Origin of the sequence: Streptomyces xiamenensis (genome assembly GCF_000993785.3) — a bacterium.
Classification (GTDB): domain Bacteria; phylum Actinomycetota; class Actinomycetes; order Streptomycetales; family Streptomycetaceae; genus Streptomyces; species Streptomyces xiamenensis.
This window is the reverse complement of sequence record NZ_CP009922.3, coordinates 5554349-5961402: the sequence shown is the minus strand read 5'-3', so window position 1 is coordinate 5961402 and position 407054 is coordinate 5554349. Positions and strand designations below refer to the sequence as shown.

Genomic DNA, 407054 nt, shown 5'->3' with positions numbered 1-407054 from the left:
TTGCCGGCTTCCGCTGTGCTCCACCCGAATTCTTCCTGTTGTTTCGGATCTGTGTTGGCTACTCGTCGATGCTGTGCCCGGCGCATGGCGCGGCGGGCAGGCTTGTGGGGATGAGGGTCAGCGGATGGCGGTGTCGGTGGAGGGTCTGCCGTGTGGGGTGTGCATCATGGTTTCTTGCTGTGTAGAGTTTGGGGTATGGCGCCACTTCCCTTGATCACGATTCGTCGCGCTGGCTTTTCTCTCTCACTGCGCGCCGTATTCTGAAGAAGGAGTTTTTCATCGTGGTCATGAAGAAAAGTGATCTGCGGGCTCACCAAGTTGAGGCCGTCGCGGCTATTGTGCGCGGCTTGGATGTTCCGCCGGGTGGGATTCCGGTCAGCGGACTGCGAGGTCAGGTGATTTCTGCGTGTGGAACCGGGAAGACCATCACGGCTGCTTTCGCTGCCCGCGAGATGCTGCCGAAGGGGCGGATTCTCGTGCTGGTGCCGACTCTGGATCTCCTGGCGCAGACGGTCCGGGAGTGGCATCGGGTCGGGCACGGGGGGCCGGCGGTCGCGGTGTGCTCGCTCCAGGACGACCCGGACCTGTGGACTCTGAAGGTCCGCTCCACCACGAATCCGGTGCAGCTGGCGCTGTGGCACGGCGAGGGGCCGGTGACCATCTACGCCACCTACGCCTCACTGGGCGTACTCGAGGAAGCATTCGAAGGCGCCTACGGGCAGCAGCTGGAGCCGCTGGACCTGGCGGTGGTCGATGAGGCGCACCGCACCAGTGGGTCGATGGGCAAGGCGTGGGCCGCCATCCACGACCAGGCGAAGGTGCCGGCGGCGCGCCGGCTGTACCTGACGGCGACGCCGCGGATCTGGCAGGAACGGGAGCAGCGCTGGGAGGTCGCGGAGGGGCTTCGGGATCCGCTGCCCAAGGAGATGGCGGCGTCCATGGACGACGAGGCCGTATTCGGGCCCGTCCTGTACAAGCTCAGCCTGGCGTCGAGTGTCACGCGGGGTCTGCTGGCGCGGTATCAGGTCATCGTGCTCGAACTCCAGGACCCGGTCGTCACCCCCGAGCGGCTGATGGGCGAGGAGCGGAACGGTGAGGAGGTCCGCGGACAGCGCCTGGGAGCTTTGCAGGCCGCCGTTCTGCACACCATGGCGCAGCATGACTTGCAGACCTGTATCACCTTCCATCACCGGACCATGGAGGCCCAGGCGTTCGCGGAGGGCCTGCCGGCGGTGGCAGCGAAGCTGCACGCGGATCAGCCGGAGACGTATCCGAGGCGGATGTGGACCGACTGGCTGTGCGGGGAACACGTTCCCGAGCGCCGGCGGGAGGTCCTGGGCTCGTTCGGGACCACGGGCCGGCGGGCCGTGCTCTCCAACTGCCGCGTCCTGGGCGAGGGCGTCGACATCAGGGCGGTCGACAGTGTCGCGTTCATCGACTCCAAAGCCGCCCCCCACGACATCGTGCAAGCCATCGGACGCGCCCTGCGACAGAAGCCGGGTGAGGGGAAAATCGCATCACTGATCGTCCCAGTCTTCCTGAATCCTGGCGATAATCGTGAGGACATGTTCACCTCCGGCTCTTATCGACCTTTGGTCAAGGTCCTTGAAGGGCTGCGGGCCCACGACGAAGAAGCAATTGAATTGCTCGCCATTCCTCAGGAGCCACAGAAAGACGTTGTGCAGCCCTCCCAATATATCGGCCCGGAACCCGGTGAAGGAGAGGAAGAAGCCCGCCTGCTGCTCCGTTTCTCTTCTCCCCGTGATCCCGCGATGGTCGCCGACTGGGTCAGGTTCAACGTCATCGACACCGAACGGCAGGACTGGGCACGCGGCTGGGCAGCCCTCAAAAAGTTCACAGAGCGTGAGCACCATGCCCGGGTTCCGTACGAACACCGGGAGGGCGCACACCCGCTCGGGACGTGGGTGGCGGAGCAGCGGCGGGCGTTCGGGGCCGGGCAGATGTCCAGCAGGCGCGCGGCGCGCCTGGAGGAGCTCGGGATGGTCTGGTCGGTCTCTGATGAGCGGTTCCAGGAGAACCTCGCGGCAGCCCGCGTCTACTACGCGGAGCACTGGACCCTCTGCGCGCCCCGCACCGCCACCGCCACCGCGCTCGACAAACCCATCGGGCAGTGGCTGGCCAACTTGCGGCGCCCGGGGGCTCTCGCGGGCAAGCCGGAATGGGAGGCCGCGCTGCGGGAGATCGATGAGGACTGGAACCCGTCCTGGCCGGCCGAATGGCAACGCCACTACGCCGCGCTCCGCGAACTCGTACGCGAAGAACAAGGGCCGGTAGAAGTCCCGCCAGGAGTCACCGTGCACGGCATGGACATCGGGAAGTGGCTGGCCAAGCAGCGCAAATCCAGCACCTGGGCAGCCCTCTCGGAGAAGCAGCGCGAACGCCTGGAGCAGCTCGGCGTCACCCCGCCCGCACCCGAGCCGGAAGCCCCCGCCAAGCCCGCTGTGGCGCCCCTGGGCGCCTTCGAGCCGGGGGCGTTGCGGCCCTTGCCCAGTACAAGGCCCGTGAGGGCTCGGTGACCGTCCCAAGGGGCCATGTAGAACGGCTGAAAGACGGCACTGAAATCCGGCTTGGGGTGTGGACCACCAACCAGAAGACCCGCCGCGCGAAGCTGTCCGCGGACAGGCTCCAGGCGCTGGCCGACCTCGGACTGGAATGGGCGGCGCAGGAAGAAGGAGGGGCGTGATGAACGGGGGCGGAGAGGAACAGCGGGTGCGCGAAGCCGTACGACGCCACGAGCGCAGCAGTACCTTCACGGAGGCAGAGAAGGTCATCTCAGCCGTACTGTCCGATCCGCAGGTTCAGCAGGTGCGGGCGCGGAGCAAGGCGGCGGAGAGCGAGCTGGGCGTCGAGTTGAGTGCCCGTCTCCAGCCGTTCCAGGACCGCTACGGGCAGGCCCTGCGCGAGAGCGACACGGCCGTGCTCACCGGGATCTGCCCGGGCACACACGGCCGCTGGGACGGACCTGCGTCCTGGACAACGGGCACGAGGCGTCGATGTGAGGAACCGCGCTGGGGCCACACCAGCGAGGGCCGGCCGATCGCCTGGGTGGACAGCGCACCCGACGACCGGTAAGTACACGAGCCGACGGCGGCGGGCCTCTGGAGCCCGCCGCCGTCGGCTTCAACACCCCGACCCGAGAGGGAAACAGGCCATGAGCAGCAACTACACCACCGGGCCGGATCCGGCGCTGAGCCGTGACCCGGTGCACCGGGTGGCGTAATACCAGACCGCAGGCGTCAACGCCCGGCTGGAGGTACTCGCACTCCTCCAGGCGCGCGGAACGACGGGTGATCGCCGTCGCCTCATCTTCAACGGCACCGTCGTCGAAACCGGCACCGGCTCCTACCGTCTCGCCAGCGCCAGAGCCTGGGTTGAGGAGCCCACCAAGGCTGGCTAACGAGGAATGGACGCAGCTTCCACCGCTGGCTGCTTGCCGAGCCTTGCCGCCACCCGGTCACGGAGAAGCTCATACTCCTCGCGCGGCCGTACGAACGTCGGCGGCCGGGGAATGATCACCCCTCAGTGACGATTACGTCCGCCCCGAACTGCTCTCGGGTGAGATCGATGTCCACCCCCATGCCCAGGCGGTTCCACCAGTGATAATCGGTGCGCTCGCCGTTCACCCGCACCTCGCCACGGACCAGTTCGCCTCCCAACAGGTCGTTGAGCACCAGAGTGGTGACAAGACACTGCCATCGGGCCGGATTCTCCGGGCTCCACTGAGCGCGAGTCTCCGACGGACAGGTATCGGCACCCCAACTGCTGCGGACAGCACGTTCGATATCAATCAAGAGCAGCGGTGTCATGTCCACCATCCTCACAGCGGCCACTGACACCGCTGAGGGGCTGGTGCTGCGGGGCCGGTCGGCGCGGGTTGGCGAGCCGGCCATGCACCTCGCCGACGTACGACAGCGCGAACGGGCCCACCTAACGAGCTCGTGCATGGTTGGCGGTAGGGCGTCGAGGAGTGCGGATTAGCCGTTGTGTTCACGTTCGCGCACCAGCGGCCATCGTGGCGGTCTGCTGGTGGGAGAGCAGTCCGGCGACAGCTTGGATGATGTCGCTCATCTGCTCCCGGCGGCCGTGGTGCCGCGCGAGAGATCGCCAGTCCTTCATATGGGCCAATGCCGTGCTCGACCCGGATGCGGCGTGAGAAGTGCGGTACGCTGCCGTTCGTACAACTCCTCGCACCACTCGGGCCGGTGCTTCTTGAACTTGCGGTGCGGTGGCGTCACCACCCGGCCGCCGGTCTGGGCCCCCAGCCCCTGGTAGCCGGCATCGGCCAGGAGCTCCACGACGGGCCCGTCGGCCAGCAGCTCGACCAGGCCCAGTTTCCGGGCGTGTGTGATGTCCGCGCAGCTGGCCGGCACAGACGGACTGCAGAACAGCAGGCGCCCCGCAGCGTCCGTGACGACCATCGACTTCACAGCGTTCTGCTTGTTCTTACCGGAGATGAACTTCTCCCGGTCCCTACGTCCGGCAGCCGGGCGGCGAACCCGGATCTCGGTTCCGTCGATGATCCCGCTCTTCCCACTTGTGCCGAGATGGTCGATGACTTCGGCGAGCGTACGCAGTCGGACGTCGGGGGCGACGGTGCAGCCGCGCGTCGCCAGCAGCGGCCGTACTTCACCGACTGCGCACGTGATGGTGGAGCGGTCGACACCGAACCAGCAGGCCAGCACGTCATGGGTGGCGCCATGACGGAGGTGGACGAGGGTGGCCAAGAGCCGGTCGACGAAGACCAGCTTGTGTTTCGCCCCGGCGCCCATGGCCCGGCGACGGGGACGTGACGCGAGACCGGCTTGGTGCCGCTCGTGCCACAACGGGCCGATCTCAGCGACTAGTTCGGCGAACACTTCGGGCGCCAGCCCCGTGATCCGCTGGCTTCGGATGATCGCTGCACGTGCCCGGTTCCCCACCACACCGACCATGATCAACGATCACAGGCCCCAACGCGTCACCGCCAACCATGCACGAGCTCGTAAGAGCTGTCCCGCAATGGCATGCCCGCTGCCTGGCATGATCGACGCGTGACCAGCGAACCTGGGCGGCAGGGCCGCATGAAGTACGTGCTGTTCGATGTCGACGGCACGCTGATCGACGCGGTGAGCAACCAGCGTCGGGTCTGGGGAACCTGGGCCGAGCGGTACGGGGTATTCCGGCTCAACGGCTCGGGTCGAGCAGCAGCTTGCCGGAGGTGCGGCGCGATTCGATGTCGGCGTGGGCCTGCTCGGCGGCGCCCAGGGGGTAGCACTCGCTGATGTCGATCTGCAGCTTGCCCTCGCGGATCTTGTCGAAGAGGTCTCCGGTGTGCTGGAGCAGCAGCTCCCGGTTGTGGATGTGGTCGGCGAACACCGCGTAGGTGAGTTTGATGCTCTTGGGCAGGTCGAACAGCCGCACCGTGGGGATGTCGCCGATCAGCGGGCCGTAGTAGACCAGGGTCCCGACCCGTCGCAGTACCTCGGCCGAGGACCAGAACGTGGCGGCACCGCCGCCGTCGAAGACCGCGTGGACTCCCTCGCCGTCGGTCAGGTCCTTGACCCGATCCACGAAGTCACCGCCCGAGGAAACGAGGACCTCGTCCGCGCCCGCCGCCTTCGCGGCCTGGACCTTCTCCTCGCGGGAGACCAGGCCGATCACGCGCGCGCCGCGCAGCTTGAGAAGTTGGGTCACGATGCGCCCGACCCCGCCGGCGGCGGAGTGCACGAGCGCGGTCTCGCCCTCGGCCAGGGGCGCGGACTCGGTGACGAAGTGGTGCGCGGTGAGTCCCTGCATCATCGTCGCGGCGGCGGTGTCGCTGGGGATGTCGTCCGGGACGGGGACGACCTGGGCGGCGGGGACCGCGATCCTCTCGGCGTAGCTGCCGTGGACGTAGGCCCAGGCCACCCGGTCGCCGATTGCGAAGCCGCTGACGCCCTCGCCGATGGCGGTGACCCGTCCGGCGCCCTCGACCCCGGGGACGAAAGGTGGGTTGCCGGGCACCGAAAATCCGGAGCGGGTGCCGGTGTCCATGAAGTTGATACCGGAGAAGTCGATGTCCACCACCAGTTCGCCCGGCCCTGGTGCGGGGTCGGGGCATTCCTTCAGCTGGAGCACTTCCGGTCCGCCCAGCTCTTCCACTACTACGGCGCGCATGGCGCATACCCTCTTTCTCTCGGTTCTGTCGGTACGCCTGCCGGACGGTCGGCACGCGTCAAAGGAATGGCGGAGCGGCCCGCTCAAGCCTGCAACAACGTGGACGCGTAGGCGGGGTTGGTGTAGTCACGCCAAGCCGCGATCCTGCCGTCGCGGAGCTCGTAGATCGCCATGTTCATCACCGGGGCGAGCTTCCCGCCGGGCAGGGCGAGCCCGTGGATCTGTTCGGCGATGACGACGTCACCGTTCACCGCCTGGTGCACGGTCTCGAACTTGATCTGTGCGAAGTTCGCGAAGACGCCCTTCCACAGGGCGACCACCGCGACGCGCCCCTCGACCGGGGAGTCGCCGTAGGCGGTGAAGACGACGTCATCGGCAAGGAAGGGGGCAAGGGCGTCCGCGTCGTGTGTGTTGAAGGCGTTCACGAAGTCGCGGACGAGTGTGTCGTTGTGGGTGGCAGGCATGTCGAGGGTCTCTCTTTGGGTCGGTGCATGTGTGTGTTCGGTTGTCGCCGAGCGCAGGACGAATCTTCTGGACTAGCAAGTCCGGAAAATCGCTCCACATGGTGTGCCCGCGTCCATGCCGGAACCGGCGTCGGTGGCGACAGGGGCGGGCCCGGCTGGGCTGTTGCGCCGCGGAAAACGGTCATGTCCCGGGGGACACGGTCGGACAGCACCCGGTGAGGCAGCGGCACGGTGTCTGGCCTGCAGTTTCCGGGACTGGAGCAGGAGGCCCGTCGCCCGCGGGGTCAGCCACCGGTCCTGCGGAAGGTCTCGACGAGGTCGGAGGTGAACGCCTCGGGGTTCTCGTAGTGGACGAAGTGGCCGCCCTTCATATGGGCATTGACGTTGACCACGTTGAAAGAACTGCGCGTGGGCCCGTTCTCGAAGAGGACGATGCGCTCTTCGACGGTGTTGACGGCGGGCGGATAGGCGTCACCGAGCAGGAAGGTGAAGCCGGCCGGCGGCTCGACGACGGGCCGACGATCGTGGGAGGGCACCCACGGGTGACGCACCGCGTTGCGGTACATCCGGATCGAGGTGCCGATGGACTGCGTCACCCAGAAGACGGTGGCCTGGGTGAGGATGAAGTCGCGGGGAAAGGCCTCCTCGAAGTTGCCCCGCTTGTCGCTCCACTTCTTCCACCGCCGCAGCAGCCAGGCGAGCATCCCGATGGGGGAGTCGTTCAGACCGTGGATGAGGGTCGAGCCATCCAGCATGTGCACAGCGACGTGGGAGACATACGTGTTGACGAAGTTCTCCAAGCCCTCCCGCAGCTCCGGCGCGGCGTCCTTGGGGATCTTGCTGCCGTCGGTCAGGTCCCAGAAGCGCTCGTTGGCGAACTGGCCCGGAGGCATGTCGTGGCCGTAGTGCAGGCCGATGATGCTGTCGGCGTACTTGTGGCCGAGCGCACTCGTCACCAGAGCACCGTAGTCGGAACCCGCCGCCCCGTACTTCTCGTAGCCCAGCACCTCGGTCATGAGCTTGTGCAGGATGTCGGCGATCTTCCAGTAGTTCAGATCGCCTCTGACGACAGGGGTGGACCAGGCGAAGCCGGGCAGGTCCGGGATGATCACGTCGAACGAGACGGACGGGTCACCGCCATGGGCGGCGGGGTCAGTCAGCGGCCCGATGAGCCCGTAGCTGAACTCGCCGGGCCACGGCCATCCGGGACTGATGATGAGCGGGATCGGGTTCGGGCCCTTGCCGCGCTCGTACACGAAGTGCACGGGTGCGCCGTCGATCTCGACCTTGTGCTGGTTGTAGGCGTTGAGCCGCTTCTCCTGCGCACGCCAGTCGAAGCCGTCCGCCCAGTACTCCACGAGCGGCTTCAGATAGGCGGTGCTGATGCCGTAGTACTCCTCCTCGTTGTCCAGGTCGTCGAAGAAGCGGGTCTTCTGCAGGCGGTCCTTGAGGTCGTCGAGGGCGTCCTGGGAGACGTCGATGTGGTAGGGCTCCAGCGCGACGGGCTTGTTGCTGTTGCTCATGGCAATGCTGCTTCCTGTTGGAACGAAAGGGAATTTGTTGCTGAAGGAGTCACGGAAGGGGTCAGGCGGTGAAGTCCAGACGGACTCGGGTCTGCTTGAGCTCGGCGACCTGCCAGGAACCATCGACCTTGACGAAACGTGCGTGGTAGTGGCCGAAGCCGTGCATGCCCCTGAAGGGAATGGTGTCGGACACCGCGGCGCCCTCGGGACGGGTGACGATGTCCTCCATCGCGAACACGCCGTGGGCGGTGGTCTCCGAGTCGACGTCGATCTCATCGGAGAACAGGTGGTGGATCAGGGTGACGCCGGGGCCGCCGCTGGAGCCGACCGTCGCGGCGATTTCGTCTCGGCCGTTCATATGCAGCCACACCGTTCCGTCCGGCTTGTGCGGGCTGAACGTACCGTCAGGTGTGAACAGGTTCGCCAGGTCGTCCCAGCGCTGGTGATCCGCATAACGGACGTAGCGGGCCATCAGACGGCGGAGTTCCTCGGTGATGCTGAGGCGCTCAACAGCTTCCATGATCGATCTTCCTTCTTGACGTCATGCGCGTGGCACCGTGGGCCGGCGACCAAGCAACCTGTGATGCGGCCACCACCGGGGTGCCCCGAGCCTCTGTGGACCGTTTGGTCCATTCATCATGCATCCCCAAAACTGGACTGGCAAGTCCAAACATGAGGGACGCCGGCCACCGGGTCCGACTGGCTGCGTCATGCAGCAGCACTCGCGCCAAGCAGGCTGCCGACAGACGCGGCATGCGTGCCGGACGAAGCCGCGGCAAGTCTCCGGACGGTGCAAGGTGCGCGGCGAGTCGGTACGGGAATTCCAGGTGGCGGAAGCAGCAGGCGGGGCCCATTCGGCGGAGCAGCCGACGTGGCCGTCCAGCCCTGGAGGCGATTCGGAGTGCCGCTACGGACTCAAGGGTGGACCAAAGAGTCCAAAAGTGTGCGATGATGTGAAGATGAAGAAGGGGCTGACTGCGAAGGGCAGGGCGACTCGACAGCGCATCGTTGTTGCCGCGGCGCTTCTGATCCGGGAGAAGGGGATAGCCGGCACGTCGCTCGACGATGTACGGGTGGCCACAGCGACCAGCAAGAGCCAACTGTTCCACTACTTTCCCGAGGGCAGGTCCGACATTCTGGCAGCCGTCACCGAGTACGAGGCCTGCCAGGTCCTGGAGGCGCAGCAGCCGTTCCTGGGCGATCTTTCGACGTGGGAGTCCTGGCAGGATTGGCAGCACGCGGTGGTCACCCACTACACGGAACTGGGGCAGCGCTGCCCCCTCGGCAGCCTCACCGCGGAACTGGGCAAATCCTCCCCGCAGACTCGCGCAGTCGTCTCCTCTCTCTACGACAAGTGGGAGGCGGCGCTCGTGCGCGGTGTGGAGACGGTGACGTCCGCTGGACGAGACGCGGCACTCGGTCGTGCGCGCAGCATCCTGACCGCCGTCCAGGGCGGGGTCGTGATGCTCCAGACGACCGGGCGTACGGACTATCTGGAAGCAGCGCTGACCGAGGCAATCAGCCCACTACGACCCGTGGGTACTCAGGTCGGGTCGGTGTGAGGGATTTCCCTGCGAGGTCTGCGGAGGCAGCCGACTCGCGGGCTTGCAGCCCATATGGACTCTTCCACAGCAGACCGATACAACTGCGGCAACAGGGCCTCCCGGTGATCAGTGGCGTAGACGCCCTCTGTGTGAACGGCGCAGCAGCCGCGACGGGCCCTCCAGCAGCTGCATGTCCAGGTCGTAGGTGCGGCGGCCCTGGGTGTCATAGACCCATAGCCCGACGTAGTGGTCCCGCCAGGAGACGAGCCGGACTTCCAGCGGAGCCTTTCGGCCCGGGGCCCGGTACACGACCACGTATGGAAGCTTGCGGTATCCCGCTCCCGGGCCTGTTCGGCGGATATCGGCCGCCAGGGCGCACAAGTTTCCAGGTCCCACGCCTGCGCGTACTCCACTTCGACGGCCATTGCCGCTCCCTTTTCCTGCAACCTGTCTTGGTTGTGTGCTGAGTTGCAATGTCGCCGCTGCCTGTGACAACGGCTCTGCTGGACGGACGGCGGGCCGGCTCCAGCTCCGGCGCCCTGAGGGTCGTGTCTGTGATCCGGTCCATGGCCCGCTCAGCGAGTGGTTGCCCGCGTGATCCATTGAGCTGCCAAGGCCACTTGGTCATGGACGGTTCAGACGCAGGCGCTCGGTGACTCCCGAACTCATCGAGATTGATCAAGCGACAGGGTGACGCGGTGACTTGCGAAGCCGTCGAGAGGCGACTCCCGTTCTCGTGTACAGAGCCAGCTGGCCGAAAGCCAGGCTCTGCCACCAGGCCGCGGCGGAGAGTTGTGTGTGCGGGCCGGCCGCCAGGTCGTCGGTGGTCTGCGGGGGTGTTCATAGCGCGGGCGCCCGGACGGGCGCAGCAGTTGGTCGGGGGCGGGCAGGCGGTTGGTGTCGAGTCAGGTATGCGGGACGGTGTGGTGGGCGTGGCTGGGGGTGTGGTCGGTGAGCCCAAGCTGGCGTCAGACAGCGGTACACAACCAGACTGACAGCCGCCCACCGGCCGAAGACGCGGGACGGTGGCGGAGTCGGTTCGGCTGCCGGCGCGGGGGCGGGGCGCAGCAAGGGCGGAGGCGGGCGACGCGGCAGCGGTGTCCTGGGCGTCTGGAGGCCGGCGCGGTCGCCGGGGCCTGCAGAGGGGGTGGTCGAGCTTGACGACGCGGCGCCAGCTTCTCGAGGCCCGGAGTTCGTGGACGGGCGGGCGGAGGGTGTAACGGCGGTGAGCGAGGCCCTGGTGAGCGTCGCGGACCGCGACCGGGCGCAGCAGCCGGAGCCGGTCGGCGAGAGCCGGCGAGCTGGCCGTGCACCCCTGTGGTGTGCGGCAGTGTGAACGGGACAGCCTGGCAAGACTGGATGCCTTCGTGCGGGAGAACGTGCTGCCCCCACCCACCCGAACACAGCAGAACCTGTTCACGCACCGCGCACACCCGACAGACGTCCGCAAGTCACTGGCGGAACTGAGGGAGGAGGAGCGGGCATTGCTGGCGCGGAACGCCGCCCTGCTGCAAGGGCTCGCGACACGCTAGTACCGAGGCCCTGCGGGAGGCGGCGGCCCGGGAGCAGCGGGTGGCGGCCGACGCCGTCGGTTGCCGTGGTCGATCGGCGGCGTACTCGGGTGCCGCCCTCACGGCTATCGGTCGGGCAGTTCCCTCGGCACGTCGTGGTGCCAGGCGGTCTGCGTACACTCCGTGTCCGTGGAGGACATCGAGTACCGTCGGCCGGACCGTCGGCTGTGGCTGGCCACGGGCGCGTTCTTTTCCCTCCTCACGGTGCTGGGGCAGCTGACGGTCTGGGGGTTCTACCCCGACTGGCCTTTCTTGCGGGCGGTCATCTTCTCGGTGTTCTTCGCGGCCTGCACCATCTACCCGGCGCTCGTCTCTTTCGACTTGGCGTTGACCCGTACCGTGCTCGAAGCCGGCGGGCTCCGGATCCAGCGGCCTTGGCGGCGGCGATTCCACCCCTGGACAGACATCGTGGCCATCACCGTCGTGGGAGCCGAGCACTATGAGGTCCAGCTCGAGCTGACCGACAGCTCGCTGCTCCGCCTGCCGGCACCGCTGGCATCATGGGCAAGCATGGACCCGCAGTTCCGGCACAGCGTCGGCGAGATGCGCCGTCGCCAGCGGGCCGCCACCGATACCCGCGCGGCGCCTTCATCTCCAGGGGCCGATCGGCCGGGAGGACCGGCAGGCCGTGGAACAGCGGCGGGGCAGTCACCGCGGTGAACGCCCAGGCGCTCGACGTCGCCGGTGCCGACGCCGGGTGTCTCCTCGGGCAGGAACGCCAGGGTCCGGGCCCGGGTGTGTTCGGTGCGGACGTCGCCGTGCTCCTCGCCGGGCAGCGGGGCGCACACGTCGGCGGTGCCCGGGACGACACCGGGGCCCGGGTTCAGGCCCACACGCGGCCCTCAAAACCCCTCACAGCGCTCCAGGCGCAGGGCGTGCCCGCGGTCGAGACGAACGGCGGGGCCGGGGGCCGGAATGTGACGACGCCGGCACACCACGGCGGACACCTGCTGCTCACCCGGCCACGACACCACCATCCGCGGACCCTCGACATCGGCGGCGGTGTCCGTGAACATCAGCCGGCCACCGGAGATAGCGAGGGAAGGTCGCCCCTGTATCCAGTACACGAGAGGTCATGTTCCGACAGCGGACAGTGAGGTGCTGTCTGCTTGCTGCCGGGGGGCGGGGCGGAGCAGGGAGCGCTCTGTGCGGTGGGCTGACCTGTGTCTGTCCGGTCATCGCGTTGGCCGACAGGCGCGGCGCGCGGGTCCGACCCGGGTTGGATTTCCGATGCCGGGCACCAGCACGACGGCTGGCCCCCTACCGGCGCCCGCGCCACCTTTGAGCGTCTTCTGCTCGCCGCCACAGCGAACCCGAACTCGCGTCCGAGTCACGTGGCGCGGCTTGGTGTTGTGACTAGTGTCCGTCGGCGAGGCGCACCCGAGCACGGCCGGGCCGGTGTGGTGACTGACCGCCGGTGTCCCCGGCGAGCCGCGGGGGGGCGTGTGTCTGGTGGTGTTGGCATGGGGTCGGGGTGGGGTGTGCTGGCTGGGTGTGTGGGGTTGGGGGCCTGCTGGGTGTGGGTTCGCGTCGCCGGTGTCATTCGGGACCGCGGTGACCTGCTGCTTGTGCTGCTGCCTCATCAGAGGCATTCGAAGGCTGCATCCTAGGCCTCGTGCACCCCGTCCACGACCCGATCTCTATGGCCTGGCGGATGCTCCTGCCGCTGTTGATGACCGCGGACGGCTCTCGTTCGACGCGTGATCCGGGCATGACCCAGACGCCGCGGGCGATGTCGTGGAGTTGCTGGTCGCACAGCCCGTCGCTCCAACCGATCTGCGAGCGCTGGAGGGGATCGCTGTTCGGGCCGGCGTCCTTCTTCTTGTCGAGGGTGATCTGCATCATCGCGCCTCCCTGCGAGGCCGGTGGTGGCAGGGCATGCTCTGCCTGATCGAACGAAGTTTGGATGACTTCCTGTCTCGCTCAACCGGAAGCATCAATGGCGCGCTGCTGTGCTACTCAAGGGCCGTGACGCCTTCCAAGATCTCCAGCAGACCCTTCGACGCAGTGCTGTGCGACCTCGACAACGTGATCCGCTTCTATGACACGAGGGAACTGGCGAGCCTGGAGCGCCGCGCCGGGCTGGCGGAGGGGACCACCCAGAGAGTGGCGTTCGCGCCGGAGACAGACCTCCCGCTGCTCCTCGGCGAGATCACCAAGGAGCAGTGGGTGGAGTCCATTGTGGTGGGCCTCGCTGGTCAGATACCCGAGGCCCAGGCGCGCGAGCTGGGGACGGCGCTTGCCAACGCGCCGTTCCATGCCGACAGTGTCGTGGTCGACATGCTTGTTCAGGTGCGGACGCACGTGCCCTTGGTACTGGTGACCAATGCGACCGTGGAACTGGAGGACGACCTGGTGTCGCTGGGGCTCGCCGGTTTCGCCGATCACGTCATCAGCAGTGCCCGGGTGGGAGTGGCCAAGCCGGACCAGAAGATCTATGAGATCGCGGCCGGGCAGGCGGGGGTTGCCCTGGACCGGTGCCTGTTCGTGGACGACCGGCTTGAGAATGTGGAAGCCGCGGTCAGGCTCGGGATGACAGGTGTGCATTACCGCGAACCTGCTGATCTGCGTGAGGCACTGGCCGTCCTGCTGGACCGTTGAAACGCAGGAGACCGGACAGCACCTCCCGGGCAGCGGCCTCGGACGACATCTCCCCGTTGCGGTGCCCGAGCGCGGCCCGCTGCGGGCCGGCACCAGACCCGCCTCGCCGTCCTGGCGGAAGGCCGCGACCCACCCGCTTGACCGTGCGGGTCGCCACCTCGAACTCGGCCGTCCTCGCCGCGTACCGACACTCTCGTCGGCTCCCCCGCCGCCCAGGCAGCACGGGGCTCCCCCGCGGCCGGCAGTTCCCCGCTGCCGCTGCGGAATCCGGTGAGCACCTCCCTGACATGCGCGGCCCGCGCCGGCACCCGCTCCCGCTCGCCGGCGTCCAGCCGGTCCAGCACCACCGCTACTGTCTCCTGCGGATCGTCGCAGGCCGGCCCCGGCCCGTCCGGGATGACGCGAGCGCACTCCGACAGCAGCACGCTGCCCCGGCCGGGCCGGTGTTCCCCTGTGGCCGCCGGTACCACCGGACCGGGGGTGTCGTGGAGGTGCAGGCGGCCGGGGGCCGTGGTGGCCGATGCCGCCTTGGGGCAAATCCCTGGTCATCACCACCGGAAGGCGCGCGGTGCCGGATGGTCGTGCGGGCCCGTACCGGAGGGCGTTGCTGTGGCCGGTCATGTGGTGGGAAGCGGTCGGTTCAGCGGCACGGTATCGGCTGTCGCTGCCAGCAGGGATGAGTACCTGACGCGCGGCAGGGATGACCTATGCGTTTGGCTTGACCCAGGCCCCGGGGGCGTTGTCGGCGTACTGCTCGCGGTCGCGTTCGGGCAGTGGTGTGTCCTGCGGCGGGATCAGTGCCCGCGCAGGCTTCTCGGGCTGGGCCTGTACCACCTTGAACCTCGAGGAGCGCCGTGGCTGCGGCTGGGGATGGGGATGGGGCGGCGGCATCAAGCCCGCCATGATGCGGGCTGCACGCTCGCGGGCCGCAGCCTTCGCTCTAGCCTTCCGGGCCCGCTTCGCTTCCGGTGTCTCCTTCGGCATGGCCACAGGTTACGGGCTCGCGAACCGTGATGCGGCGGGAATGAGAGAACCCGCCTGGGGCTGTCTCACGGTCGATGTCGGGTCCGATATCGACCCGACATCAACCGTGCGATTTCTACCGGGGAGTGAGGGGAAGGAGGACCAGAAGCCGCCACGGAAGGAACCCCCAAAGGCTTCACCACCGCCACCAGCCGGCTCACCCGGAGTAGGTGGTGGTGATGTGCCCCAGGCTGCCCTGCGCGGGCTCGGGCGGGTTCTGCGCGGCGCAGCCGTTGTTCTGAACGAACCGGTCGCGCAGGGAGCGCCCGGTGGCGATGTTGTCGCCGGTGCCGTGGGCCGCGAAGTAGGCGACGGCCCCGGTCCCGCCGCTGCATCCGCTGATCTGGCCGGGTGCGCCGTAGACGGCGACGGCGCGGAAGGTGTCGGGCCGGGAGCAGGCCAGGGAGTAGCTCATGGCACCGCCGTAGCTGAAGCCGAGGGCGAATCGCCTTTCGGTGTCGACGCAGAGGTCCGCCTCGACGTGCCGCAGCAGGTCGTCGACGAAGGTGACGTCCTCGCCGCCGGTGTTGGGCCAGCCGTTGTCGATTCCCTGGGGTGCGACGAAGACGGTACTGTCGCCGGCCAGTCGCTTGAGGCCGTAGTAGGACCAGACGTCCCGCTCCACGGTCTGGCCCGTGGCGACATCGGTGGCGGTGCCGCCCCACCAGTGGAAGCCGAGGACCAACCGGTGGGGGCGGTTGGGGTCGTAGCCGTCGGGGACGTCCAGGATGAAGCCGCGGTTCTTGCCGCCGCTTTGGATGGTGTGGTTGCCGTCGCCCAGCGTGGGCGCCTGGCCGCATCCGGCGGAGGCCGCGGCGGGGGTCGTGGAGGTGCCGTGGCTTTGCCCGCCCCCACCGCTGGGCCGCCCGTGGCCATGACGAGTGCTGCCGCGAGGGCGACTGGGGTGAGGAGAAGGTTGCGCAGGGACATCGGATGACTCCGTGGGGTGTGGGGGGACAGAGGGGTGCGGGGGTGTCTCCTGGTCAGGGGGTGGTGAGTTCGAAGCGGTTGACGGTGACCGCGCCGCCGAGCGCCTGCGTGGCGTGGTTGAAGATGGCGTAGCGGTAGCCCATGAAGAACTGCCAGGCGTTGTTGAGCGTGAAGGCGGGTCCGAGGCCGGTGAAGGTGATGCCGTCGGTGCTGTAGGAGAAACGCGCCTGGCGGCCCGCGCCCGGGCGGATGTCCGCGGTGGCTCGCAGCTGGATCCGGGTCCCGGTGACGGGGGCGGTGGCGCGTTCGCTGCCGGTGCCGGTGGTGTTCCAGTTGGAGTCCATGGTGAGGCCGTCGACCATGACGAGACGGGTGGCCCCGTTGTCGCGTTTGAGGCCGATCCAGGCGGACGCGTCGCGGAGCATGGCCAGGCCGACGCGGTCGCCGTCACGCATCTGCTGGTGGTCGAGGGTGATGGTCGCGGTGGACGTGGGGCCGGGCACACGGTGGGTGAGCGTGTTGCGGGCGGAGTAGAGGTCGCCGGTGACGGTGGCGGCGCGCAGGGTCAGCCCGTTGTTGACGGTGTAGTGGGCGGGGTCGGGGTTGTGGTTCCACTCCCACTTGGGTGTGAGGATGGTGCCGGGGAAGGTGTCGACACCGGTGAGGGGCTCGACCTGGCGGGGCGGGGGCGGGAGGTTCGGCACGGGGTAGGCGGCGCCCCAGGCGCCGCCCACGAGCTGGAGCTGGGGCCAGCCGTCGCCGCTCCAGGTGATGGGGGCCAGAGCCGGGACGCGCCCGCCGGGGTAGGCGTCGATGAAGGCAAGGTAGTACCAGTCGCCGTTCTGGGTCTGCACCAGACCGCCCTGGTGGGGGACGCCGCCGCCGGGGATGGGCCCGGGCAGGTCGAGCAGGATCTGGCGCAGGGTATAGGGGCCGAAGGGCCCGCTGGTGGAGCGCAGGATGTACTGGCCGTTGGCCGGACGGGTCAGGAAGATGTAGTAGGCACCGTTGATCTTGTAGAAGCGGGCGCCCTCCAGCGTGCCGATGCTGGACGGGGTGGAGAACACCTGCTGGGAGCGGACCTGGCTTCTTCCGTCCGGGGACAACTGGGCGACGTGGATCTGGGTGTTGCCATAGGCGACGTACATCGTGTCGTCGGAGTCGACGAGCAGCCCGGCGTCGAAGTAGACCTGCGGGAGTTCGGCGTGCCGGCTCCAGGGGCCCTCGACGGAGGTGGCGGTGTAGATGTAGGTGCGGGCGAAGTCGATCTGGCCCAGCCAGTAGAAGGTGCGGTTGCTCGGCCGGTAGGCCAGGGACGAGGCCCAGACGCCCCGGACATAGCCCCGGCCACCGCTGAGGTCGTACTTGGCGCCGAAGTCCAGGCGTGGCACCGAGTGGCCGGCGAACTCCCAGTTCACCAGGTCGTAGGAGCGCAGGATCGGTGCGCCGGGCGAGTAGTGCATCGTCGAGGCCGAGTAGTAGTACGTGTCCCCGACGCGGATCACGTCGATGTCGGCGAAGTCCTGCCAGAAGAGCGGGTTCGTGAAGGACGCCGCGGCGCCCGGAGGTTCCTGGGCAGCCGCGCCGGGTAACGCGGCCGCAGCGGCGTGGGCGCCGGCCAGGGGCAGTGAGGTTCCCGCGACCAGCGCGGTCGCCGTGGTCAGCAGCAGCCGCCGGCTCGGGTGGTGCGGATCTCCAGAAGCAGACATGGGGTCACCTTTTTCTGTACGGGAGTGCGCGATCGCGGTCGCCGCCGAAGCGGTCCGCCGCGCCGGCCGGCACACGACGCAGTACCGGCGGCGCGGGAGCGCTCCCATCGCGGCCCGCGCGTGGGGAGACCGCTCGTCATCGCGACGGTCCTGTCCGCGTGATTCCGGAATGCGTTCCACCGGCCGTCGGGGCGGTGAGGGGAACGTAGAACCACCCTCCGGCGCCGTCAACCCTCGCCGCCGGACGGCGTGGGTACGGTACGGTCTCCCGCCTCCCGCCGCGCGCGCACCTCCGAGTGCGGTGGGGCTCCAGGCAGGGCGCGTGGCCCGGCCGGCCACCTCGCCGACAGCTCGGGGCAGTTGGGGTCTCGGGCCGCGGCGGGACCGGATCGTGAGGACGGGCAGCAAGGCGAAGGCGGAGCAGCAGGCGGGTGGATCCGCCCCGGCCGGCCGCGTCGGTCCGCGTGCTGACACCATGCCCGGGATGGAGCTGACCATCACTTCCCAGGGGGTAGGGCTTCCCGCCACCCTGACGCTGCCGAAGGGTCCTGTGCGCGGCGGTGTCGTCCCGCTGCACGGGTCGCACGCCGGTTCACGGGACTTCCTTCTCTATGAGCATCTCGCGCAGGTCCTGCCCGCTCGCGGAATCGCGGTGCTGCGCTACGACCGGCGGCCGTCCCGCTCCGGCCGTTCCGTTCCGTTCGCCGAACAGGCCGCCGACGCGCTGGCCGCGATGGCCGTGCTGCGCCGGCACATCCCCGAGATGCCGGTCGGACTGTGGGGGTACAGCCAGGGTGGCTGGGTCGCGCCACTGGCTGCCGCGAACCGGCCGGACGAGGTGGCGTTCCTGACGCTGGTCTCACCGGTCGGCGTCACTCCCGGGGCACAGATGCGCTACGGCCTGGCGCAGCAACTCCGTGAGAACGGCTTCGCCGACCGGCTCGGAGAGCTGAGCCGCTTCCAGGACGCGCTGGAGGCGTATGTGCGGGGGACCAGTGACGCGGACACCCTGCGCCAGGAGTTCGCGGCGGCGGGACGACAGCCGTGGTGGCCATTGCTCGGCTACGACGCGGGCGCTGCCGACCTGTTCAGTGTGCCGCCGCGGGAGTTGTGGGTGGACATGGATGCCGATCTGAGTGACGCGTACGAGGCGGTGCGCTGCCCGGTCCTCACCCTCTACGGGGAGACCGACCAGTGGCTGTCCATCGAGGACAGCACGCGCCTGTGGCGCGAGGCCGCCGGGCGGGCGGGCAGGCCGGCGCCGGACGTCGTGCGGTTGGCCGGCTGTGACCACTCCCCCACCATCGCCGCCGAAGGTGCCGAGGGGGGCACCGTCCGGATCAGTCCCGGGTATGAACAGGCGCTGCTGGAGTGGCTGGACGGGGTACTGAGGGGGTGACCGGAGTCAGCGGCGGTGGGGGCGCGGTGCAGGCGGATTCCGTGCCCGTGGTCCGTCGGCCTCCGCCGAACCGGCGGTGCTCAGGCACGAGGGGCCGGCCCTCCGACCGGAAAGATGAATGCGGCAGGAAAGAGGTTCCCGACGAGGCTCGCGAAGGCGCCGGTCCTGCGCATGGTGTGGACCTCGATCAGCCACCTCGCCGGTCGTCGTCATCGGACCCGGGTTTCGTTCTTCCCCCTGTCTCCGGGCGAGGTGACTCGCGGCGCCCCGGACGTCGAATGCCGACCAGAGCCCGCCGACGATCAGGGCGACACCGAGCAGTATGGGCACGGCGGGACTGATTGGTGGGTTTGAGGAGGGAAGGGAAAGCACCCTACCCGGGGTGATCTGGGCGAGGCAGCGGTGTGGTGCGGGGGGGAGCTTCTTCGGCGGGGCCGGCCAAAGGGGAGCGCGGACGGGTCTGGCCGGCAGGGCCGTGTGGCCACCGCTGCGTAGGCGGCACGTCACGGTGCCTCAGCGACCGGGCCCGGGTAAACGGGACGGCTGTCCGGCGGGCGGGCCCGAGGGGCGGCACGTGAGATGTGACCGCCCCGGCCCGGTGCCGGCCGGGGTACGTATCGTCGGCGTATCGAGAATCCCATACGGGCGGGCAACACCGCTCCGCCTTCACTGTCGGTGTGAACGACAGAGAACCCACCCGGGCAACCCTCCGCCGCAGCCGGTCACCGGCCGTTTCCCCATCCTCGGGACCGGGCATCACCGTCTACGGCTGCGACGCGGACGAGGCCGCTCTGTTCCGGGAACTGGCGCCGCGTCTCGGTGTGACACCGACCATCACCGGGGCACCGGTCTCCGGGGCCACCGCCGGGTCGGTGAACGGAAACCGCTGCGTCAGCGTCGGTCATCGGCACCGGATCAGCCGGCCCGCCCTCGCGGCGCTGAGCCGGGCGGGCGTGAGGTACATCTCCACCCGGAGCATCGGATACGACCACATCGATGTGGAGTACGCCGCGCGTCTCGGCCTGTCCGTGGAGAATGTCCGCTACTCGCCCGACGGCGTGGCCGACTACACCCTGATGCTGATCCTGATGGCGGTGCGCGGTGCGGCGCCCATGGTCCGGCGCACGGACCGCCACGATTACCGGCTGCCCGACAGGCGCGGACGGGATCTGCGCGATCTGACCGTCGGGGTCCTGGGCGCCGGGCGCATCGGGACGGCGGTGCTGGACCGGCTGCGGGGCTTCGGCTGCCGGGTCCTCGCGCACACCAACCGCGGCGCCGGGGCCGGCAACGTCCCGCTCCCCGAAGTGCTCCGGCACAGCGATGTGGTCACGCTCCACACACCGCTCACCGCCGCGACCCACCACCTGCTGGACCGGGACCGTATCGGACTCCTGAAACACGGCGCGTTCGTCATCAATACCGGACGCGGAGCGCTCATCGACACCGATGCCCTCGTGTCCGCGCTGGAAAGCGGCCGGGTGGGCGGCGCGGCCCTGGACGTGGTCGAGGGCGAAGAAGGAATCTTCTACGCCGATCACCGGGACCGGCCGCCGGACACCGCCTCGCTGGTCCGGCTGCAACGGCTGCAACGCATGCCGAATGTGCTGATCAGTCCGCATTCCGCCTATTACACGGAGCGCGCCCTGCGCGACACCGTGGAGAACTCTCTCATCAACTGTCTGACATTCGAAAGCGACCACCACCATGGCTGAAGTGAAACTCGGCATCGTCTTCGGAGGCCGTTCCGAAGAACACGATGTCTCCGTCAAGTCCGCCCGGGAAGTGGCGAGGCATATCGATCCCGCCCGGTACGAACCGTTCTTCATCGGCATCACCAGGAGCGGCGCCTGGAAGCTCTGCGCCGATCCCGGACCGGGCTGGGACCAGGGCGAGGGCCCCAGCGCGGTGCTGTCGCCCGACGGCACCGCCGGCGGACTGCTCGTCCTGGAGCGGGGCCGGTACGGTACCGTCGCCCTGGACGCGGTGCTGCCGGTTCTGCACGGCACCCACGGCGAGGACGGTGCGATCCAGGGGCTGCTGGAGCTCTCCGGCATTCCCTACGCCGGCTGCGACATCCAGAGTTCCGCGCTGTGCATGGACAAGTCCCTCACCTACCTCGTCGCCCGGAGCGCGGGCATCGCCACCCCGGAATTCCGGGTCGTGACCGCGGGTGAGTCCGTGGACGCCGAGCGGCTGGGGTATCCCGTCTTCGTGAAGCCGGCCCGGTCGGGGTCGTCTTTCGGCGTCAGCAAGGTGACCCGCGCGGACGAACTGCCGGCCGCCGTGGAGACCGCTCGGCGGTACGACTCCAAGGTGCTGATCGAAGGGGCTGTCGTCGGTGGTGAGGTCGGCTGCGCGGTCCTCGGCAACGGCCCGGAACCGATCACGGGCGAGGTGGACCGGATGGCGCTCTCCCACGGCTTCTTCAGAATCCACCAGGAGGACGATCCGGAAAGCGGCTCTGAGAACTCCACTCCCCTGGTGCCCGCCGACATCCCGGCGGCCTCGCGCGACCTCGTCCGGGAGACCGCGAAGAGGGTCTACCGTGCCCTGGGATGCGGGGGACTCGCCCGGGTGGACATGTTCCTCACCGACGAGGGCACGGTGGTGCTCAACGAGGTGAACACCCTGCCCGGCCTGACCTCCTACAGTCGTTACCCGAGAATGATGGAAGCCGCCGGGATCCCGCTCTCGGCCGTGATCGACCGCGTGGTCTCCCTGGCGCTGACGGGAGAAGCCCGTGCGTGAGGACTTCGTCTTCCTGGACGAGTACATCCCCGGCATCCGCTGGGACGCCAAGTACGCCACCTGGGACAACTTCACCGGTAAACCGGTGGACGGGTATCTGGCCAACCGCGTCGCCGGTACCACGGCGCTGTGCGCGGCCCTGACGCGGGCACAGCAGGAGGCGGCCTCCCTCGGCCTCGGGCTGCTCCTGTGGGACGCCTACCGTCCCCAGCGCGCCGTGGACGGCTTCGTCCGCTGGTCACGGCAGCCGGAGGACGGCCGGACCAAGGCCCGGCACTATCCGAACATCGACCGGGCTGACATGTTCGAGCACGGCTATGTGGCCACCAGGTCGGGTCACAGTCGCGGCAGTACGGTCGATCTGACGCTCTACCACTTGACCACCGGTGAACTCCTGCCCATGGGCGGCGACCACGACCTCATGGATCCGCTCTCCCATCACGGAGCGGTCGGGATCACCCGGGCCGCGGCGGAAAACCGGCGGCGGCTCCGTTCCCTGATGGGGTCCTGCGGCTTCCAGCCGTACGAGAGCGAATGGTGGCACTACACCCTCAGGGACGAGCCGTACCCGGACACCTATTTCGACTTCCCGCTGGCGCCCGGGGTTGCCGTCAGCGTCCGCGGCTCCGTCGCCGCATGACGAGGTCGAAGGCCCGGTAGACCGCCGGCCGCAGCGGCAGGTCCCACTCGCCCACGTACCGCACCGCCTGGCCACCGGTGCCGGTCTTGAACTGGATCAGCCCGACCTGCGGGTCGTCCGTGTCCAGGGTCGAGGTGATGCCGCGCAGGTCGTAGACCTCACAGCCGCCCGCCAGCGCTTCCCGGATCATCGCCCACTGGCAGGCGTTGGAGCCGCGCACCTCGCGCTTCACGGTGGAGGAGGCGCCGTAGGTGTACCAGGCGTGGGTGCCGACCCGCACCAGGATCGCCCCGGCCACCGGGTCGCCCCGGTGGCGCGCCATATAGAGCCTGATCCGTTCGGGGTCCTCGGCGTTCAGCTCGGCGAACATGGCGGTGAAGTAGTCCAGCGGCCGGGGGGTGAAGCGGTCCCGCTCGGCGGTGTGGAGGTACAGCTCGTGGAAGGCCGCCAGGTCCCTGGCCGCCGCGGCCCCGGCGGAGGTGACCTCCACACCTTCCCTGGCCGCCTTCTTGATGTTGCGGCGCCAGAGCTGGTTCATGCCGCGCAGCAGGTCCGCCTCGCTCCGCCCGGCCAGCGGAATCTCGTACGTGTACTGCGGCTGGCCGGCTCCGAAACCGTCCGCCGGGCTCTGCGGCAGCCAGCCGGCCGCCGCCAGCCGGTCGCTCACCGTGGTGCCGAGCGGGTCCTTCCGCCGGGCGGAGAGGTCGGTGAGCCGCTTGACGCCCGGGGCGGCGATGCCCTCCTTGACCTCCTGGGCGCTCCAGGTGTCCGTGCGCAGCGGCGGGCCGAGCCGTACCGCGAACGCACCGCGTGCCTTCAGATGGGCGGCGAGCGGGTCCAGCCAGGGGCCGAGTGCACCGTTCCACTCGATCGCCGGGCCCTGGGCGAGATAGGCCAGTGTCCAGCGTTGGAGGCGTGGCACGGGGCGGTGCAGGACGAGGCCGGCGCCGACCAGGCGCCCGTTCTCGTACCAGCCCAGTGACTCGCTGCGCCACTCGCTCTTGAGGCGGCCCCAGGCCGGGGTCTGGAGGAAACTCACCGACGTCCGGGCCCGGATGAAGGCGAGGTGCTCGGTCGTGGTGATCGGCACGACGGTCAGCCGTCGTGCTGGTTCGCGTTGGGGGGAGGTCATGCCGCCCAGTCAAGGCAGTGCTGTGTTACGCGCTCGTATGCGGTTTTCGATATGCGGACGATAGGCGGTGCGCGGGGGACAGTTCCACGGTGACGCGCAGCCCGCCGGCCGGGCGCGGGGTGAGGGTGAGGCGGCCGTCGTGCGCCTGGGTGATGGTGCTGGCGATGGCCAGGCCGAGTCCGACGCCGCCGTGGCCGGCGGAGACGCGGTCGGTGCCGCGTCGGAAGGGTTCGGTGAGGGTCGCGGCCAGTTGGGGGGTGATGTGCTCGCCGGTGTTCTCGACCGTGAGCATCACGGCATCGGAACGGGCATGGGTACGGACCCACACGCGGCCGCCCGTTGGCAGGTTGTGGACGACCGCGTTGTGCACGAGGTTGGTGGTCAGCTGGAGCAGCAGCGCCGGGGATCCGGTGGTGGGGGCGACATCGCCGCCGGTTTCGAGGGTGACGCCGTGCTGCTCGGCGAAGGGCAGCAGTGTTTCGGTGGCTTCTTCCGCCAGCAGGGACAGGTCGAGGTGTTCGCGGGCGAAGGCCCGCCCCTCGGCGCGGCTGAGCAGGAGCAGGGCCTCGGTGAGGTCGATCGCCCGGGTGTTCACGGTGCGGAGTCGTTCGACGAGTTCTCCGGTGACCCGGTCAGGATCGGTGTGGGCCACGTCGAGGAGGGATTTCGAGATCGCCAGCGGGGTGCGCAACTCGTGCGAGGCGTTGGCCGCGAACCTCTGCTGTTCGGCGACGTGCGCCTCGACCCGTGCCAGCATCGTGTCGAAGGCGTCGGCAAGTTCGGCGAACTCGTTCTGGCGGCCCGGGAGCCGGATGCGGTGCGAGAGCGATCCCGTGGCGGCCGTGCGGGTGGCGTGGGTGATGCGATCCAGCGGGGCCAGCATCCGGCCGGCGAGGATCCAGCCGCCCACGAGGCCGAACACGAGCAGGAACACCATGACGGCGGCCGCCACCGGTGCGAAGCCGCGCACGAAGTCGGTGCCCGGAGTCACCCGCCACGCGCCTTCGTCATTGGTCTGCAGCCACCCCTCGCGCACCAGGAATGCCCCCACGGCGGCGAGCAGCAGCCCGCCGGCCAGCATCAGGAACCCCGCGTAACTGAGGGTGAGCTTGAAGCGGACACTCAGCCCGGGCGCTCTACCCACGGTGCGGTTCCTCGCGTCCGCCCCGGGGCGGCACGTCGATGCGGTAGCCGACGCCCGGGACGGTGGCGATGATCCAGGGTTCGCCCAGGCGCTTGCGCAGGGCCGAGACGGTGATGCGTACGGCGTTGGTGAACGGGTCGGCGTTTTCGTCCCAGGCCCGTTCGAGGAGTTCTTCGGCGCTGATGACGCCGCCCTCGGCCGCGACGAGGACTTCGAGTACGGCGAATTGTTTTCTGGTCAGTGCGACATAGCGGTCGTCGCGATAAACCTCGCGGCGGAAGGGATCCACACGCAGTCCGGCGATTTCCCGTACCGGGGGCCGGCTGTGAGCCCGCCTGCGGTCGAGTGCTCTGAGCCGCAGGACGAGTTCCTGCATGTCGAAGGGTTTGGTCAGATAGTCGTCGGCGCCGAGTCCGAAGCCGGACGCCTTGTCGTCGATTCGATCGGCGGCGGTGAGCATGACGATCGGCGTTCCGCTGCCCGAGGCCACAATGCGTCTGGCGACCTCGTCCCCGGAAGGGCCGGGAATGTCCCGGTCGAGGACGGCCATGTCGTAGGCGTTCGTGCCCAGCAATTCCAGCGCGGTATTTCCGTCACCCGCGATATCGGCGGAGATCGCCTCCAGACGCAGGCCATCACGGATCGCCTCCGCCAGATAGAGCTCGTCCTCCACGATCAGTACACGCATACGATTGATGCTACAAGCCAGCACATATGGTCCTCGTATCGGAAAACACATACCCGCCGGCAACAGCCCGCCTCCTTGACTGGCGACATGAACCACACCTCGCCGTCGGCACCGCCCCGCCGGGCGTCGCGGCCGCGTACCTGGACACGCGGGCCGGTGCTCACCGCGCTGGCCCTGCTGCTCGGCCTCTTCCTGCTTCTGCATTCCTGGATCCCCGACCGGCCCGGGGGCCTGGGCAGCCTGGTGGAGACCTTCCTGCCCTGGTTCGGCCTGTTCGTCCCGGTGCTGCTGGCCGGGGCGCTGTGGCGCCGCTCCGCCCCGGCGGTGATCGCGCTGCTGTTGCCCGCCCTGGTGTGGCTGAACCTCTTCGGCGGCCTGCTGGGCGACAGATCCCGGGCCACCGGCGCGGAGGAGGGCCTCACCGTGGTCAGCCACAACGTCGACGCCGACAACTCCGACCCGGCGGCCACCGCCCGCGAGCTGGCCGCCTCCGGAGCGGACATCCTGGCGCTCCAGGAACTGACCGAGCAGGCCAGGGCCGGCTACGAGCAGGAGCTGGCCTCCGGCTACCCCTACCACGAGGTCCGGGGCACGGTGGGGCTGTGGAGCAGGCTGCCGCTGTCGGACACCGAGACCGTGGACATCGGCATGCTCCCGGCCCGGGCGCTGCGCACCACGGTGGCGACGGACCGGGGGCCGCTGGCCCTGTACGTCGCCCATCTGGGGTCGGTACGCGTCGTCCCCGGGAGCGGCTTCCGGACGGGTACCCGGGACGTGGGGGCGCGGGCGCTGGGTGAAGCGGTCACAGCGGAAGGGATCGAGCGGGTGGTGCTGCTGGGCGATCTGAACGGCACCATGGACGACCGCGCGTTCGGCGCTCTGACCGAGCAGTTGGACTCGGCTCAGGAACAGGCCGGGGCGGGCTTCGGCTTCAGCTGGCCGGCGCGCTTCCCGGTGGTGCGGCCCGACCAGATTCTGGTGCGGGGCGTGGAGACGAGCAGCGCGTGGGTGCTGCCGGCCACCGCGAGCGACCACCGCCCCGTGGCGGCCCATGTCGTCTGGTGATCCCCGCAGGGGGTACCGGACGCGTCCTGCGACACCACGTCGCCGCACCGCACGCCGGTCGGGCCGGCGGGTTCCGTGGCCGTGCCCGGGTGAGGGTCCCGCCCGTGAGCCGGTGGCCAGGTGTACGGATCACGAGTGTGAACAACGCTCGTGGTCCCTCCACCTGGATGAGTGAGTCCGATGTTTCAGTGGTCGTAGGCGATCAGTGACCGTTTGACCGGCGCTTCTGTGGCCCAGTTGTGCCAGATCGCTGAGGCAAGGACCAGGAGCCGTAACCGGCACGGACGAGGCGGTGGTCGCGTTCCAGCAGCGCGGTCATCGCCTCCCGCTCGCCCAGTTTCGGATGCGCCAGGCACCAGGTCACGGGCATGCCCTCGGCCGTGGTCACCAGGTAGAGGCGGAAGCCCCAGAAGAAGCGGGAGTGGCTGCGGCAGTAGCCGTATCCGGCGTGTCCAGCCAGGGCGGAACGCTTGACGGTCTCGCGGGAGGCCGCGCACGGCAGTGGTGTGGAGTCGATCAGCCGCAGGTCGTCGTGCCAGGTGGGTACCTGCCTGGCCAACGCCTCGATGACCTGTGAGATCAGCGGACCCGCGGCGTTGAGGCGTTTCGTGTAGCCGGACTGCTGGGGCAGGGAGCGGAACAGGTGCGGCAGGCGTGCGTGGGCGAAGCGGATCCAGTGCCGTGTGGAGTGGAAACCGAGGAGGACCTGCGCGACCGCCAGGCACAGCAGTTCGGCGTCTGTCAGTTTGGGGGGGTCGCCGATCCGGCGAACAGGAGCCACATGGTCGTCGCTGAACACGTACAGTGCCGCCAGAAGGGCGTCCAGGCCAGGAGTCACTCCCAAGCCAACGGACGCCCTTCGCCATGGTCGCGGCCAGCACAAACATCGGACTCACTCATCGAGGCTTCCGCGAGGCGGAACCGCCTGCGAAACGGAGGGTGTGTGAGCGGTCAACTCGGCCCGCTACTAAGCCGATTGCGCCAGCACTCCGGCATGACACAGGAACAGTTGGCGGAACGGTCCGACGGGAGCGTGAGCACCATCCGAAGGCTGAAGAACGGCAGATCGGCCGACCACCGGCTGGGGACGGTCAACCTGCTGGCCGATGCCCTGGAGGCCGGCCCCGAGGACCGGCGCGCGCTCACAGAAACGCCGGGCGGCACGCACCACGTACCGAAGAACCCGGCGCCGGAACCTGCCCCCGCACCGCCGCCCGCGGTCCGGGCCCCGGCGCGAGGCAGCACGCTGGCCGAGGCCGTGGACGCCCTGGCCACCGACGCCTCCCGCAGGTTGCGGCGGGAGGAGGCCCAGCGCCGGGCCCACGACCCATCTCCCCTGCCGGTGCGCTGGCGGGCGGCCCCGGCGCATCTGCCGGAAAGCGCCGCAAGGACGGAATCTGCTGCCCCCCCCGATCGCCATGGGTGCCGCCCGGCCCCACGGTGCCGAGCACTCCGGGGTCAAGGCAGCGACGCAGGCGAAGCGCCCTGGCGAGCCAAGCCATCATCCGCTCGATCAAGCATCTGGCTCGACCCCATGTGGCCATCTGCGCCCGCCCCGTCTCCGGGACCCTCGGGGGAATCCGTAGACGGCTACCGTCCCGATGACCGAGCGTCGTACGCCTGCTGCGCCGACAGGACCTCGTCGCTGTGCTCGATCGTCCACTTGTGCAGGCATGTGAAGGGGCCGCGGAACGACTCGCCGAGCGGTGTGAGGGAGTACTCCACGCCAAGCGGGGAGGTTTCGAGCACCCTGCGCTGGATCATGCCGTTGCGTTCGAGTCTTCTCAGTGTCTGGGTCAGTACTCGCTGTGTGACGCCCTCCAGCTGTCGCTTGATCCCGTTGAACCGTGTCGGTTGTTCCAGGACCGCCATGACCATCATCGACCACTTGTCGGAGATCTGATCGAGGATGGGACGGCTCGGACACTCAGCAGCGAATCGCGGAACGGCGGAGTGAGGCGGGGGCGTGGGGCTGGTATCCATCAAGATCCTTGGTTGTCGAAAAGTGCGTTATTGACCGTTCACGGCGCGGAGGCCAGGGTTGGTATGCGTTGCAAACCTACTGGCTCACCGCAAACCTTGGACACACATGAACCTCGACCAGTACACGACGCTCCACGTCGCCATCGATGCCGGAGTCGCGCGGATCACCCTGGACAATCCCCCCGTCAACGTGCTCAGCGGAACTCTGATCCGCGAACTGCACGACCTCCTGGCAAAGCTGCGGGACGACCGCAGTGTCCGCGTCATCGTGTTCTCCAGCGCCAACCCCGAGTTCTTCATCGCACACGTCGACATCCACATCCTCGACGAGATGGACGAACTGCAGGAGATCGCCGACCGCATCCCGGACGCCAACATTTTCCAAGGGGTCGGCGAACTGGTACGTCGCCAGCCGCAGGTGACGATCGTCAAGCTGGCGGGCAAGGCGCGAGCCGGCGGCGCCGAGTTCATCGCCGCAGCCGACATGACCTTCGCCGCGCGGGAAACCGCGGGCATCGGCCAGAGCGAGGTGTTGATGGGTATCGTGCCGGGCGGCGGAGGAACGCAATACCTGGGCGAGCGGGTCGGACGCAACCGGGCGCTGGAACTGCTGCTCACCGGTGACCTGGTTGATGCGGACACCGCAGCCGCCTACGGATGGATCAATCGTGCGGTACCCGCGGCCGGACTGGACGCGTTCGTCGACGGGGTGGCGGAGAAGATCGCCGCGCTCTCCCCGGAACTCATCACCGCAGTCAAGCGGCTGGTTCCCCCGGCGGACCTGGCCGACGGCCTGCGAGCGGAAAACGACACATGGGCCGAACTGGTGAGCGGGGATCTGCCGGCACGGCTCATGGCAGGGGCACTGGAGCACGGCGCGCAGACCCCTGCGGGCGAGCGCGACCTGGAGTCGGTCATGCGAAGCCTCACCGCCGACCTGTAGAGCGGGAGCCACGGCCCGGGAAGGCTCCGGACAGATCCGTTTGCGCCGATGCCACCGGCAGGAGGAGACGGGTGCGCCTCGTCGCCCCCGGTGACCCCGCGGCCAGCCGTGTGATTCATACCTCGGCGAACAGCCCACTGACGTAAAGCAGCCGGAAGTCCCAGCCCCTGGCCGCGACACGGGACGAACACGATCGGACCCGCTGATGGTGTGCGGCACCTTCGACCCGTCTCTGCCGACCGTCCGAGAGGCGGCGATCTCGCGGACCACGACACGTTACCGGCCCCGCCGTGATGACCTGCACGGTCCCTGCCAGTGCTGTGGACCGTGCCACAACCAAGAGGAGATACGAAACAATGAGGGCAGCCTTCTACGACACGCCGGGTCCCGCCAGAAGCGTGCTGCGGGTGCTGGACGTCGAACGCCCCGAGCCAGGCCCCGGCCAGGTCCGCGTCCGCGTCGCTCTCTCCGCGATCAACCCGGGCGACATGTTCATGCGGCTGAACTCCACCCGGCAGGACTTCCAGCGCGTCGGCGCGTACACGGGCCGCATCCCGCACCAGGACGGCACGGGCACCATCGACGCGGTCGGCGCAGGCGTCGACCAGAGCCGGGTCGGCGAACGCGTGTGGATCTGGATGGCCGGCGCAGGCCATCCGTGGGGGACGGCGGCGCAGTGGACCGTAGTGCCGTCCGAACAGGCCGTTGTGCTGCCGGACGGAATCTCCGACGAGCTCGGAGCCTGCCTCGGCATCCCGGCGATGACCGCGCACTGGTGCCTGCACGCCGACGGCTCGCTCCGCGACCGCACCATACTGGTCGCGGCCGGTGCGGGCGCTGTCGGGCACTACGCCATCGAACTCGGCCGGATCGCCGGCGCACGGATCGTGACGACGGTCAGTGGGCCGGAAAAGGCCGCGTTGGCCAAGGCCGCGGGCGCAGACCTCGTCGTGAACTACCGCGACGCCGACGCCGCCCAGCAGATCCTCGACGGAGTCGGGCCTGTCGACCGGATCATCGAGGTCTCGCTGACGGACAACCTCGAACTGGACCTGGCCGTCGCCGGCCCGGGAGCCACCATCGTGACCTACGCAGCACGGCCCGACGACCCGACCCTGCCGGTCTTCCGGCTCATGTGGTCCAACCTGGTGCTGCGGTTCGCGCTGTTTCTCACCGAACCGCGGGACGCGCTGCTGCGCGCCGCCGCCGACATCACCACGGCCCTGCGCGAAGACACCCTCACGCCACTGCCGGTGCATTCCTTCAGCCTCGACGATGTCGCCGCCGCGCACCGGGCCGTCGAGAACGGAATCACCGGGAAGGCTGTACTCGATCTGCGTTGATCAGTCCATCGCGAACAGCGCTGAAGGACTGAAGCCGATGGTCATCGGTCTCTGAACGAGACACGACCGGAACCACGGCCGGCATGCCTGATCGAGCGAGGCAGCCGGGTTGGGCCGCTCCTCCTTGGAGACCGACGCACTCGACCTTCCGCTGACCCGGGGGCGGCAGGGGGCAGATCTTCTTGCGGGCGATGCCGGCCATGCTGAGGGTCTGGGTGAAGGGCTTCGATGGGTAGCAGGCGCCGTTGTCGGTCGGGACCCGCTCGACGGTGCTGACGTGGGCGGCGAAGAACGGGTTCGTGCGGGTCCAGAAGCCGGCATGGTCTCCTTGCGCTCTTCGGTGAGGATTTCGTTGTTCGCTGCGTTGGACAGCGCCCGGGGAGCTGTGCCGCGGCACCGGGCGGTCTCGGCTTCGGCGATTTCCTTGATGGGATCGACCGCCAGGCTCGCTTCCGGCCTGGCGGTCGGCGTGATCCGCGACAACCTCGCCGCGCACAAGGCATCCGTGGTCTATCGCCGGTTGGTGGACACCCGCGGCCACTGCTCGTTCACAGATATCCGACCAGCTCACTGCTGTAGGCGACCACTGCCCATGCCCATGCCCGGCTGGTCATCGCGCTGCACGAGCCGGCCTCGAACAGTCGAGGGGCCAGCGCTCCGGCTGGGGCTCGCGAGGCCGAGTCCCGGTTGTCAGGCGGAGAACCACTCGGGCAGGTTGGGCGCCATGGACGCGGCCGCCGCCTCCAGTACGCCGTCGGGCATCGCCGGGCTGGGACCGCCGCGCTCGGCCATGCGGTCGCTGAGGCGTTCCCATGCCGCTTCGACCAGCCGGACGGCACGTTCTCCGGTTCCGCCGACGAGCCTGCCGTTCGCCTTCACCGTCTCTCCGGCGATCAGGACCCGGTCGATGTCACCCACCCCGCTGTGTTCGACGACGGTGGCGAACGGGTCGACGATCGGTCGCTGGCGGGGCGAGTCGTTGCGGAGCAGGATGAGGTCGGCGGCTTTACCGGGTTCCAGAGAGCCGATCCGGTCGGCCATACCGAGGGCTTCGGCCCCGCCCATCGTGGCCAGGTGCAGGGCCTCCCGGGTGGTGACCGAGACTTTGCCCAGTCCCGTCAAGCCGGCTGTCTCCAGTATCGGCCGGCTGGTATGCGCGATGTCGAGGTGCCGCGCCAGCCTCATCTGTGTGAAAGCGTCCGGGGAGTTGTTGGCCTGGAGGTCGGAGCCGAGGCCGACCGTCACGGAGGCGGCGCGGGCGCGGCCGAGGACGGGAAAGCCCATGCCCATCTGTGCCTCGGACTCCGGGGTGCAGGACACGGCGGCGCCCGCCACGGCGAGCAGGCCCAGTTCCTCGTCGGAACTGGTGTTGGCGTGGGAGTACACCTGCCGGGGCCCCAGCAGCCCTCCGCGGTGGAGCAGGACGGCCTCGGGGACGCGCTGGGGTGTGGGTACGGAGTTGAGGTGGCCGGTGACCAGGAGGTCCAGTTCCTTGGCGAGGGCGTACTCCTGCTCGGTGACCTGCCAGGCCACGGCGAGCGGGTCGTTGACGGCGACGCCGAGACAGAGCCGGCCGTCGGTGTGGGCCGCGCGGATGCGGCGCAGGTCACGGAAGCGGTCCTCGGGCGAGGCGAAGGCCGGGTCCGGAGTCGGGGCGCCGGTGAGCCCGTAGGCCCAGACGGTCCGCATTCCCGATGCGCCGACGCCTTCGAGCATGGCATCGGCGTGTTCGGGGGTCAGGATGGCGTGCGCGTGGTCGAGCGAGGTCGTGGTGCCGCTGTCCAGGGAAGCGAGGGCGCCCGCGTAGACACCGGCGTACAGGTCTTCGGGGGTGTGGAGGGCGGTGTGGTTGACGCGGACGCCCCAGAAGAATTCGGCCAGGTTCCAGTCCGAGGTGAGGCCCCGCATGGTGGCTTCCCACAGGTGGGCGTGGGTGTCGACGAAGCCGGGGAGGACGAAGGCGCCGTCGGCGGGGATGACCTCTGCGTCGTCAGCGGGCAGGCGGCTTCCGATCGCTGTGATCGTGTCATGCTCGATGAGCACATCGGCCTTGCGGAAGGTGCCGGTCAGTGCTGGTCCGTGGAGGACGGTGCCTCCGACGATCAAGGTGCGGGTCGATGCCATGGTGTGTTGTCTCATTCTGTGAGTAACGGTTCCGGGCGGAACGATGAACCTTCGGGCTGTTCGAGGGCGGGGGCGTGACGCCTGTCGTGGGCCTGTGACCCAGCGGGGAGGGGATGGGGAACCGGCCGGCGCGGGGGTGCGGTATGGGGGTGAGAGGGCCCGGTTGCCCAAACCGGTGTGTTTCCCGCGCGGGTGGCTTATGCCGGAGGGTGCTCCGGGGCCGGCTGGTGCTGTCGTCCGCGGGGGTGCGGTGGCCTCGGGTGCGGTGAAGGTGCTGTCCGCCGCAGCCGGAGAGGTCGGCCGTGCGTGGACGGTGTCGGTGCGGTGATCCGGTGCCGGAAGGACGGTGGGTTTGCGCGATGCTCCGCCGTGCCGGGCCGTACGTGAGGTGGCCGTGTGTCGGGTGGGGACACGTCCGGCGGACTGTGCGGTGCTGTCCGGACCGCCTCGGTCGACGCATCCTGTTGCGGCGGGGCGGGTGAGGGACGGGGGAAGGCTGTTGACGGTCTCACCGTCGCGGGGGACACAGGTGTGCCGTGCTCCGGGTGCCGGTACGGGAGATGTCCCACGGCATCAGGAGGTCCGCTCCCCCGTGGTGTCCTCGGTGGATCGGAGCACCTCGCGTACGGCGGGCCAGAGGGGGTCGGGGTTGCGGCCGATGGGCAGGCGGACTGTCTTGGTGTAGCCGAAGTCGGCCAGGGTCTCCTTGGCGTGTTCCCGTCCGAAGCCGCTGTGCTTGGTGCCGCCGAAGGGTGCGCCGCTCAGTGACCGGTTGTAGTTGTTGACCATGACGATGCCGACGTCGAGTTGGTCGGCGAGGTCAAGGGCGAGCGGGTGGTCGGTGGTGAAGACGGAGCCGACCAGGCCGAAGTCGGTGTCGTTGGCGATGGTGATGGCCTCGGCAGCGGAGTCGAAGGGGATGACCGTCACGACGGGTCCGAAGATCTCCTCGCGGGCGATCCGCATACCGGGCTTCACGTCGCGGAAGACAGTGGGTGCGACGTAGAAGCCGTCTGCGAGGTCCGGGTCGTCCGGAAGCGGGGCACGGGCGGCGATCCGGGCACCCTCTTCCTCGCCGATCGCCAGGTAGTGGAGGACGCGCAGTTGTTGGGTGGCGGTGACCAGCGGCCCGACGTGGGTTTCGGGGTGCAGGGCCGCACCCACTCGCAGTCGGGTCACGGGCGGGCAGAACCGGGTCAGGAACTCCTCGTACACGGGCCGTTCGACCAGCAGCCGGGAGGCCGCAGTGCACGCTTCGCCCTGGTTGTAGAAGCCGCCCTCCAGCGCGGTGGCGACCGCCGCGTCGAGGTCGGCGTCCGCGAACACGATCATCGCGTTCTTCCCGCCGAGTTCCATCACGGCCGGTGTGAGGTTGTCCGCGGTGGCCTTCAGGACGGCGGACCCGGTGGATGGTGCGCCGGTGAAGGACACTTTGCCGATGAGGGGGTGGGTGACCAGGGCCGCGCCGGTGGACGCGCCGCCGGGTACGGCGTGGACCACGTCGTCCGGCAGTATCTCCCGCAGCAGATCCACGATCCGCAGGGTCGTCAGGGCGCCTTGCTCCGGTGGCTTGAGGACGACGGCGTTGCCGACTGCCAGGGCCGGGGCGATCTTGCCTGCGGTGTGGATGGGCGGCCAGTTGAACGGGATGATCGCTACGACCACGCCGTAGGGGGTCAGGGTGGTCACGTCCAGGATCCGGTTGGAGGCGCGCGCCGAGCCGGGCAGGTCGTGAACCGCTCCTGCGAAGAACTCGAAGATCCCCGCGGCGGCCGGCAGGTCGTTGAACCGTGCCTGCTGGAAGGGCTTGCCGATTTCCTGGGACTCGAGTTCGGCCAGTTCGTCCGCGTGTTCCCGCAGGAGGTCCGCGGCCTTCTTCAGGTACTGGCTGCGCTCGGCCGGCGGGCGCGTGTTCCAGGAGCGCTGCGCCGCGCGGGCGGCCCGTACCGCCTCGTCCACCTCGGGGGGTCCGCCGCCCTGCACCAGGGCGCACGGCCTGCCGGTCGACGGGTCGTGGACGGTGAACCGGTCCTCCGTCCGATCTGACGACCAGCGAAAACGCGTCTTGCGCGGGTTTATCACGACTGTCCCTTTCTCTGGGCGCCGGGCACCAGGCCGAGGCTTTCCGCGTTCTTCTCGAGGATCTCCTCGCGTGCCTCGGGCGCGAGACCCGTGCTCCCCAGCCAGTCGACGGGGTGGGGCTGGCCCATGTCGAACGGGAAGTCGGTTCCGAGAAGCACTCGGGAGGACCCGGCGGCCCTGATGAGTGTGTGCAGCGGGTCCGCGGTGTGGACCAAGGAGTCGAAGTAGACGTCCTGGAGGTAGGCGCTGGGGGTCTTACGGCATCCGCGGGCGTCCGGCCGGACGGTCCAGGCGTGGTCGCTGCGGCCGAGGTACCCGGGCAGGTAGCCGCCGCCGTGCGGGAAGAGAAGCCGGAGCTTGGGGTGCCGGTCCAGGACGCCGCCGAAGATGAGGTGGGACAAGGCGATGGCGTGTTCGAAGGGCTGGCCCACGGTGTTGTGGAGATTCCACTTGCCGAGGCGCTCTCCGACCGTGGTGCCCATGGGATGGACGAACAGCAGCGCCTCCAGTTCCTCGGCGCGCTTCCACAGGGGGGTCAGCCGTTCGTCGGAGAAGTCGACCCCGTGGGCATGCGTGGGGAGTTCGGCACCCGCAAAACCATGTTTGAGGACGGCGTCCTCCAGGGCCCACACCGTGAGTTCGGGGTGTTGAAGTGGGATGACACCGAGGCCGGTGAGCCGTTCCGGGCACTGGGCGCGGTGCTCCGTGATTCCCTCGTGGGTGGCCTCCACCACCTCGCGGGCCAGGGCGAGGGGTGCCCAGGAGTGGTACTGCATCGGGTTCACCGAGATCACCTGGACGTCCACTCGCGAGGCGTCCATGTGGGCGAGGCGTCGTTCGGCGTCGGTCATCGACGGCATCACCCCGGTGACCATCTCCAGGCTCACTTCGACGGACTCCGGCCCCTGGATCTGCCGGGCCGCTTCCATGAAGGCACGCATTCCGGGATGTCCGGCTGTCAAGGTGTCAACGGCCGGTACGGAGACATGAGCGTGCACATCGACTACTTGTCCCACCGCGTTCCCTTCGTTGGGGGGCGCCTCTCGCGGGCGCCGGTGCGTCCACCTTCGCAGCGGGCAGGGGCAGAAACAGTGACAATATGTTTGTGCTGAGCATCGGTGTCGCCGATGTTCAGGACGTCTCGCTGCCCCGCAATTCCGCGGCCACCCGCCCGAGACACTGACGGAACCACCGGTGTCCGGCGTCGTTCTCGTGCACGGGGTGCCACCAAGCCGCTTCCACCAGAGGGACGGCCTCGAAAGGACACGGCAGGACCCGCAGTCCCGCGTCCGGGTGCACCAGCCGCACCAGGCTCCGTGGCAACAGGGCGAAGCGGTCGCTGTCGGCGAGCAGCAGTGGGATGACCAGAAAGCTGTTCACGGAGGCCACTACCTGCAGGTGCACTCCGAGCATCTCCAGCTGATTGGCCGGAGAGGTGGTCGCCGCCGACAGCGAGCCGCCGGGGGGCGCGTTGCTCAGGAGCACACAGGGCAGTTGCTGCGCATGGTGAAGGGTGAACTCCTCACCGACGTGGCGGTTTCCGGCGGACACCACGCAGACCCACTCGTCGTGGAACAGGTCGAGATGCGGCAGCCCTCGGACCACTCCACGCGGCATCAGCAGCGCATCCACCGAGCGCAGCGTGTGGAGCCCTTCCTCCAGTCCGCTGACGGTGATGGGAATCTGACGCACCCGCACCCCGCCGCTCCGCTCGCCGATCACCCGTAGCAGTGATGGCAGGACGGTGGCGCCCCCGTAGTCCGAGGTCACCACCGTGAATTCCCGGGTGGACACGGCCGGATCGAAGCGGGCGGTGCTGGTGAGGACCCGCTCCGCGCTTTCCAAGGCGGCCTCGGTCAGGGGGCGCAGCTGCGCGCCCAGTGGGGTCAGCTGGCGTTCGCCCCCCGACCGGACCAGGAGCTGGTCGTCGAAGTGCCGGCGCAACTTGGCCAGGGCTCCCGATAAGGTCGGCTGGCTCTGCCCCAGTCTGCGGGCCGCCCCCGTCACACTCCGCTCGGCCAGCAGCGCGTCCAGCTGTACCAGCAGATGAAGATCTACGGATCGCGACAACATGCCCCCATTGTGAGCGCCCGCCGATGGGGAATGGGCCGGTGACGGTAGGAGTGCTCCCGCAGTGGCTCGACAATGTCCGCCAGGACGACCTGCCCAGCCTGCACACCCTCGCCGCAGGCATCGACAGAGACACGAAGCCGTCATCGCCGGCCTCACCCTCCGCTGGAGTTCCGGCGTTGTCGAAGGACACGTCAACCGGATCAAGATGCTCGAACGCCAGATGTTCGGCCGCGCGGGATTCGCCCTCCTGCGTAAGCGGGTCCTCCTCGTGTGAGCTCCGCATGGTGAGTCCACCGTTCCGTTCAAGTGGCCGGTGAACGACAGGTACACGGCCTACGATCCGGTCATGACGACACCGGAGTGCTACACGTGCAGCCAGGAAGCCCGCCTGAACGGGTTACCACTCAGCGAGCGCATCGCTTTCGATCAACATTGGCGGGTGGCTCATGCTTTCGATACCGCTCTTCCCGGTTGGCTTGTCCTGCTGCCCCGACGCCACGTCACAGCCGTGCATGAACTCACCGATGCCGAGGCGACAACGCTGGGCACGTGGCAGGTGCGGGTGTCCCGAGCACTCCACGATGTGACGGGCTGCGTCAAGACGTACGTCGCACAGTTCGCCGAGGTGGAGGGCTTCGCGCATGTGCACTTCCACGTGATGCCACGCATGGGAAACCTGTCTCAGGAACTGCGCGGACCGAGGGTGTTCGAATTGCTCAGGCGTCCGGCACAACAACGGGTCGCGACTGACCTGGTGGATGACATCGCGCGCTCCCTTCATGCCCGACTCACCTCATCATCTGAACTCTCTGAGTGACCGATCACGGAAACGGGGCCAGAGCCACTACAGCTCGATGAAGCCACACCGAGGTTGATCCCACCATGCTGGCAGTGGCCCGGGGGGGCCGGTGGCGGCTTCGGCGGCGGGGCCGCGGCGGCTACCGACGCCCGGGCGGACGGAGCCGGACGGAGCGCAGCAACGTCGGGGGAGGTGACAGCCTCGGGGGCCCTGGCCCGGATCAGACCATTCTTGCCGGCCTCCAACCTCTACCAGTCAGTTATCGGCCTTCACATCCAGACCTGGGGCGCTTCGTCGGGGCGGCCCAGCCTTCCGGTACGCGCCAACAGAAGAGTCGAGGCGGCCGGTATCGTCACTGCCATCGACCTGAATACTGAGGTTCCCTGCACGGGCGTAACGACCTCAGCGAACCGTTCCTGTGCAGGGCGAACGCACTTCACGGACCTGGCGGCTTGACTGATAGTCACCACTACATCCTTGCTGGTCATGCAATGAGGTGAAATCGTGGGCGGCGCAACCGGTTCCGGGACTCCTTCCCCTCCTCGATGGTCAGCCCTGTTGATCGCGTTGGTCCTGCCCGCCATGTTGATTTCATGTGCTGGTGGGGATGAGGCAAGGGACGTGGAGCGCAACGCAAGAGACCTTCCGGCCCCTACGGGCACGCCTTCGCCGGACGCCCTCGTCCCCACCACACCTCCGCGCGCGGTGCAGGCGTCACTGCCTCCACAGGTGCCATCGGCAACACGTGCTGAGCCCGATAGCCGGGCAGGCGCAGCAGTCCTGGAATGGTGGTTCGCGGACCTTCGAGATGATGGTCGCAAGATTGTCATCTGGTACGAGGAAGGATTCTCCTGTAGGTACGAGCCTGTGGGCATCTTGGTAGACGAACAGCCAGACACCGTGGAGATAGCGCCTCTCAGCAGGTATATGCAATCCCCTGACCAGATGTGCGCGGCGGTTGAGCAGTTTCCGGTTCTGGGTTCCATCGAACTCTCTGAGCCTCTGGGAGATCGCGCTCTTCTCCATGCACCGCTGAGTGATCTGTGATGTGGCACCGGGACGAGAGACGCCGGGGGGGTGGAACACGTCCGGGCTGAAGCCGGGGCCCTCCCGTGGTGGAGGGCCCCGGCGGAGCCGTGATCGGTCTGAACTGCGGTACGTCAGCCTCGGACGGCCGTCTCACGCCCGCTCAACACGTAGCTGGGAGTTCCCTGTCCGCGGTAGTCGCTCTCCCCTCCGCCGTGAAGGTGAGGGGCCTGGCCAGCATGGTCATCAGGAAGACTCGGCAACGTCATCGAACGGCTGGATTGCGCGGCCCTGGCGAGTTCCGAGTGGGAAGACGAAGAAGGCGACGGCAACTGACATCAGCCCGCCGCGGTGCCCCGCCGCTTTCGTCCTTGGGGCCGGGAACCGCGGCGGGGGCTCAGAACGGGACAAACGCCCGTGCCGCCACAACCGGTCACGCCTCGCACCAAGCTCACCGAAGGGACGCTGATGCGCCGTATCGCCGCCGCGAACCGCAAGGTGATGGCCCGGCTCAGCCGCTGACCGCGGCACCCGGATCGCCATCGTGGTTTCAGAAGGGTCTATAGCCGCCTGGCCAGTCGCCAAATCGCTTGCCAGCACGCGCGCGGGGCCGTCAGGATCTGCGCTGTGATGTCTCAACTCTGCAGCCGCCGTCCACACACCGCCACGCCTGCAGAGGACCACAGCCTTGAGCTACAGCATCCGCGCGTTCACCCCCGCTGACGAGACGTCCTGGCTCCACTGCCGGGTACTGGCCTTCCTCCGGACCGCGTACTTCGACGACGTCTCCCGCGCCAAGCCCACCACCGCGGCCCCCGGCCTGGACCTGGTAGCCGCCGACGCAGCCGGCAGCGTCGTCGGAATCATGGACAGCAGCATCGAGGGCGACGTGGCGACGATCGACACAGCCGCCGTTCACCCGGACCACCAGCGCCGCGGCCTGGCCCGCGAACTGCTGGAACGGACCCGCAACCGGGCCCGCACGCTCGGCGCGACAACCCTGGACGCCTGGAGCCGGGACGACCCGGACACCTTGAGCTGGTATCGAGCGATGGGCTTCACCGAGAGCGATCACTACCTGCACGTATACGCCCACCACGACCGTGACTCTTCGGAGCCCGGCCGAGCCATCATCGAGGCGCGGCCCGGTCTGCGACCTCTCATGGTGTTCGCACACGCTCAGCTCGCGGAGGAAGAACAGCTACGAGGACAGTTCACGCGCGTCCACGTCTGCCGCCGTTTCGCCATGCCGCTCTGAGGCGGTCCGCTTGCCGCTTTCCAGCCGGAAGGCGGCCAACACCAAGGCGCACACAAGGCCGGCTTCGGGGCTGCCGCGAGACCAGACGGCGGCAGTGGCGCAGCGCGGCTGGACGGCCGGGCCCACCGGGACGGGGCGGGGGAAGCGGGGCGAGAGTTGACGGCCGCGCTGGCACCCGACAGCCGAGCGGGACACGACCAGGTGACAGTACACGGCACGGCGGGACCAGCCAGAACGAGAGGCAGCGGCCCCGGGCGCGGCGGCCGGGTGTCCAGGCGCGCAGGGGTCCACTCCCGCCTGGAGAGGATGCCAGCAGAAGACGTGCCGGGCGGAAACGTACCAGTCCCAGGGCTTTGGCTACCCACCCTGGGCAGCCAAGGCGGCCCGTCGAAGACCCGCAGACAGGGGCAACAGACGAGAAGCTGGAACCAGACACGGCACAGCAACAACATCACGCCGGCGTGGCACAGCGGGATGCAGCCACAGGGGAACAGGAGCCGGCCGCACCCGGAACGCGCGGCGGGAAGGCGGCACTGCCGGGCAAGAGTGGTCCGCTCCGCAGGGGTCGGTCTTGTTCCTGGAATCACCTGGGTGCATGAAAGGTCATACCGGCACACCTGGACTCGACGCGTGCTGGACTTCTCTCCCCTGCTGGAGGTCAGCTGTCGGCTGGTGCTGTCACGGTGAGGTCGTAGTCGACCTCGATGGAGAAGGTGCCAGCGGTTCCGCGGCGGTCGCGTGGCAGGCCGGGGGAGGTGGCATGTGATCTCGCCTGGTGGAGGCAGCAGGCCGCCGAGATGAGCCGTCGACGCCGGCATGGCCTTGCTTCCGGACCCTACTACGACGGCTATTACGGGTGTCCGTGCTGTGACTACGACCCGCCCGAGGGCCGAGAGGGACTGGAGCGGGTGCTCCAGTCCCTCTCTCGCCGGACTCGCCGTGATGTCGCGGCGGTGGTCAACAACGAAGTGGACGCCCGTGTCCTGGAGGCGACTTACGGCGTTGCTCCCACTACCCCTGGCGGGTGGGAGCAACGGATGTGATCTCACCGCGCACGGCCGCTGAGCAGCTGATGTGGGGCCAGTCAGCCGCAGCGCCCGCGTGGCGCATGGGTGGTCTGTTGTCCGCGGACAACAGACTTCTCGGGCGTCTACAGGTAGACGAGGCGGACCACGGTGATGGTGAGGACGGCACCGGCAACGTAGTGACGGATGAAGGCTACGGCGGTCACGGCCTGGCCGCGAGTGTGCTCTCCGTCGGCGGGCTCGCTGCTGCTGCCACAGGGGTCCGGTCCGAACGATCCGTCATCGCAGCCGAGATCCCCGATCAGTGGAGTGTTCGACTTGTCAGTGCCCCGTGTTTGGATGCGGCATCGATCTTGCAGAGGGGAAGACATGGCTCGTACGACACCGCCACGCCCGTTCAACGTGGCCGCGGAGCTTCCGGATATGGCGGGCTTGGCCAGGACAGCCATACGCCTGCATCCGCGCCCGGGTGCCCCTACCGTGCACGACAGTTCGGCGGGCGGGCCGCTGCTGTGGCCGGTCGAGGAGCCGTGGCCTGTGCGAACGCCCGCATTCCGCCCTCGTGGGCGGCTGAGCACCCTCGCGGACATACGTACCCGGCGGGACCTGCTCACGGACGCCTGGGCACGACCTCGTGGCCCCCGCGAGAACCTGCTCACCAAACAGGAACAGGAGATCAACGACCGCATCACCGCTGGACACCCGCCCGAGCTGATGTCTGAAGGCCCCCTCCCGCTCATTCCCGTCGCGCAGCTCTACGCCCGGGACGTCCCGATGCTCTCCTTCCCCGAACGGACGGACCTCCTTCAGATCCTGTGGGCGCCGTTCGACGACATCGAAGGCTGCTCCGACGCCGTGCAACTGCGCTGGCGCCGGTCATCCGACGTGACGGAAATCCTGACAGCACCACCCGAGCCCCCATACGTGACAGACACCCAACATGTGCCCTCCCCTTGTGTGCTTCACCCAGAAGAAGTCCAGGAGTTCCCCCCAACCCACCTCCTCAACGAGGAACAGGACAGCCGAGTGACCGCATGGGCGAAGGCACGGTCCGCGGACTACTGGTCCGACCTGTCCGTCGCGCCCGGCTGGAAGCTGGGCGGCTGGCCGGCGCACTTCACCTTCCGTGACCCCGCGGAAGCTGACGAACTGCACTGCGGCGAATGCAGCGGTCCCGTCGAAGCGCTGCTCACAGTCGACAGCAGCGAATGGGACGGGGGCACCGGCAGCTGGCGCCCGACCGAGGACGCCAAGAAAAGCGGTGCTCCTCTGTACCGGACCGCACACGAGCCCACCATGGTGAACATCGGACGCGGTTACACGCTCCAGTTCTACAGCTGTGTCGGCGACCCCTCCCACCTGCCACGGACCATCATGCAGTAGGACCAGAACCGGGAGACTCAGCCGCGCGGAGTCTCCCGCGGCACTGTCAGATGCTGCGGGATCTGTGGAAAGGCTCCACCGGACGACGATGCAGATGTCCCAGTCGATCTCCCCCGACGCGACAAAGCCGGCCCGGGATCGTGAACCGCCGGATCCGCAGCCCGGCACGCCGACGACACAGATCGCCACCGGCCCTGCCCAGTGCTGCGATGGGCCGCTACGTGTCCTGACCGGCGACGAGGGTGTCGCACAGGGCGTGGTCGACGAGATCGCTGGCGGCCTGTTCCTGCCGAAGGGCGTTGTCGGGCGAGTCGCCCAGGGCGGTGGACATGGAAACGGTGACGCTGCGGCTGCCGTCGTGGGTGGCGCCGTTCAGCGTGATGTAGCCGCTTTGGCCGCCTTCGTGACTCCAGTAGCTTCCGCCGCAGGACAGCGGCCGGTTGACCAGGCCGAGGCCATAGCGCCCGTCCGGCCAGAACACCTGTGTCTCCTCGTCGACCGGGACGGTGTCCCGCATCTCGGCCAGCCGTTCCGGGGGCAGCAGTTCGCCTCCGAGCAGGGCTCCGAAGAAGCGGTTGACGTCGGAGGTGGTGGAGACGTTGCCGCCGGGGTCGGGAACGATCACCCGGGTGACGTCGATCCGTTCACGGGAGGGGTAGACCTCGTAGGCGTTGGCGTGGGGACTGCGGAGGGTGGGGGTGCTGCCCGGCAGGTAGGTGTGGTCCATGGCCAGGGGCCGCAGGATCCGGTCCTGGACTTCTTGGTGCCAGGGGCGGCCCGTGACTTCCTCGATGATCATGTCGAGCAAGGACGTAGCCGGTGTTGGAGTATGCCCATCCGTCGCCGGCTGCGAAGTCCGGGCGGTGCCGCGTCGCCCGGGCGACGATCTCCTGGGGGGTGTAGGTGTCGTACCGGTGCACGTAGTACTGCTGTGGAGTGGCGAAGCCGGGGATGTCGTCGTGGAGGCCGCTGGTGTGCTGGAGGAGTTGGCGGACGGTGATCCGGCTCCCGTCGTTGCCGTTGCCGTCCACCAGGCCGGGCAGCCAGCGGTCCACCGTGTCATCGAGCGCCAGTTCGCCCTCATCCACCAGTTGCAGAACCACGGTGGCCACCAGAGCCTTGCCGGTGCCGGCCATCCGGAAACAGCAGTTGCCGGGCACCGGACGGCCGGTGCCCACCGCGGCGACGCCGCTGGTGGCGACCAGGTCCCGGCCGTCGGGCTCCACGACCGTGCGCCGCAGGCCGGGTCCTTATCCCACTGCTTATCGCGGTGAGGCTGGTGACAGTGCCGGCGCTCCCGGCGCCGAGCGGCTTCGCGTTCCGCCTCCGCACGGGCCGCAGCGGCGTTCGCGCAGGCCAGGAGCCGGAGGCGGCGGTGCCCGCCTCCGGCTCCGCCACGCCGGCGGCTCGCTCAGCGAGGATTCATGATCTCGATGACGCGCAGGAATCCGTCGGTGCCGTGCCCCCGTCCGACGGCGCGGCGGGCCAGTCCCTCGGCGGCGCGCATCAGGCTCGCGTCGATGGCGTGCTCCTCTGAGGTGTGGATGATGTGAGCCATGGTCGACACGGTCGAGGTGATCGGGTTGAGGTCCCCGGTGTAGTTCCCGTTGTCGATGTCCTCCACGTCCAGCTCGAACAGCGGTGGCAGGATCGCGGCGATGCCCTTGGCGAACGGGGCCAGTTCCTGCGCGGTGATTCCCTCCGCCCGTGCCACGGCCAGGGCGTGGGCGTAGCCGGCCATCGCCGTCCAGAAGATGTCGAGCAGCGCGATGTCGTAGGCCGCCGCCCGGCCGATCTCCGTTCCGAGGTGGGTGTGGGCGCCGCCCAGGGCGTCCAGCACCGGGCGGGAGTCGTGGTGGAGATGCTCCGGGCCGCTGTAGAGGAAGACGGCGTCCGGTGTTCCGATGGTCGTGGCCGGTGTCATGATCGCGCCGTCCAGGTAGCTGATGCCGTGGTCGGCTGCCCAGGTGGCGGTGTCCCGGGCCCGGCCGGGAGTGTCGGCGGTCAGGTTCACCACCGTGCGGCCCTTGAGGGTGTCGGTGACCGCCGGACGGCGCAGGATGGCGTCGGCCGCGTCGTAGTTCACCACGCACACCACGGTCAGGCCGCTGGCTGCGGCCGCTTCCTCGGCCGTCCGGGCAGCGGTGGCGCCCCGTTCGACCAGTTCCCGGTCACGGCCCGCGGTACGGTTCCAGACCGTGACACGCAGGCCGGCTTCCAGGAAGGCACCGGCCAGCGCGCGGCCCATCGGCCCGAGGCCGAGGACGGTGACGGTGGGCTGGTCGTGGTTCTCGGTGGATGAGGACATGCCTCAGCTCCTATCGTTGTGCCGTCATGGCGGTATTCGGTGGGGGTGGAGATGACACGCGGGCGTGCCCGGGACACGGATGTCTGCGGGGTGACGGCGGCCGTCGCCGTGATCGACGGCAAGTGGAAGACCACCCTGCTGTGGGTCCTGGAGTCCGGCCCTCAACGTCCCGGCGAGCTGCGCCGGCGCCTACCGGAGATCAGCGAGAAGGTCCTGACCCAGGCGCTCCGGGAGATGGAGAGCGATGAGCTGGTGCACCGGGAGGTGTACGACGAGCTGCCGCGGAAGACGGTCTACTCCCTGACCGCCCACGGCCGCGAACTCGCCGACGCGCTGGCGCCCCTCGGTGACTGGGGATACCGGCGACTGGCCCGGCTCGCCGAGGCCCGCACCGCTTCCTGACACTGCCGACCTCCCCGACGCCTGGTTTCCGGAGCGGTCTTCGACCGCCCGCGCACACAGCCTCGCGCACCCGCAAGGCCGCCCACAAGTACCCACAAATTTGTGGGTACACGGGGCTGACCAGCGGCGTTCTTCTCTGTCCCGACCAGGAACAGACCCTGCGCGGGCCTTTCGCACCGGGCGGCGCCGAACGTCTCCACCCGCCCGCGGTGTCCGACCGCGCTCCTGCGTGATCACTCAGGGGCGCGGTCGTCGGTCAATCCGCACCCCTGATGCCGGGCCCCGAGATACCGAGCGTGACGGCCTCGGGGCCCGGAGCGGCCCGGCCAAGGCTTGACCACCCGCTGGTCAGCCCCGGGGCCGAACAGCCATCGTCGGCCCGACCCTTGAATCGCCGGCTGAGAGACATGCCCCGGCCCGGTGAGCCGGTCACCAGCCCGCCGGTCGCACCGTGCCCATCGCCCGCGTGACGGTGATCTCGATGACCACGCGCTCGGGGTTGGGCCGAGGGGCCCGGTAGCGCTGGGCGTAGCGTCGTTCGGCCTCGGCGACGGAGTCCCGGTCGTCCTTGACGAGCGCGGTGCCTTCGAGGGTGCACCAGCGGCGTCCGTCGACCTGGCTGACGGCGACCCGTGCTTCGGGGGCGGCTGCCCGGACGTTGCGGACCTTTGTGCTGTTCGCGCTGCTGATGACGCGTGCGATACCCGCGTCGGGATCGAAGGTGACACCCACGGGGACCAGGTGCGGGCTGCCGTCCGGGCGGTGGGTTGTCAGGAAGCAGATCCGCCGTTCCTGCCAGAAGTCGTCTTCTTGCGCACCGTGCGCGGGTACCTCGGTCGTCATGGAGTTCCTTCGTCGAGCCGTACGCCGATTCTCCCCGAGCACCGCCGGACGCCGGCACGCCCGCCCAGGGTGGACTTTTCACACGCCCGTCGGCTCCTTGGGACGCGGTTCTGCCGCGGAGCGGGCGGCGGGTGTGGCGAAGGCGGCGGCCACGACCAGGACGAGGACGAGGATGAGGGCGTTGCGCAGTCCGTAGTGCTCGCCGAGGAAGCCGAGTGCGGGTGGTCCGACGAGGAACGCGACGTAGCCGACGGTGGCGGCGAGTGCGACGCGGGCGGCGGAGTCCTCGCCGGAGTCGCCCGCCGCGGAGAGTGCGACGGGGAAGCCGAGTGAGGCGCCCAGTCCCCACAGGATCGCGGCGGACGCGGCTACCGCTTGGTGGTCGACGAAGATCACCAGGGCCAGGCCGATCGCTCCGACGAGGGCGCTGGCGCACAGGACGGCCGCCCGTCCGTAGCGGTCGACGAACCGGCCGCCGATGAAGCGTCCGGCAGTCATCGCCGCCGCGAAAGCGGCGTAGACGGCCGATCCGAGGGCGGCGTCGAGGCCGTGGCCGTCGACCATGACCAGCGGCAGCCAGTCGTTCGCCGTCCCCTCTGCCATGGCGAGCGCGAGGATGACGCAGCCGATGAGCAGCAGCCTCGTGTCCTTCCACACCTGAGGGCGTCGTGCCCGGGTGGCCGTGGCGCCGGCGTCGGCCCGGCGCCCCACGTTGGAGGGGATGTTGCGGATCACGAGGGCGAGCACGGCGACGACCAGGGCGGCGACGATCGTCAGGTGCGCGAGGACGGGGAAGGAGATGGCGGTCAGGAGCATGCCGGCCAGCGCCCCGACGACGGTGCCCAGGCTGAAGAACCCGTGCATCGCCGGCATGGTGGAGCGCCCCAGGAGGCGTTCGACCTCCGCGCCCTCGACGTTCAGGGCGACTTCGCCGCCGCCCATGCCGAAGCCGAAGAGGGCGAGGCCCAGGGCCACGACGGGGCCGGCACCGGCCGCCGCACCGATGCCTGTGACGGCCGCGCCCGCCGCCACCGCGACCGTCCCGACCACGATCACGGGGCGGGCGCCCCAGCGGGCCACGAGCGGCCCCGAGCACAGAATGCCGACCATGGAGCCGACCGAGAGCCCGAACAGGATCAGGCCCATCTGCGCGGTCGAGGCGCCGACCAGGTCGCGTACGTCGGGGGTGCGCGTCACCCAGGAGGCGATGGTGAGGCCGGGCAGGAAGAAGAGGGCGAACACAGCGGTACGGCGCACCGCGAGGTCGACGGTCACGGTCGTGGCTCCAGAAGATGCTCGAGCATAAGTCTGTACAAGCGTACACACTTTTGGGATGTCGCCGCGTGGCACATTGGGGGCGTGAGCGGCACACGACGCGAGGTTCCGAACGATCCCGGGCGCAGGGAACGCATCCTGGACGCCGCCCTCGATGTGATCGCCGAGAACGGGGTGCACCGGACGACACACCGCAGGATCGCGACGCGGGCCGGAGTCCCGCTCGGCTCACTGACGTACTACTTCGACGGCATCGACGACCTGCTGGCCCAGGCGTTCGCCCGGCTCGCCGACACCATGTCCCGGTTCTACCGGCGGACCGTGCAGCGTGCCCGGACACTCGCCGAGGCCGAGGCCGCCGTCGTCGAGCTCATCTGCGGTCCGGGCTATGCCACGAAACGCGACATGACCCTCATCTTCGAGATGTACGCCTACGCGAACCACAACGCCGCGGTGGCCGCCACGACCCGTGCCTGGGCCCACCGCAGTCGGGAGAGTCTGGCTCTGCACTTCACGCCGGGGGCGTCACGCGCACTCGACGCGCTGATCGAGGGCTGGCCCATGCACCGTGCCTTCGACGACGCCCCGCTCGACAGGGAACTCGTCGCCGCCACCGTGCACGCGATCGTCGCCGCCGCTCAGGACGAGTCCGGCGAGCCGCGCTCCTGAGCCGGGACCGTCCGGCGCAGGGCATGCACCGGAGGGCTGCGATCGCCTCGGCTGCGGGCAACCCATTGCCGGCCGGACACTGCACCACCTGCGGGCTGCCGGGCGGCTTTCTCTCCTGATCGGGCATCAGCCGCGGGAGGTGTACGACCCGTGAGACCTCGCGGTCTCCGATCACCGGGTTCGGCACCGCCGCCCACCGGGTGCGGGCGAGCGCGGCGGGCGAGCCCGGGGAGTCGTCGAGCACGACCCGGAAACCAGGCACCACTACGGCTGACCGACGAGTACGAAGGTGTCGAGGACGGCAACTTCCGACGGTGCCCCTGAGCACCCGGACCCTTCACCGAGATCGCCGGGGACGAGGCCGGCACGCGGAGACCTTTCAGCGGCTGGTGAACCACCTGGGCTGAGCCGCATGCCGGTGAGCCCGTGGGTTCTCTTGCCGGCTGTGCCGAGGGACCCGCCGACACATCGGTCCCTAGGTTCGGGCGATCTCCTGCCGGAGCTCCTGCGTGAAGCGGCGGAGGAGATCCAGCGTCTCCCTGTGCTCGGCGCGGGCCTCGGCAGCGCCCTCGCTGGGCCGGGAACGCCAGACCCGGCGCGCAAGAGCGTCGGCGAGCACAACGGTGTCCTCGGAGCACAGCAGGTAGAGGGCCGACCGGGCTTCCTGCATGCGCCCCACCAGCTCGTTGGCCCCCACTCCCCCATCGCCCAGCTGCGTGTGCCGGAGATAGTCGATGAGCTGGGACACCGCGGTGGTGAAGCCGACTCCGGCCTTCAGCTTCTGGTCGCGCATCCACAGGCGGTCCTGGCGGCGTGCGCTGAACCACGCCCCGAACACCACACCCACAAGAGCGAAACCGGCCCCGATGGCCACGGATACGATGTTCTCCACCTCAGCCTCCCCACGGTACGGCACCACGGTACGAGGACCGTCCGGGGCCACCGACTCGTTGTTCGAGGCACACACCGAAGATGCACAGCGAACGAATCGGCCCGGGAGGGGACCACGGTCGACCGGCGGCTCCCGAACCGGCGGAGTCGGCCAACGGCGGGTGGCAGGTGGTCCGGTGACGTGGGTACTCGTGGCCGCCGGATGTCCGTTCCCGGTTCCTCGTGAGCGGGTGGCGAACCAGGACACGTGTGAGCCGGCCCCGCCGTACACCAGGAGCAGGCCGCCATGGGCCGCGTCGCGCCGCCGTTCCGGATCCTCTACCCGCTGTTGCTGCTCGTAGGTGCGGGTTGCCACGGCGATGGACGCGGGCGGCACCGAGCACTCGGTGTCCCCGGGGCGCATCGGGCCGGGGGTGTTCCTCTCCCCCGCCCACGTTCTCGCCCGGGCAGACGACGTCATCCCGCGCCGTCAGGGCGTTGCCGATTTCCGCCGCCCGCACAGCGCAGGTACGCCATGACCACCACTCGTCGGGCCGGGCGTGGTCAGGGGAATACGGCCCGGCGGTGCGGGGCTTCGTCGGTGGTTGTGCGCGGTGGGCTCGCGGCCGAGCGGGGCCTGGTGGGCCGCCTCCGGTCAGCGCTCTCTCACCGGCCGGCAGACGGCCGGGTCGGTCATTCAGCAGATACGGGGCAGTTGTTCGCCCAGAGGCATGTCGACGGTGCGTTCACCGCCGATGGCCGTGCGGATCACCACTCGGCCGGGACGTGTCCCGTTCACCTGGCCGATGCTCACGGCACTCACACCCTCGGGGCGGGATCGCATGAGCCGGAGTGCGTCCTGCGCCCGCTCATGGGGGACGAAGGCGACGAGGCAGCCCTCGTTGGCGACGTGCAGGGGGTCCAGGCCGAGGATCCCGCAGGCCGCCGCGACCTGGCCGGGGATGGGAAGGGCCGTTTCGTCGAGGGTGATCTGGACGCCGGAGTCGAGGGCGATCTCGTTGAGAGCGGCTGCCAGGCCGCCCCGGGTGGGGTCGCGGAGGGTGTGGACGGCTTCGCCCAGCGGCGCCAGGGCGCGGACCAGTCGGTGCAAGGGACGGGAGTCGGAGACGATGTCCGCGGTGAAGCCGAGTTGCTCGCGGGTGCTGAGGACGGCTGTTCCGTGGGCTCCGATGGGGCCGCTGAGCAGTACGGTGTCGCCGTCGCGGGCACCGGCGGCCGAGGGCCGCAGCCCGGGGATGCGGCGGCCGAGTCCGGTGGTGGTGATGAACACCTTGTCGGCATGGCCCCGTTGGACGACCTTGGTGTCCCCGGCCAGTACCGGGAGCCCGGCCGCTCGGGCCGCGGTTCCCAGTGAGGTCAGCACGGCCCGCAGCTCGTCCAGTTCCATGCCTTCCTCGATCACCACGGCGACGGTGAGGGCGATCGGCTCGGCTCCGCGCATGGCCAGATCGTTCACGGTGCCGTGTACGGCGAGGGACCCGATGTCGCCCCCGGGAAAGAAGAGCGGGCTGACGACGAAACCATCGGTGGTGATGACCAGGCCGTCCTCCCCGGGGATGTCGGCGGCGTCCTCCAGGGGGCCGCGCAGTTCCTCGCCCGCGAGGGCGGGCAGCACGACGGAGTCCAGGAGTTCGGCGGTGAGGCGTCCGCCGGCACCGTGCCCCAGGAGCACCTGCTCCAGGTCCGGCCGGGGCACGGGGCATTGCGGGGCCCGCGTGTTCAGGGGTGCGGCCATCTGCTCGTTCATGCCGGGCTCCCGGGGTTCGTGGCCAGGGCCTGGCGGCCCGCGGCGTGGAATGCGGCGCAGGTTCCCTCGGCGGACACCATGGGGGCGCCCAGTGGTGTACGAGGGGTGCAGCTGCTGCCGTAGGCGGGGCAGTGCGTGGGCAGTCTGGATCCGGTGAGGACGGCGCCCGCGATGCAGTCGGGGTGTTCGATGGTGCGCAGCGTGCCCACCTCGTGGCGCAGGGCCGCGTCGTAGCGCGCGAAGTCGCCGGCGAGCCGCAGCCCGCTGTTGGGGAGTGGACCGAGACCTCGCCAGACCTGGTCGGTGATCTCGAACACGCGCCGTACGGCGTTCTGGGCGTCGGTGTTCCCTGTGCGGCGTACCGCGCGGGCGTACTGGTTCTCCACCTCGGCGCGGCCCCGCTCCAGTTGCCGCACGGCCATCAGGATCCCTTCCAGCAGGTCAAGCGGTTCGAAGCCGGTGATGACGATGGGCACCTTGTACCGCGCGGCGATCGGCTCGTACGCGGTCCAGCCCATGACCGCGCAGACATGGCCGGCGGCGAGGAACGCCTGGACTTCGCAATCGGGCGATTCGAGCAGCGTGGTCATGGCGGGTGGGACCAGGACGTGGCTGACGAGCATGCTGAAGTTGTCCAGGCCCAGGTGTTCGGCGTGCAGGACGGCCATGGCGTTCGCGGGTGCGGTCGTCTCGAATCCGACCGCCAGGAAGACCACCTCGCGCTCCGGTTCCCGGCGGGCGATCTCCACGGCGTCCATCGGTGAGTAGACGACGCGCACATCGGCGCCGCGTGCCCGCTGGGTGAGGAGGTCCCCCTGGGTGCCGGGTACCCGCAGTATGTCGCCGAAGCTGGTGAGGACGGTGCCGGGGCGGGCGGCGATGGCCAGGGCTCGGTCGAGGACTTCCAGCGGTGTCACGCAGACCGGGCATCCCGGCCCGTGGATCATCCGCATGCCGGCCGGCAGCAGTTCGTCGATGCCCTGCCGGACCAGGGTGTGGGTCTGGCCGCCGCACACCTCCATGAGCCGCCAGGGCCGGGTGGCGACGGCGGCCGTCTCCTCCAGCAGGGCACGGGCCAGCAGCGGGTCGCGGTACTCGTCGAGATGGCGCATGGCGGGTCCCTCCAGCGGTACTCAGTGGCGTTCGACGGTGAGATCGAGGAAATGTGCGGAGCAGGAGATACACGGATCGTGGTTGCGGATCGCGCGTTCGCACAGCAGGCGCAACTGCTCGTCGTCCGGATCCGGATGCCGGTCGAGGAAGGACTGCGCGACGTGCCGCAGGTGCTCTTCGATGGCGCTCTGGTTCTGCGCGGTGGGCGGGATCAGGGCGGCGTCCGTGATCGTGCCCTGCGCGTCCAGAACATACCGGTGGTAGAGAAGACCGCGCGGTGCCTCGGTGGCGCCGTATCCGGTGCCGGCGCGAGGCGGCACCGGCAGCGACGGTACGGCGGGCGCCGAGTAGTCGGTGACCAGGCGCAGTGCCTCCTCCAGCGCGTGGACGACTTCGACGGCGCGGACGAGGATGCTGCGGAAGGGGTTGCGGCACACCGTCCCGTGCCGGGGGTCGCCCAGACCGGCGGCGTGGGCGGCTTCCCGGGCGACGGTGGAGAGCCAGCGTCCGCTGATGGCGTAGCGGGCGAGGGGGCCGGTCAGATGCCGTTTTCCGTCCAGCGACGAGTACAGGGCGGTGGAACCGGGCACCTGGTACTCCGCCACATGCCGTTCGAAGTCGCGTACCGGAAAGGCTCTGGTGGGCAGGGCGCGTGAGCTCTCCGGTGACAGCCCGGCGCTGGAGGGGGCGGCCATGGCGGTGGGGATTCCGGAGTCCATGGCGTAGGTGCCCGGTTGTGCGAGAGCGAGGAACTCCTCATCGGCGCCCGCGTCGGGAAAGTCGAAGCCGGCGACCCACTCGACGGTGTGCCAGGCGTCTTCGCGGGCCCGGCGCAGTCGTTCGGCCAGTGGTCCCAGTTCCGTACGGGTCGGAACGCGGTGAAAGCCTCCCAGTTTGACGTTGATCGGGTGGATGGCCCTGCCCCCCAGTAGTTCCACGATGGCGTTTCCGGCCTGCTTGATGCGCAGACCGCGCTCGACGTGCGGGCGGTGGTGACGGGCCATCTCGATCGCGCCGCTGTGGCCGAGGAAGTCCGGGGCGTGCAGGAGATGGATGTGCAGGGTCTGGCTCTCGATCCATTCGCCGCAGTACAGCAAGCGGCGCAGCGCGGCGAGTTGCCCGGTGACGGCGACCCCGCAGACGTCCTCGATGGCCTGGCAGGAGCTCATCTGGTAGGCGACGGGGCAGATTCCGCAGACCCGCGCGGTGATGTCGGGTGGTTCGGTGTGGGCGCGGCCGCGCAGGAATGCCTCGAAGAATCGCGGAGGTTCGTAGATCCGCAGCCTGGCTTCGGTGATCCGTGCGCCATCGACCCGCAGCCGCAGTTCGCCCTCGCCCTCCACCCGGGAGAGCGCCCCGACGTGGAGGACCCTGGATCCGCGGTGTGTCATGACTCCTCCGGCGGGTCGGGGGCTTCCGGCTGCGCGGGCGCGGGCGGTGCGCCGGAGGCATCGGCGAACTCCGGTGCGGTGGCGTTGAAGGTGCGCAGGACGCGTGTCACATCGGTGTCGGACATCCCGTCGCGGTGCAGCAGCGGGATGAACGCGGGCATGTTCACCGAGGCCGAAGGGCCGAAGCAGCCGTAGCAGCCCCGGCCGTAGGCGGGGCACAGGGCGCCGCACCCGGCATGGGTGACGGGCCCCAGGCAGGGCGTGCCGTTGGCGACGGGCAGGCAGACGATACCGCGCCGTTTGCAGGCGAAGCACACGCTGTGGTCGGGGATGTGGGGGCGGCGCCCGCTGAGGAAGGCGGTGATGACCTCGATCAGCTGGCCGCGGTCGATGGGACAGCCGCGCAGTTCGAAGTCGACGGGGACGTTGCGGGAGATGGCCGTGGAGTGGGCGAGGGTGTCGATGTATGCGGGTTGTGCGTAGACGATGGAGAGGTACTCCTCCACATCGGCGAAGTCGCGCAGTGCCTGGATGCCGCCGGCGGTGGCGCAGGCGCCGATGGTGACCAGATGACGGGAGACGCTTCTGATGTGCTGGATCCGCTCGGCGTCCTGGGGGGTGGTCACGGATCCTTCGACGAGGGACAGGTCGTACGGTCCGGGGCCGGCGGCGCTGGTTGCCTCCAGGAAGTAGCGGATGTCCAGTTGTCCGGCCAGTGGCAGCAGTTCGTCCTCGCAGTCCAGCAGTGTCAGCTGACAGCCGTCGCAGGAGGCGAATTTCCACACGGCCATGGTGGGTCGCCGCTCGCCGCTCATCACAGTTCCCTGACGGAGAGCAGCGGTGCGGCACGGTCCCAGCCGATGACCGGTCCGTCCCGGCACAGCAGCAGGGGGCCGAGCTGGCACTGCCCGCAGTGGCCGGTGCCACAGCGCATGGTGCGTTCCAGGGACAGCCGCACCCGCGCGGCCGGAATGCCGCGCTGGACCAGTTCGCGGGCGGTGGCGCGCATCATGACCTCGGGGCCGCACAGGAAGGCCGTGGTGCGCCCCGGACGGCGGGGTGTGCGATCGAGCAGATCGGTGACCACGCCGACCTCCCCTGTCCAGTCCGGCGCGGGGCGGTCGACGGTGACCGCCACCCGCGCCGTACGGCCCCACTCCCGGCTCTGCTCCCGGTACAGCAGGTCGGCGGGGGTGCGGGCACCGATCAGTACACTCACACTGCCGTGCTGCGGCGCGTCGGCGAGTACCCGCTGGATCAGCGGGCGCAGCGGTGCCAGGCCCAGCCCGCCGGCCACGACCAGAACATCGTGGCCACGCGCCGCCGGCAGGTCCCAGCCGGTGCCGAAGGGGCCGCGCACCCCGACCTGCTGGCCGGCCCGCAGGGCGTGCAAGGCCCGGGTGACCGCGCCGACGGCGCGCACGGTGTGGACCAGGCCGCGCCCGGTGACGGTGGTGCCGCTGACGGACAACGGCACCTCACCGCGCGGAAAGCCGTAGACCATGGCGAACTGGCCCGGTGTGAAGGGGGGCAGCGGCTCGGCCACGGGTTCCAGGGTGAGGCTGACGGTGTCCGCCGTCTCCTCCTCACGTTTGGTGACCGTGTAGGGAAGGGGGAGCCGGCTCACAGCGCTCCTCCCTGGTGCGGGCCGTACAGGTCGAGCAGCCGGATCCGGGTGGCCTTCAACCGCTGTCCGACGACGCCGCCCACGGCACGGGCGAGGTCGTAGCCGAAGGGTGGGTCCGCCTCGCACCGGGTCAGGACGGCGGCCGCGTCACAGCGCCGTGCGGTCACCGGGCTGAGGGTTCTGGCGCCCAGGTGCCACTCGTAGGGCGGGAACAGCCATGACCAGCCCAGCAGGTCCCCGGGGGCCAGAGTCTCGATGACGGGTGCGACGCGGCCCGGTACGTGCACGTCCAACGCGACCGCTCCCTCCTCGATGATCCAGAAGGCGTCGGCGGGTTCGCCCTCGTCGAAGATGCGGGTCCCGGACGGGTAGCGCACCTCCCGGGCGAGGGAGAGCAGTTGGGTGCGGTGCCCGGCATCCAGTCCGGCCAGGAATCCCGTCGGCTCCGTCATCGTTCACCGGCCTGACCACCGCGCTCCTCTTCCGCGCCGGCCTCGGCGTGCAGCGCGTGTGCCTCTTCGGTGATGTCGATGCCGACGGGGCACCACACGATGCACCGGCCGCAGCCGACGCATCCGGAACTGCCGAACTGGTCGTGCCAGGTCCCCAGTTTGTGGGTGAGCCACTGCCGGTAGCGACTGCGCCCGGACGAACGGACCGGGCCGCCGTGCACGTAGCTGAAATCGAGGTCGTAGCAGACATCCCACACGCGCCACCGCTCGGCGTGATCACCTGTCAGGTCGGTGACGTCCTCGGTTGTGGTGCAGTAGCAGGTGGGGCAGACCATGGTGCAGTTTCCGCAGGTCAGGCAGCGCGCGGCGACGTCGTTCCAGCGTTCGGCGTCCATGGAGCCGCGCAGCAGGTTCCGCAGATCCGTCTGCGGCATGGTGCGGCCCATCCGGTCGGCCGCCCCGGTGACCGCGTCGCCCGCCGCCGTCACGGTCGCCCCGTCCGCGGGCCGGCCGGAGAGCTCCGCGAGCACTTCGGTCCCCGCCTCGCTGCCGGCCCGCGCCCAGAACCGGTGCCCGTGCTCGTCGTGCACCTCGGTGAGCACCAGGTCGCAGTCACCCGACAGGCCGGGTCCCGTTCCCATCGACACGCAGAAGCAGGTGGCGCCCGGTTCCACGCACTCCACCACGATCAGAAACGTCCCGGTGCGGCGCCCCCGGTAGACGGGGTCGGCGTACCGGCCGCCCATCAGGACCCGGTCCTGGGTGGAGATGGCGCGCAGATCGCAGGGTCGTACCCCGAGGAAGGCGTAGGAGGGCGGCCGGTCCGGCTCCTCGGTGACGGTCACGGTGCCGTCCGGCGCCCGGTCGGCACTCCACTGGCGTGCGCGCTCGGGGTGCAGAAACGTCTTCCAGGACTGTGGGCCCGCGCTGTGGGCGAAGGCCATCCGGTCCGCTCTGCGGCGCAGCCGGTAGCGTCCGGCCTCCAGTTCCACGCCCCATCCGTAGGGCAGTTCCGCCGCCGAGGTCAGCTCGGCCAGGACGATGGCGTCGTCCCGGACGGTGGGCCCCACGACGGTACGTCCGCGCCGGATGAGGGCACCGACCAGTTCCTCCATGCCGTCGACGCCGAGTACGACGCCCTCGCTCGTGCCGCCGGTCACGGCCGTCCTCCGCCCTGTCCGGCGGGCGGCTGCGGCAGTGGTTCCCCGAGTTCGCCCTCGATGGCTCCGCTCATGGCGCGCAAGACATCCAGGGTTCGCCGGGCCTCCTGTTCGTCCACGGTGCTGATGGCGAACCCGACGTGCACGATCACATAGTCGCCGGGGGTGGCGGCCGGTGTGTAGGCCAGGCAGGCGTCACGGCGCACACCGCCGAAGTCGACCGTGGCCATCCGCAGTCCGTGCTCCTCCCGCAGTTCGATCACTCGTCCCGGAATGCCGAGGCACATGCCCTACTCCTGTTCCTCGGTGGCCAATCGGGCAGCGGCCACCGCTGCCTGTCCGAAGCTGATGCCCCCGTCGTTCGCGGGCAGTTCACCGCAGGTCAGCACGCGTGCTCCGCCCTCGGTGAGCAGGTCGGAGACGGCCTCGAGCAGCCGCCGGTTCTGGAAACAGCCGCCCGACAGGCACACCACGTCCGGTGCGCCGTCCTCGATCGCGCGCCACACCAGGGCGGCGGTCGCCTCGGCCACCGCTGTGTGGAAACCGGCCGCCAGCACCGGTACCGGAGTGCCCGCGTGGCTCTCCCGCAGCAGGGCGGTGAGTGTCGGCAGCGGGTCGTACACGGCGATGCCGTCCGTGCCCCGGGACAGTCGCCACGGCAGGGCCGTCGTGCGCAGCGCCCCGGCGGCCGTCTCCAGCGCGACGGCCGCCTGGGCCTCGTAGCTGATGGTGTCCGCCAGCCCGAGCACCGCCGCGGCGGCGTCGAAGAGCCTGCCCGCGCTGGAGGCGACCGGGCAATTGACGCCAGTCGCCAGCAACTGGCGCACCGACTCGGCCTCTTCGGGGCGGCCGCGATCGGCGAGTGCCCGCAGCAGGGCGGGTTCCGGTGCCGGTGATCCCAGTTCCTCGGCGGCCAGCAGATAGCCCAGGGCCATCCGGAACGGGGAGCGCACCGCTGCTTCCCCGCCGGGCAGCGGCGCCCGGCCGAACCGGCCCACCCGGCGGTAGCGGCGCAGGTCGGCGACCAGGATCTCGCCACCCCACAGGGTGCCGTCGTCGCCCAGGCCCAGACCGTCCAGGGCTACCCCGGTGAAGGGCCCGGTCAGTTGGTGCTCGGCGGCACAAGCGGCGACGTGGGCGTGGTGGTGCTGCACCGGGACGCGGCGTCCGGCCGGCCGGCGAGCCGTGGCCCAGTGGGTGGATGTGTACCCGGGGTGGAGGTCGTGCGCCACGACCTCGGGGGTGATCGCGGACAACCGCGACAGCTCTCGCAGGCCCTCCTCGAAGGCGTCGGCGGTCCGCGGGTCGCGGAGGTCCCCCACATGCGCTCCCGTCACCGCGAGGTCTCCGGAAACCAGGGTGAAGGTGTTCTTCAGCTGCGCCCCCGCCGCCACCAACGGCCGGGGCGAAGCGATCGGGAGTCGCCGGGGGGCGGGCGCGTACCCGCGCGCCCTGCGCACCGTGTGCCGCCGGTCACCGGAGACGAAGACCACGGAGTCGTCGGAGCGGGCGTGGATGTCCCGGTCATGGGAGAGGATCCCGTCCGCCACCGTGCCGAGCCGGCGGACGGCCTCGGCGTCATCCGTCACGATGGGCTCATCGCTGAGGTTGCCGCTGGTGCACACCAGCGGCCGGTCCGCGTCGTGGGCGAGCAGGTGGTGCAGCGGGCTGGCCGGAAGCATCAGCCCCAGCAGACCGGTGCCGGGATGTACGCCGGGGGCGAGCCCGGAGGCCGGGCCGCGGGCCGGCAGCAGCACGATGGGGCGGGCGGGTGAGGACAGTTCGGCCCGCTCCCGGGGTCCGGGTGAGGCCAGCCGCTGTGCCATGGCGAGATCCCGCACCAGCACGGCGAACGGCTTGTCCGGGCGCCGTTTTCGGTCCCGCAGTCTGGCCACGGCGCCGGTCTGCGACGCGTCGCACAGCAACTGGTAGCCGCCGACTCCCTTGACCGCGATGACGCCGCCCGCGGTCAGGGCGTCCACCGCGGCAGCCAGTGCGCCTTCGCCGGAGGCGGTGATCCGGCCTGTACCGGGCCGCCAGGACAGCCGGGGTCCGCACACCGGGCAGGCCAGTGGCTCGGCGTGGAAACGCCGGTCGGCCGGATTCGTGTACTCCGCGGCGCAACCCGGGCACAGGGTGAACGGACGCATGGTGGTGCGTTCGCGGTCGTAGGGCAGGTCCGTGATGACGGTGGCGCGCGGTCCGCAGGCCGTGCAGTTGATGAACGGGTACCGGTGACGCCGGTCCCCGGGGTCGGACAGTTCGGTGAGACATTCCCGGCAGGGCGCGGCATCGACCGGTACCTCGCGCCGCGCCCCGGCCGCACCGCGGCCGATGCTGGCCAGCACGGTGAATCCCGGTCCGGCCGGCGGGTCACCGGGGATCAGCGGTCCGACTGTCACGTCGCCGACCGCGGCCAGCGGTGGTGCGTCGCCGCGGCAGCGGGCGACCAGTTCGGCCAGGGACGCCCGCCGTCCGCTGACCCCCATGACGACGCGGCCGTCCACGTTGCGCACCCAGCCGGCCAGTCCCAGGGCGATCGCCGTCCGGTACACGAAAGGCCGGAATCCCACACCCTGTACGGTGCCCGACACCTCGATCCGCCAGCTCTGCGCGCGTTCGCGGGCCCCGTCACCGGCCGCGTGCGCCATCTCACCCGCTCCGGCCATCACTCACGCCCGCCGTACTGCTGCCCTCGCGGGCCGTGTCCAGGGATGGGGCCGCGCCGATCTCCCGCTCGACGCGCTCGGCCAGCGGGGTCACGGCGTTCCGGACCGATGTCGACAGGCCGGTTCCCAAGGAGGTGTCCTCGCCCTCCACCGCGAAGACCACCAGCCGTGCGGGGAGTGAGTCCAGTGCCCGCGACAGTTCCACGGCCTCGCCCAGGCCCATGCCGTGCGTGGAGGCGGACGCAGCGGGGGCGGGGGTCCCTTTCCGCAGTTCGAGCCTGTGCACCCGGCCGGGCCGTCCCGGGTGGGCGTGCGCCGCGTCCACCACGACGCACAGATCCGCGCCCCGCCACATGTCGATCAGTCGGGCCGGGTCTCCGTCCGAGACGGTGAACTCGACCTCGGAGCCGGGCCCGTCCGCCCGGTGCTGGGCACGTTCTCGCAGCAGGGCGACCACGGCCCAGCCCACCCCGTCGTCACGACGGAACTCGTTTCCGACACCCACGACAACCGTGCGGGCCCGAGCGTTCATGATCATCCATTCCATGAGCGCCATGTTCTTTCCGGCTGCCAGTGTTCTGCCGCGCGGCCGCCGCGAGTGTGGCTGACGCGCCCGGCGGACTCCATTCGGCCCCACCGCCTCAGCCGAACGACACTCGCCCGCCGCGACCGGGTGCGCGCCCGCCCGGCCCACATCATCAAGCGGCGTGCCCTGGCAGGGCCCATTCTGAAAAGGTCCCTTTCCGCCTTCCTCCGGGACGGTGATCACCTATGTCACACGCCAGGGCCGGCGAGCTGACGCACGCACTGTTGACGGACGGCACCACGGTGTGGCTGCGCCCTCCCCGGCCCGGGGATCGGGAGGCGATCGCCGTGATGTACGCGGGGATGTCACCGGAGAATCTGCGACGCCGGTTCTTCACGCCCGGACGCCGTTCGGGTGAGCAGGCAGCCGATCGGATGGCGGCGCCGCCGCGGCCGGGCTATCACGGTGTCGTGGTGGGATTCGGTGTCGACATCGTCGGGGCCGCCGATTACGAGCGCGTCGCCCCCGATGACACGACAGCCGAGATCGGGCTTGCGGTGGCCGACGGCTGGCATCACCGCGGCATCGGAACCCTGATGATCGAGCACCTTGTCGCCGCGGCACAACAGGACGGCATCGACCGGCTGACCGCCGAGGCACTGGCCGACAACCATCCCGTCCTCCGGGTCTTCGCCGACCTCGGTCTGCCGGTGTCCCGGCACTTCGACGGCGCCCAGGTGCGCTGCACCGTGCGGCTCGGCGAACCTGACGAGCGCTATCTGAGCGCTGTGGACGAACGGGCCAGGGCCGCCACGCTCGTCAGTCTCGTGCCGCTGCTGCGCCCCGAGTGCGTCGCCGTCGTGGGCGCGGGCCGCCGCGCCTCATCGGTGGGGCGGGCCGTCCTGCACAACGTGCTGAACGCCCACTTCACGGGGCTGGTCTACGCCGTCAACCCGCATGCCCGCTTTCTGGAGCACGTTCCCGCCGCTCCCACCATCGCGGAACTTCCCCGGACACCGGACCTCGCCGTACTCGCGGTTCCCGCGGCGGCGGTGCCCGAGGCAGCCGAGGCGTGCGGACGGTCCGGGGTGCGAGCCCTGCTCGTGATCACCTCGGGCCTGACCGCCGCCCAGGGCCGTTCCCTGCTGGAAACCTGCCGCACGCACGGCATGCGGCTGGTGGGCCCCAACTGTCTGGGGGTCGCCAATACCGAGGAGGACGTCCGGCTGCACGCGACCTTCGCCGCCCACACCGTTCTTCCGGGCACGGCGGGCGTGGCCGTACAGTCCGGCGGCGTCGGCATCGCCCTGCTGGATGGCCTGTCACGGCTGGGCATCGGCGTGTCCACCTTCGCCTCCCTCGGTGACAAGTACGACGTGAGCAGCAACGATCTGCTGGAGTGGTGGGAGGAGGACGGCCGCACCGAGCTCGCCCTGCTCCATCTGGAGTCCTTCGGCAACCCCCGGGCGTTCTCCAGGACCGCCCGCCGGGTCACCCGGCGCTTCCCCGTCCTCACGGTGGACGCCGGACGTTCGGACGCCGGCCGGCGCGCCGCCGCGTCGCACACCGCCGCGGCGGCCACCTCCACCGTCACCAGGAAGGCGCTGTTCGCCCAGGCCGGGGTCATCGCCACCCGGAGTATCGCCGAGCTCCTGGAGACCGCCGCGCTGCTGCACAGCCAGCCCGCCCCCGAGGGGCCCTCGGTCGCCGTGCTCTCCAACGCCGCCGGGGCCGGTGTGCTCGCCGCGGACGCCTGTGCCGAGGCCGGGCTGACCGTGGCCGCCTTCCCGCCCGACCTGATCGCGGCGCTACGCGAGATCCTCCCGGCCGATGCCGTCCTCACCAACCCCGTCGATCTGACCCCCGGCATCACCGAAGAGGCTCTCTTCCGGGCCCTGGGCGCCGTCGCCGGCCACGACAGCGTCGACTCCGTCCTGGTCAGCCTCGTACCCACCGCCATCGAACGGGCCACGGGCGAGGACCTCTTCGCGGCTGTCGCCCGCGCGGAGCGGGGCACCCCACCGCGGCCGGTGGTCTCCGTGCTCCTCGATCAGGCCGAGCACGTCACACTGCGTCCCGCCGGGCACGGCTCGACCGTTCCCGCGTACGCCGATCCCATCCCAGCTGCCCGCGCCCTGGCCCACGCTGCCGCCCATCACCGGTGGCGCACCCGGCCGGCCGGCGTCGTTCCCGGGTTGCCGGGTATCGATGCCGAGGACGCCGCACGGGTCATCGACTCCTACCTGGCGGCTCATCCGGAGGGCGGCTCGCTCGATCCGCCCCGCTGTGCCCGCCTGCTGGACGGGTACGGCATCAGGCGGATCCCATGGGCCTGGGCGACGGATGCGGGGGCGGCGGCACGGGCGGCACAGCAGTTCGCCGGCGAAGGCGGTCGGGTGGCCCTCAAGGCGTACGGGCCCGGGCTGCCGCGCGCGGGCGACCACGGACCGGTGCTGCTCGACCTGGATCCGGAGCACGGGGTGCGCTCCGCCTACCGGCAGTTGTCCGAACGGCTCGGTGACCGGATGGAGGGTGTCGTGGTGCAGCCCATGGTGCCCCGCGCCCCGGAACTGTTCGCCGGGGTGACGCAGGATCCGGTCTTCGGCCCCGTGGTGCTGTTCGGGCGGGGCGGTTCCCCGAGCGGGGACCCCGCCGACCACGCGGCGCGTCTGGCCCCGCTCACGGACAGCGACATCCATGATCTGCTCACCGAGCCGGGCGTCGTCCCCCTGCTCGCCGCGCGCCCACGGTCGGCCCACGCGGACCCGGTGATGCTGGAGGATCTTCTGCTGCGGCTGTCCGCCCTGGTCACCGACCTGCCCCAGATCACGGGCATCGATCTCGACCCGCTGATCGTGCGGCCCCAGGGGCCCCTCGTTCTCGACGCCCGTATCCAGGTGGGCCCCGCCCGCCCGCGCGGCCCGTTCCCACGGAGCCTGCCCTGAAGGCGGCAGAGAGCGCCGGTCACGCTTCCGTCGCCGGGCCGCTTCGACCACCGGGTTTACACACCCGGCCCGGGGCTACCCGCTTCGGCGTGTGATCCGATCCCCGACACGCGGAAGGGGCGAGCAGTCATGGCCGATCTCCCCGGTGCAGGAGCCGCAGGTGACCGAGTGCGGTGGTTCGGCGACATCTCGGTGCACGACATTCCCGTCGTCGGTGGAAAGAACGCCTCGCTCGGGGAGCTGATCGCGCACCTCGCGCCCCACGGCATCAAGGTGCCCGACGGATTCGCCACCACGGCGGACGCCTACCGGGAGTTCCTCGGCACCGACGGCCTGCGCGAGCGGGTGGCCGGACAACTCGACCTGCTGCGCGGCGGGGCCGAACTCGCCGATGTCGGAGCGGCCATCCGTGACATGATCCTCGCCACCCCCCTGCCGACCGCCCTCGACAGGGCCCTGCGAGACGCCTACCACACGCTGTGTCACCGCCTGCGGCGCGAGAACGCGGACGTGGCGGTCCGCAGCAGCGCCACGGCAGAGGACCTCCCCGAAGCCAGCTTCGCCGGCCAGCAGGAGACGTTCCTCGGCATCACCGGAGCCGACGGCGTGACGGACGCCTGCCGGCGCTGCTACGCCTCTCTGTTCACCGACCGTGCGATCAGCTACCGGGAACACCATGGCTTCGACCACCTGAAGGTGGCCCTGTCCGTGGGAGTGCAGCAGATGGTGCGCTCGGACCGGGCCTGCGCCGGAGTGATGTTCACCCTGGACACCGACAGCGGCTTCCCGCGCGTGGTGCTGGTGAACGCCGCGTACGGCCTGGGCGAGTCCGTGGTGTCCGGTGCCGTGGACCCGGACGAATACCAAGTGTTCAAGCCCTTCCTCGACAAGAGCGACCTCACTCCCGTGCTCTCCAGGAAGAGCGGAGGGAAACAAACCAAGATCGTCTACAGTGATGCGGCCCAACCACCCACCCGGACCGTGGAGACCACCGAAGCCGAGCGCCAGGGGTGGGTCCTGAGCGACCAGGAGATCCTCCTCCTGGCCCGCTGGGCGACCGCTGTCGAGGATCACTACGGCCGGCCCATGGACATCGAGTGGGCCAAGGACGGGGACACCGGACAACTCCACATCGTGCAGGCGCGCCCGGAGACGGTCCAGGCCCGCAAAGGGGCTGCCACCTTGCGTTCCTATCGGCTCACCGAGCCCGGGGAGGATCTGCTGAGCGGCCTGGCCATCGGCGACGCCATCGCGGCCGGCCCAACCCGTACGCTGCACGACATCTCCGAGGCCGAGCGGTTCGAGGACGGGGCCGTGCTGGTGGCCGACACCACCGACCCCGACTGGGAACCGGTCATGCAGCGCGCCGCCGCCATCGTCACCAATCACGGGGGCCGCACTTCACACGCCGCCATCGTGAGCCGGGAACTGGGCGTACCCGCGGTCGTGGGCACCGGAGACGCCACGGCGACCCTGGGGGACGGTCTGCCCGTCACCGTCTCCTGCGCCGAGGGCGAGACGGGCCATGTCTATGACGGGCTGCTGGAGTTCGAGGAACGGGACATCGATCTCACGCGGGTGCCGGAGACCAGGACGCGGGTGATGCTCAACATCGCCAACCCGGCCGCGGCGTACCGCTGGTGGCGTCTGCCGGCGGACGGCGTCGGGCTCGCCCGCATCGAATTCCTGGTCGCCAACCACATCGGCGTCCACCCCATGGCCCTGGTCCATTACCGCGATCTCACCGACCCCGTCACCCAGCACCAGATCGACACTCTGACCGCCGGGTACGAGGACAAGACCGCCTACTTCGTGGACCGCCTCGCCCAGGGCATCGGACGCATCGCCGCCGCCTGGTGGCCGCGCCCCGTCATCGTGCGCACGAGCGACTTCAAGACCAACGAGTACGCACGCCTCGTCGGCGGCCTCGCCTTCGAACCCACCGAGGGGAACCCCATGCTCGGCTGGCGCGGAGCCAGCCGCTACTACCACGAGGGGTACCGCACCGGATTCGGCCTCGAATGCCGCGCCCTTCGCCGGGTGCGCGACGAGATGGGCCTCACCAACACGGTCGTCATGATCCCGTTCTGCCGCACCCTCGCCGAGGCCGACCTCGTGCTGCAGACGATGGCCGGCCACGACCTCATCCGGGGCCGCAACGGACTGGAGGTCTACATGATGGCCGAGATCCCGTCCAACATCATCCTCGCCAGGTCCTTCGCGGAACGGTTCGACGGGTTCTCCATCGGCAGCAACGACCTGACGCAGCTCACCCTGGGCGTGGACCGCGACTCCACCGAACTGGCCGAACTCTTCGACGAGCGCGACCCCGCCGTCATCCACAGCATCGAGGAACTGATCGCCGCCGCGCACGCCGAACGCCGTCACGTCGGACTGTGCGGACAGCGTCCCAGCGACGATCCGGGTTTCGCCGGTCTGCTGGTGCGTGCCGGTATCGACTCCGTGTCCGTCGCTCCGGACAGCTTCCTGCGGGTGAAGGACAACATCGCCGCGGCGGAGGCGTCGGAGAACACCCCTTGAAAGGACGTCACCGGACCTGGATACGGCGGCCGGTGATCCGCTCCGGCTCGATCCGGACCCACACCTCGCGCTCCCCGCCGGCCCAGGGAGCGGAGCCCGCCTCCTCCTCCAGGTCCCGGCTGCCCTCCGCGGTCGCTCCGGCCTGGATGGCGTGCCCCACCAGCAGGACGCTCCACCCCTCACTCATCGCCTCATCGATCCGGTCCACCTCGAAAGCCACCTCCTGGCCCACCGCCTGGCCAGGGGTGCTGCCATGCGCGGTGCGGTACACCACCGACCCGTCCACGGCGGTGTAATTGACGGGAACCACGGCCGGTCCGTGCTCCGTGTAGAGCGCCACGCGCCCCACTCCGTGCCCTGACAGCCGGTCGCGGCACTCCTGCTCGCTCAGTTCCACCAGCTCCGGATGGTGCCCGGCCTGGCCCAGGCCGGGAGGCAGGTCCGCCGTCCCACCCAGCAGCTCCGCCACCGATGTCCGCAACGCTCCGGCCAGCCGCAACAGGGACGCCGTACCGGGTATCACATCGGGGCTCTCCTCCACATGGGCCAGATATTCCTCCGCGAAGCCGGCCCGCTCGGCCACCTCGGCGCGGCTCAGACCCAGCTCCGCTCTGCGAACCGCGGCCCGTCGTCCCAGATCCCCGCTGCTTCCTGGTCCCGCTGCCATGGCTGTCTCCTTCGTCGCAAGGTCATACAACGGTTCGCGCTCCCGGCCAGGCAGCCGCGTCACGCATCACATACAGAGACCGGGGAGCACGGACCCCCGGCGGGGGCAATCGGTGTTCCCCGGACCGGGCGAAGGCCGGCGGCCGCAACCGGGGGGGAGAGGCTCCATGCTTCCAAGGTCACTCCGAAGGCCCGCTGTCACCAGCGCACGTCGGCCGTCGGAGTGACGGTGCTTGCGCGGACCCCGGCCGAACCGTTCACCGCCACTTCCCCGCCAGCGGCGCACCGCAGGGTGAGAACCTCCGCGGCCGGCCGCCGGGTCCTCGCCGTCAGGTGCTGTGGTGCCGGGGATGACCGATGTGCGCGTCAGGGCCCGGGAAGACCAGTGCGACCCGGCCGCTGTCGGACCAGCGCACGTCATAGGGCGGTTCGCCGTCCGCGCGGTGCACGGCGATGATCTCTCCGTCACGTCGTGGCCCGTCGACGGTCTGGCTTTCCACGATCAGATGATCGCCGGGATGGGCCTTCATGATCAACAACTCCTCGCGGACGGGCTGGTGCCTCCCGTCCCGTTGTGACGCGATGACTCGCGCCCGAACGCCCGCGCCCACTACGTGGCCTTACCGCTTCGATTTGTGGCGACATGCCCGAGCGGGCCCTCTCACCTTCCACCATGTCGCCGCTTCGGCCCGGGTGCAAGGGCATCACGATGTCGTTTCCGCTCTCACTCGCGGGGGTGATCCCATCGCTCAGGGTGAGCGGACTGTGCGGCGAGAACCCGAGTGCCGCTGTCGCCTGGCCGACTGCCCACGCCGGTGGTGAGCTGGGCAGGAATCCCATCGGAGCAGCATGAAGGGCGGTGATGACGATGACCCAACCCATCGTGGTGGGAATCGACGGGTCGGAGTCCAGCCTGCAGGCGGCGGACTGGGCTGTGGACGCGGCGGCACGTCACGACCGGCAGTTGCGCATGGTGTACGCGTCGTTCTGGGAACAGTACGAGGTGATGTCCCCTTCGGTGGGCCTGCAGCGCCCCGAGGGGGGCATGATGGCCCGCAATGTGCTCGCCGCCGCGCAGCAGCGTGCCACCAAGCGCCGGCCCGAGGTCAAGGTGAGTACAGAGGTGGTCACCCATCCGCCCGTCGCCGCGCTGCTCGCGGAGGCGCGCGGCGCCTCCGTGGTGGTGGTGGGCTCCAGAGGCCGGGGGCAACTGGCCGGAATGCTGCTGGGCACGGTCGGTTTGGGTGTCGCCGCCCGCGCGACCTGCCCGGTCGTCGTCGTACGGGGCAGCGCCCCCGCTCGCGAGGGCTACTACCAGCAGGTGGTGGCCGCGGTGAAGGACGAGGGGCATCCGGCCGCCGTGGAGTTCGCCTTCCAGGAGGCCGGTGCCCGGCGCTGCGCGGTGCGCGCCATCCACGCGTGGCTGGCTCCGGCCGAAGGGGGGACGGGCCAGGAGGACGAGGAGACCGTCGCCGCTTTGCTGACCCGCTCACTGGCACGGGGAAGAGAGCTCCATCCCGAGGTCCGGGTCGAGGAACAACCGCTGCGTGGCCCCGCACGTTCTGAACTGCTCACCGCGGCGGAGAGGGCGGACCTTCTCGTCCTCGGCGCTCATGAGCGCCGCACTCCCGTGGGGCTGCAACTCGGGCTGACCTCGCACGCCCTGCTCCAGCACGCCGCATGCCCCGTCGCGGTGATCCCGCCGAACTGACGCCGCCGCGCCCGGGTGGCGGCGTTCCACTCCTTGTGAAAGGTGCGGATCCTCCCCTTTCCGGTGGGCGACAGCGCTCACTCACCCCCGAGGTCGCCCGGTTCGGGTATCGGCTCGCTCCGCCGTACCGATCGCCGGAGCCGGTACGACGGGATCAGTCGGCACTTCGCGGCTCCGGAAGGCGTCCGGGGTCTCCCCTCATACCTTGAGACTCTCTCGCCTGGAGCCCTCCATTCGCCCATAGCAGAAGAATCGATACGAAAGGGAATGACATGTCGCTTCGTGCCGTCGTCGCAGCAGAGGAAGTCAAGCAGGATCTCGCCGACTACTTCAACGCGTCCGTGGAGGTCAACACGTACGCGTACAACGTGATCAACACCAGCATGCCCAACCTCAAACGACCCCCTGCGCACTATGCGGACTTCGTCGCGAAGTTCGCCCTGGCGAGATCCCACTGCCTTTCCTGGGGCCAGGGGACGATGGGGCAGATCATTGATTTCCCCGGGGAGATCGTCGATGTGGACAACCTCTTCGAGGATGAAGCGGACGATCTGTCGCAAGCACTGGACGCTTTGATCAAGAACCCGGCCAACGAGCACGCCAAAGATCAGCTGCGAGAAAGCCTGAAGCGTATGCGATCAACGGTTCAACGGAAGGCCGGCACGGCAGACAAACTGGTGGCGACCATCACGCGATTCCGTGATGACGTCAAGCGGGACGCGGCAGACCTCGCCACAATCGCCGACGCCTCCTTGCAGGACGCCACAAGTGACGCCGATACCATTCGGGAGGTCAACAGCGAGATCGAGCAGCTGAACAATGACATTCAGACATGGCGGACCATCGTGACGGTCGCCGAAATCGGCATGGCTGTCTCCATTTTCATCGGATTGATCGGAATCACCGTCTGCACCATCCCAGGGGGCGTGGTGCCGGGCGGCATCATCATCGGCCTGGCCATTCTCGGAGAGGCGGCATCCATCGCCCTCACCGTGATCGGCACCCGACACATCCAGGCCGACAATGATGCCATTCAGGCAGACAGAAAAGAAGTCGAGGACCTGAACCAGGACATCATTCTGCTCAACGCCATCAGCCGACAGATGAAATGGCTCAATGAGGCCAATGAAAAGGCACAGCCCGCATTCGGCAAGGTGGCCGAGATCTGGCAGCGGCTCGACGACGAGCTGAAGCAACTCGACGCCGACCTTGCTGCCGTCGACGCCGATGCCAGTAGCGAACAGTACCAGCAGGCGAAAAATGATCTCGCCCATGCAAGCGCCGAATGGCAAGAAATCGTCGATTTCTCCGGGAAACTCCACGCCATTGATTACAAATGGCAGGACCAGTCCGGCGCCTGGCACTCCATCTCCGACAATCAGCCCGGTGCCGACAGTGGCAAGAAGGAGCTGCTTCCAGCCGCTGCGAGTGCTTCGTGAGGGAAGTCTCTTCATGACATTTCCCTGAGGTGACGAGAGTGCCGCAGCGTGGCGCCCAGCGGCCGGCTCTTCCCCCTCATTCCGTTGACCCGGGAGGACGAAGCCGAAGCCCGGTGCATCCGGGAACGCCGACTGCCCCTCTGCTGCGAGGAGTGCCCATGGTTCCTTCCCCGCCGCCTCCGGTGGGCAGCCCGGACAGTCCGCCCTCCAGCGGCCCCTCCACCTCGAGGACGCACGGACACCGGATCGAGCCGGCACTGACCCTGATGACCGGCCTGTGCCTGGCAGCAGGCGCCCTCGCCTGGTGGGCCGGAGCCAGAACGGCCGCTGACGTGATCTGGGTCATCGGGACGGTGACCGGCCTGGTACCCGCTGTGCTATGGGTGGCAAGAGCGCTGCGGCGTGGCCGGACCGGCGTCGACCTGATCGCGGTGCTGGCTCTGGCCGGAACACTCGCGGTGGGCGAGTACCTGGCGGGCACGTTGATCGCGCTGATGCTGGCGACCGGCCGTTGGCTGGAGTCCGCGGCGGAGCGGCGCGCGACCCATGACCTGCGGGCCTTGCTGGAGCATGCCCCACGCAGTGCTCGCAAGCGAACGCCGACAGGTGTGCTGACCGTCCCGCTCGCCCAGGTGGAGCCCGGGGACGTACTGGTCGTCGGCCCGGGCGATGTGGTGCCGGTGGACGGCCGGGTGCTGGACACGACAGCCGTACTGGACGAGTCGGTGCTGACCGGTGAATCCCTGCTCCGGGAGCATCCGGCGGGTGAGCTGGTCCGCAGCAGCACCGTCAACGGGGGCGACGTCTTCGAGATGCGGGCGACGGCGACGGAGGCGGACAGCGCCTATGCCGAGATTGTCCGCCTCGCCCGGCAGGCGGGTGCCGGTGGAGCGCCGGTGGTCAGGCTCGCGGACCGGTACGCGGCCTGGTTCGTGCCGCTGTCCCTGGCAGTGTCCGGATCGGCCTGGTGGTTGAGCGGGGACCCGGTGCGGGCGGTGGCGGTACTGGTGGTGGCCACGCCGTGCCCGCTGCTCCTGGCGGCTCCGGTGGCGATCGTCTCGGGCCTGGCACGGGCCGCCCGGCTGGGAGTAGTGGTACGGGACGGCGGAGCCCTGGAGCGTCTGGGCCACGCGCGCACGGTCGTGCTGGACAAGACCGGCACACTGACCGCCGGCCGGCCACGGGTCACGGAGGTGGCCTTGGCGGAGGGGTGGAGCGCGGCACGCCTCCTGCGGGCCGCCGCATCGGTGGACCAGTACTCCTCGCACGTCCTGGCGCGGGCGCTGGTCGACGAAGCGCACCTCAGGTCCCTGGAGTTGAGGCCGGCCAGTGACGTCGGGGAGGAGCCGGGACGGGGCGTGCGGGGGGTGGTCGACGGGGCCGTCGTCACGGTGGGACGGCGAGAGAACGACGACGCGCTGCCGGGGTGGGCGCGTTCCGCCGAGAACCGGGCCGTCCTGGACGGGGCCGCCGTGGTGTGGGTCTGCGTGGACGGGACTCCGGTGGGCGCGGTACTGCTGCGGGACCCTTTGCGCTTCGACGCCCCCCGCACCGTGCGCCGACTGCGAGCGGCCGGCATCGACCGGACGCTGATGCTCACCGGCGACCGGCCGGAGCCGGCCCGTGAGGTCGGGATGATGCTCGGGCTCGACGCGGTCCGAGCCGGACAGAGTCCGGCGCAGAAGGTGGAGGCCGTTCACCGGGAGCGCGCGCACGCGGTGACGGTGATGGTGGGAGACGGAGTGAACGACGCTCCGGCACTCGCCGCCGCGGACATCGGGGTGGCGATGGGTGCCACCGGGTCCGGCGCCTCCTCCGAGGCGGCCGATGTCGTCCTGACCACGGATCGCGTGGATCGGCTGGCCGATGCCGTGACCATCGCGGTCCGCTCCCGCCGCATCGCGGTGCAAAGTGCTCTGGGCGGCATGATCCTGTCCCTCGCCGCCATGGTTCTCGCGGCGGCGGGATTGATCCCACCGGCCGCCGGGGCACTGTTGCAGGAAGGCATCGACATGGCGGTGATCGCCAACGCCCTGCGTGCACTGCGCGGAACCGAACCGCGGATCGAGCCGGGAACCCGTCAACTGCTGCGTCGGTTCGCCACCGAGCACACGGAGTTGCGGGAGGTGGTCGACGCCACGCGGGAGGCCGCGGAGGCACTCTCCGACCGGGACGGCTCGCACGCGCTGCCCGCGGTCCGGCGCGTCGACCAGCTGCTGACGGAACGGCTGCTCCCCCACGAGCAGGCGGAGGAGCGGGAACTGTATCCCGCGCTCGCCGCCTGGCTGGGCGGCACCGAGGCGACAGCGACCATGAGCCGGGCTCACACGGAGATCGAGCGGCTGGCCAACCGTGTTCACACCCATCTCGAGCTGGCCGGCCGGGGAGCCCCCGGGCAGGCCGCGGAGCTTCGGCCCGAACAGATCAGTGATCTGCGGGATTGCCTGTACGGCCTGCACGCCGTGCTGCGGCTGCACTTCGCGCAGGAGGAGGAGAACTACTTCTCACTCGGCCGTTGACCGCGACGACGGTGTGCCGGGACAGGCTCGGCCACCGGCTCTTCGACCGCCTCGCCCCAACCGCGACCCGAGATCACCGCTCACCCGGCGCATGCTCGTCTCTCTCCTGTGCAACGAGCCGTTCGCGTACCTGATCGATCAATGAAGCGAGGGTCGGCGAGAGTCGCGCTCCGGGGGCGTCGGGCGAACGGACGCGCCGGGCCGCCGCCGGAAGCATCGCGAAATCCCGGGCGAAACGCCGGTGCGCGGCTGCCTGCGACGGCCGCGGGCCGGTGCGCCTGCCGTCCCGCATCACCGTCTCCAGCAGTGGTTCGCCGCCCGGCGGCGCGGATTCCCCGAGGGTGCCGGTGAGGTCCGCGTACCCGGGGCGGCGCCAGGACTGGTGCGGCCCGGGGAGAGTCGTCTTGCCGGTCGACAGTTTCATGGTCGGCCGGCCCCGGTAGGAGACCAGCTTGTACGCGGTGTCCAGATAGGGTGCGTCGGCCGAAACCCCGACCTTGGTGCCCACCGCATAGGTGTCGATGGGTGCCCCGCGCGAGACCAGCGTGTCGATGGCGTACTCGTCCAGCCCGCCGCTGGCCACGATGGCCACCTGAGGGAGTCCGGCCCCGTCCAGGATCCCGCGGGCCCGGATGGCGAGGTCACCCAGATCGCCACTGTCGAGACGTATCGCGGCCCCGGCCGCCCGGCCGGTCTCCTTGAGGACATCGGCGGCGTGCCGGGTGCCCGATCCGGTGTCGTAGGTGTCCACCAGGAGTGTCAGCGGGCCCGGGTGGGAGGCGGCGAAGGCGCGGAAAGCCGTGCGCTCGTCCTCGAAGGCCTCGATGAACGAGTGCGCCATCGTTCCGGTGGCGGGCAGATCGTAGCGGTGCGCGGCCTCCACGTTGCTGGTGGCGGCGAAGCCCACCAGAGAACCGAGTCGTGCCGCCTGGTCCGCCGCCTCGGCCCCGTGCGTACGGCGCAGGGAGAAGTCCACGACCGGTCGCCCGGCGGCGGCGATCACGCAGCGTGCCGCTTTGGAGGCGACGGCGGTCTGGTGGCTCATCCGGTTGAGCACCATGCTCTCGACGAGCTGGGCCTGCGGCAGCGGTGCGGTGACTTCCAGCAGGGGTTCGTTCGCCAGCGCGATGCGGCCTTCGGGGATGGCCCGCACCGAGCCGGTGAACCGGGTTCCCCGCAGGGCCGCCAGGTCGCCGGCGGGACGGTGGAGGGCGTGAGCGAGGACAGCGGCGTCGTGAGCGTCCAGGTGGTAACGCTCCAGCATGTCCAGAACGGACTCCAGCCCGGCGGCAACAAGGAATCCGCGCTCGGGCGGCAGAGAGCGGACGAAGAGACTGAAGGTGGCCTCACCGGTCAGCCCATGGTCCAGATAGGCCATGGCCATGGTCACTTCGTACAGGTCGGTTCGCGTGGCTTCGGGCACCGGGTGCCTCCGTGGGACCGCGTTCTCGGCCGCTCCCCCGGGGGGTCGCGACCGCCCTTTCTCTTCCACGCTCCCTCTCCGGGGCGGTACTCGCAAGGGCGGGGAAACCGGGTGGCCGACCCGCCCACGGTCTGGGCGTGGCCCGGTTCCACCGGGACCACGTCCTGCCTGCCCGTGACCGTTGGTGGCGGAGGCGGAGGCGGATCACCTTTCCCGGGGATGGGGCTGTCCGCGGCCAGGCGCTGTACGCCAAGTGGTGCACAACCGGACCCCCACTCCGGTGAGTTCGGATGCGGACGGTCGTGCGATGCCGGGATCGACGGGCGGCTACGCCGACGATGACGGGAACCCACCCAGCGCACGAACTCCGAGAACGGGATTTCCACCATGAGACCATCCCTCGTCCGGCTGGCGACCGCCGTCAGCGGTCTGGCCCTCACCGCGGTGTCCGTGGCCACCGCCCCCGCTGCCGTCGCCGACTCAAAGACCCCGGCACTGAGCACGGTGCAGGACACCCGCGCCGCCATGCGGGGGGAAGGGTTCGCCCACGCCTCCTACCTTCTCTACGCCGACGAGGCGGCCCGGGAGGGGCACGGCAGGATCGCCGAGCTCTACCGGAGCACCGCGCAGACCGAGTTCGAGGATCACTTCACGCAGGAGGCCGGGCTCATCTCCTACGTCGGGAGCAACGAGGCCAACATCCGTCAGGCGATGGAGGGTGAGCGGTTCGAGGCCACCTCCATGTACCCGACCTACGCGGAGGAAGCCCGCCAGGACGGAGATGTCGCCGCCGCCGAACTCTTCACCGAGATCGCGGCGGACGAAGCCGAGCACCGGGAACTGCTGGCCCTCGCCCTCAAGGCGCTCACCACCGGAGAGGGAAAGATCCCGTCGCCGCCGCAGGTGGACCCCGTCACGGTGCCCGCGGGTCTGCCCCAGGTGGCCTCCGCCCGGACCCGGGCCAACCTCGACGACGCCATGCACGGCGAGGGCCTGGCCAACGCGACGTACATGCTGTACGCCCAGCACGCGCGGGACACAGGCGAGCGGCGGCTCGCCGCCCTGTTCGAAGGGCTCGCCGAGGTTGAACTGCGCGAGCACTTCGCGGCCGAGGCCCTTCTCGCCGGTCTGGTCTCCGACACGGCGAGCAACCTCCGCACGTCCATCGCCGGGGAGACGTACGAGGCGGAGGTCATGTATCCCACGTTCGCCCGCCGCGCCGAGAACAACGGCGATGTCCAGGCGGCGGAACTGTTCACGGAGATCGCGGCGGACGAGGCCGGACACGCGGAAGCCTTCCAGGGTGCCTTGAACCACCTCGGCTGAAACACCGCCCGACCTGTGCGGAACCCGCGCGGGAACGCCGGGGCCGCTCGCCGGCTCCGGGGGCGTCACCGGGAAGGTCGGCGACAGCGGCCGGTGGCGCATCCGGGTCAGGTCAGCGAGCGGCGTCTCTTGTCGAAACGTGGGGCGGCGGCCCAGGGATGTCAGTTGGGTGATGCCCTCGGCGGCCCGCTCGGGCAGCAGCGTCACAGTGCAGGCCCGCTCGAAGGTGGCGCCGACGCGCTCCCATCCCGCGAGTGATGCGTGCAGCGCGTCCGGGTCGCCGTCGAGCCGGCCGGCCGCGCGGGCCGGGCAGGCGGCGGCCCAGCCGTTCTCGGCGCCGGCCGGGGCCGCCGCGGCGAGGCGTCGGCGGGCGTCCGGAAGCCCTGCGACGACGACGGCCTCGGCGGCGACGGCCCATGCGTACGCGTCGTAGAACTGATGGGGAGTCCGCGACCACGGCAGCGTCTCCGCGAGGTCCACGGCAGGGGTGGGAGAGTCACCCGCCCGCCCCGTGTGCGGGCCGACCCTGATGTCGGCGAAGGCGGCGAAGCTCGCCGCGAGGCCGTGCGGGTCCCAGGGCGTGGCCAGGGCGCGGGCCCGTTCCCGCCATCGCCGGTACTCCCGGCCGCCGCTGTCGCGCAGGCCCTCGGCCGGGGCGGCGGCGTGTGCGGCGGGGGCCATCCAGCGTGCGGCGGGTCGTCCGGCCCGCTCCCTGCCCTCCCACATGAGGGCGGCGTACTCCAGCGCCTCCTCGAACCTGCCGGACAGCGCCAGCGGCAGCACACTTTTACTGGCCCTCATGTAGCGGCCGCTGAGGGGGGTCCTCCCAGGCCCGGCGGGCCGCCGTCACGGCGCGGGGCAGGTCGCCGGCGGCCACCGCGACCAAGGGCACGACGTGCAGGGTGTCGATGATCTCCGGGCCGATCCGTGGATCGTGTCTAGGCAGCCGGTCGAAGAGCCGGAGCCGCTCATCGCTCGGACTGTGGGCCTCGCGGAATCGACCGGCGACGCCGTGGCCGCGGGCGGCGGTCGCCGCCGGTTCACGTCCCTCCCGGTGGGCGGCGGCCACGACGTAGTTCTGGTAGTCGTCACTGCCGGTGAGGTGCCAGGCGTCGGTGCCGTTCATGCGCTGGAAGAAGGGAGGTCTCCGTTGGGGGTCGGCGCGCAGGAGAACACGAACAGCGAGCGGGTGCCGAAGCGGCGATGCGCGGGGTCGGCCACGGCCCCGGCCGCCCGGCCGGTGTCGCGCCACTGGGCTCTGTCTTCAAATGATCACTATGTGGTGGATCATGGTGATCATTTGAAGACAGAGCCTAGAGCGCCGACAGTTGCGGCTCGACCCTGGTGAAGGTTCCGCGGTCTGCGGATCCACCCGATTCATCCGGGTGCGCGATGAAGCCACCCGCCCGGGGAGCGAACCCGTTATGGCCCGTACAGTCCAGAACTCATACCATGAGGACATGGCCAGGCCTCGCAAGTTCGACGAAGATCGCGTGCTTCTCGCTGTCCGCGATGAGTTCTGGGACAAGGGCTACGCGGCGACGTCCCTGGAGGACCTGCTGCGCGTCAGCGGGCTCGGCAAGGGCAGCCTGTACGGCGCGTTCGGAGACAAGCAGAACCTGTTCCTGCGGGTGCTGCGCGACTACGACAACGCGAACCTGTCAATGCTGCGCGAGCGCCTGGAGTCCGCGCCGCGAGGGATCGACCTGGTGCGCGCATTCGTGCTCAGCCCGGCCGCCGACCCCACCGGGGCAGTTGCGCGTCGAGGGTGCCTGCTGGCCAACAGCAACGCCGAACTCGCCACCAGCGCGCCGGAAGTTGCCGCCGAGGCCCGCCGCAGCTACGACGCGATCACCGCCATCCTCACCGAGGCGCTGGAGCGGGCCCGGCGTGAGGGCGACCTCTCCCCCGACGCGGACCCCGGCGAGACCGCCCGCACCGTTCTCGTCGCCCAGCTCGGCCTCATCGCGCTCGGACGCACCGGCATGGACATCGACACCCTCACCGCGGCGGGGCAGACCGCTCTGGCGCGGCTCCTGCCCGCTCTCCCGCCCAAGTAGCGGCCATACGCCGGCCGACCTGGAACCGGCACAAGTCCTTACGGGCCCGAGTGCTGTCCGGCGTGCCGTCGTGCTGCGCGCCACACACCACGCTTCGCACGCAGGGAGCCCACCGGCCGCGCTCCCGTCCGCCCGGTGGCGTGCTCGGCCCAGCCTGCCGAGTCGCCCCTCACGGTCCCGTTCTTGACTGACCGGTCCATATCAAGGATTGTTATGGACTCACCGGTCCATACTTCTTGAGGAGGGGGCGACATGGCCGTCTTGGCAGGCAAGGTCGCTGTGATGACCGGAGGCAGTACCGGCATCGGTTTCGCAACGGCACGCGCGTTTCACGATGTAGGCGCCCAAGTGTTCATCACCGGTCGCCGCAAGGACGCGCTGGACGCAGCGGTCGCCGAACTCGGCAACGGCGTGACCGGCGTGGTGTGCGATGTCTCGGTGCCTGCGGAGCTCGACGCGTTCCACGAGGCCGTGCGTGAACAGGCCAGTGGCATTGACGTGTTGGTCGCGAACGCCGGAATCGGCGCCGCGGCTCCGCTCGGCGAGGTGACGGAGGAGCTGATCGACTCCCTGTTCGCCACCAACGTCAAGGGAACGATTTTCACTTTTCAGCAGGCACTGCCGCATCTGAACGCGGGTGCCTCGGTGATCCTGACGGGCTCGACCGCCGCGACGCGGCTCGACCCCGGGCTTGAGGTCTATGCGGCGTCGAAGGCCGCGGTGCGCAGTCTTGCCCGTGGTTGGGCCCTCAGCTCGCGCGCACGCGGTTTCCGGGTCAACGTCGTATCGCCGGGCGGGACGCGCACCCCGGGTCTGCTGGAGCCGGTCCCGGCCGAGGCGCTCAAGCAGGCCGAAGAGAGCGTCCCCCTGGGCCGCCTCGCCGAGCCCGAGGAGATCGCCGCGGTGACGACGTTCCTCGCCTCGGACGCGTCGAGTTACGTCAACGGTGCGGAGTTCTTCGCCGACGGTGGATACGCACAGGTGTAAGAGCCGCCGCATGTGACGGGCCCATGGGTGAGTTGTGTGCGCGTCGCGCTTGCCCTCCTCCCGGGTCCGCTTTTCCAGGCGGACCTGGATCGGCAAGATCGATCACAACCCCACCGCCACCCCAACCACCGCTCACTCCGGTGGTGCGGTGGCGGTGGGGTCCAGGACAGCGGCGAGCCAGGTGTTCGCGGCGGCGTAGCCCGCGAGTTCGGCGTGGTTCGCGTCCAGGGTTCCGTCCACCATCTGCACGAGAAGTTGGTATCGCTCGTACGGATCCGTGGGCCGGGGTCCGTTCGCCTCGCGCTCCTGGTCGGCGAGGATCTGCGGCTCCATGAGCAGCAGTCCTCCCGCGATCTCCCGTCGCGACGTCGCGTCGTCGAACGACGTCCCGAACATGCCGCCCAGCCAGCGCAGATACCGGTCACCCAGTTCCTGGGCCTGAGAGGAGTCGGGGGCGAGAGCGGCCTGTTGCGCGGCGACGGCTTCCTTGAGGAGTGGCGCGGCGCGCTCGTAGGACTTGAGCGCGTCCGGGGAGACCAGCAGGTGCCCGGGACCGTCGGTGAAGCGCTCGTTGAGTTCCGCCCGCACCGCGCTGCGCACCTGCGGGTCGCTGACCAGCGCCGCCAACTCGATCCACGCGTCCAGTTGCTCGGGGGTCGGCTCGTCCGGCAGGCGGGGCGGAGCGGAGTTGAGCTCGGCGACGAACCGGGGGTTCTCGTTGAGCCCTTCGCTGACGTCGGCCCAGAAATCGGCGATCAGCCGCTCCCGTTCCTCGTCCGACAGGGACACCAGCCGGTGCAGGAGCGCGGCCTGCTCGGCGGTTCCGTGCTGCCGGACCAGTGCCCGCAGCACCGCACGGCGGGCGCGCAGCCGCGACGCCTCGCGCTCCACGACCGCCAGGTGCGCGGTCGCGAGGTCGTGGAGCGTGGTCTGCCCGGCAAGCAACCGACGGATGTCGTCGAGGCCCGCGTCCAGATCTCGCAGTGTCCGGACCAGTTCGAGGCGCGCGATGGCCTCGATGTCGTACAGGCGGTAGCCGGCGGTGGTGAGTGCGGAGGGCTGGACCACTCCGGCATCGGCGTAGTAACGGATGGCGCTGACACTGAGGCCGGTACGGCGTGCCACGTCTCCGATCGGGTACATCTTCTCGTCGTCCACGCTGCAACTGTGGGGTCTCGACCCGCTTGAGACACAAACCCGCCGGGATCAGTGTTCGATGTCTCGCGGTGGGCGTCGACCGCGCACGGGTGCCCGGCTCGAACCGGGCGGGTCACGCACCGGAACCAGGGGGCGCACGCCTTCCTGGAGTGGCGGCTGGACGGCCCGCGATCCGACGTGGCCGGCGGGGTGGTGACGGCGGGGGTCATGGGTGCATGGGCCGGGAGCGCCCGGGGGCGTCGTGGTCGGGGTGGGCCGTTGGGGGAGCGTGGTGTCCGGGCGGCCTGTCGGGGCGGGGCCCTTGCGCGGGCTCTGGCAGCGTGCCGCGGGACGGTGAGCCATGGCCGGGGCGAGTGAGGGGTTCGGATGCAGATCGGGTACAAGCTGGCGGCGGAGGGGTACGGTCCCACCGAATTGGTGCGGCAGGCCGTGGCCGCCGAAGCGGCCGGGTTCGACTTCGTCGAGATCAGCGACCACTTCCACCCCTGGCTGGACAACCAGGGCCATTCACCGTTCGCCTGGGGAGTGCTCGGCGCGATCGCGGCGCGTACCGAGCGCATCGGGCTGGCGACCGGGGTGACCTGTCCGACCGTCCGCTACCACCCGGCCGTCATCGCGCAGGCGGCGGCCACGCTGGCGCTGCTGAGCGAGGGCAGGTTCACGCTCGGCGTCGGTTCCGGGGAGCGGCTGAACGAACATGTCGTGGGCCGCGGGTTCCCGGACTCGGTCCGGGTACGGCAGGACATGCTCCGGGAGGCGCTGGAGATCATCCGGCTGCTGTGGCGGGGCGGCTACCGCTCCTACGAGGGCCGGTACCTGCGGCTGGAGGACGCGCGGGTGTTCGATCTTCCGCCGAGCCCGCCGGTGCTGGTGGTGGCGGCCGGGGGCGAGGAGGCCGCGCGGATGGCGGGTGAGCTGGGCGATGGGCTGTTCGCGACCGAACCCCGGGGAGAACTGGTGCGCGCCTACCGGGACGCCGGGGGCGGCGGCCCCCGTTACGCCGAGGTCCCCATGGCGTGGGCGCCGGACGAGTCCTCGGCCGTGCGGGCGGCGCTGGAGACCAGCCGGTGGGCACTGACCGGGTGGAAGGTGATGAGTGAGCTGCCCAACCCGGTGAACTTCGACGCCGCTGCCGCCACCGTGCGGGAAGAAGACGTCCTGAACCACTTCGCCTGCGGCCCGGACCCCCAGCGGTATGCGGAGGTGGCTCAGCCGTTCGTCGACGCGGGGTTCGACCACCTGGTGATGCAGAACGCCGGGCCGGACCCCGATGGCTTCCTCGACTTCTACCGCGGCGAACTCGACAGCCGGCTGCGTGCGCTGACACCCCGGGACTGAACCCGCCGAAGCCGCGGGCCGTGGCGGTGGGCGTGATGGTTGGGCCGTTCGTGGTGGCTGTGGAGCGGTGCCGGGGTGGGGCCGGCCGGGCGGGGAGACCAGGGTGTGACCGCTGTGTGTGGAGGGTCTGGGCGGCGGTGCCGGGGCTGCGGGGGTGCTGTGGTCCCTGAGGGTGGATCGGCGCGTCCCGCCCGTATATGCCTTTGGTGCCGATAAGCATGGGTCCATGACCGTGCTGGTCCTGGCTCACTTCGTGCTCGCGCTCTGTGCCGCGCCGCTCATCCGGCGTGTCGGGGCGGGGGGTTTCGCCGTGCTCGCGCTGCCGCCCGCGGCGGCGATGGTGTGGGCGTTGTGCCAGTGGGGGGTGACGGCCGGTGGCGGGGCGCGGGTTGAGGTGTGGACGTGGATCCGTACCTACGACGTCCACGTGGCGTTCCGGCTGGACGCGCTGGCACTGGTGATGGTGCTGCTCGCGGGCGGGATCGGTGCGCTGGTGCTGTGGTACTGCACGCGCTATTTCGTCTCCGGGGGGCCTCAGTTGGGGGCGTTCGGGGGGAACCTGCTGGCTTTCGCGGGGGCGATGCTGGGGCTGGTGCTCGCCGATGACCTGATGGTGCTGTACGTGTTCTGGGAACTGACCACGGTGTTGTCGTTCCTGCTGATCGGGTACGACAGCGAGAACCGCGGCAGCCGGCGGGCCGCTCTGCAGGCGCTGACGGTGACCGCGTCCGGTGGGCTGGCGATGTTCGTCGGGTTCCTGATGCTGGGCAACGCCGCCGGTACGTACCGGATCTCCGAGATCCTGGACGCGCCCCCCGCCGGCAGCGGGGCGGTCAGCGCGGCGCTGGTGCTGATCCTGGTCGGAGCGTTCGCCAAGTCGGCGATTTGGCCGCTGAGTCTGTGGCTGCCCAACGCCATGGCCGCGCCGACGCCGGTGAGCGCCTACCTGCACGCGGCGGCGATGGTGAAGGCCGGGGTGTATCTGGTGGCCCGCCTGGCGCCCGCCTTCGCGGAAGTGGCGCCGTGGAAGCCGCTGGTGCTGGCGCTGGGCACCGCCACGATGCTGCTGGGCGGGTGGCGGGCGCTGCGGCTGCACGATCTCAAGCTCGTGCTCGCCTACGGCACCGTCAGTCAGCTGGGGTTCCTCATCGTCCTGGCGGGCGCGGGCTCCTACGGCGCCGCGCTGGCGGCTGTCGCGATGATCCTGGCGCACGGCCTGTTCAAGGCGGCGCTGTTCCTGGTCATCGGGATCGTGGACCGTGCCGCCGGCACCCGGGACCTGCGGCGCCTGTCGGGGGTGGGGCGGAGCCTGCCGTGGGTGTGCGTCACGGCGGTGGTGGCCGGGGCGTCGATGGCGGCGCTGCCGCCATTGTTCGGATTCGCCGCGAAGGAAGCGGCGTTCGACGCGCTGCTGCACGGCACCGTCGCCGAGCGTGTCGTTCTGGGCCTGATCGTGGCCGGCTCCGCGCTGACCACCGCGTACACGCTGCGTTTCGTGTGGGGCGCTTTCGCCCGCAAGCCGGGGCAGGAGGACACGGCGGTGCGGCCGGTGGGGCCGGTGTTCCTCGCGGCGCCCGCGCTGCTGGCCGCCGGCTGCCTGGTGTTGGGGCCGGGCGTCGGCTGGACGGCCGGGCTGTTCGAGGCGTACGCGGCGCAGTACCCGGTGCCCGCGCACCCCTACCACCTCGCGCTGTGGCACGGTTTCGGCGCGGCGCTGGGGTTGTCGGCGCTGGCCTGGGCGGGCGGTGCGGCGCTGTTCGTGCTGCGCACCCGCACGGTGGCGCTGGGGCGGCGCCTGGCCTGGCCCAAGGCGGACGAGATGTACGGGCGCGGTGTGCTGGGCCTGGAACGGTCCGCGCTGCAGGTGACCGGTCTCGTGCAGAAGGGTTCGCTGCCCGCCTACGTCGCCACCGTGCTCGGTGTCATGCTCGCCGGTCTGCTGGCGGTGTTGGCGATCCGGCAGCCGTGGGACGGGGTGCCGGGCCCGAGGGTGTGGGACTCGCCGTGGCAGGCCGCGGTGGCCGCGCTGACCTGCGCGTGTGCCCTGTTGTGTCTGGTGGTTCGGCGGCGTATGAAGGCCGCCGTGCTCGCGGGGCTGACCGGGTACGGCACGGCCTTGCTGTACGTCGTGCACGGCGCTCCGGACCTGGCGCTCACCCAGTTCGGTGTGGAGACGGTGGCGACGGTGGTGCTGGTGCTCGTGCTGCGCGGGCTGCCGGTGTACTTCGGGGAGACCATGCCGAACTCGCGGCGGGTGGCGAGCTGGTTCCTGGGGCTCAGCAGCGGGGCCGCCGTCGCCTGCGCGGTGTGGGTGGCGGCGGCCGCCCGCCGCGAGGCGCCGGCCGGGGACGCGCTGACCGAGGAGACCGCCCACCACGGTCTCAAGGACGTGGTGGCGACGATCCTGGTGGACTTCCGGGCCTGGGACACGATGGGCGAATCCGCCGTGCTCGCGGTCGCGGTCCTGGGGGTGACCAGCCTGCTGTACGTGCATCGCCGCCAGGGCCCGTCGCCCGGCCCGGTGCCGAGTGCGCCGCCGACCCTGCCCGGCGGAGTGACCGCCTGGTCGCTGGCCGGCCCCACCGGGGGCAGGTACGGTCAGGGCGCCCCCGGGCGCAGCTGGCTGGCCGCCGGCAACACCTTGGCGCCCGAGCACCGTTCGGTGGTGTTCGAGGTGATCGCGCGGCTGGTGTTCCACCCCATCCTGATCCTGTCGGTGTATCTGCTGCTGTGCGCGGAGAACCTGCCCGGTGGCGGCTTCGTGGGCGGTCTGGTCGCCGGGGTGGCCCTGATGATCCGTTATCTGGCGGGCGGGCGGTACGAGTTGGCCGCCGCCGCACCCGTCCACCCGGGCTTCTTCACCGGCATCGGGCTGACCGTGCTCACCGGCATCGCGCTGATCGGGCTGATCGACGGCACGGTGCTGCACGCCTGGACCTGGCACGGGCACCTGCCGGGCATCGGCGACTTCCACGCCGGTACGGCGGTCGTGTTCGACCTGGGGGTGTATCTGCTGGTGCTGGGCGCGGTCCTGGACGTCGTGCGGGCCCTGGGATCGAAGATCGACCAGAACACCGAACACACGGCCCGGCTGGCCCTGCACGGAGAGGCGAAACCATGACCGTCAGCGCGACCCTGTTGATCTGCGCCGTGGTACTGACCTCCGTCGGGGTGGTCCTCATCCACACCAGGGCCCTGACCCGGGTCCTGATCGGGATCATCGTGTGCGGGAACGGCATCAACCTGTTCGTCCTGGCCGCCACCGGGCGCGCCGGACTGCCCCCGCTGCTGTACCCGGGCGTCGCCCACTCCCGGGTCACCGACCCGCTGCCGCAGGCGATCGTGCTGACCGCCGTGGTCATCACGCTGGCCACCACGGCGTTCGTTCTCGCGATGGCCTACCGCAGTGGTCAGCTCACCGGTTCGGACTTCGTCCCCGACGATGTCGAGGACCGGCGCATCGTCCTGCGTGCGGTGATCTCCGCCGAACGCGCCGAACTGCGCGAGCAGCACGGGCAACCGAGCCGGCGGGCCCGGCGCGAGCAGCGTCGCGAGCACCGCCGCCGGCTGCGGGCCGACCGCGCGTTCCAGGCCCGGGCCCGCGACGCCTCCGGTGACCTGTGGGACGACATCCTCGGCGCCGACCCGCCCCCGCCTCCGCCCCAGCCCGACTCCCGGCAGGAGAACGACACCCGGTGAACGCCCTCGTCCCGCTGCCCGTGGTCCTGCCCCTGACCGCCTGCGGCCTCAGCCTGTTCATCGGTCCGAGGCTGCGCTCACTGCACCGCCTGATCAGCATCGCGGTCCTCACCATCGTGCTCGCCGTCGACGTCATCCTGCTGTTCGAGGCGGACCGCTCCGGGCCGCTGGCCGTGCACCTCGGGGACTTCGCCCCGCCGCTGGGCGTCACCCTCGTCGCCGACCGGCTCTCCGCCCTGATGCTCACCGTCTCCGGCGCCGTCACCCTCATCGTCCTCATCTACGCGCTGGGCCAGGACATGGCCGACCGGGAGGAGCGGGCCCCGATCCCCGTCTTCCACCCGGCCTACCTCGTCCTGGTCGCCGGGGTCTCCTGCACCTTCCTCGCCGGCGACCTCGTCAACCTGTACGTCGGCTTCGAGATCATGCTCATGGCCAGCTTCGTGCTGCTCACCGTGGGCGGCACCGAGCCGCGCCTGCGCGCGGGGTCCACGTACGTCGTCGTCTCCCTCGTGTCCTCCCTGGTCTTCCTCGCCGCGATCGCCGTCGCCTACGCCGCGGCGGGCACCGTCAACTTCGCCCAGCTGTCCGTACGCCTCGCCGAAGTGCCCGAGGGCGTGCGGATGCTGATCGAGGTGCTGCTGCTGACCGTCTTCGGCGTCAAGGCGGCGGTCTTCCCCGTCGCGGCCTGGCTGCCCGACTCCTATCCCACCGCGCCCGCGCCGATCACCGCCGTTTTCGCGGGACTGCTGACCAAGGTCGGCGTCTACTCCATGATCCGCGCCGAGACTCTTCTGTTCCCGGGCAACCACCTCACGCTCGTCCTCATGGCCATCGCGTTCGCGTCGATGCTCGTCGGCATCCTCGGCGCGGTCGCCCAGACCGACCTCAAACGGCTGCTGTCCTTCACCCTCGTCAGTCACATCGGCTTCATGCTGTTCGGACTCGCCCTGGGCACCCGCGCGGGCATCGGCGGCGCCATCGTCTACACCGCCCACCACATCACCGTGCAGACCACGCTCTTCCTGGCGGCGGGACTGCTGGAGCGGCGTTACGGCACCACCGAACTGACCCGGCTGGGCGGCGCCGCACGCACCGCTCCGCTGCTGGCCGTGCTGTGGTTCATCCCCGCCATGAACCTCGCCGGTATCCCCCCGCTGTCGGGCTTCCTCGGCAAACTCGGCCTGATGCGGGCCGGCGCGGCGGACGGCGGCGCCGACGCCTACATCCTGCTCGGCGCCATCGCCGTCACCAGCGTCCTCACCCTGTACGTGATGGCCAAGGTGTGGAACCTCGCCTTCTGGCGTGCCGAACCCGCTCCCCTGCCCGCCGAGGGGGTGGTCCTGGAGGACACCGAGGAGGACGAGGAACGCCCCCACATCCCGATCGGCCCCGCCGGCCCCACCGGCCCGGCCGGCAGCGGCGCGACACCCACCGGCGCCTGCATCCGCACCACCTCCCGCGTCCCGCTCATCATGACGAGCGCCACGGCGGGTGCCGTCGCACTGGGACTGGCCTACACCCTTCTGGCCACGCCCCTGACCGCGGTCGCCGACCGGGCGGCCGGCGAACTCCTGGCCCGTTCCCCCTACATCGAGGCGGTCCTCAACCCGTGATTCCCCCCGTGCCGCCCGCCCCCCGCCATCGGCGGCTGGACCTGCCGCTGATCGCCTGGCTCACGGTCATCTGGATGCTGCTGTGGTCCGGGCCCACCTGGGGCAATCTCATCAGCGGCGTCCTCGTCTCGGTCCTGCTGTGCCTCGTCTTCCCGCTGCCCGCCGTCGAACTCGACCTGCGGCTGCGAGCGATCGGCATCGTGAAACTCGCCGGATACCTCCTGTACGACATGGCGGTCTCCAGCGTCACCGTCACGCGGCAATCCCTGGCCGGACGCCGGCGGCTGCGCCCGGCCGCGGTCATCGCGGTGCCCCTGCGCTGCCGGACCGACCTCATGATCGCCGCCTGCGCCGTATCGGTGTCGTGTGTGCCAGGCGGCGCGCTGGTCGAGGTCAACGGCACCACCGCGACCCTGTTCCTGCACATCTCCGACGCCGATCAGCCCGGCAGGATCGAACGCTCCCGCCGCAACGTGTGGCGCCTGGAGGCGCTCGTCGTACGCGCCTTCGGCACCCGCGCCGAAATCGAACGGATCCGCACCGACCCCCCACAGCACAAGGAACCCCGCCCATGACCCAGGCCAGTGACGTTCTTCTCAACACCGCCCTCGGCGTCATCCTGCTCGCCGGCGCGCTCCTGCTCATCCGTATCTGGCGCGGCCCCTCCATGCTCGACCGGGCCATCGCCATCGACGTCGCCGCCGCGCTGATCGTCGCCGGTATCGGCGTCAACGCCGCGTCCACCCGCACCCGCTACTACTTGTCGATCATGCTCGTCATCGCGTTCCTCGGCTTCACCAGCTCCGTCGGCATCGCCCGTTTCATCGCCGTACGCGACCGCCCCAAGACGAAGGAGGCCCCGTGAACACCTGGCACCAAGTGGCCGACCTCATCGGCTCGCTCCTGCTCCTCGCCGGCGCTCTCGTCGCCCTGTCGGGCGTCATCGGGCTCCTCCGCCTGCCCGATGTCCTCACCCGCTCCAGCGCCGCGACCAACTCCCAGACGCTCGGCATCCTCCTTCTCACGGCCGGAGTCGCACTCCGGCTCCGTTCGTGGACCGACGCCGCCACCCTCGCCCTCGTCGTCTTCTTCCAGCTCCTCACCAGCCCCGTCGCCGCCCACATCGTCGCCCGGGTCGCCTACCGCACCAAGCAGACGGGGCACCATCCGCTCCTCCACGACGACCTCGGCGCACAACAGCGGTCCGGAGAGACCGACTAGCACCGAACCCGGGAAGGCGACCGACGAACCGGCGATGAGCGGTTACCGCGCCACGCGGTAGCGGAGGTAGACGACTTTCGAGCCGAAGGTGCGGGTGTCGACGAGTTCGAGATCGACCCGGCGCTCGTGGTGGGGGAAGAACGGAACGCCGCCGCCGACCAGCACCGGGTGGACCATGGCCCGGTACTCGTCGATCAGACCCGCGTCGGCGACCTCGGCGGCCAGGGTCGCGCCGCCGATCGCGATGTCGCCGGTCCCCGGCTCGGCGCGCAGCCGCTCGATCTCCTGCGCCGGGCCGGCGGAGGCCAGCCGGGCCGTGCCCCGCACCGCCGGCAGCGTCCTGGAGAAGACGACCTTGGGAAGTGGCTTCCACAACGCGGTCCACTCCCGGGACGCCGCGTCGAGCGAGAGGTCCTGGTCGGCGGTCTCCCAGTACAGCATCGTCTCGTACAGCCGCCGTCCCATCAGATGAACGCCGACATCCCGGATCTCGTCGATCCAGAAGCGGAAGATCTCCTCGTCGGGTGTCGTCCAGTTGAAGCCGCCGTCCGGTCCGACGATGTAGCCGTCGAGCGAGACGCCCATCGAGTAGGTCACGCTGCGCACCAGAAGTCCTCCTCCGTCACGGGCTCGACAGTATGACCGGCGGACGCGGCGGAACTCATCGCGGCTCGCGGGACGCCTTGCCGGCATCACCGCACACGACCCCGTCGCGCGGGGAGCACCTCGGCGGCCGCGGCGGTGATGGCACGTGGTGCGACCACCGCGCGCCGAGAGGTCCACACCAATGTCGGATGCTTTCGGCGGCGGTGGTCGGATCGGGTCAGCTCAGGGCAGGCCCCGGACGTGCGGTCCGACGACGGAGGACCAGGCGTAGCCGCTGTGCGCGTCCCAGTTGGTCGACCAGGTCATCGCTCCGCGCAGCCCGGGATAGGTCCGGTCCGGCACGAAGTTTCCGCAGTTGAAGCCCTGGGTGAGGCAGTCGAGTGCGGCGGTGACGACCTCGGGGGCAACGTAGCCGGAGCCCGCCGCGTTCGGCGAGGCGGGGACGCCGAGCCCGACCTGGGAGGCGTCGAGCCCGCTCTCCAGTTGGATGCACGCCAGGGCGGTGAGGAAGTCCACCGTGCCCGCGGCGTACACCTGGCCGTCGCAGCCCAGCATGCTGCCGCTGTTGTAGTACTGGGTGTTGACCACCGTCAGGAAGTCTTTGGTGTTCAGCGCCAGCTGGAAGTACGGGGAGCCGGTGGACTGCATGTCCAGGGTCTGCGGCGCCATGGTGTACACGAGGCTGTCGCCGGTGGCCGCGTGGATGCCTTCCATGGCCTGGGTCAGATAGGTGGCGTTGATGCCGTGTTCCAGGTCGATGTCCACACCGTCGAAGCCGTACTCGTCCATCAGGGCGAGCGTGCTGCGGGTGAACGCGTCGGCGGAGGCCGGGTCGTTGACGGCCACGTTCCCGAGTTCGCCGCCCACCGAGATGATGACGGACTTCCCGTCGGCCTGCTTCGCGGCGATCTCGTCCTTGAACTCCTGCTCGGAGGCGTAACCGAGCACCGGATCGAGGTTGAACTCGATCTCGCCGGGGACGGCGGTGGAGTCGGCGAACGACACCGCGATGATGTCGAAGTCGTCGGGCACGTCGGCCAACCGCTGGAGCACCGAGCCGTTGTCGAAGTTGTGCCAGTAGCCGGTCACCGCGTGTCCGGGCACCTGTTGGGCGCCCGGGGACTGCCCGGCCGGTTCCGTGGCGCCGGCTCCGGCGCTCAGCGCGGTGGTGATCAGGACACCGGCGAACGCTCCGGCGCCCAGGACCAGGGAGAGCGGTCGGCGACGCGTGGGGCGAGCGCCGACGGTACGGGTGTTGTCCACTCCTGCCTCCGTAACGAGTGTGGGGGATACGGGAGGAACGGTGGCCACCGATGGGTCCTCAGGTTGGTCCAGACCACTGTTCATGTCAATGGGGCGGTCAACTCCTTTGAACGGCCTCTGGTTCACGGGACGGCGCGCCGGTGGGGTGGTGCCGCGCGTGGCGATCGCCGATGTCGGCGCCCCGTCACGGCGGCGCCCGTGCCCGGGTGGGCGGGCGAACCGCGTGCGTCCGCCGCCGGTCGGCGCGATCGTTCCGCTGCGTTTCAGCCGCTCCCGGGTACCGCCGCCTCGCCGGCCGCGGCGCGCTGCGACAGGCGTGGTGTGGGCCACTCCGGCTGCCACCGCCAGCGCGCCCATTCCTGTGCGTGTGCGAAGACGCCGGTGCGTTCGGCGAGCATCGCGAGGACCTGGGCGCGGGCGGCGTCCACGGCCCGGTCTTCGGCGTCGGAGACGATGCCGAGCCGCCGTACATGGGCGTACTCGTCCTCGTCCTTCCACGTCCAGCCGGTGAGGTCGGGGGCGATGACCAGATCCAGGGTGAGGTCGAAGGTGTCGAACCCGGACGCGGTGCGGGCGGTGGGCCGCTCGAAGTTGACGTACCAGTTGCGCAGCCGCCGGCCGTGGCCGTCGGGAAGGTAGAAGGCGTTGATGCTGAACCAGGCCGCGGGAGGCTTCCACAGCAGCAGGTCGGTCTCCTGCCACGCCGCCGCCGCGAGATCCCATGTACCGGTGGCCATCGCGTCGAATGCCTCCGTGCGTACCGAACGGTCGCCGTCACTGCGGGCCTTGAGATACAGCGCGGGCCACCGCGCTTCGGCCCCCGGGGCGCAGGCCGTCACCAGAGCCTCGCCGGTGTCCTCGACAACGCGCAGGGCCTGTTCGTTCCACAGCCGTCCGGAACGGTGCACCTCACGCCGTACAACGGTCCGGCCCGTCTCGAAGCAGCGCATCGCGTCCTCCTCCGCCGGTCCCGCCCGGGGCCCGGCGGGGTGGTGGTTCACCATTTCAGCGCGCACCGGGCCAGGTGGGCAATCCGCCGCACGGGGGCGCGTGTTGGCCGGGCGCCCCGGGAGCCGCGCGCGACACGCGGGCCGTGGGAGAAGCAGGGATCACCGACCGCGATCGCTCGTGTTCTTCCGTATCGGGTTCTCCGCTTCTGTCTCCGGCAGTGGTCGGGGCGTGGTGAGGGCCCGGGCGGCCCGGACCGGTCAGGGCGGCCGGCGAGGCGGAAGGACGGCGCGGCCCCGCCCCCGGCTGGGCTCTACCGGATGCCGGCAGCGTGAAGCCGGCTCTGGACAGCCGTCCATTCCGGGAGGACGTCCTCGGAGGAGCGGTCTCCCACCGCCCGGTCCTTGAATCCGCTCGACGTGGAGACGCAGACCACCGGCTCGTCGCGGAGACCGAGGGCGCGCACAGCGGCCAGCCCAGCTGCGCTGGACAGCTCCGTCCACAGGCCGGCCCGAGCCAGTTCGCGCCGGGCGTCGCGCAGTTGCCCGTCGTCGAGGACCACCACCTGGCCACCGCTGTCCCGGACGGCGACCACACCGCGGTAGCCGCTGACGGAGGAGACGATCGAGTACGCGTCGGTCGGCCGCACGTCCACCTCCGCCGCGGGAAGGCCCTGGCGCACGGCCCGGGCGAGGGGTGCGGCCGCGGCGGGCTCGCAGGCGATCATGCGCGGCAGGCGTTCGGTGACGCCGAGGCGGCGCAGTTCGGTGAAGCCCTTCCAGATGCCGTAGAGGAGTTCGCCGTAACCGGTGGGGACGCACACGGCTGTGGGGACGACGCCGAGGTCCAGGTACAGCTCGTACGCGATGGTCTTGTACCCCTCGGGGCCGAAGGAGTGGCCGGTGTGCGTGCGGGTGAGGTTGCTGACCGGGTGCAGTCCCATACGGTCGACGACCATCCGCATCAAAGGCCAGCGCGCGTCCCGGGGCACGGGCAGGACCACCGCTTCGTAAGCGTTGAGGAAGGCGTCGACGGCCGGCGGCATGTCCGGCGCGGCGAACACCACGCACCGCAGGCCGGCGCGGGCGGCGAAGGCGGCGGCCGACGCTCCGTGGTTGCCGGAGGAGGCGACGACGACTCCCGGGGCGTCGAGGCCCAGCGCGGCACTGACGGTGCAGCGGTTCAGCCGGTCCTTGTGGCTCCATGTGGGGTTGCGCGACTCATCCTTGATGAAGATCCCGGGCTCGAGTTCGACGAGTGGAGTGCCTCCCTCCCCCAGTCCGGGTGCGGTCAGTGGCGGGAGCAGTGGTTGCCACCGTTCCAGACCCGAGGACGCCACGGCCGGGCCTGGGGCGGCGAAGAGCGACGACGGGGCCCGGTCGTAGGCGTAGTCGACCTCCACCGGGTAGGAAATGTCCTCGGTGCTGCTCCTGGGACAGCCTCGGGTCAGCGGGGGCCACAGGGGATAGCTGATGGCCGGGTCGGCCAGTGATCGCTGCACGGTTGCCAGGGAGCCGTTGATAGCCACACACCGAGCCTAGTTGCGGCTCGCGTCGACCGTGGCCGGTCCGTCCTCGTGGGGTGAGGGCTCGAAGTACCGTCCGGGCCGCGCACAACGGCGGACGGGGCAGGGACTTCGGTGTGGGCACGCCCGCGCATGGGGCGGGGGTGCTGGGGCGGTGCTCCGGCGGCAGGCCGGCGCCGCGTAGTGTGCCGACCGTGGAGCTGCGATTCGAGACGCGCGGGTCCGACTCGCCGTGGGTCGACTCCGTGTGGACCTGCACGAGCGACCGGGTCACGGCGATGACCTCCGTCGCCGGGGTGCGCTGGGGCCTGGTGTTCTGGGAGTGGGACGGGCGGGCCCACGCGAGCATCACCGGTCCGGAGACCCGGGCCGGCACGGCGCCGGTGCCGGAGGGCGCGACCTTCACGGGCATCGACTTCGCCGTGGGCACGGCGTTGCGCGCCGTGCCCACGGCGGCGCTTGTCGATGGCGGCATCGAGCTCCCCGACACGACACGGCGGGCGTTCCGGTGGGACGGCACGAGCTGGGAGACCCCTGGACCCGACGACGCCGAGGCCCTGGTCGGGCGTCTCGTACGGGCCGGTGCCGTGGTCCGTGATCCGCTGGTCACCGAGGTGCTGCGGGGAGACCATCCGGCCGTGTCGGGGCGCACGGTCGAACGCCGGTTCCGCGCCGCCACCGGGCTGACCCGGGGAGCGGTGCGGCAGATCGAGCGGGCCCGCTCGGCGGCGGAGCTGCTGGCCGCCGGTACGCCGGCCGCCGATGTCGTCGCCCGGCTCGGCTACTTCGACGAGCCGCACCTGGCCCGGGCGTTGCGCACGTATGTCGGACGTACCGGCGGGCAGTTGCGTGAAGGGGCCGGTGGTGCGATCGCCCTCGACCTGGATCAGTGCCTGACGTCGTAGACCAGCTTCAGGATCCCGTTGGAGTAACTCTCGGACTCCCGCAGGGTCAGTAGCTGCTTGTCGCGGTCGGCCCGGCCGAACAGGCTCTTCCCCGCGCCGAGCAGGACCGGGAAGACGAGCAGGTTGTACTGGTCGATCAGGCCGGCGTCCGACAGCCGTGCCGCCAGCTCCGCGCTGCCGTGGATGAAGATCGCGCCGCCCTGGCTCTGCTTGAGCGCGGCGATGTCCTCGGTCGAGCGCAGGATCGTCGTCGGACCCCACCCGTCGACCAGGGCGTCGTCGGACAGCGTGGTCGACACCACGTACTTGGGCAGTTCCTTGTAGTCGGCGTGGTCCGCGGAGCCGGGCCAGACCGGGGCGAACGCCTCGTAGCTGCGGCGGCCGAACATGAGCGCCGTGGTGTCGGCGAGTTCCTCGCCCTTCAGTGACCAGGCTTCGGGAACGAACGTGAGGTCGTTCACCACCCAGCCCCCGCTGCGGTGCCCCTCCCCCGGACCGCCGGGCGAATCCACGACGCCGTCGAGGGACATGAAACCGGTGTAGACCAGGCGACGCATGTGCGTGCTCCTCATGATCGGGTGAGCTGGTGCGTTCACGCTAGCTCGCGCTCGCGCCGATCGTCTTGGACGGAAACGACAGGGGTGTCGGGCGATGCCGGGATCGCCGACTGTCGCGGCGACCCCGTGCCCCCGAAAAACCGTGACGCCCGTCCGGTTCACCTTCCGGCCGGTTGCGGATGTCGGGCGGACGGCGTGGACGCCGTAGTGGCCGACCCCGTCACGCCCCGGGAGATCCGGTCCCGGTCACGGGCCGGTGGGCAGCCAGCGGATGTCGAGGATGCGGGCGATGCGGCGACTGCGGGATTCCAGGACGTACTCGATGGCGCCGAAGACCATGGTGTCGTCCTCTATCGGGGCGCGCCGGATCTCGTGGGGCCAGGGATAGCCGAGGGGACGGCCGACGTGTTCGGCCCGCCATTCCAGTTCGGTGACCAGGGCGCGCAGAGCGGCCCACGCGGGGCCGGACTCCTTCGCCAGTTGCCGTTCGAGTTCCGGGTCGGTGTAGATGTCCCAGCGTGCGGTCACGCGGCGCTGATCTCGCGCCAGTCGCCGCCGCCCCGGTGAGCCTGGACGTACCGCTCGACGCGTCCGTCCCGCTGGGCGAGCAGCCCGTACGCCCACCAGCGGCGGTAGATCTTCGGAAAGGTGGCCGGAGTGGCGGCCTCCAGCTCGGATCGACAGGCCTCGCGGTCGCCCGGATCCTGCATGGCGATCACCTCGGCCACCGTCGGATCCGGAGTACTGGAAATGTCCACGCCCGCGCTCCCTTCGACCTGAAGTCTCCCTCCACCTTAATGGCTACCCAGCAGGTGGGAACCCGAACGGGGCTCTTCGTTCGGGAGGCCGGCCGGGTGGGATCCCGTCCGGGCCGGATCGCCCTTCCGCCGCAGGCCGGGGTCTGCGCCATCTCGACGCCACGACGGGTGATCCCCGCTGGTCGCCGGCCCCGGATGAGGACCCCGACCTGGCGGAGGCCGCCGAGCGGTACGGGTACGCGGACCGGTGCTCTCACCCTGGTCGTGCTCGACGGGGAGACGGGCGAGCTCCGCCGGCAGTTGATGGAGGGTGACGGGTGCTCCTCCGAAGTGAGCGCCGTGGTGGCCGAGGACCGCCTCCACGTCCATGTCGGGGACACCCTCCGGGCGTTGCCGTTGCAGGCGCAGGGCGTGGGGCGGCGCGCCCGGCCGGTGACGGCCGGCGGACCGGGAGGGTGCGGGAAGGGGCCGGCTGTGCCGGGCGGCCGCCGGGGTCACGTCCGGGAGCCGCGAAGGCTGCGCGGCCGGCCGCTTCCCGCACCGTCCGTCCCCTCCCCGACGGGCGTGCGGGCGTGCGGTGCGGGAGGGGACGGCGCTGTCAGTGGCGGGAGCTAGATTCCCGGCATGGATGACACGGAGATGGCCGCGGCCCTGGCCGGGTGCGTCAGCTGCCCGTACCCGGGTACGTGGCAGGGCTCCCCCTTCGCGGAGCGTACGGTCGGCGGCGTGCGCTACGGCGTGGTCGCGCTCGATCCGGGGCTGAGCGCACTGGGCGTACGGCGGGCCGACGGTTCGCTGTGGGGCCTGCCGGAGGAGGGCGTACCCCATCTGGTCAACTCCGGCGTCGAGGCGTTCGTCGCCTTCACCCGGGCCTACGAGGAGGCCGCCGCCGAGGCCGACGCGTATGCGGGTCCCGACGAGGACGGCGAGGAGGAAGAGGAGTTGACCGAGCGGGCCGCCGACGCCCTCACCGACGCGTTGCTGGAGCGATTCGCGGCACTGGACGCGGAGGCGGTCGCCGACGAGAATTCCTTCTGGTGTGTCGCCGCCGAGGAGTTGGGCTACGGCATGGGTGGGTGAGCGTGCGCCGGCAGCGGCGGGGACGGCCGTCCGTGTCCGGTGGAGCGCTGTGATCGCCGTGTTCGGGGTTGGCGCTGGTGGCGTCCGGGATCTACCCCATGGACGGCGATGCGCGGATATCCCCCCGGCACGGCGGAGGGAACCCCCGCACACACGTCAACGGCACACCAGCGGCACGACGGGGCCGGCCCGGCGGTCTTCGGGCCGCTGCCCCTCGCCGTGATCATCGCCGTGTTCGTCGTGCCGGGGACCGGGTGGAAGGCGTACTCGGTCCTCACGGCGCTGGTCGTCCTGGTCGGAGCGGGTCTGTTCGCACGGGCCTGGGAGGACGATCACCCGCGCACCGGTCTCGTGCAACGCGTGGTCATCGTCACCGGGTGGCTCTGGCTGGGGTGCCTCTTCGCTCACGCGGCCTGACCGGCCCGGCCTGCGGGGGCGGGCGTTGTCATGCCTCCATGCGACATAGCGGGTCATGGCCCCGCACATCTGCCTTTCGGCCACCTCGGAAGGGCCGCTGTGCCCTTGTCCCCCAAGGAGCAGCGGGACGTCGCCCCTCCGATGTCCGGGGCGGCGCGGACAGCGAGTCCGACTCAAACACAGGCGTTCGAAAGCCGGGTCATGTCGTTGAGCCTCACGACCGACGAACGGGAGGCTGATGTGACCTCGGCAAGGACAGCGAAGAACCCTGAAGGAGAACCCTCCGCCCCCACCACCACCGCGCCCCCGGCGAACGCGGGCACGGTGCCGGAGGAGGAGTTTCTGTACCGGGACGAGTCCCGGCTCCGGGCCGGCGCTCAACTGACCACCGGCACGATGGCGCGGCGCCTTCCCGCGCTGGTGCTGCGGTCCTTGAGGATGGCGTGGGAGGTGGACCGGGTGGCCGCGGCCGGGCTGCTGGCCTGTCAGGTGGGCACGGGGGTACTGGCGGCGATGGGGCTGCTGGCGGTGACCGGGACGATCACCGCGCTGATCTCCTCGGGGGACATCACCGACCGGCTGTGGGAGGCGGCGCCTCAGCTGGCGGTGATCGCCACGGCGGCAGGGCTGCGGGCGCTGCTCGGTGTCGCCGTCACCTGGCTGACCGGGCGCCTGCGGCCGGTGCTGGCCCGGGCCGCGGAGCTGACCATGATCGAGGCCGCCCTCGGCGCCGAGTTCGCGGCCAACAACCGACCCGGCTACAACGACGCCTACGACATCGCCGACCGGGGCGCCCAGGTCACCCCCGACCTGGTCGAGGAGGCCCAGGACGTCCTGGCCTCCACCGCCACGCTCGCCGCCGGCGCGGCCGTCCTGACCATCCTCCACCCCGTGCTCCTGCCCCTTCTGCTGCTGGCCTGCCTGCCCCAGGCCGCCGCGTACGTACGGGCCGCGCGCGTGCTGTACCTGGCGGGTCTGGAGACCTCCGGCCGGCGCCGGATGCTGGCCAAGCTCCGCTGGCACATGGCGTACATGGAATCGAGCGAGGAGATGCGTGCCTGTCTGGCCGGGCCTTTCCTCACCGGCCGGTACCGGCGGCTCGCCGCCTCCGTCAACGCCTCCGAGCGCCGTGCCGCCGACACCGGTGCGTGGATGAGGCTGGGCGGTGCGGCGGCCGGCGGGGCCGCCTCGGCCACCGTGTGGGGAGCACTGCTGTGGCTGCTGTCGTCGGGCCGGATGGACCTGGCGTCCGGGGGCGGCGCGGTCCTCGCTCTGCAGACGGCGACGGGTTCGGTGCGCGGGGTCATCCAGGGCGGCGCACGCCTGGTGCGCACCGGCTGGTACGTGCAGGACTGGCAGCGTTTTCTGGACAACGCCCACGGCCAGGCGATGACCGCCTCCCGTGGCACGGCGGTCCTGCCCGCGGCGCCGGAGCGGTTCGAGGTGCGCGATGTCACCTACCGGTACGACGGTGCGGCCCGGGACAGCCTTCGGGGCGTCTCCCTCCAGGTGCGCAAGGGCGAGATCGTCGCGCTGGTGGGAGAGAACGGCTCCGGCAAGAGCACCCTCTCCCGGCTGGTGTGCGGTCTGCTGCTGCCGACCTCGGGAACCGTCGCCTGGGACCGCACGGCCACCACCGCGCTGGATCCGTGGGAGGCGTGGAAGCACGTGGCGCTGGTGCCGCAGCGGTTCGCCTGCCTGCCCCTCAGCATGCGGGACAACGTCACCTTCGGTCAGGGTGACGCGAGCGACGCCGCCGTGCTCGCGGCGTGCGAGGCGTCCGGCGCGGACGGCATGCTCCCCCAGTTGCGGTCCGGGCTGGACACACTGCTGACCTCCGAGTGGTTCGGCGGACAGCAGTTGTCCGGCGGGCAGTGGCAGCGCATCGTCCTCACCCGCGCCTTCTACCGCCGGACGTCCCTGCTGGTGATGGACGAGCCGACCGCCGCGCTCGACGCGCGTGCCGAGCACCGCGTCTTCACCGGGTTGCGCGAGCTGGCCAAGGACCGGGGGGTGCTGCTCATCACCCACCGGCTGGCCAACGTGGCCGTCGCGGACCGGATCGTCGTCCTCGACGACGGCCGCGTCGTCCAAGAGGGCACGTACGACCGGCTCACCCGGGAACCGGGCCTCTTCCAGTCACTGTGGAAGCTGCAACAGCGCACCGCCGGCTAGGGGTTGGCCGCTCGGTGGCGCGTGGCCGGGTCGGCCTGCCCGGGCACACCCCAGGGGGGCGTCACCGCCACAGACGCCTCCCCTCCCCTATGCCGTGGTCCGGCGGGGGTGCACACCGTTCACGACCACGCGCGCCCCGCGCCCCGGGCGCGTTCGCCCGGGTGCGGGGTGCGAGGGAGGAGGGCCCCGGCGGCTCAGGTCCCCCGGTGCTTCGGAGAGCGGTCCGGCGAGGAGCCGGGCCGGGATCACTCCAGCGTGCACCGGGCGTCGGCGGGCGGGGAGGTGAGGTTGACGAGGTAGTCGGCGACGATGTCGTCGACGCACGCGTTGCCCGCGATCAGAGCCACGCCGTGCTGCTCGCCCTCGACGGTGAGCAGGCTGCCTCCCAGTGCTTCGGCCAGGCGGGTGCCGCCCTCGTACGGGGTCACGGGGTCGCCGGTGACGGTGACGGTCAGGGTGTCGGGCAGTCCCTCGATGTCGGTGGCGTAGGGGTAGCCCAGGGTCGGCTCGACGGGCCACGCCTCGCACAGGTTCCGCGTCTCGGCGATCGGCAGACCGGGGTCGAGGAAGGGGGCGGCGTCGAGGGTCGCTCGCAGGAGCGCCGTCTCCTGTTCGGCGGTGTGCCGGTCCTCGTCCAGGCAGTTGATGGCCTGGGTGGCTTCGATGGAGTTGCTGTAGCTGCCATCGGCGTCCCGCTCGTAGTAGCCGTCGTAGAGCCCTATCAGGGTGTCGCCGCGCCCGTCCCCGATCTCACGGATTCCCTCGATGATGTCGGGCCAGCGCGACTTCGCGTACAGCCCGGCGATCACCCCGTCGACCGCGTGGGTGAAGCCGAGTTCGCGCCCGTCGCCGGCCGGGACCGGGTTCTCGATCAGCGGGCGGACGATGTCCTGGAACCGTTCGGTCACCGTCTCGGGGTCGGAACCCAGCGGGCAGTCCGCCTCTTCGGTGCAGGAGGCACCCATCATCTCGAACGAGCGCTGCAGGCCGGCGAACTGCGACGCTCGCCGTTCCGCGCTGTTCGCGTAGGGGTCCATCGCCCCGTCGAGGACCAGCGCCCTGACGTTCTCGGGGAACATCTCGGCGTAGACGGCTCCCAGCCGCGAGCCGTAGCTCGTGCCGAGGAAGCTCAGCCGGTCGTCGCCGAGCACAGCGCGCAGGACGTCCATGTCGCGCGCGGCGTCCCGGGTGCCCACGTGGGCGAGGACCTGTTCTCCCCCGGAGCGTTCGGCGCACTGCTCCATCCACTGCCGCACGTCCTGGGCCGTCCAGCCGCCCAGGAGGTGCTTCTCCGCCATCGCGGGGTCATCGCGTTCGGCGTCGGTGTAGCAGTCCAGGGCGGGTTGCGACGCGCCGACGCCGCGCGGATCGAAGCCGATCAGGTCGAACCGCTCCGCCACGGGGCTCTCGGGGCCCAGCAGGGCGATCAGCGCGGCGAAGTTCATCCCCGGGAAGCCGGGGCCGCCCGGGTTGGTCAGCAGGGATCCGACCGGCTCCCCCTTCGCCGGCGACCGCAGCAGCGCGATCGACACGGTCTCGCCGTCCGGGTCGTCGTAGTCCAGCGGTGCCTCCATCCGGGCGCACTCGAACTGCTCGTTCGCGAACAGTTCCTCGTCGCTGGGCTTGGTCGCGTACGGTTCGCACGGCTCGAAGGCCAGGTCCTGCTCGTAGAAGTGCCGCAGCGCGTCCGAGGTGTCGGTCGGCGATTCCTTCGGGGTGGCGTCCGGGCTCGCCGATGTACAGGCTCCGAGCACTCCCACCAACAGCAGTGACGCGCCGAGCGCCGCCGTTCGGTGGATGGGGGGACGGATACGCATGTTCCTCCTCGCGGACGCCACCGGTGTGGCGGCCGGACAGTGGGTTCCTCGCCCTCGGCGGCGTGGCCGGACGGGTCGGGGTACGGCCGGTGGCCAGAGGCGATTCCCCCGCTCGTCCGCCGGTTCCGGTCATCTCCGGTGCCGCCGGGGCGCGTTCGGTGTCGGTGATCTCCATGATCCGCGGGTGCGGGAGCCGCGGTGAGTGCGCTCCGTCATCGGTCCGGGTGACGGACGTCATGAGGAGCGGTGACACATGCCATGCACCGCTCACCGGCGGCGGCAGGAGGGAACGGGTGCGCGGAACGCCGTGCGGCGGCTCAGGCGTAGCAGCTCAGGGGCTTGCCGCCGTTGTAGGTGATCATGTCGTTGAGGGCTGCGGCCTGGTCGATCCGGGCGCCCGGGTCGGCGCCGTTCAGTTCCGCGTAGGCGCGGTGCAGGTTTCCGACGAGGCGTTCGGGGTCGAGGAGTTCGCGGAACGCCCCGAGGTCGGTCTCCCGTGCGGCGTCCAGCGGTGTGAGGCCCGCCTCGTGGCCGCGCCGGGCGAGGTCCTGGACGAAGCGCAGGTAGGCACCGACCCGATCGATGACCTCCGGACCGCAGACCGGGCCTTGCCCGGGCACGATCGTCTCGGGATTCAGGGCCCGCAGGGTCTCCAGCGCGCGCAGGGCGCCGCTGATCGATCCCTGGAGGAGGAAGGGGGTGCCGCCGTTGAAGAGCAGATCACCGCTGAACAGCAGTCGGCGCTCGGGGATCCACAGCACGGAGTCGTCGGTCGTGTGGGCGGGGGTGCCGAACTCACCGGGTGACACCGCCCGAGGTCATCGATACCAGCACGCTGATCACCTTGCTGGTGGCTCGTTCCTGTGCTGCCGCTGCCGGGTCCGCGCACGGGGCCACCCCGTTCGCGCGGACCGGGGGAAGCCTGTCCGCCCGCACCCCCTGTTCAAGCGGGGCCCCCGCCGGCGTGCCGACGCCCGTCCGGCGGTCACCGGCCACCGTCGGCCCTCTGGCGGCCGGGTCGTTCCGCCCTCACACTGTCAATTTCACGCCCAGTACACCTATCGCGCGACAGTACGGGGGAACCGATGGACGAAGAACTCGCCTCGCTCGCCGCGTCGGCGGCCACATCGGTCGTCGACTCACTGGCCACGGACGCCTGGGAAGGAGTGCGCGACGACGTGGTGCGGCTGTGGACCCGGCACGACCCGGCGGCGGACGGCGCGCCCGGGAGCGAACTGGACGCGGCACGCGCGCTGCTGCTGACCCCGGGCCGGCGGGAGGCGCGGGGTCGACTCGTGGCCGACTGGGAGGAACGGTTCCGGGGCTTGCTGCGGGCCGAACCGGCCGCGGCCGAGGCCCTGTCCCGTCTGGTCTCCGAGATCGTCGCCGGGGCCGGCGGCGACGCCCCCGCAGCGGCGAAGGAGACCACGGTGACCCGTACCGAGATGCGCGCCGAGGCGAGCGGCAGAGCCCAGATCTACCAGGCCGGGAACAACATCACGACCCAGCGGTAGGCCCTGAGTGGCACCCGGCGCGGAACCACCGCAACCGCACGTCGAGTTGCGTGCCTGGGCGAGCGGTCACGGCGCCGTCAACCAGGCGGGCCGCGATCTCGTCATCGTGTACGGAGGGGTGACGCGGCACCTCCACGAGCATTTCCACGCGGGCGCGGAGGCCGACGAACGGACCCTGACGCCGTCGTCCGTCGACACCTGCCCCTACCCCGGGCTGCGTCCCTTCGACGTGGACGACGCCGGATGGTTCTTCGGCCGCGAGACACTGGTCAGCCGGCTGATCGGCGGGCTGGAGCTGTCCCTCGCCGACCGGTACCCGCTGGCGGTCGTCGCGCCGTCCGGCGCCGGAAAGTCCTCGCTCCTGCGCGCCGGTCTCCTGGACGCGCTGCGGCGGGGTCAGCTTCCCGGATCGCGGTCCTGGCCCCATCTGCTGCTGACCCCCACCGATGACCCGCTCGCCGCGCTCACCTCGGGCTTCTCCCGGCTCACCGGGACCGGGGAGAGTCGTCTGCGGGCGGCCCTGGACGCCGGACCCGGCCCGCTCCGGGAACTCCTGCGGGAACGGCTGGCCCTCCCCGCGGGCGGCCGGCTGGTGCTGGTCGTCGACCAGTTGGAGGAGCTGTTCACCGCCGGCCGGAGCGAGGACGCCCGGCGCCGGTTCATCGACGCCATCGCCGGGCTGACCGGCGGCGACGATCCGGTGGCCGTGGCCGTGTACGGCCTGCGGGCGGACGCCTACGGGCCCTGCGCGGCCTTTCCCCACCTGCGGGAGGCCCTGACCCACCGCCAGGTCATCGTCGGACCGATGTCGGAGGACGAGGTGCGCCGCGCCATGACCAGGCCCGCCGAACGCGCCGGTCTGGTGCTGGCGCCCGGCCTGGTCGATGTCATCCTGCGCGACCTGCGCGGCACCGCCCCCCGGGACGACGGCGCCTACGAGACGGGGCGGCTGCCCCTGCTCGCCCACGCCCTGCGCGCCACCTGGCAACAGCGCCGGGACGACACCCTGACGGTGGGCAGCTACCGCGACACGGGCGGCATCGGCGGGGCGGTCCAGGCCACCGCCGAGGCGGAGTTCGCCCGGCTGGACCCCGGCGCGCGCCGGACGGCACGTCAGCTCTTCCTCGGCCTGGTGCGGATCGGTGAGAACGGCGAGGTGTCCCGTCGCCGCCGCACCCGGACCGATCTGTTGCTGGCGACCTCGGCGCCGGGCTCCGTTCCCGCCGTCGTCGACCGGTTCACCGGCGCCCGCCTGTTCACCCAGGGCGTGCTGCGCGGCGAGGGCACCGTCGAGGTCACGCACGAGGCGCTGCTGTGGGCGTGGCCCAGGCTGCGCGGCTGGATCGCGGAGGCGGGCAGCGGTGCACTGATCCGGCAGGAACTGGAGGACACCGCGCTCGGCTGGGAACGTGGCGGGCGCCGGGACGCGGGCGTCCTGTTGCGCGGCACCCGCCTGGAGGCGGCGGACTCCTGGGCGCGGCAGGCCGGTCCCGAGCACATCAGCCCCGTGGTCCTCGCGTTCCTCGGTCTCTCACGGCGGCAGGCGAGGCGGAACCGAAGGCTGCGCAACGGGGCGGTGTCCGTGACCACGGTGCTGGCCCTGATCGCGACGGGGCTGGCCGTGTTCGCCTTCGACCAGCGCGGTGAGAGCCTGCGGCAGCGTGATGAGGCGATCTTCAACCGGGTCAGTGCCGAGGCGGACCGCCGCCGTGACGGCGATCCGGCCCTGGCGGCGCAGCTCGACCTGGTGGCGGACACGATGCGCTCCACGCCGCAGACCAGGACCCGGCTCATGGAAACGGCGGGGGCGGTGCTGCCCGCGTCGGTGCCGGAGCAGAACGGCATCGTGCACTCCGTGGCGTTCGGCGCCGACGGCACCCTGGCCACCGGCTCCGACGCCGTACGGCTGTGGGACACCGCACGGCCGCCGGACCTGTCCGAGCTGGCCTCCGTGGAGGGCTCCGGAAGAGGGGCCCGGGTCTCGGCGTCCTACGACGCCGAGGGCGAGCTGCTGGCCGTGGGAACCGGCGACGGGCAGTTGCGGATCCTGGACGCGTCGGACGCCGGTCACCCCGTGCCGCTGTCGGAGTGGGTCGCGGTGGCGGATGGCCCCGTGGCCAATCCCCGGTTCAGCCCGGACGGCCGGACCCTCGCCTTCGCCAGTACCACCTACACCGACGGGGCCACCACGGCGGTCGTGCAGTTGTGGGACGTGACCGACCCCGGCCGGCCGCGCCCGCTGAGCACCGCGCTGTCCTCCCCGGGGCAGAGCATCGCGTCCGTGGCCTTCAACCCGGCGGGTACGGTGCTGGCCGCAGGCGGCGGAACGGCGCCCGGGAGCGACCAGGCGCACCTGCTGCGGCTGTGGGACGTGACCGACCCGTCGAACCCCGTCGGTCTGGGCGGCGATCTCGGCGGTCACTCGGCGGTCGTCAACCAGGTGGCCTTCAGCCCGCTGACCGATCTGCTGGCCAGCGCGGGCAGTGACAACCGCGTGCTGCTGTGGGACGTGTCGCGGCCGCGCGCACCACAACTCGTCCAGCAGCTCTTCCTCAACAGCGTGGCCGCTTCGGTCGCGTTCAGCCCGGACGCGCGGCTGCTGGCCACCGGGGAGAACTCGGGCAGCGTCCATCTGTGGAACGTCGGAGCCCCCGCGTCGGCCCGCGTCATCGGCCCGCCGCTGCGCGGCCACACCGCCACCGTCGCCGGCCTGGCCTTCGCACCCGGCGGCCGGATGCTGGCCAGTGGCAGCGGGGACGGCGCCGCCTTGGTGTGGCGGCTTCCGCCGTCGATGGCCGTCGCGGAGTCCGGGGCCGCGGTCTCGGCCCTGGCCGTGAGCGGGGACGGGGAACTCCTGGCGGTGGCCTCGGGTTCGCTGGTCTCGCTGTGGGACGTCTCGGACCCCACCCGGCTGGCCCGGGTCGGTGCCCTGCCGCTGTTGTCCTCCGCCGTGAACGCCCTGGCCTTCCGGGAGGCGGGTGGTGGCCCGGCACTGCTGGCCACCGGCGGTGACGCCGGCGAGGTCCGGCTGTGGGACGTGTCCGAGCCGGGCCGGCCGCGCGCGAGGGCACGGCCGGCTCAGGTCACGTACGAGGCGGTGCACGGCCTGGTCTTCGACGCGTCGGGGGACACCCTGGTCGCCACCACGATGATGCTGCAGGGCGGGTACAGGGGCGGGGTGTACGCGTGGGACGTCAGCGATCCGGAGCAGCCCGGGGTACTGGACATCGACCCGTCCGACCAGCGCGCGCTGCCTGTCAAAGGGCTGGCCGCCGCCCCCGACGGCGGCCATGTCTACACCGGCGAGTACTTCGCTCCGGGGTCGCTCGGTGTGTGGCGGACCGGACAGGGCGAGGCCCCCTCCCCCACGGGCCGCACGAACACCGGACAGATCGTCATGTCGCTGGCGGCCGATCCGCGGGGCGGCCTCGTCGCCACCGGCACGGGCGAGAGCGAGGTGTGGCTGTGGGACGTGTCCCTGCCGTCCGCCCCCGGGTCCCCCCATGGTCCGCTGAGCGCCGGGGGGATCGCGTCCAGTGTGGGGTTCTCCCCCGACGGCGGACTGCTCGCGGCCGGGAACAGCGTCGGGGAGATCCGGCTGTGGGACACCGCCGACCCCTCCCGGCCGGAGCCCTGGGGTCTGCCGGTGGGCGGCCACGGGAGCGACGTCGTGGCACTGCGGTTCGGTCCGGTGGAGGGGACGCTGTTCACCGGCGGCCGGGACGGCACGGTGCGCGTGCGGCAGACCGATCCGGCCGCGGCCCGTGAGGTGCTGTGCTCGGTGACGGGTGCCGCCATGACACCCGAGCGCTGGGACACGTATGTGTCCCCGGACCTGCCCTACGACCCGCCCTGCGCGACCTGAGGGCGTTCGCCGGCCGGGAGGCGAACCCGGCACCGCGCCCGCGGGGTTGTGGGGTGCGGTGCCGTCCGTCCGCGGGGGTTCAGCCCGCGGCGCGGATCGAGTCGCCGAGTTCGCCGAGGAAGGATTCGGCGGCCTCCTCCGGTGAGGTCTCACCGAAGATGACCTGCTGGTAGTAGCGCGTCAGGATCACCTCGATGTCGCTGGCACCGTTGGGGGTGATGGGCGGGGTGTCACCGACTTCGCCGGACATGGCCTCGGTGAAGGCGAGCGCTTCCTGTCCGCCGGCGTCCAGGGTGGGCTGCACGGCTTCGCGGAAGGCCGGGTTCCCCGGCTCGCCGCGGTCGAGGCCGAAGAGTTCGGCGACGCGGACGTCGTTGGTGAGGAAGTCGATCAGCAGGGCGGCTTCGGCGGGGTGGGAGGAGGTGGACGCGCCGGCCCAGTACATGGAGGGCTTGAGGTACTGGAACCCCTCGGGGGTCTGCGCGTCAGCTGGCCAGTTCACCAGGGTGAAGTCGAAGTCCGGGGCCGCCGCCCGGTACGAGGAGAACTGACCGGCCGGGATGAAGGCCATGGCGGTCTCCCCGGTGACCAGGGACGTCTGGTCGAGGGGCAGGCCGATCTTCTCGCTGATCCGGGCGACGCCGGGAGCGGCCCCGCTGTCGATGAGGTCCAGGACCCGTTGCCAGTAGCCGGCCAGTACGTCCGTGGGCAGGGCGAGTTGACCGTCGGAGTCGAACAGTTGCGCGCCGTGCTGGCGGGCCCAGACGGTGAGGGTGAAGGCGTCGACGCCGAAGGGGCTGACACCGCTCACCTCTCCCCCGGATGCCTGGCCGAGTGCGACGGAAGCCTCTTCGAGGTCCTCCCACGTCCAGGTGTCGGTGTCCGGCAGGTCGACGCCGTACCGCTCGAAGAGTGTGGTGTTGACGGCGACGCCGTTGGTGGTGGCGCCGGTCGGGACGGCGTACAGGGTGTCGCCGACCCGGCCGGAGTCCAGGACGGCGTCGGGCAGGTCGGACGGGTCGAGGATGTTGTCGACGGTGGACAGGTCGAGCAGGGCGCCTCGTTCGGCGTAGGAGGAGAGGTAGAGCTGGTCGAACTGGACGACGTCGGCCATGTCCCCGGCGGCGGTCGCGGTCGCCATCCGGTCCCAGTAGCCGTTCCAGTCGGAGTAGACGGCCTCGACGGTGATGTTGGGGTGGTCCGCCTCGAAGAGTTCGATGGCCTCCATGGTCGCCTGGGTGCGGGCGCCGGCCCCCCACCAGGCGAAGCTGATGGTGACGTCCTTCTCGCTCAGCTCGGGGTGCAGCACCGGATCGGCTCCCACCCCGCAGGCGGCGACGGCGAGCAGCGCGGTGCCGGCCGCCAGAGCGGCCCTGGCACGGTACGGGGCGCGGTGGGGCATGGTGATCGGTCTCCTCATCGCTATTTCCCGCCGGTGGTGGCGATGCCGCGCAGCAGGAAACGCTGGCCGAACAGGAACACCAGGAACACCGGTATGAGGGAGACGACGCTCATCGCGAACATGGCGCCGAAATCGGACTGGGTCTGGGCGTCGATGAACGACCGCAGAGCCACGGGAACGGTGTAGAGGTCAGGCTTGGTGACGAAGATCAACTGGGTGAAGAAGTCGTTCCACGTCCAGATGAAGGTGAAAATCGCCGTGGTGGCCAGCGCCGGGACCATCAGTGGCAGCATGATCTGCCCGTAGATCCGGGCGTGACCGGCACCGTCGATACGTGCCGCCTCATCCAGTTCCCGGGGAATGCCACGGATGAACTGCACCATCAGGAAGATGAAGAACGCGTCGGTGGCCAGCAGTTTCGGCACGATCAGCGGCAGATACGTATTGATCCAGCCCAACTGCGCGTACACCACGTACTGCGGGATGATCAGCACGTGGATCGGCAGCATGATCGTCACCAGCATGGCCATGAACGCCCACCGCCGCCACCGGAACTGAAGCCGGGCGAAAGCGTAGGCGGCCATGGAACAGGACACCAGGTTCCCGATCACCGAACCGAGCACCACCAGGAACGAGTTCAGCAGATACGTACTGAACGGATACGCCAGCGCGTTCCAGCCGTTCGGGTAGTGATCGAGGTCGAAGGTGTCGACGAACAGCCCGGAGCTGGTGAAGATGTCGGCGTTCGGGCGCAGCGAACTGGCCACCATCCACAGCAGCGGATACAGCATCAGCAGCGCGACAATGATCAGCCCGGTGTGCTTGAGAAAACTGCCCGCACGACGGCGCAACCGCCGCCCCCGATACGGGTCGGACAGGGATTCGGGCGCGGGGCGCGGGCGCGTGACGGGCTTCGGTGAGGTATCAGTCATTGTAGAAAACCCAATACTTGGACGCCCAGAAGTTCACCGCGGTGAACGCTCCGATGATCAGCAGAAGCAGCCACGCCAGCGCCGACGCGTAACCCATGCGGAAACTGGTGAACCCCTCCTGGTAGAGGTAGAGCGAGAAGAACAGCGTCGAGTCACTGGGCCCGCCTGTCCCGCCCGAGACGATGAACGCCTGGGTGAAGGACTGGAAACTCCCGATCAACCCGAGCACCAGGTTGAAGAAGATGATCGGACTCAGCAGCGGCAGCGTGATCGAGAACAGCTGCCGCCGCCTGGAGGCCCCATCGGTGGCCGCCGCCTCGTACAGCTCTCGCGGAATCTGCCGCAGCCCCGCCAGGAAGATCACCATCGGCGCGCCGAACGTCCACACGTGCAGAATGATCAGTGTGCCCAGCGCGGTGTCCGGATCGGACACCCAGCCCGGGCCCTCGATACCGAACAGGGCCAGGAAGGCGTTCACCAGGCCCTGGGCCCCGAACACCAGTCGCCACAGCACGGCGATGGCGACACTGGCGCCCAGCAGCGAGGGCAGGTAGAGGACGGAGCGGTAGAGCGGCAGACCGCGGACACCGCGGTCCAGCAGCAGCGCCAGAGCGAGCGCCACCATCAGCTGCAACGGCACCGCCACCAGCACGTAGACGAACGTGACCTGCAGGGACTGCGCGAGACGTTCGTCGGACAGCATCCGGCGGATATTGTCCAGGCCGGTGAACTGCGGGTCCTGCAGCAGGTTGTAGTCCGTGAACGCCAGATACAGCGAGGCGATCATCGGGCCGATGGTGATACCGAGCAGTCCCAGCACCCACGGCGCCAGGAAGAGCGCTGCCGCCTTGTTGTCGCGGTTCCGTTCTCTTCGCTCCCCGTCGCCCGCCCGTGTGCCGCGTGACTTGCTGAGCGTGCGGAACTCGCCCAGCGCGCTCATCCGGAGCGTCCCTCGCGTTGTGGTGTCGGATCCACCTGCTCCTCCTCGCGTGCGTGGGTCGGGGCCGTGGCACCGGAAGACGGCGCGGGTGTCCCTCGCGTGCCGTCCCTCGGGGGCTGGTCCTCCCCGCGTCCCGTGCCGGGAGGTGCTGCCGTGCGGCGTGTGTTCCGGCGGGCCGTCCCAGGGCTCCGACCGGCTTCGCGGCGGTGTCCACCGCCGGTGTGCTGTCCCGTTTCTCACGGCCTGACAGGTCGCCGTTGGCCGCACTCAGCGTGCGCCCTCCCAGGGGTCGCCTGTGGAGGGGCCGCGCGATCCGGCCGGCGTGTAAGCGCTTGCCGCGAGATGTTAGGAGCGCGGATATCGGTAACACAAGACTGTGGGGGCATCTCTTTCGCGAAAGGGCCGCGCCGCTTCCGGAGGGACACACCGTGTTCCCACCCGCCCCACGCGGGGGCAGACTCAGGGCGACGCGGCGGGCCCCAACCCTGGTACCGGGGTTCCGTGGCGGCGTCCGGAAGCGGTTCGGGAGAAGGGGGGGCGGGATGCCCGGGGAGCTGAACGTGGGCGCCGGGGAGCGCGGGAGACGGCCGGCGACGATCTATGACGTCGCGCGACTGGCCGGGGTCTCCCACATGACGGTGTCGCGCTATCTGCGCGGCACGACCGGGGTCGGGGCGGAATCGGGCCGCAAGGTCGCGCGGGCGGTGGCGCTGCTGGACTACCGGCCCAACCGGATGGCGCGGATCATGCGCACCCGCAGGTCGGACCGGATCGCCGTGATCCTGCCCGACGCGACCGGCATGATGCCGACCCGGCTGCTCACCGGGGCCGCCCGTGCCGCGCACGAGGCGGGGTACCTGCTCGACCTGGTCGCCCTGGAGGGGGACGCCGCCGCCCGGGCGGAGCGCATTCACACGCTCCTGCGGCCCGAGTACGTCGCGGGGATCGTGGCCTTCACCCCCCTGCACGCGTGGACGGGGGACCGCGCGCCGACCGAGATGGCGGTGCCGGTGGTGGTCGACGGGGAGTACGACGACAACATGCGCGCCCAGGGAGTGCTCGCGGACGCCACGCCGGCGGCGGGCATCGTCCGCCACCTGGCCGGGCTCGGGCACCGTCGCTTCCTCCACGTCGCCGGGCCCCAGGCGTGGGCGTCGGCGCGCAACCGGCGGGCGGTGTACGAGGCCACCGTCGCCGAACTGGGCCTGGAGTCCTACGGGGTGGCCCCGGGCGACTGGGGGGCGGAGGCGGGCCGGCGGGCGGCCGGGTGGCTGCCGGGGTCCGGGGTGACGGCGGTGTTCGCGGCGAACGACCGGACCGCCTTCGGGGTGGTCCAGGGGCTGCGCGAGCTGGGCATCGACGTGCCGGGACAGGTCAGTGTCTTCGGGTGGGACGACGACGAGATCGGCCGCTGCCTCGTCCCCGCGCTGTCGACGGTCAGCGTCGACCGGGAGCGGCAGGGAGGCGATGCCGTGCGGCGGCTGCTGGCGCTGCTGAACGGTCAGGAGCCGGCCGCCCCGCCGGAGGCCGGGGCGCTGAACCGGCTGGTGGTGCGCGATTCGACGGGCCCGGCACCAACGCGCGCCGTGTGATCCGGCCCGGCGCGGGGAGGGTGCGCGCACCGGGCGGCGAGGTGGACGGGCGTGACCCCGGTGTGCCCCTCTCGCACACGGTCTCGCGGGGGTTCGGGCCCGGCGCGGGGCCGGCCGGCCGGGTCAGGCGCGGGAACCGGTGCCCATGCTGCTCTCGCGCACCAGCAGGCGGTGCGCCACCACCCGTTCCCGTGGCGGTGTGATGGCGCCCCCGGTGTCCCGTTCGGAGATCCGGACCATGAGCAGTTCCAGGGCGACGCGCGCCACGGCGTGTTTGTCGGGTGCCACGGTCGTCAGGGACGGCACGCTGAACCGGCCGCCCTCCACGTCGTCGAAACCCACCACCGCCACGTCCTCGGGCACCCGCAGCCCCCGGTCGTGCAGCTCCCGCATGGCGCCGAGCGCCAGTTGGTCGTTGAGGCACAGCAGCCCGTCCGGCGTCTCCCCGGCGTCCAGCAGGCGGCGTACCGCCAGCGCGCCGTCCAGGGCCCGGAAGTTCTCGACCCGCAGCAGTACCGCCGGGTCCCAGGGCAGGCCCGCGGCCTCCAGCGCGGCCCGGTGGCCGGCGCTGCGCACCTCGGCGGTGCCCGGTTCCGTGCCCTCCTTGCCGCCGATCACCCAGATGCGGCGGCGGCCGAGTTCCAGCAGGTGAACGGTCGCCTCGCGGGCGGCCCGTTCGTTGTCGATGGCGACATGGTCGGCCTGCCCGGGGCGTACCCGCTCGCCGAGCAGTACGGTCGGCGGGGCGCCGGGGCGGTCGCGCAGATCCGTGCCCGTGAGGGTCAGCGGGCTGAGGATCAGGCCGTCGGCGAAGTCCGATCCGAACCCCTCCAGGGCCGCCAGTTCCCGGCGCCGGTCCTCGCGGGTCTGGTGCACCAGGACCGTCATCGCGTTCCGTTCGGCCTCGGTGATGATCAGCGTGGCGAGGTCCGCGAAGTAGGGGATGTCGAGTTCGGGGACGACCAGCGCGATGATGCCCGTTCTGCCCCGGCGCAGATGCCGGCCGGCGAGGTTCACGCGGTAGCCCAGCTCGTCGATGGCCTCCCGCACGGCGGTGCGGGTCCGTTCCGAGACATGCGCGTAGTCGTTGATCACGTTGGAGACGGTCTTCTCCGAGACGCCCGCGCGTCGCGCCACGTCCTTGATCCTGGGTCGCGCCACCCGTACCTCCTGAGCCGGTCACCGATCGTACGGGCCGCACGGCGGCCCCGACCACCGGTTATCACCATCCGTGGGCGGCCCGGCGACGCAAAGCCATCCTGTCACTTCTCTTTACAGCCGTTGTACATCGATGTAAAAACTCCGGAACAACCCAGCGTCGGGTCCGAGAGGTGTGAGATGACCGGTGCACATCCCAGGCGCCGCGACCGGTTCACGGTGGACCGGCGGCGGTTTCTGCGGCTCTCCCTGACCGCCTCCGGAGCGGCGCTCGCCCCCGGTCTGCTCGCCGGCTGCGGCGCCCCGGCCCCCGGCGGTGACGGCCTGGGGCTGAAGATCTGGGACCTGTTCTCCGGCGGCGACGGCCTGCTGATGGACGAGATGATGGACACCGTCAGCGGCGGGCCCGAGGGCTTCACCCTGGACCGCACCATCCTGGAGTGGGGACCGTCGTACTACACCAAACTGGCCATGGCCGCCGCGGGCGGCCGGGCGCCCGACGTCGCGGTGCTCCATCTGTCGCGGATGCCGGGGTACGCGCCCGGCGGGCTGCTCGATCCCTTCGACATGGAGCTGCTGGCCGAATTCGGCGTCACCCGTGAGGACTTCCCGCCGGCCCTGTGGGAACGGGCCCAGTGGGAGGGCACGCTGTACGCCGTCCCCCTGGACACCCACCCGTTCATCGTCTTCTACGACCTGGACGTGGCCGAACGGGCGGGCGTGCTGGACGGTGAGGGCCGGCTGATCCAGCCCGGTTCGCCCGGCGCGATGCTGGAGACCAGCGCGGCACTCGCCGAGGCGCAGGGCGGGGCCGGGCTGCTGTTCGGCCATGTGACCGACCCCGCCCAGAACTGGCGGATCTTCAACGCCCTGTACGCGCAGACCGGCGCCACCTTCGGCCTGCCCGAGTCGGGCCCTGCCATCGACACCGACGCGGCGGTGCGCGTCGTGTCCTTCCTCCAGGAGCTCTTCGACGGCCGCACCAACCCCAACCACCTGGACTACTTCGGCGCCCTGGCGTCCTTCACCGAGAGCCGCGGCGCCATGATCGCCGTCGGCGAGTGGGAGCTGCCCACCCTGCGCAGCACCGGCATCCGGCTGGGCGCCGCGCCGTTCGTCAACGTCTTCGGCGAACCCGCCGTCGCCACCGACTCGCACAGCTACGTACTCCCCCGGCAGGAGAGCCCCGACCCGGCGCGGCGGCGCGAGGCGCACCGCTATGTGGCGGCCATGCTCCGGCAGAGCCTCACCTGGGCCAGTGCCGGCCACATACCCGCCTATCAGCCGGTCCTGGCCGAACCCGGGTACGCCGACCTGGATCCGCAGTCCTTCTACACCGAGGCGGGCGACCTGGCCGTACTGGACCCGCCCGCCTGGTTCGCCGGCTCCGGGTCGCTCTTCCAGGACCGGATGTCGCAGGCCATTCAGCCCGCGCTGCTGGGCAACGCGTCCGCCGAGGCGGCGGTGGGGCGGATGGTCCGCGAGTGCGCGGACCTCCTCGACCAGCCGAACCCCGTCCGGTGACCCGGCCCACGGAGAGAGAGGGAGCGCGCCCGATGAGCACCAAGGCTTCCCCGAAGACCGTCGCCGCGCGCGACGGCGGTGGCGGCGGCGTTCCGGAGCCGTCGCCGGCCGCGGGCCGTTCCGGAGCGCGAAGGCGCCCGAGCGGAGGGTGGTTCGTCCTGCCCTTCGCCCTGTGCTTCGGGCTGTTCATGCTGTGGCCCATCGTCCACGGCATCACGATGAGCTTCACCGACGAGTCGCTCACCCTCGCCGGGACCTCGTTCGTCGGCTTCGACAACTACGCGGAGGCCTTCGGCGACGCGGCGGTGTGGAACGCCCTGGGCAACACGCTGTTCTTCACGCTGATCACCACCGTGCCCCTGGTGCTGATCGCCCTGGCGATGGCCCTGCTGGTGCACACCGGTCTGGCGGGCCAGTGGCTGTGGCGGCTGGCGTTCTTCGCCCCGTACCTGCTGCCGGTCGCCGTGGTGACGCTGATCTGGCAGTGGGTGTACCAGCCCGATCTGGGCCTGGCCAACCAGCTGCTGGAAGCCCTGGGCTTCGCCCCGGTGGGCTGGCTCTCCGACGAGGCGGTCGCCATGTGGGCGATCGCGCTGCTCACCGTCTGGTGGACCGTCGGCTTCAACTTCCTGCTCTATCTCGCGGCGCTCCAGTCGCTGCCCGACACGCTCTTCGAGGCGGCGGCCCTGGACGGCGCCGGCGCCTGGCGGCGGCTGTGGTCCATCACGCTGCCCCAGTTGCGGCGCACCACGGTGCTGGTCGGCATGCTCCAGGTCCTCGCCTCGCTCAAGGTGTTCGACCAGATCTACATCCTCACCAAGGGCGGGCCCAACGACAGCACCCGCCCCATCCTGGAGTACATCTACGACGTCGGGTTCACCGGCTACCGGCTGGGTTACGCCTCCGCCATCTCCTATCTCTTCTTCGCGCTGATCATCGTCATCTCCATCGCCCAGCTGCGGTTCTTCCCGCGTCAGGAGGGCTGACCGTGCCCGCCACCACCACCCTTGGCACCCGGCCGCGCCCGGCGCGCCGCCGGGCGGCGGCCGAATCCGCCGGCTCCCCGCTGTTCCTGGGCCACGGCCGGCTGCCCAGGGCGCTGGCCGGCACGGCGCTCGCGGTGTTCACGCTGCTGTGGCTGACGCCCTTCGCGCTGGCGCTGGTGACCTCCCTGCAGAGCGAGCGGGACGTCGCCTCCTCCGGCCTCAACCCCCTCAAGGGCGCGCTGACCCTGGAGTCCTACCGCCAGATCATCGAACGCGGCAACATACCGGTGTGGGCCGTCAACAGCCTGCTGGTCGCCACGCTGGTCACCGTCATCACCGTGGTGATCTCCACGCTGGCCGCCTACGCGTTCTCCCGGGGCACCTTCCGCGGCCGGCGGGTGCTGCTGGGCGTCACGGTCGCGTCCATCATGGTGCCGCCGCAACTGCTCATCGTTCCGCTCTTCCAGCAGATGCTCACGTTCAACCTGGTCGACACCTACTGGGCGGTCATCCTGCCCCAGGTGGTGGCGCCGATGATGGTCTTCATCCTCAAACGGTTCTTCGACGCCGTGCCCCGGGAGCTGGAGGAGGCCGCCCGGATCGACGGCGCCTCCGAGCTGCGGGTCTTCCGCTCGGTGGTGCTGCCGCTGTCGCGCCCCATCGTGGCGGCCGTCTCCGTGTTCGTGTTCATCGGTGCCTGGAACAACTTCCTGTGGCCGTTCATCATCATCAACGACTCGTCCCTGATGACCCTTCCGGTGGGTCTGGCGACGGTGCGCGAGGCCTACGGCATCCAGTACGCCCAGTCGATGGCGTCGGCGCTGCTGGCCGCCGCTCCCCTGATCATCGTCTTCCTGTTCTTCCAGCGCCGCATCGTGAAGTCCGTGGCCACCACCGGTCTCGGCGGCACCTGAGCGCCCCGCACCCCACCCCGTTCCCCGTACAGGAGTTGTCGTGCCCACCCGCACCGCCGCACCCCGTCCCGAGTACCCGCGACCGCAGTTCGTCCGCGAGGACTGGCTGAACCTCAACGGCACCTGGCAGTTCGCCTTCGACCCCGGGGACAGCGGCCTGGAACGCGGCCTGCTGACCAGCGGCCTGGACCGGGAGATCACCGTGCCGTTCCCGCCGGAGTCCGTGCTCTCCGGCATCGGGGAGACCGACTTCCTGGAGGCCGTCTGGTACCGGCGCACCCTCACCCTGCCCGCCGGGTGGACCGGCCGGCGGGTCCTGCTGCACTTCGGTGCCGTGGACTACGACGCCACCGTGTGGGTGAACGGCACCGAGGTGGCCCGGCACCGGGGCGGGTTCACCCCCTTCACCGCCGACCTGCACGAGGTGGCCGGGCCGGGTGAGGAGATCACCGTCACGGTGCGCGCCCGCGACCCCAAGTCCGGCCCCCAGGCCCGGGGCAAGCAGGCTCTGCGCTACGCCAACCACGACTGCAACTACACCCGGGTCACGGGCATCTGGCAGACGGTGTGGGCCGAGCCGGTGCCGCACGTCCGGCTGCACCGCCCCCGGATCACCCCGGATCTGGCGGGCTCCGCCTTCCATCTGGAGCTGCCGCTGTCCGGCAACGCGCCGGGGCACCGCGTACGGGCCCGGCTGAGCGACGCGGAGGGCGAGGTCGTCACCGCCGAGGCCCGCGCCGATCTGGATCTGGCGCCCCGGCTGTATCTGCCCGTACCGCGGGACCGCCACCGGGTGTGGAGCCCGCAGGACCCCCACCTGTACGACCTGCGGCTGGAACTGCTGGACGGCGAGGGCCAGGTGGTCGACTCGGTCGGCAGCTACGCGGGGCTGCGCTCGGTGGCGATCCGGGACAAGGCGGTCCTGCTCAACGGGGAACCGGTCTTCCAGCGGCTGGTGCTGGACCAGGGCTGGTACCCGGACGGGCTGATGACGGCTCCCACCGACGCGGCGCTGGTGCGGGACATCGAACTCGCCCAGGCGGCCGGCTTCAACGGCGCCCGGCTGCACCAGAAGGTGTTCGAGGAGCGGTTCCTGCACCACGCCGACCGGCTCGGGTACCTGGTGTGGGGCGAGTTCGGCGACTGGGGCTGCGAGGTGGGCGGCAGTTCGGGTGACAACCAGCAGCCCGACGCGTCGTACACCGGGCAGTGGCTGGAGGCGGTGGAGCGCGACTACTCCCACCCCTCGATCATCGGCTGGTGCCCGCTGAACGAGACGTACCAGCGGCTGCACGACCGCACCACGCAACTGGACGCGGTGACGCGGGCGATGTTCCTGGCCACCAAGGCCCTGGACACCACCCGGCCGGTCCTGGACGCCTCCGGGTACGCCCACCGGGTCGCGGAGAGCGACATCTACGACGCGCACACCTACGAGCAGGACCCCGCCGCCTTCGGCGCGCAGGTCGCCGGACTCGACCGGGACGATCCGTATGTCAACACCGCGCCCGACGGGCGGCCGTGGTCGCTGCCGTACCGCGGACAGCCCTATTTCATCAGCGAGTTCGGCGGCATCTGGTGGCATCCGGAGACCGCGGCCCTGGCCCGGGGGGATGACCGTGAGGAGTCCTGGGGCTACGGCGACCGCCCGCGCGACGAGGAGGAGTTCCATGCCCGGTTCGCCGGATTGACGGGCGTGCTGCTGGCCGATCCGGGCATGTTCGGCTACTGCTACACCCAGCTGACCGACGTGTTCCAGGAGCAGAATGGCGTCTACCGCTTCGACCGGAGCGACAAGCTGGATGTCTCCCGGATCCGGTCGGCCCAGTTGCGGCCGGCGGCCATCGAGCGGCGCGAGGGCTGAGGCCGGTCCTCGCGGCATACCGGCCCCCGGCGACCTCCCCGCGCCGGGGGCGCGGCGTCTTAACCGCCGCTTAAGCGGAGATGAGCCGACGCTGATCTTCGGCATCGCCGCGCCGGGGCCGGATACCGCCCAGCAAGCGGTTGTCCCGCCTCTCACCTGCGGTCCATACCCAAGTCCCTTTCAGGACCGGACTTTTGCGTTCCGCAGGCTCCGTTGACAGAGCGTCCTCACCCCTCCTACCTTCGCGAACGCCGGATCGCTTTCCGGTGGTGCCCGCCTTCCCCCACACCTTGAGGTAGCAGATGAGCCAGCATCGCGTGCCCCGGCGACGACGCCGGATCGCACTGACAACCGCCGCGGCGGCGACGGCGGCGGCCGTGGTCGGCGTCGTGGTGATCCCCTCCGCGGGGGCCGCGGAGGTCCCGGTCGGCAGCGGCAGCTACTCCGACACCCGCCCGGCCGGCGCCCAGGGCCCCACCGACAACATGGGCACCCCGGTGCTGCCGCAGGTCACCGACACGGTCGCCGGGGAGCCGGTGCCCACCAACAAGTGGTGGTCCTCGCTCGTCTTCAAGCGCTACCCGGACAACCCGTACTCCCAGCCGATGTACGGTCACCCCCTCACCTACCAGGCCGTCGCCGAGGGCCTCCAGGTGGGCCACCCCACCGACCACGCCATCGTCGGCGACGGGCGGCAGTACGAGTACGTCCACACCGCCGACCTCACCCTGAGCGTCGCCGGCCTCGACTCGCCCGACGTCAAGGCGGACGGCTGGTCCGACTGGACCGTCAACCCCTACTGGGGTGACGGGGACCGCGAACTGCGCGCCACCATCGGCCACGGCCTGCCGTACGTGTACGCGGAGGCCGCCGGCGGGGACGCCGAGATCATCACCAACGGCACGCCGGAGGTCTTCTCCGACGACGGCAACATCCTCGGTGTGACCGTCGCCGGCAACCACTACGCGCTGTTCGCCCCCACCGGCAGCGACTGGAACGTCTCCGGCACCTCCGTGACGGCGGCGCTCGGCGGCCAGGACTACTACTCGGTCGCGCTGCTCCCCGAGCGGGAGGCGCTGGACACGTACGCCCAGTACGCCTTCAGCTTCGTCACCGGCTCCGAGGTGTCGTGGGACTACGACACCGAGGCGGGCGAGATCAACGCCACCTACACCCTGCGGACCGAGGCACGCGAGGGCTCGGAGACCGGCACCATCCAGGCGCTCTACCGCCACCAGTGGCTGCACACCGACGACGCGCTGCTGGCGTACGAGTACGTCTCACCGCGCGGCGCGATGAAGGTCCGCGAGGGCAACTCCTTCACCACCACGCAGTCCGTGCCCGGTGTGCTGCCCGTGCTGCCCGAGAGCGACGGTGTCGACGAGGCCCGGCTGAGCGGCTACATCGCCGACGTGCTCGGCTCGCAGGACCCCTTCGAGGGCGCCACCGACACCTACTGGACCGGCAAGCAGCTGGGCAAGCTCGCCCAGCTCACCACCATCGCCGACCAGGCAGGTGACGAGGCATCCCGCGACCGGCTGCTGACGCTGATCAAGGACCGGCTGGAGGAGTGGTTCACGGTCGGCGGAGCGGCGGAGTTCTCCTACGACTCCGACTGGTCGACCCTCACCGGCTACCCGGCGTCCTACGGCAGCGACGCCGAGCTGAACGACCACCACTTCCACTACAGCTACTTCGTGATGGCGGCCGCGATCGTCGCGCAGTTCGACCCCGCGTGGGCCGAGCAGTCGGCCTGGGGCGGCATGGTCGGCGAGCTGATCCGCGACACCGCCAACCCGGCGCGTGACGACGACCGTTACCCGTTCCTGCGGGGCTTCGACCCGTACGCGGGCCACAGCTGGGCCGCCGGCCACCAGGGCTTCGCCGCAGGCAACAACCAGGAGTCCTCCTCGGAGTCCGTCAACCTCAGCGTCGGCCTCATCATGTGGGGCTCGGCCACCGGCGACGAGGAACTGCGGGACCTGGGCGTCTACCTGCTGGCCACCGAGGCCGAGTCGATCCGGCAGTACTGGTTCGACGCCGACCAGGAGGTCTACCCCGAGGACTACGCGCACCCGATCGTCGGCATGGTCTGGGGCTCCGGCGCCGCCTACTCCACCTGGTGGACCGCCAACCCCGAGGAGATCCACGGCATCAACGTGCTGCCCGTGACCGGTGGTTCGCTGCACCTGGCCGCCAACCCGGAGGCCGTGGCCCGCAACCTGGACCACCTCGTCGAGCAGAACGGCGGGCCGTTCGAGGAGTGGCGCGACCTGCTGTGGCAGTTCCAGGCACTCGCCGACCCGGCGACCGCCAAGGCGTCCTACGACGCGGACGGTGACGCGTACGAGCCGGAGGCCGGGGCGACCCGCGCCCACACGTACCACTGGATCAACACCCTCGCCACGGTCGGTGCGCCCAACCTCGACGTGACGGCCGACAGCCCGACCGCCGCGGTGTTCGAGAAGGACGGCACGCGCACCTACACCGCGCACAACTACGCCGGCACCGAGCAGACGGTGACGTTCTCCGACGGCACCACGCTCACGGTCCCGGCCCGCTCGTCCGCCACCTCGCAGGGCTGACGGACGCCCTTCCCGCCGCCGGCCGTCCCCGCCACGGGGACGGCCGGCGCTGTGCTCGCGGCGCGCGGACCGCGGCGGAGCACGGACGGAAGCGGCCCGTCAGGTGGCCCGGGTTCCACCGCCGGCACGCCCGGGCCGATCCGGCGCGTGCGTGGCGTGGAGGTCCCCGTGCTGCACGGCGAAGACCGTGCCGGATTCGCGGGCGGTGTTGTTCTGCTCCAGGGTGAACGTTCCCCGGCCGGTGGCGAGGGCCCGGTCGATGTCGGCCGTCAGCCGCACCAGCGGTGTGCGGCAGTCCGGCTCCCGGCGCAGCAGTCCGGCGAGTTCCCGGGCCCACTCCCCGCACAGCACCCGCCGCACCTCCTCGGAGTCCGCCGCCGCCCGGACCAGTGCCGCGTTCTCCTCGAGCCGGGCCGCGAGCGCGTCGCCGCGGTCCGGCGCGCCGCGGCGGAAGAGCCCGAGGACGGTGTCCTTGGTGCTCCGCCACAGGTCGGTGGCCATCGTCGCCACCACGGCGGTGGCACCCGCCTCGGCGAGCAGCGTCAGTTCGTCGGTCACGTGGGCTCCCTCACGTCGTGCCGGTGATGTGCATGGTGCCGTTCTGGACCGCGTAGATGACGCCGTGTCCCGATGCCTCGCTGATCATCTTCGGGGCCTCGCGGCTCTCCTGGCGAGCCGTGCGGTCCGGGGCGGTGGGCCCGGCGTCCTCCTCGTCGGGCGTGGCCGGCGGGGTGACGGCGCCCAGCACGTGCAGCCAGGCGGACGCGGTGAACTCCTTCTCCCGGACGCCGACCTGCCGGAAGCTCTCCGGGTCGATGCCGGGCCGGCCCTGGCACACCACCTCCTCGTGGAAGTGCTGGGAGATGATGAGCGCCGCCGTCGCCTCCGGACGCACCGCCAGGGCGTCCCGGGCCGGGGCCGCGTCCAGCAGCCGGGCCAGGACTTCCAGCGGCCGGCCGGTCACGGTGCCGTCCGGACCGATGTGCACGTCCCCCGCGTGCAGCGCCATCCGTACCCGCACCTGCACGGGCGGCCCGGCGAGCCGGTTGTGCGCCGCGAGACGGACCGACAGTTCGTGCGCCAGCGGGTGGATCAGGCTCGCCTTGGGCGTCCCGGCCGGCATCGCGACCCGTACGCCGTCGCCGAGATCCTGGTACAGGCACGCCTCGCGGTCGATTCCACTGCGCGCGAACGCCTCGCGCAGCGCAGCCCACAGCGCGGCACGGATCCGCCGGAGCGCCACGTCTCCGCGCCCCGCCGAACGCGCGATGTCCACCGCGAGCAAGGCCCGGTATTCCGGCACGTTCTCCATACGCCCTCCTGGTCCCGCGATCCCCCGGTCGCACCGGCGGCCGGCCGCGTCGTGACGCGTCAGCCCGGGTGCGTGCTTCCACTGTGCCCCGATTGAACGGAACGCATCCCCTCGCAATACTGGTTCGGCCCGACGTCGCGGAGCCGATCCGCCCCACTCCCCCGGACAGCACCGGTGAGGGGGCACCCCCACACTCGGCGACGGGGACCCGGGCGGGAGGCGGCGGCACATGGACGGCACGACACCGGGCCCGGACGCGGCCGAACGCACGCCCGCGGGAGCGTGGACCTGGCCCCCGTCGAGTCTGCTCGGATCGCTCCCGCACTCCGAGCGGCAACGGCTCCTGGCGCTGGGCGCGGGCCGGCGCTACGAGGCCGACCGGGTGCTGATGCGGGAGGGGGAACGGACCACGTTCGTCCTCATCCTGCTGCACGGCGTGGTCAAGGCGACCGGGCTCGCGCCGGACGGGCGGGACGCCCTGCTGGCCGTGCGGATGGGCGGGGACCTGGTGGGCGAACTCGCCGCGGCGGACGGCGGCCCCCGCTCGGCCACGGTCACGACCTGCGGAGCGGTGATCGCCAGGGTCGTCAGCCGGGAGGAGTTCCTCGGCTGCACGGGCCGCAACCCCGGGATCGCCCACGCCGTCAACGCGTCCGTGGTCGCGAAACTGCGCGTCGCCAACACCCATCGTGTGGACTTCACCGGCTGCGACGCAGCCACCCGGCTGGCCCGGGTACTGCACCAGATCGTGCTGACCCACGGCGAGCGGTCCGGCGCCGGTGCGCTGATCCGCTGGCCGATCACCCAGCCGGAGCTGGCGACCCTGTCGGGGGCCGCGGAGCCCACCGTGCAGAAGGTGCTGCGCCGACTCCGCGAGGCGGGCGTGATCTCCACCGGTTACCGCAGCGTGCGGGTGGAGGACCTGGCCAGGCTGAGCAGCATCGCCTTCGACCCCCAGCCCTGATAACCCGCCCGGCACCGGGGGAACTTCGCCCACGGCCGTGGAGCAGCTGGGCGGAATCAGTCGTACGACGGTATTGCCTCTCATGGTGCTCGCTAGCGTGACAAGGGCGAGGGGGGCGGCCGGTTGGTGGACATGTGCCCAACCGGCCGCCGCGCCACAGGTAGGTGGGGGCGGTCCGCGACCGTCGTGAGGTTTCGTCGGGGTCGGTCGCGCGTTCCATCAACGGGAATGGGATGGGCCATGGCAGACAAGGACGGCGGCGGGCGGCAACCGCTCGGCCCCGAACATCGGGGGGAAGACGCCCCCGCACACGGCGACCACCGCGTCGACATCGGCGGGAACGCGTCGGGGACGGTGATCGCGGGCCACCACAACGTGGTGATCGACGCCCACGGTTCGACGGTGAACCTGCTCCAGCCGCAGGAGCGGCCCAAGCCGGTGCGCAGGGAGTCGGTGGCGCTCCTGCCCCGGCGGCAGCGGGACCCGGTGGGCCGCGAGGCGGATCTGGAGGAACTGGGGGCGACGCTGCGCCGTCACGGGCTGGTGCAGCTGTGGGGGCCTCCCGGGGTCGGCAAGAGCACCCTGCTGCGGCACGCCGCCCGCCGCCTGGACGCCGGCCCGGACGGGGTGCTGTTCCTGAACGGGGCGCACCGCGAGAGCGAGGATCTCGCGCAGGAGATCTTCGAGGCCTGCTACGAGGCTCCCGGTTACGCGCCGACGGGGCCCGAGCTGCGGCGGCTGATGGCCGGGGTCCGGGTCGCGGTGTACATCGACGACGCGGAGCTGACCCCGGAACAGCTGCGGCTGCTCACGGACGCCGCGCCGGACGCGACGTTCGTCCTCGCCTCCAGGGAACGCACCCTGCTCGGCGAGAGCGGCCAGCTGGAGCTGCGGGGGCTGTCCCGCGCGGCCGGACTCCAGCTGCTGGGCGAGGAGCTGGGGCTTCCGCTCCCCCAGCACGAACGCGCGGCGGCCCACGAGTTGTGCGGGCTGTCCCTCGGGCGGCCCCTGCTGCTGTTACGGGCGGCCGGGCTGGCCCGCACGGGGGCGGCGGGCGAGCTCAGGCTGCCGCGTGCGGCCGAGATCGAGGGCCTGCTGCCGCTGCTGTTCGAAGGGCTCGACCCGGCCGCGGTCGGGGCGCTGCGCCTGCTGGCGACGCTGGGGGACGCTGAGCTCGACCCGGTGCACGTGGGGGCGCTGTGCGGGGTGGCCGAACCGGCCGCCGTCTGCGCCCGGTTGGCCCGGCTCGGCCTCGCGGAGGCCACCGAGCGCGGGTTCCGGGGGGTCGCCGACGTGGTGCCGGAGATACGGCGCTGGGCTCCGGCCGCCTTCCCCGCGCTGTTCCCGGCCGACCGGCTGTGCGACCACTTCGCCCGCTGGGCGGCGCTGCCGACCACCACCGCGTCCCAGGTCGCCGACCACGGGCGCGCGCTGGAGGTGGTGGCCGAGCTGGCGGAGGAGCAGGGCCGTCCCGACCTCGCCGTGCGCCTCGCCCGCGCCGTGTCGCCCTCCCTGGCCCAGTCCCTGAGGTTCGGTGTGTGGGGGCGGCTGCTCGACCGGGGGGAGAGCGCCGCGCAGCAGGCGGGGGACGCGACGGCCAGGGCCTACTTCACCCATGAGAAGGCGATCCGGTGCCTGATGACCGGCCGACGGGTGGTGGCAGCGGTGCTGCTGGCCGAGGCCGTGGTGCTGTGGCGGCAACTGGGTGACACCGAGGGGGTCGACGCCGCGCTCAACGCCCAGCAGTACACCCCTGCGCCGTCCGTGCCGACGCCGGGGGCGACAGCGCCGGGAGGCGGCGGGGAGACGCCGCCCGGCAACGACCCGGACCCGGGCGGGGCGGCGGGGGGCGATCCGGGCGTGACGGCCGGGACGGACGTGGGAACGGCCGCAGGACCGGACCCGGGGGCGGCTGGTCCCGGGACGGGTACGGCTCCCGGATCCGGTCCGGGAGCGGCAGCCGAGCCCGCGGGGCACAGCCCGTCCGGCGGTGATGCCGGCCCGGTGCCGGCGGGGGACGGCGGCGGGCAGCCCTGGGGGGACCCGGGCACCTCGCCCGTGGGAGACGCCGGCGCTGCTCACGGAGCCGGCACGGGGACGGGAGCCGTTCCGAACGCGCCGGTGGACCCCGCGACGGCCTTCGCCGCCCACTCCTCCGGGGCCGCGGCCGGCGGTGCCGCGGCCGGCGGTGCCGCGGCGGGGGCCGGCGCTGTGCTGCCGGGTGCCCTGTGGGCGAGCCTGCTGCCGACCGTCATCGGTGTTGTCGTCGCTGTCGCCCTGGGCGTGGGCATCTATCAGGTGGCGGCCTCGGACGACCGGAGCGCCACGGAGTCGGCCTCGGGTCCCCAGGACGAACTGGCGGGGGTCTGGCGTGACGAGGCGGGGAACGTCTTCCGGATCACCGGGACGGGCGACGGCGCGTACGAGGTCGATGTACAGGCGACCTGCGGGGAGAGCACCACCGTGGAGATCACCGGAGGCTCCGGCAGCTACCGCGCCACGATGCCGGTGTGGGACGAGACCGCCTGCGGAACCGCGGTCGGCGAGGCGGATCTGGCAATCGAGGTCGCCTCCGACCGTTCCAGCGCCGCCGTCCAGGTCACCGAGCGATCGGACGGCAGCTGGGAGTGCTACACCTGCGGCCCGCAGAACTGGACCCGTCTTTCCTGAGGTCCTGACATCCGAGGGGCCCTCGGCCCCACCGAAGGAGGAATCAGCATGGCCGACTCCACGGGCGACCACTTCTCGGTCAGCGTCGGCGGTGACGCCTCGGGTCCCGTCGTGGCCGGGCACGACAACACGGTCGAGGTCCGGCGGGCGGCCGACCCGGAGGCCGGGACGGGGCCGGCCCAGACGACCACGGTCCGCGACCACGGCACCGCCTACACCGTGATGAAGGGCGAACTGCACATCCATCAGGACACCGCCGCCCGGCCACCGGAGGCGGACTGACGCCGCACGGAGTGAGCGGGAGCATCCGCGCCGGGGTCCGGCACAGCCGCCCCCGGTGCGGAGGCCCGTTCCGCGTGGACGGGCCCCGGCAGGGGGGCGAGCCCGGTCCGGCCGCCGTTCCCCCGGAGTGACCACCCGAAGGGCGGATGAGCGGGTCTCCCTCGTACGGTACACAGAGACCGCCGTCCGCCCGGGAGCCTCCATGACCCGCATCCGCCAAAGGACGTCTCCCGACGCCCTCCAGGCCATCGATCCGCCGCCCACCACGGAGCTGGTCGCCGGCGTGCTGCTGGTGACGGTGCTGGTCGAAGTCCTCGGGGTGCTGTCCGGTTCCACGGTCTGGCTGCTGGGGCTGCTGATCTTCCTGCCGGGCACGGCGTCGGCGCTGTGCACCGTGGCCCAGACACGGTTCGTGGCCGCCTGGACCACCGTCGTCGTCCTGCTCACCCTGCTGGTGCGCGACCGGGAGAGCGGCCACTGGCTGGACCGGGTGCTGCTGGTGCTGCTCACCCTCGCCCTGGGGTCGCTCTCCGTCTACGCCTGCCACCGGCGCATCAAGCGCGAGCACGAGATGCTGCGGCTGCGCTCCACCGCCGCCGCGATGCAGCGGCACATCCTGCGCCCGCTGCCCCTGCTCACCGACCACGTGCTGGTCAGCGGCGTCTACGAGCCCGTTCAGGAGGAGCGGCTGGTGGGCGGGGACATCTACGACGTCGTCGCCTCGCCGTGGGGCACCCGCATCCTGATCGGCGACGTGCAGGGCAAGGGGCTGGCCGCGGTGGGCGCCGCGTTCGCCGTCATCGGTGCCTTCCGCGAGGCCGCCCACCGCGAGCCGACCCTCACGGCGCTCGTGGACGCCCTGGACGCCTCGGTCGTGCGCCACAACTCGTACGCCGAGCAGTTGGGCGACGACGAACGCTTCGTCACCGCGCTCGTCGTCAGCGTGGACGCCGGCACCGAGACACAGTTCGTCAACTGCGGTCACATCCCGCCCCGGCTGGTGCACGACGGTGCCGTCACCGCCCCGGCCCTCGATTCCGGCGTCCCACTGGGCCTCGCCGCGCTGGCGGCCGAGCCGGCGACGGTGGGCTGGTTCGACTTCCCCACCGGTTCGACCCTGCTGCTGACCACCGACGGGCTCACCGAGACCCGTGCCGGCGACGGGACGTTCTACCCGGTCGACGAGCGGCTGCGGAACCTCGCCGGCCGCTCCCGCAGCGAGCTGCCGAAGGCGCTGTACGACGACGCCCGGTCCTTCGCGGGCAGGGCCGAGCAGCAGGACGATGTCGCCGTCCTGAGTGTCCGCCGTTCCCCGCACCGCTGAACGCGCCGCCGGTCAGGGGCGGCCCGGCGATCCCGGGCCGGCGGCCGGGGATCTCAGCAGGTGGAGGCCGATGGCCACGGCCAGCAGCGTCACGCAGCCGGTGAAGACGAGTCCGGCGTCGCGCAGTCCGATGACGAGGGTGAGGGCGCCCACGCCCAGCACGGGCAGGGAGATCCCGAGGTAGGCGACCACGAAGAACGCGGAGGTGGTCTCGCCCCGGCGTTCCCGGGGGGCGCGCGTGGTCACCGCGGTCACCCCGGCGCGGAAGGCGAGCCCCTGTCCCGTGCCGCCCACGATCGCGCCGGCCAGGAGCAGCGCCAGTTCACCCGTGAGCAGCGAGGCGCCGATCAGCAGCATGCCGGCCACCAGGAGGAAACAGCCGGCGGGCAGCGCCCGGGTGCCGGGCAGCCGGCCCGCCGTCAGCTGGCCGGCGGTGGAGGAGGCGAACGCGGAGAAGACCACGGCGCCGGAGACGGCCAGGTTGTGCACCCCGAGGTGGGTGGCCATGAAGGTGGGCGCGACCGAGGTGAACAGGCCGAACATGGCGAAGCCCGCGAATCCGGCCAGGGCCGCCGGGACGAACGCCGTGCGGACCTGGTGCGGCACCCCGGGCGGGCGGATTCGCAGCGGGGGCGGCGGGCGGTCCGGGCGGGCGGTCTCGGGCAGCGCCGCGGTGAGGGCGCAGGCCACCACGAGAAGTCCCAGATGGGCGAGGTAGGGCAGCCGCAGGGGCGCCGGGGCGTACTCGGCGAGTACCCCGGCCAGCAGGGGTCCGCACCCGAGGCCGCCCATGTTGGCGGCGGTGGCGGCGAACGCGGCGCGTTCGCGGCCGCCGGGCGGGGCCAGTTCCATGACGGTGACGGTGGCGGTGCCCGTGAGCAGGCCGGCGGAGAAGCCGGACAGGAGGCGGCCGGCCAGCAGCCAGGGCAGTCCGCCCTCGGCGAGGAAGCAGCCGGCGGCCGCCATGGACAGGAGCAGCGCGATGAGCAGGACCGGGCGCCGTCCGCGCAGGTCGGACAGGTCTCCGGCGAGCACGAGCACGGCGATGACGCCGACCGCGTAGGTCGCGAAGATGACCGTCACGAGAAAGGAGGAGAAGCCGATCTGGCGCTGGTAGAGGCCGTACAGGGGGGTCGGCAGGGTGGTACCGGCCATGCCGACGGCGAAGGTGTACGCGGCGGCGATGTAGTGCCATGGCCGGAGGTGCCGGGAACCGGCCGTACCCGGAATCATGTGGTGATCGTACGGATGACGGGCAGGTGCTGATGGCTCCTCAGCACCCGCCCGCGTGTCCCACGACCTGCGGCCGGGGGACGTTGCCCGCGCCCGGTCAGCCCACGTAGTCGAAGGTGTTGGGGTCCGGGCCGCCGCGTCCGGCCGGGCCGCGGTCCAGGCCGTTGATGGCCCGGACGTCCTCCGGGGAGAGCTCGAAGTCGAAGATGCGGGCGTTCTCCTCCATGCGCGCGCGGTTCATGGACTTCGGGAAGACGATGTCCCCGCGCTGGATGTGCCAGCGCAGGATCACCTGGGCGGGGGTACGGCCGGTGCGCTCCGCGATGGAGGCGACGGCCTCGTCGCCCAGGACGGCGCCCTGGCCGAGCGGCCCCCACGCCTCGACGGCGATGCCGTGCCGCAGGGACGCCTCGCGGGCCCGCTCGTTGGGGAAGTACGGGTGGACCTCGATCTGGTTGACGGCGGGGACGATCCCGGTCTCGCCGATGATCCGCTCCAGGTGGTCCGGCTCGAAGTTGGAGACACCGGCCGACCGCAGCGTGCCCTCGCCGATGAGGTCGGCGACGGCCTTCCAGGTGGAGACGTAGTCGCCGTCGTACCGGGTGGGCAGCGGCCAGTGGATCAGGAACAGGTCGAGCCGCTCCAGACCGAGCCTGGTGAGGGATTCCTCGAAGGTGCGCCGTACGTCGTCCGGGCGGTGGTTGCCGTTGTCGAGCTTGCTGGTGAGGTACAGCTCCTGGCGCGGCAGGCCACTGTCGGCGACGGCTTGGCCGACCTCCGCCTCGTTGCCGTACATCTGGGCGGTGTCGATGTGCCGGTAGCCCGCCTCCAGAGCCGATCCGACCGTGGCCGCGGTGTCCTGCGGCGGCACCAGGTAGGTACCGAAGCCGAGCTGCGGGATGGACGTGCCGTCGTTCAGGTCGATCGTCGCTGTCATACCTGAGACGGTAGGCCGCCGCCCGGGCGGGCCGGGGCACCGGCGGCACCGCCGGTGCCCGTGTCCCGGGATGCCGCCCGAAGAGAGGTACGGGTCGCCGTCGGGCCGGTCGGCCCGCCTTGATAGGCAAGTCTCCGCTTGCCTATGGTGGGTGCGTGACGGACGACGTTTTCAGGGCCCTGGCCGATCCCACCCGGCGGCGCATACTCGATGAGCTGGCGGAACGCGACGGTCAGACCCTGTTCGAGATCTGTGCACGACTGGTGACCAAGCACGGTCTGGGGCTGACCCGGCAGGCCATAAGCCAGCACCTGGGCGTGCTGGAATCCGCCGGCCTGATCAGGACCCGGCGCGAGGGCCGCTACAAGTTCCACGATCTCCACACCCAGCCACTCGAGCACATCGTCACGCGGTGGCTCAGGCATCCCCCGGAGGACACCCCATGAGGATCCATCTGACCCAGGTCTTCGTCGACGACCAGGCGAAGGCCCTGCGCTTCTACACCGAGGTGCTCGGCTTCCTGACGAAGGAGGACGAGCCGATCGGCGCGGCCCGGTGGCTGACCGTGGTCTCGCCCGAGGACCCGGACGGCCCGGAGCTGCTGCTGGAACCCAGCGGTCATCCGGCGGTCGGGCCGTACAAGGAGGCTCTGGTCCAGGACGGTATCCCAGCGGCCTCCTTCGCCGTCCAGGACGTGGGGGCCGAGTACGAGCGCCTGCGCGCGCTGGGCGTGCGGTTCACCCAGGATCCGCTGGAGATGGGGCCGGTCACCACCGCCGTACTGGACGACACCTGCGGCAACCTGATCCAGATCGTCCACCGGAGGGCGTGACCGGCCCGGTGCGGGGGTCGTGGCCGCGTTCAGGTGCGGGCGTTCAGTGCCTCGCGCAGCCGCCTCAGGGCGCCGGGGTCGGAGAGGGCGGAGCCGATGGCGACGGCGGCGCAGCCCGCGGCGAGGAAGTCGGCGGCGTTGCCGGGTCCCACTCCCCCGGTGGCGACGAACCGGACGTCGGGGAACGGCGCGAGGTGGGCGGTGATCCAGCCGGGGCCCAGCTGCTGCGCGGGGAACGCCTTGATCCAGGTGTACCCCGCGGCCAGGGCGCCCGCGATGTCGGTGGCGGTGGCGGCGCCCGGCAGATGGGGCAGCCCGGCCCCCTGGGACGCCTCGACCACCGACGGGTGCAGTCCCGGTGCCACGGTGAAGGAGGCTCCCAGGTCCCGGGCGGCACGCAGCCGCTCCACGGTGGTGACGGTGCCGGCTCCGACGTGCTTGCCGTGCGCGCCGGCCGCCTTGACGGCGGCTTCCAGGGAGGGCAGCGCGTCCTCGGACTGCACGGGTATCTCGACCAGTTCGACGCCGGCCTCCCAGGCGCGCAGGCACAGGTCGACGGTGGTGCGGGGGTCCTGGCCGCGGAAGATGCCCAGGACGGGGCCGGTGGACAGGTGGCGGGCGAAGAAGGCCGCGCTGGGGTCAGAGGTCATGCGGGGTTCCTTTCCGGCCCGGTGCGGTGCTGAGGTGCCGGGCCGCGGTGCGGAGTGCGTCGAAGGGGCTCGGGTTCGGCGGGTGGGACGACGGCGGAGGGGGGCGGTGGGCGACACCGTTCGCGGCACGGCACGGCCAGGGCGCGGGAGCGCGCGGGCGCGGACCCGCGCCGGTCAACTCCCCGCGGGGAACGGCCCCGCGTGACACCATCGGTGGGTCAGGGCCACGCACCGCCGCGGCCGCGTGGATGTCGGAACCTACCGCTGTGGGGTGACGGTGACCGCTCCTCCGGAAGCGATCGAATCGATGGAACAGCTCGCCGTGGTCTGGCGGGCCATGGCGCTGGACCGGGACCCGGACGCCGATGTGCGGGACCTGCCCGGCCTGGCCGTGCGCTGGGCCGACAGCCGGTTCGCGTTCTGGAACTGCGTCACCCTCACCGAGGCGGACGCCGGCGCCGAACTGCTCGCCCGGCGGCTGGCACAGGCCGCGGACATCATGCGCGCCAAGCGGCGGCCCGGATTCCTGTGGCTGTTCGAGGACCTGCTGGCCGAGGAGGCGCGCGGCACGCTGGCCGCGGCGGCCGAGCGTGCCGGTCTGCGGTACGCCTTCCCGGGGACGGCGATGGCCGGGGATCTGCTGCCGATCCCCGAGCCCTCCCACCCCGATCTGACGTTCGCCCGGGTGACCACCGCCGCGCAGCTGGAGTCCTACGCGGACCTCAACTCCCGTGGGTACGGCTTCCCGCTGGAGGACGGCCGGGACGGCCTGGCCGGCTCCGCGCTGTGGACGAGCGGGGTGCACGCGTATCTGGCGCTGCGCGGTGACGTCCCGGTGGCGTGCGCGGCCACCGTCGAGGCGGCGGGCCGGCTGTTCGTCCTGCTGGTGGCCACGGATCCGCGGTGGCAGCGCCGGGGGTACGGCGAGGCGGTGACCCGCAAGGCGCTGTACGAAGGGGCGCGGGCCACCGGGCTCACCCGCGCCACGCTGCACGCGACGGCCGCCGGCACGCCGGTGTACCCGCGCATCGGCTTCGTCCCGCACTCGCCGATGGGCTTCTACGGTCTGCGGGAGTGACCCCGCGCCCCCGGGCGTGGCTCAGCCCCCGGTCCGGGTACGGGCACGGGCGCGCGTCCGGCTGCGGGCGAGGTGGTCGCTGTCCTGGGCGGCCTTGGCGAGCAGGTCCAGCATGGCGGCCTCGGCGCGGGCGGGATCGCCCTCGCGTACGGCGTCGAGCACCGCGCGGTGGCTGGGGACGGGGTCATCGACGTCGGCGTGCGCGTGGACCATGCGGTCGCGTTCGCGCAGCCCCGGCTCCAGCAGCATGTCCATCCGCCGCAGCAGTTCGTTGCCGGTGGCGGCGAGCAGCGCCCGGTGGAACGCCGTGTCCGCCTCGGCGGCGGCGGAGTCCTGCCGCGCCTCCCCCATGGCCTCCAGTGCGCTCTCCAGCGCGGCCAGATCGGCGTCCGTGCGGTGCAGGGCGGCCCGGTGCGCCGCCGCCGGTTCGACGATGGCGCGCACATCGGCGAGGTCGCGCAGCAGTTGGGTGCCGTCGCCCGTCTCCATGCGCCAGCCGATCACATCCGCGTCGAGCAGGTTCCAGTGCGTCCGTTCCCTGACGTAGGTGCCGCGCTTCTGCCGCGCGTCGGTCAGTCCCTTGCCCGCCAGGACCTTGAGCGCCTCGCGCATGACGGTCAGGCTCACGTCGAGTTCGGCGCCCAGGGCGCCGATGTCCAGGGTCTCGCCCTCGGCGATCTCACCGCCGATGATGCGGGCGCCCAGGGTGTGCACGACCTGTCCGTGCACACCGCGGCCGGAGTAGGACGCCATGCGGTTCTCCTCGGGTGGCCGGGTCCGCCGGGGGAACCGGACGGCCCCGCCGACGTGTTGGGGCGGGCCTCTCCCGCCGCGGGGCGGCCGAGTCTACCGTGAGCATTATTTATGAATACATCTTGACAGAGATCCGGGCCGCCCGGACGATGAACCGACCCTCTCCCGCCGCGCCAACGGAGCCGCCCGTCATGCTGACGCTGCACACCCAGGACCTCCCCGCCCCGCCGGCCGGCCATCTGCCGATGGGCAGCCGCGCGGGCACGCGCGCGCCGCTGACCGCCGACGGCCGCAAGCTGCTGCGCGGTGCCGAGCCCTGGCTGCCGGTCATGGGAGAGTTCCACTTCAGCCGCTATCCGGCCGCCGACTGGCGCGAGGAACTGCTGAAGATCCGGGCCGGCGGGATCGACGTCGTCGCCACCTACCTCTTCTGGAACCAGCACGAGGAGCGGCGCGGCGCCCTGCGCTTCGACGGCGACCTGGACCTGCGGCGCTTCCTGAACGAGTGCGCCCGCCTGGGGCTGCACGCGGTGGTCCGCGTCGGCCCCTGGTCGCACGGCGAATGCCGCAACGGCGGCTTCCCCGACTGGCTGGCCGACACCCCGTGCGTCCCCCGCACCGACGACCCGCGCTATCTGACGCTCGTGGAGCGGTACTACCGGCGCATCGCACACGAGCTGCGCGGCCTGTCGTACGACGACGGCGGGCCGGTGGTGGCCATCCAGGTGGAGAACGAGCTGTACGACCAGCCGGGGCACCTGCGGACGCTGCGCGCCCTGGCCGAGCGGGTGGGCATCCACGCCCCGCTGTGGACGGCGACCGCCTGGGGCGCCGCCGACCTTCCGGCCGATGTGCTGCTGCCGCTGTACGGCGGCTACCCCGAGGCGTTCTGGGAGGACGCGCACGAGGGCTGGGCCCGCGACATGCGGCGGCACTACTTCTTCAGCGCCATCCGTGACGACCACGCCATCGGTGCCGACCTGCGCTCGTGCGCCCCGGCCGGCACCGGGCCCGATGACCGCCGCTATCCGTACGCGACCTGTGAGCTGGGCGGCGGCATGGCGATCGCCTACCACCGGCGCCCCCTGGTGCCCGCCGCCGACGTCTCCGCACTCGCCCTGACCAAGCTCGGCAGCGGCTCGGTGTGGCAGGGCTACTACCTCTACCACGGCTGCTCCCAGCGGCTGGGCCAGGCACTGCCCAACCAGGAGTCGCAGGACACCGGCTACCCCAACGACCTGCCGGCCGTGAACTACGACTTCCAGGCGCCGCTCGGGGAGTACGGGCAGGTCCGGCCGTCGTTCGCCGCGCTGCGGCTGCAGCATCTGCTGATCCGGGACAGCGGCGCCGCGCTGGCGGACATGCCGCTGCACCTGCCCGACGAAGGGCCCGACGGGCTGGATGACCGCGCCTCGCTGCGCTGGGCGGTGCGCGCGGCGGGCGGCAGCGGCTTTCTGTTCGTCAACAACCACCAGCCGCACGAGACGCTGCCCGACCGGACCGGGGTGCGGTTCCGGGTGCACCTCGACGGGCAGCCGCACAGCGTGCCCGACCGGGAGGTGACCGTCCCCTCCGGAGCGCACTTCGCGTGGCCGCTGGGGTACGAGGCGGGGGGCGGCCTGCGCGTCACGTGGGCCACCGCCCAGCCGGTGGCCCGGCTGGACCTCGACGGCACACCCGTCGCGGTCTTCGCGGCCACCGCCGGCATCACCGCGCGGTTCGCGCTGCCCGACGGCTGCGAGGTGTCGGGCCCGGTGACCGTGGAACGCACCCCCGACGGCACGGTGGTGAGCGTGCCCGAGCCCGGGACGCGGGCCGCGGTGACGGTGACCGGGTCGCACGGCCGGGTACGACTGCTGGTGCTCTCCGGCGAACAGGCCCTGCTGGCCCAGCGGGTGAGCATCGGCGGCACCGACCGGCTGGTGCTGTGCGAGGAGCCGGTACTGGCCGACGGGCCGGAACTGCGCCTGCACACCAGCCGCTCCGAGGTCACCGTGCGGGTGCTGACGGCCGGCGGGTTCACCCGGCGGACGCTCACCCCCGGCGAGGGCGCTCCGCCCGCGCGCCCGCTCCCGGTGGAAACCGTACGGTCCAAGGCCCTCGCCCCGCCCGCCCGCACCGGCGGGCCCCACGGCCGGGCCTCCGCGCCGCGCGACGAGGACTTCGAGGAGGCGTCCGTGCACCGGATCGAGATCCCGGCCGACGCCCTCGACGGCGAGGGCGAGGTACTGCTGCGGCTGGCGTACACCGGTGACGCGGCGCGCGCCTACGTCGGCGGCCGGCTGGTGGCGGACCACTTCTGGTACGGACCCGCCTGGGAGCTGGGACTGCGCCGGTTCGCCGACGCGGTCACCGAGCACGGGATCGAGATCCGCGTCCTGCCGCTCGCCCCCGACAGCGCGGTGTACGTCGATCCCTCCGCGCGCGCCGGTCTGGCCGCCGCCCGCACCCGCGCCACCGTGGAGAGCGCCGAACTCGTCCCCGTCCACCGCCTCACGCTGCCGGCCGACCTCACGGCGCACGGCACGGCTGCCGACTGAGCCCCGCACCACCGCACCCGCGCCACGAAAGGACCCCTGCCATGCCCCTCCCCCGGCCGCCGCATCTCCCCGAGACGCTGACGATCAGTCTGTGGGACTTCAGCTGGTACACCCGCACCGGTCCCGGCGAGCCCTTCGCCGATCTGGACCGCGCCTTCGCCGAGGCCGTCGAGCGCGGCTACAACACCGTCCGGATCTGCGCCATGCCGTATCTGCTGTTCGGCTCGGGGCTCGACACCAGCCGGCTGCGCCTGGGCCCCCTGGGCGGGGAGTACGGCCAGCGGGTGCGCTGGTACGACGTACGCGCCGAGACCGAGATCGACGGCCGCGCGCAGCTGCTGGAACTGTTCCGGGCGGCCCGACGGCACGACTGCTTCGTCATCCTCTCCTCCTGGGAGTACCAGCAGTCGGCCTCCTTCGCGGCCGACCGCGCCTGGTACGACGCCCTGATGGCCGTCGACCCCGAGGAGCGCCCCGCCGCACTGGCCGACGCGCTGGCCGACCTGCTGTCCTTCCTCGCCGCGCACGACGGCCTGGACGACCGCGTCGCGTTCACCGAACTCCACAACGAGGTGCAGGCCGGCTTCCTCACCGAGGGCCTGGAAGGGGACCATGTCGTCGCGCTGCGCCCGCGCCTGGAACGCGGGCTGGAGCGCTTCCGCACCCGGCACCCGGACCGGATGGTGACCGTCAACTACGCGCAGGTCCCGGTCGGATCGCTGCGCGGGGTGCCCCGGGACATCGATGTCGCCGTCTTCCACCCCTATGTGTACGGCGTGCTGGACGAACTGCTGGACACCTTCGCCCTGCGCGACGCCTCCCGGGACTTCCCGCAGGAGCGGGCGCGGCGCGAACTGCTGCGTCCCGGCGCGCCCGACCTGGCCGACTGGGCACCGCCTGCGCAGGAGCGCTGGCGGCTGGAGGCCACCGTGGTGGGCCTGCGTGAGGTGTACGTCCACGACTGGTGCGACCCGGTGCGCTTCGACGCCTGGCTGTACGACCGGTACGCCGTCCACCGCCTCGCGATGGAACAGCGGCTGACGACCTGGATCGCCGCCGCCGCGGACTGGGCCGCCGACACCGGGGTGCCCTTCGTCTTCGGCGAGGGCTGGGTCGGCTACACCCCGCGGCTGGGCACCTTCGAGGAGGGCCCGGTGGGGGCGGCGCTGTGCCGGCTGGCGGTGGCCGAGTCGGCCGCGGCCGGCGCCTGGGGCGCGGTGGTGTGCTCCAACGCGGCCCCGCAGCACACGATGTGGGAGGACGTCACGCTCCAGCGGGAGTGCAACGCACTGCTGCGCGGCTGAACCGGCGCGGCGGCGCCGTCCGCCGGATCAGCGGATGGCGCTGCCGGGCGGGGCCTGCAGGAGGGCGAGTTCGTCGCGGTGCGGCAGCCCTTCCCAGTCGCCGTGCGCGGCGACGGTGAACGCGGCGACGGTGCCCGCCCGGCCCAGCCGCTCCGCTGTTTCCAGACCGTCCAGCAGGCCCGACAGATATCCGGCGCAGAAGGCGTCGCCCGCGCCGACGGTGTCGACGGCGGTGACCCGGTGGGCGGGCTGGTGGAGATGGCGGCCGTCCGCGCCGTACAGGTCGGCGCCCTCGCCGCCGCGTTTGACGATCACCTCGCGGGCCCCGGCGGCCAGCAGTTCGTTCACGTCTCCGCAGATCAGGGGCAGTTCGTCGTCGGAGGCGATGAGGATGTCGACCCGGTCCCGCAGCCGCCGCAGCGTGTCGGTGGCCTGCTCCGTACTCCACAGCCGGGTGCGGTGGTTGATGTCGAGGACCACGGTCCAGCCGTGCTCGCGGGCGTGGTCGGCGGCGGCGGTCACGGTGGCGAGGGGCCCGGGGCCCAGCGCGCAGGTGATGCCGGTGAGGTGCAGCACGCGGGCGCCCGCCGCCAGCGCCGCAGCCAGGTGTGCGGGCCGCTGCCCGGAGGCGGCCGATCCGGCCCGCCAGTAGTGCACCCGGTTGACGCCGCCCACCAGGCGTTCGCGCAGCAGCGCGCCGGTGGGCGCCTGCGGGTCGGTGGTGACGTGGCGTACGTCGACGCCCTCGCCGCGCAGGGTCCGCAGGATGAGCCGGGCCGGCTCGTCCGCGCCCAGCCGTCCGGCCCACGCGACCCGGTGGCCCAGGCGGGCCAGGCCGATGGCGACGTTGGACTCGGCGCCGGCCACGGCGGTGCGGGCCGGGGCTCCGCCGGTGAGCGGGGCGTCGGTCTGCCAGGACAGCATGGTCTCGCCGAAGGTGAGGACATCGGCGGGTGCGGTCGCGGGGTCCGGGAAGGGTGTCATACGGGGGGCTCCGGTGGGTCGGCGGGCGGGAGCGTGGGCCGGGGCGGGGTCACCATTCGGCGAAGGAGCCGTCCTGGTGCCGCCAGATCGGCCCGCGCCAGTCGGGGGCGCTGTTGTCGGCCGCGCGTACCGCCCGTTCGTCGACCTCGATGCCGAGTCCGGGCGCGGTGGGGCGCAGGAAGCTGCCGTCGTGGAAACGGAACACCTCGGGGTCGGCGAGGTAGTCCAGGACCTCGGCGCCCTGGTTGTAGTGGATGCCGATGCTCTGTTCCTGGATGAGGAAGTTGGGGGTGCTGAAGGCGATCTGGAGGCTGGCGGCGAGGGAGACCGGGCCCAGGGGGCAGTGCGGCGCGAGCGGGACGTCGAAGGTCTCGGCGAGCGCGCCGATGCGGCGGACCTCGGAGATGCCTCCGGCGTGCGAGAGGTCCGGCTGGAGGACGGCCACCCCGGCGCGCAGGGCGGGCAGGACATCGGTGCGCGAGTACAGCCGTTCCCCGGTGGCGATCGGCACCGGGGAGCCGGCCACCAGGTCTCCCAGCAGATGGGTGTACTCGGGCAGGACCGGCTCCTCGGCGAAGAGCGGGTTGAAGGGGGCCAGGTGCGGCAGGACCTTGCGGGCGTTGCCGGCGGTGAAGCGGCCGTGGAAGTCGACGGCGAAGTCCCGGTCGGGGCCGAGCACCTCGCGCGCGGCGGCGGCGCGCCCGATCACGTCGTCGATGTCCCGGGTGGTGGCCAGCCGGTTCATCCGGCCGCAGGCGTTCATCTTGACGGCGGAGAAGCCGGCCTCGACCAGGGCGGAGACCGCGTCGGAGATCTCGGCGGGCTCGTCGCCGCCCACCCAGCTGTAGGTGCGGACCCGGTCGCGCACCGGGCCGCCGAGCAGCACGTGGACGGGCGCGCCGAACGACTTGCCCGCGATGTCCCACAGCGCCTGGTCGAGCCCGGCGACGGCGCTGGAGAGCACGGGGCCACCCCGGTAGAAGGAGCCCTTGGTCATCACCTGCCAGTGGTCCTCGATGCGCAGCGGGTCCTTGCCGAGCAGGAGTTCGGCCAGCTCGTGGACGGCGGTGCGGACGGTGGCGGCGCGGCCCTCGACGACGGGTTCGCCCCAGCCGACGATGCCGTCGTCGGTCTCGACCCGGCACAGCAGCCAGCGGGGCGGAACGGCGAAGGTTTCGATGCGGGTGATCTTCACGGGCGCTCCTGCGCGGGAGGGTGACGGGGTGACGGGCGGGTCTGGGGTGGGGTGCCGGCGGGGGTCGCCGATCGGGACCGCGGGCCGGGGGCCCGGGTCAGGAGGAGGTCTTCAGCACGCTCCATCCCCCGTCGACGACGAGGGACGTCCCGGTGACGAAGGAGGCGTCCGGGCCGGTCAGGAAGGCGATGGCGCCCGCCACCTCCTCGGGCCGGCCCAGCCGGCCCAGCGCGGTCTGTCCGGCGCTGGCCCGCCGGTCCTCTTCGCCGATGTCGTCCCAGGCCCGGGTGAGGATCGGGCCGGGGAGCACGGCGTTCACCCGTACCTCGGTGCCGTACTCGACCGCCAACTGCCGCATGAGGCCGGTCAGCGCGGCCTTGGAGGCGGCGTAGGCGGGCCGGCCCGGCATGCCGACCAGCGCGTGCACGGAGGAGACGAACACGGCGCTGCCGCCGGTGGCACGCAGGTCGGACAGGCAGGCCCGGAAGCCGAGGAAGGATCCGGTGAGGTTGACGGACAGTTGCTGCTCCCAGCCGGCCCGGTCCAGGGCGTCGGCGGCGGCGATGCGCACGGTGTAGGCGTTGCTGACGAGGGCGGAGACGGGGCCGAAGTGCTCGTGCGCGGTGTGCAGGACGCCGTCCCAGTGCGCTTCGTCGGAGACGTCGCCGTGCCGGTAGACGGCGTGGCCGCCGGCGGCCCGGATGGCGGCGGCGGTGTCCTCTCCCGCGGCGTCCGCCACGTCGACCAGGACGACTCCGGCGCCGTCGGCGGCCAGCCGGTGGGCGGTGGCGGCGCCGATGCCGGAGGCGGCTCCGGTGACGACGGCGCAGTGGCCGGTGAAGGGGTTCACGCGCGGCTCCCGGGCGGCTGTGCGGCGGCAAGAGGGGGTGGCGCCGGCCGTTCGGCACGGCCAGCAGGCGCCATTAAATATGAATTAATGGTGCCTGCCAAGGGTTCGCGCGGGATCCCGGCCGCGCGCCGCGCGGTCTGTACAGGCCGCCCGCCGCGTCGTACTGTCCGCCGAGCGCGTCCCCCCTGCTCCCGCCCCTCCGAGGAACGGACCCCCCATGCCGCTGCGTACCGGGCGAGGTTCCCAGGTGGCCACCGCCGGCCTCCTGCTCCTGACCGCCCTGCTGTTCTCCGCTCCGCCGGCCGCTGCCGCGGACACCTGGACCGAGGTGGGCTCCGACCGGGCCGATCCGCTGACCGAGAGTCAGGGGCTGACCTCGGTGGAGATCCCGGCCAACAGCCCCTTCCGCTACACCGGCATCGGCACCATCCCCGCCGATCTGCGGCTGCGCGGCTGGAACCATGTCGGGGACCCCGACGCCTCCTACGACGGTCACTACATCGAGCCCTACCAGCGGGATTCGGGCACCACCAAGATGTACCGGGTGCAGGCGCCGGACGGGCGGTGGTCGGAGTACGTGCACACCCTGGGCCCCGGGGAGGCGCTGAACAACTCCTGGGTCGCCATCTCACCCGACGGGCAGTGGATGCTGTCCGGCGAGTACGGCACGATGAGCCGGCTGCTGGTCTTCCCCACCCCGGGCGTCAACCCGGACACCTCGCCGTCGGCCGATCTCCCCCAGGTCTCCACCGTGCACCTGGACCGCCCGGTGCGCGACGTCCAGGGCTGCGACTTCTCCGGGCCGACGACGCTGCTGTGCTCTTCCGACGACCCACAGGGCGCCCTGTTCGGCATCACCAAGCCGCTGCTGCAGGTCGATCTCTCCGACCGGCCGAACGGCGGGGCGGATGTGACGGGGCGGGTGACGGCGCTGCGTCAGCTCCCGCTGCGCAGCGGCTGCTCGGGCGCCTTCGAGGTGCAGGGCATCGACTACGACCGGCGCTCGGGCACGCTGCGGGTGATCGTCATGTCCCCGGGCTTCTGCGTGCTGACGGACAGTGTGACGTACCGCTTCACCCGGGGCTGACCCGGCGGGACCGCCGCGCCACGGGCGCGGCGGTCCGCGGTGCGCGGCCGGCCCGGCGTCAGGGCTTCCTGGCCACCAGACCCCACTGGTACAGCTGGTCCTGCGGCGGTTCCACCTCCGGGTGGTCGGGGCGCCAGCGCGCGATCGGGCCCAGGCCGGGCGGCAGCAGCTCCAGACCGGCGGCTGTGGCGGCCAGTTGCTCCTTCGAGCGCGGGTAGTAGGGTGCCGCGCCGGCGGCGGCGTAGTCCTCGCAGACCGCGATGACCACGGGGTCGTCGATGCTGTCGCAGGTCACCAGGTAGCTGCCGGAGGGCAGCCGCCGCATGTACTCCTGGACGAGTTCGGCGGCCGGGTCGGGCTCGATGTGGCCGAGCATCGACAGCAGCATGAGGGCGACGGGCTGTTCCAGGTCGAGGTCGGCCCCGGCGCGCTCCAGCATGACGTCCACGTCCATGACGTCGGCGTCGAGATAGGTGGTCGCGCCCTCCGGGGTGGAGGTGAGCAGCGCCTGGGACTGCAGCAGGACGGTGGGGTCGGTGTCGGCGTAGACGATCCGGGAATCCGGGGCGTAGCGCTGGGCGACCTGGTGGGTGTTCTCGGCGGTGGGCAGACCGCTGCCGACGTCGAGGAACTGGCGGACGCCGACATCGCGGGCGAGGTGGCGGACGGCGCGGCCGAGGAACTCGCGGGACGCCACCGCGATGCCGGCGATGGCCGGGTACTCCTCCCGCAGGGCGTCCCCCAGCTCCTTGTCGACGGGGTACCAGTCGTCACCGCCGAGCCAGTAGTTCCAGAACCGCGCGGAGTGCGGCACGGTGGTGTCGATCTTGAGCGGGGCGGAGCGGTCGTGGGCGTCGTGGGCGTCGTCGGCTGTGCTCATGGCGGCCTCCCTGGAAGCTGAACCGTTTCCCCATGGTGGGCTCCCTGTCGCCATCTGTCACCCGCCCACGCCCGTCACTCCCGTACCGGGCCGTCCCCGGACCGGGGACGGGGCACCTGCGGCGGGGCCGCCGGCGACGAGGAGCGCAGGGCCAGCAGACCCGCCGCCAGGACCGCGTCCACCGCCGGCACGCCAAGTTCGCGCTCCAGCCGGGGCGCGATGCCGAGGGTGGTCAGTCCGGTGCAGGCCAGCAGCAGGGTGTCCGCCCCGTCCGCGACGAGTTCCGCGGCGGCCGCGAGCACCGCCGCGGCGCCCTCATGGGTGGTGAGGCCGACGGTGTCGTGCACCCCCTCGGGGCGGCGGTGGCCCGCGTGGTGCGGGCCGAGCACCTTGCCGATGGCCGGTGGTACCTCGTCCCGGATGCCGATCACCCCGACGCGGGTGCCCAGGCCGAGCGCCACCCCGGCCGCGGCCGTGCCGGCGCCGATGACCGGCACGGCGAGGGCCGCCCGGGTGGCGGCGAGGGCGGGGTCGGCCGCGCAGCTGATGAGGACGGTGTCCGCGCCGTCGCGTTCCAGCGCGCGGGCCAGGTCGACGATCTTCGGTGCGGCGCGGCGCTCGCTCTCCTCGTCATGGATGCCGCGCGGCTGGCCCGGGATGCAGCGCGAGTCGGTGCGCAGGCCGAAGCGCTCCCGCAGGAGCCGACCGTGGCCGTCCACCTGTACGGGGTCCTCGCTGGTCAGGACGCGGATGATGCCGACGGTCATGCGGGGTCTCCGGTGCGGTGGTGGGCGGTGGCGACCTCGGCGGCCAGCCGGACGGCGAGGGAGCGGGCGAGCAGCACCGGACGTCCGGTGGCCGCGGCGGCGGCGCGGCGCATGCGTTCGGTGTAGCCGATGCAGTCCAGCACGATCCACGCGCTGCCCCGGTCGGCCAGTTCGGCCGCGGCGCGCGCGACCTGGTCGAGCGGGGCGTCGCCGGGGGCGTACGGGTCGGCCGCGCTCACCCGTACCGGGCCGTCCAGGACGGTGCTCCAGCGCCGCCCCACGTCGTCCGCCTGATCCGGGTGCGGGCAGCAGACGCCCACCGGGTCGCCGCCGGAGAGGGCGGCGACGGCGCGCTGCACCAGCGGTTCGGCGAACAGCAGCGGACGGGTGGCCGGCAGCTGGGGGAAGTTCCCGGTGCACAGCACCAGGGTCGCCCCGGCACCGTCCGCCTCGGCGCGGGCCACCGCGCGGGCCATCCGGGGCAGCAGCGCGTGGTGGCCGAGTTCCACGGAGCGGCCGTCGCGCAGCCGCGAGACGAGGGGAGTCTCGCCGGGCGCGGGGGCGAGCGCGGCGCGGGTGGCCCGTTCGTCCGGTCCTTCGAAGCGGTCCTCGTCGAGTGCGCCGTGTTCGGTGAACGCCGCGCCGCCCAGCAGCGGGGCCGCGTCCTCGTGCAGATCGGTACGGGGTGCCTGGCCGATGGTGACCAGGCCCAGGATCGCGCTCATGCGGGGCCTCACAGGGTCTTGGTGAGCTGGCCGATGTCGTTGACGGAGCTGCCGGCGATGAGTCCGGCGCCGACCAGGGACAGGTCGTTCTCGGCTTCCTCGTCGGAGGCCCGGCGGGCGGCCGGGTCGGTGATGCCGCGCCGACGCCACACGGTGTAGCCGGTGCGGACGGCCAGGGCGCCCAGGACCATCCAGCCGGCGGCGGGGGTGGCCACCAGCAGACCGGTGGCGAGCAGCACGCCCATCTGCCGGGAGGAGCCGCCGATGGCCTGGATCAGGGCGCCGGGGATGGCCCACAGCAGGAGCGTGCCCATCACGCCGGGGTCCAGGCCGGCCAGGATGGTGGCCACGTAGACCTCGGAGACGGGCGGGATGCGCCCCTCCTCGAAGAAGCCCTTCCAGGCGATGGCGACGATGATCAGCGCCACCGCGAAGCCGACGAGCTGGGCGAGGTACTGCTGGCGGCGGCCGTCCATCTCGTACGGCAGCCAGGGGGTGGCGTCCTTGCGCAGCAGCCAGCCGGCCTTGAAGTCGTAGCCGATGTCGGCGAAGGCCGGTCCGGTGGAGGCGGTGTAGCCGACGAGCAGCGCGAGCGGAACGGTCTCGATCTTCAGCACCAGGCCGACGATCAGCACGATGAGGGTGACCGCGAAGGCCGGGAACCAGCCCGAGTGCATGGCGGCCAGCCCCACGATGAGCTGGTGGACCAGGGCGGCGGTGGCGGCCAGCAGCACCCAGCCGATGAGGCCGGGCAGTGACATGCCGCCGGCTATCCCGCCGGTGAGGGCCACCACGACGGCGCCGCCGAGGAAGAGCACCATGCCCTGGATCAGGCCGCGCCGCAGCTGGGCGGCGTCCTTGGTGCGGGTGTCCGGGCCGGCGGGTGCCGGGTCCTGCGCGGCGTCCCGCGGGGTGTCACCCGGGTGGGCGGGGACTTCGGCGGGCTTGGCCGCGGCGCGGCGGCTCTTGCGGTTGCGCATCAGCAGGACGGCCTGGATCAGGGCGACGATGCCCGCGCCGACCATCAGTCCGTGCGGGATGAACTCCTGCGAGAGGTTGACGTCGAAGATCCCGGGTGCGTACTGGGCGATGAGCAGTCCGATGCCGAACATGGCCAGCGCCCAGATGTTGCCGAGGAAGCCGACGCCGGCGGCGGCGGTGGGGAGCTTGGCGAGGGCACCCAGGAGTCCGGCGACGGCACTGACGCCGAGCACGGCGGCCTTGCGTCCGCCGGTGTCGCCCGCCTTGATCGTCTCGGCGGAGGCGATGCCGGCCGGCCAGGCGTTGGAGGCGGCCAGCAGCTTGGAGTCGAAGACCCGGTACAGGACCCAGCTGTCCACGGCCAGGCCGATGGCGGCACCGCCGAGCATCGGCCACACCAGGTCGGTGCGGCCCAGCGCGAAGGGCACCGCGATGGGGGTGAGCAGCGAGTTCGCGGCGGCGAAGGTCGCCCCGGAGATGGCGGACTGGACGAGGTTCTGCCGGTGCGGGGAGCGCATCCGGACCAGGATGCCCAGCGGGATGCGGCCGACCAGCATGGCGACCAGGGCGCCGATCACCGAGGTGTTCGGCGAGACGCCGAGCGAGGTGATCAGCACGATGCCGATCAGCGCGCCGAGGACGGACATCGCGATCGTGATGACGAGCGTGATGGGTTCGAAGGCGCGCGGGTGCCGCTGCCCGGGTTCCGCCGTAGCGGGCGGCGGAGTGGAAAGACTCGGTTCCACGGGGGACTCCTGGTGGTGCGTGCGTCGGACCGGGGAGGTCGGGACGTCAGGACGGGAGCGACTGCAGGTGGGTCATGGGGCCGTACAGCTCGACGAGCCGGGCGAACTCGGCCGGGTCGTGGAAGCGGGCGCCGCCGCGGCCGAACTCCTTGGCCGTTTCGATGGCGAACCGGGCGGCCGCGGCGATGTCGCTCTCGTGGCTGGCGCCGGTGGCGCAGCCGGCGACGGGGGTCGCGGCGGTCACGGCCAGGCCCACCACGGGGGCGGTGGTGGCGACGGCGGGCTGGAGGATGGAGTTGATGTGGTGCACGTCGTTGCCGTAGGGCGTGATGTCCTGGGTGGTGACGGGCAGCACCCGGGCGGGCTCGCCGGTGACGCTCTCCAGCACGGACAGCAGGTCCTCGCTCACCCGCAGGATCCAGCCCTGGTGGATGGTGGGTGACAGGGCGATGCCCCGGTGGCTGAGCAGGCGGTTGCCCTTGGTGGTGTCGATGGAGATGATCGCCTCCATCGCGGGCGAGACCTCCTGGTGGTTGCAGGTCAGGGTGTCCACGGGGGAATCCATGAACGGCACCGGGTCGTGCGGCTGGGTCGGGGCCCAGCCGCTGACGTGGGTGGACAGCAGCACGTCGCCGTCGAGGACATCGCCCCTGGCGTGCATGTCCAGCAGCTTGGCGGCGGCGGCCAGGGCGGCCACGGCGCCGTCGGCGTCGGAGACCATGCCGATGCGCTCGGGGCGGGCGCCCACTCCGCCGAGCCGGCCGAGTACGCCGAGGGTCGGGGCGTCGCCGCCGGCGAGGCGGCCGTCGCGGCCGGGGACGGTGACGGCGACGAAGTCGGTGCTGCCCTTGTCCCCGGTGAGGGTGGTCACCTCGACGCTGACGCCGGCGGGGGCGCCGGCGGTGTCGCCCGCCTCGGCCGCCGCGGTGGCGTGCACGGTGCGCAGATGGTCCGCCAGCAGCTCCCCGCCGGTCTGCGGGCGGTCCAGCAGTTCGATGATGTCGAGGACGTGCTTGAGCACGGGGGGTCCTTTCACTGAGGGCGCGCCCGGGGGACGGAAGGGGTCGTCCGGGTCGTGCCGGCCGCGCCGTCGCGGTGCTGTGGGAGATGTCGCCGGCTCCGTCGTCGCCCCGGGGGATGGCGTGGGCGGGCGGGCCGGGCGGACGGGCCGGGATACCGGCGGGGCCGCCGTACCGGTCGGCCGTACGGGCGGCCGGTGCGCGTACAGAATCCGCGCGCTGTTCACCGTAACGCAATAGTTTCTCTATATGCGGGACGGTTTACACTTCTGGCATGACGGCGACCCATCCCCTGGGAGATCCCGTGTCGGAAATCGTCTCTGTTCCGACCGGCCGGGACCAGAAAACCGACAAACCCCCGCTGCAGACCGCCGACCGGGTCCTGAGCCTGCTGCTCTCCTTCGACCGGGACCATCCCGAGTGGGGGGTGAGCGATGTCGCGGCCGAGTTCGGCCTGGACAAGTCCGTGGCCCAGCGGCTGCTCGCCGCCTTGGCCCACCGCGGCTTCGTGGTCTCCGACCCGCGCACCCGCCGCTACCGGCTGGGGCCCGCCGTGTGGCATCTGGCCAAGGTGTGGGAGCGCGACGGGGGCATGGCGAGCCTGGTACGGCCGGTGCTGCGCTCGCTGTCCGACACCGTCGGGTACGGGGTGCTGTTCGCGGTGCCGGACGGCGTGCACATGCGCTGCGTCGCGGCCGTGGACGGCGCCTCGGGGCCGCTGCGGGCCCACGATCTGACCGGGGAGCTGTACCCGGCGCACGCCGGGGCCACCTCGCGGGCGTACTTCGCGATGCTGCCCGCCAGGGACCGGGCGGCGCTGCTGTACGGTCGCCCGATGGCCCGGTTCGGCGAGCGGACGCTCACCGATCCGGTCCTCCTGGAGGAGCGGTTCGCCGAGGCCCGGCAGAGCGGCTACGCGTGCTCGGAGGGCGAGTACGACAACGAGACCGCCGCCGTCGCGGTGCCCGTGCTGGTCGGCCGGCGGCCGGTGGGCACGCTGTCGGTCGCCGGGCCCAGCGGTTTCTTCGGGGAGCGGCCCACCGCCGTGGTAGCCCCGCTGACGAAGGCCGCCGCCGACCTGGGCCGGCTGCTCACCCCGCTGCGTCCGCGCCGGGCCCCCGTCGACCCGCACTGACCGCGCCGGCGGGCACCCGCCCGGCACCCGACCGACCTGATCCCACCCGACCCGCCCCACCACCACGGAAGGAAGCACCCCCGTGCGCCTGCTGCTGCTCTCCAACTCCACCGCCCCCGGGCACGGCCCCCTCGAGCACGCCCGTGAGGAGATCGCCGACGCCCTCGGCGGCGCCCGCCGGATGCTGTTCGTGCCCTACGCGCAGGCCGACCACGACGCGTACACGGCGGCGATCGCCGGGGCGCTGGCCCCGCTGGGGGTGGAGGTGCGGGGCGCGCACACCGCCGACCGGCCCGCCGCGCTGCTGGAGGAGGCCGACGCGGTGTTCATCGGGGGCGGCAACAGCTTCCGGCTGCTGACCGCGCTGCACCGGCACGGCCTGATCCCGGCGATCCGGGCGAAGGTGGCGGCGGGGGCGCTGTACATGGGGTCGAGCGCCGGCACCAACATGGCGTGCCCCACCCTGCGCACCACCAATGACATGCCGATCGTCCAGCCGCCGTCCTTCGACGCGCTGGGCCTGGTGCCGTTCCAGATCAATCCGCACTACCTGGACCCGGTGCCGGGCAGCACCCACATGGGCGAGACCCGGGCGAAGCGGATCGCGGAGTTCCACGAGGAGAACGACGTGCCGGTGCTGGGGCTGCGCGAGGGCACCTGGGTGCGCGCAGATCAGGGGCGGCTGACGCTCGGGGGCGTCGCGGCCGGCGCGGTGCTCTTCGGGCGCGGGCTCGCGCCGGTGGAGTACGGTCCCGGCGCCGATCTGAGCGCGCTGCTGCACACCGAGCCGGCCTTCGACAGCCCGCTGGGCTGAGCCGGGGCCGGAAGCGGGACAACGAGAGGGAGGGCCGGACGCCACGGCGGCGTCCGGCCCTGCTTCCTTCCCGTCACCGGGTCAGTCGTTGCCCAGCTCCATGGCGGCGCGGTCCAGCAGCTCGTCGTCGCCGGACACCTCACCGCGGGAGGCGATGGCCTCGGCCCCGCCCTCCGGCATGGCGCCGATCAGCCCGGTGGCGGCGGCCTGGGCGGCGCCGGTGGCCGGACCCGCCGGACCGATCAGGCCGATCCCGGCGTACTGCTCCAGCTTGGCGCGCGAATCGGCGATGTCGAGGTTGCGCATGGTGAGCTGGCCGATGCGGTCCACGGGACCGAACGCCGAGTCCTCGGTGCGCTCCATGGACAGCTTGTCCGGGTGGTAGCTGAAGGCGGGGCCGGTGGTGTCCAGGATCGAGTAGTCCTCGCCGCGCCGCAGCCGCAGCGTCACCTCACCGGTGACGGCCGCGCCGACCCAGCGCTGGAGGGACTCGCGCACCATGAGTGCCTGCGGGTCCAGCCAGCGGCCCTCGTACATCAGCCGGCCCAGGCGGCGGCCCTCGGCGTGGTACTGGGCGAGGGTGTCCTCGTTGTGGATCGCGTTGACCAGCCGCTCGTACGCGGCGTGCAGCAGGGCCATGCCCGGCGCCTCGTAGATGCCGCGGCTCTTGGCCTCGATGATCCGGTTCTCGATCTGGTCGGACATGCCCAGGCCGTGCCGGCCGCCGATGGCGTTGGCCTCCATCACCAGTTCGACGGAGGAGGCGAACTCCTTGCCGTTGATCGTCACCGGCCGGCCCTGCTCGAAGCCGATCGTCACGTCCTCGGTGGGGATCTCGACCGAGGGGTCCCAGAACCGGACGCCCATGATCGGCTCCACGATCTCCACCCCGGTGTCCAGGTGCTCCAGGGTCTTGGCCTCGTGGGTGGCGCCCCAGATGTTGGCGTCGGTGGAGTACGCCTTCTCGGTGCTGTCGCGGTAGGGCAGGTCGTGTGCGAGCAGCCACTCGGACATCTCCTTGCGACCGCCGAGCTCGGTCACGAAGTCGGCGTCCAGCCAAGGCTTGTAGATCCGCAACTGCGGGTTGGCCAGCAGGCCGTACCGGTAGAAGCGCTCGATGTCGTTGCCCTTGAACGTGGAGCCGTCGCCCCAGATCTGGACGTCGTCCTCCAGCATCGCGCGCACCAGCAGGGTGCCGGTGACGGCACGGCCCAGCGGCGTGGTGTTGAAGTACGCCCGACCGCCCGAGCGGATGTGGAACGCCCCGCAGGCCAGCGCGGCGAGCCCTTCCTCCACAAGTGCGGCGCGGCAGTCGACCAGCCGGGCGATCTCGGCGCCGTAGGTCTTGGCGCGGCCGGGCACCGAGGCGATGTCGGGCTCGTCGTACTGGCCGATGTCGGCGGTGTAGGTGCACGGGACGGCACCCTTGTCGCGCATCCACGCGACCGCGACCGAGGTGTCGAGACCACCGGAGAAGGCGATGCCGACGCGCTCGCCGGCGGGGAGGGAGGTGAGGACCTTGGACATAGGAAGAGTATGCACAAATACGCATGATCATGCAAAGTCGGGGGTCGAACCGGGAGATCATCCGCGTGACGGGCACGCCACACCTTTTCCGGCGGGAGACTCACTCGTTCGAGCGATGCCACCTCTGGGCGCGGCCCCGGTGCCGGTGGCCTGGGCGCTGGGCGTCGTGGTGCAGAGCCACAGGCTGACCCTGGCGGCGGTACGGCAGCGGGTCGCCGACGCCCAGCGCGAGCACACCCTGCTGGCCGAGCGCGCGGCGGCGGCCGAGCGGGTGCGGATCGCCCGTGACATGCACGACGTGGTGGCCCACTCGCTGACCCTGCTGGTGGTGCACGCCGAGACGATGCGCGCATCCTCATTGACGACGCGTGGGGCCCCGTCGCCGAGCTTGCGGGCCAGCACTCGCCGGGATCCTCGCCCACCGGCACGGCTGGCTGACCGCGATCCCGGCCCGTACGGGCTATGTGTGGCTGGCGGGCGGCGTGGCGGGATCGCTGCTGCTGTTCGCGGCCGGCGGCACCGGGGCCTTCCGGTACGGGACGGGCGGGCTGACGGTGCAGGCGGCGCTGTGGGCGGTGTACGAGACGTTCCTGTGCACGGCGCTGTGCCTGGGCCTGCTGACCCTGTTCCGGGAGCGGCTGAACCACGAGGGACCTGTGCTGGGTTCGCTGGCCGGGTCCGCCTTCACCGTGTACATCGTCCACCTGCCGATCGTGGTGGCGTTCCAGTTCGCGCTCTCCCCGCTGGATCCGGCGCCGCTGACCGCGTGGGTGCTGGTGACGGCGGCGGCTATCGCGCTGAGTTTCCCGCTCGCGGGACGGCTGCGGCGGCTGCCCGGTTTCCGGGCGGTGCTGTGAGAGCGGCGCGGGAGAGGGTGCCGGTGACGGCCAGCAGCACGAGACCGGCCAGCGGATAGCCGGCGGCGAGGAACTGCTGCCCCGGGGAGAGATCCAGCTCGGGGCGGGACGCGTCGTGCGGCAGCAGCCAGCTGACGTAGGAACAGAACAGCAGCACGGCGGCCCAGGTGGCCGCCCACCACGGCCGCGACCGCCGCCGGGTGGCCTCGGCACCCAGCAGGACCACCGCGGGAACCGCCCACACCCAGTGGTGCGACCAGGACACGGGACTGACCAGCAGCGCCGTGGTGGCGCAGCCGATCACGGCCCAGGCCCGTTCCCCCGCCAGCAGGGCGGCGACGGCGACGGCCAGCCCGGCGCAGCACACGCCGGCCGCCACCGGCAGCCACCAGGGCGGGAGGTCGCCGGTGTGCAGGAAACGGGCCAGCGTCCCGCGCAACGACTGATTGGCCGCCGCCTCGGCCGCCCCGACCCGGTCCTCGGCCAGGACCAGTTCCGTCCAGTACCGCCGGGAGGCCTCGGGCAGCACGAGCGCGCCGAGCAGGACGGTCCCGGCGAAAGCCGCCCAGGCCCGGGTGGCGATCAGCAGGAACCCGTTCTCCCGCCGCCGGACGAGCATGATGATCCCGGCCACGGTGAGCAGCACCGCGAAGATCGCGGGCGTGAGTTTGATCCCGGCGGCGATCCCGATGGCGAACCCGGCCGGCCGGTGCGGGGCGGGCCGGGTCAGATCCCACAGGACGAGGACGACGAGCAGCAGGTTGATCTGCCCGTACCGGATGGTCGCCCACACCGGCTCGCACCACACGGCGACGGCGGCGACGGCGAGCGGCGCGGCCCACCGCCAGTGCCCCGGTGGCCGGAGACCGGCCAGCCGGAGGGAGAGCCGGGCGAGGACGAGCACGAGGCCGAGGTTCAGCAGGAGCACCGCGGCCCGCATGGCCTCCACGCTCAGCAGCGTCAGCGGCACGAAGAACAGCGCGGCGAACGGCGGGTAGGTGGCCTGGAGGGCGTGCGCGCTGACGGCGAGATCGTAGAGATCGCTGCCGTCGCGCACGGCCCAGCCCTCGGCACGGTAGACGTCGAGATCCCCTATCGGTAGCCCGAGGGCCAACTGGGCGAGCGCGGACCCGGCGAAGGACACGGCGCAGGCGACCGCGACGAGCAGCGGCGCGAACCGGCCCGGACGGGAGACCCTCCGCTGCGAAACGCCGTTCACTACCGAAGCCACGCGCGCCACCCTAGGGCGGCACCCCCGGCCCTGTGGCGCGTCGCCGCAGGTCACCACCGGCGGCCACTCTTTTGCCGGACAGGGGCGGGGGAGAGCGTGGACGCTAGTAGCGGGACTCCAGGGGCTGCGTCACCGTGACACGGGGCAGGTTCTCAGGGTGTGTCAGGCGCGTGCGGCCCCGGCACTCCACCGAGGCCAGACCCTCCACGGTGACCAGCACGCGGGCATCGACCCTGAGCTCGAATTCCGTGTACAGGATCAGGTCACGCAGACCCGGCAGGATTAGGCCGAGGTCCCGCAGATCCGCCTCCTCCTCGATCTGGAACACGTGCGCGTAGGTGACCTGCGGAACGCTGACCCCGTGGCGGCTCATGGCGCGCAGCACACGTGCGGGGAGCACCAGGTTCGTCAGTGCGGGCAGTGCGGCGATGGCCGCCAGGCTTTCCGGGGAGGGGACCAGGTCCGCGGTGTCTTCCGTGTAGACGATCCGCAGGGTTTCCAGATGCGGCCAGGTGCCGATCCCGGTGAAGTCGGTGACCGTGCCCGGCACCCCCAGGTCGGTGAGCGGCGCCCGGTCCGGCAGGAGATCGAGGCCCTCGCAGGTCGTCCCGTCTCCCACGTACAGGTAACGCAGATCCGGCAGGGCGTTCAGGGCACGGAGGTCACGGAGCGCGGGCGTCTTGCGCAGCAGCAGACTGCGCAGGGGAAGGGTGGACAGGGGGGCCACATCCGCGATCGCGGGTGCGTCGATGAGCGAGAGCCGTTCCAGGGATCGGAAGCGGCCGAGGAAGTCCAGGCGGGTGAGCTGACGGCCATGGATGGACAGTTCCTTCAGGACCCTCGTACCCAACGCCGCGAGGATCTCCTCCGCACTGAAATCCCCGAACAGCGACACGTAGGGATGGTCGGGCAGGCTGTCCAGCGCGGACAGCTCCTCATGGTTACCCACCTGAAAGTGTGGCTGGTCATCCAGACGGAGCCGGGAGACGACTTCCTTCGCGAAGCGTGCGGGATCGATGTCGGTCGCGCAGCGCAGCAGCGTTTCTCTCACCCTGAGCGACGGATGCGCCGCGAACTCGGCGAGTCTGGGCAGCGCCGCCTCAGCTCCCTGCGCACTGATCACACCGATCGCGTTCACCACCGCCAGGGACTCGTCATCGGTCAATCCGTCAGGCCCCGGGAGGAGTTCGAGCACCACCTCCCCCACATCGGAGAGCACCGCCGCCTCATGGATCGTTCTGGGCGGGATCAGCGCGGCGGCCCGTTGCTCCACCTCCCGCCGCACCTCCGGGTCCAGCTGGGTGGCGTGTTCCAGGCAGGCCATGGCCAGCAGGTGCAGCCGGACCCGGTGCTTCTTGACGGTGTCGCCGCGTTTGATCAGCTGCTTCAGCAGGCGTTTGCGTTCCTCGGGGCGGCCGTGGGCCACCGCCATGCGGATGACGTCCTCCCACTGATCCAGGTGGGCGTTCCGTACCAGCAGCGGGAAGTCGCGGTTCTCGACGGCGGCGCGGGCGGCGAGGTAGTCCTGGAAGGTGCGGTGGATGAAGTCCACGACGCCCTCGGCGGGTTCGCGCAGCATGCCGGAGCGGTCGAGCAGGTGCCGGTAGACATCCTCGGCGCTGAGCCCCGCCGTGTCCCGGTGCATGGTGGGCAGCACCTGGTCGATCAGGTCGATGGCGTCGGCGCGTTCCATCTGGTGCTGGCCGTTGCGGATCAGCCAGTAGGCCAGCCGTTCCAGGAGCAGCGTCTGTGAGCGGGCGTCCAGGTGCGGGCCGTGGTCGATGCTGCGCTGCCGGTCCCGGCGTTCCAGCAGCATCCGCAGCGCCGCCTCGTACAACTCCTCCCGTCCGCGGGGCAGATATCCGTGGCTCGCGCGGTGCAGCGCGCAGAGCATGCCGCACATGAGTGGGTTGGTGGCCAGCCGACCGAGGTCCTGGCGGCTGCGGACGGCGGCCAGCAGGGCTTCGGCCCGTTCCTGGCCGGCGCCGGCCGCGTGGTGCCAGCGCTGGATGAAGGCGGCCACGTCCTCGCGGTTCATGGCGGACAGCGACAGTTCCCGGAAGCCGTCGGCCGCCAGCCAGTCCTCGCTCACGGCCGAGGGGCGGCCCGTCACCAGGCAGACGTTTCCGGGGAATTCCCGGAGCAGTTCCCGCAGCCAGCGGCGGGTGGCGTCACGGCGCGGTTCGGGGACCTCGTCGATGCCGTCGATGAGCAGCAGAGCGCGCCCGGCGGACAGGACGCGTTCCGCCCAGCCGGTGGGCGGGGTGTGCGGGCAGCCGACGACGTTCAGGTACGTGCTGGGGGTGGGGAGTTCGTTTCCGGAGCGGGTCAGGGTGCGCAGGGGGAGCACGAACGGGACGCGTCCGTAGAGGTGGGTCAGGTGGTCGCTCAGCCGGTGTTCGGCGGTGGTGACGGCGAGCCACTGCACCAGCGTGGTCTTCCCGGCTCCGGCGACGCCGCGCAGCAGGACCTTGTCCAGTCCGGCGAGGGCCCGTTCGGCGCGGCGGGGCGGGACGGACCGGCGCAGGGCGTCGCCCTCGGGTCCTTCGATCGCCGCGTGGGATTCGGCCTCGATGGTCTCCAGGCTCAGATAGGCGTCGTCCAGGGGCCATTCGTCGTCGACGTCGATGCCGAAGATGGTGAGCCGGCTGTGCTTGCGTGCCAGGTGGGACCGGTAACGCTCCTCGAACTCGGCGTCCGCGGTGTGCCGGGCAGGGAGGCGTTCGAGCAGCAGGTCCACCGCCCGTACCAGCCCTTCGGTCCTGCGGCTCTGCTCGACCAGGGTGCGGGCGACGAAGGTGGAGCGCCGGGTGAAGTGGTCGAGGATGTGCAGGCAGGCCAGGTGCAGCAGCCGGTCGTGGAAGAGCTCCCCGTCCCGCGACAGTTCGCCCGAGCGGTGGGGGAGCAGTGTCCGGGCCAGCCCTTCGGGGCCGAGGCCGACGGCCTGGACATCGTCCATGTCCAGGGCGCCGAGTGCGGTGAGGGTGTCGGTCAGGGCCGCCGCGACGGCCTCGTGTGCGTCCGGGGCGGGTGTGTCGTGCGGACCGGCCGCGCGGACCGCCCGGTCGACCAGCTCCCGGACGAGCTTTTCCAGCTCACGCCGGCCCAGGTCCCGTTTCTCGCCGCCGAACGCGACCAGTGAGGAGAGCCGTACCGGCGCCTCCACCAGTTTGGCGCCCGGCGGTTCGGCGCGGAACAGTTTCTTGATCAGCGGTGCGAGAGCCGCCGATCCCAGCCGTAGTCCCACCGTCGTCGCGGCGTCCATGGAGCCCTCCCCCGACCCACCCGGTCATGCCTCTACTCGTGGCACGCGTACCCCGGTTGACCATCACGGCGAGCAAGCCGCACACCGGGGAAGGTCCATTATCGGATGAGGGAGGCGGGACGCCAGCCCGGTGGGGTTGTGCGTGGACGGCGAAGGTTCTCCACCGGAACGCCCCGCAGCCTGACCGTTTTTGACCGCCACTGGCATATTACTGCGAATTTCGCCGCCCCTCCGGCGCGATGATGGTGATTACGTCTGGTAGTGCTGGCGTCTCGTACGGTTGAACAGGTAGCGTCCAGGCACGCGAAGGGGCCCGGTAGGCGACCAACCAGCCCGGGCTCCCCTTCGACTTGTGACCCACGCATCAAGGAGGACGATGTCTCCCGACCGTGTACCGCCGACCCTCGTGTTCCCGTTAACGGGCTCGTTGGACCGGCGTGGTGACCGTAGCATTCCGCAGGTCCCCACCCCCGAAACCACCCGTCGTCGTGAAACCACCGTCATGGTGCCCACCGCCGCGGCGATCGCCGTCATCGCCCTGCCCCTGGTCCTGATCTGGGACGGGCCGGGCCTGCTGGACGCGGTCGCCGCGTTCATCGCGCTGGCCGCCGCGCGCGGCTCCCATCTGCGCTGGCACCGCCTGCACATCGGCTGATCCGGCGCAGCACGGCACAGCCGGGCGGGCCGGCGCGGCGCGCTCCACCGCCACCGCGGCCGTCCGCCGCGCGACCCGCCCGGTCCCGGTGCCGGACCGGCGTCCCCGCCGCCTGGCGCCACCACGAAGACGGAACGGCGGGCCGTACCCCGGCCCGCCCTGCCCCACCGAGGCATCATGACCCCTTGCAAGAACCCGAAGTGCCGCATGGATGTGACCCCGAACCACTCCGGCCGTCCCAAGGAGTACTGCGGCAAGCGCTGCCGGGACGCGGCGTACCGCATGCGCAGCGCCGTCGACACATCCGGCGCCGCGGCGGAGGACGGTTACGCCGCCGCCGTCGCGGCCGACTTCACCGGACACGCCCGTCTCACGGAGACCGCGGCGCTCATCCCGGGCCCGGACGCGGCAAGGGAGTTGCTCAGACTGCTGCGTTCCTCCGGGTTGCCCCGGGAGGATCTGGTGGCCGCCGCCGTCCGCCGGGCCCGAATCGACGGACTGACCACGGCGGAGATCGCCGACGCCCTGGGCATGAGCGCCAAGACGTTGCGCAAGCGCTGGTCACGGGAGGCCGTCGAACGGCGCATCCGTCAGCGGGACGAGAGGCCGCCCTTCACCACCACGCTCAGCCAGGCGCTGCGCGGACCGGACGTCCCGGCGACGACACCGCACGCCGACGTTCGCGGATAGCCGGGAGCACCACCATGACCGCACCCACTCCCCCGCCCTCCCCAGGACCGCAGATGGAACTCGCCTCCGACGCCATCAACCGTGCCATCAGAACCTTTGTCTCCAGCCGTGGCGAGCAGTGGTCGGCGGAGGACCGGCTCCATCTCGCCCGCCTGTACGACGCCTGGGCCGCCCACTCCCTCGTGCCCGCCCCGTCTCCCGCTCCCGATCCGGCGCCGGACCGGACCCGGCGGCCCTCGCAGCCCTAACAGCCGGACCGGCTCGCCCCGACGCTCAGGCGCTCGTGGGCGGAGATGTCCAGCAGCACCAGCGCGTCGTACTCGGGCGTGCCCGGCTCGGCGAAGTACGTGTTGACGCGGTGCCCGGCGGTTCCGTCCAGCAGCATCGACTGGTAGCCGAGGGTCAGTTCACCGACCTCGGGGTGGTGGAAGGTCTTCCTGCCGTGGCTGTGCGGCCGGACCTCGTAGCGGTCCCACAGCTTGGCGAACTCCGGGCTCTTCAGCAGCAGCTCCCCGACCAGGCCGGCCAGGTCGGGGGCGTCGGGGTCGGTGCCCGCCAGGGTCCGCAGCCGGGAGACGCAGCCACGCACCTGGTTGTCCCAGTCGGTGAACAGCTGACGCGAGGAGGGGTGCAGAAAGATGTACCGGGCGAGATTGCGCTGCTTGACCGGCCACTCCTCCATGCCCGGGTACAGCCGGGCACCGCCCGGGTTGAAGGCGAGGATGTCCATGCTGCGGCTGAGCACCTGCGCCGGATAGGGCCGCATCCCCTCCAGCAGCAGCTTGACGCCCGCGCTGACCGTCCGGCTCGGCACGGCCGCGGCCTCCGGCGCCTGGCGGGCCGAGCGCGTCGCGAGGTCGCGCAGATGCTCGTGCTCGGCCTCGTCGAGCCGCAGCGCACGGGCCAGCGCATCGATCACGGCGGGGCTGGGCCGGGTCTCACGCCCGCGCTCGATGCGCGTGTAGTAGTCGATGCTCACCCCGGCCAGGGTCGCCAGCTCCTCGCGGCGCAGCCCGGGGGTACGGCGCAGGCCCGGGCCGACCGTCAGGCCGGCCGAGGCCGGGGTGGTCTGGGTACGGCGGGCCCGCAGAAAGCGGCCCAGCTCCGTACCACCTGATGGCTCACGCGTCATGCCCTCCAGTGTCGCGCGCCGGCGGCCGGAACGGACGGGGGGAGAGGGGCCCTGTCACTCCCCCGAACGCCGCTCCCCGGCACATCGCGGTCTGCCACCCGGTTGCCGCGCCGGGCAGGCTGGAGAACGTCCGAACGAGTGATGCCTCGCGCCGCACCGCCCCGTCACAGCGGCGGGCCCTGTCCGGGGGTCGTTGGCTACCGGCAGGAATCACGCGGGCCCCTCGTGGGACCGCGCGGCACGAGGAGGTCATCCGATGAGCACATGGACCGATGACGAACTGACCAGGGTCGGCGACGCGGACGAACTGCGGATCGCCTCGCTGCGCCAGGACGGCTCGCTCAGCAGCTGGCGCACCATCTGGGTGGTGCGCGACCACGACGACCTGTACGTGCGGTCCGTCAAGGGGACCGACTCCGACTGGTACCGGTCCACCCGGATCCGCCGGGAGGGCCGGATCCGGGCCGGCGGTGTGGAGAAGGACGTCACCTACAGCGACGCCGACCCGGCACTGAACGACCAGGTGGACGGCGCGTACCGCACGAAGTACGGGCACTACGCGCAGTCCGTCCTCGACTCCGTCCTGACCGACGGAGCGCACTCGACCACCACGCGGCTGCTGCCGCGCACCTGAGACCACCACATCCACCCCATCCACGGAGCAACGTGTTCACTGTCAACGCCTACGCCGCCACCTCGGCGACGGAGCCGCTCACCCCCACCACCATCGAACGCCGCGAGGTCGGCCCGCACGACATCCTGATAGAGATCCGGTACGCCGGGATCTGCCACTCCGACATCCATCACGTCCGCGGCGAATGGGGGGACGCCCACTACCCGGTCGTCCCCGGCCACGAGATCGCGGGCATCGTCACCGAGGTCGGTGCCGAGGTCACCCGCTTCGCGCCCGGCGACAAGGCAGGCATCGGCTGTCTGGTCGGCTCCTGCGGCGCGTGCGCCCCATGCCGGTCCGGCCGGGAGCAGTACTGCACGGTCGGCGGCACCCTCACCTACGGCGCGCTGGAGACGGACGGCCGCCTCACCCACGTGAGGCTACTCGACCCACATCGTGGTCACCGAGGACTTCGCGCTCAAGATGCCCGAGAGCGTCGATCTGGCCGCTGCCACCCCGCTGCTGTGCGCGGGCATCACCACCTACTCGCCGCTGCGCCGGTTCGGCGCCGGGCCGGGGACGAAGATCGCGGTGGTCGGCCTGGGCGGTCTGGGCCACATGGCGGTCAAGCTCGCCCACGCGCTGGGTGCCGAGGTCACCGTGCTGTCGCAGTCGCTGAAGAAGCGGGACGACGGGCTGCGGCTGGGCGCGGACCACTACTACGCCACCTCCGACCCGGAGACCTTCGAGCAGCTGGCCGGGACCTTCGATCTGATCATCAACACGGTCAGTGCCCGTCTGGACCTCGACGCCTATCTGTCGCTGCTCACCGTGGAGGGCGCCCTGGTCAATGTGGGCGCGCCCGCCGAACCGATGTCGCTGAACGTGTTCTCCCTGCTCACCTCGGGCCGTACCTTCGCCGGATCGATGATCGGCGGGCTGCCCGAGACCCAGGAGATGCTCGACTTCTGCGACGTGCAGCGGATCGGCTCCGAGATCGAGCTGATACCGGCGCAGAAGATCAATGACGCCTACGAGCGGATCCTCGCCTCCGACGTCCGCTACCGCTTCGTGATCGATGTGTCGACCATGGCCTGAGCCCGACCCAGCGCGGCGGGCCGGCCGGGCGAGCGCCGCGACCCGGCGGCAGGCCGCAGGGCTCGGTACCTCCCCGGAGGTGCTGGAGTGGACGCGGCGGGAGTACGAGACGGTGCTGCGGGCCGGACCCGGGAACGGCCACGGGGAGGACGAGATGGCGCTGACGTACAACCGGCACTACGGCGAACTGCCGCTGGCCATGATCGCCCACCAATGGGCCACGGTACTGCGGCTGCGCGACGAGCGGCGCATCGACGACACGGTGCCGCGGCAGGTCCAGGCCCACCTGGACATCGAGGAGGTCCGGCTGAACGGCCATGAGTCCGCCGGTTGAGCGTCGGTGTCAGCCGGGGGTGGCCGGGAACCGCAGGACCGGTTTGATGACCTCGCCCCGGGCGGCGGCATCGGCCGCCTCGTTGATCCGCTCGGGCGGATAGGTGCGGATCAGCCGGTCGAAGGGGAGGCGGCCGGCGCGGTGCAGGGCGACCAGGGCGGGGATGAAGGTGACCAGGTCGCTGTCGCCCTCGTACACACCGCGCACGGTACGGCCGCTCAGCAGGGCGTTGACGTCGAACGCCACCTCGGTGCCGGCCGGCGGCAGACCGAGCACCGCCACCGTGCCGCCGACGGCCAGCGCGTCGACGGCCTGGCGCAGGACGGAGGGCACCCCGCTGCTCTCCACGGCGTGGCTGACACCGCGGCCGCCGGTCAGCTCGGCCAGGCGCTCGGCCACATCGCCCTGCCCGGCGTCGAGGGTGTCGGTGGCGCCGAGTTCGCGGGCGAGGGCGAGCCGGGCGGGGCGGAGGTCGACGGCGATGACCCGCACCGCCGCGGTGAGGGCCGCCGCCATCACCGCGGACAGGCCGACCGCTCCGGTGCCGAAGACGGCGAGCGTGTCGCCCGGTTGGGGACGCAGCACGTTCAGGACGGCGCCCGCGCCGCTCTGCACGCCACAGCCGACGGGGGCGAGCCGGGCGAGTTCGTCCTCGTCCGCGACCTCGACCGGGACGGCGCAGCGTTCGTCGGCGATGGCCAGGGCGGCGAAGGAGGACTGTCCGAAGAACCGCCCGGAGAGCCGCTCGCCGCCGGCGTCGGCGAGCGGGCTGGTGCCGTCGGCGCGGGAACCGGAGGCGTTGCGGTGCAGAAAGGTGTCGCAGTGTCCGGGACGCCCGTGTGCGCAGGCGCCGCACGCGCCGCAGGAGCTGAAGGACAGCAGCACGGTGTCGCCGGGGGCGACCCGGGTCACCCGGTCCCCGACCGCCTGGACGACGCCGGCGCCCTCGTGGCCGAGCACGGCGGGCAGCGGCAGCGGGACGTGGCCGTCCCGTACCGCGAGATCGGTGTGGCAGATGCCGGCACCGACGATCCGGACCAGCACCTCGTCGGCGCGCAGTGCGTCCAGCCGGATCTCCTCCCACGCGAAGGCGCCGGTACCTGGCCTGACCACGGCGGCGATGGTGGCGGACATGGTGTCTCCCTCGGCTGGGTCCCACCGTCATGCTGGGCCGGAACGGGCCGCGAAATCCAGGGACAGGCCGGGAGTTCCGCCGACCGGGTGCCCCGCGCGCCCCGATGTTGACGTTCGGGCGAGGCGGCGGGACATCCGGCTCCCGTCATCCCAGCGCCGCGGTGAACTCCCTGGCGCGCTCGGTGATCTGCCGCCAGTCGGCAGCGGCGACGGCGGCCGGGGGGACCACGTCGGATCCGGCGCACACGGCGAGGGCCCCGGCGGCCAGGAACGCGGCGGCGTTGGTGGCGTTGACGCCGCCGGAGGCCACCAGAGGGGTGCCGGGGTAGGGGCCGCCGAGGTCCTTGAAGTGGCGCGGGCCCAAGGCGTGGGCGGGGAAGATCTTCACCGCGGCGGCCTCCAGGTCCAGGGCCCGGGCGACCTCGGTGGGGGTGAGCGCTCCCATGACAACGGGGATGCCGGCCGGCGCGGCGGCCTCCGCGACTGCCGGGCGCACGCCGGGAGTGACCAGGTAGCGGGCGCCCGCCTCGATGGCCTGCTCGGCCTGGGCGGCGGTGAGCACCGTTCCGGCGCCCAGCCCCGCGCCGGCCTCGGGGGCGGCCCGCCGCAGGTGGCCGGCCAGGTCCGGGGTGGTGTAGGTGAACTCGACCCAGTGGATGCCGCCTTCGCGCAGCGCCGCGCACAGGGCGGCGGCGTCGGGGATCTCGGCGGCGCGGATGACGGCGATGACGCGGTCGGCGGCGAGGGGGGCGAGCGGGTCAGTGCTGGTCATCAAGGGCTCTCCAGGCGGCGTCGTCGAGGGTGAGCCAGGGGTCGAGTGCGGTGCGCGGCGGCAGGGTGGGCAGGTCGGCGGCGGTGCGCAGGGCGGCGGCCGCGGCGAGGTGGCCCAGGCGCAGCCGGGCGACCGGCTCGCGTTCCTCCAGCAGCCCGGCGAGGTAGCCGGCGGCGAAGGCGTCGCCCGCGCCGACCGGTTCGATCACCCGCAGCCGGCGGGCGGGGACGAAGGTGGTGCCCTCACGGGTGCTGTAGGCGGTGGCGCCGTGTTCGGCGTCCTTGACCACGACGAGAGGGGCGGGGGCCAGCAGGTCCCGGATGTCCTCGGGGCGGGCGGTGCCCCACAGCTCCTGGGCCTCGTCCCGACCGGTGAACACCACGTCGGCGGCGCGGGCGAGGGCGAGCAGGGTGGGTGCCGCCTGCCGGGGGCCCTCGCGCCACAGCGCCGGGCGGTGGTTGATGTCGAAGGAGATCAGCGGTCCTGGCGCGGCGCGCCGTACCACCAGGGCGTCCAGCAGGGCGGCACAGCTGTCGGACAGGGCGGCGGTGATGCCGGTGACGTGCAGGATCCGGGCCGCGCGCAGGGCGGGGTGGGAGGCGAGGCCGGGGCCCATCCGGCTCGCGGCGGAGTGGCGCCGGTAGTAGTGGGTGCGGGTACCGCCGGGCCCGGGGTCCTTGGCGTACAGGCCGGTGGGCCGCTCGGGGTCCACCGTCGCGCCGCTGATGTCGACCCCGCGGGCGGCGAGTTCGGTCAGGACCCGGGTGCCGAACGGGTCCTGACCGACCCGTCCGGCCCAGGCGGCGCGGTGTCCGAGCCCGGCCAGCGCGCAGGCGACGTTGGATTCGGCGCCGCCGACACCCAGGGCCAGGTGCGCCGCGGTGGCCAGCGGCCGGCCGTCGGTGGGGGCGATGACCGCCATGGTCTCGCCCAGGCACACGATGTCGGCACCGGCGCCGGCCGGTGGGCGGGTCATGGGGCGTCCGCCAGCCGCAGCATGACCTTGCCGCTTCCGGTGGCCGGGTCGGCGGCCACCGCCAGGGCGGTCGGCGCCTCCTCGATGCCGAAGCGGTGGCTGATGACCGGACCGACGTCGAGGCCGTCGCGCAGGGCGGCCAGCGCCTCGTCCAGTTCGCCGGCGAAGCGGTAGGAGCCGACCCAGCTGATCTCCCGGGTGACCAGCTCGCCCAGGGCGGCGGGCGCCGGGGTGCCGGGCAGGTTGCCGACCTGGACGAGGGTGCCGCCGCGTGCGGTGGCACGCAGGACCGGCCCGAGCGCCGCGGGTGCCCCGGACGCCTCGAAGACGATCTCGGTGTCCTGCGGCAGGCCGGCACCACGGGACAGGTCGCGGGTGTCGGTGGCCCCCATGGCGCGGGCGACGGCGAGTGAATCGGCGCAGAGGTCGGCCGCGATGACGGCACCGGCGCCGCGGTGCAGCGCGGCGGCGACCACCAGGGAGCCGATGGGGCCCGCGCCGTTGACCAGGACGGTGCGCCCGCGCGGGTCCGGGGCGCGGCGCACGGCGTGCAGGGCGACGGCGAGCGGTTCGGCCAGGGCGCCGTGTTCGGTGTCCACTCCGTCCGGCAGCGGCCGTATCTGGTCGGCGGGGACCGTACGGTACTGGCTGAAGCCGCCGTCGGTGTGCGGGTCGAACGCTGCGGAGCCGAAGTACCGTACCCGCGAGTGGAGGTTGGTGCGCCCGGCGAGCCGCGGCGGCAGCACCGAGTTCGCGGTGGGCCGTGCGGGGTGGACGGTGACCGGCTGTCCTGCCGTGAGTCCGCTGACGCCGGGGCCCAGGGCGGCGATCCGGCCGGCGATCTCGTGGCCCAGGACCATGGGCCGGTTCAGGGTGGCGGTGCCGGAAGCGCCGTGTTTCCAGTAGGCGAGGTCGGAGCCGCAGATGCCGCCCCATTCGAGGGCCAGCAGGACCTCGCCCGGGCCCGGCGGTGCGGGGGCGGGGAGTTCGTCGACGCGGACGTCTCCGGCGCCGTGGACGACGACCGCTTTCATGCCGCGTCCTCCAGTCGGACCAGGTCGCGTCCCCGGGTCTCCGGGGCCAGGACGGCGGAGGTGAGGGTGATGGCGGAGTAGACGATCAGCATGGCGGCGATCGGCCACCAGCTGCCGGTGGCGGCGGTGAGGGAGGCGGCGAGCACCGGGCCGATGGCGGTGGCGAGGACGCCGCCGATCTCCTTGGCGACGGCGAGCTGGGTGAAGCGGGTGCGGGAGCCGAAGAGTTCGGCCATGGTGACGGACTCCAGGGAGAACAGGCCGAGCACGCCGATGTTGAGTGCCAGGACCATGCCGACCATCAGGGCGGTGGTGGAGCCCTGGGCGATCATCAGCATCAACGGGAAGGCGAGGAGCATGGTCGCGGTGGTGAGCGCGATGTACATCGGGCGGCGGCCGAAGCGGTCGCCGAGGATACCGACCAGCGGCACGGTGACGAAGCCGAGCAGGGAGCCGTACAGGATGGCGTCGGTGGGGATGGCGCGGTCCACGGCCAGGGTGGTGGCGATGTAGCCGACCAGGAAGGTCTGGACGAGGCCGGAGTTGCCCGCCTGGCCGAAGCGCAGGCCCAGGGCGAGGAAGAACGCCCTGCCCTTGCGCTGGCGCAGTCCGGCCTCCAGGGTGCCGGCGTGCCGGTCCTCCTCCCCGGTGGCGGCGGCGGTCGCCTCCAGCTCGCCCCGGGTGAGGGCGACGCCGTCGACCACGTCGGGGCGCTCCTCGAAGACGGGGCTCTCCTTGAGGTTGCGGCGCAGCCACAGGGCGAAGATCAGCAGCACGAAGCTGAGCAGGAAGGGCAGTCGCCAGCCCCAGGCGAGGAGTTGTTCCTCGGTGAGCACGGCCAGCAGGATGGCCCACAGTCCGGAGGCGGCCAGGGTCCCGGAGTTGGTGCCGAGGGAGACGAGGGAGGCGACCAGGCCGCGGCGCGGTGGCGGCGCGTACTCGGCGAGCATGACGGTGGCTCCGGCGATCTCCGCCCCGGCGCCGAATCCCTGGATGAGGCGCAGGGCGACCAGCAGGGCCGGGGCCATGATGCCGATGGTGGCGTAGGTGGGCAGGGCGCCGATGAGAGTGGTGGACACACCCATCATCACGATGGTGATGATGAGGACTTTCTTGCGGCCCAGACGGTCGCCCATGCGGCCGAAGTAGACGGCGCCGGCGAGGCGGGCGACGTAGCCGACGCCGTAGGTGGCCATGGCGGCGATGAGGCCGATGGCGGGGCTGACGTCGGGGAAGAAGATCTTGTTGAAGACGATGGCGGCGGCCAGGGAGTAGAGCTGGAAGTCCATGAACTCCATGGCGGTGCCCAGCCATCCGGAGACGGCGGCCCGGGTGAGGTCCCGGGTGGTTCTGTGCACGGCGCCGGTGGGCTCCGTGGTGGCGCTGTTCGTCATCGTGAACTCCGTTGTTCCTGCGGTGCGCTGGGGAGGGATGGGGACGGGAGGGGTGCCGCGGGTTCTCAGATCTCGACGCGGCCGGCCCGCAGGGCGGGCAGCCGGGCGGCGACGGCGGTGGTCAGTTCCTGGTCGTCCGCCAGGTCGGGGGCGCCGAGGGCGGTGAGCAGGGCGCGTACGGTGCCGGCGGGGTCTTCCGGCAGGTGCTGGGCGGCGAGGGTGGTGGCCGCCGGGTCGGTGGTGCCGGCCTCGGGGTGGGTGCTGAGCACCCACCCGGCGAGGGCGAGTTCGAGTGCGGGGGTGGCGGCGCCGGCCGCGCGCAGGGTGCGCAGGGCCGGCAGCCAGCGTTCGGGGATCTTCAGCGAACCGTCCGAGCCGATCTGGCGCAGCCGGTGGCCGATCGCGGGGTTGCGGAAGCGGGTCACCAGCGCTTCGGCGTACGCGGCGGGGTCGGGGCCGCCGGGCGGGAGGGTACCGGCGACCTCGGCGCACAGGGCGCGGACCAGGGGTTCGCCCCAGTCGGTGGCCAGGGTGCCGTCGATGGTGGTGGCACCGGCCGCGAGGCCGAGATAGGCGAGGGCGGAGTGGGATCCGTTGAGCAGGCGCAGCTTGGTGAGCTGATACGGGGCGGGGTCCGCGACGAACAGGGCGCCGTCGTGTTCCCAGGGTGGGCGAGGGGCGGCGAAGGTGTCCTGGAGGATCCACTGCCGGTAGGGCTCGGCGGTGACCGGCAGGGCGTCGGTGAGGCCGAGGGCGGCAGCGGCGGCGGCGCGGTCGGCGTCCGTGGTGGCGGGCACGATCCGGTCCACGACGGTGGCGGGGAAGGTCACGGCGGAGGTCATCCGCTCCAGCACGGTGTGCCGGTCGGGCCAGCCGCTGGCCTCGGTGAAGGCCCGGACGGCGGCGCCGAGCACGGCGCCGTTGCCGGCCATGTTGTCGCAGGAGACGACGCTTATCGGGGCGCCGGTGGTGCGCATCCGGGCGGCGAGTCCCGTGGCGAGCCGCCCGATGACGGTGCGCGCCCCGGTCAGCGCCGGGTCCGCGGTCGCCGCCAGATCGGCGGCGACCGCGGGGTCGGTGCGGTCGAGGGTGCCGCCGCGCGCGTGGTAGCCCTTCTCGGTGACGGTCAGGGTCACCACCGTCACCTCGGGGTCGGTGAGCAGCGCGTCGATCCGTCCGGTGTCCTCGGTCATGGCCAGCGCGCCGGTGAGTGCCGACAGGACGCGCGGGCGCGGCCCTTCGGGGTGTTGTTCGGTCAGCGTGTAGAGGCAGTCCTGGGCGCGCAGGGCGCGCACCGTCTCCACGGAGCGGGGGGCGACCGCGGTGATGCCCCAGGGTTCGCCGCTGCGCAGGGCGGCGTTCTCGGTGTACAGGGCCTGGTGGGCGCGGTGGAAGGCGCCCAGGCCGAAGTGCAGGACGCGGGTGCGCAGCGCGCCCGCGTCCAGGGCCGGGCGCAGCGCCGGGGGCAGCCGGTGCGCGGTGGTCCGGCCGAGCGTGCGGGGGTGGGGTCCGGTGGTGCTCACCAGTCGTGCACCGATCCGTCCAGGCGGCGCGCGACGGGCAGGTAGCGCGGCTGGTAGGGGAAGCGTTCGGCGGCGGCCTCGTCGTACTCGACGCCCAGACCCGGTTCCTCGGAGGGGTGCAGCATGCCGTCGGAGAAGGTGACGCCGCCGTGGAAGACCTCGGCGGCCTCGTCGGGGTGACCCATGTACTCCTGGATGCCGAAGTTGGGGACGGTGAGGTCGAGGTGGACGTTGGCGGCGAGGCTGACCGGGGAGAGGTCGGTGGCGCCGTGGGAGCCGGTGCGTACCTGGTAGAGGGCGGCGAGGTCGAAGATGCGGCGCAGGTGGGTGATGCCGCCGGCGTGCACGACGGTGGTGCGGATGTAGTCGATGAGCTGTTCGGTGATGAGGTGCTGGACGTCCCAGATGGAGGTGAGGACCTCGCCGACGGCGATGGGGGTGGTGGTGTGCTGCCGGATGAGGCGGAACGCGTCCTGGTTCTCGGCGGGGGTCGGGTCCTCCATCCAGAACAGCTGGACGTCCTCGACGCTCTTGCCGAAGCGGGCGGCCTCGATGGGGGTGAGGCGGTGGTGGATGTCGTGCAGGAGGTGGAAGCCGAAGCCGAAGCGGTCGCGGACGGCCTCCAGGTAGCCGGGGGCGAAGTTGAGGTAGGCCTGGGTGTCCCAGGGCTGCTCGTCGGGGAGGGCGGTGGCGGCGGGTTCGTAGACCTTGCCCTTGCGTACGCCGTAGGTGCCGCCGACGTCGGGAACGGCGGCCTGGGCGCGGACGGCCTTGTAGCCCAGGGACAGGAAGCGGTCGACATCGTCCAGGAGTGCGGGGATGTCGGTGCCGCTGGCGTGCGAGTAGGCGAGGACGCCGTCGCGGGAGCGCCCGCCGAGGAGCTGGTAGACGGGGAGCGAGGCGGTCTTGCCCTTGATGTCCCACAGGGCGGTGTCGACGGCGGAGATGGCGGTCATGGTGACGGGGCCGCGCCGCCAGTACGCGCCCTTGTAGAGGTACTGCCAGATGTCCTCGATGCGGGCGGGGTCCTTGCCGATCAGGAGGGGGACGAGGTGGTCGCGCAGATAGCTGGCGACGGCGAGTTCGCGGCCGTTGAGGGTGGCGTCGCCCAGGCCGGTCACCCCGTCCGAGGTGGTGATGCGCAGGGTCACAAAGGTGCGTCCGGGGGAGGCGACGAACACCTCGGCGCGCTCGATCGTGCTCACAGCAGCCTTCTCCTTGTCGCGTCATCGCGGATCTCTGTCGGACGATCCTGTCGTACAGCGCTTGTATACAAGCACTGGTCGGGCAGAACGGCAATACTTGGCCGAGAGCTTTTCCGGGGGCTTCCCGCCCGGCCGGTGCCGGGCGGCGGCAGCGCGCCGCGGCCAGGGCCGGCGGACCGGCGCCACCGATACGATGGGGCGCATGCCTCAATCGGACCGGCGGCGGCCCTCCCGGATCTCAAGGACCTCACGGCGCACCATCTACACCACGCTGCGCCAGATGGTCCTCACCCTTGAGCTGCCCCCGGGTGCCGCGCTCTCGGAGAACGAGCTGGCGGCCTCCCTCGGGGTCAGCCGCACCCCCGTGCGCGAGTCGCTGATCATGCTGGCCCAGGAGGGCCTGGTGCAGGTCTTTCCCAAGATCGGCTCCTTCGTCGCCCGGGTCGACGCCACCCAGGTCGCCGACGCACAGTTCCTGCGCGAGGCCGTCGAGCTCGCCTCGCTGGAGGACCTGCCGGAGGCACTGGACGAGGACCTGGTGGCGGAACTGCGCGGCAATCTGGAACGGCAGCGGCGCCCCGGTCTCGGTCTCGAGGAGTTCTTCGAGCTGGACGAGGCGTTCCATCAGGGGCTGTTGCGGCTGAGCGGACACGGCGCCGCCTGGACCACGGTGGCCGCCGCCAAGGGGCACCTGGACCGGGCACGGCGTCTTGGTCTGTACGAGAACGCCACCTCGGCCGGGTTCGCCGCCCAGCACGGCGAGATCCTGGACGCGGTGACCGGCGGCGACGCGGCGCTGGCCCGTACCGCCATGCGCACCCATCTGCGCGCCGTCTTCCACGACATCGAGCGCATCAGGGCGCACTCCCCCGAGTTGTTCGCCTCGGATTCGGCGGCCGTGCCGGTGCGGCGCAGCGTGGTGGTGTGGGAGTGACCGGCGGCAGCCGTGCCGCTGCTGCCGCTGCCGCTCCCCCACCGGCCCGCGGTCAGAAGTCGAAGTCGTCCACGTTGGCGGCGTCGAAGACCGTGGGCGGCCCCAGCGCGATCACCCCGTCCGCGCCGATGGTGAACTCGCCCAGTTCCCCGGCCGTGAAGGTCTCGCCCGGCGCGCCGGTGAGCTGTCCCGAGGCCAGCGCGGCGCCCGCGTAGGCGGCCAGATAGCCCAGGTCGGACGGGTTCCACAGGGCGAAGGACGCCACCGTGCCGTCGTGCACGAACTCCCGCATCTGGTTGGGGGTGCCCAGACCGGTCAGCGCGACCCGCCCGCGGTACTCGGAGCCGGACAGATAGCGTCCCGCCGCGGCCAGGCCGACCGTGGTGGGCGAGATGATGCCGGCCAGGTCCGGGTGGGCGCGCAGCAGACCCTGGGTCTCCTGGAAGGACTTCTCGTCCTCGTCGTTGCCGTACGCCACCGCGACGATCTCGATGTCCGCGTACTCGGGGCGCTCCAGTTCCTCCTCCATCAGCGCGATCCAGGTGTTCTGGTTGGTGGCGTTGGGGGTGGCCGACAGGACGGCGATCTGCCCGGCACCGCCGATCTGTTCGGCGATCAGCTCGATCTGGGTGCGCGCGACGTCCTCGGCGGTGGCCTGGTTGATGAAGACGTCGCGGCACTCGGCGCGCGCGTCGGAGTCGAAGGTCACCACCCGCGCCCCGGCGTCCCGGGCGCTGTTCAGCGCCCCGCACACGGCGCCCGGGTCGTTGGCGGAGATGGCGATCACGTCGGTGCCCTGCTGGGTGAGCGTGTTGATGTAGCTCACCTGGGAGGAGGCGCTGGCCTCCGAGGGGCCGACCTCCTTGAAGGAGCCGCCGAACTCCGCGACGGCACGCTCGCCGCCGCCCCTGGCCACCGTGAAGTAGGGGTTGTTGACCTGCTTGGGGAGGAACGCCACCGCCAGGCCCTCGACCAGGGGCGCGTCGGGGTCGGCGCTCCCGGTGGGCGCGGCCGCGTCGCCCGGCTCGGGGGTGCCGTCGTCGCCGCCGCGGGTGGTTCCCGAGCAGGCGGTGAGCAGCAGCAGCGCCGTGAGGGCGGTGGCCGCCGTACCGGTGAGTGACCGGCGGGTGGGTACGGGCATGTCCGGTTCCCTTCGTCTCTTCGCGCTCCGGTGTCGGGGTCATCGGGCGTCGGGCGGGCGTCAGGTGCGGGTGGCGCGGGAACGCCGGCGCTGCCGCAGTCCGGAGAGCGCCCGGGGGGCGATCACCGAGACGATCAGCAGGGAGCCGGTCACGATGTCGAGCGTGTCGGCGGGCACGTCGGCGAGTTGGAGGGCGTTGCGCAGGGTGACGAGCAGCAGCACTCCGGCGCACACGCCGGCGAGGGTGCCGCGGCCGCCGAAGATGGAGACCCCGCCCAGCAGGACGGCGGCCACCACGGCGAGTTCCAGGCCCTGGCCGTTGTCGGCGCGGGCGCTGGCGTAGCGCAGCGTCCAGAACACCCCGGCCAGCCCCGAGACGGCGCCGCAGCCGACGAAGAGCCAGAACTTGGTCCTTGCCACGGCGATGCCGGAGAAGCGGGCGGCCTCGGCGTTGTTGCCGATGGCGAACAGGGCCCGGCCCAGGGGGGTGGCGTGCAGCAGCACCGCGCAGCCGGCCGCGGCGAGCGCGGTGATCAGCATGGCGGCGGGGATCGCGCCGGCCGGCGCCGTACCGCCGGCCGCGTCCGTCCACTGACGGGGGAAGTCGGCGACGGCGCGATCGCCGAGTACCACGAACGCCAGGCCCCGGTAGGCGGCGAGGGTGCCGATGGTGACGGCGAGCGCCGGGAGCCCGAAGCCGGTGACGAACAGGCCATTGACGGCGCCGAGCACCGCGCCGAGCGCGACGACGGCGAGGACCACCAGTTCCAGCGGCCAGCCGGACAGCCACAGCTGGCCCATCACGGCGCTGCACAGGCCCAGGGTGCTGGCCACCGACAGATCGATCTCGCCGGTGACGATGATCAGGGTGACGGGGAGGGCGACCAGGCCGACGGCGACGGCGTCCAGCAGCAGGAACTGGGTGTTGCGGCCGGTGGCGAAGCCGTCGACGAGCAGGGCGGCGGCGAGGGTCACCAGCAGGAGGGTGGCGATCAGGGCGGTGTCCCAGCGGCGCAGGGCACCGGGGAGCGCCGAGCGGGGTTCAGCTGCCACGGGACACCTCCGGGGCGGTACGGACGGCGCCCGCGGTACGGGCCGCGCGGGCCGCGAGTCGGGCGGTCAGCAGCCGGTCGAGTCCGATGGCGGCCAGGATCAGGGCGCCGACGACGGCCTGCTGCCAGAACGGGTCCACCCGCAGCACGGCCAGCGAGGTGCCGATGCAGGTGAGCAGGAGCGCGCCGAGGGCGGCGCCGAGCACGGTGCCGCTGCCGCCGAAGATGGCGACGCCGCCGACCACGACGGCGGCGACCACCTGGAGTTCCAGGCCCTGCCCGGCGGTGGCGTCGACGGTGCCGTAGCGGGCGGCGTACAGCACTCCGGCGAGCCCGGCGAGTGAGCCGCTGAGCAGGAAGGCGGTCCGGACCCGGCGGCCGGCCGGGATGCCGGCGCGTGCGGCGGCGGCCGGCTCGGAGCCGATCGCGTACAGCTCACGTCCGCTGCGGTAGCTGTGCAGCCACACGGCGACGGCGAGCACCACGGCGGTGGCGAGCAGGGCCAGGACGGGGATGCCGGCCACGGTGGCGGTGCCCAGGTTCAGGAAGGGGCGGGGCAGGTCGGCGGCGTTGATCTGCCGGCCGGCCGCCCACGAGTGCGCGATGCCCCGGAAGACGTACAGCGTGCCGAGGGTGATGACGAGGGCGGGGACACCGCCGTAGCTGATCAGGGCACCGTTGAGGGCCCCGCACAGCGCCCCGACGGCGATCCCGGCGAGGGCGGCCAGCGGCAGCGGGGTGCCGGGGGCGGCGGAGAGCAGGTCGGCGGTGCCGAAGGCGGACAGGCCCAGCACGGAGCCGACGGACAGGTCGATGTTGCGGGTGAGGACGACGATGGTCTGGCCGGCCGCGAGGACGGTGAGGACGGCTGCGGACAGCAGCAGGTCGCGAATGCTCTGGCCGGACAGGAATCGGGAGTTGGCGGCGGCGGTGACGGCGACCAGCAGCACCAGCGCGGCCAGCACGCCCAGTTCGCGGGGGTGGGCTCGGCTCACGGTCCCTCCTCCGGGGTGCCGGTGGCGGCGGCCATGACGGATTCGGCGGTGGCGGTGGGGCCGGGGAGGGTGGCGGTGGCGCGGCCCTCGTGGAGCACCAGGATGCGGTCGGCCATGGCGAGGACCTCGGGGAGTTCGGAGGAGACCATCACGATGGCCATGCCCCGGTCGGCCAGTTCGGACATCATCCGGTGCACCTCGGCCTTGGTACCCACGTCGATGCCGCGGGTGGGTTCGTCGAGGATGAGGACGGCGGGTGCGGTGGCCAGCCATTTGGCCAGCACGATCTTCTGCTGGTTGCCGCCGGAGAGGGTACCGGCCGGGGCGTGCGTACCGCTGTGCCGCACGCGTAACCGTTCGCTCCAGCGCAGCGCCTCGGCGCGTTCGCGGCGGGTGGTGAGGATGCCGCGGCGGGCGAGGCCGCGCAGCCGGGTGAGGGCGGTGTTGCGTTCGATGGACAGGTCGAGGACCAGGCCCTGCTGGCGGCGGTCCTCGGGGACGAGGGCGAGTCCGGCGGCCATGGCGGCGGCCGGGGACCCCGGGCGCAGGACCTTCCCGGCCACGGTGACGGTGCCGGCGTCGTACCGGTCGACGCCGAAGACGGCGCGCACCACCTCGCTGCGGCCGGCGCCCACCAGGCCGGCGAGGGCGAGGATCTCGCCGCGCCGGACGGTGAAGGAGATGTCCGTGAAGGCGCCGTGCCGGGTGAGGCCCTCGACGGCGAGCACGGTCTCGCCCGGGGTGGCCGGCGTCTTGGGGAAGAGGGCGCCGATGTCCCGGCCGACCATGCGGCGCACCACGGTGTCGGGGGTGAGGCGGTGGGCGGGGTCGGTGGAGACCCACTGTCCGTCGCGGAGCACGGTGATGTCGTCGGCGAGGGCGAAGATCTCCTCGAAGCGGTGCGAGATGAACAGGACGGCGGCGCCGCGTGCGCACAGTCCGCGCACCACGGTGAACAGGTACTCGACCTCGGTGCCCGACAGGGCGGCGGTGGGCTCGTCCATGACGAAGATCCGGGCGTCCAGGGAGAGCGCGCGGGCGATCTCGACGAGTTGCTGTTCGGCGATGGACAGACCGCGGGCGGGCCGGTCGGGGTCGAGGGCGACGCCGAGCCGGGCGAGTTGGGCGGTGGTGGCGGCGCGCAGGGCGCGGTGGTCGATGCGTGCGAGCCGGCCGGTGGGCTGGCGGCTCATGTAGAGGTTCTCGGCCAGGGAGAGGTCGGGGAAGAGGGTGGGCTCCTGGTGGATGACGGCGATTCCGGCGGCGCGGGCGGCGGCCGGGTCGCGCAGGACGGTGGGCCGGCCGTCGAGTTCCACGGTGCCCCGGTCGGGACGGTGGGCGCCGGCCAGCATACGGACCAGGGTGGATTTTCCGGCGCCGTTCTCACCGGCGAGGGCGTGCACACGGCCGGGACGCAGGTCCAGGGATACGTCGCGGACGGCGGTCACGGCGCCGAAGGATTTGGCGACGCCGCGCAGTCGCAGGGTTGGGGGCGGGGCTTCGGTGGGACCGGGCACGGCACTCCCTTCTCCGCATGAATCGATTCAAGAGGAGACTGAAGAGATTAGAGGCAAGCCATGAACGCGTCAAGGGCCCCTGTGACAGGGTCCGTTCCCTATACTCCGCCGGATGACGCTCAGTTACCCCACCCCCGGGATGACCCGGAACGACGGTCCCGCGCCGGACGGTTTCCGGGAGCTGGTGGCGCGGACCCCGCTCGGCCACGACCCGGCCGCCCTGGAAGCCGCCGGCGCGGCCGTACTGCACTGGGGCGCGCACCGCGGCGCCGGGTTCACCGTGCGGACGAAGGCACCGTTCGCCGCCCCCGGGGTCCGGGTGACGGTCGGCGTGGGGCCGCTGCGCGCCCCGTGCGAGGTGGTGTGGACGGTGCACGAGCGGGACCGGATCGGGTTCGCCTACGGCACCCTGCCGGGGCATCCGCAGTGCGGCGAGGAGGCGTTCGTCGTCGAGCGGTCGGCCGACGGCGCCGTCACCTTCACCGTACGAACGCTGAGCCGGCCGGCCGCCTGGTACGCGCGGGTGGCCGGACCACTGGGACGCGCGGCACAGCGGTGGATCGCGCGCCGCTACGGCCGGGCGGTCCGCCGGGCACTGGACGGTGCGCAGGGGCGCCCCAAGCGGTGATCATTGGCGGTGAACCACCGTTCCCGCCGTGAGGAATCACGAGAACCGGAGCCGCCCCATGACGCATCTGCCGCCGGTCGTCGATGAGCTGGACCGCACCATTCTGGCGTTGCTGACCGCCAACGCCCGGGCGAGCTTCGTACACATCGGCCAACGGGTGGGGCTCTCCGCGCCCGCCGTCAAGCGCCGGGTGGACCGGTTGCGCGCCACCGGGGTGATCACGGGCTTCACCACCACCGTCCGGGCGGACGCGATGGGCTGGGGGATGGAGGCGTACGTCGAGGTGTACTGCGACAGCGCGGCGCCGCCGAGCCGGATGTCGGAGGTGGCGCGCAACCATCCCGAGATCGTGGCGGCGATGACCGTCACCGGGGACGCGGACGCCTTGCTGCACATCAGGGCCCGGGGCATCGAGCACTTCGAGCGGGTGCTGGAGCGGATCAGGGCCGAGCCGTTCGTGCGGCGCACGGACAGCCGCATCGTCCTCACCCAGCTGCTGCCCGGCGGCGGTGGCGGCACAGCGCTGCGCCCACTGCTGAGCCGGGCGGTGGAAAACGCCGCGGAGCCGGGCTGACACGCAACGTTGTGCGCACGGCGTGCAAGGACTGACGCTTGTCCGTGCGGTGCCTTTGTCCTTAGCGTGGAGTCGTCTTCTCCGGCGAAAGGAAAAGTGCCTCGATGGCGCCTGTCACGGTCGGCCGAGAACGCCGATATCTGCTGTGTGAGCCACGCTATTTCGAGCTGGCGTACGCCATTAATCCGTGGATGCGACAAGATTCCCGGGTGGACCGGGAGCGGGCTCTCGAACAGTGGCACACACTGGTGCGCACCTACCGGGAGCTCGGCCACACGGTGGAGCTGCTGGAGCCGGTACCCGGCCTGCCCGACATGGTCTTCGCCGCCAACGGGGCGCTGGTCCTGGACGGCAAGGTGCTCGGCTCACGGTTCCGCGCCGCGCAGCGGCAGCCGGAGGCGGCCGAATTCACCCGCTGGTTCAAGGAAAACGGTTTTCCCGTCGTGGAACCCGAAGACGTGTGCGAAGGAGAGGGCGATCTGGTGCCGGTCGGCGGGGACATTCTCGCCGGGTACGGATTCCGCACCTCGACCGGCGCGCATATCGCCGCACAAGAGTATTTCGGCAGCGCCGTCATCAGTCTGCGGCTGGTGGATCCCCTCTTCTACCACCTCGACACCGCGCTGTTCGCGCTGGACGACACCACCATCGCCTATTACCCGGAGGCGTTCTCCCCGGGCAGCCGCGCCGCGCTCCGCCGCCGCTACCCCGACGCGGTGATCGCCACCCGCGCCGACGCGATGGCCTTCGGCCTCAACTCGGTCTCCGACGGACACCATGTCCTCATCTCCCCCGGAGCCACCGGGCTCATCGACCGGCTGACCGAACGGGGCTACACCCCCGTACCGGTCGACACCTCCGAGCTGCTGAAGGCCGGCGGCGGCATCAAGTGCTGCACACAGGAGATCCGACACCCATGACCACCTCCCCGATCACCGACGACGCCGTCGACCCGGCGACCGCCATCGCCGCCGAGGAGCGGCTGGTGGCCCGCAACTACCGCCCGCTGCCCGTGGTCATCGCCCGCGGCGAGGGCTCCTGGGTGGAGGACACCCGCGGCCGGCGCTATCTGGATCTGCTGTCCGGCTACTCCGCGCTCAACTTCGGGCACCGGCACCCCGCGCTGGTCGCCGCGGCCCACCGCCAGCTGGACACCCTCACCCTCACCTCCCGCGCCTTCCACAACGACCGGCTGGCACCGTTCGCCGCCGGCCTCGCCGAACTGACCGGACTCGAGGTCACCCTGCCGATGAACACCGGCGCGGAGGCGGTGGAGAGCGCCATCAAGATCGCCCGCAAATGGGCGTACGAGGTCAAGGGCGTGGCGCGGGACCGGGCCCGGATCGTGGTGGCCGCCAACAACTTCCACGGCCGCACGACCACCGTCGTCGGCTTCTCCAGCGATCCGGTGGCGCGGGAGGGCTTCGGCCCGTACGCCCCCGGGTTCACGGTGGTGCCCTTCGACGATCTGCCGGCGCTGGAGGCGGCGATCGACGCCGACACGGCGGCCGTGCTGATCGAGCCCATCCAGGGCGAGGCGGGCGTCGTCATCCCGGACGACGGCTACCTGCGCGGGGTGCGCGCGGCGACCGCACGGGCCGGGGTGCTGTTCATCGCCGACGAGATCCAGTCGGGCCTGGGGCGCACCGGGCGCACCCTGGCCCTGGACCACGAGGCGGTACGCCCCGACCTGCTGCTGCTGGGCAAGGCACTGGGCGGCGGTCTGGTCCCGGTCTCCGCGGTGGTCGGCACCCGGGAGGTGATGGGGGTCCTGCGCCCGGGCGAGCACGGGTCGACCTTCGGCGGAAATCCGCTGTCGGCGGCCATCGGTTCGGCGGTCGTGGAGCTGCTGGCCACCGGGGAGTTCCAGGCGCGGGCCGAGCGGCTCGGCAAGGTGCTGGCGGCGGGCCTGGACCGGCTGACCGGGCACGGGGTGCTGCGGCACCGCAGCCGGGGACTTTGGGCCGGAATCGACATCGACCCGGAGATCGGCACCGGCCGTGAGCTCAGCGAACGGTTGATGGAGCGGGGCCTGCTGGTGAAGGACACACACGGCTCGACGATCCGCGTCGCACCGCCGCTGACCATCGAGGAGGACGAACTGACCGGGGCGCTGGACACCCTGGCCGAGGTGCTGGCCGCGCCGCGCTGACCCGGACCGGCCTCCCTGCGACCACGGGGCGGCCGGCCGGAGGGGGACGGCACGGGGGTGACATCGGGCGGCGGCGACGCGGGCGCGCGGGCCGCGGCCGCCGCCCCGGCCCGCTCCCCGGGGCGCGCCGACCCGTCAGTGCGCCCGCTCGAAGCGGACGGTCGCCGTCCCTGTGCCGCGTACCGTCAGGGTGAGGCGGGTCAGCCGATCACCCCAGGAGCCGCGCAGCAGCGGGTCCGTCAGCTCCCGGTGGTCCAAAGCGGCCTCGGCGTCGCGCGGGTCCCAGCCGATGCGCAGCGCCCGGCCGCCCGCCGTCCGGACGGTGGCCTCGCCCGCGCCGCCGAGGGTGACCTCGCCCGTCAGGATGTGCCGCAGCAGCACCGGCCCGCCCGCATGTGACCAGCGGTCGGTGACGTTGATGTGCGGCCGCGGCGCCGTCCGTACCAGCCGGATGGTGCGGGTCAGCTCGCCGATCAGCCCGTCGCGGTAGGCGGCGGTGAGGTCGGCGTGGAACTCCGCCCCTTCCGCGGTGAGTTCCGCGCGTACCCGGCGGGCGGCCCGGTCGGGGCCCGGCAGTTGTCCCTCGCCGCCCGGGGCGGGGAGGTTGTGCCAGGCGCTGATCAGCGGCCAGGCGCGGTAGCGGTGCGGGCCGAAGCTGTCCGCCGTGTACGTGGGCTGCCCCAGGTCGATGACCAGCGGGGCCCCGTCGAGGGCGATCCAGTAGGAGCCGACGTCCAGGTGGTTGTGGCGTTCGGCGTTGTGCCCGGCCTTGGCCGCGACCGTCAGTCCGGCGGTGGTACCGGGCCGTTCGCGGGCCAGCAGCACCTGGGTACGCGGCAGCCACTCCCCCGCCGTCAGCCAGCTGCGCCCGCCCGGGGCCTGTCGCGCACGGGCGGCGCGCCAGTGCGGGTCGGCCAGCGCGGTCAGCGCGCTGCCAAGGCCCGCCTCCGGGTGCGCGGCGGGGATCTCGGCCCGGCCACGGGCGGCCGCGTGATCGCGAACGGCCGGCTCCTCCAGCGCCCTGCCCCAGCGGTGCAGCACCTGCCAGGGCAGGGTGCCGGGCAGCCGGGCTGCGGCGTCCCCGGTGTTGACGTAGCGGGCGCCGCCCAGGTGCATCCGGTGCGGGAAGCGGGCGAGCCGGCGCAACACGGGCAGGTCGCGGGCGTCGAGTCCGGGGCCGCCGACGGCGGCGAGCAGGTCGAGGGTCTCCAGCAGCCGCCCGGCGCCGTGCCACCAGTAGGCGACACCCTCGTCGATGCCGCCGTCGTCCGGGACGGTGGCGAGGAAGCGGTCGAGCCCTTCGGCGGTGAGCCGCACCAGGGTGGCGGCGCGCTCCGGTTCCTCCTCGCAGAGCAGCAGCGCGGCGGCGGTGACGGCGCTGTGGATCCAGGGGTTCCAGTTGTCGGCGGGCCGGTCGATGCCGATCCAGGGCCAGTCGCGGCGGGTGGTGAAGGGGGTGAGAACGCGCAGGTCGACCTCGCGGCGCAGCCTGCGGCGTACCCCGGGGGCCCGCTGGTCCAGGTGCGGGCCCAGGGCGTGGTCGGCCCAGGCGAGGAGGGTGGCGACCTCGGCGGCGCCGAGGTCGAGATAGGGCTGGTCGGGGTCGGGCAGCACCTCGCCACGGGCGGCGGTGTGGCCGTCGTGCGGGGCCCAGCACCAGGTGGTGGCCTCGCACAGGGCGATCAGGCCGTCGACGGCGGCGTCCAGGTTCGGGGTGTCACCCTGCGGCGCGGTGGCGGCGGCGCTCTCCCCGGTGAGAACGGCGGCGAGGACGAACAGCGTGGTGCGCAGGCGCAAGGCACGGGCCTGGTCCTCGTAGGCGGTGCGGACGCCGTCGCGGAAGGTGCGGGCCCAGTCCGAGGCGCGCAGGACGGGGGCGGGGCGGGTGTGTTCGTCTGCGGCACGGCGCAGCAGTGCGTCGCGGGTGGGGCGGTCGACGGCGTCCCACACGGCGCGGTCGGTGACGGGCGGCGCCGCGATCCGGCGCGGGGCGCCGCGCAGTGCGGCGGTCAGCCGAGGACCGGCGCCGGGGGCGAGCAGGGGGAGGCGGGCGGTCAGCGCGCCCGCGGTCACGTCGCTCTCCTCGGTCGTTTCCGCCATGTCGGCTCCTGTTCCCGTGGCGCGGTGTGTCGCGGCCGACCGTACCGGAGTGGCCCCTCCAGCACGGCCGGCCGAGCGCGGCACACAGGCCCCTGATGACTGCAACCGTTCGCAGAAATCAGGGATTGACGTCGATGACGCCGGTGCCCGCGTACTGTTCGACCGCCTGCTTGGCGGCGGCCGGGGTGTCCGCCCGGTAGCTGTAGGGGACGGTGAAGTCCGTGGTGGACTCCAGGTGTTCGTGAGGGCTGTCGATGAAGGTGTTGTCCTTCAGGTTCCAGTAGCCGGTCTCGGAGCTGCCGTAGAACCAGCCGACCGGGCCCTCGATGTACCCGGCGTGCGAATCGACCTCACCGGAGCCGACGTTCTCGAACCAGTTGCCCTCGACCAGCACCCGCGCGCCCATCCGGGCGTTGATGGCCGACCCGTTGATGTCGGTGAACACGTTGTTGAGCATGTGCACGTCGGCGTGGCGGATCAGCGGAACCCGGGAGTTGAGCGAGGTGAAGGCGTTGTTGTGGTAGGTGATCTTGTCGGGGGCCTGGTCGGCGCTGTCGTTGTGGCCGATCAGTGAGGTCTTCCAGTGGTCGTGGATGTTGTTCCACGAGACGGTGATGTACTCACTGTTGCGCTTGATGTCGACGAGACCGTCGTAGTGGTCCTTGTCGGGCTCGTTGTCCCGTTCGCTGGACAGGTCGTTGTGGTCGATCCACACGTGCGAGCTGTTGTCGGTCACCTCGATCGCGTCCCCCTCGCCCTCGGAGACGTGGTGGATGGCGAGGTTGCGGATGATGATGTTCTGCGAGCGGGTGACCTTGAAGCCCACCCCGTCCAGCTCGCCCGCGTCCCCGACGCCGAGGATCGAGACGTTCTCGACGTCCTTGATGTCGATCTTGCTCTCCTTCAGGCCCTCCTGGCCCAGGGAGAGGTCGACATAGACGATCAGCCCCTCCTCCTCGCTCTTCTGGTGGGCCTTCAGCAGCTGGTACAGCGCCTCGGAAGGGCTCAGCCCGCTGCTGTCCGCGTACTCGCTGAGCAGGTGTTCGGCGACGGTGCTTCCGCCCTCGCCGCCGGTGGTGCCGCCGGCCTCGGCCGCGTAGCCGATGGGGGCGTCGGCGAACGGGTCCGCCGCGAAGGTGCCGGGCACGGTGTCCGGGGTCCGCTGCTCGGCGGTGCCCGCGTGGGAGACGGCGGTCAGCGCGCCGGCCAGCAGGGCGAGTCCGCCGGCCAGGGCGATGCCGGCCCTGACGGTGGTGCGGGTAGTGCGTAAGGTGCGCGACATGAGGAGTCCTCTCAGCCGGTGGGGGAACGTTCCGAGGGCCAGCGAGCCCTCGTGAGGTCGTCGGCATGTGAACCCACGATGGTGCAACCGGTTGCAGTAACCCGGCCGTAACCAGATTGAGTTGACAACTGCCTCATGTCAACGGTTCGCGCAGCACGGGCCATTTCCCGGCCCGCCCGTTCGTACACGAACCGGCGCGGGACCGCGTGGTCCCGGGCCGGTTCGCCGGCGTCCGGGCTCTGTCGGACGGATCCGTCCGACAGAGCCCGGACGCCGGTCAGTCGAGTGCCGCGGCGAACTGACCCGCCTCGTACCCGCCACCCTTCTGGTGCGTGATCACCGCGAGCCGGTTGGCCGCGTTGATCATGGCGATCAGACAGACCAGCGCGCCGATCCGGTCGTCGTCGAAGTGCTCACGCGCCCGGGCCCAGGTCGCGTCGCTGACCCCCTCGTGGGCATCGGCGAGCCGGGTGCCCTCCTCGGTCAGCGCCAGAGCGGCGCGCTCCGCCTCGGTGAACACGGTGGACTCGCGCCAGGCGGCCACCAGGTGCAGCCGCACCGCGCTCTCACCGGCGGCGGCCGCCTCCTTCACATGCATGTCGACGCAGTGGCCGCAGCCGTTGATCTGGCTGGCGCGCAGCGAGACCAGCTCCTGGAGGGAGTGCGGCAGCGGCGACTGCTGGATGATCAGGGCGGCGTTGGCGAACCGCTTGGCGAACGTGAGCGCGATCTCGTTGTCGAACAGGTTGAACCGGGCGTCCATGACGTCGTCCTCACTCGTGGGTGGTGCACTGCCGACCACAAGATGCCGACCACCCTGCCCCTGTGACGGGTACGGCGTGTGACGAGCACCACCGCGGGTGGGTGTCACACGGCGCGGCGTCCCGGCGTCTTGTGCGCGTGCCACCCTTGGCACCAGGAAGGCAGGAGCAGCCGGTGACCAGCAACCACAGCACACCCAGCGAGCCCACCGCGGACACCGAGGCACGGTCCGGGGGCGGCACGGACCCCGCCACCGCCGCCTTCATCACCCACCGCAGCCTGCTGTTCACCGTCGCCTACGAGATGCTCGGCTCGGCCGCCGACGCCGAGGACGTCCTCCAGGAGACCTGGCTGCGCTGGTCCGGCGTCGCACTGGACGAGGTGCGCGACCGGCGCGCCTACCTGGTGCGGATCACCACCCGCCAGTCGCTGACCCGGCTGCGCGCCCTGGGCCGCCGCAGGGAGTCCTACGTCGGATCCTGGCTGCCCGAGCCGCTGCTCACCGCCCCCGACGTGGCCGAGGACGCCGAACTCGCCGACAGCCTCTCGATGGCGATGCTGCTGGTGCTGGAGACGCTCGCGCCGACCGAGCGGGCGGTGTTCGTCCTGCGCGAGGTGTTCGACCTCGGGTACGGCGAGATCGCCGACGCGGTCGACAAGTCCCCTGCCGCCGTCCGGCAGATCGCGCACCGGGCCCGGGCCCATGTCGCCGCGCGCCGCCCCCGCGAGACCGTCTCGAAGGCGAGCACCCGGGACGCGCTGGAGGCGTTCCGGCGGGCGACGGAGACCGGCGACCTGCAGGGACTGCTGGACATCCTCGCGCCCGATGTCGTCCTGCTGGGAGACGGCGGCGGCGTCAAACAGGCCGTCCCGCGGCCGATCGTGGGGGCCGACAAGGTGGCCCGGCTGCTGCTCGGCGGCATGAGCAAGGTCACCGCGGCACTGCGCCCGGCACAGGTCAACGGCCACCCCGCGCTGATCGTCCGGCTGGACGGCGCACTGGACACGGTGGTGACGGCGCACGTCGACAACGGCCTGATCACCGGCCTGTACGCCGTGCGCAACCCGGAGAAGCTGACCCATATGGACCGGGAGACCGCGCTGCGCCGCTGAGCCCTCCGCACGCCGGCCGGGCCGGAACGCTCCGCCCGCATGGCGGACGCGCGCCCACCGCGCGTCTCTGTTGTATCTATCCTGTGCGCATGCCGCAGCACGCAGCCCCCACCGCCAAACGTCCCCCCGCAGCCGACCACGTCTACGAGCACATCAAGCAGGCCGTGCTGGACCGCCGTTACGAGGGCGGCACCCTGCTCACCGAGGGCGAGCTGGCCGAGGCCGCCGGCGTCTCCCGCACCCCCGTGCGCGAGGCGCTGCTGCGCCTGCAGAGCGAGGAGCTGATCCGCCTCTACCCGAAGAAGGGCGCCATGGTGCTGCCCGTCTCCGCCCAGGAGATCGCCGACGTGGTGGAGACCAGGCTGCTGGTGGAGACGCACGCCGTGCGCAAGGCGGTACCCGCCCCGCCCGGGCTGACCGACCGGCTGGCCGAACTGCTGGAGCTGCACCGCGCCCAGGCCGCCGCCGGCCGGCTGGCCGACATGGCGCTCACCGACCGCACCTTCCACGCCGAAATCGTCCGCAGCGGCGGCAACGCGATCCTGTCCCGGCTGTACGACCAGATGCGCGACCGGCAGCTGCGCATGGGTGTGGCCGTCGTACGCTCCCGCCCCGACCGGATCGCCCTCGCCCTCGCCGAGCACCAGCAGATCCTGGACGCGCTGCGGGCCGGCGACACCGAGGCGGCGCTGGCCGTCACCGTCCGGCACGTCAGCCGGGTCTCCGAACTGGCCAGGGGTGAGGTCCGGTGAGTTCCCCCGCCGATCCCGGCGCGCCCGCCGATCCGGCCGGCGGCCGGCGTGCCGTCACCGTGTGGCTGATCGCGGTCGCCGTGTACTTCGTCGCCGTGGTCTTCCGCACCTCCCTCGGGGTGGCGGGGCTCGACGCCGCGGACCGCTTCGCGGTCGGCGCCTCCGCGCTGTCCGCCTTCCCCATCCTCCAGCTGCTCGTCTACGCGGCGATGCAGATACCCGTCGGCGTCATGGTGGACCGGCTCGGCAGCCGGCGCGTGCTGATCCTGGGCCTGACCCTGCTCGTCACCGCCCAGCTCGGCTTCGCCTACGCCCCCTCCTACGGCACCGCGCTCACCGCCCGCGCCGTACTGGGCTGCGGCGACGCGATGACCTTCCTGGCCGTGCTGCGGCTGGGCAACCGCTGGTTCCCGGCCCGCCGCGCGCCGATGATGGCCCAGCTCACCGGCCTCGCCGGGATGACCGGCAACCTCACCTCCACCCTGCTGCTCTCCCGCGTGCTCAACGACTCGGGCTGGGTCACCGCCTTCGCCGGCAGCGCGCTGGGCGGCCTGCTGGTGCTGATCCCGCTGGTGCTGTTCCTGCGGGACCAGCCGCGGGGGCAGGCGCCGGAGCCGGCTCCGGCGACCGGCCGGGGCGCGATCCGCCGCCAGATCGGGGCCGCCTGGCGCGAGCCGGGCACCCGGCTGGGCATGTGGACGCACTTCACCACGCAGTGCCCTGCGATGGTGTTCCTGCTGCTGTGGGGGCTGCCGTTCCTGGTCGAGGAGCACGGCTACGGCCGGGTGACGGCCGGCGAACTGCTCACCCTGGTGGTGCTGACCAGCCTGCTGCTCGGGCTGCCGTTCGGCTGGCTGCTGAGCCGCTGGCGCAACGCCCGGCTGCCGGTGGTCCTGAGCGTGACAGCGCTCGTCACCGTGACGTGGACGGCGACGATCTGGTGGCCGGGCGAGGGCGCCCCGGCCTGGCTGCTGGTGCTGCTGTGTGTGGTGCTCGGCGGCTGTGTGCCGGCCTCCACCGTCGGCTTCGACTACGCGCGGCTGGCCAACCCGGCGCAGCGGCACGGCACCGCCTCGGGCATCGTCAACATCGGCGGCTTCACCGCCTCCTCGCTGGCGCTGCTGAGCGTCGGGCTGCTGCTGGACGCCACCGGCGACGACTACCGCATCGCGCTCTCGGTGGTACTGCTCTTCATCGCGGTCGGCGTGACGCAGCTGCTGCGGCTGCACGGCCGGGCGATGCGCCGGGAGCAGGAACGGCATCCGGCCCCGGCCCGGCGCGGGGCGCCCGCGGTGCGCGCGCGGGAGAAGGTCGGCGCGGGCTGAGGCGGTGGGCCGGCCGGCGGGGCCATCAGGACGATCCACGACAACCGCCGGTCGGGTGGCCTGGGCCCCGCCGCCGCGGGTCAGCCGCGGACGCGGGCGAGCCCCCCGATCCCGGCACCCTCGGGGTGCGGGCTCAGTTCACCGAGATCGGGCCGCCACTGGGGCATGGGCACCACGCCGGGCTCCACCAGGTCCATGCCGTCGAAGAACCGGGAGATCTGTTCCAGGGTGCGCAACCGGTACGGGGCGGCGCCGCTGTCGTTGTAGTCGTCCTGCGCCTCCATGACCTCCTGGGAGGTGGTGGCGCCGTGCGACAGCATCAGATAGCTGCCCGGCGGCAGCTCGCCCACCAGCTGCCGCACCACGTCCTGTGCCCGCCGGTCGTCGGGGACATGCCCCATGACGTCGGAGAGGATCAGCGCGACGGGCCGGGAGAGGTCCAGGGTGCGGGAGGCCAGCCGGATGATGCGGGCCGGGTCGTGGAGATCGGCGTCGATGTAATCGGTGCGGCCCTCGGGGGTCGAGGTGAGCAGCGCCTGGGCGTGCACCAGCACCAGCGGGTCGTTGTCGACGTACACGATCCGCGCGTCGGGGGCGACGCGCTGGGCGATCTCGTGGGTGTTGTCCTCGGTGGGCAGGCCGGTGCCCACGTCGAGGAACTGCCGGATGCCCGCCTCGCCCGCCAGGTGGCGCACGGTGCGGTGCAGGAAGTAGCGGCTGACCCGGGCGATGTCGAAGATCCCGGGGAAGGTCGCGGCGTACTGGTCGCCCGCCGTCCGGTCGACCTCGTAGTTGTCCTTGCCGCCGAGCCAGTAGTTCCATATCCGGGCCGAGTGCGGGACCGAGGTGTCGATCTCCGGTGCCGCCGCCGTCTCCCGCACGTCCTTGCCGTACTCACCCATCGGGGTCAACTCGCCATCGCTAGAGGGACCGTGGGTCCCATCATGCACAGAACCGATGGCCCGTCACAGACCCGGTGGGGTAACGGAACCCGGCGCCGGTACGCCGCGCCCGCCCGGCTCCGCGGGTCGGGCGCGGCGTCCGGGGTCAGCCGGTGGTCGGGGCCGTCTCCTTGGCGGCGGCCTCCTCCTGCCGGGCCTCCTCGGCCAGCCGCTGGGTGGCGTTGGTGGTCTTCAGCGTCTTCTCCTTGATGAACAGGACGGTGATCAGGGCGAGGACGGCGAACGGGGTGGCGATCAGGAAGAGATCGCCGGTGGCGTTGCCGTAGGCGTTCTGGACGACCTCGCGGGCCTCGTCCGACAGCTCGGAGATGTCGGGCACCGAGTGGCTGTCGCCGCCCGCGTCGAAGCCGCCGAGCTGGCCGGCGACCCGGTTGGCGAGCACCGCGCCGAGCACGGAGGTGCCGATGGTGCCGCCCATGCTGCGGAAGAAGGACAGTACGGAGGTGGCGCTGCCCAGTTCGGCGGCGGGCACGTCGTTCTGGGCGGCCAGCACCAGGTTCTGCATGAGCAGGCCGACGCCGACGCCCAGCAGGGCCATGTAGATGCTGAGCACTCCGAACCCGGTGTCGGCACCGATGGTGGACAGCAGCCCGAGCCCGGCGGTCATGGTGATGCCGCCGGCCACCAGATAGATCTTCCAGCGTCCGGTGGCGCTGATGAGCTGTCCGGCGACTGTGGAGGACACCAGCAGACCACCGATCATCGGCAGGCTCATCAGGCCGGCGACGGTCGGGGACTTGCCCAGGGCGATCTGGAAGTACTGGGAGAGGAAGACGGTGCCGCCGAACATGGCCAGACCGACGAGGAGGCTGGCGACGGTGGTCAGGGTGACGGTGCGGTTGCGGAAGATCGTCAGCGGGATGACCGGTTCGGCCACCCGGGACTCCACGAGAACGGCGAAGCCCAGCAGGATCACGCCACCACCGGTGAGGACGGCGGTCTGCCACGAGGCCCAGTCGAACTGGTTGCCGGCCATGGTGGTCCAGATCAGCAGGGCGCACACCCCGGCGACGATCAGCCCGGCGCCCAGGTAGTCGATCTTGACCTCACGGCGCACGGTGGGCAGGGTCAGGGTGCGCTGCAGGATGACGATCGCGGCCAGGGCGAACGGCACGCCGATGAAGAAGCACCAGCGCCATCCCAGCCAGGGGGTGTCGACCAGGACGCCGCCGATGAGCGGTCCGGCGACGGTGCCGACGGCGAAGACCGCGCCGAAGATCCCGGCGTACTTGCCCAGCCGGCGGGGCGGGATCACGGCGGCCATCACGATCTGGACGAGGGCGGTGAGCCCGCCGGCGCCGATGCCCTGCACCACCCGGCTGAAGATCAGCAGGCCCACGCCCTGGGAGAAGCCGGCCAGCAGCGAGCCGACCAGGAACAGGCCCAGGGACAGCTGGAGCAGCAGCTTCTTGTTGTAGAGGTCGGACAGCTTGCCCCACAGCGGGACGGTGGCGGTCATCGCCAGCAGTTCGGAGGTGATGACCCAGGTGTAGGAGGACTGGCTCGCATTGAGGTCGGTAATGATGCGGGGCAGGGCGTTGGCCACCACCGTGCCGGCCAGGATGGCGACGAACATGCCGGCCATCAGGCCGGACATCGCCTGGAGTATCTGGCGGTTGGTCATGGCGCCCGGGGTTTCCTCGGGCGCCTCGGTCGTGAGGGTCACGATGTCCTTCTCGATGTGCGGAGGGTGTAAGTGGCGGCCGGGTCCTCAGGACCCGGCCGAGGTGGTGGTCAGGGCCGCGGCGGGCCCGGGGGCGGGCAGTCCGGCGGCGAGGTGGCCGAAGACCTCACGGAAGATCTCCGGGACGGGCCGCTCCCGGTCGCCGGAGCTCCAGTGCTCCATGGCGACGCGGGCCGCGGTGTTGGCGACGGCGGCCAGCAGCCGGGGGTAGACACCGGGGTCGGCGCATCCGGCGGCGGCCACGCGTGCGGCGATGGTGCCCGCGAGCCTCTTCTCGTCGGCCTGGTGCGCGCCCAGGGTGCGGACCAGCAGATGCGGGGAGCGGCGCAGCACCTGGACGCGCAGTTCCCACAGTTCGTGGCCGGTTCCGGGGTCGGGCAGTTCGGCCGCGTAGGCGTCCGCGACGGCCCACAGCGGGGGGCGCTCGGGTGGTGCGTCGAGCACCGCCCGCCGCACCCGGTCGGCGACGTCCGCGTCGATCATGACGAAGGCCTCGTCGCGGTTGTCGAAGTAGTTGAAGAAGGTACGCGGCGAGACACCGGCGGCTTCGCTGATCGCCTCGACGGTGACGTTCTCGGCGCCGTGCTCGGCCGCGAGCCGTACGGCTGCCTCGGTGAGCGCACGATGAGTGGCCCGCTTCTTGCGGTCGCGCAGCCCCTCGGGCCTCTGTTCACCGGTCACACCTTGCAGGGTATGCAAAAGTGCAGAGCCTGCAAAATTAATTTCCGGTGCCGGCCACCCGGCCAATGGGATGCTGGCCCGGTGCCTCCCCCAGAGATCCGGCTCCACTTCGCCCCCGCACTCCACCCGCTGTTGTCCGCGCGCCGGCGCGCGGAAGGCGTACGGGCCGCCGTCGACCAGGTGTCCACGCTCGGCCATGTCGTGGAGTCCTGCGGCACCCCGCTCACCGAGGTCGGCACTCTGACCGCCGACGGCAGGCCGGTGGAATTCTCCTACGTCCCGCGGGGCGGCGAGACCATCGAGGTCGCCGCGGTGACCCGGCCCCAGCGGGTGCCGGGCGCGCCACTGCGCTTCCTGCTCGACGTCCACCTGGGCACCCTGGCCCGCCGGCTGCGGCTGCTGGGGGTGGACGCCGCCTACGAGAGCGAGGACATCGGCGACCCGGCCCTGGCCACCCGTTCCGCCACCGAGCGCCGGGTGCTGCTCTCCCGCGACCGGGGGCTGCTGCGCCGCCGGGAGATCTGGGCGGGCGGCTTCGTCTACAGCGACCGGCCCGATGAGCAACTGCGCGACGTACTGGGCCGTTTCGCGCCCCGTCTCGCCCCGTGGACGCGGTGCACCGCGTGCAACGGCGAGCTGGAGACCGTGGGCAAGGACGAGGTCGCCCCCGGCCTGGACGGCGGGACCCGGCGCACGTACGACGTGTTCGCCCGCTGTAAGCGCTGTGCCCGGGTCTACTGGCGCGGCGCCCACTCCGACCATCTGGAGGCCATCGTGGCCGCGGCCCTGGCGGAGTTCGGCCCGGCCGCCGGCGGCTGAGCGCCGCTCATTCCACCGGGGAACGGCCGGTGCGGGCGAAGCGCGCGAGCGCCGCCGCGCGGCGGCGGCGTGGGACGGTATCCCTCCCGTGGCCGCCGGATGGCCCCGGCCGCCCCGGGCGCGGCGGTTCGACACCCATGGCCAGGACCCTGCCGAAACCGAGGACGCCGGTGCCGGTCAGCCGCCGAGGTTCAGCTCCAGGTAGTCGACATCGTTGATCTCGACGTCCAGGCCCTGGGCGCGGCGGCCGTGGTCGCGGAAGTAGACGTGGCCGAGCGCCTCACCCAGGATGCGGCGCAGGTCCTCCTCCGAGCCGCCGGCCTGATGGGCCGCCAGCAGCCGGGCCGAAGCGTCGGGCGGCAACTGCTCGGTGAGCCGGCGCAGCCGCGGGTCGTCGGTGGAGCCGGGCGCGGCCGTGAAGCCGAACCGGGCGCGCGTTTCCACCACCACCCCGGCGGCGGAGGCGGCGCGGATGGCGCGGGCCCGGACGCGGGGCTGCCAGGCACGGCGCACCTCACGTTCCAGCGCGGCGGCCAGCCGTGGCGTGGGGCGTCTGATCTGCCCGGCGAGATGGCGCTGCACGGTGCGCGGGGAGATACCGAGCCGGGCGGCCACCGCCTTGGTGGAGCCCTTCTCGGCGCGCAGCAGCAGCCGGAACCGGGCGCCGGGAGTCACCGGCGGCGGGCGGGTGGCCGTGGCCTGGAGCGCGGTCTCGATGCCGTCGCCGATCTCTCCCACGAGGTGCTACTCCTTGATGTGCCGGGCGGGGTTGTGTCCCTGCTCCATGAGTTCGGCGGCCCACCACAGTTCCCTGGCTCCTTCGAGCTTGACCATGCCGGGTGAGACGCCGAGCCGGAAGACCCCCGGCGCCGGGGCGCCGTCCCCGGTGCGGGGCAGCAGGTCCAGCGGGGAGGGGCCGGGGGCGGGGTAGACGACGCAGTCGGACAGCACGGCCAGCGGGAAGTGGCCGTGGGCGGCCATCCGCGCCATCTTGCGGTGCATGTTGGTGCGGGCCTGCGCGATGACGGCGGCTCTGATGTCGGGGCGCCAGGTGGGCCGTTCCAGGGCGGGCCACCGGCCGCCGGGGCGGTGGCCCGCGCCCTGCGGGCGTTCGCGCAGCTTGCCGATGCCGCCCTTCACCGTCGCCTTGATCGCGGAGAGCACCCCCGCGGTCGCCGGGTCGGCGCCGCGGTGCCGTTCCATGGCGGCCAGGAAGTCCGCGTCGGTGAGGTCCTTGGTCACCCCCAGGTCCGCCATCGTCGCCAGGTAGGCGTCCCGCAGCCGGGTGTACCAGGGGTCGAGGTACGGTCCGGCCTCCGGCCGCAGCCAGGCCTCCAGCGGCCGTACTGGGTGGCCGAGTTCGGCGGCGTAGGCCAGGGTCGGCGTCGCGTACCAGGCCGGCCCGGTGGGGCGCTGTCCGGTGGGGGTGAACGGGGACGGCAGCCGGGGGTCCGTCGCGATGCCGGACAGGTCGGCGTACCAGGCGCCGGGCAGCTTGGGGTCGAAGCGCGGGCCGTCGGTGTGCAGGGGGGCGCCGAGGCCGACCCGCAGCCGGTTGGCGGCGGCGGCGAACGCCATGTTCACGTCCAGGCCGACGGCATGGGGCAGGGCGCACTCGGCGTCGCTGAGCAGGTCCGGGTCGCGCACCCACTCGTACGCCTCCTCGTCGAGGACGTCGTGCGAATCGCGGCCGGCCGCGACGGGATGCTCGTCGGGGGCCTCCGGCGGGGCCGGGTCCACCGCGACGGCCAGCGACCCGGCGACGGGGCCCGAGGTCCAGCCGCCGGTCGCGTCCCGTACCGGCCGGGTGGGCGGACGCAGCGCCGTCATCAGCTCCAGCCCGTTGACGGCGGTGGAGCCCCGCGGAGTGAGGACACGGGTGGCGTACGTGCCCAGGGCGCGGGCGAGTTCACCGGGCGTGGCCAAAGCGGTGAGGTCCGACCAGGCGCGGGGATCGAGGGCGTCCCAGGGCAGCACGGCCAGCTGGACGCAGCGGCGTGTGCCGTGCGCCTCGACGGGCTGGTGGACGCGGGCCCAGGGCCCGAACCCGCGGCGGGTCAGCCGCCAGCCGGCCGCGAGCAGGTCGCGGACCGCAGGGTGGTCCTCGGGCAGCCGGAGGTTGCGGCGGTCCGTCAGCCGCGCGGGCAGCCCGAGCCGTTCTGCGGCGGCTTCGGTGAGCACGACCAGCGGATCGGCGTCGCGCCCGTGGCGGTGCAGCCGCTCCTGCCCGATGCCGGCGCCGAGCGCCCACTCCACCAGTTCCGTGACGGTGGCGGCCGGGCAGTGCAGGGTGCCGCCGTCGGCGGTGTGGGCGAGTGCGGCACCGTCCAGGACGACGAGCGGCCCCGCCGGGTACGGCGCGCCGGCCGGACGGGCGGGTCCGGCGCCGGGGAGGGCTTGGGCGTCGTCGCCGGGCTGTGCCGGACCCGGTACGGCCACCGCGCCGACGGCCGTACCCGTACGGTCGGCGGCCGGCTTCCCCGGGCGGTCGCTTCCTCCGGCGGCGGGTCGGCGGCCGGGAGCCGGTGCGCCGGACGGAGGGGCGGCGGCGCCTTCCCGTTCCGTGCGGGGCACCGGGGAGGCATCCGCTCCGTATGCGTCCGGCACATCCGGCGCGTCCGCGAGGACCCCCCGCGCCCGTTCCGTGGCCGCGCCCGCCGTCGGTGGTTCTTCCTCCCGCGCACCCGGCGCACCGTCGGTCCGCTTCCCGTCCCCCGCCGCGCCCTCCGCCGGACGACTCGCTCCGCCTTGTGCGGCCGGCTGCGGATGGCGTTCGGCGAGCCGCTCCAGCAGGCGGGCGTACGCGGCGCGTTTCGGCGGGCGGGGCACCGCTCGGCCGGACTCCCAGGCGGCCACCGCCTGCCAACTGACGTCCAGCGCCCCGGCGACCTGCTGCCGGGTGAGCCCGGCGGCCTCCCGCAGGCGCCGGCGTTCCGCCGGTGGGGGCAGTTCGCCGTGCGCGGCGGCCTGTTCCACCAGCGCGTCAACCGCCGCGAACAGGGCGTTCTCCGCGTCAGACATGACCGCAACCTTATCCCCCGCCGCGCCGCAGGCCCGTTCCCCGGCGCGGGTGTGCCTCTCCTCCCCGCGCCTTCCGCGCCCTGCTCGTACAGTGGGGCGCTATGTCCGCTTCCGTCAGGACGGTGGTGTCGTGATCGAGGTTCTGCTGCTGTGCGTGGCCCTTCTGCTCACCGTGGCCTGCGGGGTGTTCGTGGCCGCCGAGTTCTCCTTGACGACCGTGGAACGGTCGGTCCTGGAGGAGGCCGCCGAGCGCGGCCTGCCCGGCGCGCCCGGCGCGCTCAGCGCCGTACGGTCGCTCACCTTCCAGCTCTCCGGGGCCCAGCTGGGCATCACCCTCACCAGTTTGGTGATCGGCATGCTCGCCGAGTCCTCCACGGCCGCACTGCTGGCGGGCCCGCTGCGCGCGGCCGGGCTGCCCGGATCCGCCGTGGGCACCGTCGCCCTCGTGCTGGGCACCGCCCTGTCCACCGTTGTCCTCATGGTCATCGGTGAACTGGTCCCCAAGAACTGGGCGATCTCCTCCCCGCTGGCCGTCGCCCGGCGGGTGGCTCCGCTCCAGCGCGGGTTCTCCACCGCCTTCCGGCCCTTCATCCGGCATCTGAACAACACCGCCAACCGCGTGCTGCACCGGCTCGGGCTGGAGCCCACCGAGGAGCTGGCGTCGGCACGTTCCCCCAGGAACTGGTCGCCGTGGCCCGGCACTCCGCCGAGGAGGGCACGCTGGCCGCCGACACGGCCGAGCTGTTCGTCCGCTCGATCCAGCTGTCCGGGCTGACCGCGCAGTCGATCATGACCCCCCGGGTGCGGGTCGCCGCCCTGGAGACCGACGCCACGCTCCAGGACGTCGCCGACGCCATCCGCGCCACCGGACTGTCCCGGTTCCCCGTGTGCGAGGGCGGCCTGGACGCGGTGCGCGGCATCGTCCAGCTCAAGGACGTGCTCGCGGTGCCCGACGAGCGCTGGGCCCGCACCCCGGTGCGTGACCTCATGCGCGAACCCCTCCTGGTGCCGGACACCTTCCCCGCCGACCGGCTGCTGGAGGAGCTGTCGGACGAACGTCCGATGGCGGTGGTCATCGACGAGTACGGCGGCACCGCGGGGGTGCTCACCTTCGAGGACATCATCGAGGAGATCGTCGGCAGCGTCCGCGACGAGCACGATCCGCGCCAGGCACCCGATCTGCTGCCACTGGGCCCCGGCGTGTACGAGGCGGACGGCGCGGTGCGCCGCGATCAGCTCCAGGTCATCGGGCTCCAGTTGCCCGAGGGGCCGTACGAGACGCTCGCCGGGTTCATCGCCACCGAGCTGGGGCGCATCCCCGCCCCGGGTGACCGGGTGGACAGCGGCGGCTGGGAGCTGGCGGCGCTGCGCACCGACCACCATCGCGTCGTCCGGGTGCGGCTGACCGCTCCCGTACCGTCCCCGAAGGAGGCACGGTGATCGCGCTCCAACTGCTGACCGGGCTGCTGATGATCGCCCTCAACGCGTTCTTCGTGTTCGGGGAGTTCTGTCTGATCTCGGTGCGCCGCAGCCAGATCGACCCGCTCGCCGCGCAGGGCGACGCGCGTGCCCGCCGGGTCCTGGTGGCGCTGGAACACCTCTCGCTGCTGATGGCCACCGCCCAACTGGGCATCACCCTGACCACCCTGGTGCTGGGCATCGTCGCCGAGCCGGCGATAGCGCATCTGCTGGAGCCGCTGCTGCACGGGATCGGCGTCCCGCAGGGAGCGACCCATCCCATCGCGTTCGTGGTGGCGCTGAGCGTGGCCACCTATCTGCACATGCTGCTGGGCGAGATGGTGCCCAAGAACATCGCGCTGGCCACCCCGCTGCGCTGCGCGCTGCTGCTCGGCCCTCCGCTGCTGGCGCTCTCCCGGGCGCTGTCGCCCCTGGTGCGCGGCATCAACGACCTGGCGAGCGCGGTACTGCGGCTGCTGCGGGTCACCCCGCGCGACGAGGTGGTCGCGGTGTTCTCGGACGAGGAACTGGACCGGATCGTCACCGACTCGGGGGCGGCCGGGCTCCTGGACGAGCGGGCCACCGGGCGGCTGCGCGACGCGCTGCGGCTGGCGCGGCGCCCGGTGGGCGAGGTGATGCGACCGCGCGGAGCGGTGGTGACGGCGCGGGTGGGCATCAGCCCGCACGAGCTGGAGGCGCTGTCGGCCCGCACCGGGTTCTCGCGTTTCCCGGTGCTTGACGAGCGCGGCGCCGTGCTGGGCTATCTGCATGTGAAGGACGCGCTGAACGCCGCCCGACCGCAGCTGCCCTTCACGCTGTCGGCGCTGCGGCCGATCGCCCGGGTGGGCGCGGGCACCCCGCTGGACGAGGTGCTGACCGCGATGCGCGGCGGGGCGACGCATCTGGCGGCCGTGATGGGAGCGGACGGACGGCCCACGGGGGTGGTGACGATGGAGGACGTGCTGCGCGAACTGGTGGGCCCACCGGGCGGGACCGCCTCGGCCGCGCCGTCTCGATAGCATCGCCCGGGTGAATGCCATGGAACTGGAGAGGGACCGGGGACAGGAAGGCGCGGAGCCGGTCCGCAGCTTTGTCGCGGTGGGGGACTCCTTCACCGAGGGCATGTCGGACGCGCTGCCCGACGGCTCGTACCGGGGCTGGGCCGATGTGCTGGCGGACCGGCTGGCCGGGCACGCGCCCGGTTTCCGGTACGCGAACCTCGCCGTGCGCGGCAAGCTGATCGCGCAGATCACCTCCGACCAGGTGCCCCTCGCGGCCGCGATGGACGCGGATCTGGTCACGCTGGTCGGCGGCCTGAACGACGTGCTGCGACCCCGCTGCGACCTGCCGCGGGTGTGCGGGCTGCTGGAGGAGGCGGTGGAACGGCTGGCGCCGTCCTGCCGGACGCTGCTGCTGATGCGCTCCCCCGGCCGCACGGGCCCGGTGCTGGAGCGCTACCGGGGGCGGATGGAGGAGCTGTACGCGCACATCGACACGCTCGCCGCCCGGCACGAGGGCGTGGTGGTGGCCGATCTGTACGCCTCGCGGGCGCTGGGCGACCCGCGGATGTGGGCGGACGACCGGCTGCATCTGACGACGGAGGGGCACCGCCGGGTCGCGGAGGCGGTGTGGCAGCGGCTCGGCCACCCGGCCTCCTTCGACTGGGACGCTCCGCTGCCGCCCCCCACCCCGGTCGGCTTCGGACAGCGGGTCGGGACGAACGTGCGGTTCGCCCGGGAGCATCTGCTGCCGTGGATCGGGCGGCGGCTGACGGGCCGCTCCTCGGGCGACGGGCGGGCGCCGAAGCGACCCGAGCTGAGCCCGCCGTAGAATCCGGTGACGTGACAGACAAGCCCCGCATTCCGAATGTCCTGGCCGGCCGCTACGCCTCGGCGGAGCTGGCCCGGCTGTGGTCCCCCGAGTACAAGGTGGTGCTGGAGCGCCGCCTGTGGCTGGCGGTCCTGCGCGCCCAGCGGGATCTGGGCGTGGCCGTCCCCGACGAGGCGCTCGCCGACTACGAGCGCGTCCTGGAGCGGGTGGACCTGGCGTCGATCGCCGAGCGTGAGCGGGTGACGCGGCACGATGTGAAGGCGCGGATCGAGGAGTTCAACGCGCTCGCCGGGCACGAGCAGATCCACAAGGGCATGACCTCGCGGGATCTGACCGAGAACGTGGAGCAGTTGCAGATCCGGCTCTCGCTGGAGCTGGTGCGCGACCGTACGGTGGCGCTGCTGGCGCGGCTCGGCCGGCTGGCGGGCGAGTACGGCGGCCTGGTGATGGCGGGGCGTTCGCACAATGTGGCGGCGCAGGCGACCACGCTGGGCAAGCGCTTCGCGACGGGAGCCGACGAGCTGCTGGTGGCGTTCGGCCGGGTGGAGGAGCTGCTGGCCCGCTACCCGCTGCGCGGCATCAAGGGCCCGGTGGGCACCTCCCAGGACATGCTGGACCTCCTCGGTGGCGATCCGGCGCGGCTGGCGGATCTGGAGGCGCGGATCGCCGGGCACCTGGGCTTCGCCCGGGCGCTGACCTCGGTCGGCCAGGTGTACCCGCGCTCGCTGGACTACGAGGTGGTCTCGGCGCTGGTCCAGTTGGCCGCGGCGCCGTCCTCGCTGGCGAAGACGATCCGGCTGATGGCCGGGCAGGAGCTGGTGACCGAGGGCTTCCAGCCGGGGCAGGTGGGCTCCTCGGCGATGCCGCACAAGATGAACACGCGCTCGTGCGAGCGGGTGAACGGGCTCGCGGTGATCCTGCGCGGCCACGCCTCGATGGTGGGCGAGCTGGCGGGCGACCAGTGGAACGAGGGCGATGTCTCGTGCTCGGTGGTGCGCCGGGTGGCGCTGCCGGACGCGTTCTTCGCCTTCGACGGGCTGGTGGAGACGTTTTTGACGGTGCTGGACGAGTTCGGGGCGTTCGAGCCGGTGGTGGCCCGGGAGCTGGACCGTTTCCTGCCGTTCCTGGCGACCACCAAGGTGCTGATGGCGGCGGTGCGCGCCGGGGTGGGCCGCGAGACGGCGCACGAGGTGATCAAGGAGCACGCGGTGGCGTCCGCGCTGCGGCTGCGGGAGGGCGGCGAGCGCAACGAGCTGCTGGAGCGGCTGGCGGCGGACGACCGTATCCCGCTGGGCGCGGCCGAGCTGGCGGCGCTGATGGCGGACCGGCTGTCGTTCACGGGCGCGGCCGGGGAGCAGGTGGCCGCCGTGGTGGCGGCCGTGGAGGAGGTGGCCGAGCGGCATCCGAAGGCTGCCACGTACACGCCGGGGGCGATTCTCTGACGTCGTGGGAGGGCGGGGATCCGTCCCTGCTGCGCAGGATCAACTCCGCGGTGGTGCTGCGGGCGCTGCGGGCGGCCGGTGAGTCGGGGCGGTCTCCGTCGCTGGCGGAGCTGGCCGCCGTCACCGGGCTGTCCCGGCCCACCGTGGAGCAGGTCGTGGAGTCGCTGCTGGGCGCGGGATACGCCGCCGCGGCGGTGAACGGTGACGGGACGCGGGCGCCCCGGGTGGGGCGCCCGGCGCGCCGCTTCCGGTTCCGGGCGGAGGCCGGTCATCTGCTGGGGGTGGAGATAGGGGCGCTGCGGGTCGCGGTGCTGGTGTCCGATCTGGCCGGGCGGCGGGTGGGCTCGGCGGTGCGGACGGCGACTGCGCGGACACCGGCCGCCGAGCGTCTCGCCCTGGTGGAGGGGGCGGCGCGGGCCGCGCTGATGGCGTCGGGGGTGGCGCGGGATTCGGTGCGGGCGGTGGGGGTGGGCTCGCCGGGGATCATGGCGGCCGACGGTTCGGTGCGGCTGTGCGCGGCGCTGCCGGGGTGGACGGGGCTGGCGCTCGGGGAGCGGCTGAGGGCGGCGCTCGGGGCGCCGGTGGTGGTGGAGAACGACGCGAACGTGGCGGCGGTGGGCGAGCGCTGGCGGGGCACCGCGGTGGGCTGTGACGATGTGGTGATGGTGCTGGCCGGGCTGTCGCCCGGCGCGGGATCGCTGATCGGGGGGCGGGTGCACCGGGGGTACGGCGGGGCGGCCGGGGAGATCGGGGCGCTGCATCTGCTGGGGCGGGGGGCGACGCCCGAGTCGCTGCTGTCCACGGACGGCCGGCCGCTGGCGGCGCTGGACGAGGCCGCGGTGGGACGGGTGTTCGAGCGGGCGCGGGGTGGGGAGGCGCTGGCGGGGGCGGCGGTGGAGCGCTACGTGGAGCGGCTGACCCACGATGTGACGGCGCTGGTGCTGGCGTTGGATCCCGAGCTGGTGGTGGTGGGCGGCTGGGCCTCGGGGCTGGACGGGGTGGTGGAGCCGCTGGCGCGGGAGCTGTCCCGGTACTGTCTGCGCACCCCGCGGGTGGCGGCGTCGGCGCTGGGCGCGGAGGCGATCGCCTGGGGGGCGCTGCGGATGGCGCTGGACCGGGTGGAGGCGGAGATGTTCGCGGTGCACCCGCCGGGCGGCCCGGCGGAGTGCGGCGTCCGGCCGGAGTGATCCGGCGCCGCCGGTGGCGGTGCCGCGCCCGGCTCAGCCGTGCCGGGTCAGCTGGTGAGGGCGGTCAGGGCCGGCTGGTCGGCGAAGGTGAGCCGGCAGGTGTCGGCCCGGTAGGTGGCGACGGAGACGGCCGCGGTGCGGCCGGCCGCGAAGTAGCGGGTGGTGACCAGCAGGACCGGTGATCCCGGCAGCCGTTCCAGGCGGCGGGCCGCCTCGGCGCCCGCAGCGCCGAGTTCGACGGTGCGGTCCTGTCCCGAGGCGTCGGTCTCCTGGAGCCGGCGCAGCAACCACCTGGCCCGTTCGGGGCCTTCGGCGGCGGGGAGCCGCGGCTCGCCCGAGCCGGGTACATACAGCTGCTCGGTGGCGACCGGCTGACCGTGGGTCATCAGGGTGCGGTGGATGACCTCGACGGGTTCGCCGGCCCGGACGTCCAGCAGCCGGGCCACGGCGGGCGGCGGCGGTGCGGGGGCCGCGGCGGTGGCGGTCCACGGGTCGCCGGACCAGCCGGGCCAGGAGTGCTGGGAGGGGCTGAGGTCCACCCCGACGCGGGGCGGCGCGACGGTGGTGCCCACCCCGCGGCGGCGCTGGAGGCGGCCTTCGAGCTCCAGTTGTTCCAGAGCCTGGCGCAGGGTGGCCCGGGCGACGCCGAAGCGGGCGGCCAGCTCGCGCTCGTTGGGCAGGATCTCGCCCACCGAGAACTCGGTGTCCAGGGCCTTGGACAGCAGGGTGCGCAGGTGCCAGTACTTGGGCTCCGGCTCGCGCTCCCGTTGCGTCGTTTCCACCGCTGCCTCCCCGAAACCCGCGATTATGAAAGGTTGTTGCGTATATGGCGGACCCTAGGGCGGCCCGGCGGCTTGGTCAAGACCAATCAATCCCGACACCGGTACCGAGGTACCTCGATAGAGTCGTGTCATGAAACAGCACGTCACTGTGGTCACAGGAGGCAGCCGGGGTATCGGTGCCGCCATCGCCGTGCGCCTCGCCCGGGCCGGGCACCACCTCGCCATCGGCTACGAACGCGACACCGACGCCGCCGAGGAGACCGCGGCGAAGGTGCGCGAAGCGGGCGGACAGGCCGTCACCGTCCAGGTGGACACCAGCGACGCCGACCAGGTCGACCACCTCTTCGACACCACCGTCCGCGCCCTCGGCCCGGTCACGGGCACGGTGTGCAACGCCGGGATCACCGGACCGCTGGGCCGGTTCACCGAAACCGGTACCGACATCATGCGGCGCGTGGTGGACGTCAACGTCATGGGGACCCTGCTGTGCGCCCGGCGCGCGGCCCGCGAGATGTCCACCCGGTACGAGGGCTCCGGCGGCGCCATCGTGACCATCTCCTCGGGCGCGGCCACTCTGGGCAGCCCCGGCGAGTACGTGCACTACGCCGCGACGAAGGCCGCCGTCGACGCGCTGGCGGTCGGCCTCGCCAAGGAGCTGGCCCCCGACGGCGTACGGGTCAACTCCGTGCAGCCGGGGATGATCGTGACCGACATGCACGCCGCCATGGGCGACGCGCAGCGCCCCTGGCGCAAGCAGGACCGGGTGCCGATGCGCCGCCCCGGGCAGCCGGAGGAGGTGGCCGGGGCGGTCGCCTGGCTGCTGTCGGAGGAGGCCTCGTACACCACGGGCGCGGTGCTGCGGGTCTCCGGCGGCCTGTAGCCGGCTCGGCCACGGCGATGCGGGCCGGGCCGGCCCGCATCGCCGTTCAGTCGCCGGCCATCCCCGCCAGATGCCGCAGCTTGTCGGGGTTGGAGATGAGATAGACCCGGCTCACCAGCCCGTCCGCCACCTCCAGCTGGAACACCGCGTACGGCGCGCCGGCGCTGGAGACCAGCAGCCCCGGGCCGCCGTTCAGGTCCACGAAGCGCACCTGCGACGCGGCCGGCCGGCGTCCGCCGATCCCGGTGAGGAAACGGGCCGCCTTGTGGGCGTCGGTGATCACCCGCAGCGGGGCCTTGCCCCGGCCACCGCCGTCCCCGACCACCTGGACATCGGTGGCCAGCAGCGCCATGAGCCCGTCCAGATCGCCCTGGGTGGCGGCGGCCAGGAACCGCTCGGTCAGCTCGCGCCGCTGCACCGGATCCACCGCGAAGCGCGGTCGCCGCTCCGCGACATGCCGACGGGCCCGGCCCGCCAGCTGCCGTACCGCCGCCTCCCCGCGCCCCAGGATCCCGGCGATCTCCTGGTACGGGAACGCGAACGCCTCGCGCAGCACGAACACCGCGCGCTCCAGCGGGCTGAGCGACTCCAGCACCACCAGCACCGCCAGCGAGACGGACTCGGCGCGCAGCGCCGGCCCGGCCGCGTCCCCCGCCTCCGCCGGCTCCACCCGCGCGGCGGTGGGCAGCGGTTCGGGCAGCCAGGTGCCCGGGTACGTCTCGCGGGCCTCGCGCAGCCGGTGCAGCCGCTCCATCGCCAACCGGGTGGTGATCCGCACCAGATACGCGCGGGGGTGCTCGACGGCCCCGCGCTCCGCGCCCGACCAGCGCAGCCAGGTCTCCTGCACGATGTCCTCGGCGTCCGCGACGGCGCCCAGCATCCGGTAGGCGACACCGAACAGCAGGCCGCGGTGCTCCTCGAAGATCTTCAGCCCGTCATCGTCCACGCCGGCCAGCATCCCATTGCGGCACACCGGCTTTACCTCCGCACCGGGTTACGCTCGGAGCATGGCATGGGGGCCCGGCCGACCGAAGGCCGCATTTACCACCGAAGCATCCTTAACCCCGCGGTCACAGAACGTTCGTGGCCGGGCAACACCGGGGAGGGACAGTGGTTCCATGGCTGACTCCTCCCTCCATCGCACCATCGTCCGCTCGGTGGACCCGGTGGGGCCCGGCGATCTGGCCGCCGCCCGGGAGTTGCACGCCCGCTGCTCGCCACAGACCCTGCGCGAGCGCTACCACGGGGTGCGGGACGCGGAGGAGGCCGACCGGCTGCTGCCGCATCTGCTCAGCCCCCGGTTCGGGCACGGCGTCGCCGCCCGGGACCGGGACGGCACACTGGCGGGCCTGGGGCATCTGCTGTGGGAAGGCGAGGGCGACGAGGTCGAACTGGCCCTGCTGGTGCCGGACGGACGCCAGCGGCGCGGGGTGGGCACGGCCCTGCTGCGCCGGCTGCTCACCCTGGCCGCGGGCGCCGGCTACACGGAGATCTACGCGGTGACCCGCCCGGGCGGCAGCGGCGAGCACGGGCTCTCGGCCCTGCTGCGGGCCTCGGGCCTGACGGTCGGCCGCTACCCGGACGGGGAGACGGTGGTGCTCTGCGCCCCGCTGGCCGCCCGGCCGCTGCCCGCCCCGCTGGATCCGGCCGCCCGCGTGCCGTGATGCCCCGGGCGGCACGCCCGCCCACGGCCCGCTGACCGGCCGCGACAGTAACGACCGGGCACATCAGTAGTGACGAATCCGGGGTCAGGTACCAGGATGGTGCGCATGTCCGAAGACACCACCAGCCCCGTGCTGCCCCGAGCCCTCGCCGATTCCTACGTCGACGCCCTCGTCGCGCTCGACCCCATCACCGGCACCTTCCTGGGCGTCGCCGAGAGCGCAGGACGGCTGCCCGACTACTCCCCGAAGGCCAGCTGGCCCGGGCCGAACTCGCCCGGCGCACCCTGCGGGAGCTGACCGAGGCGGAGAACCGCCCCGGAGCGGACAGCGACGCCGAGCGGCGCTGCGCCCGGCTGCTGCGCGAGCGGCTCACCGCCGAACTCGCCGTGCACGAGGCGGACGAGCACCTGCGGGCCATCAGCAACCTCTTCTCCCCCGTGCACGATGTGCGCAGCGTCTTCTCCCTGATGCCGGCCGAGACCGAGGCCGACTGGGCGGACATCGCCACCCGGCTGCGCGCCGTGCCCGCCTCGCTGGAGAGCTACCGGGCCGCGCTGGCCGCCGGCCTGGAGCGCGGGCTGCCGGCCGGGCCGCGTCAGGTCACCACCGTGATCGGCCAGTTGGAGGAGTGGATCGCGGACGGCGCGGAGAAGAGCTGGTTCGCGCAGTTCGTGGCGGACGGCCCCGAGGCGCTGCGCACGGAGCTGGCCGAGGGCGCGCGCGAAGCCACCGGCGCGATCGTGGCGCTGCGGGAGTGGCTGGCCGGCACGTACTCCCCCGGTGTGGCCGGTGCCCCGCAGATCGTGGGCCGCGAGCGCTACGCCCGCTGGGTGCGCTACTGGAACGGCACCGACCTGGACCTGGACGAGGCGTACGCGTACGGCTGGTCCGAGTTCCACCGGCTGCACGCCGAGATGAAGGCCGAGGCGGCCAAGATCCTGCCCGGCGCCACCCCGTGGGAGACGCTGCGTCACCTGGACACCGAGGGCGAGGCCGTCGAGGGCGTCGAGGAGATCCGGGTCTGGCTCCAGGAGCTGATGGACGAGGCCATCGAGGCGCTGGACGGCACCCACTTCGAACTGGCCGACCGCGTCAAGCGCGTGGAATCGATGATCGCCCCGCCCGGCAGCGCGGCGGCCCCGTACTACACCAGCCCCTCGCTCGACTTCTCGCGGCCGGGGCGCACCTGGCTGCCGACGATGGGCGAGACCCGGTTCCCGGTCTACGACCTGGTCTCCACCTGGTACCACGAGGGGGTCCCCGGCCACCACCTCCAGCTGGCGCAGTGGGCGCACGTCGCCGATCAGCTCTCGCGGTACCAGACCACGGTGGGCATGGTCTCGGCCAACGCCGAGGGCTGGGCGCTGTACGCGGAGCGGCTGATGGACGAGCTGGGCTTCCTGGACAACGCGGAGCGCCGTCTGGGCTATCTGGACTGCCAGATGATGCGCGCGGTGCGGGTCATCATCGACATCGGCATGCACCTGGAGCTGGAGATCCCGGCGGACTCGCCGTTCCACCCGGGTGAGCGCTGGACGCCGGAGCTGGCCCAGGAGTTCTTCGGGCAGCACAGCGGGCGGCCGGCGGACTTCGTGGAGAGCGAGTTGGTGCGCTACCTGGGCATGCCGGGGCAGGCCATCGGCTACAAGCTGGGCGAACGGGCCTGGCTGCGCGGCCGGGAGGCGGCGCGGGCGGCGCACGGTGACGCCTTCGACGCGAAGAAGTGGCACATGGCGGCGCTGTCGCAGGGCTCGCTGGGTCTGGACGACCTGGAGGCGGAGCTCTCGGCGCTGTGAGGACCGGCCGCCCGTCCGGACCCCTCGGGGCCGGTCGGGCGGCCCGCCCGGCTGCGCCGCCCCGGCACCACGGCACCTCTCCCACGGGATCACGAGGGCGTCAGCGAGCGAATCCTCCCTCGGAGTTGATGACCTCGCCGGTGACCCAGCCGGCCTCGTCCCCGGCGAGCCAGGTGATGAGCCGGGCGGCGTCCTCGGGGGCGCCCCAGCGTCCCTCCGGGAACAGCCCGGCGACAATGGCGTGGTGCTCGCCGGTGAGATACCCCGTGTCGACCGGCCCCGGATTGACAGCGTTGACCGTGATGCGCTGCCGCATCAGGCCGGTGGCCAGGCTGCGGGTGATGGAGGCGATGGCGCCCTTGGAGAGCGCGTACGGGATCTGGTCGGGCATGCCGCCGCGCAGATCCTGGCCCGAGGTCATGAGCACGACCCGTCCGGCCGGCGCGTCGGGGCCGCCGAGCCGGTGACGGCGGGCGAACGCCTGCACCAGGAGGACCGAGGCGCGGGTGTTCACCTGGTAGTGCCGGTCGAGCATGTCGGCGGTGAGCTCCGGCAGCGGCCCATCGTGACCGCTGAGGGCCTGATTGGCGATCAGGATGTCCAGGCGTCCTCCGAGGGCTTCGGCCGCGGTGTCGATCAGCGCGGCGGGGACGGCCGGATCGGCCAGGTCGCCGGGGCCGTGCGCGACGACGGCGGACGGGCCGGCCGCCTCCCGTACGGCGGCGGCGAGCGCGGCGGGGCCCTGGGGGTCGGCGCCCCAGGGCTGCTCGGCGTCGTGCGGGGTGTGGTGGTGCAGATAGACGCTCGCGCCGAGGGCGGCGAGTCGCCGGGCGGTCGCGAAGCCGATCCCGGCGCGCCGCGAGGCGCCGGTGACCAGGGCGGTACGGCCGAGCAGGGGCTGATGAGGGGTCATGGCCCCACCTTGCGATACGCCGCGTCTCGCGTCACCCGGTTTTGCGTACGGTGGACCCCCGGGCGGTCTTGATCACCTCAAGCTGGGTGGGGATGCGGGCCCGCAGGTCCGGTACATGGCTGACGATGCCGACCGCCCGGTCCTGCTCGCGCAGCGAGTCCAGCACGTCGAGCACCTCGTCCAGGGACTGTTCGTCCAGGGATCCGAATCCCTCGTCGATGAACAGCGTGTCCAGCCGCTGCCCGCCGGCCTCGGCGGCCACCACGTCGGCCAGACCGAGCGCGAGCGCCAGCGAGACGAAGAAGGACTCGCCGCCGGAAAGGGTGGCAGTGTCCCGGGGCCGCCCGGTCCAGGCGTCCAGGACATGGAGGCCGAGGCCGGAACGGCCCCGGGTGGCCTTGCTGTCGGAGTGCGCCAGCTGATAGCGCCCGGCGGACATCCGGTACAGGCGGCTGCCGGCCGCCTCGGCGACCTGTTCGAGCCGGGCGGCCAGGACGTATGTCTCCAGCCGCATCCGGTAGGTGTTCTCGGCCGCTGTGCCGGCCGCCAGCCCGGCCAGCCGCGCGATGCGTGCGGCCTCCTCGCGTACCGGTGCGAGGGCGCGTGCCTCCGAAACCAGCCGGGCGGAGAGGGCGTCCAGCTCCCGGCAGCGCGTCCGCGCGGCGCTGTCGGCGGCGGCGGCCTCCCGCAGCCGCACGATGGCGGCGTCGAGCGCCCGCCGGACGACGGCGACCTGGTCGGCGGGCCCGTCGCCCGCGCCGGGCAGGTGGCGCGCGGCTTCGGCGACGGCCTCGGTCAGCGTGCGAGCCGGTGCCGACGCCACGTCACGGGCCTGGCCCGGCAGGGCGTCGGCGGGCCGGTCCCGGGGTGTCGCCGGGCGCCCCGCCTCGTCCCCGTCCTGCTCGGCCGCCCGCTGCGGCCGGCCGCCCTGTCCCGGCACGGAAGCAACCGTCCGCTCCACCGTGCTGCCCGCGCCGTCCTCCGCCTCGGAGGCGGCGGCACGGGGCTGCCGGGGATCACCGGGGCGCTGCGGCGCGGTACCGTCGGCGCCTCCGGCCGCCGGCGCCGGGGCCTCACCGGCACCCGCTGACTCTGCCGTCCCCACAGACTCCCCGCTCGCTCCGGACAGGCGAGCGCCCCCCTGCCGGGAACTCCCCGGACGCTGCGGCGCGGTACCGTCGGCGACCCCCGCCGTCGTGCCCGAGGGCGCGCTCTCGCCCGGAACGGCTGCCGCAGGCTGCCACGACGGTTCTTCGCCCGGTCCGGGCCCGCGAGCGCCCGCCTGCCGGGGCACGTCCGTCGCCTGTGGCGCGACGCCGGCATCGCTTCCGGGGGGCCCGGCAACGTCCGCCAGCAGGGCCGCGATGGCGGCCTCCTCCGTGCGCCAGTCGTTCAGGCGGCGTTCCAGGGAGCGCTGGTGCTCGGCGGAACGTACCGCCTCGGCCGCCTCCTGCGGCCCGGGGAATCCGGCCCGGTGGGCGGCGTCCCGCGCCTGGGTCCGTGCCGCCTCCCACCGCTGCGCGCTCTCCCCCGCTCTGCGGACCGTCTCCACCGCACCGGCCAGGGCCTGTGCCAGGGCGCTCAGTTCGGCGGCGCGGTCGGCCACCGTGGGGGCCTCGCCGCGCGCCGCGTGGATCTCCGCCAGCAGGCCCTCCCGCTCCGTGCGCAGCGCGCGTTCCCGGGACGTACGGGCCGCGATCCGGCGCTCGACGTCCCGGTGCAGGGCCTGCCGTTCGGCGTGACGCCGCTCGGCCGCCGCCAGCCGATCCCGTACCTCCTCCTCGGTGTCCGCCACCGCCAGATCGGCGCGCTGACCGTCTTCCAGCGCGGCGAGTTCCCGGGTCAGGCCGGGAACCGTCCCCTCTCCGGCCGCCGCGTCGGCGGCGGCGTGCGCCTCGCGCAGTGCGGCCAGGGCGGCGGAGGTCCGTTCGCGGTGGGCGGATGCGGCACGGTGGGCCTCCTCGGCGGCCCGTTCGCCCTGCGGCGACACCGGGTCGGGGCCGCCCGCCGCGGGGTCTGGGTGCTCGGTGGCACCGCACACCGCGCAGGGTTCGCCCGGCCGCAGTCCCGCCGCGAGTTCGGCGGCCATGCCGCGCAGTCGGCGTTCCTTGAGCTCCAGCCACTGCTCGTACGCGCCCGCCGCAGTCTCCCTGGCCAGCAGTTCGGCCTTCTCGGCCGCCCCGATCCGGTCGGCGAGTGCGGCGCGGCGGCCGGCGGCGTCCAGTCGGCGCTCGGTGTCGGCCAGCGTCCCGGTCCGGTGCCCGGCCCTGGTGCGGGCGGCTTCCGCCGCCGCCAGCTGCCGCGCCAGTTCCTCGCGTTCCCCGCCGAACCGCTCCAGCCATCCGGCTGTCTCTGCCAGCAGCTCGGCGTCCTCGTGCTCCTCCCCTGCCAGCGTCTCCAGTTCGGCGGCGAGACGGCCGGCCCGCTCCTCGGCCTGGCGGGCGGCGGTCAGCGCGCCGAGGTGGCCGCGTACGGTCCGCTCCTGCGCGGCCAGCCGGTCCGCGGTCGCCTCCCTGAGCGGTTCGGGCAGCCCGGCGCGCGCGGCTCCGGCCGCCTCGGCGGCGGCCCGGTGCTCCGCCTCGGCGTTCTCGCGCAGCCGCAGGGCCGGGGCGACCGCCGCGGCGGCCCGGGCGGCGGCGAGTTCGGCCCCGGTGTGCTCGCGTTCCGCCCGCCGGCCGTCCCAGCGCTCGGCGCGGCGGCGGGCCTCGGCGAGCCGTTCCGCGCGGCGCACCCGCTCCGTCGTCCGCGCGAACGCGCGCTGGGCCCGCGTGTGCCCGGCCTCGGCGGCGTGCAGGGCCTGGGCGGCGATGTCGCGCTGTTCGCGGGCGAGGCTGCGCAGCTGGGCCGCCCAGGGCAGGACGTCTTCCTCCGGTTCCGCCGGGTCCCCGGCCCCGGCGGCCTGCCGCAGCCGGTCGGTCAGGGAACGCAGCCGGTCGTCCCCGTCCCGTACCCCGGCCGCCGCCTCCTGCCGCCGTTCCGCCAATCGCTGCTCCACGGCGGCGAACCGCCGCGTGTCGAACAGCCGCCCGAGCAGCTTGGCCCGGTCCTCCGCGCCGGCCCGCAGGAAGCGGGCGAAGTCTCCCTGGGGCAGCAGCACCACCTGGCAGAACTGCTCGCGGTTCATGCCGAGCAGCTGACCGAGTTCCTCGCCGATCTCCTGGTGCGAGCGGCTGAGCGCCCGCCAGCCGCCGCCCGCGCCGTCCGTGGTCCGCTCGCGCAGCGCACTGTACGCACGTTCTGTCGTGGTTCCGGTGCCGCGCTTCTTGGGCCGCTCGCGTTCCGGTCGCCGGGTCACCTCCAGGCGCCGGCCGCCGAGGGTGAGTTCGAGGACGACCTCGGTCGCCGTGTCCGGCTCGGCGTGGTCGCTGCGCAGCCCGCCCGGGGCCTGCTGCCGCGCGCCGGGCACCGATCCGTAGAGCGCGAAGCACACCCCGTCCAGGATGGCGGTCTTCCCGGCCCCGGTCGGTCCGTGCAGCAGGAAGAGCCCGCCGGAGGACAGGGCGTCGAAGTCGATGTGCTGGGTGCCGCCGAACGGCCCGAAGGCGGTCAGGGTGAGCCGGTGCAGCCTCATGCGTTCCTCTCCCCCACCCGGGCCGCCTCCAGGGCGCGCCGCAGCTCGGCGCGTTCCTGTGCGTCGGGTGCCTGCCCGGGCCGTACGTGGGCGATGAAGTCCTCGGCGATCCGCTGGTCGTCGCGGCCGCGCAGCCGCTCGGCGTAACTGCGGCGGCCCTCGCGGGCGGCCTGTTCGGGGGCGAAGGCGAGGGCGAGGAGATGCGGGAAGCGGGCGGAGAGCCGGGCCATGGGCTCGGGGGGCCGGGCGGGGTCGGTCAGGGTGGCCTCGACCCAGTGCTCGCGGTGCCGCTCCAGCGAGGGGTCCGCCAGCAGGTCCTCCAGCCGCCCGGTGATCCTGGCCAGCGGACGGGGCACGGGGCAGTCCACGCGCTCGCCGCGCACCTCGCCGGCGGCGTCGAGGTCGATGAGCCACATGGACTTGCGGTGGCCGGCCTCGGAGAAGGAGTACGCGAGCGGGGAGCCCGAGTACCGCACCCGCTCGGTGAGCGTCTGGCAGCCGTGCAGATGGCCGAGTGCCGCGTAGTGCACGCCGTCGAAGAGTGAGGCGGGCACGGAAGCGGCACCGCCCGCGGTGATGTCGCGTTCGCTGTCGGAGGTCGCGCCGCCGGTGACGAAGGCGTGGGCGAGCACGACGGCACGCGTCCCGGCCGGCCGGCGGGCGAGATCCTCGCGCACCCGCCGCATGGCGGCCCCGAGCACGGCGCTGTGCCGGGCGGTCTCCACCGCGAACTGCTCGCGCACCAGCTGCGGTTCCAGATACGGCAGCCCGTACACGGCGACCTCGCCGTGGGTGTCCCGCAGCAGGACGGGGGTGGCGCACTCCTCGGGGTCGGTCCGCAGATGCACCCCGGCGCCATCCATCAGCCCGGCGCCGACGCCCAGTCTCCTGGCCGAGTCGTGGTTGCCGGAGATCATGACGGCGGGAATCCCCGCCCCGGCCAACTGCCGCAGCACGCGGTCGAACAGCTCCACGGCGACCAGCGGCGGCACGGCCCGGTCGTAGATGTCCCCCGCGACGAGCACCGCGTCCACCTCGTGCTGCCGGGCGGTCTCCACCAGATGGTCGAGAAACACCCGCTGCGCCTCGATCAACGGCACCCGGTGCAGCCCCCGCCCCAGATGCCAGTCGGAGGTGTGCAGAAACCTCACCCAGCCCGCTCCGATCTCTCCGTACACCCGTTCGCCGCCGCACCCCGGACCGGTACGGAAGGGACGAGTCGGCCAAGGTCCCTACGCTAAGCGGTGTCTGTGCCGGTGCGTCCGGCGGGTGTGGCGGACGGTGCGGTCCTTCCCCCGTGGTGTCGGGGGAAGGACCGCGAGGGTGCGGGGGCCTACGGCGTCCAGCCGCCGAGCCAGGTGGCCGGGGTGTGGGAGCCGGCCTGCTGGTCGGTCAGGTGGGGGCGGGTGCCGCTCGGTGTGCCCGCGCCGGGGCCGCTGTTGCGGTACTCGGCGAACCGGGCGCCCTGCCACGGGAAGCCGCTCATGTCGGTCCAGGGAGTGGCGCGGATCGCGTCCGACAGCTGGGTGTCGCGGACGGTCACCTGGGGGTGCAGGGTGGCGTCGCCGCCGGAGTACCAGGGGCGGCCCAGGTAGTAGGTACCGGCGCTCACCTCGCCGGTGATGGTGGAGTCGGTGATGAGGAAACCGGGGAACCGCGGCGCGGTGGAGGGGGCAGTGACGTAGCCGGCCGAGGTGCCGTCGGGGCGGCGGGTGACCTGGATGACCGAGCGGGTGATGACGGCCGTGGCGCGGCCGAAGATGAAGTCGACGTTGCCGCTGATGGTGGAGTGGGAGATGTGGACCCGGCCCTGCCGGTCCTTGTTCGCGCTGTCCAGCAGCAGGGTGTCCTGGTCGCCGTGGGCGGCGATGTTGGAGAGCACGATGCGGTCGCCGCGGGTGCGCAGCGCCACCGCCTGGTGGTTGGGCTGGTCGGCGTGGGCAAGTTCGTCGAAGTCGTTGGCGAAGGTGATGTTGCGGGCCTGGAAGTCGTCGGCGTCGACGGCGAAAGTGGCGCTGCCGCTGGTGCCGTACGTGCCGCCGCCCGGCTTGGGGGTGCCGCTGGAGTTGTTGTAGACGATCGTCACGTCGGCGGCCCGGCCGCTGCTGCCGACGAGCCGGATGTGCGGCTTGTCGCTGGGCACCAGGACGACTTCCCGGTAGACGCCCGGGTGGACGGTGATGGTGACGGGGCTGGTGTTGTTGGCGGGGACGGCGTCGATCGCCGCCTGGATGCCGCCGAAGGCCGCGCTGCCGTCGGCGGCCACCGTCAGGGAGGCGGCGGCGTGACCGGGCGCGGCGGTGGCGGCCGGGGTCAGGGCGGTGGTGAGCAGGGCGGCGGCCAGCAGCAGGGGTGCGGTCAGGGTGCGGGGACGCGAACGCATGGGTCATCCGTTCTGCGGGGGAGGTGGTGTCCTTCGCACCCTGGTTGCCGCGGGGCCCGGTTTGGTTGCCGGCTCAGCGCTGGGGGCGCAGCGCCGCCAGTTGTTCGGCGAAGGGGATGACCTCCCGCTCCCCGACCGGCGCCGACGCGGGGGCCGGACCGCCGGCACCGGCTCCCGGCGCGCCCGCCATGAGTGCGGCGAGTTCGCGGCCGGCGCGCCGGATGCGTTCGGGGAGCCGGTCCACGAGCGGGTCGGTGCCGCCGCCCCAGTCCTCGGACGCCGCGTACACCCCGGTCGGTACGGTGACCGTCCGCAGGTAGCCGAACAGCGGGCGCATGGCGTGGTCCAGCACGAGCGAGTGCCGGGCGCTGCCGCCGGTGGCGCCGACCAGGACGGGGCGACCCGCCAGCAGGTCGGCTTCCAGAAGGTCGGCGTAGGACTTGAACAGTCCGCTGTAGGAGGCGTTGAAGACCGGGGTGACGGCGATGATGCCGTCCGCCCCCGTCGTGGCGTCGAGCGCGTCGCGCAGCGCCGGGCCGGGGAATCCGGTGACCAGGTGCTGGGCGATGTCACCGGCGAGTTCGCGCAGTTCGATGACCCGGGTGGTCACCTCGCGGCCGTTCTCCTCCAGGTGTGCGGCGGTTGCCTCGGCCAGCCGGTCGGCGAGCAGCCGGGTGGTGGACGGCTTGCCGAGGCCCGCCGTGATGACCGTCAGCTTCAGCGGGGTCGTCATCGCAGGGCTCCTTCCTTGTGCTGGGCGACCCGGGCGGCGTGGGTGGGGCCCTGCGGGACGCCGTCAGCCCGCCGGGCGGCGAACTCCTCGCGCAGCACCGGCAGTACCTCCTCGCCGAACAGGTCGAGCTGCTCCAGCACGGTCTTCAGGGGCAGCCCCGCGTGGTCGACCAGGAACAGCTGGCGCTGGTAGTCGCCGAAGGACTCGCGGAAGGTCAGGGTCTTCTCGATGACCTCCTGCGGGCTGCCGACGGTCAGCGGCGTCTGGTCGGTGAACTCCTCCAGCGAGGGGCCGTGGCCGTAGACCGGGGCGTTGTCGAAGTAGGGGCGGAACTCGCGTACCGCGTCCTGGGAGTTGCGGCGCATGAAGAACTGCCCGCCGAGGCCGACCACGGCACTCTCGCGCGGCCCGTGCCCGTAGTGCGCCCAGCGGTCCCGGTACAGGTCGATGAGGCGCTTGAAGTGCTCCTTGGGCCAGAAGATGTTGTTGGCGAAGAAGCCGTCGCCGTAGTACGCGGCCTGTTCGGCGATCTCGGGGCTGCGGATGGAGCCGTGCCACACGAAGGGCGGGACGCCGTCCAGCGGGCGCGGGGTGGAGGTGAAGCCCTGGAGCGGGGTGCGGAAGCGGCCTTCCCAGTTGACGACGTCCTCGCGCCACAGCTGGTGCAGCAGCGCGTAGTTCTCGATGGCCAGCGGGATGCCCTGCCGGATGTCCTGGCCGAACCAGGGGTAGACGGGGCCGGTGTTGCCGCGGCCCAGCATCAGGTCGACGCGCCCGTCGGCCAGGTGCTGGAGCATCGCGAAGTCCTCGGCGATCTTCACCGGGTCGTTGGTGGTGATGAGGGTCGTGGAGGTGGACAGGATGAGCCGCTCGGTGCGGGCGGCGATCCAGCCGAGCATGGTGGTGGGCGAGGAGGGGACGAACGGGGGGTTGTGGTGCTCGCCGGTGGCGAAGACGTCGAGTCCGATCTCCTCGGCCTTGAGCGCGATGGCGGTCATGGCCTTGATGCGGTCGTGCTCGCTCGGCGTGGTGCCGTTGGTGGGGTCGGTGGTGACATCCCCGACCGTGAAAATGCCGAACTGCATCGTGCCCGCCTCCTAGATTGTTTACTGTTCAACTATACCGCCGGAACGCGGTCCGGGCGCCCACTATTCCCCGGCGCCTCCGGCCCCGCCGAAGCCCCGTCCCGGCGCGCCCCTCAGGCCACGCCGTAGGTGTCCCCGCCCAGCTCCAGGCGAGCCGCACCGGCCGTCGCGTCCGCCAGCCAGCCCTCGAACCCGGGCACACCGGCGGCCGGCAGCGCGACCTCGATCGTCACCGCGGCCCCGTAGCGCACCTCACGCACCGCGTGCCCCTTCGCGCGCAGCTCATGCTCCAGACGGCCCGCCCGCTGATGATCGACCGTGACCGTCGCCAGCCGGTACCGCCGCCGGGTCTCGGTGCCCACCGCGTCCAGCGCGGCCCCCACCGCGCCCCCGTACGCCCTGATCAGCCCGCCGGCGCCCAGCTTCACCCCGCCGTAGTACCGGGTGACCACCGCCACCGCGTACCGGATCTCCCGCCGGGTGAGCATCCGCAGCATCGGCACCCCCGCCGTGCCGCCGGGCTCGCCGTCGTCGCCGCACTTCTGTACGCCCGCCTCCGCACCGATCACATACGCCCAGCAATGATGGGTGGCCGTGGGGTGCGCCGCCCGCTCCCGGGCGAGGATCGCGACCGCCGCCTCCTCCGTGCCCGCCGGTGCCAGCGCGCACACGAAGCGCGAACGGTTGACCTCGGTCTCGTGCACGCCCCCCGCACCGGCCACCGTCACATACGCGTCCCGCATCCGGCCAGCCTAAGCCGAGGCCCGGGAATGGCGTGCCCGGGGCGGTCGTTGACGCAGGCATGGACACCGAAACGGACACCGTACGACACATCCTCACCGAGACCGGCGACACCTGGGCGGTCGTGGGGCTGTCCAACAACGAGCGCCGCGCGGCGTACGGGGTGGCCGCCGTGCTCCAGCGGTTCGGCAAACGGGTCGTGCCCGTCCACCCCAAGGCGGAGACGGTGCACGGCGAGCGCGGATACGCCTCGCTCGCCGAGATCCCGTTCCCGGTGGATGTGGTGGATGTCTTCGTCAACAGCGCACTCGCCGGGGCGGTCGCCGACGAGGCGGTGGCCATCGGGGCCAAGGCGGTGTGGTTCCAGCTCGGCGTGGTCGACGAGGCCGCCCGGGAACGCACCCGGGCGGCCGGTCTCGACATGGTGATGGACCGCTGCCCGGCGATCGAGATCCCCCGGCTGCCGAGCTAGGACCTGCCTTCCCGTTACCGGGAGCTGTCCAGCGCGCCGACCGCCACCGAGGCCGCTTCGGCGATGAGCGCGTTGTCGAACTCCGCGTCCTCCTCCTCCCGGGTGGAGTAGACCGCGAGCAGCAGGGGCTCGCCGCCGTCCTCCGGCCACAGCACCGCGATGTCGTTGCGGCCGCCGTAGCCGCCCGCGCCGGTCTTGTCGCCCACGGTCCAGCCCTCACCGACGCCCGCCCGGATCAGCTCGTCCCCGGTGGTGTTGGTGATCAGCCACTCGCTCAGCTGCGCGCGCTCCGGCTCCGGCAGCACCTCGCCCAGCACGTAGGCGCCCAGGTTCGCGGCGAAGACGCGCGGGGTGGACGTGTCCCGCTCATCCCCGGGCACGGCCTCGTTCAGCTCCGGCTCGTAGCGGTTCATCCGGGTCGTGTCGTCGCCCAGTCCGGCCAGCCGCTCCTGAAGGCCGGCCGGGCCGCCGACGGTGTCCCAGAGCAGGTTCGCGGCGGTGTTGTCGCTGTAGCGGACGGTGGCGTCGCACAGGTCCGACATGCTCATCCCCCCTTCGGGCAGGTTCTCCTCCGTCACCGGAGAGTTGGGGACCAGGTCCTGCTCTCCATAGGGGATCACCTCGTCCATGCCCGCCAAGCCGTACTCATCCAGCACGGCCCCGCACAGCAGCGCCTTGAAGGTGGAGGCGTACGCGAACCGCTCGTCCTCCCGGTAGCCGATCTCCTCGCCGCTGCCGGTGTCCAGCGCGTACACCCCCAGCCGTACGTCGTACTCCTCCTCCAGCCGGGCGAAATCCTCCTCCGGATCCTGGGAGAGGACCGCGTCCGAAGCAGACGCGCCCGGCGCCCGCTCGCCCTCACCGTCCGCCGTACCGCCCTGGTCCGCGCCGCCGCAGCCCACCAGCGGCACCAGCACCAGCGCACCCAGTGCCCCCGCCAGGAACCTGCCGCCGACTCGCCTGTGCACCCGCATCTTCGCTCCCCATTCACGCACGGACCGGGGACGGTCCCCGCCCGCGTGATCACCCTCCCGCCCGGCCACCCATGCCGTCCAAGACCCGGTTGCGCGGTTCCATGCCGAAGTGGCATAGGGTCGCGGCCATGGATCTGGTCGGTGCCTGCCGCGCCTTCGTGAAGGTGAGCGAACGCGGCAGTTTCACGGTCGGCGCGGCAGCTGCCCGGATGGCCCAGTCGGTGGCCAGCCGCAAGATCGCCGCGCTGGAGAAGCATCTGGGCGAACCCCTGCTGGAACGCTCCGCACGCCGCGCGACGCTCACCCCCTTCGGCCGCGACCTGCTGCCGCACGCCCGCCGGCTGGTCCAGCTGGCCGAACTGCTGGAGCACGAGGCGGAGACCGCCAAGCGCCGCCCGTTCCGGCTGGCCGTCCCGGACGGCTGCCCGGCCGGTGCGCTGGCCCGGCTCATCGCCGACGCCCGGCGCCACGAGCTGATCCTGGAGCCCCGGCCGCTGCCGCCCGCCGAGCGCGCCGAGCGGGTGAGGGTCCAGGAGGTGCGCGCCGCCCTGGTCGCGGTGCCCGAGGGCGAGGCGGTGTGGACCGTACCGCTGGGCCTGGCCGGGGCGACCGAGCCAGCCGGGGCCCGGATCCATCTGGAGACGCTGCGCGCCGGGCGCACCGACCGCGACCCGCCGCGCCGGGTGTGGCTCCAGCCGGAGGACGAGGTGCCGCACATCCGGGACCCGCTCGCCCGGCTGCGCGACGCGGTGGGGCTGCGGCCGGCCCAGCTCATGTCGGCCGGTTCACCGGCCGCGGCCGCCGCGGAGGTGCTGTGCTCACGGGATCTGCTGCTGTGCTCGCGGGCGCAGGCGGCGGAGCTGGGCCTGCACTGGCGCCCGCTCGGCGAACTGCGGCCGGTGCGCGGCTTCGCCGTGGCCGCCGCCGTACGCGCGGACGCCGAGCGGATCAGGGAACTGCTGGGCGGCGGCATCGCCCGCTGCCTGGGCGCCGAACCGCAGGGTGGGAGCGGCCCGCGGGCCGGGGCGCCGGCACGGACAGGACCGGGAACGGAAACGGGGGCGGGCACGGCCGCATGATGAGCGAGGACCGTCTGCTGCGGGAGTTGCGCGCGACGCTGCGGGACGGCGGGCTGCGCGGCTCGTTCCTGGTGCGCGATCTGGCCACCGGTGACGAGCTGGGCATCGACCCCGATCTCGAATTCCCGATCGCCTCCCTGGTGAAGATCCCGCTGGCCATCGCGACCCTGGAGCGGGTACGGCGCGGCGAGCTGGACCCCGCCCGGCAGATCGAGGTGGCGCCCGGTCGCGTCGCCGCGCCGGGACCGACCGGGCTGAGCCGGTTCCGGCACCCGGCCCGGATGGCCGTCGACGACCTGCTCTACCTGGGCGTCTCCATCAGCGACAGCACCTCGGCCGACGCGCTGTTCGCGCTCACCCCGCCCGCCGAGGTCGCCCGGATCCTGGACGAACTCGGCCTGGACGGCGTCTTCGTGCGGCACTCGATGGGCGACCTGGAGGACACCCCTGTGGACCGGCTCCATCCGGCGGACGCCCACCTCGCGCACTCCCTGGCGATCGGCGCCAGCACCAGCGGCCGGGGACACCCGGTGTGGCAGCTGGACATCGCCCGCGCCAACACCGGCACCGCCCGGGCCTTCACCGAACTGCTCCAGGCGCTGTGGACCCCCTCGGCGATCGACCCGGGGATCGCGACGCGGGTACGGGAGCTGATGGGGGCCAATCTGCTGCGGCAGCGGCTGGCCCCCGACTTCAGCTCGGACGCCACTGTGTGGTCCTCCAAGACGGGCACCCTGCTGAACCTGCGGCACGAGACGGGCGTGGTCGAGCACGCCGACGGTCAGGCGTTCGCGGTGACCGCGCTCACCGAGTCACAGGTTCCGGCGGGCCGGCAGCCGGAGGCCGAGGCACTCATGGGCCAGGTGGCCCGGGCGCTGCGCGATCAGCTGCGGCAGGGGTGAGCCGGACGGATCAGCGGCCGAGGCCTTCCACCACCGTCACACCGGGCAGGGAGCCGAGCGCCTTGCCCGGCAGGATGATCTTGCCGCGCCGGTGGCCGCTGCCGATCAGCGCCCAGGGCAGCTCGACGGCGGCCGCGTCCACCAGCAGCGGCCAGCCCGCCGGCAGCCCGATGGGCGTGATGCCGCCGTACTCCATGCCGCTGGCCTCCACGGCCTGCTCCATCGGTGCGAACGACGCCTTGCGGGCGCCGAGGCGGCGGCGCACCACCCCGTTGACGTCGACCCGGGTGGTGGCGGGCACCAGGGCGGCGGCGAGCGCGGTCTCCCCGCCCCGCTTCCCGGCGATCACCACGCAGTTGGCCGAGGCCTGCTCCAGGTCAGCGCCGTAGGCGGCCACGAAGACCGCGGTGTCGGCCTTCTCCGGGTCACTGTCCACGAACAGCACCTGCTCGACGGGCACCGGCCCCGACCAGGCCCGCAGGGCGGCGCCGACCGGCGCGGGCAGCAGGTCCAGGCACTCGATGGCCGGACGGGCTTCGTCGAATGTTCCGATGGGGGCGCGCATGGCGGCACCGTAACAAGTCAGCCGTTCGCGGACGGCACCGAGGCGGCCATCATGAACTCGACGGGCTCCTGCCCTTCGTTGCGGTAGCTGTGCGCCACGTGGGCCTCGTACGAGGCGGACACCTGGGCCGGCACGTCATGGTCCACGCCGTCCAGCCGGATGGTGAGAACTCCGGTCGTCACGTGCACCAGTTCGGTGCTGCCCGGCGGGTGCGGGTCCGAGACGTGGCTCTCCCCCGGCATCAGCCGCCAGCGCCACAGCTCCAGCGGCCCCGGCGCCTCGGTGCCGGCCAGCAGCGTGCTGTGGCTGCCGGCCTCGGTGGACCACAGCCGGATCGCCCGGTCCGGGGGCACCAGCCGTACGGAGGGGGTCTGGTCGAAGTCCAGCAGCGTCGTGATGCTCACCCCCAGCGCGTCGCCGACCTTCACCACCGTGCCGACGCTGGGGTTCGTCCTGGCCTGCTCGATCTGGATGAGCATCCCCCGGCTGATGCCGGCCCTGGCGGCGAGCCCGTCCAGGGTGAAGCCGCGTTCGGTGCGCAGCCGGCGCAGGTTGCGGGCGAGGGACTGGGTGAGCTGATCGAGGTCGGTCACGGGCGGCCTCTCCGCAGGGGTCACATATTCTGTACGCCACAGTGCAATGAAGTGCGCTAGAGTACGGCGTTCCCTTTTCGTCCAACGCACTGTACTGCGAGGTACTCAATGGTAGCCCTGGCCCTGGTGACCAGTCTGCTGTGGGGGCTGGCCGACTTCGGTGGCGGGCTGCTGTCCCGGCGTACCCCGGCGCTCACCGTGATGGTGGTCTCGCAGAGCCTGGCCACGGTGACGCTGGGCACGATCGTCGTCGCCACCGGGGCCTGGAGCGAGGCCGGGCCCCGGCTGTGGTGCGCGGTGGCGGCAGGTCTGATCGGGCCGGGCGCGGTGCTGTGCTACTACCGGGCGCTGGCGCGCGGCCCGATGGGCGTGGTCTCCCCGCTGGTGGCGACCGCCGTCGCGGTGCCCATCACGGTGGCGCTGGTGCTCGGCGAACGGCCACAGCCGCTCCAGTACGCGGGCATCGGCATCGCCGTGATCGGCGTGCTGCTGGCCGGTGGACCACAACTGCGCGGCGCCGCCCTCCAGCGCCGCACCGTCGCGCTGGCGCTGGTCGCGGCGGCCGGATTCGGGGCGGTGCTGGTGCTCATCGTGCAGTCGGCGACCACCGTGCGCGGGCTGCTGCTCGCCCTGTTCGTGCAACGGCTGTGCAGTGTGGCGGTGGGCGGCGGGGCGCTGTTCGCGGCGGCGCGGCGCGGCGCACCCGTGCTGCCGGAGGGCGGGCGGCGGGCCCTGGCGGGGACGCTGCCGGCGCTGGCCTTCGTCGGGGTGGCGGATCTCGCGGGCAACGCCACGTACGCGCTGGCCGCCTCGATCGGCCCGGTGACGATCGCCGCCGTGCTGGCCTCACTCGACCCGCTCATCTGCGCGCTGGCGGCGCGCGGTGTCCTGCGTGAACGGCTGCGGCTGGTCCAGGCGGCGGGGGCGGGGCTCGCGATGACCGGGACACTGCTGCTGGCCTCCGGATAGTTCTTCTCTATTCTCCTGTTCCATGAGGCCAGGAGAACAGCAGCCGGGGGACGGCCGACCTTCCGCGGTGAACGGTCCGTACCAGCAGCAGGGCGGGCATCCCACGCACCCCCCTTACCCGTACGGGGGTACCAGCCGCCGCAGGGGTCACCGGGGCCGTACGCGCCCACCGTGCTCACCCAGCCGCCCGGCGGCGGGGGCGGGGGCGGGGGCGGGGGCCGGTCGAAGGCCGCGATCGCCGTCGTCGCGACGGCCGTCGTGGCAGCGGCGGCCGTGGTCACCACGGTGCTGGTGCTGCGCGGCGGCGACGGGCAGCCGTCCGCCGCGCCGACCCCGCCCGAAGGGGAGAGCACCACGGGCGCCCGTCCGGCCCCCGATGACCCGAGGCGTTCGGTGGTCACCGTCCCGGACCCGGTGGTCGCCCCGGACTGGCGGGTGCAGACCAACGCGGACAAGCACAACGCGTTCGACGTGCCGCCGGAGTGGCAGACCAACTCCGAGGACACCCTGGTCGGTTACAACGACTCCCGGGAGGGCGCCGATCCGCAGGACGTGCTGGTCGCCATGTCGGGACCGGTGGAGTACATGTACGGCTGGTGCGCCGAGGCGGACAACGCCACCTCCCGCGCGCTGGCCGGCACCAAGGCGGGCCAGGGCGCCTCGGGCGTCGAGGAGGCCGCCACCAATGAGGCCAAGAACTGGGTGCTGGCCGCCTACGACCAGGAGCAGCAGGGCACCTTCGTCACCTCGGAACCGGAGCCGTTCACCAGCGAGCACGGCATCACCGGGTACGTGGTGACGGCCACGGTCACCGACGTGCCGCAGGACCCGGACGCGGCGTGCGAGGGCCCTGAGGGCGGCAAGGCGATCGCGTTCTCCTACATCGACGCCGAGGGCGATCTGGCCACCTGGGTCCTGGTGATGGACACCGGGTACCCGGAGGAGCCCTCCCAGGAGACGATCGACGCGATGATGAACAGCCTGCGGCCTTACGCGGTGGACTGAGGCCGCCGCCGGGGCGGGTGGCGCGGCTCAGCCGACGCCGAACGCCCCGGCGGGCGGCGGTGGGGAGGGACGGGCGGCGTCCTCCGGTACGGGGCGGGCGTCGCCGGTGAGCCGGGTCAGCTCGGCGCCGTGCACCACGCGGGCCGGAAACGGGTCGGCGGCCACCCGGCGGGCCAGGCCGTCGGGTGGCAGGGGCGCGGTACGGGAGGCGAGCAGCAGCAGGTTGCCGAACCGCCGGCCGCGCAGGACGGAGGGCTCGGCGACCAGGCACAGCTGGTCGAAGGCGTCGGCGAGATTGGCGAGTTGGGAGCGCAGAAAGCCGAAGGGCGCGGCATCCGCGAGATTGACGGCGTAACAGCCGCCCGGCCGCAGCGCGCGGGCCGCCGCGTGTGCGCAGCCCGCGGTGGTCATCGGCCCGGGAATGCGGGAGCGGTCGAAGACGTCGGCGATCACGAGGTCGTACGCACCGGCCGGCGCCGCCTCCAGCTCCTCCCGGGCGTCCGCCACCCGCGTCTCGATGGGCTCGGCCGGTGGCACCGGGAGCCGCTCGGCGATCAGCGCGGCCAGCGGGCCGTCCGCGTCCACGACGCGCTGCCGGGAGCCGGGGCGGGTGGCGGCGGCGTACCGGGGCAGGGTGAGCGCGCCACCGCCCAGGTGCAGCAGGTCGAGCGGGTCGCCGGCCGGGGCCGTGGTGTCCAGGACATGGCCGATCCGGCGGGTGTACTCGAACTCCAGGTGGGTGGGGTCGCGCAGGTCGACGTAGGACTGCGGGGCCCCGTCCACGGTCAGCAGCCAGGCGCCGTCCCGGTCGACGTCGGGCAGCAGCCGGGCAGTGCCGTATGCCACCGGCCGGATCACCGGTATCGCCTCGTCCTCGCTCACCCGGACATTGTCTCCCGGCCGGCCCGGGCCACGGCCCGGGCCGGCCGCGACCTGCGGCGGGCGGGAGCCGCCCGCCGCGCCGCTCAGGCGTCCTCGACCGCCGTCACCCGCCCGGCGCCCACCGTGCGGCCGCCCTCGCGGATCGCGAAGCCGAGACCCGGCTCCAGCGGTACGGCGTGCCCCAGTTCGACCGTCATGGTGACGGCGTCCCCCGGCAGCGCCGTCCCGCCGTCGGGCAGGGTGATGTCACCGACGACGTCCGCCGTGCGGATGTAGAACTGCGGCCGGTAGCCGCTGGCCACGCCCGTGCGCCGGCCGCCTTCCGCCGCGGAGAGCAGGTACGTCTCCGCGGTGAAGACACGGCGCGGGGTGACGCTGCCGGGCAGGGCCACGATGTCGCCGCGCCGTACCGCGTCGCGGGCCACGCCGCGCAGCAGCAGCGCCACGTTGTCGCCGGCCTGCGCCTCGGTCATCGGCTTGCCGAAGGTCTCCAGGCCGGTGACCACCGTCTCGGTGCCCGCCCCGCCCACCAGCAGCACGCGGTCACCGACGCGCACCGTGCCGCGCTCGACGGCGCCGGTGACCACCGTGCCGCGCCCGGTGATGGTCAGCACGTTCTCCACCGGCAGCAGGAACGGCGCGTCCACGTACCGCTCGGGCACCGGCACGTACGTGTCGACCGCGTCCAGCAGCGCCTCGATCGCGCCGCTCCAGCGTGGCTCGCCGCGCAGCGCGCCGAGCCCGGAGACCCGGACCACCGGCAGCGACTCCCCCGCGTATCCCTGCGCGGTGAGCAGTTCGCGCACCTCCAGCTCCACCAGGTCCATCAGCTCCGGGTCGCCCATGTCGGCCATGGTCATGGCCACCACGATGTGCTCGACGCCGACCTGCTTGGCGAGCAGCACGTGCTCGGCGGTCTGCGGCATGACGCCGTCCACCGCCGAGACGACCAGGATCGCGCCGTCCAGCTGGGCGGCGCCGGTGATCATGTTCTTGATGAAGTCGGCGTGCCCGGGCATGTCGACGTGGGCGTAGTGCCGGGTCTCCGTCTCGTACTCGATGTGCGAGATCGTGATGGTGATGCCCCGGGCCGCCTCCTCGGGGGCCTTGTCGATGCGGTCGAAGGGCACGAAGGTGCCGGTGCCGCGGTCGCTGAGGACCTTGGTGATGGCGGCGGTCAGCGTCGTCTTGCCGTGGTCGACGTGGCCCATGGTGCCGATGTTGAGGTGGGGCTTGGTGCGAACGTATGCCTGCTTGGGCATGGTTTCTTCCTTCACGGCTGCGCCGGTGTGGCGCCGGCCGGGGACCGTCCCGGCCGGCGCGCGAACCCCCTGGATCCCACCGACCCTCCCCCTGCGGGGTCCGCGGTGCGATCCGGGGAGGGTCAGCGTCGGGCGCCGTCTGCGGCGTGCGGGAAGACGGCAGCCTTCGGCGCGTCCGCTGCTGCGGACGGCGCTGCGAGGAAGGTCTGCCGGAACATGTGCACCATCGTGGCCCGTTGGGGCCGGGCGTGTCGAAGGGTTTTCCCTGGCTCCCCGGTCAGGAGGCGGACGCCGCCAGGTCCGGGATGCGCCAGTCGATCGGCGTGTGGCCCTGCGCGGCGACGGCCTCGTTGATCTGGGTGAAGGGACGGGAACCGTAGAACTTCTTGGCGGACAGCGGGGAGGGGTGCGCACCCTGCACCACGACGTGCCGCTCGGTGTCGATCAGGGGCAGCTTCTTCTTCGCGTAGTTCCCCCACAGCACGAAGACGGCGGGGTCGGGACGGGCGTCGACGGCGCGGATCACCGCGTCCGTGAAGGTCTCCCAGCCCTTGCCCTTGTGCGAGTTGGCCTCGCCCTCGCGCACCGTCAGCACCGCGTTGAGCAGCAGCACGCCCTGCTGGGCCCACGGCATCAGATAGCCGTTGTCGGGGATGGGGAGGCCCAGTTCGCTGTGCATCTCCTTGTAGATGTTGCGCAGCGAGGGCGGGGTCTTCACCCCGGGGCGGACCGAGAAGCACAGCCCGTGCCCCTGGCCCTTCCCGTGGTACGGGTCCTGGCCCAGGATCAGCACCTTCACCCGGTCGTACGGGGTGGCCTCCAGTGCCGCGAAGACCTCCTCGCGGGGCGGGAACACCGGGCCCCGGGCCCGCTCCTCCTCGACGAACTCGGTGAGCTCCTTGAAGTAGGGCTTGCCGAGTTCCTCGCCGAGCGGGCCCTGCCAGGATGCGGGCAGCATGCCGATCACGTCGCGACCTCCGATGGTGCGCCAAGAGTGGGTTCGCGCACGAACGTACCCGGTGGCACTGACAACCGGCGGCCCGCCCGGCTCAGTTCAGCGGCCCGCCCGCCACGTACAGCACCTGTCCCGAGACGAATCCGGCCTCGTCCGCGGTGAAGAAGGCGATGGCGCGGGCCACGTCCTCGGGGGCGCCGACCCGTCCCACCGCCGTCTTCGCGGCCGCCGCCTCCTGGAAGTCGTCGAAGCCGACGCCGACCCGGGCGGCGGTGGCGGCGGTCATGTCGGTGACGATGAAGCCGGGCGCCACCGCGTTCGCGGTGATGCCGAACTTGCCCAGTTCCTTGGCGAGGGTCTTGGTGAAGCCCTGGAGCCCGGCCTTGGCGGCGGCGTAGTTGGCCTGGCCGCGGTTGCCGAGCGCCGAGGACGAGGAGAGGCTGACGATCCGCCCGAAGCCCGCCTCCACCATGTACGACTGGCAGGCCCGCGACATGAGGAAGGCACCGCGCAGATGGACGCCGATGACGGTGTCCCAGTCGGTCTCGTCCATCTTGAACAGCAGGTTGTCGCGCAGCACCCCGGCGTTGTTGACCAGCACCAGCGGCGGGCCGAGTTCGGCCGCCACCTGCCGTACGGCGTCCCGTACCTGGTCGGTGTCCGAGACGTCGCAGCCGACGGCGAGCGCGGTGCCGCCGTCGGCGGTGATCTTCTCCACCGTCTCCCGGCAGGCGTCGGGGTCCAGGTCGAGTACCCCGACGGCGCGGCCCTGGGCGGCGAGCCGCAGCGCGGTGGCGGCGCCGATGCCCCTGGCCGCTCCGGTGACGATCGCGACCCGCTGCTGAGTGGTGGACATGCTGCGTCTCCTCGCCGTCGAGTGGTGGCCGAGGCGACGCTAGAAGTCGGCCACCTGCCTGTCAACGGCGTGTCTCCGGTGTTCAGCGCACCAGCGTCGCCAGCAGCCGTTCCAGTTCGGCCGCCGGGTCGGCCGTCAGCCCGCTGTGCACGGGCCCCGGCTGGACGACGGTGCTGCGCGGCGCGACCAGCCAGCGGAACCGCCGGCCCGGGCCGTCCCCGGCCGCCTGCCCCGCGCTGCTGCCCCCGTCGCAGACCCGCTCGGCGGCCCGCAACGCCGCCTGTACCCCGGTCAGGTCGACGTCCGGGTCCAGGGCACGCAGCCGCCGCGGGTCCAGATGGGTACGGGCGGCCAGGAAGGAATGGGCCTGGGAGTACAGCAGCACACCGGCGTTGACGCACTCACCGCGTTCCACCCGGGGCACGACCCGCAGGAGCGCGTACTCGAAGACCTCGCGCTGCCGCGCCGGGGTGTGGTTCATCGGGCATCGTCCTGGGTGCTGTGAGTGGTGAGGGGCAGGCCGCCGGTCAGCCAGCCGGGTGCCTGGGAGGGCTTGTCGGCGGTGGGCGGCCCCACGGTGATGTGTTCATGGATGCTACGGGCCCGGGCGGCCAGCACCTCGCCGTAGGCGGCGCGCACCGCGTCGGGGGTGTCGAAACCGGGCTCCCCGGCCAGCCAGGCGTCGGGGACCAGGGCGGTGACCTCGGCCAGCAGTTCGGCGGTCACCCGCGGGGCGAGCGCGGCGGCGGCCTCGGCGACGCGCGGCCCGAACGGGGCCAGGGCGTGGTCGGAGGCGTCGTAGGGGCGCTCGGCCCAGCGGCTCGCGGTGGGCCAGTTGTGGTGCCAGATCAGGGCGGCGCCGTGGTCGATCAGCCACAGGTCGCCGTGCCACACCAGGAGGTTGGGGTTGCGCCAGGAACGGTCGACGTTGCCGATGAGGGCGTCGAACCACACCACCCGGCCGGCCTCGGCCGGGTCCACCCGGTAGGCGAGCGGGTCGAAGCCGAGCGAACCGGGCAGGAAGTCCATGCCGAGGTTGAGTCCGCCGCTGGCCTTCAGCAGTTCCTGGACCTCCTGGTCGGGTTCGGCGCGCCCGATCACCGGATCCAGCTCCATGCGCACCAGCTCGGGCACCCGCAGCCCGAGCCGGCGGGCCAGTTCGCCGCAGATCACCTCGGCGACCAGCGTCTTGCGGCCCTGGCCGGCGCCGGTGAACTTCATGACATACGTCCCCAGGTCGTCGGCCTCGACGATCCCGGGCAGCGATCCCCCCTCCCGCAAGGGGGTGACATAGCGGGTGGCGAACGTTTCGCGGAGCATTCCCCCAGGCTATCGGGCCGTCCGGCCTGGGGATCCACGGTGCTCCGTCGACGCCTCCGCCCCGGCTACCGACCCGGATCACGGCTGGGGAGTACCCGACGCGGGCAAGGCGGCGGGGAACTCCCGCGCGGCGCAGGGGCCGGCGGGGGTGCTTATACGCCGGCCCCGCCCGGGCGGCCATGGGGTCGCCGGTCAGTCGATCTCGCTCATCCGGGACACCTCAGCTGCCGGCACTCGCATCTCCGCACGATGTCCTTCCCGGCGGCCCAGCACCCGCTCGGCAAGAACGGCGGAGAGGCAGAGAAGGGCCGCGAGTACGGCGAAGAAGGGGAAGATCGTGGTGCCGCCCCACAGGGTCGCGCCGATACCGACGAGAAGTGTGGGGGTGATGAGCGCGCCGTAGGCGAACAGATAGAACGCGGACATGACGGCCCCGCGGCTCTCGGCGGGAATGTGCGTGGTCAGATGGCGCAGGGAGCCGCCGAAGGCAAGTCCGTAGGCGCCGCCCTGAAGTGCGACCGCGACGGTGATGACGACGGCGTTGCCGGTCGCGAAGGCGCCTATTCCGGCCAGCATGAACACGGCGAGCGCCGTGTCGCCGGTGAGCGCGACCGTACGGGCCGGGTAGCGACCACCGGCGACCTGCGCGCAGGCGGCGGAGAGAGTGACGGCTGCGATGATGACGCCGCCGAAGAACGGCCCTTCGATGTTCGCGGCCTGTGCGGCGATGGACGGTTCCAGCGAGAAGCAGACCCCGAGCACGGCCCAGGCGGCCCCGGCGCCGATCACGGAGAAGACGAAGCGTGAGCGGATCTCCTTGGGCACCCGTGGGCGCGGGATCCTCAGTGGCGCGGCACCGGCGCCGGGGTGCGGTTCACGCATCACCGCGAGGAGGGCGAGCAGGACGAGGGCGATGAGCGCATCGGCGAGGTAGGGCAGGAGCAGGGGGTGAAGATTGGTCTGGGCGAGGGTCGCGGTGCCGAGTGCCGCGACGGCGATGCCGACGTTGAAGGCGATGGCGGTGAGCGTTCCGCTGCGCGCCGCCCGCTGTGGATCCACGTCCAGGAGAGCGGCCCCGGCGACGACGACGATCGCGCCGATCCCCAGGCCGTTGAGCATCCGTGCCACGACGAGGTACGCGGGCCCTGTCGCGAGGACGAAGACCGCGAGTCCGGCGAGGAGTAGCAGGACGGCGGCCAGGAGCACCGGCCGGCGGCCGTAACGGTCGGACAGGGCTCCGGAGCAGAGGATCGCGATGACGGCCACGGCCCCGTACGCGGCGAAGATGACCGTGGTCAGAAAGGGCGGATAGTCCCATTTCTCGGCGTACAGGGAGTAGAGCGGCGAGGGGATGGCGGAGGTCGCCTGGCCGAGCATGAGGAGGCCGAGGAGAACCGCGTAGCTCCAGGACTGGGGGCGGCGCCCCGGGGACAGTGACGGCACAGGGGGACTCCTGATAAGTTCGATGCAGATCGTACTTCGAGAACGCTAAGAGCAAGTACGACGTTCGTCAAACTTGGAGCTGTCCGATGCCGTCCTGGGAAACCCCGCCCGACCAGTTGCCGGCGGTCGCCCCCGTCCAGAAACTGCTGCGCGCCCTCGCGGACCCCGCCCGCCTGGAAATGGTCCGCCGCCTGGCGACCTCCCCCGTCGCCGAAGCCCCTTGCTCGGACCTCTACGAGGGCCTCAGCAAGTCCACCGCGACCCACCACTTCAAGATCCTCGTGGAGGCCGGCATCCTCCACCCGGTCATGGTCGGCCCCTCCCGCGGCCACCGCCTCCGCCGCGCCAGCCTCCAAGAAGCGGCACCGGGCCTGCTGGACGCACTGATGGCGACTCTCGCGCGAGAGGGCCGACGGCCTTGAGGGCCTGACGCGGCAGCAGCCCGAGCACGGTCCGCCCGGCACCGCTCGCCGGCAGGCCACCCCGCCTCGCTCTTCGGCTGCCGCTCGAGCCTCGTCCAGGCGATGACATGCATCAACCCCGGCAGGCCACGGACGCTTCGACCTCGTCCTCGACACCATCTCCGCCGACCACGCACTCTCACCACTGCTGCGCATGCTCGCGCTCGACGGAACCCTCTCCGTCGTCGGCAACCCACTGATAACAGGTCCTCGCCTCATCGAACTGGCGGCCGGTAGCGCTTGGGGCTCTCTCCCATTCCGTCCTCTCGCGCCACACACCGGACCTCACGCATCACGCGTGGGTCGGCCTGGGGATGTTCCGCGATCGAGGAGCCGGCCGAAGGAGCCGAAGCCGGAGGTGTGCCACACCGCTCCCCCGCGGGTCACGGCCAGGGCTTCGTGACCTTCGAGTCCCTCCACCCAGTCACGGGCGGCGGATCCCCTCGCGAAGGCGGCCGTGGCGTAGGCGTCGGTCCAGGTCAGGCGGTTGCCGATGAGGGTGAGGGAGAGCAGTTCGCCGGCGGGTTCCCGAGCGTGCGGATCGAGGATGTGCGCGCCCCGCTCGGCGCTGCCGGAGGTGGCGACCGCGAGGTCGTACCCCTGCACGACGGCGAGCAGTTGTCCCGGGGCGGCCGGGTCGGCGACACCCAGCCGCCAGGGGTCCGCCGGGGCTGTGCCCGTGCACTGGAGATCACCACCGCCGTTGACACACACCCGTTGTGCTCCCGCCCCTCGCAGCAGTTCGGCGGCCCGCTCGGTGGCCCAGCCCTTGACCAGTCCGGACGGGTCCAGGAAGCCTGCGGCGCGGACGCTGAACCAGCCATCGCTGCGGCGGGTCGCCTCCGCGCACAGCTCCAGGACCTCGGCCACCTCCGGCGGGCACGCGTCCACCGTCGTGGTTCCCGCCCCCAGCCGGCTGATGGCACTGTCGGGACGGAAGGTGGAGAAGACCTCGTCGACGCGGTGCAGCATGGCGACCGCGTCCGTCAGAGCGCGGCGTACGGCGGGGGTGACGGCACCACGGATGTCGAAGGAGAACACGGTGCCCATGACGTGCTCGGCGTGACGCAGCCCGCGGCCCGGCTCAGCCACCGGCCTGGTCCAGCGCGCTCTGAAGGGAATCCAGGTAGCCCTGACTCGTGTAGCTGGCCCCGGACACGGCATCGACGTGGACGCTCTGCGCCCGCAGCACCTCCTGTGTGAGCCGGGGTACCGATTCCGCGGCGATGGCTTCGCTCCTGGGATCACCGCCCGGTGTCCGCAGGGCCCGAACACCGGTGATCCTTCCCTGATCGAGCGTGACCGCCACCTGGACCGGTCCGAAGGGAGTGTCGATCGACTTCCCGGTGAACGTGCCGGTCGGGTCGGGGCCGGGCGCGACGGCCGGCGGCGGATCACCCGCGGGCGGCGCGGGAGCGAGGGCCGCCGGAGCGGCATGGGGTTTGAGGGAGAGCAGGGCGACCACACCCGCGACGGTGGTCACCGCTGCGATGGCGGCACGGTGCACGTTTTCGGTTCCTTCCGGGAGATGGTCCGCTAGAACGCGAACGACTCGTGGTGGATGCGGCGGCGGGGTACCCCCGCGCGGCGCAGGGCCGCGGTGACGGTCTCGGTCAGGGCGGGTGGCCCGCACAGGTACACGTCGTGACCGGGCAGTCCGGGGACGAGCCGGCGCAGTCCCGGCGCGGTGAGGGCGGCCTCGCAATCGGCACGGTCCCCGAGCAGGTAGTGCACCCGCCCGCGGCGGTGCCGGGCGATGGCGTCCAGTTCGTCGCGGAGCACCACGTCCTCGGGACGGTGGGACCGGTAGATGAGGGTCACCTGGCCCGGAAGGGTCTCGAAGAGCGCGCGCAGCGGCGTGATCCCCACTCCCCCGGCGACCAGGAGCGACTTGGCGGCACCACCTGACCGTTCGGCCGTGAGTGCTCCGTACGGTCCTGCCGCCCACACCCGGGTGCCGGGCCGCAGCCGGGCCAGCCGGGCGCTGTGCCCCCCGACCGCCTTGACGGTGATGCGCAGCAGGTCGTCGCGGGCGGGCGCCGACAACGAGTAGGGGTTGGCGGACCACCACAGTCCGGGAACGAGGAAGCGCCACCGGAAGAACTGACCGGGCCGGGCGCCCAGCTCGTCGAGGTGACGGCCGGCGATCCGTATCGAGACCACACCGGGCGCCTCGTGGGTCACGGCGGTGACCACCAGGCGGTGTCGCAGCGCCCGGCGTACCGGCAGCAGGAACCGGTACCACGCCAGAAGGACGGCCACCGTTCCGTACAGCGCGTACCAGCAGAACCTCGCCGTCGCGTTCGACGTGAAGTCGGCCCCCAGGGCCAGCTGGTGTCCGAAGGCGAGGAAGATCGCCAGGTAGGTGAGGAAGTGCAGCGCGTGCCATGCCTCGTAGCTCAGCCGACGGCGCGCGGCACGGGCGGAGACCACCGCGGTGAACAGCAGGAGAGCGAAGCCCGCCGCGCAGCTGAGCATCTGCGGGTAGCCGGTGATCAGTGTCACCGCCTGCTGGGCGGCTCCGGTGTGCGCGGTCATGGCATACCCAAGGGTGATGAGCAGAGCATGGGCGATGGCCAGTGACACTGTGTAGCGGCCGCCCACGGCATGCCAGCGGGAGAGCCGGTCGGTGCCGACCCCGCGGTCCAGAACCGGCAGCCGTGCCATCAGCGCGAGCAGCACGGCACAGGCGTACCCGGCCAGCAGGCCGGTGATCCGGCCTGCTCCCGTCAGCCATTCGGCTGCGCCCGTCACGGCCGGGGTGTCGCGCCACCAGAGAACGAGAACGGCGGCGGCCCCGGTCCAGATCACGAACTGGGCGGCTCCCGGAATGATCCGGTTCCGGCGCGCCCACAGGCTCCGGCGCGGCCCCGCCCGGTGGCGGTGGCCTCCGGGCACCCTCCCGTCCCCCGCGGTATCGCTGTTTGTCCTGGTCAACCGTCTCTCCGCTCCTCATGGCGGCCGGTGGTTCCGGTGCCGGTGACCACAGTGGCGGGCGCAGCTCTGAGGACCTTCTGCATCACGGCCGGGCGGGGGTGATTCAGAGCGAACACAGAGGTTCACGGCCCTGCGCCCGACCCGCCGCCGGGGGATGCTGGGAACCATCATGAACAGGCAGAACATCAGGAGTGGCGGTCCGCCCCTGCGCCCCGACGGGTCACCCGCACGGGTCCTGGTCGTGGACGACGAGCCGGACCTGGTCGAGGTGCTCTCCCGGGCCCTGCGCTACGAGGGCTGGCAGGTGCGCACCGCCACCGACGGCGCCTCCGCACTCGGCGTGGCACGGGAGTTCCGGCCCGACGCGGTGGTGCTCGACTGGATGCTGCCCGGCATCGACGGCCCGGGCGTGCTGCGGGCGCTGCGGGGGGAGCCGAGCCAGGCGTGCGTGTTGTTCCTGACCGCGCGGGACGCGGTGGAGGACCGGATCGCGGGCATCACCGCGGGTGCCGACGACTATGTGACCAAACCGTTCAGCCTGGAAGAGGTGCTGGCGCGGCTGCGCGGGCTGCTGCGCAGGGCTGGTACGGCCCTGGAGCCGCCCGGCAGCAGGCTTGCGGTCGGTGATCTGGTGATGGACGAGGAGGCACGGGAGGTCAGCCGTGGCGGCCGGCCGGTGGAACTGACGCGCACCGAGTTCGAGCTGCTGCGGTACCTGATGCGCAATCCGCGACGGGTGCTGTCGAAGGCGCAGATCCTGGAGCATGTGTGGTCCTACGACTTCGGCGGTCGTGCCCATGTCGTGGAGCTCTACGTGAGTTATCTGCGCAAGAAGATCGACGCCGGCCGGCCATCGATGATCCACACCGTGCGCGGCAGCGGATATGTGCTGAAACCGGGGGTGCGGTGAGGCGACTCCCGGTTCCGCGCACCCTGCGGGCCCGGCTCACCACCGGTCTCGTCGTCCTGGTCGCGGCCGTGTGCGCGGCGGTCGGCCTCACCACCGTGCCGGCGCTGCGCGGTTTTCTGCTGGAGCGGCTTGACCAGCAGCTGGTCTCCAGTGGCGGGCGTTTCGCGGCCAGCCTGGAGCACGAGGCCCGGCCGGACGAGGACAACGCGGTCGACACGCGGGGGCAGCCCGATCACACGTTCGGAGCCCGGCTGCTGGACGGTACGGTGACCGCCACAGCCGTGGTGCACGACGAATCCACCCGTCCGGTGCCGCTGGACGCCGCCGACCGCGCCGCCCTCGCCGCGCTTCCGGCCGATGAGGGCGGTCGCACGCTCACCCTGTCCGCTCTGGGCTCCTACCGTGTGGTGGCGGTGCCGGGTGATGACCGGGATGTCCTGGTCACCGGGCTTCCGATGCACGGCGTCGATGAGACCGTGGCCCATCTGCGGGTGGTGGAGGGTGTGGTGTTCGGGGCGGCCCTGCTGGCCACCGCGGCCGCCGGCTATCTGTGGATCCGGCTCGCGCTGCGTCCCTTGGACCGGGTGGCGGCCACCGCCACGGAGGTGACCCGGCTGCCGCTGGCCAGCGGGGAGGTGGCGATGCCCGAGCCGGTGCCGGACACCGACACGGGCACCGAGGTGGGCCGGGTCGGTGCCGCACTCAACCAGTTGTTGGGACACGTCGGAGTCGCACTCGCCCGCCGGCAGGCCAGTGCGGAGCGGCTACGGGAGTTCGCCGCCGACGCCGGCCATGAACTGCGCACTCCGGTGGCGAACGTGCGCGGCCACGCGGAGCTGGCACTTCGCCGTCCCGGGCCCCTGCCGCCGGACGTACGGCGTTCCCTGGAGCGCGTCGTCGCCGAGTCCGCGCGGATGTCCGCGCTCGTCGACGATCTGCTGCTTCTCGCCCGGCTGGACTCCGACCGCCCGCTGGCCCGGGAAGTGGTCGATCTCAGCCGGATGGCCCTGGACGCAGTCGACGACGCCCGGGCCATCTGGCCGAGTCACCACTGGCTGCTGGACCTCCCGGAGGATCCGCTGCTGACACGCGGGGACGGTCAGCGGCTGCACCAGGTGGTGACCAATCTGCTGGCGAACGCCGCCTCCCACACCCCACCGGGAACCGAGGTGACGCTCCGCCTCGTCGCCGCGGCGGAGGACATCGTGTTGACGGTCACCGACGACGGCCCGGGGATCGCTCCTGATCTGCTGCCGAAGGTGTTCGCCCGCTTCACGCGGGGCGACCACGGACGGTCACGGGCGGGGGGCAACACCGGCCTGGGCCTGTCGATCGTCGCCTCGGTGACGCGGGCGCACGGCGGGAGCGTCGACGTCACCAGCCGGCCCGGACACACGGTCTTCCGTGTGCTGCTCCCGTGGGAGGGGGACGGCCGGGGAACGGGCGGGCCAGGGTGACAGCCCGTGTCCGCGGATCTGCGGACGGCGGGCCTGAATTCGCAGAAGCGAAATATTCTGTGGGGCCAGGTGCCCAACGCCCCCGGCGGTCGCTCCCCCGGTGGGCGGAAGGAGCGCCGGGCGCGATCACGGCCCCGCCGGAACCACCGCCGTGACCGCGCCGGAACGGCACCTCTGATCAGCCGGCCATTGTTCCTTCTTCGTAATACCAGTTCTTTTCGACACCGATATTCCCCAGGCATTCCCTGGCGAGTGCGGTCTTCGACATCAGGTCGGCGTCGGAGGCGTCGAAAAGAAAACTCCCGACGCTTCCACTGTGGGCGACCTGGATCCCCACGGCCTCCACATGAGCATGAATCTTCAACAACTTGGCGAAGTGCGGAACGGGAAGGAAACGCTGGTTGACCGTCGCGCTCTCAGTGGCGATCCGGCCGATCTCCCGGAGGTCTCCGCCGGCCGTTCCGCACCGCATGCGGACCCGCATCTCGTCGAACTGCTCTATCTCTCGAGGTGTATAGCGGGCGGGCGGGTGCGAGAGGGTGTCCACCGGACCGATGCCCAACGGGAAGCCGAGGACCGCGAGCGGCAGCAGCGGCACGCCGAAGGACTCGATGACCTCTCCCTCACGGTGGGCGAACAGCAGCATGTCGTCGAACATGAGGGGGTCCGCCGCGGACTCCGCGGCCACCGCGATCCTGGCGATGTCCTCCACCGGCAGGCTCATCCCCAGGGCGTCGAGCACCGCACGGATCGTGGCCGTGACATCGCCCGATGACGAGCCGAACCCGAGCCCCACCTCAATGTTGCTCCGCACCCGCAGCACTCCGCCCAGGCGTGGCGCGCCGACCGCCGCCAGCGTGGCGCACGCCGCCTGCCTGGCCTTGCTCTTCCAGCCCGGTTCGACGCGCAAGTTCTCCGCCGAGCTGCTGAGTTCGACGGTCGCCTCGGAACTGAACAGCGCGCAGGGCAGTGTGGTGAGCCCACGGCGCAGCCGCCCGTCGTGCGCGGTGAAGGTTCCCTGGAGCAGTTCGCCGTGATGGCCGCGTGCCGAACCCCTGCCGCGCCACGCCCCGGGCCGTCCCTCTTCCGTGAGGGCAGGGCCGAAGGGACGGACGTCAGAGATTCCGGGCACGTCGACGAGACGTTCCCCGGTCATGTGTGATCCCCGTGTTGCGGTGCCCGCCGACTGCGCCGAAGTCAGCCGGCCGACCGCGAGAGCGCGGCCACCAGGCTCTTGGGCCGCATGTCCTGCCAGTTCTCCGTGATGAATCGCAGACAGTCCTCGCGGCCGGCAGGACCGGCGACGACGTTCCAGCCCAGCGGCACCTCGGCGAACGCCGGCCACAGCGAGTGCTGTCCCTCGGCGTTGACCACGGCCAGGTAGTCGGCGGACTCATCCTCGAAAGGGTTGGCGTTCATCCCTGTCTCCCCGTTAGACGCTCGACCGACGGCCGGGTGGTGCTCGGCCTTCGGACCCCGTGCCCGGACACGGCTCCGCGTCCGGCCCCCGTGGGACCGGACACCACCGCTCCGGGGTTTTCACAGACGGCGTGCACGACTTGTGGCCGTGCACAGATGATCTTCTTACCAGCCTTGCACTTGCCATGTCCACCTCTTGCGGGAAACCCGTGAACAAAATATTCCCACCCCTTTCCCGCGTTCCTCACCGCGCGTGACCATCGAAACAACCAGGTGACGAAGGTGCGTTCGGGCTGCTACCTTCACCCTTGATCTCAGCCAGGGCGACTCCGGCAGTCGTGGCAGATCGCAGGACTGTTAACGGGATGCCGGGGATCCATTCAGAGAACTTCGTGTCCTCTGGCGCTCAGGGGCGCGACAGCGCCCCGAAACCTCCAGGGAACGGGGCTCCTCAGGCCTTCTCGCCCCACGCCCGGGTCAGATGACACATCCGGCTCGCGCCGGGGCGGTGACATGCCTTCCGGCTGCCCTTTTCGCCAGGGGGCACATGCCAGGCCACCTTTGCATGAGCACACATTCACGGGGTAGGTAATCGCGATCATGGAATCGGTTGACCGGCGCACCAGCCACGACCAGGGCCACCCTCTGCGCGCCGCACAGGCCGGCATGTGGTTCGCGCAGCGCATCGCCCCACCCTCCCGGGTCTTCAACATCGCCCAGTACGCGGAGATCCGCGGCCCGCTCGACACACACCGGTTCCTGCACGCCCTGCGCCGGGCCATCGAGGAAGCCGAGACACTGCGCGTCCGCTTCCGTGAAACGCCGCAGGGGGTACGGCAGTACGTACCGGACACCCTCGACTGGAGCCCGTCGTTCGTCGATTTCTGCGACCGCCGGGACCCGGTGGCCGCCGCCCACCGCTGGATGAGCGAATTCGCGGCCCGACCGGTCGACCTCTTCGCCCCCCTCCTCCTGGACGTGGCCCTCCTCAAGACCGGCCCGGACCACTACCTCTGGTACCAAGGGGCGCACCACAGCGTCGTCGACGGATTCGCCGGACCGCTCGTCGCCCACCGCGCCTGCTGCCTCTACAACGACGCGATCGCCGGGCAGCCGAGTGCGCCGACGCCGTTTCCCGGCATCGAGGCACTCCACGCGGAGGAGGAGGCCTACCGCTCCTCCGGCCGCTTCGCCACCGACCGCGACTACTGGATGGGGCAGTTGGCGGACCGGCCCGAGCCCTTCAGCCTCTCCCACCAGCAGCTCCCGGTCCCCGACCGCACCCGGCGCGACTCCGGCACCCTCCCGGAACCGGCCGGCGCCCTCCTGCGCTCCACCTCCCGCCGGCTGCGCACCACCTGGAGCGGGCTGGCCATCGCGGCCGCGGCCGCCTATCTGCACCGGATGTCGGGCGCGGACGACCTCGTCCTCGGACTGCCCGTCACCGCCCGCGCGGGGCGGATCCAGCGCAGCGCGGCGGCGATGCTGTCCAACATCGTCCCCCTGCGCCTGCGGCTGCGGAGGGACACCACCTTCCCCGACCTGCTCCAGGAGGTCACGGCCCGCACCCGGCAGGCCCTGGTGCACCAGCGCTACCGCTACGAGGATCTGCGCCGTGATCTCGGAATGCCCGAATCCGAGGAACGGCTCTTCAGCTCCGAGATCAACGTGATGGCCTTCGACGACGCCCTGGACATCACCGGCTGCACCGCGAGCTTCCACAACCTGACCAACCCCAACACCGAGGAACTGGCCTTCTCGCTGTACGGACGAGCCGACAGCGGCACGATCCGGGTGGACGCCGACGCCGACGCCCAGCGATTCGACGCGGACGACCTCGCCGGCCACCGCGCCCGCTTCGCACGGCTCCTCACCCGCCTGGCGGAGGACCCCGACCGCCAACTGCGGGCGCCCGACCTGATGGACGAGAAGGAAGGCCTGGTCATCCAGGGGTGGAACGCCACCGCGGCCGCCACACCCGAAGCCACCTTCCCCACGCTGTTCTCCCGCCAGGCCGGCATCACCCCGCACCGCATCGCGGTGGCCTGCGGCCGGCGCGAGTGGAGCTACGCCGAACTCAACGCCCGTGCCAACCGGCTCGCCCACCTCCTGGCCGCCCGCGGTGTGTCCCCCGGCAGCCACGTGGTGTCCGCCGTGCCGCGCTCGGCCGAGGCGGTCCTGACTCTGCTGGCCGTGCTCAAGGCCCGCGCCGTGTACGTCCCGGTGGACCCCGATCACCCCGCCGACCGCGTCGCCGGAGTGATCGGCACCGTCGGTCCCGAACTCGTCGTGGGACTCTCCCGGGACACCGCGCCGATGGCAGAGCACACCGGTACCGTCGCGGGGGGCTGGCTCGCCCTCGACGACGACGCCGTCCGGCGACGACTGGAGCAGCAGCCCGACACCGACCCGGCGCCGGAGCGGGACCCGGCGGCGACCGCGCTGGGCCTGGCCTACGCCATCTTCACCTCCGGCTCCACCGGAAAGCCCAAGGGCGCGATGGTCCACCAGCGCGGCATGGTCAACCATCTGCTGGCCAAGGTCGAGGACCTGGAACTGACCGCCGGGTCCCGGGTCGCGCTCAACGCGCCCCTCACCTTCGACGTGTCGATCTGGCAGATGCTCGCCGCCCTGCTCACCGGCGGCACGACCCAGGTCATCGACGACGACGCCGGACAGGACGCGCTGGCGCTCTTCGAAGGCGTCGCAAGGACCGGCGTCACCGTGCTGGAGGTGGTGCCCTCCCAGGTCCGCGCCGCCCTCGACGCGTGGGACGCCGGCGTACCGGCGGCGCCGCTGCCCCGGCTGCGGCGCTTCATCGTCAACGGTGAGGTGCTGCCACCCGCCCTGTGCCGGCGCTGGTACGCCCGCTATCCCGACGCGGCCATCATCAACGCCTACGGCCTCACCGAATGCTCGGACGACAACGCGCACGCCTTCATCACCGCCGGTGACGTGCGCGCGGACACCCGGCTCCCGGTCGGACGGCCGTTGCGCAACAACCAGTTCCACATCCTCGACCGGGACCTGCGCCCGGTTCCGGTCGGCGTGCCGGGCGACCTGTTCATCGCCGGTACCGGCGTGGGACGCGGCTATCTCGCCGATCCCCGCCGGACCGCCGAACGCTATGTGCCCGACCCGTTCTCCGCCGCTCCCGGCGCCCGTATGTACCGCACCGGCGACCGGGCCCGCTGGCGGCCCGACGGGCAGCTCGATTTCCTGGGCCGCAACGACCACCAGGTGAAGATCCGTGGCAACCGGATCGAGCTGGGCGAGGTCGAGGCCGCCCTGCGCACGGTGGACGGCGTGCTCGACGCCGTGGCGGCCGTCCACCGCGCCGGGAACGTGCAGCGGCTGATCGGCTACGTGATCGGCGACATCGCACCGGAGAAGGTACGCGAGGCCGTCGCCGACGCCGTACCCGACTACATGGTGCCGGCCGCTCTCGTCCGGCTGGAGACGTTCCCCCTCAACACCAACGGCAAGGTCGACCGCAAGGCCCTGCCGGCCCCCGACTTCGCGACGTCCACCACCGGCACCCAGCCGCGTACGGCCACGGAACGGGCGCTGTGCGAGGCCTTCGCCGAGGTCCTGGGTCTCCCCGACATCGGCATCGACGACAGCTTCTTCGACCTGGGCGGCGACAGCATCGTCTCCATCCAGCTCATCAGCCGCGCCCACCGCGTGGGGCTCCGCCTCACCGCCCGCGACATCTTCCAGCACCGCACCGTACGCGCTCTGGCGTCGGTCGCCACGGCGGCCGGCCACGAGTCGGCCGGAGCGGCCGAACCGGAAGGGACGGAGCAGGGCGACATCCCCCTCACCCCCGTCGCGGCCTGGCTGGCCGGGCTCGAAGGACCAAAGGACCGCTACCACCAGTCGGTGCTGCTCCAGGTTCCCGGCGGCCTCGACCCGGCCGCCCTGACGACGGCGCTGGACGCACTGCTCGCCCACCACCCCCTGCTGCGCGCCCACGCGCGGCCGGACGGCACTCTCACCGTTCCCCCGGCCGAGGAACGGCCCCAGCCCGGCCTGCTGCTGCACCACCGGGACGTGAGCGGGGAACCGGAAGGCGGCCTGGAGCGGGCGACCGGACAGGAGCGTGCCGCGGCCGCGGGCCGGCTGTCCCCGGGCAACGGGCTCATGCTCCAGGCGGTGTGGCTCGACGCGGGGCCGCAGCAGCCCGGACGGCTCCTGCTCGTCGTCCACCACCTGGTGGTGGACGGCGTCTCCTGGCGTGTCCTGCTGCCCGACCTCGCCGCCGCTTACGCCACCGCCCGCACCGGTGGCGTGCCGGAACTGCCCGCCACCGGAACGTCCTTCCGGCACTGGGCCCGACAACTGACCCGCGCAGCCGTCGACCCCGGCCGTGCCACCGCCGAGCTCCCCCTGTGGCAGCGCATCAGCGGACACACCGAACCCCCGCTGGGCAGCCGCGCCCTCGACCCGGCCGTCGACACCCGCGCCACTGCCAGGGACATCACCGTGGTGCTGCCCGCGGACGTCAGCGCCGCCGTACTCACCCGGGTACCCGCCGTCTTCCACACCGGAGTCGACGAGGTACTGCTGACGGCGCTGGCCCTCGCCGTCGAGCAGCACCGCACCCGGCGCGGGGCCGGGGCGGCCGGCCCGGTCCTCGTCGACCTGGAGGGCCACGGCCGGGCGGACATCGTGCCCGGCGCGGACCTGACCCGGACCGTCGGCTGGTTCACCAGCATCCACCCGGTGGCACTGCCGGGCACGGACCCGGACACGGGCCGCCCCGCACGCGAGGGCACCGCACTCGGCGCGGCCCTCAAACGCGTCAAGGAGGAACTGGCGGCCATCCCCGATCATGGCATCGGCTACGGCCTGCTGCGCCACCTCAACCCCACGACGGGCGCCGCACTGGCGGAGGGCGCCGTCCCGCAGATCGGCTTCAACTACCTGGGCCGGACCAACCGACCGGGGAACCTGGGCGACTGGTCGCTGGACACCTCCGACGGGGCGCTGAGCGGCGGGGCGGACGACGCCATGCAGCTGGCACACGCCCTGGAGATCGATGTCCACCTCGGCGAGGAACGCGAAGGCCCCGGCAGCGGCCGGCTGTTCGCCCGCTGGCAGTGGGCCGGCGGCCTGCTGACCACCGACGAGGTGCGGCTGCTGGCCCAGGACTGGCAGCGCCTCCTGTCGGCACTCGCCACACACGCCGAGGAGGACGGGGCGGGCGGGCACACCCCCTCGGACATGGCGCTCGTCGAACTCAGCCAGGAGGAGATCGACGAGATCGAGGCCGGTACCGCGCACCCCGCGGTCGGCGAACGGGACGGCTTCGACGAAGACTTCGACGACTTCGACGACTTCAACGGGATCGAGGAGTGGCGGGCATGAGCGCGAGCAGCAACGTCGAGGAGATCCTCCCGCTGTCGCCGTTCCAGCAAGGGCTGTACTTCCACGCCGGTTTCGACCGCGGGGCGCCGGACGCCTACGGCGTGCAGTACGTCCTGGATCTGGAGGGCCCGCTGAACGTCCGGGCCCTCGGTGAGGCGGCCCGCGCCGTACTGAACCGGCACAGCGCCCTGCGCGCCGTCTTCCGGCAGCGGGCCAGCGGTGAGCCGGTGCAGGTCGTGCAACGTGCGATACCCCTGCGGTTCACCCGGCTCGACCTGCTGCCGCTCGCCGAGGAGGAACGGCACGCGGCACTGGAGGAGTTCCTCGCGAAGGAACGCGCCGTCGGCTACGACCTCGGCCGCGCCCCCCTGATCCGTTTCGCCCTGGTACGCGTCGCACCCCGGCGCTACCGGTTCGCCCTGATGAACCATCACATCCTGCTCGACGGCTGGTCCATGCCGGTGCTGCTGGGCGAGTTGTTCCGGGAGTACGCGGACCGGAACGCGGGCGGATCCGGGGATGTCCTGCCGCCGCCCGCCGGACAGTACCGGGACCATCTCGGATGGCTGAGCACCCGGGACAGCGCGGCCGCCGAGACCGCCTGGCGGGATGCCTTCGCCGGACTGGACGGACCCACCCTGCTGGCTCCACCCGAAGGGACCGGGACACCGGGCACGCCCCAGCGGCTCACCGTCTCGCTGGACACGGAACGGCTGAACCGGCTCACCGACTGGGCCCGGGGCGCCGGGGTGACCGTCAGCACCGTGGTGCGGGCCGCCTGGGGGATGGCTCTCGCGCGGCTGACCGGCCGCACCGATGTGGTCCTCGGCGCCACCGTCTCCGGCAGGCCACCGGAACTGCCCGGCGTGGAGAGCATCGTCGGGCTGTTCATCAACACCGTGCCGGTGCGGATCACCCTCGATCCGGCCGAGCCGGTGCGAGAGTTGCTGCGCCGCACGCAGGCCGAACAGACCGCTCTGCTGGCCCACGACCACCTGGGGCTGGTCGACATCCACCGGGCGACCGGCCATGCAGCCCTGTTCGACACCGTCGTGCTGATGCAGAACTATCCGTTCGACCGGGCGGAGTTCGACAAGCTGGCGACAGGCCTGACGCTGCGGGACGTCCGGGCGCACGACGGCGCGCACTACCCGCTGCGGCTGGTGGCGCTGCCCACCGGTGACGGACTCGACCTGCACCTGGACCACCGCCCGGAGGTGGTAGCGGCCGTCACCGCGCGCGCGGTGGCCGACGCGCTGGTACGGATGCTGGACCGCCTCACCGGCCGGGCCGGTGAGGTGCTGGTCCGGGACTGGGACGCGGGCACGTTCACGGGCGACTCGGCCGGCCCCGTTCACGGGGAACGACGGGAACCGCCGGCGGTGACGTTGCCGGAGTTGTTCGCGGAGCAGGTGGCGCGGACGCCGGAGGCGGTCGCGGTGGTGGACGACGGTGACGGGTCGTCGCTGACCTACGCCGAACTCGACACGCGGGCCGCCTCGCTGGCCCGGGTCCTGGTGGATGCCGGCGTCGGACCGGAATCGTTCGTCGCGGTGCTGCTGCCCCGCTCCACGGACCTGGTGACCGCGTTGCTCGCCGTGCACAAAGCAGGCGGCGCCTATCTTCCGATCGACCCGGACTACCCGGCCGACCGCATCCGGTACATGCTCGACGACGCCCGCCCCACCGCCCTCGTGACGGCATCGTCGATACCGGTCCCGGAGTGCGCCGCTCCGATCATCACACTCGACACCGTGGAGGCGGTTCCCGGCCCGTTGGCCGCTGTCGCTGTGCGTCCGGAGCATCCGGCGTATGTCATCTACACCTCGGGTTCCACCGGCCGCCCCAAGGGGGTGGTGGTCCCACATGCGGGGATCGTCAACCGGCTGCTGTGGATGCAGGACCACTACGGCCTCACCCCCGGCGAAGGGGTGCTCCAGAAGACCTCGGCCAGTTTCGACGTGTCGGTGTGGGAGTTCTTCTGGCCGCTGATCACCGGCGCCCGGCTGGTCCTCGCCCGCCCCGGCGGCCAGCGGGAACCGGGATATGTCGCTGATGTCATCGGCCGTGCGGGCGTCACGACGGTGCATTTCGTGCCCTCGATGCTCCAGGCATTCCTCGCCGACCCGGCCGCCGCGGACTGCACCGGCCTGCGGCGCGTACTGTGCAGCGGCGAAGCCCTCTCCGGCGACGCCCGCGACCGGTTCTTCCGCACCCTCCCCGATGTCGAACTCCACAACCTCTACGGACCCACCGAGGCATCCGTCGACGTCACCGCCCACGCATGCGACCCCAAGGACACCGGCCCCACCGTCCCCATCGGCGAACCTGTCCGCAACACCGGCCTGCACATCCTCGACACCTGGCTCCGGCCGGTCGCGCCCGGGGTACCGGGGGAGTTGTATCTCTCGGGGATCCAGCTGGCCAGGGGCTACTGGGACCGCCCGGCGCTGACCGCCGAACGGTTCGTCGCCGACCCCTTCGACACCACCGGCAGCGGCACCCGCATGTACCGCACCGGCGACATCGTCCGCCGCACCACCGACGGCCACCTCGAATACCTCGGCCGCACCGACGACCAAGTCAAAATCCGCGGCTTCCGCATCGAACCCGGCGAAATCGAAACCGCCCTCACCTCCCTGACGGGCATCGCCCAGGCCACCGTCATCGTCCGCGAGGACCGGCCAGGCGACCCCCGCATCACCGCCTACCTGATACCGAAGAACAACGCTGTCCTCGAAACGGCGCGGGTCCGCGCGGCTGTGTCCGCCGTGCTGCCGGACCACATGGTGCCCGCCGCCTTCGTCACCCTCGACGCGCTGCCCCTCACCCCCAACGGCAAACTGGACCGCAAGGCACTCCCCACCCCCGGTCTCGATCAGGCACGTTCGCCCGCCAGGGCGCCGCGCACCCCGCGCGAGGAGACCCTGTGCCGGCTGTTCGCCGACATCCTGGGCACCGAAGAAGTCGGCATCGACGACAACTTCTTCGACCTCGGCGGCCACTCCCTCCTCGCCACCCGCCTGACCAGCCGCATCCGCACCGAACTGGACGTGGATCTCGACATCCGGACCATCTTCGAGGCGCCCACCCCCGCGCTGCTGGCCGCGCGCTGCGGCGCCGACGACCGACACCGGCCGGTGCTGACGCGTGCGCCGCGCACCGGTGATGTCCCGCTGGCGTTCGGCCAGACGCGACTGTGGTTCCTGGACCAGTTGGAAGGGCCGAGCGCGACCTACAACCTCTCCTTCGCGCTGCGCCTCTCCGGGCCACTGGACATGACGGCGATTCAGCGAGCCGCCATGGACGTGCTGGCCAGGCACGAGAGCCTGCGGACGGTGTTCCGGGTGAGCGACGGCGGGCCGGTGCAACACGTGCTGGAAGTGGATGAACTCCCCGTGCCACTGCGGACGGTGGCCACCTCACCGGACGGACTGGACCGGGAGATGGCGGCGGAGACCGCCAAGGGATTCCGCATCGCCACCGAACTGCCTCTGCGCATCACGCTGTTCGAGGAGTCGGAGCAGGAGCATGTGCTGCTCGTCGTCGTCCATCATCTGGTGAGTGACGGGTGGTCGTTGGCGCCGTTGGCGCGGGATCTGGCCACCGCCTACACCGCACGCACCCAGCACACGGAACCCGACTGGGAACCGCTCCCCGTCCAGTACGCCGACTACACCCTGTGGCAACGCGAACTCCTCGGCGACGCCAACGACCCCACCAGCCTCGCCGCCGAACAACTCACCTACTGGGAGAAAACCCTCACCGGCCTCCCCGAACACACCCCACTCCCCCACGACCACCCCCGCCCCACCCAAGCCACCTACCGCGGCGCCACCACCCCCATCACCCTCACCCCCCAACTCCACACCCAACTCAACCAACTCGCCCGCGACAACGGCGCCACCCTCTACATGGTCCTCCAAGCAGGACTCGCCACCCTCCTCACCCGCCTCGGCGCCGGCACCGACATCCCCATCGGCTCCCCCATCGCCGGACGCACCGACGAAGGACTCGACAACCTCATCGGCTTCTTCGTCAACACCCTCGTCCTACGCACCGACACCTCCAACGACCCCACCTTCACCACCCTCCTCCACCGCGTCCGCGACACCGACCTCGCCGCCTACGCCCACCAAGACCTCCCCTTCGAAAAACTCGTCGAACACCTCAACCCCACCCGCACCCTCACCACCCACCCCCTCTTCCAGACCGCCCTCGTCCTCCAGAACAACACCCCACCCCAACTCCACCTCCCCCACCTCACCATCACCCCCACCCACCTCCCCACCACCACCGCCAAATTCGACCTCACCCTCGACCTCACCGAAACCCCCAACGGCATCCACGGCACCCTCGAATACGCCACCGACCTCTTCACCCACACCACCGCCCACAACCTCACCCAATGGCTCACCCGGATCCTGGCCTCGGCGGCTGCGAACCCGGACGCGCGGCTCCACACCCTGGACTTCCAGCAGGAGAGCGAGCGGTACACGGACGACAATCCACACCAGGTCCCGGCGGTGACGTTGCCGGAGTTGTTCGCGGAGCAGGTGGCGCGGACGCCGGAGGCGGTCGCGGTGGTGGACGACGGCGACGGGTCGTCGCTGACCTACGCCGAACTCGACACGCGGGCCGCCTCGCTGGCCCGGGTCCTGGTGGACGCCGGCGTCGGACCGGAATCGTTCGTCGCGGTGCTGCTGCCCCGCTCCACGGACCTGGTGACCGCGTTGCTCGCCGTGCACAAGGCCGGCGGCGCGTACCTCCCGATCGACCCGGACTACCCGGCCGACCGCATCCGGTACATGCTCGACGACGCCCGCCCCACCGCCCTCGTGACGGCATCCTCCGTGGCCGTGCCCGAGGGGCCGGTGCACACGGTGCTCATCGACGCGCCGAGGCCCGGGCCGGGGCTGGTGTCACCGGTGGCGGTGCGTCCGGAGCATCCGGCGTATGTCATCTACACCTCGGGTTCCACCGGCCGCCCCAAGGGGGTGGTGGTCCCGCACGCGGGGATCGTCAACCGGCTGCTGTGGATGCAGGACCACTACGGCCTGAGGGCGGGCGAGGGCGTGCTCCAGAAGACCTCGGCCAGTTTCGACGTGTCGGTGTGGGAGTTCTTCTGGCCGCTGATCACCGGCGCCCGGCTGGTCCTCGCCCGCCCCGGCGGCCAGGGCGACCCCCAGCACATCGCCGACCTCGTGCGCCGTGAGGGTGTCACGACGGTGCATTTCGTGCCGTCCATGCTCCAGGCGTTCCTCGCCGACCCGGCCGCCGCGGACTGCACCGGCCTGCGGCGCGTACTGTGCAGCGGCGAAGCCCTCTCCGGCGACGCCCGCGACCGGTTCTTCCGAACCCTCCCCGATGTCGAACTCCACAACCTCTACGGACCCACCGAGGCATCCGTCGACGTCACCGCCCACGCATGCGACCCCAAGGACACCGGCCCCACCGTCCCCATCGGCGGCCCCGTCTGGAACACCGGCCTGCGTGTCCTGGACGCCTGGCTGCAACCGGTGCCGCCGGGTGTCCCCGGCGAGCTGTACCTGACCGGCGCGCAACTCGCGCGCGGCTACTGGGACCGCCCGGCGCTGACCGCCGAACGGTTCGTCGCCGACCCCTTCGACACCACCGGCAGCGGCACCCGCATGTACCGCACCGGCGACATCGTCCGCCGCACCACCGACGGCCACCTCGAATACCTCGGCCGCACCGACGACCAGGTCAAAATCCGCGGCTTCCGCATCGAACCCGGCGAAATCGAAACCGCCCTCACCTCCCTGACGGGCATCGCCCAGGCCACCGTCATCGTCCGCGAGGACCGGCCAGGCGACCCCCGCATCACCGCCTACCTGGTTCCCTCGGCCGGGAGCACTCCGGAGCCGCACCAGCTGAAGGCTTCGCTGGCCGCCGTGCTGCCGGACCACATGGTGCCCGCCGCCTTCGTCACACTCGACGCACTGCCCCTCACCCCCAACGGCAAACTCGACCGCAAGGCACTCCCCGCCCCCGGCACCGACCGGACCCCCCGGATCATCCGGGCGCCGCGCACCCCGCGCGAGGAGACCCTGTGCCGGCTGTTCGCCGACATCCTGGGCACCGAAGAAGTCGGCATCGACGACAACTTCTTCGACCTCGGCGGCCACTCCCTCCTCGCCACCCGCCTCATCAGCCGCATCCGCACCGAACTCCAGGTGGAGGCCGATCTGCGGGCGTTCTTCCAGCAACCCACGATTGCCGCCGCCGACCTCTGGGCCCGCAGCACCACGCGGGTCCGTCCCGCACTGCGGCCCATGCGCCGCCCGGAGATGGACGAATCATGATCCCCCTGTCCCACGCCCAGCACCGGCTCTGGCTGATCGACCAGGTTGAGGGGCCGACCGCCACCTACAACGTGCCGCTGGTCCTGCGGCTGCGCGGCGACCTGGACACCGCTGCGCTGCGCACCGCGCTGCACGACGTGGTGGGCCGGCACGAGAGCCTGCGCACCCTCTTCCCGACGAAGGGCGACGTCCCCCACCAGCGCATCGTTCCGGCCGACCGGGTCGACATCGCGCTGGAGGTGACCGACGTCGCCGGCCGCCCGTACGACGAGCAGCTCGCGGCGGTGGACGAGCGGGCCCGTACCCCGTTCACCCTCGCCTCCGAACTTCCCCTGCGGGCCCACCTCTTCCGCGGCGGCCCGGACGACCACACCCTGCTGGTGCTCATGCACCACATCGTCAGTGACGGGTGGTCGTTGGCGCCGTTGGCGCGGGATCTGGCCACCGCCTACACCGCACGCACCCAGCACACGCAACCCGACTGGGAACCGCTCCCCGTCCAGTACGCCGACTACACCCTGTGGCAACGCGAACTCCTCGGCGACGCCAACGACCCCACCAGCCTCGCCGCCGAACAACTCACCTACTGGGAAAAAACCCTCACCGGCCTCCCCGAACACACCCCACTCCCCCACGACCACCCCCGCCCCACCCAAGCCACCTACCGCGGCGCCACCACCCCCATCACCCTCACCCCCCAACTCCACACCCAACTCAACCAACTCGCCCGCGACAACGGCGCCACCCTCTACATGGTCCTCCAAGCAGGACTCGCCACCCTCCTCACCCGCCTCGGCGCCGGCACCGACATCCCCATCGGCTCCCCCATCGCCGGACGCACCGACGAAGGACTCGACAACCTCATCGGCTTCTTCGTCAACACCCTCGTCCTACGCACCGACACCTCCAACGACCCCACCTTCACCACCCTCCTCCACCGCGTCCGCGACACCGACCTCGCCGCCTACGCCCACCAAGACCTCCCCTTCGAAAAACTCGTCGAACACCTCAACCCCACCCGCACCCTCACCACCCACCCCCTCTTCCAGACCGCCCTCGTCCTCCAGAACAACACCCCACCCCAACTCCACCTCCCCCACCTCACCATCACCCCCACCCACCTCCCCACCACCACCGCCAAATTCGACCTCACCCTCGACCTCACCGAAACCCCCAACGGCATCCACGGCACCCTCGAATACGCCACCGACCTCTTCACCCACACCACCGCCCACAACCTCACCCAATGGCTCACCCGGCTGCTCACCGCCGCCGCACGGAACCCCGGCACGCCGATCAGCGCGCTGCCCCTGCTCAGCCCCCGGGAGTACGAGGAGCTGACCACCAGCGGCCCGTACACCGCGCCCGCGCACTCCGTGCCGCACCGGTTCCGCGAGCAGGTCCGCCGCACCCCGGACGCCACCGCCGTGGTCGCCGGCGACCACCGGCTGAGCTACGCGGAACTCGACGCCCGCACCGACGCGCTGGCCGCCCGGCTGACCCGGCACGGTGTCACGGCCGAGACGCCGGTCGCGGTCCTCATGGACCGCTCGGCCGAGCTGGTGGTGGCCCTGCTGGCGATCCTGAAGGCCGGTGGCTGCTACCTGCCGCTGCACCCGGCGCTCCCGCCGGAACAGCGGGCCCATCTCCTGGACGAGACCGGCTGCCGCCTGCTGCTGACCGACCCCGAGCGCGACGAGGAGCCGAACGGCGCCGCTGTCGTCCTCACCGTCACCCGGGACGAGGACCGGGCCCCCGACACCGGCACCCCCACCGGTGAGCTCATCCACCCCGACCAGCTCGCGTACCTCATGTACACCTCCGGCTCGACGGGCCGCCCCAAGGGGGTGGCCGTCCGGCACCGGGATGTCGTCGCGCTGGCCCACGACCACCGCTGGCAGAACTCCCACGAACGCGTCCTGCTGCACTCCCCGCACAGCTTCGACGCCTCGACCTACGAGCTGTGGGTTCCGCTCCTCAACGGCGGCCAGGTCGTCGTCGCCCCGGCCGGCCGGCTGGAGGCGGACAGTTTCGGCCGGCTGATCGAGCGGCACAAGGTCACCGGCATGTGGCTGACCGCCGGCCTGTTCCGGGCCTTGGCGGACGAGGCCCCTGAGTCGTTCCGGCTGCTGAGCGAACTGTGGACAGGGGGCGACGCCGTCTCACCGGCCGCCGTGCACCGGGTCCACCGGGCCTGCCCCGGCCTGCGGATCGTCAACGGCTACGGGCCGACCGAGACCACCACCTTCGCCGCCGCGCATCCCGTCGCCCGCGCCGCCGAGCCCGCCACGACCGTCCCCATCGGCCGGCCGCTGGACGGGATGGCCGCGTACGTTCTCGACGGCAGGCTGCAACCGGTGCCGCCGGGTGTCCCCGGCGAGCTCTACCTGGCCGGGGCAGGTCTGGCGCGCGGCTACTGGGACCGCCCGGCGCTGACCGCCGAACGGTTCGTCGCCGACCCCTTCGACACCACCGGCAGCGGCACCCGCATGTACCGCACCGGCGACATCGTCCGCCGCACCACCGACGGCCACCTCGAATACCTCGGCCGCACCGACGACCAGGTCAAAATCCGCGGCTTCCGCATCGAACCCGGCGAAATCGAAACCGCCCTCACCTCCCTGACGGGCGTCGCCCAGGCCACCGTGACCGTGCGCCACAGCGCGTCCGGCGCCAAACGGCTCATCGGCTACGTGGTCCCCGAGCGGGGCACCGAGCCCGACCTCCCGGCACTGCGCACCGCTCTGGCCGCCAAGCTCCCGGACTACATGGTGCCGGCCGCGCTGGTCCCGCTGGCGGCGCTCCCCCTCACCGCCCACGGCAAGGTGGACCGCCGCGCCCTCCCCGAGCCGCCGGCGGCGGGCCCGGCCGGGCAGTCCTCCGCCGTGCCCCGGTCGCCGGGTGAGGAAACCCTGTGCCGGATCGTCGCCGAGTTGCTGCGCCTGGACACGGTCGGCCCGGACGACAACTTCTTCGACCTCGGCGGGGACAGCATCCTCGCCATCCAGCTGGCCAGCCGCGCCCGCCGGGGCGGTCTGGTGCTCTCCGCCCGTGACGTGTTCCGGTACGGCACCGCCGCGGCGCTCGCCGCGGCAGCCGGCACCGTCGAGGGGCCGGCGGCCGAGCCGCGCGAAGCGGCGTACGGCACGGTTCCCGCCACCCCCATCGTGGAGTGGCTGCGGGAAACCGGCGGACCGGTGGACGGCTTCCACCAGTCGCTGCTGCTGCGCACCCCGCCCGGCCTCGACCGGCCCACCCTGACGGCCGCTCTGCAAACCGTCCTGGACCGGCACGACATGCTCCGCGCCCGGCTGATACCCGGCTCGACCTGGACGTTCGAGGTGCCGGAACCCGGTGCCGTCCCGGCCGCCGGCTGCCTGGAACGGCTGGTCACGGACGGCGAACCCGGCCGGGCCGATCTCGACCGGGCCGCCGTCGCCGCCCACGCGCGGCTGGCACCCGCCGAGGGCGCCATGCTGCGCGCCGTGTGGTGCGACGCCGGGCCCGCCGCCCCCGGCCGGCTGCTGCTCATCGCCCACCACCTGGTGGTGGACGGGGTGTCCTGGCGCATCATCGCCGAGGACCTGATCGCCGCGGCCGCCGCCCACCGCGCCGGCGGCGAACCCGCGCCGCCGCCCGCCACCACGTCGTTCCGCCAGTGGTCCCGGCGGCTCGCCGTAGCCGCCGCGGAACCCGCGCGGGTGGCCGAGCTCCCGCACTGGCGGCGGGTGTTGAAGCAGCCGGACCCGCCGCTGGGCGCACGGCCCCTCGACCCGGCCACCGATGTGCTGGGCACCGCCCGCTCGCTCACCACCGAGGTCTCCGCCGGCATCGGCGGCGCGCTGCTGACCGAGGTCGCCGCCGCCTTCCACGCCGGCCCGGACGAGGTGCTGCTCACCGCGCTCGCCCTGGCCGCCGAGCGGTGGCGGCGGGAGCGGGGCACCGCGCGGGGCACCGGTCTGCTGCTCGACCTGGAGGGCCACGGCCGTCAGGACATCCTGGAGTCGGCCGATGTGTCGCGCACCGTCGGCTGGTTCACCAGCCTCCACCCCGCCCACCTGGACCCCGCACTGAGCGGGTGGGAACACCTGCCGGAGGGCGACCCGGAGTTCGGCCGGGCCCTGAAACGGGTCAAGGAACAACTGCGCGCCGTACCGGACAAGGGCGTCGGGTACGGTCTGCTGCGCCACCTCAACCCGGCCACCGCCGCCGAGCTGGCGGACGGCGCGGTCCCCCAGCTGTGCTTCAACTACCTGGGCCGGGTCACCGGCGCCGGGGGCGAGGAGTCGTCCGCCGGCTGGTCCGTGGACGCCGCCTTCCAGGTACCCGGCGGGGACGCGAACCGGGACGCCGCCCGGCCCCTGGGCCACGCGCTGACGGTGGACTGCCTCGTCCACGACGGCGAGGAGGGACGGCCCCGGCTGACGTCGGTGTGGACCTGGCCCGGCGAGTTGCTGGCCGAGGCCGCCGTACGGGAGCTGGCCGGCTACTGGAGCCAGGCCCTGGAGAAACTGGTGCGGCACACCCGCACCCCGGACGCCGGCGGGCACTCTCCGTCCGACTTCCCGCTCGTGACCGTCACCGACCGGGACCTGGAGGACCTGGAGGACACCCACCCGTCGCTCACCGACGTGGTGCCGCTCACCCCGCTCCAGGAAGGGATGCTCTTCCACGCCCAGTACGACGCACAGGGCCCGGACGTCTACACGGTGCAGATCGACCTGCCGCTGCGCGGGCCCCTGGACGCCCTCGCCCTGCACGCCGCCGCCGGCGCGCTGCTGCGCCGGCACACCGCGCTGCGGGCGGCGTTCGCGGCGACCCGGGACGGCGATGCCGTACAGGTCGTCCTGGCCGAGGACGCGGTCTCTCCCGCCTGGGCCGAGCACGACCTGTCCGGCCTGGACGAGGAGGAGCGGAACGCCGCGCTGCGGCGACTGCTCGACGAGGACCGGGCCCTGCGGTTCGACCCGGCCCGCCCGCCGCTGCTCCGGTTCACCCTGATCCGGCTGGCGGAGCGGGAGTGGCACCTGGTGCTGACCAACCACCACATGCTGCTGGACGGCTGGTCCACACCGCTGCTGCTCCAGGAACTGTTCACGCTGTACGCGGCGGGCGGGGACAGCGGTGCCCTGCCCCGGCCGCGCCCCTACCAGGACTATCTCGGCTGGCTGGCCGCCCAGGACCGGGCGGCGGCCGCGGAGGCCTGGTCGCGGGCGCTGTCCGGCCTGGAGGGGCCGACGCTGGTGGCGCCCGGTGCGGATGGCGACGCGGTGCCCGCGGACAAGATCACCGCGGAACTGCCGGCCGATGTCACCGCGCGCCTGACGGCCCGCGCACGCACGGCCGGGGTGACGGTCAACACGGTGGTACGCGCCGCCTGGGGCCTGCTGCTGGCCGGGCTCACCGGGCGTGAGGACATCGTGTTCGGCGCGACGGTCTCGGGCCGTCCCCCGGAGCTGCCCGGGGTGGAGAGCATCGTCGGCCTGTTCATCAACACCGTCCCGGTGCGCGTGATCCCGGACCCGGCCGAGCCGGTGTCCGCGTTCCTGGCCCGGCTCCAGGAGGAGCAGTCCGCACTGCTCCCGCACCACCACCTGGGACTGGTGGACATCCACCGCGCGGTGGACCGTCCCACGCTGTTCGACACCGTACTGGCCTTCGAGAACTACCCGTTCGACGCGGACGCGCTCACCCGGCGGCACGGCGGGGTGTCCTTCGGCGAGATCGATGTCAGGGACGGCGCCCACTACCCCATCGCGCTGCTGGTCACCCCGGGCGAGCGGCTGCACGTGCGGGTGGACTACCGGCCGGGTCTGTTCACCGGCGAGTCGGTGAACGGGCTGCTCGGGGTGTTCCGGCGGCTGCTCGACGCGCTGGCCGATCCGGCGGACCCCACCGTCGGCGACCTGCCCGCTCCGACCGCCGGGGAACGCCGGGCGCTGCTTCCGGCGACCGGCCCCGGCGCCGCGCCGTCCGGCACCGCCGCCCGCGGCGACGATCCCGCCGAAGGACCGTCCGGCACCGGACAGGGGCCCCGCACCCTCCGCGAACAGGCGCTGTGCGAGCTGTTCGCGGAACTGCTGGAGGTGCCCAGGGTCGGCATCCACGACAACTTCTTCGAACTCGGCGGCCAGTCCCTGCTGGTGGCCAAGCTCGTGCGTCGTATCCGGTCCTCCCTCGGCCTCGCCGTCGATCTGCGCACGCTCTACGAGACGGGCTCCGTGGCGTCCCTCAGTGAACGTCTGGACGCCGGCGGCACGGCGACCACCGATCTGGACGTGCTGCTGCCGCTGCGCGAGGGCGGCACGGCCGCACCGCTGTTCTGTATCCACCCCGGTATCGGCATCAGCTGGTCCTACATCGGGCTGACCCGGTACATCGACGCCGACCGCCCCCTGTACGCCCTCCAGTCGCGCGGCATCACCGAACCGCACGCCCGGCCGGCCACGATGCGCGAAGCCGCGCGCGACTACGCCGAGCGCATCCGGTCCGTCCAGCCGCACGGCCCCTACCACCTGCTGGGCTGGTCCTTCGGCGGGGTCGCGGCGCACGCCGTGGCCGAGGAGCTCCAGCGGCAGGGCGAGCACGTCGCGCTGCTGGCCCTGCTGGACGCCTACCCGGCCGCCGCCCTGCCACCGACCACACCGGCCATGGCTGAGGAGTCGGTGCTGACCGAACTCGCCGACCGGCTGGGCCTCGATCTGGCCGCCACCGGGCAACTCCCCCCGGACCGCGACACCGTGCTGGGCCTGCTCACCGCGCACGGCGCCTCCTGGGCCCCCGACCGCGACACCCTGGCGGCGGTGGTGGACACCGGTGTGGACAACACCCGTCTCATCACGGAGTTCACCCCCGGGGTGGTCGAGGGCGACGTGCTGTTCTTCACCGCCGCTCACGATCTGGACCAGGGGCGCTCCGCCACCGCCTCCTGGCAGCCGCACCTCACCGGGCGGCTGACCGAGCACCTCGTCGCCTGCGACCACCTGGGGATGACCTCACCCGCCGCCCTGGCCGTGGTGGGCGAACGCCTGAATGACCGACTGAGAGACGGAAGCGAATGACAGTCCACAGCACTCCCTTTCAGGAGATCACCGAGGCGACCCTGCTGCCGAGGATCGTCCGGCTCGGCAGCAACCTGTACGGCGCCGTGTTCACCCTGATGAAGCTGGTACCGGCCCGGTACATCCTGCGCCGCGCCCTGGAGCGGGGCGAACTGGAGCCGGGCACCGTCATCGTGGAGACGACGTCGGGCACCTTCGGGCTCGCCCTGGCCATGCAGGCCGCTCTGCTCCGCCGCGACCTGGTGCTGGTCAGCGACCCGGTCATCGACCGCAACCTGCACCGCCGGCTGGCCGACCTCGGCGCGACCGTGGACATCGTCGAACAGCCCGCCGAGATCGGCGGGTTCCAGGCGTCCCGGCTGGACCGGCTCGCCGAACTGCGGTCCGACCTGCCGCAGAGCTTCTGCCCCGAGCAGTACACGAACCCCGACAACCCGGCCTCCTACGCCCTGGTGGCGGAGCGGCTGGCCGACGCGCTGGGCACCGTGGACTGCGTCATCGGCCCGGTGGGCTCCGGCGGTTCGCTGTGCGGCACGGTCCGGGCGCTGCGCGGCGCCACCCCGCACACCCGGGCGATCGGTGTGGACACGCACCGCAGCCTGCTCTTCGGGCAGGAGGACGGCCCCCGGCAGCTGCGCGGGCTGGGCAACAGCCTGATGCCGGGCAATCTGGACCACGGCATCCTGGACGAGGTGCACTGGGTGACCGCCGCCGAGGCGTACGCGACGACCCGGTGGGCGCACCGCAGGCACGCGCTGTTCCAGGGTCCGACCAGCGGGGCCGCGCTGCTGGCCGCGCGCTGGTGGGCGGAGCAGAACCCGGAGGCCACCTGCGTGGTGATGCTGCCGGACGAGGGCTACCGGTATCTGGAGACGGTCTACGACGATGCCTGGACGGCGGGGCAGGGGCTGGATCTGAGCCGGGTGCCGGACAAGCCCGTCGAGGTGACGCACCCCCGTGAGGCCGTGCCCGACCAGTGGAGCTGGTATCCGTGGCGGCGGCAGGAACTCGGCGCCGTCCTGGCGGAAGGCGGGCGACGGTGAGCGGGAACGGAAGCGGACAGGAATCCACCGGCCGGCTGACCCGGACCGTCGGGGCGCGCACACAGCGGCTGGTCTACGGCGAACTGACCCCGGCCGCGCTGCGCGACGAAATGTCGCTGACGACGCGGATCGACCTGGCGCATGTGGTGATGCTGGTCGAGCAGGGGCTCCTGGGCCGGGCCGACGCCGCCAGGCTGCTGCGCACCGTTTCGGCGCTGCGCGCCCAGGACTACGCGCCGCTGCGCGAACGGCCCGCCCCGCGCGGGGTGTACCTGATGTACGAGGGCTGGCTGTCGGGCGTGCTCGGCGAGGAGATCGGCGGGCGGCTGCACACCGGCCGGTCGCGCAACGACCTCAAGGCGACCGCCACGGCCCTGAAGCTGCGGGGGTGGGCCGCCGAAACGCTGTCCGACGCGGTGCGCCTGGAGGCGGTGCTGCTGTCGCGGGCCCGCGCGTACCGCGACGTGGTGATGCCGGTGTACACGCACTTCCAGGCGGCGATGCCGGTCACCTACGGCCACTACCTGACGGGGGTGGCGCTGGCCCTGGGGCGGGACATCACCGCCGCGCAGCAGGCCGCCGAGGGGTTGGACGTCTCACCGCTGGGGGCGGGCGCGGTGGCCGGCTCGGATCTGCCCATCGCTCCCGAGCGGGTGGCCGGGCTGCTGGGCTTCGACCGGGCGAACCCGCACGCGCTGGACGCGGTGGCCACCCGGGACGTACCGCTGCGGCTGCTGGCGGCGTTCAGCGGCCTGGCGGTGACGCTGAGCCGGCTGGCGGCCGACCTCCAGCTGTGGAGCACCGCCGAGTTCGGCTTCCTGACCTTCCCGGACCGGCTGGTGGGCGGCAGTTCGGCGATGCCGCAGAAGCGCAACGCGTTCCTGCTGGAACATGTGAAGGCGAAGGCGGGTCTGGCCATCGGCGCGTGGACGGCGGCGGCGGGGGCGATGAAGTCGGCGCCGTTCACCAACACCATCGAGGTGGGCACCGAGGCGGTGGGCGCCATGTGGCCGGGGCTGCGGGCCGCCGCCGACGCGGTCCTGCTGTGCCAGTCGCTGGTCAGCGGTGCTCGGCCGGTCCCGGAGCGGATGGCGGACCGTGCCGCCGCGGGTTTCGTCACGGCGACGACGGTGGCCAACCGGCTGGTGGCGCACGGTGTGCCGTTCCGCTCCGCGCACCACCGGGTGGGCGACGCGGTCCGCAGGGCCGTGGAGCAGGGCTCCACCGGGCTGGGCGGTCTTGAACTGCCGCCCGGCATCCCGCCGGAGGCCGGCGCGGATCTGCCGCTGCCCCAGGCGGTCGCGGCGCTGCGGTACGGGGGTGGGCCCGGCGCCTTCGACGTCTCCTTCGACCGGGCACGGGCCGCGATGGAATCCCACGGCGCGTGGTGCGCCGGTCTGCGGCGGCGCGAACGTGCGGCAAACGCCGAGTTGGAGGCCGCCGTGGCGCGGCTGAGTACGGCGGGGACACCATGGCTGGCACTGGTGGAGAGCAACACCACCGGCACCGGCCGGCGGTTCTGCGCCGCCGCCCGCGACCGGGGGATGCGACCGGTCGTCCTCACCCGTGATCCGGAGCGCTACCCGTACCTGGCCCAGGACGGTGTCGAGGTTCGGGTCCTGGACACCGGCGACCCGGCGGCCGTGCTCGCGGCCTGCGCGGAGCTCGCCGGCGACGCCGGTCTTGCGGGCGTCACCTCCAGCTCCGAGTACTTCATCGCCACCGCCGCCGCCACCGCCACCGCCCTGGGGCTGCCCGCGCCGGACGCGGCGGCGGTCGAGCGGTGCCGCGACAAGGCCCGCCAGCGGGAGACGCTGGCGGCGGCCGGGGTGGGCGTGCCGGAGGCCCGGGAGGTCGGGGACGCCGCCGGGGCCGAGGCCGCCGCGCGGGAGATCGGCCTGCCGGTGGTGGTGAAGCCGGTGTCCGGCTCGGGCTCCATCGGGGTGCGGCTGTGCGCGGACGCGGCGGACGCCGGACAGTGGGCGGCCGCTCTGCTGGCCGGGCCCGGGTCGGGCGCGGGCCGGGTACTGGTCCAGGAGTACGTCACCGGCCCCGAGTTCTCCGTGGAGACCTTCGACGACACGGTGGTGACGGTGGTGGGCAAGCGGCTGGGCGACCTGCCGCACTTCGTGGAAATGGGCCACGATCTGCCCGCCCGCGCCCCGGACGCGGACCTGGCGGCGCTGGGCCGGGAGACGGTGCGTGCCCTGACCGCCCTGGGGCTGGGCTGGGGCGCCGCCCACACCGAACTGCGGATGGCGGCCCGCGGCCCGGTGGTCATCGAGGTCAACCCCCGGCTGGGCGGCGGGATGATCCCGGTGGCCCTGCGGGACGCGACCGGCGTGGACCTGGTGGACGCCGCGATCGCCAGAGCCGGCGGACAGCCGGTGCCGGACACTGCCGCACGGCCTGGGCACGCGGCCATCCGCTTCCTGGCCGCGCCGCACGGCGGCACGGTGACCGCGCTCGCCGACCCCGGGCCGGCCCTCGCCGTACCGGGCGTCACCGGCGTCCAGTACACCGTGGCACCGGGCGATCTCGTGACGATCAGTCACTCCTTCAAGGACCGGCTCGGCTGTGTGATCGGAACCGGCTCGGACGCGGACGGCGCGGTGCGCGCCGCCGAACGGGCCGTGGCGCTGCTGGGCGCCGACCTCGCCGGCTGACCACCCCCGACCGACACCGAACAGTTCATCAGTTACGGAGCGAAGCCATGACACTCTCCCTGGTCTGCCTGCCGTTCGCCGGCAGCGGGGCCGGTTTCTACCGCGCCTGGAAGAAGCTGGAGGTGGCCGGCGTGGATGTCGTGCCCCTCCAGTTGCCGGGCCGGGAGGAACGGTTCATCGACCCGCCGCACAGCGATGTGGCCACCGCCGCGCTGGAGCTGGCCGCCGACGCCATGCGGCTCACCAAGGACAAGGAGCATGTCGCGCTGTTCGGGCACAGCCTCGGCGCGGTGCTGGCGTTCGAGACGGCGCGTGCGCTGCTCGCCCAGGGGCACCCCACGCTGCGCGCGCTGTTCGTGAGCGGTTCGCCCGGGCCGTGGACCGGCCGCACCCACCGCGCCACCGGACTGGACGACGACGCGTTCCTGGCCCGGGTCAACGAGTTCGCCGGCTACCGCCACGCCGCCTTCGACGACCCGGACATGCGGGAGCTGCTGCTCCCGCTGCTGCGCGCCGATGTCGCCATGCACGAGGACTACCGGCCCGCCGACGACCGTCCGCTGGATCTGCCCGTGACCGCGCTGCGCGGTGCGGACGACCGGTTGGTGTCGGCCGCGGACTCCGCGCAGTGGGCGGCGGCCACCGCCGGCGCGTTCACCGCCCACGAGTTCCCCGGTGGCCACATGTACCTCACCGAGTCCGCCACGGCGCTGCTGGAATTCACCGCCGGCGCCGTCGCCGAAGGGCGGTGAGCGGGCGATGCGGCTGAGCGGGCTCACCGCCGTCATCACCGGGGCGGCCCGCGGCCTGGGCCGCGAGTGCGCCGTCACCTTCGCCGAGCACGGCGCGGACCTGGTGCTGCTGGATGTCGGGCAGGACCTGGACCAGGTGCCCTATCCCCTCGGTTCCGCCGGGCAACTGGCCCACACGGCCCGGCTGTGCGAGGAGCGCGGCGCGGCCGTGCTGAGCGTGACGGCGGACGTACGGGACCCGGCCGCGGTCACGGACGCGGTCGAGCAGGCCCTGGACCGTTTCGGCACCGTGGACGTCCTGGTCAACAACGCCGGGATCGCGGCGCCTTCGGGGCGCGCCGCGCACGAGATCTCCGAGGAGCAGTGGGCGGTGATGATCGACACCGATCTCTCCGGCGCCTGGCGGATGACGAAGGCCGTGGCCCCCACCATGATCGCGCGGCAGTCCGGCAGCGTCATCAACATCTCCTCCACGGCCGGCCTCGTCGGCTACCGGCACTTCGCGGGCTACGTCGCCGCCAAGCACGGCCTGATCGGGCTCACGAAGGCCGCCGCGCTGGACTACGCCCCGCACCGGGTGCGGGTCAACGCGCTGTGCCCCGGCTCGGTACGCGACGACCCGGCCGTCGAAGGGCGGATGCTGTCCGAGATCGCCCGCTCGCTGGAGGTGCCGGTCGCCGACCACGAGAAGACGTTCGTGCAGTCCCAGCCGATGAACACCCTGATCGAGCCGTCCGACATCGCCGGTGCCGCGCTGTGGCTGGCGGGCCCGGACTCCCCGCAGGTGACCGGATCCGTTCTCACCGTCGACGGCGGTTTCACCGCCAGGTGACGCCCCACCCGCCCGCTTCCCGCCCTCAGGCACCTCTCCCGGACAGGAGGCCAGACTCCATGGCCACACAGCTCTCCCCCTCCCTCGAACGCGCCGCCGCCTGTCACAGCCTGCTGCTCCGGCTGCCGCCTGCGGCGAGGGCCGACACGGTGGATGGCCGGCTGGCCCGGCTGGCCGAGCACCGGCCCGGCGTCATCGGCCCGAGGCTGTGGCGTTCCCGAGGCTCCGGGGCGCGGGAAGCCCTGCGGCCACTGCGCGCGGGCGGGGCGCCGCTGCGCGCGGTGCTGGTGGAGAACCCGGAGGGCCCGGCCGAACTCGTTCTCGTCGCCGACCGGTGCCGGATACCGGCGGCGGAACTCGCCGCGCTGGCCGACTGGCTGACCGCCGACGATCCGGGCGAGCCGCCCCTGGCCGGCTCCCGGCCGGCCAGGGAGGCGCCGGCCGCCCGGCCGGCCACCCCCTGGGGCCTGGGCGACCCGCGCCGGGCCGGCCGCGTCTCCACCCTCACCCGCACCGTGCGCGGCACCGACGAGGCACGGCTGCGGAAGGCCACCGCGCTGACGCTCTCGCGCTACGAGGAGGAGCACGACGGCGGCCCGGGCCCGCTGCACCTGGAGTTCGGCGAGGCGCGGCCCGGCCGCGCGTACACCCCGGCCCTGGCCCCGCCACTGCCGATGAGCTGGTACTGGGAACGCGCGGCGGACGGCACCCACACCGGACACTGCCGGTACGACGAGGGCGCCATCGCCGCCGACGTCGCCCACTCCTTCGCCGACCACCTGGCCCGTACCGCCACCGACCCGGACCCCGGTGCCCCGGTGCTGACCGACGACGCGGCCCGCGCCGTCCTGGCGCTGGGCAGCACTCCGGCACCCGCCACCGCTCCCGGTGAGCCGCGCATCGACCGCCGCATCGCCGAACTCGCGCGGCTGCGGCCCGACGCGCCCGCCGTCAGTGACGAGGACGGCACGCTCTCCTATCGTGAACTGACGGAACGCGCGGATCTGCTGGCCGCCGGACTGCGGGCGCTCGGCGTCACGCCGGGCAGCCGGATCGGTGTCTGCCTGGACCGGTCGGCCACCACGGTCGTCGCCTTTCTGGCCGTGCTCCGGACGGGCTGCGCCTACGTGCCGATGGACCCGCGCTACCCGGCCGGACGGCTGCGCCACACCGCCACGGACGCGGGTGTGCCGCTGGTGATCACCACCGGGGACTTCCCCGCCACGGACGGAGTCCGTACGGCCACCCCCGAGGACCTGGCCACGGCCGGCGCCCGGTGGACGGAACCCGTCACCGACGAGGCCGCGAACCCGCCCGCGTACGTCATCTACACCTCCGGATCGACCGGCCGTCCCAAGGGGGTGACCGTGCCCCACGGCAATGTCACCGCGCTCATCCGCGCCACCGCTCCCACGTACGGGCTGGGCCCGGACGATGTGTGGACCTTCTTCCACTCCAGCGCCTTCGACTTCTCCGTCTGGGAAATCTGGGGCTGCCTGCTCACCGGCGGCCGGCTGATCGTGGTGCCCTACTGGGTGAGCCGTTCCCCCGACGACTTCCGGGATCTACTGGCCGAACGCCGCGTCACCGTGCTCAGTCAGACCCCGTCCGCGTTCTCCCAGCTGATCGAGGCCGACCGCCGCGCCGCCCCGGACGCGGCGCGGCCCGCCCCTCGCCTGGTGGTCTTCGGCGGCGAACCGCTCGACCCCCGGACGCTCGGCCCGTGGTTCGCCGAACACCCGCCGTCGGCCTGCCGGCTGGTGAACATGTTCGGCATCACCGAGACCACCGTCCATGTCACCGCCCGCACGGTGACCCCCGCCGACACCGTGACCGGCACCCGCTCGGTGGGCCGCGCCCTGCCCGGGTGGTCGGTCTCCGTCCGCGACGAACACGGCCGGGTGCTGCCACCGGGCCCCGCCGGCGAGATCTGGGTGGGTGGCGCCGGAGTCGCCGAGGGGTACCTGGGACAGCCGGAGCTGACCGCCGAGCGGTTCGTCACCGACCCGCTGACCGGGGAACGCCTCTACCGCAGCGGGGACAAGGGGCGGCTGCGCCCGGACGGCGGCCTGGAGCACCTGGGCCGGATCGACAGCCAGGTGAAGATCCGCGGGCACCGCGTCGAACTCGACGAGATCCGGGCAGTGCTGCTGGCCACCCCCCAGGTGGCCGGGGCCGCGGTGATCCTGCGAGAAGGCAGCCGGTCGGACCGGGCCGATGCCCGGATCGACGCGTACGCCGTGCTGCGGCCGGGCGCGACGGTACGCCAGGCCCTGGCCGAGTGCCGTCTGGTGCTGCCGGACTACATGGTGCCCGGTACTCTCACCGAGGTGCCGGAGATCCCGCTGACCCTGAACGGCAAACTCGACACCGCCCGGCTGCCCCAGCCGCGCGCCGCCCACGCGGGCGAGCGGCCCGAGCCCGCCCCGCGTCCCGCGGCGGACGACCTGGCGGCCACCGTACTGAAGCTGTGGGCCCACCACCTGGATCTCGCCGAGGTGCGGCCGGACGACAACTTCTTCGAGATCGGCGGGAACTCGCTGCTGGTCATCCGGGTGCTCGCCGAACTGAGGGACCTGGGCCTGCCGAAGGTGTCCATGCCCGAGTTCTACCGCCACGCCGACGCCGGCCGTTTCATCGAACTGCTGCGCTCCCGGCACACCTCGGGCGATGGGGAAGGACCGGCCGCGTGACCTCCGACTGGCTGTACGTACCGCACCCGGCGACCGCGCCGACGCACCGGCTGGTGTGCCTGCCGCACGCCGGGGGCGGCCCCAACTTCTACCGGCGCTGGGGCCCGTCGCTCGGCGCTTCGGTGGAACTCCAGATCGTGCACTACCCGGGGCGCGAGATGAGGCTGGACGAGCCGCTGATCGATGACCCCGGGTGGCTGTCGGAGCGGATCGCCGGGGAACTGGCCCGCACCGAACGGCCCGGTGTCGCCACGCTGCTGTTCGGGCACAGCATGGGGGCGCTGCTCGCCCACCGGGTGGCGTGCGTGTTTCCGGTGGCGCGGCTGATCCTCTCGGCGTGCGCGCCGCCCACCCCGGCATCCGACCGCCCCCGGCCCGCGAGCCGCACGGACGCGGAACTGCTGGCGGCGCTGCGCGAGCAGGGCGGCACGTCCGACGCCGTCCTCGCGGACCGCGACCTGATGGAGATGCTGCTGCCGATCCTGCGCAACGACTATCTGCTGGTGGACCGCGCCCGTGCCACGGGGGCGCCCCCGGTGGCGGTACCGGTGACGGCCGTGGGCGGCGACAAGGACGCCTCCGCCGCGCCCGCGCAGATCGCCGGCTGGGAGAAGCTGACCACCGGCGCCTTCGAGCAGTTCACCCTGCCCGGCGGCCACTTCTACCTGATGGAACGGCAGGAGGAGTTCCTGGAGTTGCTGCGGGCACGCGCCCGGCCAGCCGCTGATACAGCGGTACCGCCGTCACCGCGATGAACGCGCAGAACAGGCCGGGCGCCCACAACGCGGCGGCGTCCGGCCCGAGCACCCAGCCGTTGGCGGCCAGATCGGCGCCCATCACCAGGCCCGCCGCGACCACACCGGCGGGCCTGCGGCGCCACAGCAGTACCGCCACCAGCGGGTCCAGCACCACCAGGGCGACGAAGAAAGCGCGCACCGCGGCGGGGGCGTCCAGCGCGTAACTGCTGTGCCCGCCGCCGGTCAGGTCCACCAGATGGACGAGGGTCCCCCAGACGAAGACGCCGATGTACACGGCGAGCACCGCCCGAACCCCTCGCGTCATGGCTCCCCCTCGTCGGTGCAGGGTACAAGAGCCCGCGCCCGTACGCCTTGACCAGGTTCTGCGGCACCAGCCGTGTCTCATCGCCGACGAGGGCGTTCACGGCATGACGGCGAATCCGCCGCGTCAGCTCCGGCCGAGCAGGCGGCAGACCTTCGCGGCGTTCTCGGTCGCCTCATGCCTGACCCGCCCCCGCACCCCACGACCGGCTGCCGCCATGACGGCCCCACCGCGCGTGACACCCGCCGGCCCCTGACGCTCCCCGGCCTCGCCTGAGCACGAAGTGGACGTCACTCGACTACGTCCTCAGGCCGAGACCGGGAGGCGACGCCGCCTCAGATGGTCGGGGTGTCGTCAACAATCGGCCGGTGAACCTCAACGACCGGCTTCCACCCCGCGGAGAACTCGATGAAGTCCGCGCGGGTGGGGTAGGTGTCGATCGCGCGACGGTCACGCTTGGTGCTGTCGCCCCCCTTGCGTCCTCGGGGGATCTGCTCCTCGAAGATGTCGACCTTCACGTCGGGAACCTCCTTGAGGCCCTGGCGCCAGATCTGCACGACGTCGGCGCCGAACGCCTGCCGGGCCGCGGCGTAAAGGGCCGTGATGGCCCCCTTGTCCCCACCGGGGACGAAAAGTGCCAGATCCAGCACGACACCGGCGGACTGGAGGACCTCGATGGTCGCCGAGCCGTTCTCGTCGGCCACGTAGATTCCGGCTTCATTCTCGTCGTCGGGAAGGCAGGAGACCTCTTCCTGGAATACGGTTCTCGCCGTGACTGAGCCGCCCTCGAAATCCTCACCGGACTTGGTCAGAAAAGCAGGGACATAGCAGTCGGGAAGCTTGAGTTCTGCCGTGTCGGCGGAAACGAAGATCCTGTCCTTCACACCGAGCTTCGTCACCTCTTCCAGCGAGAGGCGGCGAGCGGCGATCTTCTCCGTGTTCACGATTTCCCTTTCAGGTTGTACTGTCCCCTCCGAGCAAGGACGCTACCACGAAACCCCGAGGTCAACTGACCAGTAATCCCTGGGTAAATGGCCTCCGATGACCTGCACGGGAGGATACCGAAGCGAGTGCCACTCGGCCGGGAAGACGCATCCGCCGGGCAGTGTCCCCCGTGATGGCGCTGGGAATCAACTGACGGTTGCATTTCGGTGCGTTGGGTAGCGCGGAGGAACCAAAAGAGAGCTTGCGGTAGATTTCCCCCATATCGCCTTCGAGGAGGCGGCGGCACGGTAAGGCGATCCATTCGCCGTGCATCTCGAAGAGCGCAGGGGAAAGCAACCGGATGACCCGACGACGCAACAACGGAGACCACCACCGGCGGCATCCGGACGGAGTGTGAACCGGGCGGCGCACACTAACGCGTGCGGACCCCACTCGGAAGTGACCGGGAGCGATCCTCCGCATCTGCTCGGCACTTCGCGTCGCGGCCATCTGGACGCACCGCCTGTCACCCCTCCAGAAACGACCTCCTTTCTGTCCGCACACGCAACCCGGGTGACGCCGCGCCGGGGCCGAGTTCGTCGGCCGGAACACGAGTTCGCCGTGAACCGAGTGACCGAATCGGTCGGCCGGACTTTCACGGAGGGCACCAGCACCGGTGAGCGCACCGCCCACTGAGAAGCCGGCGCCGGGGTGCCGGCGCACCACCCCGTACCGGCGTTGCCGAAACGTGATTGAACCCTTCGGCCGCCCCGTTGCTCAGAACAGGATGAGAGACGCGGGCACGTCGTGGGCGGGGAGCAGATGAACGAAAGAGAAGAGTTCGAAGACTATGCGAGAGCGCGACAGGACTGGCTGTACCGCACTGCGGTACTCCTGTGCGGCGACCGGTACCGGGCCCAGGACCTGACCCAGGCCACCCTGGTCAAGTTGTTCCAGCACTGGGCCAAGGCCGGGCGGGCGGACAGCGTCGACGCCTACGCGCGCACGGTGCTGACCCGCACGTTCCTGTCCGAGCAACGGCGAAACCTGCTCGGCCGGCGACTGGGGGCCGTGGAGACGAACCCGAGCACCACCGGCGATCCCGCGCTGCGGGTGACGCTGCTGGCCGCACTGCGGGAACTGCCGCCCAGGCAGCGGGCCATGGTCGTCCTGCGCTACTGGGAGGACCTGAGCGTCGACACCGTCGCCTCGCTGCTCGGCTGCCGTCCCGGCACGGTCAAGAGCCAGTGCACGCGCGGGCTCACCCGCCTGCGCGAGGGCCTGCAGGACGCCGAGCATCGTGGGGGGCAGACCTACGACGTGGTACCGCCGGATGACGGCACCTCACCCGACTATCCGGGTCTGTCGGCCGACGAGCTGGCCAGGGTCACCGACTACCGGCAGCGCGTGGCCGCCGTCCTCGATGGTCTGCTGCCCGAGCAGATCACGACCGTCCAGATCGTCCAGGGAGAAGGGAACGTCTACCGCGGCCTGACCGAGGACGGCCTGTCCTTCGACATCCTGTTCAACGTGCGGCCCCTCGCCGGCGCGGGGAACATCGACCTCAGCCACGTCGGCGGCTGCCTGGCGGAGGAGGACGCGCGGACCTGCCGGGTCGCGCAACTCGCCACCGGCGAGACGGTCTCCCTGCGCGGCCTGACACCTGACATGCGCCGGGTCGGCGGGGCGAGCGCCCAGTTCTACCTCGGCGGCAGCTACGTCGGCCTCTCGGTGGGGCCCGACGGCCCGACCCACACGCCGCCGCCCGTCACGGCCGACGACCTGCTGGCCTGGGCCGGCGAACCGGACGTCGTGGAACTGCTGCACGAGGCGGACGAGGACCCGCTGTACCCGGACGCGTAGCCGGCGAGAAGTCCGCGGGGGCCCGCGCACCGGCCCCCGCGGGCCGGGGCGGGATGGTCCTCGATGTCGAGCACGTCGTGACCGCCGCAGGGTGGCACCGCAGGCAGGGGCAAGCGTTCAGGACGGTTGCTCCGCTTGTTCCGTGGCGGTGCGTCGGGCGAGCAGGCCCGCGAGGAGCATGGTGAGGACCCCGATACCCACGCCGCAGACCGTCCACAGGACGCGGTAGCCCTCGGCGGCGTAGTCCGAGGGATGGGGAATGTTCACCAGGAGGAGGACAGCGGCAGCGATGACGGCGGTGTAGAGCGTGTAGTTCCAGAAGTAGAAGGCCACCCCGTGCATCAGCAGCACCAGCGCGACCACTTCGAGTCCCCGTTCGACGGTGTACAGCTGCCGTCCGTGCTCGCCGGCGGGGATCAGCAGCAACACGATGGCCGCGGCGGAACCGATGCTCGCTCCCACCAGGCGCTGGGAAGCCACCAGGGTGGTCTGCTCCAGGCTCGGCTTCATCGCCACCATGGCCGCGATGGTCATCCAGTAACCGTGCGACAGGTTCAGTCCGAAGGCGAGCGCGACGGTGCCGGCCAAGGCGACGGCGCGGACTGCCGCGAACGCCACCCGCGGCGAGGTCAGCGGCCGCCGCAAGGTGTCACCGGGCAGTTCGGGGACCGGGCGCGATCTCGCCCCGCGTCCGTGGATCAGCCGACCGAGGAGCAGCACCGCGATCCACAGGGCAGATCCCCCGGCCCAGGCCACCACCTGGGCCCAGAGGTGGCTGGTGAGGTGAGCCGTCTGATGGAAGCTGAAGCCGTGTCCCAGGGAGAGGACGAACCACAGGTTCAGCAGCAGCGCCGTGGCGAAGGCGCGTGCCCCGAACACCGCCGCCAGACTCGCGGTCAGCGTGACGCCGAAGGACACGAGCACCAGCCAGAACCACGCGGCCCCCGCCATGGCGAACCCCAGCGCCGTCACCCCCGCGCCCAGCAGTCCGAAGGTCGCCACGCGCGAGACCCGGAACCGGATACCGCCCCCGGGGTCGTCCAGCGCCGAGAAGAGCAGGCCGAAGATCGCGCTGACCAGGTACTCCTGGTGCCCGATCGACCAGAAGACGAGCAGTGGCACCAGGGCGATGTCCAGGGCGGCCACGCCGCGTGCCCAGTTCGGCCCGGCGGGGTCGAGCGCGAACATCTCCGACAGCCGGCTCGACATCTTCCCCGCGAGCGTGGCCCGTCCTTCTGTGCTCGCGCTCATGACCGTCCTCGCTCGCCCTGGTCACCGGGTGTGCCGCTCGTGCCCCGCATTCTGTGCCGGTGTCGGGACGGCTCCGGTACGACCCACGGGCCGCGGGTGAAGACAGCCCGTCCGTCCAGTCGTACGGCCCATCGGGCCCCTGGCCCTGTCGGTGGGGTCTCCCCCGGTTACTTCTCCGGGCATGGGGACACCGGCCCCCGACGCGCCGTCGGAGCGGGGCGCACCGTACACGGGGGCGTGCGCCGGACGTGGTCCTATGACGAGTGGCAGTCCTTGGCGCGCTGGGAGCGCCGTTGGAAGGTCGGTGTCGCCGGCCACGAACGGAGGATCTGGTTGTCATGAGCATCGACGCCGCCCGCCACTACCGGGAACTGGAGCCTCGACAGCGCCGCCGGCTCCTCCTGCTCACCACGCTGCGCGCGACGGTCACGGTCATCGTCCTGTTGGTCCTCTTCTACACCCTGCCTGTCGATCGCCCTCTCGACCGGCTCAACGCTCTGTGGTTCCTCACCGGCTTCCTGGTCTTCGCCGCCGCCGTGGCCTGGCAGGTGTACGCGATCATCCGCTCCCCGTATCCGAGCCTGCGCGCCATCGAGGCGTTCAGCGTCGTCGTCCCGGTGTTCCTGTTGATGTTCGCCGGCGCGTACTACGTCATGGAAACCGATCAGCCGGGTTCCTTCACGATGCCGTTGACCCGTACCGACGCCTTGTACTTCACCGTCACGGTGTTCGTCACCGTCGGTTTCGGCGACATCACGGCGACGACCGCTCCCTCCCGGATCCTGGTCACCGTTCAGATGGTCGCCGGCCTCGTGCTCGTGGGAGTGGTGGCCAGGCTGATCGTAAGCGCGGTGCAGATCAACATGAGACGCATGACGTCGGGGACGCCCCCGAAGGAGCCCTGACCCCGGCCGGTGGTCCGTGCGAGGATCCGCCCCCCACGGACAACCCTCGGCGGGACACACTGCGCCGCCATCGAGCGGGGTGGGGAGCCGCGCCGGACGCCCGTCCCGGTGTCGTCCGGCAGGTGCACTCCACCCGAACGGGAGCCCCACGCAAGCCGGGTGGACCCAGCCGAGGGCAGTCGCACGGCGACCTGGTCAGGTGCCGGTGTTACCTCTGGCGGGGGAGGCTGCCCACCCTGCCGATGATCCGCGAGGCTCCTTCGGCCGCCGACCGCGGCTGAGCACCGGCATGGTGGCCGTCCGGTCACCCCGGCTTCGGCTTCGGCCCGGTTCGTGACGGCGATCGTGGGGGCGCTCCGCTGTCCTTGACATCGCTCCGGATTCCGGCGGTGGGCGGCTGGTCGCCCATGGCCGGGTGCGGAGGGGAAATTCCGCATGTCGCACCCGTATTCGGAATGCCGACCGCGTGCCTAGAGTGCCGGGACGGCTCGCCGTGAGTCGTCCTCCCCGGTGCCCCGGCCTGCCGCGGGGCTGATCCGCGACCCCCGCGCAGGCCGCCCCTCCCCACCACTGAACCACCGTCACGGCCCCGGAGTGTCGTGTCCCGCTAGGAGTCAGCCGCATGAACACAGCAGGCCCCGCCCTGCTCACCGCCCTCGCCGTGAGCATCGGGTTGATCATCGTCCTGTGCGGACGGTTCCGTCTGCATCCCTTCCTCGCCATCGTTCTGTCCACCTACACCTTCGGATTCCTGGCGATGGGCATCGGCGCGGCGACCGGCGCTGAGGAGCGGTTCGTCGACGATCTCGCCGGGACGGTGGCCCAGGGGTTCGGCTCCATCCTGATGAGCATCGGCCTGGTGATCCTCTTCGGGACCATCATCGGCAAGGTCCTGGAACGGACCGGCGCGGCGGTCACTCTCGCCGAGGGGGTGCTCAAGGTCATCGGCAAACGCCATCCCGCGCTCGCCATGTCGCTCATGGGCTGGGTCGTCTCGGTCCCGGTCTTCTGCGACTCCGGCTACGTCGTGCTCTCCCCCCTGCAGCGCTCCATAGCCCGCAGGACGGGCAAGAACCCCGTCGTCCTCGGGACCGCCCTGGCCACCGGCCTGTACGCCTCGCACACCTTCGTCCCCCCGACCCCGGGCCCGATCGCCGCCGCGGGCAACGTCGGCATCGCCTCCGACGGACTGGTCTGGGTCATCCTCTTCGGCATCCCCGTCTCCCTCGTCGCCGCCGTCGCCGGGCTCGCCTGGGCGCTGCGCCGCACCGGTGATCTGGAGAGCCATCTGCCCGACGCGCGACAGACCTTCGAGGAGTACAAGGCGCAGTTCGAACGTCTTCCCTCGACGGGCCGGGCCCTGGCCCCGATCCTGGGGCCCATCGTCCTGATGGCGATCGGCTCGGTCGCCGCGTTCCCCTCCGGCGACGGCACCCTCGTCGACGGAGCCCTCGGAGCCTTCCTCACCGACCTCGGCAGCCCGGTGAACGCGCTGCTCATCGGTGTCCTGCTCGCGCTGGCCCTGCTGCCGCCACGGCGCGACGCCAAGGCACTGACCACCTGGGTCGCCGAGGGATTGGTCGACGCCGCGCCCATCCTGGTCATCACCGGTGCCGGAGGCGCCTTCGGGGAGGTCATCAAGGGCACGCCGATCGCCGACTACATAGGCGACCTCATCGGGGACGGCTCGGCGGTCAGCGGCATCCCGGCGCTGCTGGTCCTCTTCGGGCTCGCCGCCCTGCTGAAGACCGCGCAGGGCAGCACCACCGCGGCGCTGATCATCACCTCCACGCTCGCCCAACCGCTGCTCCCGGCCCTCGGGCTGGACGGCACGATCGGCTCCATACCGATGGGCCAGGTCATGGCGGTGCTCGCCATCGGCGCCGGGTCGATGGTGGTCAGCCATGTCAACGACTCGTATTTCTGGGTGGTCTCCCAGTTCGCCGGGATGGATGTGAAGACCGCCTACCGTGCCCAGACCGCGGCCACCGCGGTCCAGGGGGTCACCGCTCTGTCGGCCATCGTGCTGCTCGGGCTGGTGGTGCTGTAGGGCGTCCGCCCGTTGGTGCGGGCAGCACGGTGCCGCCTCGACGATCCGCACGCGGAACCGTGTGTCGAAGGGGTCCCCGTACCTCTCCCGCCGTCTGGGCCCCGCCGCCCAGACGCGCAGGGGCACCGTTCCTGCCGCCACTCGTGTGAGCCTGCGCCGCGCGCCGTGTGAGCGGTAACGGTCGGGGTACCCAGCCGCGATGGATACCGAGATCATCGTGCACGTCGACGGGGCCGCGCGGCGGCTGACCGTCGATACGCGCACGACGCTGCTGGACGCGCTGCGCGAACGGCTGGGAGTGACGAGTCCCAAGAAGGGCTGCGACCACGGGCAGTGCGGGGCGTGCACGGTGCTGTCCGGCGGGCGGCGCGTGCTGAGCTGCCTCACTCTCGCCGTCACCCAGGACGGCGCCCGGGTGACCACCGCCGAAGGGCTCGCCGCCGAGGGCACCGCCCCGAGGGCGGCCTGCATCCGGTGCAGCAGGCCTTCATCGACTGCGACGCGTTCCAGTGCGGCTACTGCACCCCGGGGCAGGTCGTCTCCGCGGTCGGCATGCTCCAGGAGTTCGCGCGGGGCTGGCCGAGCGCCGTCACCGGGAGCACGGGGGAACCGCGCCTGGACCGTACGGAGATCGCCGAGCGGATGAGCGGCAACCTGTGCCGGTGCGCGGCCTACGTCAACATCGTGCCGGCCATCCAGCAGGCCGTGGCGGCCTCCGAGCGGGCGGCCGGTACGGAGGTGGCCGGGTGAGGCCGTTCGACTACCGGAGCCCCACGGATGCGGCGGAAGCCGTGCGCACTGTCGCCGGGGATCCGACCGCGGTCTTCCTCGGCGGCGGCACGAACCTGGTGGACCACCTCAAGCTGGGTGTCGCCGCGCCCGGCCTGGTCGTCGGTGTCGCCGGCCTGCTGTCCACCGAGATCGAGGAACTGGGCTCAGGGGCCTTGCGGGTCGGCGCGGGCGTCAGCAACAGCGAACTCGCCGCGGACAGCCGCGTGCGCGAGCGGTTCCCCGTGCTGTCCCAGGCACTGCTGTCGGGCGCGTCGGGACAACTGCGCAACATGGCCACCACCGGCGGCAACCCGCTGCAGCGGACCCGCTGCGTGTACTTCCAGGACGTCACCACCCCGTGCAACAAACGGGTGCCCGGATCGGGCTGCTCCGCCCTCGGCGGGTGGACCCGCAACCACGCGATCCTCGGGGCCTCCGAACACTGCATCGCGGTGCACCCCTCCGACATGGCCGTCGCGATGACGGCGCTCGACGCGCGGGTGCGGGTGCTCGGCCCGGACGGCGAGCGCACCCTTCCCTTCGTGGACCTGCACCGGCTGCCCGGTGACACGCCGGAGCGCGACACGGTGCTCGAACACGGCGAGCTGATCACCGCGATCGACCTGCCGGGGCAGCTCCTGGCCCGTCGCTCCGCCTACCGCAAGGTGCGCGATCGCGCCTCGTACGCCTTCGCCCTGGTCGGCGTCGCCGCGGCGGTCGAGGTGGAGGACGGTGTGATCGTCGACGCGCGCATCGCGTTCGGCGGCGTGGCGCACGCGCCGTGGCGCGCCCGCCGGGCCGAGGACGTGCTGCGGGGCTCCGAGGCGTCGGACCGGAGCTACCTCGCCGCCGCGGACGCCGAACTCGCCGATGCCCGCCCGGCCGAGGGGCTGGACGGCGGCAACGCGTTCAAGATCCCCCTGCTGCGCCGCACGCTCGCCGCCACCCTGCGCGACCTGGTCCGAGAGGACGCACCATGACCTTCCTGAACGCACCGGACGCCATCGGCCGCGACCTGCCCCGCCGGGACGGGAGGGCCAAGGTTCTGGGCACCGCCGTCTACGCCTACGAGGCCGCTGCGGAGAACCCCGCCTACGTGTATCCCGTCCAGGCCGCGATCGCCCGTGGCCGGGTCACGGAACTCGACACCACCGAGGCCGAGGCGCTCGACGGCGTGGCGGCGGTGCTCACCCCTGGGACCGTCGAGCGGCTGGCATCCACCGACGACCGGGAGCTGGCGGCGCTCCAGGACGACGAAGTCGCCTTCCGGGGCCAGGTCGTGGCCGCCGTCATCGCCGACACCTCGGAGACCGCCCGGCACGCCGCCGCTCTGATCCGGGTGACCTACGCGCAGGAGCCGCACGACGCCGAACTGCGGGCCGACCGGGAGGACCTGTACGCGCCCGAGCAGGTGAACCCGTCCTTCCCCACCGACACGGCCGAGGGCGACATCGAGGCGGCGATGGCTGCGGCGGAAGTGACCGTCGAGCAGACGTACACCACGGCGATGAACCACAACAACCCGATGGAACCGCACGCGACGACGGCCCTGTGGGACCCGGCCGGCGAGGGCCTGCTCACCCTGTGGGACTCCACCCAGGGCGTCCACCCGACGCGCACCACCGTGGCCGGCGTGTTCGGTCTCGACGAGGCGCAGATCCGGGTCGTGTGCCCGTATGTCGGGGGAGGCTTCGGTTCCAAGGGGCAACCGCACGTCAACGTGGTGCTCGCCGCACTGGCGGCGCGGGCGCTTCCCGGCCGGCCGGTGCGGCTGGCCCTGACCCGCCAACAGATGTTCTGCCTCGTCGGCTACCGCACCCCCACGATTCAGCGGTGCTCCCTGGGCGCCGACCGTGACGGCACGCTCACCGCGCTCGCGCTCGACGTCGTCGAGCAGACCTCGCGGATCAAGGAGTTCGCCGAGCAGACCGGCGTGCCGTCGCGGATCATGTACGCCACCGCGAACCGCCGGACCACGCACCGGCTCGCGGCCCTCGATGTCCCGGTGCCGTCCTGGATGCGCGCCCCCGGTGAGTGTCCGGGGATGTTCGGACCCGAGGTGGCGATGGATGAGCTGGCCGAACGTCTCGGCATGGACCCGATCGAACTGCGGGTCCGCAACGAACCAGCCGTCGAACCGGGTTCGGGGAAGCCCTTCTCCAGCCGCAATCTCGTCGGTTGCCTGCGGGAGGGAGCCACGCGATTCGGCTGGTCGCGGCGCGACCCCCGGCCCGGCGCGAGGCGGCGCGGCGCGTGGCTGGTCGGCACGGGCGTCGCGGCCTCCACGTACCCGGTCAATCGCATGCCGTACTCGACGGCGGTGATCCGGCGGGAAGGGGACCGCTACGTCGCCGAGATCGGCGCGTCCGACCTCGGCACCGGGACGTGGACCACGTTGCCGCAGATCGCTGCGGACGCGCTCGGGGTACCGGTCTCCCGGGTGGATGTCCGGATCGGTGACACCGACTGTCCGACGGCGTCCGTGGCCGGAGGGTCCTCGGGGATGACGACGTGGGGCTCCGCCGTGGTCGAGGCCGCACGTGCGCTGCGGGAGCGGTACGGGAACGAGCCGCCGGACGGTGCCGAGGCGTCCGGTTCCGTCGGGCGGCCCGATGACCGGTACGCCATGCACGCCTTCGGCGCGCAGTTCGCCGAGGCGCACATCAACACCGACACGGGAGAGGTACGGGTGCCGCGCCTGCTCGGGGTGTTCGCCGCGGGCCGGATCATCAACCCGCGTACGGCGCGGTCGCAGTTCATCGGCGGGATGACCATGGGGCTCTCGATGGCGCTGCACGAGAGCAGCGTGCTCGACCCCCGTTCCGGTCATGTCGTCAACCACGACTTCGCCGAATATCACATCACGGCCAACGCGGACGTCCACGAGATCGAGGCGCACTGGCTGCCCGAACACGACCCCCATGTCAACGCCATGGGGTCGAAGGGCATCGGCGAGATCGGCATCGTCGGCACGGCCGCAGCGGTGTCGAACGCAGTGTGGCACGCCTGCGGCGTCCGCGTACGGGACCTGCCGATCACGTTGGACAAGGTGCTGCCCGCGCTGGAGGGATGGGAGGGCAAGCCGAAGCGGTGAGCTGTGCCGCCCCGGGGGCCGCCTGCCCGGCGGAGGGTGACGGCGTGACAGGTCGTGCGTGCGGGTGGCGGCGACCCGGAGGTGACGCGGTGACCTCGGGGCAGCCTTCCCGTGGTGTGCGCACTGCTTTCGCCTCTGCTGCTCGGCCGGGCCCGTGCCGTCTCGTCGTCGGAGGTGTTGTCAGTGGTCTGCGGCATGATGCACGGCGGGTGACGGTCCGCCGAACCGGGCGGTCCGCGAAGCCGTCCGGCACCGAGGGAGGGGCGCTGTGCGCAGGCCAGTCACGGGCGAGGTACGCGTTCACTATCACCAGATCTACGTCGTGAGCGATCCGCACGGTGGGGCGATCCCGGACCTCGCCGAAGCGTTCGCCGGTCAGAACGGAGGGCTGTGCGGGGCGGCGGCCCCGGGCGCTCTGTGGCTGAGCACCGGGCTGCACACGGGCAACGTCGGCTTCGCCGTGGAGGTCCACGACGCGGAGCCCGCGCTGGACCCGGTCTGGGAGGACGTGGTGGAGGTGTCCTTCCACCCGCTGTCGGAGCGCGCCCTTCTGATGCAGTGGGCGGGCGAAGCGACGTGGGATCTCGGCCTCGCCCGGACCGGCTACCGGGTGCGGTACTGCGCCCGGGGGATGGATGAGGGACGCAGGCTGGACTCCAGAGTGTCCGGGGAGCCACAGGCAGACAGCTATCTCTTGCAGTTCTGGCCCGCGCCGCCCCGTGCGGACCGCGTTGTCCGCCAGACCTCACGGGAGGCCGCCCACAGTCATCGCTACGCGCGCGGGCTTCCCGCAGCACCCACGCCGGAAGAGCGGGCCGAGACAGCCCGCCTGGCCCGTCAGGCGGAGCAACGGGCCGCCGAGGAACGGCGGCTGCACCGCGAGCGATGGGAGTGGGGCGGTCGGCTGCCCAGCGAGCGTTTGCGCGGCGTCGGTGGCAATGTGCGCGGCCTGCTCACCTTCGACAGTGAGCTGGTGCATGTGATGGATGCCGCGGGTCCCGATGTCCAGCGCGCGGTGGCGTCGTTGGCTGCCCGGTGGGCCTGCGAGGCGGCGGGCCTGGCCGGCGTTTCCTGGGTCGCCCGGGCGCTCTCCGCGTTGACGGAGGGGCGTCCGGTGCCGCCGCCGTTCGACGACCCAGCGCGGATGTGGGAGACCTTGCACTCCGATCCGCAGGTCCCGAGTCGGTCGGTGCGCAGGGCGGTTCCTCCGGAGCGGCCGCCCTACCGTCCGCTGACGTCCTTGGTGGAATCCGGGCAGAGGTCGGCTGCGGCGGAGCCCTGGGAACAAGGGGGGAGGCGGTCGGGCTTGGGCCACGCGTTGGGCGCGTTCACGTCGAGGGTGGCCGCCGGTGACGAGCCGATACCGACCCGGGTCATGGGGCTCGGCGCGGTGGTGCTGCACGCCGCGGGCGCTCAGCACCGCCCCGAGCGGATCTCACAGCCACACTTCGCTCTCCCCGCCGTGCTCGCCGCCGCCGGGCCCGACCCTTTGGAAGCGGCGCTGGACGCGGTGTGGCACGCGGTGGGCACGTATGGCGAGCACTACCCGGAGCTGCTGGAGGAAGTCCGGGCAGCATGCGGCGGCCAGGTGCGGGAATGAGCGGCCAGGGCGAGCGCCCCGCATCGAATGCAGGTACCCGGGCGGCGTTCAACGACCGCCGGGCTCCGAAGGGTGACGCGGTCGCTCGCCCCTCGGCGCCCTTGACGGCGTGGGCGCGACCTCACACTGCCGCGTTCACTTCGGCAGGGTGAGGATTTCGGCGCCGTCATCGGTGACAGCGATCGTGTGTTCGGTGTGTGCCGTCCGGCAGCCGGTCGCGCTGCGGAGCGTCCAGCCGTCGGCGTCGGTGACGAGTCGGGCGGTGTCCGCCATGACCCAGGGCTCCAGGGCGAGCAGCAGCCCGGGGCGCAGCGTGTAACCGCGCCCCGGTCGCCCGGTGTTGGGGACGTGGGGGTCCTGATGCATCGTTGATCCGATGCCGTGGCCTCCGAACTCGGTGTTGACCGGGTACCCGGCCTCGCTCAGGACCGTACCGATGGCGTGGGAGATGTCGCCGATCCGCGCCCCGGGGCCAGCGGCGGAGATCCCCGCGGCCAGCGCCCGTTCGGTCGCGTCGATCATCGCCAGGCTCTCCGCGGGCCTTTGGGTGCCCACGAGGAAGCTGATGGCGGCGTCCGCGGCGATTCCGCCCTTGGAGACCGCGAGATCGAGGGTCAGCAGATCCCCGTCGGCGAGCGTGTAGTCGTGAGGCCGCCCGTGCAGTACGGCGTCGTTGACGGCCGTGCAGATGTAGTGGCCGAACGGTCCGCGTCCGAAGGACGGCGCGTAGTCGACGTAACAGGAGGACGCTCCCGCCCCGGCGATCATCTCCTTGGCCCACCGGTCGATGTCCAGCAGGTTCGTGCCGACCGTGCTCCGGCCCCTCAGCGTCTGCAGGATGTCAGCGACGACGGCGCCGGTGGTTCTTGCCCGTGCCAGCAGGGTGGGGTTGAGAATCTCGATCATGTGGCGCCCTTCGTGCCCAGCCAATAACTATACCGTCATTACTATACCGGTATCGGTGCGAGGCCATGGCCGGGCCACCCTCCCCCACAGCGGCCGGACGCAGCCGGGCATGGCGATCGCGGACGATGTCCGGCTCGGGATCAGGGCCTCCTCGAAGGTGGCATTCCGTGTCATGACGACAGCACCAGCGGATTCCGGGCGGGCCGGACGGGACCCACCGTCAGGGCCCCGGGGGCGGAGCCGTTCGTCGGTGCGTGAGGCGAAGGAGCGAAACGCCTCTACCAGGAAGCGCTCCGCAGGATGTCCAGGGCGATGGCGTGGACGGAGCGACCGTCCGTCGGAATGCGGATGGTCCCCGGCGGCGCTTCCTCGTCGAGATGCCGTGCGTTCCGCAGGCTCGACTCGATGTGCGCGTCGAGCTGGGACCCGATTTCCCGCCCTGCCAGCCGCTCCCGGACGGTGGTTTCCCCGGCCGTGAGCAGGACCCGGGTGACCCTGATCTCACCCCCGCCCATGGCGCGCCTGAGCATCGGCTCCTCCAGAACGCTGACCGTGTTCGTGTCGATGAGGCGGCGCTGACCGAGAGCGGCGTAATTCGCCCAGATCGCGGCGGTGTTCCGCTCCGTGATCGCTGAGCGGTGCGGGTCTCCGGCCGGGGCGGGATGAATCTGATCCATGTAGTCCCCCTCCAGCAGGCAGTGCGCCGTTCCCCTCGCCCGCAGCACGGCGGACACCTCCCACCCCACGGTCGTCTTCCCGACACCCGCACCACCGCCGATGAGCAACAACGCGTAACCGGTCATGGCCCCGACCCTGGCAGAGCCCGTGCGGAAGCGGCGAACGGTTTCGCCCGGCCGGCTTGGTTCGACCCGGCGGTCAACGTACATGTCACCGTCGGAGTGAAAGGTGACCCACGTGCCAAGCAAACTGAACGTGCCGCACAAGGAGCAGTCCGCACCCCAGGTGATCGCCGTCTTCGGAGCGGGCACTGGCCTCGGCGTTCCGGATGCTCCCGCCGGGCGCTTCCGGGAAAGCGCCCGGCGGGAGCCCGACCGACGCCGGGCCAGGCAGGCGCGGGTCAGGCCGGGACGGACTCCTGCTCGCGCTGCTCCGCGGCGAGCTGCTTGTTCAGCTTCTCGCCCTCGATGTCGAGGTCGGGCAGCACCTTGTCCACGGGCGCCGGCAGCCACCAGGCGGCCCGGCCGAGCAGGGACATCACGGCCGGGACCAGCGCCATGCGCACGACGAAGGCATCGATGACCACACCGATGGCGAGGGCGAATCCGATGGACTTGATGATCGGGTCGTCCATGAACACGAACCCGCCGAACACCGAGGTCATGATGAGCGCGGCGGCCGTGACGACGCGAGCGTTGTGGCCCATGCCGCTGACGGTGGCCGCCTGCGGGTCGGCACCGTGCACGAAGTCCTCGCGCATCCGGGAGACGAGGAAGACCTCGTAGTCCATGGCCAGGCCGAACAGGATGCCGATGAGCAGGATCGGCAGGAAGCTCACGAGCGGACCGGGAGCGTCGACGCCGACCAGTTCCGCGAGGTGGCCCTCCTGGAAGATCGCCACCGTGATGCCGAAGGTCGCGCCCACGGTGAGCAGGAAGCCCAGCGCGGCCTTCAGCGGGACCAGGACGGACCGGAAGACCAGCATCAGCAGCAGGATGGACAGCCCCACCACCAGGAGCAGGTAGATCGGCATGGCGTCGGCGAGCTTCTCGGAGACGTCGATGCCCAGAGCGGTGACGCCGGTCAGCGCGATGTCCGCTCCCTCGATTCCACCGACCTGGTCACGGATCGCGTGGACGGCGTCCTCGGTGGCGGTGTCGGTGGGGCCGGCTTCGGGGATGACGGTGAGCAGCGCGGTGGTGCCCTGTTCGTTCAGCTGCGGCGGGGTGACGGCGAGGATGCCGTCGGTCGCCATGATGAGCCCGGCGGCCTCCTCGACGGCCGCGCCGGTGGACTGCGGGTCCGCGCCGTTGACCACCGCGATCAGGCGTCCGTTGAAGCCCTCGCCGAAGCCTTCGGCCGTCAGGTCGTAGGCCTCACGGGCGGGCGACCCCTCGGCCGCGGTGCCTGCGTCGGGCAGGGCGAGGCGCATGTTCTGGGCGGGGAGGGTGAGCGCGACGAGCCCGGCCGTGGCCAGCAGCAGGATCGGGATCCGGAGCTTGTGGGTGATAAGCCGTCCCCAGGTGAAGCCGAAGCCCTCGGTGGGAGCTTCGGACGTGCCGCTCTCCGCGCGCTGCTTGCGGGGCAGGATCTTCGGCCCGGCGAAGGAGAGGAAGGCCGGCAGCAGGGTGAGCGCCACCAGGACGGCGACCGCGACGGTCGCGGCGGCGGCGAGGCCCATGAAGGTCAGGAAGGGGATGCCGACGACGGAGAGCCCGGTGAGCGCGATGATGACGGTGGCCCCCGCGAAGACGACGGCGGAGCCGGCGGTGCCGGTCGCGCGGCCGGCCGCTTCCTCGGGTGCGACGCCTTCCGCGAGGTACTGGCGGTAGCGGGAGGTGATGAACAGGGAGTAGTCGATGCCGACGGCCAGGCCCAGCATCAGTGCCAGGATCGGCGCGGTGGAGGTCAGTTCGATGACGCTGGTGAGGGAGAAGAGGCCGGCCATGCCGATGGCGACGCCGATCAGCGCGTTCAGCAGGGTCATACCGGCGGCGACGAGCGAGCCGAAGGTGATGACCAGGACCACCGCCGCGACCAGGACGCCCAGGATCTCGGTGGAGCCGATCTCCACCTCGCCACCCATGATCTCGCCGCCGTGCTCGACCCGCAGGTCCTCGATATCGGCTCCGACCGCCTCATAGGCCGACCGCTGCCCGTCGGTGATCTTGTCGACGCTCGTGTCGAACTGCAGCTGCACCAGGGCGTAACGGCCGTCCGGGGAGACGGCGCCGGTCTCGAAGGGGTCCATGGCGGCGATGACGCCGTCGATCGCGGCGGCCTCCTCCACCACGGGTGCCACGGCGGCCGGGTCGAGGCCGCCGCCTTCGGGCGCGGCGATGACGATCGTGCCGGTCGCACCACTGGCCTCGGGGAACTGGCGGCCGAGGTCGTCCAGCGCCTGCTGCGACTCGGTTCCCGGCATGGAGAATTCGTCGGTCGTCGGGCTCATCAGTGTGGCCGCCGCGAGGCCCAGCAGGGCGAGCAGGACGAGCCAGGCCGCGGCTATTCGGCCGCGGGCCCGGAAGGAGAACCGGCCGAGCCGGTACAGCAGGGTCGCCATCGAGGACGCACCTTTCCGTGAGGGTTTCAGCTGGGGGTGTGGTCGAGGAGGCGCCGCACGCCGAGGATCAGCTCGGTGCGCAGGACCTCGTGCGGCACTTCGTCGTTGCCGGTGCTGGTGACGAAGACGGCGCCGATCGCCATCCAGGCGGCCACCCGGCCGCGGGAGTCCGGGGATCGCGCGGTGAACGCGTCGAGCAGCCCTTCGAAGAGATCCATGACCCCGAGGCCGGGTTCGTCACTCGCCCGCTCGATGTCGGCGAAGAGCAGCCGCATCTCCTGCCGGAAACGCAGGGTGATCTCCACAAAGCCGGTGACGGCCTCGTCCACCAGCGGCTCGCCCTCCAGCCCTTCCAGGCGGGCGAGCAGCGCGGCGACACCATCGGCCGCCGGGGTCAGCAGCTCGGTGAGGATGGCGTCCTTGGTGGTGAAGTGGTAGAGGAGCGAGGCCTTCGAGCACCCGGCATCGGTCGCGATGTCCTGCAGCGAGGTGCCGCGGAAGCCGTCCGCGGCGAACAGTCGCAGTGCCGACTCCAGGATCTGACCGCGCAGGGCGGAAGCGGGGCGTGCCATGCCACCACCATAACTGTCCGATCGGTCAGAGCTGACCGATCGGACAGGGTGCGCCTGTGAGCCGTGTCACCCTCACGGGTGTGGCCGGGGCGCGGGCCCTGGCGGATCGAGTGACTCTCGCTTCGATGCCGCGATCGGTCGCGTCCCCAGGTGGGAATCGCGCGGGCCGCGGCCCGTGGTCCATCGGTGCCGATCGCACGGGGCGAGACAGCACCGCGGGAGACCGCTGACGGAAACAGCGGCCGCACCTCATCCGGGGAAGGGGCCCTTGCATCGTCGGACGGTGCGGCGATCACACGAAGAGGTGGCGGTGGGCCCTACTCCAGACGACCCGTCGCGTCAGGTCGTCGAGATGACCGGCGGCCACCCAGTGGACCTGGGGCTGGTTGCCCCGCTCGGCCAGTTGGCGGACCTGCTCGATGGTTCGTTCCTGCACGTCGATGACCGCCTCGACCAATCCCCCGGTGGAGGTGAGGCCGTAGGCGGCGGCGAAGAGTTCCATGCGGCCCCTGCGGTCAGGGGGCTGAGGGTAGCTCAGCCAGCGCAGGCATTCGACGTCATCGCGGAACGGGGCCACGTACTCCAGGGCGTAGGCGATGTCGTGGAGGCGCTCCGCCGGGCGGGCGTAGTCCCAGTCCAGAATGCCCACGGGGTCCGCACCTCGCCACACGACGTTCCACGGTCCGAAGTCGCCGTGGCAGATCACCTCGCCATCGGACGGGCCGTTCTCTCCGGTGCACCAGCTCAGCCCTTCGGGCAGGCGGAACCCGACAACAGCGTCGTGGTATGCGCGCAGCAGGCGGGCGAAGGCGATCAGGCCACGGTCGTCGACCACTCCGGCCCAACCCGCCGGCCCTGACGCGCCGTCCAGATAGGTGAGGATCTCGCGTCCCTCGTCGTCCATGCCCCGCACCCGTGGGGAGTACGGAAAACCGGCTTCCTCGAGGTACCGGAGCAGTGCGTGCACCGCCGGGGTCCACGGATGTACGGGGCGCCGGACGGTGTCGCCGACGCGCACCACCCTGCGGTGATCGTCATCTCGCAGCACGTACTCATCGGCCATGCGGGAAGGACCTCCTCGTGGCTGCCGGCCGTCGGCTTCTCACACGCGTCCGAGCATCGCCGGTCGTTGTCTCGACCGCCACAGCGTTTCCGTCCCGGCGGGCCCCTGTGTTCCGGGATCGGCCAGACGCCGGAGCCCGGCCTGACCCCGTTCGGTGAAGAAGGTGGCCGACGCCGGCGGCGGAACACGAGCGCGGGGCGCGGCTGTTCGACGTCTCCCGTGCGGGCACGCGAGGAGCCCGGCGGCCCGCAGTGGTGGGTCCGACCCCGCCACGTGGTGGGCTCAGGGGCGGTCGGGTTCTCCGGAATCGGCGTTGATCTCGACGGTGTCAGCGGATTCCAGGAAGGCGTAGAGGTCCTGGAGTTCGGCCGGGCCAGCCAGAGCCCGGCGGGCGCGGACCCCCCACTGCCCGGCGAGAGAGCGATCCCGCGAGGGTGCGGACGGCCTGGGGATCCGGACCCCTCCGGGGCTGCCCGGGTCGCGCACCGCCGGTACCGTCGCGGCCTCGGCCAGGACGGTGCCGGTGCGTTCGTCGATGGTGTACGCGGTGATCAGCGCACGGAGGGAGCCGGCCTTTTCGCCGACGGGCGCGGGCGCGGTGGGCAGCCCCTCCAGGACGACTCGGACGAACCGGGGATTCGCACCGCCCGAGACGATGACGGCCCGATGGCCGCCGGCGATGTGGAGGTGGGCGGTGTGCCGGGCCGGGACGCGCGCCGCGGCGAAGCGGACGAGATCCTCTCGAATGTGCCGTACGTCGCGCTGGTGGCGGACCAGCATGCGGCGCTGGCGGACCTGTGCGGCCGCCGGGAACACGAACCACAGGCCGACGACCAGCCACCATCCCTGGGCCGCCGCGAAGCCCACTGCTCCCAGCAACAGGAACCCCAGTGTCTGGAGCGTGTTGTGCGGCAGTCGGTTCGCCTCTGGCACGGGGAACCACCTCTCCTGCTCGGACCGGGCCCTGGCCGATGCGGGGTCCTCTTCCGCACCGCGTTGTGACCCGTGCGGACACTCCTCGGCATCGACCGGCCCACGACCGCCGGATGGGGCGCTGCGGGCCGCCCCAGGAGGGCAACATTTTCCCGACTCTCCGACCAGGTTGTCCACGGGTGGAGGACAACTGGACAGTCCGAGGGGAAGGGAGAGCGTGGGACGAAGGACGAGGCAGGATCGGGCCGCAGGCTCGCGCTCGACATGGGCCCCGGCCGGACGGTGCCCGACGCGATCGCCGTGCTCCGCGCGCTGGAACCGTTCGACATCGTCCTCCCCACAGGTACCGAGGTGTCCGCCCGCTACGGGTAGCGTGAGGCGCCGCAAATGCTCCCGGACGCGCGCCGTGCGCGGGGCCGCGACCCCCGGATCGCCACGGCCATCGTCGGCGTCTCCCGGCCCGAGCGCGTCGCCGGGACACGGCACACCGACACAGCGCCCCTGACCGCCCCCAGCCAGGAGAACACCATGCCCATCCGTACCGCGATCATCGGCTTCGGCACCGGCGGACGCGTCTTCCACGCGCCGCTGCTCACCGCCGAGCCGCGTTTCACCGTCTCCGCGATCGTGACCACCGACCCGGCGCGGGTCGCCGCCGCGGCCGACGCGTACCCGAGGGCCGACATCCTCTCCGGCCCGGACGAAGTGTTCGCCCGCGACGATCTCGGCCTCATCGTGATCACCAGCCCGAACAGCACCCACGCCCCGCTGGCGCGGCGCGCCATCGCCGCCGGGATCCCGGTCGTGATCGACAAGCCCCTGGGGATATCCAGCGCGGAGGCGCGTTCCCTGATCGAGGAGGCCGAGGCAGCCGGGGTTCCGCTCACCGTCTTCCAGAACCGGCGCTGGGACGGGGACTTCCTCACCCTCCGCCGGGCCCTGGCGGCGGGGGACATCGGTGAGGTCCACCAGTTCGAGTCCGCCTTCGAGAAGTGGGCGCCCACCCTCATCCAGCGCTGGAAGGACATCGCGACCCCCGAGGAGGGGGGAGGCATCCTCCTCGACCTTGGCCCCCATCTCATCGACCAGGCGCTCCTGCTGTTCGGGGACGTCGTCGCCATCCACGCCGAACTGGACCGGCGCCGCCCAGGCGCCGTGGCCGACGACGATGTGTTCCTCGCGCTCACCCACGCGAACGGCGTGCGTTCACGGCTCTGGATGAACGCGACGGCCCCCGCCAACCGGCCCCGTTTCCGGGTGCTCGGCTCGCGCGGGGTCCTCACCTCGCACGGCCTTGACCCCCAGGAACCGCAGTCGAAGGCCGGCCTGCGTCCGCTGGACCCGGGCTTCGGCGTCCACGCCGACGGCCGCACCGCGCTGCTCACGACACCCGACGGTGAGCGCCCCGCTCCGTTGCTGCCCGGCGAGCACCTGGCCTTCTACCGTGCCCTGGGCGACGCGCTCACCTCGGGAGCGCCGCTCCCGGTGGATCCCCGCGACTGCGTGCGCGGGCTGGAGATCATCGAGGCAGCGCGGCGGCCCGCGTGACCGCGCGCCCCGGGGCCGGTCCGAGCATCGGCGGTGCCCGTCCGGCCCGGTGTCAGGTGGCCGACGCGACCTCGGCGGTGCGTCTCCCGCGCCGCTCCGTCACAGCGTCCCCCTGCGGCGGAACCGGACGCGTCCTCCGCGCGCGGGGACCAGGGTCACCGCGGCCAGCCGTGCCGGTTCCGGTGGGCCGGCCGGTTCGGGCAAGGCCCGGGCCAGCACCTCGGTGACCACGATCTCGGCCTCCAACTGGGCCAGCGGTACCCCGATGCAGCGCCGCAGACCGCCGCCGAAGGGGGTGAGCGCGTACGGCAGGGGATCGGCGCCGAGGTGTCGTTCGGGCCGGAACGCGTGCGGTTGCGGCCACAGTTCGGGGTCGAGGTGGGTGATCGGGAACAGCGCCGCGACGAACGCGTGCCGCGGAACCGGGTGTCCGCCCAGCGAGGTGTCCTCGGCGGCGGTGCGCATGGCGTTGTAGACGGCGGGCCGGAGTCGGCCGGACTCCTTGATGACCGCCTTGAGCAACCGGTCCGAGCCCGCGTCGAGGTCGGCCACCAGGTCATCCCGCGTGTGGCCGTGGTGGGCGAGGAGGTGGAGGGTCCAGGCGATGGTGGTAGCCGTGGTCTCGTACCCGGCCAGCACCAGCCCGGTCAGTTCGTCCAGCAGCCGCTGGTCGCCGGGGCCCGCGTCGTAACGGTCCAGCAGCGTGGACAGGACATCGTCGCGGCTTTCGCGATCGGCCACCTCGCGGCGGGCGGCGATCTCTTCCCGGATCAACTCCCTTACGTGCAAGCGGAGTCGTCCGAAACGTCCGCCCGGGGACAGACGTCCCAGATCGCGGCGCAGCGGCGCGGGCAGGAAGAGGGTGGAGACGTTGCCGGTCCCGGCGAAGGCCGTCAACGCGTCCCGGAACACCGCGACCCGTGCCGGATCCCGCAGCCCGAAGACGACCCGCAGCACCACCTCCAGGGTCAGCCGTTGTGCCCAGGGCCGAGTCGGGCGGTCTCCGCCGGTCAGCAGGCCGGGCAGCGCGGCGCGGACAACCTCGCGGACGCGGTCCTCCCAGCCGGCCAGCTGCTTCCCCTGGAAGGGGGGCAACAGCAGTCTGCGGTGCGGCAGATGGCGCGGCGGGGGTGTGCAGATCAGTGAGCCCTCCCCCAGCGCCGGTCGCAGCAGGGCGGTCGCCCGGCCGCCGACGAACCGCTCGTGGTCGGTGAGAACGGCACGGTTGGTCGCGGCGTCCGTGGCACACACCAGCGCCGCGCGGTAGGGGTGCACGCGTGCGGAGAAGACCGGACCGAACCTCCGCCGCAGCGAGAGCCCGAATCCGCGCGGGTCGCGGAGCATGTGGGCGGTCTGTACGGCCCGTGGCGCGCGGGAGGCGGGGGGAAAGACGCGCGGGTCCCATCGCGGCTCCTGTCCGAACGCGTTGTCCAGCATGCTCCGCAGCCCTTCTCGCCGGTCGCCGTCCGATCCGGTCCGCCCCTGTGCGACGGACGGTCAACTGTCTCACGGACAGCAGCAATACGGCTGCGGAGTGTGAGAACTGGTGCCGGGACCGTGCGAAGAGCGCGGGGCCGGTGCGCCCGATGTGCCCGTTCCGGCGCGGGCCGGGTTCTCAGGCCCGGACGGCGGGGGCGACGGCCCGGGACTCCGTCAGGGTGGGGATGCGGCCCGTGCCGCCCCGGCCGGTGACCGACAGCGAGGCGGCGCCGATGCCCAGGCTCACCGCCGTCGGCAGCGGGTCGCCGAGCGCCAGACGTGCGGCCGTCGTTCCGGTGAGGACATCGCCCGCGCCGGTCGCGTCGACGGCGTCGGCCACCGTCGGGACCGGCAGGGTGAGCGGCTCCCCCGCCCCCGCCTCAGTGACGACCACCTGGTCGGCGCCCGAGGTGACCGCGGCAGCGCACCCCGAGCGCGAGGACGGCGCGGGCGGCGGTGAGCTAGCTGCTGGCCTGCCCGGCGTTCTGCTCACTGACGAACGAGCCGCGGCCCGGCGCGACCTCGATCAGATGCTGCGCCTCAAGACGCCGCAGCGCCTCGCGCACCACGTTGCGGCTGGCGGCGAACTGTTCGGCGAGTTCGCGCTCCGACGGCAGTTTCACCCCGGCGGCGATCTCCCCGGACCGGATCTCGTGCTCAAGCTGCCGTGCGATGCGCTCGGTCAGCAGCCCTCGCTGGGACGAGGGCAGGGCACGACCCGATGGTGAGGAAGGCGGGGCGGGCATGGTCAGGAGCTTAACAGCAGACCGGGACGGCGCTCCGCGCCGCGAAGACCCGCAACACCCCACGTCACGGGCCGTGGTCAGGGGCCCGGAGCGCGGGCGGCGCCGCTCGGTGGGCGCGGGCCCAGCCCTGGAATTCGGCGGTCGCCACCGTCTCGATCTGTTCCAGCAGCAGCCGGCGGGCGGCCTCGTCCCGTTCCGCCTCCGGGAGCAGTACGGGATCCTCGCCCGCACCGGGCCCCGGGGGCGTGGGAGGTGTTCCTCTGCGTATCAGCACCCCACCATGCTGCCCGACGCAGGTGCCGCCGCAGGGCCGCCGCACTGGTCCTCGACGGCCTGTCAGATGTCCGGCTCGGCCCCGTCGCGCGCCTCTTCCTCGGAGCCGCCGACGGATTCGTGCGTGATGTGCACGGATGCCTCCTCCGCCGAGGCCGCGCCGCCGTCGATCCCGACGTCCTCGCCGAACACATCGGTCTGCCGCCCCGTGGTGTCGTTCACCGCCACGAGACGACCGGCGCGCTCCTCGCCGCGGATCTCCTCCCGGGGTTCTCCCTCGCCCTGCGGAACGTCACCGATGCCGTTGTCGTCCCCCGGTGCGACATCGGGCCTCTCGCGGGCGAGCCGCCTGTCCAGGGATTCCCCCTCGTGCTCCTCCTCGTCCGTGGTCCCGAACGCGTCGACCGCCAAGGGCCGTTCGGGAGGGGAGTATCCCTCGGCCATCTGGTCGTCGAGGTCCCGCTCATCGAGGGTGTTCTCCATGTCGGGCTGCTCGTTCGGCGGCAAGCGGCCGTCGTCCTCCGCCGGCTGATACACGTCGTCACCGCGTGACTTGTCAGCCATGGGATGCTCCTTCGCGTCGGCTCGGTGTCCGGCCTCCGCCCGCACGGGTGGAGGGTCAGCGGCCCAGGGCCTTGCGCAGTTCCGCCTTGTTCATGGTCGAGCGGCCGTCGATGTTCTTCTTGCGGGCCTCGGCGTACAGCTGATCCCTGGTCGGCCCCTGCGCCCCCTCGTGGGACCGCTGCCCCCGCGGCGGTAGGCGGACTTGGGGTCACGTGTCGAGGTCTTGCTCGCCGTCTTCGTCTCACCGGCCCGGGCGCGCTGTTTGTTGACGGTCCGGGCGGCGATCTCCTCGGCACGCCCTTCGGAGGCGCCGCGCTTCCGCTGGCCCTTCCTGATGTGCTCGTACTGGCGTTCCTCTTTCGCGTTCGAACCGGCTGGCACCGCGTCGCTCCTCTCGCCGCTCCGGGCAGCGGCCCCCACGGGCCGCCGTTGCGCCGCGCCGGGTAGCCCGTGAGCGGCGTCCGAAACCTCCGCGGCCCAGAGGACGGGGCGGCCGGGGGGACGGGGTGCCGACCCGGAAGTCGTGGGAGGGCGGCGGCCCGGCGGTGGCGGACGGTGCGGCGGGGGGCGGGGGCGGGGGCGGGGGCGGGGGGCGGGAGAGCCTGGAGGAGTGGTACAGCCACTGGCTGGCAGACACGCCCGGGCCGGTCCGGGTGCTCGTCGCGGCCGAGCGGAAGTACGGCCCACCGATGCTGCGGGACCTGTACACCGCGCTGGGCGAGCGCATCCACCACGAGCGGGCGCCGATCGGCCCCGAGCTGTACGCCGCCGCGCATCCCGGGTTCTTCGAGTTCAAGCGCGGTCGGACCGAGTCCCCCGCGCCTCGTGAACGGACCGGGGGCGCGGGCGGGTCCGCCCGTGCGGCCCGTACAGCTCCTGGCGGTGGCGCAGTTCACCAACGCAATCGGGGACGGGGCATTCTACGCCTGTTCGGCACTGTTCTCCACCCAGGTCCTCGGGCTCCGCGCGTTCCGGGGCACCCCGTTTCACGAGTCGTCCGGCGGACAACTGACTGTCCGGCACGGCTTATGGCGGGGAACATCAGCCCATGGACAGTGAACCTCTTCAGATCCCGCTCGATCAGCTCCGCCGCGCTTTCGAAATGGCGCTCGATCACGTGGAGGCGTCGGCCGGCCGGACCGTGACGCTGGAGCACGACTTCTTCTGGTCCGTTCCGGGCGACGAACTCCACAACGTTCCCCACGAGCCGAGCGCCCTGACGATCGGGTCGCTCGCCGACTCGTGGCACCAGCTTGACGGCCTGTGCTCCGAACCGGAGCGAGCGGTGGCCCACCACCTGGTCTGGCTTGCCGATGTACTCCGTGCGATCGGACGGGAAGCAGCCTGTTGACCGGCCCGCGTCGGGGCCGGCTCTCGTACCCTCTGATCACCTGTGGCGGCGGAATGCCGCCGTCCCCCACCCGGAGGTGCGCGGTATGGGCCTGGTCCTGGGGCTGTGGGCCGCCGGTGAGATGCCGTACGGGGACGCGCTGTACCGGCCCGACGACACCGGCCTGGCCGTCCGGGTGGAGGGCCCCGGGGCGTACCACCCGGATGCCGGTCGGCCGATCCCCTTCCGGCTGGGCGGGCCGGTCGACGTCGCCCGGATCATCGAGGAGGAGGGGACGGCCGAGGCCGACCCCTGTTTCGAGAGCCCCCTGCCGGATGGTTCGGGGTGGCTGTCCGGCGGCGGCAGCGGGATGGGCAACGTCGGTTACCTCGCGCGTCTCGACGCCGATCGCTCGTTGCGGTGGGTGGCCGTGATGTGGAGTTCGAACCCGTTCATCGAGGTGCGCTTCGACGGCCTGACCGCCATGTGTGTCAACGACTGGCGGAATCTGCTCCCCCTCGACCTGACGCGACCCGCCCTCATCTGAGGGGCGGCCCGACCGGGAACCGGGCCACGCGGCCCGGCCCGCAGTCCTCGTGAGGATGCGGGCCGGGCCATCTGCGGCGCCGGAGGGCGGCGGTCACGCCTTCGTACGGGAGCGCCCCAGGAGGAGGGCGGAGACGAGGAAGAAGACGCCGCCGAGGAAGGCGTAGCCGGCCAGGCCGGTCAGGGAAGCGCTGTCCTGGCCCGCCTGGAGGATGAACGAGGTGCCCGCGAGGGTGGAGATTCCCCCGCTGGCGATCATGGCCCACTGCCCGCCCATCGCGCGGCGGACGGCGCCCACGATGAGCTGGACGAGGCCCGCGGTGATCGCCCAGGCCCCCCAGACCCGCAGGACGGCGGGGATGCCGGAGGTGACGGCGACGGCGAGACCGGCCGTGGTGACGGCACTGAGCGCGACGTTCATGTACAGGGCGCGCAAGGGCCGGCTGTTCGCCCGGGCCGACCTGATGTCCACGACGGCGCACGCCACGTCGAACAGCGGGTAGATCACCAGCAGGGTGGCGGTGAGGGCGCCGAGTGTGTCGGCGGTCGCGAACAGCAGCGCGGCCCACACAGCGGCGAACGCGAACCGCAGGAAGTACAGCTTGCGCAGGGCCGTGGAAACGCCGGTGGTCGCGGTGGTGGCGGGGGCGTCCGTGGACGGGCGGTCCAGCGGGAGCGGGTGGGTGCCGGTCGCCTGAGTCATCGGGGGGCTCCTGTCCCTGTCTGCGGAGAAATGGGCGGTCTGGCCGGTTCGGCCGACCGTTACGACGTGCGAAACGTGCGTTTGCCGGGTGAGGGGGCGGGACGAGGGGGTGCGCCCCGGGAGGCCCGGTGGACGGGTCCCCGGCCGCGAAGAGAGGGGTGCGGCGGAGAGCCACGCGGGCACCACCGTCCTGACGAGGGAGAACGTTCGGTCTCGCATCATCCAAGAGGGCGTCGGTGCCTTCTGTCAAGACCGAACGTTCTCCTTCATCGATGGGATAGGGTGGCCGCATGAGTGAGGGCACAGGAGGCGGCAGCACGTCGGCGGCGCGGGCGCGGCTGCTCGGCACGGCGACCAGGATCTTCTACGCCGAGGGGATCCACGCCGTCGGCGTCGACCGGATCATCGCGGAAGCCCAGGTCACGCGTGCCACGCTCTACCGGCACTTCGCCGGCAAGGAAGAACTCGTCCTCGCCTACCTCGACCTGGCCGACCGGGACATCCGGGCAGGGGTCGAGGCCGCCCGGTCGGGCGAGCCGTCACCGGCTGAGGCGGTCCGCGCGGTGTGCCGGTCCATCACCGACGCCATCCAGGGGCCGGCGTTCCGCGGCTGTGCCTTCCTCAACGCGGTGGCCGAGTATCCCGACCCCGCCCACCCCATCCACCAGGCGGTCCTGGCCCATCGCCAGTGGTTCCTGGACACCGTCACCGGGCTGCTCGCACAGGTCGGTGACGCACCCGCCGAGGAGGACGGCCGGCATCTCGTCATGCTCCGGGACGGCGCCATGGCCGCCGGCTGCCTCTTCGACACGAAGCTGCTGAGCGAGACCTTCCTGCGGGGTGTCGAGGGCATTCTGCGGGCGCGCGGCGCCTGAGCCGTCAGCGGGGGGATACGCCAGTCCCTCGGCGTTCGTGCCGCGTTCGTCAAGGAGTTCGGCAGTGCCCAGGGCCGTTGGGCGCGGCCGGAGCGGGAGGCGCCACCCGCCCGGGTGCGCCGAGACCGGTGCGGGCGGTGCTCCGGGCGGCGGACGTACGGGGGGTGGACCGTCCGTCCCGGATGTCGCGCGGGCCGGCGCCGAGCTCGCGGCGGCAGGCCTTGGTGAACGCCTGGAGGTCCGGGATGCCGACGGAGGACCTGCCCGGGGGTGAGGGCCGTCGCTTCGTCCCCGGCACGGCCGGCGCCACCGACGTGCCGGGGGTGTGGGTGGCCGGCAACGCCACCGGCCTCACAGCGCAGGTCGGTGCCGTCGCGGCGGCCGGAGCGCGTACGCGGCAGCCCGGCGAGAGCGGGGCGCGGCGGGGTGGCCCGCGTGCCCGGCTGATGCCGTACCGGTGGCGGTCCTCAGTTCTGCCCGCGCGAGGTCGGGCCCGGTTCCGGGATCCGGTCCATGAGTTCCGCGACGGCGACCATGTCCAGGTACGCGTACGCCCGCACCACCGCGTTCCCGCGCAGGGTCAGCACCCAGCAGTACTCGTTGCGGTAGGGCAGCCCGTCGAGGGCCGTCGCGTTTCCTTCGAAGCGGGCGATGACCGTGTCGCCGTCGGCCCACAGGTTCTGGGGCGTCATGTGCAGGTACGTCGCCAGTCGCGTCAGGATGGGCGCCGACCCCTCGTCCAGGAACTCCCGCTTGCTCCGGTAGGTCCGTCCGTTGACCACCGTCCACAGAACGCGCTCGTCCAGGATCTCGTAGAAGCTGCCGCCGTTGTTCTGTCGCGCGAACGCCCTGAGCACCAGGGTCTTGTTCAGGCGTTCACGGCCCGACGTACGGGAGCCGTCCGGCGCTTGGTGGGGGCGCGGGTTCGCCACGGCCGGTGGGCCGGTGAGCAACAGGCCACCTGTGACCGCCGCGAGGGAGACGAATCCGCGCCGACTGTTCCGTTCCATGTGCTCGCTCCTCCGTGTGGTCCACCGCTCGTGCCGTGCTGAGCACCACCTTCCGGCGGCGGCGGGCGAGCGGCCAGGACGTGCTCTCCCTGGACGGGTCGCACCCGGGTTCCTGTCGTCCCGGGGCGGCGCGCGGCGCCGGCCGCCGGATCACGACGGCGCGGTCCGCCGTTCCCCGGGGTGGGCGGCGGTGATCGGGAGGTCGCGCAGGGACAGCGAAGCCGGCCGGGGCAGCGGGGCCTGGGCGGGCCCGGCGCGGAAGGACTGGAGCAGATACGCCATCAGGCGCCTGGACGCCACATGGTCGTGCGGCAGGGCCGCCACCAGAGCGCAGTGGGACATCAGGGCCATGACGAGATCCGACGGGTGGAAGTCGGCCCGGAGCGCGCCCGCCGCCTGGGCCCTGCGGATCAGTGCGACGACGTCCCGCTCGGCCTGTTCGCGGACCCGCAGGTGTGCCCCGGCGCTGTCCGGGAACGCCGCGAGGAACGCGGCCGGGAACCCCTTCTCCTCCCGCTGAAGCGCGCAGACCGTCTCCACCAGTCGCTCGAAGCCCCGCCATGGGTCGGGGTCGGCCATCGCCTCGGTGAGCGCCCCCGCACAGGTCTCCATCTGCCGCGCGAACGCGGCCCGCACCAGGGCGTCACGGGTCGGGAAGCGCCGGTACAGCGTCGCCACCCCGACCCCGGCCCGTCGGGCGACGGTCGCCATCGACGCGTCGATCCCGTGCTCCGCGAAGACCGCGCGGGCCGCGGCCAGGACACGCTCGCGATTGCGCCGCGCGTCGGCCCGCAGCGCGCCCGGGCCCGTCATCCGAGAGGATTCCGCCATCGCTGTCTCTCACCTCCGGGGCAAACGGACGATGCCGTCCGTTTGTGAGCCTACCGTCGGTGCCCGATCCCCGGACGGCCGCGGACTGGCGAAGGTGAGAGCGACGATGAACGACCGCACGATGAAAGCAGTACTGTTCGACCGCTTCGGCGGACCCGAGGTGCTGTACGTGGGCCGGGTGCCACGCCCCGAGGCGGCGCCCGGGGAGGTGCTCGTGCGGGTGCACGCGTTCAGCGTCAACGGTGCGGATCCGGCGACGCGTTCGGGAACGTACCGGCTTCTCACCGGCAGGAGGTTCCCGCAAGGCGTCGGGCTGGACTTCACCGGTGAGGTCGCCGCGCTCGGCACCGGCGCGGCGGGTGTCGCGGTCGGCGACCGGGTGTGGGGCATCGTGGGCCGGGCCTCCGGGTTCGGCAGCGCCGCCGAGTACGTGGCTGTGCCGGCCGACCGGGTCGGCCTGGTGCCGGAGGGACTGGACCTGATCGCCGCCGCCGCTCTGCCGATCGCCACCACCGCCGTCACCGCGCTGCGCGACAAGGCCGCGCTGCGCCCCGGCGAACGGCTGCTGGTGCGCGGCGCGGCGGGCGGCGTCGGCAGCACCGCCGTGCAGCTCGGAACGGCGTACGGGGCCGAGGTCACGGGCCTGGCCCGCGCCGCCAACCTGGACTTCGTCCGCGCGCTCGGCGCCCGGCACGCCGTGGACCACCGGAGCGTCGCGCCGGCGGACCTGGGCTCCTACGACGTGGTCCTCGACACGGCGGGCACCGGGTTGCGGGCCTTCCGGCGCCTGCTGAAGCCCGGGGGGCGCATGGTGACGATCACCCCCGATCCCAAGCGCCTGCTCGCCTCGCTCGGCTACATCGCCGCCAGCACCGTCCACGGGCGCCGCCGGGTGCGTGCCTTCAGCGGCAACCCACGGCGCGGGGATTTCGACACCGTGGCCCGCCTGGTGAGCGAGGGGAAGCTCAGCCCGGCCGTGGACACGGTCTTCCCGCTGGAGGAGACGGCGGCGGCCCACCGGGCACTGGAGGCGGGGGGCGTGCGGGGGAAGTACCTGGTCCGGGTCGTCGAGGGCTGATCGCGGCCGACAAGGCGCGGCCGGCGCCACCGCCACGGCACCGGCGCTACGGTTCGACGACCGGGTGCACGCTTCCGGCCGCGCTGAGGGCCCGGTGGAGAGCCAGTTCGGCGGTGGCGCCCTCGGTCAGCAGGATCCCGGTGCAGGCGCGCTGGTCGGTCAGGTGCTCCACGCGATCCCCCGGCGCCATGGTCGGGTACCAGCGCGGGGCGCCGGGGAAGGTGTCCAGGCCGTCGAGTCCGGACCAGCCGGCGAGCGTTCCGGCGCGCGGGGCGTACACGAGGACGAACCCGGAGGCGGGGCCGGATGCGGGGGCGGCGTCCAGCAGCGGCGGGCGACGGCCGAGGGCGGTGTCGATCTCCGCCTCCTGGACGTTGGTGCCCAGCCGGCGGCTCAGTGCCTCGCCGACCAGCGCGCCGCCGATGCGGCGGTTGATCTCGACGAGTTCGGGCCCGTCGCCGGTGAGGACGAACTCCACGTGCGCGAAGCCGCGGTCGTGGCCCACGGCGGCCAGCAGTGTGCCCACCCAGGTCTCGATCCGCGCGTGGCCGCCGGCGGGGAGCGCGACGGGAAAGGCTGCGGCCTCCTCACGGACGGCGGGTTCGGGCGACATCTGCCGGCTGCACACCCCCAGCAGCCGGGTGTGCCCGTCCCAGCTGAGCGTTTCGGCGCTGTAGACCGGCCCCGCCAGGAACGTCTCGGCCAGCAGGTCTCCCTTGAGCGGGGTGCGGGACGCCGCGGTGAGGGCGGCGTGGAGCGCCGGTGCGTCGCGTACCGGCCACACCCCCCGCGAGGATGTGCCGGCGGTGTCCTTGAGAACGGCCGGCAGTCCGATGTCCCGCAGGACCTCCGGCGCGGCGGACGGGTCGGGTGCGACCCGTACGGCCCGCACCCGGCTCAGTCCCCGCTGGCTCAGGACCGTGCGGACCCGGTGCTTGTCACGGACCAGGCGGACGGCGGCCGGGTCGGGGCCGGGCAGCCCGAGCGCGGCGGCGATGTCGGCGCCGGGGACACCGAAGGTGTCGGTCGCGTTGATCAGCCCCCCGAGGTCGGGGACGCCGCGCAGGGCGGCGGTGCAGGCGGCGGTGTCGAGCGTGTCGATGTCCACGATGTCCAGCGCGTCCGCCGGCAGCCGGGCGAGTTCGTGGCGGTAGACGCTGCGGTCCCGGGTGAGCAGACACAGCCGGTGTCCGGCGTTCCCCGCGGCCCGGACCAGTCCCCCGAGGCCGAAGATGAGCAGTTCGAGTGCGGCGATGGTCATGACGGGGTCTCCTCGCCGTGGCGTCGGCGCCGCCACTCCATGACCGACCAGGGCGGTACCAGGTCGGCCAGATCGGTGATCTGGTGGGGTTTCAGGGTGCGGGCCTCCGGGATCTCCCGGTGGCGGGCGAATGCCCGCTCGGTGTAGCGGTGTCCGGTGTCGGGGCCGATGACCAGGTAGGTCTGCTCGGGATGGCGCACTGCCTCCCAGGCGGCGGTGAGGTAGGCGGCGCCGGTGGACAGGCCGGCGAAGACCGCGTGGTCGCGCAGCAGGGCGACGGCGCCCGCAGTGGCGTGCCGGAAGTCGATCCAGTGCAGCGTGTCGTACAGCTCGTGCCGTACGTTGCCGAACGGGATGGCGCTGCCGATCCCGGCGATGATCGCTTCCGGGTCCTGGAAGCGGTCGCTGCCGAAGGTGACGCTGCCGAACGGCTGGAGGCCGACCAGCCGTACGGAGACGCCGCGCCGGCGCAGCGGCAGGACGAGTCCGGCGGTGGAGGCCCCGGTGCCCACCGCGCCCACGACGGTCAGTTCGGGGCCGGGCAGCGCGGCGGTGACCAGGTCCGCGAACTCGCGGTAGCCCGCGTAGTGGATGGCGTCGTGGTACTGGCGCATCCAGTGCATGTCCGGGCGGCTGAGGAGGAGTTCGCGTACCCGGCGCACCCGGCGCTCCTGGTCAAGGCGCAGGTCCTGGGAGGGTGGCATCCGGTCGACGGTGGCGCCCAGGATCTCCAGCTGGGTGCGCAGGGTGGCGTCGACGGTCGTGGAGGCGACGATGTGGCAGCGCAGCCCGTAGCGGTGGCAGGCCATGGCCAGGGCCAGCGCGTAGATGCCGCTGGAACTGTCGACCAGGGTCTGCCCGGGGGTGATCGTGCCGCGCTCCAGCAGGGTGCGGACGGCGCCCAGCGCCGCGTACACCTTGAGGGTCTCGAAGCGGGCCAGCACGGTGTGCGGGGCGAGCCGGATCAGGTCGGGGGCCTTGACGGCGTCGGTGACGTGCTCGTGAACGGGAGCGGGGGCGGGAACCGCGTCCGGCTGCGGGTGCGGGTGCGGGCGCATGACGGTCACCGGCCCGCGGGCCGGACGCCGCGCACGATGAGCCGTTGGGCGCGCTGGTCGTACGGGGTGGCGTCGAAGCCGCCGAAGCACTGGACGTCCGTGAAGCCGGCCGCCTCGAACATCGCGGACAGTTCGGCCGCGCTGTAGAGCCAGCAACTGATCGACGCCTCGCGGGCCGTGTCTCCCCGGACCAGGGTCCAGTCGGTGCGCAGCCGCCGCCAGTTGTCGAGGATCGTGTCGCGCTGGATCACGTATCCGTCGTCGAGTTGGACGAGTTGGGGTCGGCCGATCCACCCGGCGAGCACTTCCTTGCCCATGACGTCGATCAGCAGCCGTCCGCCGGGCACCAGCGAGTCGAAGGCGTTGCGCAGTACCCGGGTGTTGTCCTCGTGCCGCTCGAAATAGCCGAAGGAGGTGAAGAGATTGAGCACCGCGTCGTAGGTGCGGGGCTCGCGGTGGGTCAGCATGTCGCCCTGGATCAGCCGGGCCCGTACACCGGCGCCGGCGGCGGCCTCCCGTGCCCGTTCCAGCATGAGCGCGCTCAAATCCACGCCGGTCACCGAATATCCCCGGGCGGCGAGCGGGACGAGGAATATCCCGGGACCGCAGCACAGGTCGAGCACGCGCTCCTGTTCCCCGAACCGGAGCAGGGGTGAGGTGGCCACCAGGCGGGCCATCTCGTCCCGTCTTCGCTCCGAGAACATCGTGCTGGAGAAATCCGACCAGAACGCCTCGTCCTCGTACCATTGCATGTCGTTTCGCTACCTCTCCGGAGAGCGGTACGGGATGGGATGGATGGCCGCTCGGCCCCGTGCGGGAAGGGGGCGCCCACCCCCGGATTCCATGAGAATGCGACCCGATAAGCATCTGCATGGTGCCCATGGCTTCGATCGGCAAAACGCTGAGAAATCAGCTCCATCAATTGGCCGGCGCGGGGAACCAGATGGACTCCGCAGCCGACTCATCAGCGGGAAACCGTTGTCCTTTTCCTTTTCCGGATCCTGAGGTTCCGTCAGTTCCGGCCGTCATCACCGCGGTGTGCCGCGTCTGCCTGCGGTCCTTCGTGAATGGCGTCATCCGGGCGGAAATTCGTCCGTTCACGGGCCTCCCTCAATCCCCGCACCGATGCGAGGATGAGCCGCCATGGGCAGAGCCGGGAGCCGACCGAGCAGGGTGTTGAGGGCCGCGATGTTCGCGGCCCTGTGCGTGCTGCTCGCGGCGGCCGGCCACATCCACGCCTCGGGGCAGCCGTTGCCGTGGTGGGCGCCGGCCCTCGCGCTGCCCGCGACCGGCGGCGCGACCTGGTTCCTCACCGGACGCGAACGCGGTGTCCCGGTGGTGCTGTCGGCGACGGTGGTCGCACAACTGGCGCTGCACCAGGCGTTCTCGCTGACCACGGCGGCGAGCGGCGCCCACGGACCGGCGCACGCCGGGCACCCGGACCCCGCGTCCGCCGGACCCGGTATGGCCCTCGCGCACCTCGCCGCCGCACTGGCGTCCGGCCTGTGGCTGGCGCACGGGGAACGCGCCGTCTTCCGCATCGCCCGGGCCGCGGGCGCGTGGCTGCTGGCCCCGCTGCGCCTGCTGCGCCGCGCGCCGTTCACCGCCCGGCGGCGCTGTCCGGCCGGAATCCCCAGGGCCCGCAGGTGGCGGCCCCGCGCCGCCCTGCGCATCGTCACCACACGGGGGCCGCCGGCCGGTTCCGCTGTCCTCTGACAGCCGGTTCCCGCCGCCGAACTCCCACTCCGGCAGCGGCACTCGGCCCGCCACCCCACGGGCCGGACCTCCCACGGGCGCGGTCCCCCCGCGCGTCCTTCGTACGTCCTTCGTGCGTCCGCGTCCGGTGACACGAAGGACTCGGTGTACCGATGACACCTGCCACGGCTGTGACCTTCCGACGCCCCCGGCCGCCCGCCCGGCACCGGCCCGCCGCTGTCGACGATGCCGTCACCCGGCTCGCCCTGGCCGCCCGCTCGGGCGACCCGGCCGCGGTGGACGCCTTCGTCCGGGCTCTCTACCGGGACATGCGGCGCTTCGTGGCCCATCTCTCGGGCGACCCGCGGCTGGCCGACGACCTCGTCCAGGAAACGTTTCTGCGGGCGCTGCGCAGCCTGCACCGGTTCGAGGGCCGCTCCTCCGCCCGTACCTGGATGCTGTCCATCGCCCGCCACACCGTGGCGGACAGCCTGCGGAGCGCCTCGGCCCGTCCCCGGCTCTCCGACTGGGAGGACTGGCAGACCGTGATCGAGCGCACCCAGCCGCGCGGCCTGCCGGGCTTCGAGGACGGCATCGCGCTGACCCAGCTGCTGGCGGCCCTCCCCTACGAGCGCCGCCACGCCTTCGTGCTGACCCAGCTCTTCGGCGTGCCCTACGAGGAGGCCGCCCGCATCCTGGGCTGCCCGATCGGCACGGTACGTTCCCGGGTGGCGCGGGCCCGGGCCTGCCTGCTCGCCGTGCTCATCGAGGCTGAACGGCAGGCCCGCCGGAGAACGGATGCGCCGGACGACCGCTGAGGGCGGGCCGTTTCCGAGGGGGTGCCGGGCGGTGGCCCGGCGCCCCCGTGCGGCGGTACCCGTGCACCGTGACCACCCGCCGTCCCGCGCCCCGCCCGGTTCCGGGAACTTCCCGGGGGCCGTGGCCGACCCGTAGTGCGGGGGCCGGCCACGCGCGGGCAGGTCCCGGGCAGGGGCTCAGCCGTCTCACCAGGATGCGTCGGAGGTCAGCCATGGGCGGGTGCGCGGAGGCCGGTGACGGCACCGCGCGGCGCTCGCGCCGTACCGGACGGGGGCGGGGGGTCTTCACGGGAGCACAGCTCGCACTGCTGGCGGGCGGTTTCCTCGTCAATCTCGGCACCTTCGCCGTCTACCCGTACCTGGCGGTGCTGCTGCGCGACCGGCTGGACGCCGGAATGGCGCAGGTCGGGATGGTGCTCGGGGCCGCCACACTGGTGCAGTTCGCGAGCGCGCCGTTCACGGCCGCCTTCGCCGAACGCGCCGGGCTCAAGCGGTCCCTGCTGCTCGCCACCTCCCTGTATCTCCTGGGCGCGGTGACGTATCTGTACGGGGCCGGCAGCCCGGCGCTGACGGTGCTCGCCCTCTTCCTCAGTTGCGGCGCGGGCGCGCTCTACTCCCCGGCGTTCCGCGGCTACCTCATCCACGCGGCGCCGCCCGCGCGACGGCCACGGCTGGTGTCCGCCGGTAACGCGGCCGGTCATCTCGGCGTCGCCGTGGGGCCGGTGGCGGGGGCGTTGTTCCTGCACGAGCCGGGCCGGCTGTTCACCGCGAACACGGTGCTCTACGCCGTGCTGGCGATCGGGCATCTGTTCCTGCGGCCCGAGCCCCCGGGGCCGGCCGGGGACGGGCCGGTCGTCGAGCCGTTCCGCCGGGTGCTGCGCGGGCTGGCGGTGGTCCCCTTCGCGGCGACCGTGCTCACGCACTACCTGTACATGCAGTTCTACCAGTACCTGTCGGTGTACGCGGAGGGCCGGCTGGCCACCGCGGGCTACGGCCTGATCATGATGGGGTACGCGCTCGGCCTGGTGGTGCTGCAACCCCTGCTCGCCGGCTGGATCGCGGACATCGGGCACCCCACCGCGATGGTCATCGGCTTCGGCTGCATGGCGGCGGGCATGACGGCGTTCGCCACCGGAGGGCCGGTGGGGGTGGCCGCCGGTGCCCTGGCGATGAGCGCCGGTACCGCGGTGCTGTTTCTCAAGAACGATCTGGAGGCGCTGGCCCGTTCGCGGCGCTCGGCGACGGTCACCTTCGGCCAGCAGCGGCTGGCGGTGGGCGTGGGTGCGCTGCTGAGCGGTGTGCTCGGCGGCCGGCTGTACGGCGTGTTCGAACGGGCCGGACTGCTGCCCGGGTTCTGGCTGGCCGTCGCGGCCCAGTGCGTGCTGCTTCCGCCACTGCTCCTGGCGGCGGTCCGGGGTCCGTGCCGGCCGGGTCGGCGGTGAGCGGGCCCCGCGACGGGTGACCCCGCGCCGAGCGGGGCCACTCAGGGCACGGGTGCCGCCGGCTTCTCGTACACGGTGACGTAGGTGCCCTCGGCCGTGAACGGTTCCCGTCGCCAGCCGCCCCACCGGTGGCGGCGTTCGAGCCCGGCCAGGCGTGCCATCAGGTCGAGTTCGCTGGGCCAGGCGTAGCGCATGGAGGCCGGGGCCAGCCGGATCCCGTTGTTGGTGATGAGCACATGGTGGCCGTCGAAGCGCTGTTCGACCGGGTCGTGGCGGACGGCGACGAGCCGTACCCGGTCCAGGCCCACCTGGTGCACCTCCAGGTTCTGGTCGTGCCGGTAGCGGGCGACGTCCGGCATGGGGCATTCGAGAACGAAGCGGCCGCCGGGGACGAGACGCCGGGCGGCGTTGGTGAAGCAGCGCACCTGCTCCTCCTGCGTCAGCAGGAAGAAGAGGGTGGAGAACACGACGAACACCATGGCGAACCGGTCATCGCCCTCCGGGTCGACATCCGCCATGTCGCCGATGGTGACCGGGATCCGCTCGCCGCCGGGCTTGGCCCGCATCCGCTCCACCATGGCCACGGAGGCGTCGATGCCCCGCAGATCCACCCCCCGCGCGGCCAGCGGAATCGTCACCCGGCCGGTGCCCACCGCCAGCTCCAGCACCGGTCCCGGCGGCCCGTCCTCGATCAGCTCCGCCAGCCGGTCCACCGCGTCGGTGGGGTCGAGTGCGGCGTGCCACTCGTCATAGACGTCGGCGTTGTGCTCTCCGTAGCTCTCCGGTCCCTGGTTCTCCATGAGGTGTCCTCCCCGAAGGTCGGTTGAGCGGCGATCCGCCACATGTCTGGTCGGGCGGCCGGCCGGAAAAGTTCCCGCCGGCGGGGGCCATGGCCCGACGCGGTAGTGCCGAGACCGCGCGACTGACGTGGCGTCAGTTGTCACGTGGAGGGGCCTCCTCCCGTCACATCCCGCTTCGGAGCACCGGGTCACGACTCCGCAAAATCCGCGTTGACCTGCACTTTTATCCGAAGAGGAGAACAGAGTCCAGGGTGTCGTCAAAAAGGTCTGCGTTACTGGTTACTAGATTGTCAACAATCTTGTAGGCTCAGCCGCCATCACGCTCCTGGCAACCGAGGAGACCCCATGACGGTGTGTGCGGTAATCGGGCTCGGCGAGGCCGGCCGGCTCTATGCGGGCGGTCTGCGCGACGCCGGCTTCACGGTGCGCGGGTACGACCCGTTCACCAGGATCGACGAGCCGGGGATCACCCAGTACGACGTGCTGGCCGAGGCCCTGGACAGGGCCACGATGGTGCTCAGCCTGGTCGGGGCCCGGGCCGCGGCGGAGGTACTGGAGCAGGCCGCGCCCCGGCTGCGGCCCGGGACGGTCTACGCCGATCTCAACACCGCCGCCCCCGGCCTCAAGCGCTCCCTGGAGGAGCGCGTCGTCGCCGGTGGCTCGCTGTTCGCGGATGTCGCCGTGCTGGCACCGGTCCCCCGGGCCGGGCTGCGCACCCCGCTGCTGGTCAGCGGCACCGGAGCGCCGCACGTGGCGCGTGCGCTGGAACCCGCCGGGGTACCGGTGGAGACCATCGACGCGCCGGCCGGTGCCGCGGCGGCGCGCAAGCTGCTGCGCAGCGTCTTCATGAAGGGCCTCGCCGGGGTCGTCCTGGAGACGCTCAACGCCGCGGAGACGGACGGCAGTACGGCGTGGATCACCGCGCAGATGGCCGCCGAGTTCGGCGACGGCGGCGAGGCCCTCATCAGCCGGCTGGCCGAGGGCAGCCGCGCGCACGCCGGGCGCCGTGTCCATGAGATGAGCGACGCCATCGACCATCTCGACGCGCTCGGGCAGCCGTCCTGGGTCGCCCAGGCCTCCCGGCAGTGGCTTCAGCGGCTGGCGGACGAGCCGCGTACCGCCTCCTGACGCCACCTCCCCCTCCCAGAGAAAGAGAACACACATGTCTGCCAAGCGTCTTCTTGTCGTCGGTGCCCACAGCGCCGACTTCGTCTGGCGTGCCGCCGGGGTCATCGCCAAGCACACCCGGGCGGGCGGCGAAGCACGCGTCATCTCGCTGTCCTACGGTGAGCGCGGCGAGTCCGGCGAGCTGTGGAAGGTCCCCGGACAAACGATCGAGAACGTGAAGAAGGCCCGGCACGCCGAGGCGTCCGAGGCGGCGGCGGCCGTGGGCGCCTCCTTCGAGAGCCTGGACCTGGGCGACTACCCGCTCATCGGCGGGCGGGAGGCCATCGACACCCTGGCCGAGATCATCCGTGACTGGCAGCCGCACATCGTGCTGACCCACCCGGACAAGGACCCCTTCAACCCGGATCACCCGGTCGCCCACGAGGTGGTGTCGCAGGCCCGCCTCCTGACCTCGGGCGCCGTGGTGGAGGCCGGTTTCCGCACCGCTCCGCCCACCGAGTTCCTGGTGTTCGAGCCGCACCAGCCGGAGCTGTGCGGCTTCGTGCCCTCCGTCTTCGTGGACATCACCGAGGTGTTCGAGGCGAAGAAGGAGGCCATGGCCGCGATGCGGGCCCAGGTCTACCTCCAGCAGTACTACACCGAGCGCGCCGAGCACCGCGGCAACCACGCCCGCAAGGTGACCGGCGACAAGGAGATCCGTCAGGCCGAGGCGTTCCAGCGCATCGTGCCGAACGTGGTGGGTGCCCTGTGAGCGCCGCCGCCGGGGACATCGCGGAGCTGGCACGCCTGGGATCGTCCACCGTGTACGAGGCGCGGGGCCGCCGGGGACTGGTGGAGCAGCGCTTCCAGCGGCTGCTGCCCGGATCGCGGGTCGCCGGTCCCGCGCGCACCGTGCTGTGCGCGCAGAACGACAACCGCGGCGTGCACGAGCTGGTCTCCCGGTTGCAGCCGGGGGAGATCGCGGTGCTGACGATGCCCGAACCCGAACCGGTCGCGCTGATCGGGGATCTGCTGGTCACCCAGCTGAAGGAGCGCGGGGCCGCCGGTGTGCTGGTCGACGGCGCGGTGCGCGACCTGGACGAGCTGGTCGGGATGGGGGTGCCGATCTGGGCCCGCTGGGTGCACGCGCGCGGCGCGGCCAAGGACCGGCGCGGCACGGTGGACGCGCCCGTCCGGGTGGGCGGGGCGACGATCCGTACCGGTGACGTCGTGGTGCTCGACGGCGACTGCGTGGTGGTCGTGGAGGCGGAGGAGGTCGCCGCGGCGGTGACCCTGGCGCAGGCCAGGGAACGCAAGGAGGAGGCGTCGCGCCGCACGTACCTGGCGGGGGCGATCTCCTACGACCTGTACGGGTTCCGCGCCCAGGACCAGGGTGAGGAGTAGCCGTGGAGATCAGTGTCCGGAATCTGACGCTGCGGTACGGCGAGTCCGTGGCCGTGGACGATCTCGATCTGACCATCGCGGACGGCGAGGCCCTGGTGCTGCTGGGCCAGTCCGGGTGCGGCAAGACCAGCACCATGCGGTGTGTCGCGGGTCTGGAGTCGCCGTCCGCCGGGCGGATATCGGTGGGCGAGACGGTGATGTTCGACGGCGAGCGGGGCATCAACCGTCCGCCGCACAAGCGCAACATCGGCATGGTGTTCCAGTCCTACGCGATCTGGCCGCACCTGACGGTCTTCCAGAACGTGGCCTTTCCGCTCGTCATGAAGAAGACCGGCCGGGCGGACACCGCCCGGCGGGTCGGCGAGACCCTGGACCTGGTGGGCCTGGGCCATCTCGCGGAGCGCGGGGCGAGCATGCTCTCCGGCGGTCAGATGCAGCGGGTCGCGCTGGCCCGCAGCCTGGTCATGGAGCCCTCCGTCCTGCTGCTGGACGAGCCGCTGTCCAACCTCGACGCCCGGCTGCGCCACCGCCTGCGCACCGAACTGCGCGAACTCCAGCAGAAGATCGGCCTCACCTCGATCTATGTCACCCATGACCAGGACGAGGCGCTCGCGCTGGCCGACCGGATCTCGATGATGCAGGCCGGGAGGATCGTGCAGACGGCGCCGCCCGCCGAGCTGTACGCCCGCCCGCGCAGCGCCTCGATCGCCGAGTTCCTCGGGGTGGCCAACATCTTCGGGGTCACGCCCGAGGACGCCGGCACCGTGCGCCTGGAGGGCACCGGCATCCGGCTGGCCGTGGCGCCCTACGCGAAGGGCGAGCAACTGCGCGCCTGTGTCCGCGCCGAGGACCTGCGGTTCGCCGCAGCGGACGCCACCGGCCCGAACCTGCTCCCCGGGGTGATCACCACCAAGGTCTTCCAGGGCGGGACCGTCACCTACCGGGTGCGCGTCGAGGGCGGCCCGGAGGCCGACATCGTCGGCTCCAAGCACGAGGAGTCCCGGCACGGCGTCGGCGACCGGGTCACCCTGACCGTGCCGCCGGCCGACATCCAGGTGCTGCCGCACGAGGTGCCCCGGTGAGCGGCGTCGCCGGGAAGCGCCGGGGCACGGCGCCACTCAGGTCCGGCGTCCGCCGCCTGATGTTCCCGGCCGTGCTGTACGCGGTGCTGGCGATCCTCATCCTGCTGCCGATCGCGCTGGTGGTCCTGTCCGCCTTCACCTCGACGACCCCGCGTCCGGGAAATCTCTCCCTCAGCGGCCTGACCCTGGAGAACTTCTCCACGGTCTTCGGCGCCGGGCCCCGCAGGGCCGCGCTGAATTCGCTGGTCGTGGGGGCCGGCGCCTCACTGGTGGCGCTGTTCTTCGGTGGGTTCCTGGCGTTCTGCACGGCGCGTTCCAATGTGTACTGGCGCGGCTTCCTCTATCTGGCGGGCATCGTGCCGATGTTCCTGCCCTCGTACGTGGGAGCGCTCGCCTGGGGACTGCTCGGGGGGCCGAACGCGGGCTTGCTGAACGTCCTGGCGAACGATCTGGGCGGCTCGTCTTTCGTCAACATCTACAACATGGGCGGTCTGATCTTCGTCCTGGGGATCTACTACGCGCCCTACGCCTTTCTTCTCATCCACAGCTCCTTCAGCCTGATGAACCCGGACCTGGAGGAGGCGGCGAACGTGCACGGGGCGCGTCCGCTGCAGACGCTGCGCAGGGTCACGCTGCCCCTGGCCACCCCGGCGATCCTGGGGTCCGCCATCCTGATCTTCGTTCTCACCATCGAGAACTTCCCCGTCTCCCAGATCATCGGCGGCGCGGCCGGCATCGACACCCTGCCGACGTACATCTACCGCCTCATGAACAGCTCCCCGTCCCGGGGGAACGAGGCCGCCGCGGTGGCGATCACCCTGGTGCTCGTCGTGCTGGTGGTCACCGCCCTGCAGCGCAGGGTCCTGGCGAAGCGGACCTACACCACGGTCTCCGGCAAGGGGATGAAGCCCGGACGGTTCGACCTGGGGGCCTTCCGGCTCCCGGCCCTGCTGATCGGCTGCGGCTACTTCCTGCTGGCCACCGTCCTCCCGCTGCTGGCCCTGCTGTTCGTCGCCCTGCACAAGACGCCCTACATCAGCACGGTCACCGGCGCCTTCGGCGAAGGCCGGCTGTCCTTCGACGCCTTCGGGGACGCGCTGGGATCTGACCTCATCCACCGGGCCACCGTGAACTCGGTGGTGGTCGCCGTATCGGCCGCCGTCGTGGGGACCTTGCTGGCCTTCACGGTCTCCTACGTCGTCAACCGCTCGAAGACACCGGGGCGTGCCGGCCTGGGGTACATCTCGATGCTGCCGCTCGCGGTCCCCGCCATCGTCATGGGTCTGGGTCTGCTGTGGGCCTGGCTGATGCTGCCGTTCCCGGTGTACGGGACGCTGCTGCTGATGGTCATCGCCTTCGTGGCGGCGCAGATGCCGCAGGGCTACCAGGGGGCGAGCTCCTCCATCCTCCAGGTGGACCGCGATCTGGAGGACAGCGCGGTCATGCACGGCGCGAGCCGGCTGCGGGCCATCGCCCGGATCACCCTCCCCCTGCTGCGGGTCCCGCTGACCTCGACGTTCCTGCTCCTGCTGATGCTGTCCATGCGCGAGCTGACCGTCCCGCTGTTCCTGTTCACCACCGACACCCGGCTGTTGTCGATCGTCATCTTCGACGACTTCGACAACGGCATCATGCAGCGCAGCGCGGTGACCAGCCTGCTCTACTGCGCCGTCATCCTCGTCCTGGCCTTCGTGGCCCAGCGCTTCGGCGCCGACTCGCCCAGAGCCAGGAAGCAAGCCCGTTCCCACAGGAGAGACCCGCGATGAACAGCACACTCATCCTCAGATGTACCGGCGCCGTCCTGGTGTCCGCCCTCGCCCTCAGCGCCTGCTCCGGTGACGGGGAACGGGCGATCACCGAGGGGGACCTGATCATCGACGGCGAACTGATCGCCGCCGCCGAGGTCTACGAGCAGGCGCAGACCGAGGGCACCCTGGTCTTCTACACCGGCGGCAGCGAGCAGTCCGAGGCCGCCATCGTCGACCGCTTCACCGAGGCCACCGGCATCAAGGCCGAGATCGTGCGACTGGCACCCAACCGGCTGACCGAGCGGGTCCTGAGCGAGACCGCCGCGGGACAGCTCGGCGCGGACGTGATCCGGATATCGGGTGAGGACCTCACCCTCTCCATCGCCGAGGCGGGCGCCTTCGCCCCCCACGAACTGCCGCGGGAGATCGGCGCCGCCGTCGGTGACGCCGTCCGCGAGGGCGGCACGTACATCAACAGCTTCGACCGCGTGTACTCCTTCGCCTACAACAACACCGTCGTGGACGAGGCGGAGGCCCCGCGGGACTGGGCCGATCTGATCGACGGGCGGTGGAAGGACAAGACCGCCATCACCCAGGTCGGCGCCGGGGGCAGCACCGCCGCGCTCACCCGCTTCCAGCTCGACGTGCTGGGCGAGGACTGGCTGCGGGGGTACGCGGCCACCTCGCCCCGGGTCTTCGACTCGGTGGCCGGTATGATCGACTCGCTGGCGCGGGGTGAGATCCTCATCGGTTCGGTGCCCATCGCCACCGCCTACGGGGCCATCCAGCAGGGCGCTCCCCTGACGGTCGCCGTCCCCGACGAGGGCGCCGCCGCCTACCCGTTCTACGTGGGCGTCGGCTCCTCCACCTCGCGGCCCAACGCCGGCGCCGTCTTCGTGAACTGGCTGATGTCGGCCGACGGCCAGTCGGCCGCCGCCGAAATGGGAGATTACCCTGTCCGGACGGATGTGCCGCCGCCCACCATTGGTGACCAGCAACTTCCCGGCCTGGACGACGGTTTCCTGCACCGGTCCGACATGGAGACCGCCCTTGAGCACATGGAAAGCGACGCGGACACCTGGCGTCGCGTCTTCGACTACACCGGCTGACAGTCCGCCGCCCGCCCGGCGGCCACGCCCACGACCCCAGGGTGTGTCCCCCGGAAGACGTACACAGAAGGAAGAGGTTGACCGATGGACGTCACACGAGGGATCCGGGAGCTTATTCTCGCCGGTGAACTGGTACCCAACCAGCGTCTGGTGGAAGCCGACCTGGTCGAACAGTTCCAGGTCTCTCGTGCCGCCGTCCGGGAGGCCCTCAGTGAGCTGGTGAGCGAAGGGCTCGTGGAACGCATCCAGAACAGGGGCGCCCGGGTCCGCACCATCACGCTGGAGGCCGCCATCCAGATCACCGAGGCGCGCAGCGCGCTGGAATCGCTGTGCGCCGAGAAGGCGGCCCTGCTCATCACCGACGAGGAGATCGCCGAACTGCGCCGGATCGGCGCGGACATGAGCGGGGCCGTCCAGGAGGGCGACCTGGGCCGCTACTCCCTGGGCAACCGGGAGCTGCACACCCGGGTCAACCAGATCAGCCGCCAGGACGTGGTGATGGAGCTGCTGGAGCGCCTCAACGGGCAGAGCGTGCGTCACCAGTACCGGCTGGCGCTCAAGCCGGGACGACCCGCCGTCTCGCTGCCCGAGCACCTGGCGATCATCGACGCCATCACCCGCCGCGACCCGCGGGCGGCGGCGGAGGCGATGCGCGCCCATCTGAGCAGTGTCATCGACGCCCTGCGGGAATTCGACGCGACCGTACAAGGGGAGAAACGGACATGAGCAAGCGGGAACCGGCGGGCATACCCTGCCTGATGATGCGGGGCGGAACGTCCAAGGGGGCGTTCTTCCTCGCCGAGGACCTGCCCCAGGACCCCGCGGAGCGGGACGACCTGCTGCTGCGGATCATGGGTTCCCCGCACGCCCGGCAGATCGACGGCATCGGCGGCGGCCACCCGCTGACCAGCAAGGTGGCCGTCGTCACGCCCCGGGGGCCGGACACCGTGGACTACCTGTTCCTCCAGGTCGCGGTGGACGAGGGCGTGGTCTCCGACCGGCAGAACTGCGGCAACATCCTCGCCGGGGTGGGGCCGTTCGCCCTCGAACGCGGGCTGGTCCCGGCCACCGGGGAGCTGTCCACCGTCCGCATCGGCATGCTGAACACCGGGGGCACCGCACGGGCCCACGTGCGGACCCCGGACGGCGCTGTCAGCTACCGGGGGGACGCCGCCATCGACGGAGTGCCGGGCACGGCCAGCCCCGTCGTCATCGACTTCGAGGACACCGCCGGCTCCAGCTGCGGGGCGCTGCTGCCCACCGGCAACGTCCGCGACATCCTCGCGGGCACACCCGTCACCTGTGTCGACAACGGCATGCCGGTGGTCGTCATGGCGGCGGCCGACGTGGGCGTCACCGGCACCGAGAGCCCCGCCGAACTGGAGGCGGACACCCGGCTGCGGGCCCTGCTGGAGGACATCCGCCGCGCGGCCGGGCCCCTGATGAACCTGGGCGAGGTGAGCGGGACGACCGTGCCCAAACTCACCCTCGTCTCCGCGCCCCGGGCCGGCGGCACCATCGCCACCCGCACCTTCATCCCGCACCGCTGCCACACCTCCATCGGGGTGCTGGGCGCGGCCGGGGTGGCGGTGGCCGCGGCCCTGCCCGGCAGTGTCGCGGCTCCCCTGGCGGCGCCGGCCGAAGGCGCGCGGCACCGGGTGGAGCATCCCACCGGCCACGCGGACGTGGAGATCGAGCTGGCGGGCCGCCACGTGGTGCGCACCTCCGTCGTCCGCACGGCGCGCAAGCTGTTCGACGGGACCGTCTTTCCCCGACCCGGGCGATGACCCGGGCGAGCGGGGCGCGGTTCGTCTGGTCCTGTCTGCTGCTGCACGCGGTCTGCGCGCACGCGATCAGCTACGGCCTGCGCCCGGCGATGTCCTACGCGCTCCTCGAACAGGGGCACCAGGCGGTGTGGCTGGGTGTCGCCACCGCGATGTTCGCCGCGCCGCCGTTCCTGCTGGCGTTGCCGGCCGGGCGGTACTGCGACCGGTACGGGGAGCGGCCCGCTCTGGTGGGCGGCGGCATCGCCCTGGTCCTGTCCGCCCTGGTGGCGCTGGCCGCTCCCGCGTCGCTGGCGGCGGTGCTGGCGGCCACCGGGCTGCTGGGCATCGGGGTGCTGCTGGCGGCGCTGGGCGAACAGGCCTGGGTCATGAACCAGGCGTCCCCCTCCCGGCTGGACCACAGCTTCGGCGTGCTGACCTTCGCCACCTCTGTGGGCCAGTTGCTCGGTCCGCTGCTGTTGCTGCTGCCGCGCGACGGTGCCGCAGCGCCGCCGACCCGGCTCATCGCGGTGGCCGTGCTGGGCGTCGCGGTGCTCACCGTGCTGCTGTCGCTCGCCGTTCCCTCGGCACCACGCCCTCCCGCCGCCGCGCGGGCCCCCGGTGCCGCTGCCGGTGAGCACCAGGGTGGAGGGCGGGTGCGGGACCTGCTGCGGGTGCCGGGCATGGGGTCGGCGCTGTTCGCGAGCAGCATGATTCTCAGCTCGGTCGACATCCTGGTCGCCTATCTCCCGCTGCTGGCGCAGGAACGCGGGCTGGTTCCCGGCTGGATCACCCTGTTCCTGGTCGTTCGTGCCGTGGGCAGTATGGTCTCCCGGATTCTGCTGGGCAGGCTGACCACCCGGTTCGGCCGGGTGCGGGTCCTGATGGCCGGCTGCGCGCTGGCCGCGGGGGGCCTGATCCTGCTGTGGCTCCCGGTCAGCCCGTGGGTGGTCGCGGGCCTCGCCACCTGTTACGGATTCACGGCCGGGATGGTGCAGCCCCTCACCATGTCCTGGGTCACGCTGATCACCCCGCCCGGGCAGCGCGGCCTCGCCGCCTCACTGCGGCTGGTGGGCAACCGCCTGGGCCAGAACGCCGTACCGCTGCTGGTGGCGCCGCTGTCGCTGTTCGGCGGCGCCGGGGTGGTGTTCGGGGTGACCGGGATGCTGCTGCTGGCCACGGTCCCCTCCGCCCGCCGGGCCCCCGACTGACGCCGGGCCGCGGCGGCGGGGGGTCGGTGCCTTCGGGGCGGGGGCTACTCCCCCGCCGGGCCGGACGTGGCGGCGTCGGGCCGCCGCGCGTCACGGCCGATGGTGACCGCGCCGTGGAAGGGGTCGGCGGAGACGGCCGACATCGTCTCCAGCGCCGTGTCGGGGACGGGCAGCAGGTGCGCGTCGACCCAGGTGTCCCCCGTCGCGGCGTTGGCCCAGGGGTCCTCGATGACGACGGCGCCGGGTACGGTGCCGTGGCACAGCACCCAGTGCGGCACGTCGAACCCCTGCATCGCGGCGAGCGAGAGCAGGAGGAGCACGTGCTCGCGCCGGTCGATCGCGGCGCGGATCGCGGCGGTGGTCAGGCGTCGCGGGTGGATCGGGACGCCGAGCCGTCCGGCGTCCGTACGGGACACGCGCTGGAGGTGGGCGCGCCAGCCCTGCTCGTTCTGTGGGTGGTGGTCGATCAGGACGGGCCGGTCCACGTCGAGGTGGACCTCGACGGGGAGCGAGGGCCACGCCCGGCGCACGGCCACGCCCAGTCCTACGGGCTCGCAGGCGGGGAAGTTGGTCGCGTCGCGCCACAGGGTCAGCTCGGCGGTGCGGTCCAGTGCCTCCCGTGGCAGCTCGCCCGCGTGTTCCCGCGCGACCAGGGCGGTGACGGCACCGCAGGTGAAGTGCGTGGTCTGTCCGTAGTACGCGGGTTCGTGCCCCGCGCCGTCCCGCAACCAGTGGACGTACCCGGTGGGGGGACCGGCCGCGTCGTCCAGCTGAGCGAGCGGGGGGATCAGCGGGGCGAAGCCGGCGGCGGCGGCATCCTCGGGGCCTGCCGTCCAGCCTTCCCACTTGACCTGGGCGAGTCCGCGGCGGCGTGCGTGCTCGACGACGGCCAGGGCCGCCGCCGGCACGTCGCCGACGGCGTCGACGATCTTCAGGTAGGCGGTGTGCGGGCGGGCCGTCACGAGCGCCGCGCCCACCCAGTGCTCAGCCGTGTCGCCCGGAACGGCCACGAGGTACGGGGTGTGGGCGGAGCGGTCGACCGCCCGCCAGCGCTCCCCCACCTCGGCGGGCACGAGCCGCGCGAGCGGGTCCGGCGGCGCAGCGGGATCGAACGGGACGACGATGCTCTGCTCGGACGGGTCCTGCGGGGATGTCATGGCGGCGTTCCTGGCGGGTCGGAGGGGACGAGGGGCGGGGCCCGCAGCGGTGTGCGGTGCGGGCCCCGGGCCGGTGTCAGGCACGGGACTGCCGGAGCACCCAGATGAAGTACGGGCCGCCGACCAGGGCGATCATCAGGCCGGCCGGCACCTGGGCGGGCGCGACGATCGTGCGGCCGAGGGCGTCGGCCACGCAGACCAGCAGCGCGCCGAGCAGCATCGCGACGGGGATCGCGCGGCCGTGCCGGGCGCCCACCAGCGACCGCGCCAGGTGCGGGGCGACGAGCCCCACGAACCCGACGACACCGATGGCGATCACACTGACCGCCGCCAGCACCGCGGCGATCGACAGGGCGGCGAAACGGGTGCGCTCCGGTCGCACCCCCACGATGCGCGGGGTGTCCTCGTCGACGGCGAGCAGGTCGAGCCGGCCGCGCATGGCCAGCAGCACCGGGATCGCGACGGCCAGGGCCACCGCGACCGGTACGACATCGGGCAGGGTGCGCCCGTAGGTGGTGCCCGAGAGCCAGGTGAAGATGCGGGGGGTGTTGAAGGGGTCGGCGCGCAGCAGCAGGAAGGTGGTGACGGAGCTGAGGCCGTACCCGCAGCCGATGCCGATCAGGACGAACCGGTCGGGCAGGAAGCCGCCGCGCCAGGACAGCAGGGCGATCAGCCCGAATGTGGCCAGCCCCATCGCGACCGCGGCCGCGATGAGCAGCGGCCGTCCGCCGGACAGCCCCGAGGTGACGACGGCCGCCGCGCCCAGTCCGGCGCCCGCGGTGATGCCGAGGACGCCCGGCTCCGCCAGCGGGTTGCGCACCGCGCTCTGCACGACGCATCCGGCCAGGCCCAGCGCCGCGCCGGCGAGGATCGCGGCCAGGACGCGCGGGACCCGGTCATCGAGCGCCTGCCCGACCAGGACGGGGGCGTTGCCCTGGGCCCACAGCAGGAGGTCGCCGGTCCGCAGCCACAGGCTGCCGGCCAGCAGCGCCACCAGGGCGGCCGTCACCAGGAGGGTGACCGCGCCGAGCACGACGAGGAGGAACGCGCGGCGCGACCGTGCGGCGACCCGTACGTGCGGGGGTTGCCGCAGCCCGCCCGTGTCCCGCAGGCGGAGCGCGAGGAGCACGATCACGACGGAGCCCAGCAGTGCGGTCGGTACCCCGGTGGGGATGGAGGCGGCGCCGCTCGCGCCCTGCACCGCGCGCAGTGTCGCGTCGGCGAGCAGGATGAGCAGCGCGCCGAGCAGCCCGGCCGCGGGGATCAGCAGGAGATGGCGGCGCAGCGCGGTGACCCGTCCCGCGATCAGGCGGGCCAGGACGGGGGCGCCGAGGCCGACGAAGGCGATCGGGCCGGCGAGGGTGACCGCCGTGCTGGTGAGGAGCACCGCGCAGATGACGGCGGTGACGCGGGTGGCCCGGATCGGCACGCCGAGGGTGGCGGCGGCGTCGTCGCCCAGGTTCATCACGTCCAGCCGCCGGGACAGCGCGAGGGCGACGATCAGCACGACGGCGACCAGGGGGAAGGCGCGCGTCGAGGCGTCGATGTTCAGCTGGGCGAGCGAACCGCTCCCCCAGGCGAAGAGGCCGGTGGTGTTCTGCTTGAACAGGATGAGGAGCATGGCGGTGGCCGCCTGCAGGGCCATCGCCGTCGCCGAGCCGGCGAGTATGAGGCGGGTGCCGGTGGTGCCCGCGGCCCGTCCCGCCAGGAGCAGCACGAGTGCCGCCGCCGCCAGGCCGCCCGCGAAGGCGACGGCGCCCGAGGCCCAGAACGGGACGGTGAGACCGAGGGCCGCGACGAAGGAGAGCGTGAAGTAGGCGCCGGCGGTGACCGCGAGGGTGTCGGGGGACGCCAGGGCGTTGTGCGTGACGGACTGCAGCAGCGCGCCGGCGCAGCCGAGGGCGAAGCCCACCGCGACGCCCGCCAGCAGGCGCGGCAGCCGCGAGCCGATGATGATCTCGCCGACCGGCGCCCCGCCGGTGGTGTCCCGGTCCCCGGTCAGGTACCGCCACAGGTCACCTGCGCCGATGCCCGAGGTGCCCTGGGTGAGGTGCCACATGCCGACCAGGACCGTCACCACGAGCAGGGACGCCAGGACGGCGACCCCGGCGGGAGGGCCGCCGCGCACGGGGCGCGGCGGCGTGTCCTGCCGGGGTACCGGGGTGTGTGTGGTGCTCACTTCTGGTCGAGGACATCGACGTAGGCGTCGATCGCCTGCGCGCAGGAGCGCGGGCCGCCGGCGCCCCACACCCGCGCGGGGAAGGCGTGCGCGCGGCCTTCCCGGACGGCCGGCAGGGTCGTCCACAGGGGGTTCTCCTCCAGCGCGGCGACGTACCCGCCGACGCCTTCGTCATTGGCGTAGAAGAGGTTGGCGTTCCCCACCGCGACGAGCCCTTCGACGTCGGTCTGGGCGAGGCCGTAGGAGGGGTCGACGCCGCCGTTCCCGTGGGCCTCGTTGACGGCGTCGTCCCACACGGGGTTCATGCCGAGTTCCTTGCCGATCTCGGTGAACAGGGCGCCGTCGCCGTAGGGGCGGATGGTGAGGTTGCCGCCCTGCACCCATCCGTCGAAGAACAGGAAGTCGTTCGTCGGCAGATCGGCGTCGATGACCTGTTGCTTCGCCGTGGCGAGGTGCTCGTCGAACTCCTGGAGGACCTGGTCGGCGCGCTCGGAGCGTCCGGTGGCCTCCCCGATCATGCCGAACACCTCCCGCATGTTCCCGATCGGGTCCTGCGGGTTGGCACCGCGGGTTGCCAGGACGGGGACGCCCCGGCTCTCCAGCCGCGCGATGGTCTCGTCGTCGGCGTCGTACGCCTCCACGACGACGAGGTCGGGGTCGGCCGCGTAGAGGGTGTCGAGGTCGGGCTCCTCGCGGGTGCCGATGTCGGTCACCCCGGCGGGCAGTTCCTCGGCGCTCACCCAGGTGCGGTACCCCTCGGCGTCGGAGACCGCGACGGGGGTGACGCACAGGGTCAGCGCGTCCTCGATCTGCTGCCACTCCAGGACGGCGATCCGCTGCGCGGGCTTGTCGAGCTGCACCTGCCGGCCGACGCCGTCCGTGAGGGAGACCGGCTCCGTGGAGGTGGTCGTGGTGTCCTCGGCGCAGCTCTGCGAGGCGGGCGAGGCGTCGGCGGAGGCGTCGGCGCCGGTGTCCTTCGCGGGCTTGTCGACGTCCGTCGTGCCGCAGGCCGTTGCGGCGAGCACGATGAGCCCGGTGGCGGTCGACGCCGCCAGGCGACGGGCACGGTTCATGAAAAATCCTCTTTCCTGCGGTGCGACGCGGCGCGGCGGAGGTGCCGTGCGGCGCGGTGGGATGGGGCGGCGGGGGTGCCGCTTCAGGGAGTGCCGTCGGTCCGCTTCAGGCGGGGTGCCGTCCCAGCGGGTCGATGCGGAGGCGGCCGGTGCGCGGGTCGACGCCGACCTCGACGCGGATGTCGTAGACCTCGGAGATGTTCCGCGCGGTGAGGACGTCGGCGGGTTCACCGGCCGCGTGCACGCGGCCGGAGCGCATCAGGACCAGGGTGTCGGCGACGCGGGACGCCTGGTCGAGGTCGTGCAGTACGACGCCGACGGCGATGCCGTGCTCCTCGACGAGGTCGCGCACCAGGTCGAGTGTCTCGATCTGGTAGCGCAGGTCCAGGTGGTTGGTCGGTTCGTCCAGCAGCACGACACCGGTGTCCTGGGCGAGGCAGGCCGCGAGCCAGACCCGTTGCATCTCGCCGCCGGAGAGTTCGCCGACGGGCCGCCCGGCCATGTCGCGCACTCCGGTGACGCCCATGGCGCGGTCGATCGCGTCGTGGTCCCCGGCGGTGGGTCCGGCGAAGCTGCCCCGGTACGGGTGGCGCCCGAAGGCCACGACCTCGGCGACCGTCAGCCCCTGGGGTGCGGGCCTGGACTGGGAGAAGAGCGTCACCTCGCGGGCGAATTGGCGGGCGCTGAGCAGGGCGGTGTCGCGCTCGGTCTCCTCGCCGGGCGTGGTGAGGGTGACCCGGCCGCCGTCCACCCGGTGCAGCCGGGAGAGCGCGCGCAGCAGGGTGGACTTCCCACTGCCGTTCGGTCCCACCAGGGCGGTCGCGCGGCCGGGTTCCAGAGCCACGGAGACGCCGTGGACGACCGGGGTGCCGCCGTACCGCAGCACCAGGTCGTGCCCGTGGAGGGCTGCCACCGGGGCGACGGGGCCGGCCGCGGGGCGTGCGGTGCGCCGGAAGGGGCGTGTGAACATCGGGGGGTCCGGGTGGTCGGAGGGGCAGGGAGTGCGGGCACCCTCCGTCCGGTTCTCACCGGCCGGGCCGCGAACTCTCCCCCGCACGGCGGGAACCGTTCACGGCGAGCAACAACTAAGGGTTACCTAACTCCGAGAAGGTTATATTCCCCTCGCCATGTCGACAATCAGGAGGCCCGGACACCCGATACGGGATTCCGGACATCGGGCGGAGCGCCACCGGCCGGGTCGAAGAAGGCGCCCGGGGTGGTTCCCATGACCCGCCGGAAGGCCGCGATGAAGGAGCTGGGCTGCGCGTAGCCGAGTACCTCGGAGACCGACATCACATCGAATCCCTCGGACAGCAGGGCCAGCGCCCGGTGTGCGCGCAGCATCTGCCGCCACTGGGCGAAGGACAGACCCGTCGCGTGCCGGAACGCCCGGGTGATCGTGCGGTCGCTGATCCCCAGCGACCGCGCCCACTCCTCCAGCGAACGGCCGTCGGCGGGGTCCTCCAGCAGAGCCTCGGCGATCGCGTCGATCCGGGGGTCGCCGGGCAGCTGCAACGCGAACTGGCGTTCCGCGGGCCGGAGCACGTCGAACACGACCGATTCCGCCCGCGCACGCGCCGCCGCGTCGAGATCCGCACGGGACAGATGGGCCAGCAGCGATTCGAGCAGCGGGGTCATGGCGATGGTCTTCGGTTCCGCGAACGCGAACGGTGTGCGGTCGGGTGCGAAGAAGGCGTCGTGGAACTCCGCGCCCGCCGTCGCCCGGCCGCCGTGCACCATTCCGGCGGGCATCCACAGCCCGTGCCCCTCGGACACGGTGAACACGCGGTCCCCCACCCGGGAGGTCAGCGTGCCCCCGCGCACCCAGACCAGTTCGTGCAGGGCATGCGAGTGCGGCGCCCACTCCGTGGGCACCCGGGGGATCCGGAACCCGGCGATGATCGCCATCGAGGCCACCGCGCGCTCCGGCAGCGCCACCGTCGCGCGTACCGCGGTGCCCGCCTCGCGCCGCCACATCCCGGGGTTCGCTTCACCACGGGAGGACCTGACCATGCGCCGGAGTCTATCCCGGGGCCCGCGCCCGCCCCGGGGCCCGGCCGTCCCCGGGGGCCCCGGGGACGGCCGGTGGGTTCACTTGTGCAACTCCTCCCGGGTCTTCTCGGTGAGCAGCCGGACATAGGCGTCGGCCCAGCCCTGGACCGTGCTGTGGTCCCACAGATCGGTGGCGTACGCGATGTACCCGGTCAGGATGTCCCCGGCGGGGACCAGACCGAACGCCGACTCCGCACGCGCGGCCGGCACGATCAGGTCCTCGACGGCCGTGTCGAGACCGGGGAGCTTGATGTCCGTGCGCAGCGAGCTCTGGTACTGGAACCCGATGGTGACGCGGTCCGGTATGCCCTCGGGTCCGTGTTTCTCCCGGAGCGCCGCGACGACCTTCCGCAGCGGCAGGACGTGATCGACCCCCTCGGTCGCCGCGCGGGTCACCCCGTCGACGAGCGCGCCGAAGTCCCGGGCGTCCCCCGCCCGTACCCGCAGCACGTACGTCGCGGCCGTGCAGGCGACCAGCGACTCGAACTCGCCGCGGTCCCGGTTGGCGTAGGGCACGCTGAGCAGGACGTCGGGTTGCCCGGAGAGCCCGGACAGCAGGAGCCCCAGGGCGGCACCGGTAACGGCGAAGGCGGTCGTGCCGCGCGCCGCGGCCAGGCGCTCCACGTCGCGGCGCACCTCCGCCGGGACGGTGAACAGCACCGCCCGGCCCTTCCCGCTCGGCTTCGGCGGGCGCGGGCGGTCCAGCGGCAGCGCCGTGCGGAAGGGAGCGCCGGTCAGCTGGGGCACCCAGTACGCCGCCCTGCGCGCCGCCTCCCGCTCCGGCAGGGCATGGCGCTGCTGCCACCGGGCGTAGTCGGTGGACTGGAGCGGCTCCGGGAGCTGATCGGGGATGCCGCTGACCGCTGCCGCGTACAGGGCGGCCCAGTCGTGCAGCAGGACACTCACCGCCCACCCGTCGCACGAGGCGTGGTGCAGGACGAACAGCAGCACCCAGGTGGAGGGGCCGGTGCGCAGCAGCCGGAACCTCGGCCGCACCCCGGCGGTGAGGTCGAAGGGGGTCTGCGCCAGTTCGGCGCTCACGCGATCGACCTCGGTGTCGCGCGCGTCCGCGGGGTGGGCGCTGAGATCCTCCACGGGCAGGTCGACCGGCCGAGGCGGGAGCACCTCCTGCGACCAGGCACCGTTCTCCTCGACGAAGCGCAGCCGCAGGGACTCGTGGCGTGCGACGAGCCGGCCGAGCGCCGTGCGCAGATCTTCCGGGTCCAGCTCACCGGTGAGTGTGATCCGCATGGCGACGTTGTAGACCTGGGGCAGCGGGTGCTCGTGGTGTCCGGTGATGAAGCCCTGCTGCTGGAGTGTCGGCGGCGCGCGGTGCGCCAGTTCCCGGGCGGGGCCGGAGTGCAGCCCGGCCAGATGGCGGGCCACCGCCCGTGGGGTCGGCTCCTGGTAGAAGCGGGTCATGGAGAAGTCGGTGGCGAACTCCGCGCGGATCCGGTTGGCCAGCCGGATCGCGGTGATCGAGTGACCGCCCAGGTCGAAGAAGGACACATCGGGGTCGACGGCGTCCGGGTCCAGGCCGAACTCGGCGGCCCACAGCGGGCGCAGTCGCGCCTCCCACTCCCCGGGCTCACCGCTCGCCGCGGCGGGGGCGGGGGCGGGGGCGGCGGGCTCCGGGGCGCGCGCCGGGGCCGGCAGCCGCGTGGTGTACCCGGGCGCGGGAAGCGCCGCGCGGTCCACCTTGCCGGTACCGGAGAGCGGGAGCCGGTCCAGTACCGACCATGCCCGTGGCACGAGGTACTCCGGCAGCCGGTCGGCGAGTTGCCGCGTCAGCCGGTCCGCGAACGCCCGCGCGCCCTCCCCGGCGTCCGTGCGGGGGTGGGCGGGGGCCACGAAGGCGACCAGGCGTGGCTCGTCCCGGGGGCCCGGGCGGGGCAGCACGATGGCCTCCCGCACCTCGGGGAGGCCGGCCAGGACCCGGGAGACCTCTTCGGGGTCCACCCGGAAGCCGCGGATCTTCACCTGGTCGTCGCCGCGGCCCAGGAACTCCAGGACGCCCTCCGCCGTCCACCGCACCAGGTCGCCGGTGCGGTACATCCGCCCGCTCCCGCCGCCGGGGTGGCGCTCGTGGCGGAAGCGGTCCGCCGTCAGGGCGGGCTCGTGCAGATAGCCGTCGGCGATGCCCGGCCCGCCCACGGACAGCTCGCCCGGGGTGCCGACCGGCGCCGGGGCGCCGTGCTCGTCGAGGACCGCGAGGCGGACGTTGTCGATGGGCCGGCCGATCGGGATCGGAGCGGAGTCCTCGCCGGGCCCGTCGGGGGTGACGCCGTACGCGGTGCACAGCACGGTGACCTCGGTGGGGCCGTAGAGGTTGACGACCTCGTAGCGGCTCCCGGCCCTGGGCCGGGTGCGCAGGATGTCCCCGCCCACCGCGAGGTGGCGCAGCGGGGGCTGTTCGTGGGCCGGCAGTTCGAGCACGGTCTCGGCGAGGGCGGTGGGCAGGATGCTGAAGGTGACGTGCCGGTCCGCGTACCAGCGTGCCAGCGCCCGGGCGTCCTGCCGGTCGGTGTCGTCCGCGACGGCGAGGGAGGCGCCGGCGGTCAGCGTCGGCCAGATCTCCAGGACCGAGGCGTCGAAGCTCTGGCTGCACAGCAGGGCGCTGCGGTCGGCCGGGGTGAAGGAGAAGCGGCGGTGGTGCCACTGGCAGAGGTTGACCACGGCCCGGTGCGGCACCACCACGCCCTTGGGGCCGCCGGTGCTGCCGGAGGTGTAGATCACGTAGCAGGGGTCCTGCGGTCCGCTCACCGCGGCCGCGGGCGGGGGCGCGGCGTCACCGGGCGGATCGGCGAGTCCCACGACGCGGGTGTCCGCCGGCAGCGGCGGCAGGTCCGGCGCGTCCCCGCGGGCGGCGAGCAGGATCGGCGCCCCTGCGTGGGCGATCACGGTCCCGGCGCGCGGCCGGCCGAGCGAGGGGTCCAGGGGGAGGTAGGGGCGTCCCGCCTTCAGGACCGCCAGCAGGGCGACGACGAGGTCGGGGCCACGGGGAAGCCAGACGGCGACGGGGGCGGCGGGATCGGTGCCGGGGTCCTGCCGGCGGATCGTGGCCGCCAGCCGGTCGGCGCGCCGGTCCAGTTCGCCGTAGGTCAGTTCGCGGTCGCCGCAGATCACGGCGGTGCGGTGGGGGGCGAGTGCCGCCTGGCGCGCCACCCGTTCGTGCACCGTGACGGCTTCCACCGGGTGTTCCTCGCCGTGCTGCCACGCCTGCGGTACGGGCGTGTCGTGGGCCGCCTCGGCGGGTGGCTCGTCGAGGGCGGACAGGGGCCGTGCGGGATCGCGGACGGCCCCGCGCAGGATCCGGTGCAGGGCGGCGTAGAACAGGTCGACGGTGTCCGCGTCGAAGAGGTCGGTGTTGTACTCCAGTTGGCACAGAATGCCCGTGGGCCGGTCCGTGAAGTACACGCTCAGGTCCGTGAGGGATTTGTCCGGTCCCGCTTCCAGCGGTTCCGCCCGCAGGCCGGGCAGGTCGAAGCGGAACGGCTCGCCGGATTCGTACTCGGCGATGACCTGGAAGACGGGGGTGTGCGCGGTGGTGCGCGGCGGGGCGAGGGCCTGCACCACGGAGTCGAAGGGGAGCGCGGCGTGGTCGTAGGCGTCCAGCGCCACGGAGCGGACCTTCCGCAGCAGGGTCTCGAAGGCGGGGTCGCCGGACAGGTCGACGCGCAGGGCGACCGTGTTGAGGAAGAACCCGATGACATCCCGGTACTCCGGGGGGCGGTTGGACGTCGGGGTGCCGATGACGACGTCCCGCACGCCGGTCATCCGGTGCAGCGCGGCCGCGTACCCGGTGAGCAGCGTCATGAACAGGGTGGTGCGGTGCTCGCGGCTCAGCCGCCGCAGCGCGTCCGACAGTTCGGGGTCCAGAGTGCGGAACTCCGCGCGGCCGCGGGAGGTCATGGCCGCGCTGCGCGGCCGGTCCAAGGGGAGGCTGGAGACGGGCAGTTCGCCGCGGAGGTTCTCCCGCCAGTACGCGAGGTCCTGCCGCGCCGTGTCACCGTCCCGCGCGGCCCGTTGTTCGCGGGCCGCGTCGAGAGGGGTCCGTTCCAGCACGGGCAGCTGCGGCGCGGTGCCGGTGCGTGCGGCCCGGTAGAGCTCGGACAGGTCCCGCGCCATGATCGTGGCGGACGCGGCGTCCGAGACGATGTGGTGCAGCGACAGGACCAGCACATGGCGCTGGGGGCCGGTCCTGATGAGGCGGCTGACCAGCAGGGGGCCGTTCTCCAGGTCGAAGTGCCGGGCGCTCTCGGCCGCCAGCACCTCACGCACGGCGGCTTCCCGTTCCTCCTCGGACGCCGTCTCGTGGTCGATCAGTTCGTGATCGAGGCGGCCGGTGGGCAGCACGAACTGGCGTGGCTCCCCGTCCGTTTCGCGGAAGACCGTGCGCAGGGCCGGGTGCCGGGCCACCAGGCCGTGCAGTGCCGTGCGCAGGGTGTCCGCGTCCAGCGCGCCGTCGAACCGGATGGCCTTGACCTCGTTGTAGGCGGTGCTGTCCGGGAAGAGCTGGTGCAGCATCCACACACGCTGCTGCCCGGGTGACAGCGGGGTGCCGGGGTCCTGCGGCTCCTGCGGCTCCTGCGGTTCCTGTGGCCGGCGCGGCCCCGTGCCGCTATGGCCCCGGCGCAGGGCGTCGAGATGTACGAGTCCCGATCGCAGCGCCCGGGGCGGCACGCCGAAGTCGACGAGCGAGACGATCTCGTCCGCCCCGGCCGCGCTCACCGCCTCCACCACGGGTGAGACGCTCTCGGCGGTGCCGATCAGGGCGCGCTGGTCGCAGTAGCGGTCGTACGCCCGGCGGAACAGGGCGTCCAGGTCGTCCTCGTCGAGCCCCGTGAGGTCGACCTTGTACCCCAGGCTGTTGGCGACGCCGCCGAAGAGCGACAGGGAGGACCGCATGTACCGGGCCAGCGGTTCGTAGGCGTCGGCCCGGGCCTGGTCGTGGTCGGCCGCGAGGTAGGTGTGCAGCAGGACGGCGACCCGGCCCGCGTCGGGGTCCAGGCCGTGTTCGGCCCGGGCGCGGCGGTAGCGCGCGATGTTCGCGGTGAGTTCCTCGACGCTCTGGGACATCAGGTTGGTGACGATGCCCAGGTCGTGCCGGGCGGCCAGTTCGTAGGACGCGGGGTTGCCGACCACGGCCGTGAACATCGGCGGGTCCTGCTGGACGGGGCGGGGGAACAGCCGGATCGCGGCCTGGCCGTCGCCGCCGGCGCGCGTCAGCGCCTCACCGCGCCACAGTCGCCGGATGTCCGCGAGCTGTTCGTACATCAGCTCCTTGTGCCGGCCGAAGCGTTCGGGGAAGAAGACAAAGTCGTTGGCGTGCCAGCCACTGGCGCAGCCGATCCCGATCCGTCCGCCGGAGAGGTTGTCGGCCATCGACCACTCCTCGGCGACCCGGACCGGGTCGTGGAGCGGGAGGACGACCGAGCCCGCGTTGAGGCGGATCCGGCTGGTCTCCCTGGCCAGGGCGGCGGCGAGTACGGCGGGGTTGGGGAAGAGGCCGCCGAAGGAGTGGAAGTGCCGCTCGGGCATCCACAGGGCGTGGAATCCGTGCTGGTCGGCGAACCGGGCGGTTTCGGCGATGAGTTCGTAGCCGTTGTCGACCTGGGGGTAGTCGCCGAAGAAGTAGAGGCTGAAGTCGGGTCGCCGGCAATCCGGTTCGGAGACCGGGGGTGTCGCGGCGGGGCGCGTGGCCTGCGTGGCCCGGGTGTTCCAGGCCAGGGCGGGTACGGCCGGCGGCGGAGCGTCCTGCGCCGCGGGCTCGGGCGCGGCCACGGGATCGGCCGCCGCTACGGGGGTGGTGACCGGGGCGGGGACGGTGGCCCGGCCGGGGGCGCTCACGGGAGCGGACCCGGGCGCGGCGGTGCGCGGGAAGAAGCCCGCGGCGCGCAGTTCCCGCAGTGATTCCTTGACCGCGTCGATGATCCGTTCGATGTCACCGTCGCTGTGCGCGGTGGACAGGAAGAAGTTGCGCCACTCCCAGACATGGATCCCGCGCAGCATCAGGTGGTGGTACAGCAGTTCCATGTCGGCACGGTGCTCGAAGCGGAACTGGGAGCCGAAGTGGCTCACCCGCAGCGGGAATTCCTCGTCCTCGAAGAAGTCGTTCAGCGTCGCCGCGAACGCGTCGGTGCGGGCGTTGAGGCGCTGCTGCAGGACGGGGCTGTGCTCGGTCAGGTGGGACAGCACGGCTCGCGCCGCGACCATCGACACCGGATGCTGGAGGTAGGTGCCGCCGAAGAACGTGGTGTCGCTCTGCGGATGGCTGTCGTCGCCGTACGCCCACAGGCCGCCGTCGACGCCGCTCATGAGGTCGGACCGGCCGGCGATGGCCCCCACCGGAAAGCCTCCACCGAGGACCTTTCCGTACGTCGCGAGATCGGGTGCGACCCCGTACAGCTCCTGCGCGCCGCGCGGTGCCGGCCGGAAACCCGTGAGCATCTCGTCGAACATCAGGACGATGCCGTGGCGGCGGGTCAGCTCGCGCAGGGCGCGGACGAACTCGACCGGGCGCAGAGACGGGTGCCGGCTCTGCACCGGCTCGATGATCACCGCGGCGATCCGGTCCGCGAGGTGCTCGATCGTCTCCAGGGACGCCGGGGCGCCGTAGTCGAGCACCAGCAGGTCCTGGACCGCGCTCGGCGGGATGCCGGGAGACACCGGCACCGTGACCCGGTCGGCACCGGAGCCGGAGGAACGGCCGAGGACGCTGTCGGCGTGGCCGTGGTAGGCGCCGTGGAAGGTGACGATCGTGCCGCGCCCGGTGGCGGCGCGGGCGAGACGGATCGCCCCGGCGTTCGCCTCCGTGCCCGAGCAGGCGAACGCGACACGGTCCAGGCCGGTGAGTCCGGTCAGCAGTTCGGCGGCCTCGCCCGTGGCGAGGTCGCGCGGCCCCAGCAGAACGCCCCGGGACAGGTGTTCGGCGACGGCCTCGGTCACGAACTCCGGTTCGTGACCGAACAGCAGGACGCCGAAGCCCATGGTGATGTCGATGTACCGGTTGCCGTCGATGTCCTCCAGCGTCGAGCCCTTGGCCCGCCGGCCCGCTATGGGGTACAGCATCTCCTTGGTGCTGCTGCGGAAGCCGACCACGGCACGGCTGTCGGCCAGCACCGGGCGATGGCGGGCCGCGGCCTCCTTGGACCGGCGGGTCCTGCGGGTGTACCGCTCCACGAGGTCGTCGAGATGGGCCTCCTGGGTGCTCACGGCCGCCCCGCTCGCGCCGGCCGGTCGCCGGACCATGCCGGAGGAACGGGAGACGCTCACCCGTGGGCCGTGGACGGGAGCCGGTCCGCCGCCGGCGGCGCCACCGGCGTCGGCCGGCTGCTCCGGGGCGGGAGCACGGCGCTCGATGTGCCGGGCGATCCGCTCCGACAGGCCGGCCATCGCCGCGAGATCGGCGTCGGTGGAGGCGGCGAGGCTGCTCAGTTCCGTACCGGGTCGGGTCACTGTCCCTCCTTGCCGCCGCCGGCCGTGGTCAGGCTCTGCCGGGAGAGCAGCTCTGACAGCTGCGACATCAGCTGGAGCTGGATTCCGGAGAGCTGCTTGATCTGGCGGGCGAGTTCCTCCACTTCGTCCCGGGTGGCGTAGGGGGCCGGCGGTGGTGGCACGGGAGCGGCGGAGGACACCGGCGGTTCGGCGTGGGGCGGGGTGGCGGAGGGAGCCGGCGGGGCCGGGGCCGACACCACGGGCGGGGCCGGGGCGTCCACGGGGGCGGGGGACTTGCGGCCGGCTATGAGTTCCGCCAGCTGACGGGGGGTGACAGCCTCGTCGAACAGCTCGCGCATGGACACCTTGACGCCGTGCGTCTGCTCCAGTTCGCGCAGGACGTTGATCATCAGCAGTGAGTCCGCGCCGAGTTCCAGGAACGAGGCGTCCTCGGCCACCGCGCCCGACCTGTTGCCCAGCGCCTGTGAGGTCACCTCGATGACGTTGGTCAGCACTTCCTCGACCGCGGTCCGTGCCGTCATGTGCGTTCCTTCCCTCGGGTTGTCCACCGCTCGCGGGGCGGTCTGTGCCGGCCCCGTCCAGTAGGTGCTGTGCTGGAAGCGGTAGCCGGGCAGCGGAATCCGCCGGCCTCCGCAGTCCTCGGCCAGTGCCTGCCAGTCGATGTGCGCGCCACCGCGGTACAGCTCGGCGGCGGCGTGCCACAGTGCTTCCGCTCCGGTGCCGCCGGTGCCGCCGCGCAGGCTCGGCACGGCGGGCACCCCGGGCAGGGCCTGCCGGGCGAGCCCGGCGAGGGCGGCGCCCGCGCCGATCTCGACCAGGGCGGTGGCGCCCCGGCCGGCGACCGAGCGCAGCGCCTCGTGGAACAGCACGGGCCGGCGCGCCTGCCGCAGGAGGTAGCCGGGGTCGGGGGTCCAGCCCGGCGGCCGGGCCGTTCCGTCCAGGCCGGAGACGAAGGGCACGGTGACGGGCCGGAAGGACACCCCGGCCAGCGCCTGCCCGAGGCCGTCCAGGGCCGGGTCGACCAGCGCGGTGTGGAAGGCCCGCGCCACCGGCAGCTCCCGCGCCCGGACCCCGCGCTCCTCCAGCAGCGCGCTCAGCTTGTCCACCTCGGCCCGCGGCCCCGCGAGGACGTGGTGGTGCTCGCCGTTCACCGCGGCCAGTTCGATGCCGGGCAGCTCCGCGGTGAAGGAGAGCGCGGTCTCCCGGTCGGCCAGGACGGCGACCATCCCGCCGGGGGCGCCGAGGTGCTCCATGAGCCGCCCCCGTTCCGCGGTGAGCAGCAGACCGTCCTCGATGGACAGCGCGCCCGCCGCCGTCAGCGCCGCGTACTCGCCGACGCTGTGCCCGGCGACGGTGTCCGGTACGACGCCCAACTGCCGCCACAGCCGGACGAGCGCGCACTGCAACGCGTACAGGGCCGGTTGGGCGGTGCTGGTGGGCCACGGCGCGGCATCCCGGCGCGGCCCCGGCCGCTCGTCGAGGAGCGGGCCCAGCAGCGAACCGCCGTGCAGCTCCTGGTAGCCGTGCTCGCACCGGTCGAGGACCTCGCGGACGGTCGCGTGGCGTTCGTACAGCGCCCGGGCCGCGCCGGGGCGCGCGCTGCCCTGGCCGGTGAAGAGGAACCCGGTGTGCGGGTCGACGTGCCGTGCGCCCGGGGCCGGCCCGGCCGGAGCGCCGTCCCGGCCACCGGTCAGCCAGTGCTCCAGGGAGCCGGCCAGTTCGGCGGCCGTGTCCCCCCGGGCCACCATGCGGTGCCGCCTGACCACGCGGCCGGCCGTGGACGTGATGAGGTCGGCCGGGTCGGTGTCGGGGTGACGGCGCAGATGGTCGCGGAAGGCCCGGACGTTCGCGGCCAGGGCGGCCTCGGTGTGGCCGGACAGCGCGAGCACCCCCGGTGGTCTTCTCCTCGGTCCGCGGGGAGCGACAGGGGGCGGCTCCTCCAGGACGAGGTGGACATTGGTGCCGCCGACCCCCAGGGACGTGAGCCCGGCCCGGCGCGGGGTGTCCCCCGCCGGCCAGGCGCGGGCCGTGCGCGGGATGTAGAAGGGGCTGCGGTCCAGGTCGAGGGCCGGGTTGGGGCGGGTGAAGTTCGCCAGCGGGGGGATGATTCCGTGCCGCAGTACGAGCAGCGTCTTCAGCAGCCCCGCCAGGCCCGAACAGACATCCAGATGCCCGATGTTGGCCTTCGTCGAACCGAGTGCGCAGTACCCGGTGCGGTCGGTGTCGTGCCGGAACGCGGCCGTCGCGCCCGCGAACTCGATGGGGTCGCCCTTGAAGGTGCCGGTGCCGTGCGTCTCCAGATAGCCGATCGAGTCCGCGCCGACCCCCGCGCGTTCCAGGGCCAGCCGGATGGCGCGGCGCTGTCCGAGCGCGCTCGGGGCGGTGTACATCGTCTTGCTCGCCCCGTCGTTGGTCACCCCCCAGCCCCGGATGACGCCGTGGACGGTGTCCCCGTCGGCGACCGCCCGCCCCAGGGGTTTGAGGACGATCGCGGCGACACCGTCACCACCGACCGTTCCGTCCGCGCCGGCGTCGAAGGCCCGCAGATACCCGCTCTTGGAGAGGATGGATCCCTTCACATAGCGGTAGCCGAGCACTTGGGGGACGTGGACGGCGGTGGCGCCCGCCAGGGCGATGTCGCAGTCCCCGACCAGCACCGACTGGGCCGCGAGCTGCACGGCGACCAGCGAGGAGGAACAGGCGGTCTGGACACCGACGGCGGGCCCGGTCAGGCCGAGCCGGAAGGCGGCGCGGGTGGCGGTGAAATCGGCGTAGTTGCCGATGAGTGCCTGGAAGCGGGAGAGCCAGTCGTCGCCGACGCCGTTCGCCAGCACGTTGTTGAGCAGATAGTTCTGCAGCGAGTACAGATGGTTGCCGGTGCTGGCGAACACTCCCACCCGGGTGCCGGGACGCTCGCGCCCGTAGCCGGAGTTCTCCAGCGCGTGGTGGGCGCATTCGAGGAACATCCGCTGCTGCGGATCGGTGCCCTCGGCTTCCCTGCCGCTCATTCCGAAGAACTCGGCGTCGAATCCGGCGACGTCCTCCAGCAATCCGCTCGCGCCGACGAAATCGGGCGCGCGGTACCGGGACGCGGGGACACCGGCGGCCCGCAGTTCCGCTTCGGTGAACCGCGTGATGCGGTCCTGGCCGGCGTGGATGATCCGCCAGAACGCCTCGGGTGTGTCCGCTCCCGGGAGACGGAAGGCCATCCCGACGACGGCCACCGCCGTGTCGTCCGGCGGGCGGGTCACGAACCGCCGCCCTGGTGGGAGGTTTTCACGTCCGGCTCCGGTGTGCCGGCGGTGTCGCGCTCCTCCGGCGGAGGTGCGGCGGGTCTTCTGCCCCGTCTCACCAGCGCGAGGAGGAAGCCGAGGCACAGCACGAACGTGAGCCCGTGGAAGAGGCCCACGACCACGATCGGAGCGTAGACCTCCAGCAGGGCGGAGCTGACGAGCATCCCGACCCCGAATCCGCCGTTCTCGACGGCGGCCGCGAGACCGAACAGCCGGCCGCGCTGCTCGTCGGGGGCTTCCTGGAGCTTGCTGACGTAGGCGATCTCGGTGAATCCGTCCGCCATTCCGGCGATCAGCGCGGCGATGACGGCGGGGACGGTGGGCAGTCCGACGAAGACGAGGACGAAGCCCACCGACATCAGGGCGGAGCCGGCCGCGAAGGCCTTCTCCCCGAAGGTCCGCCCCGTCTTGCCGTAGCGCGAGCACAGTTGGAGCGCGATGATGTGCCCGATGGCCCAGGTGGCCCAGAACTGGCTGATGAAGGTCGCCGGATGGGTGGGGTCCAGCTCACTGGAGTAGATGGGCAGCGCGACGTTGTGGGAGGAGGAGCCCAGCGCGTCGGCGCCCCGGATGGCCAGCATGGCCGCCATCACCGGTGCGGCCCGCAGCAGCGTCCAGGACACCCACCGGCTCGCCCGCCCGCTCTCCGCGCTCGCCTCGTCCCCCTCGGTGGCCGCTGCCCGGGTCCGGATCGGCAGCGAGGACAGGATCAGGGCGGACACCAGGAACGTGACCGCGTTCAGGGCGAACGCCGTCGTGTAGCCGAACTGGGCGATCACCAGGCCGGAGGAGGCGAAGCCGGCGATCATGGCGAGGGAACGGCCGGTGACCAGCAGGCCGTTGGCCTTGACCCGCAGCTCGGCCCCGACGATCTCGGGGACGCTGGTGCGCAGGGCGACCTGGTGCAGCGTCGTACAGGCACCCGTCGTGAACGCGAGCACGAACAGCAGCGGAAGCCGGCCGTCGTCCGACAGCGGCAGCAGCGCCAGCAGCATCACGGCGCGGACCAGGTCGGATCCGACCATCAGCCATTTGCGGTCGAAGCGCGAAACCAGTCGCCCGCTGACGAAGCCGCTGCCCACGCTGGTCAGCAGCCGCACCGCCATGAAGATGCCCGCCGCCATGGGGCTGCCGGTCACCTGGTACACGAAGACGTTCAGCGCCACCAGGTTGAGGTAGCTGCCGTATGCCGAGACCCCGTTGCTGAGGACGAGCAGACGGAAGTAACGCACTTTCACGACCTCCTGAGTGGCTGTCACCAGCCCGAGCAGTCTCGCGGGAACGAAGAAGGGCCCTCAGATTCTCCGGGTACGACCGGTGCCGGCCGTCACGTCGAGCTGGCCGCTGCCCGCCTCAGGTGCCGCCCGGCCACCGGTGCGCCGCACGGCGGGTTGATCGTTTCCTCGCCCATGGCCCGTCAACATAGCCGCAGGTCAGGCGGGAGGGGATCTACCCAATCGGCTATGCCCGTCGGTCCATGTCCTTCGGCCGCCCGGTCGGGGCTGATTCGCCGCCGCGCACGGGAGAGGATGGCGGTGCAGGGCCGTTCACCTGCGCCGACGGCAACGACGGTGTCCGCTGGCGGGGTTGGGGCGCCACTGTGGTCACGTCCGTACCGACGGCCGCCGGTACGTCCGCGATCCCGGGGAGAGATCCCATCCGTGCGCTAGAGCAGTCTCTCGTTCATCGCCATGACGGCCGCCGTGGTGCGGTTGGGAGCGCCCAGTTTCAGCAGTATGGCACCGACCAGGCGTTTCACCCCGTGGGCCGAGATGCCGAGCGCCTTCGCGATCTGCTTGTTGCTGTACCCCTGGGCCAGCAGGCCGAGCGTCTCCCTCTCCCGGTCGGTGAAGGACACCGCGCGTCGGCCGGTGTGGTGCCGCACCGGTCCCCGGCTGCCGGCGAGCAGTTCGCGTGCCAGTGGCGCGGGCAGCGGCATGTCGCCCTCGACGACGCGGCGCAAGGTGGTGTCCAGGAGCGGCACCGTCGCCTCCCGGAGCGAGATGACACCGTCGCACGGCACCTCCGCGGGGAGCGAGAGGTCCCTGGCGTGGATGTCGTCACCGATGAGCAGGACGAAGGGCCGGGTCCCGGGGCCCAGCAGGTCCTCTCCCGTCAGCGTTCTCCACTCGGGCAGCGTGGCGATGATGAACGAGGCGCGGCCGGGCCCGCTGTCGGGCGACCCGGTCCTGCCCGGCCGCCGGTCGACGAGCGTCACCCACGGGATCTGCGCGAGCAGGGAGCCGACGCCCCGCCGGAGCACTTCGGACTCCACGAGAAGGGTGACGTCGAGCGGCACATCGTCCCCGAGTTGGTGAGAGCTCTCCACAATCGTTTCCTTTGTTCCTGGGAAGCCGTGACAGCACCGAAGAACGGCCCCCGCGTGCTCCGGCGGACAGCACCTCACGCCCGTACGGTCCGCGTACGGTGGCGCACCTCTGCCCCCTGAACCGCCCGGTCCTCCACCCCGGGCCACGGACGCACGTGGGCGCGACGGTTCGCTGTTGCCTCTGTTCAGAACAGTTCCTCGCGCGCCCCACGGTAATCGTGTGACAGTAAGCCTTTCCCTCTACGCCCTCAGGGGCACCCGTTCCGGCCCTCGGTCGTGCCCGCGATGGCCCGCAACTCCGCACTCGGTGCGTCAACTCAAGGGCAGTGCATTCACCCTTTCAGGGGTCCTCTTTTCACGGAGTGTGCGGCATTTCCGGTCATACCGGGGGTGACGGAAGACAACCGGGGGACGTCTGAGGTGGCCGCGGCGCCCCGACGCCGTAGAGGTGACGTGCGCCGGGGCCCCGCCCCGGCCGGCGGGCGCGCAAACCCGCGGTGCCAGGTTGGCCGGACCCGTGGACGTGCCCCTGTACGTAACCCCCGCCCTGCGCTGCCCTACTGAGCGTCACGGTGATGCCCCGGCAGCCCTCCGCGGAGCCGGCCGGCGTGCCGTTCAGCAGCGTCAACTCCGAGGGGATGCAGCATGTCCACACCTCCCGCTCCGCTCCGGGTCACCCTCGTCAACGGCAGCTTCGAAGAACCCACCGTCACCAACTACGAGATCCTGCCCGACGCCTCCCAGACCCAGGCACCCAAGCGGGTCCCCGGCTGGCTCACCACCGCCTCCGACCACATGGTGGAGCTGTGGCACACCGGCTTCCTCGGTGTGCCGTCCGCCGACGGCGCCCAGTTCGCCGAGCTGAACGCCAACGAGGTGTCCACGCTCTACCAGGACCTGCCGACCACCCCGGGCACCACGCTCTACTGGCGTCTGCAGCACCGTGGCCGGCTGGGCGAGGACACCATGGCGCTGGACATCGGCGCGCCCGGGTCAACGGTGGAGCAGGGACGCTTCTCCGACGGCAAGGACGCCTGGGGTCAGTACCGGGGCACCTACGTCGTCCCGGCGGGGCAGACGCTGACGCGTTTCGCCTTCCGGTCCCTCTCCGCCGCCGGCGGCAACCGCGGCATCGGCAACTTCCTGGACGGCATCTTCTTCGGCACGGCCCCCCACGTGACGCTCCACAAGGAGGCGATTCCGGCCGGACCGCTGGAGGTGGGAGAGGTCATCACGTACCGCGTCACTGCCAGGAACGAGGGTGGCGGCGCGGCGGAGGCCCTCGTCCTGACCGATGTCCTCCCGCCGGGAACCACGTACGTGCCGGGGTCCCTGCGGATCGTCGACGGACCGAACACCGGGGACAAGAGCGACGCTCCGGGCGATGACCAGGGCTCCTACGACGCCGGGGCGAACCGGGTCGTCTTCCATCTGGGGGCCGGGGCCTCCGCCGCCGGCGGGGGCACGCTGCTCAACACCGAGACCCTGCCGGGCGGGACAACGGCGGAGTACCGGGTCCGCATCGAACGGGCCGCGGCCGGACGGCTGATCAGCAACACCGCGACCGCCTCCTACGAGAACCGGCTCGGCGAGACGCCCGAGGCCCTGACGGCCCGCTCCAACGAGGCGGTCACCGAGGTCAGACCAGCCGCCGACCTGTCGGTGGTGAAGGCCGCCGACGCGACGACCGTCACCGTCGGCCAGACCGTCACCTACCGCATCACCGTGCGCAACGCCGGCCCGAACGACGCCACCGGCGTGCGGGTCACCGACCGGCTCCCCGACGGTCTCGTCCTCCTGTCCGCCGAGGGCACCGGGGACTACGACCCGGACACCGGCCTGTGGTCCGTGGGCGACCTGGCCGTCGCCGCCACCGCCGCCCTCGTCCTGCGGGCGAAGGCCACCGTGGCGGGCCGGATCCGCAACACGGCGACGGTCTTGGGCAACGAGACGGATCCCGACACCGGCGACAACACGGACTCCGTCACCGTCTGTGTCGAACAGGCGCCCTCCTGCTGTGATCCCTGTTCTCCCGGGAAGTAGCGTGCCCGGCCCCGGGGTGAGGGGCGAAGGGCGATGACGGCAGCGGCGCCGCCGATCACGGGCGACGCCGCTGCCCCGTCGGCCACCCACACGCCACCTGCCCGGAGAACGCCCACGGCACCGACGGCTTCCCGATCGAACGCGGGGCGACCGGCTGATCGCGTTCGCCCCGGCCGGGGCAGTCACGGGGCCAGGGCCTGCCGGAGGGCCGCCTCCACGTGCAGCCGCGTCGTGGGAAAGACCGGAACGGGGCTGTGCCGCTCCCCGATGAGCAACTCGATCTCGGTGCAGCCCAGGATGACGCCCTCGGCGCCCCGCTCGACGAGCCGCCCGATCACCCGCTGGAATTCCTCGCGCGACGCGTCCCGCACCACACCGAGGCACAGCTCCTCGTAGATGATCCGGTGGACCACGGCGCGCTCGTCGGCGCTCGGCACGCACACCTTGAGCCCACCCGCTTCCAGACGCCCACGGTAGAAATCCTGTTCCATCGTGAACGCCGTCCCGAGCAGGCCGACCGTGCGCACCCCCGCGGCCCGCACGGCGACCGCGGTGGCGTCGGCCAGGTGCAGCAGCGGTACCGACACCGCCGCCGCCACCTGATCCGCCACCTTGTGCATCGTGTTGGTACAGATCAGCACCAGCTCGGCGCCGGCCCGCTCCAGGGCGCGGGCCGCGTCGGCCAGGATCTCCCCGGCCTCCTGCCAGCGTCCCTGGACCTGGAGTCGCTCGATCTCCGCGAAGTCCACCGAGTAGAGCACGCAGCGGGCGGAGTGCAGCCCACCGAGCCGGTCACGCGTCAACGTGTTCAGCAGCCGGTAGTACTCGGCCGTGGATTCCCAGCTCATTCCGCCGATCAGGCCGATGACCTTCACGTCCGCCTCCCTCTGCTCCCGAGCCTGCGCAGATCGTACCCGTGGCGTGTCGTGCCCTGTGGTCCTGCGGGCAGAGCGCTCGCAGGACCACGGGCTCCGGCTGTCAGCGGTGTCAGCGCGATGCGCGCCGGGCGGCCAACACCATCGCCTCCGAGGGCGGGTGCGCCGCTCGGGACCAGGGTGCCGGGTGTCAGCCGAGGTGCCGGATGAGATGGTCGGCCGCCTCGGCCGCCATCCGGTACAGGGCCTCCTCGGTCTGAGCCCCGGTGTGCGGGGTGATGACCACGGCCGGCTCGGCACGCAGCGGATGGTCCCGCGGCAGCGGCTCGACGGTGGTGACGTCCAGGCCGGCGCCCGCCAGGTGGCCCGCGCGGAGGGAGGCCAACAGCGCCTCCTCGTCCAGGATGCCGCCGCGCGAGGTGTTGACGACGACGGCGCCGGCCGGCAGGGCCGCCAGTTCGGGTGCCCCGATCAGCCCGCGGGTGCCGGGGGTGAGCGGCACATGCAGGCTGAGATGGTCCGCCGCCGCCAGCACGGCGGGCAGCTCGGCGGGTTCGGCTCCGGCGGCGGTGATGTCCCCGTCAGGGACCACGGGGTCGTGGGCCAGGACCCGCATGCCGAAGCCGTGGGCGGCGATGGCCGCCACCCGGCGGGCGATGCGGCCGAATCCGACCAGGCCCAGGGTGGCGCCGTTGAGTTCACGTCCGCGGATGGCGGTCCGGGTGTCGCCCTCGCCGCGCACCGCGAGACCGATGCCACGCCGCACGGCGAGCAGCAGGGCGATGGTGTGCTCGGCCACCGACTGGGTGTTGGCGGTGGGCGTGGTGGTGACCGTGATGCCCTGTGCGCGGGCCTGGTCGAGGTCGACCGTGTCGAGGCCGACGCCGTGCCGGGCGATGATCCGCAGCCGGGGCGCCCGGCGCATCATGGCTCCGTCGACGCGTTCGGTCCGCAGCAGGATCCCGGCCACCCGGTGGCAGACGGCGTCGAAGGGAACGGCATCGGCGTCGTAACCCAGGCGCACCTCGGCATGCCGGCTGAGGCGGTCGACGGCGTCGGGGTGGACGGGGCGCGGGATCCAGACCAGGGGTGCGGGGGCGTCAGTCACGGGGCACCAGCCGCTGGTTGGCGGCACGGCGTTCGGCCTCGCCCGCGATGAGCCGGTGGGCGGTGTCGATGACCTCGCCGATGTCGGCCCGGGGGACGACGGCGACACCGTCGTGGTCGCCGAGCACCCAGTCACCGGGGCTGACGGGGACACCGCCGACGGCGACGGTGACGCCGGTGCGGTACGGGCCGGTCTTCCAGGGGCCGGCGGGGGTGACGGCCCGGGCGAAGACGGGAATGCCCAGCTCCGGCAGTTCGGCGAGGTCGCGGGCGGCGCCGTCCAGGACGATGCCGCCGATCTCCAGGGCCTTGGCCTTCTGCACGACGAGTTCGCCGATCAGGGCCCGGGTGGTGTCGCCGCCGCCGTTGACGACGAGGATCTCGCCGCGCCGGATGGTCTCGAAGGCGGCGTGCAGTCCCTTGTTGTCGCCGGGCCGGGTCCAGACCGTGAAGGCCGGCCCGGAGAAGGTGGCGCCCGGCCACAGGGGGCCTATGCCGTCGGCGACGCCGAAACGTTCCATCGCGTCGGAGACGGTCGCGACGGGGAGCGCGCCGGGGGGCGGGTAGTCGTGCACGGTTCTCCTTGGGTGGTGGTCCCTCAGTACAGGGCGGGCGGGAGTCCGATGCGCGCGATGTCCTCGGCGCAGCGGTGGATGGCGTGGACGAACTCGGGGATCTTGTCGTCGGTGAAGCGGACGGTGGGGCCGCCGAGGGCGAGGACCACGGTGCGGGCGGGCCGGCGGCTGCCGGTGTGCGGGACGGGTACGGCCAGACCGCTGTTGCCCGCCTCGCGCTGGCCGTGGCTGACGCTCCAGCCCTGGTCCGCGGCGAGGGCGATGCCCTCGCGCAGGGCCTGCGGGTCGCCGCCGGCTTCGGTGACGATGGCGGTGATGAGGGCTTCGCGCTCGGCCGGGGGTTCGAGACTGAGCAGCATGTAGGCGGCCGAGCCGAGGTTCATGGGCAGTTCGTCGCCCTGCTGGACGGCGTGCCGCAGGGTGTTGGGGCTGGGGGCCTGGCCGACGACGACGCGACGGTTCCCCTCGCGGACGTAGAGGCTCACGGTCTCGCCGGTTTCCGCCGCCAGCGCCCGCATCCGGGCGAGGGAGGCGGCGGGCACGGTCCAGGCCGCGTCGGCGAAGGCGGCGAACGAGATCAGGGCGGTGCCGACCCGGATCCGGCCGTCCGCCCCGACTTCCAGCAGTCCCTCGGCGGCGAGGGTTTCCACCAGGCGCAGCACGGTCGTCCGGGGCAGTCCGGTCTCCCGGACCATGTCGGCCAGGCCCAGTGACATCCGGTCGGGGGTGAAGGCCCGCAGGACCCGCCAGGCGCGGCTGACCGCGCGGATTCCGCCGCCGCCCCCGTCGCTGTCGGTGGCCGCCGTGGTGGTCATCCCGCCCCCTTGTTCAGCAATCAGTTCGAACCGAAGGCTTGTATACCACCTGGCGGTTATCTGTATCCACTAGACGGACACTCTGATGTCGCGTCGCACTGGAGGACCCCACGCCGATCGCCCGGATCGCCGAGGACTACGAGGTGCCCATCGTCCCGGCCGATTCGCCGTACCAGACCCTGGACGACGTCCTCCAGGCCCGGCGGGGAGAACCCGCACGGGCACGCCATCGGCGGCGGCGAGGCCCTCACCGCACTGCCGTCGCACACAGTGGAGGTCGGGGTCAGCGGCTCCGACGACTTCCGCGACCAGATCGAGGCGCCGCCCGACCACCGACGCGGGGAAGGCGAACGCCCTGGGGCCGGCCCGTGCGGGCCGGCCCCGGCGCTGTGCGGGCGCGACGCCGCGCGGGTGCTCCCACGGCGCGCTCGCTCAGCGGTCGTTCTTCCATACGGCGCCCGGGGACGGTTCCCCGGAGGGGGTGATCGCCGGAGCGCACCCGGGTGGGCCTCAGATGCGCTCGGTGTAGGGAGCCCGCCAGGCGGGGGCCCGGTCGGCACCGAGCTCCGTCCAGTACTCGCGGCCCCCGGTGATCACACCGTTCTCCACGGTCCAGAAGGACACCGCCCGGTGGACGCCCATCGCCCCGTGCGGCACCTCGACCTCGGAGACGACCTCGCTCCCGGAGGCCACGACGCGCAGGACGTGGATCGACCAGCCCTCCGGGTACTCCGCGTTGACCCGCACATAGTTCTCGCGGCCCACGATGCGTTCACCGCTGGCCGGCCACTCCACGATCGCGTCGGGTGCCAGCAGCGCGCCGACACCGCTCCAGTCACGGTCCTGCATGCGGTCCCACAACAGCCGCACGGTCCTCGAAGGTTCCATGACCTCATCCTGCGCCGCGCCTCTGACAGTGACTCACGGTAGCCGGCGATGACGGCCGGCGGCCCGCGACGTGGGCGCGCGCACGTGACCGGCGAACCAGGCACCCTCCCCCGCACCTCCGTCCGAACGCTTCAGCAGTTTCCCGCGCGACGGTCGAGAAAGGCCAGGTACCACCGGGCCGGGGCTCCGGGGCGGTCTCCGGCCCACCCGGCATACGCGGACTCCCGGGGCGTTCCCGGTCCTGAAACCTCCGGGCCGATGACGGAGCGGAGACCTCGCTTTCCCTGCCATTCCTCTTCCGCCTCTGCCAGAACTCCGGTTTTCGCAAGGAATGACGAAGCAAGCCGATTATTCGGCCAAGCACCGCATTCGATGTTTTCCGGTCGTTGTCCCCCGAATTGCACCGCCGCCGTTCCGCCAAATCTAGGATCGTGAGTCATGACCGACACTCCACGGGACCATTCCGCGTCCCGTGCGCGCCGGCCGACGTGTCCGCGGCTCGCGCGTGAACTCCTGCTCGTGGCACCGGACCACGAGGACCTCACGCTCGGCCGTCTCCACACCCTGACCGACACCGGCCGCCCCGGCGCCACCCGGAGCTGAGCGCGCGGCCCCGGCCGTCCACCGGGCCCCGCGCCCACGGCGGACCGGGTGCCGAAAGCCCTCACCACCGATGACCGGACGGCCGCACCGGCCGCGCCGGCCACAGACGGAACGGCGCGACCGGGCGATGCCCCGCCACAGTCCCGCACCCGAGGGGAACAGGAAATGACGGATCTCAACGTACTGATCGCGTTCGACGCGGCCACCATCGTCGAGCGGTACCCCGACGCGTCGAGGAACCCCGACGCGCCGACGCAGGTCGACCACAGCCTCATCCACATGACGACGCGCCACGACCACATCATCGGGACGTCCGGGGCCGAGCTGAATCTGCGGGCCGAGACCGGGGACAGCATCAGGTGGCGGGAGACCACACTGTCGCTGAGCAGCGACTACAAGGCGCTGCTGTACCGGTACGTGAGCAGCGACAGCGGACACCAGCTCATCAGGACGCCGGAGATCGAGGTCATCGACGGCGTCTTCCCGATGCCGCAGGAGGGCACCGAGGGGACGCCGGGCTTCGTGACGCAGAACTACCAGGACCACTACTGGCGCACGACCGTCAGAAAGCCCGGTCAGGTCGTGTACCGCTTCTTCTTCCAGATCCTGGACCGGCACCGGCAGCTGAAGGGCTACTTCCAGTGGGACCCCTACATCACCATTGAGAGCCCGTGACGGTTCGGGAACACCGGGGCGGTGGTCTGCACCGGCCGCCGCCCCGGCCGCCGGTGCGCGTCCACTCGGCCTCCCCCGGGCGCGAACGCCGGTTGTCGTGAACCCCCTCCTCCTCATCCGACGGTCCATCCGCCCGCCTCGTGGGCGGCCTGCGGCCGGGTGTGACGCCGCGTCCGTTCCTTCGCCACGATCGATTGTCAGTGGTGGGTGAGAAGGTTGGAACATCCAAGCGGAAGAGGGGGAGCTTTCATGTCCGGAAAGCAGAACTACATCAACCACGTCGCCCTGGTACTGGATGCGAGTTCGTCCATGTCACACCTGAGCGGCAAGGTCGTCGAGGTCGCCGATCAGCAGATTTCCTATCTCGCCCGCCGGTCCGAGGAATTGGACCAGGAAACCCGCGTCACGGTGTACGTGTTCTCGAACACGGTGGAGTGCGTCATTTATGACAAGGACGTGCTGCGCATGCCCTCGCTCAAGCAGTTGTACCGGGCCGGTGGCATGACCGCCCTGCTGGCCGCCGCGCTGAAGTCGCAGCACGAACTGGCGCAGACGGCCCAGCTGTACGGCGACCACAGCTTCTTGACGTTCGTCCTGACCGACGGGCAGGAGAACGCGAGTCATCGCTGCCAGGACGCCCCCTCCAAGGATCCCAGGGTGCTCGTCGAGTCGGTGGCCCGGATGATCGAGACGCAGGCGGACAACTGGACGCTGGCCGTGCTGGTTCCGGACCAGATGGGCAAGCGTGAGGCCATGCGGTGCGGTTTCCCGAAAGACAACATCGCGATCTGGGACGCCACGAGCACACAGGGCCTCGAAGAGGCCGGGCAGGTCATCCAGGAGGCCACCGAGAAATTCATGGTGGGCCGCACCAAGGGCATCCGGGGATCGCGGGCGGTCTTCTCCACGGGGGCGGAGACGGTCAACAAGGACACCATCAAGGCGGCCGGCCTCACCCCGGTGAATCCGTCGCAGTATCAGCTGATTTCCGTCACGCGTGACGCGGGGATACGCGAGTGGGTGGTGGAAAGCGGGCACACTTACCGCACCGGTGGCGCTTTCTACCAGCTGAGCAAGTCGGAGAAAGTTCAGGCGCGCAAGCGGATAGCCGTGCTGGAGAAGAAGACGGACCGGGTGTACACGGGGCCCGAGGCGCGGGCCCTGCTCGGCCTCCCGGACGTGGAAGTGCGCGTCAAGCCCAATCACAACGACGATTTCACGATCTTCGTGCAGAGCACGAGCGTGAACCGGAAGCTCGTCCCGAACACGCGGCTGTTGCTGATGCTCTGACGCCGACAAGCCGGCGGAGCCCGGTTTCCGCGTCGGCACCGGGGCCCGGCCCGCGGATCGGGTGCCGGCCGCACGAGGGAGGTACGTCAGGGGTACGGGGGTGCCCGGCGCACGGTCCGGACGCGGGAGGGTGCAGGCGCCCGGGGGCACGGGATTTTCTGTGGTGACGGGAAGGGCGGATAGATCCGGAGGGCGGACAACGTCTGAGTCATGACAGAAACAGCGAGGCCCATGGAGGGTTCATGACCGGCACGACCGCACTCAGGCGCGCCCTGTTCACCGGCGCCGCCACCACCGCTGCCCTGGTGGTCCTCTTCCCGCAGGCCGCCCAGGCCGGCGGGATGGACCCCGTCGAGGTGCTGCCCTACGAGCGGGTGGTGATCAACGACCAGTTCGTGATGGGGCTGCTGCCCGAGGGCGAGCAGAACTACGTGGTCTCCTCCCCCGACTCCTTCGACGAGGACGTCGAAGCCGCCAAGGGGTACCCGGGCACCAGCATCAACCCCAACAGCATCAGCGCCGGTGTGAACGGCGTGGACGGCGAGATCATCCTGCTGGAGGGTGCCTGGCGGCTGGACGAGGGGGTGCCGTTCATCGCGGTCACCCCCGAGGGTCAGGACTGGGGCTACGGGGCCCAGCCCGTGGTGCTGGAGGAGGCGGACGGCTGGGGGACCTACTACTTCGACCCGGCCCGGTGGGCGGTCGACGGCGTCGACACCTACACCATCACCGCGTCCGGCCCCGACGGCGAGGTGTTCGACGAGATCGAGGTCTCGCTGGACTTCTGACCCGCCATCAACCGACCCCATGACGCGTGCACCCGAAGCCCACGACGCCGACTTCAGGGCCTTCGCCGTCAGCCGCTGGCCGCGGCTGCTGCGGACGGCGCAGTTGCTGACCGGCCACCACCACGATGCGGAGGATCTCGTCCAAGTGGCGCTGGCCAAGGCGTACGCGCGGTGGCACCGCGTGACGCAGAGCGCCGACCCGGACGCCTATGTGTGGCGGATCATGATCAACGCCCATCGCGACCGGATCCGTGGGCTTCGGGCGTTCGAGTGGCTGACGACCCGGTTCCCGGAGCAGAGCGTCCGGGACCAGGCCGAACAGGTCCTCGCCAGGGATGTGCTGACGAGCGCGCTGCAACGGCTTCCGCCGCGGCAGCGCGCGGCCGTCGTACTGCGCTATATAGAGGACCGCACCGAGACCGAGGTGGCGACGCTGCTCGGGGCCCGGATCGGCACCGTGCGCAGCCGGGCGGCGCGCGGCCTGGAGAAGCTGCGTGCCGACCCGGCCGTGCGCGATCTGCGGACCCAGGGAAAGCGACAGGAGGTGAGCCGGCGTGCCGGAGCGGCGGGGCGAACCGGAGTTCGTTGAGGAACTGCGCCGGGCGGCGCGATGGGTGGAGGCCGGACCGGCGCCGGTGGAGGAGGTGATCCGCCGGGGCCGGGCGCTGCGGGCCCGCCGGCGAGCCACGATGCTGGCCGGCGCGGGGGCGGCGGGAGCGCTCGTGCTGGTGCTGGCCACCGGTCCGGTGGGGTGGCCGGCCGGCGAGGCCCCTTCCCCCGGCGACGGGCCCGGCACCGGCGCGCCGCCCGCGGCCACGGGCCGGGGCCCGTTCCCCGGGGAGGCGGGCGATGTCGAGCCGCTGGAGGTGGAGCCGTATGAGCCCGTCGTGATCAACGACCGGTACGTGCTGGGGCTGCTGCCCGAGGGCCGGCAGAACTACGTCGTCGCCTCCCCCGGGCAATTCGCGGGGGATCTGGAGACCGCCAGGGGCCCCATCGGCGACAACATCGGGCCGGGCAGCATCAGTGCCGGCTACAGCGTCGAAGCCGGCGAGGTCACGCTGGTCAAGGGCGCCTGGCGGCTGGCGGCGACGCCGTCGCGGATCGTGATCGTGCCCGAGGGAGGGTCGGGATCCCACCCGACCACGCTGGTCACGCTGAAAGGGGAACCGGGGTGGGGGGTTTACTACCTGGATGTCGCGGACGTGCCCGGGCTGTCGCAGGGCTACCGGGTGGTCGCCCACGACGCGGACGGTGAGGTGTTCGACGAGATCGCGGTAGATCCCGCCGACTGGCAGGATCCGGGTTAGGGGCGGGGGTCCGTGTGCGACCGCGGGGGGAGGCCGGCCCGCCCACCGGCCGGGCTTCTCGTCGATCAAGGGCTCTTTTTGGCCATTCGACGGAAACGCGCCGGTGTGCGGGGCGGCCGGATGCCACCGGCAGGGGACGCGCCGCCCCGGCTCAGGAGACCGGGTCGCCGACCAGATGGTCGCCCGGGATGTCGGCGTGGTCCGGGCTGTAGAACTCCTTGATGCCGTTGATCCAGGTCCCGGTCGTGATCCGGTCCTCGTCCGTGGGGCCGAAGGCGTCGAAGAGCGCGTGGATGTTGGCGTGTTCGAAACCGATGGCCGTCATCAGCGCCTCGAAGAGGGGCCGTTCTACGAGTCCGTCGCCGTCCGGGTCCCCGAGCGCGGCCAGCGTCCCCGCGAACGCGCCCAGCGCGTCCCGGAACCGTTCCGGTGTCAGCACACCGGCGGTGAACTCCTCCAGGCTGATGCGGCCGTCCCGGTTGGCGTCCAGCTCGCCGAGCAGGAACTCCCACCACTGGCGGAAGGCGTCGCGCAGGGCGTCCTTCTCCGCCTCCCCCGCGTCGGAGGCCGCCAGGACGACCCGCCCCGCCATGAGATCGAAGTCCTCCGACTCCAGGTATCCGTTGCCATCGGCGTCGAAGAGGGCGAAGACCGCCTTCGCTCGGCTGAGTGCTTCCGCTCGCATCATGCCCCGCCTTTCGTCGGGCCGCGGCCGTATGCCGCCGGCTCGGCGAAGTAACTCTGTCCCGCGACGGCCACGGACCCGCCGGCCCCGCCCACAGTTCACCCGAACGCGCTCACAGGGCTTGGGTGTTGACGCGCACCTGGGGCAGCACGACGCCTTCCCGCCCTCCCAGGGGTCCGCCGGCCGGTGGGCGGCCGGCCCGGCCCGGGAAGCGGCCCGGAAACCGGGACGGTCACGGTGCGGCCCCGATGGTGACGCCGCGTGTCCGGCCACGCGGGAGCGGCGCCCCTGGCGTCGCCGCGGGACTCCGCCGGCACAGCGCGAGGCAGCCGTTTCTGTCTCACCGGAACTCTTGTCCCAATGGGACATGAGTGGGTGTAACGTCGGTGCCATGACGGTGAACAGGTCTCCCCTGCCGATCCCCGCCCCCCGTGAGGACGGCCGGCAGCGCAAGGCACGGCGCACCCGCGAAGCACTCGCCGCCGCCGCCCTGGAGCTGGTGCTGCGGCACGGCCCCGACGAGGTGACCGTCGCCGCGATCGCCGACCGCGCCGATGTCGCCCGCCGTACCTTCAGCCGCTACTTCGCGAGCAAAGAGGAGGCGGCCCTGGACTTCGTCCGGGAGGACGGCCGCCGCATCAACACCCTGCTGCGCGAGCGGCCCGCCGCGGAACCGCCACTGATCGCCTACCGGCGCGCGGTCGGGCACTGGCTCACCGACCGGGACACCCCCGCCTCGCACCACCGCCCCGAGATCCGCGCGCTGCTCGCCCGGATCGACAGCGACCCCTCGCTCTTCGCCGCCTACCAGCGCATCCGGGTCGACGCCCAGGAGGAATCGGTCGGCATCGTCGCCGCGCGGCTGGCCGTGGACCCCGCCCACGACCCCCGCCCCACCGTGGTCGTCGACGCCGCCGCCGGTGTGCTGACCGCCGCCATGCGGCTGTGGGCGCGCCACGCGCCCACCGGCGACCAGAGCCGCGCCGTGGCCGACCTCGCCGCGCTGGTGGAGCGCTCCTATGACGCCCTCACGGAGGAAGCGGCTGCCGCCGCCGACCGCGAGGCCCTATCCGCACGAAGAAAGTGAACAGCCCCATGAGCACCACCCCCGTACCCGACTACGCCACCGAGTTCGCCGGCCGCACCGTCCTGGTCACCGGCGCCGCCTCCGGTATCGGGCTGGCGACCGCCCGCCGGCTGGGCGCCGGAGGGGCCGACGTCCTCGTCGCCGACTACCGCGCCGAGGGCGCGGAGGAAGCCGCCGCCACCCTGCGCTCCGAGGGCCTGTCGGCCGCCGCCGTCACCATGGACGTCACCGACCCCGCCTCCGTCCAGGCCGGTGTGGCCTTCGCCGTCGAGACCTTCGGCGGTCTGCACCTGGCCGTCAACAACGCCGGTGTCGGCGGCCCCGTCGCCCCCACGGGGGAGTACGACATCGACGCCTACAACCGGGTCGTGCGCACCAACCTCGACGGCGTCTTCCACTGCATGCGCCACGAGCTGCCCGCCATCGAGGCCGCCGGCTCCGGCGGGGCGATCGTGAACGTCGCCTCGATCCTGGGAAGCGTGGCCTCCCGCGGCTCCTCCGCGTACGTCGCCGCCAAACACGGCGTGATCGGCCTGACCAAGACCGCCGCCGCCGAGTACGCCACGAAGAACATCCGGATCAACGCCGTGGGCCCCGGCTTCATCGAGACGCCACTGCTGCAGGACATGGACCGCGCCCAGTACGAGGGCCTGGTCGCCCTGCACCCGGCCGGGCGTCTGGGCACCAGCGAGGAGGTCGCCGAGCTGGTGACGTTCCTGCTGTCCCCGCGCGCGTCCTTCGTGTACGGCAGCTACCACCTGGTGGACGGCGGCTACACCGCCGTCTGATCCGCACCGCGGTGCCCGCCGGAGCGCCTCGTCCCGCCGCCCACCGCGCCCGGTTCGGCCACCGTGACCGGGGAGGTCTCGATGTCCGGCACGGGCCTCCCGGTCCACTGACCGCGAACGCCCGGCGCTCCCCGTGCCGCAGGGGCACGGGGAGCGCCGGGCGTGGGCCCGGGCTCGGCCCGGGTCGGATCAGGCGACCGTCAGACCGTCAGTAGGCGCTGTTCACGTTGTCCATGGAGCCGTAGCGGTCGGCCGCGTAGTTGCAGGCCGCGGCGATGTTGGCCACCGGGTCGTAGACGTCCTTGCTCGTACCGTCCACGTGGTACTGCTCGAAGGTCGGGTCGATGACCTGCAGCAGGCCCTTGGACGGGATGTTCTTGTGCGCGTTGCTGTCCCACATGTTGATGGTGTGGGGGTCACCGCTGGACTCGCGCATCAGGTTGCTCTTGATGCCGTCGTAGCTGCCGGGGATGCCGTGCGCCTTCATGACATCCAGGGCCTCGTTGATCCACTGGTCGATCTGCTCGTCCGAGGCAGGCTTCGGCTTGGGCTGCTCCTTGCGGTCGATGGTGACCAGGGTGCCGTCGGCGTTGTACTGGGCACCGCGACCCTTGTCAGCCGGAGCGGACTTCTTCTGCGGGGCCTGCGCGGCGGTGTCGGCGGCAGCGGCGGCGGGCTTGGCCGCGGGGGCCTCGGCCGTGTCGGCGGCAGCGGCGGCGGGCTTGGCCGCGGGGGCCTCGGCCGTGTCGGCGGCAGCGGCGGCGGGCTTGGCCGCGGGGGCCTCGGCCGTGTCGGCGGCAGCGGCGGCGCTGCCCGTGTCACCGCTGCCCGCGGCGGCGCTGTCGCCGGCCTCGGGGGCCTGGTCCGTGGTGCCCTGGCCGGCGGGCGGGGTGAAGGCCGGAGCACTGGTGCTCATGGTGGTGGGGGCGACGGCGGAGGTGTGCGCGTCGGCAGCGGCACCCGGGGCGTGGACGAGGGACAGAGCCGCGGCCCCGGCGGTCACAATGCCGGCCACAGCAGCCGTGCGGGTCCGGATGCGGGAAACGCCGTGGGTGGCGGTCATACAAAACACCTCGATCCTCACGAGACAGGGAAATGCCGCGAAGTGCGACAACGCCACCCTGCCCGCGCCCCCGCCCCCGGAGCAAAGAGCGCCTCTGCGACCACACCTCGTAGCGAGCGGCCATATGGGCACTTTGTCCGCTTTGGCAGCGGCCGGGTGCCTCCTACCCCGCATCGGATGTGACCGCCGTCTCGTGCCCCGCCTCACAACGCACCCCCCTCGGCGTCACCCGGAGCGGCGGCGGACGCACACGTGGTGAGCGGATGACCGGTGTGCCGGCGCACCCACCGTGGTGCCGCGCTGACCCAGGGGCGCGGCGAGGGGGGCCGACAGGGGTTATTTGGCGAGGGAGGCGAGATAGGCGTTGTAGTCGGCCAGGGCCTGGTCGTTCGTACGGTCGGCCTGGCGGTCCTCCCTGCGCGCCGTGCGCTCCTCCGAGGCCCACCACTGGAAGACCAGCGCGATCAGCACCAGGACGGTGGGGATCTCGCTGAAGGCCCAGGCGATGCCGCCCGCCGCGGACTGATCGGCCAGGGCGTCCGTGGCCAGGGAAGCGGCGGGATCGGCGAAGGTGGCGATCATGGGCTCGCTGCCCATCATCAGCGCGATCCCGAAGAAGGCGTGGAAGGGCATCGTCGCGAACAGCTCCAGCAGGCGGATCACATAGCCGGAGCGGTGCGGGCCGGGGTCCACGCCCATGATCGGCCAGAAGAAGACAAGACCCACGGCCAGGAAGTGGACCATCATCGCGATGTGGCCGGTCCTGGAGCCCATCAGGAAGTCGAAGATCGGGGTGAAGTACAGGCCGTACAGGCTCGCGATGAACAGCGGGATCGTGAAGACCGGGCTGGTCAGCACCCGTACGTAGCGGGTGTGCAGGAAGGCGATCAGGAGCCGGCGGGGCGCCGAGGGGGGCAGGGCCCGCATCGCGAGGGTGACCGGGGCCCCGAGCAGCAGCAGGATGGGGGTGACCATGCTGAGCACCATGTGCTGCACCATGTGCACGCTGAACAGCACCATGCCGTAGTCGTTGAGCGCGGTGGCGGTCACGGCGAGGATGGAGACGATGCCCAGGACGAAGGAGACCGTGCGGCCGACGGGCCAGCGGTCACCCCGGCGGTGGAGGCGGAAGGCGCCCCACAGATAGAGCGCGAGCACGATCAGGCTGCCCGCGAGAAAGACGGGATCGCCGCCGAATTCCATTCCGCGTGCGAAGGAAAACGGCGGCAGATCCGCCATCGTGCCGTGGTCACCGTGGTCCATGGGCAACAGGATATGACCCGGCGTTCTCGGTCAGACGGTCTGGGTGGCCGCCGCGACGCGTTCGGTGCGCAGGGCGTCGTACCAGCGGTCGTCCACCGGGGGGAGCGCGGGAACGTCCAGGTGGAGGCGGAGCAGCAGATCGGCGATCTGCGGGTTGCGGGCCATCACGGGACCGTGCATGTAGGTGCCGAAGATGGTGTCGCGCCAGGCGCCCTCCGTGCCGTCCCCGGTGCCGTTCCCGTTGCCGAAGTGAACCTTCGCGAAGGGACGCACGCCGGGGCCGAGCTGGGTGACGCCCTGGTGGTTCTCGAAGCCGGTCAGCTGGGGCAGGCCGAGACGCTCGTCGACGTCGCCGAGGACGTCGCCGACGCAACGGGCTCCGGTGCCGCGGACGCTGATGACGTCCAGCAGGCCGAGGCCCGCCTCGCGCTCGCCGAGGTCGTTGACGAACTCGCGGCCCAGGATCTGGTAACCGGCGCAGACGGAGAAGATGATCGCGCCGGACTCGGCGGCCTTGGTGAGGCCGCCGTCGCGGCGCAGACGCTCCGCCGCCAGACGCTGGGGGCGGTCCTCGCCGCCGCCGATGAGGTAGATGTCACCGGTGGTGGGGACGGGCTGGTCGGAGCGGACGTCGACGCGCTCGACGGCGAGTCCGCGCTGACGGGCCCGGCGCTCGACGACCAGGACGTTCCCCTGGTCGCCGTAGGTGCTGAGCAGGTCGGGGTAGACCCAGACCAGGCGCAGGCTGGAGGCGGTCATGGTGTGCTGGCCTTCCTTGGTGTCAGTTGCCGACGACGCGGCGCAGGTCCTGGAACGCCGTGTAGTTGGCGATCGCCTCGATGCGGCCGGGGGGCAGGTTGCGGATGGCCTCGGCCGCCGTCTCGTAGACCTGGAAGTTCTGGCCGGCCACCTCCAGGCGGACGGCCAGGTCCAGGCGGCGGTCGCCGATGACGGCGATGGGGTGGCCGGTGAGCCGGGTGTAGTCGACGTCCCACAGCCAGGAGGTGTCGGTGCCGTCCGCGCCACGGGCGTTGACGCCGAGGATGACCGGGGCCGGGGCCGGGTCGATCAGGGAGAAGGTCTCCAGCCAGCCGGCCGGGTTCTTGGCGAGCAGGAGCCGGATGTCACGGCCCTCGTACTGGACGACGTCGTAGCGGCCCGCGACGGCGGCCACCGACTGCATGCGCTGGAGGGCGACCTGGGGGGAGATCCCGAAGGTGGCGGCGACGGCGGCGGCCGAGGTGGCGTTGGCCTTGTTGGCGCGGCCGGGGAGCTGGAGGTGGATGGGCCAGGAGGCGCCGTGCGGGTCGAGCACGTTGTCGCCGGAGAGCACCCAGGTGGGAGTGGGGCGGCCGAAGCCGCACTGGGCGCACTTCCAGTTGGTGTCGTCGGGGCGCTGGAGCACTCCGCCGCACGAGGGGCAGGACCAGGCGTCGTCCTTCCACGCCTGGCCGGCGGCGACCCACACCACGTTGGGGCACGAGGACGCGGCCCACACGATGAGGGGGTCGTCGGCGTTGGCGATGACGATGGCCTTGGTGCCCTGGAGCCCTTCGCGCCAGTGCTCGGCCATCATGCGGGTCTCGGCCGCGCGGTCGAGCTGGTCGCGGGAGAGGTTGAGCAGGGCGATCGCCTTGGGGTTGACGTCCTGGGCGACGGCGATGAGGTACTTCTCGTCGACCTCCAGGGCGCCGAAGCGGGCTTCGGCGCCGGCCGACAGCGCGGAGGTGATGCCGGCGGGCATGTTGGCGCCCAGGGCGTTGGAGACGACCTCGCCACCGGCGCGCAGGGCCTCGGCGACCAGGCGGGTGGTGGTGGTTTTGCCGTTGGTCGCGGAGATCAGGACCACGTCCAGATGTCCGGCGAGCCGGGACAGCAGTTCGGGGTCGAATTTCAGGGCTACGCGCCCGCCGATCACCGATCCGCTTCCGCGGCCGGCGGCGCGCGATACGGCGGCTGCTGCCTTGCCCGCCGTCACGGCCAGCCTGGCCCGTGGTGACAGCGGCGTGCTCTCTGACATCGTCCTGGCTCCTCCTTGCCCTAGACCGATGACCAGCCTATCGAGGTCTGTGGCGGTACTCGCACCGCATCCGGTCAAGTGTGCGGCGTGGCGGGGGCGTTCCCCGTGCCGTGGGCGGCTTTCACCCATTTGCCCGTATCGAGTGATCATTACTCTTTGTGGGCTTTAGGGTGCTTACGGTGAAGGGAGTGGTCGTGATCCTGTCGGTTTCCTGGGTGGTCCTGCTCGCGGTGCTGATGCTGGTGTTCTTCCGCAAGGACGGACTGAAGCCGGTGCACGCGGTGGTGTGCGCGCTGTTCGGCTTCTATCTGTCGGGGACGGCCCTCGCGCCGGGCATCACGGCCGGCGGTGAGTCGCTGGCCTCGCTGCTGGGCGGCTTCGGGCTGTAGAGGGGTGGGGGCGGGGCGGCGGTCAGCCCGGAAGGGCGGCGTGCGGATCGTCGAGGATGGGCTGCCAGGCGAGCTCGGCGGCGCCGACGAGACTGTTGTGGTCCAGGGTGCAGGGCAGGATGGCGGCGTTGCTGTCCTTGCCCCACAGACTGTGGTCGCGGACGGCGGCTCGCAGCCGGGCGGGGTCGGCCTCCAGCAGCCAGCGGTGCAGCCCGCCCAGGATGATGCGGTCGGGGTTGAGGATGTTGACGAGGCCGGCCAGCCCCTGACCGAGGCGGTCGGCGACGGCGTGGGTGGCGGCGCGCACGGCCGGGTCGGTGGCGTACTCGGTGCGGATCAGGTCGCGGGCCTGATCGAGCAGCGAGCCCTCGGGCCCCGGGGGCCGCCCGGCGGCGTCCAGGAGGGCGAGGGGATCGGTCTCCACGTCGAGGCAGCCCCGGCTGCCGCACTGGCAGGGCCGCCCGGCGGGATCGACGGTGAGGTGCCCGACCTCCAGGGCGAGCCCGGCGCTGCCGGTGTGCAGCCGCCCGTCCAGGACGAGGGCCCCGCCCACGCCGCGGTGCCCGGTGGCGACGCAAAGCAGATGGCGGGCGCCGTGCCCGGCGCCGTGGCGGTGCTCGGCGAGGGCTCCGAGGTTGACGTCGTTGCCGCAGTGGCCCCGGGTGGTGAATCCGGCGTCGGCCAGGCAGCGGTTGAAGATGTCGCGGACGGGGGCCCCGGCGGGCCAGGCGAGATGCAGCGGCCCGCGGGCGGTGCCCTCGGGCTCTGCGACGGCGGAGGGGACGGCGAGTCCGGCCCCGACGCAGCGGCGCCCGCTGGCGGCCAGGAGTTCGGCACCGGCGGCGACGAGTTCGCCGATGACCTGGGCGGGGTCGGCGTCCACCGTCTGGCAGGCGGGGGTGGTGGCGACGATGCCGCCGCCCAGCGCGACGAGAGCGGCGCGGTAGCCGTCGGCGTGCACCTGGGCGGCGAGCACGACGGGGCCGTCATCGGCGATGGACAGCCGGTGGGAGGGGCGGCCCTGGGCGCCCGCCGGGGCGCCGGGGCGGGCGTCCACGGTGATCAGCCCGAGGGTCTGGAGCTCGGCCGCGACGGCGCCCGCCGTGGCACGGGTGACGCCGAGTTCGGTGGTGAGGACGGCGCGGGTGGGAGCCCGTCCGGTGTGGACGAGCTGAAGGGCGGGGCCGAGCGCGTTGCGGCCGCGTTCCAGCCTTGTACGAGAGCGGGTCACGTCCCTATTCTGACTTTGTGCCTTCGATGAACAAATTCAGGGCCGGGTCGGAACGGGGAAACCGCCGGGCCGGCGGCGGTCGGAGGACGGTCGATCCGGCGCTGCGTCAACTGCGGTACGCGCTGACGGCGTTCTTCGCCGTGGACGGTTTCGTGTTCGCCGGCTGGGTGGTGCGCATCCCGGCGGTGAAGGAGCAGACGGGGGCGTCGGCCAGCGCGCTGGGGCTGGCGCTGCTGGGCGTCTCGGTGGGCGCGGTCGTGACGATGACGCTGACGGGGCGGTTGTGTCAGCGGCTGGGCAACCATCCGGTGACGGTGGGCGCGGCGCTGCTGCTGTCGGCGAGTGTGGCGCTGCCGGCGCACGCGCATTCGGCCGTGGTGCTGGGGGCGGTGCTGCTGCTGTTCGGGGCCGGGTTCGGCGGCATGAACGTGGCGGCCAACAGCGCGGCGGTCGATCTGGTCGCGGCACTGGGGCGGCCCGTGATGCCCTCCTTCCACGCGGCGTTCTCACTGGGCGGGATGGTGGGCGCGGGGGCCGGCGGACTGGTGGCCGGGTCGCTGTCGGCGGCCTGGCATCTGTCGGCGCTGGCGCTGATCGGCGTACTGGTGGCGGTGGTGGCCGGACGCGCGCTGCTGGCCCATCCGGCGCCGCGCGCCCCCGGGCCGGAGCCGGAACCCGCGGCCGGGAGCGCGCCGCGGGCCGGCTCGGCGGGCCCGGTGGGGTGGCTGGTCGTGGTGCTCGGGGTGGTGGCGGCGTGCACGGCGTACGGGGAGGGCGCGCTGGCGGACTGGAGCGCGCTGCACCTGCGCGAGACGCTGCTGGCGAGCGAGGGCCTGGCGGCGGCCGGATACACCGTGTTCGCGCTGGCGATGACGGTGGGACGGCTGTCGGGCACCTGGCTGCTGCTGCGACTGGGGCAGACCCGGGCGATGGTGGCCGGCGGTTCGGTGGCCGCGGCGGGGATGCTGCTGGCCTCGCTCGCGCCCTCGGTGTGGCCGGCGCTGCTGGGATTCGTGGTGACGGGTCTGGGTCTGGCGAACATCTTCCCGGTGGCGATCGGTCAGGCCGGGACGCTGGCCGGGCCGCGCGGCGTGGCGGCGGCCTCGACGGTCGGGTACGGGGGAATGCTGCTGGGGCCGGTGGCGATCGGTTTCCTGGCCGACTGGTTCTCCCTGGCGACGGCCCTGACCTCGGTGGCGCTGCTGTCGGCGGCCGCCGCCGCCATCGCGTACGGAATGCGCGGGTCGGCCCAGGCCGTCTCCTGAAAGACGCACCCGAAACGGAAGGGGCCGGGCGAGCGGCACGCGGCGTGGCCGAACGCACGGAGCCGTGACAACCCCGCCCCGGCAGGGGCCCCTGAGTCGCCGCGTCCACGCCGTACGGGGTGCCACCGGCTCGCCGTGAACCCCGCACGGTGTGGGCGCCGTTACTCCTTGCGCGACTTCTCGTCGGCGGGCGTGGCTCCCTCGTCGGCGGGGGTCGCGGCGGGGTCGGTGCGGTCCAGCGCGGCCAGGGCGCGGCGGGCGGCCGGGTGATTGCGCACGATCCCGGCCAGGGTGGTGGATCCGCGGGTGATCTGGGCGAAGGCGTTCCAGGCGGGACGGAAGCCGATGAGCGCGGTGTGCAGCAGCCGGTGACGCGGGCCGAATATGCCGATCATGCGGCGGCCCACGCCCATTTCGGCGCCCAGACCCGACTTGATGGCGAACGTGTAGTTGAGCGCCTGGCGGCGCGCGTCGACGGCGTCCCCCGCGTCGGCGATCCGCACCGCCCACTGGCCGGCCAGCCGGCCGGAGCGCAGCGCGAAGGAGATGCCCTCCCGGGTCCACGGCTCCAGCAGCCCCGCCGCGTCACCGCACACCAGCACGCGCCCCCGGGAGAGCGGTGAGTCCTCGTCCCGGCAACGGGTCAGGTGGCCCGAGGAGATGGCCGGCTCGAAGCCGGACAGGCCGAGCCGGGTCGTGAAGTCCTCCAGATAACGACGGGTGGCCGCGCCGTCGCCACGGGCGGAGATGACGCCCACGGTGAGGGTGTCGCCCTTGGGGAAGACCCAGCCGTAGGAGCCGGGCAGCGGGCCCCAGTCGATCAGGGCACGGCCGGCCCAGTCGGCGGCGACCTCGGGCGGGACCGGGATCTCGGCCTCCAGGCCGAGATCGACCCGGTCCAGACGGACGCCGACGTGCGCCCCTATCCGGCTGGCGCTGCCGTCCGCGCCGACGACGGCGCGGGCCAGGATCGTCTCCCCGCCGCTGAGCACGACGGCGACGGTGCGCCGGTCGGGCACGGCCGGGCCGTGCTGTTCGACGCGCGAGACCGAGGCCCTGGTACGCAGCCGGGCACCGGCGCGGACCGCGGCGTCGACCAGGCGCTGGTCGAACTCGGCGCGGTTGACGAGGCCGAAGAGCATCCGCTTGGAGCGTCGGGTGCGGGAGAGTTTGCCGTTCAGGGAGAAGGTCACGGCGTGGACGCGTTCGCGCAGGGGCAGTTCGAAGCCGGGTGGCAGCGCATCGCGGGAGGGGCCGATGATGCCGCCGCCACAGGTTTTGTAGCGGGGCAGTTCGGCTTTCTCCAGAAGCAGGACCCGCCGCCCGGCCTCGGCGGCGGCACGCGCGGCGGAGGCGCCACCGGGGCCCGCTCCGACGACGACGACGTCCCACACCACTGTGTTCTCGGCTCCGCTCTCGCTGCTCACGCTGTTCGCTGCTCCCGCTGCCCGTCCGTTCCGTCCTCGCGTGGGCATCCTACGGTCCCGGGTCGGCGGCGGTTCGCTGTGGGATGATCGGCTGTCATTCCCGGTCAGGTACGCGGCCCGGGCGTGCCCGGGGTTGGTGCGCGGGTGGCGGCACGCAGCTCAAGGAGCCTTTCATGCAGCATTCTTCTCCGCACTCCGGTCCGCACACCGCGATCGCCGCGTCGGTGGCCGCGATGATGCCCGCGGCGCGCGAGGAACTGGCGCGGCTGGTGGCGTTCCGGTCGGTCGCCGATCCGGAACAGTTCCCGCCGAGCGAGTGCCAGGCGGCGGCGCGGTGGGTCGCGGACGCGCTGCGCGGCGAGGGGTTCACCGATGTGCGGCTGCTGGACACCCCGGACGGCACCCAGTCCGTGTACGGACTGCTGCCCGGTCCGCAGGGCGCGCCGACCGTGTTGCTCTACGCGCATTACGACGTGCAGCCGCCGCTGGACGAGGACGCGTGGACCTCGCCGCCGTTCACGCTGACGGAGCGCGCCGGGCGCTGGTACGGGCGGGGGGCTGCCGACTGCAAGGGCGGGGTGCTGATGCACCTGCTGGCGCTGCGGGCACTGCGGGCCGCCGGTGGGGTGCCGGTGACGGTGAAGGTGATCGTGGAGGGTTCCGAGGAGCAGGGCACCGGGGGCCTTGAGCGATACGCGGAGCAGCACCCGGAGTTGCTGACGGCGGACACCATCGTGATCGGGGACAGCGGGAACGTACGGGCGGGGCAGCCGACGGTGACGGCGGTGCTGCGCGGGATGGCGATGGTGCGGGTGCGGGTGGACACCCTGGAGGGGAATCTGCACTCGGGAGCGTTCGGCGGGGCGGCGCCCGACGCGCTGGCGGCGCTGATCCGGATACTGGACTCGCTGCGGACCGCGGATGGTTCGACCTCGGTGGACGGCCTGGACTCCTCGGGAGTGTGGCCGGGCACGCCGTACGCGGACGAGGCCTTCCGGGAGGACGCCGCGGTGCTGGAGGGCGTGGAGCTGATCGGCTCCGGAACGGTGGCGGACCGGCTGTGGGCGCGGCCCGCGGTGACGGTGCTGGGCATCGACTGCCCGCCGGTGGTGGGCGCGACGCCGTCGGTGCAGGCGAGCGCGGGGGCGCTGGTGAGCCTGCGGGTGCCGCCGGGGGTGGACGCGGGTGACGCGGCCCGGCTGCTGGCGGACCATCTGCGGGCGCGCGCGCCGTGGGGCGCGCGGGTGAGTGTGGACCCGGCGGGTGAGGGCCAGGGGTTCCTGGCGGACACCACCTCCCCGGCGTACACGGCCATGGCCGACGCGATGCGGGCGGCGTACGAGGGCGCCGAGATGGCGGTGGTGGGGCAGGGCGGCTCGATCCCGCTGACGGCCACGCTGGCGGGGCTGTACCCGGAGGCGGAGATCCTGCTGATCGGGCTGAGCGACGCGGCCGCGCGGATCCACGCGGTGGACGAGAGCGTGGACCCGCGGGAGCTGGAGCGGATGGCGGTGGCCGAGGCGCTGTTCGTCCTGGGGTACGCGGACCAGCGGGCGGAGGCCCCGCGGGCGTAACGATTCCGCGCCGTCGCCGGGCCGGTCAGCGCTGCTGCTGGGTCCGGCGGCGGTACAGGAGGACGCCGCCGGTGAGGGCGGCCGCGGTGAGGCCGGCGCCGGTGAGCAGGACGGGTGTGAGGTCCCGCTGGGAGCCGCCGGTGCCGGCCTGGGAGCCCAGGGTGGGCAGGGTGGTGGAGTCGGCGGTGGGGGTGGCGGCGCCCTCCTTGCCCGCTGCCGCCGTCGCCGTGCCGGCGGCAGCGGCGGCAGTCGCGGCGGGGGTGGGCGTGGCCGCGGCGGCGACGGTGCTGTTGATGGTGAGGGTGGTACGGCCGCTCTGGGTGCCGCAGGTGAAGGTGACGTCGAAGGTGCTGCCGGGGCGGGCGGCCGGGTTGACGGTGGTGCGGGCGCTCTGGGTCTGCCCCGGGGTGCCGAGGCTGATCCGGTCGAAGACGCCGGACTCGGCGAACGCCTCGGCGCCGGTGCAGCCGGTGGCGGTGAGGGTGACGGTGCCGCCGGGCTGGACGGTCTGCGGGGAGAGGTTGAAGGCGAAGGAGTCGCTGTCCTGGGCGGGGGCTGCGGCGGTCAGGGCTATGCCGGTGAGCGCGGTGACGGCGAGGGTGGTCAGGGCGGTCATGAGGGCTCCTCGTCCGGGATGACGGTGTGGCGGGTGTTGCTGGTGGGGTGGGAGGGGCGGTTCGGCTCCGTGTGCTGGGTGACGTTAGGCGCGGTGGGTGGTGTCCGGCCACGCGGACGCGGTGAACGGGTCACCGGATGCGGCCACCCGGGTCAGTGGACGGCCGTCAGGGTGGCGTACACGACGACGTTGCCGGTGTAGCCGGTCTCCGGGTGGTAGCTGCCGCCGCAGGTGAGGACCCGCAGTTCGGGCTGCCCGGTGTCCGCGTAGACCCGTTCGGGGAGCCGGTCCTTGTCGTACACGGCGATGTCGTACACGGTGAAGCCGAGGGTGCTGCCGTCCTCGCGTGTGACGGTGATGGTCTCGCCGGTGCCGAGGGCACCCAGGGAGTAGAAGACGGCGGGCCCTTCGGCGGTGTCGACGTGTCCGGTGAGGACGGCGGTGCCCCGGGCGCCGGGGGCGGGCGCGTCCGTGAACCAGCCGGCGAGGTGCCCGGCGTCGGAGGGCGGGGCCTGGAGCCAGCCCTCGGGGTCCAGGCCGACCGGGGTCAGGGCGGCGTCGACGCCGATCGCGGGGATGCCGACGCGGGTGGGGGCGACGGAGGGCTGGGGCGGGTGGGCGGTGCCCGCGCCGGCGGCCGTGCCCGGGGCGGAGGGCTGGGGCGGGCCGCCGGCGCCGGTGGCCTGGTGCATCAGCTGGAGGCCGAGGACCAGGGCGCAGCCGAGGCCGGCGGCGGCCAGGCGGGTGCCCCAGCTGTCGCGGTCGGGGGGCCGGTGGGTCGATATGTGCATGGCGGTTCACCGTTGGTGGGGGTCTCCCCCGGTATGGGGCCGTCAGTCACACGTTAGGGCGCGATCACCCTGGGGGCACCTCCCGGCCGAACGCTGGGGGGTGCGCGATTCGGCGGGCGTCAGCCGCCGACGGGGACGCCGGCCTCCAGGTTGAGGGGGCGGCCCCGGGTACGGGCGTGCAGGGCCCAGCGCAGCCGGTCGAAGCGGTTCGGGGAGAGCAGGGTTTGTGCCTCGTCCTCGGTGGTGAAGCGCCAGGCGCGCAGTTCGTCGGCGGGCAGCCGGATGGCGCGGATCTGGTCGGGGGTCAGCCGGCGGCCGTCGAAGAGCAGCCGCAGCCCGCCGGGGCGCGGGGGGCGCGGCGGCTCCCAGTCGACGATGAGGAGGTCGGGCCGGGGGGGCAGGCTGAGGCCGAGTTCTTCGGCGACCTCGCGCACGGCGGCCCGGGCGGGGGGCTCGCCCGCCTCGACGATGCCGCCGGGGAACTCCCAGCCGGGCTTGTAGGTGGGGTCAACCAGGAGCACCCGGTCGTGGTCGTCGAACAGGAGCATGCCGGCGGCGAGGGTCTCGGTGCGCGGCGGCGGGGTCTGCACGATGGGGCAGGCGCCCTGGTCGAGGCTGATGGCCTCGGCGATGGCCTCGGCGGTGCGGCGCGGGGTGTGTCCGTGGGTGTCGATGGTGTGCGCGTCGTGGGTGAGCCAGGGCAGTGCGGCGCTGTAGTGGGGCAGTTGGGCGAGGCCGTGCCGGCGGGCCGCGTCGTCGTCGGTGGTGGCGCGACCGTCGATCCGCACACGCAGGAACGTTTCTTCAAGGTGCAGCAGGAAGTGCCGCACCGCGATCCCCCGGGTGGCCAGACCACCGAAGATCTCGTCCCGGTGCTCCTGCCGCAGCAGGGTCATCGGGACGATGAGCGGACCGGGGATCTCGGACAGCAGAGCGGCGGCGGTGTCCACCACCAGTCTGCGCCAGGACGGCAGTTCACTCACGTCGTCCACCTCGGCCAGGCGCTCCTTGGGGAGCGTGGCGCGCAGGCTGGCGCCGACCAGTTCGGGTTCGTAGAGCCGGCTGCCCGGCAGCAGGTCGATCAGCTCCCGTGCGGCCGTGGTCTTGCCGGCACCGAATGCGCCGTTCAGCCAGATGATCACGGATCCCCCTCCTTTTTCGCCCGTGAGTCAGTTGCCCGCTTGTCCCGGTGTCAAAAACGTGTCCGCGCCGCGGCGGCAGACGGCTGCGGCCCCCACCAGGCCCGCGTCGGTGCCCAGTTGGGCCGGGAGCACCTCGATGCCCCGGACGTACGGCAAGGTGGCGTACGTGTGAAGCGCCTCGCGCAGCGGGGTGAACAGCACCTCGCCGGCCTGGCTGACGCCACCGCCGACGACGACCACGTCCAGTTCGACGAGGGTCGCGGTGGCGGCGATGCCGGCCGCCAGGGCCCGCGCCGAGCGGGCGAAGGCCGCCCGGGCCACGGGGTGCCCGGTGCGGGCGTCGGCGGCTACGGCGGCGGCGGTGGGTTCGGCCCCGGCCGGCGGGTGCCAGCCCGCCGCGGTGGCCCAGCGGGCGATGTTGGTGCCGCTGGCGATGCGCTCCACGCAGCCCCGGCCGCCGCACGGGCAGGCATCACCGTCGAGGTCGACGCTGATGTGCCCGATGTGGCCCGCGTTCCCGGTGGGGCCGGGGTGCAGGGTGCCGTCCAGGATCAGCCCGCCGCCCACGCCGGTGGAGACCACCATGCACAGGGCGTTGTCGTGATCGCGGGCGGCGCCGCGCCAGTGCTCGCCGGCGGCGATGGCGTTGCCGTCGCCGAGCAGGGTGACCGGCAGGGCGCCGGTGGTCGCCCGGACCCCGGCCACCAGCGGGAAGTCGCGCCAGGCGGGGATGTTGACGGGGCTGACGGTGCCGGTACGGGCGTCCACGGGGCCCGCGCTGCCGATGCCGATGGCACCTACCCGCCGCCAGCGCTCGTCCGCCATCAGGGGGGTGAGCGTGCCGGTGACGGCGGCCAGCACCCGCTCCGCGCCCTCCCGGGCGGGGGTGGGCCGCTGGGCGCGGGCCAGCAGGGTGCCGTCGCCGTCCACGAGGGCGGCCGCGACTTTGGTGCCGCCGATGTCCACGGCTGCGACAAGATCCAGGTCCATGAGGGGGAAGCCTGTCCGGAACGGGGCGGGTTGTCCAGAGCGGTCAGCCGGGTGGGGCCGCCAGGGTGCGCAGCGCGTCGGGGCCGGCCCCGGTGGCGGCGGTGACCTCGGCGCCGTCCAGCGCCCCGCAGTGCAGCCCGCGCAGCAGGAAAGCGGCCAGCGCGCGGGCGGTGGCGGGTTCGTCGAGCACGGTGCGCTCGCCGTTGCCCGTGCCGCTGAGATAGGCGGCCAGCCGGCGGGCGGCGCCGGGCAGGCCCTGGCGGTAGAAGGTGTAGACGGCGGCGTAGCGGGTGGGCAGGTGGCCGGGGTGCATGTCCCAGCCCTGGTAGTAGGCGCGGGCCAGGGACCGCCGGACGAGGGCGTGGTGGTGGCGCCATGCCTGGTGCACCTGAGCGGTGTCCCCGGTGGGCAGGAGATTGGTGGAGCCGTCGGACAGGCGCACGCCGGTGCCGGCCGCGGCGGCCTGCATCACGGCCTTGGCGTGGTCGGCGGCGGGGTGGTCCGGGGCCTGGTGGGCGGCGCTGACGGAGCAGGCGGCGCTGTAGTCGAAGGTGCCGTAGTGCAGGGCCGCGACCCGGGTGGGGGCCGCGGCGATCAGCCGGGCGACGGTGGCGCGGCCGTCGGCGCCGAGGATGGCCTGGGTGGTCTCGATCTGGACCTCGAAGGTGAGGCGGTTCGCCGGCAGTCCGGTGGCGGTCTCGAAGGCTTCGCACAGCCGGGCCATGGCGGTGATCTGGTCGGGGTGGGAGACCTTGGGGAGGGTCAGGCGCAGTTCCCCGGGCAGCGGACCGTCCTCCAGCAGGGCGCTGAGGAAGAGGTCGAAGGTGCGGATCGCCCGCTCGCGTACGGGGGCTTCCAGGCTCTTGAAGCGGATGCCGATGCCAGGTGGGGCGAGGCCCCGGCGACGGGCGGTGGCGATGTGGGCGGCGGCACGCAGGACGTCCGCGTCCTCCTCGGCATCGGGTCGGCGGCCGTAGCCGTCCTCGAAGTCGATGCGGAGGTCCTCGACGGGCTCCCTGGTGAGCTTGGCGCGGACCCGGCGGTGGATCTCGCCGGCGAGGTCCTCGGGCAGGCCGAGGACGGCGGCCAGGGCGGCGGGGTCGGGGGCGTGGGTGTCCAGCAGGGCGAGGGCGGCGATGCCCCATTCCCGGGCGGTGTCCGGCGCGAAGCGGTCGGCGGGTACGTAGACGGTGTGCACCGGTTGCCGGGTGGCGGCCTCGCCGGGGTAGTGGCGGGCCAGATGGGCGTCGACGCCGGCGAGGGAGACGTCGATGGCGCGGCGGGTGGCGTCGGGGATGCTGGTACGGGCCTGTCGCTGATCCACCGGCGGCTCCTCGGCCCGTCCGTTCAACAGTTCGTTGAACGAAGCTAACCGGCGCGCGGGGGAAAGACAACGGCGCCCGCCGCACGGCGGGCGCCGTTGTCCTGGACCGGGTGCGTGGCCCCCGGGGGCGGCCGGGTCAGCCCTTGCGGGCCTTGATCTCCTCGGTCAGCTTGGGCAGGACCTCGAAGAGGTCGCCGACCACGCCGTAGTCGACCAGCTCGAAGATCGGGGCCTCGGCGTCCTTGTTGACGGCGACGATCGTCTTGGAGGTCTGCATGCCGGCCCGGTGCTGGATCGCCCCGGAGATGCCCGCCGCGACGTACAGCTGCGGGGACACGCTCTTGCCGGTCTGGCCGACCTGGTGCGAGTGCGGGTACCAGCCGGCGTCGACGGCGGCGCGGGAGGCGCCGACGGCGGCACCGAGGGAGTCGGCGAGGGCCTCGATGACGGCGAAGTTCTCGGCGCCGCCGACGCCGCGTCCGCCGGAGACCACGATGGCCGCCTCGGTCAGCTCGGGCCGGCCGGTGGACTCGCGCGCGGTGCGGGAGGTGACCTTGGTGCCGGTGGCGGCGTCACCGAAGGTGACGGTGAGCGGCTCGGCGGTGCCGGCGGCCGGGGCGGCCTCGGGCGTGGCGGAGTTGGGCTTGACCGTGATGATCGGCGTGCCCTGGGTGACGCGGGAGGTGGTGGTGTAGGCGGCGGCGAAGACCGACTGGGTGGCCACCGGCCCCTGGTCGTCGGTGCTCAGGTCCACGGCGTCGGTGATGATGCCGGAGTCCAGCCGCACCGCGAGCCGGGCGGCGATCTCCTTGCCCTCGGCGGAGGAGGGCAGCAGGACGGCGGCCGGGCGCACCGCGTCGTGGGCGGCCTGGAGGGCGTCCACCTTGGGCACGATCGCGTAGTCGGCGAACTCGGGGGCGTCGGCGGTCAGGATGCGGACGGCGCCGTGCTCGGCGAGGACGCCCGCGGCGGCGTCGGCCCCGGCGCCCAGGAAGACGGCGACCGGGTCACCGAGGCGGCGGGCGAGGGTGAGCAGTTCGAGGGTGGGCTTGCGGACGGCGCCGTCGAGGTGGTCGACATGGACGAGGACTTCAGCCATGGTGATGTCTCCTGCGGAAGGTGCGTGCGGCGGACGAGGGGCGGACGGCGGTCAGATGAACTTCTGGCCGGCGAGGAAGCCCGCCAGCTGCCCGGCGCCCTCGCCCTCGTCGGTGACGATCTCGCCCGCGGTGCGCGCCGGGCGCTCGGTGGCGGAGATGACCTCGGTACGGGATCCGGCCAGGCCCACCCGCTCGGCGTCCAGGTCGAGGTCCTCCAGGTCCAGGGCTTCCACCGGCTTCTTCTTGGCGGCCATGATGCCCTTGAAGGAGGGGTAGCGGGCCTCGCCGGACTGGTCGGTGACGGAGACGACGGCGGGCAGCTGGGCGCTCAGCCGCTCGGTGGCGGCGTCGCCGTCACGGCGCCCGGTGACGGTGCCGCCGGCGACGGTCAGCTCGGACAGCAGCGTCGCCTGGGGGACGGAGAGCCGCTCGGCGAGCATGGCCGGCAGCACACCCATGGCGCCGTCGGTGGAGGCCATGCCGCACACGACGAGGTCGTAGCCGATGTGCTCGATGGCCTTGGCCAGGACGAGGGAGGTGCCCAGCGCGTCGGTGCCGTGCAGGTCGTCGTCCTCGACGTGGACGGCCTTGTCGGCGCCCATGGACAGCGCCTTGCGCAGCGCGTCGGCGGCGTCCTCGGGGCCGACCGTGAGCACGGTGATCTCGGCCTCCTCGCCGGCCTCGCGGGCGCTCTCGGCGATCTGGAGGGCCTGTTCGACGGCGTACTCGTCGAGTTCGGACAGCAGGCCGTCGACGTCGTCGCGGTCCAGTGTCCAGTCCTCGGCGAAGTGCCGGTCACCGGTGGCGTCGGGCACGTACTTCACACAGACAACGATCCTCAGGCTCACGCCGGCTCCTCTGATCACCCGGTTGTTACTGGTCAGTAAACCCAGCCTATATGCCGCCATCAAGCATGCCGCAATGTGACCTGCGCTACGCGTCGGTGGGAGCGTCGGCCGGGTCGCGGACCGCTTCGCCCAGCGCGGCGATGACGTCGGCCTTGCGGGGCATCCCGGCCGCGCGGCGCACGGTGCGCCCGGCTGCATCCAGGACCAGTACGGTGGGGGTGGCGGTGATCCGCAGGGCGCGCACCGTCTCCAGGTGGGCCTCGGCGTCGATCTCCACGTGCCGGACACCGGGGACCATGGCGGCGACCTGCGCGAGAACGCGCCGGGTGGCCGCGCAGGGCCGGCAGAAGGCGCTGGAGAAGTGCACCAGGGTGGCCCGCTCCCCCAGCGGACCCGCGACGCCGAGTACGGCGGGGGTCAGCGGCTGCTCACGGCGCCCGCTCCCGGTCATCGTCACTCTCCGTCCGCCCCGGTCGGTTTCCCGGGCTAGCCAATCACACCGGAATCGGGGCACTATCTGCGGATGCCGGAAGTTACGGCAGCGTAGGTTGTGCGCGGTCACCACGACCGCACGAATGAAGGGTCCCGCATGGCAGAGCTTGTCTATCCGCCGGTCGTCGCCGCCGCCAAGACGCTGTTCAAGGCGCTCGATCTGCGTCTGGACATCGCCGGCAGCGAGCATGTGCCGACGTCCGGTGGTGCCGTGCTGGTCAGTAACCACATCGGGTACCTGGACTTCGTCTTCGCCGGGTTCGCGGCCAGGCCGTCCAAGCGGCTGGTGCGGTTCATGGCGAAGGACTCGGTGTTCAAGCACAAGATCTCCGGACCGCTGATGCGCGGCATGAAGCACATACCGGTGGACCGCAAGCAGGGCGAGCACGCGTTCCAGCACGCGCTGGAGGCGCTGCGCGGCGGGGAGATCGTCGGAGTGTTCCCCGAGGCGACGATCTCGCCCTCGTTCACGCTGAAGAAGTTCAAGTCGGGCGCGGTGCGGATGGCGCAGGAGGCCCAGGTGCCGGTGCTGCCGGTCGCCCTGTGGGGCACCCAGCGGGTGTGGACCAAGGGCCGCAAGCGGGACCTGCGCCGCCGCCACTACCCGATCACCATCCGGATCGGCGAGCCGATGACCGCCGATCCGGCCGAGTCGGCGGTGGCGCTGACCGAGCGGCTGCGCGAGCGGATGCAGGGGCTGCTGGAGGCGGCCCAGGCCGCGTACCCCGAGGGGCCGCGCGGTCCTGAGGACACCTGGTGGCTGCCGGCGCACCTGGGCGGCACGGCACCGGAGCCGCGGCAGGCGTGACACGGCGTCCGCCCGCCCGGACACACGGTCCGGGCGGGCGGTGACGCGCGGGCCGCGGACGCTCAGCGCGCCATTTCCTCGCGCAGGGCCGCCAGGAAGGCGTCGACGTCCTCCCGCGTGGTGTCGAAGGAGCACATCCAGCGCACATCGCCGGCGTTCTCGTCCCAGAAGTAGAACCGGTGGCGTTTGCGCAGCCGCTCGGCGGCCTCCCGGGGCAGCCGGGCGAAGACTGCGTTGGCCTGGACCGGGTGGAGGATCTCCACACCCTCGATGTCCGCCACCCCCGCCGCCAGCCGGGCGGCCATCGCGTTGGCGTGCCCGGCGCTGCGCAGCCACAGGTCACCGGCCAGCAGCGCCTCGAACTGGACGGACACGAACCGCATCTTGGACGCGAGCTGGAGGGACAGCTTGCGCAGGTGCCGCATGGCGCGCACCGAGCCCGGGGAGAGGACGACCACGGCCTCCCCGTACAGCAGGCCGTTCTTGGTGCCGCCGAAGGAGACGACGTCGATCCCGGCGTCGGTGGTGAGGGCGCTCAGCGGCAGGTCCAGGGCGGCTGCGGCGTTGGCGAGCCGGGCCCCGTCCAGGTGGACGGTCATGCCGCGCTCGTGCGCGTGGTCGGCGATGGCCCGCAGCTCGTCGGGGGTGTAGAGGGTGCCCAGTTCGGTGCTCTGGGCGAGCGAGACGACCTGGGGCATCGCCCGGTGCTCGTCGTCCCACCCGTACGCCTCGCGGTCGATCAGGGCGGGGGTGAGCTTGCCGTCCGGGGTGGGCACGGTGAGCAGCTTGATGCCGCCCACCCGCTCGGGGGCGCCGCCCTCGTCCACGTGGATGTGCGCGGTGTCGGCGCTGATGACGGCGCCCCAGCGGTCCGTGAGCGCCTGGAGCGCGACGACGTTGGCGCCGGTGCCGTTGAAGACCGGGAAGGTCTCGGCACGAGCGCCGAAGTGGCGGCACATCACGTCCTGGAGATGGCGGGTGTAGTCGTCGTCGCCGTACGCGCCCTGGTGCCCGCCGTTGGCCAGCGCGAGGGCGGCGAGGATCTCGGGGTGGGTGCCGGCGTAGTTGTCACTGGCGAAGCCGCGCACACTTGGGTCGTGGTGACGGCGGGCGTCGGTGTCGGTCACGGCTGGGGGGTGAGCCACTGGCGGGTTCCGTTCACTTCCTCGGTGGGCCTGCTCCACAGACCGGTGACGGCCTCGGCGAGGTCGGTGACATCGGTGAAGCCGGCGAATTTCGCTCCCGGGCGCTCGGCACGCAGGGCCTCGTGCACCAGGGCCTTGACGATCAGGACGGTGGCGGCGGACGGCGGAGGGCCGCCGGCGTCGGTGCCCGCCTTGCGGAAGCTGTCGGCCAGGGCCATGGTCCATGCCTCCGCGGCGGCCTTGGCGGCGGCGTAGGCGGCGTTGCCCGCGGTGGGGCGGGTGGCGCCGGCGGCGGAGACCAGGACGTAGCGGCCGTTGCCGCTGCGGGCCAGGGGGCCCTCGAAGGCGAGGGAGGTGTGCTGCACGGTGCGGATCAGCAGGTCGTGCAGCACGTCCCAGTCGGCGAGGTCGGTGTCCGCGAAGGAGGCCGAGCCGCGCCAGCCGCCGACGAGGTGGACGAGGCCGTCGATCCGCCCGTACTCCTTCTCGGTCCTGGCGGCCCACTGGCGGGCGGTGTCCAGGTGGAGGAGGTCGACGGTGTCACCGGTGACGGTGGCTCCGCCGTGGGCGAAACGGGCGGCGTCCACGGCGGCGGCCAGGCGTTCGGGGTCGGCGTCGGCGGCCACCACGGTGGCTCCGGCGCGGGCCAGGCTGAGCAGGGTGGCGGCGCCGGCCGGTCCCGCCGCCCCGGCGACGGCGACGACCGCGCCGTCCAGGGGGCCGGTGGTGGGCACTGCGTCGGTGTCGGTCATCGTCCCTCGCTTCCTCGGGGCTCTTCCATCATGGCCCGGCGCCCGGTCAGGCCGCCTGTCGGACGGTGGTGTCCGCCGTGATGCCCCGGGTGGATTCGATCACCTTGCGGAGCTTCTTGGCCAGCGCCTCGTAGAACAGACTGAGCGGGAACTCGTCCGGCAGGACGTCGTCGACGAGCTTGCGCGGGGGCTGGCTGAGGTCCAGGGCCTCGGGACCCTTGGCCCAGGTCGAGCCGGGGTGCGGGGAGAGGTAGGCGCTGACCAACTCGTACGCCTTGAACCAGTGGACGATCTTGGGGCGGTCGATGCCCAGCCGGTACAGGGTCTCGATCTCCTCGCGCAGCCGCACGGTCAGGGCGCGGGCGTGCTCCCAGTCGATGCTGAGCCGGTTGTCCGTCCACTGGAGCGCGCCGTTCTGGTGGAGGTAGGCGAACAGCAGCTGGCCGCCGAGGCCGTCGTAGTTGCGGTTGCGGGCGCCGGTGACGGGGAAGCGGAAGATCCGGTCGAGCAGGATGGCGTACTGGACGTCGCGGGCCTGGGGCAGGCCCTCGCGTTCCAGCCGGACCGCCTCGTGGAAGGCGGTGAGGTCGCAGCGCAGCTCCTCCAGGCCGTACATCCAGAAGGGCTGGCGCTGTTTGATCATGAAGGGGTCGAACGGCAGGTCGCCGTGGCTGTGGGTGCGGTCGTGGATCATGTCCCACAGGACGAAGGTGTGCTGGGTGCGCTCCTGGTCGGTGAGCAGCCCCTGGGCGTCCTCGGGGAGGGCGAGACTGGTGACCTCGCCGGCGGCGGCGACGACCTTGCGGAAGCGGGCGGCCTCGCGGTCGCAGAAGATGCCGCCCCAGCTGAACCGCTCGGGGGCCTCGCGGACCGCGATGGTCTCCGGGAACAGCACGGCGGAGTTGGTGTCGTAGCCGGGGGTGAAGTCCTCGAAGGTGATCCCGAGGAACATCGGGTTGTCGTAGCGGGTGCGCTCCAGTTCGGCGAGCCACTCGGGCCACACGACGCGCACCACGACGGCTTCCAGGTTGCGGTCGGGGTTGCCGTTCTGGGTGTACATGGGGAACAGCACGAGGTGCTGGAGGCCGTCGGCGCGGTGCTCGGCGGGCCGGAAGGCGAGCAGCGAGTCGAGGAAGTCGGGGACCCCGAAGCCCTCGTCCGCCCAGCGGCGCAGGTCGCTCTCCAGGGCCCGGTGATAGGCGGCGTCGTGCGGCAACAGGGGTGAGAGAGTCCGCAGTTCGGTGATGACGCGCTCGATGTCGCGTTCGACGGCGGCGCGGGGCGGGGCTCCCTCGGCGTCGAAGTCGATGGAGCCGTCCGGCGACTGGGCGGGGCGTACGGCTTCGACGGCGTGCTTGAGCCGGGGCCAGGCCGGGTGGTCCACGACGCGGGCCGCCGGGGTCGGCGGATACTCCTCGGCGGTGGTGGGGGCCAGGGTTTCCGGCATGATCACTCCTCCACAAAAGATCCTCGCGTACTTGCACGGTATCCGGGGAAGGTCTGTCGATCAAGCCGAGATCCGGGAAATTATGCGGTGGCAGCATGTTTAGACAGAAACTTTTCCTGCCCTGGAGGGTGTTGCGGGAGCCACGCGCGGTGTTCAGCGGGGCGTCACCGGGCGCCGCTACGGTGGCCCCATGTCACTCATGATCGTCGGGCACCGCGGGCTGATGGGCGTGGAGCCGGAGAACACCCTGCGGTCCTTCGTCCGTGCCGAGCGGGAGGGCGTGGACGTCATCGAACTGGATCTGCATCTGAGCAAGGACGGCGCGCTGGTGGTGATGCACGACGCCGACGTGGACCGCACCACCGACGGCGCCGGGCCGGTCGCCGACCACACCGCCGACGCGCTGCGCGAACTGGACGCCGGGCTCGGGGAGCGGGTGCCCCTGTTCGAGGAGGTGACCGAGGCGGTCGCCCTGCCCCTGCAGGCCGAGATCAAGGACCCGGCCGCGGCGAGGACACTGGCGGCCGTCATCACCGCCCGCGGGCTGGCCGGGCGGGTGCGGGTGATCTCCTTCCACGACGAGGCGCTGCGCACCGTCCGCGGCCTGCTGCCCGAGCAGTCCATCGGCCTGGTCACCGGGCGCTCCACGGACACCGCCGCGGAACGGGCCCGGGAGCTGGGCGCGGACCTGGTCTCGGCGGAGCTGCCGCATCTGACGCGGGAGGCGGTGGACCGGTGCCGGGCGCTGGGCCTGGAGGTGATCAGCTGGACGGTCAACACCGGCGATGACCTGGCGCGGGTGCGCGAACTGGGCCTGGACGGGGTGGTGACCGACCGGCCGGAGATCGTGGCGGAACTCAGCCGCCCAGCGGCTTGACCAGCCGTTCGAATTCGAGGTCGGGGCGGCGCGGGAGGCCGAAGCGCTCGTCACCGTACGGGAACGGGGTGCGCTCCCCCGTCCTGGTGTAGCCGCGGCGCTCGTACCAGGCGATGAGGTCGGTGCGGGCGGTGATCACCTGCATCTCCATCCGCTCCACCTGCCACACGGTACGGGCCGTCCGCTCGGCGTGGGCCAGCACGGCCGCGCCGATGCCGGCGCCCTGGGCCGTGGGGCTGACCGCGAACATCCCGAAGTAGGCGACGCCCGGGCCCCGCGGGTCCGGGCGGTGCTGCAGCTGACAGCAGGCCAGCAGCGGGGCGGGCGCGGCGCCGGTGTCCTTCGGCAGGGCGACCGTCACCACCAGGCCGTCCGGGTCGCCGATGGCGTCCCGGACGCCCTCGGGGTCGGTGCGCTGTCCGTCCAGCAGGTCCGCCTCGGTGGTCCAGCCCGCGCGGCTGGACTCGCCCCGGTAGGCGGATTCCACCAGGGCGACGAGCGCGGGCACATCGGCCTCGGTCGCCGTCGCGAAGACCAGTTCTGCTGCTGCTGTCACAGCGGTCCATCGTACGCGCGTGCCCACCGCCCACTCCCCCGCGCTCCCCGCGCTTCCGTGCGCCCTCGTAGCCCGGCGGCGGCGCGGGCAGGGAACGGGGGGCGGACATCGGGAGGGGTGCGATGCACGAGGGACCGGTGGTGGTGGGGTGGCTGTTGGTGGCCCTGTGCGGGAGCACCGGACTGTACTGCCTGTACCGGGCGGCGGCGGGTCCTGGGCGGGGAGCGCGGCGGCCGGCGGGCGTCGAGGGGGCCATGGGCCTCGGCATGGCGGTCATGGCGGTGCCGGGGGCCGGAGCGGCGGCGCCGGGGCAGGCGTACGTGGTGTTCTTCGGCGTGCTGGCGGGCTGCTCCGCCCTGCTGCGGGCGCGGCCCGCGCACCGGGCCCACCACGTCGTGGAGGCGCTGGCCATGGTGTACATGGGGCTGGCGATGCTCGGCCCGGCGGGACACGGTGCGGGCGGCGTGCCGGTGCTCACCGGGGTGCTGCTGGCGTACTTCGCGCTGTACGCGCTGCGGACGGGTGCGCTGGTGGTGCCGGTGCTGCCCGCGCCGGTGGCTGCCGGCGCCGGACCGGTGGCCGGCGGCGGGGCGGAGCCGGCGGAACGGTCGCCGGAGGTGGCGGCGGGCTGCCGGCTGGCGTTGTCGCTGGGGATGCTGGTGATGCTGGTGTCCATGTGAGGACGGTGTGGGACGGATCACCCCGGCGCCGGGCGGGAGCGGGGCGGCCTCTAGGCTGACGGGCATGGTGATCGCGCTCGCGTTGCTGGTGCTGGGTGGGCTCGCCGCGGCGACGGCGCCGCGCGTGCTGGCCAGGGTTTCCTGGCCGGACCGCGAACCGGTGCTCGCGCTGTGGGTGTGGCAGTGCGTGGTGGCGGCCGTACTGCTGTGCTGTGTGCTGGCGATGGCTCTCAGCGGGGCGGCGGCCTGGCACGGGGTGCGCGGCCATGTCTTCGCGCCGGCCCCGGCGCCGGTGATCGAGGCGTACGCGCTGCAGCCGGACGGTCAGCTGTGGGCGGCGGTGCTGGCCGTCCTGCTGGCGGCGGGCGGGATCTGGACGGCGGTGATGCTCACCCTCCAGGTACGGCAGGCGCGCGCGGCGCGCCGGGCCCGACGGGCGCGGCTGCGGGAGCGGGCGCCGCTGCTGCCGGGTGAGAGCGGCACGGGGAACGATGCCGGGGAACGGCTGATCGTGCTGGAGAGCGAGCGGCCCGACGCCTGGCTGCTGACGGACGGCGCGGAGCGGCGGCTGGTGATCACCACGGCGGCGCTGCGGCGGCTGACCGGGCGGCAGCTGGACGCGGTCCAGGCGCACGAGGACGGGCACGCGCGGGCGCGCCATCACTGGCTGGTGCACTGCGCGGACGCGCTGGCCGAGGGTTTTCCGCGGGTGCCGGTGTTCGCGGGGTTCCGGGACCAGGTGCACCGGCTGGTGGAGCTGGCGGCCGACGACGCCGCGTCGCGGCGGTTCGGGAGGCTGACGACCGCGCTGGCGCTGGTCGGCCTGAACGAGGACCGCGGGGTCTTCGCCTCCCCCGCCCACCGCGCGCAGCTTCCGCACCGCGTCCACCGCCTGCTGACGCCGTCCCGGCGGCTGACTCCGGCCCGGCGCCTGCGGCTGACGGCGATCGCCGCCCTGGTTCCGGCCGTGCCGCTGCTGCTGGCCTTCGCCCCCGGCCTGAGCGCGCTGGGCGGCTGAGCCCCGGGGCCGAACACACCGCACGACTCGCTGGAACGTCCCGGCCGGACGCTTCGCCGGCGCGACGGAGCCGGCCCGTCGTGGCACATCGCGGCCTGAGCGGCCGCCACGCCCGAGCCGACGGCGCGCGCCCGGTAACCCGGGCCGGTGACGCGACCGCACCTCACCACCGCCTCCCCGTACGGGATCGTCCCGGGCGATCCGCTGCCGGGTGCGCGCTCAGCGGTCCGCACCCGTGCGGCGCGGAGGAAGGGCGCGGCGGGTGGGGGAGGATCGGGGGATGGCGATCAAGGGTGTGCTTTTCGATTTTTCCGGGACCCTCATGCGCATCGAACCGGCGGAGCGCTGGCTGAGCACCGTCCTGGCGCGGACCGGGGTGGACATGCCGGACGGCGAGACGCGGCGGCTCGCCCAGGAGTTGGAGGAGGCGGGGGCGCTGCCCGGCGGCGGCGCACCGCGTGAGGTGCCCGAGGAGCTGGCGGAGCTGTGGCGCGAGCGGGACCGCGATCCCGCCGGGCACCGGGCGCTGTACACGGGGCTGGCCCGGCGCGTACCGCTGCCGCGCCCCGGGCTGTACGACGCGCTGTACGAGCGGCACATGGAGCCGGACGCCTGGCGCCCCTACCCCGACACGGAACCGGTGCTGGCCGGGCTGCGGGAGCGCGGGGTGCGGGTGGCGGTGGTGAGCAACATCGGCTGGGATCTGCGTCCGGTCCTGGGTGAGCACGGTCTGGACCGGTACGTGGACGCCTGGGTGCTGTCCTACGAGCACCGGCTGGTGAAGCCGGATCCCCGGCTGTTCGAGGTCGCCTGTGCGGAGTTGGGGCTGTTGCCGCGGAACACGCTGATGGTGGGCGACAACCAGCGGGCGGACGGGGGCGCGACGGCGATCGGATGTGCCCTGCACCTGGTGGAGCACCTGCCGGTGACCGAGCGCCCCGACGGTCTGCTGCCGGTGCTGGAGCTGGTGGGCTGACGCTGTGGTGGCGGTATCGGGCGGTCCCCCGCGCCGCCCGATACCACCGGTCCTTGCCGGACAGGGCTCCGCCCCCGGGGCGGATGTCCGGCGTCCTCGCTGAGTATATTGGCTGTTAGCCAGTCAACGGGAGTCCAGCATGTCCCCTCGCCGCGCATCGGTCAATGAAGAATTGCGGCGGCGCTCGCGCGAGCGGCTGCTCGAAGCGGCCGCCGAGCTGTTCGGGGAGCGGGGTTACGAGGCCACGACCTTGGGCGACATCGCCGAACGGGCCGGTGCGGCCCGGGGTCTGGTGTCGTACTACTTTCCGGGAAAACGGCAGCTGTTGCAGAGCGCCGTGCACCGGCGGATGCATCTGACACTCGCCGCCGCGCTGGAGCGTGAGCCGGCGCCGTGCGCGGACGCGGCGGGCGGCCGGGAACTGCTGGCGCGGGCGATCGACGCGATCCTGGGCCTCGCGGCGCGGCGGCCGGTGCTGATGCGGGCGCACATGGCGCATCTCTTGCAGCAGGAGGGGTTCGTCCAGTGCGCCGAGCAGCAGCGGCTGGCGGCGCTGCTGCGGGAGACGATGGTGCGTTACGGGGCCGCCGATCCGGACACGGACTACCGGATGCTGCGCGCGCTGCTGATGGGCGCGGTGGTGGCGGTGCTGCTGCCGGGGGCGCCGATGCCGGGGCACCGGCTGCGCGCGGAGCTGTTCGCCCGGTACGGGCTGGAGTGGGAGCTGGGATGCCCGCCGGGCGGTGAACCGCCCGGCGGGGTGCTCATGTCATCGGGTGAGGGTGCTCACCCGTAGCGGTGCTCACCAGTAGCTGGGCTGGGTCTGGGCGTTGAGCTCGGTGAGCTTGACGCCGCGCGCGCCGTTGGTGCGCGGGTCGTCGATGCGCAGAACGTCCAGGCCCATCTGATCGTTGGAGTAGATGTAGCCGTTGTAGTAGTAGGCGGACCAGGAACCGCCGAAGGTCAGGGTGTCGTTGCTCTGCGGCCCGCGGTCGAAGTAGCCGATCTCGTGCGGGTTGCCGGAGTCGGTGAACTCCCAGATGGACACGCCGCCCTGGTACCAGGACTGCACCATGATGTCGCGGCCCCGGACCGGGATGAGCGAGCCGTTGTGGGCGACGCAGTTCTCGGTGTCGGACTGGTAGCGCGGGATCTTGAAGTAGCTCTGGAACTCCAGGCGCCGCCGGTCGCCCTTGCCGGTGATGTGGTAGATGCCGTTGGCGCCGTACTCGTCGCCGATGCGGGCGTTGCAGGTGGCCGCGCCGCCGCCGCCCAGTTCGTCGGTGAAGACGACCTTCTTGCCGTCCTGGCTGAAGGTGGCGGAGTGCCAGAAGGCGAAGCGCTCGGCGTCCTGGACCCGGTCGATGACGCGCGGCTTGGCGGGCTTGGAGATGTCCATGAGGATGCCGTCACCCATGCAGGCGCCGGCGGCGATCTTCAGCCGCGGGTAGACGGTGATGTCGTGGCAGCCCGTGGTGGCCGAGCCGCGGTCGCTGCCGGGGAAGCCGCCGTCGGGGAAGAGCACTTCGAAGCTGGAGACCTCGGCGCGCTCGGGGGCGTTGCGGGGCACCTTCACGATGGAGATGCCGTCGTGCGGCGGCTGGCAGTCGGGGAAGGAGGCGTCGGGGTAGTAGGAGGAGATGTAGAGGTAGACGTTCTTGCCGTCCGGCACCAGCGTGTTGGTGTGCGAACCGCAGTACGTCTCCACGGCGGAGACGTACTTGGGGTTGCGCTTGTCGCTGATGTCGAAGATCCGGATGCCTTCCCAGGAATCCTTGATGGTCGCCGACTGGGAGACGCTGTTGCAGGAGTCGTCGCTGCGCGAGGAGTCGACGGACAGGAAGAGCAGGTCGCCGCTGACGGAGATGTCGCCCTGGCCGCCGGGACACAGCACTTCGGCGACGATCTTCGGCTTGCTGGGGCGGGAGATGTCGTGGATGACGAAGCCGTTGTAGTTGCCGGCGTAGGCGTAGTTGCCCTGGAACGAGATGTCCGAGTTGGTGGACTGCAGGGCGTTCTTGGGGACGTTGGCCACGTGGGTGACGTTGGGGGTGTGGACGATCTCGCCCAGGCCGGGTATCTCGCCGGTGCTGCCCGCCGATTCCAGGCGCGGGGACTGGTCGGCGGTGATCTCCTGCGACGTCTCGGGGGCGTCGTCGCCCGCGTCGGGGGTGGCGAGGGCTGTTCCGCTGAGGGCATAGGTGGCCAGCAGGCCCGCGAGGGCCGCCATGGTCACTCCGAGCCGCCTGCGTCGCACGCGGGGTCTGTGCAACGATGTCACTGGAATCCTCCCGGGATCCGTTCCGGTGTTACGTGGGGTTGACCGGTTCACGGATGTCATCAGTATCCCGACGTGCATGTACAGATCAATATGGGAAACAGATCATTCATCTTTCCGTATTGGCTGATGATGCACTCGCGCATCAGGAGGACTCTGTGTCAACTCTTCGCTCCCGCCGCTCTGTCACGGGTGCCGCGACGGCCGTATCCCTGATCGCCGCGCTCGCCGCGGCGGCGCTCACCGGCTGCACCGGCGGCGAGGCGGCCGCCGGGGACACCGGGCGCGCCGACGAGGCGTCGGTGATCGCGCCGGGCCGGCCGGGCGAGGAGGCGCGGACCATCTCCCCGCAGGAGGCCCGCGAGGCGGCCGAGGAGGGCACGGCCCCGAACGCCGCCGATCACGCCTTCATGACCATGATGATCGACCATCACGAACAGGCCATCGAGATGACCGATCTGGCCGAGGAGTTCGCCGACCATGCCTCGGTACGCGGGATCGCCGGCCGGATCGCGGCGACCCAGGGCCCGGAGATCGAGATCATGCGCGCCTGGCTGCTGCGCAACGCCGCCGGCGAGGGGGCCGGGGACGAGGCCCGGCACGGGCACGGGGAACACGGCGCGGACATGCCGGGGATGGCGAGCGAGGCGGACATGGAGCGGCTGCGCGCCGCGCGCGGCGCGGAGTTCGACGCGCTGTTCCTGGAGCTGATGATCACTCACCACGAGGGTGCGGTGACCATGGCGGCGGACGTCTCCGCGCAGGGCAACGACGGGGCGGCACTGGAGCTGGCCGCCGAGATCGGCGCATCGCAGCGGGTGGAGATCGCCCGGATGGAGGCGCTGCGCTAACGGGCGCGTTCGCGCGCCGCCGCGGCCAGGACGGCGTCCAGCAGGCCGGGGAACAGCTGCTCCAGGTCGGCGCCGCGCAAGGCGTTCATCTTCGCGGTGCCCCGGTACGTCTGCGCGATCAGCCCCGCCTCACGCAGCACCCGGAAGTGATGGGTGCTGGTCGACTTGCTCACCGGCAGGTCGAAGTCCGAGCAGGACAGCTCCGCGCCGGGACCGGCGGCGGCGAGCCGGCGCAGCACGGACAGCCGCAGCGGGTCGGCCAGCGCCTGGAGCACCTGATCGAGGCGGATCCGTTCGCGGTCCGGGTGGTCCAGGGTGCGGCCGGCGACGGTGACGGGCGCGGGGGAGGAGGGGTTCATGCGTCCATCATACGAGGGACGTCGTACTTTGATGAGCGTCGTACTACGATGGCTGCCGTACCACCGTTTCCCCCTGCCCGAGCCCCCGCGAGGAGCCTGCCGTGAGTCCCCTGTTCGAGCCCTTCACCCTGCGGTCGCTGACCCTGCCCAACCGGGTCTGGATGGCCCCGATGTGCCAGTACTCCGCCCCGGACTCCGGACCCGACACCGGAGCCGTGCGCGACTGGCACCTGGTGCACTACGGCGCCCGGGCGGCCGGCGGCGCCGGGCTCGTCCTGCTGGAGGCCACCGGGGTCAGCCCGCAGGGCCGCATCAGCCCGGCCGACCTGGGGCTGTGGAACGACCGGCAGGAGGCGGCGCTGCGCCCGCTGACCGCGTTCATCAAGGAGCGGGGATCCGTCCCCGGGATCCAGATCGCCCACGCCGGGCGGAAAGCCGGCACCGACCGGCCCTGGCTCGGCGGCCGGCCGCTGAGCCCGGAGCGGGGCGGCTGGCAGCCGGTCGGCCCGTCCCCGCTCGCCTTCGACGAGCACCACCCGGTGCCCACCGAGCTGAGCACCGCGCGGATCCACGAGATCACGGGCCAGTTCGCCGACACGGCCCGGCGCGCGCTGAGGGCCGGCTTCGAGGTCGTGGAGGTGCACGGCGCGCACGGCTATCTGCTCGGCGAGTTCCTGTCCCCGTTCAGCAACCACCGCACCGACGCGTACGGCGGCGACTTCGCCGGGCGCACCCGGTTCGCCCTGGAGGTGGTGGACGCGGTGCGCGCGGTGTGGCCCCAGGACCTGCCGGTGTTCTTCCGGATCTCGGCCACCGACTGGCTCCCCGAGGGCGGCTGGGAGGCGGAGGACACGGTGCGTTTCGCCACGCTGCTGCGCGAGCACGGGGTGGATCTGCTGGACGTCTCCAGCGGCGGCAACGCCCCCGGGGTACGGATCCCCACCGGACCCGGCTACCAGGTGCCGTTCGCGGCCCGGGTCAAGGCCGAAACGGACCTGCCGGTGGCGGCGGTGGGCCTGATCACCGAACCGGAGCAGGCCGAGAAGATCCTGCGCAACGGCGAGGCCGACGCCGTCCTGCTGGGCCGCGAGCTGCTGCGCGACCCGTACTGGCCGCACCGCGCCGCCCGTGACCTGGGCGTGAGCCACCACGGGGTGCCGCCGCAGTACCAGCGGGCGGTGTGAGCGCCGCCCGTACGGACGTACGGGACGCTTCGGGCATGGCGCGCGGTGTCGGTCCCGGACAGTAGGGTAACGGACCGTGGCAGCACGACCGTTGAATGAGATTGTGGAAGCGGGCTGGGCCAAGGCCCTGGACCCGGTGGCGGACCGGATCGCCGCGATGGGCGATTTCCTGCGCGCGGAGATCGCCCAGGGGCGGACGTACCTGCCCGCCGGGCAGCACGTCCTGCGGGCCTTCACCCAGCCCTTCGACGAGGTGCGGGTGCTGATCATGGGGCAAGACCCGTACCCCACCCCGGGGCACGCCGTGGGGCACAGCTTCTCGGTGGCGCCCGAGGTGCGGCCGCTGCCCGGCAGCCTGGAGAACATCTTCCGGGAACTGCACACCGACCTGGGGCTGCCCCGCCCCTCCAACGGTGATCTCACCCCCTGGACCCGGCAGGGGGTGCTGCTGCTCAACCGGTCGCTGACCGTGGCGCCGCGCACCCCCGCCTCCCACCGCGGCAAGGGCTGGGAGGAGGTCACCGAACAGGCCATCCGGGCGCTGGTGGCGCGCGGCACGCCGCTGGTGGCGATCCTGTGGGGCCGCGACGCCCGCAATCTGCGCCCGCTGCTGGGCCAGGTGCCCAGCGTGGAATCGGCGCACCCCTCCCCCATGTCGGCGGACCGCGGCTTCTTCAACTCCCGGCCGTTCAGCCGGGCCAACGCGCTGCTGGCCGAGCAGGGCGCCGCGCCGGTGGACTGGACGCTGCCGTGAGCGGCCCCGCCGGGGGCTGGGTGCTGGGGGTGGATTCGGGCGGTTCCGGGCTGCGGATCGCGCTGGCCGGGGTGACCGGCTCCGGCGCGGTGGAGCCGGGATGGGAGACGGTCACCGACGGGCCGGTGCGGACCGGCGGCGCGGGGATCGACGCGGAGCAGTTGCTGGAACGGGTGCTGCCGGCCGCCGGGAGCCTGCTGGCGCGGGCGGGGGCGGCGGCGCGGGTCACGGCCGTGTGCGTGGGCGCGGCCGGGATGGCCACCCTCGGCGCGCAGCTGCGGGAACGGCTGCCGGCGGCCCTGGGGCGGGAGTTCGGGGTGCGGCGCTGGGCGCTGGCGGCGGACGCGGTCACCGGTTACGCGGGGGCGCTGGGCGAACGGCCGGGCGCGGTGGTGGCGGCCGGCACCGGGATGATCGCGCTGGGCATGGACGGCGGGCGCTGGCGGCGGGCGGACGGCTGGGGCCATCTGCTGGGCGACAGCGGCAGCGGGGCGTGGATCGGGCAGCGCGGGCTGGCGGCGGCGCTGCGGGCGTACGACGGACGGACCGGCGGTTCGTCCGCGCTGCTGGAGCGCGCGGAGCTGATGTTCGGGCCGGCCGGCGGGCTGCCGGGGGTGGTGTATCCGCGCAGTGACCGGGCGGCCGTGCTGGCGTCCTTCGCTCCCGAGGTGGCCGCCTGTGCCGGTAACGACGAGGTGGCGGCGGGGATCCTGACGGCGGCGGCCCTGGAGATCGCGCGATCGGCGGCGGCGGTCGCGCCCGCAGGCGGCGAGGTGGCACTGACCGGCGGGCTGTTCCGGATGGGCGATCCGCTGCTGGGGCCGGTGCGCGCCGAGCTCGGGCGGCTGCTCCCGGGTGCCGCGGTGACCCGCTCCACGGGTGATCCGCTGGCCGGGGCACTGCTGATCGCGGGCCGGATCGCGGCCGGCGGGCTGCGGCTGCCGCCCGATCGGGGGCTGTTGGAGCTGGGTTGACCGGGTCACACGCAGGCGCGGGATTTTTCCGGACAAACCCCGAGGGGGAGGCCCCGGCCGAACAGCCAACCACATCAAGGCATTAACATGCGGCGACATGAGCTCCCCCACTGGGCACGGGACCGGCCTGCCCGTACGAATGCCGAGACCACGCCAGCCCGGACGCCACCGCCGTCCGGAGCCCGTCAGCGCGCCCGAGGGCGCGCCGGTGCTGGTGCTTGCCGTTCCCGGTACCCCGTCGGCGGTCAGCCGTGGCATCGCCGAGGAAGTGACCAGCATCGCCCGCTCCGAGCTGCCCGGGCTCGACGCCCGGGTGGGTTTCGCCGAGAGCCACGACGGTGACGAGGAGTTCCCGTCGCTGCGCCAGGTGCTCGCGGGGGTGGCGGCCGAGCGCGACGACGCCGATCAGCAGCCCGCGGCCGTGGTCGTCCCGCTGCTGGCAGGCCCCGACAGTGCCCAGCTGCGCGGGATCCGGCAGGCGGTGCTCAGCAGCGGTTCGGGCGCGGAGCTGACGGACGTCCTGGGGCCGCACCCGCTGCTGGCCGAGGGGGTGCACGTACGGCTGTCCGAGGCCGATCTGGCGCGCGCGGACCGGGCCCGGCTGTTCACCGTGGCGACCGCGGCGGACGGGATCATCCTGGCCACCGTGGGCGGCGAGGAGGCCGTGCAGGCGGCCGGGATCACCGGGATGCTGTTGTCGGCGCGGCTGGCGGTGCCGGTCCTGGCGGCGGCGCTGGACGAGGCGGGTTCGGTCGCGGACGTGGCGGCCCAGCTGATCGAGGCGGGTTCGCAGCAACTGGCGCTGGCCCCGTGCCTGATCGGGCCCGAGGTGCCGGACGGCCTGCTGGCCGCGGCGGCCGACGAGGCGGGCTGTGCGATGGCCGAACCGCTGGGCTCCTACCCGGCGATCGGCAGGCTGGTGCTGTCGGCGTACACCACCAAGCTGGGCATTCCGCTGCGCGACGCGCAGGGGGCCTCGGCGCTGTGACCCCGGCCCGCCCGGCGGCGTCGTTCCCGAGCGGGGGCGCGGCTGTCACACTGGCCGCATGACGACCGTGCTGCCGGCCGCTGCCCTGGTGTTCGACCTCGACGGCACACTGGTGAACAGTGAGCCGCACTACTACGAGGCGAACCGCCGCGTACTGGCCGGGCACGGCGTGTGTGATTTCAGCTGGGAACGGTACACAAGCTACATCGGCGTCGGCGCGCTGGACGCGCTGATCGCCCAGCGGGCGGAGTACGGCATCGCCGCGCCCGCCCAGGAGTTGCTGGCGGAGCAGGACCGCTGCTACCTGGAGCTGATCCGGGGCCGTATCGAGGTCTTCCCGGGGATGGCGCGGCTGGTGGAGCTGGCGCACACGGCGGGGCTGCCCATGGCGGTGGCCTCCGGATCGACCCGTGAGGCGATCGACGCGGCGCTGACGGGCAGTGCGGTGGGTGCACTGCTGCCGGTACGGGTCTCTGCCGAGGAAGTGCCGCGCGGCAAACCGGAACCGGATGTGTTCGAGGCGGCGGCGCGGCGGCTGGGGGTACCGCCCGAGCGGTGCGTGGTGGTGGAGGACGCGGCCCCCGGGGTGACCGCGGCGCTGCGCGCCGGGATGCGGTGCGTCGCGGTGCCCTCGGTGCTGCGGGCGGCGGACGAGGCGGTGTTCGCGGGCGCCGGATTGTGCTTCCCGGGCGGGCAGGACACCTTCGACGCCGACGCCGTGCTGGCCTGGATCGGGTGCGCGGCGGGCGGAGAGCCGGCGGCCGGGCGCGCCGGTTCGTGACCGGCGGGTGGCGCGGCACCCGATGTGCGGATGTCGTGCGGAGCTCATGGATTGCGTTTCGATAACCCAGGAATAGCCGTATGTGGTGGCATTCATCCCCAGCAGATACCGGCGAGCACCGGGCATCGCCCGGCTGGAGGAGACGTGACCCAGTTCGGCTCGCCCGGAGACACCACGGAACGCGACCCCTCCCCCGCCGGCCCGCCCGCGCCGCGCGTGGACGGCGTCCGGCTCCTCCAGATCCTCGACCGGCTGGGTGAGATCGGCGCGGACCCCGGCGGCGGCGTGACCCGGCTCGGCCTGGGGCCCCTGGAGCAGCAGGCGCGGAACTGGCTGGCCGGGGTGGGCCACGCGGCCGGTCTGGTGCCGAGCACCGACCCGGCGGGCAATCTGTTCCTGCGGCTGCCCCGGCCCGCGAGGGGCCCCGTCCTGCTCATCGGCTCGCACGCGGACACGGTGGTGCAGGGCGGCCGGCTGGACGGCGCCTACGGGGTGGTGGCGGCGATCGAGGTGCTGCGGGTCCTGCACGCCACCGGCACCCGGCTGCCTTTCGATCCGGTCGCCGTGGCCTTCTCCAACGAGGAGGGCGCGCTCGTGCAGTTGCCGTTCTTCGGCTCGCGGGCGGTGTGCGGACAACTGGCCGACGGGCTGTCCGCCACGGACCGTTCGGGGCGCGGCGCGCGCGAGTACCTGGCCGAGTACGGCGGGGATCCCGACCGCCTCGCCGAGGCGGCGTGGCCCGCCGGCAGCATCGCCGCGTACCTGGAACTCCACATCGAACAGGGTCCGGTGCTGGAACGGGCCGGGATCCCCATCGGAGTGGTGGAGGGCATCGTGGGCCGCGTCATCGTGGACATCGAGGTCACGGGGCAGGCCCAGCACGCGGGCACCACCCCCATGGACGCGCGCCGCGACGCACTGGTGGCCGCCGCCGAACTGGTGCTGGGCGTGCGGCGGATCGCCGCGGACAAGATCTGTACGACGGCCACGGTCGGCTTCCTGCGGACCGGGCCCAATGTGACGAACACCGTGCCCGGCACGGCACGGCTGACGGCCGAGGTGCGGGACATCGACCCGGCGCGGCTGGCCGCCGGGGAGGCGGCGGTGCGGGAGGTGTGCGCGGAGGTGGAGCGGCGTACCGGCTGCTCCGTGCGCTGTGTCCGCTCCAGCGGTTCGGCTCCGGTGGCCACGGATCCGGTGCTGCGCAGGGCGATCGCGGAGGCCGCCGACGCGCTGGGGCTCGCCCAGCTGTCGCTGCCCAGCGGGGCCGGCCACGACGCGCAGATCGTGGCGTCCCTCGCCCCCATCGGCATGATCTTCGTACCGAGCAGCGACGGCATCTCGCACGCCCCGGCCGAGGACACCCCGCCCGAGGCGCTGGTGCGCGGGGCCGATGTGCTGCTGCGCACCGTGCTGCGGCTGGGCGCCGCCGCCGGCGGGGACACCGGCCGGGGGAAACAGCCCGCGTCGTGAGGTATGCCTCCGGAGCCTGGCGGGAAGTAGACATTCTTGTTCGTTGACTGTGCCGCGACCGCTGTGCCATCGTCTCCGAAAGGAGTTGCCCCGCTACCCCGCGTGGTGACTCCGGTCGGGTACCGCCCGCGGCCGGCTCTCCGGCCGTGGCCCGGTGGGCCCACGCACCACGTGTCACCGCAGGCCGGAAGGCCACTCACCCTGTATTCCGGCTGCTCGACGGCACGTTCTACGCGTGTGGCCCCGATCGGGAGCACGCTTCCTCGCTCCGCCGCGCGGTCTTTCGGAAGACGGATCGAGCAGTGAGGGAGAAACACAGCGCATGGAGTTCCGGATACTCGGCCCGCTGGAAGTGGCCCACGAGGACGTCCCGCTCCAGGTCAGGGGCTCACGGCAGCGCACCGTTCTGGCGTTGCTGCTCCTGGAGGCCGAACGGATCGTGCCGGTCGACCGGTTGATCGACGGGGTGTGGGGCAAGGAACCGCCCGCCACCAGCCGCAGCCAGATCCAGATCTGCATCTCCTCACTGCGTCACCAGCTGTCGGCCGCCGGGCTCATCACCACGCGGCCGCCCGGCTACCGGCTGCGGACCGGCGAACACGCGCTGGATCTGGCAGACTTCGAGACCCGGGTCGCGGACGGCCGCAGATCCGCCGCCGAGGGGCGGTTACGGCAGGCCGCCGGGGCGTTCCGTACGGCCCTGGCGCTGTGGCGCGGGCCCGCCCTGCACGGGATCGGCAGCCGCCTGGTGCGCGGTGGGGTCGCCCAACTGGACGAGCAGCGGCTGGCGTTGCACGAGGAGTGCCTGGAACTGGAGCTGGCCGCGGGGGAGCATCAGCGTCTGGTGGGTGAACTGGCGGCGCTGGCCGCCGCGCACCCCCTGCGGGAGAGACCCAGGGCGCTGCTGATGACGGCGCTGTACCGCTCGGGCCGGCAGGCCGAGGCACTCACCGAATACCGCAGGACGCGGGAGACGTTCATCGAGGAGCTGGGCATCGAGCCCGGTGAAGGGCTGCGCCGGCTGCACCACGCCATCCTCACCGGCGACCCTCGGCTGATCCAGGGTCCCGACGGCGGGCCGGCGGAGCGGGCGACGGTGGCCCAGCGGCACGCGCCGACCCGGGTGCCACGGCTGCTGCCCGCCGATGTCGCCGACTTCACCGGGCGGCGCGCGACCGTCGCCGCCCTGCTGGAGCGCCCGGCCGGAGGGTCCGGGGAGCAGGGGGCGGGTGAACCGGGCCCTGAGCGGGGCACGGAGCCGCCCACCGGGCCCACCGCCGTACCGGTCACCGTGGTCACGGGGCGTGCGGGGGTCGGCAAAAGCACCCTGGCCGTCCACGTGGCGCACCGGCTCGCCGCCCGCTATCCGGACGGGCAGTTGTTCGCCTCGCTGTCGGGTACGGGGGGGCCGGTGGGGCCCGGCGATGTGCTCGGGCGGTTCCTGCGGGCGCTGGGCGTCGCCGAGGCCGAGATCCCGGCCGGCACGGAGGAACGCGCGGAGATGTACCGGGACCGGCTGGCCGGGCGGCGGGTCCTGGTGGTGCTGGACGGCGCGGGCACGCAGCAGCAGGTGGCAGCGCTGCTGCCGGGTACCGCCGCGTGCCGGGTGCTGATCACCTCGCGGCACCGCCTGACGGGGCTGCCGGCCGCGCGGCGGGTGGAACTCGGCCCGTTCGACCGGGCCGACGCCCTGGAGTTCCTGGCCAGGATCGCCGGCCGCAGGCGCGTCGAGGGCCAGCAGGCGCAGGCCGCTCAGCTGTGCGCCGCCTGCGACGACCTGCCGCTGGCGCTGCGCGGTGCCGCCGCGCGGCTGGTGGCCCGGCCGCACTGGACGGTCGCCGACCTGAACCGCCGGCTGCTGGAGTGCGCCCGGCCGCTGGACGAACTCAGCCGCTCGGGCACCGACGTACGGGCCGCCGTGGCAACCGCCTACGACAGCCGTACCCCGGGTGCGCGCCGGCTGCTGCGGCTGCTGGCGGTGCCCCAGGCCGCGTCCTTCGCCTCGTGGGCCGGGGGCCCGCTGCTGCGCACCGATCCGCTCACCTCGCAGGATCTGCTGGAGGAGCTGGCCGAGTCGTATCTGCTGGAGGTCGACATCGATCCGGTGAGCGGCGCGGCCCGCTACCGGCTGCCGGGGCTGGTGCGGGCCTTCGCGCGGGAGCGGCTGGCTGTCGAGGAGACGGCCGGTGCACACCGCGCCGCGCTCGAACGCTACCTGGGGGCGCTGCTGTTCCTGCTCGACGAGGCGTACCGCAGGGGCGGCCACGACCGGGCGCCGGAGAGCGGATCCGGCGGTGCCGGTGTGACCCGCTGGGCGCTGCCCGCGCGCTGGGTGGGCCAGATCCTGGCCGATCCCGGGGACTGGTACGGGCGGGAACGTCCCTGGCTGCTGCTGGCCGTCCGGCAGGCGGCCGACGCGGGGCTGCTGCCGCACGCCCGGGCCCTGGCGGACGCGGTGGTGGCGGTGTGGGGGCAGTGGCGCGCGGCGCCCGGCTGGGGCGGGGCGGACGGCACGGGTGACGGCGGGGCGCCGCGGACCTCGCGTGCGGGGGGCCGGGCGGTGCTGGTCGCGGTGGCCGGGGCCGGCGGGTGGGCGGTGGGGCCCGGCACGGCGGAGGCCGGGGACGAGATCGAGGCGTTGATCGCTCTGGCCGGTGCCTACCGCCACCGGGGCGAACACGGACAGGCCCGTGCATTGCTCGCGGCGGCGCGGCGGGCGGCCGGGAACGCGCCGCCGGAGGCCGTGACGCGGCTGACGGTGGCGCTCGCGGAGGAGGGGGCGCGGCCCGCGCCGCCGGAACCAGCGAGGCTGTTGCTGCCGAAGGTGCCGGCGGTTCCCTGACGCATCGTGGCGCGGAAGGGCCGGTACGGCGCTTACCGGCGCGCACCGGTTTTCTTTCCCCGCCGGGCGGCGCTGCTCCGCCCGCGGTGAAATCGCGGGCGGAACTCACGCCTGCGCACGCCCTTTTCCGGCCCGGACATTATTCCCTTCTTTTCCGTCTGCCATCGATCCACTATTGCGCACGCAACAGCCACCGGAATCCCTTGACGTGCCCCCATTGCCTCCCTAGCGTGCAGATGTTCCACAGCTCGACGCCCTTTCCTCCGCATTGTGCTGGCGCTCCGCCCTGCCTTCCGGATCAACATCACCGGTCATCCGCCGAATTACTCGGCCGGCGAGAAGGACTTCGTACATGGACAACGGCATCCGTCGCCCGGCGAATTCACCGGCCCCCTCCAGCAGAACTCTCCGGCCCCGTCCGGCGGAACGCGGACCGCTGTCCTACGGACAACAGCGGCTGTGGTTCCTGGACCGCTGGATGGGCGGACGCCCGGTCTACAACATCCCGGTCACCCTGCGGTTCACCGGGCCACTCCCGGAGGACGCCGAGGAGCGGCTGCCGGCCGCCGTGAACGCGGTGGCGGCCGGCCAGGACGTGCTGTTCACGGTCATCGGGGAGGACCGCGGCGGGGAACCGCGGCAGCGGGTCCTGGAGGACCGGCGGGTCCCGGGGCGGCTGATGGACCTCGCCGCGGACGGGAGCGGTGAGGACGTCGCGCAGCGGCGGGCGCGTGCCGAGGCGCTGGTGAAGGCCGAGGCGCTGGTCCCCTTCGACCTGGCGACCGGACCGATGGTGCGGTACGTGCTGCTGCGGATCGCGGACGACGAACTGTGGCTGCACCTGACGTTCCACCACATCGCCTGCGACGGCTGGTCGGTGGAGGTCTTCCAGCGTCACCTGCTCGCCGCCTGGGAACAGGGGGAGGCGGCGGGCGGTGCCGCGGTGGCGCCGGAGGTGCAGTTCGCGGACTACGCGCTGTGGCAGCGGGAGACGGTCGCCGGCCCCCGGGCCGACAAGGCGCTGGCGGCCTGGGAGAAGGCACTCGACGGTGCTCCCGAGGTGCTGGATCTCGGAACGGGCAGGACCCGCCCGGCCGAGCTGAGCCACCGGGGCCGGACGCGCTCGTACCCCCTGACCGGGGTGCCCCTGCGGGAGCTGGAGACCTTCGCGGCGGACCAGAACGTCACCCTGTACATGGTGCTGCTGGCCTCCTTCCAGGCGCTGGTGGCGCGGCATTCGGGCAGTACGGATGTCGTGCTGGGCTCGCCGGTGGCCGGGCGCGGGCTGCCCCGGCTGAACGAGCTGGTGGGGTTCTTCGCGGATTCCCTGGTGGTGCGCAGCGACCTGTCGGACGACCCTTCTTTCCGGTCCCTGGTCCAGCGCTCGCGGACCGGGGTGCTGGACGCCCTGGGTCGCAGCAGGGTCCCCTTCGATGTGGCGGTGCAGCGGCTGCGGCCGGAGCGCTCCCTCAGCCACACGCCGGTGGTGCAGGTGGTGTTCGCCCTGCACGAGGAGGAGCCGGACACGACGCTGCCGGACGGGGTCGCGGTGCGGCGCACGATGGTGCCGACGGACACGGCGAAGTTCGACCTGACCTGGTCGGTGTACCGGGGGGCCGGCGGGCTGCGGCTGGAGGTGGAGTACGCCACCGACCTGTTCGAGGCGGCGGACGTGGCGACGCTGGTCGACCACTGGCGCACGCTGCTCGGCCACGCCGTGACGGAGCCGGATCTGCCGGTGAGCCGGCTGGAGCTGATGCCCCCTGCCGAGCGGGAGTTGGTGGGCTCCTGGGTGGGTGGTGACACTGTGTGCGCGGCGGGGCTGCTGCACGAACAGGTCGCCGCGCGGGCCGCCCGGACCCCGGGCGCCGTGGCGGTGGTCTGCGGGGAGGAGCGGCTGACGTACCGGGACCTCGACCGACGGGCCAACGCGCTCGCCCACGCCCTGATCGAACGGGGAGTGGGCGCGGAGACACCGGTGGGCCTGCTCCTCGACCGCTCGGCGGAGGCCGTCGTCGCCGCGCTGGCCGTCCTGAAGGCCGGCGGCGTGTACGTGCCGCTGGACACCACCTTCCCCGCCGAACGCCTGCGGCACATGCTCACCGAGACCGCCGCACCCCTCGTACTGACCCTGAACACCACCGCACCCGAAGGACCCTGGACCGCCCTCGACATCGCGACCGTGGACGGGGAGCCACCGGCGGCGGACACCGCGCCGCAGACCGCACCGATCTCCCCCGACCGGGCGTGCTACGTCATCTTCACCTCCGGTTCGACGGGCCGGCCCAAGGGCACCACCGTCACCCACCGCAACGTCACCCGGCTGTTCACCGCCGCGCGGAGCGCACTCGAACTCCGCACCGACGACGTGTGGAGCCAATTCCACAGCTTCGCCTTCGACTTCTCCGTCTGGGAGATCTGGGGCCCCCTCACCACCGGCGCCCGCCTGGTCATCGTCCCGCGCGAGACGGCCCGCGACACCCACGCCTTCCACTCCCTGCTGGGCCGGGAGAACGTCACCGTCCTCAGTCAGACGCCCACCGCGTTCCGCCACCTGGAGGCCGTCGACGCGGAGCGCGGCGAGCCGCTGGCGCTGCGCGCGGTGGTGTTCGGCGGCGAGCAGCTGCACCAGCCCTCCGTCCGTGCCTGGGCCGACCGGCACGGCTACGACTCCCCCGCCCTGATCAACATGTACGGCATCACCGAAACCACCGTCCACGTCACCCACATCCGCCTGACCGAGGAGGATCTCCGCCACAGCACGGCCCCGATCGGCCCGGCGCTGCCCGACATGACGATCCGGGTGCTCGACCGGCACGGCCGGCCGGCGCCGATCGGTGTCACGGGCGAGCTGTACGTGGGGGGTGCCGGTGTGACCCGGGGCTACACCGGACGCCCGGCGCTGACGGCGGACCGCTTCGTCCCCGACCCCTACGGCCCGCCCGGCAGCCGCCTGTACCGCACCGGCGACCTGGCCCGCTGGACGCCGCAGGGCACCCTGCACCACCAAGGACGCTCCGACCAGCAGATCAAGGTGCGCGGGCACCGGCTGGAGCCGGCGGAGATCGAGGCGGCGCTCCAGCAGCATCCGGGGATCGCCCAGGCCCACCTCACCCACACCCACCCCGACACCCTCACCGCCTACCTCACCACCACCACCGGACAGCCCCTGAACACCACGGAGCTGCGGACCTGGCTCACGGCTGAACTGCCGCCGTACGCCATCCCGCACCACTTCGTCCACCTCACCCACCTGCCCCTCACCCCCCAGGGCAAGATCGACACCCGCGCCCTCCCCGCTCCCGATCAGGAACGGCCGGAGCTCGGGCAGGAGTACGCCGCGCCGCAGGGTCCCGTGGAGGAGCTTCTCGCCGACATCCTGAGCGAGGTCCTCGGTGTGCGCCGGGTGGGACGGCTCGACTCGTTCTTCGACCTGGGCGGCGACTCCATCCGCGCCCTTCAGGTCCTGGGGCGGGCCAAGGCCGGCGGGGTGTCCTTCGCCCTCCAGGACCTGTTCCGGCACCCGACCGCCGCCGGACTGGCCGGGGTCTGCTCCGTCACCACGCCCACGGACGGACAGGAGGACGGGGCGCGGGGGCCGGCCGCCGCGCCGGAGCCGTTCTCGCTGCTGACCGCCGGGGACCGGGCCCGGCTGCCCGAGGGACTCACCGACGCCTACCCGATGGCCGAACTCCAGGTCGGCATGGTCTACGAGATGGAGTTCGACCCCGACCGGCGGCCGTACCACAACGTCGACAGCCTGCGGATCATCGGCCCGTTCGACGAGGCGGCCTTCCGCGAGGCGGTGGCCCGGGTCGTCGCCCGGCATCCCATCCTGCGCACGTCCTTCGACCTGAGCGGCTACAGCGAGCCCCTGCAACTGGTGCACGCGCACGCCGAGATGCCGTTCACCGTGGTCGACGTGCGGGAGCTGGACGACGCGGCCCAGGAGGAGGTCATCGCCGACTATGTGCGGACGGAGCGGGCACACCGTTTCGACCACGCGCACCCGCTGCTGCTGCGCTTCGGCCTGCACCGGCTGGCGGACGTGGTGTTCCAGTGGACCATCACCGAACACCACGCCATCTTCGACGGGTGGAGCCTGCATTCCACGCTCTCCGAAATCACCTCGCTCTATCAGGAGCTGCTGGCGGGAGGTGATCCCCGCCCGGAGCCGCCGCGGTCCACCTACCGCGACTTCATCGCGGCGGAGAAGGCAGCGATGACCTCGCGGGAGAGCGAGGAGTTCTGGCTGGAGCGGGTCGGGGACCGTCCGGACTGCCGGCTGCCGCGCCGCCCGGTGGACGCCCCGTCCGTGCTGGCCGGGCAGGCGATGCCCGACGAATGGCGGGTGCACAACGAGGCCGAGGGCTACGGCTCGGTGGAGACCCTGCTGCCGCAGGAGGTGTGCGACGGCCTCCAGGAGGTCGCGCGGCACTGCGGGGTGCCGTTCAAGGCGGTGGCGCTGGCGGCGCATCTGCGAGCCATCAGCGTGCTCACCGGCAGTTCGGATCTCCTGGTCGGTCTCACCGCCAACGGCCGGCTGGAGGAGACGGACGGGGCAGAGGCCCGGGGCCTGTTCCTGAACACCGTGCCGTTCCGGCTTCAACTGCCGACCGGCAGCTGGGCCGATCTGGTGCGGGCGGTCTTCGCGGCCGAACGCGATCTGCTGCCGCACCGCCGCTACCCCCTCGGCGCGCTCCAGCGCGGCCTCGGCGGGGGCCCGCTGTTCGAGGTGAACTTCGTCTACAACCACTTCCATGTGCTGAGCAAGGCCTTCGGTGCGGACCGGATCCGGATCGAGGACGGCAAGATCGACAGCTTCAGCACGGTCCGGGCCGAGCCCACCAACTTCCCGCTGAACGTGGGGATCATCCGTAATCCGTACTCCTCGCGGCTGCTGCTGGGGCTGGACTACCACCCGGATGTGCTGACGCAGGATCAGGTGCTGCTGCTGCGCGACGTGTACGTGCGCGTGATGCGCGCCATGGTCGCCGACCCGGGCGCGCCGCACCGGCAGGCGCCGCTGGTGGGCGATGCCGAACTGGCCGTGATCGCCTCCTGGCAGGGGCCGCGCACGGAGGTGCCGCCGGTGCCGGTGCACGAGATGGTCGCCGCCCGGGCCGCCGCCACACCCGACGCGGTCGCCGTCGTCGCCGGGGACCAGCGGCTCACGTACGCCGAACTGAACCTGCGCGCCAACCGGCTCGCCCACCGCCTGCGTGACCTCGGCGTCGAACCCGACGTGTGCGTGGGTCTGTGCGCCGAACGCTCCCTGGAGATGGTCACCGCGCTGCTCGGCATCCTGAAGGCCGGCGGCACCTACGTCCCCCTGGACCCCGAATTCCCGGCCGCCCGGCTGGAGTACATGCTCAAGCAGGTCGCCGCGCCGCTGGTGCTGACGACGGAGCGGGTCGCGGACCGGGTGCCGGACGGGCCGTGGGACGTATTGGACCTGGAACGGCCGCAACCGGCCGGCCCGGGGCGGGACTCCGACCCGGTCAGCGGGGTCGGCCCCGACAACGGCTGCTACGTCATCTTCACCTCCGGCTCCACCGGCCGGCCCAAGGGGGTGCTGACACGGCACCGCAATGTCACCGAACTCCTGCACGGGGCACCGTTCCTGACGCTGAACGGCGCGGACACGCTGTTGCAGCTGGCACCGCTGCCGTTCGACAACTCGACGTTCGAGGTGTGGGCCCCGCTGGTCGGCGGGGCCCGGCTGGTGATGGCTCCGCCGATCTCCTACGGACCCGCCGACATCGCCCGCTGGGTCCAGGAGCACGAGGTGACCGTGCTGCACGCCACGGCCTCGCTGTTCACGCTGCTCGTCGACCACGAACCCGCCACCTTCGACGGATTGCGGCGCTTCCTCACCGGAAGCGAGACCGTCTCCCCCCAGCACGCCGCGCGCGTCCTCCAGCGCTGCCCGGAGCTGGAACTCGTCAACTGCTGGGGCCCCACCGAGACCACGACGTTCTCCGTCTGCGGCGCCTACACCCGGCACACACTCCCCGACGGACCGCTGCCGCTCGGCTCCCCCCTGGTCAACACCGAGGTCCACGTCCTGGACGACGCCGGTATGCCCACCCCCATCGGGACGCCCGGCGAACTGTACGTATCCGGCCCCTGCCTGGCACGCGGCTACCTCAACAACCCGACCATGACGGCCGAACGCTTCCTCCCCCACCCCCACCACCCCGGCCGCCGCCTCTACCGCACCGGCGACCGCGGACGCTGGACCCACCGGGGCGCCGTCGAATTCCTCGGCCGCGTCGACCACATGATCAAGATCCGCGGCTACCGCATCGAACTCGGCGAGGTGGAGACGGCGCTGCGCGCCCACCCCCAGGTGCGGGAGTGCGTGGTGGTGGCCCGGCAGGACGGTACGGGCCCGGCGGACCTGGTCGGCTATCTGGTGCCGCACGAGCCGGCCCCCACCCGGGGCGAGCTGCGCGGCTGGCTCGGCGAACGGCTGCCCGGGTACATGGTGCCCCGGCAGTTCGTGTTCCTCGACGCCCTGCCGCTGACCCCGCGCGCCAAGGTGGACCGCCGCGCCCTGCCGGCCCCGGACGGCGAGCGCCCCGACCTCGTCGAAGCCTTCGACCCGCCGCAGGGCGAGACGGAACAGCACCTCGCCGCCATCTGGCAGCAGGTCCTCGGCATCGACCGCGTCGGCCGCCACGACAACTTCTTCGACCTCGGAGGCGACTCCATCCGCAGCATCCAGATCCTGGGCCAGGCGCGGAGTGCCGGTCTGCGGTTCGCGCTCCAGGAGGTGACGCGCCGCCCCACACTCGCCGAACTGGCACAGGCCGTGACCCGGGACGAGGATGACGGCGACACGCGGGCGGCGGACGCCGAACAGCAGGCGCCGTTCACCCTGCTCTCCCCCGAGGACCGGGCCGCCCTGCCCGGGGGTCTCGACGACGCCTACCCCATGGCCCAGTTGCAGATCGGCATGGTCTACGAGCAGGAACGCGACCGGGAGCGGGCCCCGTACCACAACGTGCACTCCATACGGCTGGCCGGACCGTTCGACGAGGCCGCCTTCCGCGAGGCCCTCGCGCGCACCGTGGCCCGGCACCCCGTCCTGCGCACCTCCTTCGAACTGAGCGGCTGCTCCGTCCCGGTGCAGCTCGTCCACGCCCACGCCGTGACGCCCCTGGAGGTGACGGACCTGCGGGGCCTGGACGACGCGGCCCGGCACGCCGCGCTCGCCGGGCACCTGGAACACGAGCGCAAGCGGCCGCTCACCCTGTCCGAGGCACCGCTGTGGCGCATGACGGTGCATCTCCTGAGCGATGACGCCTTCCAGTGGACCGTCACCGAACACCACGCCATCCTCGACGGCTGGAGCCTGGCCTCCACCCTCACCGAGATCAGCACCGCCTACGACGCCCTGCGCGCCGGGGACCACACCCGGCACGCGGCGCCGCGTTCCACCTTCCGCGACTTCATCGCCGCCGAACGCGCCGCGCTCACCTCCGCGGAGACCCGCGACTACTGGCACCGGCTGCTCGCCGACCGGCCCGACAGCCGGCTCCCCGTCACGGGCCTGCCGGGTGCGGCCGGGGCCGGGGACGAGAGTCATCAGCACGACGAGGCCCAGGGGTACGGCGCGCTCAGCACGGTGCTGCCCGCCGCGCTGCTCGGCCGGCTCGACGCCCTGGCCCGCGGCGCGCGGGTGCCGTTCAAGTCCGTCGTCCTGGCGGCACATCTGCGGGTGCTGAGTCTGCTCACGGGCAGCGGTGACGTCGTCTCCGGGCTGACGACGCACGGCCGGCTGGCGGAGGCCGACGGCACCGAGGCACGCGGCCTGTTCCTCAACACCCTGCCGTTCCGGCTGCGGCTGCCCGGCGGAAGCTGGACCGATCTGGCGCGGGCCGTCTTCGCCCGGGAGCAGGAGACACAGCCGCACCGCCGCTACCCGATGGCGGCGATCCAGCGGGAGCTGGGCGGCGATCCGCTGTTCGAGGTCAGCTTCGTCTACAACCACTTCCACCAGCTTGCGGCGGCCACCGACGGCCCGGGGATGTCGCTGACACAGGGCGAGGCGGACGTCCGGGGCGGTATGGCGCGCACCCACTTCCCGCTGGTGGTCGCCATCAGCAGGGGGCTGGAGACCGAAGGGCTGCGGCTGGAGTTCGAGTACGACGCGCGGCTGCTGGCGCCGGGCCGCGCCGCCGCGCTGCGGGACGCGTACACCCGGGTGCTGGAGACGATGGTGGCCGACCCGGAGGCGCCGCACCGGCGGGCTCCGCTGGTACCGGACGCCGAGGCGCGGATGATCGCTTCCTGGCAGGGGCCCCGGGTCGAGGTGCCGGCGGTGCCGGTGCACGAGATGGTCGCCGCCCGGGCCGCCGCCACACCCGACGCGGTCGCCGTCGTCGCCGGGGACCGGCAGCTCACCTACGGCGAACTGAACGTCCGGGCCAACCGGCTGGCCCACACCCTGCGGGATCTCGGCGTCGGACCGGATGTGTGTGTCGGCCTGGGTGCCGAACGCTCCCTGGAGATGGTCACCGCGCTGCTCGGCATCCTCAAGGCCGGCGGCACCTATGTGCCGCTCGACCCCGGGTTCCCCGCCGCCCGGCTGGACGGGATGCTGCGCGCGTGCGGGGCCACCGTGCTGCTGGCGACCGAGGCCGCGCGGGACCGGATACCGGACGGCCCCTGGACGGTCCTGCCCGTGACGGTGGCCGAGGACGCGGGCGGTGATCCGCTGCGTGACGCCGACCCGGTGAGCGGGGTGGGCCCGGACCACGGGGCGTACGTCGTCTTCACCTCGGGCTCGACCGGCCGGCCCAAGGGGGTGGTGACCCGGCACCGCAATGTCACCGAACTCCTGCACGGCGGGGAGAGCATGGTGCTGCGGCCGCAGGACGTCCTGCTGCAGATCGCCCCGTCCTCCTTCGACGTGGCCACGTTCGAGGTGTGGGCCCCGCTGGTGGGCGGCGCCCGGCTGGTGATGGCTCCGCCGGACTCCTACGGGCCCGCGGACATCGCCCGCTGGGTCCGCGCGTACGGGGTCACCGTGCTGCACGCCACGGCCTCGCTGTTCGCGCTGCTCGTCGACCACGAACCCGCCACCTTCGACGGATTGCGGCGCTTCCTCACCGGGAGCGAGACCGTCTCCCCGCAGCACGCCCGCCGGGTGCTCGAACGCCACCCGGGTCTGGAACTGGTCAATTGCTGGGGGCCGACGGAGACCACCACGTTCTCCGTCTGCGGCACCTTCACCCAGGGGAACGTTCCCGAGGGGCCGCTGCCCCTCGGCTCCCCCCTGGTCAACACCGAGGTCCACGTCCTGGACAAGGCCGGCCTGCCCACCCCCATCGGGACGCCCGGCGAACTGTACGTATCCGGCCCCTGCCTGGCACGCGGCTATCTCGACAACCCGGCGCTCACGGCCGAACGCTTCCTCCCCCACCCGCACCACCCCGGGCGCCGGCTGTACCGCACCGGGGACCGCGGGCGCTGGAGCCCGCACGGCACGCTCGAATTCCTCGGCCGCATCGACCACATGATCAAGATCCGCGGCTACCGCATCGAACTCGGCGAAATCGAGGCGGCGCTGCGCGAGCAGCCGGAGATCCAGGCGTGCGTGGTCACCGCCCGCGGTGACGGGCGGACGCCGGGGGTGGTCACGGACCTGGTCGGGTACGTCGTGCCGCGGCCCGGCGAGACGGCGCCGCCCGACCTGCTGCGGTCGCGGCTGGCGGCGCGGCTGCCCGGGTACATGGTGCCGCAGCGCTTCGTCACCCTGGACGAACTGCCGCTGACCCCGAACGCCAAGGTGGACCGCGCCGCCCTGCCCGTGCCGGCCGCCGAACGGCCCTCCCTCGTCCAGCCCTTCGACCCGCCACGGGGCGAGGTGGAGCAGCGCCTCGGCGCCATCTGGCAGCAGGTCCTCGGCATCGACCGCGTCGGCCGCCACGACAACTTCTTCGACCTGGGCGGCGACTCCATCCGCAGCATCCAGGTGCTGGGCCACGCCCGGGACGCGGGGCTGGTCTTCGCCCTCCAGGATCTGCTCGACCACCCCACCCCGGCCGCGCTGGCCGTCGCCGCCGCCCAGGCTCCGCCGGGAGCGGAGGCCGGTGCGCACCCCCGTTCCGCCGAGCCGTACGACCTGCTCACGCCCGAGGACCGGGCCACCCTGCCCGGTGGGCTCGACGACGCCTACCCCATGGCGGAACTCCAGATCGGCATGGTCTACGAGCAGGAGCGCTCACCGGGCCGCAACCCGTACCACAACGTGGAGACCCTGCGGCTGAGCGGACCGTTCGACGAGACCGCCTTCCGTGAGGCCCTCGCGCGCACCGTGGCCCGGCACCCCGTCCTGCGTACCTCCTTCGACCTCGACGGCCGTTCCGAGCCGCTGCAACTGGTCCACCGCACCGCCGAGACACCGCTGACCGTCACCGACATCCGGGGCCTGGACGAGCCGGACCGGCGGACGGTGCTGACCGAGTACATCCGCGCGGAGCGGGACGCGGCGCTCCCGCTGGACCGGGCGCCGCTGTGGCGGATGGCGGTGCACGTCCTGACCGACGACGCCTTCCAGTGGACCGTCACCGAACACCACGCCATCCTCGACGGCTGGAGTCTGGCCTCCACGCTCACCGAGATCAGCGCCGCCTACCGTGCGCTGCAGACCGGGAACGACACCCGGCACGCGGCGCCGCGTTCCACCTTCCGCGACTTCATCGCCGCCGAACGCGCCGCGCTGGCCTCCCCCGACAGCGAACGGTTCTGGCTCGATCTGCTGGCCGACCGGCCGGACCCGCGGCTGCCCCGGGTCGGCACCGCCCGGATCCCGGGCGCACCGGCACCGGTGGTGCCCGGCGAGCGGCGGCGCACCGACGCGGCGGCGGGCCGGGGCGCACTGGAGACACCGCTGGGCGCGGAGCTGACGGCGGCGCTGGAGGCGTTCGCCCGGCGGGCCGGGGTGCCGTTCAAGTCGGTGCTGCTGGCGGCGCATCTGCGGGTGCTGGCGGTGGCCGGCGGGAGCCCGGATGTGGTGACCGGGCTGTCGTCGAACGGCCGGCTGGAGGAGGCCGACGGCACCGAGGCACGCGGCCTGTTCCTCAACACCCTGCCGTTCCGGCTGCGGCTGCCCGGCGGAAGCTGGACCGATCTTGCGCGCGCCACGCACGCGGCGGAGCGGGCAACGCATCCGCACCGGCGGTACCCGATGGCGGCGATACGGCGGAAGCTGGGCGGCGCACCGCTGTTCGCGGCCGGGTTCGTCCACCACCACTTCCATCAGCTGGACGGCACGGGCCCCGACGGTGCCCCCTTCGACGCGGGAGCGCAGGAGCAGCCGGTGACGGGGGCGGGGTGGACCACCCTTCCGCTGCTGGTGTCGCTGAGCCGGGAGCCGGGGGCGGCCGGACTGCGGCTGGACCTGGAGTACGACGCCACCGAGCTGACGGCCGAGCAGGCCGGCTGGCTGCGGGACGCACATGTGCGGGCGCTGGAGGCGATGGCGGCGGATCCGGAGGCGCCGTACGCTCCGGTGTCCCTGATACCGGCGGCGGAGCGGGAGTTGGTGGGCTCCTGGGTGGGTGGTGACACTGTGTGCGCGGCGGGGCTGCTGCACGAACAGGTCGCCGCGCGGGCCGCCCAGGCCCCGGACGCGGTGGCGGTGGTCTGCGGGGAGGACCGGCTCACGTACTGGGATCTGGACCGGCGGGCCAACGCGCTCGCCCACGCCCTGATCGAACGGGGAGTGGGCGCGGAGACACCGGTGGGCCTGCTCCTCGACCGCTCGGCGGAGGCCGTCGTCGCCGCGCTGGCCGTCCTGAAGGCCGGCGGCGTGTACGTGCCGCTGGACACCACCTTCCCCGCCGAACGCCTGCGGCACATCCTCACCGAGACCGCCGCACCTCTGGTGCTGACCCGGAACACCACCGCACCCGAAGGGCCCTGGGTCCCCTTCGACATCGGGTCGTTCCGGGAGACCGCCGAGGAAGCCCCCGACGTGGCGATCGATCCGGAGAACGCCTGCTACGTCATCTTCACGTCCGGGTCGACGGGCCGGCCCAAGGGCACCACCGTCACCCACCGCAACGTCACCCGGCTGTTCACCGCCGCGCGCAGCGCACTCGAACTCCGCACCGACGACGTGTGGAGCCAGTTCCACAGCTTCGCCTTCGACTTCTCCGTCTGGGAGATCTGGGGCCCCCTCACCACCGGCGCCCGCCTGATCGTGGTGCCGCACGAGACGGCCCGCGACACCCACGCCTTCCACGCCCTGGTGCGCTCGGAGGGGGTGACGGTGCTGAGCCAGACGCCGACGGCGTTCCGGGCGTTCGAGGAGGTGGACGCCGCAGCCGGCCAGGAGACGGCGCTGCGCGCGGTGGTGTTCGGCGGCGAGCAGCTGCACCAGCCCTCCGTCCGTGCCTGGGCCGGCCGGCACGGCTACGATGCCCCCGCCCTGATCAACATGTACGGCATCACCGAAACCACCGTCCACGTCACCCACATCCGCCTGACCGAGGAGGATCTGGCCGGGGCGACCGCCCCGGTCGGGCGAGGGCTGCCGGATCTGCGGGTGTACGTCCTGGACGCCGCGGGTGAGCCGGTTCCGCTGGGTGTGACCGGCGAGCTGTACGTCGGGGGTGCCGGTGTGACCCGGGGCTACACGGGCCGCCCCGCGCTGACGGCGGACCGCTTCGTCCCGGACCCCTACGGCCCGCCCGGCAGCCGCCTCTACCGCACCGGCGATCTCGCCCACTGGACGCCCCAGGGCACCCTCCACCACCAAGGACGCTCCGACCAGCAGATCAAGGTACGCGGCCACCGGCTGGAACCCGCCGAGATCGAAACCGCCCTCCAGCGGCATCCGCACATCGCCCAGGCCCACCTCACCCACACCCACCCCGACACCCTCACCGCCTACCTCACCACCACCACCGGACAACCCCTCAACACCACCGAGCTGCGGACCCGGCTCACCGCCGAACTGCCCCCCTACGCCATCCCCCACCACTTCGTCCACCTCGCCCAGCTGCCCCTCACCCCCCAAGGCAAGATCGACACCCGCGCCCTCCCCGCACCACCCACCGACCGGCCCGAACTGGCTGTGGAGTACGAGGAGCCCCGGCCCGGCCACGAGGAGGCACTGGCCGCCGTGTGGCGCGGGGTCCTGGGCACCGGGCGGATCGGCCGGCACGACTCATTCTTCGACCTGGGTGGCGACTCCATCCGCGCCATCAGACTGCTCGGACGCGCCAGGGTGGCGGGCCTGCGGTTCGCGATGCCCGATCTGCTGGAACGGCCGACCGTGGCGCGGCTGGCCGAGGTGACCACGGTCGTAGCGGCCCGGGAGCCGGGCCCCGGCGACGAGGGCGCGTTCTCGCTGCTCTCCCCCGAGGACCGGGCACGCCTGCCCGAAGGACTCACCGACGCCTACCCGATGGCCGAACTCCAGGTCGGCATGGTCTACGAGATGGAGTCGGACCCGGACCGGCTGCCGTACCTGAACGTGGAGACGCTGCGGCTGCCCGGGGCGTTCGACGAGGCGGCCTTCCGGCAGGCGGTGGGCCTGGCGGTGGCCCGGCATCCGGCGCTGCGCACCTCCTTCGACCTCACCGGCTACGCCGAACCGATGCAGTTGGTGCACCGGGAGGCCCCGGCACCGCTGACGGTGATCGATCTGCGCGACCTGGACGAGGCGGGGCGGCGGACCGCACTGGTGGCGTACGTCGAGAACGAACGGCGGCGTCCGTTCGTGCTGGAGTCGGCGCCGCTGTGGCGGATGACGGTCCATGTGCTCACCGACACCACCTTCCAGTGGAGCGTCACCGAACACCACGCCGTGCTCGACGGCTGGAGCCTGGCCTCCACCCTCACCGAGATCCACGGTCACTACCGTCAGCTGCTCGCGGGTGGTACGCCGCGACCCGAGCCGGTCCGGTCCCGCTACCGGGACTTCGTCGCCGCCGAGCGGGCCGCGCTGGCGTCCGGCGCCACCCGTGACTTCTGGCACCGGCAGCTGGCCGGCCGGCCCGAGGCGCGGCTGCCGCGCCGTGCGGCGGGACTCGCACCGGTGCCGCTCGGGGAACACGTCGTGGGCGAGAGCCACGAGCGCGACGAGGCGGCCGGGCACGGTGTGCTGAGCACGCCGGTGCCCGCCGCGACGGCCGCCGGGCTCGACGCGGTGGCCCGCCGGTGCGGCGTGCCGTTCAAGTCGGTGGTCCTGGCCGCGCATCTGCGGGCGGTGGGTCTGGCGACCGGCGACCCGGACGTCCTGGTGGGGCTCACGGCCAACGGCCGGCTGGAGGAGACGGACGGCGAGGAGGCCCGGGGTCTGTTCCTGAACACCGTGCCCTTCCGGCTCGCGCTCGCCCCGGGCAGCTGGGCCGATCTGGTACGGGCGGTCTTCGCCGCCGAACGCGCGCTGCTGCCGCACCGGCGCTACCCGATGGCGGCGCTCCAGCGTGAGCTGGGCGGCGGCCCGCTGTTCGACGCGAGCTTCACGTACAACCACTTCCACCAGTTCGGGGCGCTGGCCCAGGAGGTGTCCGACACCGAGGCTGCGGAGCAGGATGTCGCGGGAACCGGGCGCACCAACTTCGTGCTGGGCGTGACGGTCAGCCGGGACGCGGGGACGCAGGAGCTGCGTCTTGAGCTGGAGTACGACGCACGGCGGCTGAGCGCGGATCAGGTGACGGTCGTACGGGACTACCATCTGCGCGCCCTGCGGGCGATGGCGGCGGAGCCGGACGCCCCGCACGAGGAGGCGGTGCTGCTCGGCACGGCGGAGCGCGACCTGCTGGAGGCGTGGAGCGGCCGGGACGGGGCGCGGGACGGCGCCCGGGTGCCGGTGCACGCGATGCTGCGGGCCCAGGTGGCCGCCGCTCCGGAGGCCGTCGCGCTGGAGGACGGCGCGCGGCGGGTGACGTTCGCCGCGCTGGACGCGGACAGCGACCGGCTGGCCGGCCGGCTGCGGCGGGCCGGGGTGGGGCGGGGCGACCTGGTCGGGATCTGCCTGCCGGCCGGGCGGGGCGCGGTCACGGCCGTGTGGGCGGTGTGGAAGGCGGGGGCGGCGTTCGTCCCGCTGGATCCCGAACTGCCCGCGGGCCGGCTGCGGCTGATGGCCCAGGACGCCGGGCCGGTCGTGCTGGTCACGGGGGACGACGGCGCCGGGTCGGTGCCGGAGGGCTTCCCGACACTGCGGTGGTCGGGCCCGGACGACGGCCCGGCGGACCCCGGGAACACGGACCAGCAGCCGGTCACCGTCACGGAACGGGACCTGGCCTATGTGATGTACACGTCCGGGACCTCGGGGGCGCCCAAGGGCGTGGCCGTCGAGCACGGCTCACTGTCCCACTACGCCACCGGACTGCTGCTGCCCCGGCTGCGCGAGGCGGCCCCCGGCGGGGAACGGCTGCGGGTGGCCCTGGGGACCTCGGCCTTCCTGTCGGACTTCTTCCTGGAGCAGGTGCTGGCGCTGCTGGACGGCCACACGCTGCTGGTGCTCTCCGGGGCCGAGGGCCGCGACCCGCGGCAGCTGGTGGCGCGGGCCCAGGACGCGGGACGGGCGGCCGGGGTCATCGGCGCCACCACGGCGCAGGTGCACCTCATGGTGGAGGCGGGGCTGCTGGACGCGCCCCATCCGCCGCGGCTGGTGACGCTGGGCGGCGAGGCGTGCCCGCCGGACCTGTGGTCGGCGCTGGCCGCCCGGCCGGGGACGATCGCGCACAACACCTACGGTCCGACGGAGGCCACGGTCGATGTGACCGGGATCCGGGTGACCGAGCATCAGGATCCGGTGATCGGCAGGCCGCTGGGCGCCGTCCGCGTACGGGTGCTGGACGCGGCGCTGCGCGAGGTGCCGCCCGGCGCCACGGGTGAGCTGTATCTGGGCGGCCCGGCCGTGGCACGGGGCTACCGGGGCCGGCCGGAGCTGACGGCGGACGTGTTCGTCCCCGACCCCTGGGGGCCGCCGGGGGCCCGGCTGTACCGGACGGGTGACCTGGTGCGGTACGGCGCGGGCGGGCTGCTGGAGTTCGCCGGCCGGGCGGACCAGCAGCTGAAGATCTCGGGCCAGCGGGTGGAGCCCGCGGAGATCGAGGCGGTGCTGCGTTCCCATCCGGGGGTCTCGGCCGCGGCGGTCACCGCGCACCGCGACGGCACGGCGCCGGGAGCCCGTACGACGCTGGTGGCCCACGTGGTGCCGGCCGGAGCGGCCCCCGACGACGCCGGGCTGACGGCGTATCTGGCCGACCGGCTGCCCGCGGTGGCCGTGCCCTCGGTGCTGCGCACCGTCGCCGGGCTGCCGCTGACGGCGGTCGGCAAACTGGACCGGGAGGCGCTGCGGCGGGCCGCCGGCACCCCGCGTGCGGCGCGGCGGCACGGCGGCCCGCCGGTGACGCCGACGCAGCGGCGGGTGGCGGCGGTGTGGTGCCAGGTGCTGGGGCTGACCGAGGTCGGGATCGAGGACGACTTCGTGGCGCTGGGCGGGCACTCGCTGCTGGCGGTGCGGCTGGTGATGCGGCTGGGCACCGAGTTCGGGGTCAGGGTGCGGCTGCACGAGGTGTTCGAACGCCCCACGGTGGCCGCGATGGCCCGGCTGCTGGAGGAGCACACGGCGCGCGGCACCACCGCCTCCGGTCCGATCGTGCGGGCCGTGCGGGCCCCCGGGGAGGCGCTGCCCGCGTCGTACGCCCAGGAGCGGTTGTGGTTCCTGTGGCATCTGGCACCGGACAGCCCCACGTACCACGTGACCTGGGCACGCGATGTCGAGGGGCCGCTGGACGTGGCGCGGCTGGGCGCGGCCGTGGACGCGCTCATCGGGCGGTTCGAGGCGCTGCGCACCACCTTGGACACGGATGCGGACGGCGCCGTGGTGCAGCGGGTCGGGCCGGCCTGGAGCTGCGGTCTGGCCGCCGGTGAGTGCCCGCCCGGGGAGGTGACGGCGCGGCTGTCGGCGCTGGTGGCCGAGCCGTTCGACCTGACCCGGGGCCCGCTGCTGCGGGTGCGGGTGTGGCGGACCGGGTCGCGGCGGCACACGCTGGCGTTCGTCGCGCACCATGTGGCGCTGGACGCCTGGTCGCTGGAGGTCTTCGAGCGGGAACTGTGGGCGCTGTACCGGGCGGACGGCGATCTCGCGGCGGCCGGGCTGCCCCGGCTGGCGGCGGACTACCCGGACTACACGCGCTGGCAGCGGGAGCTGCTGGCGGAACGGGGCGGCGCCGAGCGGGAGTACTGGACACGGACCCTGGCGGGCGCGGTGCCCACCGTGCCGCAGCCGGACCGGCCGGCCCCGGAGGACGGCGGGTTCTCCGGCGACCGGCGCGGGCTGCGGATCCCGGCGGAGCGGGTGGCGTGGCTGACGGAGCTGCGCAGGGACACCGGCAGTACGGCGTTCATGGCGCTGCTGGCGGTCTACTGCCTGCATGTGGCCCGGCACGCGGGCAGCCGGGACGTGACGGTGGGGACGCCGGTGTCGGGGCGCTCGCACCCGGACACGGCCGCGCTGATCGGGTTCTTCGTGAACACGCTGGCGCTGCGGGTGCGCATCGATCCGGAGGAGGACTTCGCGGCCCATCTGGCGCGGGTGCGCACGGCGGTGCTGGAGGCGTTCGCGCACCAGGAGCTGCCGTTCGAGCAGGTGGTGCGGGCGGTGCGCCCAGAGCGGGAGGCGGGCGGCAATCCGCTGTTCCGCACCATGTTCACGCATGTCCCGGCGGCCGGGTCCGGACGCGCGGACGCCGGGGCGCCCGCCGGTCTGCGGCTGACGGATCGTTCGCTGCCGCCGGGCGGGGCCCACTTCGACCTGTCGCTGGAGGTGACGGAGTCGGCCCGGGCGCTGCATCTGGAGCTGACCTTCCGTCCCGAGCTGTACGACGGGGAGACGGCCGAGCAGCTGCTCGCGTCGTTCGCCGGGCTGCTCGACACGCTGGGCCGGCACCCGGGCGCGCCGCTGCGCGAGGTGCTGGCGGCCGGTGCGGACGAACGCGCACGGCTGGCCGCCTGGCAGGGCCCGGTGCGGGAGGTGTCGCGCAAGCCGGTGCACGAGCTGCTGGCCGCGCGGGTCGCGCTGACCCCGCGGGCGGTGGCGGTGCGGGACGAGGCCGGCCCGCTGACCTTCGCCGCCTTCTCCGCGGCCGTGGACGCGCTGGCGGCGCGGCTGCTGCGGGCCGGGGTGCGCCGCGGGGACGTGGTCGGGGTGTGGCTGCGGCCAGGCCGTGCCGCGCTCACCGCGATCTGGGCGGTGTGGCGGGCGGGTGCCGCGTTCGTGGTGCTCGATCCCGAACTGCCGGTCGCGCGGCAGCGGCTGATGGGCGAGGAGTCGGCGCCGGTCCTGCTGCTCACCGCACCGGACGGTGCCGCGGAGCCGCCGCGCGCCGGGGTGCCGGTGCTGGTGGTGGGCACGGAGCCGGAGCCCGGCACGGACCGGGAGGCGGTGGAGTTCCCCGCCGTCGGGCCGCACGATCTGGCCGCGGTGCTGTACACCTCGGGCTCCACGGGACGCCCCAAGGGGGTGCTGATCGAGCACGGCGGGCTGACGGACTTCGCCGAGGCGACCCTGCTCCCCCGGCTGCGGGAGGCGGGCGGCGGGCAACCGCTGCGGATGGCGGCCGGGACCTCGGCGTTCGTCTCCGACTTCTTCCTGGCGCAGATCCTGGCCCTGCTGGACGGGCATCCGCTGACCCTGCTCGGCGCGCCGGAGCGGCGCGATCCACGGCTGCTGGTGGAGCGCGCGCAGCGGCCGGAGACGGCCCTGGACACCCTGGATGTGACGACGGCCCAGGTCCAGCTGATGGTGGAGGCCGGGCTGCTGGACGCCCCGTTCCCGCCGTCGGTGATCGTGCTGGGCGGCGAGGCGTGCCCGCCCGACCTGTGGGCGCTGCTGCGGGATCACCCGAAGGTGACGGCGTTCAACGCGTACGGCCCGAGCGAGACCACGGTGGAGGCGACGTACGCGCCGTTCGCGGGCCGCCCGGCGCCGGTGATCGGCCGGCCGGACGCGAATACCGTGATCCGGGTGCTGGACGCGGCGGGCGATCCGGTGCCGCCCGGGACGCCGGGCGAGATCCACATCGGCGGGGCCGGTGTGGGGCGCGGCTACCTCGGTGATCCGGTGCTGAGCGCCGACCGGTTCGTCCCCGACCCGTGGGGGCCGCCGGGCAGCCGCCTGTACCGCAGCGGGGACCGGGGCCGGTACACGGCGGACGGGATGCTGGAGTTCCTGGGCCGCGCCGACGGGCAGGTGAAGATCGCGGGTCAGCGGGTGGAGCCGGCCGAGGTCGAGGCGGCGCTGCGCGGCCATCCGGCGGTCGCGGCGGCGGCGGTCACCGCGCACCACACCGGTGCCGGGTCCCGGCCACGGCTGGTGGCGCACGTGGTGCCGGCGACGGACACCCTGCCGGAGCCGGCGGCACTGCGGCTCCACCTGACGCGGCTGCTGCCCGAGGCGGCCATCCCCACGGACGTCGTACGGGTCGACGCGCTGCCACGGACCGCGAGCGGGAAGCTGGACCGGGCGGCGCTGCGGCTGCCGGGTCCCGGCAGCGGCGGACCGGCGGAGGGCCGGGCCCCGCGCTCCGGGACGGAGCGGCGGCTGGCCGAGGTGTGGGCGGGGCTGCTTGGCCGGTCCGGGATCGGGGTGCACGAGGACTTCTTCGCGCTGGGCGGTCACTCGCTGCTGGCGGTGCGGCTGGCCGAGCGGCTGCGGGAACACTTCGGGGTACGGGTGCCGCTGGCCCGGCTGTACGGGGCGCCGACGGTCGCCGCGCAGGCGGCGTATCTGGACGGCGCGGGCGCGGGCAGCGACCGGGTGGTGCCGCTGGGCGGCACGCCGGGAGCGGTGCCGCTGGTCCTGGCGCATCCGCTGGGCGGCACGCTGTTCGGCTACCGGGAACTGGTGGCGGAGCTGGCCGGGGAGTTCGAGGTGCTGGGCCTGATGGGCGACCCGTGGTCGGGTGCCGCGCCGGGCGGACTGGACGACCTGGCGACGGCGTACGTACGGGAGCTGGCGCCGCTGCTGGCCGGCCGGGAACCGGTGGTGGTCGCCGGCTGGTCGGCGGGGGGCGCGCTCGCCCACGAGGTCGCGGTCCGGCTGCGGCGGCTGGGCGTCCCGGTCTCCCGGCTGGTCGTCATCGACGCCGAGTCCGGTGTGGCGCCGGGAGCACCGGACGCGCCGGAGCCGGCGGATGCCGCGCGGGCCGGGGTGACGGTGGAGCGGCTGGAGCGGATCCGCGCGGCGGTGCTGCGCGAGGGTCCGGCGGCGCTGCTGGGCGGCCGGGAGGCCGGCGGGGTGCTGGCGACGCTGGGGGTGGACGCGGCGGCGCTGGCCGAACTGGACGGGCCGACCACGGCCACGCTGCTGGCGTACTGGCGTGACCTGCTGGGCGCGCTCGGCCGCTGGCGTCCCGCCCGCTTCGCCGGGGACGCGCGGCTGGTGCTGTCGCTCACCGACGGCGCGGCCGAGCGGGAACGGATCGCGGCCGGCTGGCGGGAGCTGACGGGGTCACTGACGGTCGCGCACACGGACGGCGACCACTTCCAGATGCTGCGCCGGCCCTGGGTCGGCGCCGTGGCCGACGCGGTGCGCGATCGGACCGAATCGAGGGGAGCCTGATGGTGCTCGTACTGGGAATCAGCGGTCTGGACCGCACGCAGGCGCTCAAGCGTGAGCTGCTGCCGGGGCTTGACCACCGCGAGCTGCGGCTGGTGCAGGGCCTGGACTCGGCGGCGGCGCTGGTGAGCGAGGACGGGGTGCTCGCCGCCTCCGCCCAGGAGCGGCACGACGGCGACAAGGGCACCGGGGCGTTCCCGGTGGACGCCGTCACGGCCTGTCTGCGGATGGCCGGGGTGTCCCTCGATGAGGTCGACGTGGTCGCGCACGGCTTCCGCTACGAGCCGTCGGCCGCGTTCGAACGGGACGCGTACACCCGCCGCTGGTTCGCCGAGGCGTACGCGGAGCGAGTGCAGTGGGAGGTGCTGCGCGAGCACTTCCCCGGCCACGACTGGGAACGCAAGCTGGTGCGGGTGCCGCACCATCTGGCGCACGCGGCCAGCGCCTACTGGCTGAGCGGGTTCGAGGCCGCGACGGTGCTGGTGGCCGACGGCATGGGCGAGACCGAGGCGACCTCGGTGCACGCCGGCGAAGGCGCGCAGCTGCGGACGCTGCGGCGCTATCCGATCGGCGCCTCGCTGGGCATCCTGTACAGCGTCGTCACCCAGTACCTCGGTTTTCTGCCGGGGATGGACGAGTACAAGGTGATGGGCCTCGCCCCGTACGGCGACCGGGGCCGGTTCCCGCAGGCCGACGGCGAGCTGATGCGGCGGCTCGCGGACGGCGGGCTGCGTTCCCCGCTGTTGGCGCACGACCGCACGCCGCTGGAGCGGGAGACGCATCGGGGGGTGATCCGCCGGCTGGAGGAGGTGTTCGGCCCGGCCCGGCATCCGCGGGCACCGCTGGAGCAGCGGCACATGGACGTGGCCGCCACGGTGCAGCACACCCTGGAGGAGAGCCTGCTGCACGTGCTCCGCTCCGCGCGCGAGCTGCCGGGCGGTGGCTCGCGGCGGCTGTGCATGGCGGGCGGGGTGGCGCTCAACTGCACCGCGAACGGGGTGATCGCCCGCAGCGGTCTGGTGGACGAGGTGTTCGTGCAGCCGGCGTCGGGGGACGACGGAAGCGCCCTGGGGGCCGCGCTGTGGGAGCTGCGGCAGCGCCGTCCGGCCGCGCCGTCCGCCATGACGATGCCGTACTGGGGCGAGGAGTTCGACACCGCGCAGGTCGCGGCGGCGCTGGCGGGGCTGGGCCCGGGCTTCGAGGTGACCGGGCTCGCCCGGCCCGAACTGCTGGGCCGGGTCTCCGAACTGCTGGGCGGCGGGGCGGTGGTGGCCTGGTTCCAGGGGCGGATGGAGTTCGGGCCGCGGGCCCTGGGGCACCGCAGCATTCTGGCCGACCCCCGGGTGCCGGGGATGCGGGCGCACCTGAACGCGGTGGTCAAACAGCGCGAGGAGTTCCGCCCGTTCGCGCCGGCGGTGACGGCCGAGGAGGCCGGGGAGTACTTCGAGATCGTCCCCGGGCAGGAGAATCTCTACCGGCACATGCTGTGTGTGGCGCAGGTGCGGGAGAAGTACCGGGAGGCGCTGCCGTCGATCACGCACGTGGACGGCTCGGCCCGGGTGCAGGTGGTGCAGCGGGCGCAGGCGCCGGTGTTCTGGGAACTGATCCGGCGGTTCGGTGACGACCACGGCACGCCGGTGGTGCTCAACACCTCCTTCAATCTGCGCGGTCAGCCGATCGTGCGCACGCCCCGGGAGGCGGTGGAGACCTTCGCCAGATCCTCGCTGGACGCGCTGGCCATCGGGGACGTGCTGGTGACGCGGGTCCGGGCGGAAGGCGACGGGCGGTGACCGCGGCGCCGGGCGGTGACCCGGAGCGGCTGCGGGCGGCGGTCGCCGAGGTGTGGCGGCGCGCGGTGGGCGCGGATCCGGCCGGGGACGAGGACCACTTCTTCCTCGCCGGGGCCGATTCGATCGTGGCGGTGGAGGCGGCGATGAGCCTGCGCGCCGTCACCGGCACCGACATCGATCTCGATCTGCTGTACGACTACCCGGAGTTCGGGCGGCTGGTGGCGGTGCTGGCCAAGGAGGGCGGGGCGGGCCAGGGGGCGGGGAGCGTCCGCTCACGGCGCCGGAGGAGCGGCTGTGGGCCGCCGAGCAGGTGTCGCCCGGCACCGCGCGGTACCACGTGGGCGCGGTGTACCGCTTCCCCGGACGGCTGGACGTCCCCCGGTTGCGGACGGCGCTCGACGAGTTGGCGGCGGCGCACCCGGCGCTGCGGCGCGGCTTCCGCCCGCCCGGTCTCGCGGTGGAGGCGGACCCGGGAGAGGTCCGGGTGCCGTGCCGCTGGGTGGCCGCCCCCGGACTGTCGGAGGAGGAGCTCGGCGACCTGCTCGACGGGGAGACGCGGGAGCCGTTCGACCTGCGGAGGCCGCCGCTGCTGCGGGCTCTGGTGGTGGACCGGGGCGCGGCGGGCGATGTCCTGCTGCTGACCGTGCACCATCTGGTGTGCGACGGCGCCTCGCTGACGCTGATCGAGGAGGAACTGTCCCGCCGCTGCGCGGAGGTCGCGGACGGGCAGACCGTACGGGGCGCGGCGGCACCGTCGGGCGGCGCGCTGCTGGCGGAGGCGCCCGCCGCGCTCGCGTACTGGCGGGGCCGGCTGGCCGGGGCCCCGCACGCGATGGCGCTGCCGTCCGATCTGCCCCGGCCGCCCGTTCTGGGCACCGGCGGCGCGGTGCACCGGGCGGCGTTCGCGCCCGGCGCGCTGGCCGCGCTGCGCGCGGTGGCCGGGCAGGAGCGGCTCAGCCCGTTCATGACCTGGCTGGCCGCGTACGCGGTGGGGCTCGCGGCGGTGACCGGGGACCGGGATCTGGTGGTGGCGGTCCCGGCCTCGTCCCGGGAGACGGGTGACGGGGCGGAGATCGGGATGTTCGTGGACACCCTGCCGCTGCGGGTGACGCTGCCGCCCGGGGTGACGGCGCGTGAGGTGGCGCGGCGGGTGCGGCGCGCGGTGGCGGAAGGGCTGGCGCATCGCCGGGCGCCGTTGCAGGACATCCTGACCGAGCTGCGGATCGCCACCGACCGGTCGCGGGCGCCGCTGGCACAGGTGGCGCTGACCCACCGGGGCGCGGACGAGGGGGTGCTGCGGCTGGCGGGGCAGCGGGCGCGGCGCACGCTGCTGCCGACCGGGACGGCCAAGTACGAGCTGCTGTGGTCGGTGGTCGACGGGGACGAGCCCGAGCTGGAACTGGAGTACCACACGGACCTGTTCAGCGCCCCGGCGGCGGCGGCACTGCACGAGCGGCTGATCGCGGCGGCCGGGGCGGCGTTCCGCACGCCGGACGCCGCGCTGCCGGACGCCGGGCCCGGGTCGCCCGTGGCGGAGTCCGGGACCGGGACCGGGGCCGGGTACGAGGCGGTGCACCAGCGCTTCGCCCGGCACGCGGCGCGGCGGCCCGGCGCCCCGGCGCTGATCGAGGGGCCGCTGCGGCTGAGCTACGGCGAACTCGCGGGCCGGGCCGGGGCCGTCGCGGCGCACCTGCGCGCCACCGGACTGGGCCGGGGAACGGTGGTCGCGGTGCTGGCGGAGCGTGGTGCCGCGTCGGTGACCGGCTTCCTCGGCGCGCTGTACGCCGGTTGCGCCTATCTGCCGGTGGATCCCGCACAGCCGGCGGCGCGGATCGACCGGCTGCTGGCGTCGGCGGACGCGGTGCTGGTGACGGAGGACGCCCGGGCCACGGTGGCGGGTCTCCCGGTGGCCGGCCGGCTGCCGGTGCTGGTCCTGGAACGGCTGTGGGCGGACACCGCGGCGGGGCGGAGCGCGGGCGCGCCGGCACCGGACCCGGCCGCGGTGACGGGTGAGGACATCGCGTATGTGATGTTCACGTCGGGCTCGACCGGGGAGCCGAAGGCGGTGGTGGTGCCGCACCGGGCGATCAGCCGGCTGGTTCCGGAGGCCGACTACCTGACCATCGGCGCGCGGGACCGGGTGGCGCATCTGTCGCACCCGGCGTTCGACGCGGCGACGTTCGAGGTGTGGGGGGCGCTGGCCGGCGGCGCGGCGCTGGTGACCGGCGGTCGTGAGGTGGCGCTGTCCCCCGCCCGGCTGCGCGAGTTCATCGCGCGCGAGCGGATCACCGTGCTGTGGCTGACGGCGACCCTCTTCCATCAGGTGGTGGACTTCGCGCCGGATGCCCTGGCACCGCTGCGGGTGCTGCTGGCGGGCGGCGAACAACTGGACGCGCGGCGGCTGGCCGTCCTGCTGGCCCGGCCCGACCGGCCGGAGCGGATCGTCAACGGCTACGGGCCGACCGAGAACACCACCTTCAGCACCTGGCACGACATCACCGACCGGGACACGGCCGCCGGGATCATCCCCATCGGCCGGCCGGTGTCCGGGACCACCGCCCATGTCCTGGACGAGCGGGGCGAGCCGGTGCCGGTGGGCGCGGTCGGCGAACTGGCGGTGGGCGGGGAGGGCCTGGCACACGGCTACCGGGGGGCGCCCGCGGCGACGGCCGACGCGTTCGTGCCCGATCCCTTCGACCCGCGCGGCGGGCGGCGGCTGTACCGCACCGGTGATCTGGTGCGGGTGCTGCCGGGCGGGCTGCTGGCCTTCGAGGGGCGGCGGGACGACCAGGTCAAGGTGCGCGGCCACCGGGTGGAGCCGGCCGAGGTCGAGCGGGCGCTGTGTACGCTGCCCGGGGTCGCGGAGGCGGTGGTGCTGGCCCGTCCCACCGAGCACGGTGCGGAACTGGTGGCCTGGGTGACCGCGGGCGCGGGCCGCGCGGCCGGACCGCTGGACGGCCCGGCCCTGGTCGCGGCGCTGCGCGAGCGGCTCCCCGAGCATCTGGTGCCCGTGGTGGTGCCGCTGGATCGGCTGCCGGTGAACGCCAGCGGGAAGACGGACCGGGCCGCGCTGCTGGCCGGCCCGCTCGCCCCGGCGGCCGCCCCGGAACAGGAACCGGCGGGAAGTCCCGGGGACGGGGATCCGCTCACCGGCCGGGTGACGGCCCTGTGGTGCGAGGTGCTGGACGTGCCGGCGGTGCGGCCCGGGGACAGCTTCCTCGCGCTGGGCGGGCACTCCATCATGGCGCTGCGGCTGCTGGCCCGGTTGGACGAGGAGTTCGAGGTCACCGTCGACCTCGGGGACTTCTTCGCGGACCCGACACCGGCCGGGCTGACCGCCCTGGTGCGCGAGGCGGGGGCGGCCGATGTCCTCACCGACTGAGCACGAGGCCGGCACGGTGCTCGCGGCGGTGCTGGCGCAGGCCGGGCTGCGGCCCGGCGCCCCGGCGGTGGAGGGCCCGGAGGGCACGCTCAGCTACGCCGGCCTGGTGGCCGCCGCGCGCGGTGAGGCCACCCGGCTGGCCGCCGCCGGCGCCGGCCGGGGCACCCGGGTGGCCGTGGAGGCCGGGTACGGGGCCCCTTATCTGGTGCCGTTGCTGGCCTGCTGGATGCTGGGTGCCACCGCCGTGCCGCTGGACCCGGCGGCTCCGGGCGAGCGGCGCCGCTACCAGATCCGGCGGGCGGTGTGCACGGTCGCGGTGCGCGGCACGGCCACCGACGGGGTGAGCACGACGGCGACGGCCGAGGTGGGCCGCGAGAAGGCGGCGATCGCCCCGGATCCGGGCGGACCGGCGGCGTACGTGCTGTTCACCTCCGGGTCCACGGGGGTGCCCAAGGGCGTGGAGGTGGAGCATCCGGCGCTGCTGAACATGCTGGAACACTTCGTGCGCGCCCTGGAGTTCGGCCCCGGGAGCCGGATGCTGGCGCACAGCAATACGGTGTTCGACATGTCGGTGCCCGAGCTGCTGATCCCGCTGGTGTGCGGCGGCACCGCGGTGGTCGCACCGGAACGGGCCGCCCGCAACCCGGAGTTCTTCGCCCGCTTCCTGCGCGGGGCACGGCTGTCGGCGGCCTGGGCCACCCCGAGCCAGCTGCGGTTGCTGCTGCCCTTCCTCGGCGGTGAACGGGTCTTCGGCACGCTCATCTCCGGCGGCGAGGCGCTGCCGGCCGCGCTGGCCGAGGAGTTGCTGCCGGTGACGGGGGCGCTGTGGAACGCGTACGGCCCCACCGAGATCACGGTGGTCGGGCTGTGCACTCCGCTGGAGCCGCCGTTCCGCGATCCGCTGCCGATCGGCCGGCCGCTGACGGGCCTGGGCGCCCGGGTGCTGGACGAGGCGGGGCACCCGGTGGCGGCCGGGGAGGTCGGTGAGCTGTGGCTGTCGGGGGCCGGGGTGGCGCGCGGCTACACCGGCGAACCCGGCCTGACCGCCAGGTCGTTCGTCACCGCGGCGGACGGCTCACGGATGTACCGCACGGGCGATCTGGTCCGGGCCGGGGCGGACGGGCAGCACTACTTCCACGGCCGCGCCGACGACCAGGTCAAGATCCGGGGCCACCGGATCGAACTGGGCGAGATCGAGGCGGTCGCCCAGCGGCTGCCGGAACTGGCGCAGGCGGTCGCGGTGGTCTGCGAGGGCCCCGAGGGCCGCCCCGAGCTGTACCTCGCCTGCGTCCCGGCCGCCGGATCGCCGCCGTGGCCCCAGGCGGGGCGGGAGGTGCGGGCCGGACTGCACCGGCTGCTTCCCGCGTACATGAGACCGCGTCAGGTGCTGGACTTCGCGGCGCTGCCGGACACGGCGGCGGGCAAGACCAGCAGGCGCGCCGTGCGGGAGCTGGTGCGCGAGCGCCTGCACCGGCCGCAACCCCCGGCACGGACCCCGTCCCACCCTTCCCCAGGACACGAGAGGACCCTCCCATGACCGAAGAGGCAAACGGCGCCGGCGAGCAGCAGTTCGTGGTGGTCATCAACGACGAGGAGCAGTACTCCGTCTGGGCCGCGGAGCGTCCGGTGCCGGCCGGCTGGCGGGCGCTGGAGATCAGCGGGACCCGTCAGGAGTGCCTGGCCCACATCGGCACGGTGTGGACCGACATGCGGCCGCGGTCCCTGCGCGTCGCGATGGGCGAGAGCTGACCCCGCCCCGCACATCACCCCCGGCGGCGGGCGGGCAGCCCGCCGCCGTTCCTTACCCGGAGGTCCGCCCCATGTGGAAACTGCTGCGCACCGACAAGCGCTTCAGACGGCTGTTCATCGGTGAGACCTTCTCCAGTTTCGGGGACAGCGCGGTCTATCTCTCGCTGGCGATCTGGATCAAGGATCTGACGGGGTCGGACGCGGCGGCCGGCGTGGTGTTCCTGATCATCACGGCCCCCGGTCTCGCCGCCCCGTTGCTGGGCCACTGGGTGGACCGGGTGCGGCGGCGTCCGCTGCTGCTGCGGATGTACTCGGTGATGGCGGTCCTGGTGCTGGGGCTGCTGTTCGTCGGGGATTCCGGCGATGTGTGGATCATCTATCTGGTGACGCTGGCGTACGGGGTGCTGTTCGCCACCCCGGCGCGGCCGGCGCTGCTGAAGGACATGCTCCCCTCGGAGAACGCGGCGGCGGCCCGGTCGCTGCTGATCACCGTGCGGGAGGGGGTGCGGATCGTCTCGCCGGTGGCGGGCGCCGGCGTGTACACGGCGTTCGGCGGGGGCGCGCTCGCGGTGCTGGGGTCGGCGACCTTCGTGGTGGCGGCGCTGGTGCTGTGGTCGATCAAGGTGGTGGAGTCGGAGCCGGAGCCGGCGGGCGAGCCGTTCGCGCGGTCGGTGACGGCGGGTTTCCGTTTCGTGCGGGCCACGCCGTTCCTGCTGCGGCTGGCGGTGTCGTTCGTGGCGTTCCTGGCGGTGGTCGGACTGCTGGAGACGGCGGTGTTCGCGGCGGTCGACCAGGGGCTGGGGCAGGGGCCGGCGTTCGTGGGGGTGATCGCCTCGCTGCAGGGCGGCGGTTCGGTGCTGGGCGGGATTCTCGCCGGTGTCGTGGTGCGGCGGGCCGGGGAGTTCCGGGGCAGCGCGGTGGGGTACGCGCTGATATCGGCCGGCCTGGTGCTGTGCGTGTGGCGCGAGATGCCGCTGTTCATCCTGGGCGCGATGCTGATCGGTACCGGGCTGCCGTTCCTGATGGTGGCGCTGAGCACGGCGCTGCACCTGTACGCGCCGGCCCGGATGCAGGGCCGGGTGAACGCGGCGGTCAGCTCGGTGTGCGATCTGTTCCAGACGCTCTCCATCGCGGCGGGCGCGGCGCTCATCGGGCTGATCGACTACCGGATCATGTACGCCCTGATGGGGATGACGGCCCTGATGTGCGCGGTGTCCGTGCTGTTGCGCCGGATCGCGCCGCCGCAGGTGGCGGAGTCGGTGGCCGATGATCCCGGCGATGGGCGGCTGGAGGCTCCCGCCGGGCCGCCCCGGCCGCCGGACCCCTCGGATCCGGCGGACGAGGAGCTGCGCCCGGCCCGTTGAGAGGGGGCGGACGGCCGGCCCTGGCCCCGTACCGGGCCCGCGCGGGAGACGGACCGACGCCGCGCCGGGCGGCTACAGGGAACCGCCCGCACGGTGGGTGCGGATGATGAGGTAGATGAGGTACGGGGCGCCCAGCACGCCGGTGACGACACCGACCGGGTAGCGGGTGCCGAACGCGAACTGGCCGCAGAAGTCGGCGACCAGCACCAGCAGCGCGCCGATGAGGGCGGCGGGCACCAGCAGGGAGTGGCCGGGCCCCACCAGACGGGCGGCGATCGGGCCGGACAGGAACGCCACGAAGGCGATCGGTCCGGCGGCGGCGGTGGCGAAGGCGATCAGGCCCACCGCCGCGACGATGGCGATGATCCGGGTGCGCTCGACGCGCACGCCGAGGGCCGCGGCGGTGTCGTCGCCCAGCTGCATCGTGGACAGGCCGCGCGATTGCCCCAGCAGAACGGGCCCCAGGACGGCCAGCGCGATCAGGACCGGCACCACCTCCGTCCAGCTGGAGCCGTTGAGGCTGCCGGTCAGCCAGCGCATCGCCTCCTGGAGATCCCACTCCCCCGCCCGGCTGAGGATGTAGGCGGTGAGGCTCTCCAGCATGGCGGCGATGCCGATGCCGATCAGGATGAGCCGCGAGCCCGCCACCCCGTCCTTGAAGGACAGGGTGTACACCGCCAGGGCGACCAGCAGGCCACCGGTGATCGCGAAGACGGAGACCCCGACCTCGTTGAGCGAGAGCACGACGATCGCGAAGGCGGCCGCCGCGCTCGCCCCGGTGCTGATGCCGATGATGTCGGGGCTGGCCAGCGGGTTGCGCAGCATCGTCTGGAAGGTGACACCGCCCAGACCGAAGCACAGCCCGACGAGGACGGCGAGCACCGCACGGGGCAGCCGCAGCCGGCCGACGGTGAAGGACGCACCCGGGACCTGCTCGCCCAGGATCACCCGCCACACCGCGTCCGGCGGGTAGGAGGTCTTGCCGAACATCAGGCTGATCGCGAACGCGCTGACGACGAGAGCCACGAGGACGGCGATGGTGGCGCGCCGCCGGTTCGCGCGGCGGATCCGGCCCTCGGCCATGGCCTGAAGGGTCACAGGGCTCGTACTTTCTGTCGGCGGACGATGTAGATGAAGAAGGGCGCGCCGATCAGGGCCGTCACAATGCCGACGTCGATCTCCGAGGGCCGGTTCACGATGCGGCCGACCACGTCGGCGGCGGTGAGCAGGGCGGCGCCCAGCAGCGCGGCGAGCGGCAGCAGCCAGCGGTGGTCGACACCGACCAGCAGCCGGCACAGATGGGGCACGACCAGGCCCACGAATCCGATCGGGCCGGCGACGGCCGTGGCCGCGCCGCACAGCAGGATGGCGCCCAGAGCGGAGAGAGCCCGGGTCGCGGCGACGTTCTCGCCCAGCCCGGCGGCCAGTTCGTCGCCCAGCGCCAGGGAGTTCAGGCGGCGGGCGGACAGCAGACACAGGGCGAACCCCACGGCGAGGAACGGTGCCACCTGGCCGAGCTTGTCGAAGGAGGCTCCGCCGACGCCGCCGATCTGCCACATCCGGAAGGTGCCGGCGATGTCGTTGCGCGGCAGCATGACGGCGGTGACCAGGGAGGCGAGCGCGGCGGAGACGGCCGCCCCGGACAGCGCGAGCTTGAGCGGGGTGGGCCCGCCCCGCCCCATCGAACCGATGGCGTAGACGAACAGCGCGGTGGCGGCGGCGCCCGCGATGGCGATCCAGATGTAGCTGGTGGGAGAGGTCAGGCCGAAGAAGGCGACGCCGGTGACGATGGCGAGCGAGGCACCCATGTTGACGCCGAGGATGCCCGGGTCGGCCAGCGGGTTGCGGGTCACGCCCTGCATGACGGCGCCGGCCAGGGCGAGGGCCGCGCCGACCGTCATGGCCAGCAGGGTGCGCGGCACCCGCTTCTTGACGGCGGCCTCGCCGAGGGTGCTCTCGGCGCCGCCGAGGCCCGCGACGATGTCGGACCAGCCCACGTCCCGGGCGCCCAGGGCCACCGAGGCGGCCATGGCGAGGACCAGGAGGGCCAGGGCGGCGGCGATCCACAGACCCCGGACATGGGCCGGACGCCGAGCGAGGTCGGCGTCCGGCGTGTTCCGGGTGGTGACGGCCGTCATTCCACCTTGTCCGCGGCCTCGGCGAGCAGGGCGGCGTAGTCGTCCAGCACCCACGAGATGGACAGCGGGGTGGGGTTGGCGGCGGTGGCCAGCGGCGTGCTGCCGGGCAGGAAGGCCACGGAACCGCGCTCGACGGCGGGGATCTTCGAGAGCAGCGGGTCCTGCTGGACGATCCCGAACAGCTCGCCCTCCTCGTCGCCGTAGCCGGTGATGATGTCCACGTCGTCGAAGACCTGGATCTGCTCGGCGCTCTGGGTCAGCGCGAACTGGTCGGTTCCGGCGGAGAGTTCGGCGATGCTGCCGGGGGTCCGCAGGCCGAGGTCCTCGAAGAAGAGGGCGCGGGTGTCGTGCGCGGTGTAGAAGCCGATCTGGCTCACGTCGGTCGGGTCGATGTGGGTCATGAACATCACCGACTTGCCGGTCAGCTGCGGGTAGCCGGCGACGGTGTCGCTGATCTCCCGCTCCAGGTCGGCGATCAGCGCCTCGCCCTCGGCGCCCAGGCCGATGGCCTCGCTGTTGAGCTTGATGATGTCGCGCCAGGACGTGGCCCAGGGAGCCTCCGGGTAGGCGATGACCGGGGCGATGTCGCTGAGGGTGTCGTAGTCCCGCTGCGTCAGCCCCGAGTAGGAGGCGAGGATGACGTCGGGGTTGGTGTCGGCGACGGACTCGAAGTCGATGCCGTCGTTCTCGTCGAAGAGCACCGGGGTCTCGGCACCGAGCTCGTCGAGCTTCTCGGTGACCCACGGCAGGACGCCGTCGCCGTCGTCGTCGCCGAAGTTGGCGGCGGCCATGCCCACCGGGACGACGCCCAGGGCCAGCGGCACCTCGTGGTTGGCCCAGGCGACGGTGGCGACGCGCTCGGGCTTCTGAGGGATCGTCGTGGTGCCCAGGGCGTGTTCGATGGTGATCGGGAACGCGCCGGACGCGCCGTTCTCCGTGTTCCCGCCCTTGTCGGCGGCGTCGTCCGCTCCGTCGTCGGAGGCGCCGCAGGCGCTGAGACTCAGCGCGACAGCCGCTGCCGCGACCGCCGCCCAGACCCGGTATGAACGCATGACAAAGACACTCCGCTCCACAAACTTAGGTATGCCTTACCTATGTTACGCGAGTGTCCCGGGGCGACAGCCAAGGGGTCGGCCGCCCGAAGGCGACCGACCCCGAGGTCATTGCGGTGAGCGGCTCACAGCTCCTTGATGCGGATGTCCCGGTAGGAGACCACGTCGTCGGCGCCGTGGACCTGGAGGCCGACATAGCCGGAGGCGTTGCGCCGTCCGTTGCTGCCCGGGTCCCCGCCACGCGGCGGCTCGAAGGCCAGACCGCGGACGTTCTCGAACTCGTTGATGAGAACGCCGTTGCGGTAGATCTCGTAGGACTGCCCGATGACCCGGATCTCGTAGTCGTTCCAGGTGCCCTTCGGGGTCACCCCGGCACCGCCGAGACCGACCCGGTCGAAGCCGTAGACCGAACCGGTCTTGTACAGATCGCCGGTGGGCCGGTCATAGATCTGGATCTCGTGACCGTAGTTGATCGCCACCCACTCCGGCCGGCTCTCCTCCGGATGGCCGTGCACGTCCGGGAACCGGACGAACACCCCGCCGTTGGTGAGCAGTCCGTCGGGGGCGTCGTCGCGCCACTGGAGCTTCAGCGAGAAGTTCTCGTACTGCCGCTCCGGGAACCACAGCATGCCCATGCCCGGCACGTCGCTGCTGCTGGTCATGGCGTTGTCCTCGGAGAGCCCGAAGGCGCCGCCGCCGACCTGCTGCCAGCGCTCGAAGCTCTCCTGGCTGCCGTCGAACAGGCTGCGGTAGCCCTCGGTGTTGCCCGGGGTACCGATGCCCGAGTCACGCGCGGCCTGCTTGATCAGCCCGGACTCGCGCTCGTCGA

315 protein-coding genes and 17 pseudogenes (1 of these 332 cut by a window edge) are annotated in these 407054 nt (G+C 72.4%); 158 read left to right on the top strand and 174 right to left on the bottom strand.

Going from position 1 to position 407054, the window contains the following annotated elements:
- The first annotated feature begins 287 nt into the window (after window positions 1-287).
- Both SXIM_RS27125 and SXIM_RS27120 read left to right on the top strand, forming a co-directional pair.
- Window positions 288-2704 (top strand): annotated as a pseudogene (locus SXIM_RS27125) (helicase associated domain-containing protein).
- The gene (locus tag SXIM_RS27120; RefSeq protein ID WP_046725329.1) at window positions 2704-3093 is read left to right on the top strand and encodes a hypothetical protein; all 390 of its coding nucleotides are present in this window, start codon (window positions 2704-2706) and stop codon (window positions 3091-3093) included. Before SXIM_RS27125 ends, SXIM_RS27120 begins: the two are co-directional and overlap by 1 nt.
- 321 nt (window positions 3094-3414) lie before the next feature.
- Here SXIM_RS27120 and SXIM_RS27115 read toward each other — a convergent pair.
- Window positions 3415-3827, bottom strand: a pseudogene (locus SXIM_RS27115) (YunG family protein).
- Between the two features lie 306 nt (window positions 3828-4133).
- Entirely contained in the window at window positions 4134-4952 is an 819-nt protein-coding gene (locus SXIM_RS27110) for a transposase (RefSeq protein WP_246156946.1), read from the bottom strand.
- 129 nt (window positions 4953-5081) lie between these two features.
- Here SXIM_RS27110 and SXIM_RS28455 point away from each other — a divergent pair.
- A pseudogene (locus tag SXIM_RS28455) lies at window positions 5082-5177 on the top strand (phosphatase); the annotation flags it as partial.
- A 7-nt stretch (window positions 5178-5184) separates the two neighbouring features.
- On the opposite strand, the gene SXIM_RS27100 reads toward SXIM_RS28455, so the two are convergent.
- From SXIM_RS27100 to SXIM_RS27085, 4 genes are all read right to left on the bottom strand, one after another.
- Window positions 5185-6156 (bottom strand): quinone oxidoreductase family protein, encoded by a 972-nt coding sequence (locus SXIM_RS27100; RefSeq protein WP_046725328.1) that lies wholly within the window; start codon window positions 6154-6156, stop codon window positions 5185-5187.
- Between the two features lie 83 nt (window positions 6157-6239).
- Complete coding sequence (locus SXIM_RS27095) at window positions 6240-6620, bottom strand: nuclear transport factor 2 family protein (protein WP_046725327.1); 381 nt, start codon at window positions 6618-6620, stop codon at window positions 6240-6242.
- Between the two features lie 284 nt (window positions 6621-6904).
- Window positions 6905-8143, bottom strand: a complete 1239-nt coding sequence (locus SXIM_RS27090; RefSeq protein WP_030739278.1) for an epoxide hydrolase family protein — start codon at window positions 8141-8143, stop codon at window positions 6905-6907.
- Window positions 8144-8204: 61 nt separating this feature from the next.
- Window positions 8205-8663, bottom strand: a complete 459-nt coding sequence (locus SXIM_RS27085) for a nuclear transport factor 2 family protein (protein WP_030739281.1) — start codon at window positions 8661-8663, stop codon at window positions 8205-8207.
- 439 nt (window positions 8664-9102) lie between these two features.
- On the opposite strand from SXIM_RS27085, the gene SXIM_RS27080 reads away from it, so the two are divergent.
- Complete coding sequence (locus SXIM_RS27080; protein ID WP_030739284.1) at window positions 9103-9705, top strand: TetR/AcrR family transcriptional regulator; 603 nt, start codon at window positions 9103-9105, stop codon at window positions 9703-9705.
- A 1682-nt stretch (window positions 9706-11387) separates the two neighbouring features.
- The gene (locus tag SXIM_RS27065) at window positions 11388-11918 is read left to right on the top strand and encodes a PH domain-containing protein (RefSeq protein WP_168222796.1); all 531 of its coding nucleotides are present in this window, start codon (window positions 11388-11390) and stop codon (window positions 11916-11918) included.
- Between the two features lie 879 nt (window positions 11919-12797).
- Here the strand turns inward: SXIM_RS27065 and SXIM_RS27060 are convergent.
- Entirely contained in the window at window positions 12798-13103 is a 306-nt protein-coding gene (locus SXIM_RS27060) for a hypothetical protein (RefSeq protein ID WP_174864347.1), read from the bottom strand.
- Window positions 13104-13136: 33 nt separating this feature from the next.
- Here SXIM_RS27060 and SXIM_RS27055 point away from each other — a divergent pair, with 33 nt between their 5' ends.
- Window positions 13137-13859 carry an HAD family hydrolase gene (locus SXIM_RS27055; RefSeq protein WP_078847054.1) on the top strand — a complete coding sequence of 241 codons (723 nt, stop codon included), beginning with the start codon at window positions 13137-13139 and terminating at the stop codon, window positions 13857-13859.
- A gap of 1180 nt (window positions 13860-15039) precedes the next feature.
- Here SXIM_RS27055 and SXIM_RS27045 read toward each other — a convergent pair.
- The gene (locus tag SXIM_RS27045; protein WP_199811839.1) at window positions 15040-15567 is read right to left on the bottom strand and encodes a CE1 family esterase; all 528 of its coding nucleotides are present in this window, start codon (window positions 15565-15567) and stop codon (window positions 15040-15042) included.
- Between the two features lie 298 nt (window positions 15568-15865).
- On the bottom strand, window positions 15866-17521 hold the full coding sequence (locus tag SXIM_RS27040; RefSeq protein WP_030739296.1) for a glycoside hydrolase family 43 protein: 1656 nt from the start codon (window positions 17519-17521) through the stop codon (window positions 15866-15868).
- 484 nt (window positions 17522-18005) lie between these two features.
- Here SXIM_RS27040 and SXIM_RS27035 point away from each other — a divergent pair, with 484 nt between their 5' ends.
- The 4 genes from SXIM_RS27035 (at window position 18006) to vanX (ending at window position 22311) form a co-directional block, all read left to right on the top strand.
- Window positions 18006-18920, top strand: a complete 915-nt coding sequence (locus tag SXIM_RS27035; RefSeq protein WP_030739299.1) for an alpha/beta hydrolase family protein — start codon at window positions 18006-18008, stop codon at window positions 18918-18920.
- A gap of 755 nt (window positions 18921-19675) precedes the next feature.
- A complete protein-coding gene (locus SXIM_RS27030) occupies window positions 19676-20635 on the top strand; it encodes an NAD(P)-dependent oxidoreductase (protein ID WP_078635935.1) in 960 nt (319 codons plus the stop codon).
- Window positions 20628-21671 (top strand): D-alanine--(R)-lactate ligase, encoded by a 1044-nt coding sequence (gene vanA / locus SXIM_RS27025; RefSeq protein ID WP_046725324.1) that lies wholly within the window; start codon window positions 20628-20630, stop codon window positions 21669-21671. Before SXIM_RS27030 ends, vanA begins: the two co-directional genes overlap by 8 nt.
- The gene (gene vanX, locus SXIM_RS27020) at window positions 21664-22311 is read left to right on the top strand and encodes a D-Ala-D-Ala dipeptidase VanX (protein ID WP_046725323.1); all 648 of its coding nucleotides are present in this window, start codon (window positions 21664-21666) and stop codon (window positions 22309-22311) included. The genes vanA and vanX overlap by 8 nt, the downstream gene beginning before the upstream one ends.
- Here the strand turns inward: vanX and SXIM_RS27015 are convergent.
- From SXIM_RS27015 to SXIM_RS27005, 3 genes are read right to left on the bottom strand one after another with little or no spacing between them, the layout of a single operon-like run.
- Window positions 22283-23443, bottom strand: a complete 1161-nt coding sequence (locus SXIM_RS27015; RefSeq protein WP_046725322.1) for a lipid II:glycine glycyltransferase FemX — start codon at window positions 23441-23443, stop codon at window positions 22283-22285. The genes vanX and SXIM_RS27015 overlap by 29 nt on opposite strands.
- 25 nt (window positions 23444-23468) lie before the next feature.
- The gene (locus SXIM_RS27010; protein ID WP_046725321.1) at window positions 23469-24587 is read right to left on the bottom strand and encodes a sensor histidine kinase; all 1119 of its coding nucleotides are present in this window, start codon (window positions 24585-24587) and stop codon (window positions 23469-23471) included.
- Window positions 24580-25275, bottom strand: a complete 696-nt coding sequence (locus SXIM_RS27005) for a response regulator transcription factor (protein ID WP_030739316.1) — start codon at window positions 25273-25275, stop codon at window positions 24580-24582. The genes SXIM_RS27010 and SXIM_RS27005 overlap by 8 nt, the downstream gene beginning before the upstream one ends.
- An 87-nt stretch (window positions 25276-25362) precedes the next feature.
- Between SXIM_RS27005 and SXIM_RS27000 the strand changes: the two genes are divergently transcribed.
- Complete coding sequence (locus tag SXIM_RS27000) at window positions 25363-26340, top strand: endonuclease/exonuclease/phosphatase family protein (RefSeq protein WP_046725320.1); 978 nt, start codon at window positions 25363-25365, stop codon at window positions 26338-26340.
- A 185-nt stretch (window positions 26341-26525) separates the two neighbouring features.
- Here the strand turns inward: SXIM_RS27000 and SXIM_RS26995 are convergent.
- A pseudogene (locus SXIM_RS26995) lies at window positions 26526-27178 on the bottom strand (transposase family protein).
- Between SXIM_RS26995 and SXIM_RS28660 the strand changes: the two are divergent.
- Window positions 27122-27472: pseudogene (locus SXIM_RS28660) on the top strand (helix-turn-helix domain-containing protein); the annotation flags it as partial. The pseudogenes SXIM_RS26995 and SXIM_RS28660 sit on opposite strands and share 57 nt — an antisense overlap.
- A gap of 458 nt (window positions 27473-27930) precedes the next feature.
- Here the strand turns inward: SXIM_RS28660 and SXIM_RS26985 are convergent.
- A complete protein-coding gene (locus tag SXIM_RS26985) occupies window positions 27931-28323 on the bottom strand; it encodes a winged helix-turn-helix transcriptional regulator (RefSeq protein ID WP_030738074.1) in 393 nt (130 codons plus the stop codon).
- Between the two features lie 106 nt (window positions 28324-28429).
- Between SXIM_RS26985 and SXIM_RS26980 the strand changes: the two genes are divergently transcribed.
- On the top strand, window positions 28430-29266 hold the full coding sequence (locus tag SXIM_RS26980; protein ID WP_030738071.1) for an enoyl-CoA hydratase/isomerase family protein: 837 nt from the start codon (window positions 28430-28432) through the stop codon (window positions 29264-29266).
- 356 nt (window positions 29267-29622) lie between these two features.
- A complete protein-coding gene (locus tag SXIM_RS26975; RefSeq protein ID WP_030738068.1) occupies window positions 29623-30609 on the top strand; it encodes an NADPH:quinone reductase in 987 nt (328 codons plus the stop codon).
- Between the two features lie 690 nt (window positions 30610-31299).
- Here the strand turns inward: SXIM_RS26975 and SXIM_RS26970 are convergent.
- From SXIM_RS26970 to SXIM_RS26955, 4 genes are all read right to left on the bottom strand, one after another.
- Window positions 31300-32733 carry an amidohydrolase family protein gene (locus SXIM_RS26970; protein WP_052385464.1) on the bottom strand — a complete coding sequence of 478 codons (1434 nt, stop codon included), beginning with the start codon at window positions 32731-32733 and terminating at the stop codon, window positions 31300-31302.
- Between the two features lie 573 nt (window positions 32734-33306).
- Window positions 33307-34815, bottom strand: coding sequence for an aldehyde dehydrogenase family protein (locus SXIM_RS26965; protein WP_046725319.1), 1509 nt, complete (start codon window positions 34813-34815; stop codon window positions 33307-33309).
- Window positions 34812-35813 carry an amidohydrolase family protein gene (locus SXIM_RS26960; protein ID WP_246156995.1) on the bottom strand — a complete coding sequence of 334 codons (1002 nt, stop codon included), beginning with the start codon at window positions 35811-35813 and terminating at the stop codon, window positions 34812-34814. Before SXIM_RS26960 ends, SXIM_RS26965 begins: the two co-directional genes overlap by 4 nt.
- 133 nt (window positions 35814-35946) lie before the next feature.
- Window positions 35947-36888 (bottom strand): LysR family transcriptional regulator, encoded by a 942-nt coding sequence (locus SXIM_RS26955; RefSeq protein WP_030738057.1) that lies wholly within the window; start codon window positions 36886-36888, stop codon window positions 35947-35949.
- A gap of 346 nt (window positions 36889-37234) precedes the next feature.
- On the opposite strand from SXIM_RS26955, the gene SXIM_RS26945 reads away from it, so the two are divergent.
- The 3 genes from SXIM_RS26945 (at window position 37235) to SXIM_RS26935 (ending at window position 42379) form a co-directional block, all read left to right on the top strand.
- Window positions 37235-37705: an HIT family protein gene (locus SXIM_RS26945; protein ID WP_078635845.1), complete on the top strand. Its 471-nt coding sequence runs from the start codon at window positions 37235-37237 to the stop codon at window positions 37703-37705.
- Between the two features lie 1696 nt (window positions 37706-39401).
- Window positions 39402-39971: a GNAT family N-acetyltransferase gene (locus tag SXIM_RS26940; protein ID WP_030738052.1), complete on the top strand. Its 570-nt coding sequence runs from the start codon at window positions 39402-39404 to the stop codon at window positions 39969-39971.
- Between the two features lie 1394 nt (window positions 39972-41365).
- The gene (locus SXIM_RS26935) at window positions 41366-42379 is read left to right on the top strand and encodes a hypothetical protein (protein WP_046725317.1); all 1014 of its coding nucleotides are present in this window, start codon (window positions 41366-41368) and stop codon (window positions 42377-42379) included.
- A gap of 217 nt (window positions 42380-42596) precedes the next feature.
- Here SXIM_RS26935 and SXIM_RS28655 read toward each other — a convergent pair whose 3' ends face one another.
- The 3 genes and pseudogenes from SXIM_RS28655 to SXIM_RS26925 form a co-directional block, all read right to left on the bottom strand.
- Window positions 42597-43178 (bottom strand): serine hydrolase domain-containing protein, encoded by a 582-nt coding sequence (locus SXIM_RS28655; protein ID WP_281289067.1) that lies wholly within the window; start codon window positions 43176-43178, stop codon window positions 42597-42599.
- A 76-nt stretch (window positions 43179-43254) separates the two neighbouring features.
- Window positions 43255-43539, bottom strand: a pseudogene (locus tag SXIM_RS28650) (serine hydrolase domain-containing protein); the annotation flags it as partial.
- 251 nt (window positions 43540-43790) lie between these two features.
- Complete coding sequence (locus SXIM_RS26925) at window positions 43791-44687, bottom strand: NAD(P)-dependent oxidoreductase (protein WP_030738047.1); 897 nt, start codon at window positions 44685-44687, stop codon at window positions 43791-43793.
- 51 nt (window positions 44688-44738) lie between these two features.
- Here SXIM_RS26925 and SXIM_RS26920 point away from each other — a divergent pair, with 51 nt between their 5' ends.
- The gene (locus tag SXIM_RS26920) at window positions 44739-45089 is read left to right on the top strand and encodes a winged helix-turn-helix transcriptional regulator (RefSeq protein WP_030738044.1); all 351 of its coding nucleotides are present in this window, start codon (window positions 44739-44741) and stop codon (window positions 45087-45089) included.
- Window positions 45090-45518: 429 nt separating this feature from the next.
- Here the strand turns inward: SXIM_RS26920 and SXIM_RS26915 are convergent, their stop codons facing one another.
- Both SXIM_RS26915 and SXIM_RS26910 read right to left on the bottom strand, forming a co-directional pair.
- Window positions 45519-45932, bottom strand: coding sequence for a pyridoxamine 5'-phosphate oxidase family protein (locus tag SXIM_RS26915; RefSeq protein WP_030738042.1), 414 nt, complete (start codon window positions 45930-45932; stop codon window positions 45519-45521).
- 78 nt (window positions 45933-46010) lie between these two features.
- Window positions 46011-47207 carry an MFS transporter gene (locus tag SXIM_RS26910; RefSeq protein WP_046725316.1) on the bottom strand — a complete coding sequence of 399 codons (1197 nt, stop codon included), beginning with the start codon at window positions 47205-47207 and terminating at the stop codon, window positions 46011-46013.
- An 84-nt stretch (window positions 47208-47291) separates the two neighbouring features.
- On the opposite strand from SXIM_RS26910, the gene SXIM_RS26905 reads away from it, so the two are divergent.
- The gene (locus tag SXIM_RS26905) at window positions 47292-47876 is read left to right on the top strand and encodes a TetR/AcrR family transcriptional regulator (RefSeq protein ID WP_030738035.1); all 585 of its coding nucleotides are present in this window, start codon (window positions 47292-47294) and stop codon (window positions 47874-47876) included.
- Window positions 47877-48351: 475 nt separating this feature from the next.
- Here SXIM_RS26905 and SXIM_RS26900 read toward each other — a convergent pair whose 3' ends face one another.
- From SXIM_RS26900 to SXIM_RS26850, 11 genes are all read right to left on the bottom strand, one after another.
- Window positions 48352-48768 (bottom strand): hypothetical protein, encoded by a 417-nt coding sequence (locus SXIM_RS26900; protein ID WP_030738033.1) that lies wholly within the window; start codon window positions 48766-48768, stop codon window positions 48352-48354.
- A gap of 675 nt (window positions 48769-49443) precedes the next feature.
- Entirely contained in the window at window positions 49444-50514 is a 1071-nt protein-coding gene (gene hypE, locus SXIM_RS26895; protein WP_199811835.1) for a hydrogenase expression/formation protein HypE, read from the bottom strand.
- The gene (gene hypD, locus SXIM_RS26890; protein ID WP_030738028.1) at window positions 50511-51626 is read right to left on the bottom strand and encodes a hydrogenase formation protein HypD; all 1116 of its coding nucleotides are present in this window, start codon (window positions 51624-51626) and stop codon (window positions 50511-50513) included. The genes hypE and hypD overlap by 4 nt, the downstream gene beginning before the upstream one ends.
- A 21-nt stretch (window positions 51627-51647) precedes the next feature.
- Window positions 51648-53018, bottom strand: coding sequence for a Ni/Fe hydrogenase subunit alpha (locus SXIM_RS26885; RefSeq protein ID WP_046725315.1), 1371 nt, complete (start codon window positions 53016-53018; stop codon window positions 51648-51650).
- Window positions 53015-53833, bottom strand: a complete 819-nt coding sequence (locus tag SXIM_RS26880) for an NADH-quinone oxidoreductase subunit B family protein (protein WP_046725314.1) — start codon at window positions 53831-53833, stop codon at window positions 53015-53017. Before SXIM_RS26880 ends, SXIM_RS26885 begins: the two co-directional genes overlap by 4 nt.
- Window positions 53833-54645, bottom strand: a complete 813-nt coding sequence (locus SXIM_RS26875) for an FAD/NAD(P)-binding protein (protein WP_030738016.1) — start codon at window positions 54643-54645, stop codon at window positions 53833-53835. Before SXIM_RS26875 ends, SXIM_RS26880 begins: the two co-directional genes overlap by 1 nt.
- Window positions 54642-55097, bottom strand: coding sequence for a cyclic nucleotide-binding domain-containing protein (locus SXIM_RS26870; RefSeq protein ID WP_030738013.1), 456 nt, complete (start codon window positions 55095-55097; stop codon window positions 54642-54644). Before SXIM_RS26870 ends, SXIM_RS26875 begins: the two co-directional genes overlap by 4 nt.
- Entirely contained in the window at window positions 55094-56212 is a 1119-nt protein-coding gene (locus SXIM_RS26865) for a 4Fe-4S dicluster domain-containing protein (protein ID WP_078635843.1), read from the bottom strand. Before SXIM_RS26865 ends, SXIM_RS26870 begins: the two co-directional genes overlap by 4 nt.
- 41 nt (window positions 56213-56253) lie before the next feature.
- Window positions 56254-56544, bottom strand: coding sequence for a HypC/HybG/HupF family hydrogenase formation chaperone (locus tag SXIM_RS26860; RefSeq protein WP_030738008.1), 291 nt, complete (start codon window positions 56542-56544; stop codon window positions 56254-56256).
- A gap of 3 nt (window positions 56545-56547) precedes the next feature.
- Window positions 56548-58908, bottom strand: coding sequence for a carbamoyltransferase HypF (hypF, locus tag SXIM_RS26855; RefSeq protein ID WP_030738006.1), 2361 nt, complete (start codon window positions 58906-58908; stop codon window positions 56548-56550).
- Between the two features lies 1 nt (window position 58909).
- Window positions 58910-59458, bottom strand: coding sequence for a hydrogenase maturation protease (locus SXIM_RS26850; RefSeq protein WP_078635841.1), 549 nt, complete (start codon window positions 59456-59458; stop codon window positions 58910-58912).
- Window positions 59459-59697: 239 nt separating this feature from the next.
- On the opposite strand from SXIM_RS26850, the gene SXIM_RS26845 reads away from it, so the two are divergent.
- Together SXIM_RS26845 and ppsA are read left to right on the top strand one after the other, a co-directional pair.
- Window positions 59698-62397: a bifunctional acetate--CoA ligase family protein/GNAT family N-acetyltransferase gene (locus SXIM_RS26845; RefSeq protein WP_030738001.1), complete on the top strand. Its 2700-nt coding sequence runs from the start codon at window positions 59698-59700 to the stop codon at window positions 62395-62397.
- A gap of 168 nt (window positions 62398-62565) precedes the next feature.
- Window positions 62566-64938 (top strand): phosphoenolpyruvate synthase, encoded by a 2373-nt coding sequence (ppsA, locus tag SXIM_RS26840; RefSeq protein WP_030737998.1) that lies wholly within the window; start codon window positions 62566-62568, stop codon window positions 64936-64938.
- Between the two features lie 7 nt (window positions 64939-64945).
- Here the strand turns inward: ppsA and SXIM_RS26835 are convergent, their stop codons facing one another.
- Together SXIM_RS26835 and SXIM_RS26830 are read right to left on the bottom strand one after the other, a co-directional pair.
- A complete protein-coding gene (locus SXIM_RS26835) occupies window positions 64946-65605 on the bottom strand; it encodes a helix-turn-helix domain-containing protein (RefSeq protein WP_030737995.1) in 660 nt (219 codons plus the stop codon).
- A 349-nt stretch (window positions 65606-65954) separates the two neighbouring features.
- Window positions 65955-66134: pseudogene (locus tag SXIM_RS26830) on the bottom strand (DUF1918 domain-containing protein); the annotation flags it as partial.
- A gap of 332 nt (window positions 66135-66466) precedes the next feature.
- Here SXIM_RS26830 and SXIM_RS26825 point away from each other — a divergent pair.
- From SXIM_RS26825 to SXIM_RS26815, 3 genes are all read left to right on the top strand, one after another.
- Window positions 66467-67315 carry a universal stress protein gene (locus tag SXIM_RS26825; protein WP_234306985.1) on the top strand — a complete coding sequence of 283 codons (849 nt, stop codon included), beginning with the start codon at window positions 66467-66469 and terminating at the stop codon, window positions 67313-67315.
- A gap of 272 nt (window positions 67316-67587) precedes the next feature.
- Window positions 67588-68754, top strand: coding sequence for an HBL/NHE enterotoxin family protein (locus tag SXIM_RS26820; protein WP_030737985.1), 1167 nt, complete (start codon window positions 67588-67590; stop codon window positions 68752-68754).
- A gap of 266 nt (window positions 68755-69020) precedes the next feature.
- Window positions 69021-71273 (top strand): heavy metal translocating P-type ATPase, encoded by a 2253-nt coding sequence (locus SXIM_RS26815; RefSeq protein WP_078847128.1) that lies wholly within the window; start codon window positions 69021-69023, stop codon window positions 71271-71273.
- 73 nt (window positions 71274-71346) lie between these two features.
- Here the strand turns inward: SXIM_RS26815 and SXIM_RS26810 are convergent, their stop codons facing one another.
- Entirely contained in the window at window positions 71347-72696 is a 1350-nt protein-coding gene (locus tag SXIM_RS26810) for a nicotinate phosphoribosyltransferase (protein ID WP_030737979.1), read from the bottom strand.
- A gap of 387 nt (window positions 72697-73083) precedes the next feature.
- Between SXIM_RS26810 and SXIM_RS26805 the strand changes: the two genes are divergently transcribed.
- A complete protein-coding gene (locus tag SXIM_RS26805; protein ID WP_174864345.1) occupies window positions 73084-74022 on the top strand; it encodes a ferritin family protein in 939 nt (312 codons plus the stop codon).
- Between the two features lie 787 nt (window positions 74023-74809).
- Here the strand turns inward: SXIM_RS26805 and SXIM_RS27620 are convergent.
- Window positions 74810-75148, bottom strand: coding sequence for a hypothetical protein (locus tag SXIM_RS27620; RefSeq protein WP_030737973.1), 339 nt, complete (start codon window positions 75146-75148; stop codon window positions 74810-74812).
- A 334-nt stretch (window positions 75149-75482) separates the two neighbouring features.
- Between SXIM_RS27620 and SXIM_RS26800 the strand changes: the two genes are divergently transcribed.
- Window positions 75483-76082 (top strand): TetR/AcrR family transcriptional regulator, encoded by a 600-nt coding sequence (locus SXIM_RS26800; RefSeq protein WP_030737970.1) that lies wholly within the window; start codon window positions 75483-75485, stop codon window positions 76080-76082.
- A 252-nt stretch (window positions 76083-76334) separates the two neighbouring features.
- Entirely contained in the window at window positions 76335-77069 is a 735-nt protein-coding gene (locus SXIM_RS26795) for an SDR family NAD(P)-dependent oxidoreductase (RefSeq protein ID WP_030737967.1), read from the top strand.
- A 132-nt stretch (window positions 77070-77201) separates the two neighbouring features.
- Here the strand turns inward: SXIM_RS26795 and SXIM_RS26790 are convergent, their stop codons facing one another.
- The gene (locus SXIM_RS26790; RefSeq protein ID WP_046725312.1) at window positions 77202-78227 is read right to left on the bottom strand and encodes a helix-turn-helix domain-containing protein; all 1026 of its coding nucleotides are present in this window, start codon (window positions 78225-78227) and stop codon (window positions 77202-77204) included.
- A 366-nt stretch (window positions 78228-78593) separates the two neighbouring features.
- On the opposite strand from SXIM_RS26790, the gene SXIM_RS26785 reads away from it, so the two are divergent.
- The 7 genes from SXIM_RS26785 to mnhG all read left to right on the top strand — a co-directional run bounded on the left by SXIM_RS26785 (window position 78594) and on the right by mnhG (window position 86101).
- Window positions 78594-79565, top strand: a complete 972-nt coding sequence (locus tag SXIM_RS26785; protein WP_046725311.1) for a TIGR03557 family F420-dependent LLM class oxidoreductase — start codon at window positions 78594-78596, stop codon at window positions 79563-79565.
- A gap of 226 nt (window positions 79566-79791) precedes the next feature.
- Entirely contained in the window at window positions 79792-82686 is a 2895-nt protein-coding gene (locus SXIM_RS26780; protein WP_046725310.1) for a Na+/H+ antiporter subunit A, read from the top strand.
- On the top strand, window positions 82683-83264 hold the full coding sequence (locus SXIM_RS26775; protein WP_046725309.1) for a Na(+)/H(+) antiporter subunit C: 582 nt from the start codon (window positions 82683-82685) through the stop codon (window positions 83262-83264). Before SXIM_RS26780 ends, SXIM_RS26775 begins: the two co-directional genes overlap by 4 nt.
- Window positions 83261-84880 carry a Na+/H+ antiporter subunit D gene (locus SXIM_RS26770; RefSeq protein ID WP_030737951.1) on the top strand — a complete coding sequence of 540 codons (1620 nt, stop codon included), beginning with the start codon at window positions 83261-83263 and terminating at the stop codon, window positions 84878-84880. The genes SXIM_RS26775 and SXIM_RS26770 overlap by 4 nt, the downstream gene beginning before the upstream one ends.
- The gene (locus SXIM_RS26765; protein WP_375878168.1) at window positions 84880-85455 is read left to right on the top strand and encodes a Na+/H+ antiporter subunit E; all 576 of its coding nucleotides are present in this window, start codon (window positions 84880-84882) and stop codon (window positions 85453-85455) included. Before SXIM_RS26770 ends, SXIM_RS26765 begins: the two co-directional genes overlap by 1 nt.
- Window positions 85452-85745: an MrpF/PhaF family protein gene (locus SXIM_RS26760; protein WP_030737945.1), complete on the top strand. Its 294-nt coding sequence runs from the start codon at window positions 85452-85454 to the stop codon at window positions 85743-85745. Before SXIM_RS26765 ends, SXIM_RS26760 begins: the two co-directional genes overlap by 4 nt.
- A complete protein-coding gene (gene mnhG, locus SXIM_RS26755) occupies window positions 85742-86101 on the top strand; it encodes a monovalent cation/H(+) antiporter subunit G (protein ID WP_030737942.1) in 360 nt (119 codons plus the stop codon). Before SXIM_RS26760 ends, mnhG begins: the two co-directional genes overlap by 4 nt.
- A gap of 42 nt (window positions 86102-86143) precedes the next feature.
- Here mnhG and SXIM_RS26750 read toward each other — a convergent pair whose 3' ends face one another.
- The 4 genes from SXIM_RS26750 to SXIM_RS26735 form a co-directional block, all read right to left on the bottom strand.
- Window positions 86144-86707, bottom strand: coding sequence for a dihydrofolate reductase family protein (locus SXIM_RS26750; RefSeq protein ID WP_030737938.1), 564 nt, complete (start codon window positions 86705-86707; stop codon window positions 86144-86146).
- 222 nt (window positions 86708-86929) lie between these two features.
- On the bottom strand, window positions 86930-87970 hold the full coding sequence (locus SXIM_RS26745; protein ID WP_046725307.1) for a chitinase: 1041 nt from the start codon (window positions 87968-87970) through the stop codon (window positions 86930-86932).
- Between the two features lie 263 nt (window positions 87971-88233).
- Window positions 88234-88974, bottom strand: coding sequence for a ribonuclease FAU-1 family protein (locus SXIM_RS26740; RefSeq protein WP_030737934.1), 741 nt, complete (start codon window positions 88972-88974; stop codon window positions 88234-88236).
- Window positions 88975-89231: 257 nt separating this feature from the next.
- A complete protein-coding gene (locus SXIM_RS26735; protein ID WP_030737931.1) occupies window positions 89232-90446 on the bottom strand; it encodes a threonine synthase in 1215 nt (404 codons plus the stop codon).
- A 191-nt stretch (window positions 90447-90637) separates the two neighbouring features.
- Between SXIM_RS26735 and SXIM_RS26730 the strand changes: the two genes are divergently transcribed.
- Window positions 90638-91348 carry a helix-turn-helix domain-containing protein gene (locus SXIM_RS26730; RefSeq protein ID WP_046725306.1) on the top strand — a complete coding sequence of 237 codons (711 nt, stop codon included), beginning with the start codon at window positions 90638-90640 and terminating at the stop codon, window positions 91346-91348.
- Here the strand turns inward: SXIM_RS26730 and SXIM_RS26725 are convergent.
- The 3 genes from SXIM_RS26725 to SXIM_RS26715 all read right to left on the bottom strand — a co-directional run bounded on the left by SXIM_RS26725 (window position 91330) and on the right by SXIM_RS26715 (window position 92663).
- Window positions 91330-91905: a dihydrofolate reductase family protein gene (locus SXIM_RS26725; protein ID WP_030737925.1), complete on the bottom strand. Its 576-nt coding sequence runs from the start codon at window positions 91903-91905 to the stop codon at window positions 91330-91332. The genes SXIM_RS26730 and SXIM_RS26725 overlap by 19 nt on opposite strands.
- Window positions 91906-92151: 246 nt before the next feature.
- Window positions 92152-92433, bottom strand: coding sequence for a hypothetical protein (locus SXIM_RS26720; RefSeq protein WP_030737922.1), 282 nt, complete (start codon window positions 92431-92433; stop codon window positions 92152-92154).
- Window positions 92430-92663 (bottom strand): hypothetical protein, encoded by a 234-nt coding sequence (locus tag SXIM_RS26715; RefSeq protein WP_148236166.1) that lies wholly within the window; start codon window positions 92661-92663, stop codon window positions 92430-92432. Before SXIM_RS26715 ends, SXIM_RS26720 begins: the two co-directional genes overlap by 4 nt.
- 624 nt (window positions 92664-93287) lie before the next feature.
- Between SXIM_RS26715 and SXIM_RS26710 the strand changes: the two genes are divergently transcribed.
- The 3 genes from SXIM_RS26710 to SXIM_RS26700 all read left to right on the top strand — a co-directional run bounded on the left by SXIM_RS26710 (window position 93288) and on the right by SXIM_RS26700 (window position 96335).
- Window positions 93288-93743 (top strand): SUKH-4 family immunity protein, encoded by a 456-nt coding sequence (locus SXIM_RS26710; RefSeq protein WP_030737913.1) that lies wholly within the window; start codon window positions 93288-93290, stop codon window positions 93741-93743.
- 108 nt (window positions 93744-93851) lie between these two features.
- Complete coding sequence (locus SXIM_RS26705; RefSeq protein WP_053116315.1) at window positions 93852-94160, top strand: DUF998 domain-containing protein; 309 nt, start codon at window positions 93852-93854, stop codon at window positions 94158-94160.
- Window positions 94161-94400: 240 nt separating this feature from the next.
- Window positions 94401-96335: an ATP-binding cassette domain-containing protein gene (locus tag SXIM_RS26700; protein ID WP_030737910.1), complete on the top strand. Its 1935-nt coding sequence runs from the start codon at window positions 94401-94403 to the stop codon at window positions 96333-96335.
- A 245-nt stretch (window positions 96336-96580) separates the two neighbouring features.
- Here SXIM_RS26700 and SXIM_RS26695 read toward each other — a convergent pair whose 3' ends face one another.
- Entirely contained in the window at window positions 96581-98152 is a 1572-nt protein-coding gene (locus SXIM_RS26695; RefSeq protein WP_046725304.1) for an alpha/beta hydrolase, read from the bottom strand.
- Between the two features lie 317 nt (window positions 98153-98469).
- Window positions 98470-98961 carry an MBL fold metallo-hydrolase gene (locus tag SXIM_RS26690; RefSeq protein WP_078847050.1) on the bottom strand — a complete coding sequence of 164 codons (492 nt, stop codon included), beginning with the start codon at window positions 98959-98961 and terminating at the stop codon, window positions 98470-98472.
- A 276-nt stretch (window positions 98962-99237) separates the two neighbouring features.
- Here SXIM_RS26690 and SXIM_RS26685 point away from each other — a divergent pair, with 276 nt between their 5' ends.
- Together SXIM_RS26685 and SXIM_RS26680 are read left to right on the top strand one after the other, a co-directional pair.
- Window positions 99238-99666 carry a hypothetical protein gene (locus SXIM_RS26685; protein WP_030737904.1) on the top strand — a complete coding sequence of 143 codons (429 nt, stop codon included), beginning with the start codon at window positions 99238-99240 and terminating at the stop codon, window positions 99664-99666.
- 7 nt (window positions 99667-99673) lie between these two features.
- Complete coding sequence (locus SXIM_RS26680) at window positions 99674-103531, top strand: nSTAND1 domain-containing NTPase (protein ID WP_046725303.1); 3858 nt, start codon at window positions 99674-99676, stop codon at window positions 103529-103531.
- Between the two features lie 79 nt (window positions 103532-103610).
- Here SXIM_RS26680 and SXIM_RS26675 read toward each other — a convergent pair whose 3' ends face one another.
- The 3 genes from SXIM_RS26675 to SXIM_RS26665 are packed head-to-tail and all read right to left on the bottom strand — an operon-like array spanning window position 103611 to window position 106805.
- Window positions 103611-104951, bottom strand: coding sequence for an ABC transporter substrate-binding protein (locus SXIM_RS26675; RefSeq protein ID WP_078847049.1), 1341 nt, complete (start codon window positions 104949-104951; stop codon window positions 103611-103613).
- A gap of 2 nt (window positions 104952-104953) precedes the next feature.
- Window positions 104954-105865 (bottom strand): carbohydrate ABC transporter permease, encoded by a 912-nt coding sequence (locus tag SXIM_RS26670; protein WP_030737894.1) that lies wholly within the window; start codon window positions 105863-105865, stop codon window positions 104954-104956.
- Window positions 105858-106805, bottom strand: a complete 948-nt coding sequence (locus SXIM_RS26665; RefSeq protein WP_030737891.1) for a carbohydrate ABC transporter permease — start codon at window positions 106803-106805, stop codon at window positions 105858-105860. Before SXIM_RS26665 ends, SXIM_RS26670 begins: the two co-directional genes overlap by 8 nt.
- 542 nt (window positions 106806-107347) lie before the next feature.
- On the opposite strand from SXIM_RS26665, the gene SXIM_RS26660 reads away from it, so the two are divergent.
- Entirely contained in the window at window positions 107348-108397 is a 1050-nt protein-coding gene (locus tag SXIM_RS26660; RefSeq protein WP_046725301.1) for a LacI family DNA-binding transcriptional regulator, read from the top strand.
- A 123-nt stretch (window positions 108398-108520) separates the two neighbouring features.
- Here SXIM_RS26660 and SXIM_RS26655 read toward each other — a convergent pair whose 3' ends face one another.
- The gene (locus SXIM_RS26655) at window positions 108521-109558 is read right to left on the bottom strand and encodes a LacI family DNA-binding transcriptional regulator (RefSeq protein WP_046725300.1); all 1038 of its coding nucleotides are present in this window, start codon (window positions 109556-109558) and stop codon (window positions 108521-108523) included.
- 177 nt (window positions 109559-109735) lie between these two features.
- Here SXIM_RS26655 and SXIM_RS26650 point away from each other — a divergent pair, with 177 nt between their 5' ends.
- From SXIM_RS26650 to SXIM_RS26630, 5 genes are all read left to right on the top strand, one after another.
- On the top strand, window positions 109736-111079 hold the full coding sequence (locus tag SXIM_RS26650) for an extracellular solute-binding protein (protein ID WP_046725299.1): 1344 nt from the start codon (window positions 109736-109738) through the stop codon (window positions 111077-111079).
- A 32-nt stretch (window positions 111080-111111) separates the two neighbouring features.
- Complete coding sequence (locus tag SXIM_RS26645) at window positions 111112-112065, top strand: carbohydrate ABC transporter permease (protein ID WP_046725298.1); 954 nt, start codon at window positions 111112-111114, stop codon at window positions 112063-112065.
- Window positions 112066-112067: 2 nt separating this feature from the next.
- The gene (locus tag SXIM_RS26640; protein WP_046725297.1) at window positions 112068-112979 is read left to right on the top strand and encodes a carbohydrate ABC transporter permease; all 912 of its coding nucleotides are present in this window, start codon (window positions 112068-112070) and stop codon (window positions 112977-112979) included.
- A 40-nt stretch (window positions 112980-113019) separates the two neighbouring features.
- The gene (locus SXIM_RS26635; protein ID WP_046725296.1) at window positions 113020-114843 is read left to right on the top strand and encodes a glycoside hydrolase family 2 protein; all 1824 of its coding nucleotides are present in this window, start codon (window positions 113020-113022) and stop codon (window positions 114841-114843) included.
- Between the two features lie 302 nt (window positions 114844-115145).
- Entirely contained in the window at window positions 115146-117428 is a 2283-nt protein-coding gene (locus tag SXIM_RS26630; RefSeq protein ID WP_046725295.1) for a glycosyl hydrolase, read from the top strand.
- Window positions 117429-117527: 99 nt separating this feature from the next.
- Here SXIM_RS26630 and SXIM_RS26625 read toward each other — a convergent pair whose 3' ends face one another.
- Together SXIM_RS26625 and SXIM_RS26620 are read right to left on the bottom strand one after the other, a co-directional pair.
- On the bottom strand, window positions 117528-117986 hold the full coding sequence (locus SXIM_RS26625) for a hypothetical protein (RefSeq protein WP_046725294.1): 459 nt from the start codon (window positions 117984-117986) through the stop codon (window positions 117528-117530).
- 10 nt (window positions 117987-117996) lie between these two features.
- Entirely contained in the window at window positions 117997-118740 is a 744-nt protein-coding gene (locus SXIM_RS26620; protein ID WP_030737864.1) for a nucleotidyl cyclase domain-containing protein, read from the bottom strand.
- A 229-nt stretch (window positions 118741-118969) separates the two neighbouring features.
- Between SXIM_RS26620 and SXIM_RS26615 the strand changes: the two genes are divergently transcribed.
- The 4 genes from SXIM_RS26615 (at window position 118970) to SXIM_RS26600 (ending at window position 123980) form a co-directional block, all read left to right on the top strand.
- A complete protein-coding gene (locus tag SXIM_RS26615) occupies window positions 118970-119704 on the top strand; it encodes a Crp/Fnr family transcriptional regulator (protein WP_030737861.1) in 735 nt (244 codons plus the stop codon).
- 240 nt (window positions 119705-119944) lie between these two features.
- A complete protein-coding gene (locus SXIM_RS27750; protein WP_046725293.1) occupies window positions 119945-122374 on the top strand; it encodes an ATP-binding protein in 2430 nt (809 codons plus the stop codon).
- 48 nt (window positions 122375-122422) lie between these two features.
- On the top strand, window positions 122423-122656 hold the full coding sequence (locus SXIM_RS26605) for a hypothetical protein (protein ID WP_046725292.1): 234 nt from the start codon (window positions 122423-122425) through the stop codon (window positions 122654-122656).
- Window positions 122657-122858: 202 nt separating this feature from the next.
- Window positions 122859-123980 carry a PP2C family protein-serine/threonine phosphatase gene (locus SXIM_RS26600; protein WP_046725291.1) on the top strand — a complete coding sequence of 374 codons (1122 nt, stop codon included), beginning with the start codon at window positions 122859-122861 and terminating at the stop codon, window positions 123978-123980.
- Window positions 123981-123992: 12 nt separating this feature from the next.
- On the opposite strand, the gene SXIM_RS26595 is transcribed toward SXIM_RS26600, so the two are convergent.
- Window positions 123993-125213 (bottom strand): MFS transporter, encoded by a 1221-nt coding sequence (locus SXIM_RS26595; protein WP_046725290.1) that lies wholly within the window; start codon window positions 125211-125213, stop codon window positions 123993-123995.
- Window positions 125214-125310: 97 nt separating this feature from the next.
- The gene (locus SXIM_RS26590) at window positions 125311-126150 is read right to left on the bottom strand and encodes an aldo/keto reductase (RefSeq protein WP_030737850.1); all 840 of its coding nucleotides are present in this window, start codon (window positions 126148-126150) and stop codon (window positions 125311-125313) included.
- A 155-nt stretch (window positions 126151-126305) separates the two neighbouring features.
- Here SXIM_RS26590 and SXIM_RS26585 point away from each other — a divergent pair, with 155 nt between their 5' ends.
- Together SXIM_RS26585 and SXIM_RS26580 are read left to right on the top strand one after the other, a co-directional pair.
- Window positions 126306-126596: an ArsR/SmtB family transcription factor gene (locus tag SXIM_RS26585; RefSeq protein WP_030737849.1), complete on the top strand. Its 291-nt coding sequence runs from the start codon at window positions 126306-126308 to the stop codon at window positions 126594-126596.
- Window positions 126593-126982, top strand: coding sequence for a VOC family protein (locus SXIM_RS26580; protein WP_030737845.1), 390 nt, complete (start codon window positions 126593-126595; stop codon window positions 126980-126982). Before SXIM_RS26585 ends, SXIM_RS26580 begins: the two co-directional genes overlap by 4 nt.
- Before the next feature lie 29 nt (window positions 126983-127011).
- Here the strand turns inward: SXIM_RS26580 and SXIM_RS26575 are convergent, their stop codons facing one another.
- Entirely contained in the window at window positions 127012-127632 is a 621-nt protein-coding gene (locus SXIM_RS26575; RefSeq protein ID WP_046725289.1) for a bifunctional 4-hydroxy-2-oxoglutarate aldolase/2-dehydro-3-deoxy-phosphogluconate aldolase, read from the bottom strand.
- A gap of 307 nt (window positions 127633-127939) precedes the next feature.
- Here SXIM_RS26575 and SXIM_RS26570 point away from each other — a divergent pair, with 307 nt between their 5' ends.
- Window positions 127940-128710: a GNAT family N-acetyltransferase gene (locus tag SXIM_RS26570; RefSeq protein ID WP_046725288.1), complete on the top strand. Its 771-nt coding sequence runs from the start codon at window positions 127940-127942 to the stop codon at window positions 128708-128710.
- Between the two features lie 21 nt (window positions 128711-128731).
- Here the strand turns inward: SXIM_RS26570 and SXIM_RS26565 are convergent, their stop codons facing one another.
- Complete coding sequence (locus SXIM_RS26565; protein ID WP_030737836.1) at window positions 128732-129463, bottom strand: FadR/GntR family transcriptional regulator; 732 nt, start codon at window positions 129461-129463, stop codon at window positions 128732-128734.
- Between the two features lie 191 nt (window positions 129464-129654).
- Between SXIM_RS26565 and SXIM_RS26560 the strand changes: the two genes are divergently transcribed.
- Together SXIM_RS26560 and SXIM_RS26555 are read left to right on the top strand one after the other, a co-directional pair.
- A complete protein-coding gene (locus SXIM_RS26560) occupies window positions 129655-132003 on the top strand; it encodes a beta-galactosidase (RefSeq protein WP_030737834.1) in 2349 nt (782 codons plus the stop codon).
- A gap of 41 nt (window positions 132004-132044) precedes the next feature.
- Window positions 132045-133307: a cellulase-like family protein gene (locus SXIM_RS26555; RefSeq protein WP_030737831.1), complete on the top strand. Its 1263-nt coding sequence runs from the start codon at window positions 132045-132047 to the stop codon at window positions 133305-133307.
- 27 nt (window positions 133308-133334) lie between these two features.
- Here SXIM_RS26555 and SXIM_RS26550 read toward each other — a convergent pair whose 3' ends face one another.
- The 3 genes from SXIM_RS26550 to SXIM_RS26540 form a co-directional block, all read right to left on the bottom strand.
- A complete protein-coding gene (locus tag SXIM_RS26550) occupies window positions 133335-134291 on the bottom strand; it encodes a sugar kinase (RefSeq protein WP_046725287.1) in 957 nt (318 codons plus the stop codon).
- A gap of 49 nt (window positions 134292-134340) precedes the next feature.
- The gene (gene dgoD / locus SXIM_RS26545; RefSeq protein ID WP_030737826.1) at window positions 134341-135486 is read right to left on the bottom strand and encodes a galactonate dehydratase; all 1146 of its coding nucleotides are present in this window, start codon (window positions 135484-135486) and stop codon (window positions 134341-134343) included.
- Window positions 135487-135583: 97 nt separating this feature from the next.
- A complete protein-coding gene (locus tag SXIM_RS26540) occupies window positions 135584-136336 on the bottom strand; it encodes an SDR family NAD(P)-dependent oxidoreductase (protein ID WP_030737823.1) in 753 nt (250 codons plus the stop codon).
- Between the two features lie 217 nt (window positions 136337-136553).
- Between SXIM_RS26540 and SXIM_RS26535 the strand changes: the two genes are divergently transcribed.
- Window positions 136554-137423, top strand: coding sequence for a hypothetical protein (locus SXIM_RS26535; RefSeq protein ID WP_030737821.1), 870 nt, complete (start codon window positions 136554-136556; stop codon window positions 137421-137423).
- Window positions 137424-137481: 58 nt separating this feature from the next.
- Here SXIM_RS26535 and SXIM_RS26530 read toward each other — a convergent pair whose 3' ends face one another.
- The 5 genes from SXIM_RS26530 to SXIM_RS26510 all read right to left on the bottom strand — a co-directional run bounded on the left by SXIM_RS26530 (window position 137482) and on the right by SXIM_RS26510 (window position 142543).
- Window positions 137482-138303 (bottom strand): SAM-dependent methyltransferase, encoded by an 822-nt coding sequence (locus SXIM_RS26530; RefSeq protein WP_046725286.1) that lies wholly within the window; start codon window positions 138301-138303, stop codon window positions 137482-137484.
- A gap of 74 nt (window positions 138304-138377) precedes the next feature.
- Window positions 138378-139070, bottom strand: coding sequence for an aspartate/glutamate racemase family protein (locus SXIM_RS26525; protein ID WP_046725285.1), 693 nt, complete (start codon window positions 139068-139070; stop codon window positions 138378-138380).
- Entirely contained in the window at window positions 139067-139795 is a 729-nt protein-coding gene (locus SXIM_RS26520; RefSeq protein WP_043178657.1) for an AroM family protein, read from the bottom strand. The genes SXIM_RS26525 and SXIM_RS26520 overlap by 4 nt, the downstream gene beginning before the upstream one ends.
- An 8-nt stretch (window positions 139796-139803) precedes the next feature.
- Window positions 139804-141522 (bottom strand): OPT family oligopeptide transporter, encoded by a 1719-nt coding sequence (locus tag SXIM_RS26515; RefSeq protein ID WP_078847048.1) that lies wholly within the window; start codon window positions 141520-141522, stop codon window positions 139804-139806.
- Between the two features lie 46 nt (window positions 141523-141568).
- A complete protein-coding gene (locus SXIM_RS26510) occupies window positions 141569-142543 on the bottom strand; it encodes a DUF1177 domain-containing protein (protein ID WP_046725284.1) in 975 nt (324 codons plus the stop codon).
- A 272-nt stretch (window positions 142544-142815) separates the two neighbouring features.
- On the opposite strand from SXIM_RS26510, the gene SXIM_RS26505 reads away from it, so the two are divergent.
- Window positions 142816-143676: an IclR family transcriptional regulator gene (locus SXIM_RS26505; protein WP_078847047.1), complete on the top strand. Its 861-nt coding sequence runs from the start codon at window positions 142816-142818 to the stop codon at window positions 143674-143676.
- 82 nt (window positions 143677-143758) lie between these two features.
- Window positions 143759-144490, top strand: a complete 732-nt coding sequence (gene pepE / locus SXIM_RS26500) for a dipeptidase PepE (protein WP_030737799.1) — start codon at window positions 143759-143761, stop codon at window positions 144488-144490.
- 81 nt (window positions 144491-144571) lie between these two features.
- Here pepE and argG read toward each other — a convergent pair whose 3' ends face one another.
- Window positions 144572-146017 carry an argininosuccinate synthase gene (gene argG / locus SXIM_RS26495; RefSeq protein ID WP_046725283.1) on the bottom strand — a complete coding sequence of 482 codons (1446 nt, stop codon included), beginning with the start codon at window positions 146015-146017 and terminating at the stop codon, window positions 144572-144574.
- Here argG and SXIM_RS28875 point away from each other — a divergent pair.
- Both SXIM_RS28875 and SXIM_RS26485 read left to right on the top strand, forming a co-directional pair.
- Window positions 145971-146330 (top strand): annotated as a pseudogene (locus tag SXIM_RS28875) (hypothetical protein); the annotation flags it as partial. The gene argG and the pseudogene SXIM_RS28875 overlap by 47 nt on opposite strands.
- 55 nt (window positions 146331-146385) lie before the next feature.
- Complete coding sequence (locus tag SXIM_RS26485; protein WP_234306982.1) at window positions 146386-146874, top strand: acyltransferase family protein; 489 nt, start codon at window positions 146386-146388, stop codon at window positions 146872-146874.
- On the opposite strand, the gene SXIM_RS26480 is transcribed toward SXIM_RS26485, so the two are convergent.
- Window positions 146807-148105 (bottom strand): glycosyltransferase 87 family protein, encoded by a 1299-nt coding sequence (locus tag SXIM_RS26480; protein WP_078635819.1) that lies wholly within the window; start codon window positions 148103-148105, stop codon window positions 146807-146809. The two genes, SXIM_RS26485 and SXIM_RS26480, sit on opposite strands and share 68 nt — an antisense overlap.
- Window positions 148106-148208: 103 nt before the next feature.
- Window positions 148209-151370: an NACHT domain-containing protein gene (locus SXIM_RS26475; protein WP_046725282.1), complete on the bottom strand. Its 3162-nt coding sequence runs from the start codon at window positions 151368-151370 to the stop codon at window positions 148209-148211.
- A 502-nt stretch (window positions 151371-151872) separates the two neighbouring features.
- On the opposite strand from SXIM_RS26475, the gene SXIM_RS27610 reads away from it, so the two are divergent.
- From SXIM_RS27610 to SXIM_RS26465, 3 genes are all read left to right on the top strand, one after another.
- Window positions 151873-152025: a hypothetical protein gene (locus SXIM_RS27610; RefSeq protein ID WP_158708083.1), complete on the top strand. Its 153-nt coding sequence runs from the start codon at window positions 151873-151875 to the stop codon at window positions 152023-152025.
- Window positions 152026-152232: 207 nt separating this feature from the next.
- The gene (locus SXIM_RS26470; protein WP_030737782.1) at window positions 152233-152715 is read left to right on the top strand and encodes a helix-turn-helix domain-containing protein; all 483 of its coding nucleotides are present in this window, start codon (window positions 152233-152235) and stop codon (window positions 152713-152715) included.
- Window positions 152716-152729: 14 nt separating this feature from the next.
- Window positions 152730-152963: a hypothetical protein gene (locus tag SXIM_RS26465; RefSeq protein ID WP_148236165.1), complete on the top strand. Its 234-nt coding sequence runs from the start codon at window positions 152730-152732 to the stop codon at window positions 152961-152963.
- On the opposite strand, the gene SXIM_RS26460 is transcribed toward SXIM_RS26465, so the two are convergent.
- Complete coding sequence (locus tag SXIM_RS26460) at window positions 152960-153847, bottom strand: helix-turn-helix transcriptional regulator (RefSeq protein ID WP_030737778.1); 888 nt, start codon at window positions 153845-153847, stop codon at window positions 152960-152962. The genes SXIM_RS26465 and SXIM_RS26460 overlap by 4 nt on opposite strands.
- A gap of 256 nt (window positions 153848-154103) precedes the next feature.
- Here SXIM_RS26460 and SXIM_RS26455 point away from each other — a divergent pair, with 256 nt between their 5' ends.
- The 3 genes and pseudogenes from SXIM_RS26455 to SXIM_RS26445 all read left to right on the top strand — a co-directional run bounded on the left by SXIM_RS26455 (window position 154104) and on the right by SXIM_RS26445 (window position 155892).
- Window positions 154104-154481, top strand: a complete 378-nt coding sequence (locus tag SXIM_RS26455) for a DUF2255 family protein (RefSeq protein WP_030737775.1) — start codon at window positions 154104-154106, stop codon at window positions 154479-154481.
- A 32-nt stretch (window positions 154482-154513) separates the two neighbouring features.
- A pseudogene (locus SXIM_RS26450) lies at window positions 154514-155558 on the top strand (NAD(P)-dependent alcohol dehydrogenase).
- Between the two features lie 79 nt (window positions 155559-155637).
- Complete coding sequence (locus tag SXIM_RS26445) at window positions 155638-155892, top strand: hypothetical protein (protein ID WP_030737770.1); 255 nt, start codon at window positions 155638-155640, stop codon at window positions 155890-155892.
- A 9-nt stretch (window positions 155893-155901) separates the two neighbouring features.
- On the opposite strand, the gene SXIM_RS26440 is transcribed toward SXIM_RS26445, so the two are convergent.
- From SXIM_RS26440 to manD, 7 genes are all read right to left on the bottom strand, one after another.
- Window positions 155902-157026, bottom strand: a complete 1125-nt coding sequence (locus SXIM_RS26440; RefSeq protein WP_030737767.1) for an NAD(P)-dependent alcohol dehydrogenase — start codon at window positions 157024-157026, stop codon at window positions 155902-155904.
- 145 nt (window positions 157027-157171) lie between these two features.
- Window positions 157172-157798: a bifunctional 4-hydroxy-2-oxoglutarate aldolase/2-dehydro-3-deoxy-phosphogluconate aldolase gene (locus tag SXIM_RS26435; RefSeq protein WP_030737764.1), complete on the bottom strand. Its 627-nt coding sequence runs from the start codon at window positions 157796-157798 to the stop codon at window positions 157172-157174.
- Entirely contained in the window at window positions 157785-158774 is a 990-nt protein-coding gene (locus SXIM_RS26430) for a sugar kinase (RefSeq protein WP_046725281.1), read from the bottom strand. The genes SXIM_RS26435 and SXIM_RS26430 overlap by 14 nt, the downstream gene beginning before the upstream one ends.
- On the bottom strand, window positions 158771-159808 hold the full coding sequence (locus tag SXIM_RS26425) for an L-idonate 5-dehydrogenase (protein ID WP_046725280.1): 1038 nt from the start codon (window positions 159806-159808) through the stop codon (window positions 158771-158773). The genes SXIM_RS26430 and SXIM_RS26425 overlap by 4 nt, the downstream gene beginning before the upstream one ends.
- Entirely contained in the window at window positions 159805-161202 is a 1398-nt protein-coding gene (locus SXIM_RS26420) for an MFS transporter (RefSeq protein WP_046725279.1), read from the bottom strand. Before SXIM_RS26420 ends, SXIM_RS26425 begins: the two co-directional genes overlap by 4 nt.
- Before the next feature lie 65 nt (window positions 161203-161267).
- On the bottom strand, window positions 161268-162725 hold the full coding sequence (locus SXIM_RS26415; protein WP_030737752.1) for a mannitol dehydrogenase family protein: 1458 nt from the start codon (window positions 162723-162725) through the stop codon (window positions 161268-161270).
- Window positions 162722-163930 carry a D-mannonate dehydratase ManD gene (manD, locus tag SXIM_RS26410; protein WP_046725278.1) on the bottom strand — a complete coding sequence of 403 codons (1209 nt, stop codon included), beginning with the start codon at window positions 163928-163930 and terminating at the stop codon, window positions 162722-162724. Before manD ends, SXIM_RS26415 begins: the two co-directional genes overlap by 4 nt.
- A 202-nt stretch (window positions 163931-164132) precedes the next feature.
- On the opposite strand from manD, the gene SXIM_RS26405 reads away from it, so the two are divergent.
- A complete protein-coding gene (locus tag SXIM_RS26405; RefSeq protein WP_046725955.1) occupies window positions 164133-164864 on the top strand; it encodes a GntR family transcriptional regulator in 732 nt (243 codons plus the stop codon).
- A gap of 52 nt (window positions 164865-164916) precedes the next feature.
- On the opposite strand, the gene rhaS is transcribed toward SXIM_RS26405, so the two are convergent.
- Genes rhaS through SXIM_RS26385 form a run of 4 tightly spaced genes read right to left on the bottom strand, consistent with a single transcriptional unit; the run spans window position 164917 to window position 169569 of the window.
- Window positions 164917-166005 (bottom strand): rhamnose ABC transporter substrate-binding protein, encoded by a 1089-nt coding sequence (gene rhaS, locus SXIM_RS26400; RefSeq protein WP_030737743.1) that lies wholly within the window; start codon window positions 166003-166005, stop codon window positions 164917-164919.
- A 60-nt stretch (window positions 166006-166065) separates the two neighbouring features.
- Window positions 166066-167058, bottom strand: coding sequence for an ABC transporter permease (locus SXIM_RS26395; RefSeq protein WP_046725277.1), 993 nt, complete (start codon window positions 167056-167058; stop codon window positions 166066-166068).
- Window positions 167048-168052, bottom strand: coding sequence for an ABC transporter permease (locus SXIM_RS26390; RefSeq protein WP_043178652.1), 1005 nt, complete (start codon window positions 168050-168052; stop codon window positions 167048-167050). Before SXIM_RS26390 ends, SXIM_RS26395 begins: the two co-directional genes overlap by 11 nt.
- The gene (locus SXIM_RS26385) at window positions 168049-169569 is read right to left on the bottom strand and encodes a sugar ABC transporter ATP-binding protein (protein WP_030737734.1); all 1521 of its coding nucleotides are present in this window, start codon (window positions 169567-169569) and stop codon (window positions 168049-168051) included. The genes SXIM_RS26390 and SXIM_RS26385 overlap by 4 nt, the downstream gene beginning before the upstream one ends.
- 112 nt (window positions 169570-169681) lie before the next feature.
- Here SXIM_RS26385 and SXIM_RS26380 point away from each other — a divergent pair, with 112 nt between their 5' ends.
- The 4 genes from SXIM_RS26380 to rocD all read left to right on the top strand — a co-directional run bounded on the left by SXIM_RS26380 (window position 169682) and on the right by rocD (window position 172923).
- The gene (locus SXIM_RS26380; RefSeq protein ID WP_046725276.1) at window positions 169682-170197 is read left to right on the top strand and encodes a DUF1990 domain-containing protein; all 516 of its coding nucleotides are present in this window, start codon (window positions 169682-169684) and stop codon (window positions 170195-170197) included.
- 58 nt (window positions 170198-170255) lie between these two features.
- Window positions 170256-170771 carry an Lrp/AsnC family transcriptional regulator gene (locus SXIM_RS26375; protein WP_030737728.1) on the top strand — a complete coding sequence of 172 codons (516 nt, stop codon included), beginning with the start codon at window positions 170256-170258 and terminating at the stop codon, window positions 170769-170771.
- A gap of 104 nt (window positions 170772-170875) precedes the next feature.
- Complete coding sequence (ddaH, locus tag SXIM_RS26370) at window positions 170876-171691, top strand: dimethylargininase (RefSeq protein ID WP_046725275.1); 816 nt, start codon at window positions 170876-170878, stop codon at window positions 171689-171691.
- The gene (gene rocD / locus SXIM_RS26365) at window positions 171688-172923 is read left to right on the top strand and encodes an ornithine--oxo-acid transaminase (RefSeq protein ID WP_046725274.1); all 1236 of its coding nucleotides are present in this window, start codon (window positions 171688-171690) and stop codon (window positions 172921-172923) included. Before ddaH ends, rocD begins: the two co-directional genes overlap by 4 nt.
- Before the next feature lie 135 nt (window positions 172924-173058).
- Here rocD and SXIM_RS26360 read toward each other — a convergent pair whose 3' ends face one another.
- The 3 genes from SXIM_RS26360 to SXIM_RS26345 all read right to left on the bottom strand — a co-directional run bounded on the left by SXIM_RS26360 (window position 173059) and on the right by SXIM_RS26345 (window position 177068).
- Window positions 173059-175023: a heparinase II/III domain-containing protein gene (locus SXIM_RS26360; RefSeq protein ID WP_078847045.1), complete on the bottom strand. Its 1965-nt coding sequence runs from the start codon at window positions 175021-175023 to the stop codon at window positions 173059-173061.
- Between the two features lie 118 nt (window positions 175024-175141).
- A complete protein-coding gene (locus tag SXIM_RS26355) occupies window positions 175142-176305 on the bottom strand; it encodes a pectate lyase family protein (RefSeq protein WP_030737714.1) in 1164 nt (387 codons plus the stop codon).
- Window positions 176306-176582: 277 nt separating this feature from the next.
- Window positions 176583-177068 (bottom strand): carboxymuconolactone decarboxylase family protein, encoded by a 486-nt coding sequence (locus SXIM_RS26345; RefSeq protein ID WP_030737711.1) that lies wholly within the window; start codon window positions 177066-177068, stop codon window positions 176583-176585.
- A gap of 173 nt (window positions 177069-177241) precedes the next feature.
- On the opposite strand from SXIM_RS26345, the gene SXIM_RS26340 reads away from it, so the two are divergent.
- The 3 genes from SXIM_RS26340 (at window position 177242) to SXIM_RS26330 (ending at window position 180257) form a co-directional block, all read left to right on the top strand.
- Window positions 177242-178180 carry an RNA polymerase sigma-70 factor gene (locus SXIM_RS26340; RefSeq protein WP_046725273.1) on the top strand — a complete coding sequence of 313 codons (939 nt, stop codon included), beginning with the start codon at window positions 177242-177244 and terminating at the stop codon, window positions 178178-178180.
- An 89-nt stretch (window positions 178181-178269) separates the two neighbouring features.
- The gene (locus SXIM_RS26335) at window positions 178270-178932 is read left to right on the top strand and encodes a GntR family transcriptional regulator (protein ID WP_046725272.1); all 663 of its coding nucleotides are present in this window, start codon (window positions 178270-178272) and stop codon (window positions 178930-178932) included.
- Window positions 178929-180257: an MFS transporter gene (locus SXIM_RS26330; RefSeq protein WP_046725271.1), complete on the top strand. Its 1329-nt coding sequence runs from the start codon at window positions 178929-178931 to the stop codon at window positions 180255-180257. The genes SXIM_RS26335 and SXIM_RS26330 overlap by 4 nt, the downstream gene beginning before the upstream one ends.
- Before the next feature lie 80 nt (window positions 180258-180337).
- Here the strand turns inward: SXIM_RS26330 and SXIM_RS26325 are convergent, their stop codons facing one another.
- From SXIM_RS26325 to SXIM_RS26315, 3 genes are all read right to left on the bottom strand, one after another.
- Window positions 180338-181159, bottom strand: coding sequence for an SAM-dependent methyltransferase (locus SXIM_RS26325; RefSeq protein ID WP_046725270.1), 822 nt, complete (start codon window positions 181157-181159; stop codon window positions 180338-180340).
- Window positions 181160-181304: 145 nt separating this feature from the next.
- Entirely contained in the window at window positions 181305-182843 is a 1539-nt protein-coding gene (locus tag SXIM_RS26320) for an MDR family MFS transporter (RefSeq protein ID WP_046725953.1), read from the bottom strand.
- 87 nt (window positions 182844-182930) lie between these two features.
- Entirely contained in the window at window positions 182931-183584 is a 654-nt protein-coding gene (locus tag SXIM_RS26315) for a TetR/AcrR family transcriptional regulator (protein WP_107073965.1), read from the bottom strand.
- A gap of 81 nt (window positions 183585-183665) precedes the next feature.
- Here SXIM_RS26315 and SXIM_RS26310 point away from each other — a divergent pair, with 81 nt between their 5' ends.
- Window positions 183666-184403: a Mut7-C RNAse domain-containing protein gene (locus tag SXIM_RS26310; protein WP_030737689.1), complete on the top strand. Its 738-nt coding sequence runs from the start codon at window positions 183666-183668 to the stop codon at window positions 184401-184403.
- 177 nt (window positions 184404-184580) lie between these two features.
- Here SXIM_RS26310 and tpg read toward each other — a convergent pair whose 3' ends face one another.
- Window positions 184581-185141: a telomere-protecting terminal protein Tpg gene (tpg, locus tag SXIM_RS26305; RefSeq protein WP_046725269.1), complete on the bottom strand. Its 561-nt coding sequence runs from the start codon at window positions 185139-185141 to the stop codon at window positions 184581-184583.
- A 6-nt stretch (window positions 185142-185147) separates the two neighbouring features.
- On the bottom strand, window positions 185148-187424 hold the full coding sequence (tap, locus tag SXIM_RS26300) for a telomere-associated protein Tap (protein ID WP_046725268.1): 2277 nt from the start codon (window positions 187422-187424) through the stop codon (window positions 185148-185150).
- Between the two features lie 130 nt (window positions 187425-187554).
- Between tap and SXIM_RS26295 the strand changes: the two are divergent.
- From SXIM_RS26295 to SXIM_RS26275, 5 genes and pseudogenes are all read left to right on the top strand, one after another.
- A pseudogene (locus SXIM_RS26295) lies at window positions 187555-188864 on the top strand (hemolysin family protein).
- A complete protein-coding gene (locus SXIM_RS26290; protein ID WP_046725267.1) occupies window positions 188861-189901 on the top strand; it encodes a hemolysin family protein in 1041 nt (346 codons plus the stop codon). Before SXIM_RS26295 ends, SXIM_RS26290 begins: the two are co-directional and overlap by 4 nt.
- Window positions 189902-189920: 19 nt before the next feature.
- Entirely contained in the window at window positions 189921-190712 is a 792-nt protein-coding gene (locus SXIM_RS26285) for an SGNH/GDSL hydrolase family protein (RefSeq protein WP_030737674.1), read from the top strand.
- An 11-nt stretch (window positions 190713-190723) separates the two neighbouring features.
- Window positions 190724-192154 (top strand): adenylosuccinate lyase, encoded by a 1431-nt coding sequence (purB, locus tag SXIM_RS26280; protein ID WP_030737671.1) that lies wholly within the window; start codon window positions 190724-190726, stop codon window positions 192152-192154.
- Window positions 192155-192204: 50 nt separating this feature from the next.
- A complete protein-coding gene (locus tag SXIM_RS26275; protein WP_030737668.1) occupies window positions 192205-193341 on the top strand; it encodes an ROK family protein in 1137 nt (378 codons plus the stop codon).
- 47 nt (window positions 193342-193388) lie between these two features.
- Here the strand turns inward: SXIM_RS26275 and SXIM_RS26270 are convergent, their stop codons facing one another.
- Window positions 193389-194123, bottom strand: a complete 735-nt coding sequence (locus SXIM_RS26270; RefSeq protein WP_030737663.1) for a GntR family transcriptional regulator — start codon at window positions 194121-194123, stop codon at window positions 193389-193391.
- A 130-nt stretch (window positions 194124-194253) separates the two neighbouring features.
- Between SXIM_RS26270 and SXIM_RS26265 the strand changes: the two genes are divergently transcribed.
- Entirely contained in the window at window positions 194254-195003 is a 750-nt protein-coding gene (locus SXIM_RS26265; protein WP_030737661.1) for an SDR family NAD(P)-dependent oxidoreductase, read from the top strand.
- Window positions 195004-195049: 46 nt separating this feature from the next.
- Here SXIM_RS26265 and sigJ read toward each other — a convergent pair whose 3' ends face one another.
- Complete coding sequence (gene sigJ, locus SXIM_RS26260; RefSeq protein ID WP_030737658.1) at window positions 195050-195961, bottom strand: RNA polymerase sigma factor SigJ; 912 nt, start codon at window positions 195959-195961, stop codon at window positions 195050-195052.
- Window positions 195962-196121: 160 nt separating this feature from the next.
- Here sigJ and SXIM_RS28745 point away from each other — a divergent pair, with 160 nt between their 5' ends.
- Window positions 196122-196667 carry a GNAT family N-acetyltransferase gene (locus tag SXIM_RS28745; protein WP_053116314.1) on the top strand — a complete coding sequence of 182 codons (546 nt, stop codon included), beginning with the start codon at window positions 196122-196124 and terminating at the stop codon, window positions 196665-196667.
- Window positions 196668-196772: 105 nt separating this feature from the next.
- Window positions 196773-198463: pseudogene (locus tag SXIM_RS26250) on the top strand (DUF885 domain-containing protein).
- 100 nt (window positions 198464-198563) lie between these two features.
- On the opposite strand, the gene SXIM_RS26245 reads toward SXIM_RS26250, so the two are convergent.
- From SXIM_RS26245 to SXIM_RS26215, 7 genes are all read right to left on the bottom strand, one after another.
- Entirely contained in the window at window positions 198564-199376 is an 813-nt protein-coding gene (locus SXIM_RS26245; protein ID WP_030737650.1) for an SDR family oxidoreductase, read from the bottom strand.
- Between the two features lie 31 nt (window positions 199377-199407).
- A complete protein-coding gene (locus SXIM_RS28645; protein ID WP_046725266.1) occupies window positions 199408-202947 on the bottom strand; it encodes an AAA family ATPase in 3540 nt (1179 codons plus the stop codon).
- Window positions 202944-204098 (bottom strand): exonuclease SbcCD subunit D, encoded by a 1155-nt coding sequence (locus SXIM_RS26235; RefSeq protein WP_046725949.1) that lies wholly within the window; start codon window positions 204096-204098, stop codon window positions 202944-202946. The genes SXIM_RS28645 and SXIM_RS26235 overlap by 4 nt, the downstream gene beginning before the upstream one ends.
- Before the next feature lie 182 nt (window positions 204099-204280).
- The gene (locus SXIM_RS26230; RefSeq protein WP_046725265.1) at window positions 204281-205330 is read right to left on the bottom strand and encodes a pectinesterase family protein; all 1050 of its coding nucleotides are present in this window, start codon (window positions 205328-205330) and stop codon (window positions 204281-204283) included.
- Window positions 205331-205403: 73 nt separating this feature from the next.
- Window positions 205404-206063 carry an FMN reductase gene (locus tag SXIM_RS26225; RefSeq protein WP_030737638.1) on the bottom strand — a complete coding sequence of 220 codons (660 nt, stop codon included), beginning with the start codon at window positions 206061-206063 and terminating at the stop codon, window positions 205404-205406.
- Window positions 206060-207148 carry an LLM class flavin-dependent oxidoreductase gene (locus tag SXIM_RS26220; protein WP_046725264.1) on the bottom strand — a complete coding sequence of 363 codons (1089 nt, stop codon included), beginning with the start codon at window positions 207146-207148 and terminating at the stop codon, window positions 206060-206062. The genes SXIM_RS26225 and SXIM_RS26220 overlap by 4 nt, the downstream gene beginning before the upstream one ends.
- 113 nt (window positions 207149-207261) lie before the next feature.
- The gene (locus SXIM_RS26215) at window positions 207262-207891 is read right to left on the bottom strand and encodes an IMPACT family protein (protein ID WP_046725263.1); all 630 of its coding nucleotides are present in this window, start codon (window positions 207889-207891) and stop codon (window positions 207262-207264) included.
- Between the two features lie 59 nt (window positions 207892-207950).
- Between SXIM_RS26215 and SXIM_RS26210 the strand changes: the two genes are divergently transcribed.
- Window positions 207951-208361, top strand: a complete 411-nt coding sequence (locus SXIM_RS26210; RefSeq protein ID WP_046725262.1) for a CoA-binding protein — start codon at window positions 207951-207953, stop codon at window positions 208359-208361.
- 14 nt (window positions 208362-208375) lie between these two features.
- On the opposite strand, the gene bla is transcribed toward SXIM_RS26210, so the two are convergent.
- Window positions 208376-209272 carry a class A beta-lactamase gene (gene bla, locus SXIM_RS26205; RefSeq protein WP_376049930.1) on the bottom strand — a complete coding sequence of 299 codons (897 nt, stop codon included), beginning with the start codon at window positions 209270-209272 and terminating at the stop codon, window positions 208376-208378.
- A gap of 191 nt (window positions 209273-209463) precedes the next feature.
- Here bla and SXIM_RS26200 point away from each other — a divergent pair, with 191 nt between their 5' ends.
- Window positions 209464-210414: a LysR family transcriptional regulator gene (locus SXIM_RS26200; RefSeq protein ID WP_030737623.1), complete on the top strand. Its 951-nt coding sequence runs from the start codon at window positions 209464-209466 to the stop codon at window positions 210412-210414.
- Window positions 210414-211316 carry a serine hydrolase gene (locus SXIM_RS26195; RefSeq protein ID WP_030737620.1) on the top strand — a complete coding sequence of 301 codons (903 nt, stop codon included), beginning with the start codon at window positions 210414-210416 and terminating at the stop codon, window positions 211314-211316. Before SXIM_RS26200 ends, SXIM_RS26195 begins: the two co-directional genes overlap by 1 nt.
- 10 nt (window positions 211317-211326) lie before the next feature.
- Here the strand turns inward: SXIM_RS26195 and SXIM_RS26190 are convergent, their stop codons facing one another.
- Both SXIM_RS26190 and SXIM_RS26185 read right to left on the bottom strand, forming a co-directional pair.
- Window positions 211327-211881: a YbaK/EbsC family protein gene (locus SXIM_RS26190; protein WP_030737616.1), complete on the bottom strand. Its 555-nt coding sequence runs from the start codon at window positions 211879-211881 to the stop codon at window positions 211327-211329.
- A 17-nt stretch (window positions 211882-211898) separates the two neighbouring features.
- Window positions 211899-212474, bottom strand: a complete 576-nt coding sequence (locus tag SXIM_RS26185) for a helix-turn-helix domain-containing protein (protein ID WP_030737612.1) — start codon at window positions 212472-212474, stop codon at window positions 211899-211901.
- Window positions 212475-212582: 108 nt separating this feature from the next.
- Between SXIM_RS26185 and SXIM_RS26180 the strand changes: the two genes are divergently transcribed.
- Window positions 212583-213443 carry an EamA family transporter gene (locus tag SXIM_RS26180; RefSeq protein WP_046725260.1) on the top strand — a complete coding sequence of 287 codons (861 nt, stop codon included), beginning with the start codon at window positions 212583-212585 and terminating at the stop codon, window positions 213441-213443.
- A gap of 171 nt (window positions 213444-213614) precedes the next feature.
- On the top strand, window positions 213615-214448 hold the full coding sequence (locus SXIM_RS26175) for a DUF8017 domain-containing protein (RefSeq protein ID WP_053116313.1): 834 nt from the start codon (window positions 213615-213617) through the stop codon (window positions 214446-214448).
- Between the two features lie 27 nt (window positions 214449-214475).
- Here the strand turns inward: SXIM_RS26175 and SXIM_RS26170 are convergent, their stop codons facing one another.
- The 7 genes from SXIM_RS26170 to SXIM_RS26140 all read right to left on the bottom strand — a co-directional run bounded on the left by SXIM_RS26170 (window position 214476) and on the right by SXIM_RS26140 (window position 221166).
- A complete protein-coding gene (locus SXIM_RS26170; protein ID WP_046725259.1) occupies window positions 214476-215330 on the bottom strand; it encodes a spermidine synthase in 855 nt (284 codons plus the stop codon).
- An 83-nt stretch (window positions 215331-215413) separates the two neighbouring features.
- On the bottom strand, window positions 215414-216592 hold the full coding sequence (gene tuf, locus SXIM_RS26165) for an elongation factor Tu (protein WP_030737604.1): 1179 nt from the start codon (window positions 216590-216592) through the stop codon (window positions 215414-215416).
- A 277-nt stretch (window positions 216593-216869) separates the two neighbouring features.
- On the bottom strand, window positions 216870-217550 hold the full coding sequence (locus tag SXIM_RS26160) for a uracil-DNA glycosylase (RefSeq protein ID WP_030737601.1): 681 nt from the start codon (window positions 217548-217550) through the stop codon (window positions 216870-216872).
- 91 nt (window positions 217551-217641) lie between these two features.
- Window positions 217642-218403, bottom strand: a complete 762-nt coding sequence (fabG, locus tag SXIM_RS26155) for a 3-oxoacyl-ACP reductase FabG (protein WP_046725258.1) — start codon at window positions 218401-218403, stop codon at window positions 217642-217644.
- Between the two features lie 82 nt (window positions 218404-218485).
- The gene (locus tag SXIM_RS26150; RefSeq protein ID WP_030737596.1) at window positions 218486-218884 is read right to left on the bottom strand and encodes a DUF3037 domain-containing protein; all 399 of its coding nucleotides are present in this window, start codon (window positions 218882-218884) and stop codon (window positions 218486-218488) included.
- Window positions 218881-219723 (bottom strand): HipA family kinase, encoded by an 843-nt coding sequence (locus SXIM_RS26145; protein WP_030737594.1) that lies wholly within the window; start codon window positions 219721-219723, stop codon window positions 218881-218883. Before SXIM_RS26145 ends, SXIM_RS26150 begins: the two co-directional genes overlap by 4 nt.
- Window positions 219724-219915: 192 nt before the next feature.
- A complete protein-coding gene (locus SXIM_RS26140) occupies window positions 219916-221166 on the bottom strand; it encodes an MFS transporter (RefSeq protein ID WP_046725257.1) in 1251 nt (416 codons plus the stop codon).
- Between the two features lie 86 nt (window positions 221167-221252).
- Here SXIM_RS26140 and SXIM_RS26135 point away from each other — a divergent pair, with 86 nt between their 5' ends.
- Window positions 221253-221588, top strand: coding sequence for an ArsR/SmtB family transcription factor (locus SXIM_RS26135; RefSeq protein ID WP_030737590.1), 336 nt, complete (start codon window positions 221253-221255; stop codon window positions 221586-221588).
- Between the two features lie 324 nt (window positions 221589-221912).
- Here the strand turns inward: SXIM_RS26135 and SXIM_RS26125 are convergent, their stop codons facing one another.
- The 3 genes from SXIM_RS26125 to SXIM_RS26115 are packed head-to-tail and all read right to left on the bottom strand — an operon-like array spanning window position 221913 to window position 224525.
- Window positions 221913-222719, bottom strand: coding sequence for an FAD:protein FMN transferase (locus SXIM_RS26125; protein WP_046725256.1), 807 nt, complete (start codon window positions 222717-222719; stop codon window positions 221913-221915).
- Complete coding sequence (locus SXIM_RS26120; RefSeq protein ID WP_030737586.1) at window positions 222712-223134, bottom strand: FMN-binding protein; 423 nt, start codon at window positions 223132-223134, stop codon at window positions 222712-222714. The genes SXIM_RS26125 and SXIM_RS26120 overlap by 8 nt, the downstream gene beginning before the upstream one ends.
- Before the next feature lie 29 nt (window positions 223135-223163).
- A complete protein-coding gene (locus SXIM_RS26115; protein WP_053116312.1) occupies window positions 223164-224525 on the bottom strand; it encodes a ferredoxin reductase family protein in 1362 nt (453 codons plus the stop codon).
- Between the two features lie 208 nt (window positions 224526-224733).
- Here SXIM_RS26115 and SXIM_RS26110 point away from each other — a divergent pair, with 208 nt between their 5' ends.
- Both SXIM_RS26110 and SXIM_RS26105 read left to right on the top strand, forming a co-directional pair.
- Window positions 224734-225474: a response regulator transcription factor gene (locus SXIM_RS26110; RefSeq protein ID WP_030737581.1), complete on the top strand. Its 741-nt coding sequence runs from the start codon at window positions 224734-224736 to the stop codon at window positions 225472-225474.
- Entirely contained in the window at window positions 225471-226931 is a 1461-nt protein-coding gene (locus tag SXIM_RS26105) for a sensor histidine kinase (protein WP_043178639.1), read from the top strand. Before SXIM_RS26110 ends, SXIM_RS26105 begins: the two co-directional genes overlap by 4 nt.
- Window positions 226932-227109: 178 nt before the next feature.
- Here the strand turns inward: SXIM_RS26105 and SXIM_RS26100 are convergent, their stop codons facing one another.
- Together SXIM_RS26100 and SXIM_RS26095 are read right to left on the bottom strand one after the other, a co-directional pair.
- Entirely contained in the window at window positions 227110-228087 is a 978-nt protein-coding gene (locus SXIM_RS26100) for a GHMP family kinase ATP-binding protein (protein ID WP_053116311.1), read from the bottom strand.
- Between the two features lie 41 nt (window positions 228088-228128).
- Window positions 228129-228350, bottom strand: coding sequence for an MbtH family protein (locus SXIM_RS26095; protein ID WP_030737572.1), 222 nt, complete (start codon window positions 228348-228350; stop codon window positions 228129-228131).
- 600 nt (window positions 228351-228950) lie between these two features.
- Between SXIM_RS26095 and SXIM_RS26090 the strand changes: the two genes are divergently transcribed.
- Genes SXIM_RS26090 through SXIM_RS26050 form a run of 9 tightly spaced genes read left to right on the top strand, consistent with a single transcriptional unit; the run spans window position 228951 to window position 255848 of the window.
- Window positions 228951-233720 (top strand): non-ribosomal peptide synthetase, encoded by a 4770-nt coding sequence (locus SXIM_RS26090; RefSeq protein ID WP_053116310.1) that lies wholly within the window; start codon window positions 228951-228953, stop codon window positions 233718-233720.
- On the top strand, window positions 233717-240046 hold the full coding sequence (locus SXIM_RS26085; protein WP_053116309.1) for a non-ribosomal peptide synthetase: 6330 nt from the start codon (window positions 233717-233719) through the stop codon (window positions 240044-240046). The genes SXIM_RS26090 and SXIM_RS26085 overlap by 4 nt, the downstream gene beginning before the upstream one ends.
- Window positions 240043-247107: a non-ribosomal peptide synthetase gene (locus tag SXIM_RS26080; RefSeq protein ID WP_046725255.1), complete on the top strand. Its 7065-nt coding sequence runs from the start codon at window positions 240043-240045 to the stop codon at window positions 247105-247107. The genes SXIM_RS26085 and SXIM_RS26080 overlap by 4 nt, the downstream gene beginning before the upstream one ends.
- On the top strand, window positions 247104-248150 hold the full coding sequence (locus SXIM_RS26075) for a pyridoxal-phosphate dependent enzyme (protein WP_030739163.1): 1047 nt from the start codon (window positions 247104-247106) through the stop codon (window positions 248148-248150). The genes SXIM_RS26080 and SXIM_RS26075 overlap by 4 nt, the downstream gene beginning before the upstream one ends.
- Window positions 248147-250816 (top strand): argininosuccinate lyase, encoded by a 2670-nt coding sequence (gene argH / locus SXIM_RS26070; RefSeq protein ID WP_078847043.1) that lies wholly within the window; start codon window positions 248147-248149, stop codon window positions 250814-250816. The genes SXIM_RS26075 and argH overlap by 4 nt, the downstream gene beginning before the upstream one ends.
- A 47-nt stretch (window positions 250817-250863) precedes the next feature.
- Window positions 250864-251568 (top strand): thioesterase II family protein, encoded by a 705-nt coding sequence (locus SXIM_RS26065; RefSeq protein WP_030739160.1) that lies wholly within the window; start codon window positions 250864-250866, stop codon window positions 251566-251568.
- Window positions 251569-251575: 7 nt separating this feature from the next.
- On the top strand, window positions 251576-252400 hold the full coding sequence (locus tag SXIM_RS26060) for a mycofactocin-coupled SDR family oxidoreductase (RefSeq protein ID WP_030739157.1): 825 nt from the start codon (window positions 251576-251578) through the stop codon (window positions 252398-252400).
- 59 nt (window positions 252401-252459) lie between these two features.
- On the top strand, window positions 252460-255093 hold the full coding sequence (locus SXIM_RS26055) for an amino acid adenylation domain-containing protein (protein ID WP_053116308.1): 2634 nt from the start codon (window positions 252460-252462) through the stop codon (window positions 255091-255093).
- The gene (locus SXIM_RS26050) at window positions 255090-255848 is read left to right on the top strand and encodes a thioesterase II family protein (protein WP_046725254.1); all 759 of its coding nucleotides are present in this window, start codon (window positions 255090-255092) and stop codon (window positions 255846-255848) included. The genes SXIM_RS26055 and SXIM_RS26050 overlap by 4 nt, the downstream gene beginning before the upstream one ends.
- Here SXIM_RS26050 and SXIM_RS26045 read toward each other — a convergent pair.
- The gene (locus SXIM_RS26045) at window positions 255733-256155 is read right to left on the bottom strand and encodes a hypothetical protein (protein ID WP_246156942.1); all 423 of its coding nucleotides are present in this window, start codon (window positions 256153-256155) and stop codon (window positions 255733-255735) included. The two genes, SXIM_RS26050 and SXIM_RS26045, sit on opposite strands and share 116 nt — an antisense overlap.
- Before the next feature lie 332 nt (window positions 256156-256487).
- Window positions 256488-257096 carry a hypothetical protein gene (locus SXIM_RS26040; protein ID WP_030739149.1) on the bottom strand — a complete coding sequence of 203 codons (609 nt, stop codon included), beginning with the start codon at window positions 257094-257096 and terminating at the stop codon, window positions 256488-256490.
- Window positions 257097-257898: 802 nt separating this feature from the next.
- Between SXIM_RS26040 and SXIM_RS28405 the strand changes: the two are divergent.
- A pseudogene (locus SXIM_RS28405) lies at window positions 257899-258372 on the top strand (SigE family RNA polymerase sigma factor); the annotation flags it as partial.
- A 684-nt stretch (window positions 258373-259056) separates the two neighbouring features.
- On the opposite strand, the gene SXIM_RS26030 reads toward SXIM_RS28405, so the two are convergent.
- Window positions 259057-260190, bottom strand: coding sequence for an FUSC family protein (locus SXIM_RS26030; protein WP_046725253.1), 1134 nt, complete (start codon window positions 260188-260190; stop codon window positions 259057-259059).
- Window positions 260191-260528: 338 nt separating this feature from the next.
- Between SXIM_RS26030 and SXIM_RS26025 the strand changes: the two genes are divergently transcribed.
- The 6 genes and pseudogenes from SXIM_RS26025 to SXIM_RS26000 all read left to right on the top strand — a co-directional run bounded on the left by SXIM_RS26025 (window position 260529) and on the right by SXIM_RS26000 (window position 268610).
- Window positions 260529-261095, top strand: coding sequence for a potassium channel family protein (locus SXIM_RS26025; RefSeq protein ID WP_043178916.1), 567 nt, complete (start codon window positions 260529-260531; stop codon window positions 261093-261095).
- 622 nt (window positions 261096-261717) lie between these two features.
- A complete protein-coding gene (locus SXIM_RS26020) occupies window positions 261718-263145 on the top strand; it encodes a GntP family permease (RefSeq protein ID WP_046725252.1) in 1428 nt (475 codons plus the stop codon).
- 199 nt (window positions 263146-263344) lie between these two features.
- Window positions 263345-263895: pseudogene (locus SXIM_RS26015) on the top strand ((2Fe-2S)-binding protein).
- On the top strand, window positions 263892-264896 hold the full coding sequence (locus SXIM_RS26010; RefSeq protein WP_046725251.1) for an FAD binding domain-containing protein: 1005 nt from the start codon (window positions 263892-263894) through the stop codon (window positions 264894-264896). The pseudogene SXIM_RS26015 and the gene SXIM_RS26010 overlap by 4 nt, the downstream one beginning before the upstream one ends.
- Window positions 264893-267010 carry a xanthine dehydrogenase family protein molybdopterin-binding subunit gene (locus tag SXIM_RS26005; RefSeq protein WP_046725250.1) on the top strand — a complete coding sequence of 706 codons (2118 nt, stop codon included), beginning with the start codon at window positions 264893-264895 and terminating at the stop codon, window positions 267008-267010. The genes SXIM_RS26010 and SXIM_RS26005 overlap by 4 nt, the downstream gene beginning before the upstream one ends.
- Window positions 267011-267278: 268 nt before the next feature.
- A complete protein-coding gene (locus tag SXIM_RS26000; protein WP_046725249.1) occupies window positions 267279-268610 on the top strand; it encodes a hypothetical protein in 1332 nt (443 codons plus the stop codon).
- A gap of 135 nt (window positions 268611-268745) precedes the next feature.
- On the opposite strand, the gene map is transcribed toward SXIM_RS26000, so the two are convergent.
- The 6 genes from map to SXIM_RS25965 form a co-directional block, all read right to left on the bottom strand.
- Window positions 268746-269516: a type I methionyl aminopeptidase gene (gene map, locus SXIM_RS25990; protein ID WP_030739116.1), complete on the bottom strand. Its 771-nt coding sequence runs from the start codon at window positions 269514-269516 to the stop codon at window positions 268746-268748.
- 278 nt (window positions 269517-269794) lie between these two features.
- Entirely contained in the window at window positions 269795-270319 is a 525-nt protein-coding gene (locus SXIM_RS25985) for a nucleoside/nucleotide kinase family protein (RefSeq protein WP_046725941.1), read from the bottom strand.
- 275 nt (window positions 270320-270594) lie between these two features.
- A complete protein-coding gene (locus SXIM_RS25980; protein WP_030739110.1) occupies window positions 270595-272757 on the bottom strand; it encodes an MMPL family transporter in 2163 nt (720 codons plus the stop codon).
- A gap of 26 nt (window positions 272758-272783) precedes the next feature.
- Window positions 272784-273329 carry a TetR/AcrR family transcriptional regulator gene (locus SXIM_RS25975; protein ID WP_030739107.1) on the bottom strand — a complete coding sequence of 182 codons (546 nt, stop codon included), beginning with the start codon at window positions 273327-273329 and terminating at the stop codon, window positions 272784-272786.
- Window positions 273330-273621: 292 nt separating this feature from the next.
- On the bottom strand, window positions 273622-274392 hold the full coding sequence (locus tag SXIM_RS25970) for an aminoglycoside phosphotransferase family protein (protein WP_046725248.1): 771 nt from the start codon (window positions 274390-274392) through the stop codon (window positions 273622-273624).
- A gap of 282 nt (window positions 274393-274674) precedes the next feature.
- Window positions 274675-275325 carry a hypothetical protein gene (locus SXIM_RS25965; RefSeq protein WP_046725247.1) on the bottom strand — a complete coding sequence of 217 codons (651 nt, stop codon included), beginning with the start codon at window positions 275323-275325 and terminating at the stop codon, window positions 274675-274677.
- A gap of 387 nt (window positions 275326-275712) precedes the next feature.
- On the opposite strand from SXIM_RS25965, the gene SXIM_RS25960 reads away from it, so the two are divergent.
- Window positions 275713-276873, top strand: coding sequence for a Gfo/Idh/MocA family protein (locus SXIM_RS25960; protein WP_234307009.1), 1161 nt, complete (start codon window positions 275713-275715; stop codon window positions 276871-276873).
- A 99-nt stretch (window positions 276874-276972) separates the two neighbouring features.
- On the opposite strand, the gene SXIM_RS25955 is transcribed toward SXIM_RS25960, so the two are convergent.
- The 6 genes and pseudogenes from SXIM_RS25955 to SXIM_RS28400 all read right to left on the bottom strand — a co-directional run bounded on the left by SXIM_RS25955 (window position 276973) and on the right by SXIM_RS28400 (window position 280316).
- On the bottom strand, window positions 276973-278310 hold the full coding sequence (locus tag SXIM_RS25955; protein ID WP_246156941.1) for a cytochrome P450: 1338 nt from the start codon (window positions 278308-278310) through the stop codon (window positions 276973-276975).
- A gap of 178 nt (window positions 278311-278488) precedes the next feature.
- Entirely contained in the window at window positions 278489-278845 is a 357-nt protein-coding gene (locus tag SXIM_RS25950; protein WP_107073964.1) for a PfkB family carbohydrate kinase, read from the bottom strand.
- Window positions 278823-279098, bottom strand: a pseudogene (locus SXIM_RS25945) (winged helix-turn-helix domain-containing protein); the annotation flags it as partial. The gene SXIM_RS25950 and the pseudogene SXIM_RS25945, both read right to left, overlap by 23 nt.
- A 64-nt stretch (window positions 279099-279162) precedes the next feature.
- Window positions 279163-279372 (bottom strand): hypothetical protein, encoded by a 210-nt coding sequence (locus SXIM_RS25940; protein ID WP_046725246.1) that lies wholly within the window; start codon window positions 279370-279372, stop codon window positions 279163-279165.
- Between the two features lie 62 nt (window positions 279373-279434).
- Window positions 279435-279935, bottom strand: a complete 501-nt coding sequence (locus SXIM_RS25935; RefSeq protein WP_030739085.1) for a DUF5709 domain-containing protein — start codon at window positions 279933-279935, stop codon at window positions 279435-279437.
- 55 nt (window positions 279936-279990) lie between these two features.
- Window positions 279991-280316: pseudogene (locus SXIM_RS28400) on the bottom strand (plasmid stabilization protein).
- A gap of 125 nt (window positions 280317-280441) precedes the next feature.
- Between SXIM_RS28400 and SXIM_RS28870 the strand changes: the two are divergent.
- The 3 genes from SXIM_RS28870 (at window position 280442) to SXIM_RS25915 (ending at window position 281812) form a co-directional block, all read left to right on the top strand.
- Window positions 280442-281080, top strand: a complete 639-nt coding sequence (locus SXIM_RS28870) for a mycothiol-dependent nitroreductase Rv2466c family protein (RefSeq protein ID WP_425473477.1) — start codon at window positions 280442-280444, stop codon at window positions 281078-281080.
- Window positions 280984-281286, top strand: coding sequence for a hypothetical protein (locus SXIM_RS25920; protein WP_030732088.1), 303 nt, complete (start codon window positions 280984-280986; stop codon window positions 281284-281286). Before SXIM_RS28870 ends, SXIM_RS25920 begins: the two co-directional genes overlap by 97 nt.
- A gap of 85 nt (window positions 281287-281371) precedes the next feature.
- A complete protein-coding gene (locus SXIM_RS25915; RefSeq protein WP_030732086.1) occupies window positions 281372-281812 on the top strand; it encodes a hypothetical protein in 441 nt (146 codons plus the stop codon).
- Between the two features lie 93 nt (window positions 281813-281905).
- On the opposite strand, the gene SXIM_RS25910 is transcribed toward SXIM_RS25915, so the two are convergent.
- Window positions 281906-282514, bottom strand: a complete 609-nt coding sequence (locus SXIM_RS25910; protein ID WP_425473476.1) for a hypothetical protein — start codon at window positions 282512-282514, stop codon at window positions 281906-281908.
- A 290-nt stretch (window positions 282515-282804) separates the two neighbouring features.
- On the opposite strand from SXIM_RS25910, the gene SXIM_RS25905 reads away from it, so the two are divergent.
- Window positions 282805-283389, top strand: coding sequence for a TetR/AcrR family transcriptional regulator (locus SXIM_RS25905; RefSeq protein WP_046725245.1), 585 nt, complete (start codon window positions 282805-282807; stop codon window positions 283387-283389).
- Window positions 283390-283856: 467 nt separating this feature from the next.
- Here SXIM_RS25905 and SXIM_RS25890 read toward each other — a convergent pair whose 3' ends face one another.
- Both SXIM_RS25890 and SXIM_RS25885 read right to left on the bottom strand, forming a co-directional pair.
- Window positions 283857-284399: a nuclear transport factor 2 family protein gene (locus SXIM_RS25890; protein WP_078847040.1), complete on the bottom strand. Its 543-nt coding sequence runs from the start codon at window positions 284397-284399 to the stop codon at window positions 283857-283859.
- Between the two features lie 150 nt (window positions 284400-284549).
- Window positions 284550-285230 (bottom strand): TetR/AcrR family transcriptional regulator, encoded by a 681-nt coding sequence (locus SXIM_RS25885; RefSeq protein WP_046725244.1) that lies wholly within the window; start codon window positions 285228-285230, stop codon window positions 284550-284552.
- A 106-nt stretch (window positions 285231-285336) separates the two neighbouring features.
- Here SXIM_RS25885 and SXIM_RS25880 point away from each other — a divergent pair, with 106 nt between their 5' ends.
- A complete protein-coding gene (locus SXIM_RS25880) occupies window positions 285337-286308 on the top strand; it encodes an NAD(P)-dependent alcohol dehydrogenase (RefSeq protein WP_030732075.1) in 972 nt (323 codons plus the stop codon).
- Window positions 286309-286354: 46 nt separating this feature from the next.
- Here the strand turns inward: SXIM_RS25880 and SXIM_RS25875 are convergent, their stop codons facing one another.
- The 3 genes from SXIM_RS25875 to SXIM_RS25865 are packed head-to-tail and all read right to left on the bottom strand — an operon-like array spanning window position 286355 to window position 289379.
- Window positions 286355-287569 (bottom strand): ATP-grasp domain-containing protein, encoded by a 1215-nt coding sequence (locus SXIM_RS25875; RefSeq protein ID WP_046725243.1) that lies wholly within the window; start codon window positions 287567-287569, stop codon window positions 286355-286357.
- Window positions 287566-288627: a pyridoxal-phosphate dependent enzyme gene (locus SXIM_RS25870; RefSeq protein ID WP_046725242.1), complete on the bottom strand. Its 1062-nt coding sequence runs from the start codon at window positions 288625-288627 to the stop codon at window positions 287566-287568. Before SXIM_RS25870 ends, SXIM_RS25875 begins: the two co-directional genes overlap by 4 nt.
- A 5-nt stretch (window positions 288628-288632) precedes the next feature.
- The gene (locus tag SXIM_RS25865) at window positions 288633-289379 is read right to left on the bottom strand and encodes a class I SAM-dependent methyltransferase (protein WP_030732065.1); all 747 of its coding nucleotides are present in this window, start codon (window positions 289377-289379) and stop codon (window positions 288633-288635) included.
- Between the two features lie 436 nt (window positions 289380-289815).
- Between SXIM_RS25865 and SXIM_RS25860 the strand changes: the two genes are divergently transcribed.
- The 3 genes from SXIM_RS25860 to SXIM_RS25850 all read left to right on the top strand — a co-directional run bounded on the left by SXIM_RS25860 (window position 289816) and on the right by SXIM_RS25850 (window position 292582).
- Window positions 289816-290343: a hypothetical protein gene (locus SXIM_RS25860; protein WP_046725241.1), complete on the top strand. Its 528-nt coding sequence runs from the start codon at window positions 289816-289818 to the stop codon at window positions 290341-290343.
- Between the two features lie 152 nt (window positions 290344-290495).
- Window positions 290496-291140 carry a sigma-70 family RNA polymerase sigma factor gene (locus tag SXIM_RS25855; protein ID WP_046725240.1) on the top strand — a complete coding sequence of 215 codons (645 nt, stop codon included), beginning with the start codon at window positions 290496-290498 and terminating at the stop codon, window positions 291138-291140.
- A 212-nt stretch (window positions 291141-291352) separates the two neighbouring features.
- On the top strand, window positions 291353-292582 hold the full coding sequence (locus SXIM_RS25850; protein ID WP_046725239.1) for an MFS transporter: 1230 nt from the start codon (window positions 291353-291355) through the stop codon (window positions 292580-292582).
- Between the two features lie 41 nt (window positions 292583-292623).
- Here SXIM_RS25850 and SXIM_RS25845 read toward each other — a convergent pair whose 3' ends face one another.
- Window positions 292624-293382, bottom strand: coding sequence for a class I SAM-dependent DNA methyltransferase (locus tag SXIM_RS25845; RefSeq protein ID WP_046725238.1), 759 nt, complete (start codon window positions 293380-293382; stop codon window positions 292624-292626).
- A 345-nt stretch (window positions 293383-293727) separates the two neighbouring features.
- Between SXIM_RS25845 and SXIM_RS25840 the strand changes: the two genes are divergently transcribed.
- From SXIM_RS25840 to SXIM_RS25800, 9 genes are all read left to right on the top strand, one after another.
- Window positions 293728-294510 (top strand): NAD(P)-dependent oxidoreductase, encoded by a 783-nt coding sequence (locus SXIM_RS25840; RefSeq protein ID WP_030732048.1) that lies wholly within the window; start codon window positions 293728-293730, stop codon window positions 294508-294510.
- Window positions 294511-294544: 34 nt separating this feature from the next.
- Complete coding sequence (locus SXIM_RS25835) at window positions 294545-295261, top strand: PIG-L deacetylase family protein (RefSeq protein WP_030732045.1); 717 nt, start codon at window positions 294545-294547, stop codon at window positions 295259-295261.
- Window positions 295258-295893, top strand: coding sequence for an RraA family protein (locus tag SXIM_RS25830; protein WP_030732043.1), 636 nt, complete (start codon window positions 295258-295260; stop codon window positions 295891-295893). The genes SXIM_RS25835 and SXIM_RS25830 overlap by 4 nt, the downstream gene beginning before the upstream one ends.
- Window positions 295894-295895: 2 nt before the next feature.
- Window positions 295896-296975, top strand: a complete 1080-nt coding sequence (locus tag SXIM_RS25825; RefSeq protein ID WP_030732040.1) for an ABC transporter ATP-binding protein — start codon at window positions 295896-295898, stop codon at window positions 296973-296975.
- Window positions 296972-298741 (top strand): ABC transporter permease, encoded by a 1770-nt coding sequence (locus SXIM_RS25820; RefSeq protein ID WP_046725237.1) that lies wholly within the window; start codon window positions 296972-296974, stop codon window positions 298739-298741. Before SXIM_RS25825 ends, SXIM_RS25820 begins: the two co-directional genes overlap by 4 nt.
- Window positions 298738-299832: an ABC transporter substrate-binding protein gene (locus SXIM_RS25815; protein ID WP_052385230.1), complete on the top strand. Its 1095-nt coding sequence runs from the start codon at window positions 298738-298740 to the stop codon at window positions 299830-299832. Before SXIM_RS25820 ends, SXIM_RS25815 begins: the two co-directional genes overlap by 4 nt.
- A gap of 84 nt (window positions 299833-299916) precedes the next feature.
- Window positions 299917-300558: a GntR family transcriptional regulator gene (locus SXIM_RS25810; protein WP_030732035.1), complete on the top strand. Its 642-nt coding sequence runs from the start codon at window positions 299917-299919 to the stop codon at window positions 300556-300558.
- Entirely contained in the window at window positions 300555-301619 is a 1065-nt protein-coding gene (locus SXIM_RS25805; RefSeq protein ID WP_046725236.1) for a 4-oxalomesaconate tautomerase, read from the top strand. Before SXIM_RS25810 ends, SXIM_RS25805 begins: the two co-directional genes overlap by 4 nt.
- A complete protein-coding gene (locus tag SXIM_RS25800; RefSeq protein ID WP_046725235.1) occupies window positions 301616-302806 on the top strand; it encodes an MFS transporter in 1191 nt (396 codons plus the stop codon). The genes SXIM_RS25805 and SXIM_RS25800 overlap by 4 nt, the downstream gene beginning before the upstream one ends.
- Before the next feature lie 44 nt (window positions 302807-302850).
- On the opposite strand, the gene SXIM_RS25795 is transcribed toward SXIM_RS25800, so the two are convergent.
- From SXIM_RS25795 to SXIM_RS25755, 9 genes are all read right to left on the bottom strand, one after another.
- Window positions 302851-303963: a peptidase C39 family protein gene (locus tag SXIM_RS25795; protein WP_046725234.1), complete on the bottom strand. Its 1113-nt coding sequence runs from the start codon at window positions 303961-303963 to the stop codon at window positions 302851-302853.
- A 76-nt stretch (window positions 303964-304039) separates the two neighbouring features.
- The gene (locus tag SXIM_RS25790) at window positions 304040-306142 is read right to left on the bottom strand and encodes an iron ABC transporter permease (RefSeq protein WP_046725233.1); all 2103 of its coding nucleotides are present in this window, start codon (window positions 306140-306142) and stop codon (window positions 304040-304042) included.
- A complete protein-coding gene (locus SXIM_RS25785) occupies window positions 306139-307215 on the bottom strand; it encodes an ABC transporter substrate-binding protein (protein ID WP_030732026.1) in 1077 nt (358 codons plus the stop codon). Before SXIM_RS25785 ends, SXIM_RS25790 begins: the two co-directional genes overlap by 4 nt.
- Window positions 307216-307321: 106 nt before the next feature.
- Complete coding sequence (locus SXIM_RS25780; RefSeq protein WP_046725232.1) at window positions 307322-308185, bottom strand: ABC transporter ATP-binding protein; 864 nt, start codon at window positions 308183-308185, stop codon at window positions 307322-307324.
- A 167-nt stretch (window positions 308186-308352) separates the two neighbouring features.
- The gene (locus SXIM_RS25775) at window positions 308353-309228 is read right to left on the bottom strand and encodes a helix-turn-helix domain-containing protein (RefSeq protein ID WP_078847038.1); all 876 of its coding nucleotides are present in this window, start codon (window positions 309226-309228) and stop codon (window positions 308353-308355) included.
- A 78-nt stretch (window positions 309229-309306) separates the two neighbouring features.
- Window positions 309307-316725: a MupA/Atu3671 family FMN-dependent luciferase-like monooxygenase gene (locus SXIM_RS25770; RefSeq protein ID WP_342783636.1), complete on the bottom strand. Its 7419-nt coding sequence runs from the start codon at window positions 316723-316725 to the stop codon at window positions 309307-309309.
- Window positions 316722-319976 (bottom strand): type I polyketide synthase, encoded by a 3255-nt coding sequence (locus tag SXIM_RS25765; protein ID WP_281289063.1) that lies wholly within the window; start codon window positions 319974-319976, stop codon window positions 316722-316724. The genes SXIM_RS25770 and SXIM_RS25765 overlap by 4 nt, the downstream gene beginning before the upstream one ends.
- Window positions 319973-321250 carry an MFS transporter gene (locus SXIM_RS25760; RefSeq protein ID WP_046725230.1) on the bottom strand — a complete coding sequence of 426 codons (1278 nt, stop codon included), beginning with the start codon at window positions 321248-321250 and terminating at the stop codon, window positions 319973-319975. The genes SXIM_RS25765 and SXIM_RS25760 overlap by 4 nt, the downstream gene beginning before the upstream one ends.
- Window positions 321251-321684: 434 nt before the next feature.
- Complete coding sequence (locus tag SXIM_RS25755) at window positions 321685-322347, bottom strand: helix-turn-helix transcriptional regulator (RefSeq protein ID WP_053116306.1); 663 nt, start codon at window positions 322345-322347, stop codon at window positions 321685-321687.
- Window positions 322348-322992: 645 nt separating this feature from the next.
- Here SXIM_RS25755 and SXIM_RS25750 point away from each other — a divergent pair.
- The gene (locus SXIM_RS25750) at window positions 322993-324390 is read left to right on the top strand and encodes a DUF7507 domain-containing protein (protein WP_046725229.1); all 1398 of its coding nucleotides are present in this window, start codon (window positions 322993-322995) and stop codon (window positions 324388-324390) included.
- Window positions 324391-324572: 182 nt separating this feature from the next.
- On the opposite strand, the gene SXIM_RS25745 is transcribed toward SXIM_RS25750, so the two are convergent.
- The 5 genes from SXIM_RS25745 to SXIM_RS25720 form a co-directional block, all read right to left on the bottom strand.
- Window positions 324573-325265, bottom strand: a complete 693-nt coding sequence (locus SXIM_RS25745) for an aspartate/glutamate racemase family protein (RefSeq protein ID WP_046725228.1) — start codon at window positions 325263-325265, stop codon at window positions 324573-324575.
- Between the two features lie 190 nt (window positions 325266-325455).
- Window positions 325456-326373, bottom strand: coding sequence for an NAD(P)-dependent oxidoreductase (locus SXIM_RS25740; RefSeq protein ID WP_246156940.1), 918 nt, complete (start codon window positions 326371-326373; stop codon window positions 325456-325458).
- On the bottom strand, window positions 326366-326947 hold the full coding sequence (locus SXIM_RS25735) for an RraA family protein (protein WP_043177303.1): 582 nt from the start codon (window positions 326945-326947) through the stop codon (window positions 326366-326368). Before SXIM_RS25735 ends, SXIM_RS25740 begins: the two co-directional genes overlap by 8 nt.
- A 23-nt stretch (window positions 326948-326970) precedes the next feature.
- Window positions 326971-327762 (bottom strand): IclR family transcriptional regulator, encoded by a 792-nt coding sequence (locus SXIM_RS25730; protein ID WP_030731996.1) that lies wholly within the window; start codon window positions 327760-327762, stop codon window positions 326971-326973.
- Between the two features lie 510 nt (window positions 327763-328272).
- Entirely contained in the window at window positions 328273-328650 is a 378-nt protein-coding gene (locus tag SXIM_RS25720) for a nuclear transport factor 2 family protein (protein WP_030731993.1), read from the bottom strand.
- Between the two features lie 768 nt (window positions 328651-329418).
- Here SXIM_RS25720 and SXIM_RS25715 point away from each other — a divergent pair.
- The 5 genes from SXIM_RS25715 to SXIM_RS25695 all read left to right on the top strand — a co-directional run bounded on the left by SXIM_RS25715 (window position 329419) and on the right by SXIM_RS25695 (window position 333316).
- Window positions 329419-329928 carry an inclusion body family protein gene (locus SXIM_RS25715; RefSeq protein ID WP_030731990.1) on the top strand — a complete coding sequence of 170 codons (510 nt, stop codon included), beginning with the start codon at window positions 329419-329421 and terminating at the stop codon, window positions 329926-329928.
- A gap of 249 nt (window positions 329929-330177) precedes the next feature.
- Window positions 330178-331218 carry a vWA domain-containing protein gene (locus SXIM_RS25710; RefSeq protein WP_030731987.1) on the top strand — a complete coding sequence of 347 codons (1041 nt, stop codon included), beginning with the start codon at window positions 330178-330180 and terminating at the stop codon, window positions 331216-331218.
- Between the two features lie 242 nt (window positions 331219-331460).
- Window positions 331461-332006 (top strand): hypothetical protein, encoded by a 546-nt coding sequence (locus tag SXIM_RS25705; RefSeq protein ID WP_046725226.1) that lies wholly within the window; start codon window positions 331461-331463, stop codon window positions 332004-332006.
- A 19-nt stretch (window positions 332007-332025) separates the two neighbouring features.
- On the top strand, window positions 332026-332595 hold the full coding sequence (locus tag SXIM_RS25700; RefSeq protein WP_030731979.1) for a SigE family RNA polymerase sigma factor: 570 nt from the start codon (window positions 332026-332028) through the stop codon (window positions 332593-332595).
- Window positions 332561-333316, top strand: a complete 756-nt coding sequence (locus SXIM_RS25695) for a hypothetical protein (RefSeq protein WP_030731976.1) — start codon at window positions 332561-332563, stop codon at window positions 333314-333316. Before SXIM_RS25700 ends, SXIM_RS25695 begins: the two co-directional genes overlap by 35 nt.
- A 151-nt stretch (window positions 333317-333467) precedes the next feature.
- Here the strand turns inward: SXIM_RS25695 and SXIM_RS25690 are convergent, their stop codons facing one another.
- On the bottom strand, window positions 333468-334001 hold the full coding sequence (locus tag SXIM_RS25690) for an EF-hand domain-containing protein (protein ID WP_030731973.1): 534 nt from the start codon (window positions 333999-334001) through the stop codon (window positions 333468-333470).
- Window positions 334002-334392: 391 nt separating this feature from the next.
- On the opposite strand from SXIM_RS25690, the gene SXIM_RS25685 reads away from it, so the two are divergent.
- Entirely contained in the window at window positions 334393-335088 is a 696-nt protein-coding gene (locus SXIM_RS25685; protein WP_030731970.1) for a TetR family transcriptional regulator, read from the top strand.
- Between the two features lie 8 nt (window positions 335089-335096).
- On the top strand, window positions 335097-335876 hold the full coding sequence (locus SXIM_RS25680; RefSeq protein WP_030731968.1) for an SDR family NAD(P)-dependent oxidoreductase: 780 nt from the start codon (window positions 335097-335099) through the stop codon (window positions 335874-335876).
- Between the two features lie 208 nt (window positions 335877-336084).
- Here SXIM_RS25680 and SXIM_RS25675 read toward each other — a convergent pair whose 3' ends face one another.
- The 4 genes from SXIM_RS25675 to SXIM_RS25660 form a co-directional block, all read right to left on the bottom strand.
- Window positions 336085-336939, bottom strand: coding sequence for a transglycosylase SLT domain-containing protein (locus tag SXIM_RS25675; protein WP_046725225.1), 855 nt, complete (start codon window positions 336937-336939; stop codon window positions 336085-336087).
- Window positions 336940-337275: 336 nt separating this feature from the next.
- The gene (locus tag SXIM_RS25670) at window positions 337276-338202 is read right to left on the bottom strand and encodes a cytochrome c oxidase assembly protein (RefSeq protein WP_030731963.1); all 927 of its coding nucleotides are present in this window, start codon (window positions 338200-338202) and stop codon (window positions 337276-337278) included.
- Between the two features lie 30 nt (window positions 338203-338232).
- Window positions 338233-338961 carry a type 1 glutamine amidotransferase gene (locus SXIM_RS25665; RefSeq protein ID WP_030731960.1) on the bottom strand — a complete coding sequence of 243 codons (729 nt, stop codon included), beginning with the start codon at window positions 338959-338961 and terminating at the stop codon, window positions 338233-338235.
- A gap of 22 nt (window positions 338962-338983) precedes the next feature.
- Window positions 338984-340222 (bottom strand): MurT ligase domain-containing protein, encoded by a 1239-nt coding sequence (locus tag SXIM_RS25660; RefSeq protein WP_030731957.1) that lies wholly within the window; start codon window positions 340220-340222, stop codon window positions 338984-338986.
- Window positions 340223-340416: 194 nt separating this feature from the next.
- Between SXIM_RS25660 and SXIM_RS25655 the strand changes: the two genes are divergently transcribed.
- On the top strand, window positions 340417-340611 hold the full coding sequence (locus SXIM_RS25655; protein WP_030731954.1) for a hypothetical protein: 195 nt from the start codon (window positions 340417-340419) through the stop codon (window positions 340609-340611).
- 22 nt (window positions 340612-340633) lie between these two features.
- On the opposite strand, the gene SXIM_RS25650 is transcribed toward SXIM_RS25655, so the two are convergent.
- Window positions 340634-341842 (bottom strand): ROK family protein, encoded by a 1209-nt coding sequence (locus SXIM_RS25650; protein ID WP_030731951.1) that lies wholly within the window; start codon window positions 341840-341842, stop codon window positions 340634-340636.
- Between the two features lie 17 nt (window positions 341843-341859).
- On the opposite strand from SXIM_RS25650, the gene SXIM_RS25645 reads away from it, so the two are divergent.
- Window positions 341860-343107 (top strand): MFS transporter, encoded by a 1248-nt coding sequence (locus tag SXIM_RS25645; protein WP_046725224.1) that lies wholly within the window; start codon window positions 341860-341862, stop codon window positions 343105-343107.
- A gap of 161 nt (window positions 343108-343268) precedes the next feature.
- Here the strand turns inward: SXIM_RS25645 and SXIM_RS25640 are convergent, their stop codons facing one another.
- Entirely contained in the window at window positions 343269-344534 is a 1266-nt protein-coding gene (locus tag SXIM_RS25640; protein WP_043177300.1) for a geranylgeranyl reductase family protein, read from the bottom strand.
- Window positions 344535-344707: 173 nt separating this feature from the next.
- Here SXIM_RS25640 and SXIM_RS25635 point away from each other — a divergent pair, with 173 nt between their 5' ends.
- Window positions 344708-346108, top strand: coding sequence for a dipeptidase (locus SXIM_RS25635; protein ID WP_046725222.1), 1401 nt, complete (start codon window positions 344708-344710; stop codon window positions 346106-346108).
- A gap of 25 nt (window positions 346109-346133) precedes the next feature.
- On the opposite strand, the gene SXIM_RS25630 is transcribed toward SXIM_RS25635, so the two are convergent.
- The 8 genes from SXIM_RS25630 to SXIM_RS25595 all read right to left on the bottom strand — a co-directional run bounded on the left by SXIM_RS25630 (window position 346134) and on the right by SXIM_RS25595 (window position 353370).
- Complete coding sequence (locus SXIM_RS25630; protein ID WP_046725221.1) at window positions 346134-346724, bottom strand: hypothetical protein; 591 nt, start codon at window positions 346722-346724, stop codon at window positions 346134-346136.
- 152 nt (window positions 346725-346876) lie between these two features.
- Window positions 346877-347515, bottom strand: coding sequence for a class F sortase (locus SXIM_RS25625; protein WP_030731937.1), 639 nt, complete (start codon window positions 347513-347515; stop codon window positions 346877-346879).
- Between the two features lie 119 nt (window positions 347516-347634).
- Complete coding sequence (locus tag SXIM_RS25620) at window positions 347635-348657, bottom strand: NUDIX hydrolase (protein ID WP_030731934.1); 1023 nt, start codon at window positions 348655-348657, stop codon at window positions 347635-347637.
- Window positions 348658-348684: 27 nt separating this feature from the next.
- A complete protein-coding gene (locus SXIM_RS25615) occupies window positions 348685-349647 on the bottom strand; it encodes an ROK family protein (RefSeq protein WP_043177297.1) in 963 nt (320 codons plus the stop codon).
- 43 nt (window positions 349648-349690) lie between these two features.
- A complete protein-coding gene (locus tag SXIM_RS25610; RefSeq protein WP_046725220.1) occupies window positions 349691-350971 on the bottom strand; it encodes a DUF6986 family protein in 1281 nt (426 codons plus the stop codon).
- Window positions 350972-351107: 136 nt separating this feature from the next.
- Window positions 351108-352070, bottom strand: a complete 963-nt coding sequence (locus tag SXIM_RS25605; protein ID WP_030731920.1) for an electron transfer flavoprotein subunit alpha/FixB family protein — start codon at window positions 352068-352070, stop codon at window positions 351108-351110.
- A gap of 51 nt (window positions 352071-352121) precedes the next feature.
- Window positions 352122-352919: an electron transfer flavoprotein subunit beta/FixA family protein gene (locus SXIM_RS25600; RefSeq protein ID WP_046725219.1), complete on the bottom strand. Its 798-nt coding sequence runs from the start codon at window positions 352917-352919 to the stop codon at window positions 352122-352124.
- A gap of 85 nt (window positions 352920-353004) precedes the next feature.
- Window positions 353005-353370, bottom strand: coding sequence for a thioredoxin family protein (locus SXIM_RS25595; RefSeq protein WP_030731914.1), 366 nt, complete (start codon window positions 353368-353370; stop codon window positions 353005-353007).
- Between the two features lie 138 nt (window positions 353371-353508).
- Here SXIM_RS25595 and SXIM_RS25590 point away from each other — a divergent pair, with 138 nt between their 5' ends.
- A complete protein-coding gene (locus SXIM_RS25590; RefSeq protein WP_046725218.1) occupies window positions 353509-354219 on the top strand; it encodes a lysophospholipid acyltransferase family protein in 711 nt (236 codons plus the stop codon).
- 62 nt (window positions 354220-354281) lie between these two features.
- Here the strand turns inward: SXIM_RS25590 and SXIM_RS25585 are convergent, their stop codons facing one another.
- Genes SXIM_RS25585 through SXIM_RS25575 form a run of 3 tightly spaced genes read right to left on the bottom strand, consistent with a single transcriptional unit; the run spans window position 354282 to window position 357563 of the window.
- Entirely contained in the window at window positions 354282-355364 is a 1083-nt protein-coding gene (locus tag SXIM_RS25585) for a threonine aldolase family protein (protein WP_046725217.1), read from the bottom strand.
- Window positions 355343-356116: an SDR family oxidoreductase gene (locus SXIM_RS25580; RefSeq protein WP_030731905.1), complete on the bottom strand. Its 774-nt coding sequence runs from the start codon at window positions 356114-356116 to the stop codon at window positions 355343-355345. The genes SXIM_RS25585 and SXIM_RS25580 overlap by 22 nt, the downstream gene beginning before the upstream one ends.
- A 46-nt stretch (window positions 356117-356162) precedes the next feature.
- Window positions 356163-357563, bottom strand: a complete 1401-nt coding sequence (locus tag SXIM_RS25575; protein ID WP_030731897.1) for a DUF6421 family protein — start codon at window positions 357561-357563, stop codon at window positions 356163-356165.
- Window positions 357564-357753: 190 nt separating this feature from the next.
- Between SXIM_RS25575 and SXIM_RS25570 the strand changes: the two genes are divergently transcribed.
- Complete coding sequence (locus SXIM_RS25570; RefSeq protein WP_046725216.1) at window positions 357754-358440, top strand: glycerophosphodiester phosphodiesterase; 687 nt, start codon at window positions 357754-357756, stop codon at window positions 358438-358440.
- Here SXIM_RS25570 and SXIM_RS25565 read toward each other — a convergent pair.
- A complete protein-coding gene (locus tag SXIM_RS25565; protein ID WP_046725215.1) occupies window positions 358421-358996 on the bottom strand; it encodes a GNAT family N-acetyltransferase in 576 nt (191 codons plus the stop codon). The two genes, SXIM_RS25570 and SXIM_RS25565, sit on opposite strands and share 20 nt — an antisense overlap.
- A 122-nt stretch (window positions 358997-359118) precedes the next feature.
- Between SXIM_RS25565 and SXIM_RS25560 the strand changes: the two genes are divergently transcribed.
- The 4 genes from SXIM_RS25560 (at window position 359119) to SXIM_RS25545 (ending at window position 362466) form a co-directional block, all read left to right on the top strand.
- Window positions 359119-359676, top strand: coding sequence for a DUF5134 domain-containing protein (locus SXIM_RS25560; protein ID WP_030731885.1), 558 nt, complete (start codon window positions 359119-359121; stop codon window positions 359674-359676).
- A gap of 64 nt (window positions 359677-359740) precedes the next feature.
- On the top strand, window positions 359741-360694 hold the full coding sequence (locus tag SXIM_RS25555; RefSeq protein ID WP_030731882.1) for a M56 family metallopeptidase: 954 nt from the start codon (window positions 359741-359743) through the stop codon (window positions 360692-360694).
- A gap of 280 nt (window positions 360695-360974) precedes the next feature.
- On the top strand, window positions 360975-361670 hold the full coding sequence (locus tag SXIM_RS25550; RefSeq protein WP_030731879.1) for an HAD family hydrolase: 696 nt from the start codon (window positions 360975-360977) through the stop codon (window positions 361668-361670).
- Between the two features lie 139 nt (window positions 361671-361809).
- A complete protein-coding gene (locus tag SXIM_RS25545; protein WP_030731876.1) occupies window positions 361810-362466 on the top strand; it encodes a TetR/AcrR family transcriptional regulator in 657 nt (218 codons plus the stop codon).
- 6 nt (window positions 362467-362472) lie between these two features.
- On the opposite strand, the gene SXIM_RS25540 is transcribed toward SXIM_RS25545, so the two are convergent.
- Entirely contained in the window at window positions 362473-363900 is a 1428-nt protein-coding gene (locus SXIM_RS25540) for an LVIVD repeat-containing protein (RefSeq protein WP_246156939.1), read from the bottom strand.
- Window positions 363901-364106: 206 nt separating this feature from the next.
- On the opposite strand from SXIM_RS25540, the gene SXIM_RS25535 reads away from it, so the two are divergent.
- The gene (locus tag SXIM_RS25535; RefSeq protein WP_046725213.1) at window positions 364107-364799 is read left to right on the top strand and encodes a DUF305 domain-containing protein; all 693 of its coding nucleotides are present in this window, start codon (window positions 364107-364109) and stop codon (window positions 364797-364799) included.
- Here the strand turns inward: SXIM_RS25535 and SXIM_RS25530 are convergent.
- Window positions 364796-365158: an ArsR/SmtB family transcription factor gene (locus SXIM_RS25530; protein WP_030731867.1), complete on the bottom strand. Its 363-nt coding sequence runs from the start codon at window positions 365156-365158 to the stop codon at window positions 364796-364798. The genes SXIM_RS25535 and SXIM_RS25530 overlap by 4 nt on opposite strands.
- Before the next feature lie 101 nt (window positions 365159-365259).
- On the opposite strand from SXIM_RS25530, the gene SXIM_RS25525 reads away from it, so the two are divergent.
- The 15 genes and pseudogenes from SXIM_RS25525 (at window position 365260) to SXIM_RS25460 (ending at window position 403035) form a co-directional block, all read left to right on the top strand.
- Window positions 365260-366342 carry an NADH:flavin oxidoreductase/NADH oxidase gene (locus SXIM_RS25525; RefSeq protein WP_030731864.1) on the top strand — a complete coding sequence of 361 codons (1083 nt, stop codon included), beginning with the start codon at window positions 365260-365262 and terminating at the stop codon, window positions 366340-366342.
- A gap of 76 nt (window positions 366343-366418) precedes the next feature.
- Entirely contained in the window at window positions 366419-367096 is a 678-nt protein-coding gene (locus tag SXIM_RS25520) for a uracil-DNA glycosylase (RefSeq protein ID WP_030731862.1), read from the top strand.
- Window positions 367093-368070 (top strand): N-acetylglucosamine kinase, encoded by a 978-nt coding sequence (locus tag SXIM_RS25515; protein WP_234306848.1) that lies wholly within the window; start codon window positions 367093-367095, stop codon window positions 368068-368070. The genes SXIM_RS25520 and SXIM_RS25515 overlap by 4 nt, the downstream gene beginning before the upstream one ends.
- Window positions 368071-368167: 97 nt before the next feature.
- A complete protein-coding gene (locus SXIM_RS25510; protein WP_174864342.1) occupies window positions 368168-369058 on the top strand; it encodes a sirohydrochlorin chelatase in 891 nt (296 codons plus the stop codon).
- Window positions 369059-369116: 58 nt separating this feature from the next.
- Window positions 369117-369839 carry an HAD family hydrolase gene (locus tag SXIM_RS25505; RefSeq protein WP_046725212.1) on the top strand — a complete coding sequence of 241 codons (723 nt, stop codon included), beginning with the start codon at window positions 369117-369119 and terminating at the stop codon, window positions 369837-369839.
- A gap of 144 nt (window positions 369840-369983) precedes the next feature.
- Entirely contained in the window at window positions 369984-371312 is a 1329-nt protein-coding gene (locus tag SXIM_RS25500) for a Zn-dependent hydrolase (protein WP_052385224.1), read from the top strand.
- Between the two features lie 322 nt (window positions 371313-371634).
- Window positions 371635-374154: an AfsR/SARP family transcriptional regulator gene (locus SXIM_RS25495; RefSeq protein ID WP_053116305.1), complete on the top strand. Its 2520-nt coding sequence runs from the start codon at window positions 371635-371637 to the stop codon at window positions 374152-374154.
- A 352-nt stretch (window positions 374155-374506) separates the two neighbouring features.
- Window positions 374507-394753, top strand: a complete 20247-nt coding sequence (locus SXIM_RS28640; protein WP_078847035.1) for a non-ribosomal peptide synthetase — start codon at window positions 374507-374509, stop codon at window positions 394751-394753.
- Entirely contained in the window at window positions 394753-396540 is a 1788-nt protein-coding gene (locus SXIM_RS25485; protein WP_053116304.1) for a carbamoyltransferase family protein, read from the top strand. The genes SXIM_RS28640 and SXIM_RS25485 overlap by 1 nt, the downstream gene beginning before the upstream one ends.
- Window positions 396537-396755: pseudogene (locus SXIM_RS28865) on the top strand (acyl carrier protein); the annotation flags it as partial. The gene SXIM_RS25485 and the pseudogene SXIM_RS28865, both read left to right, overlap by 4 nt.
- Before the next feature lie 59 nt (window positions 396756-396814).
- Window positions 396815-398029: pseudogene (locus SXIM_RS28860) on the top strand (condensation domain-containing protein); the annotation flags it as partial.
- Window positions 398030-398068: 39 nt separating this feature from the next.
- Entirely contained in the window at window positions 398069-399922 is a 1854-nt protein-coding gene (locus SXIM_RS28855; protein ID WP_425473491.1) for a non-ribosomal peptide synthetase, read from the top strand.
- The gene (locus SXIM_RS25470; RefSeq protein WP_052385220.1) at window positions 399906-401459 is read left to right on the top strand and encodes an amino acid adenylation domain-containing protein; all 1554 of its coding nucleotides are present in this window, start codon (window positions 399906-399908) and stop codon (window positions 401457-401459) included. Before SXIM_RS28855 ends, SXIM_RS25470 begins: the two co-directional genes overlap by 17 nt.
- Window positions 401456-401671 (top strand): MbtH family protein, encoded by a 216-nt coding sequence (locus SXIM_RS25465; protein WP_046725210.1) that lies wholly within the window; start codon window positions 401456-401458, stop codon window positions 401669-401671. Before SXIM_RS25470 ends, SXIM_RS25465 begins: the two co-directional genes overlap by 4 nt.
- Window positions 401672-401742: 71 nt before the next feature.
- Window positions 401743-403035 carry an MFS transporter gene (locus SXIM_RS25460; RefSeq protein ID WP_030731831.1) on the top strand — a complete coding sequence of 431 codons (1293 nt, stop codon included), beginning with the start codon at window positions 401743-401745 and terminating at the stop codon, window positions 403033-403035.
- 72 nt (window positions 403036-403107) lie between these two features.
- Here the strand turns inward: SXIM_RS25460 and SXIM_RS25455 are convergent, their stop codons facing one another.
- The 4 genes from SXIM_RS25455 to SXIM_RS25440 all read right to left on the bottom strand — a co-directional run.
- Window positions 403108-404118, bottom strand: coding sequence for a FecCD family ABC transporter permease (locus SXIM_RS25455; RefSeq protein WP_046725927.1), 1011 nt, complete (start codon window positions 404116-404118; stop codon window positions 403108-403110).
- A gap of 11 nt (window positions 404119-404129) precedes the next feature.
- Window positions 404130-405173 (bottom strand): FecCD family ABC transporter permease, encoded by a 1044-nt coding sequence (locus SXIM_RS25450; protein ID WP_030731826.1) that lies wholly within the window; start codon window positions 405171-405173, stop codon window positions 404130-404132.
- Complete coding sequence (locus SXIM_RS25445) at window positions 405170-406225, bottom strand: iron-siderophore ABC transporter substrate-binding protein (protein ID WP_046725209.1); 1056 nt, start codon at window positions 406223-406225, stop codon at window positions 405170-405172. The genes SXIM_RS25450 and SXIM_RS25445 overlap by 4 nt, the downstream gene beginning before the upstream one ends.
- A gap of 125 nt (window positions 406226-406350) precedes the next feature.
- Window positions 406351-407054: the 3' end of an OmpL47-type beta-barrel domain-containing protein gene (locus tag SXIM_RS25440; protein ID WP_030731823.1), read on the bottom strand. It continues 1513 nt past the right edge of the window; 704 of the gene's 2217 nt are visible here — the last part of the coding sequence; the start codon falls outside the window, past its right edge; it ends in the stop codon at window positions 406351-406353.

Bases quoted from the DNA above. Each gene is read 5' to 3' on its own strand.
- SXIM_RS27120 (WP_046725329.1), top strand. From the start codon at position 2,704: ATGAACGGGGGCGGAGAGGAACAGCGGGTGCGCGAAGCCGTACGACGC.
- SXIM_RS27110 (WP_246156946.1), bottom strand. From the start codon at position 4,952: ATGGTCGGTGTGGTGGGGAACCGGGCACGTGCAGCGATCATCCGAAGC.
- SXIM_RS27100 (WP_046725328.1), bottom strand. From the start codon at position 6,156: ATGCGCGCCGTAGTAGTGGAAGAGCTGGGCGGACCGGAAGTGCTCCAG.
- SXIM_RS27095 (WP_046725327.1), bottom strand. From the start codon at position 6,620: ATGCCTGCCACCCACAACGACACACTCGTCCGCGACTTCGTGAACGCC.
- SXIM_RS27090 (WP_030739278.1), bottom strand. From the start codon at position 8,143: ATGAGCAACAGCAACAAGCCCGTCGCGCTGGAGCCCTACCACATCGAC.
- SXIM_RS27085 (WP_030739281.1), bottom strand. From the start codon at position 8,663: ATGGAAGCTGTTGAGCGCCTCAGCATCACCGAGGAACTCCGCCGTCTG.
- SXIM_RS27080 (WP_030739284.1), top strand. From the start codon at position 9,103: ATGAAGAAGGGGCTGACTGCGAAGGGCAGGGCGACTCGACAGCGCATC.
- SXIM_RS27060 (WP_174864347.1), bottom strand. From the start codon at position 13,103: ATGATGCAGATCACCCTCGACAAGAAGAAGGACGCCGGCCCGAACAGC.
- SXIM_RS27055 (WP_078847054.1), top strand. From the start codon at position 13,137: ATGCTCTGCCTGATCGAACGAAGTTTGGATGACTTCCTGTCTCGCTCA.
- SXIM_RS27040 (WP_030739296.1), bottom strand. From the start codon at position 17,521: ATGTCTGCTTCTGGAGATCCGCACCACCCGAGCCGGCGGCTGCTGCTG.
- SXIM_RS27035 (WP_030739299.1), top strand. From the start codon at position 18,006: ATGGAGCTGACCATCACTTCCCAGGGGGTAGGGCTTCCCGCCACCCTG.
- vanA (WP_046725324.1), top strand. From the start codon at position 20,628: ATGGCTGAAGTGAAACTCGGCATCGTCTTCGGAGGCCGTTCCGAAGAA.
- SXIM_RS27015 (WP_046725322.1), bottom strand. From the start codon at position 23,443: ATGACCTCCCCCCAACGCGAACCAGCACGACGGCTGACCGTCGTGCCG.
- SXIM_RS27005 (WP_030739316.1), bottom strand. From the start codon at position 25,275: ATGCGTGTACTGATCGTGGAGGACGAGCTCTATCTGGCGGAGGCGATC.
- SXIM_RS27000 (WP_046725320.1), top strand. From the start codon at position 25,363: ATGAACCACACCTCGCCGTCGGCACCGCCCCGCCGGGCGTCGCGGCCG.
- SXIM_RS26985 (WP_030738074.1), bottom strand. From the start codon at position 28,323: ATGGATACCAGCCCCACGCCCCCGCCTCACTCCGCCGTTCCGCGATTC.
- SXIM_RS26980 (WP_030738071.1), top strand. From the start codon at position 28,430: ATGAACCTCGACCAGTACACGACGCTCCACGTCGCCATCGATGCCGGA.
- SXIM_RS26975 (WP_030738068.1), top strand. From the start codon at position 29,623: ATGAGGGCAGCCTTCTACGACACGCCGGGTCCCGCCAGAAGCGTGCTG.
- SXIM_RS26970 (WP_052385464.1), bottom strand. From the start codon at position 32,733: ATGGCATCGACCCGCACCTTGATCGTCGGAGGCACCGTCCTCCACGGA.
- SXIM_RS26955 (WP_030738057.1), bottom strand. From the start codon at position 36,888: ATGTTGTCGCGATCCGTAGATCTTCATCTGCTGGTACAGCTGGACGCG.
- SXIM_RS26945 (WP_078635845.1), top strand. From the start codon at position 37,235: ATGACGACACCGGAGTGCTACACGTGCAGCCAGGAAGCCCGCCTGAAC.
- SXIM_RS26935 (WP_046725317.1), top strand. From the start codon at position 41,366: ATGGCTCGTACGACACCGCCACGCCCGTTCAACGTGGCCGCGGAGCTT.
- SXIM_RS28655 (WP_281289067.1), bottom strand. From the start codon at position 43,178: ATGATCATCGAGGAAGTCACGGGCCGCCCCTGGCACCAAGAAGTCCAG.
- SXIM_RS26925 (WP_030738047.1), bottom strand. From the start codon at position 44,687: ATGTCCTCATCCACCGAGAACCACGACCAGCCCACCGTCACCGTCCTC.
- SXIM_RS26920 (WP_030738044.1), top strand. From the start codon at position 44,739: ATGACACGCGGGCGTGCCCGGGACACGGATGTCTGCGGGGTGACGGCG.
- SXIM_RS26915 (WP_030738042.1), bottom strand. From the start codon at position 45,932: ATGACGACCGAGGTACCCGCGCACGGTGCGCAAGAAGACGACTTCTGG.
- hypE (WP_199811835.1), bottom strand. From the start codon at position 50,514: ATGAACGAGCAGATGGCCGCACCCCTGAACACGCGGGCCCCGCAATGC.
- hypD (WP_030738028.1), bottom strand. From the start codon at position 51,626: ATGCGCCATCTCGACGAGTACCGCGACCCGCTGCTGGCCCGTGCCCTG.
- SXIM_RS26885 (WP_046725315.1), bottom strand. From the start codon at position 53,018: ATGACACACCGCGGATCCAGGGTCCTCCACGTCGGGGCGCTCTCCCGG.
- SXIM_RS26880 (WP_046725314.1), bottom strand. From the start codon at position 53,833: ATGAGCGGCGAGCGGCGACCCACCATGGCCGTGTGGAAATTCGCCTCC.
- SXIM_RS26870 (WP_030738013.1), bottom strand. From the start codon at position 55,097: ATGACGGAGCCGACGGGATTCCTGGCCGGACTGGATGCCGGGCACCGC.
- SXIM_RS26865 (WP_078635843.1), bottom strand. From the start codon at position 56,212: ATGGAGGAACTGGTCGGTGCCCTCATCCGGCGCGGACGTACCGTCGTG.
- SXIM_RS26860 (WP_030738008.1), bottom strand. From the start codon at position 56,544: ATGTGCCTCGGCATTCCGGGACGAGTGATCGAACTGCGGGAGGAGCAC.
- hypF (WP_030738006.1), bottom strand. From the start codon at position 58,908: ATGGCGCACGCGGCCGGTGACGGGGCCCGCGAACGCGCGCAGAGCTGG.
- SXIM_RS26850 (WP_078635841.1), bottom strand. From the start codon at position 59,458: ATGAACGCTCGGGCCCGCACGGTTGTCGTGGGTGTCGGAAACGAGTTC.
- SXIM_RS26845 (WP_030738001.1), top strand. From the start codon at position 59,698: ATGTCACACGCCAGGGCCGGCGAGCTGACGCACGCACTGTTGACGGAC.
- SXIM_RS26835 (WP_030737995.1), bottom strand. From the start codon at position 65,605: ATGGCAGCGGGACCAGGAAGCAGCGGGGATCTGGGACGACGGGCCGCG.
- SXIM_RS26825 (WP_234306985.1), top strand. From the start codon at position 66,467: ATGACGATGACCCAACCCATCGTGGTGGGAATCGACGGGTCGGAGTCC.
- SXIM_RS26820 (WP_030737985.1), top strand. From the start codon at position 67,588: ATGTCGCTTCGTGCCGTCGTCGCAGCAGAGGAAGTCAAGCAGGATCTC.
- SXIM_RS26815 (WP_078847128.1), top strand. From the start codon at position 69,021: ATGACCGGCCTGTGCCTGGCAGCAGGCGCCCTCGCCTGGTGGGCCGGA.
- SXIM_RS26805 (WP_174864345.1), top strand. From the start codon at position 73,084: ATGAGACCATCCCTCGTCCGGCTGGCGACCGCCGTCAGCGGTCTGGCC.
- SXIM_RS27620 (WP_030737973.1), bottom strand. From the start codon at position 75,148: ATGAACGGCACCGACGCCTGGCACCTCACCGGCAGTGACGACTACCAG.
- SXIM_RS26800 (WP_030737970.1), top strand. From the start codon at position 75,483: ATGGCCAGGCCTCGCAAGTTCGACGAAGATCGCGTGCTTCTCGCTGTC.
- SXIM_RS26795 (WP_030737967.1), top strand. From the start codon at position 76,335: ATGGCCGTCTTGGCAGGCAAGGTCGCTGTGATGACCGGAGGCAGTACC.
- SXIM_RS26785 (WP_046725311.1), top strand. From the start codon at position 78,594: ATGCAGATCGGGTACAAGCTGGCGGCGGAGGGGTACGGTCCCACCGAA.
- SXIM_RS26780 (WP_046725310.1), top strand. From the start codon at position 79,792: ATGACCGTGCTGGTCCTGGCTCACTTCGTGCTCGCGCTCTGTGCCGCG.
- SXIM_RS26775 (WP_046725309.1), top strand. From the start codon at position 82,683: ATGACCGTCAGCGCGACCCTGTTGATCTGCGCCGTGGTACTGACCTCC.
- SXIM_RS26760 (WP_030737945.1), top strand. From the start codon at position 85,452: ATGACCCAGGCCAGTGACGTTCTTCTCAACACCGCCCTCGGCGTCATC.
- SXIM_RS26740 (WP_030737934.1), bottom strand. From the start codon at position 88,974: ATGGTGAACCACCACCCCGCCGGGCCCCGGGCGGGACCGGCGGAGGAG.
- SXIM_RS26725 (WP_030737925.1), bottom strand. From the start codon at position 91,905: ATGCGTCGCCTGGTCTACACCGGTTTCATGTCCCTCGACGGCGTCGTG.
- SXIM_RS26710 (WP_030737913.1), top strand. From the start codon at position 93,288: ATGGATGACACGGAGATGGCCGCGGCCCTGGCCGGGTGCGTCAGCTGC.
- SXIM_RS26705 (WP_053116315.1), top strand. From the start codon at position 93,852: ATGCGCGGATATCCCCCCGGCACGGCGGAGGGAACCCCCGCACACACG.
- SXIM_RS26695 (WP_046725304.1), bottom strand. From the start codon at position 98,152: ATGCGTATCCGTCCCCCCATCCACCGAACGGCGGCGCTCGGCGCGTCA.
- SXIM_RS26685 (WP_030737904.1), top strand. From the start codon at position 99,238: ATGGACGAAGAACTCGCCTCGCTCGCCGCGTCGGCGGCCACATCGGTC.
- SXIM_RS26675 (WP_078847049.1), bottom strand. From the start codon at position 104,951: ATGAGGAGACCGATCACCATGCCCCACCGCGCCCCGTACCGTGCCAGG.
- SXIM_RS26670 (WP_030737894.1), bottom strand. From the start codon at position 105,865: ATGACTGATACCTCACCGAAGCCCGTCACGCGCCCGCGCCCCGCGCCC.
- SXIM_RS26665 (WP_030737891.1), bottom strand. From the start codon at position 106,805: ATGAGCGCGCTGGGCGAGTTCCGCACGCTCAGCAAGTCACGCGGCACA.
- SXIM_RS26660 (WP_046725301.1), top strand. From the start codon at position 107,348: ATGCCCGGGGAGCTGAACGTGGGCGCCGGGGAGCGCGGGAGACGGCCG.
- SXIM_RS26650 (WP_046725299.1), top strand. From the start codon at position 109,736: ATGACCGGTGCACATCCCAGGCGCCGCGACCGGTTCACGGTGGACCGG.
- SXIM_RS26645 (WP_046725298.1), top strand. From the start codon at position 111,112: ATGAGCACCAAGGCTTCCCCGAAGACCGTCGCCGCGCGCGACGGCGGT.
- SXIM_RS26630 (WP_046725295.1), top strand. From the start codon at position 115,146: ATGAGCCAGCATCGCGTGCCCCGGCGACGACGCCGGATCGCACTGACA.
- SXIM_RS26620 (WP_030737864.1), bottom strand. From the start codon at position 118,740: ATGGAGAACGTGCCGGAATACCGGGCCTTGCTCGCGGTGGACATCGCG.
- SXIM_RS26615 (WP_030737861.1), top strand. From the start codon at position 118,970: ATGGACGGCACGACACCGGGCCCGGACGCGGCCGAACGCACGCCCGCG.
- SXIM_RS27750 (WP_046725293.1), top strand. From the start codon at position 119,945: ATGGCAGACAAGGACGGCGGCGGGCGGCAACCGCTCGGCCCCGAACAT.
- SXIM_RS26605 (WP_046725292.1), top strand. From the start codon at position 122,423: ATGGCCGACTCCACGGGCGACCACTTCTCGGTCAGCGTCGGCGGTGAC.
- SXIM_RS26600 (WP_046725291.1), top strand. From the start codon at position 122,859: ATGACCCGCATCCGCCAAAGGACGTCTCCCGACGCCCTCCAGGCCATC.
- SXIM_RS26595 (WP_046725290.1), bottom strand. From the start codon at position 125,213: ATGATTCCGGGTACGGCCGGTTCCCGGCACCTCCGGCCATGGCACTAC.
- SXIM_RS26590 (WP_030737850.1), bottom strand. From the start codon at position 126,150: ATGACAGCGACGATCGACCTGAACGACGGCACGTCCATCCCGCAGCTC.
- SXIM_RS26580 (WP_030737845.1), top strand. From the start codon at position 126,593: ATGAGGATCCATCTGACCCAGGTCTTCGTCGACGACCAGGCGAAGGCC.
- SXIM_RS26575 (WP_046725289.1), bottom strand. From the start codon at position 127,632: ATGACCTCTGACCCCAGCGCGGCCTTCTTCGCCCGCCACCTGTCCACC.
- SXIM_RS26570 (WP_046725288.1), top strand. From the start codon at position 127,940: ATGGAACAGCTCGCCGTGGTCTGGCGGGCCATGGCGCTGGACCGGGAC.
- SXIM_RS26565 (WP_030737836.1), bottom strand. From the start codon at position 129,463: ATGGCGTCCTACTCCGGCCGCGGTGTGCACGGACAGGTCGTGCACACC.
- SXIM_RS26560 (WP_030737834.1), top strand. From the start codon at position 129,655: ATGCTGACGCTGCACACCCAGGACCTCCCCGCCCCGCCGGCCGGCCAT.
- SXIM_RS26555 (WP_030737831.1), top strand. From the start codon at position 132,045: ATGCCCCTCCCCCGGCCGCCGCATCTCCCCGAGACGCTGACGATCAGT.
- SXIM_RS26550 (WP_046725287.1), bottom strand. From the start codon at position 134,291: ATGACACCCTTCCCGGACCCCGCGACCGCACCCGCCGATGTCCTCACC.
- SXIM_RS26535 (WP_030737821.1), top strand. From the start codon at position 136,554: ATGCCGCTGCGTACCGGGCGAGGTTCCCAGGTGGCCACCGCCGGCCTC.
- SXIM_RS26530 (WP_046725286.1), bottom strand. From the start codon at position 138,303: ATGAGCACAGCCGACGACGCCCACGACGCCCACGACCGCTCCGCCCCG.
- SXIM_RS26525 (WP_046725285.1), bottom strand. From the start codon at position 139,070: ATGACCGTCGGCATCATCCGCGTCCTGACCAGCGAGGACCCCGTACAG.
- SXIM_RS26520 (WP_043178657.1), bottom strand. From the start codon at position 139,795: ATGAGCGCGATCCTGGGCCTGGTCACCATCGGCCAGGCACCCCGTACC.
- SXIM_RS26505 (WP_078847047.1), top strand. From the start codon at position 142,816: ATGACGGCGACCCATCCCCTGGGAGATCCCGTGTCGGAAATCGTCTCT.
- argG (WP_046725283.1), bottom strand. From the start codon at position 146,017: ATGTCCAAGGTCCTCACCTCCCTCCCCGCCGGCGAGCGCGTCGGCATC.
- SXIM_RS26475 (WP_046725282.1), bottom strand. From the start codon at position 151,370: ATGGACGCCGCGACGACGGTGGGACTACGGCTGGGATCGGCGGCTCTC.
- SXIM_RS27610 (WP_158708083.1), top strand. From the start codon at position 151,873: ATGGTGCCCACCGCCGCGGCGATCGCCGTCATCGCCCTGCCCCTGGTC.
- SXIM_RS26470 (WP_030737782.1), top strand. From the start codon at position 152,233: ATGGATGTGACCCCGAACCACTCCGGCCGTCCCAAGGAGTACTGCGGC.
- SXIM_RS26465 (WP_148236165.1), top strand. From the start codon at position 152,730: ATGACCGCACCCACTCCCCCGCCCTCCCCAGGACCGCAGATGGAACTC.
- SXIM_RS26460 (WP_030737778.1), bottom strand. From the start codon at position 153,847: ATGACGCGTGAGCCATCAGGTGGTACGGAGCTGGGCCGCTTTCTGCGG.
- SXIM_RS26455 (WP_030737775.1), top strand. From the start codon at position 154,104: ATGAGCACATGGACCGATGACGAACTGACCAGGGTCGGCGACGCGGAC.
- SXIM_RS26440 (WP_030737767.1), bottom strand. From the start codon at position 157,026: ATGTCCGCCACCATCGCCGCCGTGGTCAGGCCAGGTACCGGCGCCTTC.
- SXIM_RS26435 (WP_030737764.1), bottom strand. From the start codon at position 157,798: ATGACCAGCACTGACCCGCTCGCCCCCCTCGCCGCCGACCGCGTCATC.
- SXIM_RS26430 (WP_046725281.1), bottom strand. From the start codon at position 158,774: ATGACCCGCCCACCGGCCGGCGCCGGTGCCGACATCGTGTGCCTGGGC.
- SXIM_RS26425 (WP_046725280.1), bottom strand. From the start codon at position 159,808: ATGAAAGCGGTCGTCGTCCACGGCGCCGGAGACGTCCGCGTCGACGAA.
- SXIM_RS26420 (WP_046725279.1), bottom strand. From the start codon at position 161,202: ATGACGAACAGCGCCACCACGGAGCCCACCGGCGCCGTGCACAGAACC.
- SXIM_RS26405 (WP_046725955.1), top strand. From the start codon at position 164,133: ATGCCTCAATCGGACCGGCGGCGGCCCTCCCGGATCTCAAGGACCTCA.
- rhaS (WP_030737743.1), bottom strand. From the start codon at position 166,005: ATGCCCGTACCCACCCGCCGGTCACTCACCGGTACGGCGGCCACCGCC.
- SXIM_RS26380 (WP_046725276.1), top strand. From the start codon at position 169,682: ATGACGCTCAGTTACCCCACCCCCGGGATGACCCGGAACGACGGTCCC.
- SXIM_RS26375 (WP_030737728.1), top strand. From the start codon at position 170,256: ATGACGCATCTGCCGCCGGTCGTCGATGAGCTGGACCGCACCATTCTG.
- ddaH (WP_046725275.1), top strand. From the start codon at position 170,876: ATGGCGCCTGTCACGGTCGGCCGAGAACGCCGATATCTGCTGTGTGAG.
- rocD (WP_046725274.1), top strand. From the start codon at position 171,688: ATGACCACCTCCCCGATCACCGACGACGCCGTCGACCCGGCGACCGCC.
- SXIM_RS26360 (WP_078847045.1), bottom strand. From the start codon at position 175,023: ATGGCGGAAACGACCGAGGAGAGCGACGTGACCGCGGGCGCGCTGACC.
- SXIM_RS26355 (WP_030737714.1), bottom strand. From the start codon at position 176,305: ATGTCGCGCACCTTACGCACTACCCGCACCACCGTCAGGGCCGGCATC.
- SXIM_RS26345 (WP_030737711.1), bottom strand. From the start codon at position 177,068: ATGGACGCCCGGTTCAACCTGTTCGACAACGAGATCGCGCTCACGTTC.
- SXIM_RS26335 (WP_046725272.1), top strand. From the start codon at position 178,270: ATGCCGCAGCACGCAGCCCCCACCGCCAAACGTCCCCCCGCAGCCGAC.
- SXIM_RS26325 (WP_046725270.1), bottom strand. From the start codon at position 181,159: ATGGGTGAGTACGGCAAGGACGTGCGGGAGACGGCGGCGGCACCGGAG.
- SXIM_RS26320 (WP_046725953.1), bottom strand. From the start codon at position 182,843: ATGACCAACCGCCAGATACTCCAGGCGATGTCCGGCCTGATGGCCGGC.
- tap (WP_046725268.1), bottom strand. From the start codon at position 187,424: ATGTCTGACGCGGAGAACGCCCTGTTCGCGGCGGTTGACGCGCTGGTG.
- SXIM_RS26285 (WP_030737674.1), top strand. From the start codon at position 189,921: ATGGAACTGGAGAGGGACCGGGGACAGGAAGGCGCGGAGCCGGTCCGC.
- SXIM_RS26265 (WP_030737661.1), top strand. From the start codon at position 194,254: ATGAAACAGCACGTCACTGTGGTCACAGGAGGCAGCCGGGGTATCGGT.
- sigJ (WP_030737658.1), bottom strand. From the start codon at position 195,961: ATGCTGGCCGGCGTGGACGATGACGGGCTGAAGATCTTCGAGGAGCAC.
- SXIM_RS28745 (WP_053116314.1), top strand. From the start codon at position 196,122: ATGGCTGACTCCTCCCTCCATCGCACCATCGTCCGCTCGGTGGACCCG.
- SXIM_RS26245 (WP_030737650.1), bottom strand. From the start codon at position 199,376: ATGACCCCTCATCAGCCCCTGCTCGGCCGTACCGCCCTGGTCACCGGC.
- SXIM_RS28645 (WP_046725266.1), bottom strand. From the start codon at position 202,947: ATGAGGCTGCACCGGCTCACCCTGACCGCCTTCGGGCCGTTCGGCGGC.
- SXIM_RS26230 (WP_046725265.1), bottom strand. From the start codon at position 205,330: ATGCGTTCGCGTCCCCGCACCCTGACCGCACCCCTGCTGCTGGCCGCC.
- SXIM_RS26225 (WP_030737638.1), bottom strand. From the start codon at position 206,063: ATGACGACCCCGCTGAAGCTGACGGTCATCACGGCGGGCCTCGGCAAG.
- SXIM_RS26220 (WP_046725264.1), bottom strand. From the start codon at position 207,148: ATGCAGTTCGGCATTTTCACGGTCGGGGATGTCACCACCGACCCCACC.
- SXIM_RS26215 (WP_046725263.1), bottom strand. From the start codon at position 207,891: ATGCGGGACGCGTATGTGACGGTGGCCGGTGCGGGGGGCGTGCACGAG.
- SXIM_RS26210 (WP_046725262.1), top strand. From the start codon at position 207,951: ATGGACACCGAAACGGACACCGTACGACACATCCTCACCGAGACCGGC.
- SXIM_RS26200 (WP_030737623.1), top strand. From the start codon at position 209,464: ATGGATCTGGTCGGTGCCTGCCGCGCCTTCGTGAAGGTGAGCGAACGC.
- SXIM_RS26195 (WP_030737620.1), top strand. From the start codon at position 210,414: ATGAGCGAGGACCGTCTGCTGCGGGAGTTGCGCGCGACGCTGCGGGAC.
- SXIM_RS26190 (WP_030737616.1), bottom strand. From the start codon at position 211,881: ATGCGCGCCCCCATCGGAACATTCGACGAAGCCCGTCCGGCCATCGAG.
- SXIM_RS26180 (WP_046725260.1), top strand. From the start codon at position 212,583: ATGGTAGCCCTGGCCCTGGTGACCAGTCTGCTGTGGGGGCTGGCCGAC.
- tuf (WP_030737604.1), bottom strand. From the start codon at position 216,592: ATGCCCAAGCAGGCATACGTTCGCACCAAGCCCCACCTCAACATCGGC.
- SXIM_RS26160 (WP_030737601.1), bottom strand. From the start codon at position 217,550: ATGCTGCCCGCATCCTGGCAGGGCCCGCTCGGCGAGGAACTCGGCAAG.
- fabG (WP_046725258.1), bottom strand. From the start codon at position 218,403: ATGTCCACCACTCAGCAGCGGGTCGCGATCGTCACCGGAGCGGCCAGG.
- SXIM_RS26150 (WP_030737596.1), bottom strand. From the start codon at position 218,884: ATGAACCACACCCCGGCGCGGCAGCGCGAGGTCTTCGAGTACGCGCTC.
- SXIM_RS26145 (WP_030737594.1), bottom strand. From the start codon at position 219,723: ATGCTCCGCGAAACGTTCGCCACCCGCTATGTCACCCCCTTGCGGGAG.
- SXIM_RS26135 (WP_030737590.1), top strand. From the start codon at position 221,253: ATGCCGTCCTGGGAAACCCCGCCCGACCAGTTGCCGGCGGTCGCCCCC.
- SXIM_RS26110 (WP_030737581.1), top strand. From the start codon at position 224,734: ATGAACAGGCAGAACATCAGGAGTGGCGGTCCGCCCCTGCGCCCCGAC.
- SXIM_RS26100 (WP_053116311.1), bottom strand. From the start codon at position 228,087: ATGACCGGGGAACGTCTCGTCGACGTGCCCGGAATCTCTGACGTCCGT.
- SXIM_RS26095 (WP_030737572.1), bottom strand. From the start codon at position 228,350: ATGAACGCCAACCCTTTCGAGGATGAGTCCGCCGACTACCTGGCCGTG.
- SXIM_RS26090 (WP_053116310.1), top strand. From the start codon at position 228,951: ATGGAATCGGTTGACCGGCGCACCAGCCACGACCAGGGCCACCCTCTG.
- SXIM_RS26085 (WP_053116309.1), top strand. From the start codon at position 233,717: ATGAGCGCGAGCAGCAACGTCGAGGAGATCCTCCCGCTGTCGCCGTTC.
- SXIM_RS26080 (WP_046725255.1), top strand. From the start codon at position 240,043: ATGATCCCCCTGTCCCACGCCCAGCACCGGCTCTGGCTGATCGACCAG.
- SXIM_RS26075 (WP_030739163.1), top strand. From the start codon at position 247,104: ATGACAGTCCACAGCACTCCCTTTCAGGAGATCACCGAGGCGACCCTG.
- SXIM_RS26065 (WP_030739160.1), top strand. From the start codon at position 250,864: ATGACACTCTCCCTGGTCTGCCTGCCGTTCGCCGGCAGCGGGGCCGGT.
- SXIM_RS26060 (WP_030739157.1), top strand. From the start codon at position 251,576: ATGCGGCTGAGCGGGCTCACCGCCGTCATCACCGGGGCGGCCCGCGGC.
- SXIM_RS26055 (WP_053116308.1), top strand. From the start codon at position 252,460: ATGGCCACACAGCTCTCCCCCTCCCTCGAACGCGCCGCCGCCTGTCAC.
- SXIM_RS26045 (WP_246156942.1), bottom strand. From the start codon at position 256,155: ATGACGCGAGGGGTTCGGGCGGTGCTCGCCGTGTACATCGGCGTCTTC.
- SXIM_RS26030 (WP_046725253.1), bottom strand. From the start codon at position 260,190: ATGAGCGCGAGCACAGAAGGACGGGCCACGCTCGCGGGGAAGATGTCG.
- SXIM_RS26025 (WP_043178916.1), top strand. From the start codon at position 260,529: ATGAGCATCGACGCCGCCCGCCACTACCGGGAACTGGAGCCTCGACAG.
- SXIM_RS26020 (WP_046725252.1), top strand. From the start codon at position 261,718: ATGAACACAGCAGGCCCCGCCCTGCTCACCGCCCTCGCCGTGAGCATC.
- SXIM_RS26005 (WP_046725250.1), top strand. From the start codon at position 264,893: ATGACCTTCCTGAACGCACCGGACGCCATCGGCCGCGACCTGCCCCGC.
- map (WP_030739116.1), bottom strand. From the start codon at position 269,516: ATGATCGAGATTCTCAACCCCACCCTGCTGGCACGGGCAAGAACCACC.
- SXIM_RS25985 (WP_046725941.1), bottom strand. From the start codon at position 270,319: ATGACCGGTTACGCGTTGTTGCTCATCGGCGGTGGTGCGGGTGTCGGG.
- SXIM_RS25980 (WP_030739110.1), bottom strand. From the start codon at position 272,757: ATGGCGACCCTGCTGTACCGGCTCGGCCGGTTCTCCTTCCGGGCCCGC.
- SXIM_RS25975 (WP_030739107.1), bottom strand. From the start codon at position 273,329: ATGGCACGCCCCGCTTCCGCCCTGCGCGGTCAGATCCTGGAGTCGGCA.
- SXIM_RS25970 (WP_046725248.1), bottom strand. From the start codon at position 274,392: ATGGCCGATGAGTACGTGCTGCGAGATGACGATCACCGCAGGGTGGTG.
- SXIM_RS25960 (WP_234307009.1), top strand. From the start codon at position 275,713: ATGCTCCCGGACGCGCGCCGTGCGCGGGGCCGCGACCCCCGGATCGCC.
- SXIM_RS25955 (WP_246156941.1), bottom strand. From the start codon at position 278,310: ATGCTGGACAACGCGTTCGGACAGGAGCCGCGATGGGACCCGCGCGTC.
- SXIM_RS25935 (WP_030739085.1), bottom strand. From the start codon at position 279,935: ATGGCTGACAAGTCACGCGGTGACGACGTGTATCAGCCGGCGGAGGAC.
- SXIM_RS25920 (WP_030732088.1), top strand. From the start codon at position 280,984: ATGGACAGTGAACCTCTTCAGATCCCGCTCGATCAGCTCCGCCGCGCT.
- SXIM_RS25915 (WP_030732086.1), top strand. From the start codon at position 281,372: ATGGGCCTGGTCCTGGGGCTGTGGGCCGCCGGTGAGATGCCGTACGGG.
- SXIM_RS25910 (WP_425473476.1), bottom strand. From the start codon at position 282,514: ATGACTCAGGCGACCGGCACCCACCCGCTCCCGCTGGACCGCCCGTCC.
- SXIM_RS25905 (WP_046725245.1), top strand. From the start codon at position 282,805: ATGAGTGAGGGCACAGGAGGCGGCAGCACGTCGGCGGCGCGGGCGCGG.
- SXIM_RS25890 (WP_078847040.1), bottom strand. From the start codon at position 284,399: ATGGAACGGAACAGTCGGCGCGGATTCGTCTCCCTCGCGGCGGTCACA.
- SXIM_RS25885 (WP_046725244.1), bottom strand. From the start codon at position 285,230: ATGGCGGAATCCTCTCGGATGACGGGCCCGGGCGCGCTGCGGGCCGAC.
- SXIM_RS25880 (WP_030732075.1), top strand. From the start codon at position 285,337: ATGAACGACCGCACGATGAAAGCAGTACTGTTCGACCGCTTCGGCGGA.
- SXIM_RS25875 (WP_046725243.1), bottom strand. From the start codon at position 287,569: ATGACCATCGCCGCACTCGAACTGCTCATCTTCGGCCTCGGGGGACTG.
- SXIM_RS25870 (WP_046725242.1), bottom strand. From the start codon at position 288,627: ATGCGCCCGCACCCGCACCCGCAGCCGGACGCGGTTCCCGCCCCCGCT.
- SXIM_RS25865 (WP_030732065.1), bottom strand. From the start codon at position 289,379: ATGCAATGGTACGAGGACGAGGCGTTCTGGTCGGATTTCTCCAGCACG.
- SXIM_RS25860 (WP_046725241.1), top strand. From the start codon at position 289,816: ATGTTCGCGGCCCTGTGCGTGCTGCTCGCGGCGGCCGGCCACATCCAC.
- SXIM_RS25855 (WP_046725240.1), top strand. From the start codon at position 290,496: ATGACACCTGCCACGGCTGTGACCTTCCGACGCCCCCGGCCGCCCGCC.
- SXIM_RS25850 (WP_046725239.1), top strand. From the start codon at position 291,353: ATGGGCGGGTGCGCGGAGGCCGGTGACGGCACCGCGCGGCGCTCGCGC.
- SXIM_RS25845 (WP_046725238.1), bottom strand. From the start codon at position 293,382: ATGGAGAACCAGGGACCGGAGAGCTACGGAGAGCACAACGCCGACGTC.
- SXIM_RS25840 (WP_030732048.1), top strand. From the start codon at position 293,728: ATGACGGTGTGTGCGGTAATCGGGCTCGGCGAGGCCGGCCGGCTCTAT.
- SXIM_RS25835 (WP_030732045.1), top strand. From the start codon at position 294,545: ATGTCTGCCAAGCGTCTTCTTGTCGTCGGTGCCCACAGCGCCGACTTC.
- SXIM_RS25815 (WP_052385230.1), top strand. From the start codon at position 298,738: ATGAACAGCACACTCATCCTCAGATGTACCGGCGCCGTCCTGGTGTCC.
- SXIM_RS25810 (WP_030732035.1), top strand. From the start codon at position 299,917: ATGGACGTCACACGAGGGATCCGGGAGCTTATTCTCGCCGGTGAACTG.
- SXIM_RS25805 (WP_046725236.1), top strand. From the start codon at position 300,555: ATGAGCAAGCGGGAACCGGCGGGCATACCCTGCCTGATGATGCGGGGC.
- SXIM_RS25800 (WP_046725235.1), top strand. From the start codon at position 301,616: ATGACCCGGGCGAGCGGGGCGCGGTTCGTCTGGTCCTGTCTGCTGCTG.
- SXIM_RS25795 (WP_046725234.1), bottom strand. From the start codon at position 303,963: ATGACATCCCCGCAGGACCCGTCCGAGCAGAGCATCGTCGTCCCGTTC.
- SXIM_RS25785 (WP_030732026.1), bottom strand. From the start codon at position 307,215: ATGAACCGTGCCCGTCGCCTGGCGGCGTCGACCGCCACCGGGCTCATC.
- SXIM_RS25780 (WP_046725232.1), bottom strand. From the start codon at position 308,185: ATGTTCACACGCCCCTTCCGGCGCACCGCACGCCCCGCGGCCGGCCCC.
- SXIM_RS25775 (WP_078847038.1), bottom strand. From the start codon at position 309,228: ATGGTCAGGTCCTCCCGTGGTGAAGCGAACCCCGGGATGTGGCGGCGC.
- SXIM_RS25750 (WP_046725229.1), top strand. From the start codon at position 322,993: ATGTCCACACCTCCCGCTCCGCTCCGGGTCACCCTCGTCAACGGCAGC.
- SXIM_RS25730 (WP_030731996.1), bottom strand. From the start codon at position 327,762: ATGACCACCACGGCGGCCACCGACAGCGACGGGGGCGGCGGCGGAATC.
- SXIM_RS25720 (WP_030731993.1), bottom strand. From the start codon at position 328,650: ATGGAACCTTCGAGGACCGTGCGGCTGTTGTGGGACCGCATGCAGGAC.
- SXIM_RS25715 (WP_030731990.1), top strand. From the start codon at position 329,419: ATGACGGATCTCAACGTACTGATCGCGTTCGACGCGGCCACCATCGTC.
- SXIM_RS25710 (WP_030731987.1), top strand. From the start codon at position 330,178: ATGTCCGGAAAGCAGAACTACATCAACCACGTCGCCCTGGTACTGGAT.
- SXIM_RS25705 (WP_046725226.1), top strand. From the start codon at position 331,461: ATGACCGGCACGACCGCACTCAGGCGCGCCCTGTTCACCGGCGCCGCC.
- SXIM_RS25700 (WP_030731979.1), top strand. From the start codon at position 332,026: ATGACGCGTGCACCCGAAGCCCACGACGCCGACTTCAGGGCCTTCGCC.
- SXIM_RS25690 (WP_030731973.1), bottom strand. From the start codon at position 334,001: ATGCGAGCGGAAGCACTCAGCCGAGCGAAGGCGGTCTTCGCCCTCTTC.
- SXIM_RS25685 (WP_030731970.1), top strand. From the start codon at position 334,393: ATGACGGTGAACAGGTCTCCCCTGCCGATCCCCGCCCCCCGTGAGGAC.
- SXIM_RS25680 (WP_030731968.1), top strand. From the start codon at position 335,097: ATGAGCACCACCCCCGTACCCGACTACGCCACCGAGTTCGCCGGCCGC.
- SXIM_RS25675 (WP_046725225.1), bottom strand. From the start codon at position 336,939: ATGACCGCCACCCACGGCGTTTCCCGCATCCGGACCCGCACGGCTGCT.
- SXIM_RS25670 (WP_030731963.1), bottom strand. From the start codon at position 338,202: ATGGACCACGGTGACCACGGCACGATGGCGGATCTGCCGCCGTTTTCC.
- SXIM_RS25665 (WP_030731960.1), bottom strand. From the start codon at position 338,961: ATGACCGCCTCCAGCCTGCGCCTGGTCTGGGTCTACCCCGACCTGCTC.
- SXIM_RS25660 (WP_030731957.1), bottom strand. From the start codon at position 340,222: ATGTCAGAGAGCACGCCGCTGTCACCACGGGCCAGGCTGGCCGTGACG.
- SXIM_RS25635 (WP_046725222.1), top strand. From the start codon at position 344,708: ATGCAGCATTCTTCTCCGCACTCCGGTCCGCACACCGCGATCGCCGCG.
- SXIM_RS25630 (WP_046725221.1), bottom strand. From the start codon at position 346,724: ATGACCGCCCTGACCACCCTCGCCGTCACCGCGCTCACCGGCATAGCC.
- SXIM_RS25625 (WP_030731937.1), bottom strand. From the start codon at position 347,515: ATGCACATATCGACCCACCGGCCCCCCGACCGCGACAGCTGGGGCACC.
- SXIM_RS25615 (WP_043177297.1), bottom strand. From the start codon at position 349,647: ATGGACCTGGATCTTGTCGCAGCCGTGGACATCGGCGGCACCAAAGTC.
- SXIM_RS25605 (WP_030731920.1), bottom strand. From the start codon at position 352,070: ATGGCTGAAGTCCTCGTCCATGTCGACCACCTCGACGGCGCCGTCCGC.
- SXIM_RS25595 (WP_030731914.1), bottom strand. From the start codon at position 353,370: ATGACCGGGAGCGGGCGCCGTGAGCAGCCGCTGACCCCCGCCGTACTC.
- SXIM_RS25590 (WP_046725218.1), top strand. From the start codon at position 353,509: ATGGCAGAGCTTGTCTATCCGCCGGTCGTCGCCGCCGCCAAGACGCTG.
- SXIM_RS25580 (WP_030731905.1), bottom strand. From the start codon at position 356,116: ATGACCGACACCGACGCAGTGCCCACCACCGGCCCCCTGGACGGCGCG.
- SXIM_RS25575 (WP_030731897.1), bottom strand. From the start codon at position 357,563: ATGCCGGAAACCCTGGCCCCCACCACCGCCGAGGAGTATCCGCCGACC.
- SXIM_RS25570 (WP_046725216.1), top strand. From the start codon at position 357,754: ATGTCACTCATGATCGTCGGGCACCGCGGGCTGATGGGCGTGGAGCCG.
- SXIM_RS25560 (WP_030731885.1), top strand. From the start codon at position 359,119: ATGCACGAGGGACCGGTGGTGGTGGGGTGGCTGTTGGTGGCCCTGTGC.
- SXIM_RS25555 (WP_030731882.1), top strand. From the start codon at position 359,741: ATGGTGATCGCGCTCGCGTTGCTGGTGCTGGGTGGGCTCGCCGCGGCG.
- SXIM_RS25550 (WP_030731879.1), top strand. From the start codon at position 360,975: ATGGCGATCAAGGGTGTGCTTTTCGATTTTTCCGGGACCCTCATGCGC.
- SXIM_RS25545 (WP_030731876.1), top strand. From the start codon at position 361,810: ATGTCCCCTCGCCGCGCATCGGTCAATGAAGAATTGCGGCGGCGCTCG.
- SXIM_RS25540 (WP_246156939.1), bottom strand. From the start codon at position 363,900: ATGGCGGCCCTCGCGGGCCTGCTGGCCACCTATGCCCTCAGCGGAACA.
- SXIM_RS25530 (WP_030731867.1), bottom strand. From the start codon at position 365,158: ATGAACCCCTCCTCCCCCGCGCCCGTCACCGTCGCCGGCCGCACCCTG.
- SXIM_RS25510 (WP_174864342.1), top strand. From the start codon at position 368,168: ATGAGCTCCCCCACTGGGCACGGGACCGGCCTGCCCGTACGAATGCCG.
- SXIM_RS25505 (WP_046725212.1), top strand. From the start codon at position 369,117: ATGACGACCGTGCTGCCGGCCGCTGCCCTGGTGTTCGACCTCGACGGC.
- SXIM_RS25495 (WP_053116305.1), top strand. From the start codon at position 371,635: ATGGAGTTCCGGATACTCGGCCCGCTGGAAGTGGCCCACGAGGACGTC.
- SXIM_RS28640 (WP_078847035.1), top strand. From the start codon at position 374,507: ATGGACAACGGCATCCGTCGCCCGGCGAATTCACCGGCCCCCTCCAGC.
- SXIM_RS25485 (WP_053116304.1), top strand. From the start codon at position 394,753: ATGGTGCTCGTACTGGGAATCAGCGGTCTGGACCGCACGCAGGCGCTC.
- SXIM_RS25470 (WP_052385220.1), top strand. From the start codon at position 399,906: ATGTCCTCACCGACTGAGCACGAGGCCGGCACGGTGCTCGCGGCGGTG.
- SXIM_RS25465 (WP_046725210.1), top strand. From the start codon at position 401,456: ATGACCGAAGAGGCAAACGGCGCCGGCGAGCAGCAGTTCGTGGTGGTC.
- SXIM_RS25460 (WP_030731831.1), top strand. From the start codon at position 401,743: ATGTGGAAACTGCTGCGCACCGACAAGCGCTTCAGACGGCTGTTCATC.
- SXIM_RS25455 (WP_046725927.1), bottom strand. From the start codon at position 404,118: ATGGCCGAGGGCCGGATCCGCCGCGCGAACCGGCGGCGCGCCACCATC.
- SXIM_RS25450 (WP_030731826.1), bottom strand. From the start codon at position 405,173: ATGACGGCCGTCACCACCCGGAACACGCCGGACGCCGACCTCGCTCGG.
- SXIM_RS25445 (WP_046725209.1), bottom strand. From the start codon at position 406,225: ATGCGTTCATACCGGGTCTGGGCGGCGGTCGCGGCAGCGGCTGTCGCG.